Annotated in this window: 408 protein-coding genes, 8 tRNA genes, 1 other RNA gene, 2 pseudogenes and 1 riboswitch (1 of these 420 running past the window's edge); of the genes and pseudogenes, 180 read left to right on the plus strand and 239 right to left on the minus strand. The window is 71.9% G+C overall.

Annotated features, from left to right (window positions below; all coding sequences use genetic code 11):
* A protein-coding gene (locus tag OG509_RS11780; protein WP_406182294.1) for a hypothetical protein crosses the window boundary here: on the plus strand, positions 1-546 show its 3' portion. Its footprint begins 225 nt before the window's first position; the window shows 546 of its 771 coding nt (coding positions 226-771); the start codon falls outside the window, past its left edge; the stop codon is at positions 544-546.
* An 87-nt stretch (positions 547-633) separates the two neighbouring features.
* Here OG509_RS11780 and OG509_RS11785 read toward each other — a convergent pair whose 3' ends face one another.
* A complete protein-coding gene (locus tag OG509_RS11785; RefSeq protein WP_406182296.1) occupies positions 634-912 on the minus strand; it encodes a hypothetical protein in 279 nt (92 codons plus the stop codon).
* 13 nt (positions 913-925) lie between these two features.
* Positions 926-1723, minus strand: coding sequence for a PspA/IM30 family protein (locus OG509_RS11790; protein WP_385576646.1), 798 nt, complete (start codon positions 1721-1723; stop codon positions 926-928).
* Between the two features lie 261 nt (positions 1724-1984).
* On the opposite strand from OG509_RS11790, the gene OG509_RS11795 reads away from it, so the two are divergent.
* Positions 1985-2593 carry a DUF3043 domain-containing protein gene (locus OG509_RS11795; RefSeq protein WP_385576649.1) on the plus strand — a complete coding sequence of 203 codons (609 nt, stop codon included), beginning with the start codon at positions 1985-1987 and terminating at the stop codon, positions 2591-2593.
* 50 nt (positions 2594-2643) lie between these two features.
* On the plus strand, positions 2644-3402 hold the full coding sequence (locus OG509_RS11800) for a class I SAM-dependent methyltransferase (RefSeq protein ID WP_385577064.1): 759 nt from the start codon (positions 2644-2646) through the stop codon (positions 3400-3402).
* A gap of 87 nt (positions 3403-3489) precedes the next feature.
* On the opposite strand, the gene OG509_RS11805 is transcribed toward OG509_RS11800, so the two are convergent.
* Positions 3490-3702, minus strand: coding sequence for a hypothetical protein (locus tag OG509_RS11805; protein WP_030156145.1), 213 nt, complete (start codon positions 3700-3702; stop codon positions 3490-3492).
* Between the two features lie 104 nt (positions 3703-3806).
* Between OG509_RS11805 and OG509_RS11810 the strand changes: the two genes are divergently transcribed.
* From OG509_RS11810 to OG509_RS11830, 5 genes are all read left to right on the plus strand, one after another.
* Entirely contained in the window at positions 3807-5012 is a 1206-nt protein-coding gene (locus OG509_RS11810; RefSeq protein ID WP_406182298.1) for a bifunctional adenosylcobinamide kinase/adenosylcobinamide-phosphate guanylyltransferase, read from the plus strand.
* A 70-nt stretch (positions 5013-5082) separates the two neighbouring features.
* The gene (cobT, locus tag OG509_RS11815; RefSeq protein ID WP_406182300.1) at positions 5083-6147 is read left to right on the plus strand and encodes a nicotinate-nucleotide--dimethylbenzimidazole phosphoribosyltransferase; all 1065 of its coding nucleotides are present in this window, start codon (positions 5083-5085) and stop codon (positions 6145-6147) included.
* Between the two features lie 114 nt (positions 6148-6261).
* On the plus strand, positions 6262-8163 hold the full coding sequence (locus tag OG509_RS11820; protein WP_406182302.1) for a phosphatidylglycerol lysyltransferase domain-containing protein: 1902 nt from the start codon (positions 6262-6264) through the stop codon (positions 8161-8163).
* Complete coding sequence (locus tag OG509_RS11825; RefSeq protein WP_406182304.1) at positions 8160-8894, plus strand: hypothetical protein; 735 nt, start codon at positions 8160-8162, stop codon at positions 8892-8894. The genes OG509_RS11820 and OG509_RS11825 overlap by 4 nt, the downstream gene beginning before the upstream one ends.
* Positions 8895-8979: 85 nt before the next feature.
* Positions 8980-10152, plus strand: a complete 1173-nt coding sequence (locus OG509_RS11830) for a sensor histidine kinase (protein WP_406187543.1) — start codon at positions 8980-8982, stop codon at positions 10150-10152.
* Positions 10153-10156: 4 nt separating this feature from the next.
* Here the strand turns inward: OG509_RS11830 and OG509_RS11835 are convergent, their stop codons facing one another.
* The 5 genes from OG509_RS11835 to OG509_RS11855 form a co-directional block, all read right to left on the minus strand.
* A complete protein-coding gene (locus OG509_RS11835) occupies positions 10157-11002 on the minus strand; it encodes an endo alpha-1,4 polygalactosaminidase (RefSeq protein WP_406182306.1) in 846 nt (281 codons plus the stop codon).
* On the minus strand, positions 10999-11646 hold the full coding sequence (locus tag OG509_RS11840) for a spherulation-specific family 4 protein (protein ID WP_406187545.1): 648 nt from the start codon (positions 11644-11646) through the stop codon (positions 10999-11001). The genes OG509_RS11835 and OG509_RS11840 overlap by 4 nt, the downstream gene beginning before the upstream one ends.
* 84 nt (positions 11647-11730) lie before the next feature.
* On the minus strand, positions 11731-13269 hold the full coding sequence (locus OG509_RS11845; protein WP_406182308.1) for a hypothetical protein: 1539 nt from the start codon (positions 13267-13269) through the stop codon (positions 11731-11733).
* Entirely contained in the window at positions 13266-14780 is a 1515-nt protein-coding gene (pelF, locus tag OG509_RS11850) for a GT4 family glycosyltransferase PelF (protein ID WP_406182309.1), read from the minus strand. Before pelF ends, OG509_RS11845 begins: the two co-directional genes overlap by 4 nt.
* 106 nt (positions 14781-14886) lie before the next feature.
* The gene (locus tag OG509_RS11855; RefSeq protein WP_406182310.1) at positions 14887-16914 is read right to left on the minus strand and encodes a hypothetical protein; all 2028 of its coding nucleotides are present in this window, start codon (positions 16912-16914) and stop codon (positions 14887-14889) included.
* A 346-nt stretch (positions 16915-17260) separates the two neighbouring features.
* On the opposite strand from OG509_RS11855, the gene OG509_RS11860 reads away from it, so the two are divergent.
* The 8 genes and pseudogenes from OG509_RS11860 to OG509_RS11895 all read left to right on the plus strand — a co-directional run bounded on the left by OG509_RS11860 (position 17261) and on the right by OG509_RS11895 (position 29125).
* On the plus strand, positions 17261-18820 hold the full coding sequence (locus tag OG509_RS11860) for a leucyl aminopeptidase (protein ID WP_406182312.1): 1560 nt from the start codon (positions 17261-17263) through the stop codon (positions 18818-18820).
* 300 nt (positions 18821-19120) lie between these two features.
* Positions 19121-20509, plus strand: coding sequence for a dihydrolipoyl dehydrogenase (gene lpdA / locus OG509_RS11865; RefSeq protein ID WP_385576679.1), 1389 nt, complete (start codon positions 19121-19123; stop codon positions 20507-20509).
* 57 nt (positions 20510-20566) lie between these two features.
* Complete coding sequence (gene sucB, locus OG509_RS11870) at positions 20567-22315, plus strand: 2-oxoglutarate dehydrogenase, E2 component, dihydrolipoamide succinyltransferase (RefSeq protein WP_406182314.1); 1749 nt, start codon at positions 20567-20569, stop codon at positions 22313-22315.
* Between the two features lie 115 nt (positions 22316-22430).
* Complete coding sequence (locus OG509_RS11875) at positions 22431-23756, plus strand: esterase/lipase family protein (RefSeq protein WP_406182316.1); 1326 nt, start codon at positions 22431-22433, stop codon at positions 23754-23756.
* A 109-nt stretch (positions 23757-23865) separates the two neighbouring features.
* Complete coding sequence (locus OG509_RS11880) at positions 23866-24489, plus strand: GntR family transcriptional regulator (RefSeq protein ID WP_030156168.1); 624 nt, start codon at positions 23866-23868, stop codon at positions 24487-24489.
* 220 nt (positions 24490-24709) lie between these two features.
* Entirely contained in the window at positions 24710-27391 is a 2682-nt protein-coding gene (gene aceE / locus OG509_RS11885) for a pyruvate dehydrogenase (acetyl-transferring), homodimeric type (protein WP_406182318.1), read from the plus strand.
* 119 nt (positions 27392-27510) lie between these two features.
* A complete protein-coding gene (locus OG509_RS11890; RefSeq protein ID WP_406182320.1) occupies positions 27511-28029 on the plus strand; it encodes a DUF4240 domain-containing protein in 519 nt (172 codons plus the stop codon).
* Between the two features lie 98 nt (positions 28030-28127).
* Positions 28128-29125, plus strand: a pseudogene (locus tag OG509_RS11895) (IS5 family transposase).
* 19 nt (positions 29126-29144) lie between these two features.
* Here OG509_RS11895 and OG509_RS11900 read toward each other — a convergent pair.
* Positions 29145-29915 carry an SDR family NAD(P)-dependent oxidoreductase gene (locus OG509_RS11900; protein ID WP_406182322.1) on the minus strand — a complete coding sequence of 257 codons (771 nt, stop codon included), beginning with the start codon at positions 29913-29915 and terminating at the stop codon, positions 29145-29147.
* Positions 29916-30001: 86 nt separating this feature from the next.
* Between OG509_RS11900 and OG509_RS11905 the strand changes: the two genes are divergently transcribed.
* Positions 30002-30685 (plus strand): TetR family transcriptional regulator, encoded by a 684-nt coding sequence (locus tag OG509_RS11905; RefSeq protein ID WP_406182323.1) that lies wholly within the window; start codon positions 30002-30004, stop codon positions 30683-30685.
* A gap of 71 nt (positions 30686-30756) precedes the next feature.
* Here OG509_RS11905 and glnA read toward each other — a convergent pair whose 3' ends face one another.
* Positions 30757-32166, minus strand: coding sequence for a type I glutamate--ammonia ligase (gene glnA / locus OG509_RS11910; protein WP_030156177.1), 1410 nt, complete (start codon positions 32164-32166; stop codon positions 30757-30759).
* 184 nt (positions 32167-32350) lie between these two features.
* On the opposite strand from glnA, the gene OG509_RS11915 reads away from it, so the two are divergent.
* A complete protein-coding gene (locus tag OG509_RS11915; RefSeq protein ID WP_387292357.1) occupies positions 32351-32818 on the plus strand; it encodes an RDD family protein in 468 nt (155 codons plus the stop codon).
* Between the two features lie 85 nt (positions 32819-32903).
* Here the strand turns inward: OG509_RS11915 and OG509_RS11920 are convergent, their stop codons facing one another.
* The 14 genes from OG509_RS11920 to OG509_RS11985 all read right to left on the minus strand — a co-directional run bounded on the left by OG509_RS11920 (position 32904) and on the right by OG509_RS11985 (position 40673).
* Positions 32904-33602 carry a DUF4191 domain-containing protein gene (locus OG509_RS11920; RefSeq protein WP_406182326.1) on the minus strand — a complete coding sequence of 233 codons (699 nt, stop codon included), beginning with the start codon at positions 33600-33602 and terminating at the stop codon, positions 32904-32906.
* Positions 33603-33612: 10 nt separating this feature from the next.
* A complete protein-coding gene (locus OG509_RS11925) occupies positions 33613-33810 on the minus strand; it encodes a hypothetical protein (RefSeq protein ID WP_030156182.1) in 198 nt (65 codons plus the stop codon).
* A gap of 272 nt (positions 33811-34082) precedes the next feature.
* On the minus strand, positions 34083-35030 hold the full coding sequence (gene lipA / locus OG509_RS11930) for a lipoyl synthase (protein WP_406182328.1): 948 nt from the start codon (positions 35028-35030) through the stop codon (positions 34083-34085).
* A gap of 110 nt (positions 35031-35140) precedes the next feature.
* A complete protein-coding gene (lipB, locus tag OG509_RS11935; RefSeq protein WP_406182330.1) occupies positions 35141-35938 on the minus strand; it encodes a lipoyl(octanoyl) transferase LipB in 798 nt (265 codons plus the stop codon).
* Between the two features lie 76 nt (positions 35939-36014).
* Positions 36015-36350 carry a hypothetical protein gene (locus OG509_RS11940; RefSeq protein WP_406182332.1) on the minus strand — a complete coding sequence of 112 codons (336 nt, stop codon included), beginning with the start codon at positions 36348-36350 and terminating at the stop codon, positions 36015-36017.
* Between the two features lie 160 nt (positions 36351-36510).
* Entirely contained in the window at positions 36511-36834 is a 324-nt protein-coding gene (locus OG509_RS11945) for a tyrosine-type recombinase/integrase (protein WP_406182334.1), read from the minus strand.
* Between the two features lie 357 nt (positions 36835-37191).
* Entirely contained in the window at positions 37192-37431 is a 240-nt protein-coding gene (locus tag OG509_RS11950) for a hypothetical protein (protein WP_406182336.1), read from the minus strand.
* A 42-nt stretch (positions 37432-37473) separates the two neighbouring features.
* Entirely contained in the window at positions 37474-37983 is a 510-nt protein-coding gene (locus OG509_RS11955; RefSeq protein ID WP_406182338.1) for a hypothetical protein, read from the minus strand.
* 253 nt (positions 37984-38236) lie between these two features.
* The gene (locus OG509_RS11960; RefSeq protein ID WP_406182340.1) at positions 38237-38494 is read right to left on the minus strand and encodes a hypothetical protein; all 258 of its coding nucleotides are present in this window, start codon (positions 38492-38494) and stop codon (positions 38237-38239) included.
* 137 nt (positions 38495-38631) lie between these two features.
* The gene (locus tag OG509_RS11965; RefSeq protein ID WP_406182342.1) at positions 38632-38856 is read right to left on the minus strand and encodes a hypothetical protein; all 225 of its coding nucleotides are present in this window, start codon (positions 38854-38856) and stop codon (positions 38632-38634) included.
* Positions 38856-39068, minus strand: a complete 213-nt coding sequence (locus OG509_RS11970) for a hypothetical protein (protein ID WP_406182344.1) — start codon at positions 39066-39068, stop codon at positions 38856-38858. The genes OG509_RS11965 and OG509_RS11970 overlap by 1 nt, the downstream gene beginning before the upstream one ends.
* A 90-nt stretch (positions 39069-39158) precedes the next feature.
* Entirely contained in the window at positions 39159-39989 is an 831-nt protein-coding gene (locus OG509_RS11975) for a helix-turn-helix domain-containing protein (RefSeq protein ID WP_406182345.1), read from the minus strand.
* Complete coding sequence (locus OG509_RS11980) at positions 39986-40483, minus strand: DUF6879 family protein (protein ID WP_406182347.1); 498 nt, start codon at positions 40481-40483, stop codon at positions 39986-39988. The genes OG509_RS11975 and OG509_RS11980 overlap by 4 nt, the downstream gene beginning before the upstream one ends.
* Positions 40467-40673, minus strand: coding sequence for a hypothetical protein (locus OG509_RS11985; RefSeq protein WP_266667665.1), 207 nt, complete (start codon positions 40671-40673; stop codon positions 40467-40469). The genes OG509_RS11980 and OG509_RS11985 overlap by 17 nt, the downstream gene beginning before the upstream one ends.
* A gap of 387 nt (positions 40674-41060) precedes the next feature.
* Here OG509_RS11985 and OG509_RS11990 point away from each other — a divergent pair, with 387 nt between their 5' ends.
* A complete protein-coding gene (locus OG509_RS11990) occupies positions 41061-42518 on the plus strand; it encodes a regulator (RefSeq protein ID WP_406182349.1) in 1458 nt (485 codons plus the stop codon).
* 97 nt (positions 42519-42615) lie between these two features.
* On the opposite strand, the gene OG509_RS11995 is transcribed toward OG509_RS11990, so the two are convergent.
* The 3 genes from OG509_RS11995 to OG509_RS12005 all read right to left on the minus strand — a co-directional run bounded on the left by OG509_RS11995 (position 42616) and on the right by OG509_RS12005 (position 45685).
* Positions 42616-43872 (minus strand): FAD-dependent oxidoreductase, encoded by a 1257-nt coding sequence (locus OG509_RS11995; protein WP_406182351.1) that lies wholly within the window; start codon positions 43870-43872, stop codon positions 42616-42618.
* 195 nt (positions 43873-44067) lie between these two features.
* Positions 44068-44961, minus strand: a complete 894-nt coding sequence (locus OG509_RS12000) for a TIGR01777 family oxidoreductase (RefSeq protein WP_406182353.1) — start codon at positions 44959-44961, stop codon at positions 44068-44070.
* 16 nt (positions 44962-44977) lie between these two features.
* A complete protein-coding gene (locus tag OG509_RS12005; RefSeq protein WP_406187546.1) occupies positions 44978-45685 on the minus strand; it encodes a VIT family protein in 708 nt (235 codons plus the stop codon).
* 119 nt (positions 45686-45804) lie between these two features.
* Here OG509_RS12005 and OG509_RS12010 point away from each other — a divergent pair, with 119 nt between their 5' ends.
* Positions 45805-46914, plus strand: a complete 1110-nt coding sequence (locus OG509_RS12010; RefSeq protein WP_406182355.1) for a PP2C family protein-serine/threonine phosphatase — start codon at positions 45805-45807, stop codon at positions 46912-46914.
* A gap of 95 nt (positions 46915-47009) precedes the next feature.
* Here OG509_RS12010 and OG509_RS12015 read toward each other — a convergent pair whose 3' ends face one another.
* Positions 47010-47267, minus strand: coding sequence for a hypothetical protein (locus OG509_RS12015; RefSeq protein WP_030156195.1), 258 nt, complete (start codon positions 47265-47267; stop codon positions 47010-47012).
* A 106-nt stretch (positions 47268-47373) separates the two neighbouring features.
* On the opposite strand from OG509_RS12015, the gene OG509_RS12020 reads away from it, so the two are divergent.
* Together OG509_RS12020 and OG509_RS12025 are read left to right on the plus strand one after the other, a co-directional pair.
* Positions 47374-47745 carry an ArsC/Spx/MgsR family protein gene (locus OG509_RS12020; protein ID WP_385576724.1) on the plus strand — a complete coding sequence of 124 codons (372 nt, stop codon included), beginning with the start codon at positions 47374-47376 and terminating at the stop codon, positions 47743-47745.
* Between the two features lie 102 nt (positions 47746-47847).
* Positions 47848-48450: a hypothetical protein gene (locus tag OG509_RS12025; protein ID WP_406182358.1), complete on the plus strand. Its 603-nt coding sequence runs from the start codon at positions 47848-47850 to the stop codon at positions 48448-48450.
* A gap of 28 nt (positions 48451-48478) precedes the next feature.
* Here OG509_RS12025 and OG509_RS12030 read toward each other — a convergent pair whose 3' ends face one another.
* A complete protein-coding gene (locus tag OG509_RS12030; protein WP_406187547.1) occupies positions 48479-49420 on the minus strand; it encodes a Gfo/Idh/MocA family protein in 942 nt (313 codons plus the stop codon).
* A gap of 265 nt (positions 49421-49685) precedes the next feature.
* Here OG509_RS12030 and glnII point away from each other — a divergent pair, with 265 nt between their 5' ends.
* Together glnII and OG509_RS12040 are read left to right on the plus strand one after the other, a co-directional pair.
* A complete protein-coding gene (glnII, locus tag OG509_RS12035; protein WP_406182360.1) occupies positions 49686-50705 on the plus strand; it encodes a glutamine synthetase in 1020 nt (339 codons plus the stop codon).
* Between the two features lie 422 nt (positions 50706-51127).
* Positions 51128-51736: a winged helix-turn-helix domain-containing protein gene (locus OG509_RS12040; RefSeq protein ID WP_406182362.1), complete on the plus strand. Its 609-nt coding sequence runs from the start codon at positions 51128-51130 to the stop codon at positions 51734-51736.
* 71 nt (positions 51737-51807) lie between these two features.
* On the opposite strand, the gene OG509_RS12045 is transcribed toward OG509_RS12040, so the two are convergent.
* A complete protein-coding gene (locus tag OG509_RS12045) occupies positions 51808-53274 on the minus strand; it encodes a PepSY-associated TM helix domain-containing protein (RefSeq protein ID WP_406182364.1) in 1467 nt (488 codons plus the stop codon).
* Between the two features lie 89 nt (positions 53275-53363).
* Positions 53364-54140, minus strand: a complete 777-nt coding sequence (locus OG509_RS12050) for a hypothetical protein (protein ID WP_406182365.1) — start codon at positions 54138-54140, stop codon at positions 53364-53366.
* 65 nt (positions 54141-54205) lie between these two features.
* Here OG509_RS12050 and OG509_RS12055 point away from each other — a divergent pair, with 65 nt between their 5' ends.
* The 8 genes from OG509_RS12055 (at position 54206) to OG509_RS12090 (ending at position 62767) form a co-directional block, all read left to right on the plus strand.
* Entirely contained in the window at positions 54206-54808 is a 603-nt protein-coding gene (locus OG509_RS12055; RefSeq protein ID WP_406182367.1) for a rhomboid-like protein, read from the plus strand.
* Positions 54809-54906: 98 nt separating this feature from the next.
* Positions 54907-55704 carry a tyrosine-protein phosphatase gene (locus OG509_RS12060; RefSeq protein WP_406182369.1) on the plus strand — a complete coding sequence of 266 codons (798 nt, stop codon included), beginning with the start codon at positions 54907-54909 and terminating at the stop codon, positions 55702-55704.
* A 111-nt stretch (positions 55705-55815) separates the two neighbouring features.
* Positions 55816-57759: a hypothetical protein gene (locus OG509_RS12065; protein WP_406182370.1), complete on the plus strand. Its 1944-nt coding sequence runs from the start codon at positions 55816-55818 to the stop codon at positions 57757-57759.
* A gap of 156 nt (positions 57760-57915) precedes the next feature.
* Positions 57916-59370 (plus strand): hypothetical protein, encoded by a 1455-nt coding sequence (locus OG509_RS12070; protein ID WP_406182372.1) that lies wholly within the window; start codon positions 57916-57918, stop codon positions 59368-59370.
* 144 nt (positions 59371-59514) lie between these two features.
* Complete coding sequence (locus tag OG509_RS12075; protein WP_406182374.1) at positions 59515-60411, plus strand: metal-dependent hydrolase; 897 nt, start codon at positions 59515-59517, stop codon at positions 60409-60411.
* The gene (locus tag OG509_RS12080; RefSeq protein WP_406182376.1) at positions 60408-61454 is read left to right on the plus strand and encodes a PDR/VanB family oxidoreductase; all 1047 of its coding nucleotides are present in this window, start codon (positions 60408-60410) and stop codon (positions 61452-61454) included. Before OG509_RS12075 ends, OG509_RS12080 begins: the two co-directional genes overlap by 4 nt.
* 31 nt (positions 61455-61485) lie before the next feature.
* Complete coding sequence (locus tag OG509_RS12085; RefSeq protein WP_406182378.1) at positions 61486-62220, plus strand: TetR/AcrR family transcriptional regulator; 735 nt, start codon at positions 61486-61488, stop codon at positions 62218-62220.
* 10 nt (positions 62221-62230) lie between these two features.
* A complete protein-coding gene (locus OG509_RS12090) occupies positions 62231-62767 on the plus strand; it encodes a GNAT family N-acetyltransferase (protein ID WP_406182380.1) in 537 nt (178 codons plus the stop codon).
* 1 nt (position 62768) lies between these two features.
* On the opposite strand, the gene pulA is transcribed toward OG509_RS12090, so the two are convergent.
* Together pulA and OG509_RS12100 are read right to left on the minus strand one after the other, a co-directional pair.
* Entirely contained in the window at positions 62769-68123 is a 5355-nt protein-coding gene (pulA, locus tag OG509_RS12095) for a pullulanase-type alpha-1,6-glucosidase (RefSeq protein WP_406182382.1), read from the minus strand.
* Positions 68124-68239: 116 nt separating this feature from the next.
* A complete protein-coding gene (locus OG509_RS12100) occupies positions 68240-69934 on the minus strand; it encodes a carbohydrate-binding module family 20 domain-containing protein (protein WP_406182384.1) in 1695 nt (564 codons plus the stop codon).
* A gap of 445 nt (positions 69935-70379) precedes the next feature.
* On the opposite strand from OG509_RS12100, the gene OG509_RS12105 reads away from it, so the two are divergent.
* The 3 genes from OG509_RS12105 (at position 70380) to OG509_RS12115 (ending at position 73027) form a co-directional block, all read left to right on the plus strand.
* A complete protein-coding gene (locus tag OG509_RS12105) occupies positions 70380-71444 on the plus strand; it encodes a gluconolaconase (RefSeq protein WP_406182386.1) in 1065 nt (354 codons plus the stop codon).
* Between the two features lie 53 nt (positions 71445-71497).
* Positions 71498-72655 (plus strand): hypothetical protein, encoded by a 1158-nt coding sequence (locus tag OG509_RS12110; RefSeq protein ID WP_406182388.1) that lies wholly within the window; start codon positions 71498-71500, stop codon positions 72653-72655.
* Positions 72656-72775: 120 nt separating this feature from the next.
* Positions 72776-73027: a hypothetical protein gene (locus OG509_RS12115; protein WP_406182390.1), complete on the plus strand. Its 252-nt coding sequence runs from the start codon at positions 72776-72778 to the stop codon at positions 73025-73027.
* Between the two features lie 86 nt (positions 73028-73113).
* Here the strand turns inward: OG509_RS12115 and OG509_RS12120 are convergent, their stop codons facing one another.
* From OG509_RS12120 to OG509_RS12140, 5 genes are all read right to left on the minus strand, one after another.
* Positions 73114-74130 (minus strand): LacI family DNA-binding transcriptional regulator, encoded by a 1017-nt coding sequence (locus tag OG509_RS12120; RefSeq protein ID WP_406182392.1) that lies wholly within the window; start codon positions 74128-74130, stop codon positions 73114-73116.
* Positions 74118-75734, minus strand: coding sequence for a glycoside hydrolase family 13 protein (locus OG509_RS12125; protein WP_406182394.1), 1617 nt, complete (start codon positions 75732-75734; stop codon positions 74118-74120). Before OG509_RS12125 ends, OG509_RS12120 begins: the two co-directional genes overlap by 13 nt.
* 75 nt (positions 75735-75809) lie before the next feature.
* The gene (locus OG509_RS12130) at positions 75810-76664 is read right to left on the minus strand and encodes a sugar ABC transporter permease (RefSeq protein WP_406182396.1); all 855 of its coding nucleotides are present in this window, start codon (positions 76662-76664) and stop codon (positions 75810-75812) included.
* A 2-nt stretch (positions 76665-76666) separates the two neighbouring features.
* Positions 76667-77695 (minus strand): carbohydrate ABC transporter permease, encoded by a 1029-nt coding sequence (locus tag OG509_RS12135; RefSeq protein ID WP_406182398.1) that lies wholly within the window; start codon positions 77693-77695, stop codon positions 76667-76669.
* 8 nt (positions 77696-77703) lie between these two features.
* Positions 77704-78978: an extracellular solute-binding protein gene (locus OG509_RS12140; protein ID WP_406182399.1), complete on the minus strand. Its 1275-nt coding sequence runs from the start codon at positions 78976-78978 to the stop codon at positions 77704-77706.
* Positions 78979-79211: 233 nt separating this feature from the next.
* On the opposite strand from OG509_RS12140, the gene OG509_RS12145 reads away from it, so the two are divergent.
* From OG509_RS12145 to OG509_RS12155, 3 genes are all read left to right on the plus strand, one after another.
* A complete protein-coding gene (locus tag OG509_RS12145) occupies positions 79212-80837 on the plus strand; it encodes a glycoside hydrolase family 13 protein (RefSeq protein ID WP_406182401.1) in 1626 nt (541 codons plus the stop codon).
* A gap of 26 nt (positions 80838-80863) precedes the next feature.
* The gene (locus tag OG509_RS12150) at positions 80864-81910 is read left to right on the plus strand and encodes a LacI family DNA-binding transcriptional regulator (protein ID WP_030156240.1); all 1047 of its coding nucleotides are present in this window, start codon (positions 80864-80866) and stop codon (positions 81908-81910) included.
* A 68-nt stretch (positions 81911-81978) separates the two neighbouring features.
* Positions 81979-82869 carry a phosphatase PAP2 family protein gene (locus tag OG509_RS12155; protein WP_406182403.1) on the plus strand — a complete coding sequence of 297 codons (891 nt, stop codon included), beginning with the start codon at positions 81979-81981 and terminating at the stop codon, positions 82867-82869.
* Here the strand turns inward: OG509_RS12155 and OG509_RS12160 are convergent.
* The gene (locus OG509_RS12160) at positions 82866-84449 is read right to left on the minus strand and encodes an amidohydrolase (protein WP_406182405.1); all 1584 of its coding nucleotides are present in this window, start codon (positions 84447-84449) and stop codon (positions 82866-82868) included. The genes OG509_RS12155 and OG509_RS12160 overlap by 4 nt on opposite strands.
* On the minus strand, positions 84371-85933 hold the full coding sequence (locus tag OG509_RS12165) for an APC family permease (protein WP_406182407.1): 1563 nt from the start codon (positions 85931-85933) through the stop codon (positions 84371-84373). Before OG509_RS12165 ends, OG509_RS12160 begins: the two co-directional genes overlap by 79 nt.
* A 112-nt stretch (positions 85934-86045) precedes the next feature.
* On the opposite strand from OG509_RS12165, the gene OG509_RS12170 reads away from it, so the two are divergent.
* Positions 86046-86660 carry a TetR/AcrR family transcriptional regulator gene (locus OG509_RS12170; protein ID WP_406182408.1) on the plus strand — a complete coding sequence of 205 codons (615 nt, stop codon included), beginning with the start codon at positions 86046-86048 and terminating at the stop codon, positions 86658-86660.
* Positions 86661-86709: 49 nt separating this feature from the next.
* On the opposite strand, the gene OG509_RS12175 is transcribed toward OG509_RS12170, so the two are convergent.
* Positions 86710-86967: a DUF397 domain-containing protein gene (locus OG509_RS12175; RefSeq protein WP_406182409.1), complete on the minus strand. Its 258-nt coding sequence runs from the start codon at positions 86965-86967 to the stop codon at positions 86710-86712.
* Positions 86964-87812: a helix-turn-helix domain-containing protein gene (locus OG509_RS12180; RefSeq protein WP_406182410.1), complete on the minus strand. Its 849-nt coding sequence runs from the start codon at positions 87810-87812 to the stop codon at positions 86964-86966. Before OG509_RS12180 ends, OG509_RS12175 begins: the two co-directional genes overlap by 4 nt.
* 261 nt (positions 87813-88073) lie before the next feature.
* Between OG509_RS12180 and OG509_RS12185 the strand changes: the two genes are divergently transcribed.
* On the plus strand, positions 88074-88370 hold the full coding sequence (locus OG509_RS12185; RefSeq protein WP_406182411.1) for a helix-turn-helix domain-containing protein: 297 nt from the start codon (positions 88074-88076) through the stop codon (positions 88368-88370).
* Positions 88371-88379: 9 nt separating this feature from the next.
* Here the strand turns inward: OG509_RS12185 and OG509_RS12190 are convergent, their stop codons facing one another.
* Positions 88380-91367: a bifunctional [glutamine synthetase] adenylyltransferase/[glutamine synthetase]-adenylyl-L-tyrosine phosphorylase gene (locus OG509_RS12190; protein WP_406182413.1), complete on the minus strand. Its 2988-nt coding sequence runs from the start codon at positions 91365-91367 to the stop codon at positions 88380-88382.
* Between the two features lie 194 nt (positions 91368-91561).
* Between OG509_RS12190 and OG509_RS12195 the strand changes: the two genes are divergently transcribed.
* The 3 genes from OG509_RS12195 (at position 91562) to OG509_RS12205 (ending at position 98823) form a co-directional block, all read left to right on the plus strand.
* Positions 91562-93751, plus strand: coding sequence for a PIG-L family deacetylase (locus OG509_RS12195; RefSeq protein WP_406182414.1), 2190 nt, complete (start codon positions 91562-91564; stop codon positions 93749-93751).
* Positions 93752-93892: 141 nt separating this feature from the next.
* Positions 93893-95992, plus strand: a complete 2100-nt coding sequence (locus OG509_RS12200; protein ID WP_406182416.1) for a PIG-L family deacetylase — start codon at positions 93893-93895, stop codon at positions 95990-95992.
* Positions 95993-96150: 158 nt separating this feature from the next.
* Entirely contained in the window at positions 96151-98823 is a 2673-nt protein-coding gene (locus tag OG509_RS12205; protein ID WP_406182418.1) for an NACHT domain-containing protein, read from the plus strand.
* A 173-nt stretch (positions 98824-98996) separates the two neighbouring features.
* Here OG509_RS12205 and OG509_RS12210 read toward each other — a convergent pair whose 3' ends face one another.
* Complete coding sequence (locus tag OG509_RS12210) at positions 98997-100358, minus strand: glutamine synthetase family protein (RefSeq protein WP_406182420.1); 1362 nt, start codon at positions 100356-100358, stop codon at positions 98997-98999.
* Positions 100359-100532: 174 nt separating this feature from the next.
* Between OG509_RS12210 and OG509_RS12215 the strand changes: the two genes are divergently transcribed.
* From OG509_RS12215 to OG509_RS12230, 4 genes are all read left to right on the plus strand, one after another.
* Entirely contained in the window at positions 100533-100937 is a 405-nt protein-coding gene (locus OG509_RS12215; protein ID WP_406182422.1) for a hypothetical protein, read from the plus strand.
* 72 nt (positions 100938-101009) lie between these two features.
* Positions 101010-101663 (plus strand): DUF3105 domain-containing protein, encoded by a 654-nt coding sequence (locus OG509_RS12220; RefSeq protein ID WP_406182423.1) that lies wholly within the window; start codon positions 101010-101012, stop codon positions 101661-101663.
* The gene (locus tag OG509_RS12225; RefSeq protein ID WP_406182425.1) at positions 101660-102373 is read left to right on the plus strand and encodes a DUF305 domain-containing protein; all 714 of its coding nucleotides are present in this window, start codon (positions 101660-101662) and stop codon (positions 102371-102373) included. The genes OG509_RS12220 and OG509_RS12225 overlap by 4 nt, the downstream gene beginning before the upstream one ends.
* A gap of 130 nt (positions 102374-102503) precedes the next feature.
* Positions 102504-102923: a CBS domain-containing protein gene (locus OG509_RS12230; protein WP_406182427.1), complete on the plus strand. Its 420-nt coding sequence runs from the start codon at positions 102504-102506 to the stop codon at positions 102921-102923.
* Here the strand turns inward: OG509_RS12230 and OG509_RS12235 are convergent.
* Together OG509_RS12235 and OG509_RS12240 are read right to left on the minus strand one after the other, a co-directional pair.
* Positions 102908-103789 carry an alpha/beta fold hydrolase gene (locus tag OG509_RS12235; protein WP_406182429.1) on the minus strand — a complete coding sequence of 294 codons (882 nt, stop codon included), beginning with the start codon at positions 103787-103789 and terminating at the stop codon, positions 102908-102910. The two genes, OG509_RS12230 and OG509_RS12235, sit on opposite strands and share 16 nt — an antisense overlap.
* A complete protein-coding gene (locus OG509_RS12240) occupies positions 103786-104496 on the minus strand; it encodes a DUF998 domain-containing protein (protein ID WP_406182430.1) in 711 nt (236 codons plus the stop codon). The genes OG509_RS12235 and OG509_RS12240 overlap by 4 nt, the downstream gene beginning before the upstream one ends.
* A 71-nt stretch (positions 104497-104567) precedes the next feature.
* On the opposite strand from OG509_RS12240, the gene OG509_RS12245 reads away from it, so the two are divergent.
* From OG509_RS12245 to OG509_RS12260, 4 genes are all read left to right on the plus strand, one after another.
* On the plus strand, positions 104568-105038 hold the full coding sequence (locus OG509_RS12245; protein WP_406182434.1) for a hypothetical protein: 471 nt from the start codon (positions 104568-104570) through the stop codon (positions 105036-105038).
* A gap of 89 nt (positions 105039-105127) precedes the next feature.
* Positions 105128-106774: a multicopper oxidase family protein gene (locus OG509_RS12250; protein ID WP_406182435.1), complete on the plus strand. Its 1647-nt coding sequence runs from the start codon at positions 105128-105130 to the stop codon at positions 106772-106774.
* Positions 106775-106929: 155 nt separating this feature from the next.
* Positions 106930-108075 (plus strand): hypothetical protein, encoded by a 1146-nt coding sequence (locus OG509_RS12255; RefSeq protein WP_406182437.1) that lies wholly within the window; start codon positions 106930-106932, stop codon positions 108073-108075.
* A 100-nt stretch (positions 108076-108175) separates the two neighbouring features.
* Entirely contained in the window at positions 108176-109930 is a 1755-nt protein-coding gene (locus OG509_RS12260; protein WP_406182439.1) for an NAD+ synthase, read from the plus strand.
* 48 nt (positions 109931-109978) lie between these two features.
* Here OG509_RS12260 and OG509_RS12265 read toward each other — a convergent pair whose 3' ends face one another.
* Positions 109979-111007: an endonuclease/exonuclease/phosphatase family protein gene (locus OG509_RS12265; protein ID WP_406182441.1), complete on the minus strand. Its 1029-nt coding sequence runs from the start codon at positions 111005-111007 to the stop codon at positions 109979-109981.
* Between the two features lie 362 nt (positions 111008-111369).
* On the opposite strand from OG509_RS12265, the gene panB reads away from it, so the two are divergent.
* The 3 genes from panB (at position 111370) to OG509_RS12280 (ending at position 114199) form a co-directional block, all read left to right on the plus strand.
* Complete coding sequence (panB, locus tag OG509_RS12270) at positions 111370-112230, plus strand: 3-methyl-2-oxobutanoate hydroxymethyltransferase (protein ID WP_327131832.1); 861 nt, start codon at positions 111370-111372, stop codon at positions 112228-112230.
* A gap of 110 nt (positions 112231-112340) precedes the next feature.
* Entirely contained in the window at positions 112341-113351 is a 1011-nt protein-coding gene (locus OG509_RS12275; RefSeq protein ID WP_406182443.1) for an ATP-binding cassette domain-containing protein, read from the plus strand.
* Entirely contained in the window at positions 113348-114199 is an 852-nt protein-coding gene (locus OG509_RS12280; protein WP_406182445.1) for an ABC transporter permease, read from the plus strand. The genes OG509_RS12275 and OG509_RS12280 overlap by 4 nt, the downstream gene beginning before the upstream one ends.
* 60 nt (positions 114200-114259) lie before the next feature.
* Here OG509_RS12280 and OG509_RS12285 read toward each other — a convergent pair whose 3' ends face one another.
* On the minus strand, positions 114260-117577 hold the full coding sequence (locus tag OG509_RS12285; protein WP_406182447.1) for an AfsR/SARP family transcriptional regulator: 3318 nt from the start codon (positions 117575-117577) through the stop codon (positions 114260-114262).
* 73 nt (positions 117578-117650) lie between these two features.
* On the opposite strand from OG509_RS12285, the gene OG509_RS12290 reads away from it, so the two are divergent.
* Positions 117651-118448, plus strand: coding sequence for a site-2 protease family protein (locus tag OG509_RS12290; protein WP_406182449.1), 798 nt, complete (start codon positions 117651-117653; stop codon positions 118446-118448).
* 3 nt (positions 118449-118451) lie between these two features.
* On the opposite strand, the gene OG509_RS12295 is transcribed toward OG509_RS12290, so the two are convergent.
* The 3 genes from OG509_RS12295 to npdG all read right to left on the minus strand — a co-directional run bounded on the left by OG509_RS12295 (position 118452) and on the right by npdG (position 120896).
* On the minus strand, positions 118452-118700 hold the full coding sequence (locus OG509_RS12295; RefSeq protein ID WP_406182451.1) for a hypothetical protein: 249 nt from the start codon (positions 118698-118700) through the stop codon (positions 118452-118454).
* The gene (locus OG509_RS12300) at positions 118697-119959 is read right to left on the minus strand and encodes an RNA-guided endonuclease InsQ/TnpB family protein (protein ID WP_406182453.1); all 1263 of its coding nucleotides are present in this window, start codon (positions 119957-119959) and stop codon (positions 118697-118699) included. Before OG509_RS12300 ends, OG509_RS12295 begins: the two co-directional genes overlap by 4 nt.
* A 208-nt stretch (positions 119960-120167) precedes the next feature.
* Entirely contained in the window at positions 120168-120896 is a 729-nt protein-coding gene (npdG, locus tag OG509_RS12305; RefSeq protein ID WP_406182455.1) for an NADPH-dependent F420 reductase, read from the minus strand.
* Between the two features lie 113 nt (positions 120897-121009).
* Between npdG and OG509_RS12310 the strand changes: the two genes are divergently transcribed.
* Positions 121010-121615: a hypothetical protein gene (locus OG509_RS12310; protein ID WP_406182457.1), complete on the plus strand. Its 606-nt coding sequence runs from the start codon at positions 121010-121012 to the stop codon at positions 121613-121615.
* A 52-nt stretch (positions 121616-121667) separates the two neighbouring features.
* Here OG509_RS12310 and OG509_RS12315 read toward each other — a convergent pair whose 3' ends face one another.
* Positions 121668-121907, minus strand: coding sequence for a hypothetical protein (locus tag OG509_RS12315; RefSeq protein WP_406187548.1), 240 nt, complete (start codon positions 121905-121907; stop codon positions 121668-121670).
* A 72-nt stretch (positions 121908-121979) separates the two neighbouring features.
* On the opposite strand from OG509_RS12315, the gene map reads away from it, so the two are divergent.
* Both map and OG509_RS12325 read left to right on the plus strand, forming a co-directional pair.
* Positions 121980-122837 (plus strand): type I methionyl aminopeptidase, encoded by an 858-nt coding sequence (map, locus tag OG509_RS12320; protein WP_385576885.1) that lies wholly within the window; start codon positions 121980-121982, stop codon positions 122835-122837.
* A gap of 168 nt (positions 122838-123005) precedes the next feature.
* Positions 123006-123653, plus strand: a complete 648-nt coding sequence (locus OG509_RS12325; protein ID WP_406182459.1) for a heme oxygenase (biliverdin-producing) — start codon at positions 123006-123008, stop codon at positions 123651-123653.
* Positions 123654-123731: 78 nt separating this feature from the next.
* On the opposite strand, the gene OG509_RS12330 is transcribed toward OG509_RS12325, so the two are convergent.
* The 4 genes from OG509_RS12330 to OG509_RS12345 all read right to left on the minus strand — a co-directional run bounded on the left by OG509_RS12330 (position 123732) and on the right by OG509_RS12345 (position 127801).
* A complete protein-coding gene (locus OG509_RS12330; protein ID WP_406182461.1) occupies positions 123732-124088 on the minus strand; it encodes a hypothetical protein in 357 nt (118 codons plus the stop codon).
* A 66-nt stretch (positions 124089-124154) separates the two neighbouring features.
* Positions 124155-124826, minus strand: a complete 672-nt coding sequence (locus OG509_RS12335; protein ID WP_406182463.1) for a PhzF family phenazine biosynthesis protein — start codon at positions 124824-124826, stop codon at positions 124155-124157.
* A gap of 19 nt (positions 124827-124845) precedes the next feature.
* Positions 124846-126303 (minus strand): HtaA domain-containing protein, encoded by a 1458-nt coding sequence (locus tag OG509_RS12340; RefSeq protein ID WP_406182465.1) that lies wholly within the window; start codon positions 126301-126303, stop codon positions 124846-124848.
* A gap of 64 nt (positions 126304-126367) precedes the next feature.
* Entirely contained in the window at positions 126368-127801 is a 1434-nt protein-coding gene (locus OG509_RS12345) for an HtaA domain-containing protein (protein ID WP_406182467.1), read from the minus strand.
* A 122-nt stretch (positions 127802-127923) separates the two neighbouring features.
* On the opposite strand from OG509_RS12345, the gene OG509_RS12350 reads away from it, so the two are divergent.
* The 6 genes from OG509_RS12350 to efeU all read left to right on the plus strand — a co-directional run bounded on the left by OG509_RS12350 (position 127924) and on the right by efeU (position 134488).
* On the plus strand, positions 127924-128967 hold the full coding sequence (locus tag OG509_RS12350) for a hemin ABC transporter substrate-binding protein (RefSeq protein ID WP_406182468.1): 1044 nt from the start codon (positions 127924-127926) through the stop codon (positions 128965-128967).
* A gap of 55 nt (positions 128968-129022) precedes the next feature.
* On the plus strand, positions 129023-130033 hold the full coding sequence (locus OG509_RS12355) for a FecCD family ABC transporter permease (RefSeq protein WP_406187550.1): 1011 nt from the start codon (positions 129023-129025) through the stop codon (positions 130031-130033).
* Positions 130030-130908, plus strand: coding sequence for a heme ABC transporter ATP-binding protein (locus OG509_RS12360; RefSeq protein ID WP_406182470.1), 879 nt, complete (start codon positions 130030-130032; stop codon positions 130906-130908). Before OG509_RS12355 ends, OG509_RS12360 begins: the two co-directional genes overlap by 4 nt.
* Before the next feature lie 184 nt (positions 130909-131092).
* The gene (efeO, locus tag OG509_RS12365; protein ID WP_385576912.1) at positions 131093-132241 is read left to right on the plus strand and encodes an iron uptake system protein EfeO; all 1149 of its coding nucleotides are present in this window, start codon (positions 131093-131095) and stop codon (positions 132239-132241) included.
* Between the two features lie 20 nt (positions 132242-132261).
* Entirely contained in the window at positions 132262-133602 is a 1341-nt protein-coding gene (gene efeB, locus OG509_RS12370; protein WP_406182472.1) for an iron uptake transporter deferrochelatase/peroxidase subunit, read from the plus strand.
* 25 nt (positions 133603-133627) lie between these two features.
* Entirely contained in the window at positions 133628-134488 is an 861-nt protein-coding gene (gene efeU / locus OG509_RS12375) for an iron uptake transporter permease EfeU (protein ID WP_406182474.1), read from the plus strand.
* A gap of 85 nt (positions 134489-134573) precedes the next feature.
* Here the strand turns inward: efeU and OG509_RS12380 are convergent, their stop codons facing one another.
* From OG509_RS12380 to OG509_RS12390, 3 genes are all read right to left on the minus strand, one after another.
* Complete coding sequence (locus OG509_RS12380) at positions 134574-135131, minus strand: GNAT family N-acetyltransferase (RefSeq protein WP_406182476.1); 558 nt, start codon at positions 135129-135131, stop codon at positions 134574-134576.
* Positions 135128-135985, minus strand: coding sequence for a PhzF family phenazine biosynthesis protein (locus OG509_RS12385; protein ID WP_406182478.1), 858 nt, complete (start codon positions 135983-135985; stop codon positions 135128-135130). The genes OG509_RS12380 and OG509_RS12385 overlap by 4 nt, the downstream gene beginning before the upstream one ends.
* Before the next feature lie 74 nt (positions 135986-136059).
* Positions 136060-136821, minus strand: coding sequence for an SDR family oxidoreductase (locus OG509_RS12390; RefSeq protein ID WP_406182480.1), 762 nt, complete (start codon positions 136819-136821; stop codon positions 136060-136062).
* Positions 136822-136929: 108 nt separating this feature from the next.
* Between OG509_RS12390 and OG509_RS12395 the strand changes: the two genes are divergently transcribed.
* Together OG509_RS12395 and OG509_RS12400 are read left to right on the plus strand one after the other, a co-directional pair.
* Entirely contained in the window at positions 136930-138270 is a 1341-nt protein-coding gene (locus OG509_RS12395; protein ID WP_406182482.1) for a multidrug effflux MFS transporter, read from the plus strand.
* Between the two features lie 235 nt (positions 138271-138505).
* Positions 138506-139519, plus strand: a complete 1014-nt coding sequence (locus tag OG509_RS12400) for a small ribosomal subunit Rsm22 family protein (RefSeq protein ID WP_406182484.1) — start codon at positions 138506-138508, stop codon at positions 139517-139519.
* 13 nt (positions 139520-139532) lie between these two features.
* On the opposite strand, the gene ddaH is transcribed toward OG509_RS12400, so the two are convergent.
* Complete coding sequence (gene ddaH / locus OG509_RS12405) at positions 139533-140363, minus strand: dimethylargininase (protein WP_406182485.1); 831 nt, start codon at positions 140361-140363, stop codon at positions 139533-139535.
* Between the two features lie 111 nt (positions 140364-140474).
* Here ddaH and OG509_RS12410 point away from each other — a divergent pair, with 111 nt between their 5' ends.
* Positions 140475-141122, plus strand: coding sequence for a TetR/AcrR family transcriptional regulator (locus tag OG509_RS12410; RefSeq protein ID WP_406182487.1), 648 nt, complete (start codon positions 140475-140477; stop codon positions 141120-141122).
* Between the two features lie 185 nt (positions 141123-141307).
* Positions 141308-142054 carry a bifunctional DNA primase/polymerase gene (locus tag OG509_RS12415; protein ID WP_406182489.1) on the plus strand — a complete coding sequence of 249 codons (747 nt, stop codon included), beginning with the start codon at positions 141308-141310 and terminating at the stop codon, positions 142052-142054.
* A 41-nt stretch (positions 142055-142095) separates the two neighbouring features.
* Here the strand turns inward: OG509_RS12415 and yaaA are convergent, their stop codons facing one another.
* Positions 142096-142896, minus strand: coding sequence for a peroxide stress protein YaaA (yaaA, locus tag OG509_RS12420; protein ID WP_406182491.1), 801 nt, complete (start codon positions 142894-142896; stop codon positions 142096-142098).
* Positions 142897-142998: 102 nt separating this feature from the next.
* Between yaaA and OG509_RS12425 the strand changes: the two genes are divergently transcribed.
* Entirely contained in the window at positions 142999-144444 is a 1446-nt protein-coding gene (locus OG509_RS12425) for an RNB domain-containing ribonuclease (protein ID WP_406182492.1), read from the plus strand.
* 79 nt (positions 144445-144523) lie between these two features.
* Positions 144524-145459 (plus strand): helix-turn-helix domain-containing protein, encoded by a 936-nt coding sequence (locus OG509_RS12430; protein ID WP_406182494.1) that lies wholly within the window; start codon positions 144524-144526, stop codon positions 145457-145459.
* 108 nt (positions 145460-145567) lie between these two features.
* Here OG509_RS12430 and OG509_RS12435 read toward each other — a convergent pair whose 3' ends face one another.
* Together OG509_RS12435 and OG509_RS12440 are read right to left on the minus strand one after the other, a co-directional pair.
* Complete coding sequence (locus tag OG509_RS12435) at positions 145568-146221, minus strand: hypothetical protein (RefSeq protein WP_406182496.1); 654 nt, start codon at positions 146219-146221, stop codon at positions 145568-145570.
* Positions 146218-146955: a MerR family transcriptional regulator gene (locus OG509_RS12440; protein WP_406182497.1), complete on the minus strand. Its 738-nt coding sequence runs from the start codon at positions 146953-146955 to the stop codon at positions 146218-146220. Before OG509_RS12440 ends, OG509_RS12435 begins: the two co-directional genes overlap by 4 nt.
* A gap of 77 nt (positions 146956-147032) precedes the next feature.
* Here OG509_RS12440 and rnpB point away from each other — a divergent pair.
* An RNA gene (gene rnpB, locus OG509_RS12445) (RNase P RNA component class A) lies at positions 147033-147441 on the plus strand.
* A gap of 63 nt (positions 147442-147504) precedes the next feature.
* On the opposite strand, the gene OG509_RS12450 is transcribed toward rnpB, so the two are convergent.
* From OG509_RS12450 to OG509_RS12460, 3 genes are read right to left on the minus strand one after another with little or no spacing between them, the layout of a single operon-like run.
* Positions 147505-148836 (minus strand): bifunctional RNase H/acid phosphatase, encoded by a 1332-nt coding sequence (locus OG509_RS12450; protein ID WP_406182499.1) that lies wholly within the window; start codon positions 148834-148836, stop codon positions 147505-147507.
* The gene (locus OG509_RS12455; protein WP_406187552.1) at positions 148836-149579 is read right to left on the minus strand and encodes a zinc ribbon domain-containing protein; all 744 of its coding nucleotides are present in this window, start codon (positions 149577-149579) and stop codon (positions 148836-148838) included. The genes OG509_RS12450 and OG509_RS12455 overlap by 1 nt, the downstream gene beginning before the upstream one ends.
* Positions 149576-150442 carry a Nif3-like dinuclear metal center hexameric protein gene (locus OG509_RS12460; protein ID WP_406182500.1) on the minus strand — a complete coding sequence of 289 codons (867 nt, stop codon included), beginning with the start codon at positions 150440-150442 and terminating at the stop codon, positions 149576-149578. Before OG509_RS12460 ends, OG509_RS12455 begins: the two co-directional genes overlap by 4 nt.
* A gap of 259 nt (positions 150443-150701) precedes the next feature.
* On the opposite strand from OG509_RS12460, the gene OG509_RS12465 reads away from it, so the two are divergent.
* The gene (locus OG509_RS12465) at positions 150702-151766 is read left to right on the plus strand and encodes a hypothetical protein (protein ID WP_406182502.1); all 1065 of its coding nucleotides are present in this window, start codon (positions 150702-150704) and stop codon (positions 151764-151766) included.
* Positions 151767-151801: 35 nt separating this feature from the next.
* Here the strand turns inward: OG509_RS12465 and OG509_RS12470 are convergent, their stop codons facing one another.
* From OG509_RS12470 to OG509_RS12485, 4 genes are all read right to left on the minus strand, one after another.
* Positions 151802-152989, minus strand: coding sequence for an ROK family protein (locus OG509_RS12470; RefSeq protein WP_406182504.1), 1188 nt, complete (start codon positions 152987-152989; stop codon positions 151802-151804).
* A 77-nt stretch (positions 152990-153066) separates the two neighbouring features.
* Entirely contained in the window at positions 153067-154008 is a 942-nt protein-coding gene (locus tag OG509_RS12475; protein WP_387284463.1) for a 3-oxoacyl-ACP reductase, read from the minus strand.
* A 52-nt stretch (positions 154009-154060) separates the two neighbouring features.
* Positions 154061-155140 (minus strand): Zn-dependent alcohol dehydrogenase, encoded by a 1080-nt coding sequence (locus OG509_RS12480; protein ID WP_406182506.1) that lies wholly within the window; start codon positions 155138-155140, stop codon positions 154061-154063.
* A gap of 34 nt (positions 155141-155174) precedes the next feature.
* Positions 155175-156029, minus strand: a complete 855-nt coding sequence (locus OG509_RS12485; protein ID WP_266629690.1) for a MaoC/PaaZ C-terminal domain-containing protein — start codon at positions 156027-156029, stop codon at positions 155175-155177.
* A 262-nt stretch (positions 156030-156291) separates the two neighbouring features.
* On the opposite strand from OG509_RS12485, the gene OG509_RS12490 reads away from it, so the two are divergent.
* The gene (locus OG509_RS12490) at positions 156292-156651 is read left to right on the plus strand and encodes a DNA-binding response regulator (protein ID WP_406187554.1); all 360 of its coding nucleotides are present in this window, start codon (positions 156292-156294) and stop codon (positions 156649-156651) included.
* Positions 156652-156688: 37 nt separating this feature from the next.
* Here OG509_RS12490 and OG509_RS12495 read toward each other — a convergent pair whose 3' ends face one another.
* Together OG509_RS12495 and OG509_RS12500 are read right to left on the minus strand one after the other, a co-directional pair.
* Complete coding sequence (locus OG509_RS12495) at positions 156689-157879, minus strand: lipid-transfer protein (protein ID WP_406182507.1); 1191 nt, start codon at positions 157877-157879, stop codon at positions 156689-156691.
* A 12-nt stretch (positions 157880-157891) separates the two neighbouring features.
* Complete coding sequence (locus OG509_RS12500; RefSeq protein ID WP_406182509.1) at positions 157892-160042, minus strand: acyl-CoA dehydrogenase; 2151 nt, start codon at positions 160040-160042, stop codon at positions 157892-157894.
* A 219-nt stretch (positions 160043-160261) separates the two neighbouring features.
* Here OG509_RS12500 and OG509_RS12505 point away from each other — a divergent pair, with 219 nt between their 5' ends.
* Entirely contained in the window at positions 160262-161272 is a 1011-nt protein-coding gene (locus OG509_RS12505) for a polyprenyl synthetase family protein (protein ID WP_406182511.1), read from the plus strand.
* A gap of 6 nt (positions 161273-161278) precedes the next feature.
* On the opposite strand, the gene OG509_RS12510 is transcribed toward OG509_RS12505, so the two are convergent.
* Positions 161279-162334 (minus strand): right-handed parallel beta-helix repeat-containing protein, encoded by a 1056-nt coding sequence (locus OG509_RS12510; RefSeq protein WP_406182513.1) that lies wholly within the window; start codon positions 162332-162334, stop codon positions 161279-161281.
* Between the two features lie 263 nt (positions 162335-162597).
* Between OG509_RS12510 and OG509_RS12515 the strand changes: the two genes are divergently transcribed.
* The 5 genes from OG509_RS12515 to OG509_RS12535 all read left to right on the plus strand — a co-directional run bounded on the left by OG509_RS12515 (position 162598) and on the right by OG509_RS12535 (position 166605).
* Positions 162598-163245 carry a class I SAM-dependent methyltransferase gene (locus tag OG509_RS12515; protein WP_387284447.1) on the plus strand — a complete coding sequence of 216 codons (648 nt, stop codon included), beginning with the start codon at positions 162598-162600 and terminating at the stop codon, positions 163243-163245.
* Between the two features lie 141 nt (positions 163246-163386).
* Positions 163387-164319, plus strand: a complete 933-nt coding sequence (locus OG509_RS12520) for an N-acetylmuramoyl-L-alanine amidase (protein WP_406182515.1) — start codon at positions 163387-163389, stop codon at positions 164317-164319.
* Positions 164320-164455: 136 nt separating this feature from the next.
* Entirely contained in the window at positions 164456-165271 is an 816-nt protein-coding gene (locus tag OG509_RS12525; RefSeq protein WP_406182516.1) for a hypothetical protein, read from the plus strand.
* A gap of 103 nt (positions 165272-165374) precedes the next feature.
* Positions 165375-166388, plus strand: a complete 1014-nt coding sequence (locus OG509_RS12530) for an LLM class F420-dependent oxidoreductase (RefSeq protein WP_406182518.1) — start codon at positions 165375-165377, stop codon at positions 166386-166388.
* Positions 166389-166476: 88 nt separating this feature from the next.
* Positions 166477-166605 carry a hypothetical protein gene (locus OG509_RS12535; RefSeq protein WP_406182520.1) on the plus strand — a complete coding sequence of 43 codons (129 nt, stop codon included), beginning with the start codon at positions 166477-166479 and terminating at the stop codon, positions 166603-166605.
* A gap of 69 nt (positions 166606-166674) precedes the next feature.
* Here the strand turns inward: OG509_RS12535 and OG509_RS12540 are convergent, their stop codons facing one another.
* Positions 166675-167079 (minus strand): hypothetical protein, encoded by a 405-nt coding sequence (locus OG509_RS12540; protein WP_406182522.1) that lies wholly within the window; start codon positions 167077-167079, stop codon positions 166675-166677.
* A 68-nt stretch (positions 167080-167147) separates the two neighbouring features.
* Positions 167148-167819, minus strand: coding sequence for a hypothetical protein (locus OG509_RS12545; RefSeq protein WP_406182523.1), 672 nt, complete (start codon positions 167817-167819; stop codon positions 167148-167150).
* A 113-nt stretch (positions 167820-167932) separates the two neighbouring features.
* Between OG509_RS12545 and OG509_RS12550 the strand changes: the two genes are divergently transcribed.
* On the plus strand, positions 167933-168235 hold the full coding sequence (locus OG509_RS12550; protein ID WP_406182525.1) for a hypothetical protein: 303 nt from the start codon (positions 167933-167935) through the stop codon (positions 168233-168235).
* Between the two features lie 79 nt (positions 168236-168314).
* Here OG509_RS12550 and OG509_RS12555 read toward each other — a convergent pair whose 3' ends face one another.
* From OG509_RS12555 to OG509_RS12565, 3 genes are read right to left on the minus strand one after another with little or no spacing between them, the layout of a single operon-like run.
* Positions 168315-169397: a prenyltransferase gene (locus tag OG509_RS12555; protein ID WP_406182527.1), complete on the minus strand. Its 1083-nt coding sequence runs from the start codon at positions 169395-169397 to the stop codon at positions 168315-168317.
* A complete protein-coding gene (locus OG509_RS12560) occupies positions 169394-170128 on the minus strand; it encodes a class I SAM-dependent methyltransferase (RefSeq protein WP_053693378.1) in 735 nt (244 codons plus the stop codon). Before OG509_RS12560 ends, OG509_RS12555 begins: the two co-directional genes overlap by 4 nt.
* Positions 170129-170186: 58 nt before the next feature.
* On the minus strand, positions 170187-171500 hold the full coding sequence (locus tag OG509_RS12565; RefSeq protein ID WP_406182528.1) for a glycosyltransferase family 4 protein: 1314 nt from the start codon (positions 171498-171500) through the stop codon (positions 170187-170189).
* Between the two features lie 238 nt (positions 171501-171738).
* On the opposite strand from OG509_RS12565, the gene OG509_RS12570 reads away from it, so the two are divergent.
* Positions 171739-172368 (plus strand): TetR family transcriptional regulator, encoded by a 630-nt coding sequence (locus OG509_RS12570; protein ID WP_406182529.1) that lies wholly within the window; start codon positions 171739-171741, stop codon positions 172366-172368.
* A gap of 154 nt (positions 172369-172522) precedes the next feature.
* On the opposite strand, the gene OG509_RS12575 is transcribed toward OG509_RS12570, so the two are convergent.
* Complete coding sequence (locus OG509_RS12575) at positions 172523-172756, minus strand: ferredoxin (RefSeq protein ID WP_406187555.1); 234 nt, start codon at positions 172754-172756, stop codon at positions 172523-172525.
* A 5-nt stretch (positions 172757-172761) separates the two neighbouring features.
* Positions 172762-174225, minus strand: a complete 1464-nt coding sequence (locus OG509_RS12580; RefSeq protein WP_406182531.1) for an aldehyde dehydrogenase — start codon at positions 174223-174225, stop codon at positions 172762-172764.
* 219 nt (positions 174226-174444) lie between these two features.
* Here OG509_RS12580 and OG509_RS12585 point away from each other — a divergent pair, with 219 nt between their 5' ends.
* The 7 genes from OG509_RS12585 (at position 174445) to OG509_RS12615 (ending at position 182849) form a co-directional block, all read left to right on the plus strand.
* The gene (locus tag OG509_RS12585; RefSeq protein ID WP_406182533.1) at positions 174445-175578 is read left to right on the plus strand and encodes an MBL fold metallo-hydrolase; all 1134 of its coding nucleotides are present in this window, start codon (positions 174445-174447) and stop codon (positions 175576-175578) included.
* 101 nt (positions 175579-175679) lie between these two features.
* Positions 175680-175754: riboswitch (cobalamin riboswitch) on the plus strand.
* A gap of 135 nt (positions 175755-175889) precedes the next feature.
* Positions 175890-177134: a prenyltransferase/squalene oxidase repeat-containing protein gene (locus OG509_RS12590; protein WP_406182534.1), complete on the plus strand. Its 1245-nt coding sequence runs from the start codon at positions 175890-175892 to the stop codon at positions 177132-177134.
* On the plus strand, positions 177134-177826 hold the full coding sequence (locus OG509_RS12595) for an SCO2322 family protein (RefSeq protein WP_406182536.1): 693 nt from the start codon (positions 177134-177136) through the stop codon (positions 177824-177826). Before OG509_RS12590 ends, OG509_RS12595 begins: the two co-directional genes overlap by 1 nt.
* The gene (locus OG509_RS12600) at positions 177823-179232 is read left to right on the plus strand and encodes an energy-coupling factor transporter transmembrane protein EcfT (protein ID WP_406182537.1); all 1410 of its coding nucleotides are present in this window, start codon (positions 177823-177825) and stop codon (positions 179230-179232) included. The genes OG509_RS12595 and OG509_RS12600 overlap by 4 nt, the downstream gene beginning before the upstream one ends.
* Complete coding sequence (locus tag OG509_RS12605) at positions 179229-181211, plus strand: ABC transporter ATP-binding protein (protein WP_406182539.1); 1983 nt, start codon at positions 179229-179231, stop codon at positions 181209-181211. Before OG509_RS12600 ends, OG509_RS12605 begins: the two co-directional genes overlap by 4 nt.
* Positions 181208-182062 carry an ECF transporter S component gene (locus tag OG509_RS12610; RefSeq protein WP_406182541.1) on the plus strand — a complete coding sequence of 285 codons (855 nt, stop codon included), beginning with the start codon at positions 181208-181210 and terminating at the stop codon, positions 182060-182062. The genes OG509_RS12605 and OG509_RS12610 overlap by 4 nt, the downstream gene beginning before the upstream one ends.
* A gap of 346 nt (positions 182063-182408) precedes the next feature.
* Positions 182409-182849, plus strand: coding sequence for a transglycosylase SLT domain-containing protein (locus OG509_RS12615; RefSeq protein ID WP_406182543.1), 441 nt, complete (start codon positions 182409-182411; stop codon positions 182847-182849).
* Between the two features lie 147 nt (positions 182850-182996).
* On the opposite strand, the gene OG509_RS12620 is transcribed toward OG509_RS12615, so the two are convergent.
* The gene (locus tag OG509_RS12620; protein WP_030163191.1) at positions 182997-184166 is read right to left on the minus strand and encodes a steroid 3-ketoacyl-CoA thiolase; all 1170 of its coding nucleotides are present in this window, start codon (positions 184164-184166) and stop codon (positions 182997-182999) included.
* A 241-nt stretch (positions 184167-184407) separates the two neighbouring features.
* Between OG509_RS12620 and OG509_RS12625 the strand changes: the two genes are divergently transcribed.
* The gene (locus OG509_RS12625; protein ID WP_406182544.1) at positions 184408-185652 is read left to right on the plus strand and encodes a cytochrome P450; all 1245 of its coding nucleotides are present in this window, start codon (positions 184408-184410) and stop codon (positions 185650-185652) included.
* A gap of 262 nt (positions 185653-185914) precedes the next feature.
* The gene (locus OG509_RS12630; protein ID WP_406182546.1) at positions 185915-186298 is read left to right on the plus strand and encodes a DUF6193 family natural product biosynthesis protein; all 384 of its coding nucleotides are present in this window, start codon (positions 185915-185917) and stop codon (positions 186296-186298) included.
* Positions 186299-186425: 127 nt separating this feature from the next.
* Here OG509_RS12630 and OG509_RS12635 read toward each other — a convergent pair whose 3' ends face one another.
* Both OG509_RS12635 and OG509_RS12640 read right to left on the minus strand, forming a co-directional pair.
* Complete coding sequence (locus tag OG509_RS12635; protein WP_406182547.1) at positions 186426-188444, minus strand: bifunctional glycosyltransferase 87/phosphatase PAP2 family protein; 2019 nt, start codon at positions 188442-188444, stop codon at positions 186426-186428.
* 262 nt (positions 188445-188706) lie between these two features.
* On the minus strand, positions 188707-188934 hold the full coding sequence (locus tag OG509_RS12640) for a hypothetical protein (RefSeq protein ID WP_406182548.1): 228 nt from the start codon (positions 188932-188934) through the stop codon (positions 188707-188709).
* 673 nt (positions 188935-189607) lie between these two features.
* Between OG509_RS12640 and OG509_RS12645 the strand changes: the two genes are divergently transcribed.
* Positions 189608-190714 carry a helix-turn-helix domain-containing protein gene (locus OG509_RS12645; protein WP_406182550.1) on the plus strand — a complete coding sequence of 369 codons (1107 nt, stop codon included), beginning with the start codon at positions 189608-189610 and terminating at the stop codon, positions 190712-190714.
* A gap of 312 nt (positions 190715-191026) precedes the next feature.
* On the opposite strand, the gene OG509_RS12650 is transcribed toward OG509_RS12645, so the two are convergent.
* The 4 genes from OG509_RS12650 to OG509_RS12665 all read right to left on the minus strand — a co-directional run bounded on the left by OG509_RS12650 (position 191027) and on the right by OG509_RS12665 (position 195934).
* Positions 191027-191605 (minus strand): recombinase family protein, encoded by a 579-nt coding sequence (locus tag OG509_RS12650; protein WP_406182552.1) that lies wholly within the window; start codon positions 191603-191605, stop codon positions 191027-191029.
* Between the two features lie 1072 nt (positions 191606-192677).
* On the minus strand, positions 192678-193040 hold the full coding sequence (locus tag OG509_RS12655) for an HNH endonuclease (RefSeq protein WP_406187557.1): 363 nt from the start codon (positions 193038-193040) through the stop codon (positions 192678-192680).
* Between the two features lie 81 nt (positions 193041-193121).
* Complete coding sequence (locus OG509_RS12660) at positions 193122-193637, minus strand: HNH endonuclease (RefSeq protein WP_406182554.1); 516 nt, start codon at positions 193635-193637, stop codon at positions 193122-193124.
* Between the two features lie 548 nt (positions 193638-194185).
* Positions 194186-195934: a recombinase family protein gene (locus tag OG509_RS12665; RefSeq protein WP_406182556.1), complete on the minus strand. Its 1749-nt coding sequence runs from the start codon at positions 195932-195934 to the stop codon at positions 194186-194188.
* Here OG509_RS12665 and OG509_RS12670 point away from each other — a divergent pair, their 5' ends adjacent.
* Positions 195935-196270, plus strand: a complete 336-nt coding sequence (locus OG509_RS12670) for an antibiotic biosynthesis monooxygenase family protein (RefSeq protein ID WP_406182557.1) — start codon at positions 195935-195937, stop codon at positions 196268-196270. It abuts the gene before it with no gap.
* Between the two features lie 93 nt (positions 196271-196363).
* On the opposite strand, the gene OG509_RS12675 is transcribed toward OG509_RS12670, so the two are convergent.
* Complete coding sequence (locus OG509_RS12675; protein WP_406182559.1) at positions 196364-196759, minus strand: nuclear transport factor 2 family protein; 396 nt, start codon at positions 196757-196759, stop codon at positions 196364-196366.
* A 106-nt stretch (positions 196760-196865) separates the two neighbouring features.
* Between OG509_RS12675 and OG509_RS12680 the strand changes: the two genes are divergently transcribed.
* Complete coding sequence (locus OG509_RS12680) at positions 196866-197390, plus strand: GNAT family N-acetyltransferase (RefSeq protein ID WP_406182561.1); 525 nt, start codon at positions 196866-196868, stop codon at positions 197388-197390.
* Between the two features lie 203 nt (positions 197391-197593).
* Here OG509_RS12680 and OG509_RS12685 read toward each other — a convergent pair whose 3' ends face one another.
* Entirely contained in the window at positions 197594-199660 is a 2067-nt protein-coding gene (locus OG509_RS12685; protein WP_406187558.1) for a DHA2 family efflux MFS transporter permease subunit, read from the minus strand.
* A gap of 223 nt (positions 199661-199883) precedes the next feature.
* Between OG509_RS12685 and OG509_RS12690 the strand changes: the two genes are divergently transcribed.
* Positions 199884-200732, plus strand: a complete 849-nt coding sequence (locus OG509_RS12690; RefSeq protein WP_406182563.1) for a peptidoglycan-binding protein — start codon at positions 199884-199886, stop codon at positions 200730-200732.
* A gap of 142 nt (positions 200733-200874) precedes the next feature.
* A complete protein-coding gene (locus tag OG509_RS12695) occupies positions 200875-201570 on the plus strand; it encodes an HAD-IA family hydrolase (protein WP_406182565.1) in 696 nt (231 codons plus the stop codon).
* 1278 nt (positions 201571-202848) lie between these two features.
* Here OG509_RS12695 and OG509_RS12700 read toward each other — a convergent pair.
* Positions 202849-203370, minus strand: a complete 522-nt coding sequence (locus OG509_RS12700) for a DinB family protein (RefSeq protein WP_406187560.1) — start codon at positions 203368-203370, stop codon at positions 202849-202851.
* A 133-nt stretch (positions 203371-203503) separates the two neighbouring features.
* On the minus strand, positions 203504-204097 hold the full coding sequence (locus OG509_RS12705; protein ID WP_133898149.1) for a TMEM165/GDT1 family protein: 594 nt from the start codon (positions 204095-204097) through the stop codon (positions 203504-203506).
* Between the two features lie 556 nt (positions 204098-204653).
* Here OG509_RS12705 and OG509_RS12710 point away from each other — a divergent pair.
* The 4 genes from OG509_RS12710 to OG509_RS12725 all read left to right on the plus strand — a co-directional run bounded on the left by OG509_RS12710 (position 204654) and on the right by OG509_RS12725 (position 208671).
* A complete protein-coding gene (locus OG509_RS12710) occupies positions 204654-205298 on the plus strand; it encodes a DUF1524 domain-containing protein (RefSeq protein WP_406187561.1) in 645 nt (214 codons plus the stop codon).
* 116 nt (positions 205299-205414) lie between these two features.
* A complete protein-coding gene (locus OG509_RS12715; protein ID WP_406182567.1) occupies positions 205415-207109 on the plus strand; it encodes an alkaline phosphatase D family protein in 1695 nt (564 codons plus the stop codon).
* Positions 207110-207360: 251 nt separating this feature from the next.
* A complete protein-coding gene (locus OG509_RS12720) occupies positions 207361-207996 on the plus strand; it encodes a DedA family protein (protein ID WP_406182569.1) in 636 nt (211 codons plus the stop codon).
* A 165-nt stretch (positions 207997-208161) separates the two neighbouring features.
* Positions 208162-208671: a hypothetical protein gene (locus OG509_RS12725; RefSeq protein ID WP_406182571.1), complete on the plus strand. Its 510-nt coding sequence runs from the start codon at positions 208162-208164 to the stop codon at positions 208669-208671.
* Between the two features lie 24 nt (positions 208672-208695).
* Here the strand turns inward: OG509_RS12725 and OG509_RS12730 are convergent, their stop codons facing one another.
* The 3 genes from OG509_RS12730 to OG509_RS12740 all read right to left on the minus strand — a co-directional run bounded on the left by OG509_RS12730 (position 208696) and on the right by OG509_RS12740 (position 209814).
* On the minus strand, positions 208696-208923 hold the full coding sequence (locus OG509_RS12730) for a DUF2277 domain-containing protein (protein WP_053688407.1): 228 nt from the start codon (positions 208921-208923) through the stop codon (positions 208696-208698).
* A 15-nt stretch (positions 208924-208938) separates the two neighbouring features.
* Positions 208939-209571, minus strand: a complete 633-nt coding sequence (locus tag OG509_RS12735; protein WP_406182573.1) for a hypothetical protein — start codon at positions 209569-209571, stop codon at positions 208939-208941.
* A 168-nt stretch (positions 209572-209739) separates the two neighbouring features.
* Positions 209740-209814 (minus strand) — tRNA-Val (locus OG509_RS12740).
* Between the two features lie 105 nt (positions 209815-209919).
* On the opposite strand from OG509_RS12740, the gene OG509_RS12745 reads away from it, so the two are divergent.
* The 3 genes from OG509_RS12745 (at position 209920) to OG509_RS12755 (ending at position 212251) form a co-directional block, all read left to right on the plus strand.
* Positions 209920-211164, plus strand: a complete 1245-nt coding sequence (locus tag OG509_RS12745; RefSeq protein WP_406182574.1) for a hypothetical protein — start codon at positions 209920-209922, stop codon at positions 211162-211164.
* 134 nt (positions 211165-211298) lie between these two features.
* Positions 211299-212015 carry a DUF4383 domain-containing protein gene (locus OG509_RS12750; RefSeq protein ID WP_406182576.1) on the plus strand — a complete coding sequence of 239 codons (717 nt, stop codon included), beginning with the start codon at positions 211299-211301 and terminating at the stop codon, positions 212013-212015.
* A 32-nt stretch (positions 212016-212047) separates the two neighbouring features.
* The gene (locus OG509_RS12755; RefSeq protein WP_030160452.1) at positions 212048-212251 is read left to right on the plus strand and encodes a zinc ribbon domain-containing protein; all 204 of its coding nucleotides are present in this window, start codon (positions 212048-212050) and stop codon (positions 212249-212251) included.
* 18 nt (positions 212252-212269) lie between these two features.
* On the opposite strand, the gene OG509_RS12760 is transcribed toward OG509_RS12755, so the two are convergent.
* The 4 genes from OG509_RS12760 to OG509_RS12775 are packed head-to-tail and all read right to left on the minus strand — an operon-like array spanning position 212270 to position 217474.
* Complete coding sequence (locus OG509_RS12760; RefSeq protein WP_406182579.1) at positions 212270-212929, minus strand: O-methyltransferase; 660 nt, start codon at positions 212927-212929, stop codon at positions 212270-212272.
* Positions 212926-213780 (minus strand): HAD family hydrolase, encoded by an 855-nt coding sequence (locus OG509_RS12765; RefSeq protein ID WP_406182581.1) that lies wholly within the window; start codon positions 213778-213780, stop codon positions 212926-212928. The genes OG509_RS12760 and OG509_RS12765 overlap by 4 nt, the downstream gene beginning before the upstream one ends.
* A complete protein-coding gene (locus OG509_RS12770) occupies positions 213777-216266 on the minus strand; it encodes a phosphoribosyltransferase (protein WP_406187562.1) in 2490 nt (829 codons plus the stop codon). The genes OG509_RS12765 and OG509_RS12770 overlap by 4 nt, the downstream gene beginning before the upstream one ends.
* A 41-nt stretch (positions 216267-216307) precedes the next feature.
* Entirely contained in the window at positions 216308-217474 is a 1167-nt protein-coding gene (locus OG509_RS12775) for an HpcH/HpaI aldolase/citrate lyase family protein (RefSeq protein ID WP_385590558.1), read from the minus strand.
* Between the two features lie 194 nt (positions 217475-217668).
* On the opposite strand from OG509_RS12775, the gene OG509_RS12780 reads away from it, so the two are divergent.
* The gene (locus OG509_RS12780) at positions 217669-218451 is read left to right on the plus strand and encodes a TerD family protein (RefSeq protein WP_406182583.1); all 783 of its coding nucleotides are present in this window, start codon (positions 217669-217671) and stop codon (positions 218449-218451) included.
* A gap of 80 nt (positions 218452-218531) precedes the next feature.
* Here the strand turns inward: OG509_RS12780 and OG509_RS12785 are convergent, their stop codons facing one another.
* The 6 genes from OG509_RS12785 to OG509_RS12810 all read right to left on the minus strand — a co-directional run bounded on the left by OG509_RS12785 (position 218532) and on the right by OG509_RS12810 (position 223082).
* A complete protein-coding gene (locus tag OG509_RS12785) occupies positions 218532-219272 on the minus strand; it encodes a Tellurium resistance (protein ID WP_406182585.1) in 741 nt (246 codons plus the stop codon).
* Between the two features lie 118 nt (positions 219273-219390).
* Positions 219391-220506 carry a DUF475 domain-containing protein gene (locus OG509_RS12790; protein ID WP_385590556.1) on the minus strand — a complete coding sequence of 372 codons (1116 nt, stop codon included), beginning with the start codon at positions 220504-220506 and terminating at the stop codon, positions 219391-219393.
* Positions 220507-220531: 25 nt separating this feature from the next.
* Complete coding sequence (locus tag OG509_RS12795) at positions 220532-221107, minus strand: TerD family protein (RefSeq protein WP_053688414.1); 576 nt, start codon at positions 221105-221107, stop codon at positions 220532-220534.
* A gap of 167 nt (positions 221108-221274) precedes the next feature.
* Positions 221275-221850, minus strand: coding sequence for a TerD family protein (locus tag OG509_RS12800; RefSeq protein ID WP_385004974.1), 576 nt, complete (start codon positions 221848-221850; stop codon positions 221275-221277).
* Between the two features lie 196 nt (positions 221851-222046).
* Positions 222047-222505: a peroxiredoxin gene (locus OG509_RS12805; protein ID WP_385591766.1), complete on the minus strand. Its 459-nt coding sequence runs from the start codon at positions 222503-222505 to the stop codon at positions 222047-222049.
* 151 nt (positions 222506-222656) lie between these two features.
* Positions 222657-223082 (minus strand): DUF3052 domain-containing protein, encoded by a 426-nt coding sequence (locus OG509_RS12810; RefSeq protein WP_383342461.1) that lies wholly within the window; start codon positions 223080-223082, stop codon positions 222657-222659.
* A gap of 445 nt (positions 223083-223527) precedes the next feature.
* Here OG509_RS12810 and aceE (OG509_RS12815) point away from each other — a divergent pair, with 445 nt between their 5' ends.
* Both aceE (OG509_RS12815) and OG509_RS12820 read left to right on the plus strand, forming a co-directional pair.
* Positions 223528-226260, plus strand: a complete 2733-nt coding sequence (gene aceE, locus OG509_RS12815) for a pyruvate dehydrogenase (acetyl-transferring), homodimeric type (protein WP_406182588.1) — start codon at positions 223528-223530, stop codon at positions 226258-226260.
* Between the two features lie 81 nt (positions 226261-226341).
* Positions 226342-227169, plus strand: a complete 828-nt coding sequence (locus tag OG509_RS12820) for a potassium channel family protein (protein WP_406182589.1) — start codon at positions 226342-226344, stop codon at positions 227167-227169.
* Here OG509_RS12820 and OG509_RS12825 read toward each other — a convergent pair.
* The gene (locus OG509_RS12825) at positions 227150-227551 is read right to left on the minus strand and encodes a peptidase inhibitor family I36 protein (RefSeq protein WP_406182591.1); all 402 of its coding nucleotides are present in this window, start codon (positions 227549-227551) and stop codon (positions 227150-227152) included. The two genes, OG509_RS12820 and OG509_RS12825, sit on opposite strands and share 20 nt — an antisense overlap.
* A gap of 210 nt (positions 227552-227761) precedes the next feature.
* Positions 227762-229354 carry an MFS transporter gene (locus OG509_RS12830; protein ID WP_406182593.1) on the minus strand — a complete coding sequence of 531 codons (1593 nt, stop codon included), beginning with the start codon at positions 229352-229354 and terminating at the stop codon, positions 227762-227764.
* Positions 229355-229495: 141 nt separating this feature from the next.
* Here OG509_RS12830 and OG509_RS12835 point away from each other — a divergent pair, with 141 nt between their 5' ends.
* The 3 genes from OG509_RS12835 to OG509_RS12845 all read left to right on the plus strand — a co-directional run bounded on the left by OG509_RS12835 (position 229496) and on the right by OG509_RS12845 (position 232394).
* The gene (locus OG509_RS12835) at positions 229496-230146 is read left to right on the plus strand and encodes a TetR/AcrR family transcriptional regulator (protein WP_406182595.1); all 651 of its coding nucleotides are present in this window, start codon (positions 229496-229498) and stop codon (positions 230144-230146) included.
* 84 nt (positions 230147-230230) lie between these two features.
* Positions 230231-231466: an alpha/beta hydrolase gene (locus tag OG509_RS12840; protein WP_406182597.1), complete on the plus strand. Its 1236-nt coding sequence runs from the start codon at positions 230231-230233 to the stop codon at positions 231464-231466.
* 67 nt (positions 231467-231533) lie between these two features.
* Positions 231534-232394 (plus strand): DUF4429 domain-containing protein, encoded by an 861-nt coding sequence (locus OG509_RS12845; protein WP_406182599.1) that lies wholly within the window; start codon positions 231534-231536, stop codon positions 232392-232394.
* Positions 232395-232455: 61 nt separating this feature from the next.
* Here OG509_RS12845 and OG509_RS12850 read toward each other — a convergent pair whose 3' ends face one another.
* A complete protein-coding gene (locus OG509_RS12850) occupies positions 232456-233475 on the minus strand; it encodes an aldo/keto reductase (RefSeq protein WP_406182601.1) in 1020 nt (339 codons plus the stop codon).
* Entirely contained in the window at positions 233472-233867 is a 396-nt protein-coding gene (locus OG509_RS12855; RefSeq protein WP_406182603.1) for a MerR family transcriptional regulator, read from the minus strand. Before OG509_RS12855 ends, OG509_RS12850 begins: the two co-directional genes overlap by 4 nt.
* Before the next feature lie 70 nt (positions 233868-233937).
* Here OG509_RS12855 and OG509_RS12860 point away from each other — a divergent pair, with 70 nt between their 5' ends.
* Positions 233938-234756 (plus strand): serine hydrolase domain-containing protein, encoded by an 819-nt coding sequence (locus OG509_RS12860; protein WP_406187563.1) that lies wholly within the window; start codon positions 233938-233940, stop codon positions 234754-234756.
* A 24-nt stretch (positions 234757-234780) separates the two neighbouring features.
* Here OG509_RS12860 and OG509_RS12865 read toward each other — a convergent pair whose 3' ends face one another.
* A complete protein-coding gene (locus OG509_RS12865; RefSeq protein ID WP_406182604.1) occupies positions 234781-235434 on the minus strand; it encodes a pirin family protein in 654 nt (217 codons plus the stop codon).
* An 81-nt stretch (positions 235435-235515) separates the two neighbouring features.
* Between OG509_RS12865 and OG509_RS12870 the strand changes: the two genes are divergently transcribed.
* The 5 genes from OG509_RS12870 (at position 235516) to fabF (ending at position 240419) form a co-directional block, all read left to right on the plus strand.
* Complete coding sequence (locus OG509_RS12870; protein ID WP_406182606.1) at positions 235516-236721, plus strand: PucR family transcriptional regulator; 1206 nt, start codon at positions 235516-235518, stop codon at positions 236719-236721.
* An 89-nt stretch (positions 236722-236810) separates the two neighbouring features.
* Positions 236811-237743: an ACP S-malonyltransferase gene (locus OG509_RS12875; RefSeq protein ID WP_406182608.1), complete on the plus strand. Its 933-nt coding sequence runs from the start codon at positions 236811-236813 to the stop codon at positions 237741-237743.
* Positions 237744-237762: 19 nt separating this feature from the next.
* Entirely contained in the window at positions 237763-238767 is a 1005-nt protein-coding gene (locus OG509_RS12880) for a ketoacyl-ACP synthase III (RefSeq protein WP_406182609.1), read from the plus strand.
* 58 nt (positions 238768-238825) lie between these two features.
* Positions 238826-239074, plus strand: coding sequence for an acyl carrier protein (locus OG509_RS12885; protein WP_385583237.1), 249 nt, complete (start codon positions 238826-238828; stop codon positions 239072-239074).
* Between the two features lie 79 nt (positions 239075-239153).
* On the plus strand, positions 239154-240419 hold the full coding sequence (fabF, locus tag OG509_RS12890) for a beta-ketoacyl-ACP synthase II (protein ID WP_406182611.1): 1266 nt from the start codon (positions 239154-239156) through the stop codon (positions 240417-240419).
* A 77-nt stretch (positions 240420-240496) separates the two neighbouring features.
* Here fabF and OG509_RS12895 read toward each other — a convergent pair whose 3' ends face one another.
* Positions 240497-240991, minus strand: coding sequence for a DUF3145 domain-containing protein (locus tag OG509_RS12895; RefSeq protein ID WP_030160508.1), 495 nt, complete (start codon positions 240989-240991; stop codon positions 240497-240499).
* A 250-nt stretch (positions 240992-241241) separates the two neighbouring features.
* On the opposite strand from OG509_RS12895, the gene OG509_RS12900 reads away from it, so the two are divergent.
* Complete coding sequence (locus OG509_RS12900; protein WP_406182613.1) at positions 241242-242150, plus strand: SGNH/GDSL hydrolase family protein; 909 nt, start codon at positions 241242-241244, stop codon at positions 242148-242150.
* 84 nt (positions 242151-242234) lie between these two features.
* On the opposite strand, the gene OG509_RS12905 is transcribed toward OG509_RS12900, so the two are convergent.
* A complete protein-coding gene (locus OG509_RS12905; protein WP_406182615.1) occupies positions 242235-244712 on the minus strand; it encodes a beta-glucosidase in 2478 nt (825 codons plus the stop codon).
* 183 nt (positions 244713-244895) lie between these two features.
* Here OG509_RS12905 and OG509_RS12910 point away from each other — a divergent pair, with 183 nt between their 5' ends.
* Positions 244896-245474 carry a TetR/AcrR family transcriptional regulator gene (locus OG509_RS12910; RefSeq protein ID WP_406182617.1) on the plus strand — a complete coding sequence of 193 codons (579 nt, stop codon included), beginning with the start codon at positions 244896-244898 and terminating at the stop codon, positions 245472-245474.
* Between the two features lie 28 nt (positions 245475-245502).
* On the opposite strand, the gene OG509_RS12915 is transcribed toward OG509_RS12910, so the two are convergent.
* The gene (locus tag OG509_RS12915) at positions 245503-246153 is read right to left on the minus strand and encodes a hypothetical protein (protein ID WP_406182618.1); all 651 of its coding nucleotides are present in this window, start codon (positions 246151-246153) and stop codon (positions 245503-245505) included.
* 121 nt (positions 246154-246274) lie between these two features.
* On the opposite strand from OG509_RS12915, the gene OG509_RS12920 reads away from it, so the two are divergent.
* The gene (locus OG509_RS12920; protein ID WP_406182620.1) at positions 246275-247048 is read left to right on the plus strand and encodes a carbon-nitrogen hydrolase family protein; all 774 of its coding nucleotides are present in this window, start codon (positions 246275-246277) and stop codon (positions 247046-247048) included.
* Between the two features lie 60 nt (positions 247049-247108).
* Here the strand turns inward: OG509_RS12920 and OG509_RS12925 are convergent, their stop codons facing one another.
* From OG509_RS12925 to OG509_RS12935, 3 genes are all read right to left on the minus strand, one after another.
* Positions 247109-248701 carry a DUF2142 domain-containing protein gene (locus OG509_RS12925; RefSeq protein ID WP_406182621.1) on the minus strand — a complete coding sequence of 531 codons (1593 nt, stop codon included), beginning with the start codon at positions 248699-248701 and terminating at the stop codon, positions 247109-247111.
* Positions 248702-248717: 16 nt separating this feature from the next.
* Positions 248718-250430, minus strand: coding sequence for a hypothetical protein (locus tag OG509_RS12930; RefSeq protein WP_406182623.1), 1713 nt, complete (start codon positions 250428-250430; stop codon positions 248718-248720).
* A 250-nt stretch (positions 250431-250680) separates the two neighbouring features.
* Complete coding sequence (locus OG509_RS12935) at positions 250681-251271, minus strand: DUF1707 and DUF4190 domain-containing protein (RefSeq protein ID WP_385583208.1); 591 nt, start codon at positions 251269-251271, stop codon at positions 250681-250683.
* A gap of 146 nt (positions 251272-251417) precedes the next feature.
* Here OG509_RS12935 and OG509_RS12940 point away from each other — a divergent pair, with 146 nt between their 5' ends.
* Complete coding sequence (locus OG509_RS12940) at positions 251418-252143, plus strand: hypothetical protein (RefSeq protein ID WP_406182625.1); 726 nt, start codon at positions 251418-251420, stop codon at positions 252141-252143.
* A gap of 24 nt (positions 252144-252167) precedes the next feature.
* Here OG509_RS12940 and OG509_RS12945 read toward each other — a convergent pair whose 3' ends face one another.
* The 3 genes from OG509_RS12945 to OG509_RS12955 all read right to left on the minus strand — a co-directional run bounded on the left by OG509_RS12945 (position 252168) and on the right by OG509_RS12955 (position 254605).
* On the minus strand, positions 252168-253013 hold the full coding sequence (locus OG509_RS12945; RefSeq protein ID WP_406182627.1) for an EI24 domain-containing protein: 846 nt from the start codon (positions 253011-253013) through the stop codon (positions 252168-252170).
* An 85-nt stretch (positions 253014-253098) separates the two neighbouring features.
* Positions 253099-253521: an organic hydroperoxide resistance protein gene (locus OG509_RS12950; RefSeq protein ID WP_406182629.1), complete on the minus strand. Its 423-nt coding sequence runs from the start codon at positions 253519-253521 to the stop codon at positions 253099-253101.
* A 64-nt stretch (positions 253522-253585) separates the two neighbouring features.
* Positions 253586-254605 carry an NADP-dependent oxidoreductase gene (locus tag OG509_RS12955; protein ID WP_406182631.1) on the minus strand — a complete coding sequence of 340 codons (1020 nt, stop codon included), beginning with the start codon at positions 254603-254605 and terminating at the stop codon, positions 253586-253588.
* Positions 254606-254704: 99 nt separating this feature from the next.
* On the opposite strand from OG509_RS12955, the gene OG509_RS12960 reads away from it, so the two are divergent.
* Positions 254705-255127 carry a MarR family winged helix-turn-helix transcriptional regulator gene (locus tag OG509_RS12960; protein ID WP_406182633.1) on the plus strand — a complete coding sequence of 141 codons (423 nt, stop codon included), beginning with the start codon at positions 254705-254707 and terminating at the stop codon, positions 255125-255127.
* A gap of 12 nt (positions 255128-255139) precedes the next feature.
* On the opposite strand, the gene OG509_RS12965 is transcribed toward OG509_RS12960, so the two are convergent.
* Positions 255140-255868: a hypothetical protein gene (locus tag OG509_RS12965; protein ID WP_406182634.1), complete on the minus strand. Its 729-nt coding sequence runs from the start codon at positions 255866-255868 to the stop codon at positions 255140-255142.
* 78 nt (positions 255869-255946) lie between these two features.
* Here OG509_RS12965 and OG509_RS12970 point away from each other — a divergent pair, with 78 nt between their 5' ends.
* The gene (locus OG509_RS12970; protein WP_406182636.1) at positions 255947-256528 is read left to right on the plus strand and encodes a hypothetical protein; all 582 of its coding nucleotides are present in this window, start codon (positions 255947-255949) and stop codon (positions 256526-256528) included.
* A 22-nt stretch (positions 256529-256550) separates the two neighbouring features.
* Here OG509_RS12970 and OG509_RS12975 read toward each other — a convergent pair whose 3' ends face one another.
* Positions 256551-257237 (minus strand): esterase/lipase family protein, encoded by a 687-nt coding sequence (locus OG509_RS12975; RefSeq protein WP_406182638.1) that lies wholly within the window; start codon positions 257235-257237, stop codon positions 256551-256553.
* Positions 257238-257455: 218 nt separating this feature from the next.
* Between OG509_RS12975 and OG509_RS12980 the strand changes: the two genes are divergently transcribed.
* Entirely contained in the window at positions 257456-258493 is a 1038-nt protein-coding gene (locus OG509_RS12980) for a rod shape-determining protein (RefSeq protein ID WP_030160545.1), read from the plus strand.
* Complete coding sequence (locus OG509_RS12985; protein ID WP_406182639.1) at positions 258490-260061, plus strand: GAF domain-containing protein; 1572 nt, start codon at positions 258490-258492, stop codon at positions 260059-260061. Before OG509_RS12980 ends, OG509_RS12985 begins: the two co-directional genes overlap by 4 nt.
* 20 nt (positions 260062-260081) lie before the next feature.
* Here the strand turns inward: OG509_RS12985 and OG509_RS12990 are convergent, their stop codons facing one another.
* The gene (locus OG509_RS12990) at positions 260082-260516 is read right to left on the minus strand and encodes an Lrp/AsnC family transcriptional regulator (protein WP_385583179.1); all 435 of its coding nucleotides are present in this window, start codon (positions 260514-260516) and stop codon (positions 260082-260084) included.
* Positions 260517-260586: 70 nt separating this feature from the next.
* Between OG509_RS12990 and OG509_RS12995 the strand changes: the two genes are divergently transcribed.
* Together OG509_RS12995 and OG509_RS13000 are read left to right on the plus strand one after the other, a co-directional pair.
* The gene (locus OG509_RS12995; RefSeq protein WP_406182642.1) at positions 260587-261225 is read left to right on the plus strand and encodes a LysE family transporter; all 639 of its coding nucleotides are present in this window, start codon (positions 260587-260589) and stop codon (positions 261223-261225) included.
* A 20-nt stretch (positions 261226-261245) separates the two neighbouring features.
* Complete coding sequence (locus OG509_RS13000) at positions 261246-262589, plus strand: carboxyl transferase domain-containing protein (RefSeq protein ID WP_406182643.1); 1344 nt, start codon at positions 261246-261248, stop codon at positions 262587-262589.
* 561 nt (positions 262590-263150) lie between these two features.
* Here OG509_RS13000 and OG509_RS13005 read toward each other — a convergent pair.
* Positions 263151-264425: an MFS transporter gene (locus OG509_RS13005; protein WP_406182645.1), complete on the minus strand. Its 1275-nt coding sequence runs from the start codon at positions 264423-264425 to the stop codon at positions 263151-263153.
* Positions 264426-264662: 237 nt separating this feature from the next.
* Here OG509_RS13005 and OG509_RS13010 point away from each other — a divergent pair, with 237 nt between their 5' ends.
* The 3 genes from OG509_RS13010 (at position 264663) to OG509_RS13020 (ending at position 268782) form a co-directional block, all read left to right on the plus strand.
* Positions 264663-265829, plus strand: a complete 1167-nt coding sequence (locus OG509_RS13010; RefSeq protein WP_406182647.1) for a glutamate--cysteine ligase — start codon at positions 264663-264665, stop codon at positions 265827-265829.
* A 195-nt stretch (positions 265830-266024) separates the two neighbouring features.
* Entirely contained in the window at positions 266025-267641 is a 1617-nt protein-coding gene (locus OG509_RS13015) for an MFS transporter (RefSeq protein ID WP_406182648.1), read from the plus strand.
* Positions 267642-267807: 166 nt separating this feature from the next.
* On the plus strand, positions 267808-268782 hold the full coding sequence (locus OG509_RS13020) for a hypothetical protein (protein WP_406182650.1): 975 nt from the start codon (positions 267808-267810) through the stop codon (positions 268780-268782).
* A gap of 12 nt (positions 268783-268794) precedes the next feature.
* Here the strand turns inward: OG509_RS13020 and OG509_RS13025 are convergent, their stop codons facing one another.
* From OG509_RS13025 to OG509_RS13055, 7 genes are all read right to left on the minus strand, one after another.
* On the minus strand, positions 268795-269478 hold the full coding sequence (locus OG509_RS13025) for a GAP family protein (protein ID WP_406182651.1): 684 nt from the start codon (positions 269476-269478) through the stop codon (positions 268795-268797).
* 60 nt (positions 269479-269538) lie between these two features.
* Positions 269539-269952: an SHOCT domain-containing protein gene (locus tag OG509_RS13030; protein WP_406182653.1), complete on the minus strand. Its 414-nt coding sequence runs from the start codon at positions 269950-269952 to the stop codon at positions 269539-269541.
* A gap of 45 nt (positions 269953-269997) precedes the next feature.
* Positions 269998-270831: a class II glutamine amidotransferase gene (locus OG509_RS13035; RefSeq protein WP_406182655.1), complete on the minus strand. Its 834-nt coding sequence runs from the start codon at positions 270829-270831 to the stop codon at positions 269998-270000.
* A gap of 310 nt (positions 270832-271141) precedes the next feature.
* A complete protein-coding gene (locus OG509_RS13040; RefSeq protein ID WP_406182657.1) occupies positions 271142-271459 on the minus strand; it encodes a hypothetical protein in 318 nt (105 codons plus the stop codon).
* Between the two features lie 262 nt (positions 271460-271721).
* Positions 271722-271795: transfer RNA gene (locus OG509_RS13045), tRNA-Ile, on the minus strand.
* Positions 271796-271980: 185 nt separating this feature from the next.
* A tRNA-Asn gene (locus OG509_RS13050) sits at positions 271981-272053 on the minus strand.
* Positions 272054-272058: 5 nt separating this feature from the next.
* A tRNA-Asn gene (locus tag OG509_RS13055) sits at positions 272059-272131 on the minus strand.
* A gap of 146 nt (positions 272132-272277) precedes the next feature.
* On the opposite strand from OG509_RS13055, the gene OG509_RS13060 reads away from it, so the two are divergent.
* From OG509_RS13060 to OG509_RS13075, 4 genes are all read left to right on the plus strand, one after another.
* Positions 272278-272580, plus strand: coding sequence for a YtxH domain-containing protein (locus OG509_RS13060; protein WP_406182658.1), 303 nt, complete (start codon positions 272278-272280; stop codon positions 272578-272580).
* A 73-nt stretch (positions 272581-272653) separates the two neighbouring features.
* Entirely contained in the window at positions 272654-274108 is a 1455-nt protein-coding gene (locus tag OG509_RS13065; protein WP_406182660.1) for an FGGY family carbohydrate kinase, read from the plus strand.
* A gap of 186 nt (positions 274109-274294) precedes the next feature.
* A complete protein-coding gene (locus OG509_RS13070) occupies positions 274295-276028 on the plus strand; it encodes an ABC transporter ATP-binding protein (RefSeq protein ID WP_406182662.1) in 1734 nt (577 codons plus the stop codon).
* The gene (locus tag OG509_RS13075; protein ID WP_406182664.1) at positions 276025-277947 is read left to right on the plus strand and encodes an ABC transporter ATP-binding protein; all 1923 of its coding nucleotides are present in this window, start codon (positions 276025-276027) and stop codon (positions 277945-277947) included. The genes OG509_RS13070 and OG509_RS13075 overlap by 4 nt, the downstream gene beginning before the upstream one ends.
* A 93-nt stretch (positions 277948-278040) precedes the next feature.
* Here the strand turns inward: OG509_RS13075 and OG509_RS13080 are convergent, their stop codons facing one another.
* The 3 genes from OG509_RS13080 to OG509_RS13090 form a co-directional block, all read right to left on the minus strand.
* Positions 278041-279186 carry an RNA polymerase sigma factor gene (locus tag OG509_RS13080; RefSeq protein WP_406182666.1) on the minus strand — a complete coding sequence of 382 codons (1146 nt, stop codon included), beginning with the start codon at positions 279184-279186 and terminating at the stop codon, positions 278041-278043.
* Between the two features lie 603 nt (positions 279187-279789).
* Complete coding sequence (locus tag OG509_RS13085; RefSeq protein WP_406182667.1) at positions 279790-280599, minus strand: glucose 1-dehydrogenase; 810 nt, start codon at positions 280597-280599, stop codon at positions 279790-279792.
* A gap of 17 nt (positions 280600-280616) precedes the next feature.
* The gene (locus tag OG509_RS13090) at positions 280617-281318 is read right to left on the minus strand and encodes a vancomycin high temperature exclusion protein (protein WP_406182669.1); all 702 of its coding nucleotides are present in this window, start codon (positions 281316-281318) and stop codon (positions 280617-280619) included.
* 252 nt (positions 281319-281570) lie between these two features.
* On the opposite strand from OG509_RS13090, the gene OG509_RS13095 reads away from it, so the two are divergent.
* The 4 genes from OG509_RS13095 (at position 281571) to dnaG (ending at position 287134) form a co-directional block, all read left to right on the plus strand.
* The gene (locus OG509_RS13095) at positions 281571-282386 is read left to right on the plus strand and encodes a sirohydrochlorin chelatase (RefSeq protein WP_406187565.1); all 816 of its coding nucleotides are present in this window, start codon (positions 281571-281573) and stop codon (positions 282384-282386) included.
* 74 nt (positions 282387-282460) lie between these two features.
* Positions 282461-283801 (plus strand): deoxyguanosinetriphosphate triphosphohydrolase, encoded by a 1341-nt coding sequence (locus tag OG509_RS13100; RefSeq protein WP_406187566.1) that lies wholly within the window; start codon positions 282461-282463, stop codon positions 283799-283801.
* Between the two features lie 93 nt (positions 283802-283894).
* Positions 283895-285160: an NAD(P)/FAD-dependent oxidoreductase gene (locus OG509_RS13105; protein ID WP_406182670.1), complete on the plus strand. Its 1266-nt coding sequence runs from the start codon at positions 283895-283897 to the stop codon at positions 285158-285160.
* A 54-nt stretch (positions 285161-285214) separates the two neighbouring features.
* Positions 285215-287134: a DNA primase gene (gene dnaG, locus OG509_RS13110; protein ID WP_406182672.1), complete on the plus strand. Its 1920-nt coding sequence runs from the start codon at positions 285215-285217 to the stop codon at positions 287132-287134.
* 8 nt (positions 287135-287142) lie between these two features.
* Here dnaG and OG509_RS13115 read toward each other — a convergent pair whose 3' ends face one another.
* A complete protein-coding gene (locus OG509_RS13115; protein ID WP_406182674.1) occupies positions 287143-287562 on the minus strand; it encodes a gamma-glutamylcyclotransferase family protein in 420 nt (139 codons plus the stop codon).
* A gap of 250 nt (positions 287563-287812) precedes the next feature.
* Here OG509_RS13115 and OG509_RS13120 point away from each other — a divergent pair, with 250 nt between their 5' ends.
* The 4 genes from OG509_RS13120 to OG509_RS13135 all read left to right on the plus strand — a co-directional run bounded on the left by OG509_RS13120 (position 287813) and on the right by OG509_RS13135 (position 291337).
* Positions 287813-288526: a hypothetical protein gene (locus OG509_RS13120; RefSeq protein WP_406182676.1), complete on the plus strand. Its 714-nt coding sequence runs from the start codon at positions 287813-287815 to the stop codon at positions 288524-288526.
* Positions 288523-289797: an ATP-binding protein gene (locus tag OG509_RS13125; RefSeq protein WP_406182678.1), complete on the plus strand. Its 1275-nt coding sequence runs from the start codon at positions 288523-288525 to the stop codon at positions 289795-289797. The genes OG509_RS13120 and OG509_RS13125 overlap by 4 nt, the downstream gene beginning before the upstream one ends.
* A 198-nt stretch (positions 289798-289995) precedes the next feature.
* Positions 289996-290538, plus strand: coding sequence for a hypothetical protein (locus tag OG509_RS13130; RefSeq protein WP_406182679.1), 543 nt, complete (start codon positions 289996-289998; stop codon positions 290536-290538).
* A 178-nt stretch (positions 290539-290716) separates the two neighbouring features.
* Positions 290717-291337, plus strand: coding sequence for a class F sortase (locus OG509_RS13135; RefSeq protein WP_406182681.1), 621 nt, complete (start codon positions 290717-290719; stop codon positions 291335-291337).
* Positions 291338-291353: 16 nt separating this feature from the next.
* Here the strand turns inward: OG509_RS13135 and OG509_RS13140 are convergent, their stop codons facing one another.
* The 3 genes from OG509_RS13140 to OG509_RS13150 are packed head-to-tail and all read right to left on the minus strand — an operon-like array spanning position 291354 to position 293803.
* Entirely contained in the window at positions 291354-292130 is a 777-nt protein-coding gene (locus OG509_RS13140; protein WP_406182683.1) for a sulfite exporter TauE/SafE family protein, read from the minus strand.
* A gap of 37 nt (positions 292131-292167) precedes the next feature.
* Positions 292168-292458, minus strand: a complete 291-nt coding sequence (locus OG509_RS13145) for a hypothetical protein (RefSeq protein WP_406182684.1) — start codon at positions 292456-292458, stop codon at positions 292168-292170.
* A 49-nt stretch (positions 292459-292507) separates the two neighbouring features.
* The gene (locus OG509_RS13150; protein ID WP_406182686.1) at positions 292508-293803 is read right to left on the minus strand and encodes a ferric reductase-like transmembrane domain-containing protein; all 1296 of its coding nucleotides are present in this window, start codon (positions 293801-293803) and stop codon (positions 292508-292510) included.
* A gap of 263 nt (positions 293804-294066) precedes the next feature.
* Here OG509_RS13150 and nirB point away from each other — a divergent pair, with 263 nt between their 5' ends.
* Both nirB and nirD read left to right on the plus strand, forming a co-directional pair.
* Positions 294067-296619: a nitrite reductase large subunit NirB gene (gene nirB / locus OG509_RS13155; RefSeq protein WP_406182688.1), complete on the plus strand. Its 2553-nt coding sequence runs from the start codon at positions 294067-294069 to the stop codon at positions 296617-296619.
* On the plus strand, positions 296616-296951 hold the full coding sequence (gene nirD, locus OG509_RS13160; protein ID WP_406182690.1) for a nitrite reductase small subunit NirD: 336 nt from the start codon (positions 296616-296618) through the stop codon (positions 296949-296951). Before nirB ends, nirD begins: the two co-directional genes overlap by 4 nt.
* 13 nt (positions 296952-296964) lie before the next feature.
* Here nirD and OG509_RS13165 read toward each other — a convergent pair whose 3' ends face one another.
* From OG509_RS13165 to dusB, 5 genes are all read right to left on the minus strand, one after another.
* A complete protein-coding gene (locus OG509_RS13165) occupies positions 296965-297372 on the minus strand; it encodes a VOC family protein (RefSeq protein WP_406182691.1) in 408 nt (135 codons plus the stop codon).
* Positions 297373-297502: 130 nt separating this feature from the next.
* Entirely contained in the window at positions 297503-297964 is a 462-nt protein-coding gene (locus OG509_RS13170) for a group III truncated hemoglobin (protein WP_406182692.1), read from the minus strand.
* 155 nt (positions 297965-298119) lie between these two features.
* Positions 298120-299172, minus strand: coding sequence for a helix-turn-helix domain-containing protein (locus tag OG509_RS13175; protein ID WP_406182694.1), 1053 nt, complete (start codon positions 299170-299172; stop codon positions 298120-298122).
* A 389-nt stretch (positions 299173-299561) separates the two neighbouring features.
* A complete protein-coding gene (ppdK, locus tag OG509_RS13180; RefSeq protein WP_406182696.1) occupies positions 299562-302270 on the minus strand; it encodes a pyruvate, phosphate dikinase in 2709 nt (902 codons plus the stop codon).
* Between the two features lie 376 nt (positions 302271-302646).
* Positions 302647-303789: a tRNA dihydrouridine synthase DusB gene (gene dusB, locus OG509_RS13185; RefSeq protein ID WP_030162758.1), complete on the minus strand. Its 1143-nt coding sequence runs from the start codon at positions 303787-303789 to the stop codon at positions 302647-302649.
* Between the two features lie 64 nt (positions 303790-303853).
* Here dusB and OG509_RS13190 point away from each other — a divergent pair, with 64 nt between their 5' ends.
* Positions 303854-305305, plus strand: a complete 1452-nt coding sequence (locus OG509_RS13190) for an MFS transporter (protein ID WP_406182698.1) — start codon at positions 303854-303856, stop codon at positions 305303-305305.
* A gap of 45 nt (positions 305306-305350) precedes the next feature.
* On the opposite strand, the gene OG509_RS13195 is transcribed toward OG509_RS13190, so the two are convergent.
* Positions 305351-305806: a MarR family winged helix-turn-helix transcriptional regulator gene (locus OG509_RS13195; RefSeq protein WP_387285372.1), complete on the minus strand. Its 456-nt coding sequence runs from the start codon at positions 305804-305806 to the stop codon at positions 305351-305353.
* Between the two features lie 91 nt (positions 305807-305897).
* Here OG509_RS13195 and OG509_RS13200 point away from each other — a divergent pair, with 91 nt between their 5' ends.
* From OG509_RS13200 to OG509_RS13215, 4 genes are all read left to right on the plus strand, one after another.
* Positions 305898-306242 (plus strand): DoxX family protein, encoded by a 345-nt coding sequence (locus OG509_RS13200; protein ID WP_406182700.1) that lies wholly within the window; start codon positions 305898-305900, stop codon positions 306240-306242.
* Positions 306243-306298: 56 nt separating this feature from the next.
* On the plus strand, positions 306299-307327 hold the full coding sequence (locus OG509_RS13205; RefSeq protein ID WP_406182702.1) for an aldo/keto reductase: 1029 nt from the start codon (positions 306299-306301) through the stop codon (positions 307325-307327).
* Positions 307328-307348: 21 nt separating this feature from the next.
* Positions 307349-307942, plus strand: coding sequence for a TetR family transcriptional regulator (locus OG509_RS13210; RefSeq protein WP_406182704.1), 594 nt, complete (start codon positions 307349-307351; stop codon positions 307940-307942).
* A 135-nt stretch (positions 307943-308077) separates the two neighbouring features.
* A complete protein-coding gene (locus OG509_RS13215) occupies positions 308078-308797 on the plus strand; it encodes a VC0807 family protein (RefSeq protein WP_406182706.1) in 720 nt (239 codons plus the stop codon).
* A gap of 82 nt (positions 308798-308879) precedes the next feature.
* Here the strand turns inward: OG509_RS13215 and OG509_RS13220 are convergent, their stop codons facing one another.
* Positions 308880-310262: a glycine--tRNA ligase gene (locus OG509_RS13220; protein ID WP_030162770.1), complete on the minus strand. Its 1383-nt coding sequence runs from the start codon at positions 310260-310262 to the stop codon at positions 308880-308882.
* 155 nt (positions 310263-310417) lie between these two features.
* Between OG509_RS13220 and OG509_RS13225 the strand changes: the two genes are divergently transcribed.
* From OG509_RS13225 to OG509_RS13240, 4 genes are all read left to right on the plus strand, one after another.
* A complete protein-coding gene (locus OG509_RS13225) occupies positions 310418-311392 on the plus strand; it encodes a metal ABC transporter substrate-binding protein (protein WP_406182709.1) in 975 nt (324 codons plus the stop codon).
* Between the two features lie 23 nt (positions 311393-311415).
* Positions 311416-312207: a metal ABC transporter ATP-binding protein gene (locus OG509_RS13230; protein WP_406182711.1), complete on the plus strand. Its 792-nt coding sequence runs from the start codon at positions 311416-311418 to the stop codon at positions 312205-312207.
* The gene (locus tag OG509_RS13235) at positions 312207-313073 is read left to right on the plus strand and encodes a metal ABC transporter permease (RefSeq protein WP_030162773.1); all 867 of its coding nucleotides are present in this window, start codon (positions 312207-312209) and stop codon (positions 313071-313073) included. Before OG509_RS13230 ends, OG509_RS13235 begins: the two co-directional genes overlap by 1 nt.
* Before the next feature lie 61 nt (positions 313074-313134).
* A complete protein-coding gene (locus OG509_RS13240) occupies positions 313135-313572 on the plus strand; it encodes a Fur family transcriptional regulator (protein WP_385583050.1) in 438 nt (145 codons plus the stop codon).
* A 97-nt stretch (positions 313573-313669) separates the two neighbouring features.
* Here OG509_RS13240 and OG509_RS13245 read toward each other — a convergent pair whose 3' ends face one another.
* The 4 genes from OG509_RS13245 to OG509_RS13260 form a co-directional block, all read right to left on the minus strand.
* Positions 313670-314494 (minus strand): isoprenyl transferase, encoded by an 825-nt coding sequence (locus OG509_RS13245; RefSeq protein ID WP_387285360.1) that lies wholly within the window; start codon positions 314492-314494, stop codon positions 313670-313672.
* Between the two features lie 11 nt (positions 314495-314505).
* Positions 314506-315252, minus strand: a complete 747-nt coding sequence (recO, locus tag OG509_RS13250; protein ID WP_406182714.1) for a DNA repair protein RecO — start codon at positions 315250-315252, stop codon at positions 314506-314508.
* An 87-nt stretch (positions 315253-315339) separates the two neighbouring features.
* Positions 315340-316926, minus strand: coding sequence for a nucleobase:cation symporter-2 family protein (locus tag OG509_RS13255; protein WP_406182716.1), 1587 nt, complete (start codon positions 316924-316926; stop codon positions 315340-315342).
* Between the two features lie 475 nt (positions 316927-317401).
* The gene (locus tag OG509_RS13260; protein ID WP_406182717.1) at positions 317402-318097 is read right to left on the minus strand and encodes a TerB family tellurite resistance protein; all 696 of its coding nucleotides are present in this window, start codon (positions 318095-318097) and stop codon (positions 317402-317404) included.
* Positions 318098-318257: 160 nt separating this feature from the next.
* On the opposite strand from OG509_RS13260, the gene OG509_RS13265 reads away from it, so the two are divergent.
* Positions 318258-319016, plus strand: a complete 759-nt coding sequence (locus tag OG509_RS13265; RefSeq protein ID WP_406182719.1) for an SDR family NAD(P)-dependent oxidoreductase — start codon at positions 318258-318260, stop codon at positions 319014-319016.
* A 60-nt stretch (positions 319017-319076) separates the two neighbouring features.
* On the opposite strand, the gene leuA is transcribed toward OG509_RS13265, so the two are convergent.
* Entirely contained in the window at positions 319077-320840 is a 1764-nt protein-coding gene (leuA, locus tag OG509_RS13270) for a 2-isopropylmalate synthase (RefSeq protein ID WP_406182720.1), read from the minus strand.
* A gap of 364 nt (positions 320841-321204) precedes the next feature.
* On the opposite strand from leuA, the gene OG509_RS13275 reads away from it, so the two are divergent.
* The 3 genes from OG509_RS13275 (at position 321205) to OG509_RS13285 (ending at position 323392) form a co-directional block, all read left to right on the plus strand.
* The gene (locus tag OG509_RS13275) at positions 321205-322269 is read left to right on the plus strand and encodes a M4 family metallopeptidase (RefSeq protein ID WP_406182722.1); all 1065 of its coding nucleotides are present in this window, start codon (positions 321205-321207) and stop codon (positions 322267-322269) included.
* 10 nt (positions 322270-322279) lie between these two features.
* On the plus strand, positions 322280-322549 hold the full coding sequence (locus OG509_RS13280) for a protealysin inhibitor emfourin (RefSeq protein ID WP_406182724.1): 270 nt from the start codon (positions 322280-322282) through the stop codon (positions 322547-322549).
* A 96-nt stretch (positions 322550-322645) separates the two neighbouring features.
* A complete protein-coding gene (locus tag OG509_RS13285; protein WP_406182726.1) occupies positions 322646-323392 on the plus strand; it encodes a class I SAM-dependent methyltransferase in 747 nt (248 codons plus the stop codon).
* On the opposite strand, the gene era is transcribed toward OG509_RS13285, so the two are convergent.
* From era to OG509_RS13300, 3 genes are all read right to left on the minus strand, one after another.
* Complete coding sequence (era, locus tag OG509_RS13290; RefSeq protein WP_406187567.1) at positions 323389-324339, minus strand: GTPase Era; 951 nt, start codon at positions 324337-324339, stop codon at positions 323389-323391. The genes OG509_RS13285 and era overlap by 4 nt on opposite strands.
* Before the next feature lie 381 nt (positions 324340-324720).
* The gene (locus OG509_RS13295; RefSeq protein WP_406187568.1) at positions 324721-326028 is read right to left on the minus strand and encodes a beta-xylosidase; all 1308 of its coding nucleotides are present in this window, start codon (positions 326026-326028) and stop codon (positions 324721-324723) included.
* 142 nt (positions 326029-326170) lie between these two features.
* Positions 326171-327163, minus strand: coding sequence for a GlxA family transcriptional regulator (locus tag OG509_RS13300; RefSeq protein WP_406182727.1), 993 nt, complete (start codon positions 327161-327163; stop codon positions 326171-326173).
* A gap of 71 nt (positions 327164-327234) precedes the next feature.
* Here OG509_RS13300 and OG509_RS13305 point away from each other — a divergent pair, with 71 nt between their 5' ends.
* A complete protein-coding gene (locus OG509_RS13305) occupies positions 327235-328557 on the plus strand; it encodes an MFS transporter (protein ID WP_406182729.1) in 1323 nt (440 codons plus the stop codon).
* Between the two features lie 27 nt (positions 328558-328584).
* On the opposite strand, the gene OG509_RS13310 is transcribed toward OG509_RS13305, so the two are convergent.
* The 6 genes from OG509_RS13310 to OG509_RS13335 form a co-directional block, all read right to left on the minus strand.
* Positions 328585-328941, minus strand: coding sequence for a cytidine deaminase (locus tag OG509_RS13310; protein ID WP_385591800.1), 357 nt, complete (start codon positions 328939-328941; stop codon positions 328585-328587).
* A 186-nt stretch (positions 328942-329127) separates the two neighbouring features.
* A complete protein-coding gene (locus OG509_RS13315) occupies positions 329128-329481 on the minus strand; it encodes an MmcQ/YjbR family DNA-binding protein (RefSeq protein ID WP_385583441.1) in 354 nt (117 codons plus the stop codon).
* A complete protein-coding gene (locus OG509_RS13320) occupies positions 329478-330782 on the minus strand; it encodes a hemolysin family protein (protein ID WP_406182731.1) in 1305 nt (434 codons plus the stop codon). The genes OG509_RS13315 and OG509_RS13320 overlap by 4 nt, the downstream gene beginning before the upstream one ends.
* Positions 330779-331276 carry an rRNA maturation RNase YbeY gene (gene ybeY, locus OG509_RS13325; RefSeq protein WP_053689049.1) on the minus strand — a complete coding sequence of 166 codons (498 nt, stop codon included), beginning with the start codon at positions 331274-331276 and terminating at the stop codon, positions 330779-330781. Before ybeY ends, OG509_RS13320 begins: the two co-directional genes overlap by 4 nt.
* A gap of 13 nt (positions 331277-331289) precedes the next feature.
* Positions 331290-332336: a PhoH family protein gene (locus tag OG509_RS13330; protein WP_385583435.1), complete on the minus strand. Its 1047-nt coding sequence runs from the start codon at positions 332334-332336 to the stop codon at positions 331290-331292.
* 172 nt (positions 332337-332508) lie between these two features.
* A complete protein-coding gene (locus OG509_RS13335) occupies positions 332509-333597 on the minus strand; it encodes a carbohydrate kinase family protein (RefSeq protein ID WP_403730962.1) in 1089 nt (362 codons plus the stop codon).
* 251 nt (positions 333598-333848) lie between these two features.
* On the opposite strand from OG509_RS13335, the gene OG509_RS13340 reads away from it, so the two are divergent.
* On the plus strand, positions 333849-335174 hold the full coding sequence (locus tag OG509_RS13340; protein ID WP_406182734.1) for an MFS transporter: 1326 nt from the start codon (positions 333849-333851) through the stop codon (positions 335172-335174).
* On the opposite strand, the gene OG509_RS13345 is transcribed toward OG509_RS13340, so the two are convergent.
* The 6 genes from OG509_RS13345 to hrcA all read right to left on the minus strand — a co-directional run bounded on the left by OG509_RS13345 (position 335171) and on the right by hrcA (position 340685).
* Entirely contained in the window at positions 335171-336076 is a 906-nt protein-coding gene (locus tag OG509_RS13345; RefSeq protein WP_385583429.1) for a ribonuclease Z, read from the minus strand. The two genes, OG509_RS13340 and OG509_RS13345, sit on opposite strands and share 4 nt — an antisense overlap.
* A 4-nt stretch (positions 336077-336080) precedes the next feature.
* Complete coding sequence (locus tag OG509_RS13350) at positions 336081-336440, minus strand: histidine triad nucleotide-binding protein (protein ID WP_406187569.1); 360 nt, start codon at positions 336438-336440, stop codon at positions 336081-336083.
* A gap of 106 nt (positions 336441-336546) precedes the next feature.
* Positions 336547-337293 carry a 16S rRNA (uracil(1498)-N(3))-methyltransferase gene (locus OG509_RS13355; RefSeq protein ID WP_406182736.1) on the minus strand — a complete coding sequence of 249 codons (747 nt, stop codon included), beginning with the start codon at positions 337291-337293 and terminating at the stop codon, positions 336547-336549.
* Positions 337290-338381 (minus strand): nitronate monooxygenase, encoded by a 1092-nt coding sequence (locus tag OG509_RS13360; RefSeq protein WP_406182738.1) that lies wholly within the window; start codon positions 338379-338381, stop codon positions 337290-337292. The genes OG509_RS13355 and OG509_RS13360 overlap by 4 nt, the downstream gene beginning before the upstream one ends.
* A 147-nt stretch (positions 338382-338528) precedes the next feature.
* Complete coding sequence (gene dnaJ / locus OG509_RS13365) at positions 338529-339668, minus strand: molecular chaperone DnaJ (RefSeq protein ID WP_406182740.1); 1140 nt, start codon at positions 339666-339668, stop codon at positions 338529-338531.
* On the minus strand, positions 339669-340685 hold the full coding sequence (hrcA, locus tag OG509_RS13370) for a heat-inducible transcriptional repressor HrcA (RefSeq protein WP_385583449.1): 1017 nt from the start codon (positions 340683-340685) through the stop codon (positions 339669-339671). It lies immediately after the preceding gene.
* 155 nt (positions 340686-340840) lie between these two features.
* Between hrcA and OG509_RS13375 the strand changes: the two genes are divergently transcribed.
* Together OG509_RS13375 and OG509_RS13380 are read left to right on the plus strand one after the other, a co-directional pair.
* Positions 340841-341566, plus strand: coding sequence for an MBL fold metallo-hydrolase (locus OG509_RS13375; RefSeq protein ID WP_406182742.1), 726 nt, complete (start codon positions 340841-340843; stop codon positions 341564-341566).
* 28 nt (positions 341567-341594) lie between these two features.
* A complete protein-coding gene (locus tag OG509_RS13380; protein WP_406182743.1) occupies positions 341595-342404 on the plus strand; it encodes a DUF3097 domain-containing protein in 810 nt (269 codons plus the stop codon).
* On the opposite strand, the gene OG509_RS13385 is transcribed toward OG509_RS13380, so the two are convergent.
* The 4 genes from OG509_RS13385 to lepA form a co-directional block, all read right to left on the minus strand.
* On the minus strand, positions 342382-342960 hold the full coding sequence (locus tag OG509_RS13385) for a Uma2 family endonuclease (protein WP_406182745.1): 579 nt from the start codon (positions 342958-342960) through the stop codon (positions 342382-342384). The genes OG509_RS13380 and OG509_RS13385 overlap by 23 nt on opposite strands.
* Positions 342961-343060: 100 nt before the next feature.
* Entirely contained in the window at positions 343061-344293 is a 1233-nt protein-coding gene (gene hemW / locus OG509_RS13390) for a radical SAM family heme chaperone HemW (RefSeq protein WP_406182746.1), read from the minus strand.
* Positions 344294-344383: 90 nt separating this feature from the next.
* Positions 344384-346273, minus strand: a complete 1890-nt coding sequence (locus OG509_RS13395) for an AMP-dependent synthetase/ligase (protein ID WP_406182748.1) — start codon at positions 346271-346273, stop codon at positions 344384-344386.
* A gap of 190 nt (positions 346274-346463) precedes the next feature.
* Positions 346464-348329 carry a translation elongation factor 4 gene (gene lepA / locus OG509_RS13400; protein ID WP_406182750.1) on the minus strand — a complete coding sequence of 622 codons (1866 nt, stop codon included), beginning with the start codon at positions 348327-348329 and terminating at the stop codon, positions 346464-346466.
* A gap of 211 nt (positions 348330-348540) precedes the next feature.
* On the opposite strand from lepA, the gene rpsT reads away from it, so the two are divergent.
* Positions 348541-348807, plus strand: coding sequence for a 30S ribosomal protein S20 (gene rpsT / locus OG509_RS13405; RefSeq protein ID WP_030159297.1), 267 nt, complete (start codon positions 348541-348543; stop codon positions 348805-348807).
* 205 nt (positions 348808-349012) lie between these two features.
* Here the strand turns inward: rpsT and holA are convergent, their stop codons facing one another.
* A complete protein-coding gene (gene holA, locus OG509_RS13410; protein WP_406182753.1) occupies positions 349013-350005 on the minus strand; it encodes a DNA polymerase III subunit delta in 993 nt (330 codons plus the stop codon).
* A gap of 76 nt (positions 350006-350081) precedes the next feature.
* Between holA and OG509_RS13415 the strand changes: the two genes are divergently transcribed.
* Positions 350082-350324, plus strand: coding sequence for a hypothetical protein (locus OG509_RS13415; protein ID WP_385583408.1), 243 nt, complete (start codon positions 350082-350084; stop codon positions 350322-350324).
* A 27-nt stretch (positions 350325-350351) separates the two neighbouring features.
* Here OG509_RS13415 and OG509_RS13420 read toward each other — a convergent pair whose 3' ends face one another.
* From OG509_RS13420 to OG509_RS13485, 14 genes and pseudogenes are all read right to left on the minus strand, one after another.
* Positions 350352-351233 carry a YceI family protein gene (locus OG509_RS13420; RefSeq protein ID WP_406182754.1) on the minus strand — a complete coding sequence of 294 codons (882 nt, stop codon included), beginning with the start codon at positions 351231-351233 and terminating at the stop codon, positions 350352-350354.
* Between the two features lie 136 nt (positions 351234-351369).
* A pseudogene (locus tag OG509_RS13425) lies at positions 351370-353688 on the minus strand (ComEC/Rec2 family competence protein); the annotation flags it as partial.
* 50 nt (positions 353689-353738) lie between these two features.
* Positions 353739-354746 (minus strand): helix-hairpin-helix domain-containing protein, encoded by a 1008-nt coding sequence (locus OG509_RS13430; protein WP_406182756.1) that lies wholly within the window; start codon positions 354744-354746, stop codon positions 353739-353741.
* Between the two features lie 98 nt (positions 354747-354844).
* A complete protein-coding gene (locus tag OG509_RS13435; protein ID WP_385583399.1) occupies positions 354845-355690 on the minus strand; it encodes a DegV family protein in 846 nt (281 codons plus the stop codon).
* 126 nt (positions 355691-355816) lie between these two features.
* Positions 355817-356524 carry a hypothetical protein gene (locus tag OG509_RS13440; protein WP_406182758.1) on the minus strand — a complete coding sequence of 236 codons (708 nt, stop codon included), beginning with the start codon at positions 356522-356524 and terminating at the stop codon, positions 355817-355819.
* 166 nt (positions 356525-356690) lie between these two features.
* Complete coding sequence (gene leuS / locus OG509_RS13445; protein ID WP_406182759.1) at positions 356691-359576, minus strand: leucine--tRNA ligase; 2886 nt, start codon at positions 359574-359576, stop codon at positions 356691-356693.
* Between the two features lie 248 nt (positions 359577-359824).
* Positions 359825-359897, minus strand: a tRNA-Ala gene (locus OG509_RS13450).
* A 169-nt stretch (positions 359898-360066) separates the two neighbouring features.
* Positions 360067-360300 carry a hypothetical protein gene (locus OG509_RS13455; RefSeq protein ID WP_008738908.1) on the minus strand — a complete coding sequence of 78 codons (234 nt, stop codon included), beginning with the start codon at positions 360298-360300 and terminating at the stop codon, positions 360067-360069.
* Between the two features lie 144 nt (positions 360301-360444).
* Positions 360445-360517: transfer RNA gene (locus tag OG509_RS13460), tRNA-Ala, on the minus strand.
* Between the two features lie 111 nt (positions 360518-360628).
* A complete protein-coding gene (locus OG509_RS13465) occupies positions 360629-361285 on the minus strand; it encodes a histidine phosphatase family protein (protein WP_406187570.1) in 657 nt (218 codons plus the stop codon).
* Positions 361282-361728: a ribosome silencing factor gene (gene rsfS, locus OG509_RS13470; RefSeq protein ID WP_053689035.1), complete on the minus strand. Its 447-nt coding sequence runs from the start codon at positions 361726-361728 to the stop codon at positions 361282-361284. The genes OG509_RS13465 and rsfS overlap by 4 nt, the downstream gene beginning before the upstream one ends.
* Before the next feature lie 130 nt (positions 361729-361858).
* On the minus strand, positions 361859-363547 hold the full coding sequence (locus OG509_RS13475) for an LCP family protein (protein WP_406182761.1): 1689 nt from the start codon (positions 363545-363547) through the stop codon (positions 361859-361861).
* Between the two features lie 24 nt (positions 363548-363571).
* Positions 363572-364189 (minus strand): nicotinate-nucleotide adenylyltransferase, encoded by a 618-nt coding sequence (nadD, locus tag OG509_RS13480; RefSeq protein WP_030862415.1) that lies wholly within the window; start codon positions 364187-364189, stop codon positions 363572-363574.
* Positions 364190-364259: 70 nt separating this feature from the next.
* Positions 364260-364427, minus strand: coding sequence for a hypothetical protein (locus OG509_RS13485; RefSeq protein WP_376202917.1), 168 nt, complete (start codon positions 364425-364427; stop codon positions 364260-364262).
* A gap of 141 nt (positions 364428-364568) precedes the next feature.
* On the opposite strand from OG509_RS13485, the gene OG509_RS13490 reads away from it, so the two are divergent.
* Positions 364569-365648 carry a M48 family metallopeptidase gene (locus OG509_RS13490; RefSeq protein WP_406182763.1) on the plus strand — a complete coding sequence of 360 codons (1080 nt, stop codon included), beginning with the start codon at positions 364569-364571 and terminating at the stop codon, positions 365646-365648.
* Here the strand turns inward: OG509_RS13490 and OG509_RS13495 are convergent.
* From OG509_RS13495 to OG509_RS13525, 7 genes are all read right to left on the minus strand, one after another.
* Complete coding sequence (locus OG509_RS13495) at positions 365632-366795, minus strand: hypothetical protein (protein ID WP_406182765.1); 1164 nt, start codon at positions 366793-366795, stop codon at positions 365632-365634. The two genes, OG509_RS13490 and OG509_RS13495, sit on opposite strands and share 17 nt — an antisense overlap.
* Before the next feature lie 68 nt (positions 366796-366863).
* Complete coding sequence (locus tag OG509_RS13500) at positions 366864-367412, minus strand: hypothetical protein (RefSeq protein WP_385583380.1); 549 nt, start codon at positions 367410-367412, stop codon at positions 366864-366866.
* Between the two features lie 77 nt (positions 367413-367489).
* Positions 367490-368767 carry a glutamate-5-semialdehyde dehydrogenase gene (locus OG509_RS13505; RefSeq protein ID WP_387289213.1) on the minus strand — a complete coding sequence of 426 codons (1278 nt, stop codon included), beginning with the start codon at positions 368765-368767 and terminating at the stop codon, positions 367490-367492.
* Between the two features lie 282 nt (positions 368768-369049).
* Positions 369050-369469: a hypothetical protein gene (locus tag OG509_RS13510; protein WP_078988072.1), complete on the minus strand. Its 420-nt coding sequence runs from the start codon at positions 369467-369469 to the stop codon at positions 369050-369052.
* Positions 369470-369530: 61 nt separating this feature from the next.
* Positions 369531-370658 carry a glutamate 5-kinase gene (gene proB, locus OG509_RS13515; protein WP_030159336.1) on the minus strand — a complete coding sequence of 376 codons (1128 nt, stop codon included), beginning with the start codon at positions 370656-370658 and terminating at the stop codon, positions 369531-369533.
* An 89-nt stretch (positions 370659-370747) separates the two neighbouring features.
* Positions 370748-371170 carry a GtrA family protein gene (locus OG509_RS13520; protein ID WP_406182767.1) on the minus strand — a complete coding sequence of 141 codons (423 nt, stop codon included), beginning with the start codon at positions 371168-371170 and terminating at the stop codon, positions 370748-370750.
* 3 nt (positions 371171-371173) lie between these two features.
* A complete protein-coding gene (locus OG509_RS13525; RefSeq protein ID WP_406182769.1) occupies positions 371174-372208 on the minus strand; it encodes a glycosyltransferase family 2 protein in 1035 nt (344 codons plus the stop codon).
* A gap of 158 nt (positions 372209-372366) precedes the next feature.
* On the opposite strand from OG509_RS13525, the gene OG509_RS13530 reads away from it, so the two are divergent.
* Both OG509_RS13530 and OG509_RS13535 read left to right on the plus strand, forming a co-directional pair.
* On the plus strand, positions 372367-375243 hold the full coding sequence (locus tag OG509_RS13530) for a CDP-glycerol glycerophosphotransferase family protein (RefSeq protein WP_406182770.1): 2877 nt from the start codon (positions 372367-372369) through the stop codon (positions 375241-375243).
* Positions 375240-376388, plus strand: coding sequence for a glycosyltransferase (locus tag OG509_RS13535; RefSeq protein WP_406182772.1), 1149 nt, complete (start codon positions 375240-375242; stop codon positions 376386-376388). The genes OG509_RS13530 and OG509_RS13535 overlap by 4 nt, the downstream gene beginning before the upstream one ends.
* A 96-nt stretch (positions 376389-376484) precedes the next feature.
* Here the strand turns inward: OG509_RS13535 and galE are convergent, their stop codons facing one another.
* From galE to OG509_RS13625, 18 genes are all read right to left on the minus strand, one after another.
* Entirely contained in the window at positions 376485-377486 is a 1002-nt protein-coding gene (gene galE, locus OG509_RS13540) for a UDP-glucose 4-epimerase GalE (RefSeq protein WP_406182774.1), read from the minus strand.
* Positions 377487-377565: 79 nt separating this feature from the next.
* Positions 377566-379185 carry a glycosyltransferase family 2 protein gene (locus tag OG509_RS13545; RefSeq protein WP_406182776.1) on the minus strand — a complete coding sequence of 540 codons (1620 nt, stop codon included), beginning with the start codon at positions 379183-379185 and terminating at the stop codon, positions 377566-377568.
* 76 nt (positions 379186-379261) lie between these two features.
* Positions 379262-380707 carry a GTPase ObgE gene (gene obgE, locus OG509_RS13550; RefSeq protein WP_406182778.1) on the minus strand — a complete coding sequence of 482 codons (1446 nt, stop codon included), beginning with the start codon at positions 380705-380707 and terminating at the stop codon, positions 379262-379264.
* Between the two features lie 177 nt (positions 380708-380884).
* Positions 380885-381139 (minus strand): 50S ribosomal protein L27, encoded by a 255-nt coding sequence (gene rpmA / locus OG509_RS13555; RefSeq protein ID WP_030027134.1) that lies wholly within the window; start codon positions 381137-381139, stop codon positions 380885-380887.
* Between the two features lie 13 nt (positions 381140-381152).
* Positions 381153-381473, minus strand: a complete 321-nt coding sequence (gene rplU, locus OG509_RS13560; protein ID WP_008738952.1) for a 50S ribosomal protein L21 — start codon at positions 381471-381473, stop codon at positions 381153-381155.
* Positions 381474-381749: 276 nt separating this feature from the next.
* Positions 381750-385745, minus strand: coding sequence for a ribonuclease E/G (locus tag OG509_RS13565; protein ID WP_406182780.1), 3996 nt, complete (start codon positions 385743-385745; stop codon positions 381750-381752).
* Positions 385746-385978: 233 nt separating this feature from the next.
* Entirely contained in the window at positions 385979-386758 is a 780-nt protein-coding gene (locus OG509_RS13570; protein ID WP_406182782.1) for a TIGR03936 family radical SAM-associated protein, read from the minus strand.
* A 127-nt stretch (positions 386759-386885) separates the two neighbouring features.
* Entirely contained in the window at positions 386886-387968 is a 1083-nt protein-coding gene (locus OG509_RS13575; RefSeq protein WP_406182783.1) for a hypothetical protein, read from the minus strand.
* A 63-nt stretch (positions 387969-388031) separates the two neighbouring features.
* Positions 388032-389957 carry a TIGR03960 family B12-binding radical SAM protein gene (locus OG509_RS13580; protein ID WP_406182785.1) on the minus strand — a complete coding sequence of 642 codons (1926 nt, stop codon included), beginning with the start codon at positions 389955-389957 and terminating at the stop codon, positions 388032-388034.
* A gap of 80 nt (positions 389958-390037) precedes the next feature.
* A complete protein-coding gene (locus tag OG509_RS13585) occupies positions 390038-391561 on the minus strand; it encodes a CHAD domain-containing protein (RefSeq protein WP_406182786.1) in 1524 nt (507 codons plus the stop codon).
* Positions 391562-391643: 82 nt separating this feature from the next.
* Complete coding sequence (gene rodA / locus OG509_RS13590; protein ID WP_406182787.1) at positions 391644-392843, minus strand: rod shape-determining protein RodA; 1200 nt, start codon at positions 392841-392843, stop codon at positions 391644-391646.
* Positions 392844-392849: 6 nt separating this feature from the next.
* Positions 392850-395027 (minus strand): penicillin-binding protein 2, encoded by a 2178-nt coding sequence (mrdA, locus tag OG509_RS13595; RefSeq protein ID WP_406182788.1) that lies wholly within the window; start codon positions 395025-395027, stop codon positions 392850-392852.
* 12 nt (positions 395028-395039) lie between these two features.
* A complete protein-coding gene (gene mreD, locus OG509_RS13600) occupies positions 395040-395744 on the minus strand; it encodes a rod shape-determining protein MreD (protein ID WP_406182789.1) in 705 nt (234 codons plus the stop codon).
* A gap of 12 nt (positions 395745-395756) precedes the next feature.
* On the minus strand, positions 395757-396701 hold the full coding sequence (gene mreC, locus OG509_RS13605; RefSeq protein WP_385583336.1) for a rod shape-determining protein MreC: 945 nt from the start codon (positions 396699-396701) through the stop codon (positions 395757-395759).
* Positions 396702-396828: 127 nt separating this feature from the next.
* Entirely contained in the window at positions 396829-397848 is a 1020-nt protein-coding gene (locus tag OG509_RS13610) for a rod shape-determining protein (RefSeq protein ID WP_008738981.1), read from the minus strand.
* Between the two features lie 295 nt (positions 397849-398143).
* Positions 398144-398554: a nucleoside-diphosphate kinase gene (gene ndk / locus OG509_RS13615; RefSeq protein ID WP_385583333.1), complete on the minus strand. Its 411-nt coding sequence runs from the start codon at positions 398552-398554 to the stop codon at positions 398144-398146.
* 105 nt (positions 398555-398659) lie between these two features.
* Positions 398660-399004: a DUF4233 domain-containing protein gene (locus OG509_RS13620; RefSeq protein ID WP_385583330.1), complete on the minus strand. Its 345-nt coding sequence runs from the start codon at positions 399002-399004 to the stop codon at positions 398660-398662.
* A 3-nt stretch (positions 399005-399007) separates the two neighbouring features.
* Positions 399008-400537, minus strand: a complete 1530-nt coding sequence (locus tag OG509_RS13625) for a bifunctional folylpolyglutamate synthase/dihydrofolate synthase (protein ID WP_406182790.1) — start codon at positions 400535-400537, stop codon at positions 399008-399010.
* 117 nt (positions 400538-400654) lie between these two features.
* Here OG509_RS13625 and OG509_RS13630 point away from each other — a divergent pair, with 117 nt between their 5' ends.
* On the plus strand, positions 400655-401704 hold the full coding sequence (locus OG509_RS13630; RefSeq protein ID WP_406182792.1) for a rod shape-determining protein: 1050 nt from the start codon (positions 400655-400657) through the stop codon (positions 401702-401704).
* A 14-nt stretch (positions 401705-401718) separates the two neighbouring features.
* On the opposite strand, the gene OG509_RS13635 is transcribed toward OG509_RS13630, so the two are convergent.
* From OG509_RS13635 to OG509_RS13660, 6 genes are all read right to left on the minus strand, one after another.
* A complete protein-coding gene (locus OG509_RS13635; RefSeq protein WP_406182794.1) occupies positions 401719-402867 on the minus strand; it encodes a sensor histidine kinase in 1149 nt (382 codons plus the stop codon).
* 96 nt (positions 402868-402963) lie between these two features.
* Complete coding sequence (locus OG509_RS13640; RefSeq protein WP_406182796.1) at positions 402964-404274, minus strand: glycoside hydrolase family 113; 1311 nt, start codon at positions 404272-404274, stop codon at positions 402964-402966.
* Complete coding sequence (locus OG509_RS13645) at positions 404271-405665, minus strand: glycosyltransferase family 2 protein (RefSeq protein WP_406182798.1); 1395 nt, start codon at positions 405663-405665, stop codon at positions 404271-404273. The genes OG509_RS13640 and OG509_RS13645 overlap by 4 nt, the downstream gene beginning before the upstream one ends.
* Positions 405666-405740: 75 nt before the next feature.
* On the minus strand, positions 405741-406532 hold the full coding sequence (locus OG509_RS13650) for a hypothetical protein (RefSeq protein WP_406182800.1): 792 nt from the start codon (positions 406530-406532) through the stop codon (positions 405741-405743).
* A 2-nt stretch (positions 406533-406534) separates the two neighbouring features.
* Positions 406535-407920, minus strand: a complete 1386-nt coding sequence (locus OG509_RS13655; protein ID WP_406182802.1) for a glycoside hydrolase family 26 protein — start codon at positions 407918-407920, stop codon at positions 406535-406537.
* Positions 407921-408114: 194 nt separating this feature from the next.
* Complete coding sequence (locus OG509_RS13660; RefSeq protein WP_406182805.1) at positions 408115-410763, minus strand: valine--tRNA ligase; 2649 nt, start codon at positions 410761-410763, stop codon at positions 408115-408117.
* Between the two features lie 128 nt (positions 410764-410891).
* Here OG509_RS13660 and OG509_RS13665 point away from each other — a divergent pair, with 128 nt between their 5' ends.
* Complete coding sequence (locus OG509_RS13665; protein WP_406182807.1) at positions 410892-411812, plus strand: hypothetical protein; 921 nt, start codon at positions 410892-410894, stop codon at positions 411810-411812.
* A gap of 58 nt (positions 411813-411870) precedes the next feature.
* Here OG509_RS13665 and OG509_RS13670 read toward each other — a convergent pair whose 3' ends face one another.
* From OG509_RS13670 to OG509_RS13695, 6 genes are all read right to left on the minus strand, one after another.
* Positions 411871-412149, minus strand: coding sequence for a hypothetical protein (locus OG509_RS13670; protein WP_406182809.1), 279 nt, complete (start codon positions 412147-412149; stop codon positions 411871-411873).
* Between the two features lie 172 nt (positions 412150-412321).
* The gene (gene clpX / locus OG509_RS13675; protein ID WP_134075487.1) at positions 412322-413608 is read right to left on the minus strand and encodes an ATP-dependent Clp protease ATP-binding subunit ClpX; all 1287 of its coding nucleotides are present in this window, start codon (positions 413606-413608) and stop codon (positions 412322-412324) included.
* A 153-nt stretch (positions 413609-413761) separates the two neighbouring features.
* A complete protein-coding gene (locus OG509_RS13680; protein ID WP_323179072.1) occupies positions 413762-414433 on the minus strand; it encodes an ATP-dependent Clp protease proteolytic subunit in 672 nt (223 codons plus the stop codon).
* An 86-nt stretch (positions 414434-414519) separates the two neighbouring features.
* Positions 414520-415137, minus strand: a complete 618-nt coding sequence (locus OG509_RS13685) for an ATP-dependent Clp protease proteolytic subunit (protein ID WP_385583302.1) — start codon at positions 415135-415137, stop codon at positions 414520-414522.
* Between the two features lie 298 nt (positions 415138-415435).
* Positions 415436-416818 carry a trigger factor gene (gene tig, locus OG509_RS13690; protein ID WP_406182812.1) on the minus strand — a complete coding sequence of 461 codons (1383 nt, stop codon included), beginning with the start codon at positions 416816-416818 and terminating at the stop codon, positions 415436-415438.
* A 162-nt stretch (positions 416819-416980) separates the two neighbouring features.
* Positions 416981-417057: transfer RNA gene (locus OG509_RS13695), tRNA-Pro, on the minus strand.
* 168 nt (positions 417058-417225) lie between these two features.
* Here OG509_RS13695 and OG509_RS13700 point away from each other — a divergent pair.
* A tRNA-Gly gene (locus OG509_RS13700) sits at positions 417226-417296 on the plus strand.
* A 92-nt stretch (positions 417297-417388) separates the two neighbouring features.
* On the opposite strand, the gene OG509_RS13705 is transcribed toward OG509_RS13700, so the two are convergent.
* Positions 417389-417526, minus strand: coding sequence for a hypothetical protein (locus OG509_RS13705; protein WP_159045867.1), 138 nt, complete (start codon positions 417524-417526; stop codon positions 417389-417391).
* A 449-nt stretch (positions 417527-417975) separates the two neighbouring features.
* Here OG509_RS13705 and OG509_RS13710 point away from each other — a divergent pair, with 449 nt between their 5' ends.
* Positions 417976-418452 (plus strand): DUF4231 domain-containing protein, encoded by a 477-nt coding sequence (locus OG509_RS13710; RefSeq protein WP_406182814.1) that lies wholly within the window; start codon positions 417976-417978, stop codon positions 418450-418452.
* Here the strand turns inward: OG509_RS13710 and OG509_RS13715 are convergent.
* From OG509_RS13715 to OG509_RS13725, 3 genes are all read right to left on the minus strand, one after another.
* The gene (locus tag OG509_RS13715; protein ID WP_030159386.1) at positions 418449-418643 is read right to left on the minus strand and encodes a hypothetical protein; all 195 of its coding nucleotides are present in this window, start codon (positions 418641-418643) and stop codon (positions 418449-418451) included. The genes OG509_RS13710 and OG509_RS13715 overlap by 4 nt on opposite strands.
* Positions 418644-418819: 176 nt before the next feature.
* A complete protein-coding gene (locus OG509_RS13720) occupies positions 418820-419284 on the minus strand; it encodes an HD domain-containing protein (RefSeq protein ID WP_406182817.1) in 465 nt (154 codons plus the stop codon).
* The gene (locus tag OG509_RS13725) at positions 419281-420669 is read right to left on the minus strand and encodes a pyridoxal phosphate-dependent decarboxylase family protein (protein WP_406182819.1); all 1389 of its coding nucleotides are present in this window, start codon (positions 420667-420669) and stop codon (positions 419281-419283) included. Before OG509_RS13725 ends, OG509_RS13720 begins: the two co-directional genes overlap by 4 nt.
* A 267-nt stretch (positions 420670-420936) precedes the next feature.
* Here OG509_RS13725 and OG509_RS13730 point away from each other — a divergent pair, with 267 nt between their 5' ends.
* Positions 420937-421536 carry a DUF4232 domain-containing protein gene (locus OG509_RS13730; protein ID WP_406182820.1) on the plus strand — a complete coding sequence of 200 codons (600 nt, stop codon included), beginning with the start codon at positions 420937-420939 and terminating at the stop codon, positions 421534-421536.
* The gene (locus tag OG509_RS13735; RefSeq protein WP_406182822.1) at positions 421533-422135 is read left to right on the plus strand and encodes an AAA family ATPase; all 603 of its coding nucleotides are present in this window, start codon (positions 421533-421535) and stop codon (positions 422133-422135) included. The genes OG509_RS13730 and OG509_RS13735 overlap by 4 nt, the downstream gene beginning before the upstream one ends.
* A 17-nt stretch (positions 422136-422152) precedes the next feature.
* On the opposite strand, the gene OG509_RS13740 is transcribed toward OG509_RS13735, so the two are convergent.
* From OG509_RS13740 to OG509_RS13750, 3 genes are all read right to left on the minus strand, one after another.
* Entirely contained in the window at positions 422153-424522 is a 2370-nt protein-coding gene (locus OG509_RS13740) for an FtsX-like permease family protein (protein ID WP_406182824.1), read from the minus strand.
* On the minus strand, positions 424522-425340 hold the full coding sequence (locus OG509_RS13745) for an ABC transporter ATP-binding protein (RefSeq protein ID WP_406182826.1): 819 nt from the start codon (positions 425338-425340) through the stop codon (positions 424522-424524). Before OG509_RS13745 ends, OG509_RS13740 begins: the two co-directional genes overlap by 1 nt.
* 117 nt (positions 425341-425457) lie before the next feature.
* The gene (locus tag OG509_RS13750; protein WP_406182828.1) at positions 425458-426585 is read right to left on the minus strand and encodes a PP2C family protein-serine/threonine phosphatase; all 1128 of its coding nucleotides are present in this window, start codon (positions 426583-426585) and stop codon (positions 425458-425460) included.
* Positions 426586-426728: 143 nt separating this feature from the next.
* Here OG509_RS13750 and OG509_RS13755 point away from each other — a divergent pair, with 143 nt between their 5' ends.
* On the plus strand, positions 426729-427964 hold the full coding sequence (locus OG509_RS13755; protein ID WP_385577500.1) for a GNAT family N-acetyltransferase: 1236 nt from the start codon (positions 426729-426731) through the stop codon (positions 427962-427964).
* Between the two features lie 17 nt (positions 427965-427981).
* Here OG509_RS13755 and OG509_RS13760 read toward each other — a convergent pair whose 3' ends face one another.
* Together OG509_RS13760 and OG509_RS13765 are read right to left on the minus strand one after the other, a co-directional pair.
* The gene (locus tag OG509_RS13760) at positions 427982-428788 is read right to left on the minus strand and encodes an Fpg/Nei family DNA glycosylase (RefSeq protein ID WP_406182830.1); all 807 of its coding nucleotides are present in this window, start codon (positions 428786-428788) and stop codon (positions 427982-427984) included.
* A gap of 72 nt (positions 428789-428860) precedes the next feature.
* The gene (locus OG509_RS13765; RefSeq protein WP_406182832.1) at positions 428861-429346 is read right to left on the minus strand and encodes a ribose-5-phosphate isomerase; all 486 of its coding nucleotides are present in this window, start codon (positions 429344-429346) and stop codon (positions 428861-428863) included.
* Between the two features lie 218 nt (positions 429347-429564).
* Here OG509_RS13765 and OG509_RS13770 point away from each other — a divergent pair, with 218 nt between their 5' ends.
* Positions 429565-430998: an amino acid permease gene (locus tag OG509_RS13770; RefSeq protein WP_406182834.1), complete on the plus strand. Its 1434-nt coding sequence runs from the start codon at positions 429565-429567 to the stop codon at positions 430996-430998.
* Positions 430999-431082: 84 nt separating this feature from the next.
* On the opposite strand, the gene OG509_RS13775 is transcribed toward OG509_RS13770, so the two are convergent.
* On the minus strand, positions 431083-431664 hold the full coding sequence (locus OG509_RS13775) for a biotin transporter BioY (protein ID WP_406182835.1): 582 nt from the start codon (positions 431662-431664) through the stop codon (positions 431083-431085).
* A 286-nt stretch (positions 431665-431950) separates the two neighbouring features.
* Between OG509_RS13775 and OG509_RS13780 the strand changes: the two genes are divergently transcribed.
* The 3 genes from OG509_RS13780 (at position 431951) to OG509_RS13790 (ending at position 435700) form a co-directional block, all read left to right on the plus strand.
* On the plus strand, positions 431951-433378 hold the full coding sequence (locus tag OG509_RS13780; RefSeq protein ID WP_406182837.1) for an amino acid permease: 1428 nt from the start codon (positions 431951-431953) through the stop codon (positions 433376-433378).
* A gap of 89 nt (positions 433379-433467) precedes the next feature.
* The gene (locus tag OG509_RS13785; protein ID WP_406182839.1) at positions 433468-434883 is read left to right on the plus strand and encodes an amino acid permease; all 1416 of its coding nucleotides are present in this window, start codon (positions 433468-433470) and stop codon (positions 434881-434883) included.
* Positions 434884-435043: 160 nt separating this feature from the next.
* A complete protein-coding gene (locus tag OG509_RS13790) occupies positions 435044-435700 on the plus strand; it encodes a superoxide dismutase (RefSeq protein WP_406182841.1) in 657 nt (218 codons plus the stop codon).
* 122 nt (positions 435701-435822) lie between these two features.
* Here the strand turns inward: OG509_RS13790 and OG509_RS13795 are convergent, their stop codons facing one another.
* Complete coding sequence (locus tag OG509_RS13795) at positions 435823-436473, minus strand: DsbA family protein (RefSeq protein WP_406182843.1); 651 nt, start codon at positions 436471-436473, stop codon at positions 435823-435825.
* 125 nt (positions 436474-436598) lie between these two features.
* Between OG509_RS13795 and pepN (OG509_RS13800) the strand changes: the two genes are divergently transcribed.
* The 3 genes from pepN (OG509_RS13800) to OG509_RS13810 all read left to right on the plus strand — a co-directional run bounded on the left by pepN (OG509_RS13800) (position 436599) and on the right by OG509_RS13810 (position 443991).
* The gene (pepN, locus tag OG509_RS13800; RefSeq protein WP_406182845.1) at positions 436599-439181 is read left to right on the plus strand and encodes an aminopeptidase N; all 2583 of its coding nucleotides are present in this window, start codon (positions 436599-436601) and stop codon (positions 439179-439181) included.
* Positions 439182-439349: 168 nt separating this feature from the next.
* Complete coding sequence (locus OG509_RS13805) at positions 439350-440309, plus strand: hypothetical protein (RefSeq protein ID WP_406182847.1); 960 nt, start codon at positions 439350-439352, stop codon at positions 440307-440309.
* Positions 440310-440664: 355 nt separating this feature from the next.
* Positions 440665-443991, plus strand: a complete 3327-nt coding sequence (locus OG509_RS13810) for a S8 family serine peptidase (protein ID WP_406182849.1) — start codon at positions 440665-440667, stop codon at positions 443989-443991.
* Between the two features lie 89 nt (positions 443992-444080).
* Here OG509_RS13810 and OG509_RS13815 read toward each other — a convergent pair whose 3' ends face one another.
* Positions 444081-445571: a M28 family metallopeptidase gene (locus OG509_RS13815; RefSeq protein WP_406182851.1), complete on the minus strand. Its 1491-nt coding sequence runs from the start codon at positions 445569-445571 to the stop codon at positions 444081-444083.
* Positions 445572-445822: 251 nt separating this feature from the next.
* Here OG509_RS13815 and OG509_RS13820 point away from each other — a divergent pair, with 251 nt between their 5' ends.
* On the plus strand, positions 445823-446851 hold the full coding sequence (locus OG509_RS13820) for an aspartate-semialdehyde dehydrogenase (protein ID WP_406182853.1): 1029 nt from the start codon (positions 445823-445825) through the stop codon (positions 446849-446851).
* A 53-nt stretch (positions 446852-446904) separates the two neighbouring features.
* Here the strand turns inward: OG509_RS13820 and OG509_RS13825 are convergent, their stop codons facing one another.
* Positions 446905-447231 (minus strand): type II toxin-antitoxin system PemK/MazF family toxin, encoded by a 327-nt coding sequence (locus OG509_RS13825; RefSeq protein ID WP_406182855.1) that lies wholly within the window; start codon positions 447229-447231, stop codon positions 446905-446907.
* Between the two features lie 7 nt (positions 447232-447238).
* Positions 447239-447469, minus strand: coding sequence for a type II toxin-antitoxin system ParD family antitoxin (locus tag OG509_RS13830; RefSeq protein ID WP_406182857.1), 231 nt, complete (start codon positions 447467-447469; stop codon positions 447239-447241).
* A 151-nt stretch (positions 447470-447620) separates the two neighbouring features.
* On the opposite strand from OG509_RS13830, the gene pepN (OG509_RS13835) reads away from it, so the two are divergent.
* Positions 447621-450203 (plus strand): aminopeptidase N, encoded by a 2583-nt coding sequence (gene pepN / locus OG509_RS13835; RefSeq protein ID WP_406182859.1) that lies wholly within the window; start codon positions 447621-447623, stop codon positions 450201-450203.
* Positions 450204-450318: 115 nt separating this feature from the next.
* On the opposite strand, the gene OG509_RS13840 is transcribed toward pepN (OG509_RS13835), so the two are convergent.
* From OG509_RS13840 to OG509_RS13850, 3 genes are all read right to left on the minus strand, one after another.
* Positions 450319-451224: a LysR family transcriptional regulator gene (locus OG509_RS13840; RefSeq protein ID WP_406182861.1), complete on the minus strand. Its 906-nt coding sequence runs from the start codon at positions 451222-451224 to the stop codon at positions 450319-450321.
* A gap of 10 nt (positions 451225-451234) precedes the next feature.
* The gene (locus OG509_RS13845) at positions 451235-452164 is read right to left on the minus strand and encodes a DMT family transporter (RefSeq protein WP_406182863.1); all 930 of its coding nucleotides are present in this window, start codon (positions 452162-452164) and stop codon (positions 451235-451237) included.
* A gap of 61 nt (positions 452165-452225) precedes the next feature.
* Positions 452226-453161: an EamA family transporter gene (locus OG509_RS13850; RefSeq protein WP_406182865.1), complete on the minus strand. Its 936-nt coding sequence runs from the start codon at positions 453159-453161 to the stop codon at positions 452226-452228.
* Between the two features lie 112 nt (positions 453162-453273).
* Here OG509_RS13850 and OG509_RS13855 point away from each other — a divergent pair, with 112 nt between their 5' ends.
* Positions 453274-453804: a MarR family winged helix-turn-helix transcriptional regulator gene (locus OG509_RS13855; protein WP_406182867.1), complete on the plus strand. Its 531-nt coding sequence runs from the start codon at positions 453274-453276 to the stop codon at positions 453802-453804.
* A 136-nt stretch (positions 453805-453940) separates the two neighbouring features.
* On the opposite strand, the gene OG509_RS13860 is transcribed toward OG509_RS13855, so the two are convergent.
* Genes OG509_RS13860 through OG509_RS13870 form a run of 3 tightly spaced genes read right to left on the minus strand, consistent with a single transcriptional unit; the run spans position 453941 to position 456523 of the window.
* Positions 453941-454189: a hypothetical protein gene (locus OG509_RS13860; protein ID WP_406182869.1), complete on the minus strand. Its 249-nt coding sequence runs from the start codon at positions 454187-454189 to the stop codon at positions 453941-453943.
* Positions 454190-454209: 20 nt separating this feature from the next.
* Positions 454210-456243, minus strand: a complete 2034-nt coding sequence (locus OG509_RS13865) for a 4-alpha-glucanotransferase (RefSeq protein WP_406182871.1) — start codon at positions 456241-456243, stop codon at positions 454210-454212.
* Positions 456244-456265: 22 nt separating this feature from the next.
* On the minus strand, positions 456266-456523 hold the full coding sequence (locus OG509_RS13870) for a hypothetical protein (protein WP_406182873.1): 258 nt from the start codon (positions 456521-456523) through the stop codon (positions 456266-456268).
* Between the last annotated feature and the right edge of the window lie 39 nt (positions 456524-456562).

Below are 456562 nucleotides of genomic sequence, written 5' to 3' on the forward strand. Positions count from 1 at the left end.
GGCCGGCACGGTTTCGGCGCCATGCTCTCCGCCGTGATCTTCGGGCTGGGCGCGGGGCTGGTGCTGGACGAGTTCGCGCTGATCCTGCACCTCGACGACGTCTACTGGAGCGAGCAGGGCCGCAAGAGCGTGGAGATCGTGGTCCTGACGGCCGCGCTGGTGGCGCTGGTACTGGGCGGGTTCCTGCCGTTCGGTGTCAACGACCTGACCTCCGAGGAGCTGCAGAGCCGCGGGCTCGTCGTCATGAACACCGCCTTCAACTTCTTCCTGGCCCTGATCGCCCTGTGGAAGGGCAAGGCGCGCACCGCGTTCTTCGGCACGGTCATCCCCTTCGTGGCGCTCGTCGGGGCGGTCCGGCTGGCCCGGCCCGGCTCCCCGTACGCGAAGAGGTTCTACGCGAAACGTCCGCGGGCCCGGGCCAAGGCCAGGCTGCGCGCGTTCCACCACGACCGGCGCTGGGCCGCCCCGCGGCGCAAGTTCGAGAACTTCATCGGCGGCACGCCGGACCCGGTGCGGGCACAGGTCTCGAAGCCGACGAAGCACTGACGAGACGCCGGAACGCACGGCGGCGCCCGGCCCGCCCCCGCGCAGGGGGGGCGGGCCGGGCGCCGTCACATCCGTGTCAGCCCTGGATCAGCCCGGAATCAGCCCGTCGTCGCTGAGCATCTCCTTGACCTCGTCGAGCGAGGCGTCCTCCGCCGGGAGGATCAGTTCGGACGGCTCCAGCGCATCGTCCGGCAGCGGCTCGCCGAGCCGCCGTACGGCCTCCAGCAGCGCGGCCAGCGTGCGCCGGAAGCCCACCTCGTCGCCGCTCTCCATCTCCGCGAGCAGCTCGTCGTCCAGCTTGCCGAGCTCGGCGAAGTGGCTGTCGGCGACCTTCACCTGGCCTTCCCCCATGATGCGGACAATCATGACGGGCCCCGTTCTACTGCTTGTCGAAGCGGTGCTGGGTCTGGGAGGGCTGCTGGGCGTTGCCGGGGGCACCGCCCTCGATGGCCTGCTGCTGCGCCGACGGGCCGCCCGCCAGCTCGGCCTTCATCCGCTGGAGCTCCAGCTCCACGTCCGTACCGCCCGACAGGCGGTCGAGCTCGGCCTGGATGTCGTCCTTGGAACCGAGGCCGCTCTGGTCGTCGAGGGCGCCGGAGGCCAGCAGCTCGTCGATCGCGCCCGCCCGGGCCTGGAGCTGGGCGGTCTTGTCCTCGGCCCGCTGGATGGCCAGGCCGACGTCGCTCATCTCCTCCGAGATGCCGGAGAAGGACTCCGCGATGCGGGTCTGCGCCTGCGCCGCCGTGTACGTCGCCTTGATGGTCTCCTTCTTCGTACGGAAGGCGTCCACCTTGGCCTGCAGGCGCTGCGCGGCCAGCGTCAGCTTCTCCTCCTCGCCCTGGAGGGTCTGGTGCTGCACCTCCAGGTCGCTGACCTGCTGCTGCAGCGAGGCGCGGCGGGACAGCGCCTCGCGGGCCAGGTCCTCGCGGCCCAGGGCGAGGGCCTTGCGGCCCTGGTCCTCCAGCTTGGCGGACTGGCCCTGGAGCTGGTTGAGCTGCAGCTCCAGGCGCTTGCGGGAGGTCGCCACGTCGGCGACGCCGCGGCGCACCTTCTGCAGCAGCTCCAGCTGCTTCTGGTACGAGTAGTCGAGGGTCTCGCGCGGGTCCTCGGCCCGGTCCAGGGCCTTGTTCGCCTTCGCGCGGAAGATCATCCCCATACGCTTCATGACACCGCTCATGGGCTTCGCGCGCCCCCTTCTAGACGGACTGTGCTCCAGGTCACCAACAGAACCCACAGTACGGGCCCTGTCTCCATTACCGCACTGTTCGTGTACGGATGCGCTCCTCCTCCAGGACGACTCCACCCCCGCCCATGTCAGGCGTAGGGAGTAGGTGCTCCCCCGAGCGCGCCCGCGTCACGAACCCTGCACAGGGAAGACGCCCGCCGTTGCCGGATCGTTCCCCGGCGGAGTGGGGTACCCGGCCGCGACCACGTAGGCTTGGGTTTTGTGTTTGGTAGCCGTTCCTCCAAGGAAGAGAAGGCCGCCGCCACCGACAAGGTGAGCGCCGACCTCTCGCAGCCCCGTGACCCGCAGGCCCCGAAGGGCCGCCCGACGCCGAAGCGTGCTGTGGCCCAGTCGCAGCGCAAGGCCGTCGTGGCATCGACCGGCAATCGCAAGGAGGATGCAAAGCGCGCCCGCGAGCGCCGTCGTGAAGAGATGGCGAAGCAGCGCGAGGCCCTCGCCAACGGCGACCAGCGCTATCTGCCGGCCCGCGACAAGGGCCCCGTGCGCAAGTTCGTCCGCGACTACGTGGACTCCCGCTTCTCCGTCGCCGAAATGTTCCTGCCGCTGGCAGTGATCATCCTGGTGCTGAGCATGGTGCGGGTGCCGTCCATCCAGAACATCGCCCTGCTGCTGTGGCTCGCGGTGATCGCCCTGATCCTCGTCGACTCCGTCGGCCTCGGCTTCCGGCTGAACAAGGCCCTCACCCAGCGCTTCCCTGACGAGCCGCGCCGCGGCGCGGTCGCGTACGGCCTGATGCGCACCCTTCAGATGCGCCGGCTGCGCCTGCCGAAGCCGCAGGTCAAGCGCGGGGAACGGCCCTGACCGGAGGGAAGCCCGGAACGTCGGGGGACGGCTTCGCGGGGGGCGCCAGGCTGTGGCTCGAGGGACTGGGCGGACTGCGCAACGCCGTCCGCCAGGAACTCGTGGGCCGGCAGGTCGACGAACAGATCGCGCACCGCTTCCCTGTCGGGCAGCGGCTGCGCGTGCTGGACGTCGGCATGGGCCAGGGCACCCAGGCGCTGCGTCTCGCCCGCGCCGGGCACAAGGTCACCGGACTGGAGCAGGATCCCGCCATGCTCGCCGTCGCCCAGGAGGCGCTGGCGGCCGAGCCCGCCGGGATCCGGGACCGGGTCGAGCTCCTGGAGGGCGACGGCCGCGAGACCGGCGCGCACTTCCTGCCGGGCAGCTTCGACGTGGTGCTCTGCCACGGCGTACTGATGTACGTGCCCGAGCCGGACGCGATGCTGGCCGGGCTGGCCCGGATGCTGGCGCCCGGCGGACTGCTGTCCCTGCTGGTGCGCAACGGCGACGCCCTCGCGATGCGGCCGGGGCTGGGCGCCGACTGGTCGGCCGCGCTGGCCGCCTTCGACACCACCGACTACACGAACCGGCTGGGCCTGGACGTACGGGCCGACCGGCTGGCCGGGCTCACGGCCACGCTGTCCGGGATCGGCGCCCCGCTGTCGGCCTGGTACGGCGTACGCGTCTTCACCGACGGCACCGAGGCCGGCGAGAACCTGCCCCCGGACGAGGAGCTGGAGCGGCTGCTGGCCGCCGAGGACCGCGCCGGGCGGACCGACCCGTACCGCGGGGTCGCCGCGCTGCTGCACCTGTGCGGCGTACGGGGTTGACGTCCGCGAAGCCCCCGGAGCACCGAAGCGACGGCAGAAGCCCGGACCCCGTACGGGGTCCGGGCTTCTCGCGTCAGCGGCTGCCGCTCAGGCGTCCAGCGCCGCGCGCAGGCTCATCGTGTACAGCTCGGTGCCGTTGTCGTCGGACAGCTTCACCGTCTCGGTGCCGCCGTCCAGCAGCTCCTTCCACACCTCGCCGATCCACGACTCCGCGTCGCCCTGCGTGGTGAACTCCTCCGGCTCGACCGCCGGGCTCGTCTCGGTGCCGTCGGCCTTCTCGAACCGCCACGTCCACGCCATGTCCGCCTCCGTTGCTCGTCCGCTGCTCGCACGTTTCTCACCCTGAGTCTGCCCGCAGAGTAGCCGGGCGCGCAGCAGTCTCGGGGACGCGGGAGGATCTTCCTGTGGAACTCACTCTGCTCGGCACCGGCACACCCGAAGGACTGCCCCGCCCCGGCTGTCCCTGCGCGGCCTGCGCGGTCTCCGTGGGCCCCCGGGCGCGCACCGCGACGTCCCTGCTCGTCGACGGGGCGCTGCTGCTCGACCTGACCCCCGGGGCGGTGCTGGCCGGCGCCCGCGCGGGGCATTCGCTGGCCGGCGTACGGCAGGTCCTGCTCACCCATCCACACGACGGACCGCCGGTCGAGCTGCCCCCGGGGCTGCCCGCCGCCGGGCGGGTGCCGGACGGGCGGGAGCTCGCGGTGATCAGCGGCCACCGGGTGCGGGCGGTGCCGATGGACGCGCCGGGCACCGGGTACGAGGTGACCGGCCCGGACGGGAGCCGGCTGCTGTACCTCCCGCCCGGTGGGGCGCCGGCCGGGACGAACGGCACCGTCGGGCAGCGCCCGTACGACATGGTCCTCGCGGACGTGCTGGGCCGGCCGGAGGCGCTGGCCCGGCTGCGGGCGAGCGGCGCCGCCGGGCCGACCACGGACGTGATCGCCGTCCACCTGGACCACGACGTCCCGCCGGGCCGGGAGCTGGAGCGCCGGTGCGCCGCGGCCGGTGCGCGGGTGGTGCCGGACGGGACGACGGTGACGGTCGGCGAGTACCACGCGGCGGCGGACCTGCCGCGCCGCACACTGGTGCTCGGCGGGGCCCGCTCGGGGAAGTCCGTCGAGGCGGAGCGGCGCCTGGCCGGCTTCCCGGAGGTGGTGTACGTGGCCACCGGCGGCTCCCGGGACGGCGACACGGAATGGGCGGCGCGGGTCGGCCTGCACCGGGAGCGGCGGCCGGCGAGCTGGCGGACGGTGGAGACCTGCGAGCTGGCGCCGCTGCTGGTGGAGGGAGGGCCGCCGCTGCTGATCGACTGTCTGGCGCTGTGGCTGACGGACGCCATGGACCGGGCGGGCGCCTGGGACGACGCCGTCTGGGCGGGGCAGGGACAGAAGGAACTGCGGGAGCGGGTGGCGGAGCTGGTGGCCGCGGTGCGCGCGACCCGCCGCACCGTGGTGGCGGTCAGCAACGAGGTGGGCTCGGGGGTCGTTCCCGCGACCGCTTCCGGGCGGCGTTTCCGTGACGAACTGGGGCGCCTGAACAGCCTGGTGGCGGGCGAGTGCGAGCACGTCCTGCTGGTGGTGGCCGGGCAGGCGGTGATCCTGAAGGAGTGAGTGCGCGCACGCCCGGCGAGGCCGCGGGACGGGGCTTGGGGAGGGCCTTACCCGCTGTACGCTCTGGCAGATGACCACGCTGAATCTCGACGACTTCTCCGATCTGATCGAGCGCCCCGACGGGGGCGTCCGGCGTGACGCCGAGGAACGCCGTGAGCGGCTGGCCGTGCCGGCCGGGTCGCTGGGGCGGCTGGACGAGCTCGCCGAGTGGCTCGCCGCCGCGCAGGGGCGGGTGCCCGTCCGCCCGATCGAACGTCCCCGCGTCGTGCTGTTCGCCGCCGACCACGGGATCGCCGCCGCGGGGGTGTCCGCCCGGACCGCCGGCAGCGCGCACGAGCTGGTGCGCTCGGTGCTCGACGGGAACAGCCCGGTGTCGATCCTCGCCGGGCGCCTCGGCGCCGGGGTACGGGTCGTGGACGCCGGTCTGGACTGCGAGCCCGGGCTGCTGCCCGAGGACGTGGTCCGCCACCGGGTGCGCCGCGGCAGCGGGCGCATCGACGTCGAGGACGCGCTCACCCTCGAAGAGGCCGACGCGGCCCTGCGGCTCGGCATGCGGATCGCCGACGAGGAGGCCGACTCCGGCACCGACCTCGTGGTCCTGGGGGACTTGAGCGTCGGTGGAACCACGGTCGCGGCGACCCTCGTCGCGGCCCTGTGCGGAACCGATGCCTCCGTGGTCACCGGGCGCGGCGGCCGGCCCATCGACGACCTGACCTGGATGCGCAAGTGCGCGGCGATCCGCGACGCGCTGCGCCGGGCCCGCCCGGTCCTCGGCGACCAGGTGGCCCTGCTCGCGGCGGTCGGCGGCGCGGACGTGGCCGCGATCACCGGCTTCCTGCTCCAGTCCGCCGTGCGCCGTACGCCGGTCATCCTCGACGGGGTCGTTTCCGCAGCGTGCGGGCTCGTGGCCCAGCGCGCCGCGTTCCGGGCGCCCGACTGGTGGCTGGCCGGGCAGGCCAGCGGCGAGCCGGGCCAGACGAAGGCCCTGGACCGGATGGCACTCAACCCCGTGCTCGACCACGGCGTCACTGTGGGAGAAGGAACCGGGGCATTGCTGGCTCTCCCCCTGGTCCAGGCGGCCGCCGCACTCGCGGCGCAGCTCCCGGAGCAGGCGGCGCAGGAGCCGAAGGAATAGGGGGTCCCCCGAGGGGGAACCCCCTGAGCGCCCGCTCCGGGGTGGCGGCTTGACCGGCCGAGCGCCCCGGACCGGGCCACCCATGGACGGCGGCGCCCCATATCATCGCGTTTCATGGGAGAGGCCCGCTTGACCAGCGCAGACATCGACCGGACCGCCGTACAGGCCGCCAAGGCGGCCCAGGGATCCGGCAAGGACACGAACAGCAGGAAAGACGAGAAGAAAGACGAGGGGGGCGGCCGGGAGACCGGCCGGGGATCGGCCCGCTCGCGGCGCAGCGCCGCGTTCGCGGTCTGGTACCTGCGCGCCGTCACCTTCGTCAACTTCCTGAGCGCGGTGTGGCTTTCGCTCGGCCAGGACCTGCGCCGGCACAACACCGCCGACTTCTACACCCCGTACCTGCTCACGGCGGGCTTCGCGTCCGGCCTGTTCTCACTGCTGCTCGCGGTCACCATGGGCCGCCGCAAGCGGGCCGCCTGGATCCTGAACCTGGTGCTCAGCGGCATGCTGCTGCTGGCCTTCGCCACCGCGGCCTTCGCCCCGTGCACCAGCGGTGACTTCAACCTCTGCTACCCGGAGTTCCGCGACCACACCCAGAACTGGGTCTCCCTCGCCCTGACCGCGGCCTTCGTCGGCGCCCTGCTGCTCGGCCGCCGCGAGTTCTACGCCAAGGGCGACCGCTCCAACCCCAAGCTGGCCACCGCGGTCGGCGCCGTCGGCCTGCTGTGCACCTCGCTGCTCGCCGCGCTGATCGTCGGCGCCGCCAACACCGACCCGGACGCCGCCGAGGCCACGTTCCTGGCCCGCTGGCGGTACGGCGTGATGCGGCTGATCACCCTGGAGCCGAACGCCCGCGACTACGCCGCGATCACCACGCCCGGCTGGGTGGACATCGTGATCAACGTCATGTCCACGCTGCTCCTGATCGCTGTACTGCTCGCCGCCTTCCGCTCGCGCCGCGCCGTCGACCCCCTCACCTCGGAGGACGAGGAGAAGCTGCGCGCGCTGCTCGCCAAGCAGGGCGACCGCGACTCGCTCGGCTACTTCGCGCTGCGCCGCGAGAAGTCCGTCATCTGGTCCCCGACCGGCAAGGCGGCCGTCACGTACCGCGTCGTCGGCGGGGTCTCGCTGGCCTCCGGCGACCCGATCGGCGACCCCGAGGCCTGGCCCGGTGCCATCGAGCCCTGGCTGGCCGAGGCCCGCGAGCACGGCTGGGTGCCGGCCGTCATGGGCGCGAGCGAGGAAGCCGGGCAGATCTACGCGCGCCACGGACTGGACGCGCTGGAGCTGGGCGACGAAGCCATCGTCGAGACCGACGAGTTCACCCTGGAGGGCCGCGCCATGCGGACCGTCCGGCAGGCCTACAACCGCGTCAAGCGCGCCGGTTACACCGTGCGGATCCGCCGCCACGCCGACATCCCGGCCGACGAGATGGACGTACTCCTCACCCGGGCCGACGACTGGCGCGACGGCGCCACCGAGCGCGGCTTCTCGATGGCGCTGGGCCGACTGGGCGATCCCGGCGACGGCCAGTGCGTGATGCTGGAGTGCACCGACGGCAACGGCGATCTGCGCGCCGTGCTGTCCTTCGTGCCGTGGGGCCCCAAGGGGCTGTCGCTGGACCTGATGCGCCGCGACCGCGATTCCGAGAACGGCCTGATGGAGTTCATGGTCATCGAACTCCTCGAACGCTCCAAGGAGATCGGCGTCACACAGGTCTCGCTCAACTTCGCGATGTTCCGTTCCGTCTTCGAGCGGGGGTCCAAGCTCGGCGCGGGTCCGGTGCTGCGCATGTGGCGTTCGCTGTTGAGCTTCTTCTCCCGCTGGTGGCAGATCGAGTCCCTCTACCGGGCCAACGCCAAATACCGGCCGATCTGGGAGCCGCGGTTCATGCTCTTCGAGAAGAGCTCCGACCTGCTGCGGATCGGTATCGCGGCGGGCCGGGCCGAGGGCTTCCTGGAGGCTCCCGGGCTGCCGAAGTGGCTGAACCGCAAACATCTGGAGACCAATCGTTGACGGCTTGGACGACCACCCCCCTGCGGCGGTTCGCCCGCCGCGAGTGGGGGCCCCTGTTCTGGACCGTCCGGGACGCCCTGGTCCGCGACAAGTGGCGGGCGGCCCCGATGACCCTGGGGGCCGTCTGCCTGACCTCGGTCTTCCAGATCGTCCAGAACACGTCCTGGGGGTTCCAGCCGGTCCAGAACCTCGGATCGGTGAAAGCCGTCGACCCGCTGTGGCTGGCCCTGCTGCGGACCCCGCTGTCCCTGTTCGTCCCCGCCCTCGACCTTCCCGTGTGGGGGGCGCTCGCCCAGATCCTGCTGGTCTTCGGGATCTCGGAGATCTGCATCGGCTGGTGGCGCACGCTGGCCATCGGCTACGTCGCCACCCTCGCCGGGACCACGTACGCGCGGATCGGGCTCTCACTGGGCGCCGACCACCCCTTCGGCCTGCCCGTGTCCGACCGCGTCGTCAACGACACCGGGCCCTCGGCGGCGGTGGTCGGCCTCGCGATCTACGTGTGCTGGCGGTACCGGGCGTACCTGACCGGCGCGATCGTGATCGCGGTGATGATCGGCGAGGTGCTGGTCAAGGACAACCTGGCCGGCAAGGAGCACCTCGCGGCCATCGCCGCCGTCATGGCGGTGTGCGTGGTCCGCGCGAAATGGGGACCGGAACGTTCCCGCGTCCCCCTCGGCCGGCGCCCGCCCCCGACGGCCCCGCTGCCCCCGCAGCGTCCCGGCACCTGACGGGCCCGCCCGCGCCGCCCGGAGCAGGCCGTACCGTATCGGGGTGACGACAGACCTCGGGCCGTTCGCCCCCACCCGGCAGTGGATGCGGGCCCATCCGCTCGCCACCGATGCCGTCCTCGCGCTCGGGGCGCTCGTCTCCATGGTCGTCGGCTCCTTCGCCGATCCGCACGGCCCGCACGGTCCCACCTTCGGGACCCAGACCCCCGAGCCGCTCTCCCTGCTGCTGATGGTGCTGGGCGCGGCCGCGCTGGTGTTCCGGCGCCGGCACACCCGCACCGTACTGGCCGTGACCATCGGGCTGTGCCTGCTGGAGCTGGCCACCGGCGAGCCGCGGGCCCCCGTCGCCATGTCCACGGTGATCGCCCTGTACACGCTGGCCTCCCGTACCGACCGGCCCACCACCTGGCGGATCGCCCTGCTCACGATGGCGGGGCTGACGGGCGTGGCCATGCTGGCCGGCCCGCTGCCCTGGTACGCGCAGGAGAACATCGGCATCTTCGCCTGGACCGGGATGGCCGCGGCCGCCGGCGACGCCGTGCGCAGCCGGCGGGCGTTCATCGACGCCATACGGGAGCGGGCCGAACGGGCCGAGCGGACCCGCGAGGAGGAGGCCCGGCGGCGGGTCGCCGAGGAGCGGCTGCGGATCGCCCGGGACCTGCACGACGTGGTGGCCCACCACATCGCCCTGGTCAACGTGCAGGCGGGGGTGGCCGCGCACGTCATGGACCGGCGTCCCGACCAGGCCAAGGAGGCCCTGGCCCACGTACGGGACGCGAGCCGCTCGGCGCTGAACGAGCTGCGGGCGACGGTCGGTCTGCTGCGGCAGTCCGGCGACCCGGAGGCGCCGACCGAACCGGCGCCGGGGCTGGCCGTCCTGGACGAGCTGGTGGAAACCTTCCGGCACGCCGGACTGCCGGTGAAGGTGATGGTCGAGCTGGGCCGGGAGCGGGATCCGCTGCCGGCCGCCGTGGACCTGGCGGCGTACCGGGTGATCCAGGAGGCGCTGACCAACGTGCGCAAGCACGCCGGGCCCGAGGTCCGGGCCGAGGTCAGCGTGGTCCGGGTCGACGCCTCGGTGGAGGTGACCGTGCTGGACGACGGCGGCACCGCCGCGGCCGGGGAGGACGACGGCGAGGGCGGGGGCCACGGGCTGCTCGGCATGCGCGAGCGGGCCACGGCCCTGGGCGGCTCCTGCTTCGCCGGGCCCCGGTTCGGCGGCGGCTACCGGGTGCACGCCGTACTCCCTGTCACCTGATCGTTCAGTCGCCCGGCGGGCAGAACTGCCGCCAGGCGTCCAGTTCGTACTTCTTCTGCAGCGAGCTGAGCTTCAGTTCCTGCGACTGCCCGCACCACTGGCCGATCCGGTTCTCGTACTCCACGTGGAAGACGGCCTTGCCCGCCGTGATGAACGGGGTGAGCCGCTCGCACTCCTCGTACTGGGCGCACTGCTCGTTGACGGCGAAGTCGAAGTCCCCCACCAGCTGCGGGATCTGGTCGAGGTCGTTCTTCAGCCCGACCGCCAGCCCCCGGTCGTGCGCCAGCTTCGCGATCAGCCGGTTGTACGCCAGCTGGTCCTCGGCGGTGAGCGGGAAGCCCGAGGTGTTGCGGTAGCCGTCCATGTTGTCCGGCTCCACCGCGTCGAAGCCCTTCTCGCGGCACATGTCGAACCGCTTCGCCATCAGCGGCTCCAGCTCGGCGAGCCGCCGGATGTCCAGCCAGCGCTCGCCCTCCCAGCCGTTGCCCTCGCCGAGCAGCGCCTTGGGGAAGGCCTCGGCGTCGGGGCGGAACTCCTCCCAGGCGCCGGTGGACAGGTAGCAGACCGTCCGCCGGCCGGCCTTCTTGAGCCCGTCGACCTGCGCCTTGGTGGTGTTGAACCCGTCGACGTCGTACACCGCCGCCTTCACCGAGGTGTCCAGCTTCCCGGTGAGCTGCCACTGCCAGCTGACCTCGGGCCTGGGCTGCCAGCGCTCCCCCGGCGCCGGGGCGGGCGACAGGTCTTCCGGCTCGTCCGGCCGCTCGGTGGTACAGGCGGCCAGCAGGAGCAGCAGGGCGAACGGCAGGACGCGGCCGCGCCCCACCGCCCCACGACGCGGCGGGCGGGTCATCCGGCGGCCTCCAGGGCATACGGGAGGGTGCCCCACGGGTGCGCGCCGGTCCCGGGGACCGCGCAGTGCACCCCGGCCCCCCGCTGCCGGGCGAGCTCGGCGGCGGGCGCGCCCGGCGGGACCGCGTACACGAGGTGGCAGAACCGCTGGGCGGGGTGGTCGGCCGTCCAGGGCGGCACCGACACGTCCCGGTAGGCGTCCCAGGGTCCCTCGAAAGTGACCAGCAGATCGGCGAGTTCGGCGTAGTCGGGGTGCGGGTGGACCCCGTGGTTGAGGACGACGGTACGGGCTCCGGCGGCCCGGGCGGCGATGCCGAGCCGCCCGTAGTGGGAGAGCAGCGCCGGATCGGCGGAGGCCTGGTCGAGGAAGGCCCCGTCGGCGCCGTACCAGTCGCGGTGGCGCAGCAGGTCCTGCACCACGGCGGAGTGCGGGCGCCGCCCGTAGTCGGTGTCGGTGTACCCGAGGACGGGCACCCCGGCGTCGCGCAGCCGCTGCGCCACGGCGGCGAACCGCTCGTCGGGGGCCTCGCCCGGCCCGCTGGCGGGGTTGAGGACCACGGAGTGCAGCCGGCCGGCGGAGCGGATCAGCCGCTCCCAGTCCTCGGGCCGGTCCGCGGGGTGCTCGTAGAGGGGCACCAGCAGCATCGGGACCTTCTTCTTGTACGGGGTCACGTTGTACCAACTCACGTTGTACGAGGACGTTGTACGCGATCAACGGCATCGGCGGGATCAGCGGTGAGCCGTCGCGCGGCCCAGCAGCAGACAGACGAGCGCACCCAGCACGGCCGCGGCCGCGCCCGCCACCACCAGCTGGACCAGCCGCGGCTGCCCCAGCCCCAGCAGCAGCGCCAGGCTCTGGGCGAGCGCCGCCGAGGCGCAGACCACGGCCGCGGGCCGGACCGCCCCGAAGGACTGGAGCAGCAGCCCGGTCCACATGACGGCGCCGAGCAGCAGCAGGGTCGCGGCCCGGATTCCGGTCAGGCCGGGGGCGCCGGGCCAGAGCAGGGTGCCGGCCAGCCCGAGGGCCAGCAGCACCCCCAGGTACGCGGCGAGGCAGCGGCCCAGGGTGCCGAGCATCCGCAGCCAGAACTGCCGGGGCGAGCGGGCCGCCCGCAGCCCGGCCAGGCTCCCGCTGCGGAACCGGTGCAGCAGCCATTCGGCGGGCCCCATGCTGAGGGTGAGCGCCACCGCCGAGGGGGCGGCGACGGCCTCGGCGGGACCCCCGGCGAGCACCTCCCCCAGGGCCGCGTACAGCACCAGCAGGCCGGTGCCGAGGCCGAACATCCCGTACGGCACGGAGTCCCCGATCCGGGGTCCGCGCGGGCCGTACTCCTCCTCGGCGCCCCGCAGCATCCGCCAGCGCACCGGGCCCTCGCCGTGCCGGTGTCCGGCCCGGTCCCGGATCCGGCGCACGCCGGCCCGTACGCCCTCGGCCACCGGCAGCTCCCGTACGGCGAGGGTGCAGGCGGCCAGCAGCGACGCCACCAGCAGGCCCACCCGTACGCGCACGGGCAGGTCGGTGAAGAGCGCGAGCAGCGCCCCCGCGGCCATCGGACCGAGCGCGGCGAGCAGCACCCGCTCCCGGCCGAGGACCAACAGCACGGTGGCGGCGCCCACGTACAGCGCCTGGCCGGCGGCGAACGCGTAACTGAACGGCGGCCCGCCGGGCACGGTCAGCGCGGCGGCGATGCCGAGCAGGGCGCCGACGGGGGCCCCGACGAGCAGGGTCCGCCCGGCGGCGGCCCGGTCGCCGAGGCCCAGCCAGGTGTAGGCGCGGTGGGACAGGGTCTGGTCCCACACCCAGCCGATGAGCGCCCCGGCGAGCAGGGTCAGCGTCCCGGCGGGGAGCCCGAGCCGGTCCTTGGGGCCCTCCAGCAGGGGGGCGCCGAGGACGTAGGCGAGCCCGGGCAGCGCGAAGACGACCCCGCGCAGCAGGCAGGCGGTGAGGGAGACCTTCCAGGGGTCGGGGACGTGCTCCGGCTCCGGGAAGGCGCGGGGCACGCGGGCGTAGAGCTCCTCGGCGAGGCCGAAGGAGTCGTGGCGGCCGTAGGTGAGCCGGATGTGCTCGTCGGTCATCCCGTCGGATTCGAGGACGGCGGCGATCTCGTCGGGGTGGACGGCCGCCGCGATCAACCCGTCGAGGCGTTCGGCGAGTCGGTCCATGGGGTCGCCGGCCGGGCCGGGGTCCCCCGGCCCGGTGCGGCGGGGCCGGGGGATGGCCGGGAGGGTGTCGCCGCCGGGGACGCGCAGCCAGAGGGATCCGCTCACCACAGGCTCCCGTCGGCGGCGAGTTCGCGGTACCAGGGGTCGGCGAGCCGCTGCGTCCAGTCGCCGCCCGCGCGGACGGGCAGGACGGGCTGGCCGGCGAGTTCGCGGTAGATGTGCCGGAAGCCGTCCACGGACTGGTGGAGCGTGAACTTCTCGACGACCCGTTTGCGGGAGCGGCGGCCCAGTTCGGCCCGGCGTTCGTCGTCGCGGAGCAGGGCGAGGGCGGCGCGGGCCATGGTCTCCGGTTCGCGCGGCGGGACCACGAGCCCGGTGTCGCCGACGGCCTCCCGCACCCCGCCGACGTCGGTGGAGACGGTGGTGCGGCCGCAGGACATGGCCTCGATGATGCTGAAGGGGAAGCCCTCGCTGATGCTGGAGAGCATGACGATGCTGCCCGCCGCGTAGGCCTGCGCGACCTGCTCGATGCGGCCCTCGTACGAGATCCCGTCGGCCACGCCGAGTTCGGCGCCGAGTTCCTCCAGGCGCAGCTTGTACTCCTCGCAGCCGGCCGGGACCGGGCCGAACAGGCGCAGCCGCAGGGCGGGCAGCTCCTCGCGCATGAACGCGTAGGCCCGGATGAGGGTTTCGAGGTCCTTGATCGGGTCGATGCGCCCGCACCAGCTGAGGGTGGGCACCTCGGGTTCGGGTCCGGCGTCGGGGAAGGCGTACGGGTCGACGCCGTTGTAGACCGTGCGGATGCGGTCGGGGGCGGCGCCGCCGCGCTCCTCCCAGCGGCGGTTGTACTGGTTGCACGGGGTGATGAGGTCGGCCTGCCGGTAGCCCTCGGTGTTGAGCTCCCGGTAGAAGCCGAGCAGCAGGGCCTTGACGGGCCAGCGCTGCTCGGCGGTGCGGTAGCCGAGGTAGCGCTCGCGCAGGTAGATGCCGTGCTCGGTGAGGAGGAAGGGCACCTTGTCGAGGTACTTGGCGGCGAGGGCCGGGAGGGTGGCGAGCCCGCTGCTGACCGAGTGCGCGACGCTGTCGGGCGGGATCCGTACGGACAGCGGCCGCAGCGCGTGCTCGATCAGGTCGGTGGCGGTGAGCGCGTCGTGGACGGTGGGCTGCGCGGCGGCGGTGGGCAGGCCCGGGCGGGTCCACACGGCCATCAGCAGGCGCAGGACCGTTTCGGAGCGCAGGGCCGGGGCGAGGCGGCCGGCCCGGGCGAGGAGGGCGAGTTCGTGCAGGGCTTCGGAGAACCCGCCCTGGGTGGGGTCGAGCAGGGAGTGCAGGAAGGTTTCGTACGTTGCCGTGAACCGGCGGTGCGCCTTGCCCCGCAGGGGCGAGCGGCGGCCGCGGCCGGGCACCGGTCCCCAGAGCGGGACGATGGTGTGCCGGTAGACGTTGCGGGGCAGCTCCCACGTGACCGGCTCGCGTCCGGAGCCGGTCAGGGCTATGACGTTGAAGTCGACCTCCGGCATCCCGCGTAGCAGCTGGTCGCACCAGGTGCTGACTCCCCCGTGGACGTGCGGATAGGTGCCTTCGGTGAGCATGGTGACGTGACGCCCATGGCTCATGTGCTGTGTCCCCCCAGGACGGAAAAGGGGCCGGCGCCCGTGTGCGGAGCGCCGGCGCTGGGTGGTACCCGGTGGCGAAGCCGGACAGTGGTCAGCCGGACAGTGGTCAGCTGGGCAGCTTGAGGGTGACCGCGCTCTGCAGCAGCTCGGGCGCGGTCCACGCCGAGCGGCTGCCCGCGTAGGCGGTGCCGAAGTCGGCGGCGCCCAGCAGGAGCTGCTTCTTCGTGCCGTTGGGCGCGGTCACCGGGGCGACGACGCCCGAGGGCGCCTTGACGGTGACGGCGGTGCCGATGCGGTAGGCGGTGACCTGGTTGTTGGCGATGGCCTTGTCCCAGGCGGCCCGGCGGCTGAGCTCGACGCCGGTGTCCTTCATGCTCTGGTTCACGATGGGGGCGCTGGGCGCGTAGAGCGCGCGGTAGGTGTCGAGGACCTGGTTGAGCACCGGGTAGAGGGTGCGGTCCTCGGCGAGGTTGGACTGGTGGACGTAGTGCGGACGCGGGTCGTTGGCCAGGACGTGGCGCAGGGCCGTCCGCGCCTCGGCGGGGACGATGTAGTCCAGGTAGCCGGTGCTGGTGTTCAGCGGGGCCGGGAGGCAGGTGGAGGTCCCGGGGTTGTCCTCGCAGACCCCGCTGCCGCCGTCGGCGCGGCTGGTGTAGATCCAGTTGTACTCGTCGGCCATCTCCGCGTTGGTGCCCGTGTTGTAGTACACGTTCATCGGGTAGCGGGGGACGGTCAGGGCGGCGCCGACGGCGCGCTGCGCGGGTTCGCGCGAGCTGTCGCTGCCCGCCCACTTGACCCCGTTGTCGGCGAGCGCGCCCGCCAGGTTGGGGTTGTCCTGGGCCTGCTGAGGCAGGGTCTTGAGGCCGGAGTGCTCGCCGGTGACGAGCTCGGTGCGGTCGGTGGTGATGCCCTTGGCGGCGGCCCAGTTGTTGTTGTCGCGGATCTGGGCGGAGATGTCGGCCCGGCTCATCCAGTTGACGGCGCCCGCGGCGTTCTTCGTACAGGTCCACGGGACGGCGGTGGTGTCCTGGACGCAGCCGAGGAAGGGGTGCGTGTACGTGTGGTTCATCCAGCGGTACTTGGCCCGGTCGGCGACGAGCTGCGCGGTGAGGGCGTCGGTGCCGCCGTTCTCGGTCTTCCACTCCTCGCCGGCTCCGGCGTTGAAGAGGAGGTCGAGTTTGAAGTTCTTGCTCGTCTGCCACTGCGCCGCGTACTGGGCGTCGGCGGCGGTCATCCGGATGGTGCTCTCCTTGCCCTCGCCACCCGCGCAGGCGTAATCGCCGGGCGTGCAGTTGAGCTCCTTGCTCCAGCGGGCGTCCGGGGCGAAGACGTCGTCGACGTGGACCGCGAAGTAGTTGCGCTCCTGGCCGAGGTGGACCCCCTGGGTGAGCCAGTCGACGATGCCGCGGGCCAGCAGCCGGAACTGCTGCTGGTACTGGTTGTAGCCGAAGGTGACGACCAGTTCGCTGCGCCCGTCGTGCGCGTATTCGCCGACGAGGGAGGCCCGGCCGCCGGCGACGGGTGCGTCGAGGTAGCTGGTGTAGCCGGCCCGCGGCTTGCCCATGAACCCGTAGCTCTCGGGTACCAGGGCGGAGTTGTCCTCGAAGGCCACCTGGCCGCCGAGGTAGTTGAAGGGGCCCGCCTTGCCGGCGGCGGTGACGGCGGCCTGCGTGCCGTCGAGCTGCCCGCTGTAGCCGCCGTTGTCGGTGTACTCAAGGCCGACGCCCGGGTGGGCCCAGGTGTACGCGTCGACCTGGCGGATGCCGTACGTCGTCTCGTACGCGCTGAGCGCGGCCATCTCGGCCGAGCCCTCGCCGAACGGGTTCTCGTTCGGCAGCACGACGCCCTGGTACTTGGCGCGCGGCCGGCCGTCGACGGTGTCGCTGAGGAACCCGGCGTTGATCACCGGGCGCCCGGCGCTGCCCAGGGCAACCCTGGTGTAGGGGACTCCGGTGTCCCGGAGTTCCGCGGTGATGGCCTCGACCGAGCTGCCGCCGTCGTCGACGACGAGCACCTTCAGGTCGATGCGCGGTGTCACGGCCGCGTGCGCGGTCGTGGCGGGCAGTGCCACGGACATCAGCGCTGCCACCCCCATCGCGGCGGCAGCCCTGTTCATCCGGTTCTTGTTGACCATTTCGGCCTTTCCCCCCGCAGGCATCACTCGACTACGGCCCTATGGCGGTCGGCCGGGCCGAGGAGGCTCTGTGGAAATCATGCAAAGGGACCCCGCGTCCCCTTGCGAGAGTGGGTCGAGTCTCTCGGACCTCGTCAGGTCCAAGGGGCAAACCTGGGGCGGAAACCACGGATGGGTGAATCTCCCGGCGTCTTGATCGAACAACTTGCCAAACCTTCGAGTGCCGTGCGGACGAGCCGGTACGCGTAGGCTCATTTCTGGCGGCCGTCGGGCCGGAATACGATCGCTGCGGATGGCCGGCCACCCACTCGGCCCACAACACAAACGGAAGCGAGACTTCACCACCGTGACTGCTCTGACTCTCAGCACTGCCGGCGCGGCGACGCTGCGCGCCGACGCCCTCGTGGTCGGCGTGGCGAAGGGCCCCAAGGGCCCGGTCGTCGCCGCGGGCGCCGAGGCCGTGGACAAGGCGTACGACGGAAAGCTCGCCGCCGTGCTCGACGCACTCGGCGCCTCGGGCGCCGAAGGCGAGACCACCAAGCTGCCGGCGCCGGACGGCCTGAAGGTCCCGGTCGTGCTGGCGGTCGGACTCGGCCCCGTCCCCGAGAAGGACGAGTCGTTCGACGAGGAGGCCCTGCGCCGCGCCGCCGGCGCCGCCGCCCGCGCGCTGCACGGCACCAAGAAGGCCGCCTTCGCCCTCCCGCTGGAGGACGCCTCCGCCGTCACCGCCGTCGCCGAGGGCGCGCTGCTGGGCGCGTACGCCTTCACCGCCTACCAGGGCGGCGAGAAGAAGGCCGGCAAGGGCGGCAAAGACGCCAAGGACACCGACAAGAACGGCGGCCCGAAGCAGCCGCTCGCCGAGGTGGTCCTGCTGGGTGCCAAGCCGCGCGACAAGGAGCACAAGGCCGCCGTCGAGCGCGCCTCGGTCGTCGCGACCGAGGTCAACATCGCCCGCGACCTGATCAACACCCCGCCGAACGACCTCACCCCCGAGGCCTTCGCCGCCGTCGCGTCCGCGACCGCCAAGGAGCACGGGATCAAGGTCCAGGTCCTGGACGAGAAGGCGCTGACCAAGGGCGGCTTCGGCGGGATCATGGGCGTCGGCAAGGGCTCCGAGAACCCGCCGCGCCTGGTGAAGATCGCCTACACCCACCCCGACGCGGAGAAGCACCTCGCCTTCGTCGGCAAGGGCATCACCTACGACTCGGGCGGCATCTCCCTGAAGCCGGCCGGGCACAACGAGACGATGAAGTGCGACATGTCCGGCGCCGCCGCCGTGTTCACCTCCGTCGTGGCCGTGGCCAAGCTGGGCCTCCCGGTCAACGTCACCGGCTGGCTCGCGCTCGCCGAGAACATGCCGTCGGGCTCCGCCACCCGCCCCGGCGACGTGCTGCGCATGTACAGCGGCAAGACCGTCGAGGTCCTGAACACCGACGCCGAGGGCCGCCTGGTCCTGGGCGACGCGCTGACCAAGGCCTCCGAGGAGAACCCGGACGCGATCGTCGACGTCGCCACCCTGACCGGCGCGATGGTGCTGGCCCTGGGCAACCGGACCTTCGGGATCATGGCCAACGACGACGCCTTCCGCACCTCGATCCACGAGATCGCCGAGGAGGTCGGCGAGGCCTCCTGGCCGATGCCGCTCCCCGCCGACCTGCGCAAGGGCATGGAGTCCCCCACCGCGGACATCGCGAACATGGGCGAGCGCATGGGCGGCGGCCTGGTGGCCGGCCTCTTCCTCCAGGAGTTCGTGGGCGAGGGCATCACCTGGGCTCACCTCGACATCGCGGGCCCGGCCTTCCACGAGGGCGCCCCGTACGGCTACACCCCCAAGGGCGGCACCGGCTCGGCCGTGCGCACCCTGGTGCGGCTGGCCGAGCGTACGGCCACCGGCGACCTGGGCTGACACAGCCCCGCAGCGCCGTCTGTGACATGTCTCAAGCCTTGATCACACACTCGATCAAGGCTTGAGGCATGTTCACTGACAACGAAATCCGTAGGTTTCTACGCACCGGTAACCCTTACTTCGGGCAGAACGACCTGCCACATCCTGGGCCCGGCGTCCCGCGTTCCCCCGACAAATGCGAAGATGGGTTCTCGGCAGGACAGGGCCCCCACCACAGGGCCGAACAACTAGCGGCCGATTACCAGCCGCCGCCCGGTCACAGAGGACCGGTGCCCGGCGCACATGCATGGAGGACGTGACGTGGCGAACGACGCCAGCACCGTTTTCGACCTAGTGATCCTCGGCGGTGGCAGTGGCGGTTACGCCGCGGCTCTGCGCGCATCCCAGCTGGGTCTGGACGTTGCCCTGATCGAGAAGAACAAGCTCGGCGGCACCTGCCTGCACAACGGCTGCATCCCCACGAAGGCACTGCTCCACGCGGGCGAGATCGCGGACCAGGCGCGCGAAGCCGCCCAGTTCGGCGTGAAGGCCACCTTCGAGGGCATCGACATCGCGGGCGTGCAGAAGTACAAGGACGAGGTCATCTCGGGCCTGTACAAGGGCCTGCAGGGCCTGGTCGCCTCCCGCAAGGTGACGTACATCGAGGGTGAGGGCCGCCTTTCCTCGCCGACCTCCGTCGACGTGAACGGCCAGCGCATCCAGGGCCGCCACGTCCTGCTGGCGACCGGCTCCGTGCCGAAGTCGCTGCCGGGCCTGCAGATCGACGGCAACCGCATCATCTCCTCGGACCACGCGCTGGTCCTGGACCGCGTCCCCGAGTCGGCGATCGTCCTGGGCGGCGGCGTCATCGGCGTCGAGTTCGCCTCGGCGTGGAAGTCCTTCGGCTCCGACATCACCGTGATCGAGGGCCTCAAGCACCTCGTCCCGGTCGAGGACGAGAACAGCTCGAAGCTGCTGGAGCGCGCCTTCCGCAAGCGCGGCATCAAGTTCAACCTGGGCACCTTCTTCGACAAGGCCGAGTACACCGAGAACGGCGTACGGGTCACCCTCGCGGACGGCAAGACCTTCGAGGCCGAGGTGCTGCTGGTCGCCGTCGGCCGCGGCCCGGTCTCCCAGGGCCTGGGCTACGAGGAGCAGGGCGTCGCGATGGACCGCGGCTACGTCCTGGTCGACGAGTACATGCAGACCAACGTGGAGACGATCTCGGCCGTCGGCGACCTTGTCCCGACCCTGCAGCTCGCGCACGTCGGCTTCGCCGAGGGCATCCTCGTCGCGGAGCGTCTGGCCGGTCTGAAGACCGTCCCGATCGACTACGACGGTGTTCCGCGCGTCACGTACTGCCACCCCGAGGTCGCCTCCGTCGGCATCACCGAGGCCAAGGCCAAGGAGATCTACGGCGCGGACAAGGTCGTGGCCCTGAAGTACAACCTGGCGGGCAACGGCAAGAGCAAGATCCTTAAGACCGCGGGCGAGATCAAGCTCGTCCAGGTCAAGGACGGTGCCGTGGTCGGCGTCCACATGGTCGGTGACCGGATGGGCGAGCAGGTCGGAGAGGCCCAGCTGATCTACAACTGGGAGGCTCTGCCGGCCGAGGTCGCGCAGCTCATCCACGCGCACCCGACCCAGAACGAAGCGCTCGGCGAGGCCCACCTGGCCCTGGCCGGCAAGCCGCTTCACTCCCACGACTAATCCACAGTCACGGGCGCGACGACCACTTCCGCACTTTCGTAAGGAGCAACTGAAACCATGTCGGTTTCCGTAACCCTTCCGGCGCTCGGCGAGAGCGTCACCGAGGGAACTGTCACCCGCTGGCTGAAGGCCGAGGGCGAGCGCGTCGAGGCCGACGAGCCGCTGCTCGAGGTCTCGACCGACAAGGTCGACACCGAGATCCCGTCGCCCGTCTCCGGCATCCTGGCCTCCATCAAGGTCGCCGAGGACGAGACCGTCGAGGTCGGCGCCGAGCTGGCCGTCATCGACGACGGCTCCGGCGCGCCGGCTGCCGCCGAGGCCGAGACCGTCGTGGCCGAGGTTCCGGTCGCCGCTCCGGCTCCGGTCGCCGAGGCCCCCGCGGCTCCGGCCCCGGTGGCCGAGGCTCCGGCCGCCGCCGCTGCGCCCGCCGCCTCCGGCACGGACGTCGTTCTCCCCGCCCTGGGCGAGAGCGTCACCGAGGGCACCGTCACCCGCTGGCTGAAGCAGGTCGGCGAGTCCGTCGAGGCCGACGAGCCGCTGCTCGAGGTCTCCACGGACAAGGTCGACACCGAGATCCCCGCGCCGGTCTCCGGCACCCTGCTGGAGATCCGGATCAACGAGGACGAGACCGCCGAGGTCGGCACCGTCCTGGCCGTCATCGGCGCCGCCGGTGCCGCTCCGGCCGCCGCCCCGGCCCCGGTCGCGGCTGCCCCGGTCGCCGCTCCGGCTCCGGTCGCCGCCGCCCCGGTCGCCGCTCCGGCTCCGGTCGTGGCCGCCCCGGCCGCTGCCGCTCCGGTCGCCGCCCCGGCCCCGGTCGCCGCTCCGGCCCCCGTGGCCGCTCCGGCTCCGGTCGCCGCCCCGGTCTCCGCCGGTGACGAGGGCGCGTACGTGACCCCGCTGGTGCGCAAGCTCGCCTCGGAGTCCGGCGTCAACCTGGCCTCGGTCTCGGGCACCGGCGTCGGTGGCCGTATCCGCAAGCAGGACGTCCTGGCCGCCGCCGAGGCCGCCAAGGCCGCCGCTGCCGCCCCGGCTCCGGCCGCGGCCGCCGCTCCCGCCGCCAAGGCCCCGGCCGCCGCGGTGTCCGAGCTGCGCGGTCAGACCGTCAAGATGACCCGCATGCGCAAGGTCATCGGCGACAACATGATGAAGGCCCTGCACTCGCAGGCTCAGCTCAGCTCCGTGGTCGAGGTGGACATCACCAAGATCATGAAGCTGCGCGAGCAGGCCAAGGGCTCCTTCCTGGCCCGCGAGGGCGTCAAGCTCTCGCCGATGCCGTTCTTCGTCAAGGCCGCCGCCCAGGCGCTGAAGGCCCACGCGGTCGTCAACGCCCGGATCAACGACGACGAGGGCACCATCACCTACTTCGACTCGGAGAACATCGGCATCGCCGTGGACTCCGAGAAGGGCCTGATGACCCCGGTCATCAAGGGTGCCGGTGACCTCAACCTGGCGGGCATCTCCAAGGCCACGGCCGACCTGGCCGCCAAGGTCCGCGGCAACAAGATCACGCCGGACGAGCTGTCGGGCGCGACCTTCACCATCAGCAACACCGGTTCGCGCGGTGCGCTGTTCGACACCGTGATCGTGCCCCCGAACCAGGTCGCCATCCTGGGCATCGGTGCCACGGTCAAGCGCCCGATGGTCATCGAGACCCCCGAGGGCACCGTCATCGGCGTCCGCGACATGACGTACCTGACCCTGTCCTACGACCACCGCCTGGTGGACGGCGCGGACGCGGCCCGGTACCTCTCGGCTGTCAAGGCGATCCTCGAGGCCGGCGAGTTCGAGGTCGAGCTCGGCCTCTGAGGCCCAGGCCCCACTGCGCACGACTCGCACGGCGCCCCCGCCCGGAACCACTTCGGGCGGGGGCGCCGTCGTCATACCCTGGTGGGTCCATGTGTGACATCTCGGGGGGCTGCGTATGGCACGGACACAGGTGACGGATCTCGTCGTGGTACTGCCGGGGATCCTGGGCAGCCGGCTGGCGGACGCCGACGGCAGAGCGGTCTGGGACCTGTCCGGCCCGGCCCTCTTACGCGGCCTGCGCGGCTTCGGCCGCTCCATGGGCGCCCTGCGCCTCCCGAAGGACATCGGCGACGGCGACCCGGGCGACGGGGTCGTCCCCGTGGGCCTGATGCCCGATCTGCACGCCCTGCCGGGCATCTGGCACCCGGTGGACGGCTACACGGACCTGCTGCGCTGGCTGGAACGCCATTTCACCCTGTCCGTATCGGACAACCTCCTCACGTTCCCGTACGACTGGCGGCTGTCCTGCCGCCACGGCGCGGAGCGGCTGAAGGGCCGGATCGACCTGGAGCTGGAGCGCTGGCGGGCCTCGGCCCCCGAGCGCCGTGAGGCCCGGGTGGTCTTCCTCTGCCACGGCATGGGCGGGCTCGTGGCCCGGCACTACGTGGAACGCCTCGGCGGGCACGGGATCACCCGCCGCGTGATCACCCTGGGCACCCCGCACCGGGGCTCCGTACGGGCCCTGGCCGACCTGGTGGGGAGCGGGCACAGCGCGGGCCCCGACCTCGGCCCCTTCGCCCGCAGCCTGCCGTCCCTGCACCAGCTGGCCCCCGACTACGCCTGCGTGGAGGGCCCGGACGGGCTCGCGCACCTCCGCGACCTGCCGGGGCTGCCGGGCGTGGACGAGGCGCTGCTCGCGGACGCGGCCCGCTTCCACTCCGACCTGCGCGGCGCCCCGCCGCGGGCCGGGCTGTACGAGATCGCCGGCACGGGCCAGCCCACGGCGACGACCGCGAGGTACGCCGGGGGCCGCCTGGTCCTCCTCACGGGGGGCGACGGCGACGGCGACGGGACGGTCCCCCGCCTCGGCGGGGCCGGCGGGCCCGGTACCCCGTACGCGTCGTGCACCCCGTACGAGCAGCACGGCTCGCTCCAGAACAACCGGGCCGTACGGGAGGCCCTGCGCGGCCTCCTGGGCGACGGGCCCCTGCTCCCCGGGGACGCCGCTGTCACCGACCCGGCCGCCCGGCTGGGGGTGCAGGTGCCGCCCGTACTGCCCGCGGGGGTCCCGTACGAGGTCACGGTCACTGCCCCCGACGACGTGCGGCTGCTCATGGCGGAGCTCCGCCCGGCCGACGGCGGCCGTCCGGTGGCCCGCGCCCTGCGGAGCTTGGGCGGCGGCCGCTACGGCGTCTCGTTCCCGCCGCCCGAACCGGGCGCGTACCGGCTGTCGGTGGGTCCGGTCACGGCCCTGAGCGTGATCCGGCGCAGCGCCTTGTAACCAGCCTCACCCAACGGCCCTGACCAGGAACGCATCCCCGCGGCCCACTCCGCCGTATTGTCTACGCATCGAAGCGATGCGCGGCCCCACAGGAGATGAAGCCCCGATGATCACCCCACCCGTCGTGCACTCGCTGCGCGAGCAGATCCGCGAGCACATCGTGGAGGGGATCGTCAGCGGACGCTGGAAGCCCGGCGAGCGGATCGTCGAGCGCCGGATCGCCGTGGAGCTGGAGGTCAGCCAGACGCCCGTGCGCGAGGCCCTGCGCGAGCTGGAGACGCTGCGGCTGATCGAGTCGGCACCGAACAAGGGCGTGCGCGTACGGAACCTGTCGGCGGCCGACCTGGAGGAGATCTACCCGGTCCGGGCCGGCCTGGAGCAGATCGCGGCCGAACTGGCCGCGCCGCGGCTGGCGGCGGACTGCTCGGCGCTGGAGCCGCACGTGGCGGCGCTGTGGGAGGCCGACCGGACGGAGGACGGTACCGCGCAGGTGCGGCACACCGTCGGCTTCCACCGGGAGCTGGTGCGGGCGGCCGGGAACAGCGTGCTGCTGCACACCTGGGAGAGCCTGGGCATCGAGGTCTTCACGGCCCTGTCCATCCGCTGGCTGGGAACCGTCCAGAAGTCGTACGCGGAGGAGCACGCGGCCCTCGTGGAGGCGTTCCGCAGTCAGGATCCGGACATCGGGGTGCTCGTGAAGCGCCACGTCCTGGGGTGTGCGCCCCGCGCCTGACGGGTTTGTTTGTCCTGCTTTACCCGGCACCGGGTGCCTGATTCCATGGCACCGGGTGCCGACTTTTGGCCGGATGGCCATTTCAATGTCACATTCGTTTGATCGATCATCGATCAGCGATTTACAGTCGTCGACGGACCCCAACCGGGCCCATCGACCCTGTCCTGCCCGTCAGGGATTTTTCACCACCTCTCCTTTGTCCGGAAGGCGGCGCACACCGATGTCCGACCCCGTAGGAAAGCTTCCGAGCGAGCTCGACCAGCTCCCGGACCGCGACACCGAGGAGACCGCCGAATGGGCGGCCTCCCTCGACGCCGTCGCCAAGGCCGCCGGTACGCGCCGCGCCGAATACCTGCTCCGCCGCACCCTCCAGCACGCCGAGGCCGCCGGCCTCGCCCTGCCGAAGCTGCTGGAGACGGACTACGTCAACACCATCCCCACCTCCGCCGAGCCCGAGTTCCCGGGCGACGAGGAGATGGAAGCCAAGATCACCGCATGGAACCGCTGGAACGCGGCCGCCATGGTGACCCGCGGCTCCAAGTACGGCGTCGGCGGCCACATCGCCACCTTCGCCTCGGCGGCCTGGCTCTACGAGACCGGCTTCCAGCACTTCTTCCGCGGGAAGGAGGCCGACGGATCGGGCGACCAGCTCTACATCCAGGGCCACGCCTCCCCCGGCATCTACGCCCGCGCCTTCCTCGACGGGCGCATCTCCGAGCAGCAGCTCGACAACTTCCGCCAGGAGTCCGGCGGCAACGGCCTGCCGTCCTACCCGCACCCGCGGCGCCTGCCGTGGCTGTGGGAGTTCCCGACGGTCTCCATGGGCCTCGGCCCGCTCTCCGCGATCTACCAGGCGCGCTTCAACCGCTACCTGCAGAACCGGAGCATCAAGGACACCGCCAACTCGCACGTCTGGGCCTTCCTGGGCGACGGCGAGATGGACGAGCCCGAGTCGACCGCCGCCCTGGCCCTGGCCTCCCGCGAGCAGCTCGACAACCTGACCTTCGTCATCAACTGCAACCTGCAGCGCCTCGACGGTCCGGTCCGCGCCAACTTCCGCGTGGTCCAGGAGCTGGAGGCCCAGTTCCGCGGCGCCGGCTGGAACGTCATCAAGTCGCTGTGGGGCTCCGCCTGGGACGAGCTGTTCCGGCTCGACACCACGGGCGCCCTGGTACGCCGCCTGCGCGAGGTACCCGACGCGCAGTTCCAGACGTACGCGACCCGCGACGTGGCCTACATCCGCCAGCACTTCTTCGGCGCCAACGCCGAGCTCGTGCAGCTGGCCGGCGTGCTCTCCGACGCGAAGATCGCCGAGTGCTTCCACAGCTCCCGCGGCGGCCACGAGCCCCGCAAGGTCTACGCCGCGTACAAGGCCGCCCTGGAGCACAAGGGCGCGCCGACGGTCATCCTCGCGCAGACCGTCAAGGGCTACACGCTGGGTGCCGGGTTCGAGTCGAAGAACGCGAACCACCAGATGAAGAAGCTGACGATCGACGAGTTCAAGGGCATGCGCGACCTGCTCGGGCTCCCGATCCCGGACAGCGCCTTCGCCGACGGCGTCGTCCCGTACGGCCACCCGGGCGCGAACAGCCCCGAGGTGCAGTACCTGAACGAGCGCCGCGCGGCGCTCGGCGGCCCGGCCCCGGCCCGCAAGGTCAAGCACGTGGCCCTGCCCGCCCCGGCGGAGCGTTCCTTCGCCCCGCTGATCAAGGGCTCCGGCAAGCAGGAGATGGCCACCACCATGGCCTTCGTCCGGCTCGTCAAGGACCTGATGCGGGACAAGGAGACCGGCAAGCGCTGGGTGCCGATCGTCCCCGACGAGGCCCGCACCTTCGGTATGGAGTCGCTCTTCCCGTCGGCCGGCATCTACTCGCCGCTGGGTCAGACGTACGAGCCGGTCGACCGCGACCAGCTCATGTACTACAAGGAAGCCAAGGACGGCCAGATCCTCAACGAGGGGATCACCGAGGCCGGCGCCATGGCCGACTTCATCGCCGCCTGCACGTCGTACGCGACGCACGGCGAGCCGATGATCCCCTTCTACATCTTCTACTCGATGTTCGGCTGGCAGCGCACCGCCGACCAGATGTGGCAGCTCGCCGACCAGCTCGGCAAGGGCTTCATCGTCGGCGCCACGGCCGGTCGTACGACCCTGACCGGTGAGGGCCTGCAGCACGCGGACGGCCACTCGCACCTGATCGCGTCCACGAACCCGGCGTCGCTCAACTACGACCCGGCGTTCGCGTACGAGATCGCGGTGATCGTCAAGGACGGTCTGCGCCGCATGTACGGCGAGAAGCCGGAAGACGTCTTCTACTACCTGACGGTCTACAACGAGCCGAAGGTGCAGCCGGCCATGCCGGAGGGCGTGGAAGAGGGCATCCTGCGCGGCCTCTACCGCTTCAACGAGGCTTCCTCGCTGGAGTCCGCCCCGGCCGCCGACGCCCCGAAGATCCAGCTGATGGCCTCGGGTACGGCGATCCACTGGGTGCTGGAGGCGCAGAAGCTGCTCGCCGCCGACTGGAACGTGGCCGCCGACGTCTGGTCCGCCACCTCCTGGGGCGAGCTGCGGCGCGACGCGCTGGAGTGCGACGAGGCGCTGCTGCGCGGCGAGGTGCGCACCCCGTACGTCACCCGCGCGCTGGAGGGCGTCACGAGCCCGGTGCTGGCCGTCTCCGACTGGATGCGCCAGGTCCCGGACCAGATCAGCCAGTGGGTGGAGCAGGACTGGACCTCGCTCGGTACGGACGGCTTCGGCCTGTCCGACACCCGCGACGGCGCCCGCCGCCACTTCGGCGTCGACGCGCAGTCGATCGTGGTGGCCGCGCTGGCCCAGCTCGCCCGCCGCGGCGAGGTGCCGGCGTCCGCCATCAAGGAGGCGCGCGAGCGCTACGGCCTGTAAGGCACGCACACCGTAGGACAGAGGCCGGTGTCCGACCCCCGATTCCAGGGGTCGGACACCGGCCTTTGGCCGTATGAGCGGTGGCGGCGAGGGGGCGCACCCGTGATGCTGGAGCGGTGATGGACGAGACGGAGTTCTGGGAGATCGTCGACCGTACCCGCGAGGCCGCCGAGGGCGACCCCGAGGAACACGCCGAGCTGCTCGTGGAGCGGCTGGCGCAGCTCGATCCGGACTCCGTCCTGGACTTCGCCCGGCACTTCGAGTCCCGGTACAACCGGGCGTACACGTGGGACCTGTGGGGCGCGGCGTGGGTGCTGCTCGACGGGGCGAGCGACGACGCGTTCGACTACTTCCGGTGCTGGCTGATCGGCCAGGGCCGGGAGGTGTTCGAGGGAGGGGTGCACGATCCCGACGCGCTCGCGGAGCTCCTGGACGAGTTCGACGAGGAGATCGACGGGGACGGCGAGGAGCTGGGGTACGCGGCCGACGAGGCGTACGAGCAGCTGACGGGGGCGGTGGCGCCGGATCTGGGCATTCCGTTGCAAGCGGCGGAACCGGAGGGCACCTCGCTGGACTTCGAGAACGAAGCCGTGCTCGCGGAGCGCTTCCCCCGGCTGTGGGACCGCTTCAGAGGCTGACCGACCGTCCAGGGGCCGGTCTAGGGGCTGTTCTGAGTCCGGATCACAATCGGGGCGTTCGGCCTTCGTTCGGGCGCTTCGGCTGGTAGCACGGTTGTATGACGCGTGGTGATCTGACCGATGGCGAATGGGAGTTGATCGAGCCGCACCTCCCGCTGGGGGCGTCCGGGCCGATCCCTGACCTGCGCAGTTACTTCAATGCGGTGATGTGGAGGTTCCGTACCGGCTGCCCCTGGCGGGACGTGCCGGCAAGCTACGGCTCCTGGTCAACGATCTACGACCGGTTCCGCATGTGGGCACGTGGCGGGATCTTCCAGACCCTCATGGACGTGGTGATCGCCGAGGCGGCGGCACGCGACGATGTCGACCTCAGCCTGGTCAGCGTGGACTCCACCGTCGCCCGCGCGCATCACCACGCGGCGGGCATGGTGGTCGACCCCGAGCTCCTGGAGGACCTGGAGAAGGCCTTGATGAAGGAAAAGGGGCTTCGGCAACCGGACAAAACGACTCCGTAGCCGAGGGGCCCGAGGGCGGTGAGGAAGCCGAACGGGCACGGCGCCGCGCGGTACGCCGACGCCGCAAGGTCCGGCTGAAGGCCGCCGAGCTGGGACGCTCCCGGGGCGGGCTGACCACCAAGGTGCACCTCGCGACCGACCGGCGCTGCCGCCCACTGTCCATCATCCTCACCCCCGGACAGGCCGCGGACAGTCCGCGGTTCATCCCGGTCCTGGAGAAAATCAAGGTGCGTGTTCCGATGGGCCGCCCCAGGACCCGGCCGGACGCCGTAGCCGGAGACAAGGCGTACTCCTCCCGCGCCAACCGCGCCCACCTGCGAAGACGCAACATCAAGGCGGTGATCCCGGAGAAGGCCGACCAGGCAGCCAACCGCAAGAAGCGGGGCTCACAGGGCGGCCGCCCGGTCTCCCACGATGCCGAGCTCTACAAAGACCGGAACACCGTCGAGCGTGCCATCAACAAGTTCAAGGAATGGCGGGGGCTGGCCACCCGCTACGACAAGACACCTGAGAGCTATCTCGCCGGACTCCACCTGCGAGGATCCATCCTTTGGCTACGCAGCCTCCCTGGCACCCCGTGATCCGAACTCAGAACAGGCCCTAGTAGTGGGTCCCGCCGTCGATGCGGATCTCGGTACCGGTGATGAAGGCGCCGTCCTCGGAGCCCAGCATGGCGACGACTCCGGCGACGGTCTGCGGGCCGGCGAAGCCCTGGCCGAGGGCCGGGGCCAGCTTGGCGAACAAGCTCCAGTCGGTGTCCTCGGGCAGGCCCGGGCCGTTGCCCGTGGTCATGCCGCTCTCGATGGAGCCGGGCGCGACGGCGACGAAGCGCAGGCCCTGCTTGCTGTACTCGGCGGCCAGGGCGTGGGTCATGGACTGGATGCCGCCCTTGCTGGCCGCGTACGCGGACATGTAGGGGTGGGCGAAGGACGCCGAGGTGGAGCTGAAGTTCACGACGACCGGCTGGTCGCCCTCCAGTAGCGCCGGGAGCGATTCGCGGATCACCAGGAAGGTTCCGGTGAGGTTGACCGCGATGACCTTGTTCCAGAAGTCGAGCGTGGTCTGGTGGGTGTGCGCGGAGCGCAGGATGCCGGCGGCGTTGACGAGCACGTCGAGCCCGCCGAGGAGGTCCACGGCGGCGGCGACACCGCTCTGCACGGCCGCCTCGTCGGATATGTCGAGGACGGCGGTGGTGAGGCGGTCCGCGTGCCCGTCGGCTGCGGCCTGCTCCGCGGTGCCCCGCAGTCCCTCCTCGTTGACGTCCACGGTGTGGACACGGCCGCCCTCGGCGAGGATGCGGTGGACGGTGGCCCGGCCGATGCCGGAGCCGCCGCCGGTGATGAGGACGCGACGTCCTTCGTAACGGTTCATGGCGCGAGCGTACTCGTCGGATGACACGTTTTGCCAGACTGTCAGAACATGCACTCGCCAAGGAACCGGGAAGGTAGGCTTCACGCGTGAGATCCCCACGTCCGTACTCTCCCCTGGCCGGCCCCGGAGCCCAGTCGCTGACCGAGCGCCGCAAGGCCGCGACCCAGCTCGACATCGCCCGCGCGGCCTGCGAACTGTTCGCCGAACACGGCCCCGACGGCACCACCGCCGAGGACATCGCCCACCGCGCCGGGGTGGCGCTGCGTACCTTCTACCGCTATTTCCGCAACAAGCAGGAGGCCGTGGCCCCGCTGCTCGCGGGAGGCGGTGACGCCTGGCGCGCCCTGCTCGCCGAGGAAGACCCCGCCGCCCCCCTCGCGGAGTCCCTGGAACGCGCGGTGACCCGCTCGTTGAGCGACTCCCAGGCGGTCGAGGAGGGCCTGGAGGTGACCCGGGGCCTGCTCCGCGCGGCCGCGACCGACGAGGCGCTGCGCGCGGTCTGGTACCGCGTGAACCAGGACTCCGAGGAACGCCTGGTCCCGGTGATCGCCCGGCTGGCCGGCGAGGACGCCGACCCCCTGGGCGTCCGCCTCCTCGCGGCGGCCGCGACGGACGCCATCCGCATCGCCCTGGAACTCTGGTCGACGACGGACGCCCCGGTCGCGGGCCCGGGCTCCCCACCGGAACTGGCGGTCCGCTGCCTCCGCGACCTGACCTCCGCCATGCCCCTCCTCCGCAAGGCCAGGGCAGCCGCCCCTCCTGCGCCCTGAGCATGCCCTGACAGCACAGCGGCCCCGCCGCTCTCCGGGGAGAGTGGCGGGGCCGCTGTGTGCGCTGCTTCTTAGATGTCGAAGTACATCTCGAACTCGTGCGGGTGCGGGCGCAGGGCGATCGGGGCGATCTCGTGCGTGCGCTTGTAGTCGATCCAGGTCTCGATCAGGTCCGGGGTGAAGACGCCGCCGGCCAGGAGGTACTCGTGGTCGGCCTCCAGGGCCTTGAGGACGTCCTCCAGGCTGGTCGGGACCTGCGGGACGCTCGCGTGCTCGTCCGGGGAGAGCTCGTAGAGGTCCTTGTCGATCGGCTCCATCGGCTCGATCTTGTTCTTGACGCCGTCGAGGCCGGCCAGCAGGAGGGCCGCGAACGCCAGGTACGGGTTCGAGGACGGGTCCGGGGCGCGGAACTCGACGCGCTTGGCCTTCGGGTTCGAGCCCGTGATCGGGATGCGCATCGCGGCGGAGCGGTTGCGCTGCGAGTACACCATGTTGACCGGCGCCTCGAAGCCCGGGACCAGGCGGTGGTACGAGTTCACCGTCGGGTTGGTGAAGGCGAGCAGCGACGGGGCGTGCTTGAGGATGCCGCCGATGTAGTAGCGGGCAGTGTCCGACAGGCCCGCGTAGCCGGCCTCGTCGTAGAACAGCGGCTCGCCGCCGGCCCACAGGGACTGGTGGACGTGCATGCCCGAGCCGTTGTCACCGAAGATCGGCTTCGGCATGAAGGTCGCGGTCTTGCCGTTGCGCCAGGCGACGTTCTTCACGACGTACTTGAAGAGCATCAGGTCGTCGGCCGCGGCCAGCAGCGTGTTGAACTTGTAGTTGATCTCGGCCTGGCCGCCGGTGCCGACCTCGTGGTGCTGGCGCTCGACCTGGAGGCCCTGGGCGTCCAGCTCCAGGGAGATCTCGGCGCGCAGGTCGGCGAAGTGGTCGACCGGGGCGACCGGGAAGTAACCGCCCTTGTAGCGGACCTTGTAGCCGCGGTTGTTCTCCTCGGAGCCGGTGTTCCAGGCGCCGGCCTCGGAGTCGATGTGGTAGAAGCCCTCGTTCGCGGAGGTCGCGAAGCGCACGCTGTCGAACACGTAGAACTCGGCCTCGGGGCCGAAGTACGCGGTGTCGGCGATGCCGGTGGAGGCGAGGTACGCCTCGGCCTTCTTCGCGATGTTGCGCGGGTCGCGGCTGTAGGCCTCACCCGTGATCGGGTCGTGGATGAAGAAGTTGATGTTGAGCGTCTTGTCCTTGCGGAACGGGTCCAGGCGCGCGGTCGAGATGTCGGCGCGCAGCGCCATGTCCGACTCGTGGATCGCCTGGAAGCCGCGGATCGAGGAGCCGTCGAAGGCGAGCTCCTCCGCCGGGTCGAACGCTCGCGCCGGGATGGTGAAGTGCTGCATCACACCAGGCAGGTCGCAGAAGCGGACGTCGACGAACTTGACGTCGTTCTCCTCGATGTACTGCTTCACTTCGTCGGCGTTCTGGAACATCCAACTCCTCCTACTCCCGACCCCGGGGCAGGGCGGGCTTTATAGCTCGTGGTGCGTCAGTGCGGTGCCGCACGCTGACCAGACCATAAGCAAGCGGGATTTCTCAAGCATGACCCATTTGTTTCGCTCAAGTTAACCAGGGTCCCGTCGGAACGCTGTCGGACACCACCGGTACCGTGGTCGGGTGGACAACAGACAGGCAATCGGATCCTGGCTCTCCGGCCCCCGCGCGGCCGCCGAGGACATGGGCGTCGACTTCGGCTACCGGGGCCAGCGGCTCGGCCTGCCCCAGGAGGGGCCCGGCTCGGTGGCCCGCTTCGGCCGCCGCCTCGGCGCTCTCGCCATCGACTGGGTCGGCTGCCAGGTGATCGCATACGGGCTGATCACGCACGGCAGCGCGAGCGCCACGGGCAACTGGACGCTGGCCCTCTTCGTGGTGCTGAGCATCCTCACCGTCGGCACCGTGGGATTCACCCCAGGGAAGCGGCTCGTGGGCCTGCGCGTCGTCGCCGAGGGCGGCGGCCGCCTCGGCTTCGGCCGGGTCGTGCTGCGTACGGTGCTGCTCGCCCTGGTCATCCCGGCGCTGGTCTGGGACCGGGACGGGCGCGGCCTGCACGACCGCCTCGCGCGCGCCGTCCAGGTCCGGATCTAGGCCCGCTGAAGCACGAGACAGGGGCGCCCCCGAGCCGGTCGGCTCGGGGGCGCCCCTGTCTTGTATACGAAATACGAAAAGCGGGTCAGCGCATCTTCCCACCGCGCGGCATCCGCATGCCCTTGGGCATCGGGCCCTTCGGCAGCGGCATGTTGCTCATGAGATCGCCCATGGCCCGCAGCTTGTCGTTGACCTGCGTGATCTGCGGACCGGACAGTACGCGCGGCAGCTTGAGCAGCGTCGTACGGAGCTTCTTGAGCGGGACCTCGCCCTCGCCGGTGCCCACGATGAAGTCGTGCACCGGGATGTCCGGCATGATCCGGGCCAGCTTCTTCTTCTCGGCGGCGAGCATCGGCTTGAGCCGGTTCGCGTTGCCCTCGGCGATCAGCACGACGCCGGCCTTGCCCACGGCCCGGTGGACGATGTCCTGGCTCCGGTTCATCGCGACGGCCGGGGTGGTCGTCCAGCCCCGTCCCACGTTGTCCAGTACGGCCGCGGCCGCGCCCGGCTGTCCCTCCATCTGCCCGAAGGCAGCCCGCTCGGCCCGTCGTCCGAAGACGATCGCCATCGCGAGGAACGCCACCAGGAAGCCCAGGATGCCCAGGTAGACCGGGTGGTCGATCAGGAAGCCGATCGCAAGAAAGACACCGAAGGTGACGATTCCCACGCCCGCGACGATCAGACCGACCTTCGGGTCGGCCTTGCGCGTCATCTTGTACGTCAGGGCGATCTGCTTCAGTCGCCCGGGGTTCGCAGCAGTCTCTGCGTTTGACTTCCTCGCCATAGAGCGAAGTTTACGTGGCCTGCGAGGTCCGGGTCGCCGCGGCCTCGAGTACGTGCTCGGTTTCGACCCGGTCCTTGGCTCTGCGGCGGTCCTCCAGGACGGCGCTCCATGCGTTGCGGCGGGCGCCGCTCATGAGCAGCGACTCGAAGCCCCGGAAGGCGTCGGTGAACGACGGAATGGCAATGGCGCGTACGGGCGCGGCCTGCATGATGTCGATCCCTTTCACGGTGCTGGGCGGTTCGGGGACGTTCTGGGGCGCACGGCGGAGCGTGTCAGCGCTGTGCGCCGGCGTGCGCGGTGCGTGGAGCCATCGTCACTGACTGGTGTTACCAGGGCATGACCGGTCGGTCAAACGGTGATGAAACATTTACGCGGCCCGCCGGACTCTCGTTACAGAGAGCCTAGGGGCCGCGTCGATGCGGTGTTACCCGCTGGTAAGACTTTGTGCGTGAGTTCACACAGTCCGTGCGGTAGCGCGCGTCACACCGTGGCGCGCTTCTCCATCGCCTGCTGGTAGAGGCGCCCGGCCCGGTACGAGGAGCGGACCAGCGGGCCCGACATCACACCGGAGAAGCCGATCTCCTCGGCCTCCTTCGCCAGCTCCACGAACTCGGCCGGCTTCACCCAGCGCTCGACGGGGTGGTGCCGCGGCGAGGGCCGCAGGTACTGGGTGATGGTGATGAGCTCGCAGCCGGCCTCGTGCAGCTCCTTCAGCGCCTGCGAGACCTCCTCGCGCTCCTCGCCCATGCCCAGGATCAGGTTGGACTTGGTGACGAGGCCGTAGGCGCGGGCCTGGCGGATCACGTCGAGCGAGCGCTCGTAGCGGAAGCCGGGGCGGATCCGCTTGAAGATCCGCGGCACCGTCTCCACGTTGTGCGCGAAGACCTCGGGGCGGGAGGCGAAGACCTCCTCCAGCAGCTCCGGGACCGCGTTGAAGTCCGGGGCCAGCAGCTCGACCTTGGTGTGGCCGGCCTCGCGGCCCGCCGTCTGCTCGTGGATCTGGCGCACGGTCTCCGCGTACAGCCAGGCACCGCCGTCGGCCAGGTCGTCGCGCGCGACGCCGGTGATGGTGGCGTAGTTCAGGTCCATCGTGACGACCGACTCGCCGACGCGGCGCGGCTCGTCCCGGTCCAGGGCCTCGGGCTTGCCCGTGTCGATCTGGCAGAAGTCACAGCGCCGGGTGCACTGGTCGCCACCGATGAGGAAGGTGGCCTCGCGGTCCTCCCAGCATTCGTAGATGTTGGGGCAGCCGGCTTCCTGGCACACGGTGTGCAGTCCTTCGCCCTTCACCAGGGCCTGCATCTTCGTGTACTCGGGACCCATCTTCGCCCGGGTCTTGATCCACTCGGGCTTGCGCTCGATGGGGGTCTGGCTGTTACGGACCTCCAGGCGCAGCATCTTGCGTCCGTCGGGTGCGACTGCGGACACGACCGGCTCCCTGTGACTTCGATTCTTCGGCGCCCACCAGGGTACGCCCGTAATTTCATACGCTCTTACGTCGGCCAACCTGGCGGTGACCGGCCGCATTCCCTCAGCCGTCAGCCCGCGGCGGGCTCGATCTCCCTCGGCCGCAGCTCCGCCTGCTCCAGTACGTCCTTCAGGTGGCGTTCGGCGACCGGCAGCACGTCGGCGATGGAGATCTCGCGGCCCAGTTCGTACGAGAGCGAGGTCACACCGGCGTCCCGGATTCCGCACGGGATGATCCGGTCGAACCAGGTGCTGTCCGGGTTCACGTTGATCGCGAAGCCGTGCATGGTGACGCCCTTGGCGACGCGGATGCCGATCGCGGCCAGCTTGCGGTCCTCGCGGCGCTGGCCGGCGTTGGAGGGGGCGTACTCGGGGCCGTTCAGACGCGGGTCGAACTCCTCGTCCGTCAGCCGCGGGTCGAGGTCGAGGGAGAGCCCGCCCATCTTCGGCCGGTCCTCGACGGGATCCCCGAGGACCCAGACCCCGGAGCGGCCCTCGACCCGGGTGGTCTCCAGGCCGAACTCGGCGGCGGTGCGGATCAGCGCCTCCTCCAGCCGGCGCACGTGCGCGACGACGTCGACCGGGCGGGGCAGCTTCATGATCGGGTAGCCGACGAGCTGGCCCGGGCCGTGCCAGGTGATCTTGCCGCCGCGGTCCACGTCCACGACGGGGGTGCCGTCGAGCGGGCGCTCGCTGTCGGCGGTGCGCCGGCCGGCGGTGTAGACGGGCTGGTGCTCCAGCAGGAGACAGGTGTCGCCGATCTCGTCCGTGAAGCGCGCGGTGTGGACCCGCCGCTGCTCCTCCCAGGCCTGGGTGTACTCGACGTAATCGGGTCCGAAGCCCAGATGGACAAACCCAAGCTCAGCCACCGCAGCGCCTCCTCGTTGAACCTGCCGTGTGCACGTATCGCACCAGCCAAGGGTACGGCGGCCGGTTTCCGCCCCCTCAGTGGCCCGTCGGCGAGGGGTCCGCCGGGCCGGGCGGGCTCTCCTGCGGGCCCTCCTGCGGGCCGGGCGGAAGCGGCCTCGGCCGCCGGGACCGGCCCCGGGCCGCCGGCCGGTCCGGGTCCTCGTCGGCCGTCGGCAGCCGCCGGTGGCCCTCCGAGTGGTCGTTGACCCAGCCGCACACGCCGCACGCGTACCGCCCGTCCAGCCCCGCGATGTACGTGCCGCACCTTCGGCACTCGGCCTCGGTCAGCTCGGGCGCGGGCAGCGGTGCGGGCAGTCGTGCGATGGCGTCGGCGGAGGGCTCCGCCGCGGGGGGCCTGGTCCTGCGGGTCATGCCGCGCAGCGTACGCGGACGGAAGGGGTCAGTCCGTAAAGGGCCCTACCGATTCTGCACACAAACGAGTGAGTGTCGCTTTGACCTGCACGTATGGGCTGCTCCATGTGCTAATGCCAGCACATCTCAGCACGGGGTCATCACCGGTGCTGAGTCGCCGTTACGCGGCCAGCCCCATGATCCCGTCGAGCACGTTCACGGCCCGGTCCATGGAGTCCGGCGTCATGTGCCCGTACGTGTCGGCGGTGATGGTGATGGAGGCGTGTCCGAGCCATCGGGACACGGCCAGGATGGGCAGGCCGTTCAAGAGGCACGTCGAAGCGAAGTAGTGCCGGAGGTCATGGGCGCTCCACTCATGCCGCACCGTGGCAGACACCTGCCGCCAGGCGTACCCGAAGTCATCCCGGGCCGCGAGGCTCCCCCGCTGGTTCTTGAAGAGTCCGCCATCGAGGCGGGTGCCGTGGGCGCGGATGTGGAACTTCACGCGGTGCCACACAGAGGTAGGGACGGGCACGTCTCGCCAGTCGCCCGGCTGCCGGTGCTTGAGGGCCGCGTATGTGGCGTGCTGCTTGCCGTCCGCCCCCTTTGGCCTTCTGGACCTGCCTGCGGACGCGGAGCACCCGCGTTCCGGCCTTCAGGTGGAAGTCGGCTTCCTGCACGGCAAGCGCTTCGGAGATGCGGAGCCCACACCCGGACATGAGCCACACAGCGAGGCTGTATTCAGCGCGCCCGAGGATACCGACATGAGGGTAGCGCCGGGGTTACGCAGGGCGACTGATTCTGGGTCACGAAGAAGCCCCTCATAGCCCGGGGCGAGGAGGGGTGCGAAGGTGCCGCAGGGCTACTGGAGCCCGAGCTTTTCCAGAGCGTCAGAGACGACCCCGGCCTGATCTACCTGGTGCGCGGTGTCGTTGTCGATGGTGGTGGCTTCCTCCTGTACGGCGCCCCTACCGCCACGATTGTCGTTCGACTGGGCCTGCTGGATAGCCCAGCCGCCGCCGTCGGCCTGAGCCGCTCCTCCGAAGGACAGGGCTGCGCCCGCGAGTCCGACGGCGGCGAGTGCGCGCTTCATGTTGTTCATGGCCTGCCAACGATCTTTGTCCGGGCCGGTCACGGCGGCGACTCAGCCCAGGTGTCCGGGCCTCCCCAGGGCTCTGCGAAGCGGAGGGACCTGCGACGTTTCGGGCGGGGCGTTCTCAACTCGCCACAGCTGTGCCGTGTAGATCGGCGTGTAGGCAGCCACCTGCTCCGGGGTAGCTTCCTCCACTGCCATGGCTCCGGTCCACAGGTGGTCGCGGTGGCAGTAGCCGTCGAGGTCGGCCCGCTTCCCGGGCGCGAGCTTCCACGTGCCCTGGGGGAACTTCACCACCACATCGCTGCCGCAGGTGAACGAGCGGTTCGCCTGCGCCATGATCCAGCGGGCGTGTTCGTTGTCGCCCTCATTGGGGCGGCACATCGTCCGGGCCATCTGCCACAGCCGCCCCCACTCGACACCAGGAGTGAGGGGCCCGATCACGGCCACTTCCCCTAGGTTCCGGTCGTCAAGGGAGTGTGTGGAGTAGCCGAAGACTGTGCCGAACATCCGGAACACGGTGACTCTGTTCTGCCCCGAAACAGTCTCATCAACTGCCATGCCGTTAACCTCTGTTCACGGGTGAGCCCCGGGTGCATCGACCGCACCCGGGGCTCATCTCTCAGGTGGATCAGCAGCCGTCGCCGTCACCGCAGCACGCGGGCGGGTTGCACTCCTTTGCAGCACCCCACAGCCGGTCGTCCACGTGGAACCCGGCGGCCCTGACGCGGTCCACGACAGAGCCGATCAGCGGGCGGGTGCGGACAGTGGCCTTGGGCTCGTGCCCGAGGAAGAACCCGAACTGTTCGTCACATCACGTGGCGTATGCCTGGGTGTGGAGGACGAACGAGTGCCACCCGGGGTCAACCGCGTCCGATGGGGTCATGTCGAACGCGCGGGTGTCGCCCATGACCTTGAGGAAGGCAAGGGCCTGGTCCACGATCCTGCGGGCGGTGGACAGCTCGTGTCCGTACTCCTCCGCGCAGAACTCAGAGACCCTCTCGAACAGCTCGGGACTGACGAGGTCCCGCCCGTACCGTAAGGCAACGGGGCTTTCGAGCATCGTCGTCATTGATGGTGTTCCTCTCGGATCAGCTGACGGGCGGGGGCGGGAACTGGTCCCCGCCGGAACCTCCGGACTTGTCTCCGGGGTCGGTCATGCGCTCACCCCCTGATCTACTTGACGGCCCATGAGGCCGTCCCCCGCCCTCAGTGGGCGGAAGCCTCGGTGTCCCTCATGGCCTCGGCCATCTGCTCCACCACGTCAGCCGGATGCATCCCCAGGTGGACGTACGGAAGGCCGTTGAAGGTGACCGTGGGCCGTATGCCGCTCCACGCGGCCTCAGAGATGCCGAGCGCCGCCAAGGCTGCCCGGAAGGATTCGGCTGCGTCCGTGGCACGCGTACGGCCGTCCCGCCATACCTGCATCTCCATCAGGCGGCCACGGTCTGCGTCGTCGGGCACTCGTTGTGCCGGTAGACGACGGCGGGCGCACCCGACGTGCGGTCAACGACTCCCCGGCGGACAGGTTCGAGCGGCTTGACCGTACGGGAGCAGGCCGAGCACTTGTGGCCGGGTGCGTAGGTCAGGTACTCCCACTCGTCCCGGTCAAGCGTCGGGGCCTCTGCCTTTTTCGCCCTTGCCATGTCGCACCCCTCGCGGTCGCCTTCGCTGCGGGGCAATCCTTCACCGCTCAGCGGCGGCTCAGCGCGATCATGCACGTCATGGACTAAAGATCATCTGAGGGCGGCTGCGCACACCCCGAGGAAGGCCCGCGCGTCGTCCGCGAACAGGGCCCGATCCTCAAGGTGGGAGAACTCCTCAATGTGGCTCGCAACGTCCCTGGGGTCTCGGAAGACCACGACCCCTGTGGACAGCTCGACCGTGGCAATCCGGTCGTCGTAGACCGTGAACGTGTTCAGCGGCGCCGGGCCGGTCGGCACGGTCAGCGGGATCACTCCGAGCCGCACGTTCGGGAGGTGCGTGAGCGAGGCCAGGTGGTCAATCTGGACAGCCAACGCGTCCGGGCCGACGAGGGGCCAGCGAACGGCCTGCTCGGTGAGTATGAACGTGAACCGCTTCGAGCGGTCGTAGAGAACCTGTTGCCGTTCCAGCTTCCTGGCAATGGTCTTCGAGTGATCGCCAGGGATGTGGGCGAGGCTCGCCCGGATGTACTCAGGGGTCGAAAGCAGGCCCGTGATCATCGAGAGCAGGAAGAACCGGAACTCGGCTGACGATGCTTCGAGGCCGGCCAGCTCAAGCTGCTTCTTGTCCAGGCCCTTGCGCCGCATGCCTCGGGCGCCCTGCCACTCCGTGTTGGCCAGGCGGGCCAGGGTCATGACCTGTGTGACCAGAGCGGGGGCGGCATCGCAGGCCCTGAGGAGTTGCTCCACGTCCACGAGGGACGGGCGTACCTTGCCGTTCTCGATCCGGCTGACCTTCGACTGGGACATGTTGCAGCGGGCGGCGGCCCGAGCCCCTGAGAGCCCGGACCGCTTGCGTACCGCTTTCAGCAGGGCCGCCAGTTCCTCGCCCGACTGGCCAAGCTCCTCTGGTTCGACACTCACGTACGGATGTACTCCAGGAACGGCACAGAGGCCTCTACGGCCATGCGCTGGTACTCGATGAACGGGGCAGGGTCACCCTCGTACAGTTCGCGGCTGATCTGCTTGCCGTCCGCTTCGTAGTGCATGAGCACCACAGCGGAGCGGTCGAACATCCAGAAGTCTTCGACCTCAGGCAACGGGTTCGCCCGATCGGTCACGTCGAGGATGCGGATGTCCTCTCCGGCCGGGGCCTGGTGCTGGTAGTACCGCTCGAACTCGAACCGCAGGTAGTCGCTCAGCGGCTGAGTCAGGACGTGCACGCGTCCGACGTTCCGGGTGCGCACCATCTCAGTCCACGAGTCCTCGTACGGGCCGGGGAAACGGGTCCCTGCCTTGAAGGCTGCGAACTCTTCCGCTTCCTGCGGTACGAGGTACTGCGGCAACGTCTCAAGCCGCCAGGCTTCCGTCTGGAAAGTCTTGAACTTCGACGCCCAGTCCTCACCATCCAAGAGCACGGAACGCCTCCCTGAGCACTGCCTCGGGGATCTCTACGAGTCCCTCACCGGTCGGCGGGGTGAAGGCGTCGGATGCATCGCCCTGGACGATGAACGAGCCGGACTTGGTCCGGTAGACGTTCGGGCAGTCGCCCTGCCCGCACTCGCCGTTTCCGTTGCCTGTGAGCCGGGTCAGTTCCTCACGTGCCATGTGAAGCCCCCTCGGTGCCAGGCCCCCGCTGGGCCTGATGACCATGACCGTACGGAGCGACGGGCGAGGCCGTCTATGCGCGAACGCGACTATGCACGTCTTCGCATAAAGAGACCCCCGGCGGCCAAGGGCCGGGGGTCTGCGTGCGCTGGATTCCAGCACGGTGCCAGCACCGCTACGCCTATCCAGCATTGACTTGTCCAGATGTGCCAGTTATCAGCCAACGGTCCTTCCTGGCCACGGGCGGCTGTCCACCCCGGGCTCTGTTCTGCACACGATCGGATGAATGTGGGACAGAGGGGGCGGCATGAGCGGAGTTCGCCGCTACATTCACGCCGTTCACAGGGCCGGGACTCCGGTCCGTCACGTCAGGAAACCGTGGAGCCGATGACGGAACGACCTGCCCAGCGCGTCCCCAACCGGCAGCTCGCGGCGCTGATCGCGGAAGCCGGGTTCTCCAACGCCGGTCTGGCCCGCCGCGTCGACCAGCTCGGCCTGGAGCACGGTCTCGATCTGCGGTACGACAAGACCTCCGTGACCCGGTGGCTGCGCGGGCAGCAGCCGCGCGGGACCACCCCTGCGCTGATCGCCGAGGTGTTCACCCGGCGCCTGGGCCGGCGGCTCTCCGCACAGGACCTGGGGCTGGACGCCTGCGCGCCCGTCTACGCGGGTCTGGAGTTCGCGGCCACCCCGGAGGAGGCCGTCGACATCGCCAGCGGGCTGTGGCGCAAGGACTCCGGCTCCCACGCCGAGCTGCGGAAGATCGCGTTCACCCCGGCCGGGCTCGTCGTCCCCAGCCGGGACTGGCTCATCGGGCGCGCCGACGAGCGCGTGGGCCGCGGCGCGGATCCGGCGGCGGCCGCCGCGGCCGCCGCCACCCGCGTCCCGGTCCAGGGGCGCGGCTCGGTGCCCCGGCAGCGGCAGATCGACCGGGGGCCCGGCCAGCGGGTGACCAGTGGGGACATCGCGGCGCTGCGCTCGGTCAGCGAGCTGTTCCGGACCCTGGACCACACGTACGGCGGCGGGCACGCCCGGCAGGCCCTGGTGCGCTACCTGGAGCACGAGGCCGAGCCGATGCTGCGCGGCACGTACGGGGAGACCACCGGGCGGCGGCTCTTCGCGGCCGCGGCCGACCTGACCCGGCTCGCGGGCTGGACCTCGTACGACATCGCCGCGCACGGGCTCGCCCAGCGCTACTTCGTGCAGGCCCTGCGGCTGGCTCAGGCCGCCGGGGACCGGCCGTACGGCTCGTACGTACTGGTGACCATGAGCCGGCAGGCGGTCTACCTCGGCCACGGCCGGGAGGCCGTGCAGCTGGCCCGCGTCGCGCAGCAGGGCGTCGGCTCGGGGCCGCCGCCGGTGGTGCAGGCGCTGCTGCACTCGGCGGAGGCGCGGGGGCACGCGGTGCTGGGCGAGGTCCGGGCCGCGACGGCCTCGCTGGTGCGGGCCGAGCGGGCGCTGGGCGCGGCCCGGCCGGGGGACGACGTACCGCACTGGGCCCGGCTGTTCGACGAGGGGCAGCTGGCGGACGAGTTCGGGCACTGCCACCGGGACCTCCAGCAGTACCGGGCCTCGGCGCAGCACGCGGAGCGGTCGCTGCAGCTGAGGGCGCCCGGGTTCGCGCGCTCGCGGCTGTTCTGCCGGGTGGTGCTGGCGACGGCGCGGCTGGGGCTGGGCGAGCTGGACCAGGCGTGCGCGCTGGGCGCGGAGGCGGCGCAGCAGGCGATGGAGATGCGGTCGGTGCGCGCGGTGGAGTACGTACGGGACTTCGAGCGCCGGCTGGAGCCGTACCGGGACGCCTCGGCGGTGCGGACGTACCGGGACCGGGTGGCGGCGCTGTCCTGAGCCGCCCAGAGGTTCCGGGGGTCCAGGGCCCGGTTCCGCGGGGGAACCGGGCCCTGGACCCGTGGTGGTCACGCCTGCCGGTTGCCTGTGGTGGTGCTCAGGCCACCGCCGCGACGGCGGGCTCCGCGCTCGCCGGGAGCCGGATGCCGAAGTCGCGCAGGACGGCGGTGGCGGCGCGGCGGGCCGAGTGCAGCGCCCCCTGGACGGTGTTGGAGTCGCGGTGGTCGCCGCACACGTACAGCCCGGCCAGGACCCGGACCGGCCTGCGCAGGTCGTACGGCGGCGGCATCGCGGGGACGGCCTCCGGGGCGTGGTGGACGGCCAGCAGCTCCCAGTCCCGGGTGCCGGTCTCGTACAGCCGGGCCAGGCGCGAGGCGACCGTACGGGCGGGCGGCGGCGGGCCGAGCACGGTGGTGGTGACCAGGCTCCGGCCGGCCGGGGCCCGCGTCGGGTCGACCGCGCTCATCACGGCGGTGTGGGCGACGGGCCACCTGGGATCGCCGTCGAGCAGGAGCGAGCCGTCCCACGGGAGCGGGGCCGCGGTGGCGTGGTGGATGACCGTGACCTCGTGGAACGCCGGCACCCGCAGCCCCGGCAGCAGTTCGGCGGCGGCCCGCGCGCCGGTGGCCAGGACGGCGGAGCGGCAGCTGAAGTCGCCGTGCTCCTCGGTGGTGACCAGTTTGGTCGCCACCGACCGGACCCGGACCCCGGTGCGCACCGTGCCGGGCGGCAGGGTTGCGGCGAGGAGTTCGGGCAGGGCCGCGGCCCCGCCCTCGGGCACGGCGAGCCGGCCGCGGGCGAAGGTGCGCAGGGCCAGGTCGGCGACCCGGCTGGAGGTGGTGAGCTCCGGATCGCGGAGCAGCGCGGTGAGCAGGGGGCGCAGGGTCGCCCCGAGGGCCCGGGAGCGCAGCGCGGCGAGCGCGGTGCGCTCGGGGCGGGCCAGTACGCGTTCCACCGGCAGGGCCGCGAGCCGGCCGAGGTACGCGCTGAGCCGGGCCTGGTCGAAGGATCCGCTGGCCAGCGCGCGGGCCGGGGTCAGCGCCCCGGCCCGGGACTGCCGGCCGTCGGTGTGGACGAGCACCCCTGGCGCGAAGGGGCGCAGGACCAGGTCGGCCAGGCCGGGGGTCCGGTCGAGCTCCGTGTACGAGGTGTTGAGCAACTGTCCGATCCGGTCCAGCCGGAATCCGTCGACGTGCTCGGTGGCCATCCGGCCGCCGGGATCGCCCGCGGCCTCCAGGACGGTGACCGTGACCCCTGCGGCGATCAGGTGGTGCGCCGCCGCGAGTCCTGAGACTCCGGCTCCTACGATGACGACGTCCGCGTGCTGTGCGGTGCGGTGCGAGTTGGTGAGCACGTGCCCCTCCCCGAGGTCGGCGCGGCTGTGTGGGAATCCTCCTTCCCCCAACGGGCTCCAGGGGAACCCGAGTTCGGTGGGGTATTACGGCCAACTCCGGTCGCACACCGGTCGCACCCGGGTCACAAACGGTCGCACGGGGGCGGGGGCGTGCCGTGGGGCGGTCCGGGCGAGCGCGGGCCCGGGGTGTCCGGGCTAGCGGGCGAGCGCGGCCCGGATCGAATCGTCGATCCCCGGGTGGCGGAAGGTGAAGCCTGACTCCAACAGCCGGGTGGGGCGCACCCGCTGGCTGCCGAGCACGTCCCCGGCGAACTCGCCGAGTACGACGCGCAGGGCGGGGGCCGGTACGGCGAACAGCGTCGGCCGGTGCAGTACGCGGCCCATCGCGGCGGTGACCTCGCGGTTGGTCAGCGGCTCGGGGGCGGTCAGGTTCAGGGGGCCGGACAGCCCGGGGGTGTCGATGGCGTGCCGCAGCGCGGCGATCTCGTCGTGCAGGGAGATGAACGACCAGTACTGGCGGCCGTTGCCGAGCCGGCCGCCGAGCCCCGCCTTGAAGAGCGGGAACAGCTTGCCCCAGGCCCCGCCCTCGGCGGCGACGACCAGTCCGGTCCGGGCGAAGACCGTCCGTACGCCGGCCAGCTGTGCGGGGGCGGCGGCCGCCTCCCACTCGATGCAGACCTCGGGCAGGAAGCCCTGTCCGGCGGGGGCGTGCTCGTCGACGGCGCGGTCGCCGGTGTCGCCGTAGTAGCCGACGGCGGTGCCGCAGACGAAGACGGCGGGCGGCACGTCGAGCGAGGCGATCGCACGGGCCATGGCCGCGGTCCCCGCGACCCGGCTGTCCCGGATCTCCTTCTTGTACGCGGCGGTCCACCGCTGTTCTCCGACCCCGGCCCCGGCGAGGTGGACGACGGCCCCGCAGCCGGCGAGCCCGGCGGGGTCGACGTATCCGCGCCGCGGATCCCACTCGGCCTCGTCGGGCGCGGAGGGCGTACGCCGTACGAACCGCACGACCTCGTGCCCGTCCGCCCGCAGGGACCTTACGAGGGCCTGACCGATGAGCCCGCTGGAACCACTGATGCCGATGCGCATGACCCCATGATGCCGGTCAGGACGTGCCCAGCCAGGTGCCGGCCGCGTAGGTGACGGCCATCGCCAGGGCGCCGCCGGTGACGTTGCGCAGGATCGCCCGGGCGGCCGGGGCTCCGCCCAGGCGGGCGCTGATCACCCCGCACAGCGTCAGCGCCGCCAGCACCGCCCCCACCGTCACCGGCACCCGCTCCGACGGCCCCGGCAGCGTGATCGCCAGCAGCGGCAGCAGCGCCCCCACCGTGAACGCGACCAGGCTCGCGAACGCCGCGTGCCAGGGGTTCACCAGCTCGTCGGGGTTGATCCCGAGCTCCACCCGCGCGTGCGCCTTCAGCGCGTCCCGCTCCGTCAGCTGTACCGCCGCCTCCCGCGCGAGGTCGTGGCCCAGCCCCCTGGCCTCCAGCAGCCCGGTCAGTTCCGCCAGCTCTTCCTCCGGCTCCTCCGCCAGCTCCCGCCGCTCCGTCTCCAGCGCGGCCCGTTCCGAATCCCGCTGGGAGCTCACCGAGACGTATTCCCCCGCCGCCATCGACAGCGCCCCCGCCAGCAGTCCGGCCACCCCCGCCGCCAGGATCGACGCACGCGAGGTGGTGGCCCCGGCCACGCCCACCACCAGGCCCGCGGTGGAGATGATCCCGTCGTTCGCGCCGAGCACCCCCGCCCGCAGCCAGTTCAGCCGCGAGCCGATCTGCGCGCTCTGCTCCGCGCCGCCCGCTCCCGCACCGCCCACTCCCGCACCGCCCGCATCCGCATCCGTCACGGGACCACTGTCGGCGTCCGGACCCCGTACGGCCACCCGGCGGGCCGGTCCGGCGTGCGCGCCCCCCGCCCGCGTACCAGGGTGGAGGGGTGAGACGCCGACGGGAGGAGCCTGGCTGGCTGCACGGGAAGCCGCCACCGCGCTGGGCGCGGCTCGCGCCCCCCGTGGCCCTGGTGGGGCTGGTGTTCGCGCAGGCCGCCACCCCGGGCGACATCGAGCTGGGCTACTTCCTGGCCGGCCTGCCCCCGGTCGCGGCTTTCGCGTACGGGGCGGCCGGCACCGCCGTCTTCGCCGGGATCGTGCTGCTGCTGCTCGGCGTGTCCTCCCTCGGGGTCGGGCACGCCCAGGGCGCCGACCTGGCCACGGTGGCCGTGGTCGCGCTGCTGAGCGTGGTCATCGCCTGGGTCCGGCGGCGCCGCGACGCACAGCTGGTCAGCGTACGGACCGTCGCGGAGGCGGCCCAGCTGGCGGTGTTGCCGCCGGTACCGGACCGGGTCGGTCCGGTGCGCTGCGCCGGGCTGTACCGGGCGGCCCAGCGCGGCACTCTGGTCGGCGGCGACCTGTACGACGTACGGGTCGGGCCGTACGGGGTGCGGGCGCTGGTCGGGGACGTGCAGGGGCACGGCCTGGCGGCGGTCGGCACGGTGGCCGCGCTGCTCGGCGCCTTCCGCGAGGGGGTGCTGGACGATCGGGAGCTCGCGGGGGTGGCGGCCCGGCTGGACCGCAGGCTGCTCGCGGACACGACGGGCCCGGCGCCCCCGGCCGGCTCGGCGGACGGGTCCGGGGAGCATCCGGAGTTGTTCGCGACGGCGCTGCTGCTGGAGTTCCCGCCCGGGCTGGACCTCGTACGGATCCTCTCGTGCGGGCATCCGCCGGCGCTGCTGCTGCGGGCTTCCACGGTGTCGGAGGTGGCGGTGGAACCGGGCCCTCCGCTGGGGCTCGGGCTCGCCGGCCCGGACCTGGCGGTGGTGGCCGACGTTCCGCTGCTGCCGGGAGACCGGCTGCTGGCGCATACGGACGGGGTGACGGAGGCCCGGGACGCGGCGGGCGAGTTCTACCCTCTGGCGGCCCGGGTCCCGGCTCTGGAGCGGGACCCGGCGGGGCTGGTCGAGGCGGTGTGGCAGGACCTGGTGGAGTTCACCGCCGGCGGCCCCCGCGACGACGTGGCCCTCCTGGTGCTGTCCCTTCCGGAGGCCTGATCGGTCTGATCGGCCTGATCGGCCCGATCCGCGGGCGCGGGGGCGTACCCCCGACCGGTGTCCGGCCGGACACCGGTCGGGGGCGGGGGCGGGGCTCAGGCTCCGTTGCTGACGATGAAGGCGCGGACCAGCTTGCACGTCACGTTCGACGGGCGGTGGATGCCCGTGCGGACCGCCATCGTGCGGATCTTCCGGTTGGTGGCGCGGCGGGCGTCGTACGTCCCCGAATCGAGCAGGGATATCGCCAGCCGCATCGCCTTCAGACGGCGGTTGTGGCTCTCGTACCACTCGCGGGGCAGGCCCGCCGGCAGCGGCTTCTTCTTGACGGGCTCAATGGTCGTGGCAGTGGCCATCTACAGCCTCCCAAACGGTAGTTGGCTTCCTGTCGTTCTCCCTCGATTTTACCGGGGACCACTGACAAAAGCCCCTGGCCAGACAGGCCGTGGCTAGGCTGGGGCCATGGAGATCTGGATCAATCCCGCCTGTTCGAAGTGCCGTGGCGCGCTGACCCTGCTGGATGCGGAGGGGGCCGAGTACACGGTGCGCCGCTACCTGGAGGACGTGCCGTCCGAGGCCGAGATCCGGGAGGTCCTGGGCCGGCTCGGTCTGGAGCCGTGGGACATCACGCGCACCTCGGACCCGCTCGCGAAGGAGACCGGCGTACGGGAGCTGCCGCGCGAGGAGACGGACGCGGCCCGGGGGCGCTGGATCGCCCACCTGGCGGCGCACCCGAAGCTCATCCAGCGCCCGATCATCACGGCGGACGACGGCACGGCGGTGGTCGCCCGCTCGGAGGAAGCGGTCCGCGAGGCCCTGTCCCGCCGCCCCTGAGCGGCGCCCGTTCCTCATCTCGGCCTCACCCCCTCACCCCATAAGGTGTGAAACCAAGCAAAGGGGATGCACCTCAGCAAAGGACCACGCCGAAGGACAGCGATGACCGACGAGCAGACCTGGCCGGACCGGCCGGACCAGCCCGACCAGCCCGACCAGCCCGACCAGCCCGACCAACAGGCGGCACGGCAACCGCAGCAACTCCCCCGGCCCTACCTGCCCCCGCCGCGCCGGGGCGCCGACTGGATGTTCGGCGGGGTCTACGGGACCGTGCTCGCGTCCGGCCTGCTGGCCGCGCTCGATCAGGCGGGCGCCGAGGACACCCCGTTCTACGACGCCAGCTGGGTACTGGTCACCGCCGGCGCGGCCGCGCTCGCGCACGGCTACTCGCACCACATGACCAGCCATCAGGCCGGCTCCGCCGCCCACCGGTGGCGGGTGCTGTCGCGGGCGCTGTGGAACGAGTGGCCGATGATCGTGGCCACTCTGCCCACCTTCCTGCTCCTGGTCATCGCCGGGGTCACCCACGTGGACTCCCACACGGTGACCGCCGTCGGACTCGGCCTGAACACCGCGCTGCTGTTCGCGTGGGGCTCCTTCGTTGCTCTGCGCGTCGGCTACCGGCTCGGCTCGGCCCTGCTCATCGGCATGGCGGACGCCACCATCGGCCTGGTCATCATCGTGGCCAACGCCCTCATCAAGTAGCGGCCGGACACGTAGCGGCCCGACCCGCTCAGTCCGGCAGTTGGGACTCCGCCTCCGACAGGATCTCCGTCAGTCGGGCCGCGAACCGTGCGTCGCGGGGGTCCGGCACACCGGTGCGGGCGGCGGTGAGCAGCGCGTCCAGGGCGCGGCCGTACGCGCCCGGTACGTCGGTCCAGTTGGGCAGCGAGAAGACGCCCTCGGCTCCGCGCAGCTCCAGCCCCACCCCGGCCGCCGCCGTCGGCGCGCCCAGGCTGAGCACGGCCGTACTCGCGGCGCCCGAGGCGTGCCGCAGGGCGAGCTGGACCACGTCGGAGGGCCCGCGGGTGGCGGAGACGGACGTGACGTCGCCGAGGACCGGGATCAGGACGGACAGGGCGTGCGGGCCCACGTCCCACAGTCCGCCCTTGGCCTTGCGCCAGGGCGAGGCGGCGTACGCGCTGGGGGTGCCGTCGGGCGGGAACACGGCGCCGAGCCAGTGGGCGCTCGCCGTGAACCACCCCGAGCGGGCGGCCTGCTCGGCGACCCAGCCGGCGGCCGGCTCGGCGAAGCGGAGGGTGAGGAAGACGACGGAGGCGACGCCGTGCCGGGCGACGGCGTCGGCCACGGCGCGGGCGTCCTCGACCGTCGTGGCGACGGGCTTGTCCAGCAGCAGCTGGCAGCCCGCGGCGGCGGCGCGCACCGCCAGAGGGGCCTGTACGTCCGGCGGCAGGGCGAAGGCCACGACGTCACAGTCGGCGAACAGCGCGTCGGGGTCTTCGTACACCTTCACGCCGTACTCGTCGGCCAGCTCGGCGGCGGCTTCGGGGCGCCGGCCCCACACTCCGACGAACTCGGAGCCGGCGTGCGCGGCGAGGGCGGGGGCATGGGTGCGGTGGGCCCAGGGGCCGGTGCCCAGCAGGCCGACCCGGGGGCGGGCCGGCGGGCGGGGGGAGTCGGTGGGATCATCGGCCGAGGTCAAATCGTACGAAATGCTCACCCGCTCAGTCTGCCCCACTCGGACGGGTGTGCTGCCACCAACCCGCACAACCCACCCGACCTGCGGCGTAAACCCCGGTAACACGGGGTTCACACACGGGCAACGGAAGAGAAATCGCGAGCGTGCACGCTGCGGTCAACACCGCAATGCACCGCAGTACGACAAACACAGCAGCACGAACACAGCACACCGAACACCGCACGACCACCGCAGCACCCGCAGAGTCTGCGCCGGAGCGACGCACCGAAGGATGGGGCCCGTGAGCTACAAGGCTGAGTACATCTGGATCGACGGCACCGAGCCGACGGCGAAGCTGCGCTCCAAGACGAAGATCCTGGCCGACGGCGAGGCGCTGTCGATCTGGGGCTTCGACGGATCGAGCACCAACCAGGCCGAGGGCCACGCCTCCGACCGCGTGCTCCAGCCGGTGTTCTCCTGCCCGGACCCGATCCGCGGCGGCGACAACCTCCTCGTGCTGTGCGAGGTCATGAACATCGACATGACCCCGCACGAGTCGAACACCCGCGCGCTGCTGCGTCCGGTCGCCGAGCAGTTCGGCGACCAGGAGCCGATCTTCGGCATCGAGCAGGAGTACACCTTCTTCGACGGCATCCGGCCGCTCGGCTTCCCGGTGGGCGGCTTCCCGGCCGCGCAGGGCGGCTACTACTGCGGTGTCGGCTCGGACGAGATCTTCGGCCGCGAGATCGTCGAGAAGCACCTGGACCACTGCCTCGCGGCGGGCCTGAGCATCTCCGGCATCAACGCCGAGGTCATGCCCGGCCAGTGGGAGTTCCAGGTGGGCCCGGTCGGCCCGCTGGAGGTCTCGGACCAGCTGTGGATCGCGCGCTGGCTGCTGTACCGCACCGCCGAGGACTTCAACGTCTCGGCGACGCTGAACCCGAAGCCGGTGAAGGGCGACTGGAACGGCGCGGGCGCGCACACCAACTTCTCCACGAAGGCGATGCGCGAGGACTACCGCGCCATCATCACCGCGTGCGAGGCGCTGGGCGAGGGCTCGAAGCCGCTGGACCACGTCAAGCACTACGGCGCCGGCATCGACGAGCGCCTGACGGGCCTGCACGAGACCGCCCCGTGGAACGAGTTCAGCTACGGCGTCTCCGACCGCGGCGCCTCGGTCCGCATCCCGTGGCAGGTGGAGAAGGACGGCAAGGGCTACATCGAGGACCGCCGCCCGAACGCGAACGTGGACCCGTACGTGGTGACCCGCCTCATCGTGGACACCTGCTGCACGAGCCTGAAGAAGGAGGGGCTGGTCTGAGGACCGGCCCGCAGCGCTCCTGCGACCCGACGCCCGTCGAGCCCCTGCGGCCCGGCGGGCGTCGTGCGTTGAGCGCCCACGGTCCGGTTACCGGAGGTCCGCTGGAGAGCTCATCGCGGAATTTGAGATTCCGCTCCACCAAGTGAGACGGGATCTGCCCTGGGCCCCCCACATCTGCTTCAATGACGCTCATGGCCAGCCACTCACACACCTCGAACGGTCGCAGCGACCTCGAGCCGTTCTGGCCCTCCCGTCAGGATCACGATTTCGACCGGGTGTGTTGCCGCACGGAGAACGCGCCGGCCCTCTAAAGCCTTTCGGGATCCGCCAAGAGAGCTCCCCCGAGGCCTTCGGTCTGCGCGGTACGCGATGACGTACGTACGTCTCCTGCCGGCCACTTCGCGTGAAAGAGCTGACCACTCATGTCTCACACCCGTTCCCTGACCTCTGCCGCCTCCGCCGCGACCGCTGCGACCGTGCCCCTCGCCTATCCGCCCAGTCCCCGCCACCGGCTGCGCGCCGTGGACCGGAGCGAGGTCGCCCGCGTGGTCGACCTCCTGCCGCCCGGCGCCACCTGGCTGCCCGCGCCGCAGCACGCCGTGCCGACGCTGCCGGGCCAGCCGCCGATGGTCGGATACCTGGTCCTCGTGCCGGCCGGGTCGGACGATCTGCAGCCGCCGATCGCCTTCGCCCCGCAGTCCGTTCCCCGGCCCACGGCCCCCACCCCCGCCCCCGCGACCTCCGCCGGGGACGGGCTGGTCCGTATCGACGCCGCCCAGCGCACCGCCGAGGTCGACGGCCGGGTACTCGACCTCACGTACCTGGAGTTCGAGCTGCTGGCCCACCTGGTGGCGCACCCGCACCGGGTGCACAGCCGGGACCAGCTGGTGACCACGGTCTGGGGCTACGGCCACATCGGCGACGGCCGGACCGTGGACGTCCACGTCGCCCGCCTGCGCCGCAAGCTGGGAGCGGCGCACCGCGGCGCGATCCAGACCGTGCGCCGCGTGGGCTACAAGTACGCGCCCTGAGCAGACGGCCGGTACGGACGGTGGGCCCGTACTCCCGCACGGAGTACGGGCCCACCACACCACCCTCCTGACTAGGCCGCGCGGCGCGCCGCAACCGCCCCCAGCAGCACGTCGATCGCCAGGAACGCGACCAGGCTGATGCCGAGCAGCGGTACGAACCAGCCGACCACGGCGGTCACGGCGGCGAGCGGGAGCAGCATCGTCAGCGGCACCCTGCGCCAGGCACCGCGCGGCTGGGCGCGGCCGGCCGACAGGGCGCGGTCCTTGGTGGGACGGCGCAGCCACCACATCCGGTAGCCCCAGAAGACCAGGAACATCACCGCGACCGCGAGCGCGCCGAGCGCGATCTGGTTGGCGAGGCCGAAGGTCTTCCCCATGTGCAGGTCGATGCCGAAGCGCGTGAGCTGCGCGAGGACGGGGTAGTCGGCGAAGCGCAGTTCGTCCATGATCCGGCCGTCGGCGGGGTCGACGGCGACCGAGTCGAGGTGGACCGGCAACTGCTTGTCCTGCTCCTTGATCACGTAGCCCTTGCCCTTGGCGGGCAGGGTGACGCGCAGCTCGTGGGTGACCCCGGCGGCGCGGGCGGCGGCCACGGCCTTGTCGATGCCGATGTCCGCGGTGGGCGGCGTCGCGGGCATCTCCATTCCGTCGGGCATGGCGTGCCCGGTGTGGCCGGCGTGCGCGTCGGAGCCGGTGCCCGCACCGGGGGCGAGTGCCGCGGACACCGAGGGGGTGGCGCCGCCGAGCCCGTCCTGGAGCTGCCCGATGTTCTCGCCCGCGTACTTCGACCAGGTCAGGCCGGTGGCGGAGAGTCCGACCAGTCCGACGACGGCCCAGAGGCCGACCGCCCCGTGCCAGGACAGGGTCTTGCGGCGGCCGGTGGCGGCGCGGTCGGGCAGGACGAGCAGGGCCTTGCGGGAGCGGCGGCGGCCGATCCAGAGGGCAAGTCCGCCGAGTGCGACGACCCAGAGCCAGCTCGCGGCGAGCTCGCTGTAGTTCCGGCCGAACTCGCCCAGCTGGAGGCTGGAGTGGAACTCGCTGAGCCAGGCGCGCAGCGGCAGCGCATCGCCTTCGGTGGTCAGCTGACCGTTGACGTGTGCCGTGTACGGATCCACGAACACGGTGCGGGTCCGGCCCTCCTCCAGCCCGGGAACCTCCATGATCACGCGGGTGGTCGCCTCGCGGTCGGGCGCGGGCCACACGCCCACGACCTTCCCCTCCGGCACGGTGGCCCGGGCGGCGGTGAGCTGGGCGCTGAGCGGCACGGTGCTCTCGCCGACCCTGGTGACGGTCAGTTCATCGGCGTAGATGATCTTCTCGGCCTGCCAGGAGCCCGCGTACAGCAGGCCGGTGGCGGCCGCGAGGAAGAGCAGCGGGGCTATCAGGATTCCGGCGTAGAAGTGCATGCGCAGGAGCAGCGGCCGCAGGGCGGCCCAGGCTCCGGGCTTCGATGACGTGGCGGGTTCGGGCATGGCGGGTGTGGCGGTGTTTGCGGCGGCGTCCGGGCTGCGGACGTCCTGAACCTCGTCAAGGGACATGTGGGTCCTAGGTATTGGTGCGTTGGCGAAGACATGGGTGATCGGGCCCCAGGTCTCGCCCCTCGCCAATACGGAGGTGCGCCGGTCTGTCAGGCGGCGCGGGCGGGACGGCCGGGGGCCGTGGCGCGGGTGTCCCGCCACCCGGGCGGACCGCGGCGCACCAGGGCGTGGGCGGGCACGGCCCCGCGCAGCCCGCGCGGGGGTTCGTACGAGGGCCGGGGCGCGGGCGGCGCCGGTACGGGGGCCACCCGGGCCAGGAGCAGCGCGAACGCGCGGGCGAGCGGCCGGGCCGCCAGCAGGGCTGCGGCACCGAGGACCGGGGCCAGCCGGAACACGGCGGCCTCGCCCCACGCGAGCCAGGCGGCGCAGAACAGACCGGCGAGCACGTGCGCGGCGATCATGCCGAGCCCGCCGTGCCCGGCCATGTCGGCCGTGCCGGCCATGCCGTGCATGTCGGCCATCCCGGCCATGCCGTCCATGGCATGCATGCCGTCCATGGCGCCCGTACCGGCGGCTCCGGTCGCGTCCGGCATCGCCGTGCCCGCCATGTGGTGGTGCCCGGGCATGGGCGTGGCGAGCGGGGCACTCTTCGCGGCGTGGCCGCCGTGCCCCGTCCGGCTGCCCGAGAAGACCAGGTGCAGTACCCCCTGCACGGCGAGCAGCGCCGCACTGATCCCGACGGGCCCGCGGCGGCGCCCGGCGCCGAGCCATGCGAGCCCGCCCGTCACCCCGAAAGCACCCAGAAGGCCTATCAGGGGAATATCTACGCCAGACATGTACGAATGCCCCACAGCACCCAATGCGGTGCACACCGCCGCGAACATCGCGGCCCGTGTGGCGCGCAGCGGCGCGGGAGTTCCTGACATGGCTGAAACATGCTCGCACGGGCCCCGGTTCCGCCAGCCCGAGGGTCGTGTCCGATCATGATCGGATGAATTCACTGCTCTGGCCGCCACCGGCCCTCGGCGTGGTGTACGCGGGCGGGGTCCAGCTCGGCGCGCACGCCCTGGAACGACTGGGGACGGCGGAGCGGGAGCGCGTGCTGCGGGGCTGCTCGACGAATGTCGACAATCTCGCCGCCGGCCGCTGGGAGACCCTGCTGAGCAGCGCCTTCGTCGTCGAGGAGCCCATGCCGCTGCCGTACGCGCTGCTGCTCGTCGCGGTCCTCGGGTACGCGGAGTACGCGTACGGGGCCTGGTGGACGGCCGGAGTGTTCCTCTTCGGGCACGCCACGGCGACGCTACTCGTGTTCGGCGCCTTGCGCGAGGCGGCCGACGCACCGACCCGGCGGGCCCTGGACGTGGGCACCAGCTACGGCTTCAACGCCGTGCTCGGCGCGCTGACCTCCGTACTGCCGCGCGGCCCGGTCCGTACGGCCGCCCGGGTGGGGCTGCTGGCGCTCGCCGTACGGCCGGTGCTGGGGCGGGAGCGGACCTTCACGGACGCCGGGCATCTGGCGGCGCTGGGGATCGGGGTCGGGCTCTCGCTCGCCTTCGATTGCCTATCAGGGACGAAGCATCCGAAAATCGGGTGAATGCACACCACTCGCACCGCTTGAACCACCCGCACCGCCCGCACCACCCGCACCACCCGCACCACCCACGCCGTACGCACACCGCTGGAGCCGCCACGATGACCACGACCACCCCCTCCACCACCGTCGCCAACCTCCGCGACCTCGGCGGCACCGCCCTCTCCGGCGGCCGAGCCGTCCGCCCCGGCCTGGTCCTGCGCTCCGGCCAGCTCGACCGCCTCGACGTGGACGCCGACCCGGTCGTGGCCGCGCTGGGCCTGCGTACGGTCATCGACTTCCGCACCGACGCCGAGCGCGCCGCCCACCCGGACCGGATACCGGAGGGCGTCCGCCTCCTGGTCGGCGACGTCCTCGCCGACAAGCTGAGCTCCGGGAAGATCCCGGCCGCCACGCAGCTCAAGGACCTGCTGTCCGACCCGGCGATGGCGGAGGAGCACCTGGGCGGCGGCAAGGTGCAGGCGCTGTTCGCCGACACCTACCGGTCCTTCGTGTCCACCGCCTCCGCGCAGGCCGCGTACCGGACCCTGCTCACCGAGCTCGCGGACCCGCAGGCCGGCCCGCTGCTGTTCCACTGCACCGCCGGCAAGGACCGTACGGGCTGGGGCGCGACCGTCGTCCTGTCGCTGCTCGGCGCGGACGACGAGACCCTGATGGCCGAGTACCTCTCGGTCAATCCGGCGGTCAAGCAGGCGTTCGCACCGATGATCGAGGGCTTCACCGTCGCCGGCGGCAATCCGGACATCGCGCTGGGCCTGATCGGCGTGTTCCCCGAGTACCTGGAGGCGGCGCTCGAAGAGGTCGCCGCGCGCTACGGCTCGATGGAGAAGTACGTGCGCGAGGGTCTCGGCGTCCCGGACGAGGCGGTCGAGGCGCTCCGCGCCCGCCTCACGGCGTGACGCTCCTACCCGGATCCGACCGGGTCCGGCCCGGGTCTCCTACCCGGATCTGACCCGAACGTGCGACCTGGGGACGGGTGACCATCCGACGATTCGCTCGTTCTGCTGAACGTGACTGCGCCGGACACCGCCACCCGCCCCCCGTCTCCCGTGCCGCCCGACGTCGAGCTGGCCGAGGCCGCCATCGTCGAGCACTACCCGCGGCTGGTGCGGCTCGCCTATCTGGTGCTGCCGCCCGCCCTCGGCCGCAACCGGCGGGTGCTCACCGCCCATTCGCTGGCCCAGCGGGCACTCCCGCGCGGGCGGCGCGGCTCCGGTGCGCAAGCCGCCGCCGCAGCCGCCGTACAGGGCGGGGTCCCGGGTCAGCGCGGGACCCCGGGCGCCGATTCGGGGTACGCGTACGTGCGGCTGAGGGTGCTGCGCGCCGCCCTGGAGGCCGGGATTCCGCTGACCTTCCGGGCGCTGCCCCGGCGGGCGCAACTGCCTCCGCTGCTCCCCCAGGTGTGGGGGCTGCGGCTGTTCCCCCGGTCCGGCGGGGCCGAGGAGCTGGCCCTGGACCAGTGGCTGGCCACGCTCGACGGGCCCGGCCGGGCGGCCTGCGTACTGCGCGCCCTGGAGCGGCTGCCGGAGCCGGAGGTGCTCCGGGTGCTCGCCGAGGCCGGGGTCGCGAATCCCGCCGCCGCCGTCGCGGAATCGGGGGATCCGGCCAACGACGCCCTGTTCGCGTCCCCCGAGTTCGATCCGTGCGTACTCCAGGCGCGCCCCACCGACCTGCTGCGCCGGCGCCGGTTCTCGCGGGCCGCGCTGGCCGCCGCGGCCGCCCTCGCCGTGTGCGGGGCGCTGCTCGCGCTGCCCGGCGGCGGCTGGGGCGCGGACGGGGCCGCGGCCCCGCCGTACGCCCTCAACGCGGCGGCGGAGCAGGCCCTGGATCCGGGCAAGCTGGTCCGGGTCGCGCCCACCGCCTGGCGTACGTCCTCCCGTACGGGCTTCTCCACCTGGCCCGCCCGCGGCGACCGCACCGACGATTCCGAACTGCTGCGCCGGGCGCTGGCCGTGTGGGCCCGGCCCGGTTCGACGGTGGTCGCCTCGGCCACCCCCGGCACCCCGCCCGGTCCGCCGATGGGACCGCCGCAGCTGCTGTTCGCGGGCACCGTCGACCAGGCGGTCGTGGTCCTGCTGTACGACGGACTGCGCGTGGTCCGGTACGCCGAACCCCGCACCGGGACCGCGGTCGCCGCCCTCGACTTCGCCCGGACCGACGCCGCCTCGGCGGAGTCCGCGACCGCGCTGGTGCTGAGCCGGGTCGACGGCAACGTCCGCTACCTGACCGCGCCATGGGTCACCGGCGCGGGGCTGCGGGACCTGCTCAAGCCCGGTGAGGCCCCGGCGGCGCTGAAGCTGGGCCAGGACGGGATCACCCCGCCGGTGGCCAGCCCGGCCCCGGCGGGCAACTGCACCGGCTGGAACGCCCTGGCCCTGACCGGCGGCGGCGCCACCCGGCTGGTCACCGACCTCGGCGAGCTGACCCCGGCCCGGCTGACCTCGGGCGCGCCGGGTGCGGAGCGCGACGTGGCGGAGGGGGCGGAGCTCGGCGACTGGTCGCGGAGCGCGTGCCTGCTGCCGTCGGTCCGCTCGCACGGCGTCCGCAGCGTCAACGCCTGGACGTACGCGAAGCAGCCGCTGCCCGAGGGCGACGGCACGGCGACCTGGCTGTGCACCCGGGCCGAGACCTGGGCGGGTACGGAGGACCGGGTGCAGGCGCAGTTCCTGGCTCCGGGCGCGCCGCTGGCGGCGCAGGCGGCGAAGGCGGAGGGCTCGCCGGCGTGCGGGGCGCGGGAGCCGCGGGTGCTGGCGGGCGTGCTGTGGAAGTCGAAGGCCGGCCAGTGGTACGTGCTGGCGGCGGGCAGTGCGCAGTTCACCTCACTGTCGGTGTCGGGCGGCGGGGTGAACGGGTCGGGGAACGGCAACAGGCTGGCGGTGAAGGCACCGGCGGGCGCGCAGGTGGAGCTGGCGGGCAAGCTGACGGACGGTACGAAGGCGGGGGTGCTCCGGTAGCCCCACCAGGACGTGGGTGAATCTTCAACCGTCAGGAACGGTCGGGGAGTTGGCGGGATCCGGACATGACTGCCACCGGGCACACATGGCATGATCGGATTCCGGTTACCTCTCGGTAACCCGTCCACACCCCTCACGTACTGAAGGTTCCCCCACGTGCGCATGCTCGCCCGACGGCTCCTGCTCCCCGGCCTGACCACACTCGCGCTCACCGCCACCGGCTGCTCCTCCACTCCCCACACCGGCGCCGCCGACGCGGCCGCCCCCGCCACCCTCGCGCCCTCGGCCGACGGCACGTCGCAACAGCTCGACGTGGCCGCGGCCCCGCAGGGGACGCCGACGCCGGCGGCCGTGGCCCGCGCCGGCGGCAAGGGCAGGACGGAGCAGTCCTCGCTGAAGGTCGCCTCGTACGACCAGGCGACCGGACGGGCCGTCATAGCCAAGGCCCCGCAGGGGCCCGCCCCGTCCTCCTCCCCGAGCAAGAAGCCGGAGCCGGGCAAGAACCCCGGCACGGGCAAGTCCCCGGAGCCGGGCAAGTCCCCCGAGGCCGACAAGCCCGTCGCGGTCGGCGACGTCATCGCCAGCGCGCCGGCGCCCGGCGCCCCCAACGGCCTGCTGGCCAAGGTCACCGAGGTCGTCGGGAAGACCGACCGCGGCACCGAGGTCAAGACCGCCTCCACGACGCTGGCCTCCGTCCTGAACGACGACAAGGCCGACGGCAAGGTCCCCGTCGACCCGTCCTCGGTCACCGTCGAGCCCCTCATGAAGGGCGTCACCTTCTCCTGGGCCAAGACCGGGGGCGTGAAGTTCGGCCCCGAGGGCGCGAAGCTGCCCCTGGGCAACCTGCGGCTCGACGTGAACGCCGCCGTGGACACCGCCCCGGACGCCCCCGCCTCGGCCGGCGCCTCGGTCTCCGGCTTCGTCCAGCTCGCCCCGCAGGTGGAGTTCTCGTACGACGGCACCCAGGGCGGCGGCTCCGGGCCGCGCGGCGCCTTCCTCGGCATGAGCGGCGACTGGTCCTCGCAGTGGAAGCTCCAGGGCCGCGCCGCCGCGAGCACCGGAGCGCCCAAGCGGATCCCGTTCGCCAAGCTGCACAGCGCTCCGGTCATCCAGGTCGGCCCGGTGCCGGTCGTGGTCAACCTCGACCTGACCTGCTACGTCCAGGTGGAGGCCGACGGCCGCGTGACCCTCGACGTCCAGCAGGACGTCAAGGGTGACTTCAAGGTCGGCGGCAGCTACGCCCTGGGCAAGGGCTGGACGCCGGTCAGCCAGTCCAACGTCAAGAGCACGCCGGTCACCGCGACCGTCACCGCCTCCGGCAAGGTCAAGGGCGCGCTCGGCGCCGAGGCCTCCGTCGGCCTGTACGGGGCCGTCGGCGTCAGCGCGGACTTCGCCCCGTACCTGCGCGGCGAGGCCGAGGCCAAGGCGAGCGCGTCCAGCGACGGCAAGACCTCCCTCAGCGGTGACTGGGCGCTGTACGGCGGCTTCGACCTGAGCGGGAACCTGCACCTCCAGCTCTCCCTGTTCGGCACGCCGCTCTTCGAGCGCAAGATCCCGCTGGGCGCCCTCAACCGCGAGTGGGCACTCGCGAGCGGGCACGCCGGGCGGTAACCAGGATCCCGAAGTCCCCCGGGCGCGGCATGCCCGCCCGGGGGACTTCGGCGCGTCCAGGACCGCATGCAGGGCGACCCTGGCCGGAAACTTGATGGCCGCAGAGGGGTTTTCCTCTCCCCTACCCCTCAGTACATTGACGCCATGTCTAATACGCCGCACGCGCCCGCCCCCGTGGCGGCGGAACACATGGAGCTCAAGGCCCGGAACGTGTCCTTCGGCTGGGAGGACACCCCGCTCCACTGGCTGCCCGGCGACCCGTTCGCCACGCACACCATCAACGTGCTGCACCTGCTGCTGCCCGCGGGCGAGCGCTGGTTCGTGCACGTCTACAAGCAGGTGCTCCCGTACATCAAGGACGAGCAACTGCGTGCGGACGTCGTCGGGTTCATCGGCCAGGAGGCCATGCACGCCGCCGCCCACGACGACGTGCTCCCCCACCTGAAGCGGCTGGGCCTGGACCCGACCCCGTACACGGCGCAGGTGGACTGGCTCTTCGAGAAGCTGCTCGGCGACCGGACGCTGCCCCCGGGCAAGGCCCGCCACTGGTGGCTCATGGAGCGGGTCGCGCTGATCGCGGCGATCGAGCACTACACGGCGTTCCTGGGGAACTGGGTGCTCAACGCCGACGAACTGGACCGCCGGGGCGCGGACCCCGTGATGCTGGACCTGCTGCGCTGGCACGGCGCGGAGGAGGTGGAGCACCGCTCGGTGGCCTTCGACCTCTTCATGCACGTGGACGGCGGCTACCACCGGCGGGCCCGGACCTGGGCCACCGCGTTCACGGCGCTCGTCTTCCTGTGGCAGCGGGGCGCCCGCTTCTTCATGGAGAACGACCCCGAGCTGACCGCCGCCAAGGCCTCCCTCGGCCAGTTCTTCCGGGCGGGCCGGCAGGGCACGCTGCCCTCGGCGGGCGCGATGTTCAAGTCGATCCCGACGTACCTCTCCCGTACGTACCACCCCTCCCAGGAGGGATCGACGGCCCAGGCCGTGGCCTACCTGGCCTCCTCCCCCGGCGCGAACGGCGGTGCCACGGCATGAGCCGCGCCCTGAAGCTGGCCGCGGTGGCGGGCGCGGCGCTGCTGACCCGGCGCGCCCTGCGGGGGCGCATCGCCCGCTCCCCGCTGTGGCCCCTGCCGGCGCTGGAGACCCCGATCTCGGGCCACTCCCCGCGCCGTTGGCTGCCCGCCCTGATCGTGTCCCGTACGGAGCCCGCGGACGGGGTCCTGATGCTGACCCTCGAATCGGCGGAGCTCCCGCCGTGGAGCCCGGGCGCGCACGTGGACGTACAGCTCCCCTCGGGCCTGGTCCGCCAGTACAGCCTCTGCGGCGACCCGGCGGACGCGGGCCGCTACACGATCGCGATCCGGCTGGTCGAGGACGGCCGCGGCGGCTCCCGCGAGGCGCACGCCCAGCTGCTGCAAGGCGCGGAACTCCCCGTACGCCCGCCCCGCAACCGCTTCGAGCTGGAGCCGTCCTCCTCGTACCTCTTCGTGGCGGGCGGAATCGGCATCACGCCCATTCTCCCGATGCTGCGGGCGGCCACCGCGGCGGGCGCGGACTGGACCCTCCTGTACGGCGGCCGCAGCCGCGCCTCGATGCCGTTCCTCGCCGAACTGGAGTCGTACGGCTCCCGGGTCACCCTCACCCCGCAGGACGAGGCGGGCCTCCCCGACCTGGCCGCACTCGCCTCGGCGGGCCCGGGCACCCTGGTCTACTGCTGCGGTCCCGCTCCCCTGATGGAGGCGGTCGAAGCGGCGGCCCCACCCGGCACCCCGGTCCACCTGGAGCGCTTCACCGCGACCCCCGCGACCGGCGCCTCCCACCCCTTCACGGTCGAACTCCACCGCTCGGGCCGCACGATCGAGGTCGCGGCGGAGGAATCCACCCTGGCCGCGGTCCGCCGGGAGCTCCCCGACACCCCGTACTCCTGCGGACAGGGCTTCTGCGGCACCTGCCAACACCGCGTCCTCGAAGGCCGGGTCGACCACCGCGACACCCTCCTCACGGACCAGGAGCGCGAGGGCTCGATGCTCCTGTGCGTCTCCCGCGCCAAGGACGATCACCTGGTCCTCGACCTCTGAGCGTTGCCGCAGGCCCAGTAGGGTGTGGCGCATGACTACCGGGACGCGGCGCAGGATGGGTGTCGAGGAGCGGCGGCAGCAGCTGATCGGGGTGGCCCTGGAGCTGTTCAGCCTCAGGTCGCCCGACGACGTGTCGATCGACGAGATCGCGGCGGCCGCCGGGATATCGCGGCCGCTCGTCTACCACTATTTCCCTGGCAAGTTGAGCCTGTACGAGGCCGCACTGCGGCGGGCCGCCGACGAGCTCGCGCAGCGGTTCGTGGAGCCTCGGGAGGGGCCGCTCGGGGCGCGTCTGCTGCGCGTCATGGGCCGGTTCTTCGCGTTCGTCGACGACCACGGGCCCGGTTTCTCGGCGCTGATGCGCGGCGGCCCGGCCGTCGGGAGCAACCGGACCAACGCGATGATCGACGAGGTCCGGCAGGCCGCGTACGAGCAGATCGTCACGCACATCGGCATCGAGAACCCGCCCGCGCGGCTGCAGCTCGTGGTGCGGTCCTGGGTGTCGCTCGCGGAGTCCACCGCGCTGATCTGGCTGGAGGGGCGGAAGATACCGCGGGCCGAGCTGGAGCTGCAGCTCGTGCACGACTTCGCCGCGCTGGCCGCCGTGAGCGCCGCGTACGACGCGGAGATGGCCGCCATCCTGGGCCGGATCCTCGCGGACGAGCCGGCCGACGGGCCGTTCGGGGAGCTGGTGGGGCGGCTCGTGGGGCTCGTGCCCCCGAGCGTGGAGCCCGCCGTTCCCGACTCCCGGCGATCATCCGCGTGATAATGCGCCCGTGATCATTAATGACGAACTCTTGTTCCGGCGTGCCGTGGAGAAGGACGCCGCCACGCTGGTGGCCCTGTACGACCAGGCCGCCCGGTGGATGCGCAAGCACGGGATCGACCAGTGGAAGCCCGGGGACAAGGACGCCGCGCACTTCCTCGCGAAGATGCGCGCGGGCGAGGTGTGGCTCGCCGGGGACGCCGACGGGCGGATCGTCGGCGCGTACGAGCTGTGGTGGTCCGACGAGGAGGCCTGGGGCGTGCAGCCGCCGGTCGCCGGCTACGTGCACCGGCTGATGGTGGAACGCGAAACCGCGCCCGCGGGGGCCGGACGGCGGATACTCGAACATGCCGAGCGCCGGATCGCCGGTTCCGGACTGCCGCGGGCGCGGCTGGACTGCGTCTCCACCAACCCCCGGCTGCTCGCGTACTACCGGGGTGCGGGCTACCGGGTGGTCGGGGAGTTCCCCCACAAGGAGGGCAAGGACGGCCACGTGTACGGGGTGATCCTGCTGGAGAAGCGGCTGGATCAGCTCACCGTCGTGTGAGCTACCGGTTCCGGGTGAAGACCGCGACCGTGCGGGGCGGGGTCGTGAACTCTCCCGTCTTCGCGTCGTACGCCGCCTGCTTGACCGCGGGGTCGGAGCCGGCCGCCTGGACCGGGTGCAGGGCGTAGGCGGTGCCCGCGAGGGCCGGGATGCGCTGGGTCCGGGCGGCGGGGGTGGCGTTGAAGACCACCACCAGGTCCCCGAGGGTCATGGTGATCACCCCCGGGGTCTCGTCCGTGCCGGAGAGCGGGAAGGCCAGCGCCGCCTGGACCGCCTCCGGCGTGGTGAGGGCGAACGCCGGTTCCGTCGTACGGATCCGCAGCAGGTCGCGGTAGGCGGCGGAGGCGCCCGTGATCTCGGCGCAGCCCGGTGCCTTGGCGCCGGCCAGCAGCGGCTTCGCGTAGAGCCACTTGGAGCCGTTGTCGGCGGCCGGGGGCAGGCCGCGCCCGAAGCCGTTGCCCTCGCGGCAGTCCCAGTGGACGGCGTTGAACCAGTCGCCGCTGTCGTACGAGTTGCGGTCCAGCGACTTCGAGCGGAGCAGGTCCGTACCCGCCTGGGAGAGCGAGGGGCCCTGCGAGAGGGTGCCGACGGCCATCGCCAGGACCTGCATCCGGGCCTGGTCCGCGGCCGAGGTGCCCTGCGCCAGCTTGTACGCCAGGGCGTCGGCCAGGGTCTCGTTGTCGTGGGCGTCCGCGTACGCGAGGGCGTCGCCGGGAGCCGCCGCGTACCCGGCCGGGGAGCCGTTGTAGTCCACCTCGGACCCCTTGGTGTGCCGCCCCGCGCTGTCGGTGAAGGCGTACGAGGCGAGGTTGCCGGACAGTCCGACCTTGATCAGGTCCTGGGCCTGCAGCAGCCGCGCCCGCTGCTGGTCCGCGGTGCCGTTCGCGGGCGAGGCGTTCGGGGCCGTGAACAGGCCGGAGGCGAAGCCCTGGACGCGCGGGTCCTCGTCGAAGGGGCCGCCGCCGCGGACGGCGTCGCGCGAGCGGTCCGAGAAGGTGGCGATGCCGGTGCCGGCCATGTTCTTCTGCGTGGCCTGGACGAAGCGGGCGTCATCCGCGACCTCGCCGAAGTTCCAGCCCTCCCCGTACAGGATGATCTTCTTGCCGTCGACTCCGTCCTTGGCGACGGTCAGCGCGTCGAGGGCCTGGCGGACGGCCAGGATGTTCGCCTTCGGGTGGTGGCCCATCAGATCGAAGCGGAAGCCGTCGACCTTGTACTCCTTCGCCCAGGTGACGATCGAGTCCACGACGAGCCGGCCCATCATGGCGTTCTCGGGTGCCGTGTTGGCGCAGCAGGTGGAGTTGGCGACCGAGCCGTCCGCCAGCAGCCGCTGGTAGTAGCCCGGCACGATGCGGTCGAGGACCGACTTGTCGGACTGGCCGGACGCCACGGTGTGGTTGTAGACCACGTCCATGACGGTCCGCAGGCCGGCGCCGTTCAGCGACTGGACCATCCTGCGGAACTCGACCGTACGGGCCGTGCCGTTCGGGTCACTCGCGTACGAGCCCTCCGGGACGGTGTAGTGCAGCGGGTCGTAGCCCCAGTTGTACGCGTCCTTCGCGGCGGCTGCGGCCACGCAGGCCTGCTGCTCGGGCGAGTCCGGCGCGTACACCTTCAGGTCGCAGGCGGGTTCGGTGCGGTCGGAGGCCTTCTCCGGGATCGTGCCGATGTCGAAGGCGGGCAGGAGGTGGACGTACGAGGTGCCGGACGCGGCCAGCGCGCGCAGGTGCTGCATCCCCGCCGAGCCGGTGTCCGTGAAGGCCAGGTACTGGCCGGGGTGGGTGCTCGTACGGTCCGCGACCGAGAAGTCGCGGATGTGGAGCTCCTGGATCTGCGCCGAGGTGAAGGGGACGGGCGCGGGCTTGCGCAGGGCGCGCCAGCCGGGCGGGGCCAGCTTCGGGTCGGCCAGGTCGACGGCCAGGCTGTAGGTGGAATCCGTGGTCAGGGCGGTGGAGTACGGGTCGGTGACGAGGTTGCGGACCATCTGGCGGGTGCTCGGGGCCCACACGGTCACGTCGTAGCGGTAGGGCTTGCCGGTCCAGCTCCGCTCGCCGCGCACCGACCAGACGCCGGTGGTGTCGTCGCGGCGCATGGGGACGGTGCGGCCGTCGAGTTCGAGGGCGACCTGGCGGGCGGTGGGGGCCCAGACGGAGAGGGTGGGGCGGCCGTCCTTGAAGACCGGGCCGAGGGCCGCGGTGTTCGCGTACAGGTCGTCGAGTACGCCGGCGAGCTGGACTCCGGTCGCCGCGAGCACGGCGCCGTTCGCGGCGCGGGCGCTCGCGACGAGCTGGCCGCGCAGGGCCTCGCGTACGCGGTCGCGGTCGCGGGGGTCGACGGAGTAGGCGGAGTCCGTCGCGAGGTGCGGGAACTTCTGCTTCTGGGCGGCGGTGAGTTCGGTCTTGGCCAGGCGCAGCCACGCGGCGCCGTCCGCGTGCAGGACGCCGTTCTCCGCGGTGATCGTGCCCTCGCCGGAGGCGAGGAGCTGGACGGAGGCGGCGGCCGCGGGGGCGTTCCAGGCGAGGGTGGAGCGGTCGATCCAGACGGCCTCGGACTTGGTGAGGTCGAGGGCGGCGGAGGAGCCGGCGGGCTGCGGCAGGAGGTACGGGGCCCGGCCGCCCAGCATCCAGACCTCGTGGCCGGTGGCCTTCAGGTCGAGGGACTGGTCGGAGGGGAGGTCCTTCTCGTCGCCCTTGTGGAGGATGTAGCTCAGGCTGGTGGCGCCGGCCGCGAGCGGGACCTCGTACACGGCGCCGTAGGAGTCGGTGCGGGTGGGCGGCAGCGGCTTGGACCAGTCGGTCGGGGTCGCGGCGCCGGTCCAGACGTGCAGGCCCCAGCCGTCGTAGGCGCCGTCGGCGCGCTGGTAGTGGAGGACGGCCTTGGCCTGGTCCTGGGGCGGATAGGCGGGGCGGTCGGTGGTGGCCGCCTCCTTGCCCTGCTCCAGCCAGACCTCGCCGCTCTTGGTCACGTCGAGGGTGCGGTCGGTGGCGACGTCCTTGTTGCCGTCCTTGTCGATGACGAGGTAGCCGAGGGAGGAGGCGCCGGGCTTGAGGCGGACGTAGGCGAAGGCTCCGTACGCGTCGCGGCCGGTGAAGTCGTGCCCGGCCGGCTGTGCCTTTGACGGAACAGCTTCGCCGTCCGCGAGGTCGCCCCACGCGTACAGCCGCCAGTTCGCGTAGTCGCCGTCGGGGCGGCGGTAGTGGACGACGGCGTAGTCGCGCTGGGTGGCGGTGGGGACCGGGGTGGGCGGGGCCTGGCCGGAGACGGACTCGGTGAGGGCGCTCGCGGTGCGGCCTCGGGAATCGACGACGACGGCCTTGTAGCGCAGGGCCGTGCCGGCGGGCGCGGTGATGTGCTGGGTGACCTTGTACGGGGCGTGGTCGGCGGAGCCGAGGACCTGCCACTTCCCGGTGCCGGTCTGGGCGGCGAAGACGACCCGGTTCAGGCCGCCGCCGGTGACGTCGGCGGAGAGCTCGACGGTTCCGGTGGCGCCGGGGGCAGGGGCTTTGAGGGTCAGGGCGGGCTTGGTGGCGGGGGCGGCGAGGGGGGCGCTGCCTTGGAGGACCACCGAGCCGAGGGCGGGGACGGTGACGGTGAGCTTGCCGGCCGCGGAGGCGCGGAGCAGCGCGGTGCCGCCGTACAGGGTGCGGTACTGGGCGCCGGCCGGGGCGTCGAGCTCTACGGTCCGCGCTTCGGCGGCGTTGTTGGCGGCGACGAGGTACTCGGTACGGGATCCGCGGTCGGTCCGGGCGAAGGCGTAGACGGATCCGTCGGCGAAACGTTCACTCTGGATGCCGTCCCGCAGGGCCGGGTGGTCCTTCGTCAGCTTCGAGAGAGCACTGATCTGCTTGTAGAGCGGGTGTCCCGGATCGTAGGCATCGCTCGCGTGTGTGCGCACCGTTCCGAGCTGGTCGTCGTCCAGGTAGTCGGCGACCCGCGTGCCGAACAGCGGCTGCCGGGCGTCCTTGTCGCCGCCCGCGCCCGTGAACCCCTGCTCGTCGCCGGAGTAGATCACCGGGTTGCCCCGGGAGAAGAACATCAGCTCGTTGGCGAGCCGGTACCGGTCCAGCAGCTCCTGCTCCCCCGCCCCCGGCCGGTCCTGCTTCAGGAAGCTCCCGAAGCGGCCCATGTCGTGGTTGCCGAGGAAGGTGACCTGCTCGTACGCGTTCGCCTTGTCCGTGGTGTACCGGTAGTCGTCGGCCAGTACGGAGCCCAGCCGCGAGGCGCCCGCGCCCTGGGAGGCGTACGCGCGGATCGCGTCCTGGAGCGGGAAGTCGAGGGTGGCGTCGAGGCGGCCCTGCGTCACGTACGGGGAGGTGACGGCGGTGTCGGCGGAGTAGACCTCGCCGAACATGAAGAAGTTCTTCCGGCCGCGCTGGGCCGCGTACTTGTCGAGGGCGGTGGCCCACTGCGTCCAGAACCCGGTGTTGACGTGCTTGACCGTGTCGATGCGGAAGCCGTCGATCGAGAAGTCCTTGACCCACTTCTCGTAGATCTTCTCCATCCCGCTGACGACCTCGGGCCGCTCGGTCCACAGGTCGTCGAGGCCGAAGAAGTCACCCTGGTCGGAGGATTCCCCGGCGAAGGTGGAATCGCCCCGATTGTGGTACATCGTCGGGTCGTTGAGCCAGGCGGGAGCCTTCAGGTTCTTCTTCGCCTCGGGCACGAAGGGGGTCCGCGGGAAGGACTCGGCATCGACGCGCGGGAACTTCCGCTTCCCGTCCGCGTAGTCGGAGTCCTCGAACGGCACCCCGTCCTTCGTCAGATAGGGGAAGGCACCCTTCGACAGGTAAGAGTACGACTGCTCCCGGTAGTCCACGACATCGGCGGTGTGGTTGGTGATGACGTCGAAGAAGACCTTCATCCCCTTCGCGTGCGCCTTGTCGATCAGCCGCTCCAGGTCGGCGTTCGTGCCGAAGTGCGGGTCGACCTGCGTGAAGTCGGTGATCCAGTAACCGTGGTACCCGGCGGAGACGTCGGCCCCCTTCCCCTGCACCGGCTGGTTCTTGAAGATCGGCGCCATCCAGATGGCGGTGGTCCCGAGCCCCTTGATGTAGTCGAGCCGGTCGGCCAGCCCCTTGAGGTCGCCGCCCTGGTAGAAGCCCTTGTCCGTCGGGTCCAGCCCGGTCTCCAGCCGGCTGCCGGTCAGGCCGCCCGTGTCGTTGCGCGGATCGCCGTTCGCGAACCGGTCCGGGAGGACGAAGTAGAACTGGTCCCGGGTCAGGTCGTGCCGCGCGGGCTCGGCGGCCAGTTTCGCGTCCGACGGCGGGGCGGGCGGCGCGGCGGCCGCGGCCGGGAGGGCTGGCAGGAGCGTCACGGCCAGGGCGGCTGCGAGCACTCCTGCGGCGGGGCGTATCAAGGCGGGTCTCCTTGGTTACGTGTCGCGTGGATGAGGGCCGCCCGGCGGATGGCGGGGGTTCGTGAACGCCGGGCGGCCCTGGTCGGTGGGGGTGGGGTGGGTGTGTGGGTGCGGGGTCAGTTGCGCCAGGTGTCGCTGAGCACGGCCTTGCCGCTCGCCGGGACGGTCGCGGTGCGGTTGGCGCCGCTCTCCCAGGTGACGTTCCCCGCGGCGTCCTTGCGTACGTACTTGTACGAGAACGCGGTCCCGGCCGGGAGCGACACGTCCAGCTTCCAGACGGGGTAGGCCGCCGGGTCGAGCTTGAGGGCGCCGGCGGTGTTCCAGCCGCCGAGCTCGGCGCGGTCCCCGGTGACGTAGACGTTCTGCCCGGTGACGGTGGTGGCGTTGACTGCGAAGGCGGCGCCGGCCGCGGCCGTACCACCCGTACACGTACGGGCGTTGACGTGCAGGGCGAGGGCGGTACCGGCCCCGAGGGTGGCGGTGAACTGCCCGGTGGAGTTCACGCTGACGGTGCGCCCGCTCTGGACGTCGCAGTAGTCGCCGGCCGGGAGCGAGCTCTGGAAGGTCCGGGTGAGGGCCGCGGCCTCGTGGTTGATGGCGACGTACGCCTTGGCCCCGCGCCCGAAGGCGATCTGGTCGGCGCCGTTGTCCCACCAGTTGGTGACGGCCTGGCCGCGGGCCGCGTTGCGCAGGCCCACCATGGAGGAGATCTCCCGCCAGGCGTGCTGGCACTTCCACCCGTCGGAGTAACAGGCGCTCACCGAGCCGCCGTTCGGCGGACCGGCGTCCTTGTCGGTCCACTCGTACCCGGAGTGCACGTCGGGGGACCCGTACGGCCAGGCCAGCATGAAGACGCTCGCAAGGGTGTAGGCGGAGCCGTCCTTGTAGTTGAGGGTGTCGCCGACCCGCTCGGTGTCGTGGTTGTCGACGAAGACGGCGGACTGCCCGCTCGGCATGTACCCCCAGGCCTCGCCGAAGTTCTTCAGGTACGCGAGGCTCTCGTTCTGGAAGACCCGCTTGAGGTCCCGGGCGTAGCGGAACTCCTGCACGTCGCCGTTGCCGAGGTACTCGGAGGGCGAGACGGCCTCGCCGGCGCCGTATATCGCCTCCTGCTTCCAGTAGGCGGAGGGGTTCGTCAAGCGGGACTTGATGTTGGCGAGGTCGGCGGCGGGCATGTGCTTGGCGGCGTCGATCCGGAAGCCGTCGACGCCGAGGGACAGCAGGTCGTTCAGATACCCGGCGATCCGCCCGCGTACGTAGTCCTCGCCGGTGTCCAGGTCGGCGAGCTGCACGAGCTCGCAGTTCTGGACGTTGGCCCGGTCCTGGTAGTTGGAGATGGTGGCGCGGCAGTCGTCCATGTCGGAACCCGAGTAGGTCCCCGGGTACCCGTACTTCGTGTACGAAGACCCCCCGGTCCCCACACCGTCGCCGGCGGCCATGTGGTTGATCACGGAGTCGGCTACGACCTTCACCCCGGCGGCGTGGCAGGTGTCGACCATGGCCTTGAAGGCGGCGCGGTCGCCGAGCCGCCCGGCGATCTTGTAACTGACGGGCTGGTACGAGGTCCACCACTGGGGGCCCTGGATGTGCTCCTGGGGCGGCGAGACCTGGACGTACCCGTACCCGGCGGGCCCGAGCGCATCGGTGCAGGCCTTGGCGACGGAGTCGAAGCGCCACTCGAAGAGGACGGCGGTGACGTCCTTGTCGCCGGGCGTCGCCGCGGCGGCCTGCGGCGCCGGGCCGGTGAGGGCGGCTGCGGCAAGTGCGGTGGTGGCGAAAAGAGTTGCAGCTCTGACGGCTCTGGCAGGCATGCGGGGGGCCTCCTGGCGGGAGAGGTGGGGATTGCAGAGACCGTAGGGGCCAGGTAAGAGCGCTGCAAGAGTTTGCGCAAGAGATTGCAGAATTGTTTCCGGGGCGTGTCCTGCCGGACAGGTGGGGCGACCAGCCCCGGACGACCCCGCCCGCACCCGCACTTGCACACTCCCCGACAGCGACACATCCCCGCCACTTCCCGACCGCCCCCGGCCCCGCACCCGCCCCGGGACCACCGATCCGGCCACACCGGACATCCCACACCGCCAGGGGACAGGGCGGTCCGACCCTCACCGAAAAGGTAATCCCCGCAGGTGGAAGGGGGGTTGTCCGGTTCTCACCCCATGACCATTTCCGCTCGATGATCATCTTGCACCAGCCGCGTAGTTTCACCGTGCAACGGAAAGATCATTCATTTCCGCGAATCAGGGAGACCTCAGGTACATGTCGGAGAAAAGCGCGAAGAGTGATGTGGGCAAGGCCTATATCAACGACGTGTTCATGCGTCACCCGCTCACCACGCGGAACCAGGACGAGCTCGAAATCCCGGCCAAGGCCGAAGCCATCCTGGAGCGGAACAACCAGCGGGGCGCGCTGAAGAGGACTCCCGAAGGCGGGGGAGAGCCGATCAGCCCCATCGGGTTCTCGTTGAACAAGAAGCGCTACGGCGATTTTCCCGAGGACGAGAAGACGGCGCAGGAGCGCGGGTGGCGCGCGTTCATGAACATGGGCGTACCGGTCGTCGAGGAGCGGAGCGACATCACGCAGCCCCCGCCGGACATGATCTCCAAGCAGACGTACATCAACGGAACCGACCCCGTCAAAATAACCGTGACGGACACGGTCGAGTTCTCCATATCGAACACCATCAGCTGGTCGCTCCAGGGCGAGGTGAAGCTCACCTTCGGGGCGAAATCCATCGCATCGCTGCAGCAGGAGATGCAGAAGAGCATGGCGATGCAGCAGTACCAGAAGACCACCCTGAAGAACAGCAAGGACAATCAGGGCGTCGACCAGGAGTCCCAGACCGAGGCGACGAGCACGACGACGGCCACGACCACCGCCACGGGCACCGGTGAGCTGTGGGCGGACCTGCTGCTCGGCGTCACCGCCTCCGTCAGCGGTTCGCTGACCACCGAATGGAAACACCAGTCGTCGGTCAGCCTGGAAGTGATGAGCCGGGCGGACGTCATGGCCACGACCCGCCGCCAGGTGAGGCAGTTCGACTACGAATTTCCGGTCACCTTCGGCGGTTGGATCGCCTTGTACTACCCGAAGCCGGTGCAGGTCAGGGGAACTCCCCCGCAGGCCAAGGAGCCGAAGTACTCCCGGGTCGTCGCATGGAAACTCGGCGACTCCGTCGAGGACGGCGGCAACTTCGATCTGGCCGATGAGGGCAAGAGGTTCCTGCAGAAGGGGTCGGCCGAAATCGTGGCCGTCCGCACCGGGGAACACCGGGTCTTCCAGCCCGAGACACTCGACTACGAGAGCCAGAAACAGCCTCTCTGAAAAGGCGACCACCCACCGGGCAGGCCAGAACAGCCACATCAGGAGGAACTCTCGTGTCATTCGGAAACATCTTCGACGGCGGCGGCAGCAGCGCCGACTCCGCCAAACAGTCCGGTGAAGCACTGGGCAAGGACACCCCCGGCGCCGGCGACGTCTCGGAAGCCGTCCGCAAAATGGAGAGCGAGCGCGACCCGTGGATCATGCGTCAGACGGCGCACGGGGCGTTCGACGTCATGGGTTTCCTGGGTCCCCTCTTCCAGAAATTCCATGACGCGTCCGCCGATCAGCGTCAGGTCTCCGAGAACCCCGGTTCGACGTCCGCCATGGCCTCGTCGACCCTGAAGGCGGCCGGACCGCCGAAGGTGAGCATCGGCGAGGACGACATGCCGAAGCTCGAAGACCTGTCGAAGCTCATGGCCACCAGGCGGAGCTTCGCCCTCATCACGACGGGCCTGGGCACGTCCGAGGGCCTCGCGGTGGACCCGTCGCAGAACACGGCGTACGTCGCCGACCGGGGCGGCCAGAAGCTCTCCGCGGTGAAGATCGCCACCGGCGCGCAGCGCGTGGTCGCGAGCGGCCTGGGCGACATCTGCGACGTGAAGCTGGACGGCAAGGGCGCGGCCTACTCCGCCGACCACAGCGGCGCGCGCCTGGTCGCGGTGGACCTGTCCACCGGCACCTCCAGCACGGTCGCCAGTGTCCCGGGCGCGTACGGCCTCGCGCTGGACGGAGCGGGCAAGGCGTACGTCGTCAGCTACACCGAGGGCAAACTCATCGCGGTGGACCTCCGGACCGGGCAGAAGACCACGGTCGCCACCGGCCTGCCGGTCGGCATCTCCGCGGTGGCCCTGGACGGCAAGGGCAAGGCGTACGTCGGCCAGAAGGACTACGGCTACAACGTCTACGAGGTCAACCTGGCCGACGGCGCGAAGCGCCTCGTGACCACCCTCCCCGTGGCGAGCGCCATGCGCATGGAGCTCACCGGCGACGGCAAGGCGTTCACCATCGACCACCTGAACGGCCGCCTGTACGAGATCACCCTGGCCGACGGCTCGCAGCGCGTGGTGGCCAGCGGCCTGGCGACCTGCGAAGGCCTCGCTCTGGACACCGCCAACGGCCAGATCTACGTCAGCAACCGCGAGACCCAGCTCTGGCAGATCACCCAACGCGACACCCAGCCCATGGGCGGCGTGGGCAAGGTCGCGGCGTAGAGAAACGATACATCTGCGGGCATTGGGGTGAACGGCCGTTCCCAGTGGGGGGCGCGGATGGTTGGACTGGGCGACGCGCGGATCGAACAGCGCGTCCCTCCAATGATCCTTAGGGGAGTCATGCGCATTCGTTCTGCTGTCACCGCGTCCGCCCTGGCCGCCGGCATCCTGCTCGGTGGGGCCGGTGGCGCCCTGGCCGACGGGGTCGACATCGACTACTTCAGCGGCGGCCACGCGGCCCGCACGTCGAACTGCAACACGTTCGCCGCGGTGCCGCACAACCTCCCGGCGTTCGCCGGCCCGGTCTACAACTCGTCCTGCGAGAAGACCGGCGAGAAGGACTGGCTGACGGCGCACCACCTCGGCGCCTGATCCCGCGCCCCGCGCCGCAGGGGCGGTCCGACGGCAACGTCGGCCGCCCCTGCGGCGTCCCGGTGGCCGGCGGTCGGTGACCGGCCCTACTCCTGCGGGACCTGGGCCGTCGAGCCCCTCACCACCAGTTCCGGTTGGAAGACGTACTCCGTGCGTTGGACCGGGGTGCCGGCGACCGCCTCCAGGAGGGCTCCCACCGCCGCCGTGGCCATGGCGCGGACCGGCTGGCGGATCGTCGTCAGCGGGGGGTCCGTGAAGGCGATCAGCGGCGAGTCGTCGAAGCCGACCACCGAGACGTCCTCGGGGACGCGCAGGCCCCGCTCGCGGACCGCGCGGATCACGCCGAGCGCCATCGGGTCGCTGCCGCACACGATGCCCGTGCAGCCGCGGTCCAGCAGGGCGCCGCCCGCCGCATGACCGCCCTCCACCGTGAACAGCGTCCGCTGGATCCGGCCTTCCGCCGGAGCCTCCGGCACCGCCGCGACGAACCCCGCCTCCTTGCGGGCCGACGGGACGTACCGCGTCGGCCCTATGGCCAGGCCGATCCGCCGGTGGCCCAGGTCCGCCAGGTGACGTACCGCCATGTCCGCCGCCGCCCGGTCGTCCGGGGAGATGAACGGCGCGTTGATGTGTTCGTTGAAGCCGTTGATCAGGACGAACGGGATGCCCCGCGACGACAGCCGCTGGTAGCGGGACGGGTCCAGCGACGAGTCCGCGTGCAGGCCCGACAGGAAGACGATCCCCGTGACCCCCCGCTCCTCCAGCTGCTCCACCAGCTCGTCCTCGGTGGCCCCGCCCGGCGTCTGCGTGCACAGCACCGGCGTGTACCCGTGGCCGGCCAGCGCCTGCTCGATGACCTGCGCGAACGCCGGGAAGATGGGGTTGGTCAGCTCCGGGATCAGCAGCCCCACCAGCCCGTTGCTGCGGCGGCGCAGCCGTACGGGCCGCTCGTAGCCGAGCAGGTCCATGGCGGCCAGCACCTTGTGCCGGGTACCGGCCGCCACGCCCGCCTTGCCGTTGAGCACACGGCTGACCGTCGCCTCGCTGACCTGGGCCTGCGCGGCGATGTCCGTCAGCCGGAGCGGGGAGGTCACCCCTGCCACCACACCGCCGTGTCGGCGCCCAGGACTCCCGGGTCCGCCGGATCCGCAGCGTCGCCGCTGGCCAGCAGCACCGTCCCGGGCGGGGACATCCGTACGGGCTCCCCCGTCGTGTTGACCGTGCAGACGAAGTCGCCGCGCCGGAACGCCAGCACGCCCTCCGGCGCCTCCAGCCACTCCACCGCGTCGCCCGCGCCCAGGTCGCCGCGCTCCCGGCGGATCCGCAGCGCCGCCCGGTACAGCTCCAGGGTGGAGGCCGGGTCGCCCGTCTGGGCCTCGACGCTCAGCCCCGCCCACTCGGCCGGCTGCGGCAGCCAGCTGCCACCGTCACCGAAGCCGTACGGAGCCTGGTCGCCCGACCACGGGATCGGCACGCGGCAGCCGTCGCGCAGCCCCTCCTGGCCGTTCTCCTTGAAGAAGGAGGGGTCCTGGCGCACCTCGTCCGGGAGGTCGGTCACCTCCGGCAGGCCGAGTTCCTCGCCCTGGTAGACGTACGCCGACCCCGGCAGCGCCAGCATCAGCAGCGCGGCGGCGCGCGCCCGCTCCAGGCTGCCGAAGCGCGTGCGGTGGCGTACGACGTCGTGGTTGGACAGCACCCACGTGGTCGGCGCCCCCACCGGACGCATCGAGTCCAGCGAGTCGTCGATGGTGGCGCGCAGCGCGGCCGCGTCCCATCCCGTGTTCAGGTAGTGGAAGTTGAACGCCTGGTGCAGCTCGTCGGGGCGCAGGTACAGGGCCGTGCGGTCCGCGCTCGGGGTCCAGGCCTCGGCGACGCCGATGCGGTCGCCGGCGTACTCGTCCAGCACCTTGCGCCAGGAGCGGTAGATCTCGTGGACCCCGTCCTGGTCGAAGAAGGGCAGCACCTGGTTGCCGAGCAGCTTGAGCTGCTCGTCGCGGCCGAGGTCGGGCAGGCCGGGGGCCTTGACCAGGCCGTGGGCGACGTCGATCCGGAAGCCGTCCGCCCCGAGGTCGAGCCAGAAGCGCAGGATCGAGCGGAACTCGTCCTGGACGGCGGGGTGTTCCCAGTTGAAGTCGGGCTGCTCGGGGGCGAAGAGGTGCAGGTACCACTCCCCGTCCGGCACCCGGCTCCACGCCGGGCCGCCGAAGATCGACTCCCAGTCGTTCGGCGGCTCCGAGCCGTCGGCCCCCTGCCCCGGGCGGAAGTGGAAGCGCTCGCGCAGCGGGGTGCCGGGCCCTTCCCGCAGCGCCTGCTTGAACCATTCGTGCTGGTCGGAGCAGTGGTTGGGGACGAGGTCCACGATGATGCGCAGGCCCAGCCCGTGCGCCTCGCGGATCACGGCGTCGGCGTCGTGCAGGGTGCCGAACATGGGGTCGATGGCCCGGTAGTCGGCGACGTCGTAGCCGGCGTCGGCCTGCGGGGAGGCGTAGAAGGGGCTGAGCCAGACGGCGTCTACGCCCAGCTCCTTGAGGTAGGGCAGACGGCTGCGGATGCCTTCGAGGTCCCCCATGCCGTCCCCGTTGGAGTCGGCGAAACTGCGCGGATAGACCTGGTAGATCACCGCTTCTCTCCACCAGCCGGGCCGGGTGCCGGTGGTGGTGGGAAGGCCACTGTCCGAAGTCAGTGCGTCGGCGAGGTGCTGGGTCATGTCGTCCTTGGAGAGATCGGGCCGGGGGTGAGAGGGGGCAGGCAGGGTGGTCGGCCCTGGGTCGCGGGAGGGGCGTCAGCCCTTGGTCGCGCCTGCCGTCATCCCGGCGACGAGGTGACGCTGGGCGAAGAGGAAGAAGATGGCCGCCGGGATGGCGATGAGCACGGAAGCGGCGCTCATCGCACCCCAGTTGGAGGTGTACTGCGTGACGAAGGTCTGCAGGCCCCCGGCGAGGGTGAGGTGTTCGTCGCCGACCATGAAGGCGGAGGCGTACGCGACCTCGCCCCAGGCGGTGATGAACGAGTAGAAGCCGGTGACGGCGAGGCCGGGCTTGGCCAGCGGCAGGATCAGGCGCCAGAAGGTGCCGAAGGGGTTCAGCCCGTCGACGCGGCCGGATTCGTCGATCTCGATCGGGATGGTGTCGAAGAACCCCTTCATCATCCAGGCGCAGAACGGCACGGCGATGGTGAGGTACGTGATGATCAGCCCGAGCGGCTGGTTGAGCAGTCCGAGCTGTCCCATGAGGTTGTAGAGCGGGACGATCAGGATGGCCATCGGGAACATCTGCGTGATGAGCAGGGTCCACATCAGCGGCTTCATGCCGGGGAACTTGAACCGGCTGACGGCGTAGCCGGTGGTGGCGGCGATGAACACACCGAGGACGGTGGTGATGCCCGCCACCAGCACGGAGTTGCCGAACCAGGTGAAGAAGGAGGTCGACTCCACCAGGTAGCGGTAGTTCTCCAGAGTCGGTTCCTTCACGAAGTCCGTGGAGATGGCGTGTTTCGCGGGCTTGATCGAGGTCAGCAGGACCCACAGCACCGGGAAGACGGCGATCACGGACGCCACGATCAGGGTGACGTGCAGTGCGGCGGAGGCGAGCGGGGAGCGCTCGCCCCGCTTGCGTACGGGAACGTTGGTCGTCGTCACGGTCACCACACCTCTCCCTGCTTGCGCAGCGAGCGCCGGTAGACCAGCGCGAAGATCATGAGCAGGGCGAGGATGAGCACGCCCCAGGTGGCCGAGCCCGCGAAATCGCGCGGGCTGGCCACGAAGGCCTCCCGGAAGGCCTGGGTCACCAGGATCTCGGTGGAGTCTCCCGGTCCGCCCCGCGTCAGCAGGAAGATCACCGGGAACATGTTGAAGGTCCAGATGGTGGAGAGCAGGATCACCGTCATGCTCACCGACCGCAGCCCGGGCAGGGTGATGTGCCGGAACCGCTGCCAGGCCGTGGCGCCGTCCATCTCGGCGGCCTCGTACAGCTCCGCCGGGATCGACTGCAGCCCGCCGAGCAGGGCGACCATCATGAAGGGGACGCCGAGCCAGACGTTGACGGCGACGACCGAGAACTTCGCCCACGTCGGGTCGTCGAGCCACGGGATCGCCGAAATGCCGCCACCGTCGAGGATCTCGTTCAGGATGCCGCTGTCGCGGTTGAACAGGAACCGCCAGGCGAAGACGGAGACGAAGCCGGGAACGGCCCAGGGCAGGATGAGCGCCATCCGGTAGGCGGCGCGGCCCCGGAACTCCCGGTTCAGCATGTTGGCCAGGGCCAGTCCGAGCGTGAAGGTGATCGACACGCACAGGACGGTCCACACCACCGTCCACACCAGCCGCTGCAGGAACACCGGGTCGGCCAGGACGTCCGCGTAGTTGTCGAGGCCGACGAACTTGTACGTGGCCTCGATGTGGTTGGCGCCGATGGTACGGGCGACGTTGCGCTCGTTGGCGTCGGTCAGCGACAGGTAGACGCCGCGGGCGAGCGGCCAGCCGATGATCACGCCGAGGACGAGCACCACCGGGGCGATCATGGCCCAGGCGTACCAATGGGTGGCGAGGGCGCGCCCCAGGCCACCGCGTTTCGCGTTGTCAGTCCTGCGGCTCCGGCCGCGGGCCGCGACGGAGTCTTCCCCGTCGCCGCCCGCGGCCTTCGCCACCGACTGGCTGGTGTGAGCAGCCATCGTCTTGTCTACTTCCAGCCCTTGAGGATCTTGCGGAACTCGACGCCGGCCGCCTTGGCCGCGTCCTCCGGGCTGGAGGCCCCGGTGATCGCCTTGGTGTACTCGACCTTCAGCGGCTCGAAGAGGGAGCCGTTCTCCGGGATCCAGGCGCGCTCGACGGCCTTGTCCACGGCCGGCTTGAAGAACTGGACCATCTCGCTGGACTTGACGTCCGGCTGCTCGTACGCGGCGGTCCGGGTCGGGAGCAGGCTGAGCTCCTTGGTGGACTGCACCTGCACGTCCTGCGAGGTCATGTACTCGACGAAGGCGTGCGCGGCGGCGCGGTTCTTCGACCCGGCGTAGACGGCGAGGTCGTGGCCGCCCTGCGGGGCGCCGGCCTTGGCGGAGCCGGCCGGAACGGCAGTGACGCCGAGGTTGGCCTTGTCCTTGAACTGGTCACCGGCGTAGGTGTCGGCGACGGCCCACGGACCGTTGATCATCATCGCGGCTTCGCCCGACTTGAAGGCGGTCTGCATGTTGGTCCAGCCGTCGGTGGCGTTGGTGATCGCCGCACCCGAGGTGACCAGGTCGCGGGCGGTCTTGAACGCCTTGACGCCGGCCGGGTTGTCGACGGTGACCGTCTTGTTCTTCGCGTCGACGAGGTCGCCGCCCTCTCCGTAGATGAGCGGCAGGAACCAGTACGAGTCGTCGCCGCGCAGGTAGAGGCCGGCCTTGCCGCTCTTCGCCTTGATCGCGGCGGAGGCGGTCTTCAGCTCCTCCAGGGTCTTGGGGGGCTGGACGCCGGCGTCGGCGAGCATCTTCTTGTTGTAGAAGAGGCCGAGGGTGTCGATGACCTGCGGGACTGCGTAGGTCTTGCCCTCGTACTTGCCGCTGGCCGCGGCCTGCGGCAGGAACTCTGCGTCGACCTTCTTGGCCGTCTCGGCCGGGACCTCGTCGAGGTAGCCGAGCGAGGCGAAGTCGGCGACCCAGCCGACGTCGGCGCGGATCACGTCAGGGGCTTCGGAACCGCTGCTGAAGGCGTTCTTGACCTTGTTCTGCGCGTCGCCGTACGGGACGTTGACGTACTTGACGGTGACCTTCGGGTGCTTCGCGGTGAACGCCTCGGCGATCTTCTGGAAGCTGGCCTTCTCGGCGTCGTTCGAGGTGTCCCACCACGTGACCGTGCCGGAGAGCTCCCCGCCGGCCTTGGTCTCGCCGCCGCCGTCCTTGGTGTCACCGCCGCAAGCCGTCGCCGCGAGCGCCAGGGTCGCGACCAGCGCGGTGGCCGCTATGCCACGCCGCATATGAACTCCTTCGATGATCCCGGCCGCGCCCTCGCGGTCCCGAGTTGCAGGGAACGTAACAAGCCTGAAAGCCGACCGAAAGACCTTGCGGCAATTTTCTGCAAGAGACGGTGATCGTTACATCCGTGTGTCCGGACGGTTGCCGCAGCTTGCTGTTCGTTCGAACGTCCTTCGGGTGTGCGGGCCCGCAACCAGGCCGCAACCAGGGGGCATGTACGCGCGTTGACCCCGATATGACCCATGAGCTGACCGCCTCCCGGCTTGCAAGCGCTTCCAGCAACGCCACCGCAAGCGGACGCTGGTGGCGCGATGCCGTCATCTACCAGGTGTACGTACGGTCCTTCGCGGACAGCGACGGCGACGGCATCGGCGACCTCCAGGGGGTGCGCTCGCGCCTGCCCCACCTGGCCCGGCTCGGGGTCGACGCCGTGTGGCTCACCCCCTTCTACGTCTCCCCCCAGGCCGACGGCGGCTACGACGTCGCCGACTACCGCGCCGTCGACCCCCTCTTCGGGGACCTCTCCGACGCCGACGAGCTCGTCCGGGCCGCCCACGCGCTGGGCCTGCGGGTCATCGTGGACGTGGTGCCCAACCACACCTCCGACCGGCACACCTGGTTCCGGGAGGCCCTCGCCCACCCCGCGGCCGGGGCCCGGGCCCGGTACCACTTCCGCCCCGGCCGCGGACCCGGCGGGGAGCGCCCGCCCAACGACTGGGAGTCCGTCTTCGGCGGCCCCGCCTGGACCCGCACCCCCGACGGCGCCTGGTACCTGCACCTCTTCGCGCCCGAGCAGCCCGACCTGAACTGGGAGCACCCCGAGGTCGCGGAGGAGTTCGCCTCCGTCCTGCGCTTCTGGCTCGACCTCGGCGTCGACGGGTTCCGCATCGACGTCGCCCACGGCATGGTCAAGGCCCCCGGCATGCCCGACATCGGCCGCGGCGCCCAGGCCACCCTGATCGGCACCGAGCCGCTCCCCTTCTTCGACCAGGACGGCGTGCACGCGATCCACCGCTCCTGGCGGCGGCTGCTCGACTCCTACGAGGGCCCGCGCATCGGCGTCGCCGAGGCCTGGGCGCCGACCTCCGAGCGGCTCGCCCTGTACGTGCGGCCCGACGAGCTGCACCAGGCCTTCAACTTCCGCTTCCTGAACTGCCCGTGGGACACCCGCGCGATGCGGACCGTCATCGACGAGTCCCTGGCCGCCACCGCCTCCGTCGGAGCCCCCACCACCTGGGTGCTGTCCAACCACGACGTCGTACGCCATGTCACGCGGTACGGCGGCGGCGCACAGGGCCTGGCCCGTGCCCGGGCCGCCGCGCTGCTGATGCTCGCCCTGCCCGGGTCCGCGTACCTCTACCAGGGCGAGGAGCTCGGCCTGCCCGAGGTCGCCGACCTCCCCGACGCCCTGCGCCAGGACCCCGCCTTCCTCCGCTCCGCCGGGCAGGACGGGCTGCGCGACGGGTGCCGGATCCCGCTGCCCTGGTCCGGCGAGCAGCCCCCGTACGGGTTCGGGCCGGCCGGCAGCTGGCTCCCGCAGCCCGCCGACTGGGCCCCCCTCAGCGTCGCCGCCCAGACCGGCGACCCGCACTCCACCCTGGAGCTGTACCGCGCCGCCCTGGAGCTGCGCCGCGCGCTGCCCGGCCTCGGCTCCCCCGACGCGGGCCCGCTGACCTGGCTGCCCGCGCCCGAGGGCGTGCTCCTCTTCACCCGGCCCGGGTTCGCCTGCACCCTCAACAGCCGCTCCGAGCCGCTGGAACTCCCCTCGCCGGGACGCCCCGTACTCTCCAGCGCTCCGGTCGAGACGGACGGCCGGACCGTGCTCCTGCCGCCCGATGCGTGCACATGGTGGGCTTTGTGAGCCCGGGACCGGTACAGTCCAATCCCGTGACCGCACGGCTAGCCGACATCGCAGCCCAGGCGGGGGTCAGCGAAGCCACAGTCAGCCGCGTGCTCAACGGCAAGCCCGGTGTGGCCGCGGGCACCCGTGAATCGGTGCTGGCCGCCCTCGACGTACTCGGCTACGAACGCCCGGTGCGGCTGCGCCAGCGCAGCGCGGGACTCGTCGGTCTGATAACCCCCGAGCTGGACAACCCCATCTTCCCGGCGCTCGCGCAGGTCATCGGCCAGGCGCTGACCCGGCAGGGGTACACCCCGGTGCTGGCCACGCAGACGCCCGGCGGATCCACCGAGGACGAGCTCACCGAGATGCTGGTCGACCGCGGGGTCTCCGGCATCATCTTCGTCTCCGGGCTGCACGCCGACACCACCGCCGACATGGGCCGCTACGACCAACTCCGCGGGCAGGGCGTCCCGTACGTCCTCATCAACGGGTTCTCCGACAAGGTGCAGGCCCCCTTCGTCTCCCCCGACGACCGCGCCGCGATGCAGCTCGCCGTGACCCACCTGACCGCGCTCGGGCACACCCGGATCGGGCTCGCGGTCGGACCCAAGCGGTTCGTGCCCGTCCTGCGGAAGATCGAGGGATTCCGGCTCGGGATGAAGGAGCGGCTCGGCCTCGACGAGGCCGAGGTCGAAGAACTCATCCAGCACTCGCTGTACACGCTGGAGGGCGGGCAGGCCGCGGCCGCCGCGCTCATCGCGCGCGGCTGCACCGCCATCGTGTGCGCCAGCGACATGATGGCGCTCGGGGCGATCCGGGCGGCCCGGCAGCAGGGGCTGCGCGTGCCGCAGGACGTCTCGGTCGTCGGCTTCGACGACTCCCCTCTCATAGCGTTCACCGATCCGCCGCTCACCACCATCCGGCAGCCGGTGCAGGCCATGGGGCAGGCGGCGGTCCGTACGCTCCTGGAGGAGATCGGCGGTACGCCGGCCCCGCACAGCGAGTTCGTCTTCCTGCCCGAGCTGGTGGTCCGCGGATCCACCGCCTCCGGTCCGCAGCAACGTAGGGGACCGTCTACTCCCCAGGGGTGAGCGGCTGCGCCCGAGACCCTCCCGAGGGATGATCGAAGGCGAGAACGCATCTGGCAGACTCTTTCCCCATGGGTGAATCGAGCGTGAAGACACTGGAAACCCGGACGGAAGTCTCGTCACCCCACGTGACCGAGAGTGATACCCGTCCGGGGGCTCAGCGCGCTCTCCTGTCCCGGCTGCGCGCCCCGCGCCGGCCGCGGATCTGGTTCGAGATCCTGCTCATCGGGGTCAGTTACTGGACCTACTCGCTCATCCGCAACGCGGTGCCCGAGCAGAAGGCGGCCGCCCTCGCGAACGCCGACTGGCTGTGGGACCTCGAACGGACCCTCGGCATCGCGGTGGAGCAGTCGGTCAACCACGCCGTCAACTCGGTGACGTGGCTGATCGTCGGCATGAACTACTACTACGCCACGCTCCACTTCATCGTGACCATCGGCGTCCTGGTGTGGATCTACCGCTTCCATCCGGGGCGTTACGCGGCCACGCGGATGGTCCTCTTCGCCACCACGGGCGTCGCCCTGCTCGGCTACTACTTCTTCCCGCTCGCGCCGCCGAGGCTGATGAACGGGCAGAGCTTCGTGGACACCGTGCTGGTCCACCACACCTGGGGCTCCATGGCCTCCGGCAACCTCAAGCACATGTCGAACCAGTACGCGGCCATGCCCTCCATGCACATAGGGTGGTCGCTCTGGTGCGGACTGACGATCTTCGCGGTCGCCTCCGCCCCCTGGGCCCGGATCCTGGGCCTGGTCTACCCGGCGGCCACCCTCGTGGTCATCGTGGCCACCGCCAACCACTTCTGGCTGGACGCCGCGGGCGGCATGCTCTGCCTCGCGTTCGGCTACACGGTCTCGCGCGCCTGGTACGGCTCGATGCCGCACCGCCTGCCGCGCGAGCCCGAGGAGACGGGCCCGCACCCGGCTTCGGCCGCCCTGCTGAACCGGTTCCGCAGGGCCTAGAGCTCCCTGCCGTACGTGATCCGGCCGCCCGACATCGTGAGCCGGATCGGGGTGTCGGCCAGTTCGTCCGGGGGCGTGTCCACCGGGTCGAGCGCGAAGGCGGTCAGGTCCGCCCGGAAGCCGGCCGCGATCCGGCCCGCCACCCGCTGCTCCCCCGCCGCGAGCGCGGCGTGCGAGGTCATGCCCTCCAGAGCCATCAGCCCCGTCAGGGCGGGCCCGGCGGCGGCCGCGCCCAGCGGGCTGCGGGCGATGGCCAGGACCCGGCGGGCGTCGTGGTGGGCGATGGGCCAGTCGGAGCCCAGCGCCAGCACGGCCCCCGCGTCGCGCAGGTCCCGGCAGCGCCAGGCCCGGGCCGCCCGGTCCGCGCCCAGCCGCTTCGACCACTCGTCGCTGTGGTCGGCCCGGGTGTACGCGGTGTGCGGCGGCTGCATCGAGGCGATCACCCCGAGCTCCGCGAACCGCTTCAGCTGATCGTCGGGGACGGTCTCGATGTGCTCGATCCGGTGCCGCATCCGCGCCTGCGCGCCCAACGAGGCGACCGTGTCCAGGACGTGGCGGACCGCCGCGTCGCCGATGGCGTGGGTCGCGGTGCGCACCCCGGCCGCGTCCAGGGTCCGTACCGCCGCCGAGTAGGCCTCGGGATCGGGCCAGAAGGCGTCCGTGCCCCGGCCGTGGCAGTCGGCCCGCTCCAGCCAGGCGGTGCCGCCCTCGACGGTGCCGTCCATGAAGAACTTCACGCCGCCGACCTGCCAGTGGCGGCCGCGCAGCCCCTGGATCCCGATCAGTTCCGCCAGCTCCTGCGGGGTGGCGCCCGGCATGCACCAGGGCGCCAGGTTCAGCCGCAGCGGCAGCTCGCCCTCGTACTCGACGCCGGTGAGCAGGGCCGGTACGTCGCCGTCGCCGAGGTCCATGACGTGGGCCCCGGTGAGGCCGGTGGCGGCCATCTCGCCGAGCAGGGCGGTGAGCCGGCCGCGCCGCTCGGCGGCCGAGGGCTTCGGGGCGAGGGCGCCGACCAGGGCCATCGCGGCGTGCTCGACGAGGTGGCCGGTCGGGCGGCCGTCCGGATCGCAGACGATCTCCGAGCGCTGGTCGAACGTACGCGGGCCGGTGATGCCCGCGGCGTCCAGGGCCGCGCCGGAGGCGAGGGCGGAGTGGCCGTCGTACAGGCGCAGGAAGGCGGGGGCGCCGGCCAGGGCCTCCTCGATCAGCGCCTTGTCGACGGGGCGGCCGCCGAAGGCGTTGTGGTCGAGGCCGTGGCCGAGGACCCAGCCGGCCGGGCGCGGGGCGGTGCGCAGGGTGGCCCGGAGCTGGTCGAGGTCCCGGACGGCCGAGAGGTCGGTTCCGGTGGCCATCTCGATGCCCCAGACGGGGTGGCTGTGGGCGTCGGTCAGGCCGGGGGTGAGGGTGGCCCCGCCGAGGTCGAACACCTCGGTGGCGGGGCCGCGCCAGTCGCGTACGTCGGCCTCGTCGCCGACGGCGAGGATCTCGCCGCCGCGGACGGCTACCGCGCGGGCCTCGGGGCGGCCGGGGTCGAGGGTGCGGACGCGGGCTCCGGTGAGGACGGTGTCGGCAGCAGGCACGGCTCTTCTCCTTGAGGGGCTTCGGCGGGTCCTTGCGGGGCTTCGGCGGGCTCGGCCGGCTCGGCGGCGAACCGGGCGTACATATCGGGGCGGCGGGTCTTCAGGCGCTGCGCGAGCCCGAGCCCGGCCAGGAACACGGCGGGGACGAGGGCGACGAGGACGGTGTTCACGGTGGTGGAGGCCATGGTGAACAGGTCCACCTTGGAGACGACGAGGCAGATCGCGACGGCCAGCAGTACGGCTGCGGCCACGGGCGCGACCACGGTCCGCCAGGGGCCCTCGGTGTGCGCGATGCGCCGGAAGTAGACGGGTACGGCGATCGCGGCGAGCAGCATCAGCGCCATGAGCCCGATCATGCCGGGCGTGTTCACCCAGAGCAGCAGCTGCTGGTACGGGTCGGCGCCGGCGAGGGCGAAGCCGAGGACGATGACGGCGCCGAGGGCGGTCTGGGCGAGGCCCGCGAGGTACGGGGAGCGGTGGCGCGGGTGGATCCGGCCGAGGGTGGCGGGCAGCACGCCCTCTTCGGCGAGGGCGAGCGCGTAGCGGTTGATGGCGTTGTGGAAGGCGAGGAGGGAGGCGATGACGCTGGTGACGATGAACAGGTGCATGAGATCGGCCGCCCAGGGGCCGACGTACGTGGTGATCGCCGCGAAGAAGAGGCCGCCGGGGTCCGCTCCGGCCGCCGCGACCACCTCCTCGGCGCCGAAGGCCTGGATGACGGTCCAGACGATGAACGCGTAGAAGAGGCCGAGGAAGGCGACGGCGATGTAGGTGGCGCGCGGGATGGTCCGGTCGGGGGCGCGGGCTTCGCGGCGGTAGATGACGGTGGACTCGAAGCCGGTGAACGCGGCGAAGGCGAAGGCCAGGACGGCCGCGGTGCCGGGGACGAGGACCGCGCCGGGGGCGAAGGAGCCGGCGGAGAGTCCGTGCGCGCCGCCCTTGATCAGGACCCCGGCGGCGAGCAGGACGAGTATCCCGGTCTCGGCGACGAGCAGGACGCCGAGCACCTTGGCTCCGAAGTCGATGGAGCGGAAGCCGCCGTACCAGATGAGGGCGAGGCCGGCGAGGGAGACGGGCAGCCAGGGGACGTCGAGGCCGCCGAGGGCGTGGGCGGTGTCGGCGGTGGTGGTGCCGAGGAGGCCGTAGACCCCGATCTCCATGCCGTTGTAGCCGACGAGGGCGAGCAGGGCGGCGCCGATGCCGACGCGCTTGCCGAGGCCGCGGGTGATGTACGCGTAGAAGGCGCCGGCGCTGCGGACGTGGCGGCTCATGGTGGTGAACCCGACGGCGAAGACGGCGAGGGTGAGCCCGGCGAGCAGGTACCCGGCGGGGGCGCCGATCCCGCCGAGCAGGATCGCGACGGGGGCCACGCCGGCCATGACGGTGAGCGGGGCGGCGGCGGAGACGACAAAGAGGGAGATGTCGGCGGTGCCGAGCGCTGCGCTGTGCAGGGCGGGGGGTGACGGCTCTGGGGATTCGGGCATGCGGGGACGCACCCTTCGGGAGACCGAAACCTAAAGGCTTTCGGTTCTTCGGTTCGCGGCAATGTAGCCTCCGGTTTTGGCGTACGGGAAGACCTCACGACGGGAGAAACCGATGGCACGGCCGCGCACCCCCCTCCTCGACCGGGAGCGGATCGCCGCGACAGCACTGCAACTGGTCGCGGAGCAGGGCGAGTTCAGCGTCCCCCAGATCGCCCGGGCGCTCGGCGTACAGACCGGGTCGGTGTACCACCACGTGGACGGCCGGGCGGGGGTGGTGGAGCTGGTGCGGGAGCTCGTATGCGACCGGATCGCGGGCGAAACGCTGGACCTGGAGCCGTGGGACCGGGCCCTGGAGGCCTGGGCGCGCTCCTACCGGGCCGCCTTCGCGGCCTCGCCGCGGGCCATCCCGCTGCTGATGACCACGCCGGTGCGGGCCCCGCGGGTGCTGGCGCAGTACGAGCGCGCGGTCGGCATGCTGCTGGCGGCGGGTTTCGCCCGCGGCCGGGTGATGCCGCTGCTGACGGCGCTGGAGAACCTGATCCTCGGCTCGGCCCTGGACCTGGCCGCCCCGGAGGCCATGTGGGAGCCCTCACCGGACACCCCGCTGCTCGCGGAGGCCCTGACGGCCGTCGGCCCGGGCCGCGCGGACGCCGCCTTCGACCTGGGCCTGGCCGCGTTCCTGACGTACGCCCGGAGCGTGCGTGGCCAAACGGAAGGGACGGCCTGAGGGGGCCGTCAGCGCGTACGTGCGCAGGCCGGGCCGCGTCTCAGCCGCGTCACGCGGTGGCGTGAGTGACGAACCCGACCCAGGCAGCCGGGGCGACGGCCAGCCGCCCGCCGTCGGGGCGCTTGGAGTCCCGAACGAGGACGGTCCCGGGGGTCTGGGCGACCTCGACGCAGTCGTTGCTGTCGCTGGCGCTGTAGCTGCTCTTGGTCCAGGCGACCTCGATGCAATCGTTGCTGCTGCTCGCGCTGTAGCTGCTCTTCACCCACTCCAGTGCGGAAAGGTCGCCGACCGAGGGCTTGATGCTCATGTCTCTCCCAGCACTTTCTCGATGAAGGCTCTCGACTGCCGTGGGTTGAGTGCCTGTGAACGGATGATCCCATACCGGAGTTCGAGGATCTGGATCTCCTTCGCACTCGTCACCAGGCGACTCATCAGCTGTGCCTCGACGTACCCGATCGCAGAACCGTCCCTGAGCTTCAAGACATCGATCTGTCCGCCCATCCCTGCGTGATCCTCGCAATCCATCGGCATCACCTGGATCTCAACGTTGCGGAGTCGGCCGACGTCGAGCAGGTGCTCCAACTGCCTGCGCAGGACGTCACGTCCTCCGATCGGGCGCTCCAGCGTGACCTGCTCCAGCACGAAGGTCAGCGCGGGTGACGGCTGCCGGTGGAAGATCTCCTGTCGCGCCATCCGTGCGGCCACGTGGCGCTCCACTTCGTCCGACGAGAAGGCTGGCCGTCGAATCTCGTACAGTGCCCGCGCATACTCCTCGGTCTGCAGCAGTCCGTGGAGGTTGTGATTCCCGTAGGCGCCGAGCTCAACCGCCTGGGATTCCAACTTGGCCAGATCCCGAACCTTCTTGGGGTAGTGCGCCTTTTCGACGTCCTCCTTCATCGCGGCGATCTTCCCGCCCGCGCCGAGAACCTCGTCCGCCTTGTCCAGGTACTCCGGACGCGGAATTCGGATGCCACTCTCGATCTTGCGGGTCAGGTCCGCCCCGTAGCCCATCCGTTCAGCGAAAGTGGACCGGTCGAGTCCGGCCGCCTCCCGCCACATTTTCAACTGGCGTCCCACCGCCGCGACGACCGCCCCGGATTCATCCTCCGGGTCGAGTGCCCAGCTCGACTCGTCGGCGCCCTCTGTGCTCACTGCCACCTCCGTTGGCCTTCAACTCCGTTCAGGCTACGCACGGATGGCCGTCCCGAGTCACGTGAATCAGGAAATCCGCATTCAGACCAATAACCGGGGGGAAAGGACGCTTCCCCTCTCACCCGGTCGGGTGAATCACCCCAACCTGGCTGGCACATATGGCAATTCACCCGGCACGCTGACTCTCGGCAAACCCATAAACCGAACAGCACTTCAGCGCGCCGTCGCGCGCTCCGTACCGCATTTCCGAGGCCCGGCGTCATGCACGAGAACGACCAGCAGCCCGAGGGCTACATCAAGATCAGCAACCATCTCGCCCAGCACGGCGAGTTGAGCCTGACGGCGATCGGCCTGTCCCTGTACATCCAGTCCCTGCCCACCGGCGCCGATGTGTCGATCAAGGCCCTGGCGCAGCGGTTCACCGATGGTGAGACCCACATCGCTTCGGCCCTGCGGGAACTGGTAGCCCACGGCTACCTCTCCCGTACCCGGGAGAGGCTTCCTTCGGGACGGATCGTCACTCGTACGGTGTCGTACAACGACCCGTCGGCGCATTAGCCCCTGGCGCTACGCCCCGTAGAAGAGGTCGTCCACGACCGCCCGCGCCCTGCGCGTGATGCGGCGGTAGTCGTCGAGGAGTTCGCCGACCGTGCCCTCCGCGTAGCCGAGGTAGCGGCCGACGGCCGCCAGTTCGCGGGCCTCCGAGGGGAAGGTGTCCCCGGCGCGGCCGCGGACCAGCATCACCGCGTTGCGGACCCGGGTGGCCAGTACCCAGGCCTCGTCCAGGATCTGCGCCTCCTCGGTCGGGATCAGCCCGGCCGCGTGGGCGGCGGCCAGGGCCTCGCGGGTCCGGGTGGTGCGCAGGCCGGGCTCCGACCAGGCGTGCTGCATCTGGATCAGCTGGACGGTCCACTCGACGTCGCTGAGGCCGCCGCGGCCCAGCTTGGTGTGGAGCGTGGGGTCGGCGCCGCGCGGGAGGCGCTCGGACTCCATGCGGGCCTTCAGGCGGCGGATCTCGCGGACCGCGTCCTCGCCGAGGCCCTCCATCGGGTAGCGCAGCGGATCGATCAGCTCGATGAAGCGGGCGCCGGTCTCGGCGTCGCCCGCGACCGTCTCGGCGCGCAGCAGGGCCTGGCTCTCCCAGGTCAGGGACCAGCGCCGGTAGTACGCGGCGTACGAGGACAACGTACGGACCAGGGGGCCGGAGCGGCCTTCCGGGCGCAGGTCGGCGTCGATGAGCAGCGGCGGGTCCGCGGTGGGGAGTTGGAGCAGCCTGCGCATCTCGGCGATGACGGTCTGGGCGGCCTTCGCGGCCTCCTGTTCGTCGACGCCCTCGCGGGGTTCGTGGACGAACAGGACGTCGGCGTCGGATCCGTAGCCGAGCTCGTGGCCGCCGAAGCGGCCGACGCCGATGATCGCGAAGCGGGTGGGCAGGGTCTCGCCCCAGTGGTGGCGGACGGCGGCGCGCAGGGCTCCGGCGATGGTGGCGGCGGTGAGGTCGGAGACTGCGCTGCCGACCCGGTCCACGAGGGCTCCGGGGTCCTCCTCGGCCGGGCTGTCCTCCGTACCGTAGGAGCGGATGATGTCGGCTGCGGCCGTACGGAAGAGCTCGCGGCGGCGGACCCCGCGTGCGGCGGCGACGCCGGCCTCGGCGCTGTCGGCGCGCCCGACGGCGGCGAGCACCTCCTGCTCCAGGGCCTCGTGGGTACGGGGTCCGAGGCCTTCGGGGTCGCCGAGCAGGGCGACGGCCTCGGGGGCGCGCATCAGCAGGTCGGGGGCGAGCCGGCCGGCGGACAGGACGCGGGCCAGGTTCTCGGCGGCGGCCCCCTCGTCGCGCAGGAGGCGCAGGTACCAGGGGGTCTTGCCGAGGGCGTCGGAGACCTTGCGGAAGTTCAGCAGGCCGGCGTCCGGGTCGGCGGAGTCGGCGAACCAGCCGAGCATGACCGGGAGCAGGGTGCGCTGGATGGCGGCCTTGCGGGTGACGCCGGAGGCGAGGGCTTCGAGGTGGCGCAGGGCCGAGGCCGGGTCGGCGTAGCCGAGGGCTTCGAGGCGCTGGCCGGCGGCGCGCGGGGAGAGCCGGGCCTCGCCGGGGGCGAGCTGGGCGACGGCGTCGAGCAGCGGCCGGTAGAAGAGCTTCTCGTGCAGGCGCCGGACCACGGAGGCGTGGCGGCGCCAGGCCTTGTTGAGCTCGACGACGGGCTCGGTGCGCAGGCCCAGCGAGCGGCCGAGGCGGCGCAGGTCGGCCTCGTCCTCGGGGACGAGGTGGGTGCGGCGCAGCCGGTGGAGCTGGATGCGGTGCTCCATGGCGCGCAGGAACCGGTACGCGTCGTTCAGCTGGGCGGCGTCGGTGCGGCCGACGTAGCCGCCGGCGGCGAGGGCGTGCAGGGCGTCGAGGGTGGTGCCGGAGTGCAGGCCGGCGTCGCTGCGGCCGTGGACGAGCTGGAGCAGCTGGACGGCGAACTCGACGTCGCGCAGGCCGCCGGGGCCGAGCTTGAGCTCGCGGTCGACCTGGGCGGCGGGGATGTTGTCGACGACGCGGCGGCGCATCTTCTGGACGTCGGCGACGAAGTTCTCGCGTTCGGCGGCCTGCCAGACGAGGGGCGTTATGGCGTCGATGTACTGGGCGCCGAGGTCCGGGTCGCCGGCGACCGCGCGGGCCTTGAGGAGGGCCTGGAACTCCCAGGTCTTGGCCCAGCGCTGGTAGTAGGCGAGGTGGGAGGCGAGGGTGCGGACGAGGGGGCCGTTGCGGCCCTCGGGGCGCAGGTTGGCGTCGACCGGCCAGATGGTGCCTTCGATGGTGGTCTCGGAGCAGATCCGCATGAGGTGGGAGGCGAGGCGGGTGGCGGCCTGGACGGCCTTGCCCTCGTCGGCGCCGGCCGGTGCGTCCCCGACGAAGATGACGTCCACGTCGGAGACGTAATTGAGCTCGTTGCCGCCGCATTTGCCCATGGCGATGACGGCGAGCCGGCAGGCGGCGGCGTCCTCGGGGGCGGCGGCGGACGCGATCCGCAGGGCGGCGCGGAGGGTGGCGGTGGCGAGGTCGGCGAGCTCGGCGGCGGTCTGGGCGACGTCGATGGTGCCGCAGACGTCGCGGGCGGCGATGGAGAGCAGGCAGCGGCGGTAGGCGACGCGCAGGGCGATGGGGTCGTGGGCCTGCGCGAGTCCCTGCTCGAACTCGGCGAGCCCGGGGTGCAGATCGGCGGCCTCGTACGTCACCAGCGCGTGCCAGTCGCGGGGGTGGCGGGCGAGGTGGTCGGCGAGCGCCTCGGAGGCGCCGAGCACGCCGAGGAGGCGGTCGCGCAGCGGCTTGGCGCTGACGAGGGTGTCGAGGAGTACGGGCCGCTCGTCCTCGCTCTGCGCCTCGGCGAGCCGGACCAGCCCGAGGAGGGCGAGATCGGGATCGGCGGTTGCCCCGAGGGCGTCGAGGAGCACCGGGTCGGTGCGTACGGAGGCCAGCGCGTCGGAGTCGAGCAGCCGGGCGGCGGCCGAGGGGTCGGTGAAGCCGCTGCGCAGCAGCCGCATGAAGGTACTGCTCCTGCGTCCCGGGACTGTCATCCCGCCGCCTCCCGCGTACGTCGCCGTCGCCGCCACCGGCGGAGCGTGCCTGGGGTGAGCCTAGCCGGAGCAGGCTTTCGATTCACGGCGTGGCCGAGCACGCACCATGATCCCGCTTATCGGATTATGTGTATACATTCGGACCCTGTGCCCTCCCTCCGGGCCGCTCCCGCCCAACGGCCCGAAGGACGCGCATGCCCGAAGGACACCCCACGCCGCCGGACCGGCCGGGGGCGGCCGGCGGCCGCCGCGCCGCACGGCGGGCGCGTACCGCCGAGGCCCAGGGGCGTCGGGGCGCTCGGAGCGCGCGGGCTCGGGGCCGGGTCGTCAAGGGGGTCGCCGGCGTCGCCGCCGCCGCGGCGGCCTGCATGTTCGTACTCCGCGGGAACGAGGCCCTCAGCGGCATCGGCGACCGCCACGGCCCCGTACCCACGGCCGCCGTCGACGCGCCCGACCCCGGCCGGGTGCTCCAGATCGTCGCCCACCCCGACGACGACCTGTACTTCATGAACCCGGACCTGCGGTACTCCATAACCGCCGGCCACCCGGTCACCACCGTCTACCTCACCGCCGGCGAGGCGGACGGCATCAACGCCACCGAAGGCAAGCAGGCCTCCACCCCCGCCAACAAGCCCGCCTACGCCGAGGCCCGCCAGAACGGCATCCGCGCCGCCTACGCCAAGATGGCCACCGGCGACCGCGGCAGCGCCTGGAAGCGCACCGTCGTCCCCACCAAGGGCGGCGGCCACGCCGAGGTCGACGTCCTCGTGGCCAAGCCCGAGGTCAACCTCGTCTGGCTGCAGCTGCGCGAGGCCGGCACCGTCTACGACAGCGCCCCCGACAGCCTGCACGGCCTGTGGGACGGCAAGATATCCGCGCTCGGCGCCCAGCTCGCCTCCGGCACCCCCGTCAAGCAGCGCTTCTCGTACTCCAAGGACCAGGTCGTCCGCACCCTCGTCGGCATCCTGGAGCAGTACGCGCCGACCACCGTCCGCGCCCAGGACCCCACCCCCGGCCGCTTCCCGGACACCAAGAAGTACACCGACCACCAGGACCACTTCTACGGCGCCCGCTTCGTACAGGCCGCCCTCGCCGCGTACGCGAAGGACGTCGACGCGAAGGACCGCCCGCACTTCGCGGTGCAGAACTACGTCGGCTACTTCAACGGCTCCCTGCCCAGCGCCCTGGACCCGGACGAAGCCAAGGAGAAGCTGGACATCCTGGACACCTACGCCTGGCTCGACAAGCAGAACCACTGCGGCAGCGACGCCGGCTGCGGAGACCTCAAGGTCGCCGACCACCCCGCCGGCAACGGCTGGACCTCGACCGTCAACTACGCCCGCGGCACCGGCACGTCCTGGCTGACCTCCGACAAGGAGCACGGCCTGTGGGCCTTCAAGGTGCTCGACGGCCAGGTCGCGCTCTGGCACCGGTCCGGCCCCATCGGCGCCTGGAGCGGTCCGCGCCTGCTGCCCGGCACCGGCATGGACCCGGGCGTGGCCACCGTCACCCTGCCGGACGGGCGGATCGCCGCCTTCGGCACCCGCACCTCCTTCGGCGCGCGGCCCGCGGACTACCGGCGCGAGGTCGTGTACGCCGTCCAGAAGGGCCCGGGCACCGAGGAGTTCGGGGACTGGCAGTCGCTCGGCACGCCCGAGACCGCCGACGAGAACTGGACCTCCGACATCAGCGCCCCCGCCGTCGCGGTCGACGGCACGGGGCAGTTGGCGGCGTACGTACGCGACGGCGCGGGCTCCCTGCGCGGGCGGGTGCAGTCGGCGAACGGCGGCTGGGGCCCGTGGACCCCGTACGGCGGCGCCGGCCTGCACGGCACCCCGGTCGCCGCCACCGACGGCGCCGGGCGGCGCATGGTGTTCGCGGCGACCTCCAAGTCGGTGCTGGGCTGGGCCCAGCCGAAGCCGGGCGCCCCGCTGGGGCCGGCCACCCCCACCGGGCTGCCGGACACGACGCTCCCGCTCACCGCGGAGGGGCGCGAGGGCGGGGTGCGGCTGTGGTTCCGCAAGCCGGGCTCGGGCAACGTCCGTACCGCCCTGGTGACGGGCGACGGCGGGCTGAAGGTGAACCACCTCACCGACCTCGGCGGGCTCCAGGGCTTCGGCTCGGTGACGGCGAGCGGGCACGTGCTGGCCGGCCGCTCGGCGGGCGGGCTGCTGGGCGCGGGCCTGGGGCCCGGGCGGCCGTGGGAGCGGTCGCCGCTGATGTTCGTCGGGGCGCCGTCGTCCACGATGACCGGCAGGAACACGGTCAGCCTGGCGGTGGTGGGGCTCGACGCGCGGCTGTACGTGACCTCGTCGGCGGACGAGGCGGACGCGCACCTGGCGCCCTGGCTGCCGGTGGGCCCGCGCAACACGGGCGGCCGCTGACAGCTCCCGGCAGGACGCCTTTTCCGGAAAACAGGAGCGATCGGTCACAACGGTGAACCAAGTCCCGCGATTTGGCCTCTCAGTGGATGAGCTGACTGAACTGCCGTTCTTCCCGCCCGGAACGACCCCAAGGCGTGACCGATGCCGATTGCCCGTCGCCGCTTCCTCCTCGCTGCCCTCCTTCCCGTACTCACCGTCGGTGCCACCGGCGTGCTCGCCGTCGCGACCGGCCAGCAGACGTCGGCAGAGGCCACCGCCACCCAGGAGCAGAGCCCGGACGTCGCGCTGACCGCGAGCACCACCTCCGGATCGGTCGTCCAGATCGTCGCCCACCCCGACGACGACCTGTTCTTCATGAACCCGGACCTCAGCCGCTCACTGACCGCCGGCCTCCAACTCACCACCGTGTACCTGACCTCCGGCGAGGCCGACGGCCGCAACGAGGCCAACGGGGCCGGCGCCAAGGACCCGGAGCAGCCCGCCGACCGCGCCCACTACGCCGAGGCCCGGCAGAACGGCATCCGCTGCGCGTACGCCCAGATGGTCACCGGCGACCGCACCAGCGCCTGGAAGCGCACGGTCATACCCACGGCGGGCGGCGGCCAGGCCGAGCTCGACGTGCTCATCGCCCGGCCGCAGGTCAACCTGGTCTGGCTGCAGATGCGCGAGGCCCGCAACCCCACCGCCGAGAACCCGGACAGCCTGCGCGGGCTGTGGAACGGCAAGATACCCGCGCTCGGCGCCCAGTTGACCACCGCGACCCCGGTCAAGCAGCAGTCCACGTACACCAAGGACCAGGTGGTCCAGTCGATAGCCGGGCTGCTCGCGCTGTACAAGCCGACGACGATACGCATGCAGGACCCGACGCCGGGCCGGTACCAAGACACCGGCAAGTACACCGACCACCAGGACCACATGTACGGCGCCCGCTTCGTGCAGGCCGCCACCGCCGCGTACGCCGCCCAGGTCACGGACCGCCCGCGGTTCTCGGTGCAGAACTACCTCGGCTATCACAACGGCACCCTCCCGCACGCGCTGGACCCGCAGACGGCCGAGACGAAGATCGGCTTCCTCAAGACGTACGCCTGGCTCGACCACCAGAACTACTGCGGCAGCCCCTCGGGGTGCGGCGACCGCAAGGTGGCGAGCAGCCCCACCGGCCGCAACTGGGCCCAGTCGCTGCGCTACGCCCGCGCCGACAACACCTCCTGGCTGGCGGCGGGGGCCGGCGGCCGGCTGTACGCCTTCGCGGCCCTGGACGGGCAGATGGCCGTCTGGACCCGGCCGGGCACGGGCGGCCCGGGCGGCTCGGCCGCCGCCTGGACCGGTCCCGACCTGCTCCCCGGCACCGGCATCGACCCGGGCGCGAGCACCGCCCGGCTCCCCGACGGCCGCATCGCGGTCCTCGCCACCCGTACGGTCCTGGGCCCGGGGCCCGCGGACTACCGGCGCGAGATCGTGTACGCCGTCCAGTCCGCGCCCGACGGCCCGTTCGGGCCGTGGCAGTCGCTCGGCACGCCCGAGGGCGCCGACGACGAGGGCACCTCCTCGATCAGCGCGCCCGCGGCGTCCGTGGCCGCGGACGGCCGGCTGACCGTCTACGTCCGCGACTCCCGCCGCACCCTGCGCGCCCGCGAGCAGCAGCCGGACGGCGTCTTCGGCGCCTGGCAGCACCTGGGCGGCGAGGACCTGCAGAGCGACCCGGTGACGTCGGTCGACGCCGCCGGGCGGCGCCAGGTGTACGCCACGACCACCAAGTCCGTGCTGGCCTGGACCCAGCCCGCCCCGGGCGCCCCGCTCCAGGGGCCGTTCCCGACGGGCCTGCCGGCCACCACGGTCCCGCTGTCGGCGGCTCCGGAGGGCGCGGGCGTGCGGCTCTACTTCCGGCGCCCCGACTCGGGGGTCGTCCGTACGGCCCTGGTCACGGCGGGCGCCGCCAAGCCGCAGGTCTCCAGCGTCTCGGAGGCCGGCGGCCGGGCGGGCTACGGCGCGGTCGGCGTCGCGGGCCGCCTCCTGTCGGGGCGCGCGGACACGGGCACGGTCGCCGCGACGGGCCTCGGCGGCCCGCCGGCGTGGACGGAGTCGCAGATGCTCTACGCGGGCGCCCCGGCCGGCGTCCTCGAACCGGCGGGCGCGACGACGACGGTCCTGGGCCTGGACGCCGAACTCCACATCACCACGGCCCCACCCAACACCCCCACCCCCCACACCCCCTGGCACCGGGCGGTCCCCCGCAAGTAACCCCCGCCGGCACGCCAACGGCCCCGCCCCGTCAGGAGACTTCAGGTCTGGTGTTGTGCTTCACCTGTCCACGAATAGGCGACAAAACCAGCCAAGTAACGGCATGATGACTGACTGTGAGAGCTGGGGGACGCGGCCGGGGGCCGAAGCACGTTGGCGTGCTGTTCTTGCTCGTGCTGGTGCTGGGGGTGGGCGGGGCACTGGTGCTGGCTTGGCACTTTGAGTTAGGCAGTGCCACGACAGCGGCCACGTTGCTCCCCACACTGGCGCCCGCCTACTTGGCCTGGAAGGCTTTCCAGCACGACCGGCTCGAAGCCCTCCCCCTTGTGGACCTGAAAGCGGTCGCCGACCAGCTCACGCAAGTGATCAAGAATCAGTGGGACAACGAAGCCGCCATCCGCCGTCTAAACGATCCCTATCCGCTACCCGTCGCTTGGCGCGCCGCCGATGCGGACCTGGTCGAGCCGTGGGCTTTGCTGACTGACGTGGCTCGGGCCTGGCCCGGGGGGCCGCCAGGGGATCCCACCCAGTGGCCTACGGACGCTTCGGGACTGGCAGGCGCCGATGGGCAGATCGGCGAGGTGTTTGCCCAGCGGGTGCCAACTCGTCGCCTGGTGGTCCTGGGCCTGCCCGGCTCTGGCAAGACCATGCTGCTCATCCGCCTGCTTCAGGACCTGATCGCGCGGCGGACGGGCGGCGGCCCGGTGCCGGTGCTGTTCTCCCTCGCCTCCTGGGACCCCGCCCACCAGCCCATGCAGGACTGGCTGGCCGAGCAGTTGCGACGCGACCATGCCGGGCTCCGCGCCCTGGTCCCGCCGGCTGCTGCCGGGGCCGCCCAGGTCGACTTGGCCCAGGCCCTGCTGGATGCCCGGATGATCCTGCCGCTCCTTGACGGTTTCGATGAACTTCCCCCCGCCCTGCACGCGATAGCCCTCGATGCCTTCAACCGGGCCTTGCCTGCCAAGCAGCCTTTGGTGGTGGCCAGCCGTGTTGCCGCCTACCGGGACGTCCTCACCCAACCGGATGCCATGGTGCGGCTCAACGGAGCTGCCGGCATTCAACTCCTACCGCTCACTGCCGACCAAGCGGCTTCCTACCTTCGTCACGATGCCGGCGGCGAGGGCACATCCGCTGCTGAGCGCTGGAACGATGTGGCCACCCAGTTGAGCGTCGACACCCCCGTCGGACAAGCTCTCAGCACCCCCTTGGGCCTCTTCCTGGCTCGCACCATCTACAACCCCCGCCCCGACACCGCAGCCAGGTCCGGCGTCATTCCCCACCCGAACGAGCTCTGCAACACAGCGGCCTTCCCCAACCGGGCCGCCCTCAATGCCCACCTGTTCAACGCCTACATCCCCGCCGCCTACGCTCTTCACCACTCGCGCCTGTCCCGCTGGACCATCCCCCAAGCCCACCACTCCCTGGTCTTCCTCGCCCGGCACCTGGAGAACCACCGCGACGGCAGCCCCAACCTGGCCTGGTGGGAGCTTCCTTACGCCCTTCCCGCACACGTCCGCCGCCTGGTGTTCGGGCTCGTGGTCTTTCTCGTGGGTGGGCTCGTGAGCGGCCTCGCGGCCGGGCTCGTGTTCGGACTCATGGTCGGGCTCAGGTCCACACCCTCGGGCACCCCGAGTACGCGGCTGCGCTGGTCACCCCGCGAACTCGGGAGGCAGCTCGTAGCCGGGCTCGGGTTCGGACTCGTGACGGGGCTCGCGTTCGGGCTGGTGTTCGGGCTGGGACTCGGCCTCGCAGCCGGGCTCGCGTTCGGAATCACGTTCGGACTCATGTCCACACGCGCGGGCACCCCAAGTACGCGGCTGCGCTGGTCAACCCGCGAACTCGGCGGGCAGCTCGTGGCCGGGATCCGGTTCGGACTCGTGGGTGGGCTCGCCGCCGGGATCGGGTTCGGACTCGTGGCCGGGCTCGCGGCCGGGATCGGGTTCGGACTCGTGACGGGGCTCGTTTTTGCGATTGTGTTCGGGCTCGGGTTCGGACTCATGGTCGGACTCGTTGCCGGACTCCGGTCCACGCCCTCAGGCGCCCCAGGTACACGGCTACGCTGGTCACCCGGCAAGCTTGCCGGGCAGCTTGTGGTAGGGATCGTGACCGCGGTCATGTTCGGGCTGTTCGTGGCCGGCGGGGCGGGGCGAGTGGCCGGGATGGGGTTCTGGCTCATGGTCGGGCTCGTGGCCGGGCTTGCGTTCGGGCTCCGGTCCACGCGCTTGAGCACCCCAGGTACACGTCAGCGCTGGTCACCCCGCAAGCTCGGGGGGCAGCTTGTTGCCGGGCTTTCGGCCGGGCTCGCGGTCGGGCTCGCGCTCGGACTCCTGGCCGGCCTCGGGCTCGCGGACGGGCTCGGGCTCGGGCTCGTGGTCGGGCTCGCGTTCGGGCTCATAGTCGGGCTCGTGGCCGGGCTCAGGGGAGAAGAGCCCAACCTGACCACCATGACTGGACCCGCGACCCTGCTCGCTCAGGATCGCCGTACCTTCCTCGTGATCGGGTTCGTGGGCGGGTTCGTGGGCGGCGGGTTCGGACTCGCGGCCGGGCTCGCCGGTGAGCCCCTGGTCGGGCTCTTCTTCGGGATCACGGGCGGTGGGTTCGGACTCCTGGCCGGGTTTGCTGTCGGGCTTGAGCAGACAGCATGGGGCGGCTGGGTGATAGCCAAGGCCTACTTGGCATTGCGACGCCGAGTTCCTTGGAATTTGATGTCGTTCCTTCAGGATGCACATGAGCATCGTGGTGTGCTGCGGCAGGTGGGGGCGGTTTACCAGTTCCGCCACCTTGACCTGCAACGCCACCTCGCCCACCAACCCTGGCCACCCACCACCTGACCAACGCCCCGACCCCTTCTACACCTCGGTGTCTGGATGGGGCGTATGAGGGCTCGGATTCTGCGTCCGACGGCCCACGGACGGCACAAGGCCAGTGAGACGGCTCCGGGCCGGCGGTCGATGACCGTCGGCCCGGCGTATCAGAGAATTCTGGCAGTGGCGCTTACCTGCGGTCAGAGGACCGGGAGGTTCTTGCGGAGTTCGAAGGCCGTGACCTCCGAGCGGTACTCCTCCCACTCCTGCTTCTTGTTGCGCAGGAAGAAGTCGAAGACGTGCTCGCCCAGGGTTTCGGCGACCAGTTCGCTGCGTTCCATCAGGGAGATGGCCTCGCCGAGGTTCTGGGGGAGGGGTTCGATGCCCATCGCGCGGCGTTCGGCGTCGGAGAGGGCCCAGACGTCGTCGTCGGCGCCCGCCGGGAGTTCGTAGCCCTCCTCGATGCCCTTGAGGCCGGCCGCGAGGAGGACGGCGTACGTCAGGTACGGGTTGGCGCCCGAGTCGATCGAGCGGACCTCGATGCGGGAGGAGCCCGTCTTGCCCGGCTTGTACATCGGGACGCGGATCAGGGCCGAGCGGTTGTTGTGGCCCCAGCAGATGTACGAGGGGGCCTCGCCACCGGAGCCGGCCGTGCGGGAGGAGCCGCCCCAGATGCGCTTGTAGGAGTTCACCCACTGGTTCGTCACCGCCGCCGTCTCCGCGGCGTGGCGCAGCAGGCCCGCGATGAAGGAGCGGCCGACCTTGGAGAGCTGGTACTCGGCTCCCGACTCGTAGAAGGCGTTGCGGTCCCCCTCGAAGAGGGAGAGGTGGGTGTGCATGCCCGAGCCGGGGTACTCCGAGAACGGCTTGGGCATGAAGGTGGCCTGGACGCCCTGCTCCAGCGCGACCTGCTTCATCACCAGGCGGAACGTCATGATGTTGTCGGCCGTCGAGAGGGCGTCGGCGTAGCGGAGGTCGATCTCCTGCTGGCCCGGGGCGCCCTCGTGGTGGCTGAACTCGACCGAGATGCCCATGGATTCGAGCATGGTGATCGCCTGGCGGCGGAAGTCCATGCCGACGTTCTGCGGAGTGTGGTCGAAGTAGCCGGAGTTGTCCGCCGGCACCGGGCGGGTCCCGTCCAGCGGCTTGTCCTTCAGCAGGAAGAACTCGATCTCCGGGTGGGTGTAGAAGGTGAAGCCCAGGTCGGAGGTCTTGTTCAGGATGCGCTTGAGGACGAAGCGCGGGTCCGCGAAGGAGGGGGAGCCGTCCGGCATCAGGATGTCGCAGAACATCCGGGCGGTCCCGGGGGCCTCCGCGCGCCACGGCAGTATCTGGAACGTGCTGGGGTCCGGCTTGGCGATCATGTCGGACTCGTAGACCCGGGCGAAGCCCTCGATGGCCGAGCCGTCGAAGCCGATGCCCTCGTCGAAGGCCTGCTCCAGCTCGGCCGGGGCGACCGCGACGGACTTCAGGAAGCCCAGTACGTCGGTGAACCACAGGCGCACGAACCGGATGTCGCGCTCCTCGAGCGTCCGGAGGACGAATTCCTGCTGCTTGTCCATGCCTTCATCCTCGCAGTTCAGACGGCCTGTGCACCACTCCCCCGAGGGTGTGTGGGCACGGTCGGGCGGGCCCAGTATCGCCAGCCGCGGTTTCCGCCACATTACGCACCCTTGAAAGCTCGTGGCACCCCCGCACTGACCTCGGGGCCGTCATGAGCATTACCATCTGCGCCCATGGGGGGCCGGGAGCACATACGACGCGGGCGCATCGGGCGCCGTGTACGTCGGCGTGCCGTCATCGTGGTCGCCCTCTCCGTGCTGTTCGGAGCCCTGTTCCTGTGCGTACGGCCGGGCGAGCCGCATGCCGGGAACGCCGCGAGCGCCGGGGCCACCGGGGCCGCCATCACCCCGGCCACGCAGACGGCGCGCGCCGTCTGCGTGGCTCCCGACGAACCGCCCGGCTGCTCCCCCTTCTCGCACGTGGCCCCCGGCGTGCTGCCCGCCCCGCCGCCCGCCGTGACCGTGCCGGGCTCCGCCCCGGATCCCGTCGCGCGCGCCGCCGACGGCGGGCCGGCCCGGCCGCACGGGACGCTCGCGCGCGCCCCCGACCTCCATGCCCTCCAAGTGCTGCGGACCTGACCGGTCCGGGCGCCGTACCGCGCTCCACCGGATCCATCCCTCCACCCCCCTCAGCAGAAGGATTCAGGGCACATGGCCAGCAGCACCTCTCCCGACAACAGCTCCCGCCAGGCGCGCATAGCCGAGATGCGCCGCGCCGAACGCTCCCGCGACCGGCGCAACGCGGCCCTCGCGATCACCGCCTCCGTGGCCGTCGCCGCCGCGCTCATCGGATTCGGCGCATGGGTGTTGATCGACAAGAAGGAGAAGAAGGACGCCGCGGTGGTGGCCGCCAAGGCCCCCGTGAACGGCGAGCAGACCTGGGACGCGAAGACGCTGGGCCGCAACCACGTCGAAACCCCGGTGAAGTACCCGATGAACCCGCCGGTCGGCGGCGACCACAACCCGCGCTGGATGAACTGCAACGGCGACGTCTACAAGAACGCGGTCCCCGAGGTCAACGCCGTCCACTCGCTGGAGCACGGCGCGGTCTGGGTGACGTACAACGAGAAGGCCGCCAAGGGCGACGTCGACGCGCTCGCCGGGACGGTGGCCAAGACCCCGTACACGCTGATGAGCCCGGTCAAGGAGCAGGCCGGCACGATCATGCTGAGCGCCTGGGGCAAGCAGCTGACGGTGGACAAGGCGGACGACCCCCGGGTCGCGCAGTTCTTCACCAAGTACGTGCAGGGCCCGCAGACCCCCGAGCCCGGCGCCGCCTGCACCAACGGGCTGGCCGAGAAGTGACCCGTACGTACTGGGCGGCCGGGACGGCCGTCCTGCTCGCGCTCCTGTTCGCGGTGGCGGCCACGGTCGCCTCCGCGAGCGGGGGCGACGGAGACGGCTCCCGTACGTCGTCCCGCGCGCCTGGCCTCTACTCGCCGGACGCGGGTTTCGCCCGGGACATGGCCGTGCACCACCAGCAGGCGGTGGAGATGTCGTTCATCGTGCGGGACCGCACCAAGGACGAGCCGGTGCGCTCCCTCGCGTACGACATCGCCAACACCCAGGCCAACCAGCGCGGCATGCTGCTGGGCTGGCTGGACCTGTGGGGGCTGCCGAAGGTGGTGGCCGACGAGCCGCCGATGTCCTGGATGGGGTCGGCGGATCAGCACGCCGGACACGACATGGCGGGGCACGACATGGGCGGGTCCGACATGGCCGGGCACGACATGGGCGGCGCCACCGCCAAGCCCGGCGCGCTCATGCCCGGCATGGCCACCAAGGAGGAGCTCTCGCAGCTCGGCGCCGCCGAGGGCCGGGACGCGGAGGTGCTCTACCTCCAGCTGATGACCGACCACCACAAGGGCGGCGTCGCGATGGCCCGGGGCTGCGCGGCGCAGTGCGAGACCCCCGCCGAGCGGGCGCTGGCCCAGGGCATGGTCGAGGCGCAGCAGTCGGAGCTCACCCTCATGGCGGACATGCTGAAGCAGCGCGGGGCTGCGCCGCGCGGGTGACGGGACACGCTCGTACGGTGGTGAGAGGCGTCCTCTCACCCGTACGGGCGTGTGCTCCGCCGCGTGGGGGAGCGCCGCGGCCGAGCGCGTCCGCGAGCGGCTGTGAACGGCGTTCAGGGAGGTTTCAGCGATGACGACCGCCGCAGACATCATGCACCCCGGGGCCCAGTGGATCCCCGCCACCGAGACCCTCGACCGGGCCGCCCAGCTGATGGCCCGGCTCAATGTGGGCGCCCTGCCCATCAGCGACGCCGACGAGCGGCTGTGCGGCATCCTCACCGACCGCGACATCGTCGTGAACTGCGTGGCCAAGGGGCACGACCCGGCGAAGGTCACCTGCGGTGACATGGCCCAGGGCACCCCGCGCTGGATCGACGCGGGCGCGGACGTCACCGACGTCCTGGAGGAGATGGAGAACCACCAGATCAAGCGCCTGCCGGTCATCAGGAACAAGAAGCTGGTCGGCATGATCAGCGAGGCCGACCTGGCCCAGCACCTCTCCGAGGAGCAGCTGGCGGGCTTCATGGAGAAGGTCTACGCGAAGCGCTGACCCGATTTCCGCACCCCCGCGTCCAGGACCGCCCGCGCCACCTCGCCCGGGCGGTCCGGCATGACCAGGTGCCCCGCGGGCTCGGCGACCACGAAGCGGGCGCCGAGCCGGTCGGCCAGCTCCGCCTGGCGCTCGCACCACCGCAGGGCACCCCGGCCCGCCGAGCCGTCGTACCCGGCGAGGACGGTGACGGGCACGGCCGGCGGGCGCCCGGTCCGCAGCGCGAGCACCTCGGCGGCGGTGTCGAGGTAACGGGCGTTCTCCAGCAGGGCGCCCCGCCAGACCCGGCCGGTGCGGTAGACGCGGCGTACGAGGTCCCGCGCAGCCGGATCGGAGCCGCCGGTGCGGGAGGCCCGTACGGCGGCGCGCCGCGCGAGCGGACCCAGCGCGGCGGGCAGCCCGGCGGCGGTCAGGGCCCGGCCGAGCACGCGCGCGGCGCCGGTGCGCAGCCCGGCGGGCAGCACCGTACGGGGATCTTCCTCGATGCTGGTGTCGACCAGGACCAGGGCTGCGGTGCGCTCGGGGTACAGGCGGGCGAAGGCCTCGGCGTGGAACCCGGCGATCGAGTGCCCGGCGACGGTGACGGGGCCGGCCAGGCCGAGCGCATCCAGCAGCCCGGCGATCCGGCGGGCCTCCCCGGCGGCGGTCGGCGGGGCGGTGGCGGGGCCGCTCAGCCCGTGCCCGGGGCGGTCGAAGCGGACCACCGTACGGCCCTGCGCGACGAGCAGCGCGGAGACGGGGTCCCAGTCGAACCAGGCCATCGCGAGCCCGGCGCTCAGCACCACGGGCGGCCCGCTCCCCTCGACGACGACGTGCAGCGGAACCCCGTCCGCCCCGTCCACCCGTACGAAACGGCCGGTCGTCACGTGCGCCGCTCCTTGTGGACGGAGTACGCGAGCAGGCCCAGCCAGAGCGCCACGAACAACACCTGCAGCCGCTGCCCGGCCCCGAGCGCCCAGGTCCCGCGCCCGGCGGTGAACAGCGCGATGGCGGACAGGGTCCAGACGGTGGCCAGCAGCTCCAGCGCCACCAGGGCGGGTCCGTAGCGGGCGAGCGGGGCGAGGCGGCGGTAGCGGCGGGCGGCGAAGGTGAGGGCCACTATCCCGACGAGGGCGCCGGTCATGGCGAGGCTGCTGCTGACGGCATGCGCCTGATGGGTGGCCGGGACCAGGCCGGCGGTCTCCCGCGCTGCGCACACGGGGTCCACGGTCGGCGTGCAGCTGAGCGGGAGCCAGGCGTCGGCGGCGGTGGCCGCACCGAAGAGGGTGACGCCGGCCCAGCCGACGACCGACCAGGGGAGCCGGGATCCGCCGCCCCGCAGCAGCCAGGCGAGCCCCAGCAGGCCGCCCGCGAAGGCGAGCAGGCCGGCGGTGAAGTCGGTGGCCCGGAAGAGCCCGCCGAGCGGCTGGTCCTGGGCGGCCAGCTCGCTGACGTACGTCTCGATGGGGTTCAGGCCGGTCGAGAGGACGACCTCCAGCACCCAGGCGGTGTACGCGGCGGCGCCCAGGCCGATGAGGAGGACGACCGGCCACGGATTCCTGGTGAACAGTCCCTTTTCGGGATGTGTGGACATACTGCGCATCTTCCTCAACACGGCGGACCCGGTCCTACGATCAGATACCCACCCGGGGTAGGGTTCCGCCCATGACGCGCCCTGCCCAGCGCACCGCACAACGAGCCGCCCGGTGGCCCCGGCTGCTGCTGCTCGCTGCGCTGCTCCTGGGCATCGTCACCATGCACACCCTGGGCCATCCGAGTCGGTCCCACACCATGGAGGACGCGACTGCGGTCGCCACCGTTGCCTCGGCCGCGCGTGCGGCCGACCACACCTCGGGCCGCGTCTCGGGCCACACCTTCGGCCGGACGGCGGACCACGCCCCGGGCGACCGGGGCCCCGCCGCCGAGGCTCCGCCGGCCGGCTCCGGCATGGACCCCATGTCGGTGTGCCTGGCCGTGCTCGGCGGGCTCACCCTGCTGATCCTGGGCGCCGGACCGGCCGGCCTCCGCGACGCCGCGCCGCTCGGGGGCGCGGCCCGCGCGCCGGGCCGGTCCGGCGGACCCGACCCGCCCTCACCCCGCGAACTCCTCACCCGGCTCGCGGTACTGCGCGTATAGCGACGGGCCCGCTGCCGCCCCCGCATGCCCGCGCGGCGGCAGCAGACGGCGCCCATCCGCTCGTACGACACACGCCACGAGGTGCTTCCATGCGCTCTCTTCCCACCCGCCCCACTCGCCCCACCCGCCGCGCCGTGCTAGGCGCCACCGCCGCCCTCGCCGGTTCGGGGCTGCTCGCCGCCTGCTCCGACGGCCCCGGCATGTCCGACGGCTCCGGCATGGACCACGGCTCCATGAACCACGGCGGCCCCTCCCCCGCCGCCTCGCCGGGCGGCTACGTCGACCCCGCCGGGCCCGAGGTGCAGGCCGCCGAGGCCGCCCGCAAGGCCACCGGACCGGTCTCCGAGGTCAGGCTGACCGCCACCGCCACCCCGCTCGACCTCGGCGGCGGGCTCACCGTCCGCTCCTGGGCGTACGGGGACCGGCTGCCCGGCCAGGAGGTCCGGGTCACCGCGGGCGGCACCCTCGCCCTGACCCTGGCCAACAACCTCCCGCAGGCCACCTCCCTGCACTGGCACGGCCTCGCCCTGCGCAACGACATGGACGGGGTCCCGGGCCTGACCCAGCGGGACATCGCGCCGGGCGGGTCCTTCACGTACCGCTTCGCCGTCCCGCACCCGGGAACGTACTGGTTCCACCCGCACTCGGGGGTCCAGCAGGACCGCGGCCTTTACGCGCCGCTCATCGTCGAGGACCCGAAGGAGCCCCTCGCGTACGACAAGGAGTGGGTGGTGGTCCTGGACGACTGGGTCGACGGAGTGGACGGCTCCACCCCCGACGCGGTCCTCGCCGAACTCCGCAAGGGCATGGACATGGGGGCGGGCGGCGGCCACGCGGGCCACGGCGCCCCCGCCCCGCAAACCCCCGCCCCGCAGACCCCGGCCGCGGGCGGCGCGCCCTCGCGGCTGCTCATGGGCGGGGAGAGCGACGTCCTCGGCAAGGACCCGGGCGACGTCGCGTACCCGTACTACCTGGTCAACGGCCGGACGGCACAGGACCCCTCGGTCTTCAACGCCAAGCCGGGCGACCGGATCCGGCTGCGGATCGTCAACGCGGGCGGGGACACCGCCTTCCGGATCGCCCTCGGCGGCCACGAACTGACGGTCACCCACACCGACGGCCACCCGGTGGAGCACGCGAGGACCGGCTCCCTGCTGCTCGGCATGGGCGAGCGGTACGACGTACTGGTCACCGCGCAGGACGGGGTGTTCCCGCTGACCGCGCTCGCCGAGGGCAAGGGCGGGTCGGCATCGGCCCTCGCCCTGCTGCGCACCGGGCCGGGTACGGCGCCCACGGCCGCGACCCGGCCCGCAGAGCTGAACAGGACACCGCTGACGGCGGACGGACTGCGGGCGGCCGAGCCCGCCGTCCTGGCGGCCCGTACGCCGGACCGCACGATCCGGATCGAACTGACCGGCGGGATGGCGAAGTACGACTGGGCCTTCGACGGCAAGCCGTACACCCCGGACCAGCGGCACCCGGTGAAGGCGGGCGAGCGGGTCCGGCTGGAGTTCAACAACTCCACAACGATGTGGCACCCGCTCCACCTGCACGGGCACACCTTCGCCCTCGGCGGCGGTGCGGGCGGCGCGCGCAAGGACACCGCGCTGATCCTGCCGGACAAAAAGCTGACGGTGGACTTCGACGCCGACAACCCCGGGCTGTGGATGGCTCATTGTCACAACGTGTACCACGCGGAGGCCGGGATGATGACGGTGCTCGGCTACCAGCGGTAGCCCTCCGCCGGGGAGTCCGGCCCCCGGTCCCCGGCCCGTCCCCGGCCCGTGGGCCGGGGACGGGCCGGGGGCCGAACCCCCTTGGAGCCGTACGGGGCGCATGGCAGGCTTGGTGATCACCCCGCACACCACCCCCGTGAGGACTCCCGCCAGGTATGAGCACGCCCCCGAACCAGCCCGAGCACCCGTCCGGTCCGCCGACGGAGCCCACGGGCACGCCCATACCGGCGCCGGCCTCGGACACGCCCTCCGCGCCCGAGCCGGCACAGCCGCTCTCGCTCCGGAAGACCCCGGAGCCCACGCCGGAGCCGACCCCGACCCCGGCCCCGGCCCCGGCCCCGGCCCCCGAAGCGCAGCCCGAGCCGGCCCCGGCCCCCGCGCCTCAGCCCGCGCCCGCCCCGGCCTTCGCGCCGCCCGCGCCCGTGCCCCCGGCCCCCTCCTTCGGCGCGCCGGCGGCGCCCGTACCGCCCGGGGGCGCCTGGGGCGCCCACCCCGGCGCCATCCCCGGCAACCCGTGGGGCACGCCCCCGCCTGCCACCACCAACGGCCTGGCCGTCGCCGCCCTCATCCTCGGCATCGCCGCCGTGCTCATCGGCCTGATCCCGTTCATATTCTGGGCGGGCGCCCTCCTCGCCGTGGTCGGCATCGGCATCGGCATCGGTGCCCTCGTCCGCGCCTCGAAGGGCGCCGGCCGCAAGTCGATGGCCGTCACCGGCACGGTCCTCGCCGTGCTCGGCCTCGGCTCCTCGGTCGGCGGCCTCTTCCTCACCGGCCTCGTCGTCACGAACGTGGCCGACGCCAAGCTCAAGGAGGGCTGGAAGGTCCCGGACGACATCGGCGGCAGCCGGCCGCCGGTCCCCAGGTTCTCGCCGAAGCCGCTGCCGTCGCCCTCGCCCACGCAGGTCCCCGGCATCACTTCCCCGCTGCCGTTCGGCGAGACGTACACGTACCCGAACGGCATCAAGGTGACCCTCTCGGCGCCGAAGAAGTACGTCACGAAGAACAAGTACTCCACGGTCGGCAACGCGGTGGAGTTCACGCTCACCATCACCAACAACTCCACCGAGACCCACAACGTCATCTACGCGGTGCCCAACGTCCGCGACGACAAGGGCATGACCGCCAAGCTCGCCTTCGACGGCGGCGACGTCCCGAAGATGATCAGGGGCGACATCCTGCCGGGCGAGTCCGCCAGCGGGATCCTGGCCTACGAGGTCCCCGAGGGCACCGACCACCTCTCGGCCGACATCTCCCCCGGCATCCGGCTGCCCAGCGCGAAGTTCAGCGGCTCGATCGGCTGACCGGAACGCGGCGTAGAACACGGCGGAAAGCACGGCGGAAAACACGGCAAGAGGCACGGACCCCAGGACATCGCGTCAGAAAGACGATTACACTGGGCCCGTGCCTCAACTTCGCCTCGCTCTGAATCAGATCGACTCGCAGGTCGGCAACATCGCCGCCAACGCCGACTCGGTCGTCCACTGGACCCGGCACTCCGCCGAGCAGGGCGCCCACCTGGTGGCGTTCCCGGAGATGATGCTGACCGGGTACCCCGTCGAGGACCTCGCCCTGCGCGCCTCCTTCGTCGAGGCCTCCCGTACCGCGCTGCGCGAACTCGCGGAGCGGCTGGCGGCCGAGGGCTTCGGCGGACTGCCGGTCGTCGTCGGCTACCTCGACCGTACGGAGCAGGCCGCCCCGCGGCTCGGCCGCCCCGCCGGGTCCCCGGAGAACGCGGCCGCCGTGCTGTACGGCGGGAAGGTCGTCCTCCGGTTCGCCAAGCACCACCTCCCCAACTACGGCGTGTTCGACGAGTTCCGGTACTTCGTGCCGGGCGACACCCAGCCGGTCGTCCGGGTCCGCGGCGTCGACGTGGCCCTGGCCATCTGCGAGGACCTCTGGCAGGAGGGCGGCCGCGTCCCGGCCACCCGCTCCGCCGGGGCCGGCCTGCTGATCTCCGTCAACGCCTCCCCGTACGAGCGCAACAAGGACGACCTGCGCCTCGAACTGGTGCGCAGGCGTGCCAAGGAGGCCGGCTGCACCCTCGCCTACCTGGCGATGATCGGCGGCCAGGACGAGCTTGTCTTCGACGGGGACTCGATCGTCGTCGACGCCGACGGCGAGGTCATCGCCCGCGCCCCGCAGTTCTCCGAGGGCTGCGTCCTCGTCGACCTCGACCTGCCGGCCGCCCGCGCCGACGCCCCCGAGGGCCTCGTCGACGACGGGCTGCGGATCGACCGCGTGATCCTCTCCGAGGAGCCGGTGGAACCGTATGAGCCCGTGGTCACCGGCGGGTACGCCGACCGCCTGGACGACGACGAGGAGATCTACGACGCGCTGGTCGTGGGGCTGCGCGCGTACGTCAAGAAGAACGGATTCCGCTCCGTCCTGATCGGGCTCTCCGGCGGCATCGACTCCGCGCTCGTCGCCGCCGTCGCCTGCGACGCGATCGGCGCGCAGAACGTGTACGGCATCTCGATGCCCTCGAAGTACTCCTCGGACCACTCCAGGGGCGACGCCGCCGATCTGGCCGACCGGACCGGCCTGAACTTCCGGACCGTACCGATCGAGCCGATGTTCGACGCCTACATGGGCTCGCTGGGCCTGACCGGCCTGGCGGAGGAGAACCTCCAGTCCCGGCTGCGCGGCACCATGCTGATGGCGGTCTCCAACCAGGAGGGCCACATCGTGCTGGCCCCGGGCAACAAGTCGGAGCTGGCCGTCGGCTACTCCACCCTGTACGGCGACTCGGTGGGCGCGTACGGCCCGATCAAGGACGTCTACAAGACGGACGTCTTCCGGCTCGCGCGCTACCGCAACCGGGCCGCGGCCGAGCGCGGCGAGACCCTGCCGATCCCGGAGAACTCCATCGTGAAGCCGCCGAGCGCCGAGCTGCGCCCGGGCCAGGTGGACACGGACTCGCTGCCGGACTACCCGGTGCTCGACGCGATCCTGGAGCTGTACGTGGACCGCGACCAGGGCATCGACGCGATCGTCGAAGCCGGCTTCGACCGTGCGCTGGTCGCCAAGACCCTGCGGATGGTGGACACGGCGGAGTACAAGCGGCGCCAGTACCCGCCGGGCACGAAGATCTCCGCGAAGGGCTTCGGCAAGGACCGCCGGCTGCCCATCACGAACGGCTGGCGGGAGCACGCGTAGCCGCTGCCGCCGCCGGGTCTCACCCGTATGGGCGTACGGGCGTACGCGCTACTGCTTCACGGTCAGCCGCGCGGCGATCGGCAGGTGGTCGCTCCCGGTGCGCGGCAGGCTCCAGGAGGCGTCCGGCGTGATCCCGCGGACCATGATCTGGTCGATCCGGGCCATCGGGAACTGGGCCGGCCAGCTGAACCCGAAGCCGTCGCCCGCCGCGCCCTGCGTGGAGCGCATCTGCGAGGTGACGTCGGACAGGGACCGGTCGTTCATGGTGCCGTTGAGGTCGCCGAGCAGGATGACCTTCTTCAGCGGTTCGGCGGCGAGCGCGGAGCCCAGGGCGGCGGCGCTGTTGTCGCGCTGGTTGGCGGTGAAGCCCGCGTTGAGCTTGACCCGCACGGAGGGCAGGTGGGCGGCGAAGACGGCGATCTTTCCGTACGGGCTGTCCACGGTGGCGCGCATGGCGCGGGTCCAGCCCATCTTTATGTCGACGGGAGTGCTGGAGCTGAGCGGGTACTTGCTCCACACGCCGACCGTGCCCTCGACGGAGTGGTACTTGAACCCGCCGGCCAGGGCCCGCTCGTAGACGGGGACGACGCTGCCCTTGAGCTCGGTCAGGGCCAGCACGTCCGCGCCCGACTTGGCGATCTGGGCGGCGGTGCCCCGCGGGTCGGGGTTGTCTGCGTCGACGTTGTGGGTGGCGACCATCAGGTTGCCGCCGGAGCCGGACTTGTCGAGGACCAGGCTGCCGAAGAGGTTCACCCAGACGACGGCCGTCAGCAGTATCGCGATCAGCGCGGTGGCCGACTTGCGCACGACGGCGGCGGCGAGCAGGAGCGGCACGGCCAGGCCCAGCCAGGGCAGGAAGGTCTCGGTGAGGCTGCCGAGGTTGCCCACGTCGTTCGGCAGCTCGGCGTGGAAGATCATGATCAGCGAGATCAGGGCGGCCAGGGCCGCGGTCACGATCCCGCGCCGCCAGATGCCCCGGTCCCGGCGCAGCCCGGCCAGTCGGCGCCGGAGGCGGGATCCGGAGGGCTCGGGCTCCGAGCCGCCGTTCCCCGTCTCCGTCATGTACGCCTGTGCCATGCCACTGCCCTCGCTGCCGTGCTCGCGCTCCGTCCCCGCACCTTGACCCTAGGCGATCGACGGAGCCTTCCGTGCCGTTCTTCCGGCCGTACGTCCGGGAGGACGAACGGCCGTGTGGCCGAGGTTCCGCTTGTCACGAAACGCGTACATTGCCTCCCGCGCGCGCCGAACCGCCGATGAGGGGACCATGAGAGGTCCAAGAGGGGGCCATGAGGGTGCAGGGAGTGGTCCTCGCGTGCGGCAGGAGTGTGACGTACGGGTCCTCCCACCACTTTCGCCACGGCCCTGGCAGGTGCCACCATGGTGGGTGAGTCCGGGGACGCCGTAAGGGCGCCTCGAGATGACATCAAGGAGCAGTTGCAATGACGCATGCCGTTTCGCCTGCCCGCGAAGCCTCCTCCCCCACCCTGTACGGAGGCACGGGCACCCGGCGGATCACCGTCCGCGACCTCACCCTCGCCAAGGAGCGCGGCGAGAAGTGGCCCATGCTCACCGCCTACGACGCGATGACCGCGTCCGTCTTCGACGAGGCCGGCATCCCGGTCATCCTGGTCGGCGACTCCATGGGCAACTGCCACCTCGGCTACGAGAACACCGTCCCCGTGACGATGGACGAGATGACCATGCTGTCGGCGGCCGTCGTACGCGGCACCGGCCGGGCCCTGGTCGTCGGCGACCTGCCGTTCGGCTCGTACCAGGAAGGCGCCGTGCAGGCGCTGCGCAGCGCCACCCGCCTCGTGAAGGAGGCCGGTGTCGGAGCCGTGAAGCTGGAGGGCGGCGAGCGCTCGCTGCACCAGACCGAGATGATCGTGCAGTCCGGCATCCCCGTCATGTCCCACCTGGGCCTGACCCCGCAGTCCGTGAACGCCATGGGTTACCGGGTGCAGGGCCGCGGCGACGAGGCCGCGCACCAGCTGCTGCGCGACGCCAAGGCGGCGCAGGACGCGGGCGCGTTCGCGGTGGTGCTGGAGCTGGTTCCGGCCGAGCTGGCCGCCGAGGTCACCCGGTCCCTGCACATCCCGACGGTCGGCATCGGGGCCGGCGCGGAGTGCGACGCGCAGGTGCTGGTGTGGACGGACATGATGGGCCTGACCGGCGGGAAGATGCCGAAGTTCGTCAAGCAGTACGCGAACCTGCGCGCGACCATGGGCGACGCGGCGAAGGCCTTCGCCGAGGACGTGGTCGGCGGAACGTTCCCGCAGGCCGAGCACAGCTTCCACTGACCGGGTAGCCCCGTACCGACAGCCCGCCGACGCGTCGTCGGCGGGCTGTCGGTTTCCGGACTGCTTCCTGTCGGTCGCCTGTCGGTGCGTTGTCGGTGGCGGATGGTCCCATGGTGGACATGACGCGAAACGACAAGAATCCCGTGAACGGCTCGCACGCCGTCGAGGTACGGGGGCTGGTCAAGCACTACGGCGAGACGAAGGCCCTGGACGGGGTCGACCTGGACGTCCGCGAGGGCACGGTCCTCGGTGTCCTCGGCCCCAACGGCGCCGGCAAGACCACCCTCGTACGCTGCCTCTCCACCCTGATCGTCCCGGACGCCGGGACCGCGACCGTCGCCGGCTACGACGTGGTCCGCCAGCCGCGGCAGCTGCGCCGCACCATAGGCCTCACCGGCCAGTACGCCTCGGTCGACGAGAAGCTCTCCGGCTGGGAGAACCTCTACATGATCGGCCGGCTGCTCGACCTGTCCCGCAAGGACGCCCGGTCCCGTGCCGACGAGCTGCTGGAGCGGTTCTCGCTCACCGAAGCCGCGAAGAAGGCCGCGATGAACTACTCCGGCGGCATGCGCCGCCGGCTCGACCTGGCCGCCTCGATGATCGGCCGCCCGGCCGTGCTCTACCTGGACGAGCCGACCACCGGCCTCGACCCCCGTACCCGCAACGAGGTGTGGGACGAGGTGCAGCGGATGGTCGCCGAGGGGGCCACCGTCCTGCTCACCACCCAGTACATGGAGGAGGCCGAGCAGCTCGCGAGCGAGCTGACGGTCATCGACCGGGGCAAGGTCATCGCCAACGGCAAGGTCGACGAGCTGAAGGCCCGGGTCGGCGGCCGGACCCTGAAGATCCGCCCCGTCGCCGCGTCCGACCTGCCTGGCATGGCCCGCTCGCTGGCCGAGGCCGGGCTCGACGGGGTCGCCGGTTCGCAGGCGATCCCGGACGAGGGCGTGCTGCTGGTCCCGATCCTGAGCGACGAGCAACTGACCGCCGTGGTCGGCCTGCTGGCCGCCCGCGGGTACGCGATCGCCGACCTCGGCACGTACCTGCCCAGCCTGGACGAGGTGTTCCTGTCGATCACCGGCCAGAAGCCCACCGAGATGACCGAGGAGGTCGCGGCATGAGCACCGTAACCACGACGAAGCCCGCTCCCACCGCACCCGGCCGGGCCTCGGTGGCCGTTGGGCACGGAGAGGGCCGGATCGGCCTGCGGGCCAACCTGCGGCACATCGGCGCCCTGGTGCGCCGCAACGCACTGCAGATCAAGCAGGACCCTGAGTCGATGTTCGACGTCCTGTTCATGCCGATCATCTTCACGCTGCTGTTCGTGTTCGTCTTCGGAGGCGCCGTCGCCGGCAAGGGCAACCAGGGCGCGTACGTGAGCTACCTGATCCCGGGCCTGATGGCCATGATGGGCATGAACATCGCCATGGCGGTGGGCACCGGGGTCAACGACGACTTCAAGAAGGGCGTGATGGACCGCTTCCGGTCCATGCCGATCGCCCGTTCGTCCGTGCTGCTCGCCAAGATCATCGTCGAGATCGGCCGGATGCTGGTCGCCATCGCCATCCTGCTGTGCGTGGGCTTCATCCTCGGCCTGTCGATCCAGGGCTCGGTGCTGGACCTGTTCTTCGCCATCGGCCTGTCGCTCGTCTTCGGCGCCTCGCTGATGTGGATCTTCATCCTCCTGGGTCTGACGATGAAGACCGCGCAGGCGGTCCAGGGCATGGCGATGCTGGTCCTGATGCCGCTGCAGTTCGGCAGCTCGATCTTCGCCAAGCCGTCCACCATGCCCGGCTGGCTGCAGACCTTCACGGACTACAACCCGCTGTCCAACCTGGCCGACGCGGCGCGCGCCCTGATCAACGGGTCTCCCGTCGGCAACTCGGTGTGGATGACCCTGGCCTGGTCGCTCGCCATCACGGCGGTCACCATGCCGCTCGCGGTCCGCAAGTTCCGCCAGAAGACCTGATCCGGGCCGGCCGGTCCGTTCCGGATCGCGTCCCGGGCGGGCCCCGTACGGGGGGCCGGGTCAGATGAGGGCGGCGGCCTCCTCCAGGGTGAGGCCGCCGCCTTCGGCGTATGCCGAGGCGTACGCGGCCTCGCCGAGCGCGGCGCGCGTCAGCTCCTCGGCGCGGGCCGCGTCCTTGCGTTCCGTGCTGATGGGGAAGTGCTGGGCCGGCAGGTGGGCCCGGTACGCGCCGAGCAGCCGCGCGGCGTCGTACGCGTGCCGCCCGCCGCCGAGGCTGACGTGCGAGAGGGCCGCCGACAGCAGGTACACGGCGGGCATGTGCGGGGCGACCATGAGGGCGAGGGGGTCCCGGGCGGTGCCCATGGCCTTCCGAAGATGGGTGAGGGCGTCCGCGTGATCGCCGGCCTGGTTGTCCAGCCAGGCCATCGTGCCGAGCAGGAACCCGTCGAAGATGGCGAAGGCGCCGAGCGCGAACTCCTCGCGCAGCATCCGGAGCTGCCGGCGTGCCTCGGGGACGCGGCCGGTGCAGCCGTAGACGCCCGCGAGGAACATCCGGGCGGCCGGCAGGGCCTCGTTGCCGTAGGTGAGCGGGGTTTCCAGGATCCCGGTGAGGATCTCCTCGGCCCGGGCGAGCTCGCCGCTCTCGACGAGGGTCCCGGCCATCCGCACGCGCAGGACCGTGACCTGGGACAGGGCGCCGAGCCGCTCGGCGTGCTCGATCGCGGACCGGAAGTCCTCCGTGGCCGCCGCGTACTCGCCCCGCTTCTCGCGGGATTCGGCGCGGGCGGACAGGGCCTCGGCACAGCCCCAGTCGTCGCCCAGCGACTCGAAGAGGGCGTGGCTCTCGTCGGCGTCGCGGGCCGCGTCCCCGGACCAGTCGGCCCGGTTGGCCAGCACGTTGGCCCGTAGCTGGAGGGCGGAGGCCAGCTCCCAGCGGTAGTCCAGCTCCCGGGCGGTGTCGACGGTGGCGTCGAGGACATGCCGGAGCAGGGCGGGATCCCCGGCGATCATGACGGCGTAGATCCACAGGCCCGCGGGGATCCGGCAGGTCTGCGGCAGGCCGGGGCGGTAGGCGGCGAGGACCCCCTCGATCTGGTCCCGGACCTCGGGCGCGGTCCAGCTCTCGTTGGACTGGTCGCGCGAGGCGAGCTGGATCAGCCGGATGCCGCGCCAGGCCTCGGTGAGCAGTTCCCCGCTGTACGGCGGGGGCGTGTCGACGAGCTCCGCGTACACCGGCTCGGCGGGGGCGACGGGCGCGCGGAAGGGGTCGGGGATGAGCGCGCCGGCGGCGTTGGACCAGTGCCGGGACTCGACGCGCAGGTCGTGCATCTGCCAGTACCAGGCGAGGGCGTGGACCAGGCAGAGCACCTCGTCGGTGTCGCGGGCGGCGACGGCGCGACGCAGCGCGGTACGGAGGTTCTCGTACTCGGTGGCGAACCGCTCCGTGGCCTCGCGCTGGCGGCGGCCGCGGAGCAGCGGCGCGGTGGCGCGGGCCAGTTCGCGGTAGTACGTGAGGTGGCGACGCTCGGCGGCGGCGCGGTCCCCGGCGGCCTCGGCGAGCCGCTCGGCGGCGTACTCGGCGACGGTCTCCAGGAGGCGGTAGCGCATGTCGGCCCCGTCGGGGCCGGGGGCGGCGACGACGAGGGACTTGTCGACGAGGGAGCCGAGGAGGTCCAGGACGTCGGGGGTGTCGGCGGCGTCGGGGTCGGCGCAGACGGCTTCGGCTGCGGCCACGTCGCAGCCGCCGGCGAAGACGGAGAGCCGGCGCAGGACGGTGCGCTCGCTGTCGTCGAGCAGGTCCCAGGACCAGTCGACGACGGCGCGCAGGGTCTGCTGGCGGGGCAGTACGGTACGGGCGCCGCCGGTCAGGAGCCGGAAGCGGTCGTCCAGCCGGTCGGCGATCTGCCGCGGGGTGAGCAGCCGCAGCCGCGCCGCGGCCAGCTCGATGGCGAGCGGCAGCCCGTCCAGGCGGCGGCAGATCTCGGCGGCGGCCTCGGGGTCGTCGTCGGTGCGGAACCCCGGCCGGGCGGCGGCCCCCCGGTCTCCCAGGAGCCGGAGCGCGACGGGGTCGGGCAGCGGCTCCACCGGGCGCAGGAACTCCCCCGGCACGCCGAGCGGTTCGCGGCTGGTGGCCAGGATCCGGACGCCGGGGCAGCGGGCGAGGAGCTCCTCGGCGAGTTCGGCGGAGGCGCCGATGACGTGCTCGCAGTTGTCCAGGATCAGCAGCATCCGCCGCCGGGCGCAGTGCTCCGCGAGCCGGTCGAGGGGCTGGTCCCCGGTGCGGTCGGTCAGCGCCCGCAGCTCCTCGGCGGCGGCGCCGCGCAGCTTGGTCTCGCGTGCGCCCAGCGCGGTGAGGGCGGCCTCGGCGACGTCCTCGGGGTCGTCCACGGGGGCCAGCTCCACGAACCAGACCCCGTCGGGCCAGGCCTGGGCGGCGTGCTCGGCGGCCTCCTGGGACAGTCGCGTCTTGCCCGCTCCGCCGGGCCCGAGCAGGGTGACGAGCCGCGCCCGCCCGAGATCCGCGCCGATGACCCGGATGTCCCCCTCGCGCCCGACGAAACTGGTCACCCGCGCCCGCAGATTCCCCGGCCGGGGAATCCCGGGTCCCCCCGGGGCGCGGCTCTGCCCGGGGGCCGCCGGGGTGCCGGGGGTGGGGGTCGGGGCAGGGGTCGGGGTCAGGAGTTCGGTGTGGAGGGCGCGCAGGGCCGGGCCCGGGTCCGTGCCCAGGCGGGCGGCCAGGTCCTGCCGGACGGCTTCGTAGGCGGCCAGTGCCTCCGCCGGGCGGCCCGTGTCCCGCAGGGCCCGGATCCGCAGGGCCTGGAGCGGCTCGTCCAGCGGGCGTTCCCCGCACAGGACGGTCAGCTCCGGGAGGGCCCGCTCGGCCTGGCCCAGCGCCAGGGCCGCCGCGAGCCGGCCCCGGCGCGCGTCGAGACGTACGGCCTCCCAGCGGGCGGACTCGGCCGTCGCGTCCGGCAGGTCGGCCAGCGCCGGGCCGCGCCACAGCCCCAGGGCCTCGTCGTACAGGGCGGCCGCCTCGGCCGGGTCCTGCGCCGCGGCGCCGGCCCGGGCGAGCCGCTCGAAGCGGTACAGGTCGACGTCCTCGCCCGCCGCGACCAGCAGGTACCCGCCCTCCACCGAGCGCACCGCCCCGTGTCCCAGCGCCCTGCGCAGCCGGCCCACCAGCGCCTGGAGCGCGGCCGGCGCATCCGCCGGGCGGTCGCCGTCCCACACCTGCTCCACCAGCAGTTGCACCGGCACGGCCCGCCCCGGGCGCAGCGCGAGCGCGGTCAGCAGCGCCCGCAGGCGCGCTCCGCCGACGGCGACGGGGCTCCCGTCGTCGCGGCTGGCCTGGGCAGTGCCGAGAATCGTGTAACGCACCGGCCCATTGTCGCTGTCCCGGGGCCCGGCCCCGTACTCCTTTTGGCCCCCTGCCCGGGGTAGGTTTCGCCGCATGGGTCATCAGGGCAGCCGCAGCGAGCGGCAGATCAGTTCCGTATTCCTCGGCATCTTCGCCGTCATGGCGGTCACCGGTTGGGCCGTGTGGACGGGGTACTCGACGAGCACCGGGCTCGCCGTGTTCCTCTTCGTCACCTCGGCCTGGATCGTCTCGCTCTGCCTGCACGAGTACGCCCACGCCCGCACGGCCCTGCACAGCGGCGACCTCTCGGTCGGGGCCAAGGGCTACCTGACGCTGAATCCGCTGAAGTACACGCACGCGCTGCTCAGCATCGTCCTGCCGGTGATCTTCGTGATCATGGGCGGGCTGGGCCTGCCCGGCGGCGCGGTGTACATCGAGCGCGACCGGATCCAGGGCCGCTGGAAGCACAGCCTCATCTCGGCGGCGGGCCCGCTGACCAACGTGGCCTTCGCGATAGTCTGCACGGCGCCGTTCTGGCTGAACGCCCTGGACGGGGTCCCGATGGCGTTCCGCTTCGCGCTCGCCTTCCTCGCGCTGCTCCAGGTCTCGGCGGCGATCCTGAACTTCCTGCCGGTGCCGGGCCTGGACGGCTACGGGATCATCGAGCCCTGGCTCTCGCACCGGATCCGCCGCGAGGTGGCGCCGCTGGCGCCGTTCGGCCTGATCGCGGTCTTCGCCCTCCTGTGGATCCCGGAGGTCAACACGTTCTTCTTCGACGTGGTGCGCAACCTGCTGTCCACGCTGGGCGTGTCCGACCTGGAGACCTACTGCGGCCGCGATCTCTACCGCTTCTGGCAGGACACGAACGGCTTCTGCGCGGCCCAGCAGTAGGCCCTATCCGGCGGAGCGCGCGGCCTTCTCCGCCTTCGCCTTGCGCAGGTAGAACCAGGCCATGTTCGACGTGAGCCCGGCCAGCAGCACCCACACGATCCCCAGGAAGCTGCCCTCCACGAAGGCGACCACGGCCGCGGCCACGGACAGGACGCAGACGACGATGGCGAACACGGCAAGGCGGGGCATGGGGAACAGCTCCTCGGCGACACGGAACGGGGTCGAGCCCCACCAGTGTCCCCCATTCCTCATGCCCGCAGTGCTCCCTTGACTTGCTCCCCAATCAAAGCGCCGGGGATTCCTGCCACAGCCGTGTGGCCGTCTGGGTGGCTTCCTGCTTCATCGCGCTGTGCCGGGACCTTCGCCCTGGTCTTACCTGCGCTCCACGAGGCGTTTAACCTGTCCGCCCGTCCGGCGGCCAGGGTGTTGTGTGCTGCGTTCTCGTCCCGGTCATGGACGGTCCCGCACTCTTCACACGTCCATTGCCGGACGTGGAGGGGCTTGGGGCCGTCCTTGGTCCCGCATGCGGAGCAAACCTGGGAGGTCGGCTCGAAGCGGCCGATTTTCCCGAAGTACCGGCCGTGCTTGGCTGCCTTGTACTCCAGCATGTGCACGAAGGCCGACCATCCAGCATCGTGTACGGACTTGGCCAGACGGGTGCGGGCCAGGCCGGACACCGCGAGGTCTTCCACGTACACCGCTTGGTTGTCACGGATGATTCGCGTGGAAGTCTTGTGGTGCCAGTCTCTGCGCCGCTCAGCCACCCGGGCGTACTGCCGAGCGACCTTGATCCGGGCCTTGGCCCGGTTCCTGCTTCCCTTCGCCTTGCGTGAAAGGTCCCTCTGTAGACGTTTGAGCTTCTTCTCCGCCCGGCGCAGGAACCTCGGCGAGGAGATCTTGGTGCCGTCGGAGAGGACGGCGAAGGTGGTCAGACCCAGGTCGATGCCGACCTCGGCGCCTGACTTGGGCAGGAACTGGGGAGCGGTGTCCACGACGAAACTCGCGAAGAACCGACCAGCAGAGTCCTTTATCACGGTCAGGGATGTGGGTGCGGCAGGCAAGGGCCTCGACCATTTCAGTTTCAGGCTCCCGACCTTTGCCACATACACCGTGCCGTTTGCGTTCAGCGTGAAGGCATTGGCATTCACGCGGATTGACTGCCGGGGATCCTTCTTCGACTTGAACCGAGGCGGTCCGACCTTGCGGCCCTTCCGCCTGCCCGTGAGTGAGTCGAAGAATCCCTTGAAAGCAGCATCCAGATCTCTCAAGGATTGCTGAAGCACAACCGACGACACCTCGGCCAGCCACGCACGCTCATCGCTACGTTTAGCCTGAGTGATCCGCACCTTCGACAACTCCGCGGACGTCACGTACGGCAGCCCCGCCGCATGAGCTTCCCTCCGGTCACGGAGGCAGTCGTTCCACACCACACGCGCACACCCGAACGCCTGCGCCAACGCGGTGCGCTGCCTGGTATCCGGATATACGCGGTAGTTGTAACGGAGCTGCACACGAGCGACCGTACAACCGCACCTCGATACGACGCAGACCAACATCACAAGCGATCGGAAATGACTATTCTCGTGAGATTGTAGATATTTCGGGCCCGAAGTGGAGGCCGGGGCTTTCACACAAGATCCTCCACGGGGCCCGGTCAACGTCCGGTCGCCGCTGCGCCCGGGCGGCCCCGGAGGCCGCCGGGGCACGGCGGCGCCGGGATCAGACGTCCGTGACGCGCAGGCCCGTGTGGGCCTTGTAGCGGCGGTTGGTGGAGATGAGGTTGGCCACCAGGGACTCGACCTGGTGGGCGTTGCGCAGACGGCCCGCGAAGACCCCGCGCATGCCCGGGATACGGGCGGCCAGGGCCTGGACGATGTCCGTGTCGGCGCGGGATTCGCCGAGGACCATCACGTCGGTGTCGATCTCCTCGACCGACTCGTCCTGGAGCAGGACCGCCGAGAGGTGGTGGAAGGCCGCCGTCACGCGGGAGTCGGGGAGCAGGGCCGCGGCCTGCTGGGCCGCGCTGCCCTCTTCGACGCGGAGGGCGTACGCGCCCTGCTTGTCGAAGCCCAGCGGGTTGACGCAGTCCACCACGAGCTTGCCCGCGAGGTCCTCGCGCAGGGCTTCGAGGGTCTTGGCGTGGCCCTCCCACGGCACCGCGATGATCACGATGTCGCTGCGGCGCGCGCACTCGGCGTTGTCCGCGCCCTCCACGCCGAGGCCCAGCTCGTCGGCGGCGCTCTGCGCGCGTTCGGCGGCGCGGGAGCCGATGATCACCTTCTGGCCGGCCCGGGCGAGCCGGTAGGCCAGGCCCCGGCCCTGGTCACCGGTGCCGCCGAGGACGCCGACGACGAGGCCGGAGACGTCCGGCAGGTCCCACGGGTCCTTGGCGGGGGCCTTCGCCGCGGCCTGGGCGGGCGGATTCTGAGTGCTGTCTGAGGAGGTCATGGGGGCGAGGGTAATGCCGTGATCCCGAGAGGCGAACGGGCATGAACCGGCGCCGTCGGGCGAACCGGGTCGAAGTGCCCCCGTAGGTCCCTTTGCTACGGCAGGATGCCGATATGGACGCCGTGAGGGTCGCGCTGCTGCGCGAGGTGCTCGCCGGTACGCAGTGGCCCGGCGCCGCGCGCCGCTTCGCCGGATCGCTGCGGCACTCGGTCGTACCGGCCGGCGGGAACCTGCTGCTGGTGGGGACCGAGCAGTACGAGCCCTGGCATCTGGCGGCGCATCTGGTGGACGAGGCCGCCTGGTCCGGGCTGCCGGAGCTGGCGCCCACGCTCGTACGGCACCGGGTGCCGCCCGGGCAGCCGGCGCACCTGTCGGTGGGGCTGGGCCGGCTGGAGGCGGCCCGGCGCGGGCACACGCTGCTGGTGGTGGCGCCGGAGCAGCCCGGGGCGGGGCTGCTGGAGCGGGTGCACGACGCCCGGCGCGCGGGGGCGACCGTACTGTCGCTGCACGGCGGGGATCCGGATCTCGCCGCGCTCGCGCACGACGCCCTGTCGGTACGGGAGGGCGCCGGCGAGCTGGACCTGGACACGGTGCAGCACCTGGTCAGCGCGGCGGCCGGGGAGAACGGCCCGCCGGTGCAGCGCGGGCCGCGGCGGCTGCGGGACCGGCTGGCGCGGCTGGCCGACCAGCTGACCGCGCCGCCGCCCAGCCCCTGGTAGGCCGCGAGGCCCTACGGCTCCATGGCCCTGACGGCCGTACGGCCCCACAGCCCTATGGCGCGCTCGTACCCTCGCCCTCTTCGCTGGACTTGTCGTTCCAGTTGGGGTCGTTCTGCCATTCGAGATTGCGCTCCTGCGCGGTCTCCATGGCGTGGGCCGCCTCCTCCGGTGTGGAGTAAGGGCCGAAACGATCCTTCGCCGGACACTCCGGGCCTTCCTCCACCTTGTGGTGGACCAGGCAGTAGTACCACTCGCCGGGTTTGCCCACCTGGCGCTTCTTGAACAGGGCCATCGTCCTCGGGCTCCTCTCGATACCACTCTCTGCCGCCATGCTGCCCCATCCCCGCTGGATACACTCGCTTGCATGTCTGGCCAGTCGCTGCTCGTACCAGGCGAGCTCTCTCCCGCCCGTTCCGTTCCCGGAAACATCCGCCGGCCCGAGTACGTGGGCAAGCCCGCGCCCACTCCGTACACCGGACCGGAGGTGCAGTCCGCCGCGACCATCGAGGCCATGCGCATCGCCGGCCGGATCGCCGCCCAGGCGATGGAAGAGGCCGCCAAGCTGATCGCCCCGGGGGTGACCACCGACGAGCTGGACCGGGTCGCGCACGAGTACATGTGCGACCACGGCGCCTACCCGTCGACGCTGGGCTACCGGAGCTTCCCGAAGTCCCTGTGCTCCTCGGTGAACGAGGTCATCTGCCACGGCATCCCCGACTCCACCGTCCTGCGCGACGGCGACATCGTGAACCTCGACGTCACCGCGTTCATCGGCGGCGTGCACGGCGACAACAACGCCACGTACCTGTGCGGGGAGGTGGACGAGGAGTCGCGGCTGCTGGTGGAGCGCACCCGCGAGGCCCTGAACCGGGCCATCAAGGCCGTCAAGCCGGGCCGCCAGATCAACGTGATCGGCCGGGTCATCGAGTCGTACGCGAAGCGCTTCGGCTACGGCGTGGTCCGGGACTTCACCGGGCACGGCATCAACTCGTCCTTCCACTCCGGCCTGATCATCCCGCACTACGACAGCCCGCACGCCACGACCGTCATCGAGCCCGGGATGACCTTCACGATCGAGCCGATGCTGACCCTGGGCACGCACGAGTACGACATGTGGGCGGACGGCTGGACCGTCGTCACGAAGGACCGGAAGCGCACCGCGCAGTTCGAGCACACACTGGTCGTGACGGACACGGGCGCCGAGATCCTCACCCTTCCGTAACGGCTCACCGTAAAAGCTCTCCCCAAAATCCCTCCGGAAGGGTTTTACCGACAAGGCGTCGGGAAGAGATTGACTTAGGTAACCCTAAGCGCGAGGATCGGGCGTGGCGGCCGTGCCGTCACGCCCGCCGGGCTCCGTTGTTCCTCGTCCCGTCTTCGGAGGATTGTCTTGGACGCCTTCTCTACGGTCATCCGTGTCGCGTCGCACGAGCAGCACACCGAGGCAGAGACCTCGACGTTCATGAGCGACCTGCTCGGCGGCCGTCTCGGGGTGGACGCGTACGCGCGCTACACCGAGCAGCTGTGGTTCGTGTACCGGGCTCTGGAGGACGCGGCCGAGTCCCTGAGGGGCGACCCGGTGGCGGGGCCGTTCATACGGCCCGAGCTGATGCGCGTGGCCGAGATCGAGCGGGACCTCGCGCACCTGCGCGGCCCGTCGTGGCGCGAGACGCTGGTCGCGTTGCCCGCGACCGAGGCCTACGCGGCCCGCGTGGCGCAGTGCGCGGCCACCTGGCCCGGCGGGTACGTCGCCCACCACTACACCCGCTACCTGGGCGACCTCTCGGGCGGCCAGATCATCCGCGACAAGGCGGAGCGGGCCTGGGGCTTCACGCGCAAGGGTGACGGCGTGCGGTTCTACGTCTTCGCGGACATCTCCAACCCGGCGGCCTTCAAGCGGACCTACCGCGAGCTGCTGGACGCGATCGCCGCGGACGACCTGGAGAAGCAGCGCATCATCGACGAGTGCAAGCGCGCCTTCGACTTCAACGGCGCGGTCTTCCGGGAGCTGGGCGCGGAGTTCCCGCTGAGCGCCTGACGCCGCTCCCCCGTACGGACGACACCCCCGCCGCCGGGCGCCGGGGGTGTCGCGGCTGCCCCGCCCCGCCCCGCGCCGTCAGTCGCCGTGGATCAGCCAGAGGGCCAGGCCGACGCCGAAGAGCACGGCCTCGATGGCCTTGGCGCAGAAGAGGGCGAGTCCGGCGCCGATACTGCCCGCCACGATGCGGTTCGTACGCTGCGCCGGGGTCCGGGGCCGCCGCCAGGTGAGGGCCGCCAGGCCCAGCGGGAGCAGGTACGGGAGGGAGAACCAGAGCGGGGAACGCGGCAGGTCGGAGGCCGCGTAGCTCAGGCCGCCGGCCACCAGCGTCAGCGCGGTGAAGAGCGCGGGTACCAGCAGCCACGGCTGCGCCGGGGTGTGCGCCGGGGTGTGCGGCGGCCGGACGGCACTCGATGGCGTGTTCATGTGGTTCATACGGCCATGGAACCGCCGGCCGGCATCCCGCCCCCAGCGCATACGTACTCAATCGCGGGTGCGTACCTACTCAGTTCGCGGCGGCGGGAGCTTCGCGAAGCGGACGCGGCCACCGATCTCGACGGTGCCGTCCGGGCCGGGCGCGGTGAGGATCTGGGAGCCCGCGCCCTGGGTGATGTTCAGGGCCCGGTTCAGCTGGGCGGTCAGCAGGATCGCGGCCGATCCGGTGGCCTCGTCCTCGGCGATGACCCCGTCGGGGCGGCGCGGGAAACCGCGCGCCCGGATGCGGCCGGCGGTCTCGTCCTCCCAGGCCCAGGCGTACAGCCAGCCCTCGCCGGGCGGCGGCGCGGGCAGCGCGTCCACCTCGGCGGGGCTGGCGTACTGCTCGGTGCGCTTGCCCTCGACCCACTCGGGCAGGGCCGTGATCCAGGTGAACTCCCCGTCGTCACGCGCCCATACGGAGCCGGCCGGCGGCTGGAGCTCCTCGATGTCCAGCAGCCAGGCGACCCCGACCAGCGGATGCCCCGCGAAGGACATCCGCGTACCGGGGGTGCGGATGTCGACGACCCCGCGCTCGGAGTCGTCGACGAACACCGTCTCGCTGTAGCCGAGTTCGGCGGCGAGAGCCTGCCGCGAGGCGTCGTCGGGGCAGGTCCGGCCGTCACGGACGACACCGAGCAGGTTGCCGTGCCTTCCGTCGCCCGCGCAGAAGACCTTGAGCACATCGAGATCGTTCACGCGGGAATTGAAACACGGTTCAGATCTGGACCGCGCGCCGCCTGCGGGCGAGGAAGACGGCGCCGGCTCCCACCGCGACGACCGCGCCGGAGGTGGCGAGCAGGGCTCCGGCCGGGACCTCGGCACCGGTGCTGGCGAGGTTGCCGCGCCCGCCGACGGCGCCACCCGTGCCGCCGGTCCCGCCGGACCCGCCGGTCGCGGACGTGGGGGTGGTGGTGGGCGCCGTGGTGGGGATCACCACGTCCTTGTCGACGGAGACCGAGAGGGTGACCGGGTCGGTCGGCTTGCCCTCGGCGTAGTCCGGGCTCGGGGCGCCGATGGCCGCCGCGCCCTCGGCGGTGAAGGCGGCCGGGACGGCGTTCAGGGTGAGCAGGCCGCCCGAGGTCCGGTACTCGGCCTTCGACAGGTCGAGCGTGGCGAAGGGGACGTTCGCCTTGGTCGCGGTGGGCGACCTGACGTCCAGGACTAGGGTGCCCTTCTTGCCCTCGGCGTTGATGCGGACGTTCGCGAAGGTCATGTCGACGCCGTGGTCGGCCCGCTGGAAGCGCAGGTTGCCCGCGAACGTGGCGCTCAGCTTCTGCTTCTTGACGTCGAGCTCGCCCTTGCCGAGGGCGAAGACGAAGGTGTCGCCGCTCGCGACGGCCCCGTCCGCCGGGGTGACCGAGCCGCCGCCCTTCACCACGTACGAGCGGAAACCTTCCTTCACGCCCCAGGTGAGCCGGCCGCCGAGGAGCTGCTGCGGGCCGTCGGCCGCGGGGGAGCTCGCGCCCGGGGAGGGGGTCGCGGAGTTCGAGGGGCCCGACGGGGTCGGGGACGGGGAGGTGGGCGCCGACGGCGAAGGGGTCACGGACGGGGACGCGGACGGGGAGGTGGACGGCTGCCCGAACTGCAGGGCGGCCGTGAGCGGGTCGCCGGCCAGGCCCACGTACTTGTCCGAACCCAGCTGCGCCGCCGCCTCCTTGGTGAGGGTGGTGCCGAGCTTCTCCATGGACTGCCCGCCGAATGCCACGTCGGCCATGGGGACATCGGGGGTGAGCGTGCCGTTCTTGGTGACGTCGGCGGTCAGCTTCTTCGTGCCCGTGTCGAAGCGGAGGTTGGCGAGGGTCACCTTGAAGCCGTGCGCGGGCGCGTCGAAGGTGACGCTCCCCTTGAAGGCGGCGGTCACGATGTGCCCGCCGTCCTTGTCGTACTGGCCGGTCGCCGAGCTGAAGCGGAAGGTGCCGTCCGCGTTCAGGGCGGCCCCGTCCGCCGGGGTGATCGTGCCCTTGGCGATGTTCAGGACGTACGAGCGGTAGCTCGCCAGGACTCCCCAGTCGAGGGTGCCGTTCACGATCGGCATCGGCGCGGAGGCGACGGCCGCGGGGGCCTGCCCGCCGCCCACCGCCGTGGCGGGCAGGACGAAGGCGGTGGCGCCGAGCGCGGCCGCGGTGGCGACGGCGGCCGCGAGGGCGAGCGAACGGCGGTGGGACGGCGACATGACGGGGGCCTCCTGAAAGGCGACGGGGGTGACGGTCGGGGGCGGGGAGGAATGAGGGAGCGGGTCAGGGCCGAGGCGTCGACGCGTCCGTGGCGTCCGCCGCGTCCGCGGCGCGCTTGCGGCGCAGGACGAGGAAGACGGCGCCCGCGGCCAGGACCAGGACGGCCGCGCCGAAGGCGGCGTACAGCCCGGCGTTCGACGACCCCTCGGCCTTCGCGGCCGGCGCGGGCGAGGAGGCGGAGGGCGACGGCGCGCCGGGCGGGGCCGTCGAGCCGAGGTCGGGCAGGGCCGGCAGCTTCGCGGTGGCGTCGAGCGCGACGGCGAGCGAGACGGGGTCCATCTCGGTGCCGGTCCGGTAGAGGGAGTTGAAGGCCTGCGAGCCGCCCTCGGTGAGGGTCGCGGGGGCTTCGGTGAGGGTGACGAGCGCGCCCTCGGTCTTCAGTGCCTTGGCGTCGAACTCCACGAGCGCGACCGCGCTCTTCGTCTCGGAGCCCGTGGTGACGTCGGCGGACAGGACGCCCTTGCCGTTCTCCACCTTGACGCTCAGCTTGCCGAGCTTCAGGTCCAGATGGGCGCCGGTGAAGTGGACCGTGCCCGCGAAGGCGGCGTCGAGCGTGCCCTTCCGGCCGTCGTACGCGCCCTTGCCCTGCGGGAAGCGGAACAGGGCGCCGCCGTCCTGGGCCCCCTCGGCGAGGGTCCACTTGCCCTGGCCGATGGAACCGGTGACGTACTCACGGAACGTACGCCGCACACCCCAGTCGACGGCGGCTTCGGCGAACGCCCCCTGGGGGACTTGCGGATCCTGCGAGGGCTGCGCCGGGGTGCTCGCGGACGGCACGGACGACGAGGGCCCGGTGGTCGGGGCGGCCAGGACGTCGGCGGAGAGCGAGACGGGGTCGAGCTGCGCCCCCGCCGAGTAGTAGCCGGCGAATGCCTCGGCGCCCTGGTCGGTGAGGGTGGCCGGGATGTCGGTCAGGGCGACGGGGCTGCCGCCGCCCTTCATGTCGACCCCGCCGAGGCCGAGGGTGGCGAAGGGCACCTGGGTCCGGGTGGTGACGGCGCCGGTGTCCTTGGCCTTGCTGGAGACGTCCGCGTAGAGGGTGCCGCTGCCGCCGTCGATCTTGACGGTGGGGCGGCCGACCGTCAGGTCCAGCTCGTACGTGCCGTCCGGCTTCTGGTGGCCCTGGAAGCTGACGCCGCCGCTGAAGGCCGCCTCGAAGGCGCCGGATTGCGGATCGTAGGAGCCGGTGGCCGAGTGGAAGCGGAACAGGCTGCCGCCGACCGTGGCGGCCCCGTTCTTCAGCTTGAAAGCGCCTTTCGCGACGGGACCGGTGACATAACTCTGGAAGGACGATTTGATGCCCCAGTCGAGTCGGCCCCCTTGTACGGTGCGGCCGGCCGCATGAGCGGCGGTGGCCGGGAGCAGGGCGCCCGACAAGGCCGCCAGGGTTGCCAACAGGGCGACTGCTGCCGACGCGCGGGCGGGTCTCGCAGGCATGGTTGTCCCCTCCCAGGGCTGGCTAATAAGGTTAGGCTAACCTAAGCTACCTCCAGCCGGAGGGGAACCCCCGGTTCCCTGGAACCTCAACACCCCAGCCGGACGATCAGGACGGTGCCTTCGTGCCTACGCCCGCCGCGTCAACCCGCCTCCCCCGCCGCGCCCTTGCCCTTGCGGTCACCTTCACCGCACTGGCCCTGGCCACCCTGACGGGCTGCACAGGCACATCCGCCACCGGCGCCGGACCCGGCACCGCCGCCCGCCCGGCCGCCGCACCGGACCGGGTGGAACCGCTCACCCCGGCGCCGCTGCCCGCCCTCCCGGCCACCGTCGCGTCGGCGGACGGCCGCCAGGTGACCGTCACCTCCGCGGACCGGATCGTCCCGCTGACCGGCAGCCTGAACGAGATCGTCCAGACGCTGGGCCTCGGCCCGCAGGTCGTCGCCCGCGACATCACGGCCACCTTCGAACAGGCCGCGCAACTCCCCGTGGTGACCCGGGGTCATGACGTCTCGGCGGAGAGCGTGCTGTCGCTGCGCCCGACACTGGTGCTGGCCGAGACCACCTCCGGACCGGCCGAGGCGATCCGGCAGATCCGCGACGCGGGCATCCCGCTGCTGATGGTGGCCCCGGCCAAGGCGCTGGAGGACGTGCCGAAGCGGATCGGGACGGTCGCCGCCGCGCTGGGCGTCATGGACGCCGGGGCGCGGCTGAACGAGCGCACCGCCGAGCGGATAGCCGCCGCCCGCAACGGAATCCCCGCCTCCGCGGCCTCCGGGAAGAAGCCCCGGGTGGCGTTCCTGTACCTGCGCGGCACCGCGTCCGTGTACCTGCTGGGCGGCTCCGACTCGGGCGCGGCCTCGCTGCTCGAAGCGGCCGGCGCCGTGGACACCGGCAGGGAGTCGGGGCTCGGCAAGGACTTCACCCCGATCACGAGCGAGGCGCTGGCGGCCGCCGCGCCGGACGCGATCCTGGTCATGTCCAAGGGGCTGGAGTCCGTGGGCGGTACGGACGGCCTGGTGAAGATCCCGGGCGTGGCCCAGACCCCGGCGGGGATGGACCGGCGGGTCGTCACCGTCGACGACGGGGTCCTGCTGAACTACGGCCCGCGCACCGACCAGGTGCTGAGCTCGCTGATCTCCCAGCTGTACGGAAAGACCGCGTGACGTGACGGAACAGAACACGGCCGCGGCCACCTTGCCCGCGGCCCGGACTGCTTCCCTGCTGGTCGTGGGGCTCGTCCTCGCCCTCGCCGGGCTGGCCCTGGCCTCCGCCGGGGTGGGTGCCTACGGGATCCCCGTCGGCGACGTCCTCGGCTCCGTGCAGCACCGCCTCGGGCTCGGCGGGGCCTCCCTCGACCGGGTCGGCGAGAGCGTGCTGTGGAACGTACGGCTCCCCCGGATCGTGCTCGCGCTGCTCGTCGGCGCCAGCCTGGGCTGCGCGGGAGCCCTGATGCAGGGGGTGTTCGGGAACCCGCTCGCCGAGCCCGGAGTCATCGGGATCTCCGCGGGCGCCGCCGTCGGCGCGGTGGCCGCCATCGGGCTCGGGCTCAGCTTCTTCGGCAACTGGACGGTCACCGCCTGCGCGTTCGTCGCCGGGCTGGTCACCGTCGCCTCCGTCTACCTCCTCTCCCGCAACGGCGGCAGGACCGAGGTCGTCACCCTGATCCTCACCGGCATCGCCGTCAACGCCTTCGCCGGCGCCCTGATCGGCCTGTTCGTCTTCTTCGCGGACAGCGGCCAGGTCAACCAGATCACCTTCTGGCAGCTGGGCTCCCTCGCCCAGGCCACCTGGCCCAAGGTGCTCGCCGTCCTTCCCTGCGCACTGGCCGGTCTGCTGATCGCCCCCTTCCACTCCCGCAAGCTGGACCTGCTCTCCCTCGGCGAACGCCCCGCCCGCCACCTGGGCGTGGACGTGGAACGGCTGCGCCTCGCGCTCATCCTCGTCGTCGCGCTGCTCACCGCGGCCGCCGTCGCCGTGGCCGGCATCATCACGTTCGTCGGGCTGCTCGTCCCGCACCTGCTGCGCATGGCGAACGGTCCCGGGCACCGTTTCCTGGTCCCGGGCAGCGCGCTGGCCGGCGCCGTGGTCCTGCTCGCGGGCGATCTGGCCGCCCGGACCATCGCCCGGCCCGCCGAGCTGCCGCTCGGGGTGCTGACCGCGCTGATCGGCAGCCCCTTCTTCTTCTGGCTGCTGCGGCGTACCCGCCGCAAGCAGGGAGGCTGGGCATGAGCGTCCCCTTCCTGCGGCGCGGCCGGCGCTCCGTCCCCGCCCGGCCGGCCCCCGGCGCCGCCTTCGCCGAGGCCGTGGGCCTGCGCGTCCGGCTCGGCGAGCGCGAGGTGCTGGCCGGGATCGACCTGACCGCCCGGGCCGGCGAGGTACTGGCGCTGGTCGGCCCGAACGGCGCCGGCAAGTCCACACTGCTGGCCGCCCTCTCGGCCGATCTGCCCACGGCCGGGGGGCTCGTACGGATCGACGGGCGTCCGGTGGGCGACTGGGCGGCCGCGGATCTGGCCCTGCGCCGGTCCGTGCTCCCGCAGTCGGCCGAGATGTCCTTCCCGTTCCCGGTCGGGGACGTCGTACGGATGGGCCGCGCCCCCTGGGCCGGCACCCCGCTCGCCGACTCCGACGAGGAGGCGGTGGCCGGCGCCATGGCCGCCACGGAGGTGGCCGGCTTCGCCGCCCGCCCCTTCTCGGCGCTCTCCGGCGGCGAGCGGGCGCGGGTCGCGCTGGCCCGCGTACTGGCCCAGCGGGCCCCGCTGTTGCTGCTCGACGAGCCCACCGCGGCCCTGGACCTGCGCCACCAGGAGCTGGTGCTGCGGATCTGCCGGGAGCGGGCCGCGGCCGGGGACGCGGTGGTGGTCGTCCTGCACGACCTGGGCCTGGCCGCCGCGTACGCGGACCGGGCCGCCGTACTGCACGACGGGCGGATCGAGGTGGACGGACCGCCGGCCGAGGTGTTCGAGGGCGGACTGCTCAGCCGGGTCTACCGGCAGCCGGTGGAGGTGCTGCCCCATCCGCGGACCGGGGTTCCGCTCGTGGTCCCCGTACGGGACGGGGAGCGTTCCGCCGTACGGAACGGCCACATCGACTTGACCTCCGCTTGACCATCCCATGGGTTGGCCCTGAAGGCCCCGTGACGGCCCCGTGTCCGGCGGCCTGCCGTGTGGGCTGAATCACTGGACGTACGGGCATGGGTCAGGTAAGCCTCGGTTAAGTTAGGTTCGCCTCACCAACCGCCTTCCTGATCGGGGCGGCCGTCTGCCGAACGCCAGAAAGCCAGGAGCCCGCATGCGTCCCGCCCGCCTCACCGTCCTCACCGCGGTCGCCGCCGTGACCGCGCTGACCGCCGTCACCGGCTGCGCCGAGAAGAGCGGCAGCGGCGACGGGGCCGTCAAGGTCGCCGCTTCCGACAGCGCGTGCGAGGTCTCCAAGACGGAGTTCCCGGCCGGCAAGGTCACCCTTGAGGTCGAGAACAAGGGCTCCAAGGTCACCGAGGTCTACGTCCTCTTCCCGGACGACCGCATCGTCGCCGAGCGCGAGAACATCGGCCCCGGCACCAAGGCCTCCATCACCGCGGAGATCAAGGCCGGCGAGTACGAGATCGCCTGCAAGCCCGGTATGAAGGGCGACGGCATCCGCCAGAAGATCAAGGCCACGGGCGGCGGCGCCGCCGAGAAGCGCAGCCCCGAGCTGGACGCCGCGGTCGCCGAGTACCGCAAGTACGTGCAGGCGCAGGCCGACGAGACCCTCCCCAAGGCGCAGGCCTTCGCGGACGCGGTCAAGGCCGGCGACCTGGAGGCCGCCAAGAAGGCGTACGCCGCGTCCCGCATCGGCTGGGAGCGCACCGAGCCGGTCGCCGAGTCCTTCGGCGACATCGACCCGAAGGTCGACGTCCGCGAGGACGGCCTGGAGGCCGGCCAGGACCCGGCGAAGGACTGGACCGGCTGGCACCGCCTGGAGAAGGCCCTGTTCGCCGACAAGAAGATCGGCGACGACGAGAAGAAGCTCGCCGACCAGCTGATGACCGACCTCACCGACTGGCAGAAGAAGGTCGGCCAGGCGGAGATCACCCCCACCTCGATGGCCAACGGCGCCAAGGAGCTGCTGGACGAGGTCGCCAGCGGCAAGGTCACCGGTGAGGAAGAGCGCTACAGCCACACCGACCTGGTCGACTTCAAGGCCAACGTCGAGGGCGCCCAGAAGGCGTACGAGCTGCTGAAGCCGGTCGCCGCGAAGAACGACCCGGCCCTGTCCGCGGAGCTGGACAAGCAGTTCGCCGCGATGAACACGCTGCTCGACAAATACCGCGCCGACAAGACCGGCTACGACTTCACGGCGTACGACACGGTCGGCCAGGAGCAGCGCAAGGAGCTCTCGGACGCCGTCAGCGCGCTCGGGGAGCCGCTGTCGAAGCTCGCCGCCGCAGTCGCCAAGTAACGCGTATCAGGGGTACGGACATGTCTGAGGACACCAGCACCACCGACTCGGCCGCCGAGTCCGCCACGTCCGGCGAAACCGTAGCGTCCGGCGAAGCCGTCGCCTCCGCCGCCGGCAGTGACGGCGCCGGCGGGCCGTCGCGCCGGTCCGTGCTCGGCTGGGGCGGTGCCGGGCTCGCGCTCGGCGCCGCCGCGGCGGGCGGCACCGTCGCCGCGCTGACCGGTGGCACCGACCCGGTGCCGGCCGCGCTCAGCGGCTCCTCCGTGCCCTTCCACGGGGCGCACCAGGCCGGCATCGCCTCCGCCGTCCAGGACCGGCTGCACTTCGCCGCGTTCGACGTGAAGACGAAGGACCGCGCCGAGCTCGTCCAGCTCCTCAAGGACTGGACGCGGGCCGCCGAGCGGATGACCGCCGGACTCCCCGTCGGCGAGGGCGCCGTCGGCGGACTCCCCGAGGCCCCGCCGGACGACACCGGCGAGGCCCTCGGCCTCAAGCCGTCGCGGCTGACGCTGACCATCGGCTTCGGCGCCTCGCTCTTCGCCAAGGACCGGTTCGGCCTGGAGGGCAGGCGCCCCGAGGCCCTGGTCGACCTGGAGCTGTTCCCCGGCGACAACCTCGACCCCGCCAAGAGCGGCGGCGACCTCTGCGTGCAGGCCTGCGCGGACGACCCGCAGGTCGCGGTGCACGCGATCCGCCAGCTCGCCCGGATCGGCTTCGGCAAGACGGCGGTGCGCTGGTCGCAGCTCGGCTTCGGCAAGACCTCGTCCACCACCCCGGACGAGCAGACCCCGCGCAACATGATGGGCTTCAAGGACGGCACCCGGAACGTCGCGGGCACCGACGCCGCCGCCCTCGACAAGCACGTCTGGGTCGGGGACGAGGCCAAGGACGGCTCGGCGTGGATGGCCGGCGGCTCGTACCTGGTCGCCCGCCGGATCCGCATGCACATCGAGACCTGGGACCGTACTCCGCTCCAGGAGCAGGAGGACATCTTCGGCCGGGACAAGGCCGAGGGCGCCCCGGTCGGGAAGTCGAAGGAGCGCGACGAGCCGTTCCTGAAGGCGATGAAGCCGCAGGCGCACGTCCGCCTCGCGCACCCGGACACCAACAGCGGTGCCACGATCCTGCGCCGCGGCTATTCCTTCACCGACGGTTCGGACGGGCTGGGCCGCCTCGACGCGGGCCTGTTCTTCCTGGCCTACCAGCGGGACGTCCGCAAGGGCTTCATCCCGATCCAGCGCAACCTGTCCAAGAACGACGGGCTCAACGAGTACATCCAGCACGTGAGCTCGGCCCTCTTCGCCGTTCCGCCGGGCGTCCGCGACAAGGACGACTGGTGGGGCCGGGCGCTCTTCGCGTAGTTCCGCGGACTCGAAAGGAACCTACGTGTTCAGCAACTATCTGATCGGCCTGCGCGAGGGGCTGGAGGCCAGTCTGGTCGTCTGCATCCTCATCGCGTACCTGGTGAAGACCGGGAACAAGGACAAGCTGGGACCGCTGTGGCTCGGCGTCGGCCTCGCGGCCGCGCTCAGCCTGGCCTTCGGCGCGGGGCTCGAATTCGGCACCTCGGAGCTGACGTTCCAGGCGCAGGAGGCGATCGGCGGCAGCCTGTCGATCGTCTCGGTGGGCCTGGTGACGTGGATGGTCTTCTGGATGAAGCGCACCGCGCGGCACATGAAGACCGAACTGCAGGACAAGCTCGACGCGGCCCTCGCGATGGGCACGGGCGCGCTGGTGACGACGGCGTTCCTGGCCGTCGGCCGGGAGGGCCTGGAGACCTCGCTGTTCGTGTGGCGCTCGGTGCACGCGGCCGGGAACGGCGCGGGTCCGCTGGTGGGCGTGCTGCTCGGCATCGGCTCGTCGATCCTGCTGGGCTGGCTGTTCTACCGCGGCGCGCTGAAGATCAACCTGTCCAAGTTCTTCACGTGGACCGGCGGGATGCTGGTCGTGGTCGCCGCGGGCGTGCTCGCGTACGGGGTGCACGACCTCCAGGAGGCCGAGTTCCTGCCGGGCCTGATGAACAAGGCCTTCGACGTCAGCGCGGCCGTCCCGCCGGACAGCTGGTACGGGACCCTGCTGAAGGGCACGTTCAACTTCCAGCCGGACCCGACCTGGCTCCAGGTCGGGGTGTGGCTGGCCTACCTGATCCCGACGCTGCTGCTGTTCTTCGGGGTCTTCGCCCGCACGAAGGCACCGGCGCCGGCGCCGGCGCCGGCCGCGCCCGCGGAAACCAGGAGCGGCTCGTAGGGCTGCGGCTTGTAGGGCTGAGGCTCGCACGGCATGCGGAAGGGGCCCGGATCATCTCGATCCGGGCCCCTTCCGCACGTCCGGGTCACCACAACCGGTCGACGAGCCCCGGGTACAGGGCGATCCGCGCACCGGCGAACGCGGAGGCCTCGGTGTCCGCTCCGGGGAAGTCGGCCAGGACCTCCTTGGCGAACCCGGGAGCGTCCGTGGCCAGCGGCTGTCCGGGCGTCCCGCCGAGCAGTACGGTCCCCGGCAGCCGGGTGAAGCCGGCCGCCTCGTAGAAGGGGACGAGCGGCCGGTCGCAGCTGAACAGGACGAGGTCCACGGCCGGATCGGCGGCCAGCGCCGTACGGGCCGCCGCCACCAGCCGCCCGCCGTACCCGCGCCCCCGCGCCGTGTCACGGGTCACCACGCCACTGAGCCCGGCGGCCCGGTACGTCCGCCCGGCGTGCCGGACCGGCTTGAACAGCAGCGCGAGGGAGGCGGCCACCGTGCCGTCCTCGTCCACGAGCACCATCGTCCGGGGGGCCAGCTCCGGGTCGTGCCCGGCAGCGGCGCCGGGCCAGGCCTGCGCCTCCAGGTCCGCCACCTGCGCCGCGAGCTCCGGCGGCAGCTCGGACTGCGCGTACGTCAGCACCCTCATCCGATGCGGACCGCGCTGCCGCCCACCCGGATCCGGGCATCGCCCCGGCGCAGTTCCACCGTCAGGACTCCGGGGCGGCCCATGTCCTCGCCCTGATGGAGGGTGAGGACGGCGGCCGCCGGGGCCAGGCCGAGCTCGCGCGCGTACGCGCCGAAGGCGGCCGCGGCGGCTCCGGTCGCGGGGTCCTCGACGACGCCGCCGACCGGGAAGGGGTCCCGTACGTCGAACAGCGCCGGGCCCGTCCGGTGCACCAGCTGGACCGTGGTCAGCTCCAGGCGCCGCATCAGCGCCTCCAGCCGGGGGAAGTCGTACGCGAGGTCCGCGAGCCGGGCCCGGGTGGCGGCGCCGAGCACCAGGTGGCGGGCTCCGGCGTAGGCGATCCGGGGCGGGATGCCCGGGTCCAGGTCGGCCTGCGGCCAGTCCAGCGCGGCCAGCGCCTCGGCGAGGTCGGCCGGGGCGACGTCCTCGACGTACGGCTCGACGCTGGTCAGCACGGCCCGCAGGCCCCCGTCGGACGCGGTGACCGAGACGGGCACCGTACCGGCCGGGGTCGCGAACACCAGCTCGCCCGGACCGATCCGCTCCGCCAGCGCCACGGAGGCGGCCACGGTGGCGTGCCCGCAGAAGGACACCTCCGCCTTCGGGCTGAAGAACCGCAGCGTGAAGGCCCGGCCCGGCTCCCCGCCGAGGCCCGGCGGCGGGGCGGTGAGGAAGCCGGTCTCGCTGTAGCCCAGGCCGGCCGCGATCTCCAGCATCCGGGCGTCGTCCAGGCCGCTCGCGTCGAGCACGACTCCGGCGGGGTTGCCGCCGGCCGGGTCGTCCGAGAAGGCGGTGTAGCGCAGTATCTCAGTCATGATCGCCCCAACTCCCGGTCCGGCGCCCGCATTCCCGTCCCACGCACGCATTCCCGTCCGGCCCCGGCCGGGGGTCAGCCGCGCCCGATGTACGGCATCGTCGTCGCCATCACCGTCGCGAACTGCACGTTCGCCTCCAGCGGCAGCTCCGCCATGTGCAGCACCGTGCGCGCCACGTCCGCGGCGTCCATCACCGGCTCCACCGCCAGCTGCCCGTTCGCCTGGAGGATCCCGGTCTGCATCCGCTCGGTCATCTCGGTGGCCGCGTTGCCGATGTCGATCTGCCCGCAGGCGATCCGGTGCGGCCGCCCGTCCAGCGAGAGCGACTTCGTCAGGCCCGTCATCGCGTGCTTGGTCGCGGTGTAGGCGATCGAGTTCGGCCGCGGCACATGCGCGGAGATCGAGCCGTTGTTGATGATCCGGCCGCCCTGCGGGTCCTGCGCCTTCATCTGCCGGAAGGCGGCCTGCGCGCACAGGAAGGCCCCGGTCAGGTTGACGTCCACCACCTGGCGCCAGGCCTCGTACGTGATGTCCTCCAGCGGGACCCCGCCCGGGCCGAAGGTCCCGGCGTTGTTGAAGAGGAGGTCGAGGCGCCCGTACCGCTCCCGTACCGCGGCGAACAGCGCGGCCACGTCGTCCGGATCGCTCACGTCCGCCGGTACGCACAGGACGTCCGCCCCGGCCCCGGCGGCCTTCGCCGTCTGCTCCAGCGGTTCGGTCCGGCGGCCGGCCACGGCCACCGACCAGCCGGCGGCGGCCAGGGTCAGGGCGACGGAGCGGCCGATGCCGGATCCCGCACCGGTCACGACGGCGATCTTCTTCCCACTTGCGCTCATGGGGCCGCAGGGTACGTCACATGTCGCATCGGTCCACGGACGTTCCGATAGCTGAGAGCATGGGTCGGTCGGGGGTGTGAAAAGACGACGAAAAGACTGGAGTTCCGCATGTCGGAGAGAGGCCCCGCGACGGCCCCCTCGCACGAGCCGCCGCCCGAAACGCCCTCCGCACCGCAGACCGCTTCCACGCCGAAGACCGTCGCCATACCGGCGCAGACCCCTTCCGCCCCGCTCACGGCGGCCCGCCGTACCGGACTGCTCGTCACCTTCATACTCGGAGGACTCAGCGCCCTCCCCCCGCTGTCCATGGACATGTACCTGCCGGCCCTGCCGCAGGTCACCGGCGCCCTGCACAGCCCGGCCGCCACGATCCAGCTCACCCTCACCGCCTGCCTCGCCGGCATGGCGCTGGGCCAGCTCGTCGTCGGCCCGATGAGCGACAAGTGGGGCCGCCGCAGGCCCCTGCTGATCGGCATGGTCGTCTACGTCCTCGCCACCGCGATCTGCGCCCTCGCGCCGACCGCCGAACTGCTGATCGGCTTCCGGCTGCTCCAGGGCCTGGCCGGATCGGCCGCGATCGTCATCGCGCGGGCCGTCGTACGCGATCTGTACGACGGGGTCGAGATGGCCCGGTTCTTCTCCACGCTGATGCTGATCTCCGGCGTGGCCCCGATCATCGCCCCGCTCATCGGCGGCCAGATCCTGCGCTTCGCCGACTGGCGCGGGGTGTTCGTGGTCCTCACCGGCGTCGGCGCCGTGCTCACCCTCGTCGTCTGGCGCAGCCTCGGCGAGACCCTGCCGCCCGAGCAGCGGCAGACCGGCGGTGTGGGCTCCGCGCTGCGGACCATGCGGGGGCTGCTGGCCGACCGCGTCTTCGCCGGGTACACGGTGGCCGGCGGCTTCGCCTTCGCCACGCTGTTCTCGTACATCTCGGCCTCGCCCTTCGTGGTGCAGGAGATCTACGGGGCTTCGCCGCAGGCCTTCAGCCTGCTGTTCGGCCTCAACTCCGTCGGCCTGATCGCCGCCGGGCAGGTCAACGGCAAACTGCTGGTCGGCCGGGTCCGCCTGGACAAGGTGCTGGGCGGCGGGCTCGCCGTCATCACGGCGGCCTCGCTCTCGCTGCTGCTGATGTCCATCGGGGTGTTCGGGGAGGTCGGGCTGGTCCCGATCGCGTCGGCGCTGTTCGTGCTGATGTCGGCGATGGGCATGGTCCTGCCGAACACCAACGCGCTGGCGCTGATGCGCACGCCGCACGCGGCCGGCTCGGCCTCGGCCCTGCTGGGCACCTCCTCCTTCCTGGTCGGGGCGATCGCCTCGCCGCTGGTCGGGATCGCGGGCGAGGACACGGCGGTGCCGATGGCCCTGGTCCAGCTGGTGTGCTCGCTGCTGGCGGTGGCCTGCTTCGCCGCCATGTGCCGGCCCTGGCAGAACCGGGACTCCGCCGTCTGATCCGGGCTTCCGGGGCGCCCCAGGGGGTGTCGTCGAAGTAGCGTCGGCCGCCCGTGAGGGCGGGGCCGGCGTGGTCTGGTGCGTGTGATCGCAAGGCGGAGGAGGGAGGCGACGCTCGCGTCGTCGACCGACGACAACGCCGCGAGCGCGCGTGCCAGACCGCGCCGGTCAGACGGGACTTCGACGACACCCCCTGGCGGCGTCCCGGACCCCGCGGGCGCCGTAAACTTCGCTGGTGAACGCCTCCGCCTCCGCCTCCGTGCCCACCACCGCCGAAACGCTGCGGTCCGCGCTGGGCGGGCTGCTCGACGGGATCCCGCCGAAGCAGGCCACGGCCGCCGTCGACCGGCTGATCGCCAACTACCGCGGCCTGACCCCCACCGACGCGCCCATCCTGCGCGACCGCTCCGACGTGGCGGCGTACGCGGCGTACCGGATGCCGGCCACCTTCGAGGCCGTACGGTCCGCCCTGGACGCCCTCGCCGAGGCCGCCCCGCAGTGGTCCCCGGGCTCCCACGTGGACGTGGGCGGCGGCACGGGCGCGGCGACCTGGGCGGTGGACGCCACCTGGGACGGCCCGCGCGACACCGCGGTCCTGGACTGGGCGGAGCCGGCGCTGGCCCTCGGCAAGGAGCTCGCGGCCGCCTCCGGTTCGCAGGTGCTGCGTACCGCCGAGTGGCGCCGGGCCGTCATCGGATCCGGGCTGGCGCTCCCCGAGGCGGACCTCGTGACGGTGTCGTACGTACTCGGCGAGCTGACGCCGGAGGCCCGCCGGGCCGTGGTCTCCGAGGCGGCCCGCACCGGGCAGGCCGTGGTACTGATCGAACCGGGCACGCCCGAGGGGTACCTGCGCATCCGCGAGGCCCGCGACCAGCTGATCGAGGCGGGGCTGAAGGTCGCGGCCCCCTGCCCGCACGACGGCACCTGCCCGATCGAGGTCGGCCAGGACTGGTGCCACTTCTCGGCGCGGGTCAGCCGGTCCTCCCTGCACCGGAAGGTCAAGGGCGGGTCCCTCCCGTACGAGGACGAGAAGTTCAGCTACGTGGCCGCGACCCGCTTCCCGGTGGAGCCCGCCCCCTCCCGGATCACGCGGAGGCCGCAGATCCGGAAGGGGCTCGTCCTGCTGGAACTGTGCGGTCCCGAGGACGAGGGCCTGACCCGGGTCAACGTGACCAAGCGCCACGGTGACCTCTACAAGGCGGCGCGGGACGCCGACTGGGGGCAGGAGTGGCCGCCGGCCACGCGGTAGGACCGCGCAGCCGCTACATCCGCAGCTCCTGGGTGCAGCACTTCACGCTGCCGCCACCCTTGAGCAGCTCGCCCAGGTCCATCGGGACGGGCTCGAAGCCCCGCTCCCGCAGGGGCTGGAACAGTCCGGCCGCCGCCTGCGGGAGCAGCACGTTGCGGCCGTCGGAGACCGCGTTCAGGCCGAGGGCCGCCGCGTCCTCGTCACCGGCGACGAGCGCGTCCGGGAACAGCCGCCGGAGCACGGCCCGGCTGCCGGGCGAGAACGCGGGCGGGTAGTACATGACCTCGTCGCCGTCGAGCACGCACAGCGCCGTGTCCAGGTGGTAGTAGCGCGGGTCCACCAGGTCGAGGCCGATGACCGGGCGGCCGAAGAACTCCTGGGCCTCGTCGTGCGAGAGCGGGCTGGAGCGGAAGCCCCGGCCGGCCAGGATGTAGGTGGCGGTGACGGCGAAATCGCCCTCGCCCTCGTTGACGTGGGACGGCTCGTGGACGTGCTCGAAGCCGTGGGACCGGAACCAGTCGAGGTGGATCTCGGCTTCGGCGGCGCGCTCCGGGTAGGCGAACCGGGCGCCGAGCACCCGGCCGTCGACGACGAGGGCGCCGTTGGCGGCGAAGACCATGTCGGGCAGCTCGGGGTCCGGTACGAGCGTCTCGACGGTGTGGCCGAGCGAGCGGTAGCGGTCCCGGAGGTCTTCCCACTGGGCGTGTGCGAGGGGCAGGTCCACCGGTTTCGTGGGGTCCATCCACGGGTTGATGGAGTACGTGACCTTGAAGTGTGCGGGTGGGCACATCAAGTAGCGCCGGGGTGTGGCGACTCTGCGCAAAGAAGGCTCCTCACGGCTCACGAGGGATGTCGAGAGAATCGTCTCTCCTCAAGGGAAACCGCGCAGTGAACTGATTGGGTGGTTTACGGAATGACACAAAGACGAGACGTCTCGCGTTGATAATTTGTCCGAATGAGCAGCAGATCGCCTGACGCCAAGGCCCCCGACCCCGCCCGCCGCAGCGACCGCTCCCGGCGGGCCATCCTCGACGCGGCGCTCGCACTGGTCGCGGAGGTCGGCTACAACAAGCTGACCATCGAGGCCATCGCCGCCCGTGCGGGCGTCGGCAAGCAGACGATCTACCGCTGGTGGCCCTCGAAGGCGGCGGTCCTGCTGGACGCCTCGCTCGCGCTCTTCGGGGACGCGGAGACGGAGGCCGACTGGACGGGCTTCCCGGACACCGGCGACCTCGCCGCGGACCTCAAGCTGGTGCTGCGGGTGACGGTGGACCAGTTCAACGACGAGAAGTACGCGGCCCCCACCCGCGCCCTGACCGCCGCCGGGGCGACCGACCCGGAGCTGAGCGCCCGTTTCACCGAGCAGCTGCTGGAGCCGCAGCTCGCCCTGTACGAGACGCGGTTGCGGGCGGCCCGGGAAGCCGGACAGCTCGCGCCGGACGCGGACCTGCGCCTGACGGTGGAGATGCTCGTGGGGCCGCTGACGTACCGGTGGCTGATGCGGACGGGGCCGCTGACGCACGCGTTCGCGGACGGTCTGGTGGACCGGGTACTGGGCGGGGTGGGCGCGGTGACCGGGGTGTCGAAGGTCACCGAGGGCTGAAGGGCCGGTGGCCGGCCGGGGACAATTGGCCGAATTTCACTGGTATGTGACGGTATTCCGCCTGCCGTTGTGCGCTCTCCGTGCACCTGTCCCCCACCCCCCGGTGGGGGAGAGCGGTCACCCGGACCGCAGGATGGTGGGACCATGTGAGGGTCTGCCGGGGAAACGGTGAGGTGAGGGGATAGATGGGGTCTGAGTCCGGCCGCGTCAAACGCGGCGAGCAGAGCAGGATTTCCCAGTGGCTGCGCCGGCGGCCCAAACCCTCCCTCGAAGATCCCGAGCGCGCACGCGAGGCCCTTCTGCTGTCCGCGGCCGCCGCGGGCCTGCCGCTCGCCCCCGCCGCCCATCCCGCCGGCTACCGATGTTCGTGCGACCGGATCGGCTGTCCCACCCCCGCACGCCACCCCCTCTCCTTCGCCTGGCAGACGCAGTCGACGACCGACCCCGCACAGATCGAACGCTGGGCGCGCAACCAGCCGCAGGCGAACTTCATCACCGCGACGGGCATGGTCCACGACGTACTGGACGTCCCCCTCGAAGCCGGGGCGAGCGCGCTGGACCGCCTGCTGGCGGCGGGCGTGGAGGTCGGCCCGGTCGCCGAATCGGGCGGTACGGGCGACCAGGCCCGGATGCTCTTCTTCACGGCGACGCGCGGAACCCCCGAGGACGAGGACGAGTGGTGGCCCTGCGAGCTGGACTGCCACCCCGAGACGATGGACGAGCACCCGGGCCTGCGATGGCACTGCCGCGGCAGCTACGTCCTGGTCCCCCCGGCCGCGCTCCCCGGTGACCTGGCGGTGACCTGGATCCGCGGCATGGAGCACCCCCTCCCGGACCCCCTCACCCTCCTCGAAACCCTGACCGACGCCTGCGCCACGTACGCGGTCGCGACCACCGAAACCCCCTCGGCGGCCTGGCCCCTGAGCCGCTAGGCGGACACCCCCGGCGGGTGTCCGCCCCGGACCGGGGGCGGTCAGTGGATCCGGGTGACCACCACGTCCAGGGACCAGGCCTTGCCCGGCTTCGCGGGGGCCTCGGCCTCCACCGTGTAGCCCAGGTCGCGCAGCGCCCGGACCAGCTCGGCCGGGGTCGCGGGGACGGCCCCGGCGACGAGCAGGTCCCGTACCAGCCGCCCCTTGGTGGCCTTGTTGAAGTGGCTCACCACCGACCGCTTCTCCACCCCGTCCACGATCTGCGAGTGCAGCACCCGCACCGTCGCCGTGCGCCCCGCCACCTCACCCTTGGGCTTCCACGCCGACGCATAGGCCGAGGAGCGCAGGTCCAGTACCAGCCCGTCCCCCGCCGCGGCCGGCAGCACCGCCGCCATGGGCTCCCGCCAGTACGCCCCCAGTGCGCCCAGCCCCGGCAGCTTCACCCCCATCGAGCAGCGGTACGAGGGGATCCGGTCCGTCACCCGGACCGCGCCCCACAGACCCGAGAACACCATCAGCGACTGCTCCGCCGACGCCCGCGCCGCCGCCGGCAGGTCGGCCAGGCCCAGCGCGTCGTACAGGACGCCGGTGTAGATCTCCCCAGCCGGCCGGGCCACCGCGGAGCGCAGCCCGGCGTTCTTGGCCACCTCGCCGCGCAGCCCCTCGCTCAGGCCGAGCACCTCGCGGGCCTTCGTCTCGTCCCCCGCGCACAGCTCGACCAGCTCCTCCAGCACGGCCGCCCGCGCCCCGGCCAGTCCCGGCAGCGACAGCGTCTCCGGCTCCAGGGGCGCGCCGGAGCCGCCGGCGGCCTTTCCCTCGGACGGCGGCAGCAGCACGAGCACGGTGGTTCTCCTTCAGTACGACACGGCGCAGGGGGTGCGGCCCCCGAGCCAGGGTAAACGGCTCGCCGCGCCGCCGACGCCCACCCGCAATACGCTCGACCCATGCCACGCCGTCATATGCACATGACCGGCGCAGACGGGGCTGCCCTGCGGGCCGCGCTGCGTGAACTGCGCACAGAGCTGGGCGTGCCCGCGGAGTTCCCGGCTCCGGTGCTCGCCGAGGCCGAGCAGGCGGTCCGCGCCCCGCACCTCCCCGACCTCGACGCCACCGACCTCCCCCTGTTCACCATCGACCCGCCCGCCTCCCGCGACCTGGACCAGGCCATGCACCTGGCGAAGCGTGCGAGCGGCGGCGGCTACCGCGTGCACTACGCCATCGCCGACGTCGCCGCCTTCGTCACCCCCGGCGGCGCCCTCGACGCCGAGGCCCACCGCCGCGTCACCACCCTCTACTTCCCCGACGGCCGGATCCCCCTCCATCCGCCCGTCCTCTCCGAGGGCGCGGCCAGCCTGCTGCCCGGCCAGACCTGCCCGGCGCTGCTGTGGCGCTTCGACCTGGACTCCGCCGGACGCGTGGAGACCACCGAGGTCCGCCGCGCCCTGGTCCGCAGCCGGGCCAAGCTGGACTACGACGGCGTCCAGCAGGCCATCGACTCCCGGACCGCCGAAGAGCCCGTCGCCCTCCTCGGGGACATCGGCCGGCTCCGCGAAACCCTGGAGCAGGAGCGCGGCGGGGTCTCGCTGAACGTGCCCGAGCAGGAGATCGTCGCGCAGAACGGCTCGTACTCCCTCGCCTACCGGGCCCCGCTCCCCGCGGACGGCTGGAACGCCCAGATCTCCCTGATGGCCGGCATGGCCGCCGCCGAGCTGATGCTCGCCGCCGGCGCCGGCATCCTGCGCACCCTCCCCAGCGCCCCCGACGGGGCCGTCGGCCGGCTCCGGCGCACCGCCACCGCCCTGCGGATCGACTGGCCGCACCACATGCCGTACGCCGAACTCGTCCGCAGCCTCGACCCGCACCTCCCCGCCCACGCCGCGTTCCTCCAGGAGTGCACGGCCCTGCTGCGCGGCGCGGGCTACACGGTGTTCACCGGCGGCGCGACCCCGGAGCCCCTCCTGCACGCCGCGGTGGCGGCCCCGTACGCGCACTGCACCGCCCCGCTGCGCCGGCTCGTCGACCGGTACACGGGCGAGCTGTGCGTGGCGGCGGTGGCCGGGGTCGAGCCCCCGGCGTGGGCGACGGCCGCGCTGGACGCGCTCCCGCAGCGGATGTCGGACGGGAGCAGGCTGGCCAACACGGCCGAGCGGGAGTGCGTGGACCTCGTCGAGGCGGCCCTGCTGAAGGATCACGTCGGGGAGACCTTCGAGGCGACCGTGATCGACGTCAAGGAGCACGAGCCGCTCGTCGGCACGATCCACCTGGAGGAGCCGGCGGTGGTCGGCCGGGTCGAGTCGCCGTCCGCGCGGCTGCCGCTGGGCGACCGCATCCGGGTCCGGCTGACGGAGGCCGACCCGGGCCGGGCGAAGGTGCTGTTCGCTCCCGCCTGAGCGGACGGGCCCGCGCCGGGTATGGCCCCGGGCGCCCGCCGCCTGTCATCATCTGCGCAGCAGGCGGGGGAGGCCGGCGATGGGTTCCGTCGACATGTCCGTACGGCCGGCCACACCGACAGCAGCACCGCCGGGCGTCCCCGCGGGCGCGAGCCGCCGCAGGCCCGCCGCCGCGCTGCGCCCGCACGTCGTCAACTACACCGGGTTCCGTACGGAGTTCACCGCGCCCCGGCGCAGGCTGGAGCTCCCCACCGGGTACGTGACCCTCGTCTTCCCCTTCGGCGAGGGCCTGTGGGTCTCCCGTGGCGGGGAGGAGCCGTCCGCCCCCCTGCGGCCCGCCGCCGGGGCCCTGATCAGCGGCCCGCGCACCGGCTGGGCGATCGGGGTGCACGCGGGCGCCGTGCACGGACTGGAGGTGAACATGAGCCCGCTCGGCGCCTACCGGCTCTTCGGCATCCCCGTGACGCACTTCGGGGAGGCCCGCGTGGACCCCGCCGACGTGCTCGGGGCCGCCGGCCGGTACCTGGCCGAGCGGCTCCGGGATCTCGACTCCTGGCCCGAGCGCTTCGACCTGCTCGACGCGGTGTTCACCGCCCGCCTGGAGGGGGGGCCGGTCGCCGCGCCCGAGGTCCGCGGGGCCCTGTCCCGGCTGTGGGCCGACAGCGGCTCCCTGGCCCTGGCCGCCGCCGAGACCGGCTGGAGCGCCCGTACGCTGCGCGCCCGCTTCCGCGAACAGGTCGGCCTGTCCCCCAAGGGCATCGCCCGGGTGTTCCGGCTCCAGCACGCCCTGCGGCTGCTCGCGGCCGGGGTGGCCCCGGCCCAGGTCGCGGCGGCCTGCGGCTACCACGACCAGGCCCACTTCGGCCGGGACGTGAAGGCTCTGACCGGGCTGCCGCCCTCCCGCATCGCGGCCCTGCGCGGCGGGCTGCCGCCGGGCTCGGCCCTGGACCGGGTACCGGGCCGGATCACCAGCCTGCTCCTGCCCGACGAAGTCCCCGGTGAACAGCGGCTGTGAACTGCCCGCGCGTGCCGTTTTTGACAAGACACGGCCGCCTGTTCCTTGCCACGCTCGGCGCACGACTCCTCATCCCCCCGGAGAGTCCCGACGCAGTGCGGCAGCCCGTCACGGGGGTGCGGGTTGCCGCAGTGCGGCCACCAGCGTGCGCGGGTCGTCGGCGTGGAAGCGGATGGTGCGGGCCTCGGCCCTGGATCCGAGGGGCCGGGTGAACGGGAGCGGCCGGGTCAGCTCCAGGGTCACCGTGGTCTGGCTGCCCACGATCAGGTCGAGCACTCCGTCCCCGGAGAGCGTGACGAGCCGGCCCTGCGGATAGCGCCGGTCCACCCGGACCGAGGCCACCGCCTCCGGCGGGACGACGAGGTCGAACAGGGCCCCGTACCGGATCCGCAGGGAGCCGTCCCGGCGGACCACGTGCGGCCGGTTCACGCAGGCGGCGTGCATCGCCAGCATCAGCAGCACCCCGTACACGTCGAGGACGAGCAGCACCCGGTGCACGGCCGGCCAGGGGATCAGGACGGACAGCGCGACGGTCTCGACCAGGGCCACGAACACCAGCCCGTACATCATGGCCGTCTGCGGTCCGGTGTACCCGGCGGCGAGCTCGCCCGCGCCCACCCCGTGCGGCGGCCGGCGCAGCGCCCACCTCCCCAGCGAGGCGCACGCGCGCAGCTCGTGCCGCAGCAGCCTCCGTACGGGCACGGGTACGAGGGCCCGCACCGCCTCGCGCGCCGTCTCCCGCGCCGCCCGCTTGCCGCTCATCCCCGGCCCCTCTCCACGAACGCCTCCATGACCCTGCGGACGACCTCCGCCTGCGCCGGGGCGAACTCCGCGAGCAGCGCCTCCTTGAACCCCTCGCCGGCCACCCCGCCGCCGGCCGGGATCGCGTCGAAGATCCCGTCGGGCACGGCCGCCACCATCGCGGCGGCGAGCGGCGCGATGCGCGGGTCGTCCACGGCGGCGTCGACGAGCTCGTCGAGCCGCTCGTACAGGGCGAGGACCGCCGGATCGGCGGCCACCGGGCCGAGCGCCGCGTACAGTTCGGCGCCGCCGGCGCCCACCGCGTCGAGCAGCGTCAGGTGCTCGCGGTCCATCGCGGCGGTCGGCGAGTCCGTCTCGGGCGCCTTGGCGAGCAGCGCGGCGAGGGCGGGCGAGAGCGGCCCGTCCTCCCCGGGCGGCGCGGCCCGCAGCGCGGCGAGCCGCTGCCGCCGCTCCCGGATCGCGGCCTCCTGGCGGGCCAGGTCGGCGTCGAGCTCTTCGAGTACGTCGGCCAGCTCGCGCCCCGCGTCGTCCGCGAGCACGTCCCGGACCTCGTCGAGGCTCAGCCCGAGCTCGGTGAGCCGGCGCACCCGGGCCAGCAGGACGGCGTCGCGCACGCTGTACGCGCGATAGCCGTTGGGTCGCCGCTCCGGCTCCGGGAGCAGCCCGACATGGTGGTAGTGCCGGATGGCCCGGGTGGTGACCCCGACCAGCGCGGCGATCTCTCCGATCCGCATGCCCTCCAGTAGAAACCCTGCCGCTGCGTCAAGGTCAAGCGCGGCGCCCGGCGCGGGTAGCATGGTCACTCGCAGAACAACCGGAGCGGGCGGCCGCGTCGGGATCCCCGGATCCCGCCGAGGAACGTCCGGGCTCCACAGGGCAGGGTGGTGGCTAACGGCCACCCGGGGTGACCCGCGGGACAGTGCCACAGAAAACAGACCGCCGGGGCTTCGGCCCTCGGTAAGGGTGAAACGGTGGTGTAAGAGACCACCAGCGCCTGGGGTGACCCAGGCGGCTAGGTAAACCCCACCCGGAGCAAGGTCAAGAGGGGCCGGCCGTTTTCGGACGGCGGGCCCTGCGCGAACGTTCGAGGGCTGCCCGCCCGAGTTCGCGGGTAGACCGCAGGAGGCCGGCGGCAACGCCGGTCCTAGATGGATGGCCGTCTCCCCGGCGACCGCGAGGTCACCGGGCGACAGAACCCGGCGTACAGCTCCGGTTGTTCTGCACCCGACGAAGCCGAAGGGCCCGTCCCCGTCAGGGGGCGGGCCCTTCGCCGTACGTCGCCGCTACCGCAGGTGGGACGTGTCGTTGAGCAGGCGCACCGAGGCGTTGCCGTCCGCGTAGTAGGCCACCGCCGAGAGGGAGGCCGCGGAGAGCTCCATCTTGAACAGCGCCTCCGGCGGGGCCCCCAGCGCGAGCCGGACCAGGATCTTGACCGGGGTCACGTGCGTGACCAGCAGCACCGTGCGGCCCGCGTGCGCGGCCAGCAGCCGGTCCCGGGTCGCCGAGATGCGGCGGGTGGCGGCCGTGAAGCTCTCGCCACCGCCCGTCGGGGCCGCCTTCGGGGAGTCCAGCCAGGCCTGGAGGTCGTCCGGGAAGCGCTCGCGCACCTCGGCGAAGGTCAGGCCCTCCCAGGCGCCGAAGTCCACCTCGCGCAGGCCCTCCTCGACGGTGACCGTGAGGCCGAGCCGGTCCGCGACGGCCTGCGCGGTCTCCCGGCAGCGGCGCAGCGGGGAGCTGACGATCGTCTGGACGGTGCCGCGCGCGGCCAGGGCCTCGGCCACCGCCGATGCCTGGCGGCGGCCGGCCGGGGACAGCTCCGGGTCGGTGCCGCCGCTGCCGGAGAAGCGCTTCTGCGGGGTGAGGGCCGTCTCCCCGTGGCGCAGCAGGACGAAGGTCGCCGGGGTCCCCATGTCGGGGCCCCAGCCCGGCGTGGCGGACGGGGCCGGGGCCGGGCCCGGCGCCGGGGCGGGGATGTGTCCCGATGCGGTGGGGCCGTGCTCCGCGAACAGGGTGTCGGCCCCTGCCTCCTCGCGCGGCGGTGCGGTGGCCGACGTACCGGAAGCAGTGGCGAGGGCGGCCCGTACGGCCGCGGCCCCCTTCGCGGCATCCCCCGGAGGGCCGGCCGGCGGGGTCGCCAGGGCGCGGGCCGCCGAGGCGTCCAGGGCCGCAGAAGAGGCCGACGGCTCCCACTGCTTGCCGCGCTTGCCCGCGTCCATCGCCTCGTTGGCGAGCCGGTCCGCGTGCTTGTTGCGCTCGCGCGGGATCCACTCGTACGTCACCTGCGCGCGCGGCAGGATCTTCGCCGCCTCCGCCGCGAGGGGCTTCATGTCGGGGTGCTTGATCTTCCAGCGGCCCGACATCTGCTCGACGACCAGCTTGGAGTCCATGCGGACCTGCACCATGGCGTCCGGGGACAGCTCGCGGGCCGCCTTGAGTCCGGCGATCAGGCCCTTGTACTCGGCCACGTTGTTCGTCGCGACGCCGATGTACTCCGCGCGCTCGGCCAGCGTCTCGCCCGTCGCCGGGTCGAGGACGACCGCGCCGTAGCCGGCGGGCCCCGGGTTGCCCCGGGAACCGCCGTCCGCCTCCACGACGAACCGGGCAAGCCTGCGCATCAGATGCCCGAGTCGGCCGTACGGACCAGGATGCGGCCGCAGTTCTCGTGACGCACGACCTGGTCGCGGGCCGCGGCCTTGATCTCGTTGACCTCGGCCATGTCGAGCTCCAGGCGGCAGCCCTCGCAGCGGCGCTGGTACAGGCGGGCGGCGCCGACGCCGCCCTGCTTGACGCGGATCTTCTCGTACAGGGCCATCAGGTCGGCCGGCATCGAGGCGACGATGACCTCACGGTCCTTGGTGATCTTCGCGGCCTCGGCGTCGAGCTCGCCGGTGGCCGCGTCGCGGCGGGCGGTGGCGTCCGTCAGCTTGGCTTCGAGGGCGGCGACCCGCTCGGTCAGCTCGGTGACCCGCTCCTGCGCGCCCTCCAGGCGCTCCATGACCTCCAGGACCACGTCCTCCAGGTCGGCCTGGCGCTTGGCGAGGGAGACGACCTCGCTCTGCAGGTTCGCCAGGTCGCGGGCGGAAATGCCCGCGCCGGAGTCGAGCCGCTGCTGGTCGCGGGCCGCGCGCTGGCGCACCTGGTCGACGTCCTGCTCCGCCTTGGTCTGCTCGCGGGCGGCGTCGCTCGCCTGCGTCTGGGCCGCCACGAGCAGGTCGCGCTGCTGCGTCAGGTCCTTGGTCAGGGACTCGACCTCGGTGTGCTCCGGCAGCGACTTGCGCTTGTGGGCGAGCTGAGACAGCCGGACGTCCAGGGCCTGGACGTCGAGAAGTCGGATCTGGTCGGCGGGCTCGGCGTTCAGTTGGGGGCTCCTGAGATAGAAGAGGGAGGTGAAGGAACGTCGGACGGCGCGTGCACCGTCCACGGGTCGGTGACCGTGCGCGAGACGTGGGTGCGCAGACCCCAGCCGTGGCGCTCGGAGATCGCGTCGAGCTGCGCGGCGGCCTGCTCGCACCAGGGCCACTCGGTGGCCCAGTGCGCGGCGTCGACGAGGGCGAGCCGGCTCTGCTCGCGGGCCTCGGACACGGGGTGGTGGCGCAGGTCGGCGGTGAGGAACACGTCCACGCCGGCGGCCCGGACCTGGTCGAAGAGGCTGTCGCCCGAGCCGCCGCTGACGGCGACGGTACGGACCAGCAGGTCGGGGTCGCCGGCGACGCGGATGCCCTGGGCGGTCCGCGGCAGCCGGGCGGCGGCGCGGGCGGCGAACGCACGCAGGGTCTCGGGGTGGTCCAGCTCGCAGATCCGGCCGAGGCCGCGGCGGCCCTCGGGGTCGCTGGGATCGGGGACCAGCGGGCCGGTGATCCGCAGGTCGAGGGCGCCGGCGAGGGCGTCGGAGACGCCGGGGTCGGCGGTGTCCGCGTTGGTGTGGGCGACGTGCAGCGCGATGTCGTTCTTGATCATCGTGTGCACGACGCGGCCCTTGAAGGTGCCGGCCTCGACGGTGGTGGTGCCTCGCAGGTAGAGGGGGTGGTGGGTGACGACCAGGTCGGCGCCCAGCTTCACGGCCTCGTCGACGATCTCCTGCACGGGGTCGACGGCGAACAGGACGCGGGAGACCTCGGCGTCGGGATCGCCGCACACGGTTCCGACGGCGTCCCACTGCTCGGCCCGCGAGGGGGGCCAGAGGGCGTCCAGCGCGGCGATGACTTCGGAGAGACGGGGCACGGGCCAAGGCTACCGTCCGTACGGGAGCGAGTCCGTCCCCACGGGGTGACGGTCCGACGGGGTGGCGGTCGTACGACGTCCGGGCGGCGTTACGGGGTCGAACCCCGCTCACCCCGAACGCCCCGCCTTCGGACAGCACAATCGGCCGCGCCGGCAGAGGCGAACCGCCGGGCGGCCACCCGTACGTGTGAAGCGCGGATGGTCGTGTTGTTCGGCCCGAAGTGCGAAAACTAGCTTCCTCCCCGGAGGTGACGCACGGATGACTGTCTGTGCCATCGAGATCACGACGACGGCCCCGTTCACCATCGCCGCGGACGGGTCGTACGCGGCCCGGCTGGCCGGGAACGGGGAGGCCCGGTACCCGGAGCGCTGGACCCTGGCCGGGCCCGAGCCGTACGCGGTGCCGCTGCCGCTCGCGCAGCCCGAGGAGGCCGACAGCGAGCTGCTGGCGCTGGCCGACGGCCGGGTGCTGATCCACCGGCGGGTCGCGCAGCGGCACGCCTTCGCGCTGCTGTACCCGACGGGCGGCGCCGCGGCCGGCCCGCGGACCGGGGAGCTCCCGCTGGGCTCGGTGGAGCCCGGGGACGCAGGGGTACGGGTGTCCCTGCTGCCCCCGTCCCCGGACGGGTACGGCGCCTTCGCCCTGGCCGCATCGGCCGCCGGGACCACGGTCTGGCAGGTGGCCGGGGGCCCCTTCGGGCCGGTCGCCCGGATCCCGGGCCGCTGCTCCGGCGGCGTCTGGCTGGACCGGGCGGGCCGGCTGCTGGCGCTGGACCGCGAGCTGGACGGCACCACCAAGGCCGTCGCGGTGGACCTGGGCCGGGGCGGCGAGGTCTCCCCCCTGCTCCAGATCGCGGAGGGCAGCGACGACCGGTTGCTGCTGGCCGACCCCGACAGCGGGCTGCTGCTGATCCGCTCGGACGCCCCGGGCGAACCGCGCCTGGGCTGGGGGGTGCTGGGCAGCTCGCTCCCGGTGCGCTTCCCCGAGTGCCTGCGCGGGGAGGCGGGGACCCCGTTCGCCGTGCAGCCGGGCCAGGCCCTGATGCCGGAGAGCTGCGGGGTCGCGCTGCGGCTGGAGGAGGGTGGGATCGGCCTGTGGCGGCCCGCCGACCGGCACGTGTTCCGGCTCGCCGCGCCCGAAGGCTGGCTCGGCACCGGGCTGTGGAGCCCGCAGGGCCGCCTGCACCTCCCGTACGCGACCCCCGAGACCCCCTGCGGGATCACGGGGCTGACCCTGCCGGTGTCCCCGCCGCCCCCGGTCCGGCTGGACCCGCCGCCGGCGGCCGCGCCCCGGCCCGTACCGCTGCAGCAGGCTCCGCTGTAGCAGCCGCTGCTGCCGTGGCAGGGCCCGCCGCCGGGTCAGCGGCCTTCGAAGGCCAGGTCGCGGGCCGCGTCGAGCGCCGTGGCCACCGCGCCCAGCAGCACGGCGTCCTCCCCCAGGCCGCTCGGCGCCACCTTCGGCCGCAGCGGCGTGAGGGTGCGCAGCGTCTGGCGGACCGTGCGCAGCAGCAGGTCGGCGTTGTGGCCGACTCCGCCGCCGAGCACGACGAGGTCCGGGTCGAGTACGGCGGAGACGGCCGCGACGGTGTGGGCGAGGCGTTCACCCTCCTGCTCGACGGCCCGGGCGGCGGCCGGGTCCCCCGCCCGGGCCGCGTCGAAGACGTCCTTGGCGGTGAGCGGCCCGGTCATCCCGTGGGCGCGGGCCGCCTGGACCACGGCCTCCGCCGAGACGGCGTCCTCCATGCTGTCTGCGGTGTGGGCTTCGGGATCCGGTTCGCCACGGCCCTCCCAGGGCAGGAAGCCGATCTCGCCGGCCCCGCCGTGCGCCCCGGTGAACAGCCGGCCCTCGTTGACGATGCCCATGCCGAGACCGGTCCCGATCATGACGTAGACGAAGAGCCGGCTGTCCGCGCCGACGCCGTACGTGTACTCCCCGAGCGCGGCGAGATTGGCGTCGTTCTGGACGGCGACGGGCAGGCCGAGCCCGTCGCGGATCCGGTCGAAGAGCCCCGGTCGGCCCCAGCCGGGCAGTTGCTGGGCGTACCGGACCCGGCGCTTGTCCTCGTCGTAGACGCCGGGCGTGCCGACGACGGCGTGGGTGACCTTGCGCGGGTCCAGGGCCGAGTCGGCGACGAGCCCGCGGGCGGTGGACACGGCCAGGTCGGCCATGGTGTTCGCGGTGCGGGCCTGGTTGCGGACGTCGCAGCGGGCCACGACGGTGCCGTCGAGGTCGGCCAGCGCCACCCGCAGCCGGCTGCGGCCGATGTCGATCCCGAGGGCGTAGCCGGCCGTCGGATCGGGGGCGTAGAGCACGGCGGTGCGGCCCCGCTCGGGGGCGTGCGTACCGGCCTCCCGGACCAGGCCGGCCTGTTCGAGGGCGGCGAGCGCGCTGGAGACGGTGGGCTTCGACAGCCCCGTCTCCCGCGCGAGCTGCGCCCGCGAGGCCGCCCCGCCGGAGCGCAGCCGCTCCCACAGCAGCCGCTCGTTGGCGCTGCGCTGCCGCTGGGGGTTCCAGGGCTGCTCGGCGCCCTCGTCGCTGCTGGTCATCCGCCCATTCTCGCCCAGCCGGGGCCACGGGGCGGCCCACATCCGCCGGGCCGTCGAAGGGCGGTGGCGACACGCCTCTAGTCGTGCTTGAGGCCAAGGACCTCCGCCGCGGCGAAGGTCTCGCCGGCCGGGCGGGAGTCGTAGTGCGGGGTGAGCAGGCCGTCCAGTTCCTCGTAGGAGAAGGCCTCCTTCGCGGTGTCGAACTTCGCGGCCACCTTCGGGCGTTCCATCACGACGACGATCCCGCCGTGCACGACGAACAGCTGCCCGTTGGCCTTCGCCGAGGCCGGTGAGGCCAGGTAGCCGACCAGCGGGGCGACGTGCTCGGGGGCCAGCGGGTCGAGCTTGCCGTCCTCCGGGAGCTGGAAGCCGGCGAAGACGTCCTCCGTCATACGGGTCCGGGCGCGCGGGCAGATGGCGTTGGCCGTCACCCCGTACTTGGCGAGGGCCAGGGCGGTCGAGGTGGTCAGGCCCACGATGCCGCCCTTGGCCGCCGCGTAGTTCGGCTGGCCGGCCGAGCCGCCGAGGAAGGCCTCGGAGGAGGTGTTGACGATCCGGCCGTAGACCGGTCCGCCCGCCGCCTTCGACCGCTCGCGCCAGTGCACGGAGGCGAAGTGGGTGGTGTTGAAGTGGCCCTTGAGGTGGACCCGGATCACCGAGTCCCACTCCTCCTCCGACATGGAGAAGACCATCCGGTCGCGCAGGATGCCCGCGTTGTTGACCAGGACGTCGAGCTTCCCGAAGCTGGTGACGGCCAGCTCGACCAGCTCGCGCGCCTGCTCGAAGTCGGCCACGTCGCCGAGGTGCGCCACCGCCTGCCCGCCCGCGGCGCGGATCTCCTCGGCCACCTCCTCCGCCGGGGCGGCCGAGGCCTCTCCGGAGCCGTCCCGTCCGCTCTGGCCGAAGTCGTTGACGACCACGCTCGCGCCGAGCCGCGCGAGCTCGATCGCCTCGGCCCTGCCGAGCCCTCGGCCGGCGCCGGTGACGATGGCGGACAGTCCCTCAAGTGGGAGTGACATCTACCGGATTCCTCTCGGAGCTCTTGGATCTGTCGGGATGCTGTCGGAACGCTCAGAGTTCGATGCACGTGCGCAGGGCCACGCCCGTACGCATCTGGTCGAGGGCGTCGTTGATCTCGCCGAGGTGCACCCGGTGCGTGATCAGGCCCGCGAGGTCCACCCGGCCCGCCCGCCACAGCGCGATGGTGCGCTCGTACGAGCGGAGCACGTCACCGCCCCCGTACATCGACGGCAGGATCTTCTTCTCGTCGAAGAACAGCGAGAACATGTTGACCGAGTAGTTGTCGTCGAGCGCGCCCGCGCCGACCACGACGACGGAGCCGCCGCGCCGGGTCATCTCGTACGCGGTGTGCGTGGTGGCGGACTTGCCGACGACCTCGAAGACGTAGTCGAAGCCCTCGCCGGCCGTGATCCGGTTCTTGGCGTCGCCGAAGGCCTCCGGTGCGACCGCCTCGGTGGCGCCGAAGCGCAGCGCCGCCTCGCGCCGGGAGGCCACCGGGTCCACGGCGATGATCTGCGCCGCGCCCTGCACCTTGGCGCCCTGGATGACGGAGATGCCGACGCCGCCGCAGCCGATGACGGCGACGGAGGACCCGGCCTCCACCTTGGCGGTGTTGATGGCGGCGCCGAGGCCCGTGGTCACCCCGCAGCCGATCAGCGCGGCGATGTCGTACGGCAGGTCGTCGGGGATCGGCACGGCGCACGCGGCGGGCACGACCATCTCCTCTGCGAAGGTGCCGGTGCCGGCGAAGCCGAAGATGTCCCCGCCGCCCGTGCGGCGAAAGTTGGGCGTGGCCACGTTCGCGAAGGACTCCAGGCACAGGTGGCCCTGGCCGCGCTTGCAGGCGGGGCAGTGCCCGCACGGCGGCAGCCAGCAGACGAGGACCCGGTCGCCGATGGCGTGGGTCGTGACCCCGTCGCCGACGTCGACGATCTCGCCCGAGCCCTCGTGGCCGGGTATGAAGGGGGCGGGCTGCGGCAGCACGCCGCTCATCGCGGAGAGGTCCGAGTGGCACAGGCCGGTGGCCTTGATGCGGATCTTGACCTTGCCGGGGCCGAAGCCCGCGGTCTCCATGTCGTCGACGACTTCGAGCTTGTCCTGGCCTATCTCGCTCTGCAGTGCTGCGCGCACGGTGCGGCTCCTTGTGTGTCGCGAAGGTCGGGCGTTACGCGTGTTCGACGACGGTGTCGGCGAGGACCGGCGCGTCGTCCCGTTCGACGGCGGTCACCGAGACCCGGACCTGCCCGGGCTCCTCCCACATCCGGATCCGCAGGGTCTCGCCCGGGAAGACGATCCCGGCGAACCGCGTGCGGTAGGCGCGCACCCGCGAGACGTCCCCGCCCAGCGCCGTGTCGACGACGGCCTTGAGCGTCATCCCGTACGAGCACAGGCCGTGGAGGATCGGCCGGTCGAAGCCGGCCGTCTTGGCGAACTCGGGGTCCGCGTGCAGGGGGTTCCAGTCGCCGGACAGCCGGTACAGGAGCGCCTGCTCCTCGCGGATGTGCCGCTCCTCGACCCGGTCGGGCGCCCGCTCGGGCAGCTCGGACGTGACGGAGGGGCCGCGCTCTCCGCCGAAGCCGCCCTCACCGCGTACGAAGATCTGCGCGTCGCTGGTCCAGAGCGGCCCGTCGGCGTCCGCGACCTCGGTGCGCAGCACGATCACGGCGGCCTTGCCCTTGTCGTAGAGGGCGGCGACCTTGGCGGAGGAGGTGGCGCTGCCCTTGACCGGGATGGGCCGGTGCAGCTCGATGGACTGGCCGCCGTGCAGGACGTCGGCGAGGTTGACCTCGATCCCGGGGGCGGCGAGGCCGCCCAACATGGCCATGCCGGCCCCGGCGACGGTCGCGAAGCTGGGGAGTACGTGGAGCTTGGACTCCAGGGTGTAGCGCAGTTCGTCGGGGTCGGTGGCGGGGCGGCCGGCGCCGAGGCCGAGGTGGTAGAGCTGGATGTCCTTGTGGTCCCAGGCGATGTTCCCCTGGCGGGGGTCCGCGGCGAGGGCCCTGGCGGCATCGATCGGCATTGAGGATGCTGCTCCTTGTTCGGTTCTTCGGTTCCCATTGCGTGGAAGACCTCGGTGCGGCCGTCCGCACCGTCGGCCGCACCGAGGTCGTTTGCGGGACCGGTTCGGTTCTAGAACGCGTTCTAGGATCGAGCGGTGAGGAATGTATAACGCACGCCCCAGCAGTTGGGAAGACTCCTGACTCCACGTCAGGATGAGCTTGGCCGAGGCGTGTTGCCGGGTCCGTACAGGGCGGTCGCCCTAGTCTGGCCGCGTGGACGAGATGCCGGTGAACCACCGCCCCGCCAGGTCGCTGCGGGTGCTGCTGTTCCCGCCGGACCCGGCGCTGGCGCTGCGGCTGGGGCTGCAGCCGGACATCGAGGTGGTGGCCTCGGCGCTGGCGCGGCCGGCCGTGGCCCTGGTGGAGGAGCTCGCGTCGGTGACGGCCCTGCTGGCGGAGGACCCGGAGTGCCGGGTACTGGTGCTGACCGGTTCGGCGCATCCGGGACTGCGGGACGCGGCGCTGGCGGCGGGCGCGGCGGGCCTGGTCCTGCGCGACGGCCCCGTGGAGGACCTGGCGGAATCCATCCGCGCCGCCTCCCGCGGCGAAACGGTCGTCGACCCGTCCCTGTCGGACCCGTAGCCGCACCCGGCCGCCACCCCGTGGCCCCGCCCGGCCGCTATTTCCGCAGCAGGGTCACCACCGCCGCTCCGCCCAGGCCTATGTTGTGGGCCAGGCCGACCCGGGCCCGCGGGACCTGGCGGGGGCCGGCCTGGCCCCGTAGCTGCCAGACCAGTTCCGCCGCCTGCGCCAGCCCCGTCGCTCCCAGCGGGTGGCCCTTCGAGATCAGGCCCCCGGAGGGGTTCACCACCCACCGCCCGCCGTATGTGGTCGCACCCGACTCCACCAGCTTCCCGGCGGCGCCCTCCCCGCACATGCCCAGCGCCTCGTACGTCAGCAGCTCGTTGATCGAGAAGCAGTCGTGCAGCTCGATCACGTCCACGTCCTCGATCCCGAGCCCGGAGGCCGAGAACACCTGGCGCCCGGCCGCCTCCGTCATCGGCTTGCCGACCACGTCGATGCACGAGCCGGAGGCGAACGAGGACTCCGTGTCCGTCGTCATCGCCTGCGCGACGATCTCCACCGCCTTGTCGTGCAGCCCGTGCCGCACGACGAACCGCTCGGACACCACCACCGCGGCCGCCGCCCCGTCCGAGGTCGGCGAGCACTGGAGCTTCGTCAGCGGCGCGTGGATCGGCTTGGCCCCCAGGATCTCGTCCAGCGTGTACACGTCCTGGAACTGCGCGTTCGGGTTGTTCGCCGAGTGCCGGTGGTTCTTCGCCCCGACCGCCGCCAGCTGCGCGGCCGTGGTCCCGTACCGCTCCATGTGCTCGCGGGCCGCGTTCCCGAAGATCTGCGCGGTCGGCGGGGACATCTCGAAGCCGTGCCCGGCGGCCATGATCCCGTAGTGCCGGGCGACCGGAGAGGTCTTGAAGTCGGAGCCCGCGTCGGCGCCGCCGCCCAGCGCCCCCTTCTTCATCTTCTCGAAGCCCAGCGCCAGCACGCAGTCGCTGATCCCGCCCTCCACGAACTGCCGCGCCATCATCAGCGCCGTCGACCCCGTCGCGCAGTTGTTGTTCACGTTGTAGACCGGGACCCCGGTCAGCCCCAGTTCGTACGCGGCCCGCTGGCCGGCCGTGGAGGCCTGGAAGCAGTACCCCACCGGCACCTGTTCCACCTGGTCGTACGCGATCCCCGCGTCCGCCAGGGCCGCCGTCCCCGCCTCATTCGCCATGTCCCAGTACTGCCAGTCCCGCGACTCCGGCTTCTCGAACTTCGTCATGCCGACGCCCACGATGTACGACTTCATCACTGATGCCCTTCAGTCCCTGGGAAGGCCGAGAATCCGCTCGGCGACGACGTTGAGCTGGACCTGCGTGGTGCCCCCGGCGATGGTCAGGCAGCGGGACATGAGCATCCCGTGCACCGCCCGCTCCCCCGCCCCCTCCCGCACCGCGCCCGCCGGGCCCAGCAGTTCGAGCGCGAGCTCGGCGGTCCGCTGCTGGTGCGGGGTCTGGACGAGCTTGCGCACGGAGGCACCGGCGCCCGGCTCCAGCCCCGACACCTGCTGGAGCGTGGTGCGCAGTCCGATGCAGGCCAGGGCGTGCGCCTCGGCGGTGAGCGCCCCGATCCGCGCCCGGTACGCGCCGTCGAGCTCGGTGGAGCGTGCGATCAGCGCTTCGAGCCCGGTGTCGAAGGTCATCTGGTCGGCCATGTGGACCCGCTCGTTGCCGAGCGTGTTGCGGGCGACCTTCCAGCCGTCGTCGGGCGCGCCGACGAGGGCGTCCGCGGGCAGCATGACGTCGTCGAACCAGACCTCGTTGAACAGGGCCTCGCCGGTGATCTCCCTGAGCGGGCGCACGTCGATGCCCGGGGTGCCCCGCATGTCGACCACGAAGTAGCCGAGCCCCGTGTGCTTGGGGGCGGCCGGGTCGGTCCGGGCCAGCAGGATCCCGAAGTCGGCGCTGTGCGCGGAACTCGTCCAGACCTTCTGTCCGTTGACCTTCCAGGAGCCGTCCGCCGCGCGCTCCGCCCTGGTCCGCAGCGAGGCCAGGTCCGAGCCCGCCCCCGGCTCGGAGAAGAGCTGGCACCAGGTGACGTCCCCGCGCAGGGTCGCCCGTACGTACGTCTCCCGCTGCGCCTCGGTCCCGTACGCGAGCAGCGAGGGCACGACCCAGGTGGCGATCCCGAGGTCGGCGACCTTGACCCCGGCCGCCGCCAGTTCCTGCTGGACGACGAGCTGTTCGACGGGGCCGGCGCCGAGCCCGTACGGGGGCGGCAGGTAGGGCGCCGCGTACCCGGTGGGCGCCAGGATCCGGCGGGCGGCGGCCGGGTCGAGGCCGCGCGCGTCCTCGATGGCGGTACGGGCCTTCGCGCGATGGGTCTCCGCCCCGGCCGGCAGCTCCAGGCGCAGCTCCCGCCGCGCGCCGCCGGCCGCGAGCCGCACCGCCCGTACGCGGTGCCCGTCCCCGGCGCCGAGCAGCTGCCGGGCGACGATCGCCCGGCGCAGGTGGATGTGGGCGTCGTGCTCCCAGGTGAAGCCGATCCCGCCGAGGATCTGGATGCAGTCCTTGGCGCAGGAGTAGGCGGCGTCGAGGGCGCTCCCGGCGGCGAGCGCGGCCACGAGCGAGCGCACCTCCGGCTGCTCGTCCGCCGCCTGGGCGGCGTCCCAGGCCAGGGCCCTGGCCTGTTCGAGGCGTACCAGCATGTCGGCGCACAGGTGCTTGATCCCCTGGAACTGCCCGATGGGGCGGCCGAACTGCTCGCGGACCTTGGCGTACTCGGCGGCGGTGTGCAGCGCCCAGGCGGCGGTGCCGCAGGCGTCGGCGGCGAACAGCGCGCAGGCCAGGTCCCGGACGAGGGCCGCGTCGAGGTCGAGGAGGCGGCCGGGTGCCACGGTGACCCCGCGGGCCCGCACCTCGGCGGTGGGCCGGGTCGGGTCGGCGCTGTCGTGCGTACGGATGTCCAGCGCGGCGGCGTCCACGGCGAACCAGCACGTGCCGTGCGCGGCTTCGGCGGCGAGCAGGACGAGGTCGGCCTCACCGGCGCCGAGCACCGGGGGCGCGAGCCCGTCGAGCAGGTGCCCGCCGCCCTCGACGGCGACGGCGGTCAGGCTTCCGGGGCCGAGGGCGACGGCTGCGACGCGGGTGCCGTCGGCCAGGGCCGCGGTGAGCTCCTGCGCGCCGGCGCGGTCCAGCAGTACGGAGGCCAGCGCGCTGGGCAGGTAGGGCCCCGGCAGCGCCGCCCGGGCGGCCTCCTCGACGGCGACGGCGAGGTCGAGCAGGGTGCCGCCCTCCAGGTGCGGTGCGAGGAGCCCGGCGGCGGCGAGCCCGTCCCAGTACGCGGGCCGTACGCCGGTCCGCGGCGGGGTCTCCAGCAGTTTGCGCACTTCCTCGGGTGGCACCGCGCGCGCCGCCCAGCCGCGCACGGCCTCGGCCAACTCCCGCTGTTCCTGCGTGATTCCGATGCCCATACGGATCCCTGCCGCCTCTCCGACGCCCCGGCCGGCGCCGGGCGGTCCCCCTGATCGCGGGTCAGAGTAGAACACGTTCCATTCTGACGGAAGGTCAGATGCGTGGCGGAGGAAGGGCCTCGCGGAACCGGCCATGTCCGGAAATCGCTCTAGATCCCTCCACGCCAAATGACCGAATCTGGGGCGTTGACGCCGACCCCAATTCATTTCAGGAAGGAAATGGTCGTGAATTGCATCACCTATGTGGACCTGCACCGGAGCGTCGCCCCGGACATCCAGGCGGAATTGGAGGCGGCCGTCTCCAGCCTCACCCCCGCCTCGGGCAGCGGCGCCGCCAGGAACGCCGTGGGCAAACTCCTCAGGCATCAAAAAATGCGGCATCCCCTCTCGGTGCTCCCGATGATGGTGCACGCCATCGAGACGGGAAATCCCGGACCGGCCGCCCCGCTGGCCGCCGTGCACGTGCTCTGGTGGACCTCGGCCTGCTACCTCGACGACCTCGCCGACGGGCACGGCACGACCGCGTCCGACAGCATGAGCCAGGACGAGGCACTGCTGGCCTCGGTACTCAGCGGCACGGTGCTGCCGATCCGGATCATCCGGTCGCTCCCGGTGCCGCCCGCGGTCCAGGTCGCCCTGACGGCCGAGGTGGCGACGGGCTGGGCGGTGGGCACCGAGGGCCAGCTGACCGATATCGGCGCCGACGCCGACCGCGCCACCCGTAACTCGGTGATCGAGACCTACCGCGGGAAATCCGGCGGACCCTACTCGATGGTCACGGCGATGGCGGCGATATTGTCGGGCGCGAGTGACGAAAGAGTCGAACTGTGGCGGGAGTTCGGATACATATTCGGCATCCTGTGGCAGTTGTTCAACGATCAGGAAGACATCCTGACCGGCCGCAATGAAGACCTCCGCAACGGGACGGTCACCTATCTGCTCACGTGCGCCCTCGACGACGCACCCACACCGGGGGCCCGGGAGGACATCCTGGGCCGCAGCGCGGCCGCGCGTGACTGCGGGCGGGCGCGCGCGGAGCTCGGCCGCATCCTCCTCGCCCCGGACCTGCTCGACCGGTACGCCGCGGACCTCGACGCCTTCCGTACCGAGGCCCACCGCCTGCTCACCGCGCTCGGCGGTGACGAGCGCCACCTGCCGGTCATGCGGCACCTCGTGGACCACGCGGCGCGGATGCTCCTGCGGGCACGCCTCGTCCCGGCCGCCGTCTAGGGGGTGTCAGTCGGCGCAGCCGGCGAACACGCCGGGGGCGCAGTTGGTCGGGTAGTTGTCCGCCACGGTGGTGGCGGTCAGCGAGACGGTGCTCGCGTCGTTGAAGATGCCGCCCGGCGCCCCGCCGGCGTAGTTGTTGGTCACCGAGCTGTTGCGGAGGACGAGGGAGGCGCCGGAGATGTTGGAGATACCGCCGCCCGACGCCCCGGTCTCGACGGCCCGGTTGGCGAAGACCGTGGTCCGCTCCAGGGTCAGGGTCGACCGGCGGTTGAGGATGCCGCCGCCCCCGTCGTTGTCCTCGGCCGTGTCGTTGCCCTGGACGAGGGTGCCCGTGACGGTCCCCGTCAGCATGAAGGCGCTGATGCCGCCGCCGTCGAGCCTGGCGGCGTTGTCGGTCACCCGGCTGCCGGTGAGGGTCAGACTGCCGCGCGCCTCCAGCCCGCCGCCGGTGTCCTTGGCCGTGTTGCCGGTGATGGTGGTGTTCGAGATGTTCACGGTGCCGGAGCTGTAGACGCCACCGCCGTTGTTCGTGGAGATGTTGTGGCTCACGGTGCTGTTGCGGAGGTTGAGCGTGCCGGAGCTGATGACGCCGCCGCCGGCTCCGGAGAGCGCCGAGACGTTCGCGGTCACCGTGACCGAATCGAGGGTGAGCACGCCCTGGTTGGCGATCCCCCCGCCGCCCGCGCCTCCGCTCTCCGACCGGCCGCCGCGGATCGTCAGGTTGTTCAGGGTGAGCCTGCCGTTCGGGGCGGTGACCTCGAAGATCCGGAACCCGGTCGCCGACCGGCGGCGGATGGTGCTGCCGTTGCCCACGACGGTGATGTCGCCGGTCACCTGCGGCAGGCCGTTGCCGGGGTTGTCGGGGGCCGTGAGGGTGTACGTGCAGCCGGGCGCGAGGAAGAGGTGCGCGGGCCCCGCGACGGTGTTGGCCGTGGTGATGGCGCTCGCGAGCGCGGCCGCGGTGCACGGCACGAACTGCTGCGCGCGGGCCTCGGCGGCGGGCAGGGCGACCACGGTCGCGAGGGCGGCCGTGGTGGCGGCGAAGACTCCGAGTCTGAACATGGCGGCCAAAGTACGCACATCGGATAAGCGGACTACGGCGCGGAAAAGGGGCGCGCCGGAAGCGGTCCCCCTGGGGAGGGAGCCGCGCCCGCCAGTCGGACGGGCCGCGCGGAGGCGTCCACCCCGGCCGGCGTGACGCCCGGCACCCCGGCACCCCGGCACCCCGGCACCCCGACCCACCGGCACCCCGACCCACCGGTAACACCGCCGGCGGCGTACGGCACGATGGACCGCCACACCCGCGTACCCGCCGGAGGAACCCCATGGCCCCCGCCACCCCCAAGCCGGAGACCCTCGCCGCCTTCGAGGCCGCCAAGGGGTTCATGCCCGTACGCGAGGGCCTCGCCCTGTACGAGGCCGCCGCCGCGGCGGCGGCGCTCGGGCTGCCGCTGCTGGAGGTCGGCACGTACTGCGGGCGTTCCACGATCCTGCTGGCCGACGCCGCCCGCGAGGCCGGAGTGGCCGCGATCACGGTCGACCACCACCGGGGCAGCGAGGAGCAGCAGCCGGGCTGGGAGTACCACGACCCGACCGTCGTGGACCCGGAGGTCGGGCTGATGGACACCCTCCCGACCTTCCGCCGCACCCTCCACAAGGCGGGTCTCGAAGACCACGTCATCGCGATCGTGGGCCGCTCCCCGCAGGTCGCGGCGGCCTGGGGCGGCAAGCTGGGCTTCGTCTTCATCGACGGCGGCCACACCGACGAGCACGCCGCCGGCGACTACGAGGGCTGGGCCCCGCACGTCGCCGAGGGCGGGACGCTCGCCATCCACGACGTGTTCCCCGACCCGGCCGACGGCGGCCAGGCCCCGTACCGGATCTACCTCCGCGCCCTGGCCTCCGGCGCCTTCGAGGAGGTCTCGGTCACCGACTCCCTGCGCATCCTGCGCCGCACCGCCCCGGGCGTCTGAGGACTCCCACCCGGCGGTCACATCCGGCGGTCACATCCGGCGGTCACACCGGCGGACGCACGTATAAGCAGATAAGCGCACCACGCCCCCATATGGCCCACGGTCCGCGCCGACGGCGGGCCGCCGGTCTAGCATCGCGGCGTGCGCTACGACGACAGTCCCCCATCCCCCGAGTCCGCCTCCTCGGTCAGCCCGGAGCGGCGGTGGTTCGCGCGCCGCTCCGGCCTCGCCGTCGGGGCCGCCGTACTCGCCCCGACCCTCCTGGCGGGGTGGGTCCTCGTCCAGGTGACCACCGGGGCGGGGGCGGACGACGCCCGCCCGCCCCGGATCGTGATGCCGGCCGCCTCCCCCACCGTCACCCCGACCCCGAGCGCGAGCGCGAGCGCCCCGCAGGCCAAGGGCCCGCTCGCCGGCAAGACCGTGGTCATCGACCCCGGCCACAACACCGGCAACTTCGAGCACACCTCCGAGATCGACAAGAAGGTCGACATCGGCACCGCCCGCAAGGAGTGCGACACCACCGGCACCACCACCAACGCCGGTTACAAGGAAGCCGAGTTCACCCTCGACGTGTCCCGCCGGCTGCGCACCGTCCTGGAGGCCAAGGGCCTCAAGGTGGCCCTCACCCACGAGACGGACCGCGCCTGGGGTCCGTGCATCAACGAGCGCGCCCGCATCGGCAACGAGGCCGCCGCCGACGCCGTGGTCTCGGTCCACGCGGACGGGGTCTCCGAGGGCAGCCGCGGCTACCACGTCATCCTCCCGGCCAAGGTCAAGGGCGGCGCCGCCGACACCGCCAAGATCGTCGGCCCCTCTCGGGACCTCGGCGAGCGGATCGGCTCGAACTTCGCCCGGACCACCGGCTCCGCCCCCGCCAACTACCTCGGCAGCGGAACCGGATTGGTCGTCCGCGACGATCTCGGCGGACTCAATCTCTCGACACAGCCCAAGGTGTTCATCGAATGCGGCAACATGCGTGACGCCAAGGACGCGGCGCTGCTGACGAGTCCGGAGTGGCGGCAGAAGGCCGCCCAGGGCATCGCGGACGGCATCGTCGGCTTCTTGGGCGGGTAGTCCCCCGGGGACAGCCTGCCGCCCCGATCCTCTCGGTTGCCGGGAACCTCCGTACCATGGTCCCGCCCGCCCCGCTCCTGCACGTGCGCGACCGCGGCACCACGAGACGACCGAGACCGAGAAGGACACCTAACACGTGAACATCCGCTCCCTCACTCGAGGCGACGGCGTGGTGATCGGAGCAGCGGCGCTGCTGTTCATCGCCTCGTTCCTCGACTTCTACTCCGCGACCGGCCTCGACCTGCCGAGCGTGTGGGACACCGACGTCTACCGTCTGGCGCTTCCCTCGATCTTCCTGCTCGGCTTCATCGCGGCCGGTCTGCTCATCGCGGCCCGCTTCCAGCCGGAGACCCGCAAGCTCGCGGGCCTGCCGCCGGCCGCGTGGGGGACGGTGCTCGCGGTCGCGGCCGCCTGGTCCTCCCTCTGGTCCCTGATCACCAGCCCGAGCGGCGCCGACCTCGGCGCCGGCTGCATCATCGCCTTCCTCGCCACCCTCGCGCTGGCCGGCGTCGCCGTCGCGGGCGCGAAGATCCCCGCGCTCGCCGGCGGGCTGGTGCCCGAGCCCAAGCCGGTCGCCCCCGCGCCGTACGGGGCCCAGCCCCAGCCCGGCACCGGGTACGGCTACCCGGGCGCCCAGCAGGGCCAGCCGTACGGGTCCACCCCGCAGCCGGTCCCGCCGTACGGCGGTACCCCCAACCCGACCCCGGCCCCGGCTCCGGGTCCGCAGGACTCGGCGCCCGCCCCGGCGGCGGACTTCACCCCGTTCTGGTTCGCGGTCCCGGTGGCCCGCCCCCTCTTCCCCGAGGACGGCTCCCCCACCCCGATCGCCGAGCTCGCGCCGGGCACCTGGTACCTGGCCGTGGACCAGCGCGGCCCGGCCACGCTGATCGCCCAGACCCAGGACGGCCGCCGCGGCGTGCTGAACGACACCTCGGGCATCCAGCGCGGCTGACGCGCCCCGTCCGTACCGCCGACGGCCCTCCGCCCTTCCGGGCGGGGGGCCGTTGCCCTACAGTCACCTGACGCATCGTCAGATATGGCTGGAGGGGACGTACATGCGCCTCGGACTCGCACTCGGCTACTGGGGCCGCGGCCCCGACCGGACCCACCTCGACCTCGCCACCGAGGCCGAGGACCTCGGCTACGACTCGGTGTGGACCGCCGAAGCCTGGGGCTCGGACGCCTTCACCCCGCTCACCTGGATCGCCGCGCACACCTCGCGGATCCGCCTCGGCACCGCCATCGCCCAGATGGCCGCCCGCACCCCCACCGCCACCGCCATGCACGCCCTCACCCTGGACCACCTCTCCGGCGGCCGGATGATGCTCGGCCTGGGACTGTCCGGCCCCCAGGTGGTCGAGGGCTGGTACGGGCGCCCCTTCCCCGCGAGCCCCCTCACCGCCACCCGCGAGTACGTGGACGTCGTCCGCCAGGTGCTGCGCCGCGAGGGGCCCGTCGCGCTCGACGGCCGCTTCCACCAGCACCCGTACCGCGGGCAGGACGGCACCGGCATCGGCAAACCACTCAAGCCCATCACCCACCCGCTGCGCGCGGACCTGCCGCTCCTGCTGGGCGCCGAGGGCCCGAAGAACATCGCCCAGACCACCCGCATCGCGGACGGCTGGCTCCCCCTCTACTGGTCGCCGACCCGCACCGACGTCTACCGGGCCTCGCTGACCGACCTCCCCGAGGGGTTCATGATCGCCCCGATGGCCCGGGCGAAGGTCTGCGACGACGTCGCCGAGGGGCTGCTGCCGGTCAAGGCGATGCTCGGCTTCTACATCGGCGGGATGGGCCACGCGGCCCGCAACTTCCACGCGGACCTGATGGCGCGGATGGGCTACGAGGAGGAGGCCCGCCGCATCCAGGAGCTGTTCCTCGCCGGGCGCAGGCAGGAGGCGGTCCTCGCCGTCCCGGACGCGTTCGCCGACGAGATCTCGCTGATCGGACCGCGCGAGCGGATCGCCGAACGCCTCGACCTGTGGCGCAAGGGCCCGGTCACCGACCTCCTCCTGACCGCCCCGGACCCGCACACCCTCCGCGTCCTGGCGGAGCTCAACAGCCATTGATTGCGATGCGGAAATCAGATGTGACAGGGACTGACCGAAAGTAGACGGTGATCGCCGCCGCTCGTTCTCCGCTTGAAGGAACTCCCTGTTGCGTCCCACTCGTACGACCGTCCTGCTGGACGCGGGCCTGGTCACCCTTCTCGGGGTTCCGGCCGCCGCCGCGGGCGGCAGCACCCACGTGATCACCGACCTCCTCGGCTACTTCACCGAGGGCTGATCACACACACCGAGCACGTCAGGAGCCCCGACCACCGCGCACACCGCGGCGGCCGGGGCTCCCGGCGCATCAGGGGGCGGGGGTGTCCGCCGTGCTGTCCGCCGCATCCGGCGGGGGCACCACCGCCAGCAGTTCCCGCAGGTCCAGGGGCATGACGGCGATCTCGATGGTGCCACCGGAGCCGTCGACCCCGCCGGTCCCGTACGTGCAGGACACGATCCGCGATCCGGGGTTGATGGCCATGCCCTCCTTCACGGACGGCGCCCGCACCCCGGTCGCGCGGCCGCCGGGCAGCGGTACGGGCTCACCCCGGCGGGGCACCCAGCGCGCCCCGCCGGGGCCGGTGAAAACCCGGCCCATGCGCCAGCGGCCGGCTCCGGCCGGATGGCGCACCATGCACGGGATCCCGTCCGGGGTCCCGGCGGCGATCCGCTCGCGCCGCTCGCTCCGCTTGCGCCGCAGGAAATCGATCATCCGCCCATTCAAACAGCCCGCGGACCGGCCCGGCGACGCTGCCCGGCCGGCCCGCGGTGTACGAGGGCCTATCCGCCGCTCAGCTGGGACAGGCTCGGGACCTTGTCGGTCACCGTGGCGCCGGCGCCCTGGCCCGCGCCCTTGACCCCGGTGATGACGTCCTGGAGCGAGTTCAGGTCGGCGTCGCTCGCATCGCCCTTGCGCAGCTTGGTTCCCAGGCCCTTGAGGGACTCGATGCCCGCCGTCAGAGGGGCCACCGCCTTCGACAGCAGCGGGTCGCCCTTGGCGTTGTCCGCGGCCGCCTTCAGCCGGTTGTACGCGAAGGCGCCCGCGAGGCCCGCCTTGACGAGAGCGAACGTACGGCCCTTGGCGCCCTTCTTGAACTTGCCCGCGCGGTACGGCTTGATGATCCACTGGTACGTCGCCCCGGCCGCGAGCCCCACGTTGGCCACGAAGCGCGCCTTCGCGAACTTCTGCTTCTCCGCGGTGGTACTGGGCGTGGGCTCGGCGAGGGCCGCGACCTCCGCCGCTTCCGCCGCTCGCCACGCTTCGGGCGCCCCCACCTCGGCGGCCGGCGCCGCCGGCACCGACAGGGCCACGTCCTCGCCCCTGCCGCCCCTGCCGCCGGCTTCGCTGCCGCATGCGGTGGCGCCGGCGAGCAGCGCACCGGACAGGAGCAGGGCGGTGAAGGCGCGGCGGAATCGGGTGGTACCGGGTATGGACACGCTGGGTTTCGACACGGTGAGCCTCCGGGGAGTGAGGTGTCTCCGGCAGCGTCACCCGGGCCCCGGCATTGCGCCACTTGGATGACCCATTCGGGTTTGCTTCACACCGACGGGGCAACACGCGGTGCATGCGCACACACACCGGAGTACACGCCCGAGGAGGCGTTCAGGCCGGCCGGGTCGTCGCCGCGGTGGCGGACGTGCTGGCCTTCACGATCGGCCTGTGGGTCCTGCTCTACTTCCTCGACGCCAACCGGGGCAACGGCCTGGTGGAGTTCATCCACGACGCCGCCACCTGGCTGGCCGGCTGGTCATACGACCTGTTCACCTTCGACCGCGAATGGGTCCAGGTGGTGGTGGGCTACGGCGTGGCGGCCGTGGCGTACCTCGTCCTGGGCCACCTCGTCGCCGGCCGGCTCTACCGCCGCTGACCGCGGGCCGCGTACGGGCAGGCCGCCTCCGAGGCGGCCTGCCCTGCCCGTACCGCTCCGGCTCCCGGCTCCCGGCGGGCTAGGCGCAGCAGTCGGGCTCCAGTCCGGACGGCAGCTCCAGCCCCCCGAACACCGCCCCGGTGGCCTCGTCCCCGCCCAGCGCGGCCACGGCGAGCAGCAGCGACCCGGCCGTCCAGGTCGTCTGCTCGACCGGCCACACCGCCTTGTCCTCGAAGACGTAGCCCGTCCAGTACATGCCGTTGTCCGCGCGCAGGTGCGTGACGGAGCGCAGGATCTCCAGCGCCCGGTCCGATTCGCCCATCGCCCACAGGGCCAGGGCCAGCTCGCAGGACTCCCCGCCCGTCACCCACGGGTTCGGCAGGACGCAGCGCACACCGAGCCCGGGGACCACGAACTCGTCCCAGCGCCCCTCGATCCGCACCTTCGCCTCCGCGCCGCCCAGCGCGCCGCCCAGCACCGGGTAGTACCAGTCCATCGAGTACCGGGACTTGTCCAGGAACCGCTCCGGGTGCCGCCGGATCGCGTGCCCGAGGGCCCCCGCCGCCAGCTCCCAGTCCGGCTGCGGCTCCTCGCGGTGCTCGGCGATCGCCAGCGCGCACCGCAGCGCCTGGTGTATCGAGGAGGAGCCGGTGAGCAGCGCGTCCGTCACCGCACTGCCGTCGGCCTCCCGCTTCCAGCCGATCTCGCCGCCCGGCTGCTGGAGTCCGAGGACGAACTCGGTCGCCGCGAAGACGACGGGCCACATGCGGTCCAGGAACGGGTCGTCGCCGGTGGCCAGGTAGTGGTGCCAGACCCCGACGGCTATGTACGCGACGAAATTGCTCTCCCGGCTCGCGTCCTGCGGCTCGGCGGTGTCCACCCCGTCCGGCCGGTCCGCGTACGCCGCGTACCAGGAGCCGTCGGCGTTCTGGTGCCGGGCCAGCCAGTCGTACGCCCGCTCCGCGGCCTCGTGCTCGCCCGCCGCGTCCAGGGCCATCGCGGCCTCGGTGTGGTCCCACGGGTCCAGGTGGTGGCCGCGGAACCACGGGATGGCCCCGTCGGAGCGCTGCGCGGCGAGGATGCCGGCCACCGTCCCGGCGGCCTCCTCGGCGGTCAGCACACCGTCCAGGACCAGGCGTTCGGTGCGCCCGGGCGAGCTCACTTCGCCGCGCCGACGGGAAGGTGCGGCTTCGTCGCGTACGCCACGAAGCTCTTGCCGATGACCGGGTTGAGCGCCTGCTCCGCGAGCCGCGTGGCCAGCGGCTTCTTCATGATGTCCCAGACCAGGAGCTTGTGGTACGCCTTCACCGGCAGCGCCTGGTCGTTGTCGACGCCGAACGCGCACTTGAGCCACCAGTACGGGGAGTGCAGCCCGTGGGCGTGGTGGGTGCCGTACGGCTTGAGGCCGGCGGCCTCCATCTTCCCCAGCAGCTCGTCCGCCTTGTAGATGCGGATGTGGCCGCCCTCGACCTCGTGGTACGCGTCGCTCAGCGCCCAGCAGATCTTCTCCGGGCCGTAGCGCGGGACGGTGATGGCGATGCGGCCGCCGGGCTTGAGGACCCGGACCATCTCGGCGAGCACGCCCTTGTCGTCGGGGATGTGCTCCATCACCTCGGAGATGATGACGACGTCGAAGGACTCGTCGGGGAAGGGCAGGGCCAGCGCGTCGCCCTCCATGGCGGTGGCGGTGGCGCCGGCCGGGGCCTCGCCGGCCTCCTTCATGGCGGCGAACCACTTGGCGACCTCGCGGATCTCCTCGCCGTTGCGGTCGACTGCGACCACCTGGGCGCCGCGCCGGTAGCACTCGAAGGCGTGCCGGCCGGCGCCGCAGCCCAGATCGAGCACACGGTCGCCTGCGGCGAGCGGGAACCGGGAGAAATCGACGGTCAGCACGGGGTCCTGCCTTCGCGGTCGCGGGGGTGTTCGGGGGTGGTGTGGAAAAGGCGGAAGGTCACCGCGCGCGGCGGCTGCGGGCGGCCTGCTCGACGGCGGCGCGGTAGTGCGCGGCGGTGCCCTCGGCGGCTCTGGCCCACGTGAACCGGGACAGCACCCGCTCGCGCCCGGCGGCGCCGAGGCGGGCCCGCAGCTGCGCGTCGCCCAGCAGCCGGCCCAGCGCGGCGGCCAGCGCGCCCGCGTCGCCGGGCGGCACCGCGAGGCAGGTCTCGCCGTCCGGGCCCGCGACCTCGGGAATCGCACCGCCGGTGGTGGCCACCAGCGGGGTGCCGGTGGCCATGGCCTCGGCGGCGGGCAGCGAGAAGCCCTCGTACAGCGAGGGCACGCAGGAGACCTGCGCGCTGCGCACCAGGTCGACGAGCTCGGCGTCGGTGATGCCCTTGACGAAGCGGACCGCGTCCTGGAGCCCGTACGTCTCGATCGCGCGGGCGACCGGGCCCTTCTCGGCGCGCTTGCCGACGACGACGAGGTGCGCCTCGGGCTGCTCGGTGCGCAGCTTCGCGAGCGCCTCGACGAGGTGGACGAGGCCCTTGAGCGGGACGTCGGCGCTGGAGGTGGTGACGATCCGCCCGGGCACCTCGGCGACGGAGGCGTCGGGCGACCACAGGTCGGTGTCGGCGCCGATGTGGACGACGTGGATGCGCTCGTCGCGCACGCCCAGGTGCTCGGCGATCTCCTGCTTGGAGGAGCCGGAGACGGTCAGCACGGAGGGCAGCCGGCGGGCGACGCGCCCCTGCATGCGCGTGAAGCCGTACCAGCGCCGCACGGAGGCCCGCTTGCGGCGGTCCTTGGCGGCGGCCAGGTCCAGCTTGCGGTCGACGGTGATGGGGTGGTGGATGGTGGTGACCAGCGGGGCGCCGAGGTCGGCGAGCAGTCCGTAGCCGAGGGTCTGGTTGTCGTGGATGACGTCGAACTCGCCGGCGCGGGCGGCGAGATGGCGCCGGGCCCGCAGCGAGAAGGTCAGCGGCTCGGGGAATCCGCCGGTCCACATGGTGGCGACCTCGACCGCGTCGATCCAGTCCCGGTACTCGTCGCGCTTCGGCGTACGGAAGGGGTCGGGATGCCGGTACAGGTCCAGGCTCGGCAGTTCGGTGAGCGTGGCGCCGGTGTCGAGGACCGGGTACGGCTGCGCGCCGATGACCTCGACGGAGTGCCCCAGCCTCACGAGCTCCCGCGAGAGGTGCCGGACGTAGACGCCCTGGCCGCCGCAGAACGGGTTCCCCTTATAGGTGAGGAGTGCGATGCGCAACGGGCGGTCGCCGTCGGTGGCGGAACCCACGAAAGGGCTCGTCACCATGGCCTCAGCGGTCACTCTCGGCCCCCTTCTCCCTGCACTTTCGCCGGAGCGTAACCGCTCGCATAATGTAGAACAAGTTTCAGACTTGATCCGTCGAAGACCATTGAATCTACCGGCCGGAAACCACACCGTAAGAGGCGGAGCAGGTGATTCGCGCCACGGCTCGGACGCCTGAGATGCTGGCTGCCGATCACGACGCGAACAGCCCGGAATTCAGCACCGCAACGACACGGAACGCCATGGAACGGGACAGATGACAGCGGACGCGAAAGCCGTCGCCACGACGGCGTCCCCTCACCTGACGGAGCGCCAGGAGGCGCGCCGCCGCCGAATCCTGCACGCCAGCGCGCAGCTGGCCAGCCGGGGCGGCTTCGACGCCGTCCAGATGCGGGAGGTCGCCGAGGCGGCCGGGGTCGCGCTGGGCACCTTGTACCGGTACTTCCCGTCGAAGGTGCACCTGCTCGTCGCCACCATGCAGGACCAGCTCCAGCACATGCACACGACGCTCCGCAAACGGCCCCCGGCGGGCGAGGACCCGGCGGCCCGGGTCGCGGAGACGCTGATGCGGGCCTTCCGCGCCCTGCAGCGGGAACCGCACCTCGCCGACGCGATGGTCCGCGCACTGACGTTCGCGGACCGCAGCGTGAGCCCCGAGGTGGACACGGTGTCCCGGCTGACCACGGCGATCATCCTGGACGCGATGGGCCTGGACGCCCCGCCGACGGCGGAGCAGCTCTCGGCGGTCCGGGTGATCGAGCACACCTGGCACTCGGCGCTGATCACCTGGCTCTCGGGCCGCGCCTCGATCGCGCAGGTCAAGATCGACATCGAAACGGTATGCCGCCTGATCACCCTGACGGCACCGCCCGGGGATTCGGCCTGAAGCAGGCGGAGGGGAAGGGGCAGGGGCTTCGGGGGTCGGGCCCCCTGATTCGGGGTCGGTGGTGCGTCCGGGGGCGTCCCGACCGCCTCTCCCGACCCCGATCACGCAGACCCCACCCCCGACCCCCCGTTCTCGCGGAAGGGCAGGGCAGGGGCTATTCCTCCGGTGGGAACACCACCTCTCCCGTTCCCGCCAGCGTGATCAGGATCGCCTCCACCGGGCAGCCTTCCGCCGCCGTCAGGATCGGCTCGTTCGCGTCCGTCTCCGGGTCCCGCGGATGCGACTGGCGCGCCGAGTCCAGCGCGAAGCCCTCCGGCGCGTGGTTCACGCACATCCCCGAGCCGATGCAGACCCCCCGGTCCACCTCCACCACCCAGCGGTCACCCATGGCGCTCACGCACCCGCCGCGTAGCCCGCCGGCAGGTGGATCATCTTGTGCTCCAGGTACTCGCTCAGCCCCTCGGGCCCGAACTCCCTTCCCACACCGCTGTTCTTGTAGCCGCCGAACGGCCCGAGCATGTCCAGGCTGAAGGTGTTCACGTTGAAGGTGCCCGTCCGCACCTGCCGGGCGAAGTCGATGCCGTGCTCGACGTCCCCCGTCCAGACGCTGCCGCTCAGGCCGAACTCCGAGTCGTTGGCGACCCGTACCGCCTCCGCCTCGTCCCCGTACGGGATCAGGCAGACGACCGGCCCGAAGATCTCCTCGCGGGCGATCCGCATCGAGTTGTCCACGTCCCCGAAGAGCGTCGGCTCCACGTACCAGCCCCGTTCCAGCCCCGCCGGACGGCCGCCGCCCGCCAGGACCTTCGCGCCCTCCTCCTGCCCGATCCGGATGTAGTCCAGCGACCGTTGCTGCTGGCGCCGGGCCACCAGCGGCCCGAGCTGCGTCGCCGGGTCCAGCGGGTCGCCGACCACCAGCGCGCCGGCCGCGGCCGCGAGTGCCTCGGCGACCTCCTCGTACCGGCTGCGCGGCGCGAGCACCCGGGTCTGGGCCACGCAGGCCTGCCCGTTGTTCATCCAGGCCGCCGGAACGATCCCGGCGATGGTCGATTCGAGGTCGGCGTCCGGCAGGATCACGGCGGCGGACTTGCCGCCGAGTTCGAGCGTGACCCGGGTCAGGTTGCGGGCGGCGACCTCCATCACGCGCTTGCCGGCCGCGACCGAGCCGGTGAAGGCCACCTTGTCGATGCCGGGGTGGCCGACCAGGTACTCGCTGACCTCCCGGTCGGCGGGCAGGATCGACAGGACGCCCTCCGGCAGCCCGGCCTCGCGGGCCATGTCGGCGAGGATGTACGAGTCCAGCGGCGACTCGGGAGACGGCTTCAGGATCACCGTCGACCCCGTCAGCAGCGCGGGCGCGAGCTTCGCGGCGGCCACGAACTGCGGCACGTTCCACGGGATGACGGCCGCGACGACGCCCACCGGCTCCCGGCGCACCAGGATCGGCCCGAGCGCCCCCTGGCGGTGCTCCTCGTACGGGTAGGCGCGCGCGACCTGGATCGCGGCGTCGTAGACCATCATCGGGCCGAGCGCCTGCGCGAGGACGCTCCAGGAGTACGGGGACCCGTTCTGGGAGCTGATCGACCGGGCGATCTCCTCGTGCCGGACGGCGATCGCGTCCTTGATCCGGGTGACGACGGCGATCCGCTCGTCCAGGGACATCCGGGGCCAGGGCCCCTCGTCGAAGGCCTTGCGCGCGACCGCGACGGCGCGGTCCACGTCCGCGCGGGAGGCGTGCGGGACGCTGCCGATGACCTGCTCGGTGTGGGGGGAGACGATCTCGATCGTGTCGGTACCCAGCGGATCCGTCCACTCCCCGCCGATGAACAGGTGTCCGTGTTCCACGAGCTCGGTCATGGCTGCTGCCTCCTGCGGCTTGGCGTTCCCGAACTGATACCAGTTCTAGTTCCAGGAGTCCACGGCCAGGACGGAACAGCCCGGAAGATCCAACAAGGGGTTGCGACTAGTCAGAACCGGCTGCAGATGGTCGACTTGGGCGACTACTGCAACACGTTCTCGTGAGAGTGAGCCGGGCGGCGCAGACGCGGCCGGGCGCAGCGCAGACAGGGAGCCCTCATGCCGCAGGACACGCCACCACAGGCAGCACCGCCCACCGGACCCGGAGCCACGCCCCCCGACACCGCGCCCGTCACCCCGACCATCACCCCGCACGTCACCGACCACGGCGGCGGCGTGCGCGGCATCAAGGTTCCGATCCCCGACAACCCGCTCGGCCACACCCTCGTCCACGTCCTCGACACCGACCGCGGCCCCGTCCTCGTCGACACCGGCTGGGACGACCCGGAGTCCTGGGACACCCTCGTCTCCGGGCTCGGCGCCCTCGGCATCGCCGTCGCCGACGTCCACGGCGTGGTCATCACCCACCACCACCCCGACCACCACGGTCTGTCCGGCCGGGTCCGTGAGGCGTCCGGGGCCTGGATCGCCATGCACGCCGCCGACACCGAGGTCGTCGTACGGACCCGCTCCGCCGAGCCCGGCGTCTGGTTCGACTACATGAGCGAGAAGCTGGCCGCCGCCGGAGCCCCCGAGGAGCACCTCGCCCCCCTGCGGGCCGCCCGCACGAGCGGCCGCCTGCGCACCCTTCCCGGGCTGCGGGCCGCCGTCCCCGACCGGGAGATCGTCCCCGGCGAGCTGCTCCCCCTCGCCGGGCGCCGCCTACGCGCCATCTGGACCCCCGGGCACACCCCCGGCCACGTCTGCCTGCACCTGGAGGAGCAGCACCCGGCGAGCCTCCCCGGCAACGGCCGCCTCTTCTCCGGGGACCACCTGCTGCCCGGGATCTCCCCGCACATCGGCCTCTACGAGCCCCCGGACGAAAGCGGGGTCACCCGGGTCACCGACCCGCTCGGCGACTACCTCGACTCCCTCGAACGCATCGGCCGCCTCGACCCGGCCGAGGTGCTCCCGGCGCACCAGCACGCCTTCACCGACGCCCCGGCCCGCGTACGCGAACTGCTGCGCCACCACGAGGAGCGGCTGACCGGTCTGTGGGAGCTGCTGGCCGAGCCTCTGACCCCGTGGGGGCTGGCGGAGCGCATGGAGTGGAACCGCCCCTGGGAGCAGATCCCGTACGGCTCCCGCAACATCGCCGTCTCGGAAGCAGAAGCCCATCTGCGGCGGCTGGTGAAACAGGGCCGGGCGGAGGCGGTCCCGGGCACCGACCCGGTCACGTACCGCGCGCTGTGAGGGCGGCGGGCCCTGCGGTAAGGGGCGCTACCCACCGACGCCACCCTTCCGGGCTACTACGGGCCGGTACAGTGAGCCCGTCGTCCACCCTTCCGTACGGGGGGAAGCCGGTGCGATTCCGGCGCTGACCCGCAACCGTGACCCGCCCCGGCCCCTGCCGGGCGGGGAGCCGGACCGCCCCGTACGCGAGGTGCGCGGCTCGCGCCGCCGGAGCCCCCGGCGGCCGGCACCGTCGAGGTAAACGGAGCCGGAGCCCGGTGCCCTGTGCGGGCCTGCTCTCCTGCTCCCCAGCACGAGAGGCACCCGCCCCCATGAACGTCCGACGCAGCGCCGCCGCGCTCGCCGCCTCCGCCGTGCTCTGCGTGGGCGCCGCCCCCGCAGCCCTCGCCGCGCCCTCCCCCTCCACCCCGCCGGCTCCCGTGATCCCGTCCGGGCTGTTCGGCAAGAAGGACCCGACGTACGACGGCGTGTGGCGGCAGTCCTTCGCGCTGCTGGCCCAGCAGACGGTGGGCGTGAAGCCGGCCAAGGAGGCCGTCGACTGGCTCGCCGGCCAGCAGTGCGCGAACGGCGGCTTCGCCTCCTTCCGCGCGGACGCGGCCGCGGCCTGCGACGACAAGACGATGTTCGACACGAACGCCACCGCGGTGGCCGTGCAGGCGCTGAAGGCGGTGGGCGGCCGGGACGCGGCGGTGAAGAAGGGCGTGGACTGGCTGAAGTCCGTCCAGAACGAGGACGGCGGCTGGGCCTTCGTCCCCGGCACCCCGAGCGAGGGCAACTCCACGTCCATCGTCATCAGCGCGCTGGTGGTGGCGGGCGAGAAGCCGGCCGAGGTGAAGTCGAAGGTGGGCAAGTCCGCGTACGAGGGCCTGCTCGCCTTCCAGCTGGGCTGCGCCGCCGAACCGGCCGCCGACCGGGGCGCCTTCGGGTACCAGCCGGCGCCGGACGGCAAGCTCCCGGCGAACGCCGATGCCACGGCCGCCGCCGTCCTGGCCGGTCTGGGCCAGGGCTCGGTCGTGTCCCCCTCCGCCGCGGACACCCCCGCGACCGCGCTGGCCTGCCCGGCGGGCGCCGCCGACCCGGTGGCCGCGGCGCAGGGCGCGGCCGGCTATCTGGCCGAGACGCTGAAGAAGGACGGCCACCTCACGGCCGTCACCCCGGGCGCGGACCAGCCGACCGCGGACACCGGCAACACCGCCGACGCGGTGATCGCCCTGGCCGCAGCCGGGCACAAGCAGTCGGCGGCGGCCGCGCTGGAGTGGCTGAAGACGAACTCGGCGGAGTGGGCCAAGGACAGCCCGGCGGCCCTCGGCACCCTGGTCCTGGCCGCTCACGCGACCGGCACGGACCCGAAGTCGTTCGGCGGCACGGACCTGGTGACGGCCCTGAACGCGACGGGTCCGGTCTCGCGGACGTCCGAGGAGGCGGCCGAGCCCAAGAAGACCAAGTCGGGCTCGAAGGACGACTCGAACATCTGGTGGATCGTCGGCGCGGGTCTGGCGGCCGGCATGGGCATCGGCGTCCTGCTGAGCGGCCGCCGGAAGAAGAACCAGCTCTGATGCGTCACCGCCACCGCCACCGCGGCCTGACCCCGCTGGTCCTCGCGTTCGGCGTCCTCCTCACCCTCCTGGCGTCCTCCCCTGCCCTGGCGGCGGGCTACCGCTACTGGTCGTTCTGGGAGGGCGCGGAAGGCCAGTGGCAGTACGCCACACAGGGCCCCTCGACGGCCCGACCGGCGGACGGCTCGGCCCTGGGCTTCCGCTTCGCGGTGAGCCAGGACGCGGCGGCCGAGGCGGCGAAGCCGCGCGCGGCGGCCGATTTCGCGGCGGTCTGCGCGTCCACTCCGGCCGTGGAGGGCCGCAAGCGGATCGCGGTGGCCGTCGACTTCGGCGTCCCGGCGGACGCCCCGGCGGGCGACGCCCCGCCGCAGGACACCCCGCGCACGGCCTGCGCACAGGTCGCCCCGGACGCCACGGCGGCCGAGGCCCTGGCACAGGCCGCCAAGCCGCTCCGCTACAACAGCGCGGCGCTGCTGTGCGCGGTGTCGGGCTACCCGAAGCAGGGTTGCGGCGAACCGATCGCGGACACGGAGGACGAGCAGGGTCCGAAGCCGAGTGCGAAGCCGGAGCAGAAGCCGTCGGCGCAGTCGGAGTTCGAGGGCGGCGGCCCGTCCACGGGCCTGCTGGCCGGCCTGGCGGCGGTGGCTGCCCTGGCGGCAGCCGCGGTCTGGCAGTCCCGACGCCGCCGATGACACCGCCCGCCACCCCCGACGACCCCGCCCGCCCCGACCCGGCCGGCTCTCCCCGCCCGGCGGAGCCGCCGGAGCCGGCGGACGCGGCGGTGGCCGGTGTGGGCCGGGTCGGGAGCGTCGTGAGCGCCACCGCAGCAGGCGGGGACGGCGCCGGTCCGCGGGCCACCGGGGGTGGCGCGGGTACGGGCAGGACCCGCCGGCCCGCGGACGAAGGCGTGACGCCGGGCGGGCCCGGGCGGGCCGGGGCGGATGGTCCCGGGTCGGGGCCGACGTACAAGACGAGCAGGGTGCTCCGGCTGGCGGCTCCGCAGGCCCGTCGGGGCAACGCCCTGCATGCGGGGGCATGGTGGCTCTGGGCGCTCGGGCTCGCCACCGCCGCCTCGCGCACCACCAATCCGCTGCTCCTCGGCCTGATCGTCGGCGTGGCCGGCTACGTCGTGGCCGCCCGCCGGACCTCCGCCCCCTGGGCCCGTTCGTACAGCGCGTTCCTCAAGCTCGGCCTCTTCGTCATCGGGCTGCGGCTCGTGTTCTCGGTGCTGCTCGGCTCCCCGATCCCCGGCGCGCACGTCCTGTTCACCCTCCCCGAGGTGCCGCTGCCCGCCTGGGCGGCCCAGGGGATCCGGCTCGGCGGCCGCGTCACCGCCGAGCAGCTCGTCTTCGCCTTCTACGACGGCGCCAAGCTGGCCGCCCTCCTCGTCTGCGTCGGCGCCGCCAACGCCCTCGCCAACCCGGCCCGGCTGCTGAAGTCCCTCCCGGCCGCCCTCTACGAGGCCGGCGTCGCCGTCGTCGTCGCCATGACCTTCGCGCCGAACATGGTCGCCGACGTGGCCCGCCTGCGGACCGCCCGCCGCCTGCGCGGCCGCCCCACCGGCGGCGTCAAGGCCGTCCTCCAGATCGGCCTGCCCGTCCTGGAGGGCGCGCTGGAGCGTTCGGTCGCCGTCGCCGCCTCGATGGACGCGCGCGGCTACGGCCGTACCGCGCAGGTCCCGCCCGCCGTCCGGCACACCACCAACGCCCTCACCCTCGGCGGCCTGCTCGGCATGTGCGCCGGCACGTACGGACTGCTCGCCGCCGAGGGCGCCGCGTACGGGCTGCCGGTCCTCGTGATCGGCCTCGGCCTGGCGCTCGGGGGCCTGCGCCTGGGCGGGCGGCGCAGCATCCGGACCCGCTACCGGCCCGACCGCTGGGGGTGGCGGGCGTGGCTGGTCGCCGGGTCGGGCGCGGCCGTCGCCGCCGTCCTGATCCGTGCCGGGTCCGTCGACCCTGGCGCCCTGCAGCCCGGCGTCGTCCCCCTGGTCGCCCCGACGCTCCCGCTGTGGCCGGCGGCCGGGATCCTGATCGGCCTGCTCCCGGCGTTCGTGGCGCCCGTACCGTCCACCACACTTCCGGAGGAAACACCCCAGTGATCCGCTTCGAGCAGGTGTCGGTCACGTACGACGGCGCCGCGCAGCCCACCCTCCGCGATGCCGATCTGGTGATCCCGGAGGGCGAGCTCACGCTCCTGGTCGGCCCGTCGGGCGTCGGCAAGTCCACCCTCCTCGGCGCCGTCTCCGGCCTGGTCCCGCACTTCACCGGGGGCACGCTGCGGGGCCGCGTCACCGTCGCCGGGCGCGACACCCGCACCCACAAGCCGCGCGAGCTCGCCGATGTCGTGGGCACGGTCGGCCAGGACCCGCTCGCCCATTTCGTGACGGACGTGGTCGAGGACGAGCTGGCGTACGGCATGGAGTCCCTGGGGCTGGCGCCGGCCGTCATGCGCCGCCGGGTCGAGGAGACCCTGGACCTGCTCGGCCTGAACGAACTGCGCGACCGCCCCATCGCCACCCTCTCCGGCGGCCAGCAGCAGCGGGTCGCGATCGGCTCGGTCCTGACCCCGCACCCGAAGGTCCTGGTCCTGGACGAGCCCACCTCGGCGCTGGACCCGGCCGCCGCCGAGGAGGTGCTCGCGGTCCTCCAGCGCCTGGTGCACGACCTGGGCACGACGGTCCTGCTGGCGGAACACCGTCTGGAGCGGGTGGTCCAGTACGCGGACCAGGTCCTCCTCCTCCCGTCCCCGGGCGCGGCCCCGGTCCTCGGCAGCCCGTCCTCCATCATGGCCGTCTCCCCGGTCCACCCGCCGGTGGTGGCCCTGGGCCGGCTGGCGGGCTGGTCCCCCCTCCCCCTCTCGGTCCGCGACGCCCGCCGCCGATCGGCTCCGCTCCTGTCCCGCCTGCCCCTGGCGCCGCCCGACGCCGCGTCCCCGGCCCCGGCCCCGGCGCACCGTCCGGCCCCGCCGGTGTTTGAGGCGCGGGCGTCCGAGGCGCGGGGGGCCGGCGGCAGCACCCCCGCCGCCCCCTCCCCCCTGCCCGCCCCGCCACACCATCCGGCCCCGCCGGCGTTTGAGGCGCGGGATCCGGGGCGCAGCCCCAGGATCGGGAGGGGGCGGGGTGGGGAAGAAGCCCCGCGCAGCGGCCGCCTGGCCCGCCTGCTCCGCCGGAGCGAGCCGACCCCCGGCCCCGCCGCCACGAGCGGCGCCGGGACCGGCACCCGCAGTGGCAGCGGCAGCGGCAGCGGCAGCGGCGACCCTGAGCCCGTGGCCGAGGTCACCGCCCTCTCGCTGCGCCGCGGCCGCGCCGAAGTCCTCCACGGCATCGACCTCTCCGTCGCGCCCGGCGAGACCATCGCCCTCATGGGCCGCAACGGCGCCGGCAAGTCCACCCTCCTGGCCACGCTCATCGGCACGCTCGCCCCCACCACCGGCACCGTGACCGTCCGCGGCCGCACCCCCCACCGCACCGCCCCGCAGGAGATGGTCCGCCGCGTCGGCCTCGTCCCGCAGGAGCCCCGCGACCTCCTCTACGCCGACACCGTGGCCGCCGAGTGCTCCGCCGCCGACTCCGACGCCGGCGCGGCCCCCGGCACCTGCCGGGATCTCGTCTGCGCCCTGCTCCCCGACGTCCCCGACGACACCCACCCCCGGGACCTCTCGGAGGGCCAGCGCCTGGCCCTGGCCCTGGCACTCGTACTCACCGGCCGGCCCGCCCTGCTCCTGCTCGACGAACCGACCCGCGGTCTGGACTACGCGGCCAAGGCCCGTCTGATCGAGATCCTGCGGGCGCTGGCCGCCGACGGGCACGCCATCGTCCTCGCCACCCACGACGTGGAGCTCGCCGCCGAGCTGGCCCACCGGGTCGTGATCCTGGCCGGCGGCGAGATCGTCGCGGACGGCCCGACCGCCGAGGTCGTCGTCTCGTCCCCGGCCTTCGCACCGCAGGTGGCCAAGATCCTGGCCCCGGCCCCCTGGCTCACGGTCACCCAGGTCGCAAAGGCCCTGGCCGAGCCCCAACCCGAACGCGAGCCCCGAGCCGGAGCCGACCCGCAAGCCGAGGGCGAGGCCGCACGATGACCCCGACCCGCCCCACCCGCCCCCTCCGCATCGGCCCGCGCGCCGCCGCCGCGCTGCTCCTCGTCACCCTCATCGGCATCGCGGCCTTCGGCTGGCCCCTCCTCGCCGACCGCCAGTCCGGGCTCGCCCACTCCCAGGACGCCCCCTGGCTCTTCGCGGGGCTGCTCCCCCTCCTCGTCGCCGTGGTCGTCGCGACCATCGCCGACCAGGGCATGGACGCCAAGGCGGTGGCGATGCTCGGCGTGCTCGCCGCGGTCGGGGCGGCCCTGCGGCCCCTGGGCGCGGGCACGGCCGGCCTGGAGCCGATGTTCTTCCTGATGGTGCTCAGCGGCCGCGTCCTCGGCCCCGGCTTCGGCTTCGTCCTCGGCTCGGTCACGATGTTCGCCTCCGCCCTGCTCACGGGCGGGGTCGGGCCGTGGATGCCGTTCCAGATGCTGGCGATGGGCTGGTTCTCGCTCGGCGCCGGGCTGCTGCCCGGCGCGATGGGGGTCCCCCCTGCTCAAGCGAAGCCGAGAGCTTGGGGGAGGCTCCGTGGCCGGGCGGAGCTGCTGATGCTGGCGGCGTACGGATTCGTCGGCTCGTTCGCGTACGGAACGATCATGAACCTGCAGGGCTGGGTGCTCCTGCAGGGCATGGGCCAGGGCATCTCGTTCCACCCGGGGGATCCTGTCCCCGCGAATCTGGCGCGCTTCGCCGCGTACTGCGTGGCGACCTCGCTGGGCTGGGACCTGGGCCGGGCCGTGCTGACGGTCGTACTGACCCTCACGATCGGCGGCACGCTGCTGAAGGCGTTGCGGCGAGCGGTGCGGAAAGCGGCGTTCGAGGCGCCCGTTTCCTTCGGTTCGCGTTGAAAGTGGCCCGGCCCACACACCATTTCGTGTAGCAAGCCACCACAGAAAGTGACATTCGGGGCCCCGCCCGGTGACCCGCCCCACAGGACCCACGTCACATACGACATGAACTAGTAGCCCCCACCACCCCCGGCCCCCACCCGAAAACCCCACCCCCACCTGCACGAACGCCAGTGGAACCGCCCCGGCCCGGACAGGCCACCGCTGCGAGGACGGCTAGTACCAGGGGCCGTTGCCATGGCCCCACCGGCCTGGCTAACTGGTGATGTCGCCACGGCAGCGGGCCTTCGCCCCCCGCCCGACGAACCCCTCTCCACCGCGTGAGTGGCTCACGCATGCCCCAGGCATGCAGCGACCGACCCTGTCCCCGTCGGAAGGCCCATCCGTGTCCCACATCATCCGCCGCATCGCCGCCTCCAAGAAGACCCTCGCCGGCTCCATCGTCGCCCTGGGCGTCGCCGGCTCCATGCTCGCCACGGTCCCCGCCCAGGCGGCCCCCACGAGCGCCAAGGCGATCGCCCAGCAGATGATCAAGGACCCGGCACAGTTCGCGGCCTTCAACAACATCGTTTCCCGCGAGAGCGGCTGGAACCACACCGCCACCAACGCCTCCTCCGGCGCCTACGGCCTGGTCCAGGCCCTCCCCGCCTCGAAGATGGCCTCCGCCGGCGCCGACTGGAAGACCAACCCCGCCACCCAGATCAAGTGGGGCCTGGACTACATGAACTCCCGCTACGGCAGCCCCGTCGGCGCCTGGAACTTCTGGCAGACCCACCACTGGTACTAAGCCACCAGTGACCGCCTGACGGCGCGAGCAGACGGCACGAGCAGTGCGAAGGCCCCGGTGGCCGGACCTCCCCAGGTCCGGCCGCCGGGGCCTTCTGTTTCCCATCCCACAGGGTCCGTGCGGCCGGCGCCGGCCGGCCGGCGCCGCCTACAGCCGCTGGATGATCGTCCCGGTCGCCAGCGCACCGCCCGCGCACATGGTGATCAGCGCGAATTCCTTGTCGCGGCGCTCCAGCTCGTGCAGCGCGGTGGTGATCAGCCGGGCGCCGGTCGCGCCGACGGGGTGGCCGAGCGCGATGCCGCCGCCGTTGACGTTGACCTTCTCCAGGTCCTGTTCGAAGACCTGGGCCCAGCTGAGGACGACGGAGGCGAACGCCTCGTTGATCTCGACCAGGTCGATGTCCTTGAGGGACATCCCGGCCTTGCCGAGCACGGCCCGCGTCGCGTCGATCGGCCCGTCCAGGTGGTAGTGCGGGTCGGCGCCGACGAGCGTCTGGGCGACGATCCGGGCCCGCGGCCTGAGCTTGAGCGCGCGGGCCATCTTGCGTGAGGCCCACATCACGGCGGCGGCCCCGTCCGATATCTGCGAGGAGTTCCCGGCGGTGTGTACGGCGGTCGGCATGACCGGCTTGAGCCGGGCCAGCGCCTCCATGCTGGTGTCGCGCAGGCCCTCGTCGCGGTCGACCAGGCGCCACATGCCCTGCCCGGCGCCCTGTTCCTCCTCCGTCGTCGGGACCTGGACGGCGAAGGTCTCCCGCTTGAACCGCTCCTCGGCCCACGCGGCGGCGGCCCGCTCCTGGGAGAGCAGCCCGAGCCGGTCGACGTCCTCGCGGGTCAGGCCCCGGTGGCGGGCGATCCGCTCGGCGGCCTCGAACTGGTTGGGGAGGTCGACGTTCCACTCGTCCGGGAAGGGCTTGCCCGGGCCGTGCTTGGAGCCCGAGCCCAGCGGCACCCGGCTCATCGCCTCGACGCCGCAGGCGATGCCGATGTCCATGACCCCGCCGGAGATCATGTTGGCGACCATGTGGTTGGCCTGCTGGGAGCTGCCGCACTGGCAGTCCACGGTCGTCGCGGCGGTCTCGTACGGCAGGCCCATGGCGAGCCAGGCGTTGCGCGCCGGGTTCATGGACTGCTCGCCGGCGTGGGTGACGGTGCCGCCGACGATCTGCTCGACGCAGTCGGGCTGGATTCCGGTCCGGGCGAGGAGTTCGCGGTACGTCTCGCCGAGCAGGTAGGCGGGATGGAGGTTGGCGAGCGCGCCCCCGCGCTTGCCGATGGGGGTGCGTACGGCTTCGACGATGACGGGTTCCGCGGCCATGAGCTCGTCCTCTCCTGCACTGTGCCGGCGCGGCGGGCCGTCCCGGCGCCCCGCCCGAACTAGTACGCGTTCTACTTCTCCCCGCAGTCTTATGACCTGTAACCCCGGCACGCAAGGGTCTTGCACGCGCCTTCCACGGATTCCACACGCAACAGTTGGCGCGAGGACCCTTGTCACTTCTAGAACTCGTTACTACCTTCAAGCCAACTTCTGATGGGCCGTCAGACCTTGGAGTCGCCCGATGTCGTGTCCCGCGCTGCCCGAAGGCTTCGACGCCACCGATCCCGACCTGCTCCAGGACCGCGTCCCCTTCCCCGAGTTCGCCCAGCTGCGGCAGACCGCACCCGTGTGGTGGTGCCCCCAGCGCCGGGGCGTCACCGGCTTCGACGACGACGGCTACTGGGTCGTGACCCGGCACGCGGACGTCAAGTACGTCTCCACGCACCCCGAGTTGTTCTCCTCGACCACCAATACGGCGATCATCCGCTTCAACGAGCACATCCAGCGCGAGCAGATAGATGCCCAGCGCCTGATCATGCTGAACATGGACCCGCCGGAACACACCCGCGTACGCCAGATCGTGCAGCGCGGTTTCACCCCGCGTGCCATCCGCGGCCTGGAGGACGCACTGCGCGACCGGGCCCGGAAGATCGTCTCGGAGGCGCTCGCCGCCTCGGCCGACGGCAGTTTCGACTTCGTCACGCAGGTCGCGTGCGAGCTTCCGCTCCAGGCCATCGCCGAACTGATCGGCGTACCGCAGGAGGACCGGCTGCGCATCTTCGACTGGTCGAACAAGATGATCGCGTACGACGACCCCGAGTACGCGATCACGGAGGAAGTCGGGTCCAACGCGGCGATGGAGCTCATCGGCTACGCCATGAACCTGTCCGCCGCCCGCAAGGAGTGCCCGGCCAAGGACATCGTCACGCAGCTGGTGGCCGCCGAGGGCCAGGGCAACCTGGGCTCCGACGAGTTCGGCTTCTTCGTGCTGCTGCTCGCGGTCGCGGGCAACGAGACCACGCGCAACGCCATCAGCCACGGCATGCACGCCTTCCTGACCCACCCCGAGCAGTGGGAGCTCTACAAGGCGACCCGGCCGGCGACGGCCGCCGAGGAGATCGTCCGCTGGGCCACCCCGGTGGTGTCCTTCCAGCGCACCGCCACCCGGGACACCGAGCTGGGCGGGCAGAAGATCAAGGCGGGCGACCGGGTGGGGCTGTTCTACTCCTCCGCCAACCACGACCCCGAGGTGTTCGCCGACCCCGACCGCTTCGACATCACCCGCGATCCGAACCCGCACCTGGGCTTCGGCGGCGGCGGCCCGCACTTCTGCCTCGGCAAGTCCCTGGCCATCATGGAGATCGACCTGATCTTCAACGCGCTGGCCGACTCACTGCCGGACCTGCGGCTGGCCGGGCAGGAGCCGCGGCGGCTGCGGGCGGCCTGGCTCAACGGCATCAAGGAGCTTCGGGTCAGCCACGGTTGACGGCCGGCCCGTGGTCCACGACGGCAGGGGCCGCTCCTCCCACGCCCCGGCCCCTGCCGTCCACGGAACCCGCAGTGCTTGGACCCCGCCGGTCGGCGAGCGCCGGGCGCCTGCCGAGGGGGCGGGACCTCGTGCCGGGGGGCCGGGACGCCTGCCGGGGGCGTGCCCGGCGCGCGGATGGGGCGCAACGAGGGCGCACGTATGCCGGATTGTTTACTTCCGGACCATTGTTCTGTGACCGGTGGGGCGTCACACTGCGCGGATGAACCTTCACGCTGCCGATACAGACACCGCTCACCGGGTGGATGCCCGCTGGCAGCGGCTGCCCACGACGTGGCGCCTGATCGAGGAGCGCAGCGGGCCCGACACGCTCTGCCGCGGTGTCATCGAGCTCATCGAGGCCGCCTCCGCGCAGCCGCAGCTGCGCCGGCTGTACCCGTTCACCCGCCAGTGGACCCTGTGGTTCAGCTCCCGTACCCGCCCTCCCTTCGAGGTGGAGGCGCCGGCCGCCGAGCCCACGCCCGACGGCCGCTTCCGGGTGCGCACCCCCAGCCTGAACACCGTCATCGCCGAGACCGACACCGCCGAGGCCGCCATCGCGCTCGTCGTGGACCGGCTCTGCGAGGGCGGCGCGGCGGCCCCGTGATCGCCCCGGGTGGCGCGGGCGTCGCCCCCGGCGGATCCTGACAGGACGCGGCGATCCACCGAAGGGGTGCCGGGACGGACACACGGTCCGTTCCCGACACCCCTTCGCGCCGATCGGGCGCGGCGGCTCAGGCGCGGCTGCGCGTGGCGGTGCCCACCCGCTCCGGCTCGCGCGGCCGCGGCACGCTCAGCCCGGCCGGCAGGACGGCCCCGCGCGGCCCCGACAGTACGTAGACCAGCCCGAACCCGGCGGTCACGACGGCCGCGCCGCCGACCGCGTCGAGCACCCAGTGGTTGGCGGTGGCGACGATCGCGCACACCGTGATCAGCGGGTGCAGCGCCCCGAGGAGCTTCTGCCAGCCCTTCGGCGCGAGCGTGATGATCACGATCCCGCACCACAGCGACCAGCCGAAGTGCAGCGAGGGCATCGCCGCGTACTGGTTGGAGATCGCGGTCATCGCCCCGTACTGCGGATTGGCCAGATCCTGCGGTCCGTGCACGGTGTCGATGAAGCCGAGGCCGGGCATGAGCCGCGGCGGCGCCAGCGGGTACAGCCAGAAGCCGATGAGCGCGAGGACGGTGGCCAGGCCCAGGGAGGCGCGGGCCCAGCGGTAGTCGCCCGGCCTGCGCCAGTACAGCACCGCGAGGATCGTCAGCGGGACCACGAAGTGGAACGACGTGTAGTAGAAGTTGAAGAACTTCTCCAGCCAGGGCGTGTGCACCACGGCGTGGTTGACGGCGCGCTCGATGTCGATGCCCAGCGCCCGCTCGACGGCGTGGATCTGGCTCCCGTGCCCCTCGGCGAGGCTGCGGCTGCTGGGCGCGGCGGCCCGGATGTGCGAGTACAGGGAGTACCCCACCCGTATCAGCAGCAGCTCCAGCAACAGGTTGGGGCGCGAGAGCACGCGCCGCCAGAACGGCAGCAGCGGCACCCTCGTCCACCGGGCGGCGGCCGGCCGGCCGTACGCCGTCGGGACGGGCTCGCGCCAGTACGGCGAGGAGCGCGGCAGGAACGGCACCGCGCAGGCGGCCGCCAGCGCCGCGAGCAGCAGCACGTTGTCCCGTACGGGGGCCAGCGCGGCCAGGTTGGGCAGCAGCATGTCGCTGGGCAGGGTCATGGCGAGCACCACGGCCACCGGCCACACGGGCCGGTCCGCCGCCCGCTTGCCGACCTTGCCGGCCAGCGCGAGCAGCACCCACAGCAGCTGGTGGCGCCAGCCGGTCGGCGCGACGGCGACGGCCACGCAGCCGGTGACGGCGACGGCGAGCAGCAGCTGGCCGTCGCGGGCGTAGCGGGCGGCGCGGCGCAGGCCGACCCAGCCGATCCCGGCCGCGAGGGCCACGTACAGCAGGATCTCGGCGGGGCCGCTCAGGCCGAGCCGCAGCAGCGCGCCGTGCACGGACTGGTTGGCGAGGCCGTCGGGGGCGCCGCCGAGGCCGGTGCCGGCCAGGTGGTGGACCCAGTACGTCCAGGAGTCGCGCGGCAGGGCCGCCCAGGACAGGGCGGTGGCTGCGGCGAAGGTCACGGCGGCGGCCTTGGCGGTGGGGCGGCGGCCGGTGAGCCACAGCAGCGGCGCGAAGAGCAGCAGGGCCGGCTGGAGCGCGGCGGCGAGGCCGACGAGGAAGCCGGCCGGGCGCTCGCCGGGCACCCGGAACATGGCCAGCAGCACCAGCAGCACGGGCAGGACGGCGGTCTGGCCCGGCGAGGCGGCCTCGCGGACCGGCAGCGACACCATCATCAGGCCGACCAGTACGGGCGCGGCGAGCAGCGCGGTGCGCCGCGGCACGGGGTCGGGCAGGCCGCGCGCGGCGACCAGCCCGACTGCGGCGACGAGCAGCAGCGTCACGCAGGTCCAGGCCACCTCCAGGGAGGGCGCCGCGAGACCGAGGAACGGCTTCAGGACCAGCCCGGCGAAGGGGGTCCCGGTGAACTGGCCGCCGTCGTACAGCGACCCGGGGAAGCCGCTGGGGAGCCGGAACTCGCTGAGCCACTCGCCCGGTGGCACGCGCAGCACGGCGGCGGCCTGTCTGACGGCGAGGACGCCGGCCAGCGCCCACAGGAGGAACCGTGCCGCCCCCAGCCTGCCGCTGCCGCCTATGACCCCGGCATGTCCGTTCGCACCACTGTGCTCTGCCGCGTTAGCCACGCCTCGCCGGCCTCCCGCCCTGTTGACCGCAACCTTGACTTCGCCTGGCTGCCGCGTTTCGTGCACCGCTTCATTACCTGGGACGACGATATCCCCCGCGGGATCCCTAGGATGGCGGGCATGAGCATCGTGAAGATCAACAAGAGTGTCAAGACACTCACATAGGCCCTGACCTGCGACTGATCCGTCCGGGCCGGAACAGCATAAAAGCCCCGCCCGGCGGTCGTGCTCGCCATCGCCTGACACGGGCTACGGACCGGCCTCAGCAGGGGTCGTTCGACGTGCTCCACTCGGCCAGGGCGCAGCGCAGACACTCGCACGTCGGGTAGACGTCACCCCAGCCGTCCCAGTAGCCCTCACGGCGGAACCGGGCCACGTCGAGGGGGTCCCGCACGAGCGGGCGTACGGGCTCGCCGGACCGGAAGATCAGGAGCGGGCCGGCGGAGTCGGCATGGATCACCCGCACCGTCAGCCGTGACCGCCCGCCCACACACCCCACCCCCGAGCCACGATGGCGGCAACGGTGACGGCCCACGCCACGGCGCCGATGGTCACGACGATTCCGCGTAACCGCTCCGACCCGTCGCCGTGGCGTTCGCCGTCGGTCACTGGACGCGCTCCACCACGGCGACTTCCGAGAACTCCCGCACGAATGTCATGTGCCCGGTGCGGCCCGTGTGCTCAATGCACATGTCCGTGCACACGTCAGCGTTCCCGGTCGGCGCAGAGGCCCAGCGGCAGTCAGGGTTCAGGCACCGTGCCGTCGCCGTCGTCTCGGACGAGGGGTGGCGGCGCATCACGTAGCTGATGTAGCGAAGAACCGTCCTCATGGGCAGGCCGCACGTCGGTGGTGCGGATGGTTGCGCAGCTCCGCGTCCTGTACCGCCACGGCGGACAAGTTCCCGACGTCCCACGCGACCTTTCGGTCTCTGTCCAGCGCGAGGCAGACCCCGCATCCGGGCACGGGCACCGGTTCGAGCCGATCGACCCGAGCCGCTTCCCGCCTTGCTGCCGTCGCCATGCCGCACACCTCCGCGTCGCCTTCGGTGCTGTGGATCGTCTCGCCGGAGAAAGGCCCCGCCCAGTGTGATCCGTAGTGGCAACCAGCCCGGGAGGACGCGAATCCCTCTGTCTAGTGGCAGCCCTAGTAGCAAGATGGGCGTATGGACATCGGGGAGCTAATCCGGGATCTCCGCAAGGCTCACGGCTGGAGCCAAGGGCGGTTAGCTTCGGAGATCAACAAGGCACACGGCACGACGCTGACGCGGGAGTACGTGAGCAACTGGGAGCGTTCCAAGGTCACGCCCGGCCCGTTCTACCTTGCCGCGCTGTCTGCCGTTCTCGACGTTCCCCTAGCTGTCCTTGAAGGTGAAGTGGACCGACGCAAGTTCCTTACCGATGTCGCCGGGGCCGCCATAGCCCCCGTGATCGCCTCTGATCTGATCAGCGCGGGATTCGCTGCCCGGCTGCGTGGCGGGCCGTCAGCGGACGCGTGGGAAGCCAAGCTGACGACGTACGGCACCGAGTACATGTCGATGGGCGCGGCGGACATCCAACGTCGGGTCTCCGGCGAACTCGTCACCGTGCAGCAGCAGCTTGAAGACCCCCGCTTGTGGTCGGTCGCTTCCCGGCTGATGACCCTGTATGCCAAGACGTTTCCGGGGGCGGACGGCTCCAAGGCCGTCCACTGGTACCGGATGGCAGCGAGAGCCGCAGACGAGTCCGGGGACGACGAAGCGCGCGTGTGGGTGCGTGGGCGTGCTGCTATCGCCCTGGGCTACGAGGGTGCGTCGCTGGGCGTAGCCGACGTGTTGGCGGACCAAGCGTTGGCGATATCGGAACGACCCTCCCTCGGACTCCTGAACGCCGTGATGGGGAAGGCCCACGCCGCAGCGCTCCGAGGTGACCGAGCCACGGCCCTCAAGCTTGCCGACGACGGCCGGCGCATCTTCGACAAGGCCGGGTCCTACGAACAGACCAGTGACTACGCCGTGCCGTGGTGGCGGATGAACGTCTTCCTGTCACTCCTCCTGGCCCGTCTGGGCGACGAACACGGAGCCGTTCAGGCGCAAGAAGCGGCCCGCCGCGAACTCCCCGCAGAGCTGCCCCGGTTCGCAACTCACCTCGAAATGCACCGGGGTCTGATGCTCGCCCGATCCGGCGACGTATCCGGCGGGACCGCCTACGCACAGGGCGCACTGGATGCCCTGCCCCCGGAAAAGCACTCGCTCACCCTGCGACTCCTCATGGCGGAGGTCGAACATTCCTGAGGCTGTCCCAGCCGACTCGAAAACCCGTACAGGGTCCGGCGTGCCGTCACGTTACGGTCCCTTATCCACCCTCCAAGAGGGCACTCCCCACCCCTTAACTAGGTCGCTCTGACCCCCTGGTCCGATCGTTCTTGCAGGTCAGAAGCCCGTGGGGCCGGGAAACGGGCTCACACCTAGGACGCGCATTTCGAGCTAGGGCCGGGATCGCCGGAGGGCCTTTCGGCTGAACTTTGGAAACGCCCTTCCCCTGGTCCCGGACAGCAGAAAGACCGTCCATCACGGCGGGTAGACGGTCTCTCGGGTCGGGGCGGGCTACTCGTTGTCGCCCAGTGCCCGGTACAGCGTGGCGCGGGACACTCCGAGGGCCTTGGCAATGGCCGTGACGCTCTCGCCCTTGGCCTTCCGGGCCTTGGCCGCAGCGAGCTTGTCAGCGTCCATCACGGCCGGACGGCCACCCACGCGCCCCTGAGCCCTGGCAGCGTCCAGACCTGCCCGGGTCCGGTCCTTGATCAGGATCCGCTCAAATTCGGCCATGGCGCCCACCACCTGAAGCATGAGCCGCCCGTCCGGGGTGTTCGGGTCGATGCTCGCCAGCGCACCAGTCAGCACCTTGAAGCCGATCCCACGGGCAGCGAGCGAGTCCACCAAGGTCACGAGGTCGATCAGCGAGCGAGCGAACCGGTCCAGCTTCCACACGCACAGGGTGTCCCCGGGGCGTGCGTAGTCCAGAGCGGCCGTCAGCTCCGGGCGGTCCGTGTTCTTACCGCTCGCCTTGTCCGTGAAGACCCGGACGCAGCCTGCCTCAGCCAGCGCGTCGTGCTGCAACTGCGCTTCCTGGTCGTCGGTAGAGACTCGGGCGTATCCGATCAGGTGTCCTGCGGTCGTCGTCACGGTAGGATCGTCGCATAACTCGTCTCAAAACCTCAAGGGTTATCGAGAGGTTCTGAGACGGGTTTTGGAGCACCGGTCGGGCGCCCTCAGGGCGCTACGACAGGTGTCTCACAAACCATCGTTTCTGCGACGACTGAGCGGCATCGCTCTCCGCAACAACCCACCCGAATAAACATTCTGATGATTAATCAGAAAGTTTTCCCTCCCTGCCGCTCGGGCGTGGGAGGGGTCGGGGGTACCCCCTGGTCAGAACGGCGGACGCTCGCCGGATTGGAGCCGCGAACGTGCTTCCGCAGCGAATCCGCCCGGTTGATGCCTCGCTGTCTCGCGGCTGCGGCACGCAACGCACAGCGGACACAGATGGTTCGGCCCATCAGGGTTCACCTCGCCCCGCGCGATCAACTCGCTTCGGGACAGCGGGGAGTGGTCCGCACGTTGGCCAGACGGCCACACAGCACGCACCACGGGTGCCTGTAGAGGTAGGCCCTGCGCATGCGCTGCCAACGCGTGTCATAGACAGCACCACCACGTGACGCACGGTCCGCATTGGCCTCGCGCTCACGCTCGGCGCAGCGTCCGCCGGCTCGGGTCAGCTCGGGGCACCCGGGTACCGAGCAAGGGAGGCGGGGCTTGCGGGGCATGGGGATACCTCCTGAGACTCGCGCATCCACCAAAGAAATGACGGACCTTGACAAATCTCAGAAGCGCGGGGGCCCCACACTTCCGGCGGGGCAAACCGTGCATATCAGTCGAAGACAGGGCAGTCGCTCTGACTGTGCGCCCCCTGTGCACCGTCACCGTGGGTTAGGTCACGCTTGACTCTGCGTACCCGGGGGGCACACTCGGGTCATGACTCAGGTGACCGAGAACACAAAGCGTCCGCAGTTCGAACTACGCTGCGGTGGGCTGCACTTGACCATCCAGCGCATCCCGGTTTGGATGCTCACTCTCGTGACCACGGCCACCTGCACAGGGGCCGCGTGGTGGACCAGCCGCTAGGACCAGGCGGGCCAAGGCTCTACCGTCTTCGAGACTCTGAGCATGGGCTACAACTACCTGGTCAACCTGCCCGTCAGAACGGGGTACCAGCGGCCCCGAAATCCTCGCGCGTCTTGAGCTTGTGGCAGCCCCGACAGAGCGTCTGCACGTTCTCGTCAACGTCCTCGCCACCGAGGGCGACCGGCTGCACGTGGTCGATGTCGATAGCCGACGCAAGCACGTCCCGCAGACAGCGGGCACAGCGAGCCCGACCCGCCTTACGGATCGTCCGCCGGAGCCGGCGAGCAGCATCGTGGCCGCCCGCGAGGAGCTGCCGACGCTTCCGCCGAGCACGGACGCTCGCCCGTCCCTCGTAGTCCTGGTGGTGCGCCTCGCAGCGTCCTGCAGCGCGGCGCGCAGGGTGACGGAGGTGACGTTCAAGGGGCTGTTTCTGCATTTCCTTAGGCACGTAGGGAGAAAACAGAAACAGGGTCCTGAACGTCACCCGCGTCACCGCAGGCGCCTCCGCCGGGCATCGTCACCGCACAGTCAGAAGCGGCAGAGACCACTCGTCCATGAGCTGGTCCTTCTTGGACGAGTTGCACACCACGCAGACCACCCGCATGTTGGCGACAGTCGACAGGCCACCCCGAGATATGGGGATCAGGTGATCAATCACGCCGCCCTCAGGCAAGGGTGCCGAGCAGTGATGGCATCCGGCATCCCCATGCGCCGCACGCACAGCACGCTTAACCGTCACCCGCCGCGCTGCCGTGCGCTGAGTGTTCTGGCATGAACGGCACACCCCGTCACGAAACTTGAGGACCACGGGCGTACCGCACCGCCGGCAAGGCACTGGTCCGGGCTTGGTGCGCGCACGTTTACGGACGTGCTCAGCCCTACGGCTGCACTCCTCCGAGCAATACAGACGTTCACGGCCGTCGGACACACCCACAGCGTTCGAGCACTTCGGCGCCTGGCAGGGCTTCCGGGCAGCGTCCTCCCGCCTCCGCTCCACCTCCTTCCTTCGATCCGCCCGGCGGGACTCGTCCACCTCGTCAGCGCACCGCAGGCAATACCGAGCCCATGCCGCCCGCCCGTGCGGCTCGTCACAGCGGTGGCATCGAGGGGCGCCAACGGCAGCCCGTACCGCCTTACGCGCCTTGCGTGCAGCGTTCTGCAAGCGGGCCGACTCCAGACACAACGGCGCACCACAGGTCGCACGATCCGGGCGGGGACGGGGGCCAAGGCATTCTGAACACGTGGCGCGGGACTCCTCAAGGGCAGTCAAGCGGCACCCCCTCTTTCATTTTTGTTGATCATGAAGCGTTGGTACGGGAGCGCTACAAGCCAGTAACCACAAGGGTTAGGACGGGGTCCCGGGCAGCCCCCAAAGAAGCAAGGCAGTGGAAACCCAGACCCACCCCGTCAACGCCGTTCCACCACTCCCCCGACGAAACCGTGACCGAAGTCCGACGTCGCCCCCGACCGTAGGCGGAGCCACTGACAGCAACCCCGCAGGTCACACACGCTGCCAGGAACGCCGAACGGCCCGCCACCAGGTTTCCCCAGCAACGGGCCGTGAACGGCACTCAGGCAGGCTCAAGCGCCCGCAGGTTCCGGAGACTCAGCCCACCGCAGGATCACGCGGTCAAGCGTGTTGGCGTTCCGGCCCCTGCCCACAGACTTGGCGATCCTCACCGAGTCGATGAACAGCGCCAGGAACTCCCGCTTCGTCTTGAGGTCCCACGCTGCCCACGTGGACCCCTCTCCGATCGGGTCTCCGTCCACGCCGGTCCACTCGTTGGGAATCTCGATCGTCTGGGTTTCCGTCGCGTCCAACTCGGCAAGCCGTTCCGCCGTGCGTTCCTCATGGGCAGTCAGGCGCGCCATCGACTCTTGGAACATCTGTGTGCCGGTCTTGTCGTCGTAGACACCTGCCAACCGGTCCATGTGCAGGATGCGGCGGGACTCCCGTACGTGCTCCAGTTCGGCGCGCACGGCCGCTCGTTCAGCGTCCCGCTGGGACGTGTCCTGCTGCTTGGCGAATCGACGTGACGCCTCAGCGAGCCATTCGAGCTCTTCCGGGTCGTCCGGGTCCATGGCGGTCAGGCGCGCCCACACTCGGCGTGCGGTCTGGTCGTCCGCCGCTTCCTGGCCGATGACGAGACCGCCATGGCCGGCCACGACTCCCCCGGCCCGGTTGCACTTGTAGTAGAGCTTTTCCGCCCGGCGGTCAGCGACCATGACGGAGCCGCACACGTCGCAGAACAGCAGCCCGTGACCGGCAAGCAACGTGGGAACGCGTCGCCCGGCACGCACGACGGTCTGTGTGCGCCCGTTGAGCACGTCCTGTAGTAGCCACCACTCCTCAGCGGGGATCAGCGCGTCATGCGTCTGGACCGGCTGCCCATCCTCGTCACGGAGGATGACGCGCTTGCCCGTCTTGCCCGGGACCGGATTGCCGTCAGCATCCTTGGTCGGCAGTACGCGCCCCTGCCATTCGATCGCGTACCCGGCAAGGCGCGGGTCCCGCAGGATGCGGAGCACAGTGGAGGACACCCACGCTGGCCGGTCCACGGCTTCCGAGACCGCCCGAGCACGCCGCGCGGCAAGCCTCTTTATCCCCGCCTCTCCCAGGGACTCAGCCTTGGTGGGCACGCCCTCCTCGTTGAGCCGCTTGGCGATCTGCGAGGCGGACACGCCGCCTGCCGCCCACTTGGCCATATCGCGGACGTGCGGGGCTTCTACGGGGTCTGGGACGAGCCGGATGACGGACAGCTTGCCCCTGGTCCCCCGCTCCGTCGTGAAGCCGTACGGGGCGACGCCGGACACGTGGCTACCGGCCCGCCGGAGCGTGTCCTTGGTGGCGGAGACGTAGGCCGACTTCATGTCGGACTCTTGCTGCGCCAGCCCCGCGATGATGGCGAGGATTCCGACACCGACCGGGGTGGACGTGTCGAGGTACGGCTCTTCGACGCTGACCAGCCGGACACCGTGCGATTCCAGCTCTTCGATGATCCGCATGGCTTCCAGCGCGCCACGGCGAGTGAGGCGGGACAGAGAGAAGACGACAACGGCGTCCACGTGCCCGCCGCGCACGGCCGTCATCATCTCCTCGAACCCCGGACGGTGGATGCTCGGGTCCCATCCGGACTTGCCGACGTCCTCGAAGTGGCCCGCGTCGTTCCACCCTTTCGAGCTAATGAGTGACGCGCATCGGTCGCGCTGCGCCATAGGGGACGCCTGGGAATCGTCCTCACGGCGCTTTGACTGACGGATGTAGGAGACTGCTCGCACGTGGTCAAGGCTAGGTGCAGTGCCCGGCCTGTGTTTCCTGAGAGGTGTCATGTGCCTAGCGTGGTAAAAATCAACGCCCTGACCGTGCCCGCCGAGCAGCGGGAAGTCCTGGAGCAGCGGTTCGCCTCGCGGGCGGGTGCCGTGGAGGGTTCGGACGGGTTCGAGTGGTTTGAGCTGCTGCGTCCCGTGGAGGGCACGGACCAGTACCTGGTGTACACGCGGTGGCGGTCGGAGGAGGACTTCCAGGCGTGGATGGAGGGGCCCATGAAGGCGGCGCACCAGGGCGGGGGCCCGGGCTCGGGTGAGCGGCCCAAGCCGGCGGCCTCGGGGTCTGCGGTGTGGTCGTTCGAGGTCGTACAGCAGGCGGCGCCGAAGCCGCAGGGCTGAGCGGGGGCCGCGCTACGGAGCGCGGCCGGGCGGGGCGAGGAGGCCGGGGCGGCCTGGGCTGCCTGGGCTGCCGGCGGGGCCGGGGCTGCCGGATCAGCCCCAGAAACGGTCCTCCTCGTCGATGTCCTGCGTGCACTCGTCGATGTCGCTGATCTTCCCGCCGACGATCGTGAAGAAGAGGCCCTCCTGGATCTCGATCCCGTGGTCGCCGCGGTCGCCACGCGCCGTGTGGAAGGACATGCCGTGGCCGCGCCCGTCGACCAGCACGGTGTGCAGATCGACCTGGAAGGTGCCGTTCGTCTCCGTGCCGAACCGCCGGTAGAGGTCGAGGACGGCCTCACGGCCCTTGTGGTGCCCCGAAAGGGGATTGCTGCCGGGCACGTGGTGGATGACGTCGGCCGTCATCAGCGTGCCCAGCGTCTCCATGTCGCCCTTGCCGAAGGCCTCGTAGCCGCGGCGGATGAGTGCAGCGTCAGGGTGCTCGGACATGGCGTATCACGCCCTCCGTCTGAGAGATAGGCATCTTTTCCTATCATCAGCCCGCACCTGTGGATATTCCACGCGACGGGATGCGCACGGACTCCACAATGGCGCCATGGACATCAACAGCACGAGCACCGGATCCACCACCGTCGCGGCCGGCAACTGGACCGTCGCCGCCGAGCACTTCGCCACACCGGACGCCACCGCGCTGCGCCGTGCGTACTACGCGGAGGTCGCCGGCCGGTACTGGAAACGGGCCGCCACGGAGGCCGAGATCGACGAGGGCCTACGGGACGACCCGGCCGACGGGCTCGTCCCGCCGACGGGCCATTTCGTGGTCGGCCGGCTGGAGGGGACGCCCCGGGCCTGCGGCGGCATACGGCTGCTCGACCCCGTCACCGCCGAGCTCACGAGGGTCTACGTGGACCCGCGCGCCCGCGGCACCGGCGGCGGGGCGGCGCTGCTCACGGCCCTTGAGGCGGCGGCCCGCGCACTGGGCGCCGGGCGGATCCGCCTCGACACCCGCTCGGACCTGGTGGAGGCCCGCGCCCTGTACGCGCGACAGGGCTACAGGGAGATACCGGCGTACAACGCGGGCCAGTACGCGGAACACTGGTTCGAGAAGCCCCTGTCCTGACCTGACGCACCGGATGCCCGGCTCGGGACGGTGTCAGCCGGAGGCGGGTGCGAGCTCCTTGCCCTGGAAGGGCAAGCCGGATCATCCCGCTGTGCGCCGCGAGCGCAGCGGCGAGAGGCCACCGACCACATCCGCGCCCCCCAGCTCGAACATCTCGGCACAGCCAAGAATGCAGAGATACGTGGCGCGGACCCCCGTATTTCTCAGGGCGCGGCGTGGTCGCGGCGGGCCGCGGCGTCGAAGGGCTCCTCGGCGTCGGATCCGCAGAGCTCCGCGTTGATCTCCTTGACCAGCTTGACCAGGTCGGTCGGCCGGTCCGGGCCCCACCAGTCGCCGAGCAGTTCGGCGAGCGACTCCTCGCGGGCGTCGGCCAGCTTCCCGGCGGTCTCCCGGCCGCGGTCGGTCATGACCAGCGGCAGTCCGTCCCGTACGGCCAGTCCGCACTCTTCGAGCTGGCGGGCGGCGTCTGTGATCACCTTCAACGGCACGGTGGTCCGTTCCGCGAGCATCGCGGGCTCGGCGGAGCCGTACTTCTTGATCCGCAGCAGCAGCCAGCTCGCCGCGGGCAGCAGATCGAAGCCGGCCTTCTCCGTGATCTTCTCGTAGACGTGGCGGCGGCCCTCGCGGGTGCCGAGGACGGTCAGCGCGCGGGCGACCTCGTCGTGGGAGGAGCGCTGGACGGGGTTGGAGGCGAGGGTCTCGGTGACGTCGGGCGCGGTGACCGAGCCGCGGAGCACGTCCTCTTTGAGGAACCAGGCGATGACGAAGGCGACGAGGACGACGGGCACGGCGTAGAGGAACACGTCGGTGATGGAGGAGGCGTACGCGTCGAGCACGCGCGGCCGCAGCGCGGCGGGCAGCCGTCCGATGGCCCGTGGGTCGGCCTCGACCAGTGCGGCCGTACCGGGCGGCACCGGAAGCCCGGTGAAGGCGGTGGCGAGCTTGCCGTCGAGCCGGTTGGTGAAGACCGTGCCGAAGATCGCGACGCCGAAGGAGGCGCCGATGGAGCGGAAGAACGTGGCGCCGGAGGTGGCGACGCCGAGGTCGGCGTAACTGACGGAGTTCTGCACGACCAATACCAAAACCTGCATGACCAGACCCAGTCCGGTGCCGAAGACGAAGAAGTAGATGCTCATCTCCCAGGTGCTGCTGGTGCGCTCCAACTGGTGCAGCAGGAGCAGCCCGATCGCGGTCACGCCCGTGCCCGCGATCGGGAAGACCTTCCACCGTCCGGTGCGGCTGACGATCTGGCCGGAGGCGGTGGAGGAGATCAGCATGCCGAGCACCATCGGCAGCATGTGGACGCCGGACATGGTGGGCGAGATGCCCTGGACCACTTGGAGGAAGGTCGGCAGGTAGACCATCGCGCCGAACATCGCGAACCCGATGACGAAGCTGATCACCGAGCAGAGGGTGAAGGTGCGGATCCTGAACAGTCCCAGCGGCAGCACGGGTTCGACGGCCCGCCGCTCGACGAAGAGGAAGGCGGCGAGCAGTATCGCGCCCAGGACGGCCAGGCCGACGATCCGGGTCGAGCCCCAGCCCCAGGTCCCGCCGAGGGAGGCGACGAGCACGAGGCAGGTGGCGACGCAGGCGATGACGAACGTGCCGAGGTAGTCGATGGTGTGCTTCGCCCGCCGCACGGGGATGTGCAGGACCGCGGCGATGACGACGAGCGCGACGAGACCGATGGGGATGTTGATGTAGAAGACCCAGCGCCAGGACAGGTTGTCGACGAACAGACCGCCCAGCAGCGGTCCGAGGACACTGCTCGCGCCGAAGACGGCGCCGAAGAGGCCTTGGTACTTGCCGCGCTCACGGGGCGGGACGATGTCGCCGACGATCGCCATCGACAGCACGATCAGTCCGCCGCCGCCCAGGCCCTGCAGGGCGCGGAACCCGATGAGCTGCGGCATGTCCTGGGCGATCCCGCACAACGCCGATCCGATGAGGAAGAGCACGATGGCGCCCTGGAACAGCTTCTTGCGTCCGTACTGGTCGCCGAGCTTGCCCCACAGCGGCGTGGCGGCGGTGGAGGCCAGAATGTACGCGGTGACGACCCAGGACAGGTGCGCCATCCCGCCCAGTTCACTGACGATCGTCGGCAGGGCGGTGGAGACGATGGTCTGGTCGAGGGCGGCGATCAGCAGGCCGAGCAGCAGGGCGCCGATGGAGACGAGGACCTCGCGGGAGGCGTGCTCGGCGGTGGGGCCGGACCGGTGCGGGTCGGGAACGGGTTCCGCGGCGTCCCTGGTCACATCCTGAGCCATCCGCTCCTCCTCGGGCCGGATCAACATGTCCATCCTGAGCGGTGTGGCCGGATATGGCCTCTCGGGCGGGTTGGGCGGACCCCGGAGGGTCTGCATAATCGCAGGCAATGGCCAGGGAGGGATTCCAGTGAGCGCTGAGCGCTGTCCAGAATGCGACGCCGTGGGCGTCGACTGCGGGTGCGCGCCGGGGGCCGGTTTCGAGCCACTGCGTGTCCGTCCGTACGTGACGCTCCCCGAGCCGCGTCAGTCCGAGGACCCGCCGCCCACGCAACTGGTGCGGGGCGTGGTGGCCGGCGCCCCGGGCGGGTACGCCCGGGGGCCGGAGACACCGCCGGGGGACGACACCCCGGCGTACGGCATACCCGTGGCCTGGCCGGACTCCCCGCCGCAGGCGGGCTGGCCGGCCGAGACGATCCGGCTCGGGGCGGCCGACCCGGCAGCCGGCGCCCGGTCCGGAGACGGGGGCGTGACCGGGGGGAGGGGCAGGGGCCCCGAGAAGCGGTCCGGCGCCACCGGCCGACGGCGGCTCCCGACGATCCTGGCCGGCGCCGGCACGGTGGTCGCCGTGGGCACCGCGGCCCTGGCACTGGGGATGCTCCCGCGCTCCGGCGACAGCGACACCGTCCTGCTGGACGCCAAGCCGTCGGCGCCCGCCGCGAGCGTGGCTCCGGCCGGCCCCACGCAGCCGACGGCCACGCACAGCCCCTCCCGCTCCGCCTCGGCTTCGCCGTCGCCGCGCGCCTCCAAGTCGGCATCACCCTCCGCCTCGCCATCCGCCTCCCGCAGCTCGGCGCCCGCGTCCCCGACCCCGTCGGCGAGCACGAGCCGCGCGCCGAGCTCACCTCCGCCGCCCCCGAAGGCACCGACGCTGAGGTACGGGGATTCGGGCCCGGAGGTGGAGAAGATGCAGCGGCTCCTGGCAGGGCGGGGGCTGTACCGGGGAAAGATCAACGGAAGGTTCGACGACCGTACGGAGAACGCGGTTTCGGATTTCCAGTGGCAGAACAGCATCGACGAGGACTGGGGCGTCTACGGTCCGGAGACCCGACGGGCTCTGGAGGGCACGGGCTGATCGCTCGCAGGGTGTCCGGGGCGGAGTGGCGCGGACCGCCTCTGGTTTTGTATCGTGTAGGAACAAAGTGGTTCCGCCCGCAACCCCTGACCGGTGGGCGGAACCGCTTGTTCTCTTTCCCGCCCCGTCTGGAGCACCGCCGATGCCGGCCAGCACCACCAGCACCACGACCACCGCACCCGCCGTCCTCACCGCCAAGGCCCTGCTCCTGGACATGGACGGCACCCTCGTCAACTCGGACGCGGTGGTCGAGCGCTGCTGGCGCGACTGGGCCGTGTCCCACGGGCTGGATCCGGAGGAAGCGCTCAAGGTCGTCCACGGCCGGCAGGGCTACGCCACGATGGCCATCCTCCTGCCGGAGCGCCCGGTGGAGCTCAATTACGCCGAGAACACCGAGATGCTCGCCCGCGAGACCGCCGACACCGACGGCGTGGTCCCGATCGGCGGAGCCGCGGAGTTCATGGCGGCGATCGACGGGCTGCCGCACGCCCTGGTCACCTCGGCCGATGCGGCCCTGGCCACGGCCCGGATGACCGCCGCCGCCCTGCGCATGCCCGAGGTACGGGTCACGGCCGAGTCCGTCAAGGCCAGCAAGCCGGACCCCGAGGGCTTCCTCATGGGCGCCGCCGAACTCGGCGTGGACCCCGCCGACTGCATCGTCTTCGAGGACTCGGCAGCAGGAATCGCCGCGGGCCTGGCGGCGGGCATGCGCGTGATCGGCATAGGCCCCCGAGCCGCGGCCCACGCCCCGACGGCCCACGTCCCCGACCTGACATCGATCCGGGTGACCACGACCCCGGACGGCTCGATCCAGCTGACGCTGACGCCGGAGGCCTGAGCCGGACCGCGGAGGCGGGACCGGCAGGGTCCGCCGACTCGGCATCAGAGGGAGTCCGGGGGTTTCCCGACAGTCCACTGTCCTTCCGGTGCGGTCCGGGGGACAGGTCCAGGTTCGGGTCCCTCAGGGATGCCGATCTCACCACCCGGTTCAGCCGTCCTCTCCAAGGGGCACCGTGCACCCCTTCCCGCACCCCGGCAGCCCAACCTGCACCAGACAGCGACGAGATGCCCATCCCGTCCCGGTCGGGCGGGATGCGCATCAAATCGCTACGCGCTTCGCCCGGCATAGCGTCCGACGACCGCCTGTGGCTGGACATAAGCCGCCCACGGCCGGCATGGAGGGCCGTTGGCCTGCGACAGCAGGTCATTTGTCCCTTTTGGCGGCCAATCCGGACCCTCAAAGGGCCTTGCCGGAGTCGGAGGTTGAGAAACCCGGCATCAGACTCCCCCACACCCCTTTTCCGCCCCCTCTCGCCCTCTTTCCAGCCCAGAGAGCGTGCAGACGCCCGAAAACCCGCCCACGGACGTCGTCTGGCGGCCACCAACGGCGTGCAGACGCCCGAGAGCCCGGCCATGGATGTCGTCTGCAGCCCCCAGCGGCGTGCAGACGCCGGAAAGCCCGCCCACGGACGTCGTCTGGCGGCCACTAACGACGTGCAGGCGCCGGTAGGCCGCTCACCTGCGGTGCGTGGGCGGCTTATGTCCAGCCCAAGGCGGTCGTCGGACGCTATGCCGGGCGAAGCGCGTAGCGATCCGCCGCGAACTGGCACGGCATGGCCGTCTCGCCGCTGTCCGGTGCAGGTTGGCCTGCCGGAGTGCGGAAAGGGTGTCTGTGGGCCCTTCCGGGGGCCCTGCCGTCCCCGCGCCCCCGTCACCGGGCGGGCCTGGTGGTCCCGGGAGGGGAACTCCTGACTGCTGGGGGTGCTGGTCGGCATCTCCGGGGGCTCTATTGGAACGTGAACCTCCCGGCCATTCCTTCGGGGGCTTCCCGGCAGTCTTATGGCATTCCGGGGCGGGGCGGTCGGTCAAGGGTGGCCGAAGGCCATCGCGAAGCGACGCGAACGAAGTGAGCGCCCTTGACGGACCGACCCGACACGGAAGGACAGTGGACTGACGGGACGCCCCCGGACACACCACCGACCCCGAACCAGGGGAGCCCGACCCCGGCATCCCGGTCGACTTCTCCCGACCCCGAACCAGGGGGCCCCGACCCCGGCACCCCGACCGACCTCACCCGACCCCGAGCCGACAGCCCCCGCCCCGCCCACCCCTCCCCCTACTGCCCCACCCGGCCGTCGATCCGCTCCCGCAGGAAATCGGCATGGCCGTTGTGGCGGGCGTACTCCTCGATCATGTGGACCAGGACCTCGCGGAGCTCCATCGGCTCTCCGCCGCAGTCGCCCGCGACCTCCAGCCCAGGGGCCTCAGCCACCACCCGTTCTGCGAAGGCGACCTCCGCCCGCCACGTGGCCCACGCGTCCGCGACCACCGCCGGGTCGGCCACCGCTCCAGTGAAGTCCGCCGCCGGATCCTCCGCCGTCCGATAGTGACGTCGTACGTCCTCGCCCGCCATCACCTGGCGGAACCAGTACTGCTCCACCCCCGCCAAGTGCCGTACGAGCCCCAGCAGGGACAGGTTCGACGGCTCCACCGTTCTTCGCGCCATCGCCTCGGCGTCGAGCCCGGCGCACTTCAGCTCCAGCGTCAGCCGCTGATCGCGCAGGTAGCCGACGAGGACGGCGCGTTCGCCCTGGAACCCACCGTCCGTGCGGGTGTCCTCATCGGGGTGGACGAACATGTTGGACCAGCCGAAGCGCCGCTCGGCCCCGGGCACGCCTGCGGAGTCACCGTTATCGATCACGCCCGCGAGCGTGCCCCCGTACGTACGCCTCCCACAAGGGAACATCCCGGCCCGCCGCCCCGGCAATCCCTCAGCCCGCGATCGCCTCGTACAGCGAGAACGCGGCCAGCGCCGCCATCACGCCCGCCGCGACCTTCGTGATCAGGCGCAGCGGCACGTACTTCATCAGCGTCTTCCCACCCAGGATCCCGATGCCCGCGACCGCCCACAGGGCCAGGACGGCGCCGATGCCGACCGAAACGGGGTTGTCGTACCGCGCTGCGAGGTTCGCGGTCATGATCTGGGTCAGGTCACCGAACTCGGCCACCAGGATCAGCATGAATCCGGCCCCGGAGACCTTCCAGAAGGACTGGTCGGCAGGTGCCTTGACCTCCTCGTCCCCATCGCTCTTCTTCAGGAGCAGCATGGCCGCGCCCGCGAGGAAGAGGACGCCGACGACGGCCTGGACGAGCCGGTGCGGGAGCAGGGTGAGCACGCTGCCCGCGGCGATGGCGAGTGCGACGTGCACGGCGAAGGCCGCGGCGACGCCGGCGAAGACGTACGAGGCGCGGTAGCGCGTGCCGAGCATCAGTCCGGCGAGGGCGGTCTTGTCGGGGAGCTCCGCGAGGAAGACGACTCCGAAGGCGATCGCCGTGACGGTGATGCTGAAGGTACTGCTGAACACGGGGCGGAACCTCAATCGGTCGGGCAGGACGCCATCGATACCGAGAGACCTGGGGTTTTTCAGGGGTCGCTTCGGCTCGGCGGCGCCTGACTGCGTCCACGCACCCGCCGTGGACGGGTGCAGATGAACAAGAACAGGACACTGCGGCCGAAGGTCTCGCTGGCCGGCCGCTGCGTGCGACCTGCCTCCGGGCGCCGGCTGGGGTGACCCAGCAGTATGTCGACGGTCCGGCGAAGAGCTACTCCCCTTCTGCACTCCACAGAATACGCGACGGCCGCCGCGCCCCGGAATAGGCCTTTGGTCCCGTGGTCCCGCAGTAACGACACCCACTCACCCCACACGCCCCACACGCCCCTCCCCCTCCCTCCCGGAAGAACAACTTCCGCTTAATGCAGGGCAGTTGTCCGTCCCACACGTGGCATGGTCATGTCGCAAGCCCGTAACCTTGCGCCCGCCGCCACGCAACCTGGCGCCGCCACCATGGCCGCGCCCCTTCGGGGCTGACCGGCCACAAACCCCCACATTCAGGGAGCCCCTCATGGCCCTCAAGGCCCTCATACCCGGTGTCTACGCGCGTCGAATTGGCGTGCTCGCGTCAGCAGCGACCCTCGCCGCCCTCACCTCCCTCGTGAACGCGCCCGTCGCCCAGGCCGCCCCGCCCACCCCCATCAGCGCCGCGGCCGCCCGCTCCTACCTCGCCACGGTCACGCCGAAGACGGAGGGATCCCTCAGCGGATACAGCCGCAGCCTCTTCCCGCATTGGAGCACCGTCTCCGGCAGCTGCAACACCCGCGAGACCGTCCTGAAGCGCGACGGCGTCGGCGTCGTCACCGACTCCTCCTGCGCCGCGGTGAGCGGCAGCTGGTACTCCGAGTACGACGGCGCCACCTGGACCAACGCCGCCGACCTCGACATCGACCACGTCGTCCCGCTCGCCGAGGCCTGGCGCTCCGGGGCAAGCGCATGGACCACGTCCAAGCGCCAGCAGTTCGCCAACGACCTCACCCGCCCGCAGCTCATCGCGGTCACGGACAACGTCAACCAGGCCAAGGGCGACCTCGACCCGGGCAAGTGGCTGCCGTCGCGGACCGCTTACCGCTGCACCTACGCCCGGATGTGGGTCGAAGTGAAGCAGTACTGGGGTCTGAGCATGGACTCCGGCGAGAAGTCGGCCCTGGTGGGCATCCTCAACGGCTGCTGACACCCGCCCGCCCACCAACTCACCCATTCACCCGGCCTCTCCCCCGCCAGGGGGAGGCCGGGCCCCCCTTCCCCGTCGTACCGTGATCGAAGGGGCTACGGAGGAGGGGGAGTTGCATGGCCGGATTGCGTCTGGGGCCGCTGCTTCGCTACGTCGACTGGGACACGGGCGGTTCGGCCACGATATGGGTCGAGGCCGACCGCCCGTGTACGGCCGAAGTGCGGTGCGCCGACGGGGCCGGCGGCAGCGTGCGCACTTTCCAGATCGCCGGGCACCACTACGCGCTGGTGCCGGTGACCGGCCTGGCCCCGGGGAGCACGACGGCGTACGAGGTACTGCTCGACGGCATGCGCGTCTGGCCACTGCCGGGCACCGCCTTCCCCCCGAGCACGATCACCACGCCCGCCGTGGCCGCAGCCGGTCGGCCGGCCCCGGGGCTGCGACTGACGTTCGGGTCGTGCCGGCAGGCCGCGCCGCCGGCCGGCCGGCACGGGCCGCATGGTGCGGATGCCCTCGACACGCTCGCGGCGCGGCTGGCCGCCGATCCGGATGAGGTGCGGCCGGACGTGCTCCTCCTGCTGGGCGACCAGGTGTACGCGGACCAACTGTCGCAGGAGACCAGACAGTGGCTCGCGGCCCGGCGGGATCTGCGGGAGCCTCCCGGCGCCCAGGTCGCGGACTACGAGGAGTACACGCGGCTGTATTACGAGTCCTGGCTCGACCCCGAGATCCGCTGGTTGCTGTCCACCGTCCCCAGCCTGCAGATATTCGACGACCACGACGTCGTGGACGACTGGAACACGAGCGCGGCGTGGCTGGCGGAGATGCGGGCGACGCCGTGGTGGCAGGAGCGCGTGCTCAGCGGGCTGATGTCGTACTGGGTGTACCAGCACCTGGGCAATCTCTCGCCGGCCGAGCTCGCTGCCGACCTGCTGTACGGGGCCGTACGCGAGACCCCGGACGGTACGGATGCGCTGCGTGCCTTCGCCGCCGCGGCCGACGCCGATCCGGGCTCGGTGCGCTGGAGCTACCGGCGCGACTTCGGCCGGTCTCGGCTGCTGATGGTGGACACGCGGGCGGCGCGGGTGCTCGCCGAGGACGGGCGGGCGATGCTCGACCCCGCCGAGCAGCAGTGGCTCCGCGACAACGCCCTCGCCGGGCACGGTGGTTACGACCACCTCCTCATCGGGTCGTCGCTGCCGTGGCTGATGCCGCCGCTGATCCATGACGCGGAGGCGTGGAACGCCGCGCTGTGCCGCGGCGAGCGGGGGGCGCGGTGGGCGCGGATCGGTGAGGATCTGCGGCGGCGCAGCGATCTGGAGCACTGGGCGGCGTTCCCGGCTTCGTTCGCGGCGTTGAGCGATCTGATCGAGGAGGTGGGGACGGGGCCGCGGGCGCCGGCAACGGTGTGCGTGCTGTCCGGGGACGTGCATCACGCGTACGTGGCCGAGCCTCGAATACCCAGTACGGCGCGGGTGTTCCAGTTGACGTGCTCGCCGGTGCACAACTCGATCCACACGGCGGTGAAGTGGGGCTTCCGGCTGGGCTGGTCGCGGACGGGGCGGTGGCTGGGGCGCGGCTTCTCCCGGCACGGGCGGACGGGTCGGCCGCCGCTGAGCTGGCGGCGTACGGGCGGGCCGTGGTTCGGGAACCAGCTGATGACGCTGGCGCTGGCGGGTCGTTCGGCCCGGCTTCGGCTGGACCAGGCGCACAAGGGCCGGAAGGGACAGGCGGACAAGACGGGCAAGACAGGCCAGAGGGCCGCCAGGCTGGTGACGGTCCTGGACCGGGAGCTGACGTCGGCGGACTGAGCGCGCCGGACTGAACGCGACGGACGGAACAATCGAGCAACGCAAGGCGGCCGGGCGCAATACGAGGGGCCGGGCGGCACGGAGGGAGCCGACAGCCCGAGCTGACACACTGTGCACCCGGGCAACCCCCGGACATACGGCGCACCAACGCCAGGCGTACGCTGTGTGGCTGTCAAGCCGCTCCTGCCGCTCCCCCGCGACGTCGCGGCGCTTCATGCCGCAGCACGTCAACCGGACTGGGGAGTCCCGCCTTGCTTGAGACTCTGGGGTCGCTGACCGCGAGCCCATGGATCTACGCCGTGGTGGCGGTGTCCGTCGTGCTCGACGTCTTCCTGCCGGTGCTGCCGAGCGGGGTTCTGGTGATCACGGCTGCGGCGGCCGCGGCGGCCGCCGGTGCGGCCGGTCCGGTGCCGGTGGCGGTTCCGGCGCAGGTGCCGGACATCCTCGCGCTGCTGGTGATCGCCACGACCTCGTCGGTACTGGGTGACATGGCCGCGTTCCGGCTGGCCCGGCGCGGCGGGGCCCGGCTGGACCGCGCGATCGCGCGTTCCCGTCGGCTGACCCGCGCCCAGGAGCGCCTGGGTACGGCCCTGGCCCGCGGCGGTGGCGCCCTGGTGGTGGTCGCCCGCTTCGCCCCGGCCGGCCGTTCGGTGGTCTCCTTGGGCGCGGGCAAGACCCACCGCAAGGTCATGGAGTTCCTGCCCTGGTCGGTGCTGGCGGGCATGGCCTGGGCCGGGTACAGCGTGGCCCTGGGGTACTTCGGCACCCAGTGGCTCGGCGCGACCTGGCTCGGCACGGCGGTCTCCGTGATCGCCCTCTTCGCCGCGGGCGCCCTGGCGGCCTTCGTCATCCGGCGCCCCGCCCCGACAGCGGCCCCGGCGGCCTAGCGACCGCCTGGATCCCTCGGGTGGAGCAGCGGCTCACCCGTTCACCCGGCCCCGATCGCCGCCCCGGGCCCGGGCTCCTAGCGTCCACAGCACGGCGCACAACCGAATCCGCGTCACATCCGTGCCCTGGCCGCGCCGTTTCGAGGAGCCCGAGGAGTTCACTCCATGCCCGCCACGCCGCTCGCCCAGCCGTCGAACCGCCGCCTCCTGGCAAGGGTCGCGGCCGCGACCCTCGTCCTCGCCGCGGCCACTCCCGTCACCGTGGCCCATGCCGCCTCCCCGTCCGCCGGCGTGTCCCCCACCGCCGTCGCGCCGGGAGCCCGGGTCAGCCTGAACGTCACCGGCTGCGGGACCAAGACCGGCACGGCCTCGTCCAGCGCCTTCGGCGACGTACGCCTGACCCCCGGCAATCTGGAGGCCACCAACCTCTTCGGCAGCGCCACCGTCTTCAGCAACGCCAACTCCGGGGCGCACACCGTCACCTTCGAATGCGGCGGCTCGGGCGGGCAGCGCGTCACCGTCTCCCTCCAGGTCACCACCGGGGCTGCCCGTGGCGGGCTGGGCGGCAGCATCGGCGAGATGAGCCCCGGCCAGATCGCCCTGGGCGGCACACTGGCCGCAGGCGCACTGGGCACGGGCATCTGGATCCTCCGCCGCCGCTCCCGCCTGATCTGAGGAACAGGAACATGACCAGGACACCTAGGCGGTGACGGAGACCGCGCCTCTGACCTGTAGACCGTCCAGCAGGTCCCGCGTCGCTTCGGCGATCGCCTCGACGGCTGCCTCGAAGACCTCCTGATTGTGCGCGGCGGGCGCCCGGAACCCGGACACCTTCCGTACGTACTGCAGCGCGGCGGCGCGGATCTCCTCCTCCGTGGCCTTCTCGGGGATGGCGGGCGGGCGCAGGGTCTTAATGGAACGGCACATACACCCACTATCCCGCTACTGAGGCAGCTCGGCGCCGGACAGTTTCATGATCAAACCCGCCTGCAGCCGCGCCCTCAACACCGGATCAGCGACCTCCTCCAGCAGCTCGGCGGCCTGCTGCAGGGCAGCGGCGGCCCGCCGGTCCTCGCGCAGGGAGGCGGTCTGGTCGGCCATGTGCCGCAGGGCGATGTCAGCCCGCCGGTGGAAGAGCTGCCCGACGAGCGTGATGACGAGTCCCACGGAGCTGGTGACCACCCCGAGGTACAGCTCCCCGCTGGTCTCGGCCTTCCACACCGCGAGCGCCACCCCGAGCAGCAGGATGGCGGCGCCCGCCCCGGCGAACCGCTGGCTGGTGACGAAGCTGCTGCGCGCCTGCGTCAGCCCGTACGCGTAGTACTCGACCAGCACGGACGTGAACTCGGCGTCCCCGTGCCCGCCGCGCCGGGCCGCCGGCAGCCCCCCGACATCGGCGTACTTCGGATCCCCCGCAACGCCCTCGGGCTCCGCCACCTGAGCCAGCAACCGCGCCCGCTCCGCATCCCGCCGCCGCTCGAACCCCTCCCTGGCCACCCGGTCCAGTACGACGTACGCCACGCCGCCGGCCACGACCGCCAGCAGCCCGACACCCCCCACCACCCACTCGCCCATCCCCCGACGATCCCACGCCCCCTCAACCCCCGGTCAAGCCTCCCGCAACAACGAACCACGCACCCCCGACCACCAGTTGCCCCCGATCCAGCACAACCCAGCAGGAGCGCAAGGCCCGGGCACCCATGCCAAAGGCCCCCAACCGTGATCGGTTGGGGGCCTTTGTACTGGTGGGCGTGGACGGTTTCGAACCGCCGACATCTGCTTTGTAAGAGCAGCGCTCTACCCCTGAGCTACACACCCGTGGATGAGTGGACAGCCTACATGGCAGGCGCACCCCCCACGCAAACCCGCATCCGTGGGAGAGAATGGACCGGGGCATGGCGGAGGCGGTACGGGAGAGGGATTGTGACGACGGCATCCCGCCGGTGGTTCGGCGGGCGGGACGAGAGTCGGCGGGCGGATGCGCAGGCGGCGAAGGATGCCGCCGCGGCCGCGTTCTACGAGCTGGACACCGCGCAGCGGGATCTGCGGATCTCCATCGAGACCATCGCGGCCGCCGACGGGTCGCCCGCGGCGCGGCAGGTCGGGGAGGGGTTCGCCGCGCTCGGGGAGCGGATCGACCAGGTCAGCCATGTGTACATCGAGGCCGTCGACGCGCACGACCTTGACCGGGTGGACCTGGAGGGGTCCGTCGCCGCGCGGGCGCGGGAGCAGCTGACGCGGGCCCGCGACGAGCTGGTCCGGGTCAAGGGCGAGCTGGACCGTTTCGCTCAGGGGCTGCAGCCGCTGCTGGACAAGGCCGAGACGCAGCTGGCCCGGGTGGCGCCCGCGCGGGAGCGGGCCCGGGCCGCGCTGCTCGCGGCGAGCACGGCGCTGGACGACGTACGGGGCAAGGGGATGCGGGCCGACGAGTTCGCGGCGCGGCTGGCCGCGCTCGGGCCCGAACTGACCCTGCTGAACCAGGGCGCCGCGCAGCACGGGGTGCAGGAGACCATCCAGCGCGCCGACCGGATCCTGCGGGACGCGGAGGCGATACGGGCCGAGGTGGCGCGGCTCCCGGAGCGGGCCGCGGAGATCGACCGGCGTCTGGTGAGCCTGCGGACCCGGGCGCAGGCGCTGCGCAATCGGGCGGACCGGGTGGATCCGGTCCTCAGTGAGCTGCGCCGGCGGTTCAGTGCCGCGTGCTGGCAGGACCTGCAGCACGTGCCGGATCAGGCCGTACGGGACGTGGCGCGGGCCGAGGAGCAGCTGAAGGAAGCCGCGCGGGCGCGCGAGGAGCAGCGCTGGGCGGACGTGGCGGCGTTGATCGAGTCGGTCCGGGGTGCGCTGGATGCCACCGACGAGGCGGTGTCGGCGGCGCAGGACCGGCTGTCGCGGCTGGAGGCGGTGGCGCGGGACCCGCAGGCGGAGGTGCAGCGGACCCGGTTCGCGATCCGGGACGCGCAGCGGCTGGCGATGGAGGGCCGCAGTGTGCCCGATCCGCGGCACGCGCGGCCGCTGGACGAGTCGGTGGCGCGGATGGAGCGGGCGCTCGCCGGGCTGGAGGAGCGGCATCCCGACTACTGGCACTTCCTTCAGGAGATGGAGCAGGTGCGGGGAGACGTGGGACGGGTCGTCTCCGATATCCGCGGCGGGCGTGGGAGCGGCTGAAGTCGATGAGGGCCGCGCTTGTCGCCGCCCTTGTCGCCGCGCTTGTCGCCGCCCTTGTCGCCGCGCTTGTCGCCGCGCTTGTCGCGGAGGGGGCATCGGCGGATGCTGGAGGTGGCTGGAATTAGGAGGGCGTGATGGCTGCCCACACTTCGCACACCTCTCGTGCGCCCGACGCACCCCGCACGAGCGCACCCCCCGCGACCGCGCCGCACGCGGCCTACGGGTGCCACGAGGCCCACGAGAACTACGCGCCGTACGTGGCCCACGGGCCGATCGAGCTCCCCGCACCGCACGTCCCCTACCTGGTGCGGCGCATCGCGCGTCCCGTCAACACCCGGCTCGACGAGCACCTGCCCACCGACCACAAGCTCAGCCAGGTGTACCGGGTGGGCGCGGGCCTGATGGGGCTGCTGCTGGTCGCCTTCGGGATCCTCGGGCTGATCGACCGGATCGGGTTCTTCGACACCGGCGGCGCCACGGTGCTCGCGCTGAACACCAACGGCGCGCTGAGCGTGCTGTCGATCTGCATCGGGCTGCTGCTCTTCGTCGGGATGGTGATCGGCGGGAACTTCGCCTCCACCCTCAACATCGTGCTGGGGCTGGCCTTCATAGCCAGCGGGTTCGTGAATCTGGCCCTGCTGGACACCGGGGTGAACTTCCTGGCCTTCAAGATCCAGAACGTGCTGTTCAGCTTCGTCGTCGGCGTGATGCTGATGTGGTTCGGGATGTACGGGCGGGTGGGCAGCGCCCTGCCGCACGACAACCCGTACTGGCGGGCCCGCAACCCCGAGCAGGCCGCTCGGGAGGACCGGGCCGCGGCTGCCGCCGCCCGGCTCAGTCACGGTTTCTAGGCCGCCCCGCCCGGCGTGGGTAGCCTGGGGCCATGCCTCGTTATGAATTCCGCTGCCGGACCTGCGAAGACACCTTCGAGGTCAGCCGGCCCATGGCCGAGTCGTCCGCTCCCGCCGACTGCCCGGCCGGCCACGCCGACACCGTGAAGCTGCTCTCCGCCGTCGCCGTGGGCGGGACCAGCAGCGCCCCCGCCCCGTCCGGCGGGGGCTGCTGCGGTGGTGGAGGCTGCTGCTAAGCGCCTACCGCGTGGCGCCTAGCGCTTGCGCGACAGGGTGAGGCCGTCCGAGATCGCCAGCAGGACCGATTCCATGCGGGTGTCCGCCGCGACGTGCTCGTTGTACGCGCGGACTCCCGCCGCCGAGCCCGTCGCGGACTCGTCCAGGACCCTGCCGTGGAACAGCGTGTTGTCCGTGACGATCAGCCCACCCGGGCGCAGCCGCGGAACGAGCTCCTCCCAGTACGCGATCTGGCTTTCCTTGTCCGCGTCCACGTAGGCCATGTCGATGTGCGGCTCCTGCGGCATGGCGCGCAGCGTGTCCAGCGCCGGGGCGATCCGCAGGTCGATCCGGTCGGCGACGCCCGCCTCCTTCCAGGCCTCGCGCCCGTACGCCGTCCACTCCTCCGAGACGTCGCACGCGACGAGCACGCCGTCCGCCGGCAGGGCCTGGGCCATCGACAGGGTCGAGAAGCCGGTGAAGGTGCCGACCTCGACGATGTGCCGGGCCCCGGTCAGCCGGACCAGGAAGGCCAGCAGCGGCCCCTGCTCCTCCGCGGACTGCATGCCGGCGACGTCCGGGAACTTCTCGTACGTCGTCGCCACCAGCCCCCGCTGGACCGTGTCCAGCGGAGGGTTGTGGTCGAGCACGTAGCGGTACAACTCATCGGTGATCTTGGTGCTGTTGCCCTTGGTCATGCGCCCAGTGTGCCGACATCGCCGGCCGGCCTGACACCCTCCCGGGCCACCGTCTCCGCGAAGGCCCGCACGATCTCCTCCCCCGCCAGCACGCCCGCCGCCGCCAGGGCCGTGACCGTCGGCGCCGTCCAGCCCGCGTCGGCCAGCTCCCCGTGCCCCGGCCGCCAGGCCGCGTCCGCCGCCAGCAGCAGGTCCGCGTCCAGCAGGGAGTCGCCGGCGGCGAGGGTCGTGGTCGCGCCCGTACGGCGGGCCACCTCGCGCATCGCCGCGCTCTTCGTCAGCGGACGCGGCACGGCGTAGATCTTGCGGCCCTGCAGGGAGACCGTCCAGCCGCGCCCTTCGGCCCACTCCGCCAGCGTCTTGACCCACTCCGGCGGCACCAGGTCGCGTTCGACGACCAGGTACGCGAACAGGTCCTCCGCGATCCGTGCCTTGCGCAGCCACGCCGGGTCCGCCGTCGCCAGCAGGTGCGCGTGCACCTCCTCCAGCGGAGCGCACTCCTGCGCCAGCCGCGCCGCCACCTCGCGCCGCCAGTCCCGGTCCGGGACCCCGTCCACCAGCAGCTGCCCGCCGTTGGCGCAGATCGCGTACGGCGCCGGGCGCCCGGGGAAGCGGATGCGCTGGTACTGCTTGCGCGTACGGGTCGTCGTCGGTACGAAGACCACCGCGGGATCGGCCGTCAGCCCGGCCAGCAGCTCCGCCGCCGTCTCCGTCATGTACGACAGCGGCTTGCTCTCGTGCACCTCGACGCACAGCAGCCGCGGGGCCACCGGGTCGGGCATGGTCAGGCCGAGCGCGGCCGCCGAGTAGATGAGCGTGCGGTCGAGATCACTGGCTACCAGGACAGTCACTTGGAGGTCACGGCCTTTCCGTCGGCGCCGGTCGCGCCACGCGTGAAGCGGGGGTGGATGAGTCCTACGCAGGTGTAGGGCAGCCCGTCGACCTCTTCCACCGGCACGCCCCGCTGCTCGGCGAGCAGCCGTACGTGGTCCAGGTCCGCCCCGGCGCCGCGCTGCGCCAGGATCTTCCACGGCACGCGCCGCAGCAGCACCCGCGTCGTCTCACCGACGCCGGGCTTGACCAGGTTCACGTCGTGGATGCCGTACTCCTCGCTGATCCGCTCGACCGCCGCCCAGCCCTCCCAGGTGGGCGTGCGGTCGGCGGCGAGGAGTTCCTTGACCTCGGCGTCGACGGCCTCGGCCACCTCTTCGAAGTGGGCGGCGACGGTGTCGATGAAGCCGGTGGAGACATCGGCTCCGGCGAGCTCGCGGTAGAACTTCGCGCCGTGGAAGTCGGCGGGCCCGACCAGGTCGGACCTGAGGACCGTACGCGATATCAGTCCGGAAACGGTGGAATTGAGGCAGGCGGAGGGGATCAGGAAGTCCTCGCGGGTGCCGTACGTGGACACGCAGGAACCGGGGTCGGCGAGGACCACGATCTCCGGGTCGAAGCCCGGGCCCCCTGCTTCCCGATGGGCCTCCAGCGCCGCCGCGAGCTCCCGCGTGATGGCCCCCTTGCCCGTCCAGCCGTCCACGAAGACGATGTCGGCGGGGTCGTGGTGGGCGGCCAGCCAGCGCAGGGCGTTGGGGTCGATGCCGCGGCCGCGCACGATGGAGACGGCGTAGTGCGGCACGTCCAGGCCGTGCCGGGCCCGGGCCCAGCGGCGCATCAGGACACCGACGGGGGTGCCGGCGCGGGCCAGCGAGACGAGGACCGGGGAGGGGGACCGCTCGGCGAGGACGGTCTCGGTGACCGTGCCGACGGCCCGGGCGATACGGGCGGCGGACGCGGTCAGCGCGCTCCGGTAGAGCTCCTGGTACTGGGGGGACGGCTGGTACTCGACGGGCAGCGACTCGGCGTAGTGCGCGCCGCCCGCCTGGATGGCCTCCTCGCGCTCCTCGGTCGGGGCCTCCAGCGCCGCGCCGGAGAGGTCCTGGAGCAGCCAGCCGCAGTCCTCCGGGGCGTACGAGGAGAAGGCGGGTCCGCGGAGCGGCTCGGACAGGATCGGCTCGGGCATGATCGGCTCCCGCCGGTCGGAGGAAACGCCACGGGAAAGGGCGGGGACGTACGAGGGGACGAGCGCGAGCAGGACCCGGCCGGCGTGCGGGGCCAGGCGCGCGAGGAGCCCGTCGGGGCCGTGCAGTGCACCGGTGTCCCCGTGGCTGTCGACGACGGCGACGACGGTGTCGAAGCCGGCGTCCGCGACGTTGTAGGCGTACCGGTCGCCGGGCCCGTCGGCGGGGCTGTCGTGGGCGGGGAAGACGAGCCGGGAGCGGATGGCGTAGCCGGGGTCGTCGACGGCGAGCACGGGCGAGCGGGTGGTGGTCGAGAAGCGGACCTCGGCCGCGGCCCCGGATTCCTCCAGGGCCCGCGCGAGGCGCAGCGGCGCGTACATCAGCTCCTCGTTGCCGAGTACGAGGACCCGCCCGGGCTCGGCTCCGAGCGCGTCGGCGAGCTGCCGGGCCAGCGCGGGCAGGGCCGCTTCGAGCCGGGCGCGGTGCTCGGGGGTGAACCCGTGCCGGCCGCCGTCCGGGACCCCGGCGGGCCACTCCAGCACGACCCGCCCGACGGGGGCGGAAGCCCCGGCGGGAGCGCCGGGAGCCGGAGCGCCCGCGCCCTGGCGCTCGTGCTCCTCGACCAGTGCCTGTCCCTTGGCCAGGACCCCCTCGGGGAGGTGCACCGTCCCGGAGGCGAGCGCGATCAGGTCGACGCGCGCGCCGATCTCGGCGGCGAAGGCGGTGAGCCGCTCGCGGTCGGCCGGGGAGCGCATGTCGACGAGGGCGACGACCACGTAGTGCCCGCGGGGGTGACGGGCGTGCAGGTCGCGGATGGTGTTCAGGACCGTGTTGCCGGTGGAGAACTCGTCGTCGACGAGGACCAGCGGTCCGCTGCCGGCCAGCAGCTTCGGGTCCTGCGGCAGCAGCAGGTGCGAGGTGGCGTGCGAGTGGGCCTCCTCGAACCCGCCGGCGGGCTCGACCCCCGGCACCGGGCGGCGGGTGGAGTGCAGGTAGGGGGCGGCTCCGAGGCCGTCGGCCACGCAGTGCCCGAGCCCGGTCGCCGTCTCGGCGTACCCGAGGACCACCGCGGCGGCGGCCTCGTCGCCCAGCAGGGCCCGGACCCGCTCGCCGAGCCCGTGCCCGGCGGCGTACACGGCCCGCGGGGACTGCGGGACGTGCTTGCCCAGCACCTGCGAGACGAGCAGGTGGGCCCGCTTCGGGTTGCGCCGCAGGGCCAGCCCGAGCAGTTCGTCCAGCCGTGGCGAGCCCGGGTCGCCCGCCTCCTCCAGGCGTACGCCCAGCCGCTCGGCCACCCAGGTTCCCGACCACACCGCGTCGATCGTCTTGCCCTTTTCCGTAGTCGCCGCCGGCACGGGTCCGCTCACAGCTGGAGCCCGGCCGTGAGGAGGTCGACGAAGCCGACCTCCTCCTTCGCCACACCGAAGACCTCGGCGCGCAGCATGGTGCGCTCGGCCCAGGCCCGGTGGGGCTTCACTTCGTTCATCTTGTTCGTGTAGGCGGAGCGCATGACTCCGCCGCCGCCGCGCTCGGGGCGCAGGATGTCCTGGGCGTCACTGAACTCCTCGTGGGAGACCACCGACAGCGCGTGGACGGGCGTGACGTGGGCGGGGTGGATGCAGGTCTTGCCGAGGAGTCCGTTGGCCCGGTCGAGTTCGATCTCGCGCAGGAGCCCGTCGAGGTCGTGCTCGATGAGGGTGGTGCGCAGTTCCTCGGCGCCTTCCTGGAGGAAGGGGCTGCGGCGCAGCTGGGGCTTGAAGAGGCGCTGCTGGTTGCGGAAGTACTCCCAGACGGGTCCGGTCACGGTGAAGCCGGTGCCGTCGGCGCGGCTGAGCACGTTCACCACGTCGGCGATGACTCCGGCGACGATCTGCACGTCGTAGGCGGTCATGTCGGGGGTGCGGCGCAGTCCGTAGACCGAGCAGAAGTCGGTGACGCCGAGGCGCAGGGCCAGGACGCGGTCGCGGTACCGGTTGACGGTGCGAGAGATGCCGGCGAGGGCTTCGACGCGGGTTTCGAGGTGGAGGAGGTCGGGGGTCTCCAGGACGGGCATGGCGTACAGCGGCTGCTGTCCGCCGGCTGCCTCGGCCTGGGCGACGGCGTCGAGGAAGGCGGTTCCGCGGCTCTCGGTGAATTTGGGGAGTACGAATCCGGCCAGTCTGCGGGCGGAGCCGCCGAGGCGGTGCACGAGGTCGGGTATCTGCTCGGGGGTGCGGACCCGGATGAAGAGGAGCGGGAGCTCCCCGCCGTCGGCGTCGAGGGCGGCGAACTGGCGGACGAGGTTGTCCTCGGCGTCGGCGACCTCGGCGTCGCTGATCGAATCCTCCAGGCAGAGGACCATGGAGACGACTCCGCGGGCGGCCTGCTTGTGGACGTCCCCGGCGAGGTTCGGGCGGGTGGCGGGGCTGTAGAGGGTGGCTCCGAGGGCGGCGGCGAGGATGCGGGCGGGGGAGGCGGCGGTGAACTCGGCCGGCTCCTGGTGGAAGAGGTCCTTACGGACAGTGGGCGATATGTGCCCGAAGTGACGCATGTGCTTCCCCCGTACTGCCTCGGCGGCCCCAGTGGCGTGGCCGGTAATAGTACGTACGAACGTGAGTCAAGAGTTCCTCAAGCACATGAAGTTCAGGTAACCCTCTTGCACAATGCCCAGGTCTTTCGTTCGCGACAAGGCCCTGCGGGGGGCCGCGTTGTTCCGCGCCGCCCCGGGAGGGCAGGATGACGGGCATGACGCACGCGATGCAGAAGGGCTCGAACATCCCGGTGACCGCCGTGGCGGTCCGGGCGGTGCTGCGCTGGACCGGCGGCCCCGAGGTGCCGGACGTCGACGCCTCGGCGCTGCTCGTGGGCCCGGACGGGCGCGTGCGCTCGGACGAGGACTTCGTGTTCTACAACCAGCCCCGGCACCCCTCGGGGGCCGTCTGGCGGCTCGGCAAGAAGCAGCTCGGCGACGGGATCACCGACGCCGTGCAGGCGGACCTGCGCGCGGTGCCGCCGGTGGTGGACCGGATCCTGGTGGTGGCCTCCGCCGAGGACGTGCCGTTCCAGCAGGTCCATGACCTGCGGATCCTGCTGTACGACGCCACGGCGACCGGCGGCACCGAGCCGCTGGCCTTCTTCGACGTGCGCCCCGAGACCGGCGCCGAGACGGCCCTGATCTGCGGGGAGCTGTACCGCCGCGGCGACGGGTGGAAGTTCCGCGCGCTGGGCGAGGGCTACTCGAACGGCCTCGTCGGGCTGGCGACCGACCACGGGATCTCCGTGGACGAGAACGCCGCCGAGGCCGGGTCCGGAGCCGCCCCCGCCGCCGGGCCGGCCGGCGAGCAGACGGCCCAGATGCGCCCGCCGGGCCCGCAGCAGGCACCGCAGGCGCCGGTGACGCAGGCCCCGCCGCCCGTGCAGCCGGCGTACGGGTACCCGCAGCCGGTGTCCCCCGCCCCGGTGCCGGCCCCGGGCGGCGACCCGACGTTCCGGCTGCCGGTGCAGGGCCCGCAGTTCCTCCGCCGCTGACGCGCCGTGCCTGACCGGGACCGCCGGGGCCCACCGGGGAGCCACCCGGGAGGACCCGCCGGGGACCCGCCCGGTCCCGGTCAGGCCTTGGTGCTCTTGTAGCCCCGCCCCCACTGCAGGCCCCACCCGTACAGCCGGTCCAGCTCGGCCTGGAACCCGTACACGAACTTCACCTCGCGCCGCACGATCAGCTCGCCCTTGACGTGCTCCATGGACAGCACCGCGCAGGAGCGGGCCTGCGGCTGCCGCTCCTCCAGCGGGATCTCGATCCGCGGCCCGGTGATCGGGTAGAGGGTGATCATGGCGTGCGTCCGGTCGAAGGCCGGGGTCTGGTCGTAGATGTAGACGAACACCAGCAGCCGCTTGATCTCGTCGGCGTGGTCGAGGTTGACGAAGACCGTCTCCCCCGACGGCGCCCCGAACCGGTCGTCGCCGCTGAGCTTCACGTACGGCGGGCTGTTGATGTCCCCGTGGAGGTTGCCCAGCGGCTGGACGACGCCCCGGGTCCCGTCGGCCAGCTCGTAGAGGCAGCCGAGGTCGAGGTCGACGTTGACCATGCCCTGGGTGTGCGCCTGCACCATCTCGGGCTTGAACAGCTTGAACGGGTGGCGCAGGAACCGGCCGCCCTCACCCCCGCCGCGGCCGCCGATGTCCGAGCTGCGCATGCGCCAGGACAGGTTGACCCGCAGGTTCCCGTGGACGGCCCCCTGTTTGGTGAGCGACACCGTCGGATGCCGCTTGGTCAGCTCGATCGCGGCCGAGGCACTGCCCGAGTCGAACTGCAGGGCGCGGCTGCCCCTGATCCCGTCGAAGAATCCCATTTCCCCTGTCCCCCCTCAGTCTGTGTAGGCGGGGCGGCCTACGCGGACGGGGCGGCCCGGCAGTCCGCAGACCAGCCCGGCCGCCCCGCAGTTGGAGCGTTCCGCATTAGCGCCGTGATCATGCCTCGGCGGTGGAACCCTCCAGTTCCAGGCGCTTGTTGCGGCGCACCGAGGACCAGAAGGACCAGGCGATGAGCAGCACGCCGACGAGGCCCGTGATGACCTCGTGGATCTCGTACTGGATGGTGACGAGCAGGATCACGGCGAGCGCGCCGATGGCGTAGTGCGCGCCGTGCTCCAGGTAGACGTAGTCGTCGAGGGTGCCCTGGCGGACCAGGTAGACCGTGAGCGACCGGACGTACATGGCGCCGATGCCGAGGCCGAGGGCCATCAGCACGATGTCGTTGGTGATGGCGAAGGCGCCGATGACCCCGTCGAAGGAGAAGGAGGCGTCGAGGACTTCGAGGTAGAGGAACATGAAGAAGGCGGCCTTGCCTGCCATGGCGACGGCCGAGACGGGCTTGCCGCTCTTCTTGGCCGCTTCCTCGGCTTCGTGCTCGGCCTCTTCCTCTTCTTCGAGGCGGTTCTCGAAGTAGCCGGAGAGACCACCGACGATCATGTAAGTGATCAGGCCGGCGATGCCGGAGACCAGGACGGTCTGCGCCTTGTCCACGTGGGCGCCGCCGTGCTGGTGGGCGTTGGCGGCGAAGGTCACGGACGTGATCAGCAGGACGATCAGCGCGATGCACGCCGAGAGCATGTCGATCTTGCCGAGCTTGGCGAGCGGCCGCTCCAGCCATGCGAGCCACTTGATGTCCCGGTCCTCGAAGATGAAGTCGAGGAAGATCATCAGAAGGAACATGCCGCCGAAGGCCGCGATCGCCGGGTGGGCGTCCGTGACCAGCTGCTGGTACATGTCCTTGTCGTTCAGCGCCAGATCGACGGCCTCGATGGGCCCGATACCGGCGGTGACCGCGACGATCACGACGGGGAAGACCAGGCGCATGCCGAACACGGCGATGAGCACACCGACGGTGAGGAAGATCTTCTGCCAGAAGGCATTCATCTTCTTCAGGATTCCGGCGTTGACCACCGCGTTGTCGAAGGACAGCGAGATCTCAAGGATGGACAGGATCGCGACGATCCCGAGTCCGGTCATTCCCCCGTAGAACCCCGCTGCGACCAGACCGAGCGCAGTGACTGCGAACGACCAGCCGAAGGTTTTGAGAACCACTGGCACCCCATCGTCTTGTACGGCTTTACGAAACGTTGACCCCGAAGTCTAGAGCGATGCCCCGGAGCCCCGACGCGTACCCCTGCCCCACCGCTCGGAACTTCCATTCGCCGCCGTACCGGTAGACCTCGCCGAAGATCATCGCGGTTTCGCTGGAGGCGTCCTCGGTGAGGTCGTAGCGGGCCAGTTCCTGGCCGTCCGATTCGTTGACCACGCGGATGAAGGCGTTGCTGACCTGGCCGAAGCTCTGCCGGCGGGCCTCCGCCTCGTGGATCGAGACCGGGAAGACGATCTTGTCGACCTCGACCGGGACCTTGGTCAGGTCGATGATGATCGATTCGTCGTCGCCCTCACCCTCGCCGGTGAGGTTGTCCCCCGTGTGTTCTACGGAGCCCTCGGGGCTCTTCAGGTTGTTGTAGAAGACGAAGTACGCGTCCCCCAGGACCCGGCCGTCGCGGCACAGCAGCGCGCTGGCGTCGAGGTCGAAATCGGCCCCCGTGGTCGAGCGCGCGTCCCATCCGAGACCGACCAGGACCCGGGTGAGGTTCGGTGCGGCCTTGGAAAGGGAGACGTTGCCCCCCTTGGCGAGTGTGACGCCCATGTTGTGGTCCTCCCCGGACGACGTGGTGATCGCGGCGCGCCCCGCATGGCGGGCGGCCGGTGAAACTCGGCGGTGCATCTCGGCGGCGCACCGCCGCAAAGCGCGTCCGGCGCCGTACACAACAGTGCACGGCGCCGGACGGGTGGTGACTGCTGGCAGGCTCAGGCTCAGACGTTGACGCCGAAGTCCTGGGCGATGCCGCGCAGGCCGGAGGCGTAGCCCTGGCCGATGGCGCGGAACTTCCACTCCGCTCCGTTGCGGTACAGCTCGCCGAAGACCATGGCGGTCTCGGTCGAGGCGTCCTCGGAGAGGTCGTAGCGGGCGAGCTCGCTGTTGTCGGCCTGGTTCACGACGCGGATGTACGCGTTGCGGACCTGGCCGAAGCTCTGCTGGCGGCTCTCGGCCTCGTAGATCGAGACCGGGAAGACGATCTTGGCGACATCGGACGGGACACCGACCAGGTTCACCTTGATCGCCTCGTCGTCGCCCTCGCCCTCACCGGTGGTGTTGTCACCGGTGTGCTCGACCGAGCCGTCCGGGCTCTTCAGGTTGTTGAAGAACACGAAGTTCGAGTCGTTGGCGACCTTGCCCTGGTCGTTGGTCAGGATCGCGCTGGCGTCGAGGTCGAAGTCGACACCGGTGGTGGTGCGAGCGTCCCAGCCCAGACCGACGATGACCGCCGTCAGATTCGGCGCGGCCTTGGTCAGCGAGACGTTTCCGCCCTTGCTGAGGCTGACTCCCACGGGTCCTCCATTGGGTTCATGTGTGGGGCGGTGCCCCGTCGTGCGGTTTCTACCGGGATCAACGCTTCGATCCTAGTGACGGGTTCCCGCCTGTCGGCGTCTTTCCCGGTGAACAGTTCCCGGAACCCGCCCGAAGTGCGGCGATTGTGCGACGGCCCGACGGGTCCGAGGTCTCTCGGAGGTGCTCCGAGGGTTCTCAGAGGCTGTCGAGGGCCTTGATGTACTCGTTCAGGTCACGCGCGTCGGGCAGGCCGTTGACGACGGTCCAGCGCACGACGCCGTCCTTGTCGATGATGAAGGTGCCGCGGACCGCGCAGCCCTTCTGCTCGTCGAAGACCCCGTACGCGCGGGAGGTCTCGCCGTGCGGCCAGAAGTCCGAGAGCAGCGGGTAGTCCAGGTTCTCCTGCTCGCCGAAGACGCGCAGGGTCGGCACGGAGTCGTTGGAGACCGCGAGGAGCTGGACGTCGTCGTTCTGGAACCGCGGCAGCTGGTCGCGCAGCTCGCACAGCTCGCCGGTGCAGACACCGGTGAAGGCGAACGGGTAGAAGAGCAGCACCACGGCCTTCTCGCCGCGGAAGTCGGAGAGCCGCACGGTGGCGCCGTGGTTGTCCTTGAGCTCGAAGTCCGGGGCCTTGCTGCCGACCTCGATCGCCATCTCTCGCATCCCTTCGTTCCTGCATCCCTGTGTTGGGCTGTCCGGGTGAGACCCAGCGTAGGCCGGTCCCCGGCGCCGAACGCGCACACCCCGCCGACCGCGGGAAATCCGGGTCGGCGGGGTGTGCGTCCGCTTGGCTGCGAGTTACGGCTCAGCGCTTGGCCTTGGCGGCCTTCGGCGTCACCAGCTTGGTGGAGGTCCACTCCTTGCCGACGGGCAGGCCCTTGGCAAGCGAGAGGCCGGCCGTTTCGGCCGCCTCGCTGATGTCGCTGGCCTCGACGTAGCCGTCACGGCCCGTCTTGGGGGTCAGCAGCAGGATCAGTGCGCCGTCCTCGACCAGCTCGGTCGCATCGACCAGGGCGTCCGTCAGATCGCCGTCCTCGTCGCGGAACCACAACAGCACCGCGTCGGCGACGTCGTCGTAGTCCTCGTCGGCGAGATCGCTGACGAGCTTCTCGACGGCGTCACGGAATTCCTGATCGACGTCGTCGTCGTAGCCGATCTCCTGGACCACCTGTTCGGACTGGAAACCCAGCCGGGCGGCCAGGCTCTCCGCGTGGTCCGCGGTCGCGCTCACGGGGTGCCTCCTGCTCATGTTCGGTGAATGTCTTCGGCGGCGCGCGTACGCGCAGCATTGGGCGTAGTCCACACGGGCGCGGCGGATCGCGCAAGTACCCGGCCGCCGAGACCGTCGAAACGGTGACGATTACGGCCGTCTCGCCGCAACTTTCAGCCTTCCCGTGTGCACGTCTGGTGATTCATCCCACACCATTCAAGCTCATTCGGCATCATCGGCGACGCTCGGCGGCTTTCCTACCTGTTTGAGGGACGAACGGTCTTACGAACCAGCTGATCGTCTTGGGCGTAGGGTGGCGATCGGCCGGACCTGACGCTCACGGCGCCCGAATCTCCGCGGACTCCAGTGATTACCCAGTGGTACGGGTGACGATTCGGACCGAGCGTAAGACGATGGGAGGCGGCGAAACCCCATGGCACGACTCCCCTGACAGCGAAGGAACAGCGTGGCTTCCGCATCCGATCGCAATCCGATCATCATTGGCGGCCTGCCGAGCCAGGTCCCGGACTTCGATCCGGAGGAGACGCAGGAGTGGCTCGACTCCCTGGACGCAGCCGTCGACGAGCGGGGCCGTGAGCGCGCCCGCTACCTGATGCTGCGGCTGATCGAGCGGGCCCGCGAGAAGCGCGTGGCCGTGCCCGAGATGCGCAGCACGGACTACGTCAACACGATCGCGACCAAGGACGAGCCGTTCTTCCCCGGCAACGAGGAGATCGAGCGCAAGGTCCTGAACGCCACCCGGTGGAACGCGGCCGTCATGGTCTCGCGCGCCCAGCGTCCCGGGATCGGCGTCGGCGGCCACATCGCCACGTTCGCCTCCTCCGCCTCCCTCTACGACGTGGGCTTCAACCACTTCTTCCGGGGCAAGGACGAGGGCGACGGCGGCGACCAGATCTTCTTCCAGGGCCACGCCTCGCCCGGTGTCTACGCGCGCGCCTACCTCCTGGACCGGCTCTCCGAGCAGCAGCTCGACGCGTTCCGGCAGGAGAAGTCGAAGGCCCCGTACGGCCTCTCCAGCTACCCGCACCCGCGGCTGATGCCGGACTTCTGGGAGTTCCCGACCGTCTCGATGGGCCTCGGCCCGATCGGCGCGATCTACCAGGCCCGGATGAACCGGTACATGGAGGCGCGCGGGATCGCCGACACCTCGAAGTCACACGTTTGGGCGTATCTCGGCGACGGCGAGATGGACGAGCCGGAGTCGCTCGGTCAGCTGTCGATCGCCGCCCGCGAGGGCCTGGACAACCTGACCTTCGTCGTGAACTGCAACCTGCAGCGGCTCGACGGCCCGGTGCGCGGCAACGGCAAGATCATCCAGGAGCTGGAGTCGCAGTTCCGCGGCGCCGGCTGGAACGTCATCAAGCTGATCTGGGACCGCTCCTGGGACCCGCTGCTGGCGCAGGACCGCGACGGCATCCTGGTCAACAAGATGAACTCGACGCCGGACGGCCAGTTCCAGACGTACGCGACCGAGACCGGCGCCTACATCCGCGACCACTTCTTCGGTGACGACCAGCGGCTGCGGGCGATGGTCGAGAACATGAGCGACCAGCAGCTGCTGCACCTGGGCCGCGGCGGCCACGACCACAAGAAGATCTACGCGGCGTACGCGGCGGCCAAGGCGCACAAGGGCCAGCCGACGGTGATCCTGGCGCAGACGGTCAAGGGCTGGACGCTCGGCCCGAACTTCGAGGGCCGCAACGCGACGCACCAGATGAAGAAGCTGACGGTCGACGACCTCAAGCGCTTCCGCGACCGCCTGCACATCCCGATCACGGACGCGCAGCTGGAGGGCGGCGCCCCGCCGTACTACCACCCGGGCCCCGGTTCGCCGGAGATCCAGTACATGCACGACCGCCGCAGCTCGCTGGGCGGCTACGTGCCGACCCGCGTGGTGCGTGCGAAGCCGCTGCAGCTGCCGGACGAGAAGACGTACGCGGCCGCCAAGAAGGGCTCGGGCCAGCAGTCGATCGCCACGACGATGGCGTTCGTGCGCATCCTGAAGGACCTGATGCGGGACAAGGAGATCGGCAGGCGGTTCGTGCTGATCGCCCCGGACGAGTACCGCACGTTCGGCATGGACGCGTTCTTCCCGAGCGCCAAGATCTACAACCCGCTGGGCCAGCAGTACGAGGCGGTCGACCGCGACCTGCTGCTCGCGTACAAGGAGTCCCCGACCGGCCAGATGCTGCACGACGGCATCTCGGAGGCGGGCTGCACGGCCTCGCTGATCGCCGCGGGTTCGGCGTACGCGACCCACGGCGAGCCGCTGATCCCGGTCTACGTCTTCTACTCGATGTTCGGTTTCCAGCGCACGGGTGACCAGTTCTGGCAGATGGCCGACCAACTGGCGCGCGGTTTCGTCCTGGGTGCGACCGCCGGCCGGACCACCCTGACGGGTGAGGGCCTGCAGCACGCCGACGGTCACTCCCAGCTGCTGGCGTCGACCAACCCGGGCTGTGTGGCGTACGACCCGGCGTACGGGTACGAGATCGCGCACATCGTCCAGGACGGCCTGCGCCGCATGTACGGGCCCGAGGCCGAGGACGTCTTCTACTACCTGACCGTCTACAACGAGCCGATCCAGCACCCGGCCGAGCCGGCCGGCGTGGACGTGGACGGCATCCTCAAGGGCATCCACCGGGTGTCCGCGGGCTCGGCGGGCTCCATCGGGGCGCAGATCATGGCCTCGGGCGTGGCGGTGCCGTGGGCGCTGGAGGCCCAGCGGATCCTGGCCGCGGAGTGGAACGTCCGGGCGGACGTCTGGTCGGCGACCTCCTGGAACGAGCTGCGCCGCGAGGCCGTCGCAGTGGAGGAGCACAACCTGCTCCACCCGGAGGAGGAGCAGCGCGTCCCGTACGTGACGCGGAAGCTGTCGGGCGGCGAGGGACCGTTCGTGGCGGTCTCGGACTGGATGCGGTCCGTCCCGGACCAGATCTCGCGGTGGGTGCCCGGCGCGTACACCTCGCTGGGTGCGGACGGCTTCGGCTTCGCGGACACGCGCGGCGCGGCCCGGCGCTTCTTCCACATCGACGCGCAGTCGGTGGTGCTGGCGGTGCTGACCGAGCTGGCCAAGGAGGGCAAGATCGACCGTTCCGCGCTGAAGCAGGCGGTGGACCGGTACCGGCTGCTGGACGTCTCGGCGGCCGACCCGGGCGCGGCGGGCGGCGACGCGTAGCCTGCGCGGACAGGCGTCGAGGCGGGTCCCCGGCAGTGCCGGGGGCCCGCTTCGCTTTACCAGTTCCTTACGATGCTCCGTATGAAGGAACCCTCCCGCCAGCTGCGCTGGGAGCGGCGGAGCCAGACCCCGCTGCTCGTGCTCGCAGCGGCCTTCACCGTCGCCTATGCCGTGCCGATCGTCGTGCCCGACGCGGATGCGGACGTGCACCGGGCGTGCTCGGTCACCGAGTGGGTGGTGTGGGGGGCCTTCGCCGCCGATTACCTGATGCGGCTGGGCCTGTCGACGGCCAAGAAGGCGTTCGTCCGGACCCACTGGCTGGACCTGGGCGCGGTGCTGCTGCCGATGCTCCAGCCGCTGCGGCTGCTGCGGCTGGTGTCCACGCTGCTGCTGGTGGGCCGGCGGGCCCGGATGGCCCCGCAGATCCGGCTGACCACGTACGTGGCGGGGGCGGTGGTCGGGCTGCTGATGTTCGGCTCGCTCGCCGTGCTGAGCGTGGAGCGGGACGCCCCGAACGGCAACATCAAGAACCTGGGCGACGCTGTGTGGTGGAGCTTCACCACGATGACGACCGTCGGGTACGGGGACCACTCCCCCACCACCGGGCTCGGCCGGGTGCTCGCGGTGGGGCTGATGCTGTCGGGGATCGCGCTGCTGGGTGTGGTGACCGCCAACATCGCGGCCTGGTTCATCTCCCGGTTCGAACGCGACGACCGGGTGGAGCGGGCGCAGACCGCCGCGATCGCCGAACTGGCCGCGGAGGTACGGGCGCTGCGCGCCGAGATCGGGCGCCTCGGCGGGGCGGCCGCCCCGGGCGCCGGGGCCGCTCCGGATACCGGGGCCGACGTACCGGCCCAGGTGCCCGAAGCGGCCCCGGCGGTGGATGCCGCTACCGCTCCCACACCTTGAAGGCCCTGACCAGGTAGGGGGATTCGGGCAGCCGGACCCCGTCGCCGGGATACGTCTGGAACTCGCCGGTCTCCGCGCACTCGGCCGACTGGTAGGTGGTCACCGGCCGCCCGGTGCGGTTGACCAGTGACTGGGCGCTGGTCCCGGCGGGCAGCGCCGTACAGCTGTTGATGTCCAGGGTGCTCAGCTCGTAGGCGTTGCGGGTGCCCGTGAACTCCGGCTTCGCCCACAGGCACAGCTGCCCGGTGGCGCAGACGGGTGCCTTGCCCGGCGGCGGGCCCGCGGCGTGTGCGGCGCTCGCCGTACTCGGGACGAGCGCGGCGAGGGCCAGGACGGTCGCGGCCAGGACGGTGGTGGACCGTGCGGGTGAACTCGTACGCATGACGGGTCAACTCCTTGTGGACGACGCCATCCCGGACCGGTTCCGGAGCGCCTCGGGCACCACGCTGACCTGCGAGGACGGTCGGGCGGAAGGGGCCGGGGGCCGGTCCACCCGGATAGGCGACAGCCCCGCCGGAACCGTCCGGCGGGGCTGTCGTACGTCCGCGGTTGACGCCCGCGCGGGGGCGTCGCAGTCTCGGGGACCGGCCGGCTAGATGTGCGCCGCGCCCGCCCCCGCGGCGGCGTTCTCGCCGCGCTTGGTGAAGCAGGCGACGACCGCGGCGAGCACCGCGACGCAGCCGGCGACGGTGAAGGCGGTGCTCATGCCGTCGACGAACGTGTCGTGCGCGACCTTGGTGATCGTCGCAACGGCCTCGGCCGGGGTCCCCGGCTGGACCGGGGCGATACCGACCTGGACCCCCTTCTCGGCGAGGTCGAGCTGCTCCGGGGTGAGCGCGGGCAGGTTCGCCTGCGCCCAGTTGTCCCCGAACGAGTTGCCGACGGTGGTGGCCATGACCGCGCCGAGGACGGCGGTGCCCAGGCTGCCGCCGACCTGCATGGCGGCCTGCTGGAGCCCGCCCGCCACGCCGGAGAGCTCCAGCGGGGCGTTGCCGACGATGACCTCGGTGGCGCCGACCATGACGGGCGCGAGTCCGACACCGAGGAGGGCGAACCAGAGCGACATCTGCAGGGTGCCGGTGCCCGGGGTCAGTGCGGACATCCCGAAGCAGGCGACGGCGGTCGCGACCATGCCCGTGACCAGCGGGATCCGCGGGCCGACGGCGGTGATCGCGGCGCCGGCCAGCGGCGAGCCGATGATCATCATGCCGGTCAGCGGCAACAGGTGCAGGCCGCTGTCGACGGGGCTCATGCCGTGCACGTTCTGCAGGTAGAAGGTGACGAAGAACAGGCCGCCCATGAAGGCGAAGGCCATCAGCACCATGAGCACGGTGCCCGCGGACAGCGGCAGCGAGCGGAACATGCCGAGCGGGATCAGCGGCTCGGAGACCTTCGACTCCCAGACGGCGAAGAGCACGAAGCAGACCACGGAGCCGATGAGGAAGAGCATGGTCCGGGTGTCGCCCCAGCCCCACTCCGAGGCCTTGATCAGCGCCCAGATCAGCGAGAACATCGCGACCGACAGCAGCAGGATGCCGACGGCGTCGAAGGACTTCGGGGCGTTCTCGGCCCGGTGGTCGAGCAGGATGAACAGGCCGAAGGCCAGGGCGACGATGCCGACGGGCACGTTGATGAAGAAGACGGACTGCCAGCTGACGTTCTCCACCAGCAGGCCGCCCACGATGGGCCCGGCGGCCGTCGAGGCGCCGATGACCATGCCCCAGATGCCGATCGCCATGTTGAGCTTCTCGGCGGGGAAGGTGGCGCGCAGCAGGCCCAGCGCCGCGGGCATCAGCAGTGCGCCGAACAGGCCCTGCGCCACGCGGAAGGCGATGACGTACCGGACGCCGGAGGAGAGGCCGATCGCGGCGGAGGCCGCGGCGAACCCGGCGATGCCTATGAGGAAGGTCTGGCGGTGGCCGAAGCGGTCGCCGAGCTTTCCGGCGGTGATCAGCGAGACGGCGAGGGCGAGCAGGTAGCCGTTGGTGATCCACTGGACGTCGGCGAGCGAGGCGCCGAGGTCCTTCTGGATCGCGGGGTTGGCGACGGCGACGATCGTGCCGTCAAGGGTGACCATCATGACGCCGATCGCCACGGCGAAGAGGGTCAGCCAGGGGTGGCCGCGCAAACCGGTGCGGGCCGGAGCCGGACCCGATTCCTTGGCGAGGGTGATCTGACTAGTCATGCGAACAGGCTAGTGACAGCGACTGACACTTCACAAACGGCTTAACGAGACAGTGGCTGTCAGGTCGGTCACAGGTACCCTGACCGCTCACTCAGCGTCAGATTCAGCAGGTTGAGCCTGTGGAAAGGACACCCCTCGGTGATGACCGACGAGCGGCCGGCGCCGCTACCGGCGCCCGGACTGCGCGAACGCAAGAAGCGGCGCACCCGGGACGCGCTGCTGCGCGCCGCCCTCCTCCTCTTCGTCGCGCAGGGGTACGAGCACACCACCGTCGACGAGATCGCCGACGCCGTGGACGTCTCCCAGCGCACCTTCTTCCGGTACTTCGCCAACAAGGAGGAGGTCGCCTTCGCCGTCCAGGACCTGGTCGAGTCGCACTTCGTCGCCGCGCTGCGCGCCCGGCCGCCCGCCGAGGGCCCGCTCGAAGCCCTGCGCGGCGCGCTGCTCCGCGCCTGGGACACCCTCGACGAGGCGCTCTCCGAGGTGGTGCCGGTCGACCTGTACATGCGTACGTACCAGCTCATCGAGTCGACCCCGGCGCTGCTGGCCGTGCACCTGCGCCGCTCCACCGAGCTGGAGGAGCGGATCGCCCGGCTGATCGCCGAGCGCGAGGGCCTGGACGTGGACGCGGATCCGCGGCCCCGGGTGGTGGTCGCCGCCTTCTCCGGGGTGATGAGGGTCACCGGGCGGCTGTGGGGGCAGGGCGAGGACGCCAGCGTGGCCTCGATCCGGCGGATGACCGAGGCCTGCCTTGACCAGATCGGCCCGGCGCTGGCCGCGGACTGGCGCTGAACACCCGTACGGGCTCGCACGGTCGGCCGTGAACCCGGTCACCCTGGGCGCCGTGGCCGGATCCGGTCTCCTACGCTGGTCCCAGTGAACCTGCCCGGCCTCGCCCACTCCACCGCCATCGGCGCCGACCCGCGCCCCGCCGCCCTGCGCACCCTGCTCGCGCTCGCGGTGGTCTTCATCATGCTGGCGACCACCGGCTGGACCGCGGTGCACCGCCCCGACGCGGGCACCACCCTGCGGACCACCGCCCTCGCCTCCTGGGCCTCGGCCCGGATCGACGGGCGCCCTGTGCCGGCCGCCGACGCCCCCGTACGGACGGTGGCCCGGTTCTTCGCCGGCCTCGACGGATCCCAGCGGGCCCGGCTGGCCGAGGGGTACCCCCTGGTCGTCGGCAACCTCGACGGAGCGCCCGCCGCGCTGCGCTACCGGGCCAACCTGCGCGGCCTGGAGCTGGCCCAGCGGGCGGAGGAGGCCCGCAGCCGGGACGTCAGCCTGACCCCGGCCGACCGCACCACGGCCGGCCGGCGCGCCCACCGCTTCGAGTCCCTGGCCGAGCCGGGCCGCCAGATCCTCGCCTTCGACCCGACCGGCGGCGGCCGGGTCGCCGAGGTGTTCGGCGACCTCGACCAGGCGGACCGGATCTCGGTGGTCGTCCCCGGCGTCGACACCGACGTGCTCACGTTCGAGCGCACCCAGCGCCGCCTCATCGCGCCCGCCGGCATGGCCCGGTCGCTGTACGAGGCCCAGCGCGCGCAGGCTCCCGGCAGCCGGACCGCGGTGATCGCCTGGGCCGGCTACACCGCGCCGACCGGGGTCGGCATGGACGCGGCCACCGGCCGGATGGCGGTGGACGGAGCCGTACGGCTGGAGTCCCTGGCGGCGGGACTGCCCGGGGACGCGAGCGTGGCGCTGTTCTGCCACAGCTACGGCTCGGTGGTGTGCGGGGTCGCCGCGCACGCGCTGCCGGAGTCGGTGACGGACGTGGTGGTGGCGGGCAGCCCGGGGATGCGCGCGGGGTCGGTGTCCGACCTGCACACCTCGGCCCGGGTGTGGGCCACGCGGGACGCCGGGGACTGGATCGCGGACGTACCGCACCTGGAGGTCGGCGGGGTCGGCCACGGGGCGGACCCGGTGTCGCCGGAGTTCGGATCGCGGGTGCTGTCCTCGGCCGGTGCGAAGCTCCATACCGGCTATTTCGAGCCAGGCACCGGATCCCTGGACAACTTCGCCAAAATCGGAACCGGCGCGTTCGATTCCGTCACGTGCGCGACCGGCGACGATGCGTGCCGGCGTGGAATTTCCGGGACAGACGGGGACTGACACGCGTAGAGCCCTGGAAAACGGGCTTCGCACCGAGGGGGGACGCACGGGGGTGCGTCCCTTTACCATGTGCCGCATGGGTGACGTACTGGCCGGAAATCATGCCGTCTGGGAGTTCGACTCGGACTCGGTGCTCATCCGCTTCGCACGGGGGATAAGAACGCCGAGGACGCCGAGACTCCTGCACGCCCTCGGGGAGCGGCGCATCCCCTTCGAGGCGTTGGCGGGGGTGAGCGTGAGCGCGACCGGATCCGGGGGGAGACGGGACGCGGTGGTCCTGCGTGCCGTGCCGCGGACGGGCGCGGATCCGCTGATGGAGGCCGCCGCCGGGCAGCTGCGGGAGGTCTGCGATCCGTACCGGCTGGTGCTGCCGGGCGACCGGGCCGGACAGGCAGCCGAGTTCGCGGACGCCGTACGGGCCCGGCTGGGCCCGGAGGCCGCCGAGCCGGCGGAGCGCTTCCTGGTCCAGGTGCCGCAGCCGCCGCTGCAGCTGAAGGCGTACGACGCGCGGCTCGGCTTCGACGGCTCGGCGGTCACCTTCCACTGGTCGCGGACGGGGGCCACGAGCACCAAGTGGAAGGCGGGCGACCAGCGTTACCCGCTGACCACGCTGACCGGCATCGAGTGGAAGTCCCCGGAGGGTCCGGGCGGCCACCTGCGGCTGCTGTTGCGGGACGCGACGGCCGACCCGCGGCCCGACCACGACCTGGCGGCCGCGGTGTTCGCCGTCGGGTACGGGTCGGTGCACGAGTCGCTGCCGTTCGCGGCGGCCGTCCTCGCCGCCCTGCGCGGCCGCGCCCCGGTGGCCTCGGTTCCGGCGGCCCGTACGGACGAACGCCTGCACCACCTGGGCGAGTTGTACAGCGCGGGCCTGCTGACGGACGCCGAGTACGCGGCGCTGCGCGACCGCTTCGCCGCCGAAGCCTGACCCGCGGCCGCGCCGCCGCCGGGAGGCCCCCCGGCGGCGGCGCGGCCGGACACCGGACGACCTAGCCCTCGCGGCCCGCGGACGTCCAGGTCATGTCCGGGTAGCGGTCGCCGGAGACCTGGGCGGCGATCGGCTCCAGCAGCGCCAGCTCCGCCGGCGTCAGCGTGATCCGGGTCGCGGCGGTGTTCTCCGCGAGGCGGCCGGTCTTGCGGGTGCCCGGGATCGGGACCACGGTCAGCCCGTGCACCTGCGCCCGCTGCTGCACCCAGGCCAGCGCGATCTGCGCCGGGGTCGCCCCGTGCGCCTGCGCGATCTCCCGCACCGGCGCCAGCAGCGCCGCGTTGGCCTTGGCGTTGTCACCCGTGAACCGGGGCTGGAAGCGGCGGAAGTCCGCCGCCGACAGGTCCGCCGCCGCGTCCGCGAACGAGCCGGTCAGGAAGCCGCGCCCGAGCGGGGAATACGGCACGAAGGCCACGCCCAGCTCCGCCGCCGCGCCCACCGCGGTGCGCTCCACGTCCCGGCTGAACAGCGACCACTCCGACTGGAGCGCCGCGATCGGGTGCACCGCGTACGCCTCGCGCAGTTCGGGGCCGGTGACCTCGCTGAGCCCCAGGTGGCGCACCTTGCCCTCCTGCACCAGCTCGGCCATCGTGCCCACCGACTCGGCGAACGGCACGGCCGGGTCGCGCCGGTGCATGTAGTAGAGGTCGATCACATCGGTCCCGAGCCGGCGCAGGCTGTCCTCCACGGCCTTGCGGATGTACGCGCGGTCGTTGCGGATGCCCCGGTGCTGCGGGTCGTCGGTGCGCTCGATGCCGAACTTGGTGGCGAGGGTGATCTCGTCCCGGTGCTCGGCCACGAACGGCGCGATGAACTTCTCGTTGGCGCCGCGCCCGTAGCTGTCGGCGGTGTCGAAGAGGGTGACCCCGGTGGCCAGGGCCGCCTCCAGGGTGTCACGGGCCCGCGCCTCGTCGGTCTCCCCGTAGAACTCGCTCATGCCCATGCAGCCGAGGCCCTGGATGCCCACCAGCGGGCCTCCCTTGCCGAGTTCGACCTGCTCGATGGTGGTGTTCTGCGTCATTGTCGTGTCGCCTTCCCCGCGGTCGTGCCCGTTGCATACATGTCGATCTTGAAGTCCAGTACGGCGAGCGCGTCGTTCAGCTCCGCTATCCGCGCACGCACCTCGCGCCGCGTCTGCTCCAGCAGTTCGCGCCGCTGGTCGACGGTGTGCTCGCCCTCGCGCACGAGTTCGGCGTAGCGGACCATGTCGGCCACCGACATCCCGGTGGCGCGCAGCTTGCCCACGAAGGCCAGCCAATGGAGGTCCTTGTCGGTGAACCGGCGCTGTCCCGAGTGGGAGCGGTCCACGTGCGGCATCAGGCCGATCCGTTCGTACCAGCGCAGCGTGTGCTGGGTCAGACCGGTCCGGGCCTCGACCTCGCTGATCGTGTACCGCGTCTCCGTCAGGCTCATGACGACCACGCTAAAACCTTGGAGTGCACTCCAAGCAAGTAGGCTCGGCCGCATGGAGAGCGTGGAGACCCTGCAGAGTCTGCGGACCATCGAAAACTGGCCGGTACCGACCGCCGCGGCGGCCGTGGTGCGTGCCGACGGGAGCCTGGCCGGCTCCCACGGGCCCCTGGACCACCGCTTCGCGCTGGCCTCGGTGACCAAGCCGCTTGCCGCCTACGCCGCACTCGTCGCGTACGAGGAGGGGGCGATCGAGCTGGACGAGCCGGCCGGGCCCGAGGGTTCGACGGTCCGTCACCTGCTCGCGCACACCAGCGGGCTGGCGTTCGACGAGCACCGCGCGATGGCCGCACCCGGTACGCGCCGGCTGTACTCGAACGCCGGTTTCGAGGTGCTCGGCGACCACATCACGAAGGCCACGGGCATCCCGTTCGCGGAGTACGTGCACCAGGCGGTGTTCGAGCCGCTCGGCATGGCGTCGACCACGCTGGAGGGCTCGCCCGCCAAGGACGGGGTCTCGACGGTCTCCGACCTCGTCCGGTTCGCGGCCGAGCTCCAGGCGCCGCGGCTGCTGGACGTACGGACGGTCGCGGAGGCCACCTCCGTGGTCCACCCGGGGCTCAAGGGGGTGCTCCCGGGGTACGGGATCCAGTCCCCCAACGACTGGGGGCTCGGCCTGGAGATCCGCGACGGCAAGTCCCCGCACTGGACGGGCGCCTCGTCCTCGCCGCGCACCTTCGGCCACTTCGGGCAGGCCGGCACCTTCCTGTGGGTGGATCCGGACGCCCGCGCCGCGTGCGTGGCGCTGGCCGACCGCGCCTTCGGCCCGTGGGCCGTTCAGGCCTGGCCCCCGTTCACCGACGCGGTCCTCGCGGAGCTCGCCGGCCGGTAGGCCGGTAGGCCCGAAAGGCACGGCCTACGGCAGCTCCCAGATCAGCAGTTCGCCCGGGGATCCGGCCACGATCTCCAGGCCCTGTTCCCCGGTGATCCGCGCCGCGTCCCCGGGGCCGAGCTCCTCCCCGTCCAGCCGCAGGTCCCCGCGTACCACGTGCAGGTAGATCCGCTCCGCCGCCGGTACGGCCACCCGCTCGCCCGCGCCGGGCCGGCGCACGTGCAGGACGGCGCCGGCCGCGGGGATCTCGTACGGGGCGCCGTCGGCGATCTGCCGGACCAGCGCGTACGAGGGCTCCCCGCCCGCGGCCAGCGGCGCGAGCCAAATCTGCACGAAGCGCAGCGGCGCCGCGCCGTCGTTGCGCTCGATGTGCCGGGCGCCGGATCCGGCGGCCAGGTGCTGCACGTCACCGGGTCGGACCACGGTGCTCTCGCCCGTGCTGCCCTTGTGCGTGAGCTCGCCCTCGACGACCCAGGTGACGATCTCGGTGTTGCCGTGCGGGTGCTCGTCGAAGCCGGCGCCCGGGGCGAGCCTCTCCTCGTTGCAGGCCAGGACCGGGCCGAAGCGCAGATTGTCCGGATCGTAGTGCGGGCCGAACGAGAAGGCGTGCGCGGTGGTGATCCCGGCGTCCGGATCCCCTCCTGCGTACCGGTCGGCCCCGCGGCGTACGTCAATCATGGAAGTCACCGTAGCCCCCCGGTGGAGGAGCGCCGCGGGACCGGACTCCGCGCCGCCGCCCCGATAAGGCAGTCTTGTCCCGTGCCCCAACCCGAACGTGAGCATTCCCCCGCGCATCCCGCTCCCGCCCATCCGCACGCCGCGACGCTGCGCCGACTGGAGAAGTCCTCCAGCCGGCTCGCCGCGAACGCGATCGCCCGCATGGACGAGACCCTGCCGTGGTACCGGGCGATGCCCCCGGAGAACCGGTCCTGGATCGGCCTGGTCGCGCAGGCCGGCATCGCCGCGTTCACGGAGTGGTTCCGGCACCCGGAGACTCCGCAGGCGATCTCCACGGACGTCTTCGGGACGGCTCCGCGCGAGCTGACCCGGGCGATCACCCTGCGCCAGACCGTGGAGATGGTCCGGACGACGATCGAGGTCATGGAGACCGCGATCGAGGAGGTCGCGGCCCCCGGCGACGAGTCGATCCTGCGCGAGGCGCTGCTGGTGTACGCCCGGGAGATCGCGTTCGCGACGGCCCAGGTGTACGCGCAGGCCGCCGAGGCGCGCGGGGCGTGGGACGCCCGGCTGGAGTCCCTCGTCGTGAACGCGGTGCTGTCCGGCGAGGCGGACGAGGGCGCGCTGTCGCGGGCCGCCGCACTTGGCTGGAATTCGCCGGAGCACGTGTGCGTGGTGCTCGGCACCGCGCCGGAGGGCGACAGCGAGCTGACGGTCGAGGCGATCCGGCGCGCGGCCCGGCACCACAAGCTCCAGGTCCTGACGGGGGTGCTCGGCGACCGGCTGGTGGTGATCGCGGGCGGCAGCGACAACCCGATCCAGGTGGCGAAATCGCTGATCGGGCCGTTCGCCGCGGGCCCGGTTGTGGCCGGTCCGGTGGTTCCGGATCTGCTGAACGCGACCAAGTCCGCGCAGGCCGCGGCGGCCGGGCTGAAGGCGTGTACGGCCTGGCAGGACGCCCCGCGGCCGGTGCTGGCGGACGATCTCCTGCCGGAGCGCGCGATCGCGTCAGACCCCTCCGCCCGGGAGCAGTTGGTGGAGGAGATCTACAGACCGCTGGAAGAGGCGGGGTCGGCGTTGCTGGAGACGCTGAGCGTGTATCTGGAGCAGGCGAGCAGCCTGGAGGGGGCTGCGCGGATGCTGTTCGTGCACCCGAACACGGTGCGCTACCGGCTGCGACGTGTGACCGACGTCACCGGCTGGTCACCGTCCGATGTCCGATCTGCGTTCACGCTGCGGATCGCCTTGATCCTCGGGCGTCTGGCCGACGGCGATCAGCAGTCCTAGACTTTTGTCGGACATCAACAATTACCCCGACGGTTCTTCGTCCCTGTCCCCACGGGCGGCGGGGACCGTCCACAAGAGAGAGTGTGAGGGTGCTCGTACTCGTCGCTCCCGGCCAAGGCGCACAGACGCCCGGCTTCCTGACTCCCTGGCTCGACCTCCCCGGCGCCGCTGACCGCGTCGCCGCCTGGTCCGACGCCATCGGGCTCGACCTTGCCCACTACGGCACGAAGGCGGACGCGGACGAGATCCGCGACACGGCGGTGGCGCAGCCGCTGCTGGTGGCCGCCGGTCTCCTGTCCGCTTCGGCTCTGGCCCCTTCCGATGGGCACGGCACTACGGCCTTCGGCGCCGTCGCGGGCCACAGCGTCGGCGAGATCACCGCCGCCGCGTACGCCGGTGTGCTGTCCGACGCGGACGCGCTGTCGTTCGTACGGACCCGCGGTCTGGCGATGGCCGAGGCCGCCGCCGTCACCGAGACGGGCATGGCCGCGGTGCTCGGAGGCGACCAGGCCGTGGTCGTCGCGCACCTGGAGAAGCTGGGTCTGACCCCGGCGAACATCAACGGCGCGGGCCAGATCGTCGCCGCAGGAACGATGGAGCAGATCGAGGCCCTGGTGGCCGAGAAGCCCGAGGGCTCCATGAAGGTCGTCGCCCTCAAGGTCGCGGGCGCCTTCCACACGCACCACATGGCTCCCGCGGTCGCCACGCTGGAGAAGGCCGCACAGGCCCTCGCCCCGGCCGACCCGGAGCTGAAGTACGTATCGAACAAGGACGGCCACGTCGTCACCACGGGCGCCGACGTCGTCGCCCGCCTGGTCGGCCAGGTCGCGAACCCGGTCCGCTGGGACCTGTGCATGGAGACGTTCGGCGAGCTGGGCGTCACCGGGATCATCGAGCTCAGCCCGGGTGGCACTCTGACGGGGCTGGCCAAGCGCGCGCTCAAGGGCGTGCCGACCGTGGCCCTGAAGACCCCGGACGATCTCGACAAGGCCGCCGCGCTCGTCGCCGAGCACGCGGCCTGAGAGAAGGAGCCCACACAGCATGTCGAAGATCAAGCCTGCCAAGGGCTCCCCGTACGCCCGCATTCTCGGCGTCGGCGGCTACCGACCGACCCGCGTGGTCTCCAACGAGGTCATCCTGGAGACGATCGACTCGTCCGACGAGTGGATCCGCTCGCGCTCCGGCATCGCGACCCGGCACTGGGCCTCGCCCCAGGAGACCGTCGCCGCAATGTCGGTGGAGGCCTCCGGGAAGGCGCTGGCCGATGCCGGCGTCTCGCCCGAGCAGATCGGCGCCGTGATCGTCTCGACGGTCTCGCACTTCAAGCAGACCCCGGCCGTCGCGACCGAGATCGCGCACCGGATCGGCGCGGTCAAGCCCGCCGCGTTCGACATCTCCGCGGGCTGCGCCGGCTTCGGCTACGGCCTGACGCTGGCCAAGGGCCTCGTCGTCGAGGGCTCGGCCCAGTACGTCCTCGTCATCGGCGTGGAGCGGCTGTCGGACCTGACCGACCTGGAGGACCGCGCGACGGCCTTCCTGTTCGGCGACGGCGCCGGCGCCGTGGTCGTCGGCCCCTCGGACGAGCCGGCCATAGGCCCCACGGTGTGGGGTTCGGAGGGCGACAAGTCCGAGACGATCAAGCAGACCGTGCCGTGGGACGAGTTCCGCAGCACGGACAGCGCACAGAAGTTTCCGGCCATCACGCAGGAGGGTCAGGCGGTCTTCCGCTGGGCCGTCTTCGAGATGGCCAAGGTGGCCCAGCAGGCGCTCGACGCGGCCGGGATCACCGCGGAGGACCTGGACGTCTTCATCCCGCACCAGGCAAACATGCGGATCATCGACTCGATGGTGAAGACTCTGAAGCTGCCGGAGCACGTCACGGTCGCCCGTGACGTGGAGACCACCGGCAACACGTCGGCCGCCTCGATCCCGCTCGCTATGGAGCGGCTCCTGGCGACCGGAGCGGCGAAGAGCGGCGACACCGCGCTCGTCATCGGCTTCGGGGCGGGACTCGTCTACGCCGCGACGGTCGTTACCCTCCCCTAGGGTCCGGGAACCACATCCCGCCCCGCTTCACCCCAGTTAGCTATAGAAGGAGCGCCACATGGCCGCCACGCAGGAAGAGATCATCGAGGGTCTCGCGGAGATCGTCAACGAGATCGCCGGCATCCCCGTCGAGGACGTCGCGTCCGAGAAGTCGTTCACCGACGACCTGGACGTCGACTCGCTCTCCATGGTCGAGGTCGTCGTCGCCGCCGAAGAGCGCTTCGACGTCAAGATCCCGGACGAGGACGTCAAGAACCTCAAGACGGTCGGCGACGCCGCGGACTACATCCTCAAGCACCAGGCCTGAGCCTGACGAGCGTTTGTCGCCACCTGGCGGTGGCGCCGTGACAATTCAGCACCCCCTTAGACGTGGAGAAAGAATTCCTGTGAGCCCGACCAATCGCACCGTGGTCGTCACCGGTATCGGCGCAACCACTCCGCTGGGTGGCGACAGCGCTTCGACCTGGGAAGGCCTGCTCGCCGGCCGGTCCGGCGTCTCGCCCCTGGAGGGCGAGCGCTTCGCCGAACTGCCGGTCCGCATCGCCGCTCAGGCCGCCGTGGACCCGAGCGAGGTACTCCCCCGCCCGCTGGCCCGCAAGCTCGACCGCTCGGCTCAGTTCGCCCTCATCGCGGCCCGTGAGGCCTGGGCGGACGCGGGTTACACCGCTCCCGCCGGCGAGGACGAGGCCATCGCCCCCGAGCGTCTGGGCACCGTGATCGCCTCCGGTATCGGCGGCGTCACCACCCTGCTCGACCAGTACGACGTACTGAAGGAAAAGGGTGTGCGCCGGGTCTCCCCGCACACCGTCCCCATGCTCATGCCGAACGGCCCGTCGGCCAACGTCGGCCTGGAGGTCAACGCCCAGGCGGGCGTGCACACTCCGGTCAGCGCGTGCGCCTCCGGCGCCGAGGCCATCGGCTACGCCGTCGAGATGATCCGTACCGGCCGCGCCGACGTGGTCGTCGCGGGCGGCACCGAGGCGGCGATCCACCCGCTGCCGATCGCCGCGTTCGCCAACATGATGGCGATGTCCAAGAACAACGAGAACCCGCAGCAGGCTTCCCGCCCGTACGACAAGGCCCGCGACGGCTTCGTCCTCGGCGAGGGCGCGGGCGTCGTCGTCCTGGAGTCCGCCGAGCACGCCGCCGCGCGCGGCGCCCGGGTCTACTGCGAGGTGCTGGGCCAGGGGCTGTCCGCGGACAGCCACCACATCGCGCAGCCGGAGCCGACCGGCCGCGGTGTCGCGGCCGCGGTGCAGAACCTGCTGGACAACACGGGTCTCGACCCGGCCGAGCTGGTCCACCTGAACGCGCACGCCACGTCGACCCCGCAGGGTGACACGGCCGAGCTGAAGGCCCTGCGCAAGGTCCTGGGCGACGACCTCGACCACATCGCGATCTCCGCGACCAAGTCGATGACCGGCCACCTGCTGGGCGGCGCCGGCGGTATCGAGACCGTCGCGACCGTGCTCGCGCTGTACCACCGGATCGCTCCGGCGACCATCAACGTCGACGACCTCGACGACGACATCGACGCGGACATCGTCGTCGGCGAGCCGCGCAAGCTGCCGGCCGACGGCCCGATCTCCGCGATCAACAACTCGTTCGGCTTCGGCGGCCACAACGTGACGCTGGCCTTCCGCAGCGTCTAGTCGACGAGCAGTACGTACGAAAGGGCCCGCCCGGCACTCGCCGGGCGGGCCCTTTCCGCATGCCCCGGGCCCGGGACTCAGACGACCTGGTGGAGCCAGCGGACCGGGGCGCCCTCGCCCGCGTAGCGGAAGGGCTCCAGCTCGTCGTCCCAGGGCTTGCCGAGCAGTTTGGCGATCTCCGCCTCCAGGTCGGTCTCGCCGCGCGCGGACCGGGCGAGGGCGGCGCGCAGCCGGTCCTCGGGGATCAGGATGTCGCCGTGCATACCGGTGACGGCGTGGAAGATGCCGAGCTCCGGGGTGGAGCTGTAACGCTCGCCCTCGGCGGTGGGGCAGGGTTCCGCGGTCACCTCGAAGCGCAGCAGGTGCCAGCCGCGCAGCGCGGACGCGAGCTTCGACGCGGTGCCGGCTTCGGCCTGCCACGAGAACTCGGCTCTCCAGGTGCCGGGGGAGGCGGGCTGCCTGATCCAGTCGAGGTTCACCCGCACCCCGAGCACGCCCGCAACAGCCCATTCCACGTGCGGGCAGAGCGCGCGCGGAGCGGAATGCACGTACAGAACTCCACGTGTCGTCACCGGGACCTCCAGTGTGGGACGAGGTCGGGAATAAACTCCAGAAAACGGACAGTATGTGACGTGATGTAATGTAACGGAAATTATTTGACATTGCGCCACGGGACCTGCGGCCGAAACGCCACGGGAAAAAGCTACCGTGCGCCAGGGGTCATGGTGTGACGTACGGTCGGTCCGAGGCTGCCAAACGCAGAGCATTCACTCAGCAGGACGCCCCCGGAGGACGTGGGGCGACGAGGAGGGGAACCACCCGATGCGCACCACCGCCACACGACGCCGCGCGCGCACGTCCCGGCGCCGGACCCTCGTGGGCGCGGGCGCGGCGGCGGCCCTCCTGGCCGGGGTGCTGACCGGGTGTCAGTCGGGCGGGTCGGACACGGAGGGTGAGCGGGGGGCGCAGGCCGGGCCGCGCTGGAACACCGCGCCCGCGTCGATCGCCGCCGTCGGCGATTCCATCACGCGGGGTTTCGATGCCTGTTCGGTCCTGGCGGACTGCCCCGAGGTCTCCTGGGCCACCGGGAGCGATCCCGCCGTCCACTCGCTCGCCGCCCGGCTGCTCGGGGAGGCCGAGGTGCCGGCGCGCAGTTGGAACTACGCGGTGACGGGTTCGCGGATGGCGGACCTGGCGGGGCAGCTGGCCTCGGCCGCGGAGCACAAGCCCGACCTGGTCACGGTGATGGTGGGCTCGAACGACGCCTGCCGGCCGACGGCTTCGTCCATGACGCCGGTGGCGGAGTTCCGCGCCGGGTTCGAGAAGGCCCTCGCCGGTCTGCGTGCGGCCTCCCCCGCGTCCCAGGTGTACGTCTCCAGCGTGCCGGACCTTCAGCGGCTGTGGGAGCAGGGCAAGGACACCCCGGTGGTGCGGCAGATCTGGAAGCTGGGGATCTGTCAGTCGATGCTGGCGGACCCGCTGTCGGCGGCCGCGGGGGCGACGGCCCGGCGCGAGCAGGTGCGGGCGCGGGTGGTCGAGTACAACGAGGTGCTCCGCGAGGTCTGCTCGAAGGACGCGCTGTGCCGCTACGACGGCGGCGCGGTGTTCCAGTACCCGTTCGCCGCGGACCAGTTGAGCCGCTGGGACTGGTTCCACCCGGGCAAGGACGGGCAGGCCCGGCTCGCGGAGCTGGCGCACCGCCAGGTGACGGCGGCCGAGCCGCCGCGCTGACATGGGCCGAATGGGGACCGGGGGCGGGTGTCAGGGCCCGCCCCCGGTCCGGTTCATGGGTGGTTTCCGGCCGGCCCGGAGGTTCTAGATCTCCAGGGTCGCCGTCAGCCGCGTGTCGCCGTGGGCGTGGCTCGCGCGGACCTCGTAGGTGCCGCCGATCCGCTGCCAGCGGCCGGCCCGCTCGTCCCAGATCTCGAAGGCGCGGGCGGGCAGGGCGATCTCGGCCTCGACGCTCTCGCCGGGGCCCGCCTCCACGCCCGCGAACCCGGCCAGCCAGCTCGCCGGACGCTCCACCGCCGCGCCCTGCGCGCCGTCGGACGCCTCGGCGACGGGGGCGAGGTAGACCTGGACGACCTCGCGGCCGGGCCGGGCGCCGGTGTTGGTGACGCGGACCCGGGCGGTGGTCCCGGTGACCTCCAGGGACTCGTACGCCCAGTCGGTGTAGCCGAGGCCGTGCCCGAACGGGAAGGCGGGGGCGATGCCGTGGCGCTCGTACGCCCGGTAGCCGATGAAGAGGCCCTCGGTGTACTCCAGGCGCCCCTCGGTCGGGACCACCTCGGTGACCGGCGCGTCGGCGAACCGCGCGGGCCAGGTGGTGGGCAGCCGCCCACCCGGCTCCGCGAGCCCGAGCAGTACGTCGGCCAGCGCGGCCCCGCCCTCCTGCCCGGGGAACCAGGTCAGGAGTACGGCGGCCACCTCGTCCCGCCACGGCAGTTCGACCGGGGAGCCGGCGTTGACGACGACCACGGTGTTCGGGTTGGCGGCGGCGACGGCGCGCACGAGGTCGTCCTGGCGGCCCGGCAGGCAGAGGTCGCGCCGGTCGAAGCCCTCGGACTCCACGCGCTCGGTGGTGGCGACGACCACGACCGCGGTGTCGGCGACGCGGGCGGCGGCCACGGCCTCGGCGATCAGCTCGTCGGCGTCGCGCTGCGGGCCGAGGTGGAGCAGCGAGAACATGATCGCCTTGAGCGGCAGGGTGCTCGTGTCGGGGACCTGGAAGGTGAGCGAGACCTCGACGGTCTCGCCCCCGGCGAGGATGACGCGGCCGCGTTCGCTGGGGGCGCCGAAGAAGGCCTCGAAGGGGTCGGCCTCGTTGCCCATCGCCTGGACGCCGTCCCAGAGGATCTCGCCGCCGACGGCGAGGGTGAACGCGCCGAGCCCGCGGGTACCGAAGGCGTGCTCGCCGCTCTCGCGCGGCACGAACGTACCGGTGACCTCGATGCTCGCCATGGTCTCGTACGAGGCGCCCGCCGGCAGGTCCTCGCCGATCCACTGGACCTGGCCGGTCGGCAGGCTGCCCTCGCCGAGGACGGCGCCGGAGGAGTCGCGGCAGATCGCGCGGAGCTCGAAGCCCTTGTCGGCGGGGACGAGTTCGTCGGAGGGGTCGGCTCCGACGGCGAAGGTCAGGGCCCCTTCCGGGAGGGCGGCGCTCAGCCCGTCCAGCGGGGAGACGATCCGCTCGGGGAAGACGGTGGCCGAGCCGCCGCCGAGGACGCGGGCGTCCCGGGCGGCGGCGCCGAGCAGGGCGACCGTGCGGCCGGGGGCGGCGTCCAGCGGGAGGGCCCGCCGCTCGCCGGACACGGCCTCGTTGCGTACGAGGACGAAGCCGCGGGCGGCGAGCTCGCGGGCCAGCGCCTGGCCGTCGACGGGGGCCGGGGTCTCGGTGACGACGGCGGGCGCGCCGTCCAGGATCCCGACGCGGGCGGCGAGGCGCAGGACGTTGCGCACGGCCTCGTCCACGGCGGACTCGGGGACCTCACCGGCCCGGACGGCCGCGGCGAGGGCGGGTCCGTAGACGGTCTGCGGTCCGGGCATGGCGACGTCGAGGCCGCCGAGGATGTCGCCGGTGGTGGAGCGGGCTGCCATCCAGTCGGAGACGTTGTACCCGTCGAAGCCCCACTCGCCGCGCAGGACTTCGTTCACGAGGTACTGGTGCTCGGTCATCGTCGTGCCGTTGACCTGGTTGTACGCCGTCATGATGCCCCAGGGGTGGGCGTTGCGGACGATGGCCTCGAAGGGTGCCAGGTACAGCTCGCGCAGCGGGCGCGGGGCGATGACGCTGTCGACGGTGAAGCGCTCGGTCTCGGCGTCGTTGCCGACGAAGTGCTTGACGGTGGTGCCGACACCGCCGTCCTGGACGCCGTTCACGTAGCCGGTGCCGATGGCGCCGGTGAGGTACGGGTCCTCGGAGTAGCACTCGAAGTGCCGGCCGCCGAGCGGGGAGCGGTGCAGGTTGACGGTGGGGGCGAGGAGGACGTGGACGCCCTTGCGGCGGGCCTCCTGGGCGAGGAGCCGGCCGGCGCGGCGGGCGAGCGCCGGGTCCCAGGCGGCGGCGAGCGCCGTCGGGGAGGGCAGGGCGATGGACGGGTCGTCGGCGGTCCAGCGCACGCCGCGGACGCCGATGGGGCCGTCGGACATGACCAGGGACTTCAGCCCGATCTCGGGAACGGCGGGCAGGGACCACATGTCCTGGCCGGCCAGCAGGCGGGCCTTGGTGTCGAGGTCCAGTTTGCCGAGCGCCGCCTCTACGGCGTCGTGGCGGACCTGATCGGCATCGGTCACGGCCGTGCCTCCTCGTTGAGTGCGTGCGGGTGCGTGCGTGCGTCGGTGCGGGGGTGTCCCCCATCGTGGACCCGATACCGGTAGAGCGGTAGGGTTCGTAATGTGTTCGTGATATTCCGATAACGTACGTACGGTCCCGCCGCCGAGGCGGGGCACGGCGTGAGCGGAAGAGGTGCCGGGGCGATGGCCAGGGCGAGGAGCGAGGAACGGCGCGGCGACATCGTCCGCGCGGCGGTCGAGGTGATCGCGGAGCGCGGCTACCGAGGTGCGTCGCTGGGCGCGGTGGCCGAGCGCGTCGGCCTGACCCAGCAGGGGCTGCTGCACTACTTCCCGACCAAGGAGGCACTGCTGGTCGCGGTGCTGGAGGAGCGCGACCGCTGGGACACCGGCGGCGGCTCGCGCGCCTCGGCCGGCACCTGGCGCCTGGACCTGCTGGCCTCGCTGGTGGAGTACAACGCCATGCGTCCCGGCATCGTGCAGACCTTCTCGGCACTGCTGGGCGAGAGCGTCACCGACGGGCATCCGGCGCGGGAGTTCTTCACCGAGCGCTACGCGCAGGTCCGCTCGGAGATGACGGCGGTGCTGCGCGCCGAATTCGGGGACCGGCTGCCTTCGGGCCTCACCCCGGAGCAGGCGGCCCCGCTGCTGACCGCGGTCATGGACGGCCTCCAGTACCAGTGGCTGCTCGCCCCGGAGTCGGTGGACATGCCGGCCGCCTTCCGCTCCTTCCTGACCCTGCTGCGCGGCCCGGAAGCGGGCTAGGGACTTCTACGGGCGGTCTGCGGACGCTCTACGGACGGCCCAGCAGCGGGTCGTGGACGGCGCAGGGCGGGCGCCGGGCCGGGGCGGGGACCCGGTAGTAGACCCGGTCGCGCAGGCGTCCCGTCCAGGGCTCCCGCTCCGAGCGCCGCTTGACCAGCAGGTGGCGGCTGCTGCCCTCCTCCAGGTGGGTGCGGTACGCGGTGAGCAGCGGGTCGGCGGGGCCGAGGAAATCCCGGATCTGCTCCTCCATCAGGCAGAACGGGCAGTCCGCGCCGGGCATGAGGTGGAACTGGCGGCCTTCCGGGTGGGCGTCGTCGGTGAAGGCGGTCAGGGCGAGCGCACCGCTGAACATCACGCACACGCCCACGACCTGGGGGCCGGCGGCGTCCGCCGCCTGTCGGACCAGGCCGCGGAAGGCCTCGGCGTCGACCCGCTGGATGCGGGCCGCCAGGGTCCGCGCGGCCGCCAGCAGGCTGTGGACCGCGGCCGCCAGGGACACCAGGGCTACGGCCGGCACGGCCCGGACCGGCCCGGTGGCCGCGAGCAGCCACAGCACGCCCGCGTTCAGGAGGGCCATGAGGAGCACGGCCACCCGCAGCCCGGCGCCGCTCGTGCGCACCAGGCGGTACGACACGACCAGGAAGGCGCCGGCGAGGACCGGGTGGATCCAGTCGGACATCGGGTGACCCTCCGTCAACTCCGGTGAGTACGCGGACGGTTACAGCATTACCCCGCCGCGCCTCCTCGTCGACCCCCGTACCCGCCCCCGGATGTCGGGGGCGGGCTGGCATGCTGGGCCGGTGAAGATCGCAGCAGCACAGCTCAGCTGTATTCCGGCCGACATACCCGCCAACACGGAGCGGAGCGTCGCGCTCGCCGCCGAGGCCCGGGCGCAGGGCGCCGAGCTCGTCGTGTTCCCCGAACTCACCCTCACCGGCTACGAGTTGGAGGCCCTGGCCGCCGACCCCGGGCTGTGGCTGGCGGACACCGACGACCCCCGGCTGGACCCGCTGCGCTCCGCCGGCATCGCCGTCGCGGTCAACGCCGCGCTGCGCACCGCCGGTCCGCTGCCCGCCCTCGCGACCCTGGTCTACGGGGCGGACGGCAGGCACGTGACGACGTATGCCAAGCAGCACCTGTACGGGCACGAGCAGGGGGTGTTCGCGGCCGGCGGGAGCCCGGGCCACTTCACGCTCGGCGGGATCCGCTTCTCGCTCGGCGTCTGCTACGACAACCACTTCCCGCAGCTCACCGGCCGCGCGGCGGCGGACGGCTGCCGGGTCCACCTGGCGAGCTCCCTGTACGGGACGGGCGACGGCATCGGGGAGCGGGCCACCGTGTACCCCGGGATCGCCGAGGAGCACGGCCTGTACGTCGTCCTCGCCAACCACGTCGGTCCGGCGGGCCCGTGGACCGGCTGCGGGCGCGCCGCGGTCTGGGCCCCGGGCGGCGCGCTGCTGGCCGAGGCGGACGACCGTACGGCCTCCGTGGTGACGGCCGAGGTGGCTACGGCCAAGGTGGCTACGGCCGAGGTGGCTACGGCCGAGGTGGCTACGGCGGAGACCGGCGCCTGAAGGCCCGCCGGTCCCGTGGGCCGGTGGACCGGCGGCCGGGACGGTCCGGCCGCCGAGCCGTCAGCCGATCGCCGGGACCTTCGAGTGCCGGCCACCGGAGCGGGTGCCTTCCTCCCGCTCCGCGGGAGCCTCCGCCCCGGCGGGCTCGCGGTCCCGCACCAGCGCCGGCAGCACCAGGGCGAACGCCGCCGCCGTGTACACGCCGGTCCACAGCACCCAGCCGCCGGGCGGTGCCCAGTGCGCCGAGAACGGCACCCACGGCCCGTTGACGCCGACCGCGAAGCGCCGCAGCGCCCAGAAGAACGCCGCCGCGTTCGCCAGCGCCAGCCCGGCGACGCCGAAGCCGACGAGCCTGCGCCACGGGAACCCCTGCTCGGGCGCGCGGCTCGCGCAGATCAGCGCCGCCATCAGCGGCAGGCCCACGGCGAACGGCAGCAGGTAGCGGCCCTGCCAGACCATGCCGAGCTGCTCCGCCTGCGAGGCCTGGGCCACCACCGGCACCACCACGATGGCCACGAGCATGCCGACCAGCGCCACCGCCTCGCGCAGCCGCCCGTACGCCAGCCCGAGCGCGGTGACGACCGCGATCACGCCCAGCCAGACCAGCCAGGTGAAGGCGGGCGCCGGGGTGTCCAGCCAGCCGAAGTAGCCGAGCATCTGGTGGACGTACGTCTCGGTGTTGCCGAAGGTCTGCCGGGCGGCTTCCTTGGCGGTGAGCGTCTTGGGCGTGTTGATCACCGAGTTGTCGGGATGCGCCCGCGCCCAGAGCAGCGCACCGGCCGTGGCCAGCCCGAGCAGCGCGGTCCAGACCCACAGGGCCTTGCGGCGCAGCACCGAGCGCAGGACGCCGCGGCGGGCGAGCAGCAGGCCGAAGAAGACCGCCCCGGCGAACCAGATCAGCCCCAGCGGGCGGATGTTGATCAGTACGAGCCCGCCGATGCCGACCCGGGCCAGCCGCCGGCCCAGCAGCCGTGGATCGGGCGACATCAGGATCGACAGCAGGGCGGTCCACACGAGGACGCCCGCGGCGATCTCACCGCCGCTGGGGTTGACCATGCCGGCCATGTACAGGGCCATCGGCGTGGCCGCGGTGAACACGCCGAGCAGAGCCACCGAGCGCCGGCGCCGCCATTCGGCGGCCGTGACCACGGCACTGGCCAGCAGCGCCGAGCACAGCGCCGCCGACATCAGCCGCATCAGGTACAACCCCTTCGGGCCGTCGACCAGCAGGCTCGGCCAGCCGGTCACGAGGTAGTACGCCGGGTGGTAGCGGCCGGCGGCGGTGGTGACCTGGACGGTCTTCTCCGAGTGCCCGATCGCGGGCGCGCAGGAGGCGGACTTGTCCTCGTGCCAGGCGTAGCACTCGTGCTGCTTGGGCAGCGGCTTGTACCACTCGGGGAGCTGCACCCCGGTCTCGGCGAACTTGCCCTCGATGCCCGCCACCATGTGCGGGACCATCACCTCGGGGCCGCCGATCTGGCCCCGGGCGACGGCGGCCGCGCGGATGAAGTGGGCGTGCTCGTCCGGGGAGCCGCCGAGCGGGGTGGCGGCGGACCAGGAGGCCGCGAGCGTGAAGAACAGCGCGAAGGCGATGGCCCAGAGCCGCTTCGGGGTCCGGGCCGACCAGTCGGCCAGGCGCGTCAGTGCGGGCATCATCGATTCCTTCTGATCATCGGATGTAGCTCAGCCAGCTCTGGTCGCCGTCCTTGGAGCACTCGCCCTTCGGCGCGAACTTCGGACACTTCCCGTCCTGCTGCCGGATGGTGTGCGAGACCCAGGGGAGGATCCGGTAGGTGCCGTCCTGCGCCGGCATGTAGCGGTCGGACATCGAAGAGGAGACCGTGCCGAGCAGCAGGAGGAGGGCGCAGAGGGTGCCGATCACGGCGCCCTCGCGGCCGGGGAAGCCGGTGCTGCCGACGGCGGGCGCGGTCGCGGGCGCGGTCGCCTCCGACGTCTCGGACGCCGTGCGCCGCTCGGCCAGCTTCAGCGAGACCAGGTGCGCCACCAGCGCGCACAGGATCAGCCCGCAGTAGAGCAGCTGGTTGTTGGTGCGCGTGTAGAGCTGGACCGTCTGCGTCTCGTACATGTGCGAGGCGATGTACATGCGCATGACCCACGCGCTGATGAACATCGCGGCGATGGTGACGACGAGCGGCTTGCGCAGGCCCAGCCAGATCGCGGCGCCCAGGCACACGAAGGTCACCAGGGCGAACAGCCCGACCCCGCCGAACTCCCCCGGCGGCGGCCAGTCGCCCACCTTGCCGGGCATGTCCGTGCGCCACATCAGGTAGTAGGCCGGGTCGGTGAAGTTGTCGAAGCGGAAGTTGTAGTCCTTGGTGGTCTGCCCTTCCTTCAGCATGACCATCAGGTAGCGCCCGGCAACCACGAGGAACGCCGCCAGGGCGCTGCCCATGAAGGCCGCGCCCTTGAGCCGGCCGGTCTTCCACGGGAAGTACAGCAGGGCGGCGAACAGCACACCGGCCGCACTCCACAGGAACCAGCCCGAGTACGTGAGGAACAGGACACCCAGCAGCACACCGAACCCGGCGCCCTTGAGCAGCAGCGGCCGCCAGCCCTCGGTGCCGCTGCGACGCAGCGCCACGACCATCGCCACCAGCACCGGGACCAGCAGCACGAGCACGGTCTGGCTGTACGGCTTGTACGAGTCGATCAGCGCGAACGCGGGCACGACGCCGAAGGCCAGCGCCCGGACGGGGCTCAGCAGCATCCGCCAGGCGAGGTAGACGAGCGGACCGAAGGCGGCGGCGCCGAGGATCTGGAGGTCCTTGAACGCGTACGCGGTGTTGCCGCCGTGGAACCACTCGGCGTAGTACCCGAGGGTATAGAGCGGCATCGGCGGGTAGACCGGCGAGCCCGATGGCTGCCCGTTCGCGACGGCGTGGGCCCATTCGACGATGCGGCCACTGTCGCCGTTGAGGCCGAACATCGGCCACGGCGTGCCCAGCAGCGCGACGACGGCGCCCGCCGCGACGAAGCCGCTGGCCAGGCCTGCGAGGGCCGCGGCGGCCAGGCGCGTGGCCAGGTCGAAGTGACGGCCGCCGCGCAGCCGCATCGCCAGCACCACGGCGGCGATGAAGAGCAGCCCGACCAGCGCGAACCGCAGCTGGATCGCGGCCAGGCCGCTGACCTGCGCGATCCGGTTGAGCGGGTTGAGCTTGAAGCCGCGTGCCAGCAGCGGGAGGACCAGCGCCGCGGCGAACGCCACGGCGGCTTCCAGCAGCAGGAGCCCGCCGCGGGAGCGCAGGGCGCGCCGCGGGGCCCGGTCCGCATCCGAGGACTTCGAGCTGCCGGGGGCGTTCGCGGCCGGTCCGCTCGGGGGAACGGGGCGCACGGCCGCCGACCCCTCGGTACTGACTGTCACTGACGGTGTCCCTACTGCTGGTCGGTGCTCGGCGCGACGGCCGGTCGTCGTTCTCGGCGATCCACTGCCCGGCTCCGGGCCCACGGCCTCGGCGCCCGGAAGCTCCGACGGCTCCGGACCACGGCGGCGGACGGCGGACTCAAGGACGGTGTGGGACAGCCCTCGGCGCTTGCCGCCACGCATACTATCGGTCCGCCGCCGGCGGGAACCGGCCCCGGAACGGCGACGGCAGCCGGCCGGGACGGCCCGGTCAGTCCAGAGCCCCGAACCCGGCGAGCAGGAAGAGCAGCACCCAGCCGCCCACCGACAGCCAGCCGAGCACCAGGCCGATCGTCGCGAGCCCGGCGCCCTCGTCGCCGCGCGCGCGGATCTGCGCCTTGGCGACGTGCCCGGTGGCCACGGCGCCCAGGCCCGCGGCGCCGAGCGTCGGCAGGCTCAGCACGCCGAGCGCGAGCGAGGTGATCGCCATCCCGTTGACCCGGCGCGCGGGCAGGGGCATGGGCGGTGGAACCAGCATCGGCATCGGCCCGTACGCGGCGGGCAGCCCCACCGCGGCGGCGCCGAACGGGCCCGGCATCGGCCCGGCCGGCAGGTCCGCGACCAGCTGCGCGAGCTGGCCGTACGTCTGCGCCTTGTACGCGGCGTCGAAGCGCTGCCCGTACTCCTCGCGGGAGAGCCGGCCCTCGGCGAACGCGGCCTTGAGCACGTCCACCGTCCGGTCCCGGTCGGTGTTCGAGGCGCGCATCGCGGACTGCGCGGTGGGGGCGGGCTGCCACGGCTGCCCGTACGACTGCTGCTGTGGGCGGACCGGATACGGCTGCCCCCACGGCTGTTCGGCCATCCGGCCACCTCCGAAGCCCCTGCGCGCGGTACGCGTCCCTCCAGGATGGAGGACGAACGGGCCGCCACGATAGTTGCGGAGCCGCCTGGCCCACACCTGTGACAAGGACGACGTGTGTGGACGAGGTGTGTGATGGGGTGGCGGGCATGACCGACTTCGAGACGATCACGGTTCCGGCCCGCCTCAGCGGATATCCCGGGGCGGCCTTCGGCGGCTACGTGGCCGGGGTGCTGGCCGCGCGGGCGGCCGCGAAGACCGTACGGGTGGACTTCCGCAGGCCGGTGCCCACGGACGCCCCGGTCGGGCTCGCCCCGACCGCCGACGGCGGCGCCCGGCTGGTGGACGGCGAGTTCCTGCTGGCCGCGGCGAGCCCCGCCGAGCCGGCCGTGGAGGCCCCCGAGCCTCCGTCCTGGGAGCAGGCCTCGGCGGCGGCGGACGCCTACCGGGCGGCGCCCCCGGACGGGATGGTCGACTGCTTCGGCTGCGGTCTGCACCGCACCCCCGACACCGGACTGCGCCTGCACTGCGGCCTGGTCTCCGGCGGCCCGCTGGTCGCCGCCGCCTGGACCCCGGGTGCCGCGCTCGGCGATGCGGACGGGCTGCTGCCGTCCGAGCTGGTGTGGGGCGCGCTGGACTGCCCGGGCAACGCGGCCGGGCGGCTGCTCGACGACCGGCGGGCCGGGGCGGTCACGGCAGCCCTGACCGCGCGGCTGCTGCGCCCGGTGCCGGTCGGCGCGGGCCTCGTCTCGTACGCCTGGCTGCTCGGCAGTGAGGGCCGCAAGTACCGCGTGGGCACGGCCCTGGCCACCGCCGAAGGCGACCTGTGCGCGGTCGGCGAGGCCCTGTGGGTGGAGCCCCGCGCGCAGTCTTAGGGGGCGTCCGGCAGGCCGGCCGGTCTACGAGTACGCGGGCGGCGGCGGTCCGAAACCCCCGGCCGGAGCCTTCGTGCCAGCGCCCGCACCGGCATCCGCCCCGGCCTGCGGAGCGCCGGCCTCAGGAGCCTCGTCCTCCCGGGTCAGGTCCCGGACCATCAGGGTCGCCCCGGCCACGGCACCCGGCATCAGGAACACCGCCACCAGCGGCACCAGGAAGGACAGCACCAGCGGGACGCCGAAACCGAGCACCAGCATCCGCCGCGTCCGCAGCAGGGCGAGCCGGTCGCCCAGCTCCACCCCGCGCCGCGCGAGCGCGACGGCGGTGAGCTCCTCGGCGAGGAAGAACCCGGAGACGCAGAACCCGATCGCCGGGATCACGGTCTGCCCGACCACCGGGATGAATCCGAGCGCGAAGAGCAGGATCCCGTACAGCGCCACCCTGACCAGGACCTTCAGGCTGTCCCGGGCCGAGATCCACAGCTCCCGCCACAGCGGCAGCCCGGACTCGGGGGCGTCGCCGCCCTCGCTGCGGTCGACCTCCTCCGAGAGGGACTCGTAGAACGGCTGGCCGATCAGCAGGGTCACGGCGGTGAAGGTGATCACCGCGAGGAACAGGCCGAGGCAGAAGACCAGGGCGGTGAGGAAGCCCCGGAACAGCCCGAGCCACGGCGCGGACCAGTCGGCGGCGAAGGGCGTGGCCCAGGCGGTCAGGTCGTCGGCGCCGTAGCCGAGCCCGATCAGCGCGCCGGCGTACAGCACGAGCGAGACCAGCCCCGGAAGCAGGCCGAAGCCCAGCCACCGGCCGTGTCGCAGCACCCATCTCTGTCCGGCCAGCAGATAGCCGAATCCCCCCGCAAGATCACGCATGGGACCAGCTTAAGGCTGGGGGTGGTGCACGGCGAAGGCCGCACCCCGGGAATCGGGGTGCGGCCTTCGGCGAGCGCGAGCCGGATCAGACGGCGAGCTCGACCGTGATGTTGCCGCGGGTCGCCTTGGAGTACGGGCAGACCTGGTGGGCCTTCTCGAGGAGGTCCTTGGCGGTGGCGGCGTCCACGTTCGGGATCGAGGCGGAGATCTTGACGATCAGGCCGAAGCCGTCGTCGTTCTTGCCGATGCCGACTTCGGCGGTGACGGTCGAACCGGAGATGTCCGCCTTCTCGTTGCGGGCGACGACGCCGAGCGCGCCCTGGAAGCAGGCGCTGTAGCCGGCGGCGAAGAGCTGCTCCGGGTTGGTGCCGGCGCCGCTGCCGCCCATCTCCTTCGGCGGGTTCACGACGACGTCGAGCTGGCCGTCGGTGGTCGCGACGCGGCCGTCACGGCCGTTCTCGGCGGTGGCGACGGCGGTGTACAGGACGTCGGACTGCTGGATGGACATGTGAAGAGATCCTCCTGGTAATCGCCGTGACTCGCGCCCACGATCACGACGGCGTGGGGTGAGCCTAACCGGTGAAGGAAACGATCATCTTTCCGGTGTTGTCACCGCGCAGCATGCCGAGGAAGGCCTCGGTCGCGTTCTCCACGCCCTCGACGACGGTCTCGTCGGCCACGAGCTCACCGGAGCGCAGCCAGCCGGCGACGTCCTGGACGAACTGCGGCTGGATCCCGGCGTGGTCGCCGACGAGCACGCCCTGCAGGCGCAGCCGCTTGCCGATGACCAGGGCCAGGTTGCGCGGGCCGGGGGTCGGCTCGGTGGCGTTGTACTGGGCGATCGCCCCGCACAGGGTGGCGCGGCCGTGCACGTTCAGGGAGGAGATGGCGGCCTCCAGGTGGTCCCCGCCGACGTTGTCGAAGTAGACGTCGATGCCCTCGGGGGCGGCCTCCTTCAGCTGCTCGCCGACGGGGCCGTTCTTGTAGTTGAAGGCGGCGTCGAAGCCGTACTTCTCCGTGAGGAGCGTCACCTTCTCGTCCGAGCCGGCCGAGCCGATGACCCGAGCGGCGCCCTTGATCTTCGCGAACTGGCCGACGAGGCTGCCGACCGCACCCGCCGCGCCGGAGACGAAGACGGAGTCGCCCTCCTTGAAGGAGGCGACCTCGAAGAGGCCGGCGTAGGCGGTCAGGCCCGGCATGCCGAGCACGCCGAGGTAGGCGGAGAGCGGGGCGAGGGAGGCGTCGACCTTGGTGGCGTGCTGCGCGGGCACGTCGGCGTACTCGCGCCAGCCCAGGCCGTGCAGCACGTGGTCGCCGACCTCGAAGCCCTCGGCGGCGGAGGCCACGACCTCGCCGACCGCGCCGCCGTCCATCGGCTTGTCCAGCTGGAACGGCGGGACGTAGGACTTCACGTCGTTCATCCGGCCGCGCATGTACGGGTCCACGGACATGTGCAGGTTGCGCACCAGGATCCGGCCGGGGGCCGGGGCCGCCACCTCGACCTCGCGCAGGGCGAAGTCCTCGGCGACGGGCCAGCCCTGCGGACGGCGGACGAGGTGCCACTCGCGGCTGACGGCAGGGATCTCAGACATGTGCGCTCCCGAATCGAGGAATCGACGAATACTTCAGTAGGTGAAACAACCATGCGCCTGGATATTTCATGTTGTCAAGTAAATGGGTACTCTGGATCCATGCCCAGTCGTCGCGTAGATCCCCTGACCCTTGAGGTTGTCGAGCTCATCGGCTCCGTCGTGGCCCGCTACCACGAGGAGTACGAGCACGCGGCAGCCAGCCACCAGCTCACCGGCGCCCAGGCGCGGGTGCTGAACCTGCTGTCCCTGGAGCCGATGCCGATGCGCCGGATAGCGCAGCAGCTCAAGTGCGAGCCCTCGAACATCACGGGCATCGTGGACCGGCTGGAGTCGCGCGGCCTGGTCGAGCGCAGGCCGGACCCGGCGGACCGCCGGGTGAAGCTGGCCGCCCCGACGCAGGAGGGCCTGCAGACCGCGGACCGGCTGCGCGAGTCGCTGGACTTCGCGCGCGAACCGCTGGCCGGACTGTCCACGGCCGAGCGGGCGGTCCTGCGGGACCTGCTCAAGCGCATGCTGGGCTGAGCGCCCGGCCGCTCAGCAGAAGAAGATGAACCAGCAGCCGGTCTTGGTCGGCGAGGGGCTGGGGCTGGGCGACGGCGGCTGCGCCGACCCGGTAGCGCTCGGCGAGGGCTTCCCCGACTGACTCGGCTTTACGGACGGCCCCGACCCGGTGGCCCCTTTGGTCGGCCCCGGCTTCTGCGATGCGGAGGCCGACGCCGTCGGACCCGGCTGCGCGGACCCCTCGGCGGACGCCCCGGGCCCGGCCGGCTGCGTACCGCCCGCGGTGGCCTTCGCGGACCCGGAGGCCTTCACCGGCTTCAGCGCCGTGGGCGCGGCGGGAGTCCCCTTGCCGCTCGGCAGCGGAGCCGGATCCTGCGGACCGTTCCCGTCGGTGAGCTCCACCTGTGCGGCCCGGTCGGTCTTCTGCCCCTCGGTGACGATCCGGGCCAGCGCGACCGTACCGCCGACCGCGAGCGCCAGGCCCAGCCCGAGCGTCAGCATGGTCCGGCGGCGCCTGCGGTGCGTGGCGCGGCGCCGCGACCCGGCCCGGCCGCCGCGGTCCGCACCGGACAGCACGACGAGCGAGTCCGCGAACGGGTCCGCCGAGCCGTCCCGGGCCTGCGGCCGTACGGAGCCGTAGGGGGCGGCGGGCACGCCGGACACCCCGGGCGCGGCGGGGGGCAGGTACTCGACCGGGGTTCCGCAGCCGGCGCACGCCAGGGCGCCGTTGAGGTGCCTGCGGCACGCGTGGCAGTAGTCCATGACGTCCGCACGCTACGTGGTTCCCCGCAACATCCGTATCGCGGGTTCGTAAAGGTCCTGTGTGGAATCGTGGCCTCCATGACTCCGTCCGCACCCTCGGGACCCTTCGGTCCGGCCGCCTTCCAATTGGTGCTGCTGCGTCGGATGGCGGACTTCCGGCCGGACCTCGCCGAGGAGGCGCGGCGGAGTCTCGGCGCCTCGCTCGCCGAGCAGCGGGAGGCGAACAAGCGCTGGCAGGCCATGGTGCGCTCGCCCCGCTCGCGCGGTGCGCTGGCCCGTTACCGCTCGGTGCTCGGGCCCCCGGAGTCCACGGCCGCCCGCGCCATCGGTGATCTGGAGTGCGAGGCCCTGCTGTGGCCGGTGCCACTCTGGCCGGACCTGCGCTTCGAGGTGCTGGCCGCGCCGGACGGGGCGGTGTGGAACGAGTGGCTGGTCCGGGCCCCGGGTGCGCGGGGGCCCGTACTCCGGACGCCGCAGGACCTGAAGCCCTGGTCGGCCACGGTGGACGAGGTGGCGCGGGCCTTCGCCCCGGTGCGCCCGCTGGAGGGGACCGCGCCGACCCGGTGGCGCCTCGCGTTCAGTGCGCAGGGGCGGCCGTGCGTGGCGGAGTTCACGTACGGCCTGCTCCAGCGCGTCGCGGTCGACGGGGTCGAGGCCTAGGAGCCGACCCCGACGGGCGGCGCTACGAGGCGAGGAAGGCCCGGACCCCCGCCGAGGTGGCGTCGTCCCCCAGCAGGTCGTTGTGGACCAGACACCCGACCGGCGTGTTGGTCGCCCCGTTGAGCGGGACGCTGTCGTCCGGGTTGACGACCTCGTCGCAGTTCGACCAGAACGTCGCGTACTTCACCGCGCCCGGGGTCTCGTCCCCCGCGTTCAGGTTCTTCACCACGTATGAACCGGGGGTCATGTCCCGGCAGGCCTGGTCCCACAGGGCGCAGGCCCACGCGGTGGAGGTGCCGTGGTTGGGGCCGGCCAGCGAGACCCAGTGGTCCACGGTGGCGGTGCCGCCGCCGAACTTCACGTACCAGCGGCCGACGAGCGAGCCGAGCGAGTGCGCCACGATGTCGACCCTGGCGGCGCCGGTCTGCCGGCGGACCTGGTCGACGTACGCGCCGAGCTGCCCGGCCACGACCTCGTTGACGGACCGGTGCGTGTCATAACCCCACGAGAAGAGCTCCGAGTCCGTGTACCCGGCGGCCCGCAGGTCCTCGCGCAGGCCGCCCCAGACGCCCGGGTCCGCGTTGTAGCCGTGGATGAAGACGACCGGGTTGTGCGGCTGCACAGGAGTGGCGGCCTGGACCGGGAAAGGCGCGAGGAGTGCCAGGCAGAGCGTCAGGAGCGCGAGCAGTTTCTGGCGGGGCGTCAGCATGCGGTCCCCTTTACCTTGTTACGCGCGAGTAGCGCGGTCAGTGGCGGCATCGTGCTGCCTGTCGGTACAGAAATCCACCCCCGTGCAGCACCTCTCGCCCCGTGCGACACACCCGGCCGGAGCAGCCCAACGGGCGGTATGCCCCTTCCGCCCGAGAAGATATGAAATGCAACCGGCAGCCGCCGGTCTCTTGCGCCAGCGTCTCGGGAGGATCTGCCGTGACCGTCAGTCTTGAGCAGTTGCGCCGCTGCCACGTCGCCGTCGACCTGGGAGCAGCCAGGACACGCGTGTACGTCAAGGGCGCCGGCCTGGTGGTCGACGAACCCAGCTGCGCCGCCGTCAACACCCGCACCGGCGCGCTCATCGCGGTCGGGTCCTTCGCCGAACGGATGACGGGCCGCACGCCCGACTACATCCGCGTCGTACGCCCCGTCTCCGGCGGCACCGTCGTCGACATCGAGATGGCCCAGCGGATGCTGCGCCACCTGCTCGGCGAGAAGCTGCGCCGCGCCCTGCGCCGCAAGCCCCGGCTGCGGGCCGCCGCCTGCACCCCGCACGACGCCGACCCGCTCGCGCAGCGGGCCGCCGTCGAGACGATGGTCGGGCTCGGCGCCCGGCGCGTCGAACTCGTCGACACCCTGATCGCGGCGGCCGTCGGCTGCGGCCTGCCCGTGGAGCAGCCGACCGCGACGATGATCATGGTGTGCGGGGCCGCCGCCACGCAGGTCGCCGTCCTCTCCCTCGGCTCGATCGTCACCGCCCAGCGGATCCCGGTCGGCGGCGAGGCCATCGACCACGCCGTCGTCCAGCACCTGCGCCACGCGCACGAGCTGATGCTGCCCAGCCAGGCCGTCCGGCCGCTCCAGGTGGCCCTGCACGGCAACGGCATCACCGACGAGGGCCCCGCCTCCACCCTCATCCACGGCCGCGACGTGGCCACCGGACTGGCCCGCTCCGTCCACGTGGACACCGCCGCCGTCCGGGACGCCATCCACACCCCGCTGACCGCCGTACTCGACGGCATCGGCAAGGTGCTCCGTGACTGCCCGCCGGACCTGGTCGCCGACCTGACGGACCGGGGGATCATGATGGTGGGAGGCAGCGCCCTGCTGCCGGGCCTGGACCAGATGCTGCGCGACGCCACCGGCATGCCCGTCGCCATCGCGGAACGGCCGGACGTGTGCGCCGTGCTCGGTCTCGGCATGATGCTCGAAGGGAAGATCGCCCCGATGGTCCTCAACCCGCTGGCCGAATGACGAACGCGGCGCCCGAGCCGGCCGATCCCGCGGAACGGGCCAGTCTGCCCGTACTCCTGGAGGCGGTGCTCAGCGTCGGCTCCGAACTGGAGCTGCAGGCCACCCTCCAGCACATCGTGGACTCGGCGACCGAGCTGTGCGCGGCCCGGTACGGAGCGCTCGGGGTCATCGACCCCGAGCGCCTCCGGCTGACCGAGCTGTACACGGCCGGGCTCAGCGAGGCGGAGCGCGCCGCGATCCCCCGGCTGCCCGACGGGCGTACGGGCCTGTTCGGAGCGCTGATCACCGACCCGCGCCCGCTGATGCTGGAGGACTTGTCGCAGGATCCGCGCGCGTCGGGGTTCCCGCCGGGCCATCCCCCCATGCGCAGCTTCCTGGGCGTCCCCATCCGGGTCCACACGGAGGTCTTCGGCAACCTCCACCTCACCGAGAAGCGGGGCGGCGGGCCGTTCACGGACGAGGACCTCGCGCTGGTCCGGGTCCTGGCCTCCCAGGCGGGCATAGCGATCGGCAACGCCCGGCTGTACGAGACGGCGCGCCGCCGCGAGCGCTGGATCGAGGGCGCCGCCGCGGTCACCACGACCCTGCTGGCGGGCAGCCCGGCGGCGGACGCCCTGATGTGCGTGGCCGAACGGGCCCGGCTGCTCGCGGACGCGGCGGCCGGAGTGGTCCTCCAGCCGACCCCGGAGGGCGGCATGGAGATCGTGGCCGCCTCCACGCACGGGGACCCCGGGGACCTGCTCGGGACGGCGATCGCCCCCGGCTCACCGGTCCTGGTACAACTCCTGGGCGGCGAACCGGTCTTCATAGAGGACTCGGCGACGGACCCCCGGATGACCACGCACGTGCGGGAACGATTCGGCCCGAGCATGATGCTGCCGCTCCAGAGCGGCGGCCAGCTGATCGGCACCCTGGCCCTGCCACGCGCCCGCGGCGGGCGCCCGTACGACGCCGTGGACCGGCTGCTGGCCGCGCAGTTCGCCTCCCAGGCCGCGCTGGCCCTCGTACTGGCGGACGCGCAGCACGACCGCGAGCAGCTGGCGATCTACGAGGACCGTGACCGGATCGCACGGGACCTGCACGATCTGGTGGTCCAGCGGCTGTTCGCGACGGAGATGATGCTGGAGAGCACGAAGAAGAGGTCGGCGTCCGCGCCGGCCGGGGACACGATCGGCGACGAACTCGGCCGGGCGGTGGACGAGCTCGACTCCACCATCCAGGAGGTCCGCACCGCCATCTTCGCCCTCCAGCAGCCGCCGAGCGACGCCCCGACGACGTTCCGCGGCCGGGTCCTGCGGGAGACGGGCGGGGCCGCGGTCCTGCTGGGCTTCCAGCCGTCGGTCCACTTCACGGGCGCGGTGGACGCGCTGCTCCCGGAGCCGGTCGCGGGCGAGCTCCTCTCCGCCCTGCGCGGCGCCCTGGCCGCGGCCCACCGCCGCGCGCAGGCCACGTCGATCGAGGTCGAGGTGGACGCGACCCCGACCCGCGTCCGCCTGACGGTCACCGACGACGGCCGCACGGAGTCGGGAACCCGGGGTACGACGCTGAACTGGGAGTCGGCGCTCTAGCCTAGGCCGTGTCTTTTGGATCAGGCCGGACCGTGCGCGCCCTTGAGGGCGATCCGCGTACTGGACTGCGCCACGCCGGCCTCGCGCTTGAGCCGGCGCAGCAGCGCGTCGAGCGCGGCGGGATCGGCGGCGCGGGCCCGTACGAGGTAGTCGTACTCCCCCGTCACGTGCACGACCTCGGTGATCCCGGGAAGCGTGACGACCCGCTCCTCGAACTCCTCGTTGGTGGTGTCCTGGCGCAGGCTCAGATCGATGAAGACCACCAGCCCGCCGCGGGTGTCGGCGGCCGGATCCACGATGACGGTGAACCCGCGGATCACCCCGTCCCGCCTCATCCGGCGCACCCGGTCCGCGGTGGCGTTGGCGCTGAGCCCGACGCGGACACCGAGGTCGCGGTACGAGATCCGCGCATCCTGCTGCAGGATGCCGAGGATTTCCCTGTCGAGGCGGTCCATACCGCGATTCTCGCAGTCGGGGCCGATAAGCGCCGCAGCACCCGATGCCCTTGCGCCCACCCTCGTCGCCATGAACGGATTCCTCTCTCCCGCGTTGTCGGGGGCGGTCGCGGGCCTGGGCGTGGCGATGCCGATGGGCGCGATGAGCGTGCTGCTGCTCCAGGAGGCGATGCGGCACCGCCGCACGGCGATGGCCGCGGCGGCGGGCATCGCGACGGTGGACCTCGCCTACGCGGCGCTGGCCACGGCACTCGGCCCCTGGGTGGCCTCCCACGTCGCCCCGATCGAGGCCTGGATCCGCCTCCTGTCGGCGGCGATCCTCCTGTCGATGGCCGCCCACGCCCTCTACCGCAGCCGCGCGCTTCCGGCCCCGCCGGCGTTGTCCGGGGGCGGGTCCGGGAGCGGGCCCGGGCCCGGGCCGGCCAAGGCGTATGCGCGGTACGTCGCACTCACCGCCGTGAACCCCACCACCGCCCTCTACTTCGCCGCCCTCACCACCGCCCAGGCCGCCACCCTCACCGCTCCCGCCACCGCAGCCGCCTTCCTGGGCGGCGTCGCCGCCGCGTCCCTCCTCTGGCAGCAGACCCTCGTCGCCCTCGGCGCCGCGGCCGGCCGCCGGATCTCCCCGGCCGTCCGCGCCTGGACCTTCCGCCTCGGCCACGGCCTGGTCGCCGCCTACGCCCTCGGACTCGCCTTTCCGTTGCCCTAGGGGGCCCATAGGGTGATCCCGTGACGACGACCCGCCTCTCGGCCCGCGCGGCCATCGCCTCCGTGACCGACCCCGGCAGCTTCGCCGAACTCCCCGCCCCGCAGCGGGAGTCCGCCCCGGACGGCCCCCTCACCTGGGCCGGCTACGACGACTCCCGCGCCCGTGCCACCGCACGGACCGGCGAGCAGGAGTCCGTCGTCACCGGAACCGCCCTCATCGGCGGCCGCCAAGCCGCCGTGATCTCCTTCGAGTTCGGATTCCTCGGCGGTTCCCTCGGCGAGCGCACCGGAGACCGGCTCGAAGCCGCGTACACGTACGCTCGCGAACACCGCCTCCCCCTCGTCTCGCTGATCGCCACCGGCGGCTCCCGCATGCAGGAGGGCATGCTCGCGCTGACCCAACTCCAGCGCGTGGCCCGCCAGTCCGTCCTGACCCGGGCCGCCGGGCTCCCGCAGATCGCCGTGCTCCGCGATCCCACCACCGGCGGCGGCTGGGCCACGCTCGGCGCCGGGGCCGACGTCGTGCTCGCGCTCCCGGGTGCGCAGGTCGGCTTCGCGGGCTCCCGGGTACGGCCGGCGGACGCGGACCCGGCGGCTTACACCGCCGAGGGCCAGTACGCCGCCGGGCACGTGGACGCCGTCGTCCCGCCCGCCGAGCTGCCCGCGGCCCTCGCCGACTGGCTGCGCGTCCTGGCCGCGCCCCGCTCCCCCGAACCCGTCGAGCCCCCGGCCGCGCTGGCTGACGTACCGCCACCGCCGACCGGCTGGGACGCCGTACGGCAGGCCCGCCACCCCGACCGGCCGCGCGCCGAGGCGTACCTGGACGCGTACTTCGCGCTCCGCCTGCCCCTCTCCGGGGACCGGGCGGGCGGCACGGATCCCGGGATGCTGTGCGGATTCGGGCTGCGGGAGGGGCGGGCCGTCGCGTACGCCGCCCAGTGCGGCACCGCCACCCGCCCGGCCGGATACCGTACGGCGGCCCGCGTGATCCGCCTCGCGGACCGCCTCGGGATCCCCGTACTCACCCTGGTGGACACCCCCGGCGCGGCCAACGACGCCGCCGCGGAACACGCCGGTGCCGGAGCCGCCATCGCGGACACCTTCGCGGCGGTCGCGGCGGCCGCGGTCCCGGTGACCACCCTCCTGATCGGCGAGGGGGGTTCGGGCGGAGCCCTCGCGCTGGCCGCGCCGGGGAACACCTGGGTCACCCCGGACAGCTACTTCTCGGTGATCGCCCCCGAACTGGCGGCGGCCATCCTCAAGCGCCCCGCCTCCGAGGCCCCCTCGACGGCGGACCAACTCCGCATCCGCCCGCAGGACCTGGTCGCCCTGGGCGTCGCACGCGGCGTGGTCGCCCCCGCCTGACCCGACTCCCCGGGGGGTGTCATCGGGAACCTCACCGGAGACGAGCTCGTCGAGCTGATCGACGACTCGTACGGGAGCCAGTACGAAGGCATCGGCCTGCGCCACGGCCGCTGCGGCGAGTGGTCGTACACGGTCGCCTACGGTGGCTGGATGGGCGAGTTCGAGGACGAATCGCCGCTCTCCCGCGGCGGCGTGGACATCTGCCGCCTGGAGTACGAGGAGGAGAACGGCAAGCCGGTCCCGCCGCAGTTCGCGTACACCCGCGACGAGGTCCTCCTCGGTGCCTTCAACCTGCACCTGGACGGCTCGTGGGGCTATGACGGCGTTGCCGGCGACCCCGAGACGGCCGCGCGCCTGCAGGCCGAGCTGACCGCCGCGGGCCTCCCGGCGGACGAGGGCACGGACGACGATGCGGACGACAGGGACGTCCACCGCACCGCCCTGGGGGTGGTGGAGCGCCACTTCGGCCTCTCGCTGCCGCGGGAGGAGATCGTCACCGGCGCCCTTCCGGCCGTACTCTCCTGGAACCGGTCTGACGCCCGCCCCCCGGGGCGCCCCCCGTCATGCCTGCGGCGACCTCGCGTCGTAGCGGGCGAACCCGCGCCAGCGCAGGGCCAGCAGGAGCAGCACCAGTACGCAGCCGAGCCCGCCGCCCGTGATCGCCACGGCCGGGGAGGTCAGGTCGGCGGTGGTCCCGGCGAGGAAGTCCCCGAGCCGGGGCCCGCCCGCGACGACCACGATGAACACGCCCTGCAGACGCCCGCGCATCTCGTCCGGGGTCGCGGCCTGCATCATCGTGGAGCGGAACACCATGGAGATGGTGTCGGCCCAGCCCGCCAGGGCCAGGAAGAACAGCCCGAGCCACAGGTCGCGGGTGAGCCCGAAGACGGCGATGGCCAGCCCCCAGGCGGCCACGGAGATCAGGATCGCCAGCCCGTGCCGACGGATCCGGCCCTGCCAGCCGGAGAACAGCCCGCCCAGCAGCGCCCCGACGGCGGGCGCGGCCACCAGCAGGCCGACGGTCTTGGCGTCGCCGCCGTACCAGAGCACGGCGATGGCGGGGAACAGCGCCTTCGGCTGGGCCAGCACCATGGCGGCCATGTCGGAGAAGAAGGTCATCCGGATGTTCGGCCGGGTGCCGAGGAAGCGCAGTCCGTCCAGTACGGAGGCCCGCCCCCGCTTGCCTCCCTCCCGCTCGGGCAGCATCGCGGGCAGCCGCCACACCGCGTAGAGCGCGGCGCAGAAGGTGACGGCGTCGATCAGGTACGCGGCCTGGTAGCCCCACCAGCCGACGATGAGCCCGCCGAGCACCGGGCCGATCATCGTCCCGGAGGTCATCGTCACCGAGTTCAGCGCGTTGGCGGCGGGCAGCTGCTCGGTCGGCAGCAGCCGCGGGATCATCGCGGAGCGGGCGGGTCCGTTGAGGGCGCCGCAGACCGCCTGGAGCGCGACGACCGTGTACATCAGCCAGACCCGGTGGTAGCCGAGGAGCGCGGCGCCGGCCAGCGCGATCGACAGGGCCGTCAGGCCGAGGGAGCTGTACAGGCCGAGCTTGCGCCGGTCGACGGTGTCGGCGATGGCACCGCCGTAGAGGCCGAAGACGACGAGCGGGACGAGGGAGAAGAGTCCGACGAGCCCGACCGAGAAGCTGGAGCCGGTGATGTCGTAGACCTGGAGCGAGATCGCGAGGGCGGTCATCGCCTGGCCCATCCAGGAGATGGTGCTGCCGACCCACAGCCGCCGGTAGTCCGGGGAGGTGCGCAGCGGGGTCAGGTCCGCGAATATGCGCGTCGGGCGTCGGGCGGGAGTGGGCGTGGGGGTGCTCGTACCGGTCACAGCGGATGATAACCAGGGGGCGTTCGGCGGCCCCAGACATTAACGCGCCGGAGCCCGTCCGCATCCCGGCCCGCTCACGCACCCGCACCAGTCGCCCCACCCGGATCCGCGGCCTCAGACCGGGCCGGTGCTTGCCGGTAACTCGCCACTATCACCCGACATTTGACTGAATCGACGTGCGCTCCTCCCCTGCCGTTCAGCTCATGATGAAACGACTCGTATGTCCAGGGAGGCGTAGTGATCGAACCTGGCAACAGCACCACGAGCACCGGCGGCGCGGACAACGGAGTCCACGCGACCCCTCTCACGTCCCCGCTGACCGTAGGTGTCGAGGAGGAGTTCCTCCTCGTCGACGCCCGTACCTTCCGGGTGGTCCCGGCCGCCCCGCTCGTCCTGGCCACCGCCGCGGGCCTGCCCCACGAAGTGCACCCCGAGGGCACCCGCTACCAGGTGGAGATCTCCACCCCCGTCGCCGATTCGGCGCCCGTGCTGCGCGCGGAGCTCGCCACGCTGCGGCGCACCCTCGCCCGGGCGGCCCGCGCCCACGGCTGCCGGCTGCTGGCCGCACCCTCGCCGGTCGTGGCCGTGGAGGGGCCGCTGCACCTGACCGACGACGAGCCGCGCCAGCGCGAGCAGCACCGCCGCTTCGGCTCGCTGACCGAGACCCTGGTCAGCTGCGGCCGGCACATCCACATCGGCACCCTCGACGTGGACACCGCGGTGGCGGTGTCGAACCGGGTCAGACCATGGCTGCCCACGCTGATCGCGCTGGCCGCCAACTCGCCGTTCTGGGGCGGCCGTGACACGGGGCACGCCAGCTGGCGGGCGATGGCCTGGTCGGGCTGGCCCTCGGCCGGGCTGCCCCCGCACTTCACGTCCACGGCCCACTTCCGCCGCTCGGTGCAGACCCTGCTCGGCTCGGGGGCTGCCCTGGACACGAAGATGGTCTATTGGGACCTGCGCCCGTCCGGGCACTGGCCGACGCTTGAGATCCGGGCGCCCGACATGTCCCCGGACATCGACACGGCGATCCTCCAGGCCGAGCTGGTCCGCGCCCTGGTGGCGACGGTCCTGCGGGACATCGCGGAGCAGCGTCCCGAACCGGCGCTGCGGGAGGACGTACTGCACCTCGCGCGCTGGCGGGGGGCCCACGACGGACTGGAGGGCTTCGGCCTCGACCCGTACACGGGGGTGGAAGTCCCGGCGGCGGACCTGGCCGAGGCCCTGCTGGACCTGGTCGCCCCGGAACTCGCGGCGTCGGGCGATCTCGACCACGCGGCCAAGACCCTGGGAGGCCTCTTGCGCGACGGCTCCGGCGCCCACCGCCAACGCGCGGCTTTCGCCCGCCGCCAGGACCTGAACGACGTACTGCGCCACTTGGCGGACGAGACGGAGAACTTCTAGCCGACAGCCGGCCCGGATCCCCCCTCGGAGCGGCCGATGCCGCAGGTGCAGTCGCGTCTGCGCCTGCGGCTCGCAGGGGGACCGGTGGGGCGGGCGCCGGCCCGCGTACGGTGCCGTCCCGGGCCTCGCCCCCATCCGGCTGACTGCCCGGCGGGTCGGTCCACGGGGCCCACGGGCGGCTGGAAGCATGCGTCCATGTCATCCCGGGCAGGCACGGCCGAGAGTTCGGCGAAGTCGCGAGTCGTCCTGGTGACGCTCGCGTCCGGTCAATTCCTGATGGCACTCGACAGCTCCGTCATGAACGTGTCCATCGCCACGGTGGCCGAGGACGTGGGCACGACCGTGACGGGCATCCAGGGTGCGATCACGGCCTACACCCTCGTGATGGCGATGTTCATGATCCCGGGCGGCAAGGTCGGGGCGCTGATCGGCCGCAAACGCTCGTTCATGATCGGCTGCTGCATCTACGGGGCCGGTTCCCTCACCACGTCGCTCGCACCGAACCTGACCGTGCTGCTGCTCGGATGGTCGTTCCTGGAGGGGATCGGGGCGTCGCTCATCCTGCCCGCGATCGTCGCGCTCGTCGCCGGCAACTTCTCCGTCGAACGCCGCCCCGCCGCCTACGGGCTCGTCGTCGCGGCGGGGGCGATCGCGATCGCGGTCGGGCCGCTCATCGGCGGCATCGCGACGACGTACTTCTCCTGGCGGTGGGTCTTCGCCGGAGAGGTCCTGGTGGTGCTCGCCATCCTCGTGCTCGCGCGCCGTATCGCGGACGCCCCGCCCGGCGAACGCCGGAGCATCGACTACACCGGCGCCGTCCTCTCCGCGGCCGGGCTCGGGATCTTCGTCTACGGCGTGCTCCGGTCCGACGAATGGGGCTGGTTCCAGCCGAAGCCCGACACGCCCCAGTGGCTCGGGATGTCCCTGACGGCGTGGCTGATGCTGGCGGGCCTGGCGCTGCTCTGGCTCTTCCTGCGCTGGGAGGCCAGGGTCGTCGAGCGGAGCCGCGATCCCCTCGTCGATCCCGGCATGCTGCGGAACAAACAGCTCACCGGTGGCCTGACGATGTTCTTCTTCCAGTACCTCGTGCAGATGGGCGTGTTCTTCGTCGTCCCGCTCTACCTGTCCGTCGCCCTGGGCCTGTCGGCGCTGGCGACCGGCGCCCGCCTCCTGCCGCTCTCGGTCAGCCTTCTGGCCGCCGCGACCCTGATCCCGCGCTACCTCCCGGACGTCTCCCCGCGGCGCGTGGTGCGGCTCGGGATCCTCGCGCTGCTCGCGGGGGCGGTGGTCCTGATGGCCGCGCTCGACGCGGACGCCGGCGCGGAAGTCGTCACCGTCCCCCTCCTGCTGATCGGGCTCGGCATGGGCGCGCTGGCGTCCCAGCTCGGGTCGGTCACCGTGTCCGCGGTGCCGCAGGCGCAGAGTGCGGAGGTCGGCGGCGTGCAGAACGCCGTCACCAACCTCGGCGCCTCGATCGGTACGGCCCTCGCCGGATCGATCATGATCGCCGCGCTCACGTCCTCCTTCCTGACCAGCGTCGGGGCGAACCCGGCCGTCCCGGACAGCGTCACGAGCCAGGCGACCGTCCAGCTCCAGAGCGGCGCACCGTTCCTGTCCGACGCCCAGCTCAAGACCGCCCTCGACGAAGCCGGCGTGAGCCCGGAGGTGTCCCAGGCGGCGCTGGACGCGAACGAGGAGGCCAGGCTCGACGGCCTGCGCGCGTCACTGGCCATCCTGGCCTTGGCCGCGCTCATCGCCCTGTTCTTCACCCAGCGGATCCCCTCGACCCAGCCGCGCTCGCCGGAGCCGTAGCCGCCGGCTGCCCGCATGCCGCAGCGGTGCGCATGCGGGGCGGCGCGCATGCGGGGGCCGGGCCGGGCGCGCAGCATGGAAGCACGGCCGCCGGGACCGGGGCGGTCACCAGGATCGGTGCCTGTCGGGCCCCGGCCTCCGCGCCCCCGTACGCCTGGAGGCCCGTATGTCCCACCGCCTGCCGCTCCGCCCGCCCCGGACCGCCTCCGTAGCCGTCGTGGCCCTCCTGGCGGCCGCCCTCACCGCCGCGCCGAGCGGCGCCGCCCATGCGTTCACCGGTGACAACCACGAGGACGTCACCCGGGCCGCACTGCCCTGGGAACCGATCACTCTGACGGCGATGGCCGACGCCCGCGACGGGGCGATCAACGCCAACGACCACCGCCCCTACTTCGACGTCGGCCCCCTGCACTGCGACAACGCCGACTACCTCGGCCCCCGCTACGCCCCCGACTACCCCCGCACCCGGGACGAGGCCACCACCGAGCTCCTCGCCTGCATCCGCACCTCCGTCACCCGATTCCGGGCCGCGGTCCGGGCCGCGGACGGCCTCGTGGACGCCGACGGCAAAGTGCGCACCGACCAGAGCGACCTGTCCTCCCCCTGCGCATGGGACGGGAAGCCCGGCCGGGCCAAATGCGCCGTGCTCGAACAGCTCGGCCGCGGCTGGCACCAGATCGAGGACTTCTACTCGCACTCCAACTGGAGCGACCGGCCCGCCCCCGGCCCGATCGGCCTCGACAACCCGCCCGGCCTGGCGCGTACGGGCACGGCGCCGTTCCTCGACATCCGCCGCTACAGCGCCATGAAGGACGCCGACTGGACCCAGGAGGCACGCGAGCGCATCCCCGCGGACCTCGCCACCGGCTGCTACCCCGACATCGATTCCACCGGCGTCAAAGCCGCCGACTGCGACGGCCGCGTCGCCCACAACCGGGTCCTGAACAAGGACACCGCCGCATCCGCCCGCTCGAAGACGGGCGACAACTTCGGCCACGCGACGGCCGGAGCGACCACCGAGATCACCCGTCAGTGGAACGACTTCAAGGCCGAGCTGCTCACGGCGTACCCCGATCACCGGCGCGGCGCGCAGATGGTCTGCGCGCTCGTCCACGACGACCCGGCCACCGCCTGCCCCTGACCGCCCGGCAGTTCAGGCGGTGAGCTCGTAGAGGCTCCTGGCCACGGTCCACAGACCGAGGAGGAGGCACGTGACGACGATCGCCTGCTCCTTGTGACGGTCCAGCCATGCGCGCAGGTCCGTCAGCGCCTGCTGTGCCCGCTGCGGCGCGAACACCATGTACAGCTCCATCGTCAGCAGGGTGGACGTGGCCAGGACGCAGAAGGCGAGCAGCGCCACGTACGACTCACCGTGGGAGAGGTCGGCCTCCAGCACCGTGGTGGCGGCGAGGCCGACCATGCCCCAGGGCTGGAGGAGCACGGCGAGCGAGGCCGCGGACCACACGGTGACCTGGTCCATCCTGGAGCTCTTCCTCGGGCTCTTGGATGCCACCTGGTTCACGTCCGTCGCGCCGGCGCGGGCATCGGCCGTACGGCGCCGACGCCGCTTGCGCTCGCTGTACACGATCAGGCCGAGCCCGAGGGCCAGTTTGATCACGAGTGCGGCGGTGGAGGGAGGGGAGCGCGGCGGGGGCGGCTCCCCGTCGGTGAGGAGCAGGACGACGGCGATCACCGCCACCAGGCACGCGAGCCAGGCGAGGATGAACGCCAGTCCCTTCCGCACGCCGCGGGGAGCCGACACGACCACGACGAACGCCGCGATCGGCAACGGGTAGAGCGTGATGACCAGGCCGATGACGAGCAGGTCGAGCACCATGGCAACGCACCTTCAACCCCGTACGACGGTTCCCGCTGCCAGGCTTCCCCGCTCCGGCCGCTACGCCGCGAGGACCTTGGCCTTGGCCTGCTCGAACTCGGCAGCCGTGATGTCGCCCTTGTTCTTGAGCTCGGCGAGCCGGGCGATCTCCTCCGCCTGACTGGTGGCTCCGGCGGTCTCCTGCACGTAGGAGCGGAACTCCTGTTCGCTGCGCTGCATCCGGACCAGCTCGCGTTCGCCCATCCCGCGCCCGCGGGCGATCAGGTACACGAACACCCCGAGGAACGGCAGGATGATGACGAAGATGGTCCACCCCGCCTTGCCCCAGCCGCCCAGTTCATCGTCGCGGAAGATGTCGCCGATGATCCGGAAGAGCAGCATGAACCAGAGCACCCAGAGGAAGATCATCATCATGGTCCAGAACATGTTCAGCAGCGGGTAGTCCACCGCCAGGTTCAGCATCGACTCGTTCATGGCGCGCCTCCGTAGTGGCTGTGGGCACGGGCAGCGATCGCGGCGTCAGGCCGCCTGAGGGGTGAAGGGGAACATCTCGTCCGCTCCCGGCTGTACGACGCCGTAGCTGCTCTCCGGCACCTCGTTCCAGGCGCCGGGCAAGTCGCCGAGGGGTTCGGACACGATGAGGCGGGTCTCGTCGGACACCTCCTGCAAGAACGCGATGTCGGGGTGCAGTTTGCGCAGGGTGTCCACACGGCTGCTGTAGAACAACGACCGGGATTCGCCCTTGCTGGAGTAGCGGAAGGCCCAGATGCGTACGCCGTCGGTCACGGCGACCGTCATCTGGAGCGGGAACTCGACCCCGTGCTCCCGGCCGATGCGTTCCACGACTCCCGCCATCCGTGCGACGGCGCCGGGCGGGTCCTGGTCCAGGCCGAAGGTGACCGCGAGGTAGAACATCATCTCGGAGTCCGTCGTTCCCTCGATGTCGTTGAACAGCGCGGGGTCGACGAGCAGGGCGAGTTCGCGCCGTATGAGGTGGAAGTCGGCGATGGACCCGTTGTGCATCCACAGCCAGCGACCGTGCCGGAAGGGGTGGCAGTTCGTCTGCTGCACCGCCGTTCCGGTCGACGCCCGGATGTGGGCGAAGAACAGGGGGGATCGGACGTGGTCCGCGATTTCCCGCAGGTTGCGGTTGTTCCAGGCGGGTCCCACGTCCCGCAGGACCCCCGGAGTACCGCCGTCCTCCGTGTACCACCCGACGCCGAAGCCGTCGCCGTTCGTCGTCTCCACACCCAGTTTGGAGTGCAGGCTCTGGTCGATCAGTGAGTGCTCGGGTTTGTACAGGATGGTGTCGAGCAGGAGGGGCGTTCCCGAGTACGCAAGCCATCGGCACATGAGTGATCACCTGTTCTCGTTCTCCAGCGCGGTCCGGGACTGCTCGCGCGTCTGGCAGAGGCAGGTGCTCGCCTCGTCTGCCGGGCCGTTCCCCGGCCGAGCCATGGGTGACGCCGACCGGACCTGCCTACCGGCAGTCCCATGATCCGCCCTCCCCCTGGTGATCGCCACGCGTGCGGGACCGGGCACTCGGCGCACCGGACACCGGCCGCTCTCGGCCGTTCCCGAGTACGCCAAAGCCGCAAGCGAGAACGCTTCTTCGCCTGCGGTGTGGTCACAGGGCGGTTCGTGCGGTTCGTGCCGGCAGGGCCTACCAGTCCTTGACGACGGCCGCGGCTCCGGTGCTCAGGGTGAGGCTGGTGCCCAGGACCACGACGAGGGTGATCGTGGCGAGGACGCCGCCTGGGGCGCCGGGGCGGGGGCCCAGGCGGATCGGCACGTCGCCCTGCGGGTCCCGGGTGACCTGGTCGTAGACGCCGCTCATGGGGTCGGACGTACGGATCCACTCCGTCACCACAGCCTGTTCGGTCACGCCCTGATCGTGCATCCGCTGCTCCTCGCTCATGCCGGAGCGCAGGATGAACAGCAGGGCTGCCCACGGGCCGGGGCCCCCTCCCCCATGGCCCACCCGCCGTAGTACATCCCTGCAGGGATCCCCACCAGGACCACCGCCGCCCCGCCGAGCCCGACCGCTTCAGCGCGGGAGGGAAGCGGGTCGGCCCGCGGGCGTCGTCTTCGCGCGACCCTTCGGCCGCGTTCGCCGCGGCTGCGTCCCCTGGGCGTCCCCGGGAACGCGAAAGGCGGCCCCGAAGGGCCGCCAAGATCACCGCAGCGACTCACGCCGCCAGCAAAGAAGCTGGCCAGATCGTTTCTGCACATCTGGTGCGCAGTGGGGCGGGTGGGACTCGAACCCACGGCCGACGGATTATGAGTCCGCTGCTCTAACCGGCTGAGCTACCGCCCCTTCACGGCGTGGCGCGTACATGTGTGCGCGCCGTCTGCCGCAGCATAGCCGCTCATACGATCTCCTGCCTCGGATGCCTCGCATGATCGGCTTCGCCTGCTGAGGGAGACCGTTCTGAGGGCTGCCCGGTTCCAGAACCAGGGCAAAAAGAAAGAGGACCTCGTGTGAGGTCCTCTTCTTTCATGCTCCCCCGACTGGACTCGAACCAGTAACCTGCCGGTTAACAGCCGGCTGCTCTGCCAATTGAGCTACAGGGGACTGCGCTCCCCCGACTGGACTCGAACCAGTAACCTGCCGGTTAACAGCCGGCTGCTCTGCCAATTGAGCTACAGGGGATTGCTGCGGTGCACCGAACAGCCCACCTCCGGCCTTGCTGGAGGGGCGAGCGCCCGTTGCGAGTCATAGATTAGCGCAAGCAGGGGGGTGCTCCGCCAATCGGTATCTCCAGCAGGCCGGGCACCACACGACGAAGGGTGGCAGGCATGCGGTACAAGGTCACGTTCGTGGTCGGACTGGCCCTCGGATACGTCCTCGGAACCCGCGCGGGGCGCGAGCGTTACGAGCAGCTGAAGAAGTCCATGCGCGAGATCGCGCAGAACCCCGCGGTGCGCAATGCCGCCGAGAGCGCCGGACACACGGGCCGGGAGTACGCCGGGAAGGCCTACGCCGCCGTGAGCCACAAGGTCGGCGACGCGGTGCCCGCCTCGCTCTCCGGGCGGGTACGCGGACTGCGCGACCGGGCCGGCGGCGGCTCCGAAGATGAATGGGGCACCAGCAACACCTGAACCGCTGGAACCGGGCGGGATCCGGCGCCTCCGGGCGGCGGATCCCGCCCCGGCGTGCGGCAGAATTCTCCGCATGGGGATAGTCGCCGGGCTGGACAGCTCTTCCGCCTTCACTCGCATCGTCGTCTGTGACACCGACACGGGTGCCGTGCTGCGCCAGGGGTACGCCCCGCATCCACAGCCGGCCGGCGATCCCGAGAGCGTCCACCCCCACGAGACCGACCCGCAGGCCTGGCTGCTCTCCCTCGGCGAGGCCGCCGGCGGCGGGCTCCTCGAAGGCGTGCAGGCCATCGGCGTCTCCGCGCAGCAGCACGGGCTGCTGCCCCTGGACCAGCAGGGCGCCCTCGTACGCCCGGCCCTGATCGGCAACGACAAGCGCGGGCAGGTGGCCGTCGCCGACCTGATCGAGGCCCTCGGCGGCCGGCAGGCCTGGGCCGAGGCCGTCGGGTCCGTCCCGCACTCCGCGCAGCCTGTGGCGAAGCTGGCCTGGCTGGCCCGCACCGAGCCGGAGGCGGCCCGCCGGGTGGCCGTACTGATGTCCCCGCACGACTGGCTGGTCTGGCAGCTGCTGGGCCGGCCGGCCCGGCGGACCACCGACCGCGGCGGCGCCTCGGGTACCGGGTACTGGTCACCGGCCACCGGCTCCTACCGCCCCGATCTGGTCGAGCTGGCGCTCGGGCACATGGCGCTGCTGCCCGAGGTGCTCGGGCCGGCCGAGGCCGCCGGGATGACACCGGAGGGGCTGCTGATCTCCGCCGGCACCGGGGAGACCATGGCCGCCGCGCTCGGGCTGGGCCTCGGCCCCGGCGACGCGGTGGTCTCGCTGGGCGCCTCCGGCTCGGTGATGGCCGTGCACCGCGAGGCGCTGTCGGAGCCGGGCGGACTGATCACCTCGCTGGCCGACGCCGGCGGCATGCACCTGCCGGTGGTGAACACCTCCAATGCCGTACGGGCGCTGCGCGGCACCGCCGAGCTGCTCGGCACCGATCTGGAGGGGCTGTCCGAGCTCGCGCTGAAGTCGACGCCGGGTGCGCACGGCCTCGTACTCCTGCCGTACCTGGAGGGTGAGCGGACGCCGAACCTGCCGCACACCGCGGGGACCCTGTCCGGGCTGCGGCGGGACTCGATGAAGCCGGAGCACCTGGCGCGGGCCGCGTTCGAGGGCATGCTGTGCGGGCTGGTGGACGCGCTCGACGTGCTGCGTTCGCGCGGGGTGGAGATCCGCCGGGTGTTCCTGCTGGGCGCGGCGGCCGAGCTGCCCGCCGTACAGGCCGCGGCTCCGGGGCTGTTCGGGACGCAGGTCGTCGTACCGGCGCCGGCCGACTACGCGGCGCTGGGCGCGGCGCGCCAGGCCGCCTGGGCGCTCGGGGTGCAGCAGGGCACGCTGGCACCGCACACCCCGCCGGTGTGGCCGGGTCCGGCGGCGCAGGTCTTCGAGCCGGGCGATGAGTACCCGGCCTGGCAGGCGGTGCGTCAGCAGTACATCGCGACGCGGGAGCAGATCCACCCCGGGGCGTTCCAGGGCTGAGCGGCTGAGCGGCTTAGCGGCCGAGCACCCCGACGCCTGCTGGGGCGCGGGGCCTACTGCCGCTGGAGTAGGCCGGGCGGCCGGTCTACTCCTTTTGACCGGCCTTTGCGAAAACCGGTGGGGATCGGCCGCGCGGTGGCCGAAGATGGAGTGAACCCCCTCGATCTTGCCGACCGGAGCCTACGCGTGCTCATACGACTTCTGCGGACCCATCTGGGTCCGTACCGGAAACCGATCACTCTCCTGGTCCTGCTGCAACTGCTGCAGACCAGCGCAAGCCTCTACCTGCCCACGCTGAACGCGGACATCATCGACAACGGTGTCGTCAGCGGGGACACCGGCTACATCCTGCGCTTCGGCGCGCTGATGCTCGGCGTCTCCCTCGTCCAGCTCGTGTGCAACATGGGAGCCGTCTACTTCGGCGCCCGTACCGCGGCCGCCGTCGGCCGCGACATCCGCGCCGCGGTCTTCGACCGGGTGCAGAGCTTCTCGGCCCGCGAACTCGGCCAGTTCGGCGCGCCCTCGCTGATCACGCGTACGACGAACGACGTGCAGCAGATCCAGATGCTGGTCCTGATGACCTTCACGCTGATGGTCTCGGCTCCGATCATGTGCATCGGCGGCATCGCCATGGCGCTCTCGCTCGACGTGAAGCTGTCGGGCGTCCTGCTGGCCGTGGTCCCCGTCCTCGGCCTGGCGGTCGGCGCGATCGTCTTCCGGACGCGGCCACTGTTCCGGAAGATGCAGGTCCGCCTGGACACCGTGAACCGGGTGCTGCGCGAGCAGATCACCGGCAACCGCGTGATCCGCGCCTTCATCCGCGACGACTACGAGAAGGACCGCTTCCGGGAGGCCAACGCCGACCTGACCGGGGTCTCCCTCGCGGCCGGCAAGCTGCTCGCGCTGATGTTCCCGACCGTGATCGTGGTCGTGAACATCTCCAGCGTCGCCGTCATCTGGTTCGGCGCGATGCGCATCGACAGCGGCGGCATGGAGATCGGCCAGCTGACGGCCTTCCTCGCCTACCTGATGCAGATCGTCATGGCCGTGATGATGGCCACCTTCATGTTCATGATGGTGCCGCGCGCCGAGGTCTGTGCCGAGCGCGTCCAGGAGGTCCTGGACACCGAGTCCAGCGTGGTCCCGCCCGTCGACCCCGTACGCAAGCTGCTCGCCCGCGGGCAGTTGGAGCTGCGCGGCGCCGACTTCCGCTACCCGGGCGCCGAGGCGCCGGTGCTGCGCGGGGTGGACCTGGTGGCCCGCCCCGGCGAGACCACCGCGGTCATCGGCTCCACCGGCAGCGGCAAGTCCACGCTGCTGGGCCTGGTCCCGCGATTGTTCGACGCGACCGGCGGCGATGTGCTGGTCGACGGTGAGGACGTACGCCGCCTCGACCCGGAACTGCTGGCCAAGACGGTCGGCATGGTCCCGCAGAAGCCGTACCTCTTCTCCGGAACCGTCGCCTCCAACCTGCGGTACGGGCGTCCCGACGCCACCGACGAGGAGCTGTGGCACGCGCTGGACGTGGCGCAGGCCAAGGGCTTCGTGTCGGAGCTGGACGGCGGTCTGGACGCGCCCATCACCCAGGGCGGGACCAACGTCTCCGGCGGCCAGCGCCAACGCCTGGCCATCGCCCGCACCCTGGTGCAGCGCCCGGAGATCTACCTCTTCGACGACTCCTTCTCGGCCCTCGACTACGCGACGGACGCGGCGCTGCGCGCGGCGCTCTCCCGCGAGACGGAGGAGGCGACGGTGGTCATCGTCGCCCAGCGGGTCTCCACGATCCGCGACGCCGACCGGATCATCGTGCTGGACGAGGGCCAGGTCGTGGGCGAGGGACGCCACCACGAGCTGATGGCCGACAACGAGACCTACCGGGAGATCGTGCTCTCCCAGCTGACGGAGGCGGAGGCCGCATGAGCGGGCCCGGAGGACGGATGATGATGGGGCCGGCCGAGCGGTCCATGGATTTCAAGGGCTCGGGCAAGCGGCTGCTGAGCCAGATCGCGCAGGACCGGGTCAAGCTGTGGGGCATGGTCGCCGCCGTGGTCGGCAGCGTCGGGTGCTCGGTCGTCGGTCCGAAGATCCTCGGCGAGGCGACCGACCTTGTGTTCGCGGGGATCATCGGCCGGCAGATGCCGGCCGGGATCACCAAGGAGCAGGCGCTGGACGGGCTGCGCGCCAAGGGCGAGGGCGGGATGGCGGACATGCTGTCCGGCACCGACTTCACCCCCGGTGAGGGCATCGACTTCGGTGCCGTCGGGGTCGTGGCGATCTGGGCGCTGGTGGTCTTCACCCTCGCCGGCCTGCTGATGCTGGTCGCGACGCGGCTGTCGAACCACATCATGAACGGCACCGTGTACCGGCTGCGCGAGGAGCTGCAGGGGAAGCTTTCACGGCTGCCGCTGTCGTACTTCGACCGGCAGAAGCGCGGCGAGGTGCTCAGCCGGGCCACCAACGACATCGACAACATCGGGCAGACGCTCCAGCAGACGATGGGTCAGCTGCTCAACTCGCTGCTGACGATCGTCGGCGTGCTGGCGATGATGTTCTGGATCTCCCCGCTGCTGGCGCTGGTCGCGCTGGTGACGATCCCGGTGTCGGTCTTCGTCGCGGCGAAGATCGGCAAGAAGTCGCAGCCGCAGTTCGTGGCGCAGTGGAAGTCGACGGGCGCGCTCAACGCTCACATCGAGGAGATGTACTCGGGCCACACGCTGGTCAAGGTCTTCGGCCGGCAGAAGGAGTCCGCGGCGGTCTTCGCCGAGCAGAACGAGGCGCTGTACCGGGCCTCGTTCAAGGCGCAGCTGGTCAGCGGGATCATGCAGCCGGTGATGTTCTTCATCTCGAACATCAACTACGTGCTGGTGGCGGTCGTCGGCGGTCTGCGGGTGGCCTCGGGCAGCCTGTCGATCGGTGACGTGCAGGCCTTCATCCAGTACTCGCGCCAGTTCTCGATGCCACTGACGCAGGTCGCCTCGATGGCGAACCTGGTGCAGTCCGGTGTCGCCTCGGCGGAGCGGGTGTACGAGCTGCTCGACGCGGAGGAGCAGGAGCCGGACGTCGAGGTTCCGGAGCGTCCGGAGCGGATCCGCGGCCAGGTCACGCTCGACAAGGTGGCCTTCCGCTACGAGCCGGACAAGCCGCTGATCGAGAACCTGTCGCTGACGGTCGAGCCCGGCCAGACGGTCGCGATCGTCGGCCCGACGGGTGCCGGCAAGACCACGCTGGTGAACCTGCTGATGCGGTTCTACGAGGTCACGGGCGGCGAGATCGCCCTGGACGGGGTGGACATCGCGAAGATGACCCGCGAGGAACTGCGCGGCGGCATCGGCATGGTGCTCCAGGACACGTGGCTGTTCGGCGGGACCATCGCGGAGAACATCGCGTACGGCGCGGCGCGCGAGGTCACGCGCGCCGAGATCGAGGAGGCGGCGCGCGCCGCCCACGCGGACCGGTTCATCCGCACCCTGCCGGACGGCTACGACACCGTGCTGGACGACGAGGGCGCGGGCGTCAGCGCGGGCGAGAAGCAGCTGATCACCATCGCCCGGGCGTTCCTGTCGGACCCGGTGATCCTGGTGCTCGACGAGGCGACGAGCTCGGTGGACACCCGTACCGAGGTGCTGATCCAGAAGGCGATGGCGCGCCTGGCGCACGGCCGTACGTCCTTCGTGATCGCGCACCGGCTGTCCACGATCCGCGACGCGGACGTGATCCTGGTGATGGAGAACGGCTCGATCGTGGAGCAGGGCACGCACGAGGAGCTGCTGGAGGCGGAGGGTGCGTACGCGCGCCTGTACGCGGCGCAGTTCGCGCAGGCGGTGGCCGAGGTCGACTAGCGTCGGCGTGCCGGCTTGCTGTGGGGGTGCCCTCCGGAGGGGGGCACCCCTTCTCCGTACCGGTCTCCGGTCTCCTGGCTCCGGTCTCCTGGCTCAGTCCAGGTAGCCGCGGAGTTGGTCGGCGAAGGCGTGGTCGCGCAGCTTGTTGAGCGTCTTGGACTCGATCTGCCGGATCCGTTCGCGGGTCACGCCGAAGATCCGCCCGATCTCCTCCAGGGTGCGGGGCCTGCCGTCGGCCAGGCCGTAGCGCAGCTGCACGACCTTGCGCTCGCGCTCGCCGAGGGTGGACAGCACCGCTTCCAGATGCTCGCGGAGCAGGAAGAACGCGGCGGACTCCATGGGCGAGGCGGCGTCCCCGTCCTCGATCAGGTCGCCGAGGGCGACGTCGTCCTCCTCGCCGACCGGTGCGTGGAGCGAGACGGGCTCCTGTGCGAGGCGCAGCACCTCCAGTACCCGCTCGGGGGTCAGCTCCAGGTGGACGGCGACCTCTTCGGCGGTGGGCTCGTAGCCGCGCTCCTGGAGCATGCGGCGCTGGACGCGCACGACGCGGTTGATCAGCTCGACGACGTGGACGGGCACGCGGATGGTGCGGGCCTGGTCGGCGAGGGCCCGCGACATCGCCTGCCGGATCCACCAGGTGGCGTAGGTGGAGAACTTGTAGCCGCGGGCGTAGTCGAACTTCTCGACGGCCCGGATAAGTCCGAGGTTCCCCTCCTGCACGAGGTCGAGCATGGTGAGCCCGCGGCCCACGTAGCGCTTCGCGACGGAGACCACGAGCCGGAGGTTCGACTCGATGAGGCGCCTCTTGGCCATCCGGCCCATGACGACGAGCTTGTCGAGGTCGAGGGCGAGCCGCAGGTCGAGGTCGGGGGTGTTGCCCAGCTTCTCCTCGGCGAACAGGCCGGCTTCGACGCGGCGCGCGAGCTCGACCTCCTCGGCGGCGGAGAGCAGCGGGATCCTGCCTATCTCGCGCAGGTACTGGCGGAACAGGTCGGCGGAAGGGCTCGCTCCGCCGGTGTCGGCGCGCCGGCGCGGTTCGGGCACCTGCTCGACGAGCTCCAGCGCTTCGGGCTCTTCGGGCTCCTCGTCCACGGCGTCGACCTCGGGCTCTTCAGCCGCGGTGGCCTCGGTGTCCTGGACGGGCGGGCTCACGTTGACGGTCAGGATCTGGGTCTGCACGGGGGCGACCTCCAGGGCTCCGAGGACGGGGGCACCGCACTTCAGTGTGGGGTACGACACATCGCTGCCACGAGGGGCGTGCGAGCACTTTCTGAGTCCGGTGCGTGACCGGATGGTTACCCCCCGCCGGGAATCCCGATGCGCACCGGACGCATGTCCGAGAAGATCGATGCCATGTCCGAGTACGAAACCCACGTGACGGTGCGCTGTCCGGACCCGGGGGAACTGGCGCGGCTCGAAGCGTGGGCCGGGGGGCGGGGGTTGAAGGTGACGCACATCCTGCTGGCCCGGGGCCGGATGGTCTCGCAGCCGATGCTGACGCTGCCGGACCGCGACGGCCACGAGGCGCTGGTGCCCCGGCTGCGGGCGGCCGGCTTCGACCCGGTCCGGGTCAAGGCGGAGACGGCTGCGTGGACGGCGGACCGCCCGGGCCCGGGCGGCGGCTACTTCGAGCACCACCTCAAGCTTCGCGAACCTGGCCGAGGCCGCGTACCCCGGCACGGAGTGGGAGCACTTCGAGGCCGAGTACCCCCACCTGGCGTCGGCCGGCGAGGCGGCCTTCGTCGAGAGGCTGGTCGAGGCACTGCGCCCGACGTTCCGCTAGATCCCCTCCCGTGTCCACGGGGCCGTGCCCGCGCCGCCCGGGTCAGGGCGTAAGCCGGGTCAGAGGGACGCCAGGGGCCTGATCGGCGGGCCGGCCGTCCAGCCGCCGTCCACCGCCAGTTCGGCGCCGGTCATGTACGCGGCGGCGTCGGAGAGGAGGAAGGCGACCGCCGCGGCTATCTCCTCGGGGGCGCCGACGCGGCCCATCGGGGCACCGGGGAAGCGGCCCTCGCCGGGCTGGATGCCGATCGGCGCCGTCATCGGGGTCAGCGTCATGCCCGGGTGTACCGAGTTGACGCGGATCCGCGCCTCGGCGAGCTCGACCGCGCCTATCTTCGACAGGCCGCGCACGCCCCACTTGGAGGCCCCGTAACCGGCGGTGAGCGCCAGGCCCGTGAGACCGGCCGCGGAGGAGATGTTGACGATGGAGCCGCCGCCGTTCGCCCGCAGCAGCGGTATCGCGGCCTTGATGCCGATGAAGGTGCCGACCAGGTTGATCTCGACGACCTGCCGGAAGTGCTCGACGCTCTCGTGCTCCAGGAGCTGCCCGGTGGCTATGCCGGCGTTGTTGACGAGCCCGTCGATCCGGCCGAACTCGGCCACCGCGTGGTCGAGGGCGGCTTGCCAGTCGGCCTCGCTCGTGACGTCGTGCCGTAGGAACCGGGCCGCGCCGCCGAGCTTCGCCGCCGTCCGCGCACCCTCCGCCTCCAGCACGTCGGTGATCAGCACGCTGCCGCCCCCGTCCACGACGGCCCGCGCGGCGGCCGCGCCCAGCCCGCGCGCTCCCCCGGTGATGACGACGGCCTTGCCGGTCAGATCCACAACAGCCACGGTCCACACCCCTGACGAAGGTATATGGCTAATCGGCATACTCGGCCGACGGTGCGTCAGTGTGCCACGGCCCCCAGGACCCGCGACACCCCCTGCTCCTTCGGCCCCAGGAACCGCGGCTCCGGCTTGAAGGCCGCGTCCAGCGCCGCCTTGCCCGCCGCGAAGACCTCGCGCGTGCCGCCGTAATACCAGGTCGCATCGTGCTCGTCGTCCACGCCGATCCCGTACGAGTCCAAGCCCGCCGCGTCGCACAGCGCGACGGCCCGGCGTATGTGGAAGCCCTGGCTGATCAGCACCGCCCGCTTCACCCCGAAGATCTCCTTGGCCCGGACGCAGGAGTCCCACGTGTCGAACCCGGCGTAGTCGCTGACGACGCGGTCACCCGGCACCCCGTGGGCCGTCAGGTACGTCCGCATCGCGTCGGGCTCGTCGTACTCGGTGCGGCTGTTGTCCCCGGTGACGAGCACGACCTTGGCCTTGCCCGTGCGGTACAGCTCCACCGCCGCGTCGAGCCGTCTGGCCAGATACGGGGTCGGCCGGCCGTTCCACAGACCCGCGCCGAACACCACCGCGACCTCGGCGGCCGGCGCGTCGGCCGTGCTCCGCAGCCGGTCCGCGGCCGCCGCGTGCGTCCACGCCGAGGGCAGCAGCAACAGCACGCACCCGGCCACCACCGCCTGGACGGCCCGCCGCCGCCCTGCCACCGTCCTCATCCAGCCCTGCATCAGCTTCGACTTCGACTTCGACTTCCGCTTCATGGTCGTTCCCCCCGTTGCGCCACACGTCGTTCGCACACATTGACGATCTACGCCCGCACCCCAGTTCCCCGCTCCCCGCCTTTCACTCGTACGAATGAGCGGGTGAGCTCCCGGTAAACACCCGTCACCCCTGCGCAACGCCACCGACATCTGCGCCCCGCAGGATCGGTTCATGACGGAGCTGGTGCACCCTCCCGAGTCCCTGTCCCTCCCCTTTCCCCCCGCCACCGCCACGGAGCTGCTGACCCGGATATCCACCCAACTCGGCACGCAGCTCAGCGGATTGCGCCCGTGGCGCCCGGCGGGGGGCCGGTCCGACGGAGCCCCCGCATGCAGCCCACCCTCGTCGCCGTCGCCCACGGCAGCCGCGACCCCCGCGCCCTCCCCGCCGCCCTGGCCCTCCTCGACCGGATCCGCGAGCTCCGCCCCCGCCTCGACGTCCGGCTCGGCCACATCGAGCTGAACCGGCCCCTGCTCGCCGAGACCCTCCGCGACGCCACCGGCGCGGCCGTGCTCGTCCCGCTGCTCCTGGGCCGCGGCCACCACGTCAAGCGGGACCTCCCCGCGGCCGCCGCCCGCGCCGCCCACCTGGACACCCGCGTAGCCGCCCCGCTCGGCCCGCATCCGCTGCTGGTCGAGGCCCTGTACGAGCGGCTCCTGGAGGCCGGCCGGGCCCCTGGCACGGGCACGGCCGTCGTCCTCGCCGCCGCGGGCTCCCGCGACCCCGACTCGGCGGCCGACACCCGCCGCACCGCCGCCCTGCTCTCCGAACGCCTCGGCGGCGCGGCCGTCGTACCGGCCTACGCCTCCGCCGCCGCCCCGACCGTGCCCGACGCCGTCCGCGCCCTCACCGCCCGCGGCCACCACCGGATCGCGGTGGCCTCGTACTTCACCGCCCCCGGCCGCTTCGCCACGCAGTGCGCCGCCGCCGCACCCGGCCCCGCGGCCGCCCCGCTCGGCGACCACCCGGCCCTGGCGCGCCTCGTGCTCCAGCGCTACGACGAGGCCCTGGCCCGGCAGCTCACCCCCCTGCCCTCCGCGGCCCCCCTGAAACTGGCCACCGCATAAAGACCGCGTTGGCGCGGATTGCTCAGATTGGTCGCATTGTCGGTGTTCCCGGTTACCGTCTGAGCATGGAAGGCATGGAACGCACCGGCACCGCACCCGCCCCGCACCCCGACCCGGACGCCCCCGGCGCCCCGTACGACGCGTCCGACACCGAGCGCTGGGCGGCCGAGCCCGACAAACGCCCCGGCCGGACCGCCTTCCAGCGCGACCGGGCCCGCGTACTGCACTCCGCCGCGCTGCGCCGCCTCGCAGGGAAGACCCAGGTGGTCACCCCCGGCAGCCGCTCGTACGACTGGGACGCCAGCCCCCGCACCCGCCTGACGCACTCCCTGGAGTGCGCCCAGGTCGGCCGCGAGCTCGGTGCGGCCCTCGGCTGCGATCCCGACCTGGTCGAGGCCGCCTGCCTCTCGCACGACATGGGCCACCCGCCCTTCGGGCACAACGGCGAGGAGGCGCTGAACGAGTTCGCGAAGGACTGCGGCGGCTTCGAGGGCAACGCCCAGTCGCTGCGGCTGCTGACCCGCTTGGAGCCGAAGCGGTTCGTGCCCGACCCGGCCACCGGTGAGCTCAGCAGCGTCGGCCTCAACCTCACCCGCGCCTGCCTGGACGCCGCCACCAAGTACCCCTGGGCCCGCGGCGGCCACCCCACCGACCCCGACTCGGTCAAGTTCGGTGCGTACGAGGACGACCTGCCGGTCTTCGAGTGGCTGCGGCGCGGCGCGCCCGCGGACCGCAAGTGCTTCGAGGCCCAGGTGATGGACTGGTCGGACGACGTCGCGTACTCCGTCCACGACTTCGAGGACGGGCTGCACGCCGGGCACCTCGACCCCAACCTCCTCTTCGCCGAGCCCGAGCGCACCGCCATCTGGCAGGTCGCGATCGGCCGGTACGTGCCGGCCGACACCGCGCCGGAGGAGCTGCGGGACGCCCTCGACCGGCTGATGGAGCAGGACTGGTGGGCGCACGGGTACGACGGGTCGGCCGTCGCCCAGGCCCGCCTCAAGGACGCCACCAGCCAGCTGATCGGCCGGTTCTGCCTGGCCGCCGAGGGCGCCACCCGCGAGGCGTACGGCTCCGGCCGGCTGACCCGGTACGCGGCCGAGCTGGTCGTTCCGCGCGAGGCGCGCAACGAGTGCGCGGTCCTCAAGGCCGTGGCCGACCTGTACGTGATGCAGCGCGACGAGCAGGAGCGGCTCCGCGCCGACCAGCGCATCGTCCTGGCCGAACTCGCCGAGGCCCTCAGTGCCCGCGCCCCAGAGGGGCTGGACCCGCAGTTCCGGGCGATCTTCGACGCCGCGCCCGACGACAGAGCGCGCAAACGCGCGGTCATCGACCAGATCGCTGCGCTCACGGACGCCTCCGCGCGCTCCCTGCACGCCCGGCTCGCACGGCGCGCGCGCCGCCCCGTCGGGTGAGCCGATCGGGCCATTCCCCCTTCACGCGGCAGGCTCAGTGCGGGACGCTCGCATGTGGTCGCATGTGGCGGAGAGGTTATGAGGAGGCATCAGGTGGTCGACGCACACCGGACATTCGTCATCGTCGGCGCAGGGCTCGCCGGGGCCAAGGCGGCAGAGACGCTGAGGTCCGAGGGGTTCACGGGGCGGGTGATCCTGGTCGGCGACGAGCGCGACCATCCCTACGAACGGCCCCCGCTGTCCAAGGGGTACCTCCAGGGCAAGGAGGAGCGCGACAGCGTCTTCGTGCACGAGCCGTCCTGGTACGCGAAGGCCGACATCGAGCTGCACCTCGGCCAGCCCGCGGTCCAGCTGGACCGGGAGGCCCGCAAGGTGGTCCTCGGTGACGGCACGGCGCTGCACTACGACAAGCTGCTGCTGGCCACCGGGGCGGAGCCGCGCCGCCTCGACATCCCGGGCACGGGCCTGGCCGGGGTGCACCACCTGCGCCGGCTCGCCCATGCCGAGCGGCTGAAGGGCGTACTGGCCACCCTCGGCCGGGACAACGGGCACCTGCTGATCGCGGGCGCCGGGTGGATCGGCCTGGAGGTCGCCGCCGCGGCCCGCGGCTACGGAGCCGAGGTCACCGTGGTCGAGCCGCTGGCCACCCCGCTGCACGCAGTGCTCGGTCCGGAGATCGGCCGGCTCTTCGGGGACCTGCACGCGGAGCACGGGGTCCGCTTCCACTTCGGTGCGCGGCTCACCGAGATCGTCGGGCACGACGGCATGGTGCTCGCGGCCCGGACCGACGACGGGGAGGAGCACCCGGCGCACGCCGTGCTCGCGGCGATCGGGGCGGCGCCGCGGACCGCGCTCGCCGAGACCTCCGGGCTGGCCCTGGTCGACCGGCAGCACGGCGGCGGCATCGCCGTGGACGCCTCGCTGCGGACCAGCGACCCGGACGTGTTCGCCGTCGGGGACGTGGCCGCCGCGCACCACCCGCTGCTCGGGACCCGGCTGCGGGTCGAGCACTGGGCGAACGCGCTCAACGGCGGCCCGGCCGCGGCGCGGGCGATGCTGGGCCAGGAGGTCTCGTACGACCGGGTGCCGTACTTCTTCTCCGACCAGTACGACGTGGGCCTGGAGTACTCGGGGTACGCCCCGGCCGGCGGCTACGACCAGGTGCTGATCCGCGGCGACGTGGCCAAGCGGGAGTTCATCGCGTTCTGGCTGTCGGAGGGGCGGGTGCTGGCCGGGATGAACGTGAATGTGTGGGATGTCACCGAGCACATCCAGGCCCTGATCCGGTCCAAGGCGTCGGTCAACCGCGAGGCCCTGTCGGACCCGTCGGTTCCGCTTGACTCCCTGGTGGAGGGCTAGGGGGTTGGCGGGGGGCCTGACGGGTTTGTGGGCGCCCGGCCGTAGACTTCACGGGTGGCAGGACGGATCAACGACGACGATGTGAAGGCGGTACGGGACGCGGTCCCGATCGACGCCGTGGTCTCCGACTACCTCCAGCTGCGCAACGCGGGCGGCGGCAACCTCAAGGGCCTCTGCCCCTTCCACGACGAGAAGTCCCCGTCCTTCCAGGTCAGCCCCAGCAAGGGTCTCTACCACTGCTTCGGCTGCCAGGCGGGCGGGGACACCCTCGACTTCATCATGAAGATCGACCACCTGTCCTTCTCGGAGGCCGTCGAGCGCCTCGCCGGCCAGGCCGGCATCACGCTCCGGTACGAGGAGGGCGGGTACACCGCCGGCACCAGCGGCCGCGGCGAGCGCATCCGGCTCGTCGAGGCCCACAAGGCGGCCGCCCAGTTCTACGTCGAGCAGCTGGGCAGCGCCGAGGCGGAGATCGGCCGCAGGTTCCTCGCCGAGCGCGGCTTCGACCAGGCCGCGGCCGAGCACTTCAGCGTCGGGTACAGCCCGGCCGGCTGGGACCACCTGACCCGCTTCCTGCGCGGCAAGGGCTTCAGCGACAAGGAGCTGATCACCTCCGGCCTGGCCCAGGACAGCCGCAGCGGCAAGCCCATCGACCGCTTCCGCGGCCGGCTGATGTGGCCGATCCGCGACATCAGCGGCGAGGTGGTCGGTTTCGGCGCGCGCAAGCTGCGCGACGACGACAACGGGCCGAAGTACCTGAACACGCCGGAGACGGCGATCTACAAGAAGTCCCAGGTGCTGTACGGCATCGACCTGGCGAAGAAGGAGATCGCGAAGACCTCGCGGGCCGTGGTGGTCGAGGGCTACACGGACGTGATGGCCTGCCACATGGCCGGGGTCACGACCGCGATCGCGACGTGCGGCACCGCCTTCGGCGGCGACCACATCAAGATCCTGCGCCGCCTGCTGATGGACAACGCGACCGCCGAGGTGATCTTCACCTTCGACGGCGACGCGGCCGGCCAGAAGGCCGCGCTCCGCGCCTTCGAGGACGACCAGAAGTTCGCCGCCGAAACCTCCATCACCATCGCCCCCGGCGGCATGGACCCGTGCGATCTGCGCCTGGCGCAGGGGGACGCTGCGGTCTCCGGGCTGGTGGAGGCCCGTACCCCGCTGTTCGAGTTCGCGCTGCGGCACATCGTGGCCCGGCACAACCTGGAGAACCCGGCGGGCCGGGCGGCCGCGCTGGACGAGGCGGCGCCGGTCGTCGCCAACATCAAGAACATCGCGATCCAGCACGAGTCGGCGGTCCAGCTGGCGGGGATGCTGGGCATCCGGGACGAGCAGTTCGTCGTCAAGCGGGTCGCGCAGCTGGCGCGCTGGGCGCGGGAGCGGGGCAACCAGCCCGGCGGGCAGCAGCAGGGCCGCGGCCGGCCGTCGCAGGCGTCCTCGTACGAGGCGGCCCCGGCGCCGAGCGGTCCCGTGGGCGGCGGGCCGGCGCTCAACCTGCGCAGCCCCGCGCACCGCACCGAGCGCGAGCTGCTCAAGCTGGCGCTCCAGCGGCCGGCCCTGGTCTCGCCGGCCTTCGACGCGTACGGGGTCGACGAGTTCACCGCCCCGCCGTATGCGGCGGTCCGCGAGGCCATCCAGGCCGCGGGCGGCGCCTCCCTGGGCACCGACGACTACCTGGCCCGGGTCCGCGACGCCGCGCCGAACGACACGGTCCGCGCGCTCGTCACCGAGCTGGCGGTCGAGGCCATCCACGCCAAGACGGTGGACGAGGTCTACGCCGGGGTGCAGCTGGTCCAGGTCCGGCTGCGCGCGGTCGACCGCCGGGTCCACGAGATCCAGGGCACGATGTCGCGCCTGGGCACCCAGGCCCCGCCGGAGCAGCTGGCGGCGGTCCAGGAGGAACTCTGGGTCCTGCAGCAGTACGGGCAGCGCCTGCGCAACCGCGGCGCCGAGGGCTTGTAGAGCACCTCCTAGCGCCGTCTGAGCCAGTCGCCGCTCGGTATCTCGGTGCCGGACTCGCGCAGCGTGCGGGCCAGCAGCGGGGCCGCCAGGTAGACCCAGGCGGGGGTCCGGGTGCCGTCCGGGCGGACCGCGTCCCGGCGGACCCGGTCGTAGACGTTCAGCGGCCGATCGGGGCCGTGGTACTCCTCCAGCCGGTCCAGTTCGGCCAGCAGCCTCCCGTACGCGCCGGGCGCCGCGGTGACCAGCTCGCCGACGATCTCCGATCCCGGGTGCGGGACGGCGTACGGGTAGCCGGGACCGTCGTACAGGAGCGCGTCCGGGAGCCGGGCGGGCTCCTCTGCGGCCGTGCGGCCGCGCAGGAACAGGTCGTGGTTGACCTCGCCGGGGCGCAGGGTCCCGTACACGAAGAAGGGGAGCTCGGCGGTCATCCGGCCTTCACCTCGGCGCGGGCGAGAGCCGGATCCTGTGCCGGCTGCGCGGGCTGCGGCGGCTGCGGCCGATCGGCTGATGTCACGGGGCCCTCCCTCGGGTACGGCGGACAGCGCGCGGTCCGGGACTTTCGTCCCGAGTCTGCCTGCGTCCCTCCACCGTACGCACCGCTGTTACACAACCTCCCGGTGCCCGTGATCGTCGCCGTCTACCGTCGATCCGTCCTGCCTCAGACCCCTTTGGCTGCTCATGACGCGACCCATTCGCCACCTCACCGCCGCCCTCCTGTGCGCCTTCACCTGTGCGCTCGCCGTCGGCGGCTGCTCCGCACCCGGAGGGCTGGGCGTCGGCGAGCCCGCGCCGCCCGTATCGGCCCAGCCGCAGCCCGAGTCGCTCTGGCCGCTGTGGACCGACCGCTCGGTTTCGGGGCCGGGCAAATCGGTCGGCACCCGGGAGCCCCCGCCGCAGCCGCTGGAGAACGCGCCCGAGGTGGGGGCCGGCGGACTGCCCGCGGTGAACGTGCAGGACGTCGTACGCGCCGACAAGCAGATGAAGGCGTTCGCGGCGAAGGGCTGGATCGACGCGCCCGGCAAGGTCGGAATGCGCCCACCCGTCTTCCGCGACCTCACGGGCGACGGGAGTCAGGAGCTGATCGTCGCCGCCGACGCGGAGACGGGGCGCACCGCGCTGACCGTGTACAGCGCCGAAGGGACCCGGATCGTCCCCATCCTGTTCACCGTCGGCCGGCGGATGGCCGCCGAGACCATCGGCGGCGACCTGCTGCTGCGCACCGCCGCCGACGACGGCTCCGAGCAGGCCGTCCGCTACCACTGGGACGGCGAGCGGATGAGGGTCGTCAGCGACGAGCGGCGGTACAGCAAGTCCTTGCCGGGCTGCGACAGCGACAGCGCCCGGATCCCGCAGCCGAAGCGCACCGGCAGATACGGCCAGGTGTGCGAGTGAGGCCCGTCCTGGTCCGCTGTCGCCACCTCCTCCAGGCCCTCGGCCTGCGCTGGAAGATCTCGATCCTGCTCGCGGCCGGCTGCTCGCTGGTCGCGGTGACCATCGCCGTACTGATCCACGGGGCGCGGGCCCAACAGGTCGGCGACGCGGCCCGGGAGGGCGCGCTCGCGCAGCTGGTCCGGGTACGACAGGTGTACGAGCTCACCGGCCGACTGGACGAGGACAAGGTCGGCGAGGCCGATGCGTGGATCGACTGCCCGGGGCTGCCGGCGCCGCTGCGCCGGGCGGCCCTGGCGGGGCAGCGCACCACCTACCTCGACCTGTCCGGGCCGGATCCGGCGGTGTGGGCGGCGCGCCCGGTCGGCGGCGACCACGTGCTGTCCGTACGGCGGTCGCTGGCCGGGGAACAGGCCGAACTGGTCGAACTGGAGCAGCAGCTGGTGGCTTCCGGGGCCGGGGTCGTGACGCTCGCGGCGATCGCCGGGGCGCTGCTGGCGAGCCGGCTGAGCAAGGACCTGCGCTCGGCCGCCGAGACGGCCCGCCGGATCAGCGAGGGCGAACTGGACGCGCGGATCGGGGCGTCGGGCGTGCCGGGAACCCGGAACGAGGTCGCCGAGCTGTCCTCGGCGGTGGACACGATGGCGGCCAGTCTCCAGCAGCGGCTGGAGGCGGAGCAGCGGTTCACGGCCGATGTGGCGCACGAGCTGCGGACCCCGCTGACGGGGCTGCACACCGCGGCCGAGCTGCTGCCGGCGGGGCGGCCCACGGAGCTGGTCCGGGACCGGGTCGCGGCGCTGCGGACGCTGACCGAGGACCTGCTGGAGGTGGCGCGGCTGGACGCGCGCAGGGAGGAGGCGCAGCTGGCGGCGCACGCGCTGGGTCCGCTGGTCGCGACGATCGCGCGGCGGTCGGGGGTGGCGGCGCAGGTGGTCGGCGCGGACTGCCCTGCGGTGGTCCGTACGGACGCCCGGCGCCTGGAGCGGATCCTGACGAACCTGCTGGTCAACGCCCGCAGGCACGGCGGGGATCCGGTCACGGTGACGGTCTCCCGGAGCACGGTGACGGTACGGGACTTCGGTCCGGGCTTCCCTGTGAAGCTGCTGAGGGAGGGGCCGCAGCGGTTCCTGACGGGCGCGGCCGAGCGGGGGCAGGGGACGGGGCTGGGCCTGACCATCGCGTTCGGGCAGGCGCAGGTGATCGGGGCGCGGGTGACGCTGTCGAACCCGGCCCCGGCGGGCGCGGAGGCGACGGTGACGCTGCCCGCGGCGTGAACCGGCGCGGGTCAGGGCTCGGGGCCCGGCCCGCGCCCCGGCTCACCCGGACGGCGTGGCGCCCCCGAATGACCGAATGCGGGGCCGTGACCTGCGGGAACGGTAGCCGCCCGAGCAGATCTGACGGAACCTCAGCAGGCGCTCCGCGGCCTGGCCGGGTTTCCTCGGGAACACGACCCCGTGTCTCCAGGAGCCCCCATGCGCCGACGCACCGCCCACGTGCTCACCGCCACCGCGCTGACCGCCGCCGCGTTCACGGGCCCGGTCGCCGGGGCGGTCGCCGCCGCGGAGCTCGGCACGGCGGGCTTCGCACCCGGCGACTTCGCGAAGCTGGAGGTATGGCCGAAAAGCGCCGCTCCCGGGGCCAGCGTCACCGTGAACACCACCGCCTGCGGCGCGGGCAGCCACGCCGACGGCGATGCCACCACGGTCGGCGGCGGCCGCTTCAAGCTGGTCCCCGGCACCCACAAGGAGGTGGTCATCGGGCAGTTCCAGATCGCCCGGGGCCTCCGCCCGGGCACCTACAACATCGGCGCGACCTGCGCCGACGGCAAGTTCGCCACCGGCGACCTGGTCGTCACCGAACGCGGCCCCAAGGGCCACGTCCGTACCGGGGTGGGTGGCGGGACGACCACCACCGTCGACCCCACCAAGATCACGGCGGGAGCGGTCGTGCTGGCCGCGGCCGCCGTCGGCGGTACCTGGCTCCTGCGTCGCCGGGCGAGCGGCACGCGGAGCTGACGGGCGCCCACCGCGGCTGCGACCGCGGTCCGACCGGTACCGTCCTCCGTCGCCCGCCCCGCGAGGTCCCCCCGTTCGCGGGGCCGGGCGACGGCCTGCCACACGGAAACACGGACTCGGACCGGGACTCGGACCGGGATCCGGACCCGGACTCGGAACACACCGCCAGGGGGCACCCATGGGCACAGGCCAGGCCGGCCGCGGCGGGCTCGTCGCGCTCGCCGCCTGCGTCGGCATCTGGCTCGTCGGCAGCGGCTCCGGCCAGTCCGTCGGACCCCCGCTGCCCTCCCCCGCGGACGCGCTGGAGCGGCAGGCGCACTACCCCGGCAGCATCGACCCGCTGCCCGGCTCCCCGCCGGCCCGGATCCGGATCCCGTCCATCCGGGTCGACGCCCCGCTGACCGGGCTGGGCCTCGGCCCCGACGGCAGCATCGAGGTGCCGCCGCCCGCCCGCCGCGATCTGGCGGGCTGGTACCGCGACGGCACCACCCCCGGCGCGGTCGGCACCGCCGTCGTCGTCGGCCACGTCGACCACGCCACCGGCCCGGCGGTCTTCTACCACCTCGGCGCGCTGCACCGCGGAGCCGCGATCGAGGTGCCGCGCGCGGACGGACGTACGGCCGTGTTCACCGTCCATGCGGTCGAGGTCTACGAGGCCGACCGCTTCCCCGACTCCCGCGTGTACGGGCCCTCGCCGCGCGCCGAGCTCCGCGTGATCACCTGCGGCGGGGGCTTCTCGCCGCGAACCGGCTACCAGGGCAACGTGGTCGTCTTCGCCCACCTCACCGGCACGTACTGACGGCAGCGCAGGCCCGTCAGCCCCACTGCTCCAGACCGAGCTTGACCACCAGCGCGGCAACCACCGTGAGCAGCACGCCGCGTACGAACCCGCTGCCCTTCTTCAGCGCCATCCGGGCTCCGACCATGCCTCCGGCCAGGTTGAACGCCGCCATCAGCGCGGCCAGCTGCCACAGCACCATGCCCTGGTACGCGAACATCGCGAGCGCCCCGGCGTTGGTGCAGCAGTTGACGATCTTGGCGGTCGCGGAGGCGGTGACCAGGTCGAGGTGGAGCAGCGCGGTGAGGGCGAGCACCAGGAAGGTGCCGGTACCGGGCCCGATGAGCCCGTCGTAGAAGCCGATGCCGAGGCCGGCGAGCCCGATGGCGAGGAGCACCCGCTGCCGGCTGACGGGCGCGGTCGAGGGGGCGGTGCCGAAGCCCGGCTTGAAGATCACGACGGCCGCGACGATCACGAGCACGCCCATGATGAGCGGGCGCATGGTGTCCTTGCTGATCCCGCCGGCCAGCACGGCGCCGCCCATGGATCCGGCGAGCGCGGCGAGGCCGATCCGGACGGCGAGCTTCACGTCCACCGGCGCCTTGCGTGCGTACGTCACCGCCGCGCCCGCGGTGCCGACGATGGCCACGGCCTTGTTGGTGCCGAGGACGGCGGCGGGGTGGGCGTTCGGCAGGCCGAGGAGCAGGGCGGGCAGGAGCAGCAGTCCGCCACCGCCCACCACCGCGTCGATCCAGCCGGCCGCGGCGGCGGCCACGCACAGCACGATGATCATGGTCGTTGATATGTCAGGCACGGTCACGACCCTATGGAGCCGATGGGTGCAGCAACCATCAATCGCCGGAAACTTGCGCAAAGGTTGAGCTTTGCCGGGCCGGCTCCCGGTCCGGGGCCACCGGGGCGGCCGGATTCACGGTCGCCGTCAGCGCCGTGGCGGCCAGCACACTGGCCAGCCCGAGCCCGGCCGCGAGCCGTCGCGCGGGCGGTACGGCGGCCAGCGCGGCCACGCCCGCCCGCAGGGCGGAGGGCCGGCGGGGCCCTCGGTGCCGGGCCGCGGGCGCGGGGGCGGGGGCGGCGGCGGCCCCGACCGGTACGGACAGGGGGACGTGCAGCGGGTGGCGCATGGCGCGGCGGCCTCTCGGAATCACGTAAGGGTCGGGATCAGGGTCGGGGTCAGAAGCTGAAGCACTCGGAATGGATGCGTCCGGCCGGCACCCCGGCCCGCAACAGCGCGCTCTGCGTCGCCTCCGCCATCCCCGGCGGCCCGCACAGGTAGACGTCGTGCTCGGTCAGCTCCGGCACCAGCGCGAGCAGCGCCTGCGGGGCCAGCGGGTCGTAGGCGGCGTCGGAGGACCCGAGCAGGTAGTGCAGCCCGGCCTGCCGCTCGGCGGCGATGGCGTCCAGCTCGGACCGCAGCACCAGCTGCTCCGCGGCCCCGGCCCGGTAGAGCAGCGTGATCTCCCCCGGCCCGCCGGGCAGCGTCTCGAACAGCGCCCGCATCGGCGTGATGCCGACCCCGCCCGCGATGAGCAGCACCTTGGGCCGGGTCCGCCGGGCGGCGGTGAGCGCTCCGAACGGCCCGGTGGCGATGACCCTGGTGCCGGGGCGCAGCCGGCGGATCCGGCGGGAGTGCCCGCCGAGCGCCTTCACGGTGATCCGCAGGGCGTGGCCCCGGACCGGCGCGGACAGCGAGAACGGCAGGGCGGTGTGCCACAGCCGCCGCTGCAGGAACCGCCAGCGCAGGAACTGGCCCGGCTCGGCGCGCAGTTCCGCCAGGTGCTCCCCGTACACGAGGACGGAGACCGCCCCGGGCCCCTCGACCCGCACAGCGGCCACCCGCAGCGCGTGCCGCAGGGCCTGCCGTACGGGGACCACGGCCCGGTACCAGACCAGCAGGACGGCGACGGTGGCGTGGGCGAGGGCCCAGAACCAGCCGGCCAGGGCGAGATCGGGCCCGGCGAGCTGGTGGCCGAAGGCCAGGGAGGCGGCGAGATGGACGAGGAGATGGACCCCGCGCCAGGTTTCGTGGCTGACCCGACGGCGTACGGCCCGGGCGGAGCTCACCCCGACGGCGGCCAGCAGGGCCGTGCCGGCGAAGGCGGCGGCCACCGCCGGGTAGCCGAACAGCTCCCGGACGGCGGAGACCACGTCGACGCCCTCGTGGACGGCGTATCCGCACAGGGCGAAGAGGGCGTGCCCGAAGCAGAGCAGCAGCACGTGCCGGCCGCCCCGCGCATGCCAGCGGGCGAGCCGGTCGGCGCCGACCCCGTGCTCGACGGAGGGCACCCGGGCCATCAGGAAGAGCAGTACGAGCACCCCGTACCCGGCGAGCAGGCCGGTGAGGTGGGCGGCGGTCGCGAACAGCGCGTCGAGCCGCGCGGAGGGCCGCACCTGGGCCGCCCACAGCAGCGCCACCAGCCCCGCACCGCCGAGCGTCCCGCCCTTGACCCGCATCGCCGCATCTCGCACACGGATCACGCTAAGGGCGGTCCGAGCGCCGCCGACCTGCCCGAACCGATCCTTAAGCCGCCCTTGAGGGATGCCTCACCGACCCTTAACCCGGGCGCTGAGGCGCGCGTTCCGTCCGGGTAACAGCGGCGATGCGGCGGGGAAACAGCGGACGCGCACGCTCGTGCCATGACCTCGGAGCGGCAGCGTGTGGCGGTGACGGGCGGCGCTCGCCGTCTCCGCGCCCCGCGCCACCTGCTCACCGACGACGGAGGCTCCTGATCATGGCCGCAGCCACGCCCACGCCCACCCCCGCCATCGTGCTCATCGGCCACGGCATGGTCGGCCAGCGCTACCTGGAGGCCCTCGCCGAGCGCGGGGCCACCGCCACGCACCGGATCACCGTGCTCTGCGAGGAGCCCCGGCCCGCCTACGACCGCGTCCACCTCACCTCGTACTTCTCCGGCAGCGCCCCCGAGGACCTCTCCCTCACCCCCGCCGGCTTCATGGAGCAGCACGGGATCGAGCTGCACCTCGGCGACCCCGCCGAGACCATCGACCGCGATGCCCGCACCGTCACCTCCCGCTCCGGGCGGGTGTTCCCGTACGACGTGCTGGTCCTCGCGACCGGCAGCCACCCCTTCGTGCCGCCCGTCCCCGGCAAGGACGCCCCCGGCTGCTTCGTCTACCGCACCATCGAGGACCTGCTCGCGATCGAGGAGTACGCGAAGACCCGCACCAGCGGCGCGGTCGTCGGCGGCGGGCTGCTCGGGCTGGAGGCCGCCGGCGCCCTCCAGGGCCTCGGCCTCGCCACCCGCATCGTCGAGTTCGCCCCGCGCCTGATGCCCGTCCAGGTCGACGACGGCGGCGGCGCGGCCCTGCTGCGCACCATCGAGTCGATGGGGCTGACGGTCCACACCGGCGTCGGCACCCAGGAGGTGCTCACCGGAGGGGACGGCCGCGTCACCGGCATGCGGCTCTCCGACGGCTCCACCGTCGACACCGACCTCGTCGTCTTCTCCGCCGGGGTCCGCCCCCGCGACCAGCTCGCCCGCGCCTCGGGCCTGACCGTCGGCGAGCGCGGCGGCATCGGCGTCGACGCCCGCTGCCGCACCTCGGACCCGCGCGTCTACGCCATCGGCGAGTGCGCGCTGGCCGCCGACGGCCGGGTGTACGGGCTGGTCGGCCCCGGGTACGAGATGGCCGAGACGGCCGCCGAGGACCTCCTGGGCCGGGACAGGGAGTTCACCGGAGCCGACCTCTCCACCAAGCTCAAGCTGCTCGGTGTGGACGTGGCCTCCTTCGGCGACGCCCACGGCGCGGCCCCCGGCAGCCTCGACGTCGTCTACTCCGACTCCCGCTCCGGCGTCTACAAGAAGCTGGTCGTCTCCCCGGACGGGGTCCTGCTCGGCGGGGTGCTGGTCGGCGACGCCGACTCGTACGGCCTGCTGCGCCCGCTCACCGGCAGCGTCCCGCCGGTCGGCCCGGACCAGCTGGTGCTGCCCGCCGGTCTCGGCGCGCCGGTCGCCCTCGGCCCGTCGGCGCTGCCCGACTCGGCGGTGATCTGCTCCTGCCACAACGTCACCAAGAAGGCGATCACCGCCTGCGCAACCCTCCCCGAGGTCAAGCAGTGCACCAAGGCGGGCACCGGCTGCGGCAGCTGCCTCAAGATGATCGGCCAACTGCTGCCCGCGGCCGCCGACAAGGGGCTGTGCGGCTGCTTCCCCTTCACCCGTGCCGAGCTCTACGAGATCGTCCGGACCCGCCGGCTGACCTCGTACGAGCAGCTCCTCGACGGCCACGGCCGGGAGGCGGCGCGCGGCGGGGACGGCTGCGAGGTCTGCAAGCCGACCGTCGGCTCGATCATCGCCTCGCTCGCCCCCACCCTCGGGGCGAGCGGCTACGTGCTCGACGGGGAGCAGGCCGCCCTCCAGGACACCAACGACCACTTCCTGGCGAACCTCCAGCGCAACGGCTCGTACTCGGTCGTCCCGCGCATCCCCGGCGGTGAGATCACCCCCGACAAGCTCATCGTGATCGGTGAGGTGGCCCGCGACTTCGGGCTCTACACGAAGATCACCGGCGGTCAGCGCATCGACCTCTTCGGTGCCGCCGTGGACCAGCTCCCGCGGATCTGGGCCCGGCTCGTGGAGGCGGGATTCGAGTCCGGGCACGCGTACGGGAAGGCCCTGCGCACGGTGAAGTCCTGCGTGGGCCAGACCTGGTGCCGGTACGGAGTCCAGGACTCCGTACGCATGGCCATCGACCTGGAGCTGCGCTACCGGGGTCTGCGGGCTCCGCACAAGCTCAAGTCGGCGGTGTCCGGCTGCGCGCGCGAGTGCGCGGAGGCACAGAGCAAGGACTTCGGGGTGATCGCGACGGCGAACGGCTGGAACCTCTACGTCGGCGGGAACGGCGGGGCCGCCCCGCGCCATGCGGACCTGCTGGCCCAGGACCTCTCGGACGCCGAACTGGTCCGGCTCATCGACCGGTTCCTGATGTTCTACATCCGCACGGCGGACCGGCTGGAGCGCACCTCCACCTGGCTGGACCGGCTGGAGGGCGGCCTGGACCACCTGCGGGACGTGGTCGTGCACGACTCGCTCGGGCTGTGCGCGGAGCTGGAATCGCTGATGGCCGACCACGTGGCGCACTACCGCGACGAATGGGCCGAGACCCTGCAGGACCCGGAGCGGCTGCGACGGTTCGTGTCCTTCGTGAACGCGCCCGGCGCCCCCGACCCGACCGTGAAGTTCGTCCCCGAACGCGACCAGGTCAAGCCCGACCTGACCATTCTCGACATCCGGCCGCCGGCGGCCGTGGGAGGCACCCGATGACCGTGGAACTGCAGGTGGCCGAAGGCTGGCTGACGGTGTGCGAGCTGTCCGACCTGACCCCCGGCCGCGGGGTGGCGGTCCTGCTGCCCGACGGGAGCCAGGCCGCGGTGTTCATCGACCGGTCGGGGCGTACGTACGCCATCGACAACCGGGATCCGTTCACCGGGGCGGCCGTGCTCTCGCGGGGGCTGGTCGGGGGCGCGGAGGGCAGGCCCTTCGTGGCCTCGCCGCTGCTGAAGCAGCGCTTCGACCTCGGTTCGGGGCGCTGCCTGGACGACGAGGAGGCGGCGGTCGGGACCTACCCGGTGCGGACCGCCGTGGCCTCCGGCTGAGGGCCGATCCGGATCAGGCCTGGACCATCGCCGGGTCCATCCACATGATCTCCCAGGTGTGGCCGTCGAGGTCGTCGAAGGCGCGGCCGTACATGGTGCCGTAGTCCTGCGCGGCGCGGGGCTCGGTGGCACCCGCGCCGACGGCCGAGTCGACGATCTCGTCCACCGCGGCGCGGCTCTCGGCACTCAGGCACAGCAGCACCGAGGTGGTGGTGGAGGTGTCTGCAATGGCCTTGTGGGTGAAGTCCTTGAAGCGGGCCTCGGTCAGGAACATCGCGACGATCGAGTCGGTGATGGGCATCGCGGCACAGTTCTCGTCGGTGAACTGGGCATTGAAGCCGTAGCCGAGCTTGCTCCAGAAGACCTTGGTCGCGTCGAGGTTCTTGACCGGCAGGTTGACGAAGATCATGGTGGAGGACATCTCGGTCTCTCTTCTCTCGTGCAGCACGGCGTTTCGTTGCTGTCGAGAGGTAGACCGCAGGGCCTCGCCGAACTCATCGCTCCCGGTGAAGTTTTTTTGAGATCTTTCCTGCGGGAGACAAACCCGCAGGTCAGGCTGTGGTCCGGAGCTCCAGGGCGGCCAGCGGGACGAACCCGCGCCCGTCCTCGCCCCCCGTGGGGGCGTCCGGCCCGGCCAGCCGCCTGTGCAGGGCCAGGGCGATCCGCTCGCCCGTCGCCTTCGCCCGCTCCGCGTTCGGCCCCCGGTGCAGGCCGTCGACGGCGGCGTTCCACAGCTGGACCCAGCGCCCGAAGTCCTCGGGAGTCATCGCGCGCGCCGCGTGCAGGGCGGCGTGCGGGCCGAAGGCGTCGCGCCCGTAGCCGGCCGTACGGAACAGGGCCCGCTCCCAGAAGTCCGTGATCCGGGGCAGGTGGACCTCCAGGTCCGTGCCGGCGATCTCGGTGAAGAACGGCCCTATCCGCCGGTCGGCGAAAGCGGCGGTGTAGAAGCGGCGCAGCACGACGGTGAGGTCTGCGCGGCCGGAGATGTCGTTGTCCGCGGCGAACTGGTTCATGGCTTCACCATCCTGGCGCACGCAGGCGTGCCCCAGGGCGGAAAGTCCCGCCGTTCGTCAGTTCGTCGGTTCGTGCGGATCGCGGGCGTACCGGCCGCCCGCGATCCGAGGCGGCCCCGGGCGGCCCCGGCCGGCCCCGGCCGGAGCCGGCCGGGTCAGGAGGCCACCGCTCCGCCCTTCAGCAGCGCGGCCCCCAGCGGGGTCACCGTGTGCAGGACGGCGTTGCCCCGGCGCAGGGTGGTGACCAGGCCCGCCTCGCGCATCACGCAGGCGTGCTGGCTGGCGGAGGCCAGCGAGACCCCGGCCCTGCGGGCCAGCTCGCTGGTGGTGGCGCCGTCGCCGATGGCCCGCAGCACCACCGAGCGGGTGTGCCCGACGAGCTTGCCCAGCGTGCGCTGGCGCTGCTCCTCCAGGGGCCGGATCGATTCGCCCGCGGCGGACGCCGAGGCCAGCTGCGCGGCGGCCGGGTAGACCAGCACCGGGGGCAGCTCCGGATCGTGCAGGGTCACGGCGGTGCGCCGGCAGAAGAACGACGGCTGGAGCAGCAGCCCGCGCCCCCGCAGCCGGACGTCGCGATCCACGGGGTAGTCGCACTCCAGGACCGGCGCCCGCCAGCGCAGCATCGGCGGCAGCGAGGCCAGCAGCTCGTCCGCGCCCCCGTCCAGCAGGGCCCGGCCGCGCGCGGCCCGCTCGGCCTCGATCTGGGCCTGGATGTGGGTCCAGTACGGCTCCACGGCCGCCCGGTGGTAGCCGCGCAGCTCGCCCATCAGCCTCGGCAGGTGCTTGGTGCCGCCCTCCATGAAGTCCCGCAGCCGCCGCGGGACGGGCCCGTCGACGCCTCCGCTGACGGCCGAGGGCATGCCGAACGCGGCCCCGACGCCGGTGCCCGCGCCCAGCAGTGCGAGCTCGCGCCGCATCCGCTCGGTGCGGATCCCGCGCAGGGCGTCCAGTCCCACGTCCCACCCGTACTGCCCCTCCACAGGGGTCAGGAAATCGGGAAAATAACCACGACTCGGTATGAGCGCACCGAGCAAGCGTGTTTCACTATTCAACCTGCTCCGGGTTTCCGTACGCCATTCACCGAAGAGCCGCACATCACGCCGGTCTCTTAAGCGGTGAAAACTCAGAATCGTTTCCCACAACGCATCGGGACGCCCTGCCATCCGTACGCGTGCCAGGTCCACTCCAGTGAAATGGATACGCAGCACCGAACCCCCACCTGTGCAACCGCAATCCCCCCGCCTCATGAGTATGCATGCCGTCACACGACGTCACCACGCCCTTTCAGCCACAGTTGAAACCCCTTTCGGCGGGGGCGTGACAACCGAAATCCTGTACTCCGCCAGGCACACTCCGGTGCGACCGAAACGCTCCGTGAAGGCCGTGGGGGGCTTTGCGGGGCCTGGCGGTCGGTCGCACCGGGAAGCGCCGACGTGTCTGGCAGATTGACAGCAGGCGGTGGACGGGTGGGGATCCGTCCACCGCCTGCTGGCGTAAAGATTTGTTGAACAACAAAAAAGTGGCGCGTCCGCCCTCGGGGGTCAGGGAACCCGGGGGCGGACGCGCAGTCAGCGGGCCGTGTCAGGCCTGGCGGGACTCAGCGGCTGTCGCTGCCCTTCGCCTCGGCGGCGGCGCGGCCGGCCTCCAGGCGCGCCACCGGAATCCGGAACGGCGAGCAGGAGACGTAGTCGAGACCCACCTCGTGGAAGAAGTGGACGGACTCGGGGTCGCCGCCGTGCTCGCCGCAGACGCCGAGCTTCAGGTCGGGGCGGGTCGCCCGGCCGGCCTGGACCGCGCTGCGGACCAGCGCGCCGACGCCGTCCTTGTCGATGGTCTCGAACGGCGAGACCCCGAAGATGCCCTTCTCCAGGTACGCGGTGAAGAAGCTGGCCTCGACGTCGTCGCGGGAGAAGCCCCACACCGTCTGGGTCAGGTCGTTCGTACCGAAGGAGAAGAACTGCGCGGCCTCGGCGATCTGCCCGGCGGTCAGGGCGGCGCGGGGCAGCTCGATCATGGTGCCGATGCTGAGCTTGAGCTGCGTGCCGGTCGCGGCCTCGACCTCGGCGATGACCTGGTCGGCCTCCTCGCGGACGATCTCCAGCTCCTGGACGGTGCCCACGAGCGGGACCATGATCTCGGCGCGCGGGTCGCCCTTGGCGTTCTTGCGCTCGGCCGCGGCCTCGGCGATCGCCCGGACCTGCATGGCGAACAGACCGGGGATGACCAGGCCGAGACGGACACCGCGCAGACCCAGCATCGGGTTCTGCTCGTGCAGCTTGTGCACGGCCTGGAGCAGGCGCAGGTCGTTCTCGTTGGCGTCCTTGCGGGCCTCGGCGAGGGCGACGCGCACCGACAGCTCGGTGATGTCGGGCAGGAACTCGTGCAGCGGCGGGTCGAGGAGGCGGACGGTGACGGGCAGTCCGTCCATGGCCTCGAACAGCTCGACGAAGTCCTTCTTCTGGAGCGGCAGGAGGGCACTCAGTGCCTCCTCGCGCTCCTTGTCGGTGTCCGCGAGGATCAGGTGCTCGACCAGCTCGCGGCGTTCGCCGAGGAACATGTGCTCGGTGCGGCACAGGCCGATGCCCTGGGCGCCGAAGCGGCGGGCGCGCAGGGCGTCCTCGGCGTTGTCGGCGTTGGCGCGCACCCGCAGCCGGCGGACGCGGTCCGCGTAGGCCATGATCCGGTGGACGGCCTGGACCAGCTCGTCGGCGTCGTCGGCGCCGGCGTGCATGCGGCCCTCGAAGTACTCGACGACCGGGGACGGTACGACGGGTACCTCGCCGAGGTAGACCTTGCCGGTGGAGCCGTCGATGGAGACGACGTCGCCCTCTTCGACGACCGTTCCGCCGACCGTCATGCGGCGGCGCTTGGTGTCGACCTCAAGGTCCTCGGCGCCGCAGACGCAGGTCTTGCCCATGCCGCGGGCGACGACGGCGGCGTGCGAGGTCTTGCCGCCGCGCGAGGTCAGGATGCCCTCGGAGGCGATCATGCCGTCCAGGTCGTCCGGGTTGGTCTCGCGGCGGATCAGGATGACCTTCTCGCCGGAGCGGGACCACTTGACGGCCGTGTACGAGTCGAAGACGGCCTTGCCGACCGCCGCACCCGGGGAGGCGGCGATGCCGCGGCCGAGCAGGGTCGTCTTGGCGGTCTCGTCGAAGCGCGGGAACATCAGCTGCGCCAGCTGGGCGCCGTTGACGCGCTGGAGCGCCTCGGCCTCGTCGATCAGGCCCTGGTCCACGAGCTGGGTGGCGATGCGGAAGGCGGCGCCGGCGGTGCGCTTGCCGACGCGGGTCTGCAGCATCCACAGCTGGCCGCGCTCGATGGTGAACTCGATGTCGCAGAGATCCTTGTAGTGGGTCTCCAGCGTCGTCATGATCGTCATGAGCTGGTCGTACGAGACCTTGTCGATCGTCTCCAGGTCCGCCAGCGGGACGGTGTTGCGGATGCCCGCCACGACGTCCTCGCCCTGGGCGTTCTGCAGGTAGTCGCCGTAGACGCCCGCGTGGCCGCTGGCCGGGTCGCGGGTGAAGGCGACGCCGGTGCCGGAGTCGGGGCCGAGGTTGCCGAACACCATGGAGCAGATGTTGACCGCGGTGCCCAGGTCGCTCGGGATGCGCTCCTGGCGGCGGTAGAGCTTGGCGCGGTCGGTGTTCCAGGAGTTGAAGACCGCCTCGACGGCGAGGTCCAGCTGCTCGCGGGCGTCCTGCGGGAACTCGCGGCCGGCCTGCTTGGCGACGATCTTCTTGAAGCGGGTGACCAGCTTCTTGAGGTCGGCGGCGTCGAGGTCGGTGTCGACGGCGACCTTCTTGGCGGCCTTGGCCTCGTCGAGGGCTTCCTCGAAGAGCTCGCCCTCGACGCCGAGGACGGTCTTGCCGAACATCTGGATGAGGCGGCGGTACGAGTCCCACGCGAAGCGCTCGTTGCCGGCCTGGGAGGCGAGGCCGGCCACGGACTCGTCGGAGAGGCCGATGTTGAGGACCGTGTCCATCATGCCCGGCATGGAGAACTTGGCGCCGGAGCGCACGGAGACCAGCAGCGGGTCGTCCGACTGGCCGAGCTTCTTGCCCATCTTCGCCTCGAGGGCGGCCAGGTGGGCGCTGACCTCGTCGCGCAGCACGGCCGGAGCCTCACCGCTCGCGAGGTAGACCTTGCAGGCCTCGGTGGTGATGGTGAAGCCGGGAGGGACCGGCAGACCCAGGTTGGTCATCTCGGCGAGGTTGGCCCCCTTGCCGCCGAGAAGGTCCTTGAGGTCGCGGTTTCCCTCGGTGAAGTCGTAGACGAACTTCTGATCTTTGTTTTCCGACACGGGTCTCGACTCCTCGAGGACTCGGTGGCTGCCCTGACGGCCAGGAACATACCCAGATCGAAGGCTTCTGGGTACGTCCACTTGGCCGTCATGCGGCTGTAACCACCCGTGCGCCACCAGATCGAAAGTAACCAATGAGTAGCCAGAACACACGAAGAGCGTTCACCTCCCGAAGGCCGAAGGGCCCCCTGAGGCCCGTTCCCGCTCGGATGAGCGATCATCGATACATTTGCGTTCAACTCTTGAACGAACAAAGGGTGGCACCCAGTGCCACCCTTTGGAAGTCATACCCGTGATTTTCGCGCTCATGTGAGCGCAACCCCACCCATGCGTGGCGTATGTCACGCCGCTGACGGCACACTTTGTCAGCTGATTCTCAGCCCCCGGACGTGTCCAGTTCGGCATCCTCGCTCACGCCCGCACAGTCGTACGGATCCTTCAGCCAGCCATCCGGGAGGACAACCCGGTTGTTTCCGGACGTCCGGCCGCGCGGGCCGTCCGCGCTCTCGGGCCACGGCTGGTCCAGGTCGAGCTCGCTCAGATGAGCATTCAACTCGGCCAGCGACGAGGTGACCGCCAGCTTCTTCCGCATCTCGGAACCCACCGAGAAGCCCTTGAGGTACCAGGCCACGTGCTTACGGAAGTCGATCACCCCGCGCGCCTCGTCGCCGATCCACTCCCCCAGCAGCTGGGCGTGCCGGTGCATGGTGGCCGCGACCTCGCGCAGCGTGGGCTTGTGGAAGTCCTCGGGGCGCCCCTCGAAGGCCGCGACCAGGTCGTTGAACAGCCACGGCCGGCCGAGGCAGCCGCGCCCCACGACCACGCCGTCGCAGCCGGTCTCGCGGACCATGCGCAGCGCGTCCTCGGCGCACCAGATGTCGCCGTTGCCGAGCACGGGGATCTCCGGCACGTGCTCCTTGAGCCGGGCGATGGCGTCCCAGTCGGCGGTGCCGCCGTAGTGCTGGGCGGTGGTGCGCCCGTGCAGGGCGATGGCGGTGACGCCCTCCTCGACGGCGATGCGGCCGGCGTCCAGGTAGGTGAGGTGGTCGTCGTTGATGCCCTTGCGCATCTTCATGGTGACCGGCAGGTCGCCGGCGCCCGCGACCGCCTCGCGCAGGATCGCGCGCAGCAGGTTCCGCTTGTACGGGAGGGCGGAGCCGCCGCCCTTGCGGGTCACCTTGGGCACCGGGCAGCCGAAGTTGAGGTCGATGTGGTCGGCGCGGTCCTCTTCGACGATCATGCGGACCGCCTTGCCGACCGTCGCCGGGTCGACTCCGTACAGCTGGATCGAGCGGGGCTTCTCGGTCTCGTCGAAGTGGATCAGCTGCATGGTCTTCTCGTTGCGCTCGACCAGGGCGCGGGTCGTGATCATCTCGCTCACGAACAGCCCCTTGCCGCCGCTGAACTCCCGGCAGAGGGTACGGAACGGGGCATTGGTGATGCCGGCCATGGGGGCGAGCACCACGGGGGGCTGCACGGTGTGCGGGCCGATCGCGAGCGGCGGAGGGAGCGTGGTCATCCCCCCATTGTCGCCCAGCCGAACCGGAGCACGCATCTCTTTAGTTAGGCGTACTATCGGAACCATGCCGGAGTTGAGCCGACGACGGAGGATGCTGGTCCTGGCGATCTGCTGCATGAGCCTGCTCATCGTCAGCCTCGACGTGACGGTCCTGAACGTCGCCCTCCCCTCGATGCGCCGTGAGCTGCACGCCTCGGTCTCCGGGATGCAGTGGACCCTCGACGCGTACACGCTGGTCCTGGCCTCGCTGCTGATGCTGGCGGGCTCCACGGCGGACCGGATCGGGCGCCGCAAGGTCTTCAAGGCGGGCCTCGTGGTCTTCACGGCGGGCTCGCTGCTCTGTTCGCTGGCGCCGACGCTGGAGTGGCTGATCGCGTTCCGGATGGTCCAGGCCGTGGGCGGCTCGATGCTCAACCCGGTCGCCATGTCGATCATCACCAACACCTTCACGGATCCGCGCGAGCGGGCCCGCGCCATCGGCGCCTGGGGCGCGGTGGTCGGCATCTCCATGGCCGTGGGCCCGCTGATCGGCGGGCTGCTGGTGGAATCCGTCGGCTGGCGGTCCATTTTCTGGATCAACCTGCCGGTCGGGCTGCTGGCCCTGGTGCTGACCTTGCGGTTCGTCCCCGAGTCGCGGGCCGCGCGCCCGCGCCGCCCCGACCCGGTGGGACAGCTGCTGGTCATGGCCCTGCTGGGCTCCGTGACGTACGGGATCATCGAGGCCCCGAGCGCGGGGTGGAACGCCCCGGTCATCCTGGGCTGCGCGGCGCTGGCCGTGGCCTCGCTGACGGGACTGCTGCTCTACGAGCCGCGGCGGGCGGAGCCGCTGATCGACCTGCGGTTCTTCCGGAGCGCTCCGTTCAGCGGCGCCACCGTGATCGCGGTCAGCGCCTTTGCCGCGCTGTCGGGGTTCCTGTTCCTGAACACCCTGTACCTACAGGACGTACGGGGGCTCAGCGCTCTCGACGCCGGGCTCTACATGCTGCCGATGGCGCTCATGACCTTCCTCTGCGCCCCGCTGTCGGGGCGCCTGGTCGCCAATCGGGGGCCGCGGCCTTCGCTGCTGATCGCGGGGACGGCGATGGCGGCGAGCGGGGTGCTGTTCGCAGCCTTCTCGGCGGAGACCTCGACGCCGCTGCTGTTCACCGCGTACGTGCTGTTCGGGCTGGGCTTCGGCGTGGTGAACGCGCCCATCACCAACACGGCGGTCTCCGGGATGCCCCGGGCCCAGGCGGGGGTGGCGGCCGCGGTGGCCTCGACGAGCAGGCAGACCGGCGGCACGCTGGGCGTGGCCGTGATCGGCGCGGTCCTGGCCTCGGGGACGGCGGGCGGCGCCGGTTTCATCGAGGCGACGCGGCCGGCCTGGTGGATCATCACGGGCTGCGGACTGGTCGCGCTCGTGGTGGGGGCCGCGACCAGCGGCCGATGGGCCATGGGGACGGCGGCGCGGACGGCCCGCACGCTGGAGCAGGCGGCGGCAGGGCCTTCGCGGGCCGCGGCTCCGCCGCGCGGCTGAAGCCCGGGTGGGTCCGGCGGCGGACGTCCGGGGAGGTGTCGTCCTCTACTCGCCGCAGTTGAAGTGCTCGGGGTTCGAGTCGATCCGGCCCAGCAGTCCGCGCAGCGCGTCCTGATCCTGCTGCGAGAACGCGGAGAACAGCGAGACCTCGACCTCGTCGAGCGCCGCGTTCGTCTTGGCGAGGGCGGTTGATCCCGCCTCGGTGATGGCCACGTTGTGGCGGCGGCGATCGGCCGGATCCCGGCGGCGGACGGCCAGGCCCTCGCCCTCCAGGTCGTTGAGGATGCCCACCAGCACGCTCGGATCCACCTCCAGCCGCTCGGCGAGCGTCCGCTGGCCGATGGGGCCGTCCTCCAGGTGCATCAGCGTCATCGCGTGCCGCGGGGCGAGCCCGGCCGCGCTGAGCGCCTTCTTCATGAGGGTCTCGGTGATCGAGCCGTGCCAGGCCAGCAGCAGGCCCAGCCGCTGCGGGGGGTGCGGGGATTCCTGAGCTGCCGTCATATCGGACATCGTAACAATCAGGGAATGGTTGCGGAGTTTCGATCGTTGATGAGTTTCAATGATTTAAAACCCCCGATCATTGGAGCTCATCATGTTCATCGCCTACGCCGTCGCCGCCGGCCTGCTCGCACTCGTCCTGGCCGCGTCCGCCACGTTCACGCTCCAGCGGAACGAGGCGGTCATGGCGAGCATGCGGAAGGTCGAGGTCCCGGACGCCTGGCTGCCCCGGCTGGCCGCCCTGAAGGCGGCCGGCGCGGTGGGTCTGGTCGCGGGCCTGTGGGTGGCCCCTCTGGGCATGGCCGCCGCGGTCGGCGTGACGCTCTACTTCATCGGCGCGGTCATCAGCCACCTGCGCGTCAAGGACTTCGAACTGGCCCCGGCGGCCGTCCTCGCCCTGGTCGCGGCGGTGGCACTGGCCCTGCGGGTGGCGGCGTAGCGCCCGGACGGGTGACAGATATTGAAATCTGTCACCCGTCATGCCATGGTTGCTCCATGACCACGAACGAGAACATCCGCACCCTCGGCTCGACCGGCCCCTCCGTCTTCCCGCTGGGGCTCGGCTGCATGGGCATGTCCGCCCTGTACGGGGAGGCCGACCGCACCGAGTCCATCGCGACCATCCACGCCTATCTGGAGGCCGTCCCCGACGGCACGGGCGCGCTGCTCGACACCGGCGACTTCTACGGCATGGGGCACAACGAGATGCTCATCGGCGAAGCCCTGCGCACCGCGCCGGCCGCAGCCCGCGAGCAGGCGCTGATCAGCGTGAAATTCGGCGCCCTGCGCACCGTCGAGGGCGGTTTCACCGGCTACGACGGCCGCCCCGAGGCCGTCAAGAACTTCCTGGCCTACTCGCTCCAGCGCCTGGGCCGGGACCACATCGACATCTACCGGATCGCCCGCGTCGACCCGTCCGTCCCGATCGAGGAGACCGTCGGCGCCATCGCCGAGGCCGTCGAGGCCGGGCACGTACGGCACATCGGCCTCTCCGAGGTCGGCGCGGACACCCTGCGCCGGGCCGCGGCGGTGGCGCCGATCGCGGACCTCCAGATCGAGTACTCGCTCATCTCCCGCGGCATCGAGGCGGAGATCCTGCCGACCGCCCGCGAGCTGGGCATCGGGGTCACGGCGTACGGGGTGCTGAGCCGCGGCCTGATCAGCGGGCACTTCAGCCGCGACCGGGAGCTGGCGCCGGGCGACTTCCGCGGGATGAGCCCCCGCTTCCAGGGCGAGAACCTGCAGCGCAACCTCGACCTGGTCGACGCCCTGCGCAAGGTCGCGGAGGACAAGGGGGTCAGCGTCGCCCAGACCGCCATCGCCTGGGTGCTCTCGCGCGGCGAGGACATCGTGCCGCTGGTGGGCGCCCGCCGCCGGGACAGACTGGCCGAGGCACTGGGTGCCATGGCCGTGGAGCTGAGCGCCGCGGACCTGGCGGCCATCGAGGAGGCGGTCCCGGCGGGAGCCGCGGCCGGCGAGCGGTACCCGGAAGCGCAGATGGCCCACCTCGACAGCGAGCACTGAGCGGGCGGTACGGTCGTACTCATGCCCCCCGCTGCTGCCGAGCCCCTGACACCCGAGCGCATCCTCGCGACCACCGAGGAGGTGCTGCGCCGCTACGGCCCCACCAAGGCGACCGTGGTGGACGTGGCCCGCGCCCTGGGCGTCAGCCACGGCAGCGTGTACCGGCACTTCCCGTCGAAGTCGGCGCTGCGCGAGGCCGTCACGGACCGCTGGCTCGCCAAGAGCGTGGTGCGGCTGGAGGAGATCGCCTCGGCCCCCACGGGCACCGCGCCCTCCAAGTTGGAGGCCTGGCTGGAGGCGCTCTTCGAGGCCAAGCGCCACAAGGCGGGTGACGACCCGGAGCTGTTCGCGACGTACACGGTGCTGCTCGCCGAGAACAGCGGCGTGGTGGACCACCACCTGACCCAGCTGATCGACCAGCTGGGCCGGATCATCGCCGAGGGCGTCGAGGCGGGCTCGCTCAGTGCGCCCGATGTACCGGCCGCCGCCCGTGCGGTGTTCGACGCCACCGGCCGTTTCCACGATCCGCAGTACGCGGCGGAATGGCTCAAGCCGACGATCATCACGGAGTTCGAGGCGGTCACCGCGCTGGTGATCAGGGGCCTGCGCGCCTGACCCTTCGAGAACGTCCGGAGCGAGCTACTCCGCACGACTTGATGATCATTTTGGGTGTGGCTGACTTGTCCGTACCCCGTCAAACTCCATACGGTCCCCCTACCGCACTTCATCAGGCACGTTCCAGGGGGAACCTTGTCCGCTCAGACAGCTCAGGCAGTACAGCCCGAGCCTCCGGCCCGTTCCGGCGGCGCCGCCGCGCTCGGCTGGATCCTGACCATCGGCCTCAACGTGGTCGCGCCGATCCTCACGTACAACCAGCTGCACGACCACGGCTGGAGCGAGTTCGGCGCGCTGCTGGTCAGCAGCGCCTGGCCGGTGCTCGACAGCATGGTCAGCCTGGCCTGGCGCCGCAAGCTCGACGAATTCGCCGTCGTCACCCTGGTGTTCCTGGTGATCACGGCCGTCGTCTCGCTCGTCGGCGCGCACTCGGCACGCGCACTGCTGATCAAGGACTCGGGTGTGACCGGGCTGTTCGGGCTGCTCTGCCTCGCCACCCTGCTCGCGCCGCGGCCGCTGATGTTCTACTTCGGCCGCAAGTTCGCCACCGACGGCACTCCCGAGAGCACCGCCTGGTGGAACGGCCTCTGGCAGTTCGACGGCTTCCGCCGCACGATGACCGTGATGACCGCGGTGTGGGGCGTGGCCTACCTCGCCGAGGCGGCGGTCCGGGTCGTCCTGGCGTACACGCTGCCCACCGACACCATGGTGGTCATCAGCCCGATCATGATCTACGGGGTGCTCGGCCTGCTGGCCGTGTGGACCACGTTCTACGGCAAGCGCTCGAAGGCCGAGGGTGAGCGGCGCGCCGCCGAGGCGGCCGCCGCGGCCGAGGCCCAGGTCCAGGGCGCCTGAGCAGAGCCGGAAAACAGCGGTGGCCCGGTGCGCGTGACGCGCACCGGGCCACCGGCCGATTCACCCCGGTCGGGGCAAGGTCCTAGCAGCCGAGCAGGCGGCTGCCGAGGTAGCTCTGGATCTGGTCCAGGGAGACGCGCTCCTGCTTCATGGTGTCGCGCTCGCGCACGGTCACCGCGTTGTCGTCCAGGGTGTCGAAGTCGACGGTGACGCAGAACGGCGTGCCGATCTCGTCCTGGCGGCGGTAGCGGCGGCCGATGGCGCCCGCGTCGTCGAACTCGATGTTCCAGTTCTTGCGCAGGTCGGCGGCGAGGCCCTTGGCCTTCGGCGACAGCTGCGGGTTGCGGGACAGCGGCAGGACGGCGACCTTGATCGGGGCCAGGCGCGGGTCGAAGCGCATCACGGTGCGCTTCTCCATGACGCCCTTGGCGTTCGGGGCCTCGTCCTCGATGTACGCGTCGAGCATGAAGGCGAGCATGGCGCGGTTCACACCGGCCGCCGGCTCGATGACGTACGGGGTGTAGCGCTCACCGGCTTCCTGGTCGAAGTAGGTGAGGTCCTGGCCGGAGGCCGCGGAGTGCGCCTTCAGGTCGAAGTCGGTGCGGTTGGCGATGCCCTCCAGCTCGGAGAACTCGCTGCCGCCGAAGTTGAAGCGGTACTCGATGTCGGCGGTGCGCTTCGAGTAGTGGGACAGCTTCTCCTTCGGGTGGTCGTACCAGCGGATGTTCTCCTCGCGGATGCCGAGGCCGCGGTACCAGTTCCACCGCTCCTGCATCCAGTACTCCTGCCACTGCTCGTCCTCGCCCGGCTTGACGAAGAACTCCATCTCCATCTGCTCGAACTCGCGCGTGCGGAAGATGAAGTTGCCCGGAGTGATCTCGTTGCGGAAGGACTTGCCCATCTGCGCGATGCCGAACGGGGGCTTCTTGCGCGAGGTGGTCTGCACGTGGGCGAAGTTGGTGAAGATGCCCTGGGCCGTCTCGGGGCGCAGGTACGCCTTCGAGCCGGTGTCCTGGGTCGGGCCGAGGTGGGTCTCCAGCATGCCGGAGAACTGCTTGGGCTCGGTGAACTGGCCCTTCACACCGCAGTGCGGGCAGTTGATGTCGGCGAGGCCGTTCTCGGGCGGACGGCCGTGCTTGGCCTCGTACGCCTCTTCCAGGTGGTCCGCACGGTGACGCTTGTGACAGGAGGTGCACTCGGTCAGCGGGTCCGAGAAGGTCGCGACGTGACCGGAGGCCACCCAGACCTCGGGGGCCAGGATCACGGAAGAGTCGAGGCCGACGATGTCCTCGCGCCCGGTGACCATGGCCTTCCACCACTGGCGCTTGATGTTCTCCTTGAGCTCGACACCCAGCGGACCGTAGTCCCAGGCAGCCCTGGAGCCGCCGTAGATGTCACTGCACGGGAAAACGAAGCCACGGCGCTTGCTCAGGCTGACGATGGTTTCGATCTTGTCGGCGGCCACGGTGCTCTCTTCATTACGAGGACGAACGGCGAAGGCTTTAGGTTACCGGCGCCCACACCCCCCCTTTCAAATCGGTTACCCGTTCCCGGCGCCTCCCCCGGGCTCCTCACCTGGGTTTTTGACAATCGTTTCCATCTTTGATGAAAATGGATGTCATGAACGTACGACGCCTCATACCCGCCGCCGCCCTCGCCGGAGCCGTAGCCCTCGGCGCCACGGCCCTCACCGCCTGCTCCGCGGGCTCCGCCGGAGGCGGCAAGGACGGCAAGCTCGACGTCATGTCGTCGTTCTACCCGATGCAGTTCCTCGCCGAACAGATCGGCAAGGACCACGTGAAGGTCGGCACCCTGACCAAGCCGGGCGTCGAACCGCACGACCTGGAGATCACCCCGAAGCAGACCGGGCAGCTGGGCGAATCCGACGTCGTCCTCTACCTCAAGGGCCTGCAGCCCGCCGTCGACAAGGCCGTCGCCCAGTCCGGCGTGAAGCACGTCGTCGACGCCGCCAAGCTCACCAAGCTGGAGGTCCACGGCTCCTCCGGCCACGACCACGCCGGCGAAGGCGAGGGCGAAGGCGAAGAAGGCCACGACCACGCCCACGGCGAGGCCGGCGAGGACCCGCACGTCTGGCTGGACCCGGTGAAGTACGCCGAGGTCGCCAAGGGCGTCGGCGCGGCCCTGGAGAAGGCCGACCCGGATCACGCGGCGGACTACCGCAAGAACACCGACGAGCTGCTCGGCAAGCTGACCGCGCTCGACACGGAGTTCAAGGACGGCCTGCAGAACACCGCCTCCAAGACCTTCATCACCACGCACTCCGCCTTCGGCTACCTCGCCGAGCGCTACGGCCTCGACCAGGAGGGCATCTCCGGCGTCGACCCCGAGTCCGAGCCGAGCCCGGCCCGGATGAAGGAGCTCCAGGCCGTCGCGAAGAAGGACAATGTCTCGACCGTGTTCTTCGAGACCCTGGCCAGCGACAAGACGGCCAAGACGCTCGCCACCGACACGGGCCTGAAGACCGACGTCCTCGATCCGCTCGAGGGAATCACCGACAAGTCCCAGGGCGCTGACTACTTCGAGGTCATGCGGTCCAACCTGAAGAACCTGCAGAAGGCGCTCGGTAGCAAGTAATGGCAGTAACGGAGGCGCGTGCCATGGAGTCCCAGCCCGCGGAGGCAGCGGACCAGCCCGTCATATCCCTGCGCGGGGCCACGGCCTCGCTCGGCTCGCGCCCCGTGCTGCGCGGGGTCGACCTCACCGTCCGGCGCGGCGAGGTCGTCGCCCTGCTCGGCGCCAACGGCTCCGGCAAGTCCACGGCCGTGCGCGCGGTCGTCGGGCAGGTCCCGCTGTCCGACGGCGAGCTGGCGCTGTTCGGCACGGACTTCAAGCGCTTCCGCGCCTGGTCGCGCATCGGGTACGTCCCGCAGCGCACCACCGCCGCCAGCGGCGTCCCGGCCACCGTCCGCGAGGTGGTCTCCTCGGGCCGCCTCGCCCGCTCCCGCTTCGGCATCCTCCGCAGGACCGACAAGGCGGCCGTCGAGCGGGCCCTGGCCCTCGTCGACATGAGCCAGTACGCCGACGCCTCCGTCAACGCCCTCTCCGGCGGCCAGCACCAGCGCGTGCTCATCGCGCGGGCGCTCGCCGTGGAGCCCGAACTCCTGATCATGGACGAGCCGATGGCCGGTGTGGACCTCGCCAACCAGGAGGTCCTCGCGAACGCCCTGCGCGAGCAGGTGGCCGCCGGCTCGACCGTCCTGCTCGTCCTGCACGAGCTGGGCCCGCTGGAGCCGCTGATCGACCGCGCCGTCGTCCTGCGCGACGGCTGCGTCGTCCACGACGGCCCGCCCCCCGAGGCCGTGGGGCAGCACGCCCTGCCCGGCCACGACCACGTACACCCCCACGCGGCGCACGACGCCGAGCCGCTCCAGACGGGACTGCTGAGCTGATGGACCTCCTCGACTACGCCTTCATGCAGCGGGCCCTGCTCGCGGCCGTCCTGGTCGGCGTCACCGCCCCGGCCATCGGCACGTACCTGGTGCAGCGCCGCCAGGCCGTCATGGGCGACGGCATCGGGCACGTGGCCATGACCGGTGTCGCGCTCGGCTTCCTGTTCAACGCGAGCCCGGTGTGGATGGCCACCCTGGTCGCGGTCATCGGCGCGGTCGGCATGGAGCTGATCCGCTCCCGCGGCAAGACGAGCGGCGACATCGCGCTCGCCATGCTCTTCTACGGCGGCCTCGCCGGCGGCGTGATGATCATCAACCTGGCTCCGGGCGGCTCGACGGCCAATCTGACCAGCTACCTCTTCGGCTCGATCACCACGGTCTCCGCCGAGGACGTCACCGCGGTCGTGATCCTCGCGGCCTTCGTCATCGCCGTCACCCTCGGGCTGCGCCGCCAGCTGTTCGCCGTCTGCCAGGACGAGGAGTTCGCCCGGGTCACCGGCCTGCCGGTGCGCTTCCTGAACCTGCTGATCGCGGTCACCGCCGCCGTCACCGTCACCGTGGCCATGCGGATCGTCGGCCTGCTGCTGGTCAGCGCCATGATGGTGATCCCCGTCGCGGCGGCGCAACGCGTCACCCGCGGGTTCACCGCCACCCTGTCGGTGGCCATGGTGATCGGCGTGCTGGTCTCGCTCTCCGGCACGACCCTGACCTACTACATCGACGCCCCCTCCGGCGGCACCATCGTGCTGCTCGCGATCGGCGTCTTCATGGTCATGACCGCACTGTCCACGCCGCTGGCCCGGCGCCGCGCGAACGCGGCCCGCGCCGCCGAAGAGGTCTGCACGCGCGATGATGTGAAGGTATAGGAAGGTCTGGGAGGTACGGCCGCCTGGCACAATGGGCCGAGGCCGATACGAGGAGGAACCGGTGGCGACTGCGCCTGGCGAGATGAATACCGCGCCAGTACGAGGACGATCCACCCGGCAGCGGGCAGCCGTCGCCGCGGCGCTGGACGAGGTGGACGAGTTCCGCAGCGCCCAGGAACTGCACGACATGCTCAAGCACCGCGGTGACTCGGTGGGCCTGACCACCGTGTACCGCACCCTCCAGTCGCTCGCCGACGCCGGCGAGGTCGACGTGCTGCGCACCAGCGACGGGGAATCGGTCTACCGGCGCTGTTCCACCGGGGACCACCACCATCACCTGGTCTGCCGCAAGTGCGGCAAGGCGGTCGAGGTGGAGGGCCCGGCGGTGGAGAAGTGGGCGGAGTCCATCGCCGCCGAACACGGCTACGTGAACGTCGCCCACACGGTGGAGATCTTCGGCACCTGCGCCGACTGCGCGGCCGCTGCCGCCTCCGCCTAGACGCGGCCCGGCCCGGCCCGGCCCCAGGACAGACATGACGAACCCGGCGGTGATCAGCACCGCCGGGTTCGTGTCATGACACGGAGGGCGCAGGGGATCAGGCCGTCGGACCCGGCTCGGCCTGGTTCGGGACGGCGCCGCCGAAGCGGCGGTCGCGCTGGGCGTACTCCAGGCAGGCCGCCCACAGGTTGCGGCGGTCGAAGTCCGGCCACAGCACGTCCTGGAAGACCATCTCGGCGTACGCGCTCTGCCACAGCAGGTAGTTGGAGGTGCGCTGCTCGCCGCTCGGCCGCAGGAACAGGTCCACGTCCGGCATGTCCGGGTAGTACATGTACTTCGCGAAGGTCTTCTCGTTGACCTTCGACGGGTCCAGCCTGCCCGCGGCCACGTCCCGCGCGATCGCCTGCGCCGCGTCCGCGATCTCCGCGCGGCCGCCGTAGTTCACGCAGAAGTACAGGGTCATCGCGTCGTTGTCGACGGTCTGCTCCTGGGCGACCTGGAGCTCCTGGACGACCGACTTCCACATCTTCGGCATACGGCCGACCCAGCGGATCCGGATGCCCAGCTCGTTCATCTCGTCGCGGCGGCGCCGGATGACGTCGCGGTTGAAGTTCATCAGGAAGCGGACCTCGTCGGGCGAGCGCTTCCAGTTCTCCGTCGAGAAGGCGTACAGGGAGAGGTTCTTGACCCCCATCTCCAGGCAGCCCTTGAGCACGTCGAGCACGACGCCCTCGCCGACCTTGTGGCCCTCGGTGCGCGGCAGGCCGCGCTCCTTGGCCCAGCGACCGTTGCCGTCCATGACCACCGCGACGTGGTTGGGGACGAGCTCGCCGGGGATCTTCGGCGGACGCTCACCGGACGGGTGCGGCTCGGGAACCTTGTACTCCCGGCGAGAGCGTCCCAGAATCCCGCGTCGTGCCATGTGTCCAGCTCCTATTTCTCGACGTATCGCAGGGAGCGTAGCCCGCGCTCCAGATGCCAGTGCAAATAGGCGGAGACGAGCCCGCTGCCCTCCCGCACGTACCGCGCCTCGCAGGCGTCCGCATGCCCCCAGTCGCCCGTCAGCAGCGCGCTGAGCAGGGCGATGGCCTCCGACGAGGGTACGACGCTGCCGGCCACCCGGCAGTCCCCGCAGACGACCCCGCCCGCGGCGACCGAGAAGTGCCGGTTGGGGCCGTGGATCCCGCACTTCGCGCAGTTCGTGAAGCTGGGCGCGTAACCGTTGACGGCGAGCGAGCGCAGCAGGAACGCGTCGAGAATGAGGTTCGGCTCGTGCTCCCCGCGCGAGAGCGTGCGCAGGGCGCCGATCAGCAGCAGGTACTGCTGTACGGCGGGCTCGCCCTCGTTCTCGGTGAACCGCTCGGCGGTCTCCAGCATCGCGGTGCCGGCGGTGTAGCGGGCGTAGTCGGTGACGATGCCGTTGCCGTACGGGGCGATGATCTCGGTCTGGGTGCAGAGCGGGAGGCTGCGGCCGATCAGCTCGCTGCCCCGGGCGAAGAACTGCACGTCGGCGTGGGAGAAAGGTTCCAGCCCGGCGCCGAACTTGGACTTCGTACGCCGCACCCCGCGGGCGACGGCCCGCACCCGGCCGTGGCCCCGGGTGAGGAGCGTGATGATGCGGTCCGCCTCACCCAGCTTCTGGGTGCGCAGCACGATGCCGTCGTCGCGGAACAGACTCATGCGCCCATTGTCGCCTGTGCGGGAACGGCGGAAGGCCCTCCGTCCGGACACGGGTCCGGGACGGAGGGCCTTCGCCCCTTGGGAGGGTCAGGAGGCGGGCGCGGCCTCCTCGTCCGCGACGGCCTTCACGGCGGTGGCGGCGGCTGCGCTCACGGCGGCGCCGACCGTGGCCTCGGCCACCGTCTCGGCCTCGGCCGGGGCCGCCGCCTCGTCCGTGGTGGCCTCTTCGGCCAGGGCCTCGGGTTCCGGCTCGGCTTCCTCCACGGCCGGAGGCGCCGCCTGGGCGGGCACCGCGGCCGGTGCGGCGCCGTGCGCATCGTCCTTGGCCAGGCCGTTGAAGATCAGGTTGAGCAGGATCGCGGCCGAGGCACCGAGCGTCACACCGCTGTTGAGGAGCGAGGAGAGGTCCGCGTCCATGTGGTCCTTGAAGAAGGCCGGGACGGTGGCCGGGAGCAGCGCGAAGGCCAGGGAGACACCCACGACCAGCGCGTTCTTCTCCTCCTTGAGGTCGACCTTGGCGAGGGTCTGGATACCGGCCAGGGCCACCATCGCGAACATCACCGTCGCCGCGCCGCCGAGCACTCCGTGCGGGACGGCGGCGACGATCGCGGCGGCCTTGGGGATCAGCCCGAGCACGATCATGAAGACGCCCGCGGCGACCACGACGAAGCGGCTCTTGACCTTGGTCATCCGGACCAGGCCGACGTTCTCGGCGAAGGCCACGTAGGGGAAGGAGTTGAGGACGCCGCCGAGGGCGGTCGCGGCTCCGTCGGCGCGCAGGGCGCGGGCCACGGTCTCGCTGTCGATGTCCTTGCCGACGATGTCGCCGACGGCGTACGTGTCACCGGTCGTCTCGACCATGGTGATCAGCATGACGATGAGCATCAGCAGGATCGGGAACCAGGCGAACTTCGGCGCTCCGTAGTGGAACGGGGTGGTGACGCCGATCCAGTCCGAGTCGCTCACGCCGCCGAACTTGGCGTCGCCGAGCAGGAACGCGACGGCGGTGCCGCCGACCAGGCCGATCAGGATGGAGATGCTGGAGAGGAAGGGCTTGCCGAGCTTCATCAGGACGAGGATGAAGAGCATCGTGCCGCCGGCGTACGCGAAGTTCTTCGGGTCGCCGAAGTCGGGGCTGCCGAGGCCGCCTGCGGCGTCGTTGAGGCCGACGGGGATCAGCACGATGCCGAGGACGGTGATCACCGTGCCGGTGACGACCGGTGGGAAGAGCCGCATGACCGCCCGGAACGCCTTGGGGGGCAGCCAGGCGAAGGCGAAGGTCGCGATGCCGGCCGTGATGACCGCTCCGTAGATGACGAGCAGGCCCGCCGTACCGCCGCCGGCTCCGAGCCCGATGGCGATCATCGGGGAGACCGCGGTGAAGGTGACGCCCTGGATCAGCGGCAGTCGCGCGCCGATCCGGCCGATGCCCCACGCCTGGATGATCGAGGCGATGCCGCAGGTGAACAGGTCGGCGTTGATCAGGTAGACCAGCTGCTCGGTGGTCAGGCCGAGGGCACCGCCCACGATGATCGGAACGATCACCGCACCGGCGTAGAAGGCGAGTACGTGCTGGAAGCCGTACAGCGCCAGCTTGGGGAGGGGGAGCACCTCGTCGACCGGGTGCGTACTGGGCTCTCCGCTGACGGAGAACCGGGCGGCGACACGTGCCATCTCTGCCTTGCCCTTCAAGAGGTAGGTAAACGAGAGGAATCTGGTTATCCCTGGGCGAAGTGGGTCGCTATCCCGTTTGTTCGCCAGGGTTGTCAGTGCGTTCACGTGAATCGAAGCCCCGCTGTGTTACCGGCGGCGTCTCGTCGTGTGACCGGAATTGAACGCCTGTGGGGGTGCTCACAGGTATCGTGGACTTCCACAAAGTGTTGACCTCTGGAGCGCCGAGGTCTGTAGGTATCTCCAGTGGCGGATGTCTCCGCAAGGGCGTAATGCCGGCGGCCACAAAACCCGTACATGCAGGTCACGGGTCCGTCCGGGTGTCCAATGGGTGGACGGCCGAGGCCGGAACGCACGAATCCCCCCTTCACGCCGAGCGTGAAGGGGGGTGGTTTCAGTCGCACGAGGCCGGATCGTTACCCCGCCGAAGGCCTACCGAGCCCGTACCGAGGCCGAACCGAGGCCGTTTCGGTCAGCGTTACGGAGCCCGGACCGCCGACAGCAGGCGGGACACGTCCTCGGAGGCGATCCGCAGGGCGCCGCCCACCGTGGCGAGCACCTCGCGCTCGGCCGGGGTGTACGGGCCGTCCGCGAGGGCGATCCGCGCCCCCTGGAGCAGGATCGATTCTCGTCCGGGCCCGGCCAGGTGCGGAGCCAGCGGTTCCAGGGCCTCGTGGAGCTCTATCGCCAGCGCGGCGCCGCAGCACTCGGGGACGTCGTACAGCCCGAGCCGGCCCTCGTCGGTGGCCAGCGCCTCCACCATGGACTCCAGTTGCTCCTCCGTGCAGTCCTGGAAGCCCGCCGTCCGTACGGCCGACACGGCGGCCTCCAGCGCGCCGCGCGAGGCGGTTCCGCCGGCCGCGAGCACGGCCAGCGTCACCGTGTGCACGGCGTCGCGCAGCATCGCCGAGAAGCGGGTGGTGGTCAGGTGGTCGAGGACCTCGGTGTCGAAGCGCTCCCGGCAGCCCTGGCACTCGATGACGGGCCCGGCCGCTCCGCGCGGCAGCAGCGGGACTCCGAGGACCGTGAACCGGCGGCGCCCGGTGCGCCGGCGGTAGTTGCGGTCGCCACCGCAGTCGGGGCAGAAGAACTCCCCGTCACCCACGGTGCTCCAGGTGGTACGGATGCCCCAGACCGTCAGCTTCCGGCCGTCCCCACCCCGAACTGGCAGCACGTCGCACCTCCGTCACCTACCGGCAGCATCGCCGGCTTGGCGTGATGTTAGCCACATCGATGAGGATCCGTCAGTCGTGTGACAAGACAACCTGCGCCACCCGGGGGACTTGGCCGAACTGCGCCCCCGCCGGCCTCCGTCTTTCCCTACGCTCAGCCGTGTGAACGAGAAGTCCTGTCTGGTGACCGGGGCCGCGAGCGGCATCGGCAAGGCCACCGCCCTGTTGCTGGCCCGCTCCGGGGCCCGGGTCACCGCGGCTGACATCAATGGCCCCGGGGTCGCGCGACTGCGTACGGAATTGGCCGCCGAGGGCGTCGGCATCACCGTGGTCACGGGTGACGTCGCCGATCCGGAGGCCAACCGAACGATGGTCGACGCGGCCGTGGAGGCGTACGGGAGGCTCGACGTCGCCGTGGCGAACGCCGGGGTGCTCCCTCTTTCGGACGTCAACGAGACCAGTCCCGAGGACTGGGACCGGGTCATGGCGATCGACGGCCGGGGAATGTTCCTGACCTGCAAGTACGCGATCGAGGCGATGACCGCGCAGGAGCGGCCCGGCGGGGCGCTGGTCTGCGTGTCCTCGGTCTCGGGGGTGGCCGGGCAGGCCCGGCAGGCCGCGTACGGGCCGGCGAAGTTCGTGGCGTCGGGGCTGACCAAGCACCTGGCGGTGGAGTGGGCGGCGCGCGGGATCCGGGTCAACGCGGTGGCCCCCGGCACCATCCGTACGGAGCGGGTGCTGGCGCTGAAGGACGAGCCGGGCGGCCCGGAGTACCTGGCGGAGGTCTCCGCGGCCCATCCGATGGGCCGGCTGGGCGAGCCGGAGGAGGTGGCCCGGGTCATCGCCTTCCTGGCCTCCGACGCGGCCTCGTTCGTGACGGGCGCGATCCTGCCGGTGGACGGCGGCTACCTGGCCCGCTGACTCCGGGGACGACGCGGCCCCGCCCCTCCGCGGGGAGGGACGGGGCTCACGTACGAGGGGTCAGCGGCCCGCGCGGTTGACGGCGGAGATGACCGCCTTCAGGGAGGCGCGGGTGGTGTTGGCGTCGATGCCGATGCCCCACAGGACGCGGCCGTCGATCGCGCACTCGATGTACGAGGCGGCCACGGCGGAGGCGCCCTCGCTCATCGTGTGCTCGGTGTAGTCCAGCAGGCGGGCGTCGACGCCGATGCCGGCCAGCGCGTCGAAGAAGGCCGAGATCGGACCGTTGCCGGTGCCGTCCAGGACCGTCTCGACCCCGTCCACGACCGCCTCGACGGTCAGCGTGTCCGTACCGTCCTTGTCGGTGGCCGTCGAGCCGGAGCGCAGTTGGATGCGGCCCCACGGGTTCTCGGGGTTGGGCAGGTACTCGTCCGCGAACACGTCCCAGATCGCCTTCGGCGTGACCTCGCCGCCCTCGGCGTCGGTCTTGGCCTGGATGATCCGCGAGAACTCGATCTGCATGCGGCGCGGCAGGTCCAGCTTGTGGTCGTTCTTCAGGACGTACGCGATGCCGCCCTTGCCGGACTGCGAGTTGACCCGGATGACCGCCTCGTAGGAGCGGCCGACGTCCTTCGGGTCGATCGGCAGGTACGGGACCGCCCACTCGATGTCGTCGACGGTGACGCCCTTGGCGGCCGCGTCGGCCTCCATGGCGTCGAAGCCCTTCTTGATGGCGTCCTGGTGGGAGCCGGAGAAGGCGGTGTAGACCAGGTCGCCCGCGTAGGGGTGGCGCGGGTGGACCTCCATCTGGTTGCAGTACTCGCTGGTGCGACGGATCTCGTCGATCTGCGAGAAGTCGATCTGCGGGTCGATGCCCTGCGAGAACAGGTTCATGCCCAGCGTGATCAGGTCGACGTTGCCGGTGCGCTCGCCCTGCCCGAACAGGCAGCCCTCGATGCGGTCGGCGCCGGCCATCAGGGCCAGCTCGGCGGCGGCGACGGCGGTGCCGCGGTCGTTGTGCGGGTGCACGGAGATGCAGACGTGCTCGCGGCGGGTCAGGTTGCGGGCCATCCACTCGAAGCGGTCCGCGTGCGTGGACGGCGTCGAACGCTCCACGGTGGCGGGCAGGTTCAGGATGATCTCGCGGCCCTCGGACGGCTGCCAGACGTCGCAGACGGCCTCGCAGACCTCCAGGGCGAAGTCCAGCTCGGTGTCGGTGAAGATCTCCGGGCTGTACTGGTAGCCGAAGGTGGTCTCCGGGCCCAGCAGCTTCTCGGCGTACTCCATGACCAGGCGGGTGCCGTCGACGGCGATCTGCTTGATCTGCTCCTTGGAGCCGCGGAAGACGACCCGGCGGAAGGTCGGGGCGGTCGCGTTGTACAGGTGCACGGTGGCGCGCCTGGCGCCGACCAGCGACTCCACGGTCCGCTCGATCAGGTCCTCGCGGGCCTGGGTCAGCACGGAGATGGTGACGTCGTCCGGGATCGCACCCTGTTCGATGATGGAGCGTACGAAGGCGAAGTCGGTATCGCCGGAGGAGGGGAAGCCGACCTCGATCTCCTTGTAGCCCATGCGCACCAGCAGGTCGAACATCTCGCGCTTGCGGGCGGGGGTCATCGGGTCGATCAGCGACTGGTTGCCGTCGCGCAGGTCGGTGGAGAGCCAGCGGGGAGCCTTGGTGACGCGGGCGTCCGGCCAGGTGCGGTCGGGGATGTCCACCTGCTCGTACCGGCCGTACTTGTGGATCGGCATCCCGGAGGTCTTCTGGGTGTGGGTCGCGTTGGTGATGGGCGTGGGGCGACCGACAAAAGGCTGCTGGCTCATGGCGTTGGGCTCCTCGCGTGTCCGCGTGTAGTTCGCTGGGACGGCCGACGGCGGTCGTAAAAACCGCAACACCAAACTCCGCGGGGAGGGGGTCGGCCTACGACTACAGACCCTCGCCGCGGCAGCTAAGGAGAAGCAGCCCGAAACGCATGATGGGCCGAGCCTAACCGAGCCGCGCCGTATCGCGAGGACCTGTTTCAGTATGCAAGACCGCGCTGTCCGATTTGTACCTAATGTGAGCTACATCGCTTTTCTCGATACAGGTCCGGTCGATCCGTCAACGCGGTGTGACCGCTTTCAGACAACCGAATGAATCATGGTTGCGGGTAGTGACACCGGGGTGACCCGCTGCCACATTGCCGGGATGGATGCCTCCCACGTTTTCCGCCACCCCGTCTTCTGCACGGTGGTCCCGCCCCACCTGCTCGACAGGATCGCCCGGTCCGAGGTGGTCCGGCGCGCCGACGCCGCCCAGCGCACCCTCGAACAGGACGCCCTGCTGCGCACCCGGCGCAGCGTCACCACCCTGCGCGGGATCGCTCCCGCCGTGGGGACACCCGTCTCCGACGAGCCCCGCCGGACCATCTACGACGCCCAGCACCGCACCCGGCTGCCCGGGAAGAAGGTGCGCGGGGAGGGCGACGAGGCCGCCGGCGACGCCACCGTCAACCGCGCGTACGCGGGGCTCGGCGCCACGTACGAACTGTTCCTGAAGGGCTTCGGCCGGCACTCGATCGACGACTCCGGGCTGGCCCTGGACGCGAGCGTCCACTACGGCCAGGAGTACAACAACGCCTTCTGGGACGGGCAGCAGATGGTGTTCGGCGACGGGGACGGGGACATCTTCCTCGACTTCACCGTGTCGATCGACGTCATCGGGCACGAGCTCACCCACGGGGTCACCCAGTACACGGCGAACCTCGACTACCACGGGCAGTCCGGCGCCCTGAACGAGTCGATGTCCGACGTCTTCGGTTCGCTGATCAAGCAGTACTCGCTCGACCAGACGGCCCAGGACGCGGACTGGCTGATCGGCGCCGGGCTGCTCGGCCCGAACGTCAGCGGGGTCGCCCTGCGCTCGATGAAGGCGCCGGGCACCGCGTACGACGACGACGAGCTCGGCAAGGACCCGCAGCCGGCGACGATGGACGACTACGTGAAGACCTCGCAGGACAACGGCGGGGTGCACATCAACTCCGGCATCCCGAACCACGCCTTCTACCTCGTCGCGAGCGAGCTCGGCGGCAAGGCGTGGGAGCGGGCCGGGCGGATCTGGTACGACACGCTGACGGGCGGCGAGCTGGCCTCGGACGCGGACTTCAAGGACTTCGCCCGGCTGTCGGTCGCGGCCGCGGTGGCCCGGTACGGGGACGGCGGGGCGGAGCACCAGGCCCTGCAGAAGGCGTGGTCGGCGGTCGGCCTGGGGTAGAAGGCAGGGCATGCGGATTCTGGTGGTGCGGACGGGCGGCTTCGCGGGCATCGAGCGCCGGGCCGAGGTGGACACCTCGGGCCGGCCCGACGAGGACGAGTGGCGGGCCCTGGCCCGGCTGGCACTGCGGCCCGTCCCGCCCGCGCCCGGGTCGGACCGGGTACGGGACGGGTTCTCGTACCGGATCACCGTCGACGGGCGGACGGTCTCCTGCCAGGAGCCGAACCTGTCGGAGGCGCAGCGGACGCTGATCTCCCGGCTGCTGAAGGAAGGCGCCTGACCGGAGGCGCGTTGCCGAAGCGGCAACGATGTTTGTCCGGCCGCGGGCCGCGGCCGAGCATCGGGGGGACAGGCAGCCGCACCGGAAGAGGTCCCCATGTCACAGCATCAGCAGCAGCACGCAGCCGCGTCCGGGTCCGCGCCCGCGTCCGAGTCCGAGTCCGAGTCCGAGTCCGAGTCCGAGTCCGAGTCCGAGTCCGAGTCCGAGTCCGAGTCCGAGTCCGAGTTCGTCGGCGAGGAGTTCTGGGACTCCCGCTACCGCGAGAGCGGCCGGATCTGGAGCGGGGAACCCAACGCCGTGCTGGTCCGGGAGGCCTCGGACCTCGCGCCCGGGCGCGCCCTCGACCTCGGCAGCGGCGAAGGCGGCGACGCCGTCTGGCTGGCCCGCCGCGGCTGGCGGGTCACCGGGAGCGACATCTCGGGCGTGGCCCTGGAGCGGGCCGCCGGGCACGCCGCCGCGGCGGGGGTCGCCGACCGGATCGCCTGGGAGCGGCACGACCTCGCCGAGTCCTTCCCCGCCGGGGAGTTCGACCTGGTCTCCGCTTGCTTCCTGCACTCGTTCGGGGACTTCCCCCGCGCCCGGATCCTGCGCAGCGCCGCCGCGGCGGTGGCACCCGGCGGGATCCTGCTGGTCGCCGGCCACGCCGGCTGGCCGGCCTGGCAGCGGGACACCCGCCCCGAGGTCCACTTCCCGACCCCGGACGAGGTCGTGGCGCAGCTGGAGCTGCCCGAGGGCGCGTGGGAGGTCCTGCTCGCCGAGGAACACGAACGGGTCCAGAACCTGCCTGACGGCACGCCCGGGACCCGTACGGACAACGCGGTGAAGGTACGCCGGCTCCGCTAGAACCCGAGCTTGCGCAGCTGCTTGGGGTCGCGCTGCCAGTCCTTCGCGACCTTGACGTGCAGGTCGAGGAAGACCGGGGTGCCGAGCAGCGCCTCGATGTGCTTGCGCGACTTCATCCCGACCTCCTTCAGCCGGGAGCCCTTCGGGCCGATGATGATGCCCTTCTGGCTGGGCCGCTCGATGTAGACGTTCGCGTGGATGTCCAGCAGCGGGCGGTCCGCCGGGCGGTTCTCCCGGGGGATCATCTCCTCGACCACGACGGCGATCGAGTGCGGGAGCTCGTCCCGTACGCCCTCCAGCGCGGCCTCGCGGATCAGCTCCGCGACCATCACCATCTCGGGCTCGTCGGTGAGGTCGCCCTCCGGGTACAGCGGCGGGCTCTCGGGCAGCAGCGGCGCGATCAGGTCGGCCAGCAGCTGGACCTGGGTGTCGCCGACCGCCGAGACGGGGACGATCTCGGCCCACTCGATGCCGAGCTCGGCGCCGAGCTGGTGGATCGCGAGGAGCTGCTCGGCCAGGGCCTTGGACTCGACCAGGTCGGTCTTCGTCACGATGGCGATCTTGGGGGTCTTCTTGATCCCCGCGAGCTCCTTCGCGATGAACTTGTCGCCGGGGCCGAGCTTCTGGTCGGCCGGCAGGCAGAAGCCGATCACGTCGACCTCGGCCCAGGTGGTGCGCACGACGTCGTTCAGCCGCTCGCCGAGGAGCGTGCGCGGCTTGTGCAGACCGGGCGTGTCGACCAGCACGAGCTGGGCGTCGGGGCGGTGCACGATGCCGCGGACGGTGTGGCGGGTGGTCTGCGGCCGGTTGGAGGTGATCGCGACCTTGGTGCCCACGAGTGCGTTGGTCAGGGTCGACTTCCCCGCGTTGGGGCGGCCGACGAAGCAGGCGAAGCCCGCACGGTGCGGGGCGGTGGACTCGGGGGAACGATCGCTCATACGGGCCATTCTCCCCGATGCGGGTCCCAGCGCCGACCAGTCCGCCGCGAGGAGGGCGAGGGCGCCCGCGAGAACGGCCGCGAGCGGGGGCCGGGCGGCGTAGCCGGTGGCGGCCCGGGCGACGGCGCCCGCGGCCTCGGCACGCACCGCGACCTCGGCCCGTTCCACGGCGGGCGGGTGCTCCCACCTGGTGCCGAGCCGGACCTCCCGGCCGGGGAGCAGCTCGGCGGGCAGCCCGGTGAGCTCGCGGCCGAGGGCTCCGGAGGCGGTGAGGGTGGCTCGGGGGCGCAGGGTGACATTGCCGAGGTTGTGGAGCGTGTACGAGACCTCCGTCCCGGAGGCGCGCAGGTTCTCCACGGCCAGGGCGGGGGCGGGGCCGCCGAGCGGGGGTCAGGAGAGGGTCAGGGTCAGGACCGCCCGGTACGCGCCCGGCGGGGTGTACGGCGGCATCGTGAGGGTGACCGCCGCGTCGATCGTGAACGTCCCGCCCACCAGAGCCCCGTCCGGCGCGGACGCGAGCACCGCCCCCTGCGGCCCGACCACCCCGGCGCTGCCCGCCACGCACCGGCTCGGGCTGCCCGGCGCCGCCGTGCACGTCGGGGTCCAGCTCAGCGAGGCCCCCGGGATCCGGACCCCGCGCGGGCCCGTGAACTCCGTGACCTTGCCGATCAGCGACCACCCCGCCGGTCCGCCCCGGACGTCCTTGACCGTGACCGTCCCGATCCGGCCGGTGGCCGCGCCGCGCTCCCCGTACGGGACCGCGCCCAGCGTGATCGACTCGCCCGCCTGGGTCATCGTCAACGCGCCCGGCTCGACCACCGCCGTCACCTTCTGCGTGCCCGGTGTCGCAGGCGCCGAGGCGACGACCGTGTACGCCGCCGGGCCCGATCCCTGCTGCGCCGACCACGCCGTGCCCTCGTACGCCACCACCGCCGTCGTCGCCCTGTCGGTGACCGGCAGCTCCGCCACGACCGCGCCCCGGGCGTCCGCCGTGACCACCACCCGGTCCGCGGTCCCGGCGGCGCCCGCCCGGCCGGCCACCGTCACGGCCGCGTCCGGGGCGAAGCCGGCGCCGGTGACCTTGACCTTGGCGCCCGGCTTCCCGTACGCCGAGCCGAGCGCGACCGACCGCAGGTTGGCCCGGGTGGGGGTCCCCCCAGCGGTAGCTGGGGGAGGGCTCGCGGTGAGCCGTTCGGACACCGGCGCCCCGGTGACGGCGCAGGCGGTGTCCAGGTCCAGCAGGTGGCTGGTGTGCAGCGTGTAGCCGCCCGGGGCCAGGGTGATCCCCCCGGCGGCGGTCACGGTGAACGTGCCGGTCATGGTGACGGCCGGCAGCCCCGCCCCCGCCTGGACGGGGTCGTTCCGCTTCGCCCCCACGACGGTGACCTCACCGCTCTGCGCACCGCCCAGCAGGATCCGCCCGGTCGGGGTCAGCACATCGGCCGGGAGCTCGGCGGCGATCGGGTTCACGGCGGGGGTCCGGGCCACCCGGTACGTCACGGTGACCGTGTCGCCGACCTTCGGCGCCGGGTCGTCCACGGCGATCCGTGCCGTGGTCGGCCCGTCGGCGGGCGGCAGACCGGCCTCCTGCGGCGCCGCGCAACGCGTCGGGAACTCCACCTGTCCTGGCGGCGCCTCCCCCTCGGCCGCGGCGGGCGGGCTCAGCGCGCCCCCGGTCGTAGCCGCGAGGGCGGCCATGCCGACGGCCACCGACCATCTCCTGCTGCCCGCCCGTGTTCGCACGGCCCGCCCCCTGGGTTCCCTCGCGCCGACAGGGGGCCATTCACGAGCGGGCGGCGGGAGAAGTCAATGCACGGACCCGGCATCAACTGATGGCCCATCAGGAGATGGCGGACTCCCCGTGCCCACCGGCCGCGCGGAACGTGCGCCGGTACGCCGTCGGGCTCACCCCCAGCGCCGCCTGCACGTGCTTGCGCAGCGACTGCGCCGTCCCGAACCCCGTCTCCCGCGCCACCTGTTCCATCGGCAGATCCGTCCGCTCCAGCAGCCGCCGGGCCCGTTCCACCCGCTGGCCGACGATCCACTCCCCCGGGCTGACCCCCGACTCCTCCCGGAACCGGCGCGTGAACGTCCGTACGGACATGGCCTCCTGCCGGGCCAGGTCGACCAGCCGTACCGGCTCGTGCAGCCGGTCCAGCACCCACGCGCGGGCCGCCGCCGTACTGGCCAGCTGCGGCTGCGGCACCGGCCGGTCGATGAACTGGGCCTGCCCGCCGTCCCGGTGGGGCGGTACGACGGTCCGCCGGGCCACGTCGTTGGCGACGGCCGCGCCGTGGTCGCGGCGCACGATGTGCAGGCACAGGTCGATGCCGGCGGCCACCCCCGCCGAGGTCAGCACGTCCCCGTCGTCGGTGTAGAGCACCCCGGCGTCCACCCGCACGGCCGGGAAGAGCCGCTGGAAGTGCTCGGCGTGCGCCCAGTGGGTGGTGGCCGGACGGCCGTCCAGGAACCCGGCGGCGGCCAGCACGTACCCGCCCGTGCAGATGGAGACGAGCCGGGTCCCGGGCCGGATGCGGGCGAGCGCCTCGGCGAGCTCGCCGGTCAGCCGACCCTCCTCGTACACCGGCCCCAGCTCGTACGAGGCGGGCACCACCACGGTGTCCGCGGTGGCCAGCAGCTCGGGACCGTGCTCGACGTGGACCGCGAAATCGGCGTCCGTGCGCACCGGCCCGGGGACGAGGGCGCAGGTGAGGATCTCGTACAGCGGCGCCCCGGCGGGATCCTTGGCGCGGCCGAAGATCCGGTGCGGGATGCCGAGCTCGAAGGGCAGCAGCCCGGTGAGCGCGAGGACGACGACGCGGTGAGGGGCCATGGCCCAATCGTATCGAAGGGTGTCGGTCAGGCCACTGTCGTACGGGGCCCTCCCGGCCGGAAGCTGTCTGCGTGACGCAGACAGCCCCCAATCCCCGGCCCACTCCCACCCCCACTCCCCCGAGCCCGAGCCCGGCCCCGGCCCCGGCCGCCCCCGGGCGCATCCACCGCGCCTGGTTCGTCGCGGCCGTCGCCTTCGTGACGATCATCGGAGCCGCCGCCTTCGCCTCCCTGCCCGGACTGCTCATCGAGCCGCTGCACGAGGAGTTCGACTGGTCACGCGGCACGATCGGCTTCGCCGTCTCGGTGAACCTGGCGCTGTACGGGCTCACCGCGCCCTTCGCCGCCGCGCTGATGGACCGTTTCGGCATCCGCAAGGTGGTGGCCCTGGCCCTGCTGGCCATATCCGGCGGCACGGTGGCCACCCTGTGGATGACGCAGTCCTGGCAGCTGGTGCTGTTCTGGGGCGTGCTGGTGGGGCTGGGCAGCGGCTCCATGGCCCTGGCCTTCGCGGCGACGGTGACCAACCGCTGGTTCACCGCCCGGCGCGGGCTCGTCACCGGCATCCTGACCGCGGCCGGGGCCTCCGGTCAGCTGATCTTCCTGCCGCTGCTGTCCTGGCTGGTGGAGCACCACGGCTGGCGCCCGGCGGCGGTGACGGTCTCGCTGGCGGCCCTGGTCGTGGTCCCCTTCGTGTGGCTGCTGCTGCGCGACCACCCGGCGGACACGGGACTCGCGCCGTACGGGGGCACGTACGCGGAAAGGCCCGCCCCGGTGACGGGCGCGGCGCGGCGGACGGTGACGGTGCTGTTCAAGGCGGCCCGCACCGGCCCGTTCTGGCTGCTGGCGGGCACCTTCGCGATCTGCGGGGCCTCGACGAACGGGCTGGTCAAGACCCACTTCGTACCCGCCGCGCACGACCACGGCATGCCGGTGACCGCGGCGGCCGGACTCCTGGCGGTGGTCGGCGTCTTCGACGTGATCGGCACCATCGCCTCCGGGTGGTTCACCGACCGCTTCGAGGCGCGCCGCCTGCTGGCGGTGTACTACGCGCTGCGCGGGATCTCGCTGATGTTCCTGCCGATGCTGCTGGCGCCGTCCGTGCACCCGCCGATGATCTTCTTCATCATCTTCTACGGGCTGGACTGGGTCGCGACCGTCCCGCCGACCATCGCGCTGTGCCGCGAGCACTACGGGGAGGACAGCGCGATCGTCTTCGGCTGGGTCCTGGCCTCGCACCAGGTGGGCGCGGCGCTGGTGGCCTTCCTGGGCGGCCTGGCCCGCGACGCCTTCGGCTCGTACGACCTGGTCTGGTACGCCTCGGGCGCGCTGTGCGCGATGGCGGCGCTGATGGCGATGGTGATCCGCCGCCGCCCCGTCGCCCTCACGGCGTGAACAGGGCGGCCGCCGGCTCCCGCGGGGTCAGGCGCCGGCCGGGGTCGTGGACTTGAGGGTGCCGTCCGGGCCGGCCAGCAGGACCGGGGTGGCCGGGCCGCCGAGGTCGCGGACGGCCGCGCGGTCGGCGTCGGCCACCGCCTCCGCCGAGCTGACCACGGCCGCGGCCTCCAGGGACTCGGCCCCGCTCGCCACCGCCATCGCGACCGCCGTCTGCAGCGCGCTCAGCTTCAGGGAGTCCAGCTCCACCGTCCCGGCGACGTACGTACGGCCCGTCTCGTCCCGCACCGCCGCGCCCTCGGGCACCCCGTTGCGGGCCCGGGCGCTGCGCGCCAGCGTGATGATCTTGCTGTCCTCGGGGTTGATCCCGGTGCTGTCGGTCATGGGCGAAAGCATATGGAGCGTCTCGGCGGGGCCGCACGACGGCCCCGCCGAGACGCTCTCCCCTCCGTCCCCCGCGGCCCCCTGGCTCTTGTGCCACGCGGAACCAAACCTAAGCGCCCGGTAAGCAGAACCTGTGATCCAAAGGTCACAGAGCGCCGTGACTTTGGTCCCCTCCGTGTTCCACCCTCACGGCCTGTCGAGCCGCAGCCGCTCCGCCCTCGGCAGACCCGCGACCACCAGGTCGTACGAGTCCTCGACCAGCTCCCGCACCAGCGCGTCCGGCAGCCCGCCGACCGTCACCGTGTTCCAGTGCCGCTTGTTCATGTGCCAGCCCGGCACGATCGCCTCGTGCTCCGCCCGCAGCCGCACCGCAAGCTCCGGCTCGCACTTGAGGTTGACCTTCAGCGGATCGGCGTCCAGCGCGGTCAGCGCGAACACCTTCCCCAGCACCTTGAACACCGAGGTCTCGGGCGTGAAGGGGAACTCCTCCACCGCCGCGTTGAAACCCAGGCAGAACGCACGCAGCTCCGCCGGCGTCATACGCCCTCCCCGCCCTCGCCCGCCGCCGCGGCCAGCGGCTCCACCAGCACCGTCACGATCTTGTTCCGGCGGCCCGCCGGGGATTCGGCCGTCAGCCGCAGCGGCCGCCCGTCCGGCAGCTCCACGACCGCCGAGGCGCCCGCGATCGGCACCCGGCCCAGCGCCTTGGCCAGCAGGCCGCCGACCGTCTCCACGTCCTCGTCGTCGTAGTCCTCGACCTTGAACAGCTCGCCGAGGTCGGTGATGTCGAGCCGCGCCGTCACCCGGTAGCGGTCCTCGCCCAACTCCTCGACGGGCGCGAGCTCGCGGTCGTACTCGTCGGTGATCTCGCCGACGATCTCCTCAAGGATGTCCTCGATGGTGACGATGCCCGCCGTGCCGCCGTACTCGTCGATGACCACGGCCACGTGGTTGCGCACCTGTTGCATCTCCCGCAGCAGGTCGCCCGCGTTCTTGGTGTCCGGTACGAACACCGCGGGCCGCATCGCCGTCGTGACCAGGTCGGCCTCCGCCTCCCGGCTGATGTGCGTCTTGCGGACCAGGTCCTTCAGGTACACGATCCCGACGATGTCGTCCTCGTTCTCGCCGGTCACCGGGATACGCGAGAAGCCGGACCGCAGCGCCAGCGTGGTCGCCTGACGGATCGTCTTGTACCGCTCGATGCAGACCAGGTCGGTGCGCGGCACCATCACCTCGCGCACCAGCGTGTCGCCGAGCTCGAAGACCTGGTGCACCATCCGGCGCTCCTCGTCCTCGATCAGCGACTCCTTCTCCGCCAGGTCGACCATCGCGCGCAGCTCGGCCTCGGAGGCGAACGGCCCCTTGCGGAAGCCCTTTCCGGGCGTGAGCGCGTTGCCGATGAGGATCAGCAGCTGCGGGATGGGCCCCATGACCCGGGCGAGCGGGACCAGGACGTACGAGGCCGCCGTCGCCGTGTTGAGGGGGTGCTGGCGGCCGATGGTGCGCGGGGAGACCCCGACGGCCACGAAGGACACCAGCACCATCACGGCGATCGCGATGAGCAGTGCCTTCCAGTTGTCGCCGAACTCGTCGAGGCAGACGTACGTGACGAGCACGCCGGCCGCCATCTCGCAGGTGACCCGCACGAGCAGCGCCACGTTGAGGTAGCGGGTGGGGTCGGCGGCGACCTGCGCGAGCTTCTCGCTGCCGCGCCGGCCCTCCCGTACGGCCTGCTCGGCGCGGAAGCTGGAGATCCGGGCGATCCCGGACTCGGCGCACGCCGCGAACCAGGCCACCACCACCAGCAGCACCGCGCCGGTGATCAACTGCGGGGCAGTCACGAGACGGTCGGGGCCGGGGACGGACCGGTCATGCCGCGCTCACCGCGCCAGCCGTCGACGATGGCCGCCTGGAGACCGAACATCTCGGCCTTCTCGTCCGGCTCCTCGTGGTCGTACCCGAGCAGGTGCAGCACCCCGTGGACGGTCAGGAGCTGGAGCTCCTCGTCCATGGAGTGCTGCGTCGGGGCTTCCTCGCCCTGCTTCTTCGCGACCTCGGGGCAGAGCACGATGTCGCCGAGGAGCCCCTGCGGGGGCTCCTCGTCGTCCTTCGCCGGCGGACGGAGCTCGTCCATCGGGAAGGACATGACGTCGGTGGGACCGGGCAGGTCCATCCACTGGATGTGGAGCTGCTCCATGGCGTCCTCGTCGATGACGATGACGGAGAGCTCGGACAGCGGGTGGATCCGCATCCGGGTGAGCGCGTAGCGGGCGATGTCGAGGATCGCCCGCTCGTCGACCTCGGTTCCGGACTCGTTGTTGACGTCGATCGACATGGTGCGCTGGGTTCTACTTCCGCTGGTAGCCGTTCCGGGACTGCTGGGCGTCCTGGCTGTCGTCGTACTTCTCGTACGCATCGACGATACGGCCGACCAGCTTGTGCCGGACGACATCCTCTGACGTGAGCCGCGAGAAGTGGATGTCCGGAACCCCTTCCAGGATCCGCTGGACCTCGCGCAGACCGCTCTTGGCGCCGCCCGGGAGGTCGATCTGCGTGATGTCGCCGGTGACGACGATCTTCGAGTCGAACCCGAGCCGGGTCAGGAACATCTTCATCTGCTCGGCGGTGGTGTTCTGCGCCTCGTCGAGCACGACGAACGCGTCGTTGAGGGTACGGCCGCGCATGTACGCGAGCGGCGCCACCTCGATCGTGCCCGCCGCCATGAGGCGCGGGATCGAGTCCGGGTCGATCATGTCGTGCAGAGCGTCGTAGAGCGGGCGCAGGTACGGGTCGATCTTGTCGAAGAGGGTGCCCGGGAGGAAGCCGAGGCGTTCGCCCGCCTCGACCGCCGGGCGGGTCAGGATGATGCGGCTGACCTGCTTGGACTGCAGGGCCTGGACCGCCTTGGCCATGGCGAGGTACGTCTTGCCGGTACCGGCGGGGCCGATGCCGAACACGATCGTGTTCTTGTCGATCGCGTCGACGTACCGCTTCTGGTTGAGGGTCTTGGGGCGGATGGTGCGGCCGCGGCTGGAGAGGATGTTCTGGGTGAGCACCTCCGCGGGCGTCTCCTCCGGGCCGTTGCCGTTGCCGCTCGCCTTGAGCATGGCGATCGAGCGTTCCACTGCGTCCTCCGTCATCGGCTGCCCGGTGCGGAGCACCAGCATCATCTCGTCGAACAGGCGCTGGACCAGGGCGACTTCCGCCGCGTCTCCGACCGCGCTGACCTGATTGCCCCGAACATGGATGTCGGCCTTCGGGAAGGCCTTCTCGATCACGCGCAACAGGGCGTCACCCGAGCCGAGCACCGCGACCATCGGATGCTTGGCCGGGACGGTGAAGTGGGCTCGCGCCTGCCCCGGCGCCGGTGTCTGGGCTGTGGGTGTCTGAGTCATGGGCCGGCACTGTGGCCTGCACATACCTCCCGCTGAGGGGCCGCGCCGATCGACGACCTCCGGAGTACCAAGGGTACGACTCCGCCGCGCCATCCCCGAGGGGTTTTCCCCCGCCCTCTCCCGGCCCTCTTCCCGCCCTCTCGCGGCCCCCCGGCACCTCCCTCCGACGTCCCTAAACCGGGTGGCGGAAGCCGATCGTCGGGACCGCCCTGCGCCGCGAGGCCGGCTCCGCGCGCGGCGGGACCAGCGCGTCCAGGAAGCCGTAGCGCGGCCGCAGCGCCTCGGGGGCCGTGCGCCACCAGTGGGCCACCTCCGGCCAGCCCGGGGCCGACAGGGAGCCGCCGAACTCCTGGACCGACAGGGCCGCCGTGAGGCCCGCGAAGGCCAGCCGGTCCGCCAGCGGCCAGCCCGCCAGGGTGCCGGTGACGAAGCCCGCCACGTAGACGTCCCCCGCCCCCGTCGGGTCCAGCTCCTCCACCGCGATCCCGGGGACCTCCGCCGACTCCCCGGTCCGCCCGTCCACCGCGTACGAGCCCTCCGCGCCCATCGTCACCACCGCGACCGGCACCTTCTCGGCCAGCGCCCGGGCCGCGGCTCTCGGACAGTCGGTCCGCGTGTACCGCATCGCCTCCCCCGCGTTCGGCAGGAACGCCTCGCAGTGCTCCAGGTCGGGCAGGGCCCCCAGGTCCCAGCGGCCGCTCTCGTCCCACCCCACGTCCGCGAAGATCCGCGCCCCCCGCCGCGCCGCCTCCGCGATCCACGGCTCCGTCCGCCCCTGCGCCAGCGAGGCCACGGCCGCCCGGGTGCGCGGCGGACACTGCGGGAACGGCCCCGGGCCGGCCGGGGGCGGGGCCTCGTGGCCGTGCGAGATCATCGTGCGCTCGCCCTCGTACGCCATCGAGACCGTGACCGGGCTGTGCCAGCCGGGGATGGTCCGCGACATCGACAGGTCGATGCCCTCGCCCTGTTCGAGTGCGTCCCAGCAGTACTCGCCGTAGTGGTCGTCGCCGAACGCCGCGGCCAGCGAGGTGCGCAGGCCGAGCCGGGCCAGGGCGGTGGCCATGTTGGCCACTCCGCCCGGGCTGGAGCCCATGCCGCGCGCCCAGGACTCCGTACCGCGCACCGGGGCCGAATCGAGGCCGGTGAAGATGATGTCGAGGAAGACCGTGCCGGTCAGGTAGACGTCGAACCCCGGTTCCAGGGGGCTGCGCAGCGGACCGAGCGGGTCCACGGCTGCGGCTGCGCTGTCGAGCGGATCCACGGCTGCGCTGCGGCTGGTGCGGCTGTCCCGACTGGTCACGGTGTACTCCCCGGCTGGTGCGAAGGCTCGTTTCTGCAAGCGGGCATGCGGTGGAAAGCTGCCAACCCTGCCCGCCCCCGACAGGCCCAAAACACAGTGTGTCGCACATCACTCTCATGGCGCTCTTCTCCGGGTCGCGGAGCACTTGATAGACAAGGGGACCGCGGCCTCGCGGAAAATCCCGCCCCACCTGCGCACCACCGGGAAGAGCCGTGTCCGACAACACCTCCGCGCCGCCTGCCGCCTGGCCCCTGGTGGCCCTCTTCACGGCCGGGTACGTCGCCCCCTACCTGCTTCCCACCGTCGTCGGACGCCTCGACGCCCATCTCCCGCTGAGTCCCGCCCAGGCCGGGCTCGTCGGCACGGCCCTGCTGCTCGGCTCCGCCACGGCCGGGTTCACCCTGGCCTCTCGCATCCCCCGGCGCGGTCCGCGCCCGCTGGCCCGGCTCGGTCTGCTGCTCGCCGCCCTGGGCTACGGCACCGCGGCCTCGACCTCGCTGCTCCCGCTGGTGGTCGTCGGCGTCGTGGTCGGCGGCTTCGGCTCCGGCAGCGCCACCGCCGTGGCCGCCGCGGGGATCGCCGGGCACCGCGATCCGCACCGCATCTCGTCGCTCGGGCTGCTGTCGGTCTCGGCGACCGCGGGTGCGCTGTACCTGACCCTGCCGCACCTCGGCGGCGGACACGGGCTGCCGTTCGCGGCCATCGCCCTGGTCGCGGCGCTGGCCTGGCCGGCCACCGGCCGGCTCGGCGGGCCCACCCGCCCGGGACCTGCCGTACGGAGCTCCGGGCGGCCGCCGTACCCGCGCGCCGGGGCCGTGCTGGCGGGCTGCCTGCTGCTCTGGTCGCTGACCCAGGAGGCCCTGTGGGGCGTCAGCGGGCGGATCGGCGCCGAGCAGGCCGGGCTGTCCGAGGCCACGCTGGGCGTCGTCTTCGCGGTGGCGCTGGGCGCGGGCCTGCTCGGGGTCACGGGCGCCTCCGCGTTCGGCACCCGGCTGGGGCGGGCGGTCCCGATCGGCGCGGGCACGGCGGCCATCGCGGGCTGCGTGGTGCTGACCTCCTCCGCGGACGGGCTCACCGGGTTCACGGCCGGGGAGATCCTGTGGAACGCGGTCTACCCGGTCGTCCTCTCGTACGTGATCGGCCTCGCGGCCGCCCTGGACCCGCGCGGCCGTTGGGCGGTCTTCGCCGGAGCCGCCTCCTCGCTGGGCACGGCCTGCGGCCCCGTGGTGGGCAGCCTGCTCGCCGAGGCGTTCGGGTTCCCGGGCATGGGGCTCGTGCTGGGCGGGCTGCTGCTCACGGTGGCCGGGCCGCTGACCGCCGTCGCCCTGCACGCAGGTCGGAGCCCGGCGGCCGCGGCCGAGGAGCCGGTCCTGCGCGGCGCGGCCCCGGCCCCGGCCCCGGCGGCGTCCCCCGGTTCCGGGACCGGGCCGGAGCCGGCGGGCGGGACTGTCCGCGTACGCCGCACCCCGCGCCGGGTGCTGCTGCTCTCCCCGGCGGCCCGCCGCTCCCGCGACCGGGAGCGCGAGCGGTCCCTCTAACCCCGCTTCGGCAGGGGCACTCGTACGAGGTCCGCGGCGATCGTCAGCTCTCCCTCGAAGCCGGCCGCGCGGGCCTGGCGTTCGAACTCCTGCGGGTCCGAGTAGCGCTGGGAGAAGTGCGTCAGCACGAGGTGCCGTACGCCCGCGTCCCGCGCGGTCCGGGCGGCCTGGCCGGCGGTGAGGTGCCCGTGGTCGGTGGCGAGCGCCTCGTCCTCGTCGAGGAACGTGGATTCGATCACCAGCATGTCGCAGCCCGCAGCGAGCGCGTCCACGCCGGGGCACAGCCGGGTGTCCATCACGAAGGCGAAGCTCTGCCCCGGCTTGTGCTCGCTGACGTCGTCGAGCGTGACCCCGCCCAGCTGACCCTCGCGCTGGATCCGGCCCACGTCGGGCCCCTTGATCCCGTGCCGCGCGAGCAGTTCGGGCACCATGCGGCGCCCGTCCGGCTCGGTGAGCCGGTAGCCGAAGGACTCCACCGGGTGCGAGAGCCGGCGGGCTTCCAGGACGTACGAGGGCTCCCGGGCCAGCGTCCCGTCCGCGGCCACGGGCTCCTCGCGGAGCGGGACGGTCTCCCGGTAGGCGGTGGCGTACCGGAGCCGGTCGAAGAACTTCTGCCCGGAGGCCGGGTAGTGCGCGGTGACGGGGTGCGGGACCCGGTCCAGGTTGATGCGCTGGATCACCCCGGCCAGCCCGAGGCTGTGGTCACCGTGGAAGTGGGTGATGCAGATCCGGTTGATGTCGTGCGCGGCCACCCCGGCGCGCAGCATCTGGCGCTGGGTGCCCTCGCCGGGATCGAAGAGGATGCCCTCGCCGTCCCAGCGCAGGAGGTAGCCGTTGTGGTTGCGGTGGCGGGTGGGCACCTGGCTGGCGGTGCCCAGCACCACGAACTCTCGTACGGACACGGTGCTATCCGGGGGGCCACTGGAGGCCGCGGCCGCCGAGGACGTGCGCGTGCGCGTGGAAGACGGTCTGGCCGGCGCCGGCGCCGGTGTTGAACACGACGCGGTAGCCGTGGTCGTCGAGCTTCTCGTCGGCCGCGATCTGCCCGGCCTCGCGCAGCAGGTCGGCGGCGATGGCCGGCTCGGCGGCGGCGAGCGTGGCGGCGTCGGGGTAGTGCACCCGGGGGATGACGAGGACGTGCGTGGGCGCCTGCGGGTTGATGTCCCGGAAGGCGAACGTCGTCTCGGTCTCCCGGACCACGGTCGCCGGGATGTTCCCCGCGACGATCTTGCAGAACAGGCAGTCCGCCTGCGGTTCCCCGGCCATTGCTTCGCCTTCCGAGACTGCGGCGCCGGCGGGCGGGCCGCCCGCGCCGACGATGATGATCAGCCCCGGCATCGTATCCGGCGCCGCCGGCGCCCTCATGTGCGTTTCAGGACCAGCGGCCGGTGCGCGCCAGCAGGACCGCCGTCGCCGCGGTGCCGGCGGTGGAGGTGCGCAGGACCGAGGAGCCCAGGCGGTAGGGGTGGGCCCCGGCCTCCGCGAAGACGGCGAGCTCCTCCGGGGAGACCCCGCCCTCCGGTCCGACGACCAGGACGATGGAGCCGCCGGCCGGGAGTTCGGCCGTGGCCAGGGCCCCCGAGGGGGTGTCCCGGTCCTCGTGCAGGACCATCGCCAGATCGGCCCCGGCCAGCAGGGCCGCGACCTGCTTGGTGGACATGGCCTCCGCCACCTCCGGGAAGCGGACGCGGCGGGACTGCTTGCCCGCCTCCCGGGCCGTGGCCCGCCACTTGGCCAGGGACTTGGCGCCGCGGTCGCCGCGCCACTGGGTGATGCAGCGCGAGGCCTGCCAGGGGACGATGGCGTCCACGCCGGTCTCGGTCATGGTCTCGACGGCGAGCTCGCCGCGGTCCCCCTTGGGGAGGGCCTGGACGACGGTGATCCGGACAGCCGGTTCCGGTTCCTCCTGGATCGTGTGCAGGCCGGTGAGGACCAGCCGGTCCTTGCCCTCGGCGGCCTTGACCACGCCCTCCGTCCAGTGACCGCGCCCGTCGGTGAGGACCACGTCCTCGCCCGGGTTCAGCCGTTTCACGGACACCGCGTGCCGGCCTTCGGGACCGTCGAGCACGAACTCCGGCCCCGCGGGGACCTCTTCGACCACGAACACGGGGGCGGTCATGACGTACTCCTGTTGTTCATCGACTTCAACACGGATCGGGCCTCGGCCAGTTCGGCCGCCAGCACCTCCACCAGTTCCCGCGCGGGCAGCGCCCTCGCCAGCCGGTGCCCCTGGCCCGCCCACAGGGCCATGCCCTGCGGGTCCCCGGCCGCGGCGGCGGCCTTGCGCAGCCCGGCGGTCATGTGGTGGATCTGCGGGTACGCGGCCGGGGCGTACGGCCCGTGCTCGCGCATGAACCGGTTCACCAGGCCCCGGGCCGGCCGCCCCGAGAACGCCCTGGTCAGCTCCGTGTGGGGGAACAGGGGGTCCGTCAGCGACTGCTTGTGCAGCGGGTGCGCGCCGGACTCGGGGCAGGCCAGGAACGCGGTGCCGAGCTGCGCCGCCTCCGCGCCCGCCGCCAGCAGCGCCGCGATCTGCGAGCCCCGCATCAGACCGCCGGCCGCGATGATCGGGAGGGCCACGGCCTCCCGTACCTGGGCCACCAGCGCGAGCAGGCCCACGCCCGCCGTGCCGTCGGCCTGCGGGTCGTCGCGGTGGGTCCCCTGGTGGCCGCCCGCCTCCACGCCCTGGACGCAGACCGCGTCGGCGCCCGCCGCCTGGGCGGCGCGGGCCTCGTCGACCGAGGTGACGGTGACGACCGAGTACGTGCCGGCCTTGCGCAGGGCGGCGAGGACCGCGGGCGAGGGGCAGCCGAAGGTGAACGAGACCACGGGGACCGGGTCTTCGAGGAGGATCGCGAGCTTGGCGTCGTAGCCGTCGTCGCTGGTGCCGATGATGTCCTCGTCGGCCAGGGACAGCTCGTACCAGCTGGCCTCGCCGGCCAGCTGCCCGCGGTACGCCTCCACGGCGGCCGGGTCCACGTACCCGGTCTGCGGCATGAAGAGGTTCACACCGAACGGGCGCCGGGTGAGCGCGCGCAGCTGCTTGATCTCCTGGTACACGCCGTCGGCGGTCTTGTAGCCGCCGGCCAGGAAGCCCAGACCGCCCGCCTCGCACACGGCTGCGGCCAGTGGCGGACAGGAGGCGCCGCCCGCCATGGGAGCCTGCACGATCGGGTATGGGGAGAGACCGTACGGTGCGGAGGACATGCACTGCATCGTGCCATGTCCCGCCCACCGGGCCGAATCACGGCATTCGCCTGGCATAGTCCGCTTCCCCGGCGTCGTCCGGAACGATGCGGCGAGCCCGGTCCGGAGCATCCCCGGACCGGGCTCGTACGTCTGGCGGCAGGCCGGTCAGCGGCCGTTGAAGGCGTCCTTCAGGCGGCTGAACAGGCCCTGCTGACCCGGCGCGAACTGGCCCATGGGCCGCTCCTCGCCGCGCAGCTTGGCGAGCTGGCGCAGCAGCTCCTCCTGCTGGGCGTCCAGCTTGCCGGGAGTGGTGACCTCGACGTGGACGATCAGGTCGCCGCGGCCGCCGCCGCGCAGGTGCGTGACGCCGCGCCCGTGCAGCGGGATCGACTGGCCGGAGCCGGTGCCCGGGCGGATGTCGATCTCCTCCAAACCGTCCAGGGTCTCCAGCGGGCACTTGGTGCCCAGGGCCGCGGCCGTCATGGGGATGGTCACCGTGCAGTGCAGGTCGTCCCCGCGCCGCTGGAAGGTCGGGTGCGACAGCTCGTGGATCTCCACGTACAGGTCGCCGGCGGGGCCGCCGCCGGGGCCGACCTCGCCCTCGCCCGCGAGCTGGATCCGGGTGCCGTTCTCGACGCCGGCCGGGATCTTGACCGTGAGGCTGCGGCGGGAGCGGACCCGTCCGTCGCCCGCGCACTCGGGGCACGGGGTCGGGACCACGGTGCCGAAGCCCTGGCACTGGGGGCAGGGGCGCGAGGTCATGACCTGGCCCAGGAAGGACCGGGTGACCTGCGAGACCTCACCGCGGCCACGGCACATGTCACACGTCTGCGCCGAGGTGCCGGGGGCCGCGCCCTCGCCGGAGCAGGTGGTGCAGACGACGGCCGTGTCGACCTGGATGTCCTTGGTGGTGCCGAAGGCTGCCTCGTCCAGCTCCAGGTCGAGGCGGATCATGGCGTCCTGGCCGCGGCGGGTCCGCGAGCGCGGACCGCGCTGCGAGGCCTGGCCGAAGAAGGCGTCCATGATGTCGGAGAAGTTGCCGAAGCCGCCCGCACCGAAGCCGCCCGCGCCGCCACCGCCGCCCGAGGAGGACAGCGGGTCGCCACCGAGGTCGTAGACCTGCTTCTTCTGCGGGTCCGAGAGCACCTCGTACGCCGCGTTGATCTCCTTGAAGCGCTCCTGCGTCTTCGGGTCCGGATTCACATCCGGGTGGAGTTCACGCGCGAGGCGGCGGAAGGCCTTCTTGATCTCGTCCTGCGATGCGTCGCGGCGCACGCCGAGAACGGCGTAGTAGTCCGTGGCCACTTACGACTCCGCCAGGATCTGTCCGACGTAACGTGCCACTGCGCGTACCGCTCCCATCGTTCCGGGGTAGTCCATGCGGGTCGGTCCGACCACGCCGAGTTTGGCGACAGTCTCGCCGCCCGAACCGTAGCCGACCGAGACGACGGACGTGGAGTTCAGTCCCTCGTAGGCATTCTCATGCCCGATCCGTACGGCCATTCCCGACTCGTTGGCCTCGCCCAGCAGCTTGAGGAGCACGACCTGCTCCTCCAGCGCTTCGAGCACCGGCCTGATCGTCAGGGGAAAATCGTGTCCGAAGCGCGTGAGATTGGCGGTTCCGCCGATCATCAGCCGCTCCTCGGCCTCCTCGACCAGCGTCTCCAGCAGGGTGGAGAGCACCGTCGACACCGTGCTGCGGTCCTCCGGATCGAAGGATTCCGGCAGGTCCTGCACGAGCTGCGGCACGTCGGTGAACCGGCGGCCGACTACCCGGCTGTTGAGCCGCGCCCGCAGATCGGCGAGCGAGGTCTCGCCGAACGGCGTCTGGCAGTCGACGAGCCGCTGCTCGACCCGGCCCGTGTCGGTGATCAGCACGAGCATCAGCCGGGCCGGAGCCAGCGACAGCAGCTCGACGTGCCGGACCGTGGACCGGGTCAGGCTCGGGTACTGGACGACGGCGACCTGCCGGGTGAGCTGCGCGAGCAGCCGCACGGTTCGGCCGACGACGTCGTCGAGGTCGACGGCGCCGTCGAGGAAGTTCTGGATGGCCCGGCGCTCGGGCGTCGACAGCGGTTTGACCCCCGCCAGCTTGTCGACGAAGAGCCGGTAGCCCTTGTCCGTGGGGATCCGCCCGGCGCTGGTGTGGGGCTGGGCGATGTAGCCCTCGTCCTCCAGCACGGCCATGTCGTTGCGCACGGTGGCGGGCGAGACGCCGAGCCGGTGCCGCTCGGTGAGCGCCTTGGAGCCGACCGGCTCCTCCGTCCCGACGTAGTCCTGGACGATGGCGCGCAGCACCTCGAGTCTGCGTTCGCTGAGCATCGCGCACACCTCCTGCTGGTCGTCGGCGCTCGTCATGGGCGGTTTCATCGGCTTCGTTGGCACTCCGGGCGTTCGAGTGCCAGAGATCCCCCGGCCAGTGTACGGCCGGGTAGTAAGGGCCTGGCAAGGGCGGCCCGCCAGGGTAGCGTCGCGGCATGGACGTGCGTTGGGAAGAGGCGGGCTGGGAGCGGCTGACCGGGCGGACCGGACGGCGACGACTCCCGGTGTGGGACTGCACGGTGGGACTGGTGGTGGGGGACGAGTCGATCCTCCTGATCGATCCCGGATCCTGCGTACGCGAAGGCGCGCAGCTGCGGGCCGAGGCGGAGCGGCTGACGGGGCGGCGCGTGACGCATATCGCATTCACGCACGGCCATTTCGATCACGTACTGGGCGTGGCGGCGTTCGCCGGGGCCGAGGTGTACGGGGCGGTCGGGCTGGACGCGGAGCTGTCGACGGGCCGGGAGGAGCTGCGCGTCAGCGCGGTCCTGCAGGGGCTGGCGGAGGCCGAGGCCGCCGAGGCGGTGGACCTGCTCGTGGTGCCGGGGCACTCCGTGTCGGGCGAATGGACGCTGGAGCTGGGCGGGGTGCAGGTGCTGCTGGCCAACGTCGGGCCCGGGCACACCCCGCACGACCTGGCGGTGTTCGTCCCCGGCGAGCGCGAGACGGTGTTCTGCGGGGACCTCGTCGAGGAGTCGGGCGAGCCGCAGGCGGGCAGCGACGCGGTGCCGGCGCAGTGGCCGGCGGCGCTGGACCGGCTGCTGTCGCTGGGCGGGGACGACGCGCTGTACGTGCCGGGTCACGGAGCGGTGGTCTCGGCGGGCTTCGTCCGTGAGCAACGCGACACACTGGCACGGCGGTTCGGCGTGTCGGGCCCGTGAGCCCGCTCTCTCTCCTACGCTCGGCCGGATGCGCGAGTACTCCCCCGACCTGACCCCGCAGTGGAAGCGCCCCAAGCCGGTGCCGGAGGTACCGGCGGACACCGACCTGGTGGTCGAGGTGGCGGGTACGGACTTCTGCGGCGCGGTGGTGGCCTGCGAGGCGGGCACGGTGACCCTGGAGGACCGCTTCGGCAAGCGGCGGGTGTTCCCGCTGGAGCCGCGGGGGTTCCTGCTGGAGGGCGCCGTGGTGACCCTGACCCGCCCCTCAAGGGCCCCTGCGGCGCCCTTGCGCACGGCGTCGGGCTCCGTGGCGGTCCCCGGGGCGCGCGCCCGTGTGGCGCGCGCCGGGCGGATCTACGTCGAGGGCCGGCACGACGCCGAGCTGGTGGAGCGGGTCTGGGGCGACGACCTGCGGATCGAGGGCGTGGTGGTGGAGTACCTGGAGGGCATCGACGACCTCCCGGCGGTGGTGGCGGACTTCGCCCCGACGGCCGACGCCCGCCTCGGCGTCCTGGTGGACCACCTGGTCCCGGGTTCGAAGGAATCCCGCATCGCGGCGTCGGTGACCTCGTCGGACGTCCTGATCGTCGGCCACCCGTACGTGGACGTCTGGCAGGCGGTGAAGCCGTCCGCGCTGGGCATCGCCGCCTGGCCGGTGATCCCGCCGGGCCAGGACTGGAAGACGGGCGTCTGCAGGGCGCTGGGCTGGCCGCAGAACACCGGAGCCGCCTGGCAGCACATCCTGTCCCGCGTCCGGTCCTACAAGGACCTGGAGCCGGTCCTGCTGGGCCGCGTGGAGGAACTGATCGACTTCGTCACGGTCGGCGGTGGGGCCTGACTCCCTGATACGTGCCGAATTCGCTGGTGTCCAGCTCGATGCCGAGCAGTTCCAGCGGAAGCGGCTCACCGAACTTCGTGATCTGCTGGGCCCGGTAGTCGGCTTCGTCGCCCCTCCCGACCGGGACGGTGAGCAGGACGCAGTGGGCCACGACCGGGTCGATGATCAGATAGGCGGGCACCTCGCCTGCGGCGTAGATCGAGCGCTTGACGCCGTAGTCCCTGTCGACGCTGGTCTTGGAAACCACCTCCACCACCAGGGTGATCAGCTTGGACAGCAGGAGGCGGCCCGAGTCCGGGCGGACCTGGCGATCCACGACCACAAGGTCCGGGACGGGCTCGCTGGCCTCGTCGGTGACGTCGACGTCCTGGGTCTGTAGCCGTGCCCACCGCTTGCGCGGGATCTGGTCCTGCACGTCTTCGACGATCAGGTTGTGAACCAGATCGGGACTGGCCATCATCACGATTTCCCCCCGGAGGAGCTCGACCTTGACGCCCTCGGGAGGCTCGAACCGATCGAAGAACTTCGCCATCCCACGCTCGTCCACAGCGGTCATCTCCGTGGTCCTCCACATCCGCCGCGTACTGTCGACGGCAGCCTAGGGACAGAGTAGGCAGGCGCAGGCCGGTTCGGCGGGGATTCACTCCCCCGAGAGATCAGTCCACCAGGTCGCGGACCACCGCGTCCGCCAGCAGGCGGCCGCGCAGGGTCAGGACGGCGTGGCCCGCCTCGTACGGGGTGGCCTCCAGGAGGCCGTCGGACAGGGCGCGGCGGGAGGCCGCGAGGCCGGCCGGGGCCAGCAGGGACAGCGGGACGCCGTCCACCAGGCGCAGCTCCAGCAGGATCCGCTCCACCCGGCGGTCCTCCTCGGAGAGGAGCTCGCGGCCCGCGCCCGGGGAGCGGCCCTCCGCGAGGGCGGCGGCGTAGGCGCCCGGGTGCTTCACGTTCCACCAGCGGACCCCGCCCACGTGCGAGTGGGCTCCGGGGCCGGCGCCCCACCAGTCGGCGCCGCGCCAGTACAGCTCGTTGTGCAGGCAGCGGCCGGCCTCCGAGGTGGCCCAGTTCGAGACCTCGTACCAGGAGTACCCGGCCTCGGCCATCACCGAGTCCGCGATCAGGTACCGGTCGGCGTGCACGTCGTCGTCCGTCATCGGGACCTCGCCCCGCCGGATCCGCCGCGCCAGCTGCGTGCCCTCCTCCACGATCAGCGCGTACGCGCTGATGTGGTCCGGGCCCGCGCCGAGGGCGGCGGCCAGGGAGGCGCGCCAGTCCTCGTCGGTCTCCCCCGGCGTGCCGTAGATCAGGTCCAGGTTCACGTGGTCGAAGCCCGCAGTTCGCGCCTCCGCGACGCACGCCTCCGGCCGGCCCGGCGTGTGCGTACGGTCGAGCACCTTCAGGACGTGCTGCTTCGCGCTCTGCATGCCGAAGGAGACCCGGTTGAAGCCCCCGGCCCGCAGCTCCGCCAGGTACTCCGGGTTCACGGACTCCGGATTGGCCTCCGTGGTGACCTCGGCGTCCTCCGCCAGCCCGAACTCGTCCCGGATCGCCGCGAGCATCCGTACGAGGTCGGCCGCCGGCAGCAGCGTCGGTGTACCGCCGCCCACGAACACGGTCCGTACGGCGCGCGGGTCGTCGCCGAGCACCTTGCGGGCGAGACGGACCTCGTCGATCAGGGTGTCGGCGTAGTTCTCCCGGGAGGCGAGCACGCCGCCGGTGCCGCGCAGCTCGGTCGCGGTGTACGTGTTGAAGTCGCAGTACCCGCACCGCGTGGCGCAGTACGGGACGTGCAGGTAGAACCCGAGCGGCCGGTCCCCGGCACCCGCCAGGGCATGCGACGGCAGCGAGCCGTCTTCGGGCATGGGTTCACCGTCGGGCAGTGCGGAAGGCATGCCCCCATTGTCCCGCACCCGGGCCGGGGGCCCGGCCGCTCGCCGCCGCCCCCGGGCCCCTCGTACCGCCCGCTGCCGCCCGCCGCCGCGCTACGCCTCGCGCGAGCCCTCGTACATCTCGTCGATCAGGTGCTTGAACTCACGCTCGACGGCCGGCCGCTTCAGCTTGAGGCTGGGCGTGAGGTCGCCGTGCTCCACGTCGAGGTCGCGCGGCAGGATCCGGAACTTCTTGATCGTCTGCCAGCGCTGGAGGCCCTCGTTCAGGGTCTGGACGTACGTCTCGATCAGCCGGTTCGTCTCGGCCGCGGCCAGGACCTCGGCGTACGTCTTGCCCTCCAGCCCGTTCTCGGCGGCCCAGCCCATGATCGACGGCTCGTCGAGGGCGACCAGGGCGGCGCAGAAGTTCCGGTCGGCGCCGTGCACGACGATGCTCGACACGTACGGGCAGATCGCCTTGAACCGGCCCTCGATCTCGGCCGGGGCGACGTACTTGCCGTTCGAGGTCTTGATCAGGTCCTTCTTGCGGTCCGTGATGCGCAGGTAGCCGTCGGGCGAGAGCTCGCCGATGTCGCCCGTGTGCAGCCAGCCGTCCTCCTCCAGCACCTCGGCGGTCTTCTCGGGCTGGAGGTGGTAGCCCTGCATGATGCCGGGGCCGCGCAGCAGGATCTCGCCGTCGTCGGCGATGCGGACCTCGGTGCCGGGGAGCGGCTTGCCGACGGTGCCGGTGCGGTAGGCCTCGCCGGGGTTGACGAAGGAGGCCGCGCTGGACTCGGTGAGGCCGTAGCCCTCCAGGATGTTGATGCCGGCGCCGGCGAAGAAGTAGCCGATCTCGGGGGCCAGGGCGGAGGCGCCGGAGACGGCGGCGCGCAGCCGGCCGCCGAAGGCCTCGCGGAGCTTGGAGTAGACGAGCGCGTCGGCGATCTTGTGCTTGGTGGCGAGGCCGAAGGGGACCGCGGGGCTGCCGGTGCGCCGGTAGTTGTCCTGGGTGGTCTTGGCGTACTCGCGGGCCACGCCGACCGACCACTGGAAGATCTTGTACTTGGCGCCGCCGCCGGCCCGGGCCTTGGCGGCGACCCCGTTGTAGACCTTCTCGAAGATGCGGGGGACGGCCGCCATGTAGGTGGGCTGGACGACCGGCAGGTTCTCGATGATCTTGTCGATGCGGCCGTCGACGGCGGTGACGTGCCCGACCTCGATCTGGCCGGAGGTCAGGACCTTGCCGAAGACGTGCGCGAGCGGCAGCCACAGGTACTGGACGTCGGTGCTGGAGATCATGCCGGTGGCAACGGTGGCCTTGGCCATGTACGACCAGTTGTCGTGCGGGAGCCGTACGCCCTTGGGGCGGCCCGTGGTGCCCGAGGTGTAGATGAGCGTGGCGAGCTGGGAGGCGGTGATGGCCCCGATCCGCTCCTTGACCGCCTCGGGGTGCTTGGCGAGGTACTCGTTGCCGCGCGCCTCCAGGTCGGCGAGGGAGAGCACCCAGCCCTCCGGATCCCCGGCGGCCGGTACCGCGTCGGCCGCTTCCAGGACCACCACGTGGGCGAGCTCGGGCAGGTCGGCGCGGCGTTCGCGGGCCTTGGCGAGCTGGGAGGCGTCCTCGGCGATCAGCACGCGGCTGGACGAGTCGGAGAGGATGAACGCCGACTCCTCCGCGTTGGTGCTGGGGTAGATCGTGGTCACCGCGCCGCCGGCGCACATGACGCCGAGGTCCGCGAGGATCCACTCGACGCGGGTGTTGGAGGCGAGCGCGACCCGGTCCTCGGGCCGCAGGCCCAGGTCCAGCAGGCCGGCGGCGATGCCGAAGACCCGCTCGGCCGCCTGTCCCCAGCTCAGCGACTTCCAGTCGTCGGGGCCGCTGCCGCCGGCCGCGGGCACCGGGAACCGGTAGGCCTCGGCGTTCGGCGTGGCGGCGACACGCTCAAGGAAGAGGGCCGCCACGGTGGGCGGGCGGTTCTCGATCAAGGTCTGTGTGTCGCTCACGGACGTCCTCCGGACCACGCGGCAGGGCCTGCCATTCAGGGGCTTGTAACTGGCGAGTAACCATCGAGCAGTGATCAGACTAGGTGCCCTCCGGCCAGGGCGTAAGAGCCCGCGAGCGGCCGATTCATAACGAAACAGGCCCCCGCGCATCCGCGCGGGGGCCTGTTTCGCTCGACTTCGGTCGCAGCGACTACTTCTTCTTGCCGGAGGACTCGTCGCTGGAGAGGACGGCGATGAAGGCCTCCTGGGGCACCTCCACCGAGCCGACCATCTTCATGCGCTTCTTGCCTTCCTTCTGCTTCTCCAGCAGCTTCCGCTTACGGGAGATGTCACCGCCGTAGCACTTGGCGAGGACGTCCTTGCGGATGGCGCGGATGGTCTCGCGGGCGATGACGCGCGAGCCGACGGCCGCCTGGATCGGGATCTCGAAGGCCTGCCGCGGGATGAGCTCGCGCAGCTTGGCGACCAGGCGCACGCCGTAGGCGTAGGCGGCGTCCTTGTGGCAGACGGCGGAGAAGGCGTCGACCTTGTCGCCGTGCAGCAGGATGTCGACCTTGACCAGGCTGCCGGACTGCTCGCCGGTGGGCTCGTAGTCGAGGGAGGCGTAGCCGCGGGTCTTGGACTTCAGCTGGTCGAAGAAGTCGAAGACGATCTCCGCGAGCGGGAGCGTGTAGCGGATCTCGACCCGGTCCTCGGAGAGGTAGTCCATCCCGAGGAGGGTGCCGCGGCGCTGCTGGCAGAGCTCCATGATCGCGCCGATGAACTCGGAGGGCGCGAGCAGGGTGGCCCGGACGACCGGCTCGAACACGTCCGAGATCTTGCCCTCGGGGAACTCGCTCGGGTTGGTGACCGAGACTTCCTTCCCGTCCTCCATGACGACGCGGTAGACCACGTTCGGCGCGGTGGCGATCAGGTCCAGGCCGAACTCGCGCTCCAGGCGCTCGCGCACCACGTCCAGGTGGAGCAGGCCGAGGAAGCCGACGCGGAAGCCGAAGCCCAGCGCCGCCGAGGTCTCCGGCTCGTATACGAGCGCGGCGTCGTTGAGCTGGAGCTTGTCCAGGGCCTCGCGCAGGTCGGGGTACTCGGAGCCGTCGAGCGGGTAGAGGCCCGAGAAGACCATCGGCTTCGGGTCCTTGTAGCCGCCGAGGGCTTCGGTCGCGCCGTTGTGCAGGCTGGTGATCGTGTCACCGACCTTGGACTGACGGACGTCCTTCACGCCGGTGATGATGTAACCCACCTCGCCGACGCCGATGCCGTCGGCCGGGGTCATCTCCGGGGAGGAGACACCGATCTCCAGCAGCTCGTGCGTGGCGCCGGTGGACATCATCCGGATGCGCTCGCGCTTGTTGAGCTGGCCGTCGACCACACGGACGTACGTCACGACACCGCGGTAGGAGTCGTAGACCGAGTCGAAGATCATCGCGCGGGCCGGGGCGTCCTTGGGGCCGACCGGGGCCGGGACCGTGGCGACGATCTTGTCGAGCAGCGCGTCCACTCCGAGACCGGTCTTCGCGGAGACGCGCAGCACGTCCTCCGGCTGGCAGCCGACCAGGTTCGCGAGCTCCTCGGCGAACTTCTCCGGCTGGGCGGCCGGCAGGTCGATCTTGTTCAGGACCGGAACGATCGCGAGGTCCTTCTCCATCGCCAGGTAGAGGTTGGCGAGGGTCTGCGCCTCGATGCCCTGGGCGGCGTCCACCAGGAGGACCGTGCCCTCGCAGGCGGCGAGGGAGCGCGAGACCTCGTACGTGAAGTCGACGTGCCCGGGGGTGTCGATCATGTTGAGGATGTGCGTCTTGCCCACGCCCTCGCCCACGGTGGGCGCCCAGGGCAGCCGGACCGCCTGGGACTTGATCGTGATGCCGCGCTCACGCTCGATGTCCATGCGGTCGAGGTACTGGGCGCGCATCTGCCGCTGGTCGACGACGCCGGTGAGCTGGAGCATCCGGTCGGCGAGCGTCGACTTGCCGTGGTCGATGTGCGCGATGATGCAGAAATTGCGGATCAGCGCCGGGTCGGTACGGCTCGGCTCGGGCACGTGGCTGGGGATCGCGGGCACGCAGTGTCCTGATTCTCGGGTCGCAGTCGGAAGCGTTTCCGGCTCTCGTCGGATCTGTACGCAGGTTCCCATGGTCCCATGGACGGGGCGATGCGCTCGGTTTGGGCCGGTCGGAGCGCGCCTGGTAGCCTGGGCAGCTGTGTCTCGTATGCCCTCTCAGCTGTCGGGACACAATCCGAAGATCAAACTCTGAACCTGAAAAGGCTCTTTCGTGGCGAACATCAAGTCCCAGATCAAGCGGAACAAGACGAACGAGAAGGCGCGCCTGCGCAACAAGGCCGTCAAGTCTTCGCTCAAGACCGCGATCCGCAAGGCCCGCGAGGCCGTGGCCGCCGGTGACGTCGAGAAGGCCACCGTGGCTTCTCGCGCCGCCGCGCGTGCGCTCGACAAGGCTGTCTCGAAGGGTGTCATCCACAAGAACGCCGCCGCCAACAAGAAGTCGGCGCTGGCCACCAAGGTTGCCACCCTCCAGGGCTGAGCTCTGATGTGATCGCCGGAACGGATCCAGCGGGCCCTCTCTCCCGCTCCTGACCGGCCCCCCGCGCCGCACACGAAGCGTTCGCCACGCGGGTGCGGCGCAACAAGAAGTAACCGAAGGCCCCGAGAGCCACCCTTCCCCAGGGCGGCCCCCGGGGCCTTCGCCTTGCCCGGCGCGGGACGGTCGGCGGGCGGTCGGCCGGAGGCTAGCGGCGCTGGGGGCGTGCTGCGCGGGCCACGGCCACGACCGCCTTTTCCAGGGCGTACTCCGGGTCGTCGCCGCCGCCCTTGACGCCCGCATCGGCCGCGGCCACGGCCCGCAGGGCGTCCGCGACGCCGTCCGCCGACCAGCCCCGCATCTGCTGGCGGACCCGGTCGATCTTCCAGGGCGGCATCCCGAGGTCCCGGGCGAGATCACCCGGGCGGGCTCCGCGCGGGGCGGAGGCCAGCTTGCCGATGGCACGCACCGCCTGCGCGAGCGCGCTGGTGATCAGCACCGGCGCCACTCCCGTGGACAGCGACCACCGCAGTGCTTCGAGGGCCTCCGCCGCCCGCCCCTCGACCGCCCGGTCGGCGACCGTGAAGCTGGAGGCCTCGGCCCGGCCCGTGTAGTACCGGCCGACCACGGCCTCGTCGATCGTGCCCTCGACGTCCGCGCACAGCTGCGCGGCGGCACTCGCCAGCTCCCGCAGATCGCTCCCGATCGCGTCGACCAGCGTCTGGCACGCCTCCGGGGTCGCCGACCGGCCCAGCGTGCGGAACTCGCCCCGCACGAACGCCAGCCGGTCCGCCGCCTTCGTCATCTTCGGGCAGGCGATCTCCCGGGCCCCGGCCTTGCGGGCCGCGTCGAGCAGCCCCTTGCCCTTGACCCCGCCCGCATGGAGGAGCACGAGGATGATCTCCTCGAACGGCGCCGCGAGGTACGCCTTGACCTCCTTGACCGTGTCCGCGGACAGGTCCTGCGCATTGCGTACGACCAGCACCTTGCGCTCGGAGAAGAGCGAGGGACTGGTCAGCTCGGCGAGCGTGCCGGGCTGGAGCTGCTCGGATGCGAGATCGCGCACGTCCGTGTCGGCGTCGGCGGCCCGGGCGGCCGCCACCACCTCCCGTACGGCGCGGTCGAGCAGCAGGTCCTCCTGCCCCACCGCGAGGGTGAGCGGGGCGAGCGGATCGTCGGTGGAGTTCTTCCTGGTGGCCATCGTGTCCAGCATCCCACGCCGCACTGACAGCCCCCCGCACGGCGGCCTCCCCCACCGCATCCCCGAGAATGGCCGGGTGAACGTGCGACATGTACTGGTGCTGCCCGACCGCGACGCCGCCGAGGAGGTGGCCCAGGAGGCGGTCGACCGCTTCGGCCTCCCCGAGGAGCCGCAGCTGCTGCGCGACGCCCTCGCCGGTGAGGACGACGCCGAGGACGCCCAGTGGCTGGTGGTCGTCGAGGACCCGCAGGAACGGCTCGACGCCACGGTGCTGGACGGCCTCGCCGCCGAGTACGAGGGCTGGCTGGAAACCCCGTAGCCCCCGCAACCCCCTCGCGGGCCGCCCCTAGGCCTTGTGCACGATCTGGACGTCCAGCACCACTTCCACGCTCGAACCGATCGCCGCTATCCCCTGGGCCAGTACGGACTGCCAGTTCAGGCTGAAGTCCTCGCGGTGCAGTTCGGCGGTCGCCCGGCAGGCCGCGCGCGGCTCGCCCTCCAACCCGGTGCCGAGGCCCAGGTAGTCGGTGTCCAGCGTCACCGAGCGGCTGACCCCGTGCAGGGTCAGGGCGCCCGCGACGGTCCAGCGGCTGCCGCTGCGGTGAATGAACCGCTCGCTGTAGAACTCGACCGTCGGATGCCGGGCCGCGTCCAGGAAGTCGCCGGACCGCAGGTGGTCGTCCCGCATCCGCAGGCCGGTGTCGATGCTCGCCGCGTCGATGATCACGTGCATGGAGGAGTCCTCCATGCGGTCGGCTATCCGCACCCCGCCGGCGAAGGTGTTGAACCGGCCGCGGATCCGGGCGAAGCCGATGTGCTGCGCGGTGAAGGCGATGGACGAATGCGCCGGGTCGAGCTCCCAGTGGCCCGGCGCCGGCAGCAGCGGCGGCTCCACCGCGTCGAGGACGATCTCCCCGGTGCCGGGCTGCGCCGGGTCCCCCACCAGCGTCGCCCCGTGGAACGGCGCATAGCCCTCGGCGGTGACGGAGAGTCGGTACTCGCCCTCCGGAACGGCCGCGGTGAACCCGCCGTACGGGTCGGTCTCGCCGCTGACGACGCGCCGGCCGATCGGGTCGGTCACCTCGAACCTGGCCTGTCTGACCGGCTGGTGGACCGTATCGAGGACACGACAGCTGAGCAGCCGCGCCGTATGAGGCAGCGTCAGTGTCGCGGATGTGTGCTGACCGGCGCTTCCGGCCGTCTCCATCCCCCTTCGGCGACCGAACATGGTTGATGCACCCCCGTGCTGTGTGGACTTGTACCGCTCTGGCGAAGACGCATTCGATCATGCTGTCGGGCCGCGGGCAAACGGAAAGGCGGTGTCCGGTATGCCCGTGTCGTCGCCGACGACGACGTGAGGGGAACGCCCGCATCCCCGGGCCGCTCCCGGCGACGGCGATCGAACCGTCGGTATCGGTGCGCAGCACGGTCGCGCCCATGGCCCGCAGCCGGGCGAGCGTGCCCGGTGCGGGGTGCCCGTAGCGGTTGCCCTCGCCGACCGGGACGAGCGCGAGCCGGGGCCGGATCCGGCCCTGGAGGCCGGGGTCCTGGTGGGCGGAGCCGTGATGGGCGACCTTGAGGACGTCGACCGGCCCCAGTTCCGGATGGGCCATCAAAAGGGCTTCCTGCGAAGGCGGTTCGAGATCGCCGAGCAGCAGGAGGGTCAGGCCCGCGGCACGGATCAGCAGGGCGACGCTGGCGTCGTTGGGGCCCTCCGGACGCGGGCCGTCGGGCGAGGGCCACAGCACCTGCCAGTCCAGCGGCCCGGCCCGCCTCCGCTCGCCCGCCGAGGCCGCCACGACGGGTACGTGCGCCGCCGCCGCGGTCCGCCGGACGAACTCGGCCTGAGCGGTCGGCTCTTCCAGCGTGGTGGTCTGAATCACACCCGTGGCCCGGCCGCGCAGCACCCCGGACAGGCCGCCGACGTGGTCGGCGTGGAAGTGCGTCAGCAGGAGCAGCGGTACCCGGCGCACCCCGAGGGCGGTCAGGCACGCGTCCACCGGGCCCGGCTCCGGGCCGGCGTCCACCACCACGGCCGTGCCCGGGCCGACCGCGAGTACGGCGGCGTCGCCCTGGCCCACCGCGCACTGCACGTAGCTCCAGTCGGGCGGCGGCCAGCGGGTGAGCGTACGGGTCAACTGCGGCGGCCGCAGCACGGCCAGGAGCAGCAGCACGGCCAGTGCGGAGCACACCCACGGCCGGCGTCGGATCCGCGCGCCGAGCCCCACGACGGCCACGGTGGCGGCGGCCAGCAGCAGCCCCCCGGTCAGCCCGCCCGGCCAGGCCAGCTCCGCGCCCGGCAGCCGCGCCCCGGCCCGGGCCACGCCGGCGATCCAACCGGCCGGCACCCCCGCGCACCGGGCGAGCAGCTCGGCGACGGGCATGCACAGCGGGGCCGCCGCGAGCGCCGCGAAGCCGAGCACGGTCGCCGGGCCCGCCGCGAGCTCGGCGAGCAGATTGCAGGGCACCGCGACCAGGCTCACCCGGGCCGAGAGCACGGCGACCACCGGCGCACAGACCGCCTGGGCGGCCGCTGCGGCGCCGAGCGCCTCGGCGAGCCGGGGCCGCATCCCGCGCCGCCGCAGGGCTGCGCTCCAGCGCGGGCCCAGCGTGAGCAGGGACCCGGTGGCCAGGACCGAGAGCAGGAAGCCGGGGCTGCGGGCGAGCCACGGGTCGTGGAGCACCAGCAGCAGGGCGGCCGCCGCCAGGGCGGGGATCAGGGATCTGCGCCGCCCGGTGGCGATGGCCAGCAGGGTGATCGCCCCGCAGGCCGCGGCCCGCAGCACGCTCGGCTCCGGCCGGCACACCACCACGAACGCCAGGGTCAGCGCCGTCCCGCACAGGGCCGTCGCCCGCAGGGACAGCCCGAGGCGGGGTGCCAGCCCGCCCCGCTCGGCGCGCTGCGCGGCGGCGGGCGGGCCGATGAGCAGGAACAGCACCACGGTCAGGTTGGACCCGGACACGGCCAGCAGATGCAGCAGGTCGGTGGCCCGGAACGCCTCGTCCAGGTCGGGCGGCACCCGGGAGGTGTCCCCGACGACCAGCCCCGGCAGCAGGGCCCGGGCGTCGGGGGCGAGCCCCTCGGTGGCCTCGCGCAGCCCGGCCCGCAGCCTCCCGGCGATCCGCTGGACGGTGTCGGGCCCGCCGGTCACCCGCGGCGGGGTGTCCCCCGCGGGGCGCAGCAGCGCTACGGCCCGCTCCCCGGCCCGGCCCGGGGCCAGCCGGGCGACGACCGCGACCCGGGTGGAGGGCTGCAGCCGGGCCCACTGCGGATGCCCGGCCAGCACCCGTACGGGGGTCTCGACCCGGGTCTGCGCGCCGTCGGGCTTGGTCACCCGGGTCAGTACCGCGTCCAGGACCACCACGGGCGGGCCGCTCCCTCCGCGGGTGGCCCGCGGGTCGGAGCCGACGGTGAGCTCGGCGAGGACCCTGGCGTGCTCCCCCGCGAGCCCCACGACCGGCCCGGCCCGCGCCTCGGCACGCTGGAGGCCCGCCACCCCGGCCCCGGCGGCCGCGCAGAGCAGGGCGGCGGCCGCGGCCGTGCCGATCCGCCACAGCGGCTCCGGACGCCGGCAGGCGGCCAGGAGCAGCAGCCCCGCGCCGAGGACCCCGAGCCCGGCCCCGGCGGCGGCCCAGCCGGCCGGTGCGTCGAGGGCGAGGGCGGCCGCCGCCCAGGCGGCCATCGCAGGTACGACCAGGCGCAGATCCAGCGGGCCCGGCCCCTCGGGGCGCTTCACGGCCGGACCAGCTTGCGCAGATCGGCGAAGCGCCGCTCACCGATGCCGTCGACCTGCCGGAGCTCCTCCACCGAACGGAAGCCGCCGCGGGCGGTCCGGAACTCCACGATGTGCTGCGCCAGCACCGGGCCGACCCCGGGCAGGCCGTCCAGCTGCTCCACGGTGGCCGTGCCGAGACTCAGCGGCCCGGCGCCGCCGCCGGCGCCCGTGCCCGGGCCGGCGCCGGAACCCGGCCCGCCCAGGGCGGGCTGCGCCGGGGCGCCCACCACCACCTGCTCGCCGTCGACCAGCACCCGGGCCCGGTTGAGCCCGGTGGTGTCCGTACCGGGCCGTACTCCCCCCGCGGCGGCCAGCGCGTCCTCGACCCGCGACCCGGCGGGCAGCCGCCGCACACCGGGGTCACGCACCTTGCCGCTGACATCCACCACGATCCGCGTACCTGCACCTCCGGCAGCGGCGGCGGGGGCCCCGGGGCCCGGCGCCGGAGCCGGTGCCGTCGCCGGGGTGACCACCGAGGGCGCGGCCACCGGCTGCGGCCGGGCGGTCCAGAACTGCTGCGCCCCGAAGGCGACGGCGGCGGCCAGCACCACCCCCACGGCGGCCACCGTGCGCGGCTCCACCGCACACCGGGCCTGCAGCCACACCGGCAGCCGCTCCCTCACCGCGAGCCGCAGCACGGCTCCCCCGGACAGCGGTGCCTGCCCGGACAGCGGGATCCCCACCGGGGTCTCGCGGGGCGGCGGATCGGCCACGGACCGGATGACGGGCCCCGGGCCCGGCGGCGCCGGCGGCACCGCCTCGGGCGGTGGCGATGGCGGCGACGATGGCGGCGGCCCGCCGGCGCTGCCGAGCAGGGTTTCGGCCCGGCGGCGCACCTCAGCGGGCTCGGGGTGGTGCGGCCGCGGACGCCCCCGGCGGTGGCGCAGCCGCCCGTCCGAGAGACGGGACCGGCCGGGACCGCTGGTGGCTCCGGAGGAGGGCGAGATACGTGTGCGAAGAGTCATGGCACGACGGTAGGGGCGAATCCCGACCCCAGTTCGGACTTATCAATTCCGGTGGAAATCCCAGCCGTTGTGGATAACTCCGCCACTCGTTCCGGTGATCAGCGGGGGGAGACGACCGCCGCCAGCAGCCCCGGCCCCGTGTGCGCGCCGATCACCGCGCCGACCTCGCTGACGTGCAGTTCGACCAGGCCGGGGATGCGTTCGCGCAGCCGCTGCGCGAGCTTCTCGGCCCGCTCGGGCGCCGCGAGGTGGTGCACGGCCACGTCGACGCTGCCCGCCCCGGCCCGCTCCACGGCCAGCTCCTCCAGGCGGGCGATGGCCTTGGAGGCCGTGCGCACCTTCTCCAGCATCTCGATCCGCCCGCCCTGCAGGGTGAGCAGCGGCTTGACGGCGAGGGCCGAGCCGAGGAGGGCCTGGGCGGCCCCGATGCGGCCGCCTCGGCGCAGGTAGTCGAGGGTGTCGACGTAGAAGTACGCGGACATGTCGGCGGCCCGCTTCTCGGCGGCGGCCACGGCCTCGTCGACGGAACCACCCGCTTCGGCCACCTCGGCTGCGGCGAGGGCGCAGAACCCGAGGGCCATCGCGACCATGCCGGTGTCGACGACGCGGACGGGCACCGGGGCGGTCTTGGCGGCGACGACGGCGGCATCGTAGGTGCCGGAGAACTCGGCGGACAGGTGCAGGCTGACGATGGCGGTCGCGCCGGCCTCCGCGGCCGCCTGGTAGGCCCGTACGAACTCCTCCGGGCTGGGCCGGGAGGTGGTGACCGGGCGGCGCTTCTGCAGCGCCAGGGCGAGGCTGCGGGCCGAGATCTCGGTCCCCTCCTCAAGCGCCTCGTCGCCGAGGACCACGGTCAGCGGGACGGAGGTGATTCCGTGCCGCGTCATGGCCGGTTGGGGCAGGTAGGCCGTGGAATCGGTGACGATCGCGACATGGCGGGACATGAGCCGGAGGTTACCGCCCGTGGGGGCACGACGGCAGCCCGACCCCTGGCCAGGGGGACGGGAAGGGTGCCGAGAGGCCGCCGCTCTGCGTCCGCGGCTCAGCGCACGCCGCTCAGTGCACGCCGCTCAGGTCGTCGTTTCCGGCCGCGGCGCCTTCTGCCACGGGTAGCCGGTCTGCGGAGGCTTCGGGTTCAGGGCCGCCGGCGGCTCCGGAGCCCGCCCCGCGGACGGCTGCTGCGCGTCCCACGCCGCGGCCGCCGCCGCCAGGTCGTCCACCGATTCCCGGGACCAGTCCCGCAGCGCCCCCGATTCGACCTCGATCTGTGCCGACAGCGCCGACAGGTCGTCCTCGGCGAAGCGCCGCGCCCGGTCGCGGGCGGCCCACCGCAGCGAATCCGCCGCCTCCGTGATCTTGGCGGTCCGTTCCTTCAGCTCCGGCAGCATCGCGCCGATCCGCCCCCGGTCCGGCTCCTGCTCCAGCCGCTTCAGCTCGTCGTCCAGCTCGTGTCCGTGCGCGCTCAGTCGCTCGAACAGCCCGATCGACTCCTTCAGCGAGGCATCCGCCTGGACCCCCTGGTACAGCGCCTGCTGCGTGGCCCGCATCGACGTCCGCAGGTCCAGCCGCAACTGCGCCAGCGCCCCTGCCACGCCCACCTGCCCGAAGCTCTTCGCCTTCAGCGCGGTGTCCTCCACGGTCCGGCGGGCCTGCGAGATCGTGCGGTCCACGCCGCGCTTCGCCGCGCCGACCGCCTTCACGGTCGCCCAGGCACCCAGCCCCAGGAAGGCGAACAACACCAACAGGGCAAAGATGATGATCAACGCGCCCGCCTCCATGAGAGGCTCCCTTCCCCTGCCGTCTCCGTCCCCTCCACCGTAAACGCCACGGGCAGGTCGGGGGTTCCAATCGAACCCCCAACCTGCCCGTACGGGACAACCCCTAGACCCCGGCCAGCAGGGTCATACGTGACACGGCCTGTCACGTATGACCCTCTCCCGACCGTCACACGACGATGTTCACCAGCTTCGGCGCGCGCACGATCACCTTGCGGATCTCCGCTCCGCCCAGCGCCGCCACGACCGCCTCGTCGGCCAGCGCCAGCTTCTCCAGGTCACCCTCGGAGATCGCCGGCGGCACCTCCAGGCGGGCCTTGACCTTGCCCTTGATCTGGACGACGCAGGTCACGCTCTCGTCCACGACGTACGCCGGGTCCGCGACCGGGAAGTCCTGGTGGACCACCGAGTCGGTGTGGCCCAGGCGGTGCCACAGCTCCTCCGCGATGTGCGGGGCCAGCGGGGCGATCAGCAGCACCAGCCGCTCCGCGACCGAGCGCTCCAGCGGGCGGCCGGCCTTGGTCAGGAAGTTGTTCAGCTCGGTGATCTTCGCGATGGCCGTGTTGAACCGCAGCCCCGCCATGTCCGCACCGGCCCCGTCGATGGCCTTGTGCAGCGCGCGCAGGGTGTCCTCGCCCGGCTCGCCGTCCACGACGGTGACCGCGCCGGACTCCTCGTCCACGATGTTGCGCCACAGGCGCTGCAGCAGCCGGTACTGGCCCACCACGGCCCGGGTGTCCCACGGACGCGAGACGTCCAGCGGGCCCATCGCCATCTCGTACAGGCGCAGGGTGTCCGCGCCGTACTCCTCGCAGATCTCGTCCGGCGTGACGGCGTTCTTCAGGGACTTGCCCATCTTGCCGTGCTCGCGCTTGACCGGCTCGCCCTGGTAGAAGTAGCCGCCGTCGCGCTCCTCGACCTCGGCCGCCGGGACGTACACACCGCGCGCGTCGGTGTAGGCGTACGCCTGGATCATGCCCTGGTTGAACAGCTTGTGGAACGGCTCGGCCGAGGAGACGTGGCCCAGGTCGAACAGCACCTTCGACCAGAAGCGCGCGTACAGCAGGTGCAGCACCGCGTGCTCGGCGCCACCCACGTACAGGTCGACGCCGCCGTGCGGCGCGTCCTCGCGCGGACCCATCCAGTACTGCTCGATCTCCGGGTCCACCAGCGCCGAGGCGTTGTTCGGGTCCAGGTAGCGCAGCTCGTACCAGCAGGAACCGGCCCAGTTGGGCATGGTGTTGGTCTCGCGGCGGTACGAGCGCACCCCGCGCCCGTCACCCAGGTCCAGCTCGACGTTGACCCACTCTTCGTTCCGCGACAGCGGGGTCTCCGGCTTCGAGGTGGCGTCGTCCGGCTCGAAGGTGCGCGGCGAGTAGTCCTCGACCTCGGGCAGTTCCAGCGGCAGCATCGAGGCGGGCAGCGCGTGCGCGACGCCGTCCTCGTCGTAGACGATCGGGAAGGGCTCGCCCCAGTAGCGCTGGCGGCTGAACAGCCAGTCGCGCAGCCGGAAGTTGACCGTCCCCTCGCCGATGCCCTGCTCGGCCAGCCAGGCCGTGATGGCGGCCTTCGCCTCGACGACGCCCAGGCCGTCCAGACAGACGCCCTCGCCGGTCGAGTTCACGATGGTGCCGTCGTACGAGGAGAACGCGTCCTCCCACTCCGCCGGGTCGGCGTCGCGGTCGTCCGAGGGCTCCACGACGCAGCGCATCGGCAGCTCGAAGGCGCGCGCGAACTCGAAGTCGCGGCCGTCGTGCGCCGGGACGGCCATGATGGCGCCGGTGCCGTAGCCCATCAGCACGTAGTCCGCGATGAAGACCGGGACCAGGTCGCCGCTGACCGGGTTGACCGCGTACGCGCCGGTGAAGACACCGGTCTTGTCCTTGGCCTCGGCCTGCCGCTCGACGTCCGACTTCGCGGCGGCCTGCCTGCGGTACGCGTCCACGGCCTCGCCGGGGGTCGCGGCGCCGCCGGTCCACAGCTGGTGCGTGCCCTCGGGCCACGCGGCCGGGACGATCTTCTCGACCAGCCCGTGCTCGGGCGCCAGCACCATGTAGGTGGCGCCGAACAGGGTGTCGGGGCGGGTGGTGAACACCGTGATGGCGTCGTCGCCGACCGCGAAGTCGACGCGGGCGCCCTCGCTGCGGCCGATCCAGTTGCGCTGCTGCAGCTTGATGGCCTCGGGCCAGTCCAGCGCGTCCAGGTCGTCCAGCAGGCGGTCCGCGTAGGCAGTGATCCGCATGTTCCACTGGCTCAGCTTGGCCTTGAAGACCGGGAAGTTGCCGCGCTCGGAGCGGCCGTCCGCGGTGACCTCCTCGTTGGCCAGTACGGTGCCCAGCCCGGGGCACCAGTTGACGGGCGCGTCCGAGGCGTACGCCAGCCGGTACTCGTTCAGTACGTCGGCCCGCTCGCCCGCGGTCAGGGCGGCCCAGGAGCGGCCCCCGGGAACCTCACGGGAGCCGTCCTCGAAGGCGGCGATCAGCTCGGCGATCGGGCGGGCCTTGGCCGCGTCCGCGTCGTACCAGGAGTTGTAGATCTGCAGGAAGATCCACTGGGTCCACTTGTAGTAGTCCGGGTCGATCGTCGCGAACGAGCGGCGCTTGTCGTGGCCCAGGCCCAGGCGGCGCAGCTGGACCTTCATGTTCTCGATGTTCGCCTCGGTGGAGACGCGCGGGTGCGTGCCGGTCTGCACGGCGTACTGCTCGGCCGGCAGGCCGAAGGCGTCGAAGCCCAGGGTGTGCAGGACGTTGTGGCCGCTCATCCGCTGGTGGCGGGCGTAGACGTCGGTGGCGATGTACCCCAGCGGGTGGCCGACGTGCAGGCCCGCACCGGACGGGTACGGGAACATGTCCATGATGAACTTCTTGGGGCGCGCGACGAGCGCCGCTGCCTGGGAAGACCCGTTACCGGCCAGGTCGCCGGTCGGGTTCGGGGCCTCGTACGTGCCCTGCGCGTCCCATACGTCCTGCCAGCGTGCCTCGATGTCGGCGGCCATGGCAGCCGTGTAACGGTGCGCCTCGGCCGCCTCGGGGGCCGGGGTGTTCGTCTCGCTCATGATTTCTGAAGCTCCATCGATCGTCTCTGCCGTCTCTGCCTGCCCAAACGAAAAAACCCCTCGCACAGGAGGGGGCGCCGCGCCGATGCCGACCGTCTCGCAGGGTCGGTACTGATCAGCGCGGCTCGGTAAGCAGAAGGCGTACGGCACGCATGGCGCCAGGGTACCGCAGCGGCCCAGACCACCGCTCGACCGTTCCGCACAACGAGAAGCGGGCCACCCGATCCGGGTGGCCCGCTTCTCTTCTGTGGAGCTAAGGAGAATTGAACTCCTGACCTCCTGCATGCCATGCAGGCGCTCTACCAACTGAGCTATAGCCCCTTGCTTCTCTGCCGCCGGGCCCCTGCTCGGTTTCCCTTGCCGGTTCCCCCTGGCGACATCGAGAACATTACACGGTCATGGCCCAGGTCCAAAAATCGGTTTCCGGGCGCTCGATTTCGCCCGGTTCGCCCGCCTTCCGTGCTGCGGCTCCGCGCCCCGGATCCCGTCGCTACGCTCTCGCGAACTGGTAGAACCGCTTGAGCGTGCAGTGCTCGTCGAGCAGCCGCCCGTAGATCGGCTCCCCTTCCAGCTCGCGGTACGTCTCGATCGGGTCGCCTTTTATGATCAGCGCCCGCGCGCATTCCTCGCACCAGTACTGGTAGTCGGGGTTGACCGGGTCCATGTCCCGCACGATCGGCGTGCCGTTGTTGCACCAGTCGCACCGCCGCCGGTGTGCACCCATCCGTCAGCGACTCCCTCCCACGTCGGGCCGTCGACTCCCCCTCCGGCGGTCCCGATTCTGCCACGCGGGTACGGGGCAGGTCAGCAGGCACCGAAGGAACAAACGGAAGGATCCCGCCCCCTGTTGGGGACGGGATCCTGATTGTGGAGCTAAGGAGAATTGAACTCCTGACCTCCTGCATGCCATGCAGGCGCTCTACCAACTGAGCTATAGCCCCGCTCTCCGCCGCGCTCCCCCGTTTCCGGCGTTCCGCGCTGCGAACAAGAAGAACTCTAGCCTGCGACCAGCCGGAAAGTGAAATCCGGGTGGGAGCCGCCCTGAGGCGGGCTCAGTCGTCGTCGCCGAGCACCGGTTCGGGCAGCGTGCCGGCGTTGTGCTCCATCAGACGCCAGCCGCGCGCGCCCTCGCCGAGGACGGACCAGCAGCAGTTGGAGAGCCCGCCCAGGCCCTCCCAGTCGTACGCGTCCAGGCCCAGCAGCCGGCCGATCGTCGTACGGATGGTTCCGCCGTGGCTGACCACGACGAGCGTGCCGCCATCCGGCAGCCGGTCGGCGTGCTCCAGCACCACCGGCGCCGCCCGGTCGGCGACCTCGGTCTCCAGCTCGCCGCCACCGCGGCGGACGGGCTCGCCGCGCTTCCACGCCGCGTACTGCTCGCCGTACTTCGCGATGATCTCTTCGTGCGTGAGGCCCTGCCACTCACCGGCGTACGTCTCGCGCAGCGCGGCGTCGTGCGTCACGGGCAGGCCCGTGACGGCGGCCAGCTCGGCCGCCGTGGCGGAGGCCCGCCGCAGGTCCGAGGCGACGATGGCGGCCGGCTTCAGGGAGGCGAGCAGCCGGGCGGCGCGGCGCGCCTGCGCCACACCCGTCTCGGTCAGCTCGATGTCCGTGGAGCCCTGGAAGCGTCGCTCCAGGTTCCACGAGGTCTGGCCGTGCCGCCAGAGAACGATCTTCCGGCCCGTCTTGCGGGTGGCGGTCGCGCTCAGAACAGATCACCGTCCAGGTCCTCGTCGCCCGCCGCCTCGCGCAGCTTGGCGTGCTCCTCCGCCTTGCCCTTGGTGAGCTTGGCGTCCTCGGGCAGCTCGATCTCGGGGCAGTCCTTCCACAGGCGCTCCAGCGCGTAGAAGACCCGCTCCTCGCTGTGCTGCACGTGGACGACGATGTCGATGTAGTCGAGCAGGATCCAGCGGGCGTCGCGGTCGCCCTCACGGCGCACCGGCTTGGCGCCGAGGTCCTTGAGCAGGCGCTCCTCGATCTCGTCGACGATCGACTTGACCTGGCGGTCGTTGGGCGCCGAGGCGAGCAGGAAGGCGTCGGTGATCGACAGCACGTCGCTGACGTCGTACGCGATGATGTCGTGCGCGAGCCGGTCGGCCGCGGCCTGGGCGGCGGCGGTGATGAGCTCGATGGAGCGGTCCGTGGCGGTCACTGGCCATGCTTTCGGGTTGGCGGGCAGATCCATACAAGGGTCTCATGTACCGCCGACCCCGCCCGCGCGCAGCGTCCCGCGCGGGCCGGGGCACCGCCCGAGGGCCGGGTCAGGCCCGGCCCGGGCCTGGTCAGGAAGGTTTGTAGTCCTTGCCCAGGGTCACCACGACGTCGGCGTTCACCGCGTTCTCGCCCTTCTTGACGACGGTCTCCGGCAGGCCCAGCGTCTTGGCGACGTCGACCGCCTTGGTCCGCTGCGCGTCGTCCTGGTACGTGATCTGCGTGGCGGGCTGGGTCTTGTCGGCCTTGCCGCCGTCCACGAAGGTGTAGCCGCCGTTCAGCAGCGCCGCCTTCGCCGCGACCTGCGTCTTGTCGTCGCCCGTGGCGTCCTTCAGGCCGACGCGCGGCGCGGCGCCGGCCTGGGCCGCCGTGAAGCTGCCGCCGAGCACCTCCTTGACGACGTTCTTGTTGGCGTCGTCGGTGAGCGTGCCGTCCGGCTTCACCGCGAGGACGTCCGTGCGGTACGCGCCCTCCTTGGCGTGCTCGCCGAGCTTGGCCAGCAGGGTGCCGAGGGTCTGGGCGTTCAGGGCGGGGTCGAGGATCTGGCCCATGCTCTCGACGGTGACGGTCGCCGCCTTCGCGTCGCCGGGAACCTTGCGCAGCACCCCGTAGAGCACCTTGCCGAGCCGGTCCAGCTGCTTGGCCTCGGGCTCGCCCTGGCCGCGGTACGTGGCGTACGCGACGGCCATCGCACCGCTGAGGTGCTGCTTCGGGCCCTGCCCCACGGCCGGGATCTTGGCCGCGTCGTCGGCCGGGATCGCGACGTCGGTGTCCGTCTCGATGCCGCCGACCAGCTCGACCAGGTTCTCCAGGAACGGGGTGTCCAGGCGCCAGGTGCCGCCGATGTGGGTGCCGAGCACCGAGTCGAGGGAGTCCCGTACGCCCACGCCGCCCTCCTCGACCGCCTTGCCGAGGGCCGTGCCGGTGCCGTCGTCCTTCGTGACGCCCATCGCGTTCGGCAGCAGGACGGTGGCGCCCTTCTTGGTGGTGACGTTGTCGACGAGCAGCGCCGTGGAAGTGCCGCCCTTCTTGGTGTTGTGCAGGTGGACGACGATCATGTCGCGCTTCTGCGGTCCGGACGCGGCCGCGGCTCCCTTCTTCTGGCCGGGGCCGTCGAGGAACGGCAGCTTGCCCGCGTACCAGAGGTAGCCGACGCCCGCGACGACGAAGAGGGCGAGGACGACGATCAGGGCGACCACCCGGTTGCGGCCGCGGCGGCGGGCCTCCTCGCGGCGCTCGGTCCGGCTCTCGGTGAACTTGAGCCAGTCGATGACGTCCTCGGAGTCCTCGTCCGGCTGGTCGATGAACGCGAACTGCTCGGTGCGGTAGTCCGGGTCGGACGGCCCGCCCTCGGGCCGGCGCGGTTCCGGGACCCGGTCGGGGCGCGGCGGCTCCGGCTCGGCCGCGGGGGCCGGGGCGGGAGCGGGGGGCTCGGGGGCGGCCTGCTGCGGGATCCACTGCTCGGTCTGCTGCGTGTCGTACCCGTAGGCGGGGGCCTGGGGGTACTGCTGCTGCCCGTACTCCGGGGCGGCCGGCTGCTGCGGCTGCTGGTAGTACGCCTGCTGCGGCTGCTGGCCGTAGCCCTGGGGGTCGTAGCCGTACTGCTGCTGCTCGTACGCCTGCTCGTACTGCTGCCCGGGGGCGGGCTGCGCGGGCACCTGGCCGTACACCGGCCGCCCGTACGGGTCGTAGCCGATGAGCTGCTGCTCCTGGGCTGCGAGCGGATCGTACCGGTCGTACTGATCCTGTCGGTCGTTCACCGCGGGGCCCCTCTCTCCGGAAGCTCAGGCTCCCCGGTACAGCTCACGCTTGTCGATGTAGCGCACCACACCGTCGGGCACCAAGTACCAGACAGGATCCCCCTGGGCGACCCGGGTGCGGCAGTCCGTGGACGAAATCGCCAGCGCGGGCACCTGCACCAGGGAGACGCCGTCCTCGGGGAGTCCGTCGTCGGTGAGCACGTGGCCCGGCCGGGTGACCCCGATGAAGTGGGCGAGCGAGAAGAGCTCGTCGGCGTTGCGCCAGGTCAGGATCTGGGCGAGGGCGTCGGCACCGGTGATGAAGAAGAGGTCGGCGTCTTCGTTGAGGGCGCTCAGATCACGCAGGGTGTCGATGGTGTACGTCGGCCCGCCGCGGTCGATGTCGATGCGGCTCACCGAGAACTGGGGGTTCGAGGCCGTCGCGATGACCGTCATCAGATAGCGGTCCTCGGCGGGGGACACGGCGCGCTGCGACTTCTGCCACGGCTGGCCGGTCGGTACGAACACCACCTCGTCGAGGTGGAACAGGGCAGCCACTTCGCTGGCGGCCACCAGGTGTCCGTGGTGGATCGGGTCGAATGTCCCGCCCATCACGCCGAGCCGGCGCTTGACCGGGCCGGTAGGCATCTCCTGCTCTCCCATGAGCGCAGAGCCTACTGGCCCGGCGGAGCGGTGCGGACCCGCGATCGAGCGCGGGTGCGTGACGACCGGTTCAGCGGTCGCGGTTCAGGCGCGTGGTCACCCAGAGCATCAGGAGCAGGATGCACAGCGCGCCGCCGCCGGTCAGGAACGGGTTCAGGCTGTCGTGGTTGCCACCGTGCTGCTCGGCGCCCTCCGACGCGAGAACGACCAGGTTGTGGGCGGTGGAGGAGAGGCTCATCAGGCAGATACCTATCGAGTCGGGGAGCGAGCGGAGACTTCGCTCACATCGTATGCGGGGGCCTGGGGCACGCTCACGCCGACTCAGGCGTTGGAGAGGATAGACGCAGGAGCACTCAGGCCGATCAAGGGGGAGGGCGTTATGACGGAGACCGGGTTCGAGAAGGTGCCGGCGAGGGATCGCAGGAGGTTCCCCGGTATTTCCTCGCGCGCGTACGAGCACCCGGCGGACCGCTCGGCGCTGGTGGCGCTGCGCAAGCTGAGCGGGTTCGACACCGTGTTCAAGGCCCTGAGCGGGCTGCTTCCGGAGCGGAGCCTGCGGCTGCTCTTCCTGTCGGAGTCCGTCCGGGTGGGCGAGACCCAGTTCCCGCACCTGTACGAGATGCTCCGCGACGCCTGTTACATCCTGGACCTGGAGAAGGTCCCGCAGATGTACGTGCAGCAGGACCCGAAGCCGAACGCGATGTGCATCGGGCTGGACGAGCCGATCATCGTGGTGACGACGGGCCTGGTGGAGCTGCTCGACGAGGAGGAGATGCGGGCGGTCGTGGGCCACGAGGTGGGCCACGCCCTGTCGGGGCACGCGGTGTACCGCACGATCCTGCTGTTCCTGACGGGCCTGGCGCTGAAGGTGGCCTGGATCCCGCTGGGCAATGTGGCGATCATGACGATCGTGACCGCGCTGCGCGAGTGGTTCCGCAAGTCGGAGCTGTCGGCGGACCGGGCCGGGCTGCTGGTCGGGCAGGACGTCAACGCGTCGATGCGGGGCCTGATGAAGATCGCGGGCGGAAACCACCTCCACGAGATGAACGTGGACTCCTTCCTGGCCCAGGCCGAGGAGTACGAGTCGAGCGGCGATCTGCGCGACTCCGTGCTGAAGATCCTCAACGTGCTGCCCCGGACCCATCCCTTCACCACCGTGCGGGCGGCCGAGCTGAAGAAGTGGTCCCAGAACCGGGACTACCAGCGGATCATGGACGGCCACTACCCGCGGCGCGACGAGGACAAGGACACCTCGGTGTCGGACTCCTTCCGCGAGTCGGCCTCGCACTACGCGGACGCGGTGCGCAACAGCAAGGACCCGCTGTTCAAGCTGGTCGGCGACATCGCGGGCGGCGCGGCCGACGTCGGCGGCAAGCTGCGCGACAGGTTCACGGGCGCGGCCGGCGGCGGCTCGACCGCGAACGGCCAGGCCAAGGGCGGGGCTACGGAGCAGGGCTGACCGGGGCGGTCCCGTCGGGCGTGAGCTGCGCCAGTACGCCGCACAGCCCGGAGGTGCGCCTCGGGGTGCCGCTGGCGTACGGATCGCTCGCGGCCGGGCCGACCGTGGTCGGTCCGGCCCCGGCCAGGACCGGGCGGAAGCCTTCGGCGGGCTCGGTGGAGCAGTCCTGCGGCCCGGCCATCACATAGGCCGAGACCAGCTCCGCGCGGCGGGCCGTGAGGTCCTCCGTGTCGAAGCGCATCCGCAGCTCGCGCCGGACGGTGAAGAGCGAGGCGCCGTCTGCGGCGGCGGGGGATCCGGTGGCCGGGCGCACGGCGTACACGAAGGTGTGGTCGGTGATCACTTCGAGGACGTCTGCGGAGATCTCTTCGAAGGCGAGGGTTCCACTGACCCGGACCCGGGTGTCGGCCACGGCGGCCGTGCCCGGGTCGAAGCGGACCAGCCAGCCGGTGGCGGCGTGCCGGCCGTCGCCGGAGGGCGAGGTCATGCTCCGGTCGAACTGCGCCAGCTGATCGGGGTCGAGCAGGACCCGCACGGGCCGGGTGGCGGCTCCGGCAAGCACGTCGGGGTCCAGCGAGGACTGCACGAGGTAGTCCTTGGCGATGGACAGCGCGGTGACGACCTGCCCCTCGGTGAAGTGGTGGGTGCGGCGCGCGGCGGGCAGGCTGATCCCGGCCGCCCCGACGCGGTAGTCGGCCGCCGGGCTCTTCGCGTACAGGTCGACGGGGCGTCCGCCGGGTACGGCGGCGGCGGGCGCGAGCGGCACGATCGTGCTGATCAGGGGATCGGTGCGGCCGGTGTCCGGGGGGATCGCCGGATTGCTCAGGCCCATGTAGACGGCCACGGCGAAGGCCGTGGCGATGAGCAGCACGAGCAGCATGCCCTGGCGGGCGCCGCGGCCGGGCGTGCTGGTCCTGGGCCCGGAGGAGGAGCCGCCGGACCAGATGGACCGGCTGCGTACGGCCCGTGCGTGTTCGCCCATGCGCTCCTGGGCGGAGAACTCCTGGAGCCGGGCAGCCCGGACGAAGTCCTCGTCGAACACCACCGACCGGTACTCGTCCGACCTGAACTCGTCTGACCGGAACTCCTCGTCGCCCCCGCCGATGCCCTCGGGGGTGCCGTCGGGTGGATCTCCTGGCACGGCCATCGCTTCTCCCCGCTGTCCCCGCTTCAGAGAAGCCCCCAGCTCCGGCGAACGCGAGTGGGGTCGTACCTTCAGGGTTGGCGGCCGACGGGGTACGTAAACGCTCCGGCGCCACTGACTTCCGTGAGCGGGGTGGTGGCGGGAGCGGGCGTGTGGTCCGCGTCGCTCGATGCGCTGCGGTAGACGGCGCTGAAGGCCAGGGCGACCATGCCGAGGCCCATCACGAAGGCGAGCACCCAGGCGACCGGGCGCAGCCAGGGCGAGCGGCCCCGGTAGGGGCGCAGCGCGCCGCCGTAGGCACCGTACGGACCCTCCGCGTAGCCGGGGCCGTGTTCCCAGCCGGGTTCGTCGATGCCGTACCCGTCGGGGCGGCCGTAGCCGTAGCCGTCGTAGTCGTCGTCGGAGGTCCAGCCGCCGGCGACGGCGCGGGCGGCTTCCGCCTCCGCGCGTGCCCGGTCGGCGGCCCGCTGGCGTTCCGCGGCGCTCGGCTCATGGATCTCGGCGCTCCGGACGAAGTCCTCGTCGAACACCACGGAGGCGAAGTCCTGATCCGCGCCTCCGCGGTCGTCGTTGTCGGGCTCCCCGTCGTCCGGGAACTTGCCCCCCACGTCGTCCGGCACAGCACCAGCGTAGACCGGGGGGACCGCTTTGGGCAGGGTGTGAGCCGAATTCCGGCCACCCGGTGTGCGGGGTCCGACTACCGGACGTGACCGTCGCCCGTGACGATGTACTTGGTGGAGGTCAGCTCCGGAAGGCCCATAGGGCCTCGGGCGTGCAGCTTCTGGGTGGAGATTCCGATCTCGGCGCCGAAGCCGAACTGTCCACCGTCCGTGAACCGGGTGGACGCATTTACGGCGACCGTGGTCGAGTCGACCAGCTGGGTGAAGCGGCGGGCGGCGGCCTGCGAGGTGGTGACGATCGCCTCGGTGTGGCCGGAGGTCCAGCGGCGGATGTGGGCGACGGCGTCGTCGAGGGAGTCCACGACCCCGGCGGCGATGTCGTACGAGAGGTACTCGGCGGCCCAGTCCTCGTCGGTGGCGGGCAGCGCGGTGACCTTGGAGTGCTCGGCGGCCGCGAGGACCCGGTCGTCGCCGTGGACGGTGACGCCGGCGTCGGCGAGGGCGTCGAGGGCGCGCGGCAGGAAGGCGTCGGCGATGTCGCGGTGGACGAGGAGGGTCTCGGCGGAGTTGCAGACCGAGGGCCGCTGGGCCTTGGAGTTGACGAGGATGTCCACGGCCATGTCGAGGTCGGCCTGGGCGTCCACGTAGACGTGGCAGTTGCCGGTACCGGTCTCGATGACCGGGACGATGGACTCCTCGACGACGGTCTTGATGAGGGAGGCGCCGCCGCGCGGGATGAGGACGTCGACGAGGCCGCGGGCGCGCATCAGCTCGCGGACGGAGTCGCGGGACTCGCCCGGGACGAGCTGGATCGCGTCAGCGGGCAGGCCGGCGCTTTCGACGGCGTCGCGGAGGATGGCGACGAGGGCGGTGTTGGAGGCGTAGGCGGAGGAGCTGCCGCGCAGGAGGACCGCGTTGCCGGACTTGAGGCACAGGGCGGCGGCGTCGACGGTGACGTTGGGGCGGGCCTCGTAGATGATGCCGACGACGCCGAGCGGGACGCGGATCTGGCGGAGGTCGATCCCGTTGGGGAGGGTCGAGCCGCGGACGACCTCGCCGACGGGGTCGGGGAGGGCGGCGACGTCCCGGACGTCGGAGGCGATCGCCGCGACGCGGTCGGGGGTGAGGGTGAGGCGGTCGATGACGGTCTCGCTGGTGCCGGCTTCGCGGGCCTTGGCGATGTCGGTGGCGTTGGCCTCGACGATCTCGGCCGTACGGGCCACCAGCGCGTCCGCGATGGCCAGCAGCGCGGTGTCCTTGGCGGATCGCGGGAGGGGGGCGATGGCCGCGGCGGCGGTACGGGCGGCTTGCGCGGTGGCGATCACGGGCGAGGCGGGGGCGTCGAGCGAGGTCATGCCGCCCAGGGTAGTCCCCGGCCCGCCGGGTCCGGCCGGGCCTTCCACCCCGCGAGACGCCCGCCCCGGGCGGGAGCCCAGCGCCGCCGCGCCGGGCGCCCCCGGCCTCGGCAGCGGGGGCTCGCTGCCTACGGCCACGGCGCAGCCGGTGGGCGGGTCCCGGTGATCGACCCTGCGGGTAGGGGACCAGCCCCCCGGCTCCGCCCGTGGCCCCGCCCCGCCACCCGCCGGACGGAGTCCGGCGCAGCGGCCCGAAGCCCGCGAAGCGGTGCGAGGGGCGCGTCAATAGGGGTGGACTCCGACCGGGTGGGCCGGGGGTGGGCCGTAGCCCTCTGCCACTCGGAGGTGGTACGTCGCGCGGTCGATGACCTCCAGGCCGACGATCTCCCACGGCGGGAGCTGCGCCGAGGAGCGGTGTTCGCCCCACAGGCGCAGGGCGACGGCCGCGGCGTCGTGGAGGTCGCGGGCCTCCTCCCAGTACCGGATCTCCGCGTGGTCGTCGGCGTACCGGCTGGTCAGGAGGAAGGGGTGGTCGTGCGCCAGCTGTTCCAGGCCGCGCCGGACCTCCGACAGCGGCGCCGGCTTGCCGGAGACGCTCAGGGTGACGTGCCAGAGACGGGAGGCTTCGCCCTGCTCGTCGTCCCCGCCGCCGCTGATGCTGGTCAGCGCTCGTCTCACCAGCCCGCCTCCTGTCTGCGCCATGCCTGTCCGCCCCTCACAGTTGACCAGTCCCCGGCCCGCCGCGCGGCGGTTTTACCGAACCTCAGCCCTCCAGCAGGACCAGATCGTCGCGGTGTACGACCTCGCGCTCGTACGCCGGGCCGAGTTCCTTCGCCAGCTCCCTGGTGGAGCGGCCCAGCAGCTGCGGGAGTTCCTTGGCGTCGAAGTTGACCAGCCCGCGGGCCACGGCGCGGCCGTCGGGCCCGCGCAGTTCCACCGGGTCGCCGGCGACGAATTCGCCCTCTACGGCCGCGATCCCGGCGGGCAGCAGGGAGCTGCCGCGCTCGGTCACCGCGCGTACGGCGCCCTCGTCCAGGACCAGGTGCCCCTGCGGGGTCGAGGCGTGCTGGAGCCACAGCAGCCGGTCCGCCGAGCGCCGGCCGGTGGCGTGGAAGTGCGTACCGGTGAGCCGGCCCGCCAGCGCGTCGGCCGCCTGGCTCGCCGAGGTGAGGACGACCGGGATGCCGGCCGCGGCCGCGATCCGCGCCGCCTCGACCTTGGTGACCATGCCGCCGGTGCCGACGCCCGCCTTGCCGGCGCTGCCGATCGAGACGTGCGCGATGTCCTCGGGGCCGCGCACCTCGTCGATCCGGGTGGTGCCGGGCAGCGACGGGTCGCCGTCGTAGAGGCCGTCCACGTCGGACAGGAGGACGAGGAGGTCGGCGCGGACCAGGTGGGCCACGAGGGCGGCCAGCCGGTCGTTGTCGCCGAAGCGGATCTCGTCCGTGGCGACGGTGTCGTTCTCGTTGACGACCGGCAGGGCGCCCATGGCCAGGAGCTGGTCCAGGGTCCGGTACGCGTTGCGGTAGTGGGCACGGCGGCTGGTGTCGTCGCTGGTCAGCAGCACCTGCCCGACGCGGACCCCGTACCGGGCGAAGGAGGCCGTGTACCGGGCGACCAGCAGGCCCTGCCCGACGCTGGCGGCGGCCTGCTGCCGGGCCAGGTCCGTGGGGCGGCGGCGCAGGCCGAGCGGCGAGAGCCCGGCGGCGATGGCTCCGCTGGAGACGAGGACGATCTCCTTCTCACCGCCGCTGCGCGCCTTGGCCAGTACGTCGACCAGGGCGTCCACCCGGTCGGCGTCGAGTCCGCCGGCCGCGGTGGTCAGGGAGGAGGATCCGACCTTGACCACGATCCTGCGGGCGTCCACGACACCTTGCCTAGCCGCTGACACGTCTGTCCCCTTGCCCCTTGCCGGTACGTCTGCCACCTCAATCTACGGGGTGGGGCGCCGCGCCCGCGCAGGGGTTTCAGACGGTGGACTCAGGCCCCGGAGCCGCTGCGGGCCGGCTCCGGGTCCTCGGCCGCGGCGGCCGTGCCCGGGACGAGGATCTTGCGCGAGAGCAGGTACGTGAACGGGATGGCCACGACCGCGGCGACGAGCGGGGCGATCCGGGTGTCGAGCCCGGCCCAGGTCACCAGGGCGTAGAGCCCGGCGGACTGGATCACGTAGTTCGTGATGTTCGTCAGCGGGAAGAGCAGGAACTTCTTCCAGGTGGGCCTGGTCCGGTAGGTGAAGTACGTGTTCATGAAGAACGAACCGACCATCGCCAGCAGGAAGGCGAGGGTGTAGGCCAGGAAGTACGGCATCCACGGGTGCAGCAGCAGGTAGATGCCGAAGAAGGTGCCGGTGTTGACGGCGCCGACGAGGCCGAAGCGGAGGATCTGGCCGAGCTGGCTGCGCATGGTTCAGCGCACCTCGCGCTCGGCGGCGGAGACCGTGAGGCGCGAGGCGGACAGGCCGCCGCGCTCGCGGGCGGCGCTGTGGACCCCGGCGGCGTCGGGCCGGGCCTGCGGGTCCGCGCCGTGCGCCTCCTTCACCAGGAAGTGCGGGCGGCGCTTGGTCTCGTAGTAGATGCGGCCGATGTACTCGCCGATCAGACCCAGCATGATCATCTGAACGCCGCCGATGCCGACGATGATCGCGACGAGGGTCACGTAGCCGGGAGCGGTGACGCCGTGGGTCATGGCCATGATGGCGATCCACAGCGCGTAGAGGGCGGCCAGGCCCACCAGCGACACGCCCGCCCAGATTCCGATGCGCAGCGGCCGGTTGTTGAAGGAGATCAGCCCGTCCATGGCGTAGTTCAGCAGGGAGCCGAACTTCCACTTCGTCTCGCCGGCCTCGCGCTGGGCGTTGCGGTAGTCGAAGTGGACCGTGTCGAAGCCGATCCAGGAGAAGAGCCCCTTGGAGAAGCGGTTGTACTCCGGCAGGGACAGCAGCGCGTCCACGGCCGGCCGGGACAGCAGCCGGAAGTCGCCGACGCCGTCGGTGAGCTCCACGTCGACCCAGCGGTTGACGCCGCGGTAGTAGAGGCGGCTGAGCGCGGAGCGGACCTTCTTGTCGCCTTCGCGGGTGCGGCGGGCGATGATCTGGTCGTGGCCCTGCCGGTAGTAGTCGAGCATGGTGGCGATGAGCTCCGGCGGGTGCTGGAGGTCGGCGTCCATGATCACGACCGCGTCGCCGGTGGCCTCGCGCAGGCCGGCGAGCATGCCGGCCTCCTTGCCGAAGTTGCGGCTGAAGGAAACGTACCGGGTGCGATCCCCGTGCTCGGCGGCGATCTCGCGGAGCTTGACGAGAGTTCCGTCACGGCTGCCGTCGTCGACGTAGCAGACCTCGTACTCGACGGGCAGGGAGTCCAGGACCCTGCGGATCTCCAGGTCGAAGCGATCGATCACGGCTTCTTCGTTGTAGCAAGGGACTACTACGGACAGCTTCGTCATGAACACTTCCTGCTGGGTCCGAACGGGTGATTGTCGGCGACCGGACCCGCCACACACCTCTACCTCAGAAGTATGCACGCCGGGGGTCGGTCCGCCGGATCCGCACGCGGCACACGGTAGCTTTGACGGGTTAAGCGGAATGGAACAAAGGGATCGAGGTGCACGTGCCTGACGTCTCCGTGGTCGTCATCGTCTACAACGACGCAGAGCGTCTGCCGACAGCCGTCCAGTCGGTTTTGGACCAGACCCTGCACGGGGTCGAAGTCGTGATCGTCGACGACTGCAGCAAGGACCGGTCGTACGCGGTCGCCCAGGAGCTGGAGGCCGCGCACCCGGGGAGAGTGCGCGCCTTCCGGCTGCCGGAGAACAGCGGCGGCTGCGGTGCCCCGCGCAACCACGGCATCCAGCAGGCGACCGGCACGTACGTCATGTTCCTGGACAGCGACGACGTGCTGGAACGAAACGCCTGCCGGAACATGCTGGCCGCGGCCGAGCGGACCGGGTCCGACCTGGTCTCGGGCATGTGCGTGCGCGTGCACCTCGACAACCGGTGGGGCAAGACCACCGAGTGGTACCCCTGGATCTACTCGCGCACCCGCACGCTGGAGTCGATCACCGAGGACCCGGACCTGCTGGTCTACGACACCCTCTCCACGAACAAGTGCTACCGGCGCGCGTTCCTGCTGGAGCAGGGCCTGGAGTTCCCGGTCGGCATCCACTACGAGGACCTGCTCTTCTCCGCGCAGGCCTACGTGGCGGCCCGCCGCATCACGCTGATCCCGAACCACGTCTACTACTGGAACGTGGTCGAGAAGGCCTCGGCGAAGTCGATCAGCAACCGGCGCCACGAGATCGCGAACTTCGTCCACCGGATGGAGATCCACCGCCGCGTCGACGAGCTGCTGGCCGCCAAGGGGCACACGGCCATCAAGTCCGCGAAGGACGCCAAGTTCCTCAAGCACGACCTGGTGCTGCACCTGCGCGACCTGCCCCTGCTGGGCGACGCGTACCGCCAGGAGTTCGCCCGCCTCGCCAACGGCTACCTGGCCGGCATCGACCCGGCCGCGTACGAGAACGTCACGTACCTCCAGGCGATCTGTGCCTACCTGCTGGGCAGGGAGGACTGGGACAACCTGCTCCCGGCCGCCGACGCCATGACCAACAAGGGCCGGCTGACCTCTCCGCTCGCCGAGCGCGACGGCCGCGTCTACTGGTGTGACACGCACATCGACGACGAGGACGACGAGGCCCGCCGGATACTGGACGTCACCGAGCAGGGCTTCCACACCGCCCCGCTCTCCTCGCTCGCGCTGGGCAACCGTCTGACCTCGTACGAGGACGACGGGCGCGGCACCGTCACGCTCTCGGGCTCGGTGGTGAACCCGCTGGGCCGGATCAGCCCGGACAAGGAACTGACGGCCACGCTGGAGTTCCGGGCCCGCCGCCAGATCGGCGTACGGTCTTTCAGCTTCCCGGTGGCAACCGTGCGGCACGCCGGTGACACGATCGAGTGGACCGCCACGGCCGACATCGGCAGCACCGTGCGCCCCCTCGGCATCATCGACGCCGTCTGGGACGTGCGCCTGAAGCTGACCGCCGGCGGCGACCGTCTCACCACCCGCGTCTCCGTCGGCGGGGTCGACCTGGAGTCTGCGGCCCGCCTGCGCGTGCGCCCGCGGCTGACCCGGCTGGTCTCCGACCGCTTCGAGCCGGAGGTCACCAAGAAGGGGAACCTCTCCTACGTCCTGACCGCCGAGGGCGCCGCCGCCGTCCGCACGCAGACGCTGATCAGCAGCGCGATGCACGGCAGGGCCGCCGGCGTGGTCAAGCGGGGCCTGCGCAAGGCCCTGCGGGCCCGCCGCAACCTCGGCTCGGGAGAGCAGAAGGTGAAGGTCTACCACGAGGTCTTCTCGAAGCTGCCGATCAAGAAGGGCACGGTCGTCTTCGAGAGCCACATGGGCAAGCAGTACAGCGACAGCCCGAAGGCGATCTACGAGGAGATGGTCCGCCAGGGCGTCCCGTTCGAGGCGATCTGGTCGTACGCGGGCGGCAAGCCCACCGGCTTCCCCAAGGACGCCACCCTGGTGCGCCGCTGGAGCTGGCCCTACCTGCGCGCGCTGGCGCAGGCCGAGTTCTGGGTCGACAACCAGGGCTTCCCCCTCGCCCTGGCCAAGCGCGAGGGAACCACGTACATCCAGACCTGGCACGGCTCCGCGCTCAAGCGCATGGGCTTCCACGAGCCCCGCACCAAGGCGCAGGGCAAGGCCGGCCAGGACAAGTTCCAGGCGGCCGTCAACCGCTTCGACCACTTCCTGATCCGCTCCGAGCACGACGCCCGCACCCTCGCCAAGGGCTTCCGGCTCCGCGACGAGGTGCTGCTGCGCACCGGCTACCCGCGCAACGACGCCCTGGTCGAGGCGCACCGCGCCGAGGCGCAGAGCGGGGAGCGGGTGCGCGGGCCGCTCGCGGCCGAGCTGGGCATCGACCCGGAGAAGAAGGTGCTGCTGTACGCGCCGACCTTCCGGGCGACCGCCGACGGCGCGGTGGAGGGTTTCGAGTTCCCCTTCGACGTGGAGGAGTTCGCCGAGCGGCTCGGCGACCGCTTCACGCTGCTGGTGCGCACCCACTACCTCAACAGCGTCTCGCTGCCGCCGTCGGTCGCGGGCCGGGTCATCGACGTGTCCCGGCACCACGACATCACCCCGCTGCTGGCGCTCACCGACGGGCTGATCACCGACTACTCGTCCGTGATGTTCGACTACTCGGTCCTGGACCGGCCGATGCTGTTCTTCGCCTACGACTACGAGGAGTACGCGACCGACATCCGCGGCACGTACTTCGATCTGAAGGAGAAGGCGCCCGGTCCGGTGGTGGCCACGGCCGACGAACTCCTCCAGGCGCTCGCCTCCTTCGACGAGGCGGACGCCAAGTACGCGGAGGCGCGGCAGCGTTTCCTCACCGAGTTCGGCGAGTACGACCGCGGGGACGCGGCGCGCCAGATCGTAGAGAAGTTCTTCACCGGGAGCGGCAAGTGAGCCGGGACATCTTCATCGTCTCCAACAGCGTCGACGAGCTCGGCGGCGTGACGACCTGGTCGCACCAGATGGCCGGGCTCTTCGCGGACCGCGGGCACCGGGTGCACATCGTCGGCATCGCCCCGGTCGCCGAGGAGATCCGGCAGAAGCTGCCGCAGGACCTGCCGTACGAGATGACCACCCTGTACGACGCCCACCCGCCGAAGGCGCGGCGTCTGCGCGGGATCAAGGGCAGGCTGAACGCCCCGGAGCGGCGCCGCCAGGCGGCCCGGCGGGCGAAGATGCGGGCCAAGGCGGAGAAGCTGAACGAGCTGTTCCGTGCGGCCGGCCCCGGGGCCGTCGTGATCGTCACGCAGGTCTGGGCGATGGAGTGGGTGGCGCTCGCCGACACCAAGGGGCTCGGCCTCATCGGCATGAGCCACGAGTCGTTCGAGGCCAGCCAGAAGTCCACCCGCGGCGAGCGGGTCCGCCGCCACTACGCGGAGGTCGACCGGCTGCTCGTGCTGACCCCGGAGGACGCGGACCTGTGGATCCGGGCCGGCATGGAGAACGTGGGCAGCATGCCGAACCCGCTGCCGTTCATGCCGGACTCCCCCGCGCCGCGCTCGGAGAAGGTCGTCGCCAGCGTCGGCCGCCTCGCCTTCGAGAAGGGCGTGGACCTGCTGCTCGACGCGTGGGCCGACGCCGCCCCGCTCCACCCCGACTGGGTCCTGCGGATCTACGGGGCGGGCGTCGAGGAGCCGGCGCTGCGGGCGCACGCCGACACGCTCGGGCTGACCGACTCCGTGGAGTGGATGGGCAGCACCGACGACGTGCTGGGCGCGCTGCGCGGGGCCTCGGTGTTCGCGCAGGCCTCGCGGGCCGAGGGCTTCCCGATCACGCTGCTGGAGGCGATGGCCGCGGGCGTGCCGGCGGCCGCGTTCGACTGCGCGCCGGGCGTACGGGAGATCGTGGCGCACGGCGAGGACGGGCTGCTCGCCCGGCTGGGCAACACCATGGAGCTGGCCGGGCACCTCGACGTGCTGATGTCGGACCGCGAACTGCGCGACCGGCTCGGCGACAACGCCTTCCGCAGCGTGCAGCGCTACTCCAGCGCCGAGATCACCGACCGCTGGGAAGAGCTGTTCACGTTTTTGGAACGCTGAGCCTTGGAGCGCTGAGCCCCGGAGCGCCGAGCTCCTGACATGACGAAGCCGCCCGCCCCGGAACGCGTCCGGGGCGGGCGGCTTTCGTACGTCGTGTCAGCGCGCGACGTGGTGCACGGCGCCCTTGCGGTTGGCCTCCCAGCCCGCCCAGGCCGAGGTGATCATCTCGCGCACGTCGTGCTTGGCCTTCCAGCCCAGCTCCGCCGCGATCTTGTCGGCCGAGGCCACGACCTTCGCCGGGTCGCCGGGGCGCCGCGGGACGACGACGGGCTCGTACGTGTGCCCGGTGCCCTCGTTCAGCAGCTGCGCCATCTCCCGCACGGAGACGCCCTCGCCGCGGCCGATGTTGACGGTGAGGTCCTTGTAGTCCCCGGTCGCGCCCCACTCGACGAGCTTGCGGGCCGCCACCACGTGGGCCTCGGCGAGGTCCTCGACGTGGATGTAGTCGCGGATGCAGGTGCCGTCCGGGGTCGGGTAGTCGTCGCCGAAGATCCGGGCGCCCTCACCCTTGTCGAACCGCTCGAAGACCATCGGGACCAGGTTGAAGACCCCGGTGTCCGCGAGCTCGGGGGCGGCCGCGCCCGCCACGTTGAAGTAGCGCAGGCAGGCGGTGGAGATGCCGTGCGCCTTGCCTGCGGCCCGCACCAGCCACTCGCCGGCCAGCTTCGTCTCGCCGTACGGGCTCAGCGGCGCGCACGGGGTCTCCTCGGTGACGAGCTCCACGTCGGGCATGCCGTACACGGAGGCGGAGGAGGAGAAGAGGAAGTTGCGGACGCCGGCGGCGGCCACCGCGCCCAGCAGGACCTGAAGGCCCTCCACGTTCTCGTGGTAGTAGTACAGCGGCTTCTCGACGGACTCGCCGACCTGCTTCTTGCCCGCGAGGTGCACCACACCGGTGATCTGGTGCGCGCGGATGGTCTCGTCCAGGGTCAGCCGGTCCAGGACCGAGCCGATCACCAGCGGGACGCCCTCCGGGACGCGGTCCTCGTTGCCCGTGGAGAGGTCGTCGTAGACGACGACTTCCTCACCCGCGGCGAGCATCGCGCGGACGACGTGGGAGCCGATGTAGCCGGCGCCACCAGTGATCAGAAAAGTCATGCGTATCTCCCTGGGGTCCCCGGAACGGGTCCGGGGTCCTGTCCGAAATCTCAGGCGGCCTGACGGTCGCCGGCTGTCTTCACTCCGATCCGCGGCCTGCCCGGGCCCGGTGGAGACGGTTGCGTACGAGGCTCAGCGCGCCCGCGGCACCCGGCGCGAGCCGCAGGGCCAGTGATCCTCCGCCCGTACGGAACGGCTGCGCCAGCAGAACACCGTACCTGCTGCTCGGCAGGGCGCGGCGGTGCAGGAGGGCATCGAGGGGGCGCGGGGAGGTGACCAGGGAGCTCCCGTCGGCGAACTCCACGCCCACCTGGACGCCCCACGCCTGCATGCCGCGGCGGCCCTGGCGGCGCCCCGCGGCGGCCACGCCGGTGAGCCGGAAGGGCAGTTCGGCGGTCCAGCCGTCGCCGTCGGCGGCGGGGTGCAGCTCCACCGGCCGGTCCTGGACCGGCTGCCCGCCCGAGCGGGGTACGAAGCTCAGCCGGGCGGTGCGCGGCCCGGCCTCGGCGAGGCGCCCGTACAGGTCGCGCACCCGGATCCGGAGCCGGCCCGCGCCCAGCGGTTCGGCGTCGATGCTGACGGGCAGTTCGGCCACCGGCAGCCCGGCCAGCCCGTCCAGGACGACCGGGAGCTCCTCGCTCCACACGGGCTGCCCCTGCGGGCCGGTCGCGTACGGGGGCAGCAGCCGGGGCGGCTCGGCGGCGAAGCGGGTCAGGCGCTCGACGTCGGCGGGCGGGTTCGCGGTGGCCCGCAGCAGCCGGACGATCCAGCGGGCGTGCGCCCCGGCGGCCAGGGCGGCGGCCTCGTCGAACCCGACGACGTAGTCACGGGTCAGCGTCCACCACGCGGCCTGGTACTCGGGGTCCTTGCCGAGCTCGCGCAGGTACATGCGCAGGTCGTACTCCAGGAACTTCACCTGGCAGGCGAGGCCCAGCTCCGGGGAGGACTCGGTGATGATCCGACAGGCCGTGCGGTGGGCCTCGATCCGGGAGCGCCAGTTGCCGACGTCCTTGCGGTCCAGGGAGATCGACACCTGGGCGGCGCCGCGGCGCACGTGCCAGACGTAGACGAGGTCGTCGATGACGGCGATGCGCGGGGCGGCGGCCAGTACGCGCGCGGTGAAGACGAAGTCCTCGTAGGTGAACCGGCCGTCGGGGAAGCGGATCGCATGCTTGTCCAGGAACGCCCGCTCGTACAGCTTGTTGACGCAGAGGGTGTCCCGGACCAGCTCGGGCCGGTCGGCGGGCCGCTCGATCACGTCGCCCGCGGTGTAGAGCCCGGGCATCCAGGGCACGTCGTGGTGGAGCGGCAGCTCACGGCGTACGCACGCGCCGACGGTCACCGGCGCGCGGTGCTCCTCGGCGGCGCGCACGAGGGCGTCGGCCGCCCCCGGGGGCAGTACGTCGTCGCTGTCGAGGAAGAGCACGTACGGAGAGCTCGCGGCCGCGATCCCGTCGTTGCGCGGGGTGCCGCAGCCGCCGCTGTTCTCCGTGCGGTGCACGACCTTCAGGCGGGGGTGGACGGCGGCCAGCTCGTCCAGCACCCGCGCGGTGCCGTCGGCCGAGGCGTCGTTCACGGCGATCACCTCGGCGACGACCGGGCCCTGGGCGAGAGCCGAGGAAACGGCCTCGCCCACGAGCACGGCGTCGTTGTACGCGATCACCACGACGGAAACGCTGGGAGTGTTGGTGCTGCTCACCCGTGGATCCTAGGCGACCGGGGTAAACATCACTTCAACTCCGCCGTCCGGCGCAAAGATGCGGCAAAGCGGCAGATCAGAACGGCCGGAACTCGTCGTACTCCTTCTGCGCCGAGTCCCCGCGCTGGGCTTCCTTGTCCTTGCGGCGGGTGGTGGCCGGACGCGGGGCGTCCAGACGGTGGTCCTCGCCGCGGCGGCCCAGCATCTCGGCGCCGGCCATCACGGTCGGCTCCCAGTCGAAGACGACCGCGTTGTCGTCGGAGCCGATGGCCACGCCGTCGCCGGCGCGGGCGCCGGCCTTCTTCAGCGCTTCCTCGACACCGAGGCGGTTGAGGCGGTCGGCCAGGTAGCCCACGGCCTCGTCATTGTTGAAGTCCGTCTGGCGGACCCAGCGCTCCGGCTTCTCGCCGCGCACGGTGTAGACGTCCTCGACCTCGTCGTACGTGACGGTGAAGCCGGCGTCGTCCACGGCCTTCGGGCGGATGACGATGCGGGTCGCCTCCTCCTTCGGCTTGCGGGCGCGCGCCTTGGCGACGACCTCGGCGAGGAAGTACGAGAGCTCCTTGAGGCCCGTACGGGCGACCGCGGAGACCTCGAAGACCTTGTAGCCGCGGGCCTCCAGGTCCGGGCGGACCATGTCGGCGAGCTCCTGGCCGTCGGGGATGTCGACCTTGTTGAGGACGACGAGGCGCGGGCGCTTCTCCAGGCCGCCGCCGTAGATCTTGAGCTCCTCCTCGATCACGTCGAGGTCGGCCACCGGGTCGCGGTCGGACTCCAGGGTGGCGGTGTCCAGGACGTGCACGAGGACCGAGCAGCGCTCGACGTGGCGCAGGAACTCCAGACCGAGGCCCTTGCCCTGGCTGGCGCCCGGGATCAGGCCGGGGACGTCGGCGATCGTGTAGACGGTCGAGCCGGCGGTGACGACGCCCAGGTTCGGGACGAGGGTGGTGAACGGGTAGTCCGCGATCTTCGGCTTGGCTGCGGAGAGCACCGAGATCAGCGAGGACTTGCCGGCGCTCGGGAAGCCGACGAGGGCCACGTCGGCGACGGTCTTGAGCTCCAGGACGATGTCGCCGGTGGTACCGGGGACGCCGAGGAGCGCGAAGCCGGGGGCCTTGCGGCGGGCGGAGGACAGTGCGGCGTTGCCGAGGCCGCCGCGGCCGCCCTCGGCGGCCACGAACGTGGTGCCCTGGCCGACGAGGTCGGCGAGGACGTTGCCCTCCTTGTCGAGGACGACGGTGCCGTCCGGCACGGGCAGGACGAGGTCCTGGCCGTCCTTGCCGGAGCGGTTTCCGCCCTCGCCGGGCTTGCCGTTGGTGGCCTTGCGGTGGGGGCTGTGGTGGTAGTCCAGCAGGGTGGTGATCGCCTGCTCCACCACCAGGATGACGTCGCCGCCACGGCCGCCGTTTCCGCCGTCGGGGCCGCCGAGCGGCTTGAACTTCTCCCGGTGAACGGAGGCGCAGCCGTGGCCCCCGTTACCCGCGGCGACATGCAGCTCGACGCGGTCCACGAAGGTGGTCATGGTTGTTCCTCCAGATACATACGGGAATGTCCCGGGCAGGCCTTGCTGCCCATTAAACGTGCCTAAGCGTGCCTATGTGCCAACGCGCCGAGGGCGGACCTCTCTTCCCGGCTTGCGCCGGAAAGAGCTGAGATCCGCCCTCGGGAAGTTACGTACCGCTGATCAGCAGGAGCTGGATCAGGCGGCCGGAACGATGTTGACGACCTTGCGGCCACGGTGCGTGCCGAACTGCACGGCACCGGCCTGCAGCGCGAACAGCGTGTCGTCGCCACCACGACCGACACCCGAGCCCGGGTGGAAGTGGGTGCCGCGCTGGCGGACGAGGATCTCGCCGGCGGAAACGACCTGACCGCCGAAGCGCTTCACGCCGAGCCGCTGAGCGTTGGAATCGCGCCCGTTCCGGGTGGACGATGCGCCCTTCTTGTGTGCCATGTCTCAGTCCCTCTTACTTCGCAGCCGCGGGGATACCGGTGACCTTGATCGCCGTGTACTGCTGGCGGTGACCCTGGCGACGGCGGTAGCCGGTCTTGTTCTTGTACCGAAGGATGTCGATCTTGGCACCCTTGTGGTGGTCCACGATCTCGGCCTGGACCTTGATGCCGGCCAGGACCCACGGGTCGCTGGTCACGGCGTCGCCGTCGACAACGAGCAGGGTCGAGAGCTCGACCGTGTCGCCAACCTTGGCAGTGGAAATCTTGTCAACCTCAACGATGTCACCAACAGCAACCTTGTGCTGGCGACCACCGCTGCGCACGATGGCGTACACGCGGATCTCTCTCTCACTCGGGACGGATGCTCCTGAAGCCAGCCGCTCAGGCAGACCCCTCTTGCGGGGGGACCGAACTGATCCGGATTGGACGAGCGGCCTCTCCTGCGGGCGGGGCCCGGCCGGAGGAAGGTGCTCAGGAGCGCGACGCGCACTAGACGTAACCATCTAGAACATGCCGACGGTCTAGGTTACGGGGCCGGTTCCGGAGGGTCAAACCGGGCCCCGCGCAGGCCGTGGCCCCGCCTTTCGGCGGGGCCACGGCCGTGCGGCGGATCAGGCTTCGGTCGGAGCCGAGACGGAGGGCAGCGACTGCTGCTCGGCCGCCGCGGTCTTCTTCGTCGCCCGCTTCGCCACGGTCTTCTTGGCCGTCGCCTTCTTCGCGACGGTCTTCTTGGCGGCCGTCGCCTTCTTGGCGGCGGTGGCCTTCTTCGCCGGGGCCTTCTTGGCGGCCGTCTTGCGGACCGCCTTCTTGGCCGCCGGGGCGGCCTCCTCGGCCTCGGGGGCCTCCGCCGCCTCGACCGGGGCCGGGGCGGCCTCGGGCTCGGCAGCGGGGGTCTCGACGACCAGGACGGCAGCCTCCGCCGCGCCGGCCGGGGAGCCGGCGGGTGCGGTGGCCTTACGGGTGGCACGCCGACGGGGGCGGGCCGGTGCGGCCTCGGCCACTGGGGCCTCCTCGACCGGCGCCTCGGCGACCGGGGCCTCTACGACGGCCTCGGGCTCCGGGGCGGGCTCCGGCTCGGCGGCTGCCGCCTCGGCCACCGGGGCCGGGGCCGTGGCCTTGCGGGTCGCCCGGCGACGGGTCCGGCCCTTGGGCGCGGCCTCGACCGTCTCAGTGGCCTCCACGGCCTCCGCGACGACCTCGGTGGCCGGCTCCAGCACCGTGTCGGCCGGCTCGGTCACCGGCTCGGCCTCGACGGCGGGCTCGGCGACGGCCTCGACCACGGGCTCGGCCACGGGGGCCGGCGCCGGAGCGGCCGCACCGCGCGGGGCACCCGCCGGGGCGGTCGCCTTGCGGGTGGCACGGCGGCGGTTGCGGCGGCCGCTCAGACCGGCCGCGGCCTCCGCCTCCGCCGGGCTGCTGTAAAGCTCCTCGTCCGCGACGAACGCCGGCTCGGGCAGCGCCACCGGCGCCGCGAGCTCGGCGGCCACCTCGGCCTCGGTCTCGGTCTCGGTCTCAAGGGCCTCGACGGTCTCGACGCCCTCGATCTCGTGGTCGTGCTCGTGGCCGCGGCCGCCGCGCCGCTTGGCGCGCTTGCCGTTGCCACCGCCGCCGACCACGGTCGGCGTCTCCATGTGCACGATCACACCGCGCCCGTTGCAGTGGACACAGGTCTCGGAGAAGGACTCCAGCAGACCCTGGCCCACCCGCTTGCGGGTCATCTGGACCAGGCCCAGCGAGGTCACCTCGGCGACCTGGTGCTTCGTACGGTCACGGCCCAGGCACTCCAGCATCCGCCGCAGGACCAGGTCGCGGTTCGACTCCAGGACCATGTCGATGAAGTCGATGACGACGATGCCGCCGAGGTCGCGCAGCCGCAGCTGGCGCACGATCTCCTCGGCCGCCTCCAGGTTGTTCCTGGTGACGGTCTCTTCGAGGTTGCCGCCCTGACCGGTGAACTTGCCGGTGTTGACGTCGATGACGATCATCGCCTCGGTCTTGTCGATCACGAGGGAGCCGCCCGAGGGCAGCCACACCTTGCGGTCGAGCGCCTTGGCGAGCTGCTCGTCGATCCGGTAGGTCGCGAAGACGTCGACCTCGGAGGTCCAGCGCGACAGCCGGTCGGCCAGGTCCGGGGCCACGTGGTTCACGTAGCCGTGGATGGTCTCCCAAGCGGTGTCACCGCTGACGATGACCTTCGAGAAGTCCTCGTTGAAGATGTCGCGCACGACGCGGACGGTCATGTCCGGCTCGCCGTACAGCAGGCTCGGCGAAGAGGTCGAGATCTGCTTCGACTTCTTCTGGATGTCCTCCCACTGGGCCTGCAGACGCTCGACGTCGCGGCGCAGCTCGTCCTCGCTCGCGCCCTCGGCGGCGGTGCGCACGATGACGCCCGCGTCCTCGGGGACGATCTTCTTGAGGATGGTCTTCAGGCGGGCGCGCTCGGTGTCGGGCAGCTTGCGGCTGATACCGGTCATCGAGCCCTCGGGCACGTAGACCAGGTAGCGGCCGGGCAGCGAGACCTGGCTGGTCAGGCGGGCGCCCTTGTGGCCGATCGGGTCCTTGGTGACCTGCACCAGGACCGACTGGCCGGACTTGAGGGCGGACTCGATGCGGCGCGGCCCGTTGGCCATGCCGAGCGCCTCGAAGTTGACCTCACCGGCGTACAGGACCGCGTTGCGGCCCTTGCCGATGTCGATGAAGGCGGCCTCCATCGACGGCAGCACGTTCTGGACCTTGCCCAGGTAGACGTTGCCGACGTACGAGGTGGCTTCTTCCTTGTTGACGTAGTGCTCGACGAGCACGTTGTCCTCAAGGACGCCGATCTGGGTGCGCTCTCCGGCCTGACGGACGACCATCACGCGCTCGACGGCCTCGCGGCGGGCCAGGAACTCGGCCTCGGTGATGATCGGGACGCGGCGGCGGCCCTGCTCGCGGCCCTCGCGACGGCGCTGCTTCTTCGCCTCCAGACGGGTCGAGCCCTTGATGGACTGCACCTCGTCGGACGGCTCGGCCTTCTCGCGGGCCGGGCGCGGCTCGCGGACCTTGACGACGGTGCGTACGCCGTCGTCCTCGCCCGCTTCGCCCTCGGCACCGCCGTCACCGCTGCGACGGCGACGGCGACGGCGGCGACGGCTGGAGCTGGAGCCCGGGGCCCCGGTCTCCTCGTCGTCCTCCTCGGCGGAGTCCTCGTCCTCCGCCTCCTGCTCGGCGGCCTCGGCCTCGGCCTCTTCCTCGGCGGACTCGTCGAGGTCGGCGGCCTCACCCCGACGGCGGCGACGGCCACCGCGACGGCGGCGGCGGGACGGGCGCTCGCCCGTCTCGTCGCCCTCTTCGAACTCGGCGCTCTCCTCGTCGAGCTCGGCGGCCTCGGCCTCGTCCTCGACACGCTCCACGTCGGCCAGGGACACCGGCGCGGACTCGGCGACCGGGGCGGCCTCGACCGCACCGCGGCCACGGCGACGGCGACGGCCGGCCGGCTGCGCGGCGGGGGCCGAGGCGACCTCGGCCTCGGCTTCGAGTTCTTCCTCTTCCTCGACCTCTTCCGCCTCGATGGCCGCGGCGGCGGCCGCGGCGGCCATGGCGGCGGTCTCCGGGGTCTGGAACATCGGCTCGGCGAACACCGGAGCCTGGAACACGGCGACGGCGGGGCGCACGGCGCGACGGCCACGAGCCGGAGCGGCGGGCTCTTCCGCGGCGGGCTGCACCGGCGCGGCGGCCGGGGTGGCGGGCGCGGCGGAGCGGGTGGCGCGGCGGCGGCCGCCGCGCTTCGGGGAGTCCACGGCGTCGGCGACGGTGACGGTGGCCTTCGGCGCGGACTCCTCCACGACGGTCTCCACGACGGTCTCGGCGGCGGCCGGAGCCTCGGGGGCGGTGACGGCGCGGGTCGCACGGCGACGGGCACGCGGCGCCGGAGCGGCGGTCTCCTCGGCAACCGGAGCAACCGGAGCGGCCGGGGCAGCGGCCTCCACGACGACCTCGGCGGCAGCGGCCGGGGTCTCCGGAGCGGCGACGGCGCGGGTCGCACGGCGACGGGCACGCGGCGCCGGAGCGGCGGTCTCCTCGGCAACCGGAGCGGCCGCGGCAGCAGCCTCCACGACGACCTCGGCCGCGGCCGGAGCCTCAGGGGCGGCCACGGCGCGGGTCGCACGACGGCGGGCACGCGGCGCGGGAGCAGCGGGCTCCTCGGCAACCGGAGCAGCCTCGACGACGGCCTCGGCGGCAGCGGCCGGGGTCTCCGGAGCGGCGACGGCGCGGGTCGCACGGCGACGGGCACGCGGCGCCGGAGCGGCGGTCTCCTCGGCAACCGGAGCGGCCGCGGCAGCGGCCTCCACGACGACCTCGGCGGCCGCCGGAGCCTCAGGAGCGGCCACGGCGCGGGTCGCGCGGCGGCGGGTACGTGCCGGGGCGGCGGCCGGAGCGGCCTCCTCGGCGGCGGGGGCGGCCGGAGCGGCCTCGGCCTCGGTCACCGCGGCGGGTGCGACGGCCGTCGCACCGGGCGGTCCGGCGGGTCGCGACGCGGCACGGCGACGCCTGCGCGGAGGCAGGTTGTCGCTCGGGCTGCCGCTGTCGGCGCCACCGGTGGTGTTGTTGGTTTCGTTGTTGAGCATGCGGGCGGTTCTCCCGTCACGCTCCCGGGCGCCGCGGCTGACTTCCGGTCCGGCACGGTTCCGCGCGATCAGCGCGGAACCGGCCTCCGGGGCGCGTTCGCCACACGGGAGCTCTGGTCCATGGCCGCCGGTTCCGTACGTCTTGTCCGTACGGCCTGGCGGAAGTCTTCAGGTCAGTGCGCGGCCCGACCCAGGTGGCTCCGAGTGCCAGGGCTGCGCGACGACGACGATCCCTACGCGGCGGGACCTTCCGGCGCCTTCGCGTCGGCTGCTACGGCGGCCGTGGGTGGGGCGGCCGTGACAGCCTCGCGGTCGGGCGCGAGCGGGTCGGTCACCGTGCCGGACTCCTCGTCGAAGAGCCCCTGCGCCAGCCTGGTCACCGCTGCGGGGACCGGCGGCGCCAGGTCGGCCACAGCTTGGAGACCGGACAGGACGTCGTCGGGTCGAACGGCAGGTGTCAGATGCCGAACAACCAGCCGCAGTATCGCACAGGCACTGTCCGGCGTCCTATCAGCCGGCGCAGGAACCACTTCGAGGCTGACCACGGCGGACCGGGTGTCGAAGGTGCGCATGCCGTTCTTGGTGCGGCGCTGCACCTCCACCGCCTCGGCCGCGAGGAAGGCCTCGACCGCCCGCTGGGCGTCGGCGCCCTCCACGCCCTCCAGCCGCAGCTCCCACACGGAAGCGGTCAGCCGGTCGGCGAGCCCGGAGGTACGGGCCTCGACGGCCTCGGTGATGTCGAGCCCGAGCGGCATCGACTCGTCGAGCAGCTCGCGGAGCTTCTCCGGGTCCCGGGGCTCCGCGAGGGCGATCTCCAGGTACTCGGCCTCGCTGCCGGTGCCGGTCGGCGCGGCGTTGGCGTACGACACGCGGGGGTGCGGGGTGAAGCCGGCCGAGTACGCCATGGGCACCTCGGCACGGCGCAGGGCCCGCTCGAACGCGCGCTGGAAGTCTCGGTGGCTGGTGAACCGGAGGCGGCCGCGCTTGGTGTAGCGCAGTCGAATGCGCTGCACCACCGGTGCGGGAGGCGGGCCTTCGGGCTGTCGCTTGCCCAGTGGTTCTTCTCCTTGTGCGGGGCTCCGCGGCTCGCGCGTCGCCCTGAGGTCTGGTGAGCCGGCGGGTCACGCCGTGCCCTCCGGCTCACCCCTGCTTGTGCAGGGAGCGCTCGGGGGCGGGCGTGTTTCTCTCGGCTGTCGTACTACCCAGAGTACGCGCCTGTGACCTCGCCGGTTCCCGGCCGGGCCCCCCGAACAGCGCCCTTCGCACCTCGGCCCGGACCTCGCGGACGGTGGTGCGGACGGTGCGCCACACCTCGCGTACGACATGTCCGACAGGTGTCAGCACGTACCGGTACACCTGAGCCGCGGGCCATCCGACCAGTACCCGGCCGACCCACTTGAGCCCGCGCCACAGGGCTCCGGCGATCCGCCCGGCCACGTGCCATGCCCAGAGGAGGACCTGCCCGAGCGGGGTGAGCACGTACCGGTACAAGACGACAGCCAGCCAGGCGAGGCCGATCCCGACGGGCCGCAGCAGGTACCGGTACAGCGCCACCACCAGCCATACGAGGCCCAGCCCGACGGGCCGCAGCAGGTTGCGGTACACCGCGGCGGCCAGCCACGCGAGGCCGTGTCCGAGCGGGGTGAGCACGTACCGGTAGGCCGCCTCGGCCAGCCGGGCGAGGCCGCGGCCGACGGGCGCGAGCACGTACCGCCACAGTCCGACCCACGGCCAGACGAACAGCAGCATGGCCAGGGCCCACGCGACCCACGCCACCCCCTTTCCCAGCGGGGCGAGCAGGTACCGCAGCCCGCCCCGGCCGGCCCAGGTCAGCGCTGACCAGAGCGGTCGGAACACGTAGGCGGTCAGGACCCGCCCGACCGGTACGAGCAGGTGCGCGTACGCGCCGCGGCCCAGCCGTGCCACACCCCGCCCCACCGGGGTGACCACGTACCGCCACAGTCCGACCCACGGCCAGACGAGGGCCAGCTTGAGCAGGGTGGCCAGCACCCGGCCGAGCACCCGGAGCGCCGGCTCGACGACGAGGACGTACAGCGGCCCGAGGACGTGCCGGTGCGCGGCCCGGCCCAGGACGACGAGCAGTTCCCAGACCACTCGTACGGGTAGTACGACGAGTACGGCGACGATCTTGACGGGGATCCTGATGACCCCCACCAGGCATCCGTCGCCACCCCCGCCGGGAGGGCGTTCGTCCAGTTCCATGCAGTCAGGGACACGGCAGAGGCCCCCACCCGTTGCGGGCGGGGGCCTCTCGTGACCCAAGGGTTACTTCACCACGGTGAGGGGGAGGAGCTTCTTGCCCGTGGGGCCGATCTGGATGTGGGTGTCCATCTGCGGGCAGACGCCGCAGTCGAAGCACGGGGTCCAGCGGCAGTCGTCGACCTCGGTCTCGTCGAGAGCGTCCTGCCAGTCCTCCCAGAGCCAGTCCTTGTCGAGACCGGAGTCCAGGTGGTCCCAGGGCAGGACCTCCTCGTACGTGCGCTCGCGCGTGGTGTACCAGGCGACGTCCACGCCGTAGGCCGGCAGCGTCTTCTCCGCGGCCTCCATCCAGCGCTCGTACGAGAAGTGCTCGCGCCAGCCGTCGAAACGGCCGCCCGACTCGTACACGGCGCGGATGACGTCACCGATGCGACGGTCGCCGCGCGAGAGGAGGCCCTCGACGATGCCCGGCTTGCCGTCGTGGTAGCGGAAACCGATCGAGCGGCCGTACTTCTTGTCGCCGCGGATCTTGTCGCGCAGCTTCGTCAGGCGCGCGTCCGTCTCCTCGGCCGACAGCTGCGGCGCCCACTGGAAGGGGGTGTGCGGCTTCGGCACGAATCCGCCGATCGACACCGTGCAGCGGATGTCGTTCTGGCCGGAGACCTCGCGGCCCTTGGCGATGACGTTGACCGCCATGTCGCCGATCTGGAGCACGTCCTCGTCGGTCTCGGTCGGCAGGCCGCACATGAAGTACAGCTTCACCTGGCGCCAGCCGTTGCCGTACGCGGTGGCCACCGTCCGGATCAGGTCCTCTTCCGAGACCATCTTGTTGATGACCTTGCGCATGCGCTCGGAGCCGCCCTCGGGGGCGAAGGTCAGACCGGAGCGGCGCCCGTTGCGGGTCAGCTCGTTCGCCAGGTCCACGTTGAACGCGTCCACGCGGGTCGACGGCAGGGACAGGCCCACCTTGTCGTCCGTGTAGCGGTCCGCGAGGCCCTTGGCGATCTCGGCGATCTCGGTGTGGTCCGCGGAGGACAGCGAGAGCAGGCCGACCTCCTCGAAGCCCGTCGCCTTGAGGCCCTTCTCCACCATCTCGCCGATGCCGGTGATGCTTCGCTCCCGCACGGGGCGCGTGATCATGCCGGCCTGGCAGAAACGGCAGCCGCGGGTGCAGCCGCGGAAGATCTCGACGGACATCCGCTCGTGGACGGTCTCGGCGAGCGGGACCAGCGGCTGCTTCGGGTACGGCCACTCGTCGAGGTCCATGACCGTGTGCTTGGACACGCGGTACGGGACGCCCGACTTGTTCGGCGCGACGCGCGCGATGCGCCCGTCGGGCAGGTAGTCGACGTCGTAGAAGCCCGGCACGTAGACCTGGCCGGTCTTGGCCAGGCGGAAGAGGACCTCTTCGCGCCCGCCCGGACGGCCCTCGGCCTTCCACGTGCGGATGATCTCGGTCATGTCGAGGACGGCCTGCTCGCCGTCGCCGATGACCGCGCAGTCGATGAATTCCGCGATCGGCTCGGGGTTGAAGGCCGCGTGGCCGCCCGCGAGGACGATGGGGTGGTCGACCGTACGGTTCCTGGCCTCCAGCGGGATGCCCGCCAGGTCCAGCGCCGTGAGCATGTTCGTGTAGCCCAGCTCCGTGGAGAAGGACAGGCCGAACACGTCGAAGGCGCCAACGGGGCGGTGACTGTCCACGGTGAACTGCGGCACCTTGTGCTCGCGCATCAGTTCTTCGAGGTCCGGCCACACGCTGTAGGTGCGCTCCGCGAGCACGCCCTCGCGCTCGTTCAGCACCTCGTAGAGGATCATGACGCCCTGGTTGGGCAGCCCGACCTCGTACGCGTCCGGGTACATGAGCGCCCAGCGGACGTCACACGAATCCCACGGCTTGACGGTGGAGTTGAGTTCACCGCCGACGTACTGGATGGGCTTCTGCACATGCGGGAGCAGAGCTTCGAGCTGTGGGAAGACCGACTCGGACATCACGCGACTTTCGTGAAGCTGGCAGGGGGCGACTCTCAAGCGTAACCCGAGGCGCAGCCGCCTCCTGCCGCCATGATCGCTTCCTAGGAGCCGGACTCCGCCCGGAACGAGGGGTAAGCGGCTTGCCCCCATACGTCCGGAAGCTCCCGCTCACGCTGTGCGGCCAGGGCTTCTTCGCGGGCGTAGAGCACTCCCCAGGTGAAAGCGGACTCCCCGGCTCCGGCCGCCTGGGCGCCGATGCCGCGCAGGGCCTCGCGGGCGACGACGCTGTCCTGGTGGTCACCGAGCAGGCCCTGGACCGATTTCATGGCCTTGGCCAGCTGTTTTGCCGGTTTGCCGAGCTCGGGGGTGGCCGCCTCCGCCGCGTAGCGGGCGCGTTTGGCGGCCTTGCGGGCCTCGTGGAGGGCCAGGTCGCGGGGGTCGCCCGGATCCAGGTCCAGGGCGCCGGCGACCCGGGTGGCGAGTCGTTCGTAGTCCTTTCGGACGGCCTTGGGCAGGGCCTGGGCGGCTGGCTCGGCCGCGCCGGGGAGCAGGGGCGGGTCGGCCAGCAGCGCGTCGAGGGCGTCGAGCAGGGCCGCGTACCGTTTGGCGTCGAGGGCGGCGAGCGCGTGGCGCCGGGTCGCCGAGCGGCGGGCGTTGTTCCACGTCCGCAGGCGGCCGCGGACGGGCCCGACCACGAGGGTGCGGGGCAGCTCGGTGACGTGGGTCTGGATGCGGTCGAAGAGGACTTCCTGGTCCCGGTCGAGACCGAGTTCGGCGGCCAGCCAGCGGAGCTCCTCGCCGAGCGGGTCGGTGGCGGCGCGGTCGAGGACCTTGCGGTGCGTCTTGAAGGCGCTGCGCATCCGGCGGCAGGCGATCCGCATCTGGTGGACGGAGTCGGGCAGGCCGCGCCGGACGGCGGGGTCCTGGGCGACGAGCGCGTCGCGCTGTTCGCCCAGGTACGAGAGGACCAGCGCGCCCGCGGTGCCCTCGGCGGCGGCGGGCCCGGGCCGGGCCGGCGGTTCGGCGCCCGTCTCGGCGAGGGCGCGGGCGAGTTTGGAGGGGGCGTCGGAGACCTTGAGCCCGGCTTTGCGGAACTTCTTCTCGACGGCGTCGAGGAGCGCGGGGTCGACTCCGTCGGCGAGTTCGACCTCGACCTCGGTCCAGGCCGCGGCGGCCTCGTCCCGTTCGGCGCGGACGGCGTCGGTGGAGAGCTCCGCGAGCAGGGCGCCCTCCGCGTCGAGGAGGTGGGTCAAGCTGCGCGAGGAGACCAGCCGGACCTGCGGTTCCAGGGCGAGGTCGCGGACCCGGGAGCGGACGAGGGCGGCGAGGGCGCGCGGGACGGTGTCGCTGAGGGGGGCGGCGACCTCGTCGCGCACGCCCGGGGAGACGGGCAGTTTGAGGTGCCAGCCGGCGTCCGCCCCGCCGGTGCGCCGCCGGAGGGTGAGGCCGTCGGCGGCGAGCCGCTGGTCGGGGGTGTCGTAGTAGACCGCGTCGAGGTCGACGGTGCCCTGGTCGGCGACGGCCGCGATCGCGGCCGTGCCGGTCAGGTCCGGGACTCCGCGGCGCGCGGCCTTGCTCGTCGTGAACTCGAATTTGCGCTCGATCTCGCGTTTCGTGTCCGCCATGCATTGAACTTAGTCCTGAACGGATCACCACGGCAGGGTGAACGGGGGAATCGACGGCGGAACCGGCCGAAGATCGGCCCCGCTAGGCCGACATCGGCCGTTGCACCCTGATCGACTGCAGCAGTCCGACCGCCACCCACACCGCGAACATCGATGAGCCTCCGTAGGAGACGAACGGCAGCGGTAGCCCCGCCACCGGCATGATCCCGAGGGTCATCCCGATGTTCTCGAAGGCCTGGAAGGCGAACCAGGCGATGATCCCGGCGCACACGATCGTCCCGTACAGCTCGGTGGTCTCCCGGGCGATCATGCAAGCCCGCCAGAGGATGATGCCGAGCAGGACCAGGATCAGCCCGGCGCCGAGGAAGCCCAGCTCCTCCCCCGCCACCGTGAAGACGAAGTCGGTCTGCTGCTCGGGCACGAACTGGCCGGTGGTCTGCGAGCCCTTGAAGAGCCCGGAGCCGGTCAGTCCGCCGGAGCCGATCGCGATCCGCGCCTGGTTGGTGTTGTAGCCGACGCCGGCGGGGTCGAGTTCGGGGTTGGCGAAGGCGGCGAAGCGGTTGATCTGGTACTCGTCGAGCACGCCGAGCTGCCAGATCAGGACGGCCCCGGCCGCGCCGGAGCCCATCAGCCCCACCACCCAGCGGTTGGAGGCGCCGGAGGCGAGCAGGACGCCGAGCACGATGACGACCATGACCATGACGGAGCCGAGGTCGGGCATCAGCATGACGATGCCCATCGGCGCGGCGGCCAGGCACAGCGCCTTGACCACGGTGCGGTGGTCGGGGTGGACGAGGTCGCCCGCGTCCACCCGGGTGGCCAGCAGCATGGCCATGACCAGGATGATCGTGATCTTCACGAACTCCGAGGGCTGGAGCGAGAACCCGCCGCCGATCACGATCCACGCGTGGGCGCCGTTGATGGTGGCGCCGAGCGGGGTGAGCACGGCGAGGATCAGCACCAGGGAGAGCCCGTACAGGATCGGCACGGCGCCGCGCAGGGTGCGGTGGCCGAGCCAGACGGTGCCGATCATCAGCACGAGGCCGATGCCCGTGTTCAGGGCGTGCCGGACCAGGAAGTAGTACGGGTCGCCCTGGTTGAGCTGGGTGCGGTTGCGGGTCGCCGACCACACCAGCAGGGCGCCGATGAAGGACAGGGCGAGCGCCGAGAGGAGAATCGGCCAGTCGAGCCGGCGCAGCACCGAGTCGCGCGAGGTCAGCTTGGCCATCGCGCCGCGCTCGGGCGCGTACCGGGATACGGAGAACTTGTTGGCGGTTTGCATCGGGTCTCAGTCCTGCCGCGCGGCGGGCGGGGCGGGGGGACCGGCGAGCGCGGGCACCGGTTCCTCCGGGGACAGGGGCACGTACGGCTTGATGTCGGGGGCATCGATGGAGCCGTCGGGGTCGATCTTGGGCAGTTTGGTCTCCGGTCCCAGCAGCAGGGCCTTCTTCAGGTCCTGCTTGCCCTCCATGTCGAGACCGTAGATGGCGTTGTAGAGGTTGCGGACGGCGGGGCCGGAGGCTCCGGAGCCGGTGCCGCCCTGGGAGATCGTCATGACGATCGTGAAGTCCTTGGTGTAGGTCGCCAGCCAGGACGTGGTCTGCTTGCCGTAGACCTGGGCGGTGCCGGTCTTGGCGTGCATCGGGATCTTGTCCATCGGCCAGCCCATGAACCGCCAGGCGGCGGTGCCGCCGGGCTCGACGACCATGCGCAGGCCCTTGTCCAGGTTGCCGATGGTCTTGGCGTCGATCGGCAGCCTCCCGTGCGCCTGCGGCTTGATCATCTCCACGTGCTTGCCGTCGGGGCTGATCACGGCCTTGCCGACCGTGGGGTCGTAAAGGGTGCCCCCGTTGCTGATCGCGGAGTAGGCGGTGGCCATCTGGATGGGGGTGACGAGTACGTCGCCTTGCCCGATGGCGAAGTTGATGCTGTCGTAGGCCTTCAGCTGATTGCCTTCGAGGCAGCTCTCGTAGGCGATCTGCTCGACGTAGGTGCCGCCCTTCTTGCCCTGCTTGCACCAGGAGTCCTTGTTGGCCTTCCAGAAGCTCTGCTTCCACCTGCGGTCGGGGATACGGCCGGTCACCTCGTTCGGCAGGTCGACGCCGGTCTCGGCACCGAGTCCGAACTCCCGGGCGGTCCGGTAGAACCAGTCGTGGGCGTCCTTCTTGGGCGTGAGGCCGCCGTCGCGCTGCCACTCCTTGTGCCCGAGGGCGTAGAAGACGGTGTTGCACGAGAACTTGAGGGCTTCGCCCAGGGTGATGGGGCCGTGCCCCTTGGACTCGAAGTTCGCGAAACTCCGGCCGCCCATGTTGTAGGAGGCGCTGCAGTTGTACTTGCCGTCGAAGTCGTAGCCGGCCCGCACGGCGGCGCTCGCCGACACCACCTTGAAGATGGAGCCGGCGGGGGCCTGGCCCTGGATGGCCCGGTTCAGCAGCGGGTAGTTGGAGTTCTTGCTGGTGAGCCTGGCGTAGTCCTTGCCGGAAATGCCGCCGACCCAGGCGTTGGGGTCGTAGTCGGGCTGGGAGGCCATCGCGACGACCCGGCCGGTCTTGGCCTCCATGACGACGACTGCGCCCGAGTCGGCCTCGTACTTGCGGCCGGTGATGTTGTCGGTCTCGTTGCGGACCGTCTTCATCGCCTGCTGGAGCTCGTACTCGGCGACGGCCTGGACCCGGGCGTCGATGCTGGTGACGAGGGTGGCCCCGGCCACGCCCGGGTCGGACTTGGTCTGGTCCATGACCCGGCCGAGGTTGTCGACTTCGTACGAGGTGACCTCCGCCTTGCCGCGCAACTGCTTGTCGTAGGTGCGTTCGATCCCCGAGCGGCCGACCTGGTCGGAGCGCAGATGCGGCGAGTCGGTGTCCTTGGCCTTCTGGATCTCGTCGTCGGTGACCGGCGAGAGGTAGCCGAGCACCTGCGCCGTGCGGGCCCCGCCGGGGGCCGGGTAGCGGCGGACGGCGGTGGGCTCCGCGGTGATGCCGGGGAACTCCTCGGGGCGTTCGCGCAGCTGCAGCGCCTGCTGCGTGGTGGCTTCGAGCGTGACCGGAATCGGCTGGTACGGGGAGCCGTTCCAGCAGGGCGCGGGGGTCTGGGAGTCGCAGAGCCGGACCTTTTCCATGACCTCCTTGGGGCTCATGTCCAGGACGTCGGCGAGACGGGTCATGACGCCCTTGCCCTTGTCCTTCATCTTCATGAGCTTGGTGCGGCTGGCGGAGACGACCAGGCGGGTCTCGTTGTCGGCGAGCGCAATCCCGCGGGCGTCGAGGATCGAGCCGCGCACGGCCGGCTGGACGACCCGCTGGACGTGGTTGCTCTTCGCCTCGTGGTAGTACTCCGCGCCGTCGCGGATCTGGAGGAACCAGAGCCGGCCGCCGAGGGTGAACAGCGTGGAGAAGACGAGGACCTGGATCATCATCAGCCGGATGTGCACCCGCGGGGTGCGGCCGGTCTCCGGATTGTTGGTCACGCCTGCTCCTCCCTACAGCTTCTTGACGCTCTTCACACTCTTGATCGCCTTGACGCCCTTTATCCGGCCGGCCTTGTTGGCGCGGCCGCGCGCGAGCCCGCGCCGCAGGCCGCCGCGCTGGCTGCCGATGCGCAGGCCGGTGCCGCCGGCGAGCCAGCCGGAGGACACGTCGGCGGCCTTGGCCGGGCCGCCGTTCGCCTCGACGGCCATCGGGTCGTTCTCCGCGCGCCGGGCCAGCGCCATGATGAACGGCACGGTGAACGGGGCGAGCAGCAGGTCGTAGAGGGTCGCGGTGAACAGCAGCCCGGTGAGCCCGACGTGGCGGGCGGCCGTGTCGCCGACGAGGGCGCCCACCCCTGCGTAGAGCAGGGTGGAGCCGATCGCGGCGGCGACGACGGTCATCATCGGGCCCCAGGCGGAGCGGAACCGCCCGGAGTCGGGGCGGGCCAGCCCGGCGGCGTACCCGATGACGCAGAGCACGAGCGCGTACCGCCCGGCGGCGTGGTCGGCGGGCGGGGCCAGGTCGGCGAGGAGTCCGGCGGCGAAGCCGATGAGCGCGCCGCTGAGGTGCCCGTAGACGAGGGCGAGGGCGACGACGGTGAGCAGGACCAGGTCGGGTACGGCGCCGGGCAGTTGCAGCCGGCCCAGGACGGAGACCTGGACGACGAGGGCGACCACGACGAGCGTGGCCGAGAGCAGGATCCGGTTGAAGCGCATGACGGTCAGCTCCTACTCGTCGGCCGGCTTGCCGGACACCCCGGCGGACGGGGACGGGGTGACCGTGACCGTGACCGTCGGGGTGGGCTTCACCTCGGGCTTGGGGGGCAGTACGGCGTCGCGCGGGTCCTCGCGCGGCGGCATGACGACGACGCCGACGATGTCCAGGCGCGAGAAGCCGACGAACGGGCGGACCCAGATGGTGCGGGTCAGGTCGCCGCGCGAGGGGTCGACCTTGACGACCTCGCCGATCGGGACGCCGGGCACGAACGGCTTGTTGCCGCGGGAGCCGAAGGTGACGAGCCGGTCGCCGGGGCTGACCTTGGCCTTGCCGTTGAGCATCTGGACGGACAGGGCGCGGTCGCCCTGTCCGGTGGCGAAGCCCAGCTCGCCGGTCTTCTCCAGGCGGGTGCCCACGGTGAAGTCGGGGTCGTTGGCGAGGACGACGGTGGCGGTGTCGGGGCCCACGGTGGCGACCCGGCCGACGAGTCCCTCCCCGTTGAGCACGGTCATGTCCCGCTCGATGCCGTCCTTGCTGCCGGCGTCGATGGTGACGGTCCAGGAGAAGCCCTGGGCCGCTCCTATGGCGATGACCTCGGCGCCCTTGATTCCGTACTGTCCTGCGCCGGCCCGCTTGAGCATCTCGTCGAGCTCGTGGATCCGGCTGCGGGTCTGGTCGTCGCTGCCCAGCTTCGCCTTCAGGGCGGCGTTCTCGCGCTCCAGCGTGGCGATGCGGTTGTGGCGTTCGCCGGAGTCCCGTACGGCCCCTATGGCGTTGGCGACGGGGTCGACCGCGGTCGCGACGCTCTTCTCGACCGGGCCGAAGACCGCTGCGGCGGCCTGCCGGGCGCCGTCGACCGGAGACTCCTCGCCTGCCCTGATGTCCACCGTGATCAATGCGAACGCGATGGCGATCAGGAGCACCAGGAGCAGCCGGCTTTCTCGTGTGTCCCTCACGTGCGGCGGCCGTGCCTTCCTCGTCGGAAACTTCTTCGTCTGTATATCAACGATCCGCCGCACGGGCGCGGCAGCACCCGTACGGCGGATCCTTGTATTCCGCATGGCCCCCGGAGGGGGGTCTTTATCAGCGCCGGGGCTGGGCGTCCAGAACCTGCTGGAGCGCCTCGAACTCCTCCACGCACTTGCCGGAGCCGAGGGCGACGGAGTCGAGCGGGTCCTCGGCGATGTGGATCGGCATGCCCGTCTCGCGGCGCAGCCGCTCGTCGAGCCCGCGCAGCAGGGCGCCGCCGCCGGTGAGCACGATGCCGCGGTCCATGATGTCGCCGGAGAGCTCGGGCGGGCACTTGTCGAGCGTCGTCTTGACCGCGTCGACAATGGCGTTGACCGGCTCCTCGATGGCCTTGCGGACCTCGGCGGCGGAGATCACGACCGTCTTCGGGAGGCCGGAGACCAGGTCCCGGCCGCGGATCTCGGTGTGCTCGTCCTTGTCGAGGTCGTAGGCCGACCCGATGGTGATCTTGATCTGCTCGGCGGTGCGCTCGCCGAGGAGGAGCGAGTACTCCTTCTTGATGTGCTGGATGATCGCGTTGTCGAGCTCGTCGCCGGCCACCCGGATGGACTGCGCCGTGACGATTCCGCCGAGGGAGATGACGGCGACCTCGGTGGTGCCGCCGCCGATGTCCACGACCATGTTGCCGGTGGCCTCGTGGACGGGCAGGCCCGAGCCGATGGCGGCGGCCATGGGCTCCTCGATGATGTGCACCTGGCGGGCGCCGGCCTGCGTGGACGCCTCGATGACGGCGCGGCGCTCCACTCCGGTGATACCGGAGGGGACGCAGACCACGACGCGCGGACGGGCCAGGTAGCGGCGCTTGTGGATCTTGAGGATGAAGTACCGGAGCATACGCTCGGTGATCTCGAAGTCGGCGATCACGCCGTCCTTGAGGGGCCGTACGGCGACGATGTTGCCGGGCGTCCGGCCGATCATCTTCTTCGCCTCGGAGCCGACCGCCAGGATGCCGCCGGTGTTCGTGTTGATGGCGACCACGGACGGCTCGTTCAGGACGATCCCCCGGCCCCTCACGTACACCAGCGTGTTGGCGGTCCCGAGGTCGATCGCCATGTCACGGCCGATGAACGACATGTTGTTCCCCTTGTTCCCCATGAGGAGCGTCTGGCCTTCCAGTTGATAGCGGCTGCTGTCAGGTCGGCGAGGTGGGTGTGTGGGTGGAGGCCCCATCGTAGTGCCGCAAGTATGAACACCGCGCGACGGGACTCCGGCAATCCCGCCGGAACGGAAACCCGCCCCCTAGTGGTGACGACGTGTCCTGCACATGCGTTCCCGCTCGCGCCCGGTAATACCGAGGGGCGACCGAAATTACTTCGGTCGCCCCAGGTCATGAGCGCTATTCGGCTGATGTTACGTCAGGAAGGGCTCATCACAGGGCGGGGAAGAACAGCTTCAGCTCGCGCTCGGCGGACTCCTCGGAGTCCGAGGCGTGGATCAGGTTCTCCCGGGTGATGGTGCCGAAATCCCCCCGGATGGAGCCAGGAGCCGCGGCGATCGGGTCAGTGGGTCCGGCCAACTGGCGGACACCCTCGATCACGCGTTCCCCTTCCGCCACGAGGACCACGACCGGGCCGCTCGCCATGAAGCCCATGAGGGGCTCGTAGAAGGGCTTGCCCTTGTGCTCGCCGTAGTGCGCCTCCAGGGTCTCCTGGTCCAGCGTGCGCAGCTCCAGTGCGGGAACGGTCCAGCCGGCCTTCCGCTCGATGCGGCCGATGATCTCGCCGATCAGGCCTCGACGGACGGCGTCGGGCTTGAGGATGACGAGCGTGCGCTGGGTCATGTTGCGGCTCCTTGCGGCATACGGGTGCGGTCCGACGAGGCTACAGGGAGTCAGCGGGGCCCCTGCGCGGAGCCCCGGGCCCCGGGCGGCCGGGGCCGCGCCGCCTCAGGCCTGGGCCTCGTTCTGGGCCGCCCAGCGGGCCTTGACCGCGTCGATCTTGGCGCCGTAGTGCACCGAGCACCACCACAGACCCGCGAACACCGCACCGAGGAAGAACATCATCGGGACGACGAACCCGCTCAGGATCAGCCCGATCTGCAGCGCCCAGCCGATCTGGACCGCGCCCGGACGCGACAGCATCCCGCACAGCAGCACCGACAGCAGCATGGCGATCCCGCAGACCGTCCACACCGTGGCCTGGGTCAGATCCGGGTTCTTCATGGCCACCAGCCCCGCGAAACCGATCACGAAGAACTCGCCGATCAGCGTCGAAGCACACAGCGTGCGCATCCCTCAGCCCCTCTTCAGCAGCAGGCGGGCCTCGCCCACCGTGATCACGGAACCGGTCACCAGGACTCCGGCCCCTCCGTACTCGGCCTCTTCCTCCGCGAGGGTGATCGCCGCCTCCAGGGCGTCGTCCAGCCGCGGCTCCACCTGTACCCGGTCCGGCCCGAAGACCTCGACCGCCACGGCCGCCAGCGCGTCCGCGGACAGCGCCCGGTGGCTGGAGTTCTCCGTGACGACGATCTCCGCGAAGATCGGCTCGAAGGCCTCCAGGACCCCCTTGACGTCCTTGCCCTCGCTCGCGGCCATGACCCCGATCAGCCGGCTGAACCCGAAGGCCTCGGTCACCGCCTCCGCGGTGACCTGCGCGCCCGCCGGGTTGTGCGCCGCGTCCAGGACCACCGTCGGGCTGCGCCGTACGACCTCCATCCGGCCCGGCGAGGTCACCGAGGCGAAGGCCCTGCGTACGGTCTCCAGGTCCAGCTCCCGCGACTGCTGCGCGCCGACCCCGAAGAAGGCCTCGACCGCCGCCAGCGCCACCGCCGCGTTGTGCGCCATGTGGGCCCCGTACAGCGGCAGGAAGATGCCGTCGTACTCGCCGCCCACGCCGCGCAGCGTCAGCATCTGCCCGCCGACCGCCACCTCGCGCGAGACGACGCCGAACTCCATGCCCTCGCGAGCCACCGTCGCGTCGACCTCGACGGCCTTCTTCAGCAACACCTGCGCCGCGTCCACCGGCTGCTGCGCCAGGATCACGGTGGCGTCCTGCTTGATGACGCCGCCCTTCTCCTGGGCGATGTCGCCGGGCGTCGCGCCGAGCCGGTCCGTGTGGTCCAGGCTGATCGGGGTGACCACCGCGACCGCGCCGTCGATCACGTTGGTCGCGTCCCAGGTGCCGCCCATGCCGACCTCGACGACGGCCACGTCTACGGGTGCGTCCGCGAAGGCCGCGTACGCCATGCCGGTGAGCACCTCGAAGAAGGACAGCCGGAACTCCTCGGAGGAGTCGACCATCTCCACGTACGGCTTGATGTCGTAGTACGTCTCGATGAAGCGCTCGGCGCTGATCGGGGCCCCGTCGAGGCTGATCCGCTCGGTGACCGACTGCACGTGCGGGCTGGTGTAGCGGCCGGTGCGCAGCTCGAAGGCGTTCAGCAGGGCCTCGATCATGCGCGCGGTGCTGGTCTTGCCGTTGGTGCCGGTCACGTGGATGGAGGGGTAGGCGTGCTGCGGTTCACCCAGGACGTCCATCAGCGCGGCGATCCGCGTGACGGACGGCTCCAGCTTGGTCTCGCCCCAGCGGGTGGAGAGCTCCTGCTCCACCTCCTGGAGCGCCCGCGCCACCTCCGGGTCGAGGGGCTGCGACGGTACCGGGTCGCCCTGGGGCGGTCCGGCCTGGGCGCGCAGGGTGCGGCTGCCGGCCTCGATCACCGCCAGGTCGGGGTCGCGGTCGGACTCTTCGGCCACGATCCGTTCGAAGACCTCCGTGGTCTCGTCGCGGTCGTCGGGTCCGTTGCTCTCGGGCTGCTGCTCACTCACGGGCCCAGTCTACGGACGGGGGGCCCGGGGACTTTCGACCCGGCCGTTTCAGGACGTTCGGCGGCCGTTGCGACCGGATCGTTATGCAAGCCTTGCGGGCAGGAGATAGGGGAACAAATGCCGCAGGCCAGCACCAACAAGTCCGCTTCCAGCCGCGACATAGGGATCGACCTGGGGACCGCGAACACCCTGGTCTACGCCCGGGGGCACGGCATCGTCCTCAATGAGCCGTCCGTGGTCGCCGTGAAGGCGGGCACCACCACGGCCCTGGCCGTGGGGACCGAGGCCAAGGAGACCATCGGCCGCACCCCCGGCTCCATCACCGCGATCCGCCCCCTGAAGGACGGGGTGATCTGCGACTACGAAGCCGCCGAGGAGATGATCCGGCACTTCGTCCGCAAGGCCGTGCCGGGGCGGCGGCCGCGCACCCGGATGGTGATCTGCGTGCCCTCCGGGGTGACCCCCGTCGAGCGGCGGGCCATCGTCCACGCCTCGACGCGGGCCGGGGCCAAAGCCGTCCACCTGATCGAGGAGCCGATGGCGGCGGCGATCGGCGCGGGCCTGCCGGTGGCCGAGCCGCGCGGCTCGATGGTGGTGGACATCGGCGGCGGCACCACCGAGGTCGCGGTCATCTCGCTCGGCGGGATCGTCACCTCGCAGTCGCTGCGGGTCGGCGGGGACCGGCTGGACGGCGCGATCATGGACTACGTGCGCAAGGAGCACGGGCTGCTCATCGGGGAGCGCACCGCCGAGGACATCAAGGTCGGCATCGGATCGGCCTGGCCGGTGCCGGACCGGCCGGAGCTGGAGACGCGGACCTTCACCGTGCGGGGGCGGGAGCGGGTCGGCGGCATGCCGAAGACGCTCTCGCTGGGGGCGACGGACGTACGGGCCGCCCTCGACGAGCCGGTCGAGGCGATCATCGCCGCGGTGCGCACCACCCTGGAGGAGTGCCCGCCCGAGCTGTCGGGCGACGTGATGGAGCACGGCATCGTGCTGACCGGCGGCGGGGCCCTGCTGCCGGGGCTGGACCTGCGGATGGCCTCCGCGACGGGGATCCCGGTCTTCGTCGCCGACGCCCCGCTGGACTGCGTGGCGCTGGGCTCGGGCCGGTGCGTGGAGGACCTGGACACGCTGAACGGCCTGCTGGTCCCGGCGAAGGCCTGAGGCCTGACGGGTGGCTACCCCCGAGGGAGGGTGGCCACGACCGTGTACGAGTCCTCCGTGCGCGTCGCCGTCAGGGATCCGCCCAGGCTGCGCACGCGCTCGGACATGCTCGCCGTGCCCGAGCCCGCCGAGACGGGGGCCCGCACCGGCGTCCGGACGGGCAGGCCGTTGCGGACCGCGATCCGCAGCTGCGGGCCGTCCGCCTCGATGGACACGTCGATGGTCTCGCCGCAGGCGTGCTTGGCCGCGTTGGTCAGGCATTCCTGCACCACCCGGTAGACCGCGGCCTGCCGCAGCGGAGACAGCCCGTGCACCTGCGGATCCAGGGCCAGCCGTACGGGCGAACCGGCCCGTCCGCTCTCCTCCGCGAGGGCCGGCAGCCCGTCCACCCCCGGGGTCGAGGCCCGCTCCCCGCGCTGCACGATGATCTCGTTGAGCACGAGATGGGCCCGGCGCGCGGTGTCGGCGAGCTCCTCGAAGTCCTTCGCGTACGCCGTCTCGCGCGACCGCGTCGACAGCACCTCGGAGCGCACCGTCAGCAGGGTCAGCTCGCGGCCGACGAAGTCGTGGACGTCGCGGGCGACCGAGGTGCGCTCCTGCTGGACGGCCTGGAGCACGGCCGACTCGGCGCGCCGGGCGGCCAGCTCGCGCACCAGGTCGTGCCGGTAGGCGGCGATGCCGACGGCCGAGGCGAGCACCCCGATCGGCACGACGAGGCTGAGGAAGGCGCTGAGCGTCCGGGCGTGCGGTTCCGGCCAGCCCGGCACGCAGAAGACGATCAGCGCGAAGGCGATGTACCCCAGGGTGGCCAGGACGGCGGGCCGCCGCCCCCGGTAGCGGCCGACCGAGTAGAGCGCGAACTGGATCAGCGTCAGCTCGTGCAGCCAGCCGATGAAGAGCAGCGCGGTGAGGTAGGAGATCCAGGGCGCCCGGCGCCGCACCACCAGGGCGGAGCACCCGGCGGCGAGTACGACGGCGGCCATCGGACCGCTGAGCGAGTTGTCCGCGGCGGCCAGACCGGGCAGGTCCAGCGCCATCAGTGCCAGGCAGCTGACTGCGGTGAGCACGTCAAGCGCCCGGGGTGACCCGGCCCAGCTCGCGGCGAGCCGGCGGCCGGCGGCCGCGGCCCGGTCGAGCGCCGAGGCGACGGGCGGGACGTACATGCCTTCCATCATCCGTGCTCGGCGAGGGGTATCGGATCGGCCAACCCGGCCGAAAACGTGATGTGCGACACTCCGGACAACTCGGGACACAACCCATCACGGCGTTGGATCAGTGCCCGGGCCCGCGTAGTCGGAGCCGAAGCAGGAGCGGATCTCGCGCTCGGTGTCCGGGCGCCCCGCGAAGTTGAGCCGGGACTCCTCCTCCTTGGGCGCGGCCTTGGGATCGGAGTCGAAGTACACCGACCACCAGTAGACGCCGGCCATCTTCCGCTCCTGGACGACCTGGCAGACCGCCTTGTACCAGTTGGCCTGCACCGCGGGGTTCACCTTGCGCTTCGTGTAGAAGTCGCCGGGTGCGTGGAAGGCGCCGTCCATGGCGCTGATGCCCGCCTCGGCGAGCACGATCCGCGACAGCGGGCCCTTGGCCTTCTTGTTCAGCCAGGTGTTCCAGCCGTCGACGAGCTGGTCGACGGGTGCGTCGTCGGCGACCTTGACGGGGAAGTACGCGTCGACCCCGAGCCGTTTGACGGGCACGTCGATGTGGCCGCCCACATAGTTGTCCCAGTTCGCGTCGTAGGACACCTCACCCTTGAACCGCTTCTCGGCCGCCGCCATCAGGCCCTTCCAGCCCGGGTGGCCCTCCATCGAGTTCAGCTCCGTGCCGATCACGAAGGTCGCCGCCTGCTGCCGCTGGGCCACGTCGAGGTACGGGCCGAGCAGGGCCTCGTACGAATCGAACCAGGCCTCCTTGTCGGTCGGCTTGATGTTGCCGCGCCAGCCCTCCGGCGGGACGAGCGACGCCTCGTCCAGGGTCGGGCGGACGGTGGTGCGCAGTCCCGCTTCGTGGAAGACGCGCAGGACCGTGTCGAGGTGCTCGGGCGTCGGGGTGCTGCGGCCCGCCGCGAGCTTCGTCGAAGTGCGGCCCTCCGTGTAGAAGGGGAACGAGACCGCGACCGCGTTGGCCTTCAGTCCGACGAGGTAGTCGGCCTGCTCCCGCGCCTTCTTCTCGACGTACGCGTCGCTGTGCTCCTTCTTGTCCTCCCAGAAGATCTGGACGCCCCACTCGGGCATGCCGGTCTTCCAGGGCTTGTCCACCTTCAGCGCGGGCGCGGCGGGCTTGGCCGGCTCGGCCGCACCGCCTCCCCCGCCGGCGAGGACGGTGCCGTCACCGCCCTTCGAGGGGGTGGAGTCGTGCAGGACCAGGATCGGCTTGGCGGAGCCCGACCTCCAGCGCAGCGGGTGGTCGCCGAGGACGAACGGCAGGCCGAGGACCAGGGAGGTCACGGTCACCGGGAGGATCGCGAGCAGCGGGACCTTGGAACGCTTCGTCTTCCCGGCCCGGTCCTTCCGGCTCTCGTCGTTCTTCTCGTTCTTCTCGTTCTTCACGAGGGACTCTCGGTTTCTCATGCGGGCTTGGCGATGACGACGAACTTGTTCTCCTCGCGCTTGATGAACTTGATCAGCCCGCGCAGGCCGCCGAGTCCCTCCAGCACGGAGAACAACGGGATGAGGCCGAGCACGGCGAACGGCTCCCACCAGCGGCGCTTGCCGTTCGCCGAGACCAGGGCGTTGAGCCGCAGTCCCTCCCAGTACGTCCAGATGACGTACGCGAAGCTGAGCGACCACATGATCACGACGGACTGGGTCACGGGCGAGGTGTTGAAGTCGCCGATGAACCAGGCCACGAGGAGCACGGTCGCGACGTGCTGGAGCGGGCCGAGGACCCAGCTGACCATGCACAGCATCAGGAACCAGCGGTACCGGAACGGCACCGTGCGATTGAAGCAGAGTGCGACCAGCCCCCACGCCCAGCGCTCGCGCTGCTTGATGAAGTCCCTGGTGGTGGCCGGGGAGGCGCCGTAGCAGCGGCCGTTGAACCAGTCGCTGCGGCCGGGGTACTTGCGGCAGAACGTCAGCGCCAGCTGGGCGTCCTCGACGATGGCCTTCGGGCCGAAGTCCCAGCCGATCGTCGCCTCGATGGAGGCGCGGAGCAGCAGCAGTTCGCCGTGCACGCCGGCGACGGGGGTGCCGAGACCGGTGAAGGCCCGGAACCGGGCTATGTCGTCGGCGGGCCGGACCGCGTCGGCGAGCCAGGTGAAGCGGTTCACGGCGTTCTCGCGCGGGTACGCGAGGATGCCCTGCGCCATGTGCTTGCCCTCGTCGCCGTCCCGGCGCTGGCGGTTGATGAACTGGGCCATGGACGCGGCGGTGTCGGGGCCGACCCCGGTGTCGTCGTCCATGTGCAGCACCCAGACGTCGTCGAGGGCCTCGCCCTCGTCGATCCGCAGCTCGTGCGCGTAGTGGTTCGCGCGGGCCTTGAACCGCGTCCCGTTCGCCGTCTCGTACACCTTCGGCACGGTGACCACGCGGATCAGGGAGTTCATCGCGGCCAGGTCGTCGATCCGCTCGGCCGCCTCGCAGCCCTCCTCCGTGAGCACGTCGACCCGCATGAGCGGGAAGTACGGGGGAAGGTGTTCCACGTAGCTGAGGACCGAGCGCTCCAGGGCCGGGTACGTGTCGTGGCGGCCGATGGTCGGCACGAGCACGATGAGGAAGTCCTCCTCCACCGGCGCCGGCGGGACCATCTCGTGCGCCTTGCGCAGTCGGCGGCGGATCAGCAGGACGCCCTGGAAGCCCACCATGACACCGATGGCGGGCAGCGACCAGATGACCGACAGCGTCCAGCCCAGCGGCGTCGGGTTCGGCTCGAACACCCACAGGCCGAAACTGACGAGGGCCAGGAAAGGCAGCAGGAAGGCCAGCACGCTGGGCTTCCAGTCGGCATGGCGCTGCACCATTTTCGCATCGCGACGGGATGTCGTCACGACCTCTTGTACGGGGGCCAGGGTCATGGGAAGGGTCCTTCGGGATTCCTACTGCTGTTGTGGCGGCGACTGTTGGGGCTGCTGAGGCTGCTGGGGCCAGGCGGGCTGAGCACCGTACGGGCCGGGGCCGTAGCCGGGCTGCGGCTGCTGCTGGGGCTGCTGCGGCAGGGGCTGTGGCTGGGCGTAGCCCGTCTGCGGCACCTGGGACTGGGGCCCGGGCTGCGCCGGGTAGGACGGCGGCCCGAACCCGTGCGACGGCTGCGGCGGTTGAGGGGCCGGCGAAAACGGCTGCGGCTGCGCCGGCGCCTGCTGGGCGGCCGCCCGCTGGGCCTGCTCGTGCGCCTGCCGGGCCTCGTGTGCCTGCTGGGTCCAGGGGTTCACCGGCGGCTGCCAGGGCTCGTACGCCGCGAAGTCCCGCAACAGCAGCACGATGAGGGCGCCGGTCACGAGGACTCCGACGGCGAAGGTCGCCAGCTTCAGGCCGCCCTGGAGCGTCGAGGTGAAGTAGTCGGTCTGCTTCTCGTCGAACAGCGCGCCCGTCAGGCTGCGCATCCGGTTGTAGCCCTCGATGGCGGCGCCACCGATGATGATGCCCCGGCCGAGGGTGTTGCCGCGGAGCACGAGAAGCCCGCCCGCCACGTAGACGACACCCCAGTTGAGGTTGAACGTCTCGGCGGCTCCGGAGCCGTCACCTATGCCGTAGTAGACGATGCCCTGCAGGAATTCGACGACGCCGACCTGCCAGAAACAGTTGTACAGGGCCCAGAGGAGCAGGATCCCGGCCCATCCCATCGCCACGAAGGCGGCCACGCGGTGGGCACGTGGCGTAAGCGCGCTCAACTTCACTCCTCTTCGAAAGTTCCGTCGTGCAAGGAGAGCCATTGCACGCCCGCGGGGCCGGATTCACGGCCGCCGGTGATCGTCTTGGGGTCGTTGTAGGTCTGCTGCACGTCCGCCGCGGGGTTCTTCGCGGTGAGCCCGTCGCCCCACACGGTCCACAGCACCCAGGGGGCCTGGTCGAGCGTCGTGCGCTGCGCCGCGCCCAGCGGCACGTGGAAGGACTCCGCGAGGATCCGCGGCTTGCCGTAGTCCTTGAGGCCGCGGTGCCATGTCGACGTCCAGGCACCGTTGTCGAAGGGCTGGTCGGGCGTTCCGCTGTAGTCGTCGACCCCGACGACGTCCACGTACTCGTCGCCGGGGTAGAAGTCCCACGGATCGCTGCCGTGGATGCCGTCCCAGGCCGTGGGGGCCCAGACGAAGATCAGGTTGTGCAGTCCGCGGGAGCCCACCAGGTAGTGGTAGAGCAACTCCCACAGGGCCGTGTACTGCTGGGGCTTCAGCCCCGCCCACCAGAAGCTCTGCTCCCCGCCGAGCGAGTTCATCTCGTGGTACGGGCGCAGCAGTACGGGGACGTCGTACGCGGCCAGATAGCCGAGGTGGTCCGCGAGGAAGGACAGGTCGAGCAGGAGCGCGGCGTGCTCGGGGGTACCGGGCGTGAGTACCCGGTCGATCCAGCCGGGGTCCTTCGCGGAGGGCGCGTTGCGGCGCAGCGTCTGGTCGTAGCTCTTGACGGGGCTGCCCGGCCACGGCTGGTGGAACGACATGCCGACCAGGCCGGCGGGCGCTCCCCCGTTGGTCGGCAGGACCGTCTTGGTGCCGTTCCAGAGGCGTTCGGTGCCGGTCGGGTTGTACGAGCCGTCGTCCTTGCGGGGCAGCCCGTGCCAGACGCCCATGGCGAGGTCGACCACGTCGTTCGTGTAGGTCCAGAACTCGCGGCGGGCGGGCCAGGCGGCGCGCGAGTAGTCCCGCGCCTCACCCACGCCCCAGTTCTCCTGCTGGTAGCCCGGACCCAGGTCCAGTTCGAGGAAGGCCGGCAGCTTCCCGGTGATGTCCTGGGGCTTGCGGTAGTAGTAGCCGGGAGGTTTGGGACCGCTGTGGTCGCCGTACTCCGGGTTGTACCGCTCGTTGTGGACCTCGGCGTGCTGGCCCATGAGGGTGCCGCGGCGCCGGCCGGCGCGGGCGTCCGCCTCCAGCCCGGCCAGTAGCCGGTACACGGCCCTGGCCGCCTTGGAGGCCTTGGGATCCCGCGCCACCAGGTCCTTCTGGAGGCCGGCGGCGGGCGCGCGCGAGGTGCTGAAGGCGGCCACTCCGGCGAGGGCGCCGCCCGTGGCCACGGTGGCAGCAGCTCCCAGGAGGAGATTGCGGCGCTTCAGGTCGCGGCTTGACACCTCGCGACCTGGCACGTCACGACCCAACACTCCGAGACCCCCCTCGGTCGACAGCAGGCCGACAATTGCCCCTGCACCCCTGCCGGTTGCACGCAACCCTTGGGGCCGGTGTCACCCTACGCGTCGGCCCCCGGGCGATGCGCCCGGGGGCCGATGGTTCACCGTATGTACGTGTGGTTCACCGTTTGTACGTGTTACGCGGCGGGCAGCGTGTCCAGTTGGGCCTGAATCCGGGCGATGTCCGCCTCGGCCTTGGCCAGCCGGCCCTTGATCTTGTCCACGACGTTGTCGGGGGCCTTGGCCAGGAAGGCCTCGTTCCCGAGCTTCGCCTCGGCCTGCTGCTTCTCCTTCTCAGCGGCCGCGAGGTCCTTGGAGAGGCGCCCCCGCTCGGCGGCCACGTCGATCGTGCCCGACAGGTCGAGCGCGACCGTGGCGCCGGCGACCGGCAGGGTGGCGGTGGCGGTGAAGCCCTCGCCCTCCGGCTGGAGGCGGAGCAGCTGGCGCATGGCCGCCTCGTGCGCGGCGAGCGCCGTACCTGTCAGGTCCAGGCGGGCCGGGACCTTCTGGCCGTCCTGGAGCCCCTGCTCCTTGCGGAACCGGCGGACCTCGGTGACGACGGCCTGGACGCTCTCGATCTCCGCCTCGGCGGCCTCGTCGCGGAAGCCGCCCGGGGCGTCAGCCCCAGGAACGGACACAGCCTTGGGCCACTCGGCGATGACCAGCGACTCACGCCCGGTCAGCGTGGTCCACAGGGTCTCGGTGACGAACGGGACCACCGGGTGCAGCAGGCGCAGCATGACGTCGATGACCTCGCCCAGCACCCGGCCGGAGACCTTCGCCTGCTCTCCGCCCGCGAAGAACGTCGTCTTCGACAGTTCGACGTACCAGTCGAAGACCTCGTCCCACGCGAAGTGGTAGAGCGCCTCGCTGAGCTTCGAGAACTGGAAGTCCTCGTAGTACGCGTCGACCTGCGCGACCGTCTTATTGAGGCGGGACAGGATCCAGCGGTCGGTCGCCGACAGCTGCTCGACCGGGGGCAGGTCGCCCTCGATCGTGGCGCCGTTCATCAGCGCGAAGCGCGTGGCGTTCCAGATCTTGTTGGCGAACTTGCTGGAGGCCTGGACCCAGTCCTCGCCGATCGGCACGTCGGTGCCCGGGTTGGCGCCCTTGGCCAGGGTGAAGCGGACGGCGTCGGAGCCGTACTTGTCCATCCAGTCCAGCGGGTCGACGACGTTGCCGAAGGACTTCGACATCTTCTTGCCGCGCTCGTCGCGGACCAGGCCGGTCAGCGCGATCGTCTTGAACGGCGCCTCGCCGTCCATGGCGTACAGGCCGAACATCATCATCCGGGCGACCCAGAAGAAGATGATGTCGTGGCCGGTGACCAGGACGTCGGTGGAGTAGAACTTCGCCAGGTCCGGGGTCTTCTCCGGCCAGCCGAGCGTGGAGAACGGCCACAGGCCGGAGGAGAACCAGGTGTCGAGGACGTCGGTGTCCTGGTGCCAGCCCTCGCCGGTGGGCGCCTCGTCGTCCGGGCCGACGCAGACGATCTCGCCGTCCGGGCCGTACCAGACCGGAATCCGGTGGCCCCACCACAGCTGGCGCGAGATGCACCAGTCGTTGAGGTTGTCGACCCAGTCGAAGTAGCGCTTCTCCATCTCCTTCGGGTGGATCGTGACCCGGTCGTCGCGGACCGCGTCACCGGCGGCCTTGGCGAGGGTCTCGACCTTGACCCACCACTGCAGCGACAGGCGCGGCTCGACGGTGGTGGAGCAGCGGGAGCAGTGCCCGACGGAGTGCAGGTACGGGCGCTTCTCGGCGACGATCCGGCCCTGCTCGCGCAGCGCGCCGACGACCGCGGAGCGGGCCTCGAAGCGGTCCAGGCCGAGGAAGGGGCCGTGGACGGTGATGACGCCGTGCTCGTCCATGATCGTCATGTTCGGCAGGCCGTGGCGCTGCCCGATGGCGAAGTCGTTCGGGTCGTGGGCGGGCGTCACCTTGACGCAGCCGGTGCCGAACTCGGGGTCGACGTGCGTGTCCGCGACCACTGGGATGGAGCGGTCGGTGAGCGGCAGCTTGATGAGCTTGCCGACGAGGTGCTTGTAGCGCTCGTCGTCGGGGTGGACGGCGATGGCGGTGTCACCGAGCATCGTCTCGGCGCGCGTGGTGGCGACGACGAGGGTGTCCTCGCCCTCGCCGTACTTGATCGAGACGAGCTCGCCCGCGTCCTCCTGGTACTCCACCTCGATGTCGGAGATGGCCGTGAGGCAGCGGGGGCACCAGTTGATGATGCGCTCGGCGCGGTAGATCAGCTCGTCGTCGTAGAGCTTCTTGAAGATCGTCTGGACGGCCTTGGAGAGGCCCTCGTCCATGGTGAAGCGCTCACGGGACCAGTCGACGCCGTCGCCGAGGCGGCGCATCTGGCCGAGGATCTTGCCGCCGTACTCTTCCTTCCACTGCCAGACGCGCTCGACGAACTCCTCGCGGCCCAGGTCGTGGCGGGACTTGCCCTCCTCGGCGAGCTGCTGCTCGACCTTGTTCTGGGTGGCGATGCCGGCGTGGTCCATGCCGGGCAGCCACAGCGACTCGTAGCCCTGCATCCGCTTGCGGCGGGTCAGGGCGTCCATGAGCGTGTGCTGGAAGGCGTGCCCCAGGTGCAGGGAGCCGGTGACGTTCGGCGGCGGGATGACGATGGTGTACGCGGGCTTCTCGCTCGCGGGATCCGCCGTGAAGTACCCACGCTCTACCCAGCGCTCGTAGAGCTTCCCCTCTACCTCGGCCGGAGCGTACGCGGTCGGCAGTTCGGAGTTGGGGCTGCTGGGTGTCTGCGTGTTCTCGGTCACGAGACACAGTTTAGAGCCGTAACAGTCCAGTCATGAAACCGGTAATCAGGGGCCCCGGCGCTCTGCCGGAGTTCTTCCTCCGCAAGGATGTCTGAAACGCATAAGGATTCCTGAAGGGGGACGCGGGCATGAGTTACAACCAGCCGGGACCGTACGGGGCCCAGCCGCCGCAGCAGCCGGGACCGTACGGGGGCCCGCAGCCGGGACCGTACGGCCAGCCCGCCCCGCAGCCCGGCTACGGCTACCCGCAGCAGCCCCCACCGCCGGGCATCCCCCCGCAGGGCTACCCCCAGCAGCCCCAGCAGCCCCAGCCGGGCTACGGCTACCCGCAGCAGCCGCCGTACGGCATGCAGCCGCAGCAGCCGAAGAAGTCCAAGGCGGGCGTGGTGATCGCCGTGGTCGTCGCGGTGGCGGTCATCGCGGGCGCCGGCTGGTACTTCACGAAGGGCGGCGGTGCCTCGGGCTCGGTCTCGTCCGCCACGAAGGGCTACAAGCTGGTCGCTCCGGAGACGGTGGACGACTTCAAGAAGAACCCGAATTACAAGGAGAAGCCCCTCAGCGACAAGGACCGCCAGGAACTGGAGGCCATCGGCATCAAGAACCCCACCAGGGTCGCCATGGACTACAGCTCCGGCGACCCGGCCAACCCGCTGACGACCAAGGGCCTGAGCTTCCAGGGCCTGTACGGCGAACTCGCGGATCCGGAGAAGTCGGTGGACGCCTACTTCGCCACAGCCAAGCTCAACGCCGGCAAGGACAAGTCCGCGACGGTCGAGATGATCGGCAGCCCGAAGTCGATGTCCCCCTCCGGGTTCAGCGGCGCCGTGATGAAGTGCCAGGAAATGAAGATCACGTCGACGAGCACCACGTCGTCGAAGGGCCCGAAGGAACTGACCCTTCCGATCTGCATCTGGGGCGACTACAGCACCCTGACCATGGTCAGCGCCTCCGACGCGGCCTCCATCCTGGCGGGCAAGACGGGCTACACCCTGGAGCAGACCGCCGACCTGACGGCGAAGCTCTACAAGACCGCCCGCGTCAAGGCCTGATCGGGAGAGCGGCCGGCGCGCGGACTCTCGTCACCGCGCCGGCCAGCCGCGCACCGTTTCAGGCTCGCGTCGCCGCGTAACACGCGTCGCTGGCATCACCAGAGCTGACCCCGATGTTGACGAGCGCGAAATAGCAACCGGGATAGGCCGCAGGGTTGAAGTCGGCGCCCAGCTTGCAGGCAGCCTCGATCTTCGGTCCGACCGTGTAGCCCGCTTCGTGCAACGAGTACTGGCAGTCGCCCTGATCGGCCGACGCGGGTGAAGCCGCCATGATCGGGAGGGCGGCTGCGGCGAACGTCGCGGCCAGGACGCCCACTGCACGCTTCTTCATCTTCATGTCTCGTTCCCCTTGAGTAAGGCTGGTCGAGACAAAGCTGATCAAGAAGCCATCCGCCACACCAGGCCACACGGAAAGCTTGTCCGATAATCGGTCAAGCTGGTCCTGAAAACGAGGAGGGGCGCCCCGGGTGACCGGGGCGCCCCTCCTCGTGTGTCCCGTCAGGTGACGGCTACGCCGACTTCTCCTGCGGGCCCTGGTCCTTCGGGACGATGCGGGGGACCAGCGTCGGGTTCACGTTCGAGCGGACGACGTCCGCGCTGATGACCACGCGGGCCACGTCCTTGCGGGACGGGACCTCGTACATCACCGACATCAGGACCTCTTCCATGATGGCGCGCAGACCGCGCGCGCCCGTCTGGCGGAGGATCGCCTGGTCCGCGATGGCCTCCAGCGCCTCGCGCTCGAAGTCCAGCTCGACGCCGTCGAGTTCGAACAGCCGCTGGTACTGCTTCACCAGCGCGTTCCGCGGCTCCACCAGGATCTGCAGCAGCGCCTCGCGGTCCAGGTTGTGCACCGAGGTGATGACGGGCAGACGGCCGATGAACTCCGGGATCATCCCGAACTTCACCAGGTCCTCCGGCATGACCTCCTGGAACTGGTCGCTCGCCTCGATCTCGCGCTTCGAGCGGATCGTCGCCCCGAAGCCGATGCCCTTGGCCCCGGCCCGCGACTCGATGATCTTCTCCAGGCCGGCGAAGGCACCGCCCACGATGAACAGCACGTTCGTCGTGTCGATCTGGATGAACTCCTGGTGCGGGTGCTTGCGGCCGCCCTGCGGCGGGACCGACGCCGTCGTGCCCTCCAGGATCTTCAGCAGGGCCTGCTGCACGCCCTCGCCGCTCACGTCGCGCGTGATCGACGGGTTCTCGCTCTTGCGGGCGACCTTGTCGATCTCGTCGATGTAGATGATCCCGGTCTCGGCCTTCTTGACGTCGTAGTCGGCCGCCTGGATCAGCTTGAGCAGGATGTTCTCGACGTCCTCGCCCACGTACCCGGCCTCCGTCAGCGCCGTCGCGTCGGCGATGGCGAACGGGACGTTGAGCATGCGCGCGAGCGTCTGGGCCAGCAGCGTCTTGCCGGAGCCCGTCGGGCCCAGCAGCAGGATGTTGGACTTCGCGAGCTCGATCGCGTCGTCCCGGCCCTGCGCGCCGCCGTTCTCGCCGGCCTGGACGCGCTTGTAGTGGTTGTACACCGCCACCGAGAGGGCCTTCTTCGCCGGCTCCTGGCCGACGACGTAGCTCTCCAGGAACTCGTAGATCTCACGAGGCTTGGGGAGTTCCTCCCACCGGACCTCGGAGGTCTCCGCGAGCTCCTCCTCGATGATCTCGTTGCAGAGGTCGATGCACTCGTCGCAGATGTACACACCGGGTCCTGCGATGAGCTTCTTCACCTGCTTCTGGCTCTTTCCGCAGAACGAGCACTTGAGCAGGTCGCCGCCGTCACCGATGCGTGCCACGAGGTGCTTCCCCTTCGCCTGGGAGACGCTTGGTTCAGCGCTCCTGGTGCCTCATATCCGACGGTACCTTGCCGGGGGCCCCGTACGGGGCCCCCTTGACGTGGTTCACATCGCCGAATGTGACGACGTGCCCACGCCAACTGGCGGCAAGGATCAGTGGGAGTTCTTGCGGGTCGAGACGATCTGGTCGATCAGGCCGTACGCGAGCGCGTCCTCGGCCGTCAGGATCTTGTCGCGCTCGATGTCCTCGCGGATCTTCTCGATCGGCGTGGTCGAGTGCTTGGCCAGCATGGTCTCCAGCTGGTCACGCATGCGCAGGATCTCCCTGGCCGCGATCTCCAGGTCGGAGAGCTGCTCGCGGCCGGTGCCGCCGGACGGCTGGTGGATCAGCACGCGGGCGTTCGGCAGCGCCATGCGCTTGCCGGGGGTGCCGGCGGCGAGCAGGACGGCGGCGGCGGAGGCCGCCTGGCCCATGCAGACCGTCTGGATGTCCGGCTTCACGAACTGCATCGTGTCGTAGATGGCCGTCAGCGCGGTGAAGGAGCCGCCGGGGCTGTTGATGTAGATCGAGATGTCGCGGTCCGGGTCCATCGACTCCAGGCACAGCAGCTGCGCCATGACGTCGTTGGCGGAGGCGTCGTCGATCTGCACGCCGAGGAAGATCACGCGCTCCTCGAAGAGCTTCGCGTACGGGTCGTACTCGCGCACGCCCTGCGAGGTGCGCTCGACGAAGCGCGGGACGACGTAGCGGTTGTCCACCGGCGCGCCGGTGTAGAGGCCGCTCGCGGGAGAGAGGTTGTTCATGTGCATCTGGGTGTTCACCATCCTGGTGGCGTTCTGCGGGCTGGGGCTTGCCGGGTGCGGGCGGGCGTACGGGACCTCGTACGAGGTCCCGCGCGCCGGGGCCGGGATCAGGCCCCGGTGCCGCCGCCGCCCGGGACCAGCGACGCGGCGGAGATGATCTCGTCGATGAGGCCGTACTCCTTGGCCTCCTCCGCGGTGAACCAGCGGTCGCGGTCGCCGTCGCGGATGATCGCCTCCACGGTCTGGCCGGAGTGGTGCGCGGTGATCTCGGCCATGCGCTGCTTCGTGCGCAGCAGGTACTCGGCCTGGATCTTGATGTCCGAGGCGGTGCCACCGATGCCGGCGGAGCCCTGGTGCATCAGGATGTCGGTGTTCGGGAGCGCGAAGCGCTTGCCCGTGGCGCCGCCGGTGAGCAGGAACTGGCCCATGGAGGCCGCCATGCCCATGCCGATGGTGACGACGTCGTTCGGGATGTACTGCATGGTGTCGTAGACCGCCATGCCCGCCGTCACCGAGCCGCCGGGGCTGTTGATGTACAGGTAGATGTCCTTCTCCGGCTCCGCGGCCAGGAGGAGGAGCTGCGCCGTGATCTTGTTCGCGATGTCGTCGTCGACCTGCTGGCCGAGGAAGATGATGCGCTCGCCGAGCAGCCGGTTGTAGACATGGTCGCCGAGGCCGCCACCGATGGACGGCTCACCCGCGGCGTAAGGCTTCAGATTCGTCACGTATCCACCTGCTCGTCTCCGACGGCCACTTGCCGTCTCAGCGTCTCGTTCTGGGGCGCGGACCGGTTGGGGCGGCGGTGGCCGCCGGCGTCCAGGTACTCCCGTGCCCTCGTATTCATGGACCCTAACGCGCAGGTCGGACAACGCCATCCCGCTTCCCGAACTGTTCGCTCGGAGCGCAAGGTCCGCGAGTGCTCCGAGACGCCCTCCGAGACGTGCGGAAAGGCCCGCACACGGCTGTGTACGGGCCTTTCCCGATGCTGCTCAGCGGGTGCCGCGCGCGGCGGCACCCAGGGTGTTACTTGGCCTCTTCGGCGTCACCCTCGACAGCGGCCTCGACGGTCTCGGCGGCCGTCTCGACCTCGTCCTCGTCGTCGGAGAGGTCCACGACCTCACCGTTGGTGTCGACGACCTTGGCGGCCTCGACGACGACCGCGAGGGCCTTGCCGCGGGCGACCTCGCCGACGAGCATCGGCACCTGGCCACCCTCGACGACGGCCTGGGCGAACTGGTCGGGGGACATGCCGGAGGAGGCGGCACGGCGCATGAGGTGCTCGGTGAGCTCCTCCTGGTCGACGCCCAGCTTCTCCTTGTTGACCAGCGCGTCCAGGACGAACTGGGTCTTGATGCCCTTGACCGCCTGCTCCTTGGTCTCGGCGTCGAACTCCTCGACCGTCTTGCCCTGGAACTCCAGGTACTTCTCGATGGTCAGGCCCATCTGGCCGAGCTGGTGGTGCTCCAGGTTGTGCTTGCGGGTGTTGACCTCGTCCTCGAGCAGCTTCTCGGGGATCGGCACCTCGACGAGCTCCAGCAGCTTCTCCAGGACGCGCTCCTGGGCCTGCGTGGCCTGGTCGTACTGCTTCATGTTCTCGAGGCGCTTGCGGCTGTCCGCCTTGAGGTCCTCGAGGGTGTCGAACTCGCTCGCCATCTGCGCGAACTCGTCGTCCAGCTCCGGGAGCTCCTTGGCGGAGACCTTGGTGACCTTGACGGTGACCTCGGCGTCCTTGCCCTCGGCGGAGCCGCCCTTCAGCTGGGAGGTGAAGGTGGCCTCGCCACCGGCCTCCAGGCCCTTGACGGCCTCGTCGATGCCGTCGAGGAGCTCGCCCGAGCCGATGGTGTACGAGACGTCGGAGGCGACGCCGTCGGGCAGCACCTCGCCGTCGACCTTGGCCTCCAGGTCGATGGTGACGACGTCACCCTCGGCGGCGGCGCGCTCGACGTCGTTCGTGGACGCGAAGCGGCCGCGCAGCTGCTCGACCGACTTCTCGATGTCCTCGTCGGAGACCTCGACCGCGTCGACCTCGACCTCGATGCCGGAGTAGTCCGGGATCTCGATCTCGGGGCGGACGTCGACCTCGGCGGTGAAGGCCAGCAGCTCGCCGTCCTTCAGCTCCGTGATGTCGACCTCGGGCTGGCCCAGCGGGTTCAGGTCGGCCTCGTTGACCGCCTCGGTGTAGAACTTCGGGAGGGCGTCGTTGACGGCCTCCTCCAGCACCGCACCGCGACCGAAGCGCTGGTCGATGACCCGGGCGGGGATCTTGCCCTTACGGAAGCCCTTCACCGTGACCTGCTGGTTGATCTTCTTGTACGCCGCGTCGAGGCTGTCCTTGAGCTCCTCGAAGGGCACCTCAACAGTGAGCCGAACCCGAGTCGGGTTCAGGGTCTCCACGGCGCTCTTCACGGTTCGGTCTCCTTGTGGCTGACTGCTTGGGGTCTGCGTCCACGCTGCGATTCAGCGGTTCGGCGGATTCGGCCCGGTACATCAGACACACGGGCACGCAGCTTGCATAGTAACCGCAAGCGGCAATCAGCCCACAACGCGATCTTGTGATGGCGGTGGTGATGGTCGGGGTGGCCGGATTCGAACCGACGACCTTCCGCTCCCAAAGCGGACGCGCTACCAAGCTGCGCCACACCCCGTCGGTGCGACACGTAGGGTACATGGCCGGAGACCCTCTGATGCGCGGGGTTTTGAGCGAACGTTTCCGGACGCCCCACCGCGCCCCGCCAATGGGGTGTGCACTCCCCCGGCCCGACCCGCTAGGATGCTGTCCGTGCCGCGGCCCCCGGACCTGCGGCGCACGCGTTGCGGGCGTAGCTCAATGGTAGAGCCCTAGTCTTCCAAACTAGCTACGCGGGTTCGATTCCCGTCGCCCGCTCTGAACGCTGAAGGGCCAGGTCAGAGGAGTTCTCCTCGACCTGGCCCTTCAGCGTTCCCGGGGTCTGCGACCACGGCACGGATGGCATGACCTCAGTAGTGGACCACGGTGCAGTTGACGGTGGTCCCGTCGGCCGCCTTGACGACGTACTTGCTCCCGCTGAGACCGCCGATGTCGAACCTTCCCGCATTGGTGGGGACGGTGCCCGAGGCGGACCCGGAGTAGGTCACCGTTCCACTGAATCCCTCACCCCACAGGTGGTACTTGCCGTTCGATTCCGGCTCGACTTTGCACGTCGCGGCGGACGGGGCCCCGGGGGCGGCGGTGGTCGAAGCGTGTGCGGCGACCGCGGGGCCCACCGCGAGAGCAGGGGCCACCAGGAGCGTGAGTGCTGCAAGACGACGTGTCCGGTTCATCATTCAACCTGCCTTGGACGCTGACGGTGCGACCGATGGGGCGTGACGGCTCCGGTACCCGCGGCAGCGGTCGCACAAGACTCCGAGGGGAAGGTCTCGCACCGTTACGCCGTACTCTTTCGGCCTCACATGGACCTGCGTGCCGTCCGATGTCCGGCGCATTCCGTGAGACCTGATGCCGTTTTCATCGTATCGTCCGGCTTATCGCACGGCATCTCGCGGATGGTCTTGACTGCGGCGGGGGCAGGTTGTGTACTCCCCGCATGTCCGGGGCGGGCGGGGCGCGGGAGTACGTCGAGACGCGGCTGGGTCAGTACCAGCAGTGGTACGACCGCAAGGCCGTGCGAAGCAAGGCCGTCCATTTACGGATGCGGACCCTGTCGGTCGTCGGCGGGGCGCTCGTGCCCGTGCTGGTCAACCTCGACGTGCCGTTCGCCCGGATCGCCGCCACCGCGCTCAGCCTGCTCGTGGTCGTCTCCGTGTCCCTCGAGAGCGTGTACCGGTACCGGGAGCAGTGGAAGAACTACCGGTCGACCGAGCAACTGCTGGGGCACGAGCGGGTCTACTTCGAGACCGGGGTCGGCCCGTACTCCGGGCTGTCCGAGGCCGATGCGTTCACGCTGCTCGTGTCCCGGGTGGAGAAGGCGATCGCCAACGAGAACTCGGCCACCCTCAACGTCATGACGCTCGGCGGCCAGGTGAGTTCGGATCTGGAGTGGCGGCGGGCGGACGGCCCCTAGAGCTTGATTCCCGCGATCGTGTCCGCCAGGGAGTTGAGGAAGCGGTTGACGTCCGGGGCAATGGAGCTGGACGCCAGGAAGAAGCCGAAGAGGACCGCGACGATCGCGGGGCCGGCCTTGATGTGGTTGCCGCGGATCAGCACCACCAGGATGACCGCCAACAGAACCACCACTGACAGCGAAATGGCCACTACTGATCACACCTTCGGTCGTCCCCTGGTCGGCCTGGGGCACACGGCCACGCGCACCCCCACATGGACCATCCTCCCACCAACGGGCCCCGGCTATCCGTCCCGCGGCGAATCGGCGTCGGCGCTTTCCCGCCAACCGGCCATGCGGCGGGCATATTTCGGACGCGGGGCCCGGGTCATGGCGCGGTGAGACCGAGGAGGGAGCGGACATACGCGTACTTCGCGGACAGTCGTTCCCGGGTGGGGCCGTCCAGTACGGAGAGCCGCACGGGGTCCGCGTTGTGCGCCAGATCCGCCTCCTTCACCAGGAGGGCGCCCGGGGTGGCGAGGATCCGGGCCGCGTACTCCTCCACCGGCTCGCCGGCGCGCTTCGTCACCGCCAGCACCATGTCCTTGACCGACCGGGGCAGGGCGGCGGCATCCAGCCACTCCCGGCTGAGCGCATCGTCCTCGACGGCGTCGTGCAGCCAGGCCGCCGCCTGCTGCTCCGGGCTGCCGCCGCGGGCGCGCACTCCCTCGGCGACGGCCGCGAGGTGCTCGGCGTACGGCCGGCCGGCCTTGTCGGTCTGGCCCTCGTGCGCGGAGCGCGCCAGTGCCTCGACCTCCATCAGGGTCAGCGGTTGCTGCTGCCGTTGCGTCATACCGTCCCCTTCGCCGCCGTACGGAGGGCCTGCGCGGCCCGGCGTACATCCGCCTGCGTCGTACGCCAGTTGGAGAACGCCGCGCGCAGGCCGGGGGTTCCCGCGTAGACGGTCGGGGTGACGAAGACCTCCCCCTGCGCCGCCTCGCGCAGGGCCGCGAGGCGGGCCGGGGTGGGGTCGTCGGCGAGGGTGAAGCAGACGACGTTCAGGCGGACCGGGGCGAGGAGGCGGAAGGCCGGGTCCTGCTCCAGCGCGCCGCCCAGGGCCCGGGCGCAGGCGATGTCGCGCTCGACGATCTCGCGGTGTCCTTCGCGGCCGTACGCGCGGAGGGTGAACCAGGCGGCGAGGGCGCGCAGCCGGTGCGAGTTCTCGGGGGTGAGGTGGACGAGGTCGGGGTGGTCGCCGAGGGGGCCGAGGTAGGCGGCGGCGTTCTGGAAGACGCGGGCCTGGAGGTCTTGGCGGCGGGTGAACTGGACGGCGCTGTCGTAGGGGACGTTCAGCCACTTGTGCAGGTCGACGCAGACGGAGTCGGAGGCGTCGAGGCCGTCGACGAGGTGGGCGTGGTCCGGGGAGAGCGCGGCGAAGGCGCCGAAGGCGGCGTCGGTGTGGAGCCAGAACGCGTGGCGTTCGCGGAGGGCGGCGATGGCGCGGAGGTCGTCGAAGTCCACGGTGTTGACGGTGCCGGCGTTGGCGACGACGACGGCCGGGCCGGGGGTGTCGGCGAGGGCCCGGTCGAGGGCTGCGGGGTCGACGGCCTCGCGGCCGGGGAGGGTGGGGACGGGGACGAGGGAGCTCCGGCCGAGGCCGAGGACGGAGAGGGCCTTGGCGATGGAGGAGTGCGGGGCTCCGGACAGGACGCGGACCGGGCCGAGCGCTGCCGCGCCGTCCTCGGAGGGGGAGACGCCGAGGCGTTCGCCGAGCCACTCGCGGGCGATGGCGAGGCCGGTGGTGTTGGACATGGTGGCGCCGCTGACGAAGGTTCCGGTGTGGGCGCCGGTGAGGCCGAAGAGGTCGCGGAGCCAGGTGACGGTCTCGCGTTCGAGGTCTTGGCCGGCGCCGTCCATGGCGGAGTTGGAGTTCTGGTCGTGGACGGCGGTCAGCCAGTCGCCCGCGAGGGCGGCGGGGGTGGCGCCGCCGGTGACGAAGCCGAGGTAGCGGGGGCCGGCGGAGGCCGACAGCCGGGGCGCCCAGCGCTCCGCGAAGGCGGTGAGGGCCGATTCCGCCCCGGCGGCGTGCGTCGGGAGGGGCTCGGGCGCGCGCGGGGGCCCGGCGGGCGGTACGACGGGACGGGCGTCCAGGGCTTCGAGGGCGTCGGCGGCGGCGCGGCGGGTGGCCTCCAGGAGCGCGGGGAGGCGGGCGAGGTCGGTGGCGAGCGTGTGGTCCATGGGGGCACGGTAGGGACCCGCCGGGCCCGGCGGACCGGCCAATCGGGGGTGATTGGCCGGGGTCGCGGAATGCGATGGTGCTGCGCCGCTGGGCGAGCGGCTCCGGTCCGGCTGCGCCGGAGTCGGGTGGGTACTCGTGCGGCGCCGCTGCGCGAGCGGCCCCGGGCTGCGCCCGGGCTTTCGGGGCTCCGCCCCGGACCCCGCGCCTCAAACGCCGGCGGGGCTGGATTTGGCCGGGGTGGGAGTTGGGCGGCGTAGGGTCTGGGGATGACTCGGTGGGTGGTGGGGGTTGCTGTCGGGGTGGTTGTGGCGGGAGTGCTGGTGGGGTGCGATGTGCCGCCTGCGCCTGCTCCTGCGCCGGGGCCCAGTGGGGTGCGGTCCCCCGTGCCCTCCGTGGTTCCTTCCGCGCCCGCAGCGAAGGCTGCCGCCTGTCCTGAGGGTGGGGTACGGCTGGCCGAAGGGGCCGGGGACGCCGCCATGGGGCTGCGCGTCGCCGACATCCAGCTGGTGAACTGCGGGACGCAGCCCTACGTACTCGACGGCTATCCGGAGATCCGGTTGCTGGACAGGAAGCGGGCGCCGGTCGAGGTGGCCGTCGTGCACGGAGCGGACGGGATCACCAGCGCGCCGAGCGGCGTGGAGGGTGTCCCGCAGAGGGTGGAGCTCCAGCCCGGCCAGGCGGCCGCCGTCGCCATGGTGTGGCGGAACCTGGTGACCGACTCCACGGTGCCCGCCGCCGAGGGGTGGGTGCTGGACGTGACCCCGCGGGCCGGTGCGCCCCGGGTGGAGCTGGAGCTCCGCCATTCCGTCGACCTCGGGAACACCGGGAAGCTCGGGATCAGCCCCTGGAAGGCGGCGGCTCGGTGATCATCTGGCTCAACGGGCCCTTCGGGGGCGGGAAGACGCAGACCGCGTACGCACTGCACCGGCGGCTGCCCGGCAGCGTCGTGTGCGATCCGGAGCACGTCGGGTTCGGGCTGCACCGCATGATGCCGCCGGCGCTGCGCGGGGACTTCCAGGACCTGCCGGCGTGGCGGCAGGGCGTGTTCGAGGTGCTGGAGCTGGCCGCGCAGCGGCATGCGGGGCCCGTCCTCGTGCCGATGACCGTGACGGAGCCGCGGTACTTCGCCGAGACGGTGGGACGGCTGCGCGAAGCGGGGCACGACGTACGGCACTTCGCGCTGCTGGCCGAGCGGGCGACCGTACTGCGCCGGCTCCGTGAGCGCGGGCTCGGGCGCGGGCTGAAGCGGGAGAGCTTCGCGGTGGCCCGGCTGGACGGATGTCTGGAGGCTCTGCGCGGACCGGAGTTCGCCCACCACCTGGTCACCGACCACCTCACGGTGTCCCAGGTGGCGGGCCGGATCGCGGCCATGACCGGACTGCGGGCCGCCCCCGACACCGACGGCCCGCTCCGCGCGAGGCTGCGGCGCGCGCTCGTCGGTGTCCGGCACATCCGGTTCGACTAGACACCCCAAGACACGACCTAGACCGAGCAGGCTCCCCGGCGCAGGCTCCAGCGGGCCGGGAGGGCGGTGGACGCCAGGCCCAGGGTCAGGGCCGCCGCCGCGAAGGAGGCGTACAGCATCGGCGGGATGTGCGGGGGTGCCCCCGTGACCGCCTTGGTCAGCGGGAACAGCGTGGCCAGGGCGATCGCGCTGCCCAGGGTGACGCCCGCCCCGCCGATCAGGAGGGCCTCCCAGCGGAGCATCCGCAGCACCTGGCGCCGGGTCGAGCCGACCAGGCGCAGCATCCGCAGCTCGCGGCGGCGGTCGAGGACGGTCATCACCAGGGTGTTGGCGGCGGCGACGGCCGCGAAGCCGCCGAGGACGGCCGCCATGACGGTGTTGGCCCAGGCGTTGACCTCGCGGTCCGTGTTCTGGGCGGTGGTCCACTCCGAGGTGGACATCGCGGACCCCGGGCCTGCCGGGACCGGTCCGCGGATCAGCAGTTCGGTGGCGCGCCCGGCCGTGGTGTGACCGGTCAGGTCGGCCGCCGGGAGGGTGACCTGGCCGAGGCCGAGACCCCGGGTGTAGACGGCCACGATCTCCGGGTTCGCGGGGACCCCGTCGGGGAGGCGGAGTTCGACGCGGTCGCCGACCCCGAGGCGCGCGGACTCCGCGAGGCTGCGGTCCACGGCGACCGTGCCGGGGCGCAGCGCGGCGAGGCTGCCCTCGCGTACGCCCAGGTCCTGGACGGTGGTGACGTCGCCCGCGACGCCCTGTGCCGAGGCGGACTGGAGCCGCTGCTCGGGGCCCGTGCCGAACATCGCGAGGACGGAGGTGCGGGTGACCGCGACTCCCCCGCGGAGGTCGGCGGGCGGGTCGGTGATCACGTGGTCGGCGAGCAGTCCGGCCTCCTGCTGCTGCCGGACGGCCTGTTCCTCACTGGTGTGCAGGAAGACCAGGGTCGAGGAGAAGGCCATGGCGAGCACGATCGGGGTGATCGCGGAGGCGAGCCGGCGGGCGTGGGCCCGGGAGTTGGCGGCGGCGAGCGAGCCGGAGGCCCCGCCGGCGCGCAGCGGGAAGCCGAGTACGGCGGCGCAGGCGCGGGCGATCAGTGGGCCGAGCAGGGCCACGGCGAGCATGAAGAGCATGACCACGCCGAGCGCGGCGTTGGCGGCGTCCTCCCCGCCGGAGGTGGCGGCCAGGCCAGCGCAGGCGACCCCGCCGGCCAGGGCGGCGATGCCCAGCGGGGTACGGATCCACCCCGGCCGGAGGCGTTCCACGGCGGCCGCGGCCAGCGCCTGGCCGGGCCGGATCCGGGCGGGCCGGCGGGCGGCGGCCCAGCCCGCGAGCAGCGCGGTGACGAGGCCGGTGCCGGCGGCCGAGACGAGCGGGATCCAGGAGACGGTGAGCTCGACCCCGCCCGGGATCGCGCCCTTGGCCTGGAGCTGCCCGAACCACCAGGCGGCGAGGCCGATGCCGGGTACGCAGCCCAGCACACCCGCGGCGGGCGCGACGAGCAGGGCTTCGGTGGCGACGATGCGGCGGATCTGCCGCGGGGTGGCTCCGACGGCGCGCAGCAGGGCGAACTCGCGGGAGCGTTGCCCGACGGAGAGCGCGACCGTGCCGGCGGCGGTGAAGACGGCGACGAGGGTGGCGGTGCCGCCGAAGGAGCCGCCGAGGCCGGTCAGCAGTTCCTTGGCGCCGGCGAGCCGCGGGTCCACGGCGCGGGCGGCGCCGGTCAGCACCTGGGCGCGGCCGTCGACGGCGGCGCGGACACGCTCCGGGTCGGCGTCGAACAGGACGACGGCGTCGAGGGCGCCGGGGTGCCCGGACAGGGCACGGGCCTCGGCGTCGGAGAACCAGACTCCGGTGCCTCCGGCCCGTCCCACGACCCGGAATTCCCGCTTCCCGACCGGGGTGTCGAGCGACACCCGGTCACCCGTGAACCCGGTGCCCGTACCCAGTACGACCTCCCCCGGAGCCCCCGGGGCCCGGCCGCCCGCGAGCGCCGCACCCGTGAAGGCGGACGCGCCCCAGCCCGAGGCCTCCACGGCGGAGCCCGCATCGCCCCGTACCGGGAACACCACGTCGGGGACGGCCCGTCCGAGCGGGGCCAGGCGCTCCAGCAGGGCGGCGTTGACCCTGGCCCGCTCCGGGACCCCTACCACCTCCTCGTAGGCGCCTTCGCCGCTGCCCACCTGCCGGCGGATCTGCTGGTCGGCGGCCACGACGACGGGGGCCTCGGCGTACCGGGTCGGCGGGAGGCTCGCCCGGGCTCCGCTCTCCAGCAGGATCCCGCAGGCGGAGACGATGGCGACGGTCATGAGCAGGGCGACGAAGGTGCCGGCGAAGGCGGCGGGCCGGAAACGCACCGCCGCCCGGGCCAGGCCGTTGGGACGGAGCAGCATCAGGCGGCCGCTCCCGCGTACGCGGCCGCGGCGGGGGCAGGGGCGGTGAGGGCGGTCATCCGGGCGGCGACGGTCGCGGCGGAGCTCCGCGGCAGCCGGTCGGCGATCAGGCCGTCGGCGAGGAAGAGCACCTGGTCGGCGGCGGCCGCGGCGGCCGGGTCGTGGGTGACCATGACGATGGTGGCGCCGAGGGAGTCCACGGCGGACCGGAGCAGTCCGAGGACCTCGGCGGCGGTGGTGGTGTCGAGGGCGCCGGTGGGTTCGTCCGCGAAGACGACGTCGGGCCGGGTGACCAGGGCCCGCGCGATGGCGACGCGCTGCTGCTGGCCGCCGGAGAGCTCGGCGGGGCGGCGGCGGCCCTTGCCTTCGAGGCCGACGCGGGCGAGCAGGTCGGCGGCCCGGTCCCGGTCCTGGCGCCCGCCGGCGAGCCGCATCGGGAGCAGCACGTTCTGCTCCACGGTGAGGGAGGGCAGCAGGTTGAAGGCCTGGAAGACGAAGCCGAGGCGGCTGCGGCGCAGTTCGGTGAGCTCGTTCTCGTTCATGCCGGTGATCTCGGTGCCGCCGAGGCGGACGGAGCCCGCGGTGGGGACGTCCAGCCCGGCCGCGCACTGGAGGAAGGTGGACTTGCCGGAGCCGGAGGGCCCCATCACGGCGGTGAAGCTGCCGCGCGGCAGGCTGAGGTCGATCCCGCGCAGCGCGTGCACGGTGGCGGCCCCCCGCCCGTACTCGCGCCGTACGCCGCGCAGCTCCACGGCGGCCGTGCCGTCGTACGCCGCCTGCGCGCTCTCGCGCTGCCGCCTGCTCCGCCGGAGCCCCATGGTGTGCCGCCTTCCGTACCCGTCGGTGATCGTGGTCCCGACGCTACGGACGGGGGGACGGGTGCGGACATGGCGGAGCCAGGCGGATCGTTGGTGGGGAAAACCCCCGTACGAAGGTCAGGGCGAGCGGCGGATGAGCAGCAGGGCGCGGTCGTCGTTGACGTCCTTGGCGACCTTTTCGATCAGGTGCCAGGCCGCGCCCTCCCACCCGGCGGCGACGTAGCGGTCGGCCTCGCCGGTGAGGCGGTCGATGCCCTCGCTGATGTCGCGGTCCGCGGTCTCGACCAGCCCGTCCGTGAAGAGCATGAGGACGTCGCCGCGGCGGAGGTTGCCGCGGGCGGGTTCGAACTCGGCGCCGTCGTACACGCCGAGCAGCGGGCCCTCGCCGGACCGCTCCTCCCAGCGGCCGGTGCCCGCGGAGAGCTGGAGGGCGGGCAGGTGGCCGGCGGAGAGGAGCTCGTAGTCGCCGCTCTCCAGGTCGAGGACGAGGTGGATGGAGGTGGCGAAGCCCTCGTCCCAGTCCTGGCGGAGCAGGTAGCCGTTGGCGGCGGGCAGGAAGCCGTGCGGGGGCAGGGCCCCGAGCAGGCCGCCGAACGCGCCGGACAGCAGCAGGGCGCGGGAGCCGGCCTCCATGCCCTTGCCGGAGACGTCGGTCAGGACGATCTCCAGGGTCCGGCCGCCGTTCGTACGGGCGGCGACGACGAAGTCGCCGGAGAAGGACTGGCCGCCTGCCGGGCGCAGGGCCATCTCGCGGTGCCAGCCGCCCGGGAGCGCGGGCAGCTTGCTCTGGACCCGGATGCGTTCGCGCAGGTCGAAGAGCATGGTGCCGCCGCGCCGCCAGGGCACGCCCACGCGGCTGCGGAACTGCGCGATGACCAGTCCGAAGAATCCGCAGGCGGCCACGACCAGGACGGTGCCGGGGGTGACCCGGGCGGGGCCCTCGGTGTACGGCCCGAGGACCAGCGCCTCCACGATGAGGGCGGCGGCGGAGGCCGCGTACAGCGCGAGCAGGCTCGCGGGGCGCAGCAGCAGGCCGCCCGCGACGATCGGCAGGACGAGGGCGGAGGGCGAGAACCAGACGGGCAGCATGAGCGTGCCGCAGGCGATGGCGGGGACGGTCAGGAGCAGCCCGGCGAAGGCGAGCCAGTCGGAGGCGTCGCCGCGGAAGTAGTCGACGGCGGATTTGCGCAGGGCGGTGCGGGCCCGGTGCGACAGCATGCGCGTCCGGGCCATGAGCGTCTCCATGCGTGCTCCGGCCATTGCTTCGGGACCCTATCCATCCTGGCTGTGCGCGCGCAGGGGGACCCCCGGACCTGGGGTCTCCGGCCGGGTTCCGGGCGGTCGAAAACCCTTCGACTGTGACGGAATGCCCTGGTAAGGATGGCCGTATGGCTCTTGAGATGCGCGTATTGCAGGCTGATGAGTGGGATGTCTGGTACGACCACCTGGAACTGGCGTTCGGCGGGGTGCCGGAGTCTCCCCAGGAGCGGGAACTCTACAAGTCCCTGACGGAGCTCGGGCGCTCCCTGGGCGTCTGGGACGGCGGGACCTGCGTCGGCTCGGCCGGCGCCTTCTCCTTCCGCCTGTCGGTGCCGGGCGGGGCGCTGGTGCCGGCGGCCGGGGTCACGATGGTGGGTGTCGCGCCCACGCACCGCCGGCGCGGGGTGCTCACCTCGATGATGCGCCGCCAGCTCGACGACGTCCGGGCGGGTGGCGAGCCGATCGCCGTGCTGACGGCCTCGGAACCGGCGATCTACGGGCGTTTCGGCTACGGCACCGCGACGTACGCCATGGCCGTGACCGTCGACACCGCGCGCGTACGGCTCGCGGTGCCTGCGGGGACGGACGAGGTGCGGCTGCGGCTCGTCGACCCGGAGAAGTCGCTGCCGGAGTGCGAGCAGGTGTACGGGGAGTTGGTCGCCCGGCGGCCCGGTATGCCGGCGCGGCAGCCGGGCTGGGAGCGGGTGTCCGTACTGGACCCGGAGTCGATGCGCGAGGGCGCCTCGCCGCTCAAGTGCGTGCTGGCGGAGCGGGCGGACGGCGAGGTGGTCGGGTACGCCCGCTACCGGGTCAGGCCCGCGTACGAGGCACAGGGCTGGGAGGGCAAGGTCGAGGTTGCCGATCTCGACGCGCTGGATCCGGCTGCGACGGCCGCGCTGTGGCGCTACCTGTTCGAGATCGACCTGACGGCGATCGTACGGGCGGCCAGGCGGCCGGTGGACGATCCGCTGCTCCACCTGGTCAGCGACATCCGGCGTTCACGGCCGAGCCCGCGCGATTCGCTGCACCTGCGGCTGGTGGATCTGCCCGCGGCCCTGGAAGCGCGGGCGTACGGGGCCCCGCTGGACGTGGTGATGGAGGTCGAGGACGCGTTCTGCCCGTGGAACGAGGGGCGGTGGCGGCTGGTCCGCGACGCGCAGGGCGCCGTCGCCTGTACGCGGACCGCGGACCCGGCGGACCTGGAGCTGTCGGTACGGGAGCTGGGCTCGGCGTACCTCGGCGGGATCACCCTGACCTCGCTGGCGGCGGCCGGCCGGGTGCGCGAGCTGCGCCCGGGGGCCCTGGCTGCGGCCTCGCGGGCCTTCACCGCCGATGTGGCGCCCTGGCTCCCGCACGGGTTCTAGGGATACCCCCTAGGGCGTCACCGGGTCTGACAGGAGGGGCACCAGAAGAGGTTCCGCGCCGCGAGGTCGGCGGTGCGGACCTCGGTCCCGCAGATGTGGCAGGGCATGCTCGCCCGGCGGTAGACGTACACCTCGCCGCCGTGGTCGTCCACGCGCGGTGGGCGGCCCATGGCCTCGGGCAGGTGCTCATCGCGGACGGTGTCGATCCGGTTGTTCCGTACGCCCTCGCGCATCAGCGCCGCCAGGTCCGCCCACATGGCGTCCCACTCGCCGCGCATGAGGTCCTTGCCCAGCCGGTACGGGTCGATGCCGTGCCGGAAGAGGACCTCGGCGCGGTAGACGTTGCCGACGCCCGCGATCACCTTCTGGTCCATGAGCAGGGCGGCGACGGTGGTGCGGGAGCGGGAGATCCGCTTCCAGGCGCGGTCCGGATCGTCGGCCGGGCGCAGCGGGTCGGGGCCGAGCCGCTCGTGTATCGCCTTCTTCTCGGCTTCGCCGATCAGCGCGCAGGCGGTGGGGCCACGCAGGTCGGCCCAGTGCTCCGGGTTGAGCAGCCGCAGCCGGACCGTGTCCGTGGCCGGGGGCGCCGGGGCGGGGCCGAAGCCGAGCTTGCCGAACAGGCCGAGGTGGATGTGGATCCAGGCGTCGCCGAGTTCCAGGAACAGGTGCTTGCCGTGCGCCTCGGCACTCTCCAGGTCCCGCCCGTCGAGCAGGGCGGCGCTCTCGGCGAAGCGGCCCTGCGGGCTGCTCACCCGGACCGGCTGCCCGGCGAAGCGCTCGGTGTGGTCCTGGGCGAGGCGGTGGATCGTATGCCCCTCGGGCACTGCACAGCTCCTACTTCTGGAAACGGCCGTGCCGCCGGGCCGGAAGCCTCGGCGGCACGGTGAAGCGGAAGATCAGCCCTGCGGGTGGTGGGCCGGGATCGGGGGGAGCTCACCGGTCTGCTCGTACGCGGAGAGCATGTCGATGCGGCGGGTGTGGCGCTCCTCGCCGGAGTACGGGGTCGCCAGGAAGGCCTCGATGAAGGCGACGGCCTCGTCCTGCGTGTGCATGCGGCCGCCGACGGAGATCACGTTGGCGTTGTTGTGCTCACGGCCGAGCTTCGCGGTCTCGACGCTCCAGGCCAGGATGGCACGCACGCCCTTGACCTTGTTCGCGGCGATCTGCTCGCCGTTGCCGGAGCCGCCGATGACGATGCCGAGGCTGTCGGCGTCCGCGGCGGTCTTCTCCGCGGCGCGCAGGCAGAACGGCGGGTAGTCGTCCACCGCGTCATAGATGTGGGGCCCGCAGTCGACGGGCTCGTGGCCGTTGTTCTTGAGCCAGTCCACCAGGTGGTTCTTGAGCTCAAAGCCGGCATGGTCGGATCCGAGGTACACGCGCATGGGACGAGTGTGGCACGAGCGTGCCGGAAGGCCCGCAGAGGGTGTCGCGTAAGTCACTTCTAAAGCTCAAGTAAACCCAAAGAGCGCAGATGGGACAGGGGGGACCAAGGTCCTGGACGTTCGTCCCTACGCAACGATCCGGATTGGGGTCTTCCGCCCTGCGTTCATCTCAGGTTTGAATGCCGGGGCTCGCAACCCGAGAACCTAAGGATCCGTCCATGAGCTCCACGACGACCCTTCAGAAGGAAGGCAACCCCACCGGAAACAACGGTGACGGTCAGCCCTCCGACGGTCTGAAGGCCGGTCTCAAGAACCGCCACCTGTCCATGATCGCCATCGGCGGCGTCATTGGCGCCGGCCTGTTCGTCGGCTCCGGCGGCGGTATCGCCAAGGCCGGCCCCGCCATCCTGATCTCGTACCTCCTCGTCGGCGCGATGGTCGTCTTCGTGATGCGGATGCTCGGCGAGATGGCCGCCGCCAGCCCCAACTCGGGCTCCTTCTCCGCGTACGCCGACCGCGCGCTCGGCCGCTGGGCCGGCTTCTCCATCGGCTGGCTGTACTGGTTCTTCTGGGTCGTCGTGCTCGCCGTCGAGGCGACCGCCGGCGCGAAGATCCTCGAGGGCTGGATCCCGGCCGTCCCGCAGTGGGGCTGGGCCCTGATCGTGATGGCCGTCCTGACGATCACCAACCTCGGCTCCGTCGCCTCCTACGGCGAGTTCGAGTTCTGGTTCGCCGGCATCAAGGTCGTCGCCATCGGCGCCTTCGTGGTCGTCGGCATGCTCGCCGTCTTCGGCGTGCTGCCGGGTTCGGACAACCCGGGCGCAGGCTTCGCCCACCTCACCGACGCCGGCGGGTTCATGCCGAACGGCTGGGGCTCCATCCTCACCGGTGTGCTGATGGTCGTCTTCTCCTTCATGGGCAGCGAGATCGTCACCCTGGCCGCCGGCGAGTCCGAGGACCCGCGCCGCGCGGTCACCAAGGCCACCAACTCGGTGATCTGGCGCATCGGCGTCTTCTACCTGGGCTCGATCTTCATCGTCCTCACCCTGCTGCCGTGGAACGACAAGTCGATCGTCGACAAGGGCTCGTACGTCGCCGCCCTGGACTCCATCGGCATCGCGCACGCCGGCCAGATCATGAACGTGATCGTCCTGACCGCCGTGCTGTCCTGCCTGAACTCGGGCATGTACACGGCCTCCCGCATGGCGTTCTCGCTGGGCGAGCGCGGTGACGCGCCCAAGATCTTCGCCAAGGTCAACAAGAGGGGCGTGCCCACGGCCGCGATCCTGGGCTCCGTGGTCTTCGGCTTCGCCGCCGTCTACTTCAACTACACCTCTCCGGACACCGTCTTCAGCTTCCTGCTGAACTCCTCGGGTGCGATCGCGCTCTTCGTGTGGCTGGCGATCTGCCTGACGCAGCTGCGGATGCGCAAGATCCTGGTGCGCGAGGCGCCGGACAAGCTGACGGTCAAGATGTGGCTCTTCCCGTACCTGACGTGGGCCACCGCCGCGATGATCACCTTCGTCCTGGGCTACATGGTCTACGACAAGGACAACCGCGAGACGGTCACGCTGTCGCTGCTGGTCGCCGCCGTCGTTCTGATCATCGGCGTGGTGCGCGACGTGCGCCGCAAGGCCGCCGAGCGCGTCTAGGCACATATCACGTATGCGGACACACGACAGCCCCGGACCACTTCGCGTGGTCCGGGGCTGTCGTGCTTGCGCTGCGGCCGGCGGCTACTTGCGGCCGACCAGCTTCCACGTGGCGGGCAGCAGGCCCATCGCCAGCGCCGCCTTGAGCGCGTCGCCGATCAGGAACGGGGTCAGCCCCGCCGCGACGGCCGCGCCGAAGGACATCCCGGTGGACAGCGCCAGGTACGGCACGCCCACGGCGTAGATCAGGGCCGAGCCCAGCACCATCGCGCCCGCCGTACGGAGGACCGAGCGGTCGGCGCCGCGGCGGGCCAGCGCGCCCACGACGGTGGCGGCGAGGAGCATGCCGAGCACGTAGCCGAACGAGGCACCGCCCGCGCCGGAGGTGCCACCCGCGAACCACGGCACGCCCGCCATGCCGACGAGGGCGTACAGGGCGAGCGAGAGGAAGCCGCGGCGGGCGCCGAACGCGGTACCGACCAGCAGGGCCGCGAAGGTCTGGCCGGTGACCGGGACCGGGGAGCCGGGGACGGGCACGGCGATCTGCGCGGCGAGGCCGGTGAGCGCGGCTCCGCCGGCGGCGAGCGCGATGTCGCGGACGCGGCTCGCGGGCAGCAGGTCGGCCAGGACGGCGCCGGGGCGGAAGGAGACGGAAGCAGTGCTCATCGGAGGCTCCGCGGGGTGAGGGTGACGGGACGATCACCGACGCTAGTGCGCGGCCGGGCGCCGCCCCACCTCCGGCCGGGACAAAGCCCTGCTCACCGGTTTGGTGGGGAGTGTACAAAGAGGCGGGTTCACACCTGAGGTGGAGTGATCCGCGTCACGAGCCAGATTCAGACAACACGTCCGTTTTGCGCGGATGGGCGCCGTCCGGTGAGACTGTAGGGTCCCGCCAATCCGAATGCGGAGCCCCCACCGCCGCTGCCGAGCACGAGAGTACGAGCATCCACTCATGCGCGACCGCTTGCCCACCACCCCTCCCACAGGACCGACCGGGCCCAGCCTTCCCAGCGGGCCCGAGTTTCCGGTGGAACCCCTCAGCCACAGCCTCAAGCAGCGCCACCTGACCATGCTGGGCCTCGGCGGCGTGATCGGCGCCGGGCTGTTCGTCGGCTCCGGCGCCGGCATCGGCATCGCCGGCCCCGCGATCATCTGCTCGTACCTGCTCGCGGGCGCCCTCGCCATGCTGGTGATGCGCGCGCTCGGCGAGATGTCGGCGGCGATGCCCGCCTCCGGCTCGTTCTCCGTGTACGCGGAGCGGGCGCTGGGGCGCTGGGCCGGGTTCTCGGCGGGCTGGCTGTACTGGTTCCTGCTGGTCGTGGTGCTGGCGGTGGAGGCCACCGGCGCGGCGAAGATCGCGAACAGCTGGCTCCCGTCGGTCGACCAGTGGGTCTGGGTGCTGATCTTCATGGTGGTCTTCACCGTCAGCAACCTGGCCGCCGTGAAGAACTTCGGCGAGTTCGAGTTCTGGTTCGCGGCCCTCAAGGTCGGCGCAATCGTCCTCTTCCTGATCCTCGGCACGCTCGCGATCTTCGGCCTGCTGCCCGACACGGATCCCATCGGCATGGCCAACCTGACCGGCCAGGGCGGGTTCTTCCCCGAGGGCTTCGGCGGGGTGGTCGCCGGCATGCTCGCGGTCATCTTCGCCTTCGGCGGCCTGGAGGTCGTCACCATCGCGGCCGCCGAGTCCGACGACCCGGCCAAGTCCGTGGCCCGCGCGGTGCGCAGCGCCGTGTGGCGCATCCTCTTCTTCTACGTCGGCTCGATGGTGGTCATCGTGACCCTGCTGCCGTGGCACTCGCTGGAGCCGGGGCAGAGTCCGTACGTCGCCGTCCTGGACTCCATCGGGATCCCGGGGGCCGGCCAGATCATGAACATCGTGGTGTTCGTGGCGCTGCTGTCGGCGCTCAACGCCAACCTGTACGGCTCCTCGCGCATGGTGTTCTCGCTGGCCGAGCGCGGCGATGCGCCCAAGGCGCTGCTGAAGGTGTCGGGCGGCGGGGTGCCGCGCCGGGCCGTGTTCGCCTCGGTGAGCTTCGGGTTCGTGTCGGTCGTGCTGAACCTGCTGTGGCCGGACACGGTCTTCCTCTACATGCTCAACGCGGTCGGCGCGGTGCTGCTGTTCGTGTGGGCGCTGATCGCGGTCTCGGAGCTGAAGCTGCGGCGGATGCTGGAGCGGGAGATGCCGGAGCGCCTGACGCTGCGGATGTGGTGCTTCCCGTACCTGACGTGGGTGGCGCTGTTCGGCATGGCGGCGGTGCTGGTGCTGATGCTGTTCGACGACTCGGCGCGGCCGCAGCTGCTGTGGTCCTCGGGTGCGGCCGCGGCGGTCCTCGTGGTGGCGTGGGTGCGCGAGCTCAGGGCGCGCCGGGTGGCCTGACGCCTGGGCCAACGCCTGCACATATCGGCCCACTGTCCGGATATTGGACAGCTGATGTTCGATAACCGGACAGTGGGCACTATGACCCCATGAGTCAGAGCACCATCACACCCCCCGAACAGCAGCACGGCCCGGCAGCGCCGGCCGACGGCGGATCCCCCCTCGGCAACGGCCTCAAGCAGCGCCACCTTTCGATGATCGCCCTCGGCGGGGTCATCGGCGCCGGCCTCTTCGTGGGCTCCGGCGCCGGCATCGCCGCCGCCGGTCCCTCGATCGTGATCGCGTACGCCGCGTCCGGTCTGCTCGTGATGTTCGTGATGCGGATGCTCGGCGAGATGTCGGCCGCGAACCCCGCCTCCGGCTCGTTCTCCGTGCACGCGGACCGGGCGATCGGCCCGTGGGCCGGGTTCACGGCCGGCTGGATGTTCTGGACCCTGCTGTGCGTGGGCGTGGCCATCGAGGCGATCGGCGCGGCTCACATCATGACCGGCTGGTTCCCCGGGACCCCGTCCTGGGTGTGGGTACTGGCCTTCATGGCGCTGTTCTGCGGAACCAACCTGGCCGCCGTCTCCAACTTCGGCGAGTTCGAGTTCTGGTTCGCCGCCCTCAAGATCGCTGCGATCGCGCTCTTCCTGGGCCTGGGCGTGCTGGCCGTCCTGGGCCTGCTGCCCGGCACCTCCTCCCCCGGCACCGCCAACCTGCTGCACGACGGCGGGTTCCTGCCCAACGGCATGGACGGCCTGCTGGTCGGACTGCTCGCCTCGGTCGTCGCGTACGGCGGCCTGGAGACGGTGACCATCGCGGCCGCCGAGTCGGAGAACCCCGTCAAGGGCGTGGCCCGGGCCGTGAAGACCACCATGTGGCGGATCGCGATCGTCTACGTCGGCTCCATGCTGGTCATCGTCACGCTGCTGCCGTGGAACGACCCGGCGGTGACCGAGGACGGCCCGTACGCGGCCGCCCTGGACCACCTGGGGATCCCGGCCGCCGGCGAGATCATGAACGTGGTCATCCTGATCGCCCTGCTGTCGGCGATGAACGCCAACATCTACGGCTCCTCGCGCATGGCCTACTCGCTCGTCTCCCGCGGCCAGGGCCCGAAGGCGCTGGGCAAGGTCAGCGGCCGGGTGCCGCGCCGCGCGGTGCTCGCCTCCTGCGGGTTCGGCTTCGTCACCGTGCTGCTGTCGTACTGGTACCCGGACACCCTGTTCGCCTGGCTGCTGAACATGGTCGGCGGGGTCATCCTCGTCGTCTGGGGCTTCATCGCCGTCTCGCAGTTCGTGCTGCGGCGCCGGCTGGAGCGGGAGGCTCCGGAGAAGCTGGTCGTGAAGATGTGGGGCTTCCCGTACCTGACCTGGGTGGCGCTGGCCGGTGTGGCCGGGGTCCTGGTCCTGATGGTTCTGGACCAGGACACCCGGGTCCAGGTGGTCTTCACCGGCGGCCTCACCGCCGCCCTGGCGGCGACCGGCTACGTGATGCAGCGCCGGGCGGCGACCGCCCGCTGAGACACGCTCCGTCCCCGATGGGCCCCGTGCGTTCGCACGGGGCCCCTCCGCGTTCCACAGAGGTGACCCTTACGTGATCACCGGAATAGATACTGCTAGCGTGCAGTTGCGCATTGATTGCAATAAGCAGTTGGCACGCTGAGGGGACCGGATAACACGCATGGCCATCTACACGCTTCCTGAGCTTCCGTACGACTACGCGGCGCTGGAGCCGGTGATCAACCCGCAGATCATCGAGCTGCACCACGACAAGCACCACGCGGCCTACGTCGCCGGCGCCAACACCACGCTGGAGCAGCTGGCGGAGGCGCGCGACAAGGAGAACTGGGGCGCGCTGAACGGCCTGGAGAAGAACCTGGCCTTCCACCTCTCCGGCCACATCCTGCACAGCATCTACTGGCACAACATGGCCAGCCCGAAGACCGGCGAGGGCGGCGGCGAGCCCACCGCGGCCGACGGCCTCGGCGACCTGGCCGACGCGATCGCCGAGTCCTTCGGCTCCTTCGCGAAGTTCAGGAAGCAGCTGACCTTCGCGTCCTCCGCGACGCAGGGCTCCGGCTGGGGCGTGCTCGCGTACGAGCCGATCAGCGGCCGTCTGATCGTCGAGCAGGTCTACGACCACCAGGGCAACGTCGGCCAGGCATCGGTGCCGATCCTGGTCTTCGACGCCTGGGAGCACGCCTTCTACCTGCAGTACAAGAACCAGAAGGTGGACTTCATCGAGGCCATGTGGAACGTCGTCAACTGGCAGGACGTGGCCGGGCGCTACGCCGATGCCAAGGCGAACACCCCCCTGCTGATCCCCGTCAAGGGCTGATCAGTCCCAAAAGCCCGTCCGCCTCGTGATCGTCTTCTCAACCTTCGCGTGCGGGCGTGTCCGACGGAAGACCCCCGCAAGGACGTGACTTGCGGGGGTCTTCCGTCTGTTCGACAGCAGGCCTACTCGAAGGACGGGCCCTTGGTGCGGGTGCGCTTGATCTCGTAGAAGCCGGGGGTGGAGGCGACCAGCAGGGTGCCGTCCCACAGCCGGGCGGCGGCCTCGCCGCGCGGGGTCGGGGTGACGACCGGACCGAAGAAGGCCACCTCGTCGCCCTTGGCGGCGCCGGGCACGGAGATCACCGGGGTGCCGACCTCCTGGCCGACGCGCTCGATGCCGTCGTTGTGGGAGTCGCGCAGCACCTGGTCGTACTCGTCGGAGTCGGCGTAGGCGAGCAGCTCGGCCGGCAGGCCGACCTCCTCCAGCGCCTCGGCGATGACCTCGCGGGTCGCGCCCTTGTCCTCGTTGTGGATGCGGGTGCCGAGCGCGGTGTAGAGCTTGCCGGTGATCTCCTCACCGTGCTTCTGCTGGGCCGCGATGACGACGCGGACCGGCGCCCAGCCCTTGGGGCCGAGCAGCTCGCGGTAGCGTTCGGGCAGCTCGTCGAGCTTGTTCTCGTTGAGGACGGCGAGGCTCATCACGTGCCAGCGCACCTCGACGTCACGGACCTTCTCGACCTCCAGCATCCAGCGGGACGTCATCCAGGCCCAGGGGCAGAGCGGGTCGAACCAGAAGTCGACCGGGGTCTTCTCGCGCACCTGGGTGTCGGCCATGTCTCTCCTCGAGTCGCGTGTGCATCACTGGTCGTGTTTCCCCCTCGCCAACCAGGCCGGGCCCGCCCGCATTCCCCCGTGCGAGGATTCCGTCAGGTATCGCGATCACGCACGAAGGAGTGCACGTGCCCGGAGAGAATCTGTCCCGTGACGAGGCCCGCGAGCGGGCCGAGCTGCTGTCCGTCGACGGGTACGAGGTGGTCCTCGACCTGAGGTCCGCCGTGGACGAGGCCGAATCGGCCGAGGGTCCGCGGACCTTCCGCTCGGTGACCACGATCCGCTTCCGGGCCGCGGCCCCCGGCTCGGCCACCTTCGCCGACCTCGTCGCCCCGTCGGTGAACTCCGTCACCCTCAACGGGCGGGAGCTGGAGCCGGCGGCCGTCTTCGACGGGGCGCGGATCGCCCTGGCCGATCTGGCCGCCGAGAACGTCCTGGTGGTGGACGCGAACTGCGCGTACAGCCGGACGGGCGAGGGCATGCACCGCTTCGTCGACCCGGAGGACGGCGAGGTCTACCTCTACACGCAGTACGAGCCGGCCGACGCCCGCCGCGTGTACGCGAACTTCGAGCAGCCCGACCTGAAGGCCCCGTACCGCTTCGAGGTGACCGCGCCGGAGGGCTGGCACGTCTGGAGCAACGGCGCCGAGGAGTCCCGCGAGGGCCAGACCCGGCGCTTCGCCGAGACCGCGCCGATCTCCACGTACATCACCTGCGTGGTGGCGGGCCCGTACCACTACGTGACGGACACCTACACGCGCGGGGACCTGACGATCCCGCTGGGCGCGATCTGCCGCAAGGGGCTGGCGAAGCACTTCGACGCGGACGACGTCTTCCTCGTCACCAAGCAGGGTTTCGACTTCTTCCACGAGCACTTCGACTACCCGTACCCCTTCGGGAAGTACGACCAGGCCTTCGTGCCCGAGTACAACCTGGGCGCGATGGAGAACCCGGGGATGGTGACCTTCCGCGAGGAGTACATCTTCCGCGGCAAGGTGACGCGGGCCGCGTACGAGCGCCGCTGCAACACGATCCTGCACGAGATGGCCCACATGTGGTTCGGCGACCTCGTCACCATGAAGTGGTGGGACGACCTGTGGCTGAAGGAGTCCTTCGCGGACTTCATGGGCTCCTTCTCGCAGGTGGAGGCGACCCGCTTCGACCAGGCGTGGGTGACCTTCGCCAACAACCGCAAGGCGTGGGCGTACCGGGCCGACCAGCTCCCCTCCACGCACCCGATCACGGCCGACATCCGTGACCTGGAGGACGCGAAGCTCAACTTCGACGGCATCACGTACGCCAAGGGCGCGGCGGTGCTCAAGCAGCTCGTCGCGTACGTGGGCCGGGACGCGTTCCTGGAGGGCGCGCGGCGCTACTTCAAGGCCAACGCGTACGGGAACACCACGCTGGACGATCTGCTGTCGGTGCTCGGCGAGGTCTCCGGGCGGGACATGGCCGAGTGGTCGCGGGCCTGGCTCCAGACGGCCGGCGTGAACGTGCTGACGCCGGTGGTGACGTACGACGCGGGCGGCCGGGTGACCGAGCTGTCGGTGGTGCAGGAGGGCGACGAGCTGCGCCCCCACCGGGTGGCGGTCGGCCTGTACCGGCTGGAGGACGGCGCGCTGGTCCGCTACGCGCGGGCCGAGGCGGACGTGGCCGGCGCCTCGACGGTCGTGGCGAAGCTGGCCGGGCAGGAGCGGCCCGACCTGGTGCTGGTCAACGACGACGACCTCACGTATTGCAAGATGCGCTTCGACGAGGGCTCGCTGGCGACGCTGCGCCAGCGGCTCGGGAGCGTGGCGGACCCGCTGACGCGGGCGCTGTGCTGGTCGGCGCTGTGGAACCTGACGCGTGACGGGCTGATGCCGGCGCGCGACTTCATCTCGATGGTGCTGGCCCACGCCGGCCGCGAGAGCGACGTCGGCGTGCTCCAGATGCTGCACTCGCAGGTGCTGGCCGCGGTCACGCACTACGCGGCGGCAGACTGGCGCGAGCAGGGCGGCCGGGTGCTGTCGGCGGTCGCGCTGCAGGAGCTGCGGCTGGCGGAGCCGGGCTCGGAGCACCAGCTGACCTGGGCCCGCTTCTTCGCGGCGGGCGCGGCGACGGAGGGCGACTTCCAGCTGCTGCTGGGGCTGCTGGAGGGTTCGGCGCGGATCGACGGGCTGGACGTGGACCAGGAGCTGCGGTGGGACTTCCTGCTGCCGCTGGCCGCGCACGGCGCGGTGGACGAGGCCGTGCTGACGGCGGAACTGGCGCGCGACGACACGGCGTCGGGCAAGCGGCACCAGGTGCGGTGCCTCGCGGCGCGGCCGTCCGAGGCGGTCAAGGACCAGGCGTGGGCGGCGGTCGTCGAGTCGGACGCCCTGTCGAACGCGCTGGTGGAGGCGACGATCGCGGGCATGCAGCAGCCTTCGCAGCGGGCCCTGCTGGCGCCGTACGCGGGGCGCTACTTCGAGGTGATCGAGCGGATCTGGGCGGACCGGTCGATCCAGATCGGCATGCACGTGGTGAAGGGGATGTACCCCTCGCTGGAGGACTCGGAGCCGACGCTGGCCGCCACGGACGCCTGGCTCGCCGCGCACGCCGATGCCGCTCCGGCGCTGCGCCGCCTGGTGCTGGAGGCCCGTGACGACCTGGCGCGGGCGCTGCGGGCGCAGGCCTGCGACGCGGCTTCCGCCGCGGGTTCGGCCGCGGGTTCGGCCGCGGTCTAGCGAACGCGTGGGCGGGGCCGGTCCGTCGTGGCGGACCGGCCCCGCCGAGGGATACGAACGGCGCTATCGGCTTTCGAACGGCCGTACTTTAGTGCGGTCTTGTCCGGTTTTGTCGACGAGTGCGTAACAAGGGTTAGCGGGGCCGGGGCAGGCGGGAATCTCCGCCGCATGAACCACAACACACCCCTCCCCCTCGCCCACCTCACCGGCAGCCGCCCCCGCGTCATGAGCCTCGCCCAGCTCCGCGAGCACGGCGTCAGCGCCTCCGAAGCCGCCGAGCGGCCCTGGCAGGAGATCCTGCCGGGGGTGTTCCTCCTCCACCCCGGCGCCGCGACCAGCGAGGAGCGCCTGCACGCCGCCCTGCTGTACGCGGGTCGCCGCGGCGGCGAGGCCATGATCACCGGGCTCGCGGCCCTCGCGCTGTACCGGTTCGCCTCCGCGCCCGCGCTGCTCGCCCTCACGCAGATCGACGTACTGGTGCCCCACACCCGCCGGCTCCGCTCCGTCGGCACCGTCCGGATCGTGCGGACGCACACCCCGCCCCGCCCGCAGCAGGTGACCGGGGTGCCCGTCGCCCCCGTGGCCCGGGCGCTGGCCGACGCGGTCTCCCAACTTTCCGACGCCGGCACCGTACGCCGCCTGCTCAGCGAGGCCGTCCGCGGCGGGCACTGCGAACCCGCCGCCGTCGTACGGGAGTTGACGGTAGCCCGGCTGCTGAACCGCCCCCACGTCGTGGACGCCGTCGAGTCCCTGCTCGCGGAGGGCCGGGCCATCGCCGAGGACCGGCTGTACCAGCTCGTACGGGGCCACGAGCTCCCCGAGCCGGTCTGGAACGTGGACCTGCGCCTGCCCGGCGGGCCGCACCTCGGCGGGGTCGACGCGTACTGGCCCGACCAGGCCGTCGCCGTGGAGATCGACACCCGAGCGCCCCGGCAGGGCGAGGACGAGCAGTTCTCGGAGGCCGTCCGCAAGCGGGAGACCCTGGAGCGGCTCGGGGTGACCGTCCTGCACATCACCCCGCGCAAGCTGCGCGACTGGCCCGAGCAGCAGGCCGCGGTGGTCCGGACCGCGCTGACGGCGTCCGCCGACCGCGAACCGGCCGCGTACCTGGTCGTCCTGCCCAGGTGAGGGAGCCGGCCGACGCCGGCCGGTCCCGTAGGCCCGCAGGCCCGCCTGACGGAGCATCACGCGCGCACGCGCGTGCGCTGAGACGCCCGAAGTTGTCACACCCGATCCGAGACCGCACACCTCCACACCCTCGCGACGAGGTCGGGAAGTCGACAAAGAAACTTTTCAACCCCTGCGATTCGCGTGAGTACGCCCCGGTACGGCCTCGATGGCATATGACCCGACCTGGCGAGAGTCCGCCATGTCAGGTCTCGGTCAATGACAGGCCTCCCCAAAGAGCGGTCGGTTGCGCAAAGCTGACCGGTCATCCGGCACCGAAATCCGGACCGTATCTTTCACTTATCCAGGGATGCTGATGACCCTCGAATCCCCCAGCTCCATACCCGGGGCCAGACGCGTCGCGCGCGTCGCGGCCGCGGCCGGCCTGGTCGCCGCGCTGGCGACCGCGGGCGCGATGCCCGTGTTCGCGGCGACCGGCCCCGCCGGCACCCCGGGCACGAGCCCGGCCGTCAAGTCCGCCGACGAGAAGATCGGCTCGGCGGACGCCGAGCTGCTCCAGCAGGCCAAGGCCAAGGGTGACGCGACCGTCACCGTCATGGTGGCCACCGCCCCCGGCCAGACCAAGCAGGTCGCCGACCAGCTCGGTGCGGTCCAGGGCGCCTCGGTCGGGCAGACGAACGACAAGCTCGGCTACGTGCGGGCCACGCTGCCGACCGCCAAGGCCGAGGCCGCGCTGAAGGCGGCCGCGAAGCTGTCCTCGGTGCACGCCCTGGACCTCAAGCACGAGATCCAGCTCTCGGACCCGCGTCCCGACGCGGGCAAGGATTCGGGGACGGTGGGGAAGACCGCCTCCGAGACCTACCCGGGGCCGGACAAGAACACCCCCGCGAAGAACCCGTACAACCCGTCCTTCGAGACGGGCGCGGTGGACTTCGTCGCCAAGAACCCGCAGGCCGACGGCCGCGGCGTGACCATCGGCATCCTGGACTCGGGCGTCGACCTCGGCCACCCGGCGCTCCAGAAGACCACCACCGGTGAGCGCAAGATCGTCGACTGGGTCACCGCGACCGACCCGATCACCGACAACGACGCCACCTGGCGCGCGCAGATCACCCCGGTGACGGCCGCGGGCGGCACCTTCTCCGCGGGCGGCCAGAGCTGGAAGGCTCCGGAGGGCTCGTACCAGTGGAGCCGGTTCAGCGAGTCGATCACCGCCACCGGTGACGCGAAGGGCGACGTCAACCGGGACGGGGACACCACCGACCGGTTCGGCATGCTCTACGACGCCGCCGCCGGCACCGTCCGCGTCGACACCGACCAGGACGGCGACTTCACGAACAACGAGCCGATGAAGCCGTACAAGGACGGCTACCAGATCGGCTACTTCGGCACGGACAACCCGGCGACCGACGTCGCCGAGCGGATCCCGTTCGTGATCCAGATCCGCAAGGACGTCCCGATGGACCCGCTGGGCGGGGACTGGGTCGGCAAGAAGGCCGACTTCGTCAACATCGGCATCATCGAGTCCGAGCACGGCACGCACGTCGCCGGCATCACCGCCGCCAACAGCCTCTTCGGCGGCAAGATGAACGGCGAGGCGCCCGGCGCGAAGATCGTCTCCTCGCGCGCCTGCTCCTGGTCCGGCGGCTGCACCAACGTCGCGCTGACCGAGGGCATGATCGACCTCGTCGTCAACCGCGGTGTGGACATCGTCAACATGTCCATCGGCGGCCTGCCGGCGCTGAACGACGGCAACAACGCCCGCGCCGAGCTCTACAAGAACCTCATCGACACCTACGGTGTCCAGCTCGTCATCTCGGCGGGCAACGAGGGCCCCGGTGTCAACACCATCGGCGACCCCGGTCTCGCGGACAAGGTCATCTCCGTGGGTGCCGCGGTCTCCAAGGAGACCTGGGCCGCGAACTACGGCTCCGGCGTGACCAAGAAGTACAACATGTTCCCGTTCTCCTCGCGCGGTCCGCGTGAGGACGGCGGCTTCACGCCGACCATCACCGCCCCCGGCGCGGCCATCAACACCACGCAGACCTGGCTGCCCGGCTCCCCGGTGAAGGAGGCCGGCTACAACCTGCCGGCCGGCTACTCGATGCTGCAGGGCACCTCGATGTCCTCGCCGCAGGCGACGGGCGCCAGCGCCCTGCTGCTCTCGGCCGCCAAGCAGCAGCACATGACGGTCACCCCGGCGAGCCTGCGCGTCGCGCTCACCAGCACCGCGAAGAAGATCGACGACGTCCCGGCGCACGCCCAGGGCGCGGGCCTCATCAACATCGTCGACGCGTGGGAGTCCCTCCAGCGCGACGCCAAGGCCAACGAGTTCACGGTCAAGGCCCCGGTGGACACCGCGATCGACCAGTTCCTGAAGACCCCGGGCTTCGGCACCGGCCTCTACGACCGCGAGGGCGGCCTCAAGGTCGGCCAGAAGAAGGTCTACGACGTCGTCGTCACCCGCACCACGGGCGTCAAGTACGGCACCCGGCACAACCTGAGCTGGCGCAACAACGACGGCACGTTCAAGGTCGTCGGCGACTACGACTACGTGACGCTGCCGCTGAACAAGCCGGTCACCATCAAGGTCGAGGCCAAGCCCAAGACGGCCGGCGTCCACAGCGGCATCCTGCAGCTGGACGACGAGACCACCGAGGGCATCGACAAGCAGATCCTGACCACGGTCGTCGCCTCCACGCCGCTGGCGAAGCCGTCGTTCACGATGTCGGACACCTCCTCGGTGCAGCGCAACAGCCACAAGTCGTACTTCGTGACCGTCCCGCAGGGCGCGAAGTCCCTTGAGGTCGCCCTGGGCGGTCTCAAGCCGGGCAGCCAGACGCGCTTCATCTCGATCCACCCGTACGGTGTGGGCGTCGAGGACAGCGCGACCACCCAGTGCTACCCGAACTACGACAACCCGGCCAACCTGTGCCGCCCCGACCTGCGTTCGTACGCGAACCCGACGCCGGGCGTCTGGGAGATCGAGGTCGAGTCGCGCCGTACGTCGCCGCTGCTCGACAACCCGTTCAAGCTGGACGTCAGCGTCCTGGGCGCGGCCTTCGACCCGGCGGTCAAGGTCCTGCCCGAGGTGAAGCAGGGCACCCCGGCCCCGGTCCAGTGGACCATCAAGAACGACGCCGCGGCGATCAGCGGCGGCAAGCTCCAGGGCGGCCCGCTCGGCTCCGCGAAGGTCGCCAAGCCGACCATCGCGAACGGCGAGAGCCAGACGAGCACCGTCACCATCGGTGAGGGTGTCACCCGCCTGGACGTGGCCATCGGCGGTGTCTCCGACGCCGGTGCCGACCTCGACCTCACCGTCCTCAAGGACGGCGTGAAGGTCGGCTCCTCCGCCGACGGCGACTCCGAGGAGGCCGTGACCCTGCTCAACCCGGCCGCCGGTACCTACACCATCCAGGTGGACGGTTACGCCGTTCCGTCCGGGTCCACCACGTACGACTACCGCGACGTGTACTTCTCGTCCGCCCTGGGCGCCGTCCAGGTCGACGAGGCCGCCGCGGTGAACCTCGCCAACGGCGCCTCGGCGTCCGTCACGGCGAACGTCCTCGCCGCCGCTCCGGCCCCCGAGGGCCGTCAGTTCTTCGGCGAGGTCAAGCTGCTCAACGCCCGCGGCACCGCCGCCGGCACCGGCAGCGTCCAGATCGAGAAGGTCCTCCCGTAACGGGTGACCGGCTGATCGCATGACGGAGGGGCGGGCGCCCGGATCGGGCGCCCGCCCCTTCGCCGTCCCCCCGCGGGACCGCGCGCCGGCTACTTGCCCAGCGAGCTCAGGTCCTGGGCGTACGTGCCGACCGCGTGGGCGATGACGTCCAGGTTGGTGTCGAAGGCCTTCAGGTCCAGGTTCTTCAGGGTGTCGCCCGCCCCGTGGTAGTTCGGGTCGTACGGTGCCCCCGCCGTGCCGCCGTACCGCTTGGCCTGCTCGGCGGTCTTGATGCCCTCGGCGCCGGTGAACGTACCGCCGGCCGGGATGCCGTTCGCGATGAACGGGCCGTAATCCGAGCGGCCGTCGAAGTCGCTGCCCTCGTGCGGCTTGTGCTTCTTGTCGAGGAAGCCGTTGATGAGCGCCTCGATCTGCGCCGAGCCGGCCGGGCCGGCGCCTTCGCCGGTCTTGTCCGAGTCGTCGCCGTCGTAGACGAACTGCACCGGGTTCGGCGAGGCGGTCATGTCGAAGTTCAGGTAGAGCGCGATGTCCTTCTTCTGCTTCTCGGACAGCTGCGCCACGTAGTGCTCGGAGCCCAGCAGGCCGAGTTCCTCGGCCGACCACCAGGCGAAGCGGACCTTGTTCGCGGGGCCCTTGCCCTTCTTGTTGGCGCCCTCGTCGGCGAGCTTGAGGGCCACCTCCAGCAGGCCCGCCGAGCCGGAGCCGTTGTCGTTGATGCCCGGGCCCTCGGGGACCGAGTCCAGGTGGGCGCCGACGGTGACGACGCGGTCGGAGCGGCCGCCCCGGGTCTCGGCGACCACGTTGCGGGTGGTCTTCTTCACGTGCTCCTGGTCCAGGTCCAGGCGTACGGTCACCTCGCCCCCGGCGGCGGCCGCGGCCAGCGCCTCGCCGTCGGCGAGGGTCAGGCCGGCGCTCGGGATGATCCCCTCGGCGGGCGAGGAGAAGCCTCCCCGGACCGGGGTGGTCCCGCTGTGGTTGTAGACGATCACACCGAGGGCGCCGGCCGCGGCGGCGGCCTTCTGCTTCTCCACGAAGGTGCAGGAGCCGCGCTTGACCAGGGCGATCTTCCCGGTGAAGGTGCCGCTCGCGTAGTCGTCGGCCGTGCAGCCGGGGGTCTCGTCGACCCGGGCGAGGGCGAGCGGGGCGGTCAGGCCGCCGGCCGGGGTGGACTTGGTGAAGGTGAAGGCGGCGGCGGCCAGCTCGCGCGGCGCGCCGTCGACGCCGGCGAGGACGGTGGTCCTCTCCGTCTTCGTGTGCGCCTCGTAGATGTCGAAGTCCTGGTAGGAGACGTCGTACCCGGCCTTCTTCAGGGTGTCGTGGACGTAGGCGGCGGAGGCCGCGTGGCCCGGGGTGCCCGCGGCGCGGTTGCCGCCGTTGGCGTCGGCGATCTGCTGGAACTTCGCCAGGTGGCGGTAAGCCCCGCGGGCGGTGACCTCCTCGACCAGCTCCTTGGCCAGCCTGCCCTCGCGCGGGTGGGCGGCCGCCGGGGTGGCGGTCAGCAGGACGGGTGCCGCGACGGCGGCGGCCGCGAGGGCGGCGAGGGCCGGTATGGACCGGCGGCGGTGGCGGATGGCGCGCACGGTGGTTCTCCCCGAGTTCGATATGCGGAATGCCCGTCCGTCGACCGGACGCGACAGACCGGACCGTAACCGGCCTCCACCTGGCAAAACGGGCTCTGGGCGGGGGTGCAACACAGCCGCCACGAACGTGTCACGAGGGTTCACATTCGGGACACCGTCCGTTCCTCGGACAATGGATTGGACAAGCCTCGTGGGGTCGAACGCATGATGGCTTCACGCGCCCGCGTCGTACGTACCAATAAGGAGTCACCGTGAGGGTCGGAATCGTCGGAGCCACCGGACAGGTCGGCGGAGTCATGCGCGGCATCCTCGCCGAGCGCAAGTTCCCGGTGGACGAGCTGCGGCTGTTCGCCTCGGCCCGTTCCGCGGGCTCGACCCTCGAATGGGAGGGCCAGGAGATCACCATCGAGGACGCCTCCACGGCCGACTACTCCGGCCTGGACATCGTCCTGTTCTCCGCGGGCGGCTCGACCTCCAAGGCCCTCGCCGAGAAGGTCGCCTCCCAGGGCGCGGTCGTGATCGACAACTCCTCCGCCTGGCGCCGCGACCCCGACGTGCCGCTCGTCGTCTCCGAGGTCAACCCGCACGCGATCAAGAACCGCCCCAAGGGCATCATCGCCAACCCGAACTGCACCACCATGGCAGCGATGCCGGTGCTGCGCCCGCTGCACGACGAGGCCGGGCTGACCGCGATGGTCGCCACCACCTACCAGGCCGTCTCCGGCTCGGGCCTGGCCGGTGTGGCCGAGCTCGACGGCCAGGTCAAGGCCGTCGCCGGCGAGGCGACCGCGCTCGTCCACGACGGCGAGGCCGTCGCGTACCCCGAGCCGGGCGTCTACAAGCGTCCGATCGCCTTCAACGTGCTCCCGCTCGCGGGCTCGATCGTCGACGACGGCTCCTTCGAGACCGACGAGGAGCAGAAGCTCCGCAACGAGTCCCGCAAGATCCTGGAGATCCCGGAGCTCAAGGTCTCCGGCACCTGCGTGCGCGTACCGGTCTTCTCCGGCCACTCCCTCCAGGTCAACGCCCGCTTCGCGAACCCGATCAGCGTGGAGCGCGCGTACGAGCTGCTGAAGGACGCCCCGGGCGTCGAGCTCTCGGAGATCCCGACCCCGCTGCAGGCGGCGGGCAAGGACGCCTCGTACGTGGGCCGCATCCGCGCCGACGAGACGGCCGAGAACGGCCTCGCGCTGTTCCTCTCGAACGACAACCTCCGCAAGGGCGCGGCCCTGAACGCGGTGCAGATCGCCGAGCTGGTCGCGGAGGAGCTCCGCGGCTGATCCCGCATGCGCCCGAGGGGCGGCACCGCGTCGGTGCCGCCCCTCGGGCGTGCCTAGAGCGCCAGGTGGCGCCGGAGCGCCGCGTCGATCTCCGCCATCCGCTGGCGGGGGACCGCACCGACGAGTTGGTGGATGCGTACCGGTGAGACGGCGCGGACCTGCTCGCACTGGACCTTAGAGTCCTTGGGCAGGCGCGTCTCGTCCCCGCTGAGGAATACCTGGAAGGAGAGAACCCTCGCGGTGTTCGACGTAAGCGGCACCACCGTGACAACCCCTCGGCCGTTGCGCGCAACGGATTCGTTGGCCGGGTTGCCGGAGACGATCACAGCCGGCCTGATCTTGTTGGCCTCGTTTCCACGGGCCGGCTCCAGATCGACCATGTAGATGTCACCACGCCTCATCGGTGATCCCGTCGCCTGACGTGCGGTCCCAGAGCTTCGCGTCCTCGCTCGCGTCCCACTCCGCGAACGCCTCCGTGTACTCCGCCTCCAGATCCGCGGCGCGCAGAAGATCGATCGCAGCGTGTATCACCGCGGACCGGGAAGCCGCCTCCGTTCTGGTGGCGTACTCGTCCACGAAGGAGACATCTTCCTGCGGCAGACTCACACTGATCTTCATACCCCCATCCTACCGAGGTAGGAACCAGGCGCCACCGATGGCCAAAGCTCGTCGCGCCTTCGGCGCGTTCGCCTCTGGATTACTCCGACGCGGTGAGCGAGCCCGCATGGAAGGATGGCCCGGCAACGTCACCATCAAAGGAGATGACCGCGTGCCTGGCACGAATCTCACCCGTGAAGAGGCTCAGCAGCGGGCGAAGCTGCTCACCGTCGACTCGTACGAGGTCGAAGTCGATCTCAGCGGTGCGCAGGAGGGCGGCACGTACGCGTCCGTGACCACCGTGCGGTTCCAGTCGGCCGAGGCCGACGCCGAGACCTTCATCGACCTGGTCGCCCCGGCCGTGCACGAGGTCGTCCTGAACGGCAAGTCGCTGGACGTGGCCGAGGTCTTCCGGGACTCGCGCATCGCGCTGACGCACCTCGCGGCCGGCGCCAACGAGCTCCGCGTCGTCGCGGACTGCGCCTACACCAACACGGGCGAGGGCCTGCACCGCTTCGTCGACCCGGTCGACCAGCAGGCCTACCTGTACACCCAGTTCGAGGTGCCGGACGCGCGCCGCGTGTTCGCCAGCTTCGAGCAGCCCGACCTGAAGGCGACGTTCCAGTTCACCGTGAAGGCCCCCGAGGGCTGGACGGTCATCTCGAACTCCCCCACGCCTGATGCCGCGGACGTCAAGGACAACGTCTGGCGCTTCGAGCCGACGCCGCGCATCTCGACGTACATCACGGCCCTGATCGCCGGCCCGTACCACTCGGTGCACAGCTCGTACGAGGGCCCCGGCGGCCAGTCGGTGCCGCTCGGCATCTACTGCCGGCCGTCGCTCGCCGAGTTCCTGGACGCCGACGCGATCTTCGACGTGACGCGCCAGGGCTTCGACTGGTTCCAGGAGAAGTTCGCGTACGACTACCCGTTCGCCAAGTACGACCAGCTCTTCGTCCCCGAGTTCAACGCGGGCGCGATGGAGAACGCGGGCGCGGTCACCATCCGCGACCAGTACGTCTTCCGCTCGAAGGTGACGGACGCGGCGTACGAGGGCCGCGCCGAGACGATCCTGCACGAGCTCGCGCACATGTGGTTCGGCGACCTGGTCACCATGGAGTGGTGGAACGACCTGTGGCTGAACGAGTCGTTCGCGACGTACACCTCCGTCGCCTGCCAGGCCTCCGCCGAGGGCACCAAGTGGCCGCAGGCGTGGACGAGCTTCGCCAACTCGATGAAGACCTGGGCGTACCGGCAGGACCAGCTGCCGTCCACGCACCCGATCATGGCCGACATCCGTGACCTGGACGACGTCCTGGTCAACTTCGACGGCATCACGTACGCCAAGGGCGCCTCGGTGCTCAAGCAGCTCGTCGCCTACGTGGGCACGGACGCCTTCTTCCAGGGCGTGCAGGCGTACTTCAAGGCGCACGCGTTCGGGAACACGCGCCTGTCGGACCTGCTGGGCGCCCTGGAGAACACCTCGGGCCGCGATCTGACCGCCTGGTCGAAGGCGTGGCTGGAGACGGCCGGCATCAACGTCCTGCGCCCCCGCATCGAAACGGCCGCGGACGGCACCATCACCGCGTTCACGGTCAGCCAGGAGGCCCCGGCCCTGCCGGCGGGTGCGAAGGGCGAGCCGACGCTGCGCCCGCACCGCATCGCGATCGGTCTGTACGACCTGGACGGCGGCAAGCTCGTCCGTACGGACCGCATCGAGCTGGACATCGAGGGCGGGCTGACCGAGGTTCCGGAGCTGGTCGGCCGGGCCCGTCCGGCCGTCGTGCTGCTGAACGACGACGACCTGTCGTACGCCAAGGTCCGCCTGGACGAGGTCTCGCTGGAGAACGTCACCGCGCACCTCGGCGACTTCACCGAGTCGCTGCCGCGGGCGCTGTGCTGGGCCTCGGCCTGGGACATGACCCGCGACGGCGAGCTGGCGACGCGCGACTACCTCGCCCTGGTCCTGTCGGGCATCGGCAAGGAGTCGGACATCGGCGTCGTCCAGTCGCTGCACCGGCAGGTGAAGCTGGCCGTCGACCTGTACGCCGACCCGGCGTGGCGTGAGGAGGGCCTGACGATCTGGACCGAGGCCGCGCTGGAGCACCTGCGCGGCGCCGAGCCGGGCAGCGACCACCAGCTGGCGTGGGCGCGCGCGTTCGCGGCGACGGCCCGCACCGAGGGGCAGCTGACGTACCTGTCCGCGCTGCTGGACGGTGCGGCGGAGATCGAGGGCCTGGTCGTGGACACCGAGCTGCGGTGGGCGTTCCTGGAGCGCCTCGTCGCGACGGGTGTCCTGGGCGAGCCGGCCATCGCGGCGGAGCTGGAGCGCGACCGTACGGCGGCGGGCGAGCGCCACGCGGCCACGGCGCGGGCCGCGCGCCCGACGGCGGAGGCCAAGGCCGAGGCGTGGGCCTCGCTGGTGGAGTCCGCCGACCTGCCCAACGCGGTGCAGGAGGCGGTGATCGGCGGCTTCGTCCAGACCGACCAGCGCGAGCTGCTGGCCCCGTACACCGAGAGGTTCTTCGCGGTGATCAAGGGGATCTGGGAGAACCGCAGCCACGAGATCGCCCAGCAGATCGCGGTGGGCCTGTACCCCTCGCTCCAGGTCTCCCCGGAGACGCTGGCGGCGACGGACGCGTGGCTGGCCTCGGCGGAGCCGAACGCGGCCCTGCGCCGCCTGGTCTCGGAGTCCCGCTCGGGCGTGGACCGCGCCCTGAAGGCCCAGTCCGCGGACGCGGCGTCGGCTTCCTGAGCCGCCCTGCAGCCCGACCGTCCGGTGCCCCGGTCCCCGCTCCCGCGGGGCCGGGGCACCGGCGTTCGGTCACGGGGTCCGATGTGCGGTCGCGGTCACGGGGTGCGCCGTGCGGTCACGGGGTGCGCTGCGCGGCCACGGCGCGCAGGGCGGCCAGGACCCTGGACACGGCCGGTGCGCCCTCGCCGCCGCGGCGGGTGGCCGCCAGGACGTGGCGGGTGGGGCGGTCGTGGGCCAGGACCCGCACCGCCACCCCCGAGGCGCGGCTCGACACCATGCGGGGGACCAGGGCCACGCCCATCCCGGCCTCGACCATGGCCAGGATCGCGGTCCAGCCGGATGCCGAGTGCGCCTGTTCGGGGACGAAGCCGGCCGCCTCGCAGGCGTTGCGGGCGATCTCCTGCCAGGGGCCGCTGCCCCCGTAGATCCACGGATCGCCGGACAGGTCCGCCAGCCGCAGGGCCGGGGCCGCGGCGAGGGGGTGGTCCGGCGGCAGGGCCACGTCAAGGGGGTCCTCCAGCAGCGTGATGCGGGTGAACCTCGGGTCCCGGGCGGTCGGGGCGTGCGCCGCCAGCGAGAGGGCCAGGTCGACGGCGCCGGCCGCCAGCAGCTCGTACGACTGCGCCGCCTCGGTCTCCCGTACCCGTACCTCCACCCCCGGGTGGCTGAGGCGCAGCGCCGCCACCGCCGGGACCACCAGCACGGGCACGGCCGTGGAGAACGCCCCGATCCGGACCTCCCCCGCGTCCCCGGACAGGTACCCGGCCAGTTCGGCGTCCGCCCGCTCCAACTGCGCGAACACCGCCTCCGCGTGCCTCAGTACGAGGTGCGCCGCGTCCGTGAGCCGGACCCGGCGCCCCTGCGCCTCCAGCAGCGGCACCCCCAGCTGCCGTGCGAGATTGGTCAGCTGCTGCGAAACGGCCGAGGGCGTCATGTGCAGCGCCTCGGCCGTCGCGGTCACCGTCCCCCGGTCGGCCAGGGTCCGCAGGATCCGCAGCTTCTTGATGTCCCACTCGGTCATGGGACCGAACCTACCGGCGGGCCCCCAGGCTCACGCCGCCGAGGATCAGCGCCATGCAGAGCAGCTCCGCCGGGCTCGTCCGCTCGCCCAGGAGCAGGAGGCCGAGGCCGGCGACGCAGACCGGCTGGAGGTAGTAGACGACTCCCGCCCGGGCGGCGCCGATGAGCGAGATGGCCTTGTTCCAGGCGAAGAAGGCGACCGCGGAGGACATGACGCCGACGTAGAGCAGCATGCCGCCGGTGCCCGCGGTGAGCTCGAAGCCGCCCTGGACGGTGACGGACACGGCGTACGCGGGGGCCAGCATCAGTGCGCCGAGCACGAAGGTGGTGATCAGGAAGGCCGGTCCGCCGAGCTCGGCGGGCTTGCGCCTGAGCAGCGCGCTGTACGTGGCGAACGAGAGGGCGGCGGCGAGCATCCACAGGTCGCCGGCCCCGAAGTCGAAGCCGAGCGAGCCGTCCCCGACGAGCAGCAGCACCCCGAACGCGGCGAGCAGCAGCCCGAGGGCCCGCCGGACGCCGAGCCGTTCGCCGCCGAGGCGGGCGTACAGCGCCATGACGACCGGCGAGGCGGCCATGATCATGCCCATGTTGGAGGCGGAGGTGGTCAGTCCGGCCTGGTGCACGAGCGTGTTGTACAGGGCGACGCCGAACAGCGAGGCGAGGGCGATGAACCCGAGGTGGCGGCGGATCAGCACCCGCTGCCGCCAGGCCTGGCGGGCCGCGAAGGGGGCGACGGCGAGGGCGGCGATGATCCAGCGCCAGAACACCGCCTGGACGGGCGGGACGGTGTCGGCCATCCCCCGGGTGGCGACGAAGCTGCCGGACCAGACGACCGTCGCGACCAGGGCGAGGAGGAGGCCGAGGCCGGCGGACCCCGTCGCCGCCCGGCCGCCGGGCCCGGCCTCGGGCTGGTGCTGCGTACCGGTACGGACCCTGTCCATGACGGCCACGGTGTGTCTCCCCCTCGGGTGCTGTTCTGCTCTGGTCTCGCTTGAAGTGGCTCTACCGTCGCACCGGGCCATCCGTCAGGTCCATCGAAATGTTCCGATCATTTTGTTCAGTAGAACTGAACGGTTCGACCTTCGTCCCGGCGGCGAACAGCTGGCCCGCGACCGTGGCCCCGAAGGCGATCGCCATGCCCAGCAGCTGCACGGGCGACAGGGCCTGACCGAGGGCCGCCCAGCCGATGACGGCCGCGGTGAGCGGCGAGAGCGGGCCGAGGAGGGTGACCGAGGTGGCGGTGAGCCGGCCGATCCCGCGGAACCAGAGCCAGTACGCGATACCGGTGTTGATCAGCATCATGTAGCCGTACCCGAGGAAGGCGTTGCCGTCGAGCGCGGGCGGGGCCCCCTCGACCAGGGCCGCGACGGGGATGATGACCAGCCCGCCCGCGGTGAGCTGCCAGCCGGTCAGGGCCAGCGGGCCGACCCCCTCCGGACGCCCCCAGCGCTTGGTCATGACCGTGCCCGCGGCCATGGAGGCGGAGGAGACCACACCGGCGATGATGCCGACGAGGTCCAGCCGGGCCGCGGCGGTCAGGACGACCATGCTCACGCCGAACGCCCCCGCGACGGCGGCGAGTACGGTCCGCAGGCGCGCCCGCTCCCCCAGGACGAGGGCGGCGAGTCCGACGACGAACAGCGGGCCGGCGGAGCCGAGTACGGCCGCCACCCCGCCGGGCAGCCGGTACGCGGAGAGGAACAGCAGCGGGAAGAAGGCGCCGATGTTGAGCGTGCCGAGGACGGCGGACTTCCACCACCACGCGCCGCTCGGGATTCTGCGGGCCAGCGCCGTGAGCAGGAGTCCGGCGGGCAGGGCCCGCATGACCCCGGTGAACAGGGGCCGGTCGGGCGGGAGCAGTTCGGTCGCGACGGCGTAGGTCGAGCCCCAGGAGATGGGGGCGAGGGCGGTCAGGGCGACGGTGGCGAGACGCTTCATGGCAGATGGCTCCCCCGGTAGGCTGCTTACAAGAAAGTAGCTTACCCTTAAGCTACTTTCTGGCAAGCTACTTTCTTGCGAACGATCGGAGGAAGGCCGGATACTGCGCTTCATGACCGAGGCCAACAAGGACGCCGCCGACAGGGAACCTGTCCCCGCGGACGCCGTCGACGCGATCATCGACCAGTGGCATGGAGTGCGACCGGAGCTGGACACCGCTCCCATGGCCGTCTTCGGCCGCATCTACCGGATCGCCCGGGCCATGGGGGATGCGGTGGAGCGGGCCTACGCCCCGTACGGGATCTCGCGCGGCGAGTTCGACGTCGTCGCGACGCTGCGCCGCTCCGGCGCCCCGTACACGCTCTCGCCGCGCCAGCTGTCGGCCACGCTGATGCTCACGACGGGCGGTATGACCGGGCGTCTGGACAAGCTGGAGAAGGCCGGTCTGCTCGGCCGCAAGCCCGATCCGCACGACCGGCGGGGGCTCCAGGTGACGATCACCGACCGCGGGCGCGCGCTCGTCGACGAGGCCGTCGCCGCCGGGCTGGAGGTGCAGCGCACCGCGCTCGCGGGGCTCGGCGACGAGGAGGTCGCCGCCCTGACGGGCCTGCTCCGCAAGTTGATGGCCGGGGTCCAGGCTTAGGGGCTACGGCGGCCCCCGGAACGCACGACGGGGCGCCGAGGGTCCGCACCGAAGCCGAGAAGGCATCGGCCTGCGGACCCCCGGCGCCCCGGAAGCCTGAGTGGACCGACCCGGTCGGGTCAGTCGGTCAGTCTGTTCAGTTGGTGGGCTGCGGCTTCTGCGGCCTGTCCGACTTGTCGAGGACCATCACCAGGCCCACGATGATCAGGAACAGCACGATCGGCGTGGCCACGTACAGGCCGAGGGTCTGGGCAATGCTCAGGCCCTGGCCCGGGTCGTCGCCGTCGTCGCGGGTCACCGCGAGCGCGGGAGACGTCATGAGCAGCATCATCAGCGTCGATCCGGCCGTGACGGCGCCGGCGCGCAGAGCGTTCTTCTTGTCCACGGTGCAAACGTAGCGAACACCTAAACGCGGCGCGCGCCCGGGGGTGCCGTACGGGCACCCGCCCCCTCCCGCACCGCGCTCAGCAGGGCGTTCGCCCGGGGCGAGGCGGCCAGCGCCTCCAGGGTCAGCGGCCGTCCCGCCGAGTCCGCCAGCGGCAGCCGCCAATTGGGGTACTGGTCCCAGGTCCCGGGCAGGTTCTGCGGCCGCCGGTCCCCCACCGCGTCGGGCAGCCATACGCCGACCATCCGGGCGGGGGTGCGCAGCAGGAAGCCGTACAGGGCCCGTACGGCGGCCTCCTCGCCCTTGGTGTCCAGGCCGAGCCCCTCCAGTACGTCCAGCCACTGGGCGGTGTCGGCGGCGTCCTGGGCCCGCTCCTCCTCCACCGGGCGCGTCAGCAGGCCGAGCCGGTCGCGCAGTTCCACGTGGCCGCCGGCCAGTTTGGCGGCGGTGGGCGGCAGGTCGTGGGTGGTGGCGGTGGCCAGGCAGTCGGCGCGCCAGGCCTCGGGGGCGAGCGGCTGCCCGTCGCCCGCCCAGTCGCGTTCGAACCAGAGGACCGAGGTGCCGAGCACCCCGCGCCGGGCCAGCGCCTCGCGGACGCGCGGCTCCACCGTCCCGAGGTCCTCGCCGATGACGGGGGCCCCGGCCCGGTGGGCCTCCAGTACCAGGATCGCGAGCATCGCCTCGCCGTCGTACGAGACGTACGTGCCGTCGGCGGGCGGGGCGCCCTCCGGGATCCACCAGAGCCGGAACAGGCCCATGACGTGATCGATGCGCAGGGCGCCGGCGTAGCGGAACACCCCGCGCAGCAGGGCCCGGAACGGCGCGTACCCGGTGGCCGCGAGCCGGTCGGGCCGCCACGGCGGCAGCCCCCAGTCCTGGCCGCGGGCGTTGAAGGCGTCGGGCGGGGCGCCGACGGAGACGCCCTTCGCGTAGAGGGGCGGACCGAGGGTGTCCGAGCCCTGCGGGTGCACCCCGACGGCGAGGTCGTGGACGATGCCGACCGGCATCCCGGCCTCGCGGGCGGCCTGCTGGGCGGCGGCGAGCTGGGTGTCCGTCAGCCAGACCAGCCAGCGGTGGAAGTCCGCCCCGCCTGCGAAATCGCGGTCCGCGCACCAGGCGGCGTGCCGGTCGAGCGCCGCACCCTGCTCAGCGCAGAAGCGTCGGTAGTCGGCCTCGCGTTCGGGGGTGCGCGGGGCGGCATAGAGCAGTTCGAGGGCCCGGCGCTTCAGCTCCCAGACGGCGTCGCGGTCGATCAGCGCGCCCTTCTCGGTCACCTCGCGGCGCAGCTCGGCGCCTTGGCCTGCGAGTTCGGCGAGGGCCTCCCGGTCGGGGCAGTCGGCGTACTCGGGGACGTCCTCGATCCGCAGGTGGACGGGGTCGGGGAAGCGGCGCGAGGAGGGCCGGTACGGGGAGGGGTCGGTCGGCTCCCCGGGCACGGCGGCGTGCAGCGGGTTGACCTGGACGAACCCGACCCCGTGGGCCCGGCCGGCCCACCGGGCCAGCGCGGCGAGATCGCCGAGGTCCCCCATGCCCCAGGACCGCTCGGAGAGCAGGGAGTACAGCTGCACGAGCACCCCGTGCACCCGCCCGCCCCCGACGGGCGCCCGCTCCGGAGCCACGATCAGCGTGGCGTCCCCGGTACGCCCGTCCGGGGTCTCGGCGACGAGCCGGTGCACCCCGAACGGCGGCACTCGCCCCGGCTCCCGGCCCGAGTCGCCGGCGCGCTCCGCGCTCGGCCCGCGGCCCTCGGCCTCGTCCCCCTCGGCCTCGGCGCCCTCCAGGCGGATCCGCGTACCGGGAGGGAGCGCGGCCAGCTCCGCGGGCGGCTCCGACCCGGCCCACCACACCAGCACGGGCGGCAGCAGCCGGTGCGCGGCCTCGCGCTCGGCTTCGGCCAGGTGCCGTCGTACGGCTTCCGGGGTGTCGCAGTCCACGCCCAGCTCCCGCAGCACGGCGGCGACGGTGGCCTCCGGGACCCGGACGGTGATGTCCTCGGCGGGCTGGTAGGTGGTGGCGACGCCGTGCAGCGCCGCGAGCCGGGCGAGGTCGTCCATGTGAGTACCTGTGTCCCTGGGTCTAGTCGCCGGCGGCAGCGGCCGCGGCGGGCGTGGTCGGTTCGCTCGTCAGCGGGGCCTCTTCGGCGAGCGGGGGCTCGCTGGTCAGCGGCGCGTGCGCGGAACCGGCGAGCGGGGGCTCGCTGGTGAGGGGCCCCTCGGCGGGCCCGGCCTGCGCGGGCAGGTGGGCGAGCAGAGGGGTGTGACGGGTGCCGGGTGCGGTGTTCACGGGCGGTTGCTCCTTTGTCCGTACGCGGTGTGAGGGTGGGTCAGGGACCATGGAACACCGCTGGGGAACATCGCAGCCATACCCCGTGGA

It is taken from the genome of Streptomyces sp. NBC_01006 (genome assembly GCF_045162725.1).
In the GTDB taxonomy this organism is placed as follows: domain Bacteria; phylum Actinomycetota; class Actinomycetes; order Streptomycetales; family Streptomycetaceae; genus Streptomyces.

What these genes read in the sequence shown, in the direction of transcription:
- OG509_RS11785 (WP_406182296.1), bottom strand. Translation starts at nt 912, where the DNA reads ATGATTGTCCGCATCATGGGGGAAGGCCAGGTGAAGGTCGCCGACAGC.
- OG509_RS11790 (WP_385576646.1), bottom strand. Translation starts at nt 1,723, where the DNA reads ATGAGCGGTGTCATGAAGCGTATGGGGATGATCTTCCGCGCGAAGGCG.
- OG509_RS11805 (WP_030156145.1), bottom strand. Translation starts at nt 3,702, where the DNA reads ATGGCGTGGACGTGGCGGTTCGAGAAGGCCGACGGCACCGAGACGAGC.
- cobT (WP_406182300.1), top strand. Translation starts at nt 5,083, where the DNA reads ATGACCACGCTGAATCTCGACGACTTCTCCGATCTGATCGAGCGCCCC.
- OG509_RS11820 (WP_406182302.1), top strand. Translation starts at nt 6,262, where the DNA reads ATGGGAGAGGCCCGCTTGACCAGCGCAGACATCGACCGGACCGCCGTA.
- OG509_RS11830 (WP_406187543.1), top strand. Translation starts at nt 8,980, where the DNA reads ATGCGGGCCCATCCGCTCGCCACCGATGCCGTCCTCGCGCTCGGGGCG.
- OG509_RS11835 (WP_406182306.1), bottom strand. Translation starts at nt 11,002, where the DNA reads ATGACCCGCCCGCCGCGTCGTGGGGCGGTGGGGCGCGGCCGCGTCCTG.
- OG509_RS11840 (WP_406187545.1), bottom strand. Translation starts at nt 11,646, where the DNA reads ATGCTGCTGGTGCCCCTCTACGAGCACCCCGCGGACCGGCCCGAGGAC.
- pelF (WP_406182309.1), bottom strand. Translation starts at nt 14,780, where the DNA reads ATGAGCCATGGGCGTCACGTCACCATGCTCACCGAAGGCACCTATCCG.
- OG509_RS11855 (WP_406182310.1), bottom strand. Translation starts at nt 16,914, where the DNA reads ATGGTCAACAAGAACCGGATGAACAGGGCTGCCGCCGCGATGGGGGTG.
- sucB (WP_406182314.1), top strand. Translation starts at nt 20,567, where the DNA reads ATGTCGGTTTCCGTAACCCTTCCGGCGCTCGGCGAGAGCGTCACCGAG.
- OG509_RS11875 (WP_406182316.1), top strand. Translation starts at nt 22,431, where the DNA reads ATGGCACGGACACAGGTGACGGATCTCGTCGTGGTACTGCCGGGGATC.
- aceE (WP_406182318.1), top strand. Translation starts at nt 24,710, where the DNA reads ATGTCCGACCCCGTAGGAAAGCTTCCGAGCGAGCTCGACCAGCTCCCG.
- OG509_RS11890 (WP_406182320.1), top strand. Translation starts at nt 27,511, where the DNA reads ATGGACGAGACGGAGTTCTGGGAGATCGTCGACCGTACCCGCGAGGCC.
- OG509_RS11900 (WP_406182322.1), bottom strand. Translation starts at nt 29,915, where the DNA reads ATGAACCGTTACGAAGGACGTCGCGTCCTCATCACCGGCGGCGGCTCC.
- glnA (WP_030156177.1), bottom strand. Translation starts at nt 32,166, where the DNA reads ATGTTCCAGAACGCCGACGAAGTGAAGCAGTACATCGAGGAGAACGAC.
- OG509_RS11920 (WP_406182326.1), bottom strand. Translation starts at nt 33,602, where the DNA reads ATGGCGAGGAAGTCAAACGCAGAGACTGCTGCGAACCCCGGGCGACTG.
- OG509_RS11925 (WP_030156182.1), bottom strand. Translation starts at nt 33,810, where the DNA reads ATGCAGGCCGCGCCCGTACGCGCCATTGCCATTCCGTCGTTCACCGAC.
- OG509_RS11940 (WP_406182332.1), bottom strand. Translation starts at nt 36,350, where the DNA reads ATGACCCGCAGGACCAGGCCCCCCGCGGCGGAGCCCTCCGCCGACGCC.
- OG509_RS11950 (WP_406182336.1), bottom strand. Translation starts at nt 37,431, where the DNA reads ATGAACAACATGAAGCGCGCACTCGCCGCCGTCGGACTCGCGGGCGCA.
- OG509_RS11955 (WP_406182338.1), bottom strand. Translation starts at nt 37,983, where the DNA reads ATGGCAGTTGATGAGACTGTTTCGGGGCAGAACAGAGTCACCGTGTTC.
- OG509_RS11960 (WP_406182340.1), bottom strand. Translation starts at nt 38,494, where the DNA reads ATGACGACGATGCTCGAAAGCCCCGTTGCCTTACGGTACGGGCGGGAC.
- OG509_RS11965 (WP_406182342.1), bottom strand. Translation starts at nt 38,856, where the DNA reads ATGGAGATGCAGGTATGGCGGGACGGCCGTACGCGTGCCACGGACGCA.
- OG509_RS11970 (WP_406182344.1), bottom strand. Translation starts at nt 39,068, where the DNA reads ATGGCAAGGGCGAAAAAGGCAGAGGCCCCGACGCTTGACCGGGACGAG.
- OG509_RS11985 (WP_266667665.1), bottom strand. Translation starts at nt 40,673, where the DNA reads ATGGCACGTGAGGAACTGACCCGGCTCACAGGCAACGGAAACGGCGAG.
- OG509_RS11990 (WP_406182349.1), top strand. Translation starts at nt 41,061, where the DNA reads ATGACGGAACGACCTGCCCAGCGCGTCCCCAACCGGCAGCTCGCGGCG.
- OG509_RS12000 (WP_406182353.1), bottom strand. Translation starts at nt 44,961, where the DNA reads ATGCGCATCGGCATCAGTGGTTCCAGCGGGCTCATCGGTCAGGCCCTC.
- OG509_RS12015 (WP_030156195.1), bottom strand. Translation starts at nt 47,267, where the DNA reads ATGGCCACTGCCACGACCATTGAGCCCGTCAAGAAGAAGCCGCTGCCG.
- OG509_RS12020 (WP_385576724.1), top strand. Translation starts at nt 47,374, where the DNA reads ATGGAGATCTGGATCAATCCCGCCTGTTCGAAGTGCCGTGGCGCGCTG.
- OG509_RS12025 (WP_406182358.1), top strand. Translation starts at nt 47,848, where the DNA reads ATGACCGACGAGCAGACCTGGCCGGACCGGCCGGACCAGCCCGACCAG.
- OG509_RS12040 (WP_406182362.1), top strand. Translation starts at nt 51,128, where the DNA reads ATGTCTCACACCCGTTCCCTGACCTCTGCCGCCTCCGCCGCGACCGCT.
- OG509_RS12045 (WP_406182364.1), bottom strand. Translation starts at nt 53,274, where the DNA reads ATGTCCCTTGACGAGGTTCAGGACGTCCGCAGCCCGGACGCCGCCGCA.
- OG509_RS12050 (WP_406182365.1), bottom strand. Translation starts at nt 54,140, where the DNA reads ATGTCAGGAACTCCCGCGCCGCTGCGCGCCACACGGGCCGCGATGTTC.
- OG509_RS12055 (WP_406182367.1), top strand. Translation starts at nt 54,206, where the DNA reads ATGAATTCACTGCTCTGGCCGCCACCGGCCCTCGGCGTGGTGTACGCG.
- OG509_RS12060 (WP_406182369.1), top strand. Translation starts at nt 54,907, where the DNA reads ATGACCACGACCACCCCCTCCACCACCGTCGCCAACCTCCGCGACCTC.
- OG509_RS12075 (WP_406182374.1), top strand. Translation starts at nt 59,515, where the DNA reads ATGTCTAATACGCCGCACGCGCCCGCCCCCGTGGCGGCGGAACACATG.
- OG509_RS12080 (WP_406182376.1), top strand. Translation starts at nt 60,408, where the DNA reads ATGAGCCGCGCCCTGAAGCTGGCCGCGGTGGCGGGCGCGGCGCTGCTG.
- OG509_RS12085 (WP_406182378.1), top strand. Translation starts at nt 61,486, where the DNA reads ATGACTACCGGGACGCGGCGCAGGATGGGTGTCGAGGAGCGGCGGCAG.
- OG509_RS12100 (WP_406182384.1), bottom strand. Translation starts at nt 69,934, where the DNA reads ATGCCTGCCAGAGCCGTCAGAGCTGCAACTCTTTTCGCCACCACCGCA.
- OG509_RS12105 (WP_406182386.1), top strand. Translation starts at nt 70,380, where the DNA reads ATGTCGGAGAAAAGCGCGAAGAGTGATGTGGGCAAGGCCTATATCAAC.
- OG509_RS12115 (WP_406182390.1), top strand. Translation starts at nt 72,776, where the DNA reads ATGCGCATTCGTTCTGCTGTCACCGCGTCCGCCCTGGCCGCCGGCATC.
- OG509_RS12125 (WP_406182394.1), bottom strand. Translation starts at nt 75,734, where the DNA reads ATGACCCAGCACCTCGCCGACGCACTGACTTCGGACAGTGGCCTTCCC.
- OG509_RS12135 (WP_406182398.1), bottom strand. Translation starts at nt 77,695, where the DNA reads ATGGCTGCTCACACCAGCCAGTCGGTGGCGAAGGCCGCGGGCGGCGAC.
- OG509_RS12140 (WP_406182399.1), bottom strand. Translation starts at nt 78,978, where the DNA reads ATGCGGCGTGGCATAGCGGCCACCGCGCTGGTCGCGACCCTGGCGCTC.
- OG509_RS12145 (WP_406182401.1), top strand. Translation starts at nt 79,212, where the DNA reads ATGACCCATGAGCTGACCGCCTCCCGGCTTGCAAGCGCTTCCAGCAAC.
- OG509_RS12155 (WP_406182403.1), top strand. Translation starts at nt 81,979, where the DNA reads ATGGGTGAATCGAGCGTGAAGACACTGGAAACCCGGACGGAAGTCTCG.
- OG509_RS12165 (WP_406182407.1), bottom strand. Translation starts at nt 85,933, where the DNA reads ATGCCCGAATCCCCAGAGCCGTCACCCCCCGCCCTGCACAGCGCAGCG.
- OG509_RS12170 (WP_406182408.1), top strand. Translation starts at nt 86,046, where the DNA reads ATGGCACGGCCGCGCACCCCCCTCCTCGACCGGGAGCGGATCGCCGCG.
- OG509_RS12175 (WP_406182409.1), bottom strand. Translation starts at nt 86,967, where the DNA reads ATGAGCATCAAGCCCTCGGTCGGCGACCTTTCCGCACTGGAGTGGGTG.
- OG509_RS12185 (WP_406182411.1), top strand. Translation starts at nt 88,074, where the DNA reads ATGCACGAGAACGACCAGCAGCCCGAGGGCTACATCAAGATCAGCAAC.
- OG509_RS12190 (WP_406182413.1), bottom strand. Translation starts at nt 91,367, where the DNA reads ATGACAGTCCCGGGACGCAGGAGCAGTACCTTCATGCGGCTGCTGCGC.
- OG509_RS12195 (WP_406182414.1), top strand. Translation starts at nt 91,562, where the DNA reads ATGCCCGAAGGACACCCCACGCCGCCGGACCGGCCGGGGGCGGCCGGC.
- OG509_RS12200 (WP_406182416.1), top strand. Translation starts at nt 93,893, where the DNA reads ATGCCGATTGCCCGTCGCCGCTTCCTCCTCGCTGCCCTCCTTCCCGTA.
- OG509_RS12210 (WP_406182420.1), bottom strand. Translation starts at nt 100,358, where the DNA reads ATGGACAAGCAGCAGGAATTCGTCCTCCGGACGCTCGAGGAGCGCGAC.
- OG509_RS12215 (WP_406182422.1), top strand. Translation starts at nt 100,533, where the DNA reads ATGGGGGGCCGGGAGCACATACGACGCGGGCGCATCGGGCGCCGTGTA.
- OG509_RS12220 (WP_406182423.1), top strand. Translation starts at nt 101,010, where the DNA reads ATGGCCAGCAGCACCTCTCCCGACAACAGCTCCCGCCAGGCGCGCATA.
- OG509_RS12230 (WP_406182427.1), top strand. Translation starts at nt 102,504, where the DNA reads ATGACGACCGCCGCAGACATCATGCACCCCGGGGCCCAGTGGATCCCC.
- OG509_RS12240 (WP_406182430.1), bottom strand. Translation starts at nt 104,496, where the DNA reads ATGTCCACACATCCCGAAAAGGGACTGTTCACCAGGAATCCGTGGCCG.
- OG509_RS12245 (WP_406182434.1), top strand. Translation starts at nt 104,568, where the DNA reads ATGACGCGCCCTGCCCAGCGCACCGCACAACGAGCCGCCCGGTGGCCC.
- OG509_RS12250 (WP_406182435.1), top strand. Translation starts at nt 105,128, where the DNA reads ATGCGCTCTCTTCCCACCCGCCCCACTCGCCCCACCCGCCGCGCCGTG.
- OG509_RS12255 (WP_406182437.1), top strand. Translation starts at nt 106,930, where the DNA reads ATGAGCACGCCCCCGAACCAGCCCGAGCACCCGTCCGGTCCGCCGACG.
- OG509_RS12265 (WP_406182441.1), bottom strand. Translation starts at nt 111,007, where the DNA reads ATGGCACAGGCGTACATGACGGAGACGGGGAACGGCGGCTCGGAGCCC.
- panB (WP_327131832.1), top strand. Translation starts at nt 111,370, where the DNA reads ATGACGCATGCCGTTTCGCCTGCCCGCGAAGCCTCCTCCCCCACCCTG.
- OG509_RS12275 (WP_406182443.1), top strand. Translation starts at nt 112,341, where the DNA reads ATGGTGGACATGACGCGAAACGACAAGAATCCCGTGAACGGCTCGCAC.
- OG509_RS12280 (WP_406182445.1), top strand. Translation starts at nt 113,348, where the DNA reads ATGAGCACCGTAACCACGACGAAGCCCGCTCCCACCGCACCCGGCCGG.
- OG509_RS12290 (WP_406182449.1), top strand. Translation starts at nt 117,651, where the DNA reads ATGGGTCATCAGGGCAGCCGCAGCGAGCGGCAGATCAGTTCCGTATTC.
- OG509_RS12295 (WP_406182451.1), bottom strand. Translation starts at nt 118,700, where the DNA reads ATGAGGAATGGGGGACACTGGTGGGGCTCGACCCCGTTCCGTGTCGCC.
- npdG (WP_406182455.1), bottom strand. Translation starts at nt 120,896, where the DNA reads ATGACCTCCTCAGACAGCACTCAGAATCCGCCCGCCCAGGCCGCGGCG.
- OG509_RS12310 (WP_406182457.1), top strand. Translation starts at nt 121,010, where the DNA reads ATGGACGCCGTGAGGGTCGCGCTGCTGCGCGAGGTGCTCGCCGGTACG.
- OG509_RS12315 (WP_406187548.1), bottom strand. Translation starts at nt 121,907, where the DNA reads ATGGCCCTGTTCAAGAAGCGCCAGGTGGGCAAACCCGGCGAGTGGTAC.
- map (WP_385576885.1), top strand. Translation starts at nt 121,980, where the DNA reads ATGTCTGGCCAGTCGCTGCTCGTACCAGGCGAGCTCTCTCCCGCCCGT.
- OG509_RS12330 (WP_406182461.1), bottom strand. Translation starts at nt 124,088, where the DNA reads ATGAACCACATGAACACGCCATCGAGTGCCGTCCGGCCGCCGCACACC.
- OG509_RS12340 (WP_406182465.1), bottom strand. Translation starts at nt 126,303, where the DNA reads ATGTCGCCGTCCCACCGCCGTTCGCTCGCCCTCGCGGCCGCCGTCGCC.
- OG509_RS12345 (WP_406182467.1), bottom strand. Translation starts at nt 127,801, where the DNA reads ATGCCTGCGAGACCCGCCCGCGCGTCGGCAGCAGTCGCCCTGTTGGCA.
- OG509_RS12360 (WP_406182470.1), top strand. Translation starts at nt 130,030, where the DNA reads ATGAGCGTCCCCTTCCTGCGGCGCGGCCGGCGCTCCGTCCCCGCCCGG.
- efeO (WP_385576912.1), top strand. Translation starts at nt 131,093, where the DNA reads ATGCGTCCCGCCCGCCTCACCGTCCTCACCGCGGTCGCCGCCGTGACC.
- efeB (WP_406182472.1), top strand. Translation starts at nt 132,262, where the DNA reads ATGTCTGAGGACACCAGCACCACCGACTCGGCCGCCGAGTCCGCCACG.
- OG509_RS12380 (WP_406182476.1), bottom strand. Translation starts at nt 135,131, where the DNA reads ATGAGGGTGCTGACGTACGCGCAGTCCGAGCTGCCGCCGGAGCTCGCG.
- OG509_RS12385 (WP_406182478.1), bottom strand. Translation starts at nt 135,985, where the DNA reads ATGACTGAGATACTGCGCTACACCGCCTTCTCGGACGACCCGGCCGGC.
- OG509_RS12390 (WP_406182480.1), bottom strand. Translation starts at nt 136,821, where the DNA reads ATGAGCGCAAGTGGGAAGAAGATCGCCGTCGTGACCGGTGCGGGATCC.
- OG509_RS12395 (WP_406182482.1), top strand. Translation starts at nt 136,930, where the DNA reads ATGTCGGAGAGAGGCCCCGCGACGGCCCCCTCGCACGAGCCGCCGCCC.
- OG509_RS12410 (WP_406182487.1), top strand. Translation starts at nt 140,475, where the DNA reads ATGAGCAGCAGATCGCCTGACGCCAAGGCCCCCGACCCCGCCCGCCGC.
- OG509_RS12415 (WP_406182489.1), top strand. Translation starts at nt 141,308, where the DNA reads ATGGGGTCTGAGTCCGGCCGCGTCAAACGCGGCGAGCAGAGCAGGATT.
- OG509_RS12425 (WP_406182492.1), top strand. Translation starts at nt 142,999, where the DNA reads ATGCCACGCCGTCATATGCACATGACCGGCGCAGACGGGGCTGCCCTG.
- OG509_RS12430 (WP_406182494.1), top strand. Translation starts at nt 144,524, where the DNA reads ATGGGTTCCGTCGACATGTCCGTACGGCCGGCCACACCGACAGCAGCA.
- OG509_RS12435 (WP_406182496.1), bottom strand. Translation starts at nt 146,221, where the DNA reads ATGAGCGGCAAGCGGGCGGCGCGGGAGACGGCGCGCGAGGCGGTGCGG.
- OG509_RS12440 (WP_406182497.1), bottom strand. Translation starts at nt 146,955, where the DNA reads ATGCGGATCGGAGAGATCGCCGCGCTGGTCGGGGTCACCACCCGGGCC.
- OG509_RS12450 (WP_406182499.1), bottom strand. Translation starts at nt 148,836, where the DNA reads ATGCGCAGGCTTGCCCGGTTCGTCGTGGAGGCGGACGGCGGTTCCCGG.
- OG509_RS12465 (WP_406182502.1), top strand. Translation starts at nt 150,702, where the DNA reads ATGACTGTCTGTGCCATCGAGATCACGACGACGGCCCCGTTCACCATC.
- OG509_RS12470 (WP_406182504.1), bottom strand. Translation starts at nt 152,989, where the DNA reads ATGACCAGCAGCGACGAGGGCGCCGAGCAGCCCTGGAACCCCCAGCGG.
- OG509_RS12475 (WP_387284463.1), bottom strand. Translation starts at nt 154,008, where the DNA reads ATGTCACTCCCACTTGAGGGACTGTCCGCCATCGTCACCGGCGCCGGC.
- OG509_RS12485 (WP_266629690.1), bottom strand. Translation starts at nt 156,029, where the DNA reads ATGCCGATCGATGCCGCCAGGGCCCTCGCCGCGGACCCCCGCCAGGGG.
- OG509_RS12490 (WP_406187554.1), top strand. Translation starts at nt 156,292, where the DNA reads ATGCCGGTGAACCACCGCCCCGCCAGGTCGCTGCGGGTGCTGCTGTTC.
- OG509_RS12495 (WP_406182507.1), bottom strand. Translation starts at nt 157,879, where the DNA reads ATGAAGTCGTACATCGTGGGCGTCGGCATGACGAAGTTCGAGAAGCCG.
- OG509_RS12500 (WP_406182509.1), bottom strand. Translation starts at nt 160,042, where the DNA reads ATGGGCATCGGAATCACGCAGGAACAGCGGGAGTTGGCCGAGGCCGTG.
- OG509_RS12505 (WP_406182511.1), top strand. Translation starts at nt 160,262, where the DNA reads ATGGTCGTGAATTGCATCACCTATGTGGACCTGCACCGGAGCGTCGCC.
- OG509_RS12510 (WP_406182513.1), bottom strand. Translation starts at nt 162,334, where the DNA reads ATGTTCAGACTCGGAGTCTTCGCCGCCACCACGGCCGCCCTCGCGACC.
- OG509_RS12515 (WP_387284447.1), top strand. Translation starts at nt 162,598, where the DNA reads ATGGCCCCCGCCACCCCCAAGCCGGAGACCCTCGCCGCCTTCGAGGCC.
- OG509_RS12530 (WP_406182518.1), top strand. Translation starts at nt 165,375, where the DNA reads ATGCGCCTCGGACTCGCACTCGGCTACTGGGGCCGCGGCCCCGACCGG.
- OG509_RS12540 (WP_406182522.1), bottom strand. Translation starts at nt 167,079, where the DNA reads ATGATCGATTTCCTGCGGCGCAAGCGGAGCGAGCGGCGCGAGCGGATC.
- OG509_RS12550 (WP_406182525.1), top strand. Translation starts at nt 167,933, where the DNA reads ATGCGCACACACACCGGAGTACACGCCCGAGGAGGCGTTCAGGCCGGC.
- OG509_RS12570 (WP_406182529.1), top strand. Translation starts at nt 171,739, where the DNA reads ATGACAGCGGACGCGAAAGCCGTCGCCACGACGGCGTCCCCTCACCTG.
- OG509_RS12575 (WP_406187555.1), bottom strand. Translation starts at nt 172,756, where the DNA reads ATGGGTGACCGCTGGGTGGTGGAGGTGGACCGGGGGGTCTGCATCGGC.
- OG509_RS12580 (WP_406182531.1), bottom strand. Translation starts at nt 174,225, where the DNA reads ATGACCGAGCTCGTGGAACACGGACACCTGTTCATCGGCGGGGAGTGG.
- OG509_RS12585 (WP_406182533.1), top strand. Translation starts at nt 174,445, where the DNA reads ATGCCGCAGGACACGCCACCACAGGCAGCACCGCCCACCGGACCCGGA.
- OG509_RS12590 (WP_406182534.1), top strand. Translation starts at nt 175,890, where the DNA reads ATGAACGTCCGACGCAGCGCCGCCGCGCTCGCCGCCTCCGCCGTGCTC.
- OG509_RS12595 (WP_406182536.1), top strand. Translation starts at nt 177,134, where the DNA reads ATGCGTCACCGCCACCGCCACCGCGGCCTGACCCCGCTGGTCCTCGCG.
- OG509_RS12600 (WP_406182537.1), top strand. Translation starts at nt 177,823, where the DNA reads ATGACACCGCCCGCCACCCCCGACGACCCCGCCCGCCCCGACCCGGCC.
- OG509_RS12610 (WP_406182541.1), top strand. Translation starts at nt 181,208, where the DNA reads ATGACCCCGACCCGCCCCACCCGCCCCCTCCGCATCGGCCCGCGCGCC.
- OG509_RS12615 (WP_406182543.1), top strand. Translation starts at nt 182,409, where the DNA reads ATGCAGCGACCGACCCTGTCCCCGTCGGAAGGCCCATCCGTGTCCCAC.
- OG509_RS12620 (WP_030163191.1), bottom strand. Translation starts at nt 184,166, where the DNA reads ATGGCCGCGGAACCCGTCATCGTCGAAGCCGTACGCACCCCCATCGGC.
- OG509_RS12625 (WP_406182544.1), top strand. Translation starts at nt 184,408, where the DNA reads ATGTCGTGTCCCGCGCTGCCCGAAGGCTTCGACGCCACCGATCCCGAC.
- OG509_RS12630 (WP_406182546.1), top strand. Translation starts at nt 185,915, where the DNA reads ATGAACCTTCACGCTGCCGATACAGACACCGCTCACCGGGTGGATGCC.
- OG509_RS12645 (WP_406182550.1), top strand. Translation starts at nt 189,608, where the DNA reads ATGGACATCGGGGAGCTAATCCGGGATCTCCGCAAGGCTCACGGCTGG.
- OG509_RS12655 (WP_406187557.1), bottom strand. Translation starts at nt 193,040, where the DNA reads ATGCAGAAACAGCCCCTTGAACGTCACCTCCGTCACCCTGCGCGCCGC.
- OG509_RS12665 (WP_406182556.1), bottom strand. Translation starts at nt 195,934, where the DNA reads ATGACACCTCTCAGGAAACACAGGCCGGGCACTGCACCTAGCCTTGAC.
- OG509_RS12675 (WP_406182559.1), bottom strand. Translation starts at nt 196,759, where the DNA reads ATGTCCGAGCACCCTGACGCTGCACTCATCCGCCGCGGCTACGAGGCC.
- OG509_RS12680 (WP_406182561.1), top strand. Translation starts at nt 196,866, where the DNA reads ATGGACATCAACAGCACGAGCACCGGATCCACCACCGTCGCGGCCGGC.
- OG509_RS12685 (WP_406187558.1), bottom strand. Translation starts at nt 199,660, where the DNA reads ATGGCTCAGGATGTGACCAGGGACGCCGCGGAACCCGTTCCCGACCCG.
- OG509_RS12695 (WP_406182565.1), top strand. Translation starts at nt 200,875, where the DNA reads ATGCCGGCCAGCACCACCAGCACCACGACCACCGCACCCGCCGTCCTC.
- OG509_RS12700 (WP_406187560.1), bottom strand. Translation starts at nt 203,370, where the DNA reads ATGTTCGTCCACCCCGATGAGGACACCCGCACGGACGGTGGGTTCCAG.
- OG509_RS12715 (WP_406182567.1), top strand. Translation starts at nt 205,415, where the DNA reads ATGGCCGGATTGCGTCTGGGGCCGCTGCTTCGCTACGTCGACTGGGAC.
- OG509_RS12725 (WP_406182571.1), top strand. Translation starts at nt 208,162, where the DNA reads ATGCCCGCCACGCCGCTCGCCCAGCCGTCGAACCGCCGCCTCCTGGCA.
- OG509_RS12730 (WP_053688407.1), bottom strand. Translation starts at nt 208,923, where the DNA reads ATGTGCCGTTCCATTAAGACCCTGCGCCCGCCCGCCATCCCCGAGAAG.
- OG509_RS12735 (WP_406182573.1), bottom strand. Translation starts at nt 209,571, where the DNA reads ATGGGCGAGTGGGTGGTGGGGGGTGTCGGGCTGCTGGCGGTCGTGGCC.
- OG509_RS12750 (WP_406182576.1), top strand. Translation starts at nt 211,299, where the DNA reads ATGGCTGCCCACACTTCGCACACCTCTCGTGCGCCCGACGCACCCCGC.
- OG509_RS12755 (WP_030160452.1), top strand. Translation starts at nt 212,048, where the DNA reads ATGCCTCGTTATGAATTCCGCTGCCGGACCTGCGAAGACACCTTCGAG.
- OG509_RS12760 (WP_406182579.1), bottom strand. Translation starts at nt 212,929, where the DNA reads ATGACCAAGGGCAACAGCACCAAGATCACCGATGAGTTGTACCGCTAC.
- OG509_RS12775 (WP_385590558.1), bottom strand. Translation starts at nt 217,474, where the DNA reads ATGCGTCACTTCGGGCACATATCGCCCACTGTCCGTAAGGACCTCTTC.
- OG509_RS12780 (WP_406182583.1), top strand. Translation starts at nt 217,669, where the DNA reads ATGACGCACGCGATGCAGAAGGGCTCGAACATCCCGGTGACCGCCGTG.
- OG509_RS12785 (WP_406182585.1), bottom strand. Translation starts at nt 219,272, where the DNA reads ATGGGATTCTTCGACGGGATCAGGGGCAGCCGCGCCCTGCAGTTCGAC.
- OG509_RS12795 (WP_053688414.1), bottom strand. Translation starts at nt 221,107, where the DNA reads ATGGGCGTCACACTCGCCAAGGGGGGCAACGTCTCCCTTTCCAAGGCC.
- OG509_RS12805 (WP_385591766.1), bottom strand. Translation starts at nt 222,505, where the DNA reads ATGGCGATCGAGGTCGGCAGCAAGGCCCCGGACTTCGAGCTCAAGGAC.
- OG509_RS12820 (WP_406182589.1), top strand. Translation starts at nt 226,342, where the DNA reads ATGAAGGAACCCTCCCGCCAGCTGCGCTGGGAGCGGCGGAGCCAGACC.
- OG509_RS12825 (WP_406182591.1), bottom strand. Translation starts at nt 227,551, where the DNA reads ATGCGTACGAGTTCACCCGCACGGTCCACCACCGTCCTGGCCGCGACC.
- OG509_RS12830 (WP_406182593.1), bottom strand. Translation starts at nt 229,354, where the DNA reads ATGACTAGTCAGATCACCCTCGCCAAGGAATCGGGTCCGGCTCCGGCC.
- OG509_RS12835 (WP_406182595.1), top strand. Translation starts at nt 229,496, where the DNA reads ATGACCGACGAGCGGCCGGCGCCGCTACCGGCGCCCGGACTGCGCGAA.
- OG509_RS12845 (WP_406182599.1), top strand. Translation starts at nt 231,534, where the DNA reads ATGTGCCGCATGGGTGACGTACTGGCCGGAAATCATGCCGTCTGGGAG.
- OG509_RS12850 (WP_406182601.1), bottom strand. Translation starts at nt 233,475, where the DNA reads ATGACGCAGAACACCACCATCGAGCAGGTCGAACTCGGCAAGGGAGGC.
- OG509_RS12855 (WP_406182603.1), bottom strand. Translation starts at nt 233,867, where the DNA reads ATGAGCCTGACGGAGACGCGGTACACGATCAGCGAGGTCGAGGCCCGG.
- OG509_RS12865 (WP_406182604.1), bottom strand. Translation starts at nt 235,434, where the DNA reads ATGATTGACGTACGCCGCGGGGCCGACCGGTACGCAGGAGGGGATCCG.
- OG509_RS12880 (WP_406182609.1), top strand. Translation starts at nt 237,763, where the DNA reads ATGTCGAAGATCAAGCCTGCCAAGGGCTCCCCGTACGCCCGCATTCTC.
- OG509_RS12885 (WP_385583237.1), top strand. Translation starts at nt 238,826, where the DNA reads ATGGCCGCCACGCAGGAAGAGATCATCGAGGGTCTCGCGGAGATCGTC.
- OG509_RS12900 (WP_406182613.1), top strand. Translation starts at nt 241,242, where the DNA reads ATGCGCACCACCGCCACACGACGCCGCGCGCGCACGTCCCGGCGCCGG.
- OG509_RS12910 (WP_406182617.1), top strand. Translation starts at nt 244,896, where the DNA reads ATGGCCAGGGCGAGGAGCGAGGAACGGCGCGGCGACATCGTCCGCGCG.
- OG509_RS12915 (WP_406182618.1), bottom strand. Translation starts at nt 246,153, where the DNA reads ATGTCCGACTGGATCCACCCGGTCCTCGCCGGCGCCTTCCTGGTCGTG.
- OG509_RS12925 (WP_406182621.1), bottom strand. Translation starts at nt 248,701, where the DNA reads ATGCCCGCACTGACGCGCCTGGCCGACTGGTCGGCCCGGACCCCGAAG.
- OG509_RS12935 (WP_385583208.1), bottom strand. Translation starts at nt 251,271, where the DNA reads ATGGCCGAACAGCCGTGGGGGCAGCCGTATCCGGTCCGCCCACAGCAG.
- OG509_RS12940 (WP_406182625.1), top strand. Translation starts at nt 251,418, where the DNA reads ATGACCGACTTCGAGACGATCACGGTTCCGGCCCGCCTCAGCGGATAT.
- OG509_RS12945 (WP_406182627.1), bottom strand. Translation starts at nt 253,013, where the DNA reads ATGCGTGATCTTGCGGGGGGATTCGGCTATCTGCTGGCCGGACAGAGA.
- OG509_RS12950 (WP_406182629.1), bottom strand. Translation starts at nt 253,521, where the DNA reads ATGTCCATCCAGCAGTCCGACGTCCTGTACACCGCCGTCGCCACCGCC.
- OG509_RS12955 (WP_406182631.1), bottom strand. Translation starts at nt 254,605, where the DNA reads ATGTCTGAGATCCCTGCCGTCAGCCGCGAGTGGCACCTCGTCCGCCGT.
- OG509_RS12960 (WP_406182633.1), top strand. Translation starts at nt 254,705, where the DNA reads ATGCCCAGTCGTCGCGTAGATCCCCTGACCCTTGAGGTTGTCGAGCTC.
- OG509_RS12965 (WP_406182634.1), bottom strand. Translation starts at nt 255,868, where the DNA reads ATGGACTACTGCCACGCGTGCCGCAGGCACCTCAACGGCGCCCTGGCG.
- OG509_RS12970 (WP_406182636.1), top strand. Translation starts at nt 255,947, where the DNA reads ATGACTCCGTCCGCACCCTCGGGACCCTTCGGTCCGGCCGCCTTCCAA.
- OG509_RS12975 (WP_406182638.1), bottom strand. Translation starts at nt 257,237, where the DNA reads ATGCTGACGCCCCGCCAGAAACTGCTCGCGCTCCTGACGCTCTGCCTG.
- OG509_RS12985 (WP_406182639.1), top strand. Translation starts at nt 258,490, where the DNA reads ATGACGAACGCGGCGCCCGAGCCGGCCGATCCCGCGGAACGGGCCAGT.
- OG509_RS12990 (WP_385583179.1), bottom strand. Translation starts at nt 260,516, where the DNA reads ATGGACCGCCTCGACAGGGAAATCCTCGGCATCCTGCAGCAGGATGCG.
- OG509_RS12995 (WP_406182642.1), top strand. Translation starts at nt 260,587, where the DNA reads ATGAACGGATTCCTCTCTCCCGCGTTGTCGGGGGCGGTCGCGGGCCTG.
- OG509_RS13015 (WP_406182648.1), top strand. Translation starts at nt 266,025, where the DNA reads ATGTCATCCCGGGCAGGCACGGCCGAGAGTTCGGCGAAGTCGCGAGTC.
- OG509_RS13020 (WP_406182650.1), top strand. Translation starts at nt 267,808, where the DNA reads ATGTCCCACCGCCTGCCGCTCCGCCCGCCCCGGACCGCCTCCGTAGCC.
- OG509_RS13025 (WP_406182651.1), bottom strand. Translation starts at nt 269,478, where the DNA reads ATGGTGCTCGACCTGCTCGTCATCGGCCTGGTCATCACGCTCTACCCG.
- OG509_RS13030 (WP_406182653.1), bottom strand. Translation starts at nt 269,952, where the DNA reads ATGAACGAGTCGATGCTGAACCTGGCGGTGGACTACCCGCTGCTGAAC.
- OG509_RS13035 (WP_406182655.1), bottom strand. Translation starts at nt 270,831, where the DNA reads ATGTGCCGATGGCTTGCGTACTCGGGAACGCCCCTCCTGCTCGACACC.
- OG509_RS13060 (WP_406182658.1), top strand. Translation starts at nt 272,278, where the DNA reads ATGCGGTACAAGGTCACGTTCGTGGTCGGACTGGCCCTCGGATACGTC.
- OG509_RS13065 (WP_406182660.1), top strand. Translation starts at nt 272,654, where the DNA reads ATGGGGATAGTCGCCGGGCTGGACAGCTCTTCCGCCTTCACTCGCATC.
- OG509_RS13075 (WP_406182664.1), top strand. Translation starts at nt 276,025, where the DNA reads ATGAGCGGGCCCGGAGGACGGATGATGATGGGGCCGGCCGAGCGGTCC.
- OG509_RS13085 (WP_406182667.1), bottom strand. Translation starts at nt 280,599, where the DNA reads ATGCCGATTAGCCATATACCTTCGTCAGGGGTGTGGACCGTGGCTGTT.
- OG509_RS13090 (WP_406182669.1), bottom strand. Translation starts at nt 281,318, where the DNA reads ATGAAGCGGAAGTCGAAGTCGAAGTCGAAGCTGATGCAGGGCTGGATG.
- OG509_RS13100 (WP_406187566.1), top strand. Translation starts at nt 282,461, where the DNA reads ATGGAACGCACCGGCACCGCACCCGCCCCGCACCCCGACCCGGACGCC.
- OG509_RS13115 (WP_406182674.1), bottom strand. Translation starts at nt 287,562, where the DNA reads ATGACCGCCGAGCTCCCCTTCTTCGTGTACGGGACCCTGCGCCCCGGC.
- OG509_RS13120 (WP_406182676.1), top strand. Translation starts at nt 287,813, where the DNA reads ATGACGCGACCCATTCGCCACCTCACCGCCGCCCTCCTGTGCGCCTTC.
- OG509_RS13130 (WP_406182679.1), top strand. Translation starts at nt 289,996, where the DNA reads ATGCGCCGACGCACCGCCCACGTGCTCACCGCCACCGCGCTGACCGCC.
- OG509_RS13135 (WP_406182681.1), top strand. Translation starts at nt 290,717, where the DNA reads ATGGGCACAGGCCAGGCCGGCCGCGGCGGGCTCGTCGCGCTCGCCGCC.
- OG509_RS13145 (WP_406182684.1), bottom strand. Translation starts at nt 292,458, where the DNA reads ATGCGCCACCCGCTGCACGTCCCCCTGTCCGTACCGGTCGGGGCCGCC.
- nirB (WP_406182688.1), top strand. Translation starts at nt 294,067, where the DNA reads ATGGCCGCAGCCACGCCCACGCCCACCCCCGCCATCGTGCTCATCGGC.
- nirD (WP_406182690.1), top strand. Translation starts at nt 296,616, where the DNA reads ATGACCGTGGAACTGCAGGTGGCCGAAGGCTGGCTGACGGTGTGCGAG.
- OG509_RS13165 (WP_406182691.1), bottom strand. Translation starts at nt 297,372, where the DNA reads ATGTCCTCCACCATGATCTTCGTCAACCTGCCGGTCAAGAACCTCGAC.
- OG509_RS13170 (WP_406182692.1), bottom strand. Translation starts at nt 297,964, where the DNA reads ATGAACCAGTTCGCCGCGGACAACGACATCTCCGGCCGCGCAGACCTC.
- dusB (WP_030162758.1), bottom strand. Translation starts at nt 303,789, where the DNA reads ATGACCACGCTCCCTCCGCCGCTCGCGATCGGCCCGCACACCGTGCAG.
- OG509_RS13190 (WP_406182698.1), top strand. Translation starts at nt 303,854, where the DNA reads ATGCCGGAGTTGAGCCGACGACGGAGGATGCTGGTCCTGGCGATCTGC.
- OG509_RS13195 (WP_387285372.1), bottom strand. Translation starts at nt 305,806, where the DNA reads ATGACGGCAGCTCAGGAATCCCCGCACCCCCCGCAGCGGCTGGGCCTG.
- OG509_RS13200 (WP_406182700.1), top strand. Translation starts at nt 305,898, where the DNA reads ATGTTCATCGCCTACGCCGTCGCCGCCGGCCTGCTCGCACTCGTCCTG.
- OG509_RS13205 (WP_406182702.1), top strand. Translation starts at nt 306,299, where the DNA reads ATGACCACGAACGAGAACATCCGCACCCTCGGCTCGACCGGCCCCTCC.
- OG509_RS13210 (WP_406182704.1), top strand. Translation starts at nt 307,349, where the DNA reads ATGCCCCCCGCTGCTGCCGAGCCCCTGACACCCGAGCGCATCCTCGCG.
- OG509_RS13225 (WP_406182709.1), top strand. Translation starts at nt 310,418, where the DNA reads ATGAACGTACGACGCCTCATACCCGCCGCCGCCCTCGCCGGAGCCGTA.
- OG509_RS13230 (WP_406182711.1), top strand. Translation starts at nt 311,416, where the DNA reads ATGGAGTCCCAGCCCGCGGAGGCAGCGGACCAGCCCGTCATATCCCTG.
- OG509_RS13235 (WP_030162773.1), top strand. Translation starts at nt 312,207, where the DNA reads ATGGACCTCCTCGACTACGCCTTCATGCAGCGGGCCCTGCTCGCGGCC.
- OG509_RS13245 (WP_387285360.1), bottom strand. Translation starts at nt 314,494, where the DNA reads ATGGCACGACGCGGGATTCTGGGACGCTCTCGCCGGGAGTACAAGGTT.
- recO (WP_406182714.1), bottom strand. Translation starts at nt 315,252, where the DNA reads ATGAGTCTGTTCCGCGACGACGGCATCGTGCTGCGCACCCAGAAGCTG.
- OG509_RS13255 (WP_406182716.1), bottom strand. Translation starts at nt 316,926, where the DNA reads ATGGCACGTGTCGCCGCCCGGTTCTCCGTCAGCGGAGAGCCCAGTACG.
- leuA (WP_406182720.1), bottom strand. Translation starts at nt 320,840, where the DNA reads ATGAGCCAGCAGCCTTTTGTCGGTCGCCCCACGCCCATCACCAACGCG.
- OG509_RS13275 (WP_406182722.1), top strand. Translation starts at nt 321,205, where the DNA reads ATGGATGCCTCCCACGTTTTCCGCCACCCCGTCTTCTGCACGGTGGTC.
- OG509_RS13280 (WP_406182724.1), top strand. Translation starts at nt 322,280, where the DNA reads ATGCGGATTCTGGTGGTGCGGACGGGCGGCTTCGCGGGCATCGAGCGC.
- OG509_RS13285 (WP_406182726.1), top strand. Translation starts at nt 322,646, where the DNA reads ATGTCACAGCATCAGCAGCAGCACGCAGCCGCGTCCGGGTCCGCGCCC.
- era (WP_406187567.1), bottom strand. Translation starts at nt 324,339, where the DNA reads ATGGCCCGTATGAGCGATCGTTCCCCCGAGTCCACCGCCCCGCACCGT.
- OG509_RS13295 (WP_406187568.1), bottom strand. Translation starts at nt 326,028, where the DNA reads ATGGCCGCCCTCGCGGCTACGACCGGGGGCGCGCTGAGCCCGCCCGCC.
- OG509_RS13300 (WP_406182727.1), bottom strand. Translation starts at nt 327,163, where the DNA reads ATGGCCCCTCACCGCGTCGTCGTCCTCGCGCTCACCGGGCTGCTGCCC.
- OG509_RS13310 (WP_385591800.1), bottom strand. Translation starts at nt 328,941, where the DNA reads ATGACCGACAGCACCGGGATCAACCCCGAGGACAGCAAGATCATCACG.
- OG509_RS13315 (WP_385583441.1), bottom strand. Translation starts at nt 329,481, where the DNA reads ATGACGCCGGCGGAGCTGCGTGCGTTCTGCCTGGGTTTCAACGCGGCG.
- ybeY (WP_053689049.1), bottom strand. Translation starts at nt 331,276, where the DNA reads ATGTCGATCGACGTCAACAACGAGTCCGGAACCGAGGTCGACGAGCGG.
- OG509_RS13330 (WP_385583435.1), bottom strand. Translation starts at nt 332,336, where the DNA reads ATGACTCAGACACCCACAGCCCAGACACCGGCGCCGGGGCAGGCGCGA.
- OG509_RS13350 (WP_406187569.1), bottom strand. Translation starts at nt 336,440, where the DNA reads ATGGCCGGGGAACCGCAGGCGGACTGCCTGTTCTGCAAGATCGTCGCG.
- OG509_RS13355 (WP_406182736.1), bottom strand. Translation starts at nt 337,293, where the DNA reads ATGACCGCCCCCGTGTTCGTGGTCGAAGAGGTCCCCGCGGGGCCGGAG.
- OG509_RS13360 (WP_406182738.1), bottom strand. Translation starts at nt 338,381, where the DNA reads ATGTCCTCCGCACCGTACGGTCTCTCCCCATACCCGATCGTGCAGGCT.
- hrcA (WP_385583449.1), bottom strand. Translation starts at nt 340,685, where the DNA reads ATGCTCAGCGAACGCAGACTCGAGGTGCTGCGCGCCATCGTCCAGGAC.
- OG509_RS13375 (WP_406182742.1), top strand. Translation starts at nt 340,841, where the DNA reads ATGGACGTGCGTTGGGAAGAGGCGGGCTGGGAGCGGCTGACCGGGCGG.
- OG509_RS13380 (WP_406182743.1), top strand. Translation starts at nt 341,595, where the DNA reads ATGCGCGAGTACTCCCCCGACCTGACCCCGCAGTGGAAGCGCCCCAAG.
- OG509_RS13385 (WP_406182745.1), bottom strand. Translation starts at nt 342,960, where the DNA reads ATGACCGCTGTGGACGAGCGTGGGATGGCGAAGTTCTTCGATCGGTTC.
- hemW (WP_406182746.1), bottom strand. Translation starts at nt 344,293, where the DNA reads ATGCCTTCCGCACTGCCCGACGGTGAACCCATGCCCGAAGACGGCTCG.
- holA (WP_406182753.1), bottom strand. Translation starts at nt 350,005, where the DNA reads ATGGCCACCAGGAAGAACTCCACCGACGATCCGCTCGCCCCGCTCACC.
- OG509_RS13420 (WP_406182754.1), bottom strand. Translation starts at nt 351,233, where the DNA reads ATGTTCGGTCGCCGAAGGGGGATGGAGACGGCCGGAAGCGCCGGTCAG.
- OG509_RS13430 (WP_406182756.1), bottom strand. Translation starts at nt 354,746, where the DNA reads ATGACTCTTCGCACACGTATCTCGCCCTCCTCCGGAGCCACCAGCGGT.
- OG509_RS13435 (WP_385583399.1), bottom strand. Translation starts at nt 355,690, where the DNA reads ATGTCCCGCCATGTCGCGATCGTCACCGATTCCACGGCCTACCTGCCC.
- OG509_RS13440 (WP_406182758.1), bottom strand. Translation starts at nt 356,524, where the DNA reads ATGGAGGCGGGCGCGTTGATCATCATCTTTGCCCTGTTGGTGTTGTTC.
- leuS (WP_406182759.1), bottom strand. Translation starts at nt 359,576, where the DNA reads ATGAGCGAGACGAACACCCCGGCCCCCGAGGCGGCCGAGGCGCACCGT.
- OG509_RS13455 (WP_008738908.1), bottom strand. Translation starts at nt 360,300, where the DNA reads ATGGGTGCACACCGGCGGCGGTGCGACTGGTGCAACAACGGCACGCCG.
- nadD (WP_030862415.1), bottom strand. Translation starts at nt 364,189, where the DNA reads ATGGGAGAGCAGGAGATGCCTACCGGCCCGGTCAAGCGCCGGCTCGGC.
- OG509_RS13485 (WP_376202917.1), bottom strand. Translation starts at nt 364,427, where the DNA reads ATGAGCCTCTCCTCCACCGCCCACAACCTGGTCGTTCTCGCGTCGGAG.
- OG509_RS13490 (WP_406182763.1), top strand. Translation starts at nt 364,569, where the DNA reads ATGACGGAGACCGGGTTCGAGAAGGTGCCGGCGAGGGATCGCAGGAGG.
- OG509_RS13495 (WP_406182765.1), bottom strand. Translation starts at nt 366,795, where the DNA reads ATGGCCGTGCCAGGAGATCCACCCGACGGCACCCCCGAGGGCATCGGC.
- OG509_RS13505 (WP_387289213.1), bottom strand. Translation starts at nt 368,767, where the DNA reads ATGACCTCGCTCGACGCCCCCGCCTCGCCCGTGATCGCCACCGCGCAA.
- OG509_RS13510 (WP_078988072.1), bottom strand. Translation starts at nt 369,469, where the DNA reads ATGGCGCAGACAGGAGGCGGGCTGGTGAGACGAGCGCTGACCAGCATC.
- OG509_RS13520 (WP_406182767.1), bottom strand. Translation starts at nt 371,170, where the DNA reads ATGCGCAGCCAGCTCGGCCAGATCCTCCGCTTCGGCCTCGTCGGCGCC.
- OG509_RS13525 (WP_406182769.1), bottom strand. Translation starts at nt 372,208, where the DNA reads ATGACGAAGCTGTCCGTAGTAGTCCCTTGCTACAACGAAGAAGCCGTG.
- galE (WP_406182774.1), bottom strand. Translation starts at nt 377,486, where the DNA reads ATGACTTTTCTGATCACTGGTGGCGCCGGCTACATCGGCTCCCACGTC.
- obgE (WP_406182778.1), bottom strand. Translation starts at nt 380,707, where the DNA reads ATGACCACCTTCGTGGACCGCGTCGAGCTGCATGTCGCCGCGGGTAAC.
- rpmA (WP_030027134.1), bottom strand. Translation starts at nt 381,139, where the DNA reads ATGGCACACAAGAAGGGCGCATCGTCCACCCGGAACGGGCGCGATTCC.
- OG509_RS13565 (WP_406182780.1), bottom strand. Translation starts at nt 385,745, where the DNA reads ATGCTCAACAACGAAACCAACAACACCACCGGTGGCGCCGACAGCGGC.
- OG509_RS13575 (WP_406182783.1), bottom strand. Translation starts at nt 387,968, where the DNA reads ATGGAACTGGACGAACGCCCTCCCGGCGGGGGTGGCGACGGATGCCTG.
- OG509_RS13585 (WP_406182786.1), bottom strand. Translation starts at nt 391,561, where the DNA reads ATGGCGGACACGAAACGCGAGATCGAGCGCAAATTCGAGTTCACGACG.
- rodA (WP_406182787.1), bottom strand. Translation starts at nt 392,843, where the DNA reads ATGCAAACCGCCAACAAGTTCTCCGTATCCCGGTACGCGCCCGAGCGC.
- mreD (WP_406182789.1), bottom strand. Translation starts at nt 395,744, where the DNA reads ATGCGCTTCAACCGGATCCTGCTCTCGGCCACGCTCGTCGTGGTCGCC.
- OG509_RS13610 (WP_008738981.1), bottom strand. Translation starts at nt 397,848, where the DNA reads ATGTCGTTCATCGGCCGTGACATGGCGATCGACCTCGGGACCGCCAAC.
- ndk (WP_385583333.1), bottom strand. Translation starts at nt 398,554, where the DNA reads ATGACCCAGCGCACGCTCGTCATCCTCAAGCCCGACGCCGTCCGTCGA.
- OG509_RS13620 (WP_385583330.1), bottom strand. Translation starts at nt 399,004, where the DNA reads ATGCGCACGCTGTGTGCTTCGACGCTGATCGGCGAGTTCTTCGTGATC.
- OG509_RS13630 (WP_406182792.1), top strand. Translation starts at nt 400,655, where the DNA reads ATGCCGCAGGCCAGCACCAACAAGTCCGCTTCCAGCCGCGACATAGGG.
- OG509_RS13635 (WP_406182794.1), bottom strand. Translation starts at nt 402,867, where the DNA reads ATGTACGTCCCGCCCGTCGCCTCGGCGCTCGACCGGGCCGCGGCCGCC.
- OG509_RS13640 (WP_406182796.1), bottom strand. Translation starts at nt 404,274, where the DNA reads ATGAGAAACCGAGAGTCCCTCGTGAAGAACGAGAAGAACGAGAAGAAC.
- OG509_RS13645 (WP_406182798.1), bottom strand. Translation starts at nt 405,665, where the DNA reads ATGGTGCAGCGCCATGCCGACTGGAAGCCCAGCGTGCTGGCCTTCCTG.
- OG509_RS13665 (WP_406182807.1), top strand. Translation starts at nt 410,892, where the DNA reads ATGAGTTACAACCAGCCGGGACCGTACGGGGCCCAGCCGCCGCAGCAG.
- OG509_RS13670 (WP_406182809.1), bottom strand. Translation starts at nt 412,149, where the DNA reads ATGAAGATGAAGAAGCGTGCAGTGGGCGTCCTGGCCGCGACGTTCGCC.
- OG509_RS13680 (WP_323179072.1), bottom strand. Translation starts at nt 414,433, where the DNA reads ATGGTGAACACCCAGATGCACATGAACAACCTCTCTCCCGCGAGCGGC.
- OG509_RS13710 (WP_406182814.1), top strand. Translation starts at nt 417,976, where the DNA reads ATGTCCGGGGCGGGCGGGGCGCGGGAGTACGTCGAGACGCGGCTGGGT.
- OG509_RS13720 (WP_406182817.1), bottom strand. Translation starts at nt 419,284, where the DNA reads ATGACGCAACGGCAGCAGCAACCGCTGACCCTGATGGAGGTCGAGGCA.
- OG509_RS13725 (WP_406182819.1), bottom strand. Translation starts at nt 420,669, where the DNA reads ATGGACCACACGCTCGCCACCGACCTCGCCCGCCTCCCCGCGCTCCTG.
- OG509_RS13730 (WP_406182820.1), top strand. Translation starts at nt 420,937, where the DNA reads ATGACTCGGTGGGTGGTGGGGGTTGCTGTCGGGGTGGTTGTGGCGGGA.
- OG509_RS13740 (WP_406182824.1), bottom strand. Translation starts at nt 424,522, where the DNA reads ATGCTGCTCCGTCCCAACGGCCTGGCCCGGGCGGCGGTGCGTTTCCGG.
- OG509_RS13745 (WP_406182826.1), bottom strand. Translation starts at nt 425,340, where the DNA reads ATGGGGCTCCGGCGGAGCAGGCGGCAGCGCGAGAGCGCGCAGGCGGCG.
- OG509_RS13750 (WP_406182828.1), bottom strand. Translation starts at nt 426,585, where the DNA reads ATGGAGACGCTCATGGCCCGGACGCGCATGCTGTCGCACCGGGCCCGC.
- OG509_RS13755 (WP_385577500.1), top strand. Translation starts at nt 426,729, where the DNA reads ATGGCTCTTGAGATGCGCGTATTGCAGGCTGATGAGTGGGATGTCTGG.
- OG509_RS13765 (WP_406182832.1), bottom strand. Translation starts at nt 429,346, where the DNA reads ATGCGCGTGTACCTCGGATCCGACCATGCCGGCTTTGAGCTCAAGAAC.
- OG509_RS13770 (WP_406182834.1), top strand. Translation starts at nt 429,565, where the DNA reads ATGAGCTCCACGACGACCCTTCAGAAGGAAGGCAACCCCACCGGAAAC.
- OG509_RS13775 (WP_406182835.1), bottom strand. Translation starts at nt 431,664, where the DNA reads ATGAGCACTGCTTCCGTCTCCTTCCGCCCCGGCGCCGTCCTGGCCGAC.
- OG509_RS13780 (WP_406182837.1), top strand. Translation starts at nt 431,951, where the DNA reads ATGCGCGACCGCTTGCCCACCACCCCTCCCACAGGACCGACCGGGCCC.
- OG509_RS13785 (WP_406182839.1), top strand. Translation starts at nt 433,468, where the DNA reads ATGAGTCAGAGCACCATCACACCCCCCGAACAGCAGCACGGCCCGGCA.
- OG509_RS13790 (WP_406182841.1), top strand. Translation starts at nt 435,044, where the DNA reads ATGGCCATCTACACGCTTCCTGAGCTTCCGTACGACTACGCGGCGCTG.
- OG509_RS13795 (WP_406182843.1), bottom strand. Translation starts at nt 436,473, where the DNA reads ATGGCCGACACCCAGGTGCGCGAGAAGACCCCGGTCGACTTCTGGTTC.
- OG509_RS13805 (WP_406182847.1), top strand. Translation starts at nt 439,350, where the DNA reads ATGAACCACAACACACCCCTCCCCCTCGCCCACCTCACCGGCAGCCGC.
- OG509_RS13810 (WP_406182849.1), top strand. Translation starts at nt 440,665, where the DNA reads ATGACCCTCGAATCCCCCAGCTCCATACCCGGGGCCAGACGCGTCGCG.
- OG509_RS13825 (WP_406182855.1), bottom strand. Translation starts at nt 447,231, where the DNA reads ATGGTCGATCTGGAGCCGGCCCGTGGAAACGAGGCCAACAAGATCAGG.
- OG509_RS13830 (WP_406182857.1), bottom strand. Translation starts at nt 447,469, where the DNA reads ATGAAGATCAGTGTGAGTCTGCCGCAGGAAGATGTCTCCTTCGTGGAC.
- OG509_RS13840 (WP_406182861.1), bottom strand. Translation starts at nt 451,224, where the DNA reads ATGACCGAGTGGGACATCAAGAAGCTGCGGATCCTGCGGACCCTGGCC.
- OG509_RS13845 (WP_406182863.1), bottom strand. Translation starts at nt 452,164, where the DNA reads ATGGACAGGGTCCGTACCGGTACGCAGCACCAGCCCGAGGCCGGGCCC.
- OG509_RS13850 (WP_406182865.1), bottom strand. Translation starts at nt 453,161, where the DNA reads ATGAAGCGTCTCGCCACCGTCGCCCTGACCGCCCTCGCCCCCATCTCC.
- OG509_RS13855 (WP_406182867.1), top strand. Translation starts at nt 453,274, where the DNA reads ATGACCGAGGCCAACAAGGACGCCGCCGACAGGGAACCTGTCCCCGCG.
- OG509_RS13865 (WP_406182871.1), bottom strand. Translation starts at nt 456,243, where the DNA reads ATGGACGACCTCGCCCGGCTCGCGGCGCTGCACGGCGTCGCCACCACC.
- OG509_RS13870 (WP_406182873.1), bottom strand. Translation starts at nt 456,523, where the DNA reads ATGGTCCCTGACCCACCCTCACACCGCGTACGGACAAAGGAGCAACCG.